The following is a 461373-nucleotide window of genomic DNA, read 5'->3' on the forward strand; positions in this document are numbered from 1 at the left end:
ATGCCTCGATGAGCAGCTCCGGGAACAGCTCGCCGGTGATCTCGACATACTGCGCCACCGAGATCGGCGACGACCCGGTGAGGTGCTGAGCGAACCAGATGCCGCGTTGCGCGGCGGTGAGGCGGAACGGTGCGGGCCCGGCCGGTCCCGCCGTTTCGGCGCCGGCGTATTCCGCACCCGAGGTGTTGCCCGTCCCCGGATCGCCGGTCCCGGTGAGGCGATCCGCCGTTCCGAATACCGAGGAAACGGCACGCTTCCGATTACCGCCGGGATTGCGCTCGAGCTGGCTCACTGGACCTCCCGTTGATTTCGTTTTCCGAAAGCAGCGGGTTCCTCCCTGACCGTCCGCTCCCGAAAGTCCGGCTGCCGTTCGCCGGTAATACGCCCCGAAAATGAAGCGGCGACGGCGCCGAATAACAATCGAACAAAATCTTCAGCTGTATGGTTGCGGACGGCATCGTCCGCCGACCGCGGCGATACGCGGCTGGAATTACGCCGATGTTATTTTCCGACGCTCCTGGACCACCGCGGGCGCGACCCCCGTCGCTCGACTCGGCCCCGATCGGAGGCACGAGTTGTCACGGAATGTCACCGCAGGTGTTGTATCCGGTGAAAGCCGCGGTCGGAGAGACCACCGCGGCCCGGAAAGGAGCCGCCCTCCGGGCAGCGTGCGCGCAGGCGCCCGACATGGGGAGGACCGAGGTCGGGTGCGACGCGCTCGAATCGAACGTCGTTGGAGTTCATCGGTTGCACCGATCGCCTTCTGGACTGGCATGCTTTGGTACAGGTCAGCGCACCAGCCCGGCGACGCCATTGTCGCCGAACGTGTGCTGTGGATTCGCTCCGCAACCCCGACAATTGGGAGAATCCATGTGGTGCCGGTCTACGACAATCATTCGGACCGGCCGCCGCCGAGCGTTCGCGCGTTCTCGACGACTGGGTTGGAATCGCCATCGTAACTACGGTGCGAGTACACCGCAATGGGCCTTGCTCACCCCCGGAGGCGAATCCGAAACCATTTCGAGACAAAAAGGTTCCGGCACGGTGAACGTGGCGGAATTCTTCGGCCGAAGCAGGCGATCCTGTCGCTTCCGAACGGTTGAGTCGCGCGAACGCGAACGTTCCGGCGACCTCGCCGCACACGGGCGGGGTCGGCGGAACGTTGTGCAATTGTGTCCGAGGGGCCGATCAGGCGGGCGCCCGCACAGGTTCCTCGGTGCGGTCATCGGGCTTGTCCGCGATGGGCTGCCCGCCGCCGGTCACCTCGAGGTCGGGCATCGGACGCAGAAGGTCGACGATGAAGACGTACACCAGTGAGACGGCGCCCCTTCCTCACCGACGCCTGCGCGGGCATGCTCACCGCCCCCGTCACCCACCCCGAGGAATCCGGTTTCGCCTGAACCGTCGGGCGGCCGCCCCACGCCGATCACTCCGCCGCTGCGGATACCGAAGCGTCCGACGACTTCGGCGTGGGCAACCGGAGTCGTTTGAGGGCGAGCGCGTTGACGGCCACGATGAGGCTCGAACCCGACATCGACAGTGCGGCGATCTCGGGGCGCAGCATCAGGCCGAAGGCGGGTTCGAAGACGCCGGCGGCGATGGGCAGGGCGATGGTGTTGTAGCCGATGGCCCAGGCCAGGTTCTGCCGCATCTTGCGTAATGTGCCGCGGCCGATGCGCAGGGCGGTGGGCACGTCGAGCGGGTCCGAGCGCATCAGAACGACGTCGGCGGTTTCGATGGCCACGTCGGTGCCCGCGCCGATGGCGATGCCGAGGTCTGCCTGGGCGAGGGCGGGGGCGTCGTTGACGCCGTCGCCGACCATGGCGACCTGGCGGCCGCCGCGTTGGAGTTCGGCGATCCGGGCGGCCTTGTCGCCGGGCAGCACTTCGGCGATGACGGTGTCGATGCCGAGGCGTTCGGCGATGCGTTCGGCGGTGGCGTGGTTGTCGCCGGTGAGCATGACCACCTCGACGCCGAGATCGTGCAACGCGGCGACGGCCGCGGTGGAGGTTTCGCGGGGCGCGTCGGCGATGCCGATGACCGCGGCGGCCTTGCCGTCCACGGCGGCGATCACCGCGGTGCGTCCGGTGGCGGCCAGCTCGTCGCGGCGGGCGGCCAGCGCGCCGAGGTCGATGCCCTCTCGTTCGGCCAGCCGCCGGTTGCCGACGACGACCCTGCGCCTATCGACCTCCGCGATCGCACCGTGGCCGGGAACATTTTCGAACGCTTCGGCCCGAATCCGTCGACCCCTGCGTCCTCGGTGTAGCGGACGACGGCTCGGGCGAGGGGGTGTTCGGATTCGCGCTCCACGGCGGCGACCAAACGCAGCACGTCGGCTTCGCCGAGGCCGTCGGTGAGGACGTCGGTGACTTCGGGCTCGCCCTTGGTCAGAGTGCCGGTCTTGTCCATCACCACGACCTGGATTCGCGCCGAAGTCTCCAGCGCCATCGCGTTCTTGAACAACACACCGCGTTCGGCGCCGAGCCCCGTGCCGACCATGATCGCGGTAGGAGTGGCCAGGCCGAGAGCGTCGGGGCAGGTGATGACCACCACGGTGATCGCGAACAGGATCGCCGCCGAGAACGGGCGATCGGACAACAGTAGCCAGGCCGCCAGCGTGCCGCCGCCGCCGATCAACGCGACGAAGACCAGCCAGAACGCTGCCTTGTCGGCCAGACGCTGACCGGGGGCCTTCGAATTCTGCGCTTCCTGGACGAGTTTCACGATCTGCGCCAGCGCGGTGTCCGAACCGACCTTGGTCGCGCGGATTCGCAAGGTGCCGTTGGCGTTGATGGTGGCGCCGATGACCGCCGAGCCGGGGGCTTTGTGCACCGGCAGGCTCTCACCGGTGACCATCGATTCGTCGACCTCGCTGTCGCCGTCCTCGACGACACCGTCGACGGCGATCTTCGCGCCCGGGCGCACGAGCAGCAGATCACCTACCGCGACCTCGGAGGTGGGGATCTCGACGGGCTCGCCGTCGCGCAGTACCACCGCCTTCGGCGGGGCGAGGTCGAGCAGGGTGCGGATGGCGTCGTTGGCCCCGCCCCTGGCGCGCATCTCGAACCAGTGCCCCAACAGCACGAAGGCGGCCAGCACGGTCGCGGCCTCGTAGAACACCTCACCGCCGCCAGTCAGCGTGATCACCAGCGAGTACAGCCAGCCCGACCCGATCGCGACCGCGACCAGCACCATCATGTCCAGCGTGCGGGCCCGCAAGGCGCGCACGGCGCCGTCGAAGAAGATCCACGACGAGTAGAAGACGACCGGCAGACTCAGCAGCAGTGACCAGACGTCCTCGCGGAGCCCGAACGGTACCGGCACATCCAGCCCGAGCACCTCACGGCCGATCGGCGACCAGATCACGATCGGGATGGAGAACAGCAGTGCCACCACGAACCGCTTGCGCATGTCGGCCACCATGGATGCCATCGACATCCCGGCGTGTCCACCGTGGCCCATCGCTTCGTGGGGGGAACGCAGGTCGGCCGGGCGCTCCCCGGGAGAGAGGGCCGCCTTCGGGTGTCCGGCCTGGTCGGTGGATACCGCCGTCGCCGACGAGCCGGGATGTCCGTCGCCGCTGTCGTGAGCGGCCGGGTCAGGCTCGGTCAGCGGGTCGCAGATGTGGGCGGGCACCGACTGTCCGGCGCAGTGGTAGCCGCATTCGACCACCCAGTCCCGTAGCGCGGCAATCGTGGTCTGCCTCTGGTCGTAAACCACGGTGGCGGTTTGTGCCACCGCGTTGACCTCCACCTCCTCCACGCCGGGACGGTGAACGAGGCGGGCGGCGACAACGTTCTGCTGCGAGGCGAACAGCAGGCCGCGCACATCGAGCACCGCGGTGGCACGCTCCTTCGGCGGGTGTGTTCGCCGCTCGGGAGGGATACCACCCGCTATCACCGGCGATTCGCTCCCGGGCCTCCGGCGTCGCCGCGCAGCGTGGCCAGGCGATGGTGGTATTCATCGGCATCGATCTCGCCGCGAGCGAATCGCTCGGCCAGCACCTGCTCGGCGGTCGGGCGGACGATCGGCGGGCCACCGGCAGGCGTGGACGGCCGATCCAGATATCGGATGGTGAGGATCAGCGCGGCGATCAGCAGCGCCCAGAACACCGCCATGCCGACCGCCATGAGCCCGTAACCCCATCCGCTCATGCCGTGACCGTCATACCAGAACATCATCGGAGCTCCTGATCTCGGCGAAGAAGAATCGAGGAGTGGGGCTCGGTGTCACATCGGCTGCCCCATCATCGGGCAACCGCCCATCATTCCGCACATCCAGTGACACAACATGTGCATGTGGTTCATGGCGTCGAACTCCTTGTCATCGAGCGAACCGGCGGCCGTGATCGGCCCGCAGATATCGGTCGTGCGACGTAGTCGATGCTGCCACGGCGGGTACCCCCGCCGGTAGGGACGAACGGTGTTCTACGAAGGCCCTTCGGCATCCCTCGAGCGCCCTGGTCCAGGGCATCGCCTGCCTCCGCGGTGGGGCAGTTCGCGCGGTGAGGCGCTCGGCGCCGACACCGGGAAATCGCGTCACCGGATGGCGAGGGAACGGGTCGAGGCGAGTAGGTTGTGTGCTGAGAAGGAGGAGGTGCGGGTGAGCCGATCGTTCGAGCGTGTCGACGGACACTGCGAACGCGGAGAAGCGTTTTCGCTTCGGCGATACCTGCGCCTCGTCTCCGGTGACCGGGGGACGGTCACGCGGCCCACTCCGTTGCCTGCGTCCGAGTGGTCCCCGGCGGACCTGGTCGCTCGTCTGCGACGCACAGCCGTGGCCCTGCTGATGGCGGTGCTGCTCGTCGCCCCGATCCTCGACTGCGCCCTGCACCCCGCCGAGGATCATGCCCACTCCGCCGGTGTGGTGGCCGCGCCGGTCGCGAGTATTTCGCACGCGGTCCATCTGCACGGGTCGGGCGATCGCCCCGGCGCTCACTGCGATCAGCACATGATCCGCTGCGTCGAGAAATCGGCACTGCCCTCTCGGAGCACGGGCATGCTGCCGTTGCTGTGGATGGCACTGATCGGCATGGCCACCGTGGCCGTGTTCGCCTTGTTCTTTGCCGACGCCCGCGGGATCCGGGGCCCGCCGGCTGCCGGCTTACCCGTGGTCAGCGGGCAAGCCGTTCTCGTGAACCTCTGTATCTCCCGACGCTGATCGGTCAGCGCCAGGCCGAGCCATTGTGCCGTCGGCCGGTGTTCGCTGCCTGCTCACTGTCGTCACCGCCTGCGTGGCGGTTCGGATACAGAAAGCGACAATATGAACAACGTCGTGCCCGGCACGTCCGCCGAGATGGCGGGGGCTGTGCTCACCCCACCTGCTCCGGTGCGGGAATCGAGTTCGCTGGTCGGCAATACTCCTGTGCTGTGGGTCGGTGCGCCGCTGGCGCCTCCCGATCGGGGCTTCTGGGCGAAATTGGAGGGATTCAACCCCGGCGGGATGAAAGATCGGCCCGCCCTGCACATGGTCAGGTGCGCGAAACAGCGCGGCGACCTGGCGTCGGGGGCGCGCATCGTCGAATCGACCAGCGGCACCCTCGGCCTGGGATTGGCGCTGGCAGGCGCGGTGTTCCACCATCCGGTCACCGTGGTCACCGATCCGGGACTGGAACCGATCGTGGAACGCATGCTCGCCTCCTACGGCGCACGCGTCGACATGGTTGCCGAACCCCACCCCACCGGCGGCTGGCAGCAGGCCCGCCGCGAGCGGGTGGCCGAGCTCCTGGCGGCCGAGCCCAGCGCGTGGTGCCCCGACCAGTACAGCAACCCCGACAACGTCGACGGATACGAATCCCTCGGACTCGAGCTGACGCAACAGTTGGGCCGGGTCGACGTTCTGGTGTGCGCGGTCGGCACCGGCGGTCACTCGGCAGGCGTGGCGCGGGTGCTGCGCCGATTCAACCCGGCTCTGCAACTGATCGGCGTGGACACGGTCGCCTCCACGATCTTCGGCCAGCCCGCCGGTCCCCGGATCATGCGCGGGCTCGGTTCGAGCATCTTCCCGCGCAATGTCGACTATCCCGCGTTCCACGAAGTTCACTGGGTGGCCCCACCCGAAGCCGTGTGGGCATGCCGCGCACTGGCAGGCACCCATTACGCGACCGGTGGCTGGAGCGTGGGGGCCGTGGCGCTGGTCGCCGGATGGGCCGCGCGCACGTTCCCGGCCCACACCCGGATCGCGGCGGTGTTCCCCGACGGGCCGCAGCGTTATTTCGACACCGTCTACAACGACGAGTACTGCCGGGAGCACGGCCTGCTCGACACCGACCCGCCGATCGAACCGGACGTCATCGCGCATCCCACGCAGGCAGTGGTGCGCTCGTGGACCCGCTGCACCACGGTCGTCGACCCCCGCACCACCGACCGGACAGGAGAAGGCGAATCGTGACCGCACTGAGGAGCTTCCGCACTTTCGACCTCGCCGCGCGGCTGCTGATGGTCAACCAGTTCGGCATCAACCTCGGGTTCTACATGCTGATGCCGTACCTGGCCGGCTACCTCGCCGGACCGCTCGGGCTGGCGGCCTGGGCTGTCGGGCTGGTGCTCGGCGTCCGCAACTTCTCTCAGCAGGGCATGTTCCTCATCGGCGGCACACTGGCCGACCGGCTCGGCTACAAGCCGCTGATCGTCGCAGGCTGTCTGCTGCGCACCGGTGGCTTCGCGTTGCTGGTGTTCGCGACCTCCCTGCCCGGGCTGCTGATCGCCTCCGCCGCCACCGGCTTCGCCGGTGCACTGTTCAACCCTGCCGTGCGCGCTTATCTGGCCGCCGACACCGGGGAGCGCCGTGTCGAAGCGTTCGCGGTGTTCAATATCTTCTATCAGGCCGGCATCCTCGCCGGGCCGCTCGTGGGCTTGGCGTTGATGTTCCTCGACTTCCGCGTCACCGCGGCCGCCGCGGCGATCGTGTTCGCCGTCCTGACCGTCGCGCAACTCCTCGCCCTGCCCGCCCGCCGTGAGCAGCGGGCCGCTGAACAGACCTCGGTGCTACACGACTGGCGCACGGTGGCGGCGAACCGCCGATTCCTGTTGTTCTCGCTGACGATGATCGGCTCCTACGTGTTGTCCTTCCAGGTGTACCTGGCCCTGCCGTTGCAGGCCGAGTACCTCGCGGGCGAGCACGCACAGGTCCTGGTCTCGGCGCTGTTCGTGGTCTCCGGCCTGGTCGCCGTCGCCGGGCAGCTACGGATCACCGGATGGTTCCGAGCACGCTGGGGCACCGGGCGCAGTCTCGCCGTGGGCATGGCGATACTGGCCGCGGCGTTCCTGCCGTTGCTCGCCGTGCCGAGCCCCGGGACATTCGGCGTCGCCACCGCGGTCCTCGCCTTGCTGGTCGCCACCGCAGTGCTCGCGGTGGGCACCGCCGCGGTGTTCCCCTTCGAGATGGACACCGTCGTCTCACTGGCGGGTGGAAGACTCGTGGCCACGCACTACGGCTTCTACAACACGATCGTCGGCGTCGGCATCCTGGCGGGCAATCTCGCCACCGGCGCCGTCGTCGGCGCCGCACGAGCCGCCGACGCGGACTGGGCAGTGTGGGCCGGGCTGTGTCTGATCGGAACGCTGTCCGCCTTCGCACTGCATCGACTCGACCGATCGCAGCCGGAAACGACGGCGATCGGCGGCGCGGCCGATGGCCCGGACCGCCCCGGCCGAGAACCGGCGGAAGCAGCCCGGCGCTGAACCCGGTCCGAGGCCGTGGGGTCCCGCGTGCGGAAAGGTGAGAGCTAGGACCGCCCGGCCGCGACGGGCCGGGCGACCGACTCGAAGATGCGGGCGAAACCTTCGCTGCCGTGACCCGCGGCGCGCTGGGCGTCGATCAGCTTCTGCACCATCGCGATCGGATCGTTCCCCACGCCCGCCTCGTTCGTCGCGGCGAGGATCGTGGACAGGTCGGAGAAGTCCAGGCTCTGCTGGCCCGCGACGGTGTAGTCGCCGCCGTCGATCACGCGACCGAAACCCGCCAGGCCGCCGGTCATCGCGGAGATCCACGCGGCCGCACGGTCCGCGAAGTCGGTGGCGGTGACACCTGCGGTGCGGACCAGCGCCGCCCCTTGCACGTACCCGGCGAACATCACGTACATCGCCGACAACAGCGCGAGGTCGTACAGCGAGGCCAATCCGGGATCGCTGCCGAGGTAGGTGCTGGTCCCCCAGACATCCAGGATGTCCCGGTGGTGGTCGAAGGCCGTCGCGTCGCCGCTGTAGAGGATCTCCGAGCCGGGGGCGGCAATCATGGCCGGAACCGCCATGATTCCGCCGTCCACACAGGCGATTCCGTGGGCAGCGGCCCAGCGGTCGAGTTCCCTGGCCTCTTCCGGCGAGGTGGTGGTCAGGTTGACCAACGTGCGCCCGCGCAGCCGCTCGGCGACCGGATCCAGGGTCTCACGCACCGAGGCATGGTCGAGCAGACAGACGACGGTCAACTCGGCGGCCGCGATCGCGTCACCGACGGCGGGAACCTCCACGGCACCGGCGTCGACCAGTGCGTCGGCTCTGCCCGGCGTGCGGTTCCAGACCGTCACCCGGGCATCGCTGCGCAGCAGCGCGGCGGCCAGGGCGCGTCCCATCTCGCCCAGTCCGAGCACGCTCACGGTGGCAGGTGAATTCATGGTGGGTGATTTCCTCACGACTCGAATGATCAAGTGATTTCGGTGCCGATCGACGAGTTCCATGCTGCCCACATGCTGCAAATGCGACAAGTACCCACTATTTTCTTCGATACCCACCTTTCGGTAAGTGTCAAAGGAGTACGCGGTGACCGGAACACCGAGAACAGGCCCGTACATCTGCGGAATCGACGCCGCCATGGACGTGGTGTCCGGCAAGTGGAAGTCGCTGATCCTGTGGGAGCTCGACAACGGCACGCGGCGGTTCGGCGAGCTCCGGCGCGGCCTGCCCGGAGTCAGCGAGAAGATGCTCGTCCAGCACCTGCGGGAGATGGAAGAGGACGGCCTGGTGCATCGCGAGGTGTATCGCGAGGTGCCGCCGCGAGTGGAGTACTCGCTCACCGATCACGGTCGCAGCTTGAACGCTGCGCTCGGCCCGCTGGGCGAGTGGGGGCGGGAACGCATCGCCCGGATCGGCGCGGAACGGATGGACACCGACATCGCACGCTGAACCGGCGTCGGTTCGGCCGTGGCACGGCGCCGCACGGCGATACGAACCCGCGACGCGGGCCGGCGCGGTATCAAGCCATGAGCGCGCACCCGCGGCCCGGTCGCGAACCGGCGGAGCAGACTGGGCGGATGACACGTTCCGCTGGGTATCGCCCGACACCGACCGATCTGGCCGCGGCGGCGGGCAAGACCATTCCCGATCTGGTGGCGCCGGATCTGCGAGTGCTGTTCTGCGGCATCAATCCGGGATTGTGGTCGGGGGCCACCGGCCACCACTTCGCCCGGCCGGGAAATCGCTTCTGGTCCGCGCTGTTCCGGTCGGGCTTCACCCCCCGGTTGTTCCGTCCCGACGAGCAACGGGAACTGCTCGCGCTCGGATTGGGCATCACCAATGTCGCCGCGCGTACGACGGCGAAGGCGGACGAACTCACGCCGCAGGAATTGCGGGACGGCGGCCGGGCGCTCGTCGAGAGGGTCGAGCGCTATCGCCCGCGGGTGCTGGCCGTCCTCGGGCTCGGCGCCTACCGCACCGCGTTCGGCCGGCCGAAAACCGTGGTCGGACGTCAATCCGAGACGCTCGGCGACACCGAGATCTGGGTGCTCCCCAACCCGAGCGGACTCAACGCCCACTACACAGCCGAGGCCTTGGCCTCCGAGTTCCGAAAGCTCCGCGAAGCAACAGCATCCGAGTGAGCGGCTCCGGCACCGCGTCGATCCCGCCCGTGGGGGCCACGGCGGCCCGGCTGTTTCCGCACCCCCGCAACGGGTACCGCCCGATCGCAGGCACGGGACGGACAAGGGCCGTTACGACGGTTCGGGAAGGAACATGATGGCGACGACCGACGCCGACCGGCTGCATCGGGCACTGAAGGAATTCCACTTTCCGGCAGCCAAGGAAGAGCTGGTGCAGCATGCGATCGATGCGGGGTCCGATCGGGACACCATTCGCGCATTGCGAGCGATCCCGCCGGCCGAGTACGCCAACCTCGCCGAAGTGATCCAATCGGTATCTCTCGACGACGGCCGCTCCGCCGCCGAACGCGCAGCCCAGCATCGCCAGAAGAGGCATCCGACGGTGACCGAGCGGGAACGGCCGGTGCCGGTGAACCCGATCGTGCAGGAACTCGGTGTGAACCGGGGCAGCTGACCGCAGGGTTGCGTCCCGGCCGGGGCTATGACCTGGTGCCCGAAGACTTGGCGCTCGAAGACTTGGCGCTCGAAGACTTGGCGCTCGAACCATTCTGAGCGACGAACAGTTTCGCCAGCTCACGCTGGTCGAGCTTGCCGCGCGGGGTGCGCGGCAGACTCTCGAGACGCAGTATCCGCACCGGCATACTCGGGCTCGGCAACACCTCGCGCAGGCGGCGTCTGATCTCCGCGATGGTCGGTGCGCCGTGACCTGCCACCACTGCCGCCACCGGGATCTGTCCCATGCGCGGGTCGGGAATGCCGATGCACGCGGCCTCGCTGATGCCGGGTAGACCGGTCAGGGCGGATTCCACGGCAGCCGGTTCGACGTTCAAACCGCCCCGGATGAGCATCTCACCGGCCCGGCCCAGCAGAGTGAGCCGCCGTCCGTCGAGCCGCCCGCGGTCGCCGACGCTCATCCAGCCGTCCACCGGACCGCCGGTGATGCCGTGTTCGGTGAGGTAACCATCGAAGAGCATGTCGCTGCGCACGTGGACCAGTCCGCCGCGGATCTCGGCGTCGACGCCGTCGAACAGCTCCCCCGCGCTGGGTTCGTCACCGTCGCCGAGACCTCGGTCGTAGGAGACGAAGCTGAGTTCGGAGGCGCCGTAGAAGTGCACCAGCGCTGCGGCGGGCAACACCCGCCGCAGCGCTTCGCGGCCGGGTCGCGGCCACCGTGCCGCCGAGGAGAGCACCTCACGCACACCGGGCAGCGGGCCGAGACCGGACCGCGCTACGTCCCAGGCGATGGCGGGCACGGAGTACAGGTGGGTGGTGTGCTCGTCCAGCGCCCGGTCGACCGGGCGCAGATCCACCGTCGCGCCGCGGGTCAGCGTGTGCAGCGCGCCGTACAGGAAGTGGGTGTGGTCCAGGACGCCGGGCACCGCGACCCGATCACCCGCGTCGATGTCGAAGGTACGGTCGGAGCGGTCCAGGGTCGCGGCCCACGACCGCTGGTCGCGGACGAAGAGCTTCGGCTCGCCGGTGGTGCCCGAGGTGATGCCGACCAGGAGTTCATCGGTGGGCGCGGCCGGGCGGTGCGCTCCTTCGGATTCGAGTTGCGCGGCGGTCAGCACGGACGCGCACCCCCATCGCCGGAGCCTGCGGTGCTGACGGGATGCGGCGACCACGGCGCCCGGCCGGGACAGGTCGAGTACCCGGTGCAGGTGGGCGGCGGTCAGGTGGCGGTGCAGCAGGACCACGCTGACGCCCGCCCGCATGGCCGCGGTGACCACGATCAGCGACTCGATGTCCGACGTGGGCAGCACCGCCACCCGGCTCATCCCGTGCAATCCCGACGCGGTGCGCAGCACCCGCGACCAGAATTCTTCGTAGCCGATGTGGTCGTGATCGGTGATCACCGCCCGCGCGTCCGGATCGCGTGCCGCGCGGCGCGCGATGCGGTCGGTCAGCAGATCAGTCATCGTCGGCTCCGCGTGCCGCCAGTGCCTCGCCCATCGCATCCGCCGTGCGCAGCGCGCGCACCAGCGCGGGAGTCACCAGGGCGGTCATCGACCACTCCAGGCCGCGCGCACGCCGGGCCTCGGCCACCTCCCGCACGATGCCGGTCAGCAGCGGCACGCAGCGGATCGCCAGCGCGAGTAGCAGGCCGATCCGGTCGGGGTCGACGCCGAAGCGGCGCAACGGTCCCAGCGCGCGGGTCACCGCGTCCAGCATGTCGCCGACCCGCGTGGTCAAGGTGACCAGGGCGGCCAGCGCCACCGACAGCAACAGCACCCCGCACACCACCACGGCTCGCTCCGGCGAGGTCAGCACCACCTGGAAAATCGCGATCACGGCCAGCATCCACACGACCGGACGCAACTGGGCCAGCGCCACCCGCCAACCGATCCCGGCGACCGCGAACATCGCGGCGACCACCGACGCGGCGATCGCGACGGCGAGGGGTTCGCGCACGCCGGCGGTCACCGCGGCGATCGAGGCGAACAGCAACCACAGCTTCACCCCGGCGGGCAACCGGTGCACCAGGGAATTCCCCGGCTGGTAGAGACCGATCATCCGACCAGCTCGCGGTAGGCGGGCACGGCATCGGCCGGGGCGCCGTCGAAGGCCACCGCGCCGTCGTCGATCACCACCACCCGGTCGAAGGTGTCGAGCAGGGTGAGTTGATGGGTCACCACGATGACCTGCTGATCCACCGCGTCCAGCGCCGCCGCGACGGTGCGGGCGTTGCGCAGGTCGAGCAGGGTGGTCGGCTCGTCGGCGACGATCACCGACGGCCTGCGGATGAGTACCGCGCCGATGGCGAGCAACTGTTTCTGCCCGCCGGAGAGCAGGTGCGCGGGATGGTCGGCGTGGTGTTCGAGACCGAACCGTTCCAGCATCTCGCGGACCCGCGCGGCGATCTGTGCCTTGTCCAGCCCGCTTCGGCGCAGGGAGAAGGCCAGGTCTTCGGCGACGGTGGGCATGACGATCTGGGTGTCGGGGTCGGTGAAGACGAAGCCGACCTTGCGGCGCACCTGCGCGCCCTTGCGCGCGGCGTCGATCCCGTCGACGGTGACGGTGCCGGAGGTGGGTTTGAGCAGGCCGTTGATCATTCTGGCGAGCGTCGATTTCCCGGACCCGTTGGCGCCGATGATGCCGACGCGTCGTTCGGTCAGGCGCAGGTCGATCGCGCGCAGCACATGCCGCTCGCCGTAGCGGTGCCCGACCGCGTCGAAGATGATCTCGCTCACGCCACCTTCTCCACCAGCATCGCGATCCCCTGTCCCCCGCCGATGGCGCAGGCCGCGAGTCCCAGCTCCGGGCCGTCCGGGGCCAGCATCCGGCTCGCCAGGCGCACGAGCAGAATCGCGCCGGACGCGCCCCAGGGATGGCCCATGGCGATCGCGCCGCCTTGCGGACAGATCCGCGCTTCGTCGATGCCGAGTTCGTCGGCGACCGCGAGCACCACGGCGGCGAACGCCTCGGTGATCTCCACGACGCCGATGTCCGAGATCGCGAATCCGGTGCGGCGCAGCAGCTTCGCGATCGCCGGAGCCGGGGCGAGTCCGGGCAGCGCCGGGTCGGCCCCCGCGACCGCGCAGCCGAGCACCCGCAGCGCGGGCAGACCGGAGGCCTGTTCCTCGGTGGTGACCGCCAGCGCCGCCGCGCCGTCGGAGATGCCGCACGAATTGCCCGCCGTCGCGGTGCCGTCGGTGGTGAAGCTCGGGCGCAGCCGGGCCAGCCGTTCGATCGTCATCCCGGCACGGATGCGCTGATCGCGTTCGATCCCGCCGATCGGGACGATCTCGGCGGAGAAGTCGCTCGCCGCGGCCAGCGCGTGGGAGCGGGCCGCGTAGGCATCCTGACGTTCGCGGCCGATCCCGAGTTTGCGGGCGAGGTCGTCGGCGGCCACTCCCATGTCGGGGTCGGGGAATTCCGGCGGCGCGAACGGCGCGCGGGTGTAGCGGACCGGCTCGGCGTCGCCGACCGGCGGCCAGAAACGCCACGGCGCGGTGCTCGCCGACTCCACGCCGCCTGCCAGCAGCAGATCGCCGTCGTCCGCGCGCACCCTGGTCACCGCCTGCATCACCGCGTCCAGGCCGGAACCGCACTGCCGGTCGACGGTCACGCCGGGCACCTCGATGCCGAGCCCGGCGCGCAGGGCCGCCACCCGGGCCGGGTCGCCGCCGGGGCCGAGGCAGTTGCCGAGCACGACGTCGTCGACTTCCGCGTCGATGCCGGATGCGCGGACCGCCTCGTGCACCGATCGCAGCACCGGCGCGGCCAGGTCCGTCACGCTCAGATCGGCGAAGCCGTGTCCGGCATTGCCGATGGGAGTGCGGCGCGCGGCGATCAGGACAGGGGTGCGGCTCATAGGACCATATTCTTCAGATCACCGCGCGCCACCTTGCCGGAGGCTGTCCTCGGCAGCGCGGGCAGGGTGATCCAGCGACGCGGCACGGCTTCTCTGCTCAGCAGGGTGCGCGCCCGCGAGCGCACCGTGGGCAGCGTCGCCGATGCGTCGAGTTCCAGGATCGCGGTGACGATTTCGCCGAAGACCTCGTGCGGAGCGCCGATCACCGCGACCGCCGTCACCCCGTCCACCCCGCGCAGAATCCGCTCCACGTCCTCGGCCACCACTGTGGTGCCACCGACATTGACCACGCCGTCGCCGCGTCCGCGCACGACCAGCTCGCCGTCGGCGCGCAGTTCGGCCAGGTCCCCCACCGGGAACCAGTCGGGCGCACCGAGCACCGTGTAGGGCGAACGAACATACAGCAGCCCGTCCCTGACCTCCACCTGTACGCCGTCGATCACCCGTAGCGGCTCGGGCACGCGACGCGCTGCCACCAGCGAGACCTCCGCCGACCCGTAGTACTCGACGATCTCCAGCCCCTGCGCCGCGGCGACGGCTCCGGCGTCCAAGGCGATCCCCGCGACGATCGCCGTGCGCAGGCACGGGGCGCTCGCGACGACCTCTCGCAGGACGGCGGGCACCGCGTGCACGACCGTCGCGGTGCGGACGTCGTCGGTGACGCAGGCCCCGCTCCACAGCGCGTGCAAGGCGCCGAAAAGGTGCATCGTCGCGTGCGGCGGGCCGGTCAGCAGCACCCGGTCGGTGGCGCGCACGCCGGTGATCGCGGTGAACGTGGGAAAGCTGTCGTACCAGGACCGCGCGGTGCGGGCCAGCGGGCGCGGCGCACCCGTGGAGCCGGAGGTCGCCACCAGCAGCAGCGCCCCGGCGGGGATGCTCTGCCGGGCGGGGCGCACCTCGGGGTTCTCCACGTGCACGGCGATGCCGCGCCGGGCGGCCGCGCAGACGCAGATCAGCGCCTGTGGCGTCGACAGCGGGGACGCGTCGTAGACCGGCACACCGGAGTGGGCGCGGTTGTACTCCTCGATCGCCCGATCGAGTTCCCGGTACGTGAGCGTCCGGCCGTCGAGATCGAGGGCGGCCCGGTCGTCGACCCGGCCCGACAGTGGGTCAAGCACCGGCCACACCGGGATACGCCCGGTGCACGCCTTTGGCCACCACCGTCGCCACCACGACCTTCGCCAGATCGCCGGGGATGAACGCGCCGTTGGTGGTGATCGCCTCGACCGCACCCAGATCCGTGCGCAGCAGCAGACCGACCGTGCCGAACAGGTAGATCACCACGAGCCCGCCGAAGGCGTTGATCAGCAGGGCGAGCGGCGCGGGGTATTTCGGCAGGATCCGCTCGGTGAGCAGGCCGATCACCAGCGCGGCCGGAATCCAGCCGATCAGATACCCCGCGCTGGGCCCGGCCAGCGCGGTCAGCCCGGTGCGCCCGCCCGACAACAACGGCAGGCCGATGATGGTCAGAGCGATGAAGACCAGCACCGCCGCGGTTCCCTTACGAGCGCCGAGCACCGCCCCGGCCAGCAGGACGCCGAGAGTTTGCAGCGTGATGGGGACACCACTGAACCCCACCGTGATCGCACCCGGCAGACCGAGCGCGGCGATCAGTGCCGCGAAGACGGCGACCTGCGCCATGTCCCGGCCGGTGAACCCGACCCGCCGCGAGTTCTCGACGCCGTCCATCGATGACCTTCCGCACTACGAACTTGAACGGCGTTCAAGGTAGCAGACCTGCGTGGACACCGCGGAGCTGGCGAGTTCGGGCACGATCGGGCCTCCGGATGCACCCACAGGCTCTGCCTCCGACGAGGCAAAAAATCTGTCGTGGCGAGTGTAGACATTCTCGATTCGTCGTACTACAGTCGCTCACGTCCGAATGAGAAGTCCAGTGGCCGGGCAGGCGAGCTGCCCGGAGCAACGAAATCCCCTCCCCTCCGGCGGAGGCAAGAATCCGGTGCAGTAGGCCGGACCGCCGGAGGGGGTAGCGGGAGCAAGTCGTCCGCGAAAGTCCGGCAGTGCAGGAGGTGGTGGTCACTGAGTAGTCGCCTACCAGTTTCGTGTTCCAGCCAGTGCTTCGAACGGCACTGGACGCCGGCCCCCTCGGCCGGTGTGCAAGATTGATTTCCCATCCGTATATCCCAGGCCCCGGCGCTCAGCGCGCCGGGGCCTGCGGGCGTTGATTCCGAGAGGTGCAGTGCAGCAACCGAACACCCATCCCAGCGACGGCATGACCCACTTCGGTGGCGATGCCTCCGACCGACTGGACGACGATCACTACCCCGCCTACAGCATGGGTCGCGCCGCGGAGATACTCGGAGTCACCCCATCGTTCCTGCGTGGCCTCGACGCCGGCGAGCTGCTCACGCCGCAACGCTCGCCGGGCGGGCACCGTCGCTACTCCCGCCATCAACTGCGCATCGCGGCCCGCGTCCGCGAACTGGTCGACAACGGCAACACCCTCGAGGCGGCCTGCCGCATCGTCACCCTCGAGGACCAGCTCGCCGACGCGCGACGGGTGAACACAGAACTTCGAAAATCACTCGACGACCAGGCTCGGGAAGGCTGACCCGGCGCCGTTCGCGACGCCTCAGGCGGACTGTCGTTCGGCGACCATCGTCAGCGCGATGTCGACGATCATGTCCTCCTGGCCGCCGACGAGACGTCGCCGACCGGCTTCCATGAGCAGCGTCCGCACGTCGATGCCGTAGCGCTCGCTGGCGGCCTCGGCGTGGCGCAGGAAGCTGGAATAGACGCCGGCGTAGCCGAGGGTGAGGGTCTCGCGGTCGACGCGCACCGGCCGGTCCTGCAACGGGCGGACCAGATCGTCGGCGGCGTCCTGCAGGGCGAAGACGTCGCAGCCGTGCTTCCACTCCAGCACGTCGGCGACGGCGACGAACGCCTCGATCGGGGTGTTGCCCGCGCCCGCGCCGTGACCGGCCAGCGAGGCGTCGACCCGGTAGACGCCGTTCTCGACGGCCACCACCGAATTCGCCACCGACAGCGACAGGTTCTCGTGCGCGTGGATGCCGATCTCGGTGCCCTCGTCGAGGATGTCCCGGTAGGCGCGGACCCGATCACGCACGCCGTTCATGGTGAGCCGTCCGCCGGAATCGGTGACGTAGACGCAGTGCGCGCCGTAGCTTTCCATCAGCTTGGCCTGGGCGGCGAGTTCGGCGGGCGGAGCCATGTGGCTCATCATCAGGAAGCCGGAGACGTCCATGCCGATCTCGCGGGCAGTGGCGATGTGCTGGGCGGAGACGTCGGCTTCGGTGCAGTGCGTCGCGATCCGCACCGACCGCACACCCAGGTCGTAGGCGCGCCGGAGGTCTTCGACGGTTCCGACGCCCGGCAGCAGCAGGGTGGTCAGCCGGGCCCGGCTCAGATTGGCGGCGGCGGCTTCGATCCAGGCCCAGTCGCTGTGCGAGCCGGGGCCGTAGTTGACCGAGCCGCCCGCCAGGCCGTCACCGTGGGCGACCTCGATGGCATCGACACCGGCGGCGTCCAGCGCCGCGACGATCTTGCCGACGTTCTCGGGCGTGATGCGGTGGCGGATCGCGTGCATGCCGTCGCGCAGGGTGACGTCCTGGACGAACACCGTCGGGGTCGTGCTCATCGGTGGGTCTCCTTCTGCTGGGTGTTCTGTGCGATCCGTTCGGCGACCTGCAGGCCGGCCGAGGTCATGATGTCGAGATTGCCCGCGTAGGCGGGCAGGTAGTGTGCGGCGCCCTCGACTTCCAGGAACACCGACACCCGGTGGGTCGGCACCGTGGCGGAGCCGTCGGCCAGCAGCGTGTGCACGGGCTGGTCGGACGGGATCGGATCGATCTGCACTTCCTGCTTGAGCCGGTAGCCGGGCACATACGCGGCCACCTCGCCGACCATCTTCGTCACCGAAGCGCGGATACGGTCGTGGGCGTCGGCGTCGGGCGCGTCCACCAGGCAGAACACCGTGTCACGCATGATCAGCGGCGGTTCGGCCGGGTTGAGGATGATCACCGCCTTGCCGCGCTCGGCCCCGCCGACCGCCTCGATGGCATGCGAGGTCGTCTCGGTGAACTCGTCGATATTGGCGCGGGTGCCCGGCCCGGCGGACTTGGAAGCGATCGAGGCCACGATCTCGGCATAGGCGACGGGCGCGACGCGCGAGACGGCGGCCACGATCGGGATGGTGGCCTGACCGCCGCAGGTCACCATGTTCACGTTCACCGCGTCGAGGTGGTCCTCCAGGTTGACCGCGGGCACGACGAACGGGCCGATCGCGGCGGGTGTCAGATCGACCAGTCGCTTGCCCAACGGCGCCAGCAGGTCGTGATTGACCTTGTGGGCCTTGGCCGAGGTCGCGTCGAACACGATCTCGATCTCGTCGAAGCCCGGCATGGCGATCAGTCCGTGCACGCCTTCGTGGGTCACGGGCACGCCCAGCCGCGCGGCCCGGGCCAGGCCGTCGGACTCGGGGTCGATACCGACCATGGCGCCCATCTCCAGGAAGCGCGAATGACGGATGACCTTGATCATCAGGTCGGTGCCGATATTGCCTGAACCGATGATCGCGACCTTCGTGCGATCGGCCTGCTCACTCACTGGGAACCTCCGAGGTGGTGGAGAAGGACGCCGACACCGCGCCGACGCCGTCGATGGTGGCGACGACCGTCGCCCCCGGGTGCAGCGGACGCATCGGGCCCAGCGCCCCGGACAGGATCACCTGCCCCTTGCGCAGGGGTTCGCCGAACTCCCGTGCCTTCTGCGCCAGCCAGGCCAGCGCGTTCAACGGATCGCCCAGGCAGGCCGCCCCGTTGCCGGTGGAGACGACCTCTCCGTCGATGCTCATGCTCATGGTGACCTCGACCGGTTCGAACTCGTCGAGTGTCACGCGCGCGGCGCCCAGGACGTACACGCCACTGGACGCGTTGTCGGCCACGGTGTCGGCGAAGGAGATGTCCCAGTCGGTGATCCGGCTGTCGACGATCTCGAGCGCCGCGGTGGCCCAGCCGACCGCGGCCCGGCACTGCGCGAGGTCCAGCGGGCCCTCGGCGAGATCCTCGGCGAGGAAGAACGCGACCTCGGCCTCGGCCTTCGGCTGCAGGAGCCGCGCGATGTCGATCTCGTCGCCGTCGCTGTAGGCCATGTCGGAGAACAGCACGCCGAAGTCCGGCTGGTCCACGCCCAACTGCTGCTGCACGGCTTGCGAGGTCGCGCCGATCTTGCGGCCGACGACCGTCACGCCCTGGGCGCGCCGCGCCGCGTTGAAGCGTTCCTGGATGCGGTAGGCGGTGCCGACGTCGTCGGGGCCGATCAGTTCCCGCAGGGGCGCACACGGCCGTCCCGTGGTGGCCGCCGTGATCAATCGGTCCGCGGCGGCGGCGACGACGGAATCGTCGACGCGCGCGGCGCCGACCGTATCGGCACTGGTTGACATCCGGGCCTTCCTCTCGAACTCGCATCGGATGTCTTTCAGTGCACTACGCCACAGCTCGGACGACCAGTAGTGTGGTCCACTGAATGGACCACAATCGAGGAATCGCCGACATGAACGCATCGGAGCTGGACGACCGTTCCGTTCTGGGCCGGGTCGTGCGCATTCTCGAAGCCTTCGCCCCCGACGACAAGGCGGTCGGGCTGTCGGAACTCGCCCGCCGTACCGGCCTGCCCAAGGCCACCGTGCACCGGGTCTGCCGCGACCTGGTGACGGCACGCTGGCTCGCCACCTCACCGCAGGGCTACCGGCTCGGCCGCGGCCTGTTCGAGCTGGGCATGCGCGCCGCCGCCGAGCGGACCCTGCTCGAGGTGGCGGTTCCCTTCATGCAGGACCTGTACACCCGAACCCAGGAGACCGTGCATCTGGGCGTGCTGGACGGGGACGAGGTCGTCTACATCAGCAAGATCGGCGGACACCGCCAGGCGCGCGCGCCGTCCCGGGTCGGCGGCCGCATGCCGTTGTACTGCACCGCCATCGGCAAAGCGCTGCTGGCCCACGCCGACCCCAGGACGATCGACCGCGTCCTCGCCGGACCGCTGCCTCGGTACACCCCGCGCACCGTCACCGGGCCGGGACTGCTGCGGGCCCAGCTCCACAGAATCCTCGAGCAGGGCGTCTCCTACGAATACGAGGAATCCACGACGGGCATCGTCTGCGTCGCGGCGGCGATTCTCGATGCCGAGGACCACCCGCTCGCGGCGATCTCGCTCACCGGGCCCACCACCCGGTTCCGGCCCGAAGCCCATGCCGTGTCGGTGCGGGCGGCAGCGGCCGCGATGGCCTCGATTCTGGCGCGGCGCGGCGGGCCGACTCCCTGACCGGACACTCCCGGCGGCGCGATGCGCGGCCAGGTCGGCGACGCGCACCTCGAGCGACCGCGCCGCGTCGCCGACTCGCCGACAGACCGGACCGGACCGAACCAGGTGTGAGATCCCCCGGTCCGGGTAGCGCGAATCGAGAGAATCGACGGATGTGGAGCGACACCGATGCGCCCCGCCGTCCTCACCGGCACCGCGACGTGGGGCACACGACGCGGTAGAAGGGCGATGATCGAATGAGCACTCTCGCCGAGATGATGGACAGCCACCCCGCCACCACCGAGCAGTCGGCACCAGCCGAACTGGTCGCCTGCCTCGAGGCGTGCCGCGTCTGCGCGCAGACGTGCACCCTCTGCGCCGACGCCTGCCTGAGCGAGAAGACGGTCGCCGATCTGATCGCCTGCATCCGCGCCGACCTGAACTGCGCCGACATCTGCGCCGCCACCGCCGCGGTGCTGTCCCGGCGCGGCGGGGGCGTGGAGACCACCCGGGCCCTGCTCGAGGCCTGCGCCGTGGCCTGCGACAGGTGCGGTCGCGAATGCGATCGGCACGCCGGTCACCACGAGCACTGCCGGATCTGCGCCGAAGCGTGTCACCGCTGCGTGCGGGCATGCCGCGACCTGCTGACCGCACTGGCCTGACACGCCACTGCACAGGTCGGCCTCAGGAGATCTTCCTGAGGTCGGGCACGTCGCCGTACGCGGCGTCGGCGGCGCCCCGCACGATGGGCGCGAGCAGGCGCGGCAGGATGAACTGGTCGCGCGGCAGGCGGCCCGCTTCCGGGAGCCAGTTGTGCACCAGGCCGACGGCCAGGCCGCTGTCGGGATCGGTCCAGCCACCCGAGCCGGCCAGCCCGATGTGCCCGAAGCCGCGCGGTGCGCCGGGGGCGGGAATGGCGTGGTAGCCGAGTCGCCAGCCCATCGGCAACAGCAGGTTCCGGTCCGGCAGCCAGGTCCGCACGCGCGAGATCTGCCGCACCCGCGATCGCGACAGCAACGCGTTGTCGGTGCCGATGACGTCGTACACCGCGGCGACGGCGCGGGCGGTGAACACACCGTTGGCGGCGGGACTCTCACCGAGCAGGATGGCCGGTTCGGCTCCGGAGGTGAGTCCCTCGATGCCGTGGGTGTAGATGGCGCGGACGAACCCGGCGCCCGGGGCCGGGAGGCGTCTGGCGATCCGCAGGACGTTCGCCGTGTGGGGGATGCCGAACGGGACCGGCGATCCCTGCGAGGCGGCGAGGGTGATGTTCGCCGACGGCGGAGGGGAACCGAGGTGCAGACCGTCGAGTCCCAGCGGTTCGGCGAGTTCGGTGCGATACAGCTCGCCCATCCCCTTGCCGGTCACCGCGCGGGCGATTCCGGCCGCGAGCCAACCGAAGGAGATGGCGTGGTAGGCCGGTATCCCGCGCCACCGGTCGGGCGCGGCCGCGGCGATCCGCTCCTCCATCAGCTGATGGTCGACCAGTTCGTCGAGGTTGCGCGCCAACGGGGTGACGTGCGACAGGCCCGCGCGGTGGGTGAGCACGTCGGCGACAGTGATGTCCTTCTTGCCGTTGGCGCCGAATTCGGGCCAGTATTCCGCGACGGGCGCGTGGTAGTCGATCAGCCCTTGCTCGGCGAGCCGGTGCAGCACGGTGGCCGTGATGCCTTTGGACGTCGAATACGACAGGGCGGCGGTGTCACGTTGCCAGGCGACGCCCCGGCGTGGATCGGCGGTGCCGGTCCAGACATCGACGACGGGACGGCCCTGGTGATAGACGGACAGCGCCCCGCCGCCACGTCCGGTGGCGAACAGCCGCCCGAAAGCGGTGATCGCGTCGTCATAGCCCGGCTCCCAGACACCGTGCACGACGAGCTGTGACGGCTGGGGCCGTCCGGGTCGAGCGGAAAGCGATTCTGACACTTCTCGGTTACCTCGCGTATCGCCTTTGTGGTTCACAGTTCCCGCACAGCGATATCGCTGTTGGATTGCGCACCCTCCGGTGTGGCTGTGGTTCACGGGATCGCATTAGCGCGTCTGCCGAAAGTGTCGTCCGCTTCGGGCGTCGCCGCGAGGGTCGATTCGCCGGGGGCATACCTGTTTCTGCTCCACGGTCGGCGCCGGTTGGGCATTCGACTGTGATCCGGACCTGGGGATCGCACCGAAAACAGGTATGTCGGCGGTCATCCGACCCTTATGGAAAAGCCCCGGAAAGGCGATGTTGGTAGGGAACCTGTGAGCACCGATATCGCGAGGTTTCATGTACCGACACGAGCCGCACCACACCGACGGCATCGGCGATCCCCGAGGGGGAACCGCGAAGAACACACTGATCATCCAGCGATGCGCGGCCTGCGCCGCACTGTTCGCGCCGCATACCCCTGCCTGCTCGGCGTGCGGATCGTCGGATCTCGAGGCGGTCGCGTCGTCCGGCGTGGGTTCGATCTTGTCCTGGCGGACAGTCGAGCGCTGGGGGAAAGCGGGAGACCACGAACCGGTGCCGTTGACGATCGCGATCGTCGAACTCGACGAGGGACCGTGGGTCTACACCGCCATCGAGGGCGACTCCCCGTCGACCCTGGATCGGCCGACGCGTGTGCGATTTCAGCCGCGTCCCTGGACGGACGGATTTCCGGTTTTCGGCATCATCGCCAATCCCTGAAACACCGGACCAGGTGGCGTCCATGATCACCTGGGGTCGCTGACACCTGGGATACCCTGTGCATTGTCCAACAGTGAACGCGTGTTCCTGGTTGCCGGGGACACGCCGGCGGATGGTGTGCGCTGATGAGCGAGGACGATGCGTTTCGCACAGTGCGTGAGGTGCCTGTGCCGATTGCCGAGGAACTGAGCGCGGCCGGCTTCGAGGACGCCGAAGAGGTGGGTCGGGGTGGTTTCGGTGTGGTGTACCGCTGCACCCAGTCCGCGCTGGACCGGACGGTGGCGGTGAAGGTTCTGACCACCGAGCTCGACGAGGAGAATCGGGCGCGTTTCTTCCGGGAGCAGCGGGCGATGGGGCGGCTGACCGGGCACCCGAACATCGTCACGGTATTGCAGGTGGGTGCCACCGCGAGCGGGCGACCTTTTCTCGTCATGCCGTATCACTCGTGGGGGTCGCTGGATGCTCGTATCCGGGAAGAAGGCCCGCTGCCGGTGGAGCTGGTGTTGCGGATCGGAGTGAAGATCGCGGGGGCATTGGCGAGCGCGCATCGGCTGGATGTCGTGCATCGGGACGTGAAGCCCGGAAACATCCTGCTCAGCGATTACGGCGAGCCCGCGTTGACCGATTTCGGTATCGCGCGTATCGCCGGCGGTTTCCGGACCGCGACGGGAACCCTGACCGGCTCTCCGGCATTCACCGCTCCGGAAGTGCTCGAGGGACAGCCCCCCACCCCGGCCTCGGATGTCTACAGCCTGGGTGCCACCATGTTCAGCGCGTTGACCGGGCATGCGGCGTTCGAGCGGCGCAGCGGGGAGAATGTGGTGACCCAGTTCTCGCGGATCACCACCCAACCCGTGCCGGAACTTCGGGACAGCGGTATATCCGCCGACGTGTCGGAGGTCGTGGCGACGGCGATGCACCGCGATCCCCGTCAACGGCCCTCCGCGAGTGCTCTCGGGGAGGCGATCCAGCAGACGCAGCGCCGGCACGGATTCCCGGTCGACGAGATGGCGTTGTCGGTCGAACCGGCACCGGAACACCGCAACGGGCGACCGCCCGCGCAGGGATGGCGCCCGACAGCGAACGTAGGACGCCTGGACACCGGCACTCTGCCCCTGGAGTTGACCAGTTTCGTCAACCGCCGCACCGAGGTGGCGGAGGTGAAGAACCTGCTGGCCTCCTCGCGGCTGGTGACATTGACCGGGATCGGAGGGGTCGGCAAGACGCGGCTGGCGCTGCGGGCCGCGTCGAATGCGCGACGCGACTTCGCCGACGGGGTGTGGTTGATCGAGCTGGCCGACGTCGCGGACCCCGCGCTGCTGGTCGAGGTGGCGGCGGACGCCCTCGGCCTGCGCGACGAACCGGCACGGCCACTGCACGAGGTCGTGCTCGAGTTCCTGTCCGGACGGAAGTCGCTGGTCGTCGTGGACAACTGCGAGCAGGTGGTGGAGGCCGCGGCAGAACTGGTCGAAGCGTGGTTGCGGGCATGTCCGGACCTCCGGATCCTCGTCACCACCCGCGAACCCTTGAACATCCCGGGCGAGGCTGTGCTGCGGGTGTCGCCGCTGACGGTCCCGGATGTGAGCAGGCAGCCGTCGTTGCGCGGATTGCCCAGATACGACGCGGTCACGTTGTTCGCCGACCGTGCCGCCGCCGCGGCACCGGGCTTCGAACTCGACGAGGACAACATGGACACCGTTGCCCGCATCTGCGCTCGCCTGGACGGACTGCCGCTGGCGATCGAGCTCGCGGCCGCGCGGATGCGGATGATGTCGCCCGAGCAGATCCTGGACCGGCTCACCGATCGGTACGCGCTGCTGACCCGAGCCAGTCGCACCGCGCCGACGCGGCAGCAGACACTGCGGTGGTGCATCGACTGGAGCTACGAGCTGTGCACCCCGGCCGAGCAGCGGATGTGGGCCCGGTTGTCGGTGTTCGCCGGCGGTTTCGAACTCGACGCCGCCGAACAAGTGTGTGGAGTCGATGCGGCGACCGACAGCGTGCTCGATGTGCTGTCCTCGTTGGTGGACAAGTCGATCCTGCTCCCGGACGACACCGATGCCGTGGTGCGGTTCCGGATGCTCGAGACACTGCGGGACTACGGCTGGCAGAAGCTCCAGGAGTCCGGTGAGGAGCAGGTGGTGCGCCTGCGGCACCGCGACTGGTACCAACGTCTGGCGCTCGACGCGGAAGCCGAGTGGATCAGCGACCAGCAGCTCGACTGGTTCGCCAGACTCGACCGCGAACTGCCGAATCTGCGCACCGCGCTCGAATACAGCCTGGCCGAGGACACCGAAGAGGCGGCCGAAGCCGGATTGCACATCGCCAGCGCGCTCGTGTTCTTCTGGACCTTCCGGGGAGTCACCAGCGAAGGTCGACGCTGGCTCGACCGCGTACTCGCCCATCCGCGCGCCCGCTCGATACCCGACCGGGTCAAGGCCCTGCATGCCGAGACTCTGATGGCCTTGTATCTGGGTGACGACCCCGAGTCGGTCGCCGTACTGGTCGCGGAAGCGCACACACTTGCCGAACGGGACGCCACCCCGATGACCGAAGCCCTGGTCGCCTACGCCGACGGCATGCTGGCGTTCTACCGCGGTGACTGCGCCGAGGCCAACTCCTTTTTCACCCATGCCCTCGAGCTCTTCGCCGCCGATCGAGAGGAGTCCTGGCACGCTGCCACGTTGATGATGCTTGGTTGGACGAACGCCCTGCACGGCGACCCGCGACGCGCGATCGGGTATCACGAGCAAGTGCTGTCCATCACCGAAGCACGCGGCGACTGGCTCTTCCGGTCATCCGCGCTGTGGGGCATCGCCATCGCGGCATGGCGCCAAGGCGAACGGCACCGGGCACAACAGCTGCTCATGGAAGCGCTGCGCGTCAACCAACGGGTGAACAGTCCATTGATCGTCGCGTCCGCTCTCGAAGCGATGGCCTGGATCGCGGAGACCGACGGTGACGCCGAGCGGGCCGCTGTTCTGATGGGAGCCGCGCAGGCGCTGTGGCCGTACGGAGGCAGCGTCACCCACGGTATGCCAGGACTGGAGCACTATCACGACGAATGCGACAGGGGCACGCGCGCCGCTATCGGCCCCAGGAAATACGCGGCAGCCTCGCGGCGCGGTCAGGGCATGGGAATGGACGCCGCGGTGAACTACGCCCTCGGGGAGCGGCCCACCGGCACGACACCCACAACGGGTTCGCCGGTGGAGCTGACCAAGCGGGAGCGGCAGGTCGCCGAACTCATCGCCCAAGGGCTCACCAACAAACAGATCGCGGCGAAACTCGTGATCTCGCAACGTACGGCCCAGGGACACGTGGAGCACATTCTCACCAAACTCGGATTCACCTCCCGCGTCCAGATCGCGGCTTGGATCGTGGAAGAGGCCGAGCGACACGGCTCTTGACGGAAGCGCCGCGACGACTTCGCGTCGGATCACCGCGATGTCGTGACCTGTGCGGGGTTCGGCCTGCTACTCCGCGTTCGCCCAGCGCATCCGGCGCAGCGTCTGCGGGTGGCACCGTTTCACGATCGCCAGCAGTTCGCGATCCTGCTTCGCCTGTGCGGTCTGGGCCCGGGTCGCTGCCCTTCTGCCGCAGCGTGGCGAGCTGTAGCTGCCCCCACTGTCAGCGTCTATCCAGTGGCCCGGTGATGTCGTGGGTCGATTTCCCCCGCGACGGGTTCAAATGGACCGGACCCGGCGGAGAACCGGTCTGGTACAACACCTTCCCCGACTCCCGACGAGACTTCTGCGGTGAATGCGGGAGTTCTATCGCAGCCCAGGACGACGGTGACGCGGAACTGATCGGCGTCACCATGATGAGCCTCGACGACCACACGGACCTGGTGCCCGAACGGCAGAGTTTATTCGGTCTGGCCCGCCATCAACTCGTCCTCGGCGACCCATGAGGTAGTCGTGCACGCTCTGGCGGATCCGGAACAGAATCGTTTTCATCGCGTCCAGTGGTGCGAGCAGCTCGGCTTGCGCCGAGTCGTCATCCTTTGTCCGCAATCGCAGGGCATGGACCGACGGCGCGCCGTTGGCGGCTACCGATGTAGCGATCAACTGGTTGTCGGACGGCCGGGTTCAGCAGGCTCGTTGCGGGCCGGGAAGTCGGTGCGCCAGGAGGAAGTCCATCATTCTGCGCTGCAGGGCCAGACCGTTGGTCGATTGCATCAGTAGCCCGCCGCCGATGTGATCCGGTCCGATCGGTGTGAGGAATTGGGCCAGCTCGCAGCCCTGGTTCGAGTAGTGCTCGATGGTCGCGGGCACCGGGTCGGTGGTGGTGGCAACAGCGGTAGGGGTGTCCGCGAGGGTGAGGTTGCCCGCACGCCGGTCGGCTCCGAGCCACTGCAGGATGTTGGCGCGCCCGATCGGGTAGAGGCTGGTCTGGTCAGCCAGGTCCTGTAGGAAGAAGGCGGGGACCGGACGGGCGCGCGTGCCCATGGCCGCGACGATGCCGGCGCCGGTGAGGTCCGCGTGTGGCGGCCGCGGGTTGATCCCGTACGGCCCTCCGGCCATCGGCGCGATCGCGGCATACAGGTCCGGGTAGGTGGCGGCCATGACCGTGCTCATGCCGCCGCCCGCAGAGTATCCGCCGACATAGACCCGGTCGCGATCGATGCCGAACTCCTCGATCAGGGTGTTGGTGATGCCCGCCACAATCGACGGCTCACCGGCCTCGCGCTGCTGGTTGGCCGGATCGAACCAGTTCCAGCAGTGGCGCTCGTTGGCCGCTCGGGTCTGGATCGGGTATGCGAGAACGAAGCCCAGTTCGTCGGCGACCCGCGTCAGAGCGAATCCGTTGCCGGCCAACTGCGCCTGCGGATCGGTGCAGCCGTGCAGGTAGATCATCAGGGGCTTGCCCGCCGGGTCGCCGGGCGGGACGTGTAGGTAGTAGTCGCGGGTGCCCGCCGCATTGGTGTAGCTGCGCTGGGTGACCTCGGACGCATGTGCCTCCGGGCCGCTCAGGGCGCCCAGACCTACCAGCACTGCCAGGGCGACCGGGGCAGCGATACGGCCCGGTGAGATGACGTGCCCGACGATCCGCCGCAGCGTGGCGCGGATGGATTCGAGCGCCGGCCTTCGCGAGAAGTCCGTCCGCAGACCTGTGTCGATCGTTTTCATAGATTCCCTTCCTGGGTTGGCCGACAGCGCCGCACCTATGACGGCTGATCCAGCGCTCCGAGCTCGGCGAGCGTGGTCGTGAGCCCATTGCCCTGTCCGCGGAGCACGGCGTCCAGGTACGCGCGCGATGCCTCGGCTGGGATCCGCAGGCTCTCTTCACGTTTCAGCGTCCCGAGCAGCGCAGGAATAGGCGGGAGATACAGCGGTGCGTCGGTGAACCCGAGGTGCCCCGCGCCAGCGACAGTGAGCCGGTAGCTGGGTTCGGCAGCAGTGTCCAACACCCGCCCGAGCGCATCCGCATAGCGCTCATCCCCATCACTACTGCCGGTTCCCTGCCCCGACACGAGAGCAAGGACGGGGGACCGCCCTTTGAAAGCAACGCGAGGAAGGCCGTCCACGTTGATCGCGGCGGCGAATCGGTTGTCCTGCGCGGCGGCGAGTAGCGCAGCGGCGCCACCCAGCGAGTGACCGGCCACCGCCACGCGATCCACATCGAGCCGACCGGCAAGTAGCCCTGCAGCGCCGACGTCGGATAGCTGACCACAATCGATGTTCTCCAGTGCGTCGAGCACGAACCGGAGGTCCGCCGCGCGTACCTCCGTCCACACCGCTGCCCTGCGCTCGTCTTCGGAATCGTTGCCCGTTGCGGTCACGGTGCTGCGCACCACTGTCCCGTCACGTCGGACCACGACTCCGGAGTCGTACGGGTGGTCGACGGCGGCCACGACGTAGCCGTGACTCGCGAGTTCTTGTGCCCACACCGTGCTCTGGGTCCGCACCCCGCCCAGCCCCGGGGAGAACAGCACGACTGGCCAACGTAATCCATCGGGCGCGGGGGACGCGTCCAGAGCTGACCTGCTCCGGGCCTTCACCGCGTCGTCCAGCACGAACGACGGCATGCCGTACATCTGCGCCATTTCGTCGGCGACCGTTCGCGCCTCGCTGTCGTCACGCCCGAACAGGGGTACATCCGGCCCGCCGCCTCGGGCGGCGGGATACCACAGCTGCACCGTCACGAATCTCCGGTCGTCCGGTGCCGGCGTCGCGGTTTCCTCGCGCCGCTCGTCCACCAACTCGACAACCGTCGTCCCGACCGCCGCGGGTCCAGAGGGTGCAGGAACGACCACGACCGGGAAAGCCCAAGCGGACACGGCGCTGAGGCCACTCAGAACGACGCACAAGGTGGCTACCATCCCGGCGACCATGCGTTTCCCACGACATCGGCCGCTCGAACGTGGGGCAGGCACCACTCTCAGTCGATACCACGCAATCGCACCCGTCACGACGGCAGCAATGGACACTGGCCAGTACTGCCAACGCCAGCCCTGCGCTATCACCGCTGTCGCTCCACACAGCACCGTCAACAGGACCGCAGCCGTAGTCCACGCGGCACGGACCGGGCGGGGTGTCCACGCGGCCACGGCCAACAGTACGACGCTCGCAGCGGTCGCAACCGGCAGGAAGTCACTGGTGTGCAAGTCCATTCATCAGCTCCTGAGCGGTGTGCGGCCTCGGTGGTATGCACGATCCTTTCCTGTGCACCGCATTGCAGACATCAGCCCGAGGTCGTATCTGGTCTGGGCCCGTGGGCTGAACTTTCCGTTCGGCGGCAACCTCGCAGTGGATGGCCCGTTAGAGTTCCGCCGACAAGCAGTTCCCGATCACCGCCGCCATCGTGGACAACGGTCGGAAGCTAACCCTCACGCCGGATACCAACCCGCTGCACGCGACCCAGGTCTCCCAGCTTCCAATGCGCGACATCAATTCCCAGCAACGGTTTATGGACGAGCTGAACAAGGCATCGTTCGGCGGCATGGTCGGCGCCGGGGTAGGGGCCGGCATCGGTCTGCTTGTCGGGTGCGTCGTCGGCGTCTTCGTCGGCTGCATCCCGGGCGTGCTGATCGGCGCGGCCGCGGGTGGAGTGATCGGCCTGGTCAACACTGGCGGGCAGCCGATGCTGCAGGCCGCTTTCGACTACTTCACCGGCCAGCCGTAGGCACACGCAGCACGGGGTGAACTGACGAGGGTCCTGGCTGCGGCGGCACCGCCGCAGCCACTCTTTCTCGCTCATCTCCCCAGCGCCGGAGCGTCACTCTGCATCCCCAACGGCTGAATGCGGGGGCGGCAGCGGTCAAGGAACGAGGCCGGCCTCGTAGGCGTAGATGACGGCGTGGACTCTGTTGCGCAGGTTCAGCTTGGCCAGGATGCTGCGTACGTGGGTCTTCACGGTGGCCTCCGAGACCACCAGCTTCTCCGCGATCTCGGTATTGGACAGGCCCTGCGCCATCTCCTGCAGCACTTCGGTTTCCCGTCGGGTGAGCCGGTCGAGGGTGGTCGACACCGCGACGGGGCCCTCGCGGATGTCCGGCAGCCGGGTGGCATGAATGTCGAGGAGCAGGCGCGTCACTCGCGGCGACAGGACGGCGTCGCCACTGGCCACCGAACGGATGGCGCGTGCCAGGTCGTCGGCGGGAATGTCCTTCAGCACGAATCCGCTGGCGCCGGCCCGCAGGGCAGAGAAGGCATACTCGTCGAGGTTGAAGGTGGTCAGGATGAGCACCCGTGCCGCGGCATCGCGGCCCACGATCCGCCCGGTGGCTTCGATGCCGTCGAGCCCGGGCATGCGGACATCCATCAGGGTGACGTCCGGGTCGAGTTCGGCGGCCAACCGGACTGCGTCGAACCCGTTCTCCGCCTCTCCGACGATGTCGATGTCGTCGCTTTCCTCGAGGATCATTCGGAATCCCGTCCGGATGAGCGCCTGGTCGTCGACCAACACAACCCGGATACTCATCGAGGGGAGGACTCCTTGGTGTCGGGCTTCTCGCCGCGAAGCGTCCGGTCGATCCATGCGATGACCTCGGCCAGGATGACCGGCCCCTCGGCTTCATCCTCCAACCCGTGGAAAACGCCCGGACAGATCCGCAGTGTCGCCGACGGCACGAGGTCGACCACCCGGCGGCTGGCGGAGACCGGATTGATCAGATCGGCGTCTCCGTGAACCACGAGCAGTGGTACGGCGACGCGGGTGGCAGCCGATGCCACGCGATCCATCTGCGCCAAGACGTCGATCGCGAAGCGTGCGGTCGCTCGCCCATGGACCAAGGGATCGGCGTAGCGTTCGGCGACGACGTCGGGGTCGCGATTGACACGCTCGAAGCGCAGCCCGTTCGGCAACGTCAGGGTGGGGAAGGTGCGGCCGAGGGTCCTGACCACGGCCATTGTGAGACGCTGGTTCCGCAGCTCGGAGTCGAAAGCGGGTCCGGTCACCACTACCGCGGCCACGTCCGCCCTCGGCCGGTCCGCTGCGTAGAGGAACGCGTAGAGCCCGCCCAGGCTGTGGCCGTACAGCACGACCGGTGCGCCGCCCGTTCGCGCACGCTCGTGTGCGATGAGATGGTCCACGGCCCGCGCCGTCGACTGGTATCGGACGTCACCGCGGCGTCCTTCGGATCGCCCGAATCCTTCGTAGTCCATGGCAAGCACGGAGAAACCAGCCGCGGTGAACAACCGAGCCGTGCTGTCGTAGCGGGCGGCGTGCTCGCCGAGACCGTGCACGATGACGACACTGGCCCGGGCAGGCCCGCACGGAGCCCAGTGAAGTGAGGTGAGTCGGGGGCCGCCGCTGTCGAGTGTGAAGGAGTTGACGATGGGTGAATTGGTCACGAGCAGTTCCTTTCCGGTCTGCTCGAGCCTCGCCCCTTCCTCCTTGTCCGGGATTGGACCAACCTGCTAGATCGGCAGGATCTCCCAACGGATCGTGCTGAACGCGGTGGGCGGGCCGCCGAAGGTTCGGCGACATGTCCTCGTGAGATGGGAGCTGTCGGTGAACCCCGCCAGGTGAGCCGCATCGGTGAGCGACCGGCCCTGCGCGACCGCCGCGGTCGCCCGGAGCAGCCGCAGCCATCTGACGTACGCCCGGAAGGTGATTCCGAGGTCCTGGGCGAAGAGGTGGGACAGCCGGCTCTCCGACAGATGAACGGCCGCGGCGAGGTCGCGAAGCCGGATGGGCCGTGAGTCCAGCTCGGCCTGAAGGCGGGTGCGCGCGGCGGCGACTCCCGGATGAAGCGAGTGCGAGGTGCTTCCAGGAGAGCGCAGGCGCCCTTCCACGTACGCGCTGTGCCCCTTGGTCAGGGTCTGTCCTGCGTGATGCCAGGCGCGAGCGTGGGACGGATCGTCGACCAGCGCGATCAGCTCGGCACCCAGCGAAGACTCGGGCTCGACGTGCGCCACGACGCCCCAGGCACCGACCGCGCTGAACGCGTGCGGCTGATCGGCCGGAACGATCGCCGCGTTCGTACGTCGCTGACGGCCCTGGAGATCCTCGATGACGAACGTCCCCTGGTGGGCGACGGCCACCTGCACGGAGTGGTGAGAATGTCCCGGCAGACTTCCCAGCGGACCCTCGATCTCGAGCACACCGGGACGCAAGCGCCCTATACCAGACCACCGCGAGATCAACGGTTGTCGCTCGTCCGACGCGTGCATCGGCTACAACATACGCGGGCGGCGGTCGCGGGCGCAGCAGCAACGGCCAGCGTGGATGGCGATTCGTCAGAAAGGGATCTCCCTTCGCAACCTCCTGGAGGGCGCGGACGTCCTCATCCGAGGGGGGGGGAGATCTCCGTCCGGAGTAGGAGGAGTGGGTCGGTGAAAGATCCTCCCGCTTCCCGACGAATCTCGGTACGCCGGTTCATACGCTGACTATCCACAGCCTCCACATGCCGCCCGCAGGCACCGTCGCAACGGAGTGAATCTCTTGCCCAGCAACGTCTTATCGAAGTCCTTCGGCGGTTCCGGTCGCGCGCTCGTCACGCTCGCCGCTGTCGCCGCGGCTCTCGTCGCCGCTTTCGTCGTGGCCCCGCGCGTCCTGGCATCGGCATGGCCGGGTCGCAGTTTCGGCAACCAGGACGACCTCGTCGCCGGCGTCCGGGAGGCATTCGTCGACTACTGGGCGTCCGGCGATTCGGACCTCTCCCCTGGGTTTCAGGCCATCGAGGACTACTGGGTGCGCTACCACGTGGCCAAGGCCGTCATTGCCACGCTCGTGCTGGTCACGGTCGTCGCGTTCGGCATTCTGCTGGGAAGGAGGTATGTGTCGTCCGGTGACCTCGGGGCGGGACGCCGGGCGGTCCTTGTCACAACCGCCGTGTTCGCCACGATGCTCGCGGTGGTCTCGGCGGCCGCGGTCATGGCCAACATCCAGGGCGCGATCGCGCCGTTCTCGTCGCTGTTGTCGATGCTGCCGGTCGGCGAACCCGAGGGGGCGCTCGCCGACGCGGTCGACGAGATCGCACTACACCTGGCCGACGGCCAACGGACGCCAGCACTCGAGACGATGATCGGCGACTTCGCCGACTATCACGCCGCGATGGCCGTGATCGCCGGGTTCGCCGGCGCCGGCCTACTCGGTCTGAGTGCGCTGTCGTGGGCACTGTTCGTGCGTGTCGGCGCATCCGATCGGCCCACCCGGCATGTGCTTGGGTGGATCGGCGTGTTCACGACGGTGGCGTCGCTCTCGCTGGTAGTCGTCGCGGTGGCGAACGCTGGCACTGCAGCGGACCCGGTGCCGGCGCTCGAGGCCTTCTTCGCCGCTGGAGGGCTGTGAGGTCCGGCACGGGCCGCATGGTTGTGCCGGCCGCCCGCCGGACGTCACGCAACCATCGTCGACGGGAGCCATGATGGCCGAGCCGGAAACACCGAATCGACCCACGACATCACCCGCCTGGCCCGCATCACCACCCTCACCGGCGAGGGCGTCGATCTGGCTGCGGTGGCCCGCATCCTCGAACTCGAAGACACCGTGGCCCGCCTGCGGGCCGAACGCGATCGACTACGCGCTGAACTCGCGGAAGCGGTCTCTGTCCGGACCGGGGAACCCCACCCTCTGGCGCGCCTGGCCCGGCCCTCCCCGCAGGCCCCGACGGAGGCGGCGCGGACGCACCGGCAACCATGACAGCCCGCCGCACCAACCCTTCGGGCACCCGATGTCGGTTCTAGCCCGGTGTATTGTGTCGGCGTATGAACGCAGTCGCCTTGCAAATCTCGCACTTTTTGTGTGTTGTTGATAGGTGACCAACACTTCCGGAGACGCGTACCCCTTGGCCGACACGATGACCACCTCTGTCGCGCTGCACGACGCGGCGACCGTGTTGACGGTGGAGGGCGAGGTGGACCTGGCGACCGCCCCCGCATTGGAGAATGCGATCGACGGGGCGCTCGCGGACAAGCCCGCGCACCTCATCATCGACCTCACGCAGGTCAGCTTCCTGGCTTCGGCCGGAATGGCCGCCCTGGTCGGGGCGCACCAGCGGGCGGGCGACACCACTGCCATAGCTGTCGTCGCCGACGGGCCCGCCACCAGCAGACAGTTGAAGATGACCAGCCTGGACCAGGTCTTCGCGCTGTATGCCACCTTGGAGGCGGCGCTGGCCGCGATCAGCGGCAACTGATCTCCCCGTACGTCGACGGCGCCCCGGCGCGGAGCCGGGACGCCGTCGGCGCGTCTCGGGTGGCTCAGACCAGCTCGCGCAGCTGCTCGATCAGGCCGACGCGCTCGGCGGGGGTGGCGGCCAGCGGGACGACGTTGAGTACGGTCGCGCCGGCTTCCTTGAAGGCGGCGACGCGTTCCTTGACGAAGCCGGCGGGGCCGATCAGGGAGATGTCGCGGACCAGATCGTCGGGGACGACCTTGGTGGCCTCGTCCTTCTTACCCGCGAGGTAGAGCTCCTGGATGCGGTCGGCTTCGGCGCCGTAGCCGTAGTTGGTGGCCAGGGTGTGGTAGAAGTTCTTGCCCTTGGCGCCCATACCGCCGATGTAGAGCGCCAGGTGCGGCTTGACGAACTCGAGCAGTGGGGTCACATTGTCGCCGATGGCCAGCGCGGGCCCGGCGAACACCTCGAGATCGCCGAGCGCGGGGTCACGCTTGGCCTTGCCCGCGGCCAGCGCGTCGCCCCAGACCTCCTTCGCCTTCTCCGGCAGGAAGAAGATGGGCTGCCAGCCCTCGGCGACTTCGGCGGCCAGTTCCACGTTCTTCGGGCCGAGCGCGGCCAGCAGGATCGGAATGTTCTCACGCACCGGGTGATTGATCAGCTTGAGCGGCTTGCCCAGGCCGGTGCCGCGCTCGGCGGGCAGCGGGATCTGGTAGTACTTGCCGTGGTATTCCAGCCGCTCACGTCGCCACACCTTCCGGCAGATCTCCACCAGTTCCCTGGTGCGGCCGATGGGCGCGTCGTAGGGCACGCCGTGGAAGCCTTCGACGACCTGCGGGCCGGAGGCGCCGAGACCGAGCAGGAAACGTCCGTCGGAGACGAAGTCCAGGCCCGCCGCGGTCATCGCGGTGAGGCTCGGCGTCCGGGTGTAGATCTGCATGATGCCGGAGGCCAGCTCGACCCGCTCGGTCTTGGCCGCCAGGTAGCCCAGCGCGCTGACCGCGTCGAAGGAGTACGCCTCGGGCACGAAGACGATGTCGAGGCCGGCCTTCTCCAGGTCGGCCACTTCGGCCGCGACTTCCTTGAAGCCGCCCGAGTAGTTGATGCCCAATCCGATCCGCATAGTGCCCAACATAACCCTGGCAATCGTTGAGCCACGCACCGGCTGGCGCGCGGTGTCGCGTGCGGCGGAAGTGATCGTGCCGAGTAGCGTGAGGCGGTAGTTGTTCGCCGTCACCGAAAGGCCGAAACTCCGTGTCGCAGCCGACCACCTCGTCCCCGGACAGCACCTCGCCCGCATCGGCGGGGTCTTTCGGTACGGCCACGCTCGCCGGCTACCTGTCCGAGCTGGCCGCGAAGGTCCCCGCCCCCGGTGGCGGCGCCGTCGCCGCGCTGCACGCCGCCCAGGGGGCGGCGCTGGTCGCCATGGTGGCGCGCTACACCACCCGCGCCAAGGACGCCGAGCACCGCCCGGTGATCGACCGGATCATCGACGCCGCCGATGCCGCGCGCGGGCGGGCGCTGGCGCTGGCCGACGCCGATGCCGCCGCGTTCACCGCCGTCGGCGACGCCTACAAGCTGCCCAAGAGCACCGAGGACGAGGTCGCGGCCCGCAAGGCGGCCGTCGACGCCGCGCTCGTCGAGGCGGCCCGGGTGCCCGCCGCGGTGGTGGACGAAGCCGACGAGGTGCTCTCGCTGGCCGCGGAACTGCTGCCGATCGGCAACCCCAACGTGGTGACCGATATCGGCGCCGCCGCCGATGCCGCCCGCGCCGCGGCGACCAGCTCACAGCTCAATATCGAGATCAACGTGGCCTCGCTGCCCGCCGCCGAGGGTGACGTGTTCGCGCCGGTGCTGCTGCGTATCGAGGAGATCGCCGCGCGCGCAGACAGCCTGCACGCCGAGGTCCTGCACGCGGTGCGCACGCGCTGATCACATGACCCGGCCCGCTCGCGGGCCGCTGATACGAGATTCCGCGGCGCGGGATCCGGCGCGGCTCCCGATGCCGGATCCAGCTCCGGCAACTCTCCGGCACGCGAGGTCGACGACTCTCCGTCGACGGAGTCGGCACCGACGGTCACAGAAACTTTCGGCGAAGCCGGAGCGCGCCAGCTACCGTTGATGGACATGAGTGAGGAGATCAGTGCCTCGCAGGGGGACAGCGACGATCCTGCGTCACATGTCCGTGAGAGCAGAGAGCAAGCCTGGAGCAACTACCGCGTCGCTCGGATCGAACTGACCGAGCTGCGCATCCGCGCCAATCTCGACGGCTGGCCGACCTGGGTGCACATGCTGCCCGGCGGCAAGCTCGAGCGTGCCGAGCGCAGGCTCATCAGGCTTCGCGGGAAGTTGTCCCGGCACGGCGTCGGCGCCGAGGAACGACACTGGGGTCCCTTGTCCGGCGGGGAGCTGCCCGGCACGCAAGGCGTGGTGACTCTGGAATCGACCATCGCCGGACTCGTCCGCCGCTATCGCCCGACCGCACCGGCCTGGGCCGCGGAGCTCGCGGCGATCGCGCGATCGGGTCCGCAGATCCGGGAGGCCGCGGCCGACGGGGACCGCGTGCAGGTGCACACGCTGATCCAGCGGCTGCTGACCGCGGTGCGGCTGGCTCCCGACGAGGCGGCCGGGGAGCCGCTGATCCGCCATCTTCCCGGCGAACTGCGGCCGATTCCCGCGGAGGTGGCGGCCCTGCGGCGCTCGGGGCAGCCGGTGACCGTCGCCTTCGAGGTGCGCACGAGCACGATCGAACTGGAGACGATCACGATCACGCCGGGCTTGCGTGGCATGGGGCTGGGCAGTGCGGAGCTGCGCTATCTGTGCCGGGCCGCCGACGAGCACAGGATGCGCATCACCGGCCGGTTGGTGCCCACCTACGACGACGACTCCGCGGTCCCGACGCTGGCGGCATGGTTGCGCAGGCATGGGTTCACAGTGCAGGAGCGGGTGGGCGGCCGGATCACCCGGGAGCCGGGAAACCCGGCCTGACCACGCTCACGGGGCGGTGATCGGCGGGTTTCGGACACGTCGGGCCCAGTTGATCATGCACGCGTAGACTGGGCTGTCCCCGGTCCACCAGGTTCGAAAGGGGTGGCCGCCCATGCGGAGCATCCGGCCTGTCCTACTCGCGGTCATGGTCATCGCGCTGGCAGTTCTCGGTTCCGGCGGCGCGTCCGCGATATCCACACCCACCACATCCAGCGGCCTGCGCGCTGCGATCTTCCCCTCCGACGGCCGGATGGTCGGCATCGCCCAGCCCGTGACCGTCGAGTTCGCCGAAGCGGTCACCGATCGGGTGCGCGCCGAGCGTTCCGTCCACGTCACCGCCGACGGCCCGCTGCCCGGCACGTTCTCCTGGACGGGCGAGAGCACGCTCACGTGGACGCCTACCGGAATGCTGCCCACCGACTCGCTGATCAGCGTGCGGGCGGGTGCCGCACGCACCGAATTCCGCACCAACGCGGGCGTCTACGCCGAGGCCGACATGTCGGCACACACCTTCACCGTGAGCATCGGCGGCCAGGTGGCGCGCACCATGCCCGCCTCGATGGGTAAACCGGGCTGGGAGACCCCGACCGGTACCTTCCCGGTACTCGAGAAGTTCCGCTCGATCGTGTTCGACTCACGCACCATCGGCATCCCGCTCGAGTCGTCCGAGGGTTACCTCATCGACGGCGAGTACGCCGAACGGCTCACCTGGGGTGGAGTTTTCGTCCACTCCGCGCCGTGGTCGGTGGATTCCCAGGGCTACGCCAATGTCAGCCACGGCTGCATCAACCTCTCTCCCGAGGACGCCGCCTGGTACTACAACACCGTCGGCATCGGCGACCCGGTCTACATCCACTGGTGATCGGATGACGACGCCGATCTGATGACACGCGTCCCCGCGGCCCGACGCTTCGGCTCCGGGACGGTTCGGGTCCGGGCTGCGCGTGGCTCGCCCGCGGGTTCCGAGGGCATTGGTACCCGCACCGATGCACAGCCGGGCCGAGGACGTTCTCCATCGGCGACAGGGCCCCGAGCCCCGGTCTCCGCGTCCTTGCGCATGAGCTGAGCGGGGCGCACCGACCGCGAGGACCGGAGCTTCGTGGCGATCCGCGCGTCAAGGCCCGTATTTGGCCGATCCGCATTACGCGGCGGTATCGTGCCCGGGGAGTTGTTTCGGGGCCGTGCCGTGGTGGCGCATCGGATGAAGGGCGGGGACATGAATCGATGGGATCCGGGCGCGCGGCCGCATGCGCCGGAGTCCGCTGCGCCGGACGCGCAATCGCCGGGGGGCGACCGCTTCGACGGGCAGGACTGGCTACCGGGGACCGCGCGGCGCAAGACTCCCGAGATCGTCGACAGGTCGGGGGCCGGAGCCACCGATCTCTTTCCCGAGGAGGACGTCTTCGCGCAGATGATCGACCGCTCCCCGAAACGCGGGCCGCTGCTGCGCTGGGCGCCGGTCGTGCTCGGTTGCCTGGCCGCGGTGGCGCTGGTCGCGGCGGCGACGATCTTCCTGCGTGACGACGGCGCCCCGCGTCAGGCATCCACCACCGAGGCCGTGCCGACCGAGGCCGGTGACGCCGCCCCCGCCGCCCAGTGTCCGGCCGAACGCGTGGGCGATCGGATCCAGGGTAACGGGGTGGGCGGCACCGACTCCGGGCCCGCGGTGATCTTCGCGTTCCAGTACGCCTATTACGTCCAGCGTTCGGCCGAACTCGCCCGCGCCACCGTCGCGCCGGACGCCTCGGTGCCCACCGACGAGGAAATCCAGCAGGGCATCGATTCGGTGCCGGTGGGGACCACGCACTGCGTGGCGATCAATCCCGGCGCCTTCACCGGTCAGTACCGGGTCGTGGTGACCGAGCATCGGCCGGGCCGGACGCCGGTCAGCTACAACCCGCAACTGGTCAGCGTCGCGGAATCGGGCGGCCGCACGCTCATCACGAGCATCTCGGCCGCCTGAGCCGGGCGCACGCGGCGACCGCGCCGCGCCGATTCTTCGTCACGCTGCGTGGACCCGGCCGGGCCCTCGCGCTCAGGACGCCGTCTCGGCCGCGAACGCTCGCCCGGCCGATCGGTCCTCAGCCGCGATGCTTTTCGGCCGCTTCGACGACGTGACGCATGAGCAGGGCCGTAGTGACCGGCCCCACGCCGCCGGGGACCGGGCTGAGGCTCGCGGCCTTGCCCTGCACCGAGGCCGCGTCGACGTCGCCGACGATGCCACCGTCCGGGGACTCGTTGGTGCCGACATCGACGACGACCGCCCCGTCCCGGACATGCTCGCCGGTGATCAGGCCCGCCCGGCCGACCGCGGCGACCACGATGTCGGCGGCCGAGGTGATCGACGGCAGGTCGGTGGTGCGCGAATGACAGACGGTGACCGTGGCGTTCTCGGCGAGCAGCAGCTGGGCCAGCGGCTTTCCGACGACATTGGAGCGGCCGACGACCGCGACATGCCGCCCGGACAGTGCGATCCGGTGATGCTTCAGCAGTTCCACCACGGCCTGCGAAGTCGCGGGCACGAAGCCGTCGAGGCCCGCGGCGAGCAGGCCCAGCGACAGCGGGCTGACTCCATCGACATCCTTGTCCGCGGCGATGGCAGGACTCACGTCGTCGAGAGTGACGCCCGCGGGCAGCGGGGTCTGCAGCATGATGGCGTCGAAGGCGGGGTCGGCGCTGCGCTCGGTGAGTTCGGCGCGGATGCGATCGGCGGACGCGTCGGCGCCGAGATCGATGCGGTCGCAGTCGATTCCGAGACGCTCGGCGGCCTTGCGCAGCGAGTTGACGTACCAGGCGCTGGCCGGGTCGTCGTTGGCGACGACAAGGGCCAGCCGTGGTCCGGAGCCCGCGGCGGTCAGCGCCTGCGCGCGCTGCTTGGTGTCGGCATTGATGGCGGCGGCGAGTTCCTTGCCGGTCAGCGAAACGGTATCCACGTCGGGACAGCCTAGTGCTCGCCGCCCGCACGGCCCCCGGAGCCGCCCCGCACGGTGTCCCAGCGCGTCCGGCGTGTCGCCGTGATCGGTCACGAATTACCCGGGATTCGGCACAACCGGCCTTATGGTGAGTAGGCCCTCCCGCTCTGCCGATCGATCGGACCGTGGACCCGTTCACTCGTGGAAAGGTGTCGACCGAAGTGAGATTCCCCCGGCAATGCAGGACCCTTCTGGCGGCAGGTTGCGTCGCCGTCGCACTTTCCGGTCTGGCGGGCACTCCCGCCCAGGCGTCCCCCGAAACCGATGCCCTCTACAACTCCGCACAGCGGCATTTCACCTCCGGCGACCCCGGTGCGGGCCGGGCGGACCTGCGGGCACTGATCGGCATCGACCCCACCGACGCCGAAGCGCTCGCCCTGCAGGCCATCTGGTCGCACTTCGACAACGACCTCCTCGCCATGCACGACGCGATGCACCGCCTCCGCGCCGTCGATCCCGGACTCGCCGCGGGCACCGACAACGTATTCCGCGCGATCGGCGCCGCGGTGGGCACCCTGCCGAATCCGCTGCCCGCCTTGATCGGGCCGCAGACCGGCATCGTGGTCCTCGGCTACGGTCTGCTGCCCGACGGCGCGCTGCGCCCCGAGTTGGTCAACCGGCTGACCGCCGCCTGGATCCAAGCCGTCGCCGCGCCCTTCTCCCCCATCGTGCTGACCGGAGGCAATCCGCAGAACGGCATCACCGAGGCCGAGGCCATGCGCCACTGGCTGGTCGGCCGCGGCATCCCGGCCTCCCGCATCCACGTGGAGAACCGCGCCGGTTCGACCGTGCAGAACGCCCTGTTCAGCTCTCGGTTGCTGCGGGATATCGGCGCACACAGCGCGGTCGTGGTCACCTCCCCCAACCACATCCGCCGGGCGGTCGCCGATTTCATCGTGGCGGGCACCCATGTGGTCGGCGCGATGACCTCACTGGAACAACTGGTCTCCCAGTTGCCGCCGCCCGCACGGTCCGCGCAGCGCGGGATCTACCTCGACGCCACCCGCACCTTCCAGCTGAGCACCGCCCGCTGACCGCGCGGCCGAGCACCACCGGATCGCCGTGGACCGTGCAGGCGACCGGCACGACGGTTCCGTCCACGACACGTTCGGGCCCTGAACGGCCCTCCCGCGTCACCACTGCTCGGGCGAGCGGCGCACCAGCCCACGTCCCGTAGCTCGATGGCCGCGGGCGGATATCCGCTCGCAGCCATCCGAGGCGACGGAGCCCGTGATCATGAAAACGCTGGCCTCGGCGCCGGTGGTGCGTCGAATATGGACGGATGCACCGAGTTCTCGCCGACCTGACAGTGCGGCTGCGCGCGGCCGGCTGTGTCTTCGCCGAGGAGGAGGCCGCCCTGCTCGCCCGAGCGGCGGCGGCCTCCGGTGTGTCGCTGGACGAACTGGTCGAGCGCCGGGTCGCCGGATCACCGCTGGAGCATGTGCTCGGCTGGGTCGAGTTCGACGGGCTGCGGATCGCGGTCGAGCCGGGGGTGTTCGTACCGCGGCAGCGCACCGTGCTGCTGGTCGAGACAGCGGTGGCCGCCGCCGTGGACCGGCCCGGCGTGGTGCGGGTGGTCGATCTGTGTTGCGGCTGCGGGGCGCTGGGGCTGGCGTTCGCGGTCCGGATGCGCGCACTGGGCCGGGAGGTGGAACTGCTGGCCGCCGACGTCGACGCGACGGCGGTGCGATGCGCGCGAGGAAATCTCGCCGATCACGGCACGGTGGTGGCGGGTGACCTGTTCGACGCGCTGCCGCGGGAGTGGCGCGGGCGGATCGACATCCTGCTGGCCAATGTCCCCTATGTGCCCACCGGAGCCATCGCCGACATGCCCAGCGAGGCACGCGACCACGAACCGCACGTCGCGCTCGACGGCGGGCCCGACGGTCTGACCGTGCTGCGCCGGGTCGCCGAAGGTGCGCCGCCCTGGCTCGCGCCGGGCGGTGCCGTGCTGTGCGAGACCAGCCGGGATCAGACTCCCCACGCGGTGGCGGCGTTCGCCGAGCACGGTCTGTCGGCCCGGCGCATCGAGTCCGAGCCGTTGTTCGCCACGGCCGTGATCGGGCGCCGCCAGACCTCGTAGCGGTGGCCGGTCGATCCGGTGGTAGGCGCTGCTGTCATCGAGGGACGGTCGCGCTGTCACACCGCGTGCGGCCCCGGAGCCGGCCGCGAGGTCCACGGCAGCACCACTCACTGCTGTTCGTCCCCGCGCCGTCCTGTCGTCGAATCGCGGTGCGCGCCGCTACCTCTGGCGCAACGCGTTCATGACGCGCAGGTACAACGTCATGGTCCTGGCCCACAGCTGCTCGGACATCCCGGGCAGCGGCGCGATCGGCAGTACCCGCTGCGTCGCGACCGTCTGGGTGTCGACGTACTTGAGCAGACCTTCCGGGCCGTGCCTGCGACCGGTGCCGGAGATGCCCAGACCGCCCGACGGCGCGTCCGCGCTGCCCCACGCGGCGATGAAGCCTTCGTTGACATTGACCGACCCGGCCTGGATGCGGGCGGCGACCCGCCTGCCACGTTCGGCGTCCTTCGTCCAGACCGACGCGTTCAGACCGTACGGGGTGTCGTTGGCGGCCGCCACGGCCTCGTCCTCACTCGCCACCTTGTAGATCGAGACGACCGGGCCGAACGTCTCCTCGCCGTACACGGCCATCTCCGGGGTCACGCCGGTCAGCACGGTGGGTTCGTGGAAGAACGGGCCCAGGTCAGGGCGGTGTCGGCCACCCGCGAGCACGGTCGCCCCCTTCGCGACGGCGTCGTCGATGTGGGCGCGCACGCTGTCGAGCTGACGCTGGAAGGTCAGCGACCCCATGTCGGCGCGATAGTCCAGACCGGCACCGAGTTCGATGCCCTCGACAGCCGCCACGAACTCGCGCACGAACCGATCGTGGACGGCCTCGTGGACGTAGATGCGTTCGATGGATTCGCACAGCTGCCCGGCCGAGGCGAAGCAGGCGCGCACCGCGATCCTGGCCGCGCGGCTCACGTCCGCGTCCTCGAGTACCAGCAGCGGGTTCTTGCCGCCGAGTTCCAGCGAGTAGCCGATCAGCCGCTGCCCGGCCTGTTGGGCGATGGTGCGACCGGTCGCGCTGGAGCCGGTGTAGTCGACATAGTCGGCGCGGTCGATCACCTCGCCGCCGATCACCGATCCGCGGCCGAGGACCGCCTGCCACAGCCCTTTCGGCAGGCCGGCCCGTTCGGCGGCGTCGATCGCCCACAGCGCGGTGAGCGCGGTCTGGTTGTCCGGGCGCGCGACCACGGCATTACCGGCGGCGAGGGCGGGCAGCGCGTCGGAGACCGCGAGCGCCAGCGGATAATTCCACGGCGAGATCACCGCGACCACGCCCTTGGGGCGGTGCAGGACCTCGACCTTGGTCAATACCGGCAGCACACCGCGCGGCGTGCGTGATCCCAGCAATCGATTCGCCTGCGCCGCATAGTATCTGGCGTTCACCGCGACGTCGGCGACTTCATCGAAGGCGTGCGCGCGGGACTTGCCCGTCTCGGTCTGCACGATGTCGAGGATGGTGTTCTGTTCGGCGAGCACGATCTTGTGCAGCCGCCGCAGCACGGCCACCCGCTCACGCACCGGTCGTCGCGCCCATTCCCGCTGCGCCGCCCGGGCGGTGGCGAAGGCGCGGTCGATGTCGGCGACGCTGGACTGCGGCAGGTCGGCGATCTTGGCGCCGGTGGCCGGAGCGAAGGTCTCGACGGTGCCCGCGCCGCCCGCGACGGCGCGGTCCAGCAGCGGTTTCACCAGATCGGCGGACAGTGCGGCGGGCGTGGGGAGGGTCGTCATCGGCGCTCTCTCCGTCGTGAGGGGCAAGTTCATGGCGTCTTCATGGCGTCTCAGCTTTAACTGAACACCAGTGTTAGATTAATGACGCGGCCCGGCCTGGTGTCAAGCTTCTGGTGGCGGCACACCGTGGCCGCTGCCGCCGTCCTGTGAGGTCGCACCATGCCATCCGAGACCAGCCCGCCCGAGGCCGCCACGCCCACCGCGCCCGCGTCCGGGACGGCGGGAGCCACCGTCCGGCGGGGCAGACCGCCACAGAGCAGACTGCAGGCCGAGCAGGTGCGCGACCGGATCGTGCGCGCCACCGCGGAAGTGTTCAGCCGCAACGGTTCCCGCGGCACGACGGTCGCGCGGATCGTCGAACAGGCCGAGCTGGCCAGGCCGACCTTCTACCGCTATTTCGGCAACGCCGAGGAGCCACTGCACGTCCTGCTCACCGAATCCAACGACCGCCTCACCGGCGGCATCCGCGCCGCCCTGCGCGCCTGGATGGATCCGGTGCCGCTGGGCATCGGTCTCATCGACGCCTACCTCGACTGGGCGCGCGGACACGGCCGCATGCTGGGCCCGCTGTTCACCGAACTCCACGACCCGGCCTCCCCTGTCTCGGCCTATCGGGAACGCGCCCTCGACGACATCCGCGCCGCCGTGCGCGCGAAGTTCACCGACCTCGGCAGGCAGGCCCCCGTGCCCCTCGACTTGGACGCCGCGCTCCACCTGTGCGAATACGTGGTCTTCCGCATCTCCACCGCAGCCGACGGCGAACCCGACCCGGAAGTCGTCGACGCCGCCCGGCTGACCATGATCCGCTTCCTGCTTCCCATCCTGGGCACGCGCGCCGATCTCGAGTTCGCGCTCGGTCTGCCCGACATCTTCCCGGAGCCGGATTGAATCACAGGCAGACCGAGCCCACGCTCAGGGCTGCGGTTCGTCGACAACCACGCTTGCGGGATCGGACCAGCCGCCCCGGCGGGTGATCGCGCGCGGCGAACGAGCCCGGCACCTGCGCCGCCGGGAACCGATGTGACCCGCACCCCTATGCTGTCCGCGGCGGTCGACGGCGCAACCGGGCCGGATCGCCGGTACGCATCCTTACTCGAACGACAGATTTTCGGAGGCAACTTCATGCGCGTCCTCGTCACCGGCGCCAATCGCGGAATCGGCGCCGCGATCGCCGCCCACCTGGTCACCGAAGGGCATACCGTCTGGGGTACGCACCGGGGGTCGACGGTGCCCGACGGGGTGCACGGCGTGGAGTGCGACGTCACCGACGATGCCTCGGTCGACGCCGCGTTCACCCACATCGAGAAGACCGACGGACCGGTCGAGGCCGTCATCGCCAACGCGGGCATCACCGACGACACCCTGATCATGCGGATGAACACCGACCAGTTCACCCGGGTGATCGACACCAACCTGACCGGCGTGTTCCGCGTCGTCAAGCGCGCGACCCGCAATATGGTGCGCAACCGGCTCGGCCGGATCGTCATCATCGGCTCGGCCTCGGGTCTGGCCGGTATGCCCGGCCAGGTGAACTACACCGCCGCCAAGGCCGGTGTCGTCGGCATCGCGCGGTCGCTGGCCCGTGAGCTCGGCTCGCGCAATATCACCGCCAATGTCATCGCCCCCGGTTTCACCGAGACCGATATGGCCGCGGGTGTGAACGAGCGCGTCGCCGAGATCGCCCTGCAGGCCATTCCGCTCGGCCGTTTCGGCAAGCCGGAAGAGGTCGCGGCGACCACCGCGTTCCTGCTCACGCCCGGCGCCGCCTACATCACCGGCACCGTCATCAACGTCGACGGCGGCATCGGCATGGGGCACTGACCCGTCCCCGGCTCGAGCCGGCACACGGTCGCACCCCGTGTTTCCGAGGTCGGTGAAGGCGGGCCCGCCTTCACCGGCTTCACACCGATGGTCGCCGCTGTGCCCACCGTGGCGTACCTCCCGCGTGGATCCCCTCGTCGTGACGCTTCGTAGGCTGCGATGGCATCGGAGGAATGGCCGGATGACAAGGCGTTCGCAAGGTCATCCCAAGCCGGGACAGCCACTCTCATGGCCATGTCCACCCTCACTTCCCCCGCTCCCGACCTGCTCGGCATCCGCCTCGCTCATCGCGCGATGATCGCGGACCTCGACCGCTTGGCCGAGGTGACCCGCTCCATCACCGCGGGTGAGAGCGACTGCCCGCCCCGCCGCGCCCGGGCGATCACCGAATATCTTCTCCTGCTGTGTGACTCGATCCACCACCATCACACCGTCGAGGACGACGTGCTGTGGCCCTTGCTCGCCTCGCTCCCCGACGCGTCGGTCGACCTGGCCGGCCTGGAGGACGATCACGCGCAACTGGACCCCGCGCTCGACCGCCTCCGGGCCACCTGCGCGGAGTTCACGCGTAGCGCGGCCGGCTCGGCCGCCGCGCTCGCTGAACAACTCGGGCAACTGCGCGATTCGCTCGCCGAGCACATCGCCGACGAGGAGAGCGCCGTCTTCCCGGTGATCGAAGGCCACCTGACCGGCGAGCAGTGGGCGCAGGTCGAGGCCGCCGCTCAGAAGGGGGCGAAGATGAGCTTCGAGCTGCCCCGGATGGCCGCCGAGTGCACGCCGGAGGAGTGGCTGCACATCACCGAGACCGGCGGTGTGATGCTGAAGATTCTGCTGGCAGTGTTCAAGAGTCGGCACCGCCGCCGCGAACGGGTCATCGCGGGGTGGTGAGCCCCAGGTCCGACGGCCCGGCACGGATCCTCTACCAGCCGGGCACGCACTGGACTTTCCCCGATCGACGCAGCCGCCGTCGCTCGGAAGCGGCAGGTCCGCGGCATCGGCATGAGGCACCGACCCCGGCGTCCCGGTGCGACACGACACCGCAATTCTAGAACCTGTTCTAATCTGGGTGATGGATGAGCCGGGACCGCAAACCGGTCCCCCGACCGGGAGTGAGTGAACGTGCCTGTTGCCCTGACCGCCGATCAAGCGGCGTTGGCGGAGAGCGTCGGCGGATTCGCCGCGCGCCACGCCACGCGCGAGTACACCCGGAAGAACACCGAACACCTGCGACGCGGCGAGCTGCCCTCGTTCTGGGCGGAACTCGTCGCGACCGGGCTGACCGGCGTGCACCTGCCCGAGAACGTCGGCGGGCAGGGCGGTTCGCTCGAGGAGATCGCGGTGGTGATCGCCGAATTCGGAAAGGCGCTGCTGCCGGGCGCCCTGCTGCCCAGCGTGATCGCCAGCATGGTGGTCTCGGGCGCGAGCGCCGACTCGCACACCGACGCCGCGCTGCGCCGCTTCGCCGAGGGCGGCACCGGCGCTGTCGTCACCCCGGAACACGGGATCGCCGTCACCGAGGGTTCGCCGGGTCTGACCGGGACGAGCGGGCTGGTGCTCGGCGCGGTCGCGGCGCAGGTGTTCGTGGTGGCGGCGAGCGGACGCTGGTTCCTGGTCGACGCCGACGCCGCGGGCGTGACGGTGACCGCCGAGAGCGGCGCGGACCTCGGCCGCGATCTGGGCCGGATCACCTTCGAGAACGTCACGCCGAGCGCCGAGCTGACCGGTGTCGACGGCGACCGCGCGGCCGATCTCGTGGTCACCTTCCTGGCGGTCGAGGCCGCGGGCGTGATCCGCTGGTGCTCGGACACCGCCACCGAATACATCAAAGCGCGCAAGCAGTTCGGCCGCCCGGTCGGCGCGTTCCAGTCCGTCCAGCACCGGGCCGCGCAACTGCTCATCACCAGCGAACTGGCGACCGCCGCCGCGTGGGACGCCGTGCGCGGCCTGGACGACGAAGCGGGTCAGCGCGTGCACGCCGTCGCGGCGGCGGCGCTGACCACATTGGGCAACGCGGTCCACGCCGCGGTGGAATGCCTCGCCCTGCACGGCGCGATCGGCTTCACCTGGGAGCACGATCTTCACCTGTACTGGCGGCGGGCCATGACGCTGGCCGGACTGGCCGGGCCGGGCGAACTCTGGGAGCGCAGGCTGGGCGAGGTCGCGATGGGGGGTCCGCGCAACTTCACCGTGCCGCTGCCGGAAACCGATCCGACGTTCCGCAACTGGGTGTCCGGCATCCTGGATCAGGCTGCGGCGCTAAACAATCCGACCCCGAGCACGCTCGGCGACATGGACATGGTCGCCATCGGCCCGCGCCGCACCCTGCTCGCCGACCACGGTCTGGTCTGTCCGCCCATGCCCAAGCCCTACGGCATCGAGGCCGGGCCGCTCGAGCAACTGATCCTGCAGGACGAGTTCGACAAGCACGGCATCGCCCAGCCGTCGATGGGCATCGGGCAGTGGGTGGTGCCGATCGTGTTGCAGCGCGGCACCCCCGAACAGCTCGCCCGCCTCGCCGCGCCCGCACTGCGCGGCGAGGAGATCTGGTGCCAGCTGTTCAGCGAGCCGGAAGCGGGCTCGGACGTGGCGTCACTGAGCCTGCGCGCCACCAGGGCCGACGGCGGCTGGCGGCTCAACGGCCAGAAGATCTGGACCACGCTGGCGCATCGCTCGCACTGGGGTCTGCTGCTGGCCCGCACCGATCCGGAGGCCGAGCGCCATCGCGGGCTGACGGTGTTCCTGGTGGACATGCACGGCGAGGGCGTCACCGTCCGGCCGATCACCCAGTCCAGCGGTGACGCGGAGTTCAACGAGGTGTTCTTCGACGACGCCTTCGTCCCCGACGAGATGGTGCTCGGCGAGCCGGGTCAGGGCTGGGCCCTCACGCTGGAAACCCTGGCCCAGGAACGGCTTTTCATCGGCGGCGTCCGCGACCCCGGACACAACCAGCGCATCGTGGGCATCATCGAGCGCGAGGAGTTCGCGGGCAGCCGGGACGAGGCGCTGCGCACCCTCGGCCGGATCAGCGCCCGCGGCGCGGCGATCTCGGCGATGAACCTGCGTGAGACGATCCGCAGGCTCGACGGCCAGCCGGTGGGGCCCGGCACGAGTATCGCCAAGGCCGCGGCGGCGATGCTGCACACCGACGCCGCGGCGGCCGCGCTGGAATTGATCGGCCCGGCGGCCGCGTTCAGCGAAACCGTCTCCGAGGTCGTGCATCACGAACTCGACATCCCCACCTGGGTGATCGGCGGCGGGACCCTGGAGATCCAGCTCAACACGATCGCCGCCCTGGTGATGGGGCTGCCGCGCAAGTGAACGGTCAGCGCCCGTTGCTCTCCCGGAGCAGCGGGCGCACCACCCGGTCACGCACCGGGGTCAGGCGCTGCTCGAGCCGGTCGAGCAGCGAGTGCAGGTTCGCGTCGCGGGTGAGGCGGTCGTCGAGCACCACATTGATGGTGCCGCGCAGCAGGGCGTAGGCCTCCCATTGCTTGGGCGCCATCGTGCGCGGGGAGCGCCGGATGATGCCGTCGGCGATCGAGACGGCGGCCTCGCGGGCGGTGATGCGCTGGTTCAGCGGCCAGGGCAGCATCTCGCCCACCTCGCGACCCAGTTCGTCGTCGTCCAGCGTGTTCTTGGTCATAGCGGTCTCGACCACGCCAAGGTAGGCGACACCGGCGGTCGCGCCGTGCGCGGACAACTCCACGCGCAGCGCGCGGCCGAACTGCTCGACGGCGGCCTTGCTGGTCATGTACGGCGAACCCGCCATGCCCGGGGCGAAGGCGGCCGCCGAGGAGACGACCACGACATGCCCGCCTGCCTCGATGACGCTGTCCAGGGCGGGCTGCACGGTGTTGAAGACGCCGGTGAGGTTCACCGCGATCACCCGGTCGAAATCGGCCGGATCCATCAGCCGGATGGTGGCGGGCGGCGGCACGATGCCCGCGTTCGCGACCACCACGTCGATGCGGCCGAGTTCTTCGCGCACCCGGGCGATGGCCGCGCGCATGCCCTCCCGGTCGGTCACGTCGGCGGTGAGCGCGAAGCCGCGCACGCGCAGATCGCGGGCCACGGATTCGGCGGCGGCGGCGTCGATGTCGATCACCGCGACGTGCGCGCCGCGCGCGGCGAGCAACCGGGCCAGTTCCCGGCCGATGCCGGTGCCCGCGCCGGTGACGACGGCAACCCGGTCCTGCAGGTCGAACAGCGGCTGATCGGAGACGCCGGTGAACGGCACCGCGGCGAGCAGGCCACGCAGATCCGGCAGTTTCATCGGGTCCTCATCTCATACGATTCCGCGTCGAAACGTCGTGTGCGGCGAGCATATTCGAAGCTCCAACTCGGGTACAGGCCGGAGTTGGCGCCGTCGGCGGTGGTGTAGTAGCTGTTGCAGCCGCCGGTCAGCCAGGCGGTGTCGGTGCTGCGCGCGTTGACGTCGGCGAGGAACGCTTCCTGCACCTCCGGCCGGACCACGACCCGCGCGATCCCCTTGTCCCGCATCGTCGTCAACGCGTCGACGATGTAGCGGGCCTGCGACTCGATCATGAAGACCGCCGACTGGTTGCCCACCACGCCGAACGGGCCGAGGGTGGTGAAAAAGTTCGGGAACCCGGCCATCGAGGTGCCGAGGTAGCTGCTCGGCGCTTCGCGATAGATATCGGCGGCCGAGCGGCCGTCGACGGCGTGGATGCGTTCGAACACCTTGGCGGGCATGCCGAATCCGGTCCCCCAGATGAGCGTGTCCACCGGATGCTCCACACCGTCGGCGGTGACCACGGAGTGCTCCTTGATCTGCTCGATCCCGGCGGTGACGACCTCGACATTGGGCTGGGTCAGCGCCGGGAAGTAGGCGTCGGAGAAAATCGCCCGCTTGCAGCCGATTACGTAGTCCGGAGTCAGGATCTTGCGCAGCTTCGGGTCGCGCACCTGTCGCAACAGCTGCAGCTTGGCCAGCGCCTCATACGGGTGACGGAAACGCTTGTCCACGAAGCCGACCAGGCCGAAGCTCTCGATGCCGGTGTAGAACGCGCCGCGCACCGCCTTCCCGAGCACCGGCAGTATGCGCAGCAGCGCGCGCTCCACACCGGTGGTACGACGGTCGAGCCGGGAGACGATCCACGGCGCGGACCGCTGGAACACCGTCAGCTTGCCCACCTTCGGCTGGATCTCCGGGATGAACTGCACCGCCGAGGCACCGGTGCCGATCACCGCGACCCGCTCGCCGGTCAGATCGTGATCGTGATCCCAGTGCAGCGAATGGAATTGGGTGCCCGCGAATTTCTCCTTGCCGGGCAGGTTCGGGATATTGGCCTCGCTGAACGGGCCGACCGCCGAGATCAGGACATCGGCGGTGTAATCGCCCTTGCCGGTCGCGATCCGCCACTGCTCGGCGTCCTCGTCGAAGCGCGCGTCGGCGACCTCGACGTCGAAGCGCATGTGCGGCACGATCTCGAAGTCGGCGGCGACCTTCTCCAGGTAGGCGAGGATCTCCGGCTGGGTGCCGTAGGTGCGCGACCAGTCGGGGTTGGGCGCGAAGGAGTACGAGTACAGCTGCGAGGGCACGTCGCAAGCGCAGCCCGGGTAGGTGTTGGCGCGCCAGGTGCCGCCGAGGCCCGAGGAGCGTTCCAGGATCACGAAGTCGGTGATCCCCTTGGCGCGCAATTCGACGCCCAGCGCGATGCCCGCGAAGCCCGCGCCGATGACGACCACCGGGAAGTGCTGGGCGGCGTTCGGCGAGGCAGTGTTTCCCAGAGCAACGTTCTCCGGGGCAACGTCGTCCGGGACGACGTTGCCCGGGACGGCGTTGTCCGGGACGGAGGTCTTCTTGGTCGCCATACCGGCGATTCCTTTCCGAGAAAGGTCGGGTCGATTCACAGGTCCAGCACGAGGTCACCCTCGGCGGCCCGTGAGACGCAGGTCAGCATGGCCTTGTCACGTTCGACCGGCGAGAGGGTCCGGTCCCGGTGCTCCACCCGGCCGGACAGCACGCCCACCTTGCAGCTGCCGCAGAAACCCTGCTGGCAGGAGTAGGCGACGCCGGGCTGCACGCGCCGGATTGCGGCCAGCGCCGACTCCTCGGCCCCCACCCGCACCGTGGCGCCGCTGCGGGCCAGGGTGAGGGTGAACTCCGAGCCGCCGAGCACCGGTGGTGGTGAGAAACGTTCGGTGTGCAGCGAGACCCGCAGGTCGTCGCCGACGGCACGGGCAGCGGCGGCCAGCATCGGCGGCGGGCCGCAGACGTAGATCGCGGTTCCGGGCGGGGCCGAGGCGACGAGGGACGCCACGTCGGGCTGACCGAATTCGTCGTCGGGGCGGATCTCGACCTCCACGCCCTCGATGGCCGCCAGCTCGTCGAGAAACGGCATGGTGGCGCGGGACCGGCCGGTGTAGACCAGACGCGCGAAGCGGTGTTCGGCGCGTGCGGCGCGCAGCATCGGCAGGATCGGCGTGATGCCGATGCCGCCAGCGACGAACAGGTACCTTGGCGCGGCCACATAGTCGAAGGCGTTGCGCGGACCACGGATTCGCACCCGATCGCCGACCTTCAGCTCGTGCACCTCCACCGATCCCCCACCGCCGTCGGCGATGCGGCGCACCGAGATCCGATAGTGGCGGCGGTCGGCCGGGTCACCGTTGAGCGAGTACTGACGCTGCCTGCCCGACGGCAGGAACAGGTCCAGATGCGCACCGGGCACCCAGGCGGGCAGCTCGCTGCCGTTGGGGTGACGCAAGATCAGGCTGCGCACGTCCTCGGCTTCGTCGTCGATGCGATCGACCAGCATCGGCAGGTCGAAACCGGTGCGCCGGACCGGCTGCGGACGCGAAAGCAGCGGTGCCGCGGGACTGTTCGTGAACAGCTCCTTGTAGGCGTCGAACGCGCCGACCAGCAGCCGCAGCGCCGGCCCGGCGTCGTAGTGCGGACGCCCGGCGGTCGCCGCGCCCCGACCGTCGAGGACGACAGCGCCGCCGCGATCCCCCTCGGAGCCCTGGCCGCTCATGCCTGACCGCCTCGGGCCGCGGGCGAGCTCGCCAGGTAACGCAGCGCGTTGTCCATCGGGCCGAGCTGCGAGGGATGGAAGTCGGGCTTCAGGTAGCGCGGGATCTCGGTGAAGAACGTGGTGAAGCTCGGCACCACGCCACGCATGGTGGCGCTCGCCAGCTGCACCGGCCACCACCGGCCCTTGCGCGGCGAGGGATCCTTCGCGAACAGGTAGCCGCCGGTGGCGGCGAACAGTGCCAACAGCCCCATGCTGGAGATCACCGCGTGCCTGGCCTTGCGCGCGTAACTGCCGTCGACGTGCATGTAGGCGTCGTAGACCACGCTGCGGTGCTCGACTTCCTCGGCGCCGTGCCAGCGGATCAGATCGAGCATGGCCGGGTGCATGCCCTTCTCCTCGAGCACGTCGTTGGTCAGCAGCCACTCGCCGATCACAGCGGTGTAGTGCTCCATGCCCGCGAACAGCGCCAGCCGCTCACACAGCCATTCGTGCTTGGCGCGACCGGTGAGCCCGTGATCGCCCAGCATCCGGTCCACCAGCCAGCCGACCAGCTCGACCAGCGGCCCGACCTCGAGGCCCAGCTTCTCCAGCTGGATGCGCGCCTGCTCGTGCGAGGTGGCGTGCATGGCCTCTTGGCCGATGAAACCGCGCACCTCTTCGGCGAGCCGCTCGTCGTCGATCAGCGGCAGCGCCTCCGACAGCGCCTGGGCCATCGCGCGCTCGCCCTCGGGCAGCAGCAGGTGCATGACGTTGATGATGTGCGTGGCCATCACTTCGCCGGGAATGTAGTGCAGCGGCACCGAGGAGAAGTCGAAGGCGACGTCGCGGGCATGAATCGCGTGCGCCTGCTCGGTGTAGGAGGCAGTACCCATTGTGGATCCTCACGGCTCGGCGTTGAACGGGGAGGACTTGACGATATTTGTTGACATCAGTCAATGTCAACAGCGCTCGATGTCAACATCCCGATGTGAGAGGATGGGAAACATGGTGGCCGATTCCGACGCACTCGCCGGTATGCGCACGTGGCGCGGCCTGGCCCCCGCCGACCGCATCGCCGCCCGCCGCGCCCAGCTCATCGAGACCGCGACCGACATGATGGCGACCTCCGGCTCCGCGGAGCTGTCCATGCGCGGAGTGTGCCGGAAGGCCGGGCTCACCGAGCGCTACTTCTACGAGAACTTCCCCAACCTCGACGCCCTGATGACCACGGTCCTCGAAACCGTCGTCATCGCCGCCCGCGACCGCCTGCTCGAGGCCCTCGCCGAAGCCCCCGCCGAACGCGAGGCGATGTTCCACCACGTCGTGTCCGCCTTCACCGACTTCCTGCTCGAAGACCGCCGCCGTGGCCCGATCATGTTCATCGAGTCGCAGGCCAACCCCGTCCTCAGCGCCCGCGGCGACGAACTCATCGCCCTGTTCACCGCCCCCATCGCCTTCACCATCGGCAGCGGCGACTACCGCGAACCCCTCCCCGACCACCTCGACGCCACCCTCAACGCCAACGCCATCTTCGGCGCGCTGGCCTACCTGTATCGCCCGTGGCTGGACGGCACCTTCGAGGTCTCGCGCGAACGCTTCGACCACCACGCGGTGCGACTGCTCACCAGCATCGCCACAGTGCGCTCCTCCGATATCGACAGCGCCGCACCCGACGCTCCGTAGCGCTCCACCCGGGGGGCTCATCCCGCCCTCCGTCACGAGCGTTTCCTCGAGAAGGCGCGGGGCAACCGGTGAGCATGGCTACCGACAACACTTCCGCACACACCGACAACCCGGCGCATGTCGACCCGAGCGATCTGCGCCGACTCCTCGACGCCGTACCCAGCAGTTGCCTCGTGCTGTCCGAAGGTCGAGTCCAGGTCCACAACGGCCCCGCGGACGACGACAGCGTGCTCGTCGTCGTCACGCGCAACGACCTCGTCGCTCACCTCGGCGATCGCCCCGACGAGGCCGCACTCACCACCGAGGCCGCGCTCCTCGCCGACAAGATCCGGCTGCTCGGAGCCTGAGGAACCTTCGCCCGGAGCTACCGACGCACCTGCACTATGTCCGCATCCGTACTACGCCGCCCCTCACACGATCGGGGCGGCGCGCGTTCGCGTTCGCGACGTCAGTGCGAGTAGTCCCGGAACGTCATGACGCCACCGACCATGACAACCACCACCGTGAGGGTGAAGACCACGACGCGAAGCCACGTCGGGCCGTAGTAGGCGGCAGCCATCGACGCACCGAGAGCCGCGAGAATCATCACCACCCCGTAGAAGGGTGTGTACTGCTCCTTGTCGACCATTCCTCCAGTGTCCGCCGACTACACCCCCGCGGCAATGCGGCTGACAGGCACATCCGGGCGGATCGGTTCCGAACCGCAGGCACGGCTCGCTCAGGAATCCCGGAGGCGAAGGTCTCGCTCGATCAACTCGTGAACCAGAACGGCTCGTCTCCGAAGGCCGATGATTCGGCCGAGACGACCACCGGCCGTCCGAGTCGGGAGCGCGTTTCAACCGCTGTGGCTGCCGTCGGCGTGGCCGGTGAGGCCGAGTGCGGCGATCTGCCGCACCCCGTGCTCGAAACCGCACACGGCGATCGACGCGGGCGCCATCGACATCCGAATACCATGCGCCACCGGCAGTTCCACCCACCGCGCCAGCATCGCGCGGGAGAAATGGCCGTGCCCGACGAACACCACATCGCGGCTCCGCATGTATTGCAGGGCCAGCGCCACGGCCCGGTCGGCGCGAGCACTGACCGCGGGCACGCTCTCACCGCCCGGGCAACCGTGCGTCCAGACCAGCCAGTCCGGCACCGCCCGCCGGATCTGCGCGGCGGTGAGGCCCTCGTAGTCGCCGTAATCCCACTCGGCCACCAGCGACAGCACCTCGTCGACGTCCAGTCCCGCCAGCTCCGCGGTGTCCACCGCCCGGCTACGCGGGCTGCTGATGATCAGCGGGTCCCGCAACTCCAGTCCGGCGAGGGCCCCGGCGGCGGACTCGGCCTGCTCACGGCCGGCAGAGGTCAGATCGATGTCCGTGCGACCGGTATGCCTGCCACCGTCCGACCATTCCGTCGCGCCGTGTCGAAGCAACACGAGGCGGTGCCACTGGACGCTCACACCGACGATTCTGCCGCACATCGGACCGGCCGCGCCTTCTCGATCCGCACCCGCCGAGTAATCGCGTTGCCCGTGTCAGCACGAGCTGCCACCATCCCCTCATGGACACCGCAGCGCTCGCACCGGGCATCGCGCCGCCTCAGCGGATCGACTTGGGCGACCTTCTGGTGCGCCGTTGGCGATCCGAGGACCTGATCCCCCGATTCGAAGCGATCGCGGCCTCCTTCGACCACCTCCATCCATGGATGGACTGGCTGGCCGAGCCCATGACACTCGAGCGGCAACACGACTTCGGCGATGCGGCGGCTGCGAGCTGGCCGAGCCCCGACGGCAGCTGCCACTACGGCATCTTCGACGCCGAGGGAACCCTGCTCGGCGCGATCGGGCTCCACGATCGCGTCGGCCCGCGCATGCTCGAACTCGGCTACTGGTGCCACGTGTCCCATACCGGCCGAGGAGTGATCACCCGTGCGGCCGACGCGCTCACCCGAATCGCGTTGACACTCACCGGCATCGACCGCATCGAAATCCACTGCGACGAATCCAACATTCGCAGCGCCGCAGTCCCCGTCGACTCGGATACCGGCTCGATCGGGTCGAGCGCTGCGAGGTGCGCGCGCCGGCAGAGACGGGCCGAGGGATGTTCTGGGTCGCGGACAGGCAGAGCCGGGAGATGTGAGCGTCCCGCGAGGAACCTGGTCGCCATGGCGACCTCGGGCCGAACAGCGACGCAGCAGTGGCTGGCGCACCAGACCGGTTTCGGGCACAGTTCATCCGGATATCGGATTCTGATTCCGCCTCGGCGGAGGTCGGTAGGGCTAGGGAATGAAGACCAAGTTTGTCGCCGCTACCGCGGCTCTGTTCGCAGGGGTCACCGCACTGACCGGATGCTCGAGTGATGCCGACGTGGTGTCCAAGAACCTGTCCAAGGAGTCGGACCAGTTCAAGATCGACCGTCGCGTGGTGTTCTTCAACGGAATCACCGACAAGTACCTGCTGGTCATCGAAGGCAAGTGCTCGATCAAGGACGAGAACAACCAGCTCGAGGTCACCTGCAAGACCGGTGACGACGAATACAAGAAGCACTTCCTCGGCCTCTCGGACAACGTCAGCTATTTCGTGGAACAGGTGGAAGGCGCCACCGTGAGTCCCTACCACTACAAGGTGATCTTCAAACCCGAGACCATCGTCCCCGACGTCGACCATCCCTGAGGTCGGCCGCACGTGGTCTCGATACCGTTGACATCCAGTCGAGCTCTGTCCCGCTGCGGTCGCACCGTCGGTTCGGTCGGCGTCGAATGGCAGGAGTGGCCGAATGAGGGGCATCGAGAAGATCAGCCGATCTGTACCCCGACTCCGAGTGGGCACGAGCCAACCTACGACGACAGCTCGGTGCAGCAGCACACATCACGGAACCGATCGGCTCCCGAGCGCGTCTGATTCATGCAGAACCGAGGAGAGGCAACCGTTGTGAGCGAATCCGATCCCAGCGCACTTGTGCTGAACGTCGACCCGCACGCGTTGGCCGAGCTTGATCGAGCCTGCGGCGAACTGGCCGCCGCGCTCACCGATGCGCAGGATCGAGCCGCCGCGCTCGGCGCGCTCACCACCTGGGGACTCGGAGAGAACGACCCGGCACTACGCACGGCGCAGGCCCTGGTGAGCATCTTCCGAGAGAAGGCGTCCGGTGGGCCGCGCAACGCGCATTCCGTACTCGGTGAATACCTGGCGAGCGCGGAGGAGCTGCGGGCGCTGTTCGCGACCGTCGCGACGGCACTGCCGCAGGTGGATGAGGAGTTCGCCCAGCAGGTGGGGCAACTCGGCAGCTGACACGGACGCCGCTTCCAGCATCCGGCTCCGGACCCGTCTACGCCCCGCAGATCATTCCCTATGGCCTGGAACTCGTTGAGCCGTACGTGATCTTGCGCTGGAGCCGGGCACAAGCCGACAGCGCAGCGAACACGCTGGAGAAGTCTCTCCGCGAAATCGAGCCATGTGGTCGTCGGCGACTCATGCCGGATGTCGCCGCCCTACAGGTGGCCGGATCGTAGTTCGTCCATGAATCCATGGATTCGCTTCCCGTCGCCATACCACCCCTCGAACCGCGGCTCGGTCGATGCCGTCGACGGGTCGAGCAGGTGGCCGACTCGGGCCAGTTCGAAGAGTAGTGGGACGAGCTCGATCCCCTTCTCGGTGAGCGAATACCGCCCTTGGGAGCCTCGGGGGGCGGGCGCCTTGTGCAGGAGACCTGTCTCGACGAGGTGAGCCAGTCGCCGCGACAGCGTCGGCGGGCTGATGCCCTCGCGTGATCCGGTCAGCAGGTCACGAAAGGTGCGGTGATCGCAGAAGGTCACATCCCGCAAGATCACCAGGCTCCAGTGGTCACCGAGCAGTTCGACGCCGCGGTTGATGGGGCAGTTCGAACGTGGCATCAACGCCGCTACTCCTTCCAAGTGATTGCGCTTTGATACTAGTCGCCGCTACGCTACGAGAAGTAGTAGCGATCTGTAACCACTAGAGCGGATCGCGTCCGCGACGACTGTGTTGCTCGGCGCCAGAACACCGTTCGATGATCGGAGACGACCTGTGACCACCCCGGAAGCTGAACGCCATCGCGCCTTCGCCGCGACATTTCTGTCCGTCGCGGACGCCACCGTCGACTGGAGCGCACCCACGCCCGTCGAAGAGTGGCAGGCCCGCGATATCGTTGACCACCTTCTCGACTGGCTGCCGCCACTGCTCCGGAGGTGGTCGGATATCGCCCTTCCGCCCGCGACCGGAGAGACACCGGCCGCCAGGTGGGCCGACCGCGCGACTGCCGTGCAAGCCCTGCTGGACTCACCGGACCGCGCCGCCACGGTCGTCTCGGAGGGGCCGTTCGCCGGGGATTCGATCGCCCGTCTGATCGATCGCATCTACACCGCGGACGTATACATGCACACGTGGGACCTGGCGCGGGCCGGCGGGATCGATGTCGCGCTCGACGCGCAATACGCCCAGGATCTCCTCGAGGGGATGCGGCCCATCGAGTCGGCCATGCGAGAGTCAGGTCACTACGGACCGCCGACTCGGACCGACAGCGACGATCCGGTGGATCGCCTGATGGCATTCATCGGCCGTGCGGTGACGTTGCCGTAAGCGTGGGCGCGGTCGCGGGAACAGGCCCACCGTCGAGGTCGGATGGGGGCAATGACGGCAACGGGCCGACTACTGCCCGTGCAACGGTCAATGCTCGTGGAACGGCACCGCCAAGGATGCCGCGGTCGAGTATCTGGACCTGCTGCCGGAGATGACGCCGCAGCAGCGGTTGGTGATCAAGGAGATTGCCGACGCGATCACATGGCTTCGGCGCTTGCGTCATCTGCGAACAAGCGAACGCAGGCGGCCGAGGTACTCGGCTGCTGGTCGAGGCCATCATTGGCGAGGACATCGAAACGGACCAGTGGTGGTGCGCGCACTTCGCGCGCGAGGCAACTGAACCGACCGCCGCGGATCGCCGACCCGGTGATCGCGCTCCGCACAGTGCGGAGGCGGAAGACCCGTAGAAGCAGCGCGAGCTGCGGCCGGCGTCCGGTGATGGTCTGTATCGAATTGAAACCAGGCGAGTTGATGCACGCATTTCGTCACCGCATTTCTCGCCGAGGGCCGTGGTTGAGCTCAGCGAACCGGCTGGCTATCTCGGCCAAGTCTGCGATCAACTCCCAAAGAGCGGCATCCTTTGAGGCTTCCGCCGGAGGATGCCACCCCAGCGAATGCAGCCACAGCCGATCGGCAGTGTCCCTGAGCTGCGCAGCCAATCCGACGATGCCGACCTGTCCTCGCGTCTGCCCATCACCGGATCGACGACGGTACGCACGCTGCCTACAGGATCCCGAGCAGTACAGCCGTGGACGGCCGATGTCTACCGACTCCAGAAGGGCGCCACATTGCCTGCAGAACAAAGAAGCCACCGCCTTTCGTAAGCGTCGTGTTACGAAATCAACCGGCCGCACTCCTCACGGACGACCAGCAGTGCTTGCGCAGCCTGTCATATACCGATCTACTGGTACCAGCAGGAACAAAGCTGGACGTACCACAGGACATCGAAGACCGATGGAAGTGGCTATTCTTTTCCGCACCGACGCCACGGAAATCTCCGGTCACGTTGAGCGCAGCGAGTGGTGCCGTCCAGCAGCCGCAGAGTCGGCTCGAATCTGTCGCCCAGACAGGCGACCGCCGAGGATATCGAGCAGAAATGCTTCGAAGGGATGTCGCAGTGCTGACAAGAGCCGTCGCGGAATACATCGAATCCAACAAACTTGCGTGTAGGTACGGAGCCGATCCAAACCACGCAGCATACGCCCTTACGGACATTATCGGCGAGGGACCGGACGCCAGCAAGCAATTCTCCGGCGAAGCTATCCGCAATTGGGTAAACAATCCGACCGATCTCAGATACTGGCCCCGATGGGACCAGCACCTGTATAATACCTGCTTCGTTATATTCGACCTTGCGTCGGAGCCCTATGAAAACGTCTTGTTGTGCACAAGCCAGAATCTGGGGGGCGGCGAACGCTATCGTTGTCGATATTCAGAAGGGGAGGGCGAACGATGGACGTTCGCCAAGATCAACAGTTTGGTGGGGTCGGAGACGCGTGCCGAAATTGGGCTGCCCAGCGCGAATAGCCCGCAGGAGGGGGCAGAACACCTCCGGCAGCTCATCTGTGCGCATTTGACGGAGCTCGCTCACGGTTGATTCCGCGCCTGTGCGGCTCCGCTGATTTCGGGGTGCTGGCAGGTGCCCGTAGGCAAGCGGGCTACCCGCACGTCTGGTGAGCATCTTGACCAGCGCCCCGGATGGAGGAGGCAGCCGGCTCCCAGATCGGAAGCATCCAGGGACCGGTTCGCCGCCGCTTCGATGCAAATCTCTAGACATTCGGACAAAAGGATTTCGATGACGTTCTCAGCCACCCGGCCGACCCGACATGGGTACGGAAATATCTCACGCGCGCCGCCCGGCCATTGATGGATGAAGGCCTTCGTCCAGGAGTTGTCGCAGTCCAGCCAATTGGCGACAGTCGTTGCTCCAGAATTGAACAGCGCCGATTTTCGGCAAGTACCGGGTCATCAATTCCTTCCAGGAAAGGATCTATCATGGGTCAAATACGAAGCTTCGTGCAGGATCTCGACCCCTCCAAACCCGCGGAGGCGGAGATGCGGCAACATATCGAGACGCTCGCGCGGCTGGCAGCTTCGAAAGCCGAGTTTTTCGAACTGCAGGTCGCTACTTCGTTGCGAACTGCGGGCAGCGAGGACAACCAGACTGTACCTGTGGAGGCCGTACTGAATAGCGCCAGTGAGACTCACGCATATAGCAGTAAGAGTTCGGGTGCGATCTCTGATACAGCAGTGGCGGCACTCAGGTCCTTCTGTGGCGGCACGAAGGACGAAATCGTCACTGGAGTGGGGGCCCTCATCACCAACGGCCTCGCAACATTTCTCGGCGACGCCAGTGCGTCAGAGAGCACCCTGAAGAAGTACTACGTGATGACGGAAGGCTTCTCTGTCATCCGAGTGGACCTGATGGCGTGGCAATTGAAGATCGAGTCCAGCGGAATTCAGAATAGACTCGAGAAGGTGAGTGCCTTCGTGCTGGTGAAATCTGCGGTCGACCTGCAGAAGATCCGATTCAATACTTTCTTGAATCTGTACCAGCGCCAGCTGAACTCCATGAAACTCGAGGACAAGGATGTTCAAGCGGCACTGGGAACTGCCAGGGACATCTACAAAAACTTCCTCCAGCCTGCGATATCAAGACGAGACGGAGTCATGGCCGATCGCCAGTCCTTCAATTTGGCCTTGTTGCCTGGATGAGGCGACTCCACTCCTGGCTCCGGAGTCCGGGGGCACATCGTTGTCATCCTCGAACTCCCCTTCTCACGAGTGGGCTGTGCCGCTCTCGGCAGCCACAGCCCACCACCATCACACAGTCGGCGCCGGTGTTCGTCGCGCCCAGCCACACGGAGCCCAGTCCGCGCTGCTCGAGCGGAGAAGACGCCACCTAAAATGGCTCGAGCTTCGGCCACTCACACCTGATCCGGCCCCACCGGTCAGTGGAACAGCAACTGGTCGAGCGTCGGAGTCCATGGATGCCGGATCGGCTGTCGCGCAACAGTTTCGGAGCGGCAACGGACTATCGTCGCGCGGACGTCCCGAGCCTGTCCAGCTCGGCGAGATCCGCCTCGGACAGCGAGAGCCGAGCGCCGGCGATGTTCTCCCGCAGGTGCGCCACCGAGGACGTGCCCGGGATGAGCAGAATGTTCGACGACCTGTGCAGCAGCCATGCCAGCGCGACCGACATCGGTGTCGCGTCGAGCCGGGCGGCGACCGCGGACAGCGTGGCCGATTGCAGCGGACTGAACCCGCCGAGGGGGAAGAACGGCACGTAGGCGATGCCCTCGGCGGCAAGCCGGTCGATCAGCTCGTCGTCGTGACGATGGGCGAGGTTGTACATGTTCTGGACACACACGATCGGCGCGATACCCTGCGCTTCGGCAACCTGCTCGGCGGTAGCGTTGCTCACGCCGAGATGGCGGATGATCCCCTGTTCCTGGAGGTCGACGAGCGTCTCGAACGCTTCGGCGATCGAACCCGCCCGCGGGCTCGTGGCGTCGCCGAGCCGGAGGTTCACCACATCCAGCCTCCCGAGTCCGAGAGATTCCAGGTTCTCCTCGACCTGACGCCGCAACTGGTCCGGCCGCTTGGCCGTCGGCCATCCGCCCTGCTCGTCGCGTTCCGCGCCGACCTTCGTCACGATGTGCACAGACTCCGGGTAGGGATGCAACGCTTCGCGGATCAGCTGGTTGGTGATGCGCGGCCCGTAGGCGTCGCTGGTGTCGATGTGGGTGATCCCGGAGTCGACGGCCTCGCGGAGCACGGCAATCGCGCCGTCCCGGTCCGCGGGCGGCCCCATGACCCACGGGCCCGCGAGCTGCATCGCGCCGTAACCGAACCGGGAGAGGGTCAGATCGCCCAACGTCCAGGTGCCGCCGGGAAGTGATGGGGCAGGTGTGCTCATGCTTCTCGTCTCTCTCGTCTTGCTCGAGGCGTAGTTTCCAATGGCGACCAACTTCATAATGGCGAGGTAACTTCCCGACAGGAAGTAGGCACTTCGAAGTGCCTTGGTCACCCACGGGTAACGGGAGCAGACGATGAGCACGACCACCGCCGCGGCCAAGAGAGCCCAGGCCAAGATCGAGTACAACGCCTTTTTGGCGGTGTGCCCGAGCAGGCAACTGCTGGACCGGATCTCCGACAAATGGGTCGGGCTGATCCTGTGCGCACTCGGCGGCGCCTCGCCTGCGGAGCAACCTCGTCCGATGCGCTTCTCCGAGCTGTCCCGCCGGCTCACCGGCGTCAGTCAGAAGATGCTCACCCAAACCCTGCGTTCCCTCGAGCGCGACGGCCTCCTCACCCGCACCGTCAGGCCGACCGTCCCGATCACGGTCTCCTACGAGCTCACCGACCTCGGCCTGTCACTGCACCAGCTGATGCGGGGCATCAAGATCTGGGCTGAGACGCACATGGACGAAGTCCTCGCCCACCGCACGGAACACGACGCCCGCAGGTAGCAGTCCATCAGTGGGAAGCAGTCCCGCCCGCCGCGGAAAATCTTTTCCGGTGCGCGCAGACTCCTGCCGACGGGTGCTCAGTCCGGCTCAGGAACGTGAGGTGATCACTCGGCACTGCCCGCCACGGCCGAGGCGGGCAGTGGGCAGGAAACCTGGCCTCGCAACCGCCAGACGAGTGCCACAGCGGTCAGGATCATCGCGACGACAGCGAGCAAGGGCTGGACCGGGGCGAACCAGGTGATGGCACCGGAATAGCCCAGGGCGAGGAGCGCGATCTTGTTGCACACCGGGCACCCCACGGCGAACCACGCCAGGATTCCGCCTGCCACGCCCATCCGGCTCGAGCGGCGCTCGCCCATCTCGGACTCCGGGGTCACGAAGCGATCGTCGCCGGAGGCGTCGGCGTCGCTCGGTCGCAGGTAGGTGGCCACCAGCATGCCCGACAGCACCGAGGTCAGCAACCAGACCGGGTAGTTCCACCACACCGGCGGAATTTCTCGGCCGAACACCGGATTGGGGATGAGGACGGTGGCCGTGCCGATGACCACGGCCACGACGCCCGCGGCGAGGGTGGCGCCCAGCACTTGCCGCGCCGTCCACATCCGCAGCGCTTGCCCGGCCAGCACGATGCTCTGAGCCGTCGTCGATCGGGAAGCAGCTGGAGGAGAGATCACAAGCCCATCCTGTCACGGGCGATCGGTCAGACCCTGGCAACGCCGAGCAACTGCCCGATTCCGTCGGTGACGGCCATCGCGAGCACCCCACCACTGACGACCCGCACGACAGCCCGGCTACGGGCGGCGCCGAGGCGGGCGCTGAGGCTGCCGGTGCTCCGTGGTACCCGACCAACGCTCCATTTCCGTGGTGCCCTCCGGCAGATCGCCTGAGGCAGAATCGCACGGGGCGTAGCGGGCCAGATGCACCGGAGCGTTCGGCACCGCGTCACCCCGCAGGGTGACGGTACGCAGGACCACCGTGCCGAATACGGGATCGGCCGAAGTAGCTGATGTTTCCGGAGGCTCCGGCTGGTTCGTCACGCTTGGTGGCTGTGAGATGGTCGGGTCCACCGGCGCGGCGCCGAGGGCGACGTGGCGACGCGACGCTCGAACGGGCCGGCGACGTCGGCGAGGCGGCCGCCGAGTCATCCGTCCGTGGTGGATTCGTCTCTCCGCCAACGCAAGCCGTGACCACAGCCACCGCGCATACGGTGAGCGCGGCCTGCAAGTATCGTCGAGTTCGCATCGGTCCCCCCGTGCTTCGCACCCCTCTGGTACCAGGTGTACCGGCCGATGCCACAGGCCATTACGTGTGTCGTAGCCCCTACTTTCGAGGGCTTGCACTGGCCGGGCCAGCACACTCGGGCACCCGTCCAGCAGGCGAGGAAATTTCCACATGCGACAAGAGCCGAATGGCACTAGCAGGGCCCGTCACCAGCTGAGACCGTCGAGATATGCCTCCCGCTTCCGATGTGGTGGTGCTGACCGACCGGCTGACGAAATCGTACGGCCGACTGGTCGCGCTGCGTGAGGTCGACCTGCGGATCGAGCGCGGTGAGGTGTTCGGGTACCTCGGGCCGAACGGGGCCGGGAAGTCCACCACCCTGCGTGTGCTGATGGGGATGCTGCGCCCCACCGCGGGGAGGGCTGAACTGTTCGGAATGGATGCCTGGTCGGCTGCGGTGGCCGTCCATCGGCGGGTCGGGTATGTACCGGGCGAACTGGCCCTCTACCCGCGAATGACCGGGCGTCAGCACATCGATTACCTGCGCAATCTGCGCCGGGACCGCGACCGGAAGTACGCCGATACCTTGGCGACCCGACTCGACCTGCAGCTCGACAAACCTGTGCGGGCACTCTCGAAAGGCAACCGGCAGAAGCTCGCCCTGGTCCTCGCCGTCATGAGCAGGCCCGAGCTGTTGATTCTCGACGAGCCGACCGGGGGTCTGGACCCGCTCGTCCAGCTGGAGTTCTACGCGATCCTGCGCGAGCACACCGCGACGGGCGGCACGGTGCTGCTGTCCTCGCACGTCCTCAGCGAAGTCCAGCGGGTCGCGGACCGCGTCGGCGTCCTACGGGAAGGCCGCCTGGTGGCTGTCGAGAGGCTCGAGGATCTCCAGGAGAAGTCTCTGCATCACGTCGTCGCCGAGTTCGCGCACCCGGTCGATGCCACGGATTTCCAGCACCTCGGCGGCCTGCGCGACATCGTGATCGAAGGGACCACCCTTCGTTGCAGCGCGCCCCAATCCGCACTGGACGCACTGATCAAGCACGTCGCGCGACACACCCTCGTCGACTTCGAATGCGCCGAAGCGAGTCTCGACGAGACCTTCCTCGCATTGTATGGATCGGGGGAACCGTGATGGCGAACAGTACCCTCACCCGGACGGTGTCGACTCGAACCGTCTTCATGAAGACACTGTGGGACCAGCGGTGGTCGCTGCCGGCCTGGGTGGCGGGGCTAATGCTGCTCGTCGCCATGTACGTCGCGATCTGGCCGAGCGTGCGCGACCAGCCCTCGATCAGCGGCTTCATCGAGCAGATGTCGGAGGCGATGCGGGCACTGTTCGCGATGTCCGGCGCGGACATGTCCACACCGGTCGGCTACGTGCAGGTGGAGCTGCTGGCGTTCATGGGACCGCTGTTGCTGCTGCTCTACGCGATCACCACCGGAGCCGCATCGGTCGCCGGCGAAGAGGAGCACCGCACGCTGGACCTGCTGCTGGCCGGCCCGATCAGCCGAGGCCGCATCTTCATCGAGAAATTCGCCGCGATGGCGGTCGGGATCGCACTGCTCGGAGCCGTGACCGGAGTGGCGTTGGTGGGTGAGGGAAGTCTGGCCGACATGACGCTGCCCGCGGGCAATGTCGCCGCGACGATGGTGCACATGTCGCTGCTGGCACTCGTGTACGGCACCCTCGCGGCCACCTTCGGGGCGTTGACCGGACGCCCCGGCGTCAGCCGTGCCGTCCCCGCGGTCGCCGCCGTCCTCGCCTACGTCGTCAACGGGCTCGGCCCGATCGTGTCCTGGCTCGAGCCGTGGCAGAAGTTCTCGCCGTTCTACCAGTACGCCGGCCACGATCCGCTGCGTAACGGACTGTCCGTGCCCGCCGTGCTGGTCTCCATCGGCACGGTCGTGCTGCTTGTCGTTGTCGCGTTGTTCGGGTTCGGACGCCGCGACGTCGCCGGATAGGAGGCGGTGTAGATGATGTCCTGTCCACCCATGCTCGCCGCGGCGAACCGCCCGATCGCGGCCCCCTTCGGCACTGTCTCGTTCAGAGACATCATGCGGGTGTTCAACAAATACGTGACCAATCCACTCATGATGCGGCTGGCCGGCCGGAAGTACTGGTACGCGTCGGTCATCCGGCACACCGGCAGACGCACCGGGAAAACCTACGACACACCCGTCGTGGCCGAGCGCTTCACCGGCGGGTTCATCATCCCGCTTCCCTACGGCACGCACGTGGATTGGCTGCGCAATGTACGACGCACCGGAACGGCGACCATCCGGCACAAAGGCCGCGTCTACGACGTCGCCGCTCCCGAGATCATCGAAGCCGCGACCGCCGCTCCTCTGCTGTCCCCTCGACATCGGCGCCAGTTCCGGCGATTCGGCATCGAGAAGTTCGTCATTGTCGAAACCACCGACGACGCAGGTGGCGCGACGGATGGGGGCGCCTCGACGCCGCCGTCAGACCCCGGCGACGCCGAGTAGCTGCCCGATTCCGTAGGTGACGGCCATCGCGAGCGCACCACCGCCAACGACCCGCACGATGGCCCGGCCGCGGGCCGCGCCGCCGAGGCGGGCGCTGAGGCTGCCGGTGAGGGCCAATGCCACCAGCATCGCGACGAACGTGATCGGGATGCGCGCCTGCGTCGGCGGCAACAGGATCGCCAGCAGCGGCAGGATCGCACCGACGGTGAACGCGGCGGCAGAGGCGAACGCCGCATGCCAGGGGTTGGTCAGCTCGTCCGGGTCGATCCCCAGTTCGGCCTCCACGTGCGCGGCGAACGCGTCGTGCGCGGTCAATTCCTCGGCGACCGTGCGGGCAGTCTCCGGGGACAGGCCCTTCGCCTCGTAGATCGCGGTCAGCTCGTCGAGTTCGGCCTCGGGCATGGTCGACAGCTCGTGGCGCTCCTTGGCCAACAGGGCACGTTCGGTGTCGCGCTGGGTGCTGACCGAGACGTACTCGCCCAAGGCCATGGAGACCGCGCCTGCGGCGAGGCCGGCCAGTCCGGCGGTCATGATCGGGCCGCGATCGGTGGTGGCCGCCGCGACACCGACGACAAGACCGGCGACCGAGACGATGCCGTCGTTGGCGCCGAGGACCCCGGCCCGCAGCCAGTTCAGCCGCGACGACAGCCCCCCGGCATGCGGTTCCGCGGCGTGGGGGGCATTGCTGATCGGCGAATCGGTCAAGTCCTTGCTCGAGGTCACGACCGCAAGACTATTGCGACGCGGCCCGGCCTACCAGCAATGGAAGGCTATCCGAAGCCGAGATCACCGGCCGATTCCCTGCCTACCGAGGCGATGTCACCGCCCTGGCGTCGCCTCGGTGTCGACTCGGTCGTTCCAGACGGCGGCCGCACCGCTGTCACCGATGCGATAGACCTGGACGACCGATCCGACCGCCAGGGCGATACCCAGAACGATCAGCCCGATCGCCAGGACGCGGGGCGCCTGGGCCTGCGCGGATCCGGTCCGCTTCGCCCACCACTGCTGGACGCGACGCTGGCCGATCGCCCACCACGCCAGCGCGACCAGGAAGACGCCCACCGACCAGACGAGGAGCTCCTCGCCGAGCTCGGCGTGGATCTCCACCAGCGGATCACTCGGCGTCCGGTCCTCGAGCCACTCGCCGGCCTCGGTGGTCAACGGCACCAGGACGAGCGTGACGAAGGCCACGACGGGCGAGGCGATCCCGATGCGGCGTCGCGCGGCGGGCCAGCACAGCGACAGCACCAGGATCAGCGCCGCGATCGGCACCAGCGCCACCACGAAGTGCACCAGCAGCGGGTGGATCGGCATGCCGTTGAACGTGCTGAGTTCCATGAAACCGTGCCTTGGTGAGATGAGTGTCTTCGGCCTCCCACACCTTAGCGGCGGAAGCTAGGGGCTCCTGGCCGATGGCCGCAGATTCCGGTCTCCCTGCCGCCGGTGCCGCAGCCAGGTTGCGGGCCGGATCGACGCGCTTGCGCTTCCCATGTGGTACCACCGGCGGTACCATTGCTCGTTTGGCAAGGGCCGAGAAACTCCTCGCCAGGATGCGGGAGGCTCCTCGACCAATCCATCAGCGCCGCCGGACTCATGTAGACGCACTTCAACGCGGCGGTCTCGTTGGGGAAGTGCCCGCGGCCCGGACGGCTTTGCGGATGCGGGCGTTGACCGACTCGATCGCGTTCGTCGAGCAGATCACCTTGCGGATCTCCACATCGAAGGCCAGGAACGGCACGAACTCCGCCCACGCATCCGAATCTGCTGGGATAACCGGCTACCACCGGAAGTGAGCCAGAGCCGTTGACTGGACAGACCCAGGCACTGCGGACGCGCCAAGAGCCGGAGGCATCACTTACATCGCCGCACTCATGAGACGGCGACGGAGCCGGGTGACCTCGTCCAGCGATCCGTTGGAGGCCGCCAGCGAGTCGAGTTCACGCAGGTAGACACCCATGCGACGGGAGCGGACCCGGGCGGCTTCGTCGACGGCGGCGTGGCCGATGACGATGGCCTCGCCGGGGTCGCCGGTGGCCATGACGAGCGAGGCCAATTTGAGGTGCGCCAACGCCCTGGACCGGACATACATGTCACCGTAACCGCTGACGGCGGTCTGCAGTCGTGCCCGCGCCTCGCCGACGAAGCGCCCGTGCAACGCCATGTCGTAGAGCGCGTGCCCGGTGTCGCCGCCGAGCTGGGCATCGTCGTAGTAGGTCATGAAGAACGCGTCGTCGCCGGGGCTGCGGCTGCGGAAGCTCTCGTCGGCCTCGCCCACCGCGCGCACCGCTTCCTCGACGCGGTGCAGTTGGGCAAGGGCACGCGCCCGGATGACCCGCAGGCTGGCGCGTTCGGTAGGGGTGAGGCGATCGGCCCGTACCAGTCCGAGTTCGGTGAGGGTCAGTGCGGCATCCGGGTCACCGCACCAGATCTCCTGCCGGGCCATACAGGACAACACCTCGGCTCGCAGATGGACATCGCCTGCCTCCTCGGCGCAACGCAAGGCCAGGCGCTGCATCCGACGAGCGTCGTTGTGAGCGTGCGAATCGAACGCCATCCATGCCGAGGTGTTGGCGAGAAAGCCGACAGCGCTGAACAATTCGATACGGTTCGATTCCGAACACCGGGCGTCGAGCAGGGCGACGGCGTAGCGCAACTGGGCGGCGACGGTCTCGCGAACCAGGACACCGCCGTAGGTATTGTCCCAGGTGTCGAACATCCGGGCGGTGTCGAATATCTGCGCGATCTCGATCTTTCCGACACGCGCCGGGATGGGCGTCGGCTCGGTGATCTCCACCAGATCCGCGAGCGTGACCGGCGCGGTCACATCCCCGGCTGCTCGCAGCGAGTCGGAGAGGCGCAGGGGATCCTCCCCGACCCCGGCACGTGACAGCGCGTGCGACGCCCGCTGATTGACGAAACCGAGCTGATGGTCGGAATCCACACCGAGCACATGCCGGAACGCTTCCCGATACTTCGGGTCCGGCCAGGTCCGCTCTCCACACAGATACCGCCGAATCGTCTCGTCGGTGTAGCGCCCCGGGGTGCCCGTGACCTCGCCGATCCGCGCATTGACCCGCCGGGCCACCCCATCCTGGGTCCATCCCGCCTGCCGGATGAGCTGTTGCAGTTTGCTGTTGAACACGCGCTGGCGTCGTCTCACCGCTCTCGAACCCCCTCGCCCCCGAAGCCCTTGTCAAGATCTGACAGCGAAAGGCTACGTGGACACATCGATTTCGGCGAACGAGCACCGCCGACCCCCCGATTTCACCGACCGTTCCCCCCGTTGAACGCCGACTGACACGTAACTTCCTCTGGGGCTGGCATTTTCGCCGAGCTCAGGGCAGCCTCGAATGACCGACCGGCGCCCGGCGCGCACCGTCCGCATCTCACTCGAACCGGGAGTCCCGTTTGTCCTCAGCTCGATCCGGCCTACCCACCACCGTCTTCGCCAGTCAGCACCCCGCGGTATACGGCTCGCCTCTGGACACCGACGGCGAGTCCCGGGTGCCCCTCTACACCGAGCAGTTCGCGGCCGACCCGCACGCCGTATACGGGCAGCTGCGTGAGCAGTTCGGGTCCCTGGCGCCGGTATGGCTCGCTCCAGGAGTTCCGGCGACCTTGGTGATCGGCTATTGGACCGCGCTGAGGATCATGAACGACCCCGAGCATTTCCCCGCCGATCCGCGGATGTGGGAGCGCGACATCCCACCGGAGTGCCCGGTGCTGCCGATGATGCAATGGCGACCGAACGCCTTGCGCAGCGCAGGACTCGAACACGAGCGGTATCGGTCGACCACGGTGGCCGCTCTCGGCCGGGTGGATCTGGCCGCCCTGCACACATCGGTCGCGCGGATCGCGGCGACGCTCATCGACGCGTTCGCCGACCGTGGCCGGGCCGATCTGCTCGGCGACTACGCGGTCCCATTGGTGTTCGAAGTGATCAGCGAGCTGATCGGGTGCGACCCCGACGTCAGCGCGCAGACCGCCGCAGGCATGGCGATGATGTTCGACGCGACTGCCGACGCCGCCGAGGGAAACCGACTGATCGTGGCGGCGCTGGGCGAACTCGTCCGCCGCAAACGCGCCAGGCCGGGCAACGACATGACGTCCTCGCTGTCGGCCCACCCCATCGGCCTGAGCGACGAGGAGATCATCCAGCAGCTGGTCACCCTCTACGGTGCGGCGAGCGAGCCACTGACCAACCTCATCGCCAACGCCCTGTCCTGGATGATGACCCACCGGGAATTCGGGGGCGATGTCGTCGGCGGGTCGTTGTCCACCCGGGACGCGCTCACCCATGTGCTCTTCCGCGATCCGCCGATCGCGAACTTCTGCATGTCCTATCCGCCGCAGCCACAACTCATCGACGAAACCGTCTGGGTGCCGGCGCATCAGCCGATCGTGATCAGTCTGGCCGCCTGCAACAACGACCCGGCCGTCCTCGGCGGCAATATCCGCCACAACGAGTCCCATCTCGGATTGGGCGCCGGACCGCACCGGTGCCCCGCGCAGACGCCCGCGCATCTCATCGCCGGGGAGGCCATCGATCAGATCCTCGACTCGCTGCCCGAGATGGCACTGGCGGTCCCCGCCGAGCAGCTGCGGTGGCGACCGGGACCGTTCCACCGAGCACTCGAATCACTGCCCGTCGTCTTCCACCCCATTGCCTCCCCGCCTCCGCCCACCCGCTGAACGTAAGGCTCTTCGATGACTGTTCTTCCCCCTTCCCCCGTCGCGAGCACGCCCATCGTGCTCGATCCCACCGGCACCGACATCCCCGGTGAGGCCATCCGCCTGCGTGAGCGCGGACGCCTGGTCCGAGTGGAACTGCCCGCCGGAGTGCAAGCCTGGGCGGTCACCGATCCCGCGCTGCTCGAGGAGTTGTTCGTCGACTCGCGGGTGTCCAAGGACGCCGCACAGCACTGGCCCGCCTTCATCGCCGGAGAGATCTCGGCGGACTGGCCATTGATCGCGTGGGTGTCGGTGCGCAATATGCTCACCGCCTACGGCGAAGACCATCAACGACTGCGCAGGCTCATCGGACCGGCGTTCACCGCTCGCCGCGTCACCGCGTTGCGTCCACAGGTCGAGCGGATCAGCACCGAGTTGCTCGACGACCTGGCCGCCCGGCCCGCCGACGCGGTGATCGACCTGCGGGAGGAATACGCGGCGCAGGTTCCGCTGCAGGTGATCAGCGCGCTGATGGGCGTCCCGGCCGATCTGCAGCCCGGGCTCCGGCAGTGCATCGACGAGATCTTCTCCACCTCCCCGCAGCGCGATCCGCAGGAAACCTTCGCCGAGATGATCGGCATCCTGGGCACGCTCGTCGCCCGCCGCCGCGCCGAGCCCGGCGAGGACATGACCAGCCTGCTCATCAGCCACCGCGACGAGAACGAAGACCGGCTCACCGAAGAAGAACTCGTCCACACCCTGCTCCTGGTGATCAGTGCGGGCTTCGAGACCACGGTCAACCTGCTCGGCCAGGCGATCTACCAACTGCTCACCCGCCCCGAACTGCTGCCCCAACTCCGCGCGGGCACCCTGAGCTGGTCACACCTGATCGAGGAGACCCTGCGCTACGCGCCCCCGGTCGCGAACCTGCCGCTGCGCTACGCGATCACCGACATCGATGTCGACGACCAGCGGATCGCGGCGGGCGAAGCGATCATCACCAGCATCGCCGCCGCCAACCGCAGCCTCGCACTGCACGGCCCCGACGCGGACGAGTTCGACCCGAGCAGGACGACCAAGGAGCACCGGTCCTTCGGCTACGGCACGCACTACTGCCTCGGCGCCCCCTTGGCCCGGTTGGAGGCCGAGATCGCACTGCCCGCGCTGTTCGAGCGGTTCCCCGAACTGGCGCTCGCCGTCGCGCCGGAGACACTGAAGCCGTTGAGCAGCTTCATTTCCCAGGGCCACCAGAGTCTGCCGGTGTTTATGAGCGCCCAGCCCGAGGCTGCCGCCGACCGGTGAAATCCCCGCTGCCGCAGTCGTGACCGACCGGCGCGCTCAGCACGCGGAGAAGTACACCTCCAACGCGCTCGGCGCGCCGTCGGCCCGTGCCTGGCTCCAGCACCGATCGTGCGGGAAGACCACGTAGGTGGTCCAGCGGGAGTCCACCAGCCGCACGACGCGCTGGCTGTCACCGGGCACGTCCCACGCGATGACCGCCCAGGAATCGTGGCACTCACTCACCGTCGCGAGCGCGCCGCTGAGATCTCCGCCGACGTCCAGATCACGGACGATGGTCTCGGTGGTGCAGCTCGGAGCCGCATCCGGATCCTCGAAACGCAGCAAACCGGTGACGACACGGCCGCCGGCCGTCAGGAACAGGGTGTGCATTCCCTCCGGCACCGGGACGGTGCCGGAGGGCGGCTCCATGCCGAAGCGGTAGCAGCCCACCGGCACCGTCAGCATGATCTCACCGTTGACGGCGGTGGTGTCGGCCCACCGTTCGACCTCCGCCGCGGTTTCCGGCAGGTCGCCGGATGCGGGATCGCACGGGGCGTAACGAGCGACGTGCACAGGCACGTTCGGCACCGCGACACCTTGCAGGGTGACGGTGTGCAGCACGACCGTGCCGAGCCCGTGTTCGGCCGGGGCAGTTGATGTTCCGGGCGGCGCCGGGCTGTTCGTCGCAGCCGGTGGCTGGGATGCGGCCGGGTCGACCGGCGGCCGGGCGCCGGTCGACCGCGGCATCGACGCCGACGAACCGGTCGGCGACACCGAGGCATCGGGTCCGGGTGCATTCGCCTCCCCGTCGCCACAAGCGGCAAGCGCTGCCACCGCGCAGACGGTCAGCGCGGTCCGTAGGTATCGTCCGCTTCGCATCGCTCCGCCTCACATCGCGCCGTTCCGATGCCTGCTCTATCGACTTATGCCGCAGGTCATTACCGATGTAAGGTCCCCTTCATTCGAGGGCTTGCACCGACCGGCGAGCACAATCGGGCACTCGACTTCCGGATACGACGACCCGACCGCACGACCAGCAGCCCTCGCCGGGAACCGCGGGCTCAGGAGCCACAAGGCTCCATGCCGTCCAGAACCGCTTCAACCTCATCGACCGCAGCGGCATCGAAGTCCTCGGCGCTTGCGAACGAGACGGCATCGCGTTCGTTCCGTACTTCCCTCTCGCCACCGGCGCCCTGGATGAACCGGACCAGCTCACCCGACCGGCGCGCCGGCTCGGCGTATCCACCTCGGCGGTCGCCCTGGCATGGCTGCTTCGACGCTCCCCGGTGATCATCCCGATCCCCGGCACCAAGTCCCTGCGACACCTCGCCGACAACATCAGCGCATCCGACGTGGCGGCACTGTTGACCGACGAAGAGGTCCACGCACTGACAGCGGTCGCGGACGAAGCATCCGCGCGGCTCGGCACGATGCCGGATCAGATGTCCGAAGCCATGCTTCGGATTCGCGGTGGGTCCATCCGGTAGGCAGGGCCAGTACAGCCAGCTCGGCTTCACGGTAAGGCGACCCGACTCGACCTGCAGCTCGACAAACCTGTGCGGGCACTGTCGAAGGGCAACCGGCACCTCGATCAGCGGCTTCGTCGAGCAGATGCCGGAGCGATGCGGGCGCTGATCGCGATGTCCGGCGCGGACGTGTCCACACCGGTCGGCTACGTGCCGGTGGAGCTGCGAACGTCTCGACTGGATCTTGCACCCTCCCACGCCACTCGACAGTCGTGCCCGAAGAACCCGATCGCGATCGGGGTTTTCATCCAGTTCGCGCTCAGCGGATATGCGTTGTTTTCCGAGGAACGTGAACTCTCCATAGCGAGCGAACATATCGAGGGCTTCGAAGCCGAGTACATCGGCGAGCCAACCTACAAGGACAGGATCATCGCACTGATGGAGACCCCGTTCCCGCAGGACTGAGTCGCGTGGTCGAAGTCGGCCGTCCCGCTGCGGCAAGCCCGTAAACAGTCCTCCAAAGTAGAGGCATCCCAATAGTTTTCGTGTCATGTCGGATGCAGATGCGGCCGCTATCGTAAAGAGGATGAAGGTGAAGGTCGATCTCGGCGAATTGCAGGGCCTGTTGACCGAGGTGCGCCGGGCCCAGAGTTCGCTCGACCACGGTATCCAACTCTTCTCGGTGCCGACGCCGATGGCGATCGACTTCGGCGACATATGGGGCGTCCCCACCGGACCGGTGTGGTTGGGAAACACCACCCCGTTCGGGAACACGACTGCGGGCAAGGCGCTGGCGAGCGCGCACCAGTCCGTGTACAGAGCCGGCACGGACATGCTGCAGGCATTCTCCGAGACCGTCGACTCCGACGGTGAGCGCATGGAATTGGCGCTGCTGCTGTATCGCGCCATGGACGACGACAACGCCGAGGAAATCCTGCAGAACAACCGCAACAACCTGAAGGTGCTCAGCACTCATCTCACCGAGCACGAGGACGGCCATGTACAGGATCAGGCCGAACAGATCAATCGTCTGCTCGAACGGGTAGGGGGGCCGACCGACGGCAATGTCATAATCGGAGGTGACTTCAACGCCAACGCCGACTCCGACAGTCCCTCCACCGACGCACTCGACCGCTACACCGATCAAGGTCTCGACCCGACGGCCGGACGAATCGACGACGGCCTCGGCGGCACTTCTCCCAGCTACCGGCCGATCGACTACGTGATCCCCCGCGGTGTCGGAACATCCGAAGCCGAACGATGGAACAGAGACGAATCCGACCACGACGGGCAGAGCGTCGACGTCACCATGCCCGCCTGGTGACGCGCTTCAGTCGACCGTGATGTCGACGTCGATGGCGGAGCGCTTTTCGTCACCGGGGCCGAGCGGGGTCACCGTGACGTCGGAGGTCGACACATTGTCGTCAGTGCGCACGATCACGGCATTGCCGAACACCTCCCGCTCCAGGTCCTCCGCCTGCAGCTTCGACGACGCCGGACCGAAATGGACCTCCCATTTCTCCCCAGGACCCGCCAACAGGTTGAGCTGGCGCTCCAACTCTTTCGCTCCGTCCCGGAACACTTCCTGCACCGTCGCGATATCCACCCCGCCGTTGACCAGCTTCTGCGCCAAGCGCGCCATGTCCTCTTTCTGATGGCCCTGATCATCGAAAAGCGTGTTCCCGCCGCCACCTTGCTGGATGTTGTAGTTGAGCATGCGCACGGTCCGGCCCGACCACGTATCCGCCCATTCCCGCACCCGCTCGATCGCGGCGTTCACGACCTCGAGCCGCTGATTCAGCGTCCCGTCCACCCGGGCGCGGATCTGCTCGTAGGTCTGGACCAGGTCGTTGGTGAGCGTGACCTGATCGTCGTCCTCCGGATAGAGATCGACCTTGCCATCGACGCCGGTGACGACGCACCGGACCTGCTGCGCGACCTTCGCACGCGCCTCGTCCAGCAGGTTCTGATTGAAGCGCAGAGTCTGAACGCAATCGCCCACCGCTCGCGCGACCTCGCCGGTGAGATCCGCGGCTTCGTCGAGATCCCGGACGAGCTTGCGCCGGTGCTCGTCGTAGCGGTGCGCCGCGGGACCGTCCCAATACCCGCCGACCACCCGGTTGGCCGCCGAGACGATCGTGTCCGCCGCCCACGACAGCTTCTCGGCCTGTGCCTTCCACGCCGCTTCGTAGGCTTCCAACTGCGCCGGATCCGCATCGAGATCCCAGACGCTGACCACACTCCCCATGAAGGAATGGTGCTCGCAACGATGTGCGGCCTCAAGCCACCAGAATCGACGGCAAGGAAGGGTGGCGGACTCCGACGCGAGCGCCACCACCCCGGTTCGCCGAGCGTCGACCTGGAAGTAAGTCCCGGGGCGGTTCAGGTAGCCGATTCGACGAACGGGATTTGCGCCAGCGGCGCCGTCACCGACCGCAACGGATCACCGATCGGTGAAGTCATTCTCTGGGTGAAGAATGGCTGGTTGAGCGGCATCGAGTACGCCTGGTATACGGATGAACGCCCGGACACGTTGCCCGAGCCAGAGCAGATCGAGCCCATGCAATGAGCGCGTGGGAGTGCGCTTCTTCGATGATCCTCAACAGCTTTGGTGTGGTCGACAGCTCAGGCTGCCGACATCCGGGACTACCCGCTGAGACTCGATTCCCGGAAACTGATCGACACCGCTCAGGCCGGTCTGCGCCGGAATCACGACAACAGCGGGCGCCGGGACCGAGTCCGGCGCGGGCCACAGCGCCCAGACGACCACCAGGAAAACGACCAGGGCAGCTGCGGCGATGACCGGCCCGCGTATCGAACGGCGACCCCTCGCCTGTGTGCCCACAGCAAGCTGACCACGGCTGCTTTCGCACGCGGGGGCGGGGGGTTCGGGCACCACCAGCGCGCATATGTAGAGCAGCGCACGCGCCGCCACCCCGAAGTGTTCGAGACTCGGCGCCAGGATCGCGCCGGCCCGCGCGGTGCGAGCACGCTCCGCAATGTATGCGGTCGGCATGTAGGTTTCGTCATCGATGATGAGCACTTCGGCGAGGTGATACCCGCGCGATCGCGCGAGTTCGACGAGCGCCTGCCGATCGGCGGTTCGGGACTCGCTGACGCTGAGATTCAGGATTCCGAGGGCGATATCCATGGCTCCCCTCCACTGCGGTCACGGAAATATCGGAAGTCGTCCGCACCGACCCGGATCGCGGCCACCTTGGTCGAGCAATGCCAGGGGCAGTCGCCATGAAGGCGCAGCGCGTTCGAGGCATCGTCGGGTGACCGCACGGGCCAGTGCGGGTTGTCGTGGCGGAGCTGGTCGGCAGTGGCCGCGAGACCCCGGCTACCGGTGGCCCGGTCGATCGGAATTACGGCGGCGACCGGCTGCTCGCCCGATCGTGCGATGTCAGCGGCCACGGCAGTCCCCGCCCCTGCCGCGCAGCCGCCGCGACATGTGCCGCTCCCGCGTTGGTGTCGTCACCGGCTGACGTCCTCGGGCTCGACGCCGAGCGCCCCAGTCAGCCGCACCGGCAGATGTCGGTGGCCGTGGGAGATGAAGCTTCCCAACGGTTCCAGCGCGTCCGAAGCACCGGCCAACCTCATCTCGGGAAACCGGCCGAAGAGCGAGGGCAACGCGATCTCGGCCTCCAGACGTGCCAGTGGCGCGCCGAGGCAGTAATGCGGCCCATACCCGAAGGACAGGTGCTCCTTCGTCGAACGCGCCGGATCGAACTCGTCCGCGTCGGCCCCATACAGATCCGGATCGCGATTGACCGCCGCTAAGGCGGCGAGGACGGCTTCCCCCGCTTCGATCCGCTGCCCGCCGATGTCGATATCGGTAACCACATAGCGCAGAGGCAGATTCGCGACCGGCGGCGCATAGCGCAACGTCTCCTCGATGAGATGCGACCAGCCGAACGCGCCGGCCCGAAGCCGAGTGAGCAGTTCGGGCCGGGTCAGCACTTGGACGACGGCCTGGTCGAGAAGGTTGACCGTGGTCTCGTACCCGGCACTGATCATCAGCAGCAGCGTGTGCACGAGTTCCTGCTCCGTGAGCCGATCGCCGCCGTCACGGTGCCCGATGAGCAGACTGGTCATGTCCTCGCCGGGCTCCGCGCGACGGCGAGCGACGAGCGTGGTCAGGATGCTCACCATCTCGGCAAAGGTGACCTGCGGATCACGCTCCGGGACGGTGGAGAAAATCTCACCGACACACGCCCGCAGCCCATCCCGCAGATCGGCCGGGACACCCATCAGCGCGGTGATCACCCGCAACGGCACCTGCGCCGCGAACTCCTCCCGCAGATCCACCACCGCCCCGTCCGGCCGGGCAGCCAGCCCGTCGAGCAGCCCGGCGGTGATCTGCCTGATCCGCGGCCGCAACGCCGCGACCCGACGAGCGGTGAACGCGGGCCCGACCAGCTTGCGCAGCCGCTGATGGTCCATGCCGTAAGCGGTGAACATGTTGCGCACCGACACCCACGAGATCAACGGCCAATCCGGCGGGATCTCCCCCGCGATGAACGGCGGCCAGTGCTGGGCGGCGTCCTTGGAGACCCGCCAGTCGACGAACAAGTCCTTCAGCACATCGGGGTTCGTGACCGCCCACGCGCGAACACCGCCGGGCAGCACCACCCGGACCAGCGGGCCGGCGGCGCGCAGCCGCGCGGCTTCCCCCGGGATGTCGGCGCCGGTGACGTCGAGGACGATCGGAGCAGGGGTGGGATGAAGATCGGTCATCGGGGCCTCACATTCGATGGTGGGGAACGGCCAGCGGCCGGACGGGAGCGAAGACGACCGGAAGCGCCGTCAACGCTCGATGGAACGGACCCGGCCGCCACCTCAGCTCGTCCACCGGGACGGCAGGCGCGATCTCCGGCAGCGCATCGAGAAACTGATCGATCGCCTCCCCGGCGATCAGATGCGTCAGCCGCGACGCGGGGCACATGTGCGGGCCCGCGCCGAGCGCGAGATGCGACCCGTTGTGCCGGATGTTCCCGCCCACAACGGCCGGATCGTTGTTGCAGGCAGCCAGACTGATCACCACCGGCTGATGGGCAGGCACCCAGAACGCGCCGCCGACGAGCTGCGGCCGACGCGGATAGCTCATGCAGAAATTCGCGATCGGCGGATCACGGAACAGCACATGCTCGAGCGCGTCACGGGTCGACACCGCGCCACCGGCGACCTCGCCCCCGAAATCCGGGCGAGTCATCAACAGCAGCAACGTATTGACGATCAGGTTGGTCAAGGGCTCGCTCGTCGCCCCGTAGATCGTCACCAGCTGGTGGACGAGCTCCTCGTCGTCGAGGCCGGCGGGGTGGGTGAGCAAGCGGGTGGTGATGTCCTCCCCCGGGCGCGCACGCTTGCGGCGGACGAGTTCAGCCAGGGCCGAGACCAGCAGCTCGTTGCCCTCGGCGGCGTTGGTGGTGTCGAAGACCATCGCCATGCCCGTGGCGGCCTGCGCGCAGATCTCGGGGTCGCATCCGATGAGTTCGCTGATCACGTTGAACACCAACGGAGACGCGAAATCCCGGATCAGATCGGTTCGGCCGGTTTCGCAGAATCCGTTGACCAGCGTCAAGGCATTGCGTTCGACCACAACATGGGTGCCGTGGAGGTCAACTCCGGCGAGGGCATCGACAGTGGCGGCGCGATAGCGGGCGTGGTCGAATCCTATGCTGCGCAGTGCGTTCGGACGCCACTGCATCATCGGTAGGACCGGGCAGGTCGAGGGGATGTTGCGTTCCCAAGTGCTGGGGTCGGCCGGGAAGTGGTCGGGGTCGTGGAGGATTTCCAGGGCGGTTCGGTAGCCGACCACCAGAGTTGCTGGAATACCTGGGGCGAGCCAGACCGGTGCGAGCGTGCCGAACTGGTCGCGCATCTGCGCGTAGGCAGCGTGCGGGTCGGCCGCAAACTGCTCGGTATACATGGGGACGCGAGACTCGCCGTTCCCGTCGTGAGGTGAGCCATGCCTGGCGACACCTCGGGTAAGCCTTCTAGCTGGTGCTTCGAGCATCAGGAAGCTCCGAATCGGAATGTGGTCGATGAGGATTGCCTCGGCGAGTTCCGTGAGCAGCTGCTCTACGGGAACCCGGACGGTGCTGCAAAGGTATGGACAGGGAGGGGACAGCAGAACTGCGCGAAGGACGTTTTCGCAGACATTTGAAACGTCCCCAACGTCCCCTGGGGACGTGGAAAGATCGCGTCATGACCTCTCGACTCGAGTCCGCGATGCTACGGGCGGGACTCGACTCAGCCGCCCTGGCCGCCATCACCGGCGTGGATGTGAAGACCGTGAGTCGATGGCTCGGCGGTCGGGTGCCCCACCGCCGGACCAGGATTCATATCGCTGAGGCACTCCAAGAGACCGAAGAGACGCTTTGGCCTACGGCCCGACCGGACCTACACTCCGGCGCGCCGGCTACGGCAGAGGTCGTGGGCGCTTACGCACATCGAGCAGATATTCCGACTGATCTATGGATCTCGTTGGTACACAGAGCAACTGAACGAATCGACATCATCGGATACGCGTACCCGTTCGTCTTCGAACTGCTCCCCCGAGCGGCCGAAATCATCGCTTCCAAGTGCCAATCGGGATGCGAGGTACGCCTCGGATTCGCCGATCCGGATTCCGCCCACGTAATGGAGCGAGACTCGCTCGAGCAGATGGGCTGCACCCTCCCCGGCCGGATACGAAACGCACTGTCCATGCTCGGTCCACTGGCCGATACCCCAGGCTGCGCGGTCGGACTTCATTCGACTCACCTCTACAACTCGGTGTTCCGCTTCGACTCCGAGATGATCGTTACTCCATACCTTTTTCGTGCCCGGGGCTATCAACACACAGCGTTGCACCTGCGAAGACTGTCGCAACACGGCATATTCGAATCATTTGCTGATCAATTCGAACAGATCTGGGGAACGACAACTCCATACACAACAAAGGGATTCGTTGATGAGCACACGGCGTGACTACTACCGAGATCCGAACGCACCCAGGCCGAACAGCTTGGTACCCGGGGGCAGCGCTTTGGTCGTCAACGACCAGGGAGAAATTCTCATGCAGCGCAGAAGTGACTCCGGAAACTGGTCTTTTCCAGGAGGAGTGATGGAAATCGGGGAGACTCTAGAGCAGTGCGTTGTTCGAGAGACAAAAGAAGAATCAGGACTCGATATCGAGATTACCGGAATTCTAGGAATATACACCGATCCCGAACACGTAATTGCCTACGCAGATGGCGAGGTCCGGCAAGAGTTCAACATCACCTTCTACGGCAAAGTCACCGGCGGAAGGATCGAAGTCAGTTCGGAGTCGACGGAAGTGAAGTTTCTGAGCCTTGATGAACTTGAGGAGTTGCCCGTACATGAGACTGTGCGGCTTCGTCTACAGCACCACACCCAACAGCGCTCGACCCCCCACCTTGGCTAAAGGCTGTCCCATAACCTGTTGAGCACCATCGATACTCCGCCGTGATCGCCATCTCGGCGGTCGACCCACCATTGCCCAAGCGGTGTACAGCGGGTTGCAGCGATGCAAAGCTCGACCGCCTGGTTACCCAGTTCCGAGGCGAGCTGATCGACCTGCCACTACAGGGGTCGGCAATGAGGGACAGTGACGCCCGTTGGCGCCAGCGGGAACCCGGCCACACACCCCGCCGGCCTCACAGGGCATCCCTTATGATCAGCACGTGCAGCCATCTTTTCGACCTCATTGTCTAGAGCCGCAAACGATTCCATGTCAGCCTTTCGATACCGTCTGCAGCGGTTGCTAGTAACATCTACACAATAGGAGTGCATTTTGAGTAACGAGACAGTGCTGATCGACCAGTACTTGAAGGCGCAGCAGGATGCGCGCGACGCTCCACTCCCTGAGGACGTTGCGTTCGAACTGCTAGCAGCTCAAAGCGTCCTTCGGGACTATCAACTCTCGGACGAAGAGGTTGAGCTCGGCAGGGTGGGTGGCGGCATGGATGGCGGCATTGATGGATTCTACACTTTCATGGATGGAATCCTCATGGACGAAGATTCCGATGTATTTCAGCCAAATTTCAAAGCGGCCGACGTACGACGACACGTCGAACTTGACATTTGGATTTTACAGGCCAAGCGAGAAACCTCGTTCACAGAAACAACTTTCGATAAGTGGGAATCCTCCCTACGACGACTTTTCGATCTGACGCTCTCGGACTCGGAGCTCAACGAACTGTATTCGAAAGAGTTGATAGCTAGGGCCCGGATCTTCACTGAGGCATGGCGACGGCTGGGTATCAGAAGCCCCCGGATCACGATTCACGTCGACTACGTAACAAAGGGGGATCGCCAGCAGGTTGGCCGACCGGTTGAGGTAAAGAAACAAAATTTGGAATCCCACATCTCCACACAGGTCAACGGCGCGAGGGTACAAGCTCGCTTGATAGGAAGTAGTGAGCTATGGGGCATCCTGAGCAGTGAGCCCGAATACGATCTCCAACTTAAAGTGGCTAACTACGTGCCACTTGGGGAAGCTTACTCTGGTCTCGTCCGACTCTCAGACTATTACGATTTCCTCTCCGACGACAGAAACGAGCTGCGGACCAACTTATTCGACTGGAATGTCAGAGACTACCAGGGTGAGGTAACTGTTAATAAAGGAATCCAGGCAACACTCAAGTCTGATTCTGATGAAGATTTCTGGTGGTTCAACAATGGAGTTACAATCCTATGTTCTGAGGCATCCATCGGGGCAGATAGCACCTTCACCTTGAGCGGCGTTCAGATCGTCAATGGCATGCAAACATCTCATGAAATCTTCACAGCACTTCGCGACAAAGAACCCTCTCAACGTGATCGAAAACGGTCGGTAGCTGTACGTATAATTAAGACCAAAGACGAGGAGGTTCGGGATCGCGTCATCCGCGCCACCAACAGTCAAACGAAGGTGCCGGACGCGTCACTTCATGCCACCGAAGTGATCCATCGACAGATTGAGTCTCATTTCAAGAATAGCGGCTGGTTCTATGATCGACGAAAAAACTTCTACAAGAATAGCGGCAAGCCCGGCGATAGAATAATCAGCATCGGCGGGCTCGGGCAGGCTGTCACTGCGATAGGTCTATCCCGACCTAACGACGCACGTGCCCGACCGACGACGCTACTCAATAATCCCGCTGACTACAGAGAAATATTCAACGAAGACGTCGACCTGAACATCTACCTGTGGCTTGCCGCAGCGCAGCGTTTGGTGGATACGATGTTGACTCGGGAGGTAGATCCGTACACCAAAACGAACTTGCGATTCTACGTCAGCTGCTATCTAGTTACACAGAAGTTCGGAGCGCGTATTTACAACCCGAAGCAGCTGCGCAAGCTCGCCCAAACGCCCTTCTCAACAGACTCGACTAGCGTGTTTACCGCAGCGCAAGAAATCGAGAAAATCGCAATGGAGATGGGAGAGGACGATGACGCAGACTGGAGCCTCGACCGAATTGCGAAAAGCAAGCCATTCGCTGAATCCGTTATCGACGCAGCGCTTACAGCGACAAGCAACATCTATTCTGATGGTCAACGCTAGGCGTCCTGAGTCGTAAGTTCGTTTGCGCTGTCCAGGGCGTTGGGTACAGCCCGTTGTTCACCCTCTCGGCGCAGCAAGCCCAGGTGTGGAGTGGCTATGAGGTGATCCGGGTGACTATTGAATGTCGGGTGACAGCTGTGTCGTGTCGGGCGATGAATTGTGACGTCGTCCGACTCCGGTGATCCAGCCGCAGCGTTGGGCCGTAGCGGGTTTCCGAGCCTGGCGCGTTGAGCAATGGGAATGGGGCAGGTAGCAAAGGTGAATGTGAAAGTCCGTGCAGTCCCGCAGATCCTGCCCACCGACTACAGCCCCAGCAGCACAAACGCGCCACTATCCGGTAGACCTATCAGCACGCCATGCAACTGGTGAGACGCCGACTTGTCGGTCTGACCGCACGTGTCCACGCCGGTGAGGGTCGCCTCAAGGATTGACTGGTCGACCAAGCAAGCAATCAAAACTCTACCCGGGGGCGTTCGCTGATATCCTGACTCAGCAGAGTCCGAATATCTGATTCCGGGAGTCCCGAACGGTTGATGAAGTCCTCGAAGGAAAGGCCGGTCGTCTCCATTAGTTCTAGTGCGCGTTGCAGGAGTACTGGGACCTCCGGGTTCCCTAAAGGACCTGGCTCTACCTTTCTCCACCCTCGCACGGATAGGGCTTTCCATCCCTGCGCATAGGTGTGTTCGCTTATAACGCCGAGTGTCTTTGCCCTGACCAAGAGCGCTGCGATCGAGACGTGCCACTTTGCTTTCAGGCGGAGAAACGCTGGCCAGTCAAGCTGCTCCGGAAGTTCAGGTTTGATATCTTCGGCTGGCATGAGGAATGCGGCAGCAAACTCGTGGGCTTGCCCTTCGGTGGCCTTGTCTCCTATTTGGCCCGAGGTACCATGCAAGACAAGGTGACCGAGTTCGTGGGCTGCATCGAAGCGGGAGCGGTCGCGCAGGCCTTTGTCGGCCCCGAGCGCGACGACAGGCCGGTCGGGAAAATCTACGCAGAATGCGTCAACCTTTTCGATGCTGACACGAAATCGGACCACGATGATTCCGTTCATCTCCAGCAGCCGCACAACATCGTGAACCGGGCCGCGCGGCACGTTCCAGTGGTCGCGGACCAGGGCCGCCGCTTGCTCGATGTCGGCAGACTGAAGCGGCTGCCCTTCTTCGAGCGGGACGCGCGGCAGGTTGAGGTCCGGCAATGCCACATGCTTCTCAAGCTCTAGCGCAAGCTCGCGCGCGAGGTGCACATATGCGAGAGCTTGCTGGCGATCTCGAGGGGAGGTTGATCGCAGGCTACGGAAGAACCCGTTGACTGGTTCCTGAGCGGGGGGGCGGGCCGGCGCAGCGAAGAAGGTCGGCGGCACCCGCAACGCGACCGCGATGCGGCGAAGCGTCGATGCGGCGGGTTTCGTGTGTCCATTCTCAAACTGACTGACCGACGCCGCGGTAACGGAGCCGACTTCGCGAGCCAACTGCACCTGGGTGAGGCCACGAAGTTCACGCGCCATCCGCAGCCTGGCCCGGTCGAACAGGGCCGCAATGTCGCCAGGGTCCAGTTGCGGGTCGTTCATGTCGCTCGTCTCCGCGCCAGTCGATGTCCGCCGACCAGCGGACAAGTTTCGATCTTGATATTTCCGCTCGCATCTTAGGCGCACCTTGGTTACCCAGCGGTCAAGTCATCTGCTTGCGCACGACACACCCGAGAAAAATGTTCCTAGTTGAGCGCTCAACCTGTCGTGTAGTCTACCTGCATTCAAGAAGATCTTGTTCAAATCTGAGGCAATCCGCCAAGCGTGGGGGACGGAGTTGAGGGATGAAGGTTCAGGACTGCGTGCTATCGGACGAGATGGTCACCGCAGACTCCACGGGGTCTGTCCTGTGGGAAGCCATTGTGGTACCCGAGGAAATCAAGGAACGGTTGCGCAACCAGGCCGTGTTGTCACTGCTCGTCCGGCCCGACTTGCCGTTCGCGGTGACAGCGTTGCATGGGTTGTGCACGCTCTACGGGCCGCCCGGCACCGGCAAGACAACCTTAGCGCGCGGTTTGCCGGCACAGATCGCGCCATTCGTCCCCGGCGGCGCGGTTCGCCTGATCGAAATCAACCCGCATGGGTTGATGAGCGCTGAGCATGGGCAGTCGCAGCAGCGGGTCAGCGAACTGCTCGGCGAGTACGTGCCGGGGCTTGCATCGGACGGTAGGCCGACTGTCGTGATCCTCGACGAGGTTGAGTCGATGGCGGTGGCCCGCTCGGCGGCGTCATTGGCTGCAAACCCGGCCGACGTACACCGCGCCACCGACGCAGTGCTCACAGCGTTGGATCTCAATGCCGCCGAGCATCCACATCTGTTCTTCGTCGCGACCAGCAACTTCACCACCGCTCTGGACGAGGCCTTCCTCTCCCGCTCTGACGCAGCGATTCTGGTCCCACTTCCGAAGACAGAGGCCCTGCGAGAGATCCTGGCCTCCACGCTTCTCACGCTCGCCAACAAGTACCCGGCTCTGGGTGATCTGGCCCGCTCATCGGCGATGCGCCGCATCGCTGATGAGGCAGATGGGTTGGACGGTCGCCGCGCACGCAAGGTGATCTTCGAAGCGTTGGCTCAACGGCTGGACACGGTACTCGACCCCGGCAGCCTTACCGAGGACGATTTGGCTGCTGCGGTGCGCAATGCCGTCGCGGAGACGAGCCAACCGGAGGTGTCCCGTGCGGCGCACTAGGGAGGTGGCGTCCACGCCCGTGCGAACTGCCAGTGCGACCTGGACGGTGATCGCGGAACTAGTGGCGGACACCGTGGCGCAGTCGTCCTCGCTGTCCCGCGATGAGGTGGAGAAGGCGATGGCGGTCGCCGAGGCGGTCGGGCGGATGCTCATCGCGGGAGGGCACCTGCACAAGCACCCGATCACTCTGGTGGCCGGCAAGGTGCATTGCGAGATCACGACGGTGTCCGGCACAGCGGCGTTAGCGCTGGCGGAAAACCTCGCCCCCATTCCCGGCGCGGCAGATGCCGACGAATTCACCATCCATCTCCCCTCCCCTGCCCCACTTCAGGAGCAGGTGAAGGCCGCCGCTACCGGGCACGCTCGGTTGTCCGACGCCGCCCCGCCCGCTTCGGAGACAAAGGCTGCCAGTTCGGGTCCGCTGATCGACCGTGAGGCCATCCGCCGGGCGGTGACCCAGCGATGACCACCACACATACCTACAGCTACACCCGCACGCACACTGCCACGCACCTGACCGACATCATCCTCGGCGCCATCACCGACATCCTTGCCGACCTCGGGATCAATATGGATCGGCTGCATGACGGCTGGGTGCAAAACGAGAACGCGATCAAGGCCTGGATCGAGGAGGGCTCCCTTGAGTCGGTGGTCCTTGAGTGCCATCAGCCCTCGGGCGCGGTGGTGCCGGTAATCGAGTTCCCGGTGTCCTACACCACCGCTGGCGACGGCGACGCCGAGTTCACCGCTTCTCGCGCCAGGCTTGCCCGGTTCCGGGCCAAGCTCGACAAGGTGCCCGCAGGCACCACCTACAAACTGCTCTGTACCTATAACTGGCCCTGCTCTGATCAACCGGGCTGGGGCCCCGGCCAGCGGGCGAGCATGAACGGCCTGCGCAGCATCACCTTCGGCACCCTCGGCTCGGCGCCGCACGCCTCGACTGGCATGCGTTACTACCACACCTGAGACCACAAGGCAGGAACCACGCTATGGGATACATCGACGACACCTTCACCAAGCTCAAGCATAATCTGGAGATCACCCAGACCGAGCGGGGCCTGGCGAAGGCGCGGCACGAGACCATCCGCGACTTCGTCAAGTCCCATTGGGACCTCGCGGACGACTTTCTCACCGGCAGCTACCGGCGCGACACGAAGACGAAGAAGCTCAAAGACATCGACGTCTTCGTCGTCCTCGACCCCGCCGGCTCCCAGGCCAGCTTCCGAGACCAGGCTCCCGTCCAGGTCATCAACGCCCTAGAGAGTCTGCTCCGCAAAAAGTGGAGCACTGCCGCCCGCGACGGTATGGCGGTGGTCATCCCCTATGGCCCCGACGATGAGGTCATGTCCATCGACGTGGTCCCCGCCTTCAAACGAAAGGACGGCGGTTACTACATCCCGAACCCCTCGGCAGGCGACTGGATCGCGACCAATCCCAAGCGCCACCACGAATTGAGCATCGCCAAGAACGCCGAATGCGATGGCAAGTACGTGCCCTTCGTCAAGATGATCAAGGGCATCAACCGCGAACTCGGCGAACCCGTCTCGCCATCCTTTCTGTTGGAGGTCATGGCCCAGTCCCTGGTGAAGCCGCCGATCGGGCGCTATCAGGACGAGATCGTGCTGTTTCTGGCCACTGCCGCCGAACGCATCGGCCACGAGTGGTCCGACCCCGCCGGTCTCGGTGGCGACGTCAACGTCGTTATGAGCGCCACTCAGAAACTCGCTGCGGCCAATGCACTAGACCAAGCCCGCACCATCGCAGAGCGAGCGGTCGACTTGGAGGACGACGACCAAGACCGCGCCGCCTACGATGAGTGGAAGAAGCTCTTCGGGAACCGGATGACCAAGCCATGAACCTCTCCACCGATCCCGCCGGTGTTCGTGGGATACCGTCCCGGGCAATCCACGAACGGCAACTCGACGACGACATGTTGCTCCTGCAGCGCGCCGCAGCGGCAAGTCACCAACGCGGCCAGTTCGTCGAGGCTATACGCGTCAACGCAGCAGTCGCACTTGCTGGCATCGGTGTCCTGACCGTACTAATCGGCCACGGCCGGACCGCTGCCTCGGTTGCTGGATTCTTCTGGTTCTTCGTCTCCGCGTTCTTATTGAAGGGTCTCGCCGGGAACACCGCCCGCCAAGGGGCGCTACTCCAAGAGATGTTCGACACCGCCCTGTTTCACCTGCCGTGGCGCGCCACCGTCGCCGGCGACCCGATCTCCGAACCAGACGTCCGCCGCCTCGCACGTCAACTGCCCCGAGGTAGCAAGAAGGACAAGCGCATCACCGACGGCTGGTATGACCCTACCCACGATGTGCATCACCCCTACGACGTCTTCATCGCCCAGGAACAGAACCTAGCCTGGGACGCCCGCCTCCGTCGCCGCTACAGCCACCTCATTGCCGCCGCCGTGTTTTTGTGGACTGCCATCGGCCTGGTCGTTGGCCTCTCGGTCGCGAACACCACACTGCTCGGCACTCTCGTCAGCTTCTTCGTCCCGTCCTTGGCCGCCTACCAAATCGCCTACGAGATCTGGTCCAGCCAACGCAAGGTCGCCGACGAACGCGAACGCCTCGCCAAGGTCGTCAACAGCGAATTGAGCAGGGGACGCCCCGGCCTCGTGCCCGAAAACGAATGGCACCGCTTACGCAACGTGGCCCGCGATGTACAGGACGGCGTCCTCCGCACCCGCCTAGACCTAGCACGAGTACCCGAATGGTTCTACAAGAACTTCCGCGATGACGACGAACGCGACTTCGGCGACACAGCAGAAGGCCACCGCATGCGGCTCGCCCAAAGCACACCGCCACCTTCATAGTGCGCCTGCTATGCGCACCGTTCACCTGACGGGCTTAAGGTTCTCGCCCAGTCGTCACCGTCCCGGCGCTGGCATGCGACCAGCGCGCAGCTTGGCGACCTCCATAAAGTTGTGCGCGGCCGCTGCCTACTCGACTATCGTTGTACTGCCGAAGAATCGAACGCGTCGAGGAGTTGCTCCGCAGCCAGCGCTGCGGTCAACGATCCATCACGCACCTGTCGCTCCACGTCGGCGCGGATTGCCTTGACCTCGGGGGCATCTGCAAGTCGGCGAAGAAGCTGATCGTGGACCATCGTCCATGTCCAGTCCACCAGCTGGCGACGGCGCTTCTCGTCGAACTGTCCCGCGTCGGTCAGCTTCCGACGGTGTTCTAAGACGGTGTCCCAAAACCGGTCCAGGCCAATGCCTTCGAGGCCGCTCATGGTGATCACCGGCGGATGCCACAGCGCGTCACGCGGATGGATCAGACGCATCGCACCAGCCAATTCGCGGGCCGCTGACTTCGCTTCCATTTCGTGCTTGCCGTCGGCTTTGTTTACCGCGACCAGGTCCGCCAACTCCAGAACACCCTTCTTGATGCCCTGCAGTTGATCACCCGTGCGCGCCAGAGTGAGGAAGCAGAACACGTCGACCATGTTCGCGACCGTCACCTCGGACTGCCCGACACCGACGGTCTCCACCAAAATCACGTCGTAGCCAGCAGCTTCGAGCAGAACGATGGTCTCGCGGGTCGCCTTGGCGACACCGCCGAGCGTGCCAGCGGTCGGCGAAGGCCGGATGAAGGCATCGGGCTCGACGGACAACCGCGCCATGCGGGTTTTGTCGCCGAGGATGGAGCCACCGGTCCGAGTGGACGACGGGTCGACCGCCAGCACAGCGACCCGATGTCCCTTCCCGATCAGGTACATGCCGAGCGAGTCGATGAAGGTCGACTTGCCAACGCCCGGAACACCCGTGATCCCAACCCGATTGGACACCACAGAGGTAGCCGAGTCGCCGTCCTCGGGGGTAAGGCGCAGCAACAACTGCTGCGCCAGCGCCCGGTGATCGGACCTGGTCGATTCGACCAGCGTGATCGCCCGTGCCAATGCCGCCCGGTCATTACGCCGGACGGCTGCGGCAAGTTCGTCTACGTCGATCTTCCGCCGCGCCTTCACCGGCGCGGCGGAACCCGGGTCGCTCATTCCGCCGAGGACCCCACCTCATGACCCAGCTCGGCAGCCAACTTGCCGAGCAGGTCGATCGCGGCGTCGGCGATGACGGTGCCCGGCGGGAAGATCGCCGCCGCGCCCGCCTCATACAGTTCGTCGAAGTCGCCGGGCGGGATGACGCCGCCGACCACGACCATGATGTCGGGGCGACCGACATCGGCCAGTGCCTGGCGCAGGGCCGGCACCAGCGTGAGGTGGCCCGCGGCGAGGGAGGAGACACCGACGATGTGGACGTCGTTGTCGGCTGCCTGCTGCGCCACCTCTTCGGGGGTCTGGAACAGCGGGCCCACGTCGACGTCGAAGCCGAGGTCGGCGAAGGCGGTGGCGATCACCTTCTGGCCTCGGTCGTGGCCGTCCTGGCCCATCTTGGCGACGAGGATGCGGGGGCGTCGGCCTTCGGCCTCGGCGAATTCCTCGACGAGCTTGCTCGCGGTGGTGATGTTGGTGACCTTTCCGGCCTCGTCCCGGTACACACCCGACAGGGTACGGATCTCGGCCTGGTGGCGGCCGTAGACCTTCTCCAGGGCGTCGGAGATCTCGCCGACGGTGGCCTTGGCGCGGGCGGCGTCGATGGCCAGGGCGAGCAGGTTGTTCTCCATGCCGCCCTCGGTGGAGGCGGCGGCGCGGGTGAGTTCGGCCAGGGCACGGTCGACGGCGTCCTGGTCGCGTTCGGCGCGCAGGCGCTGGAGCTTCTCGAGCTGCTCGGCGCGCACGCGCGAGTTCTCGACCTTGAGGACCTCGACGGCCTGGTCTTCTTCGACCTGGTATTTGTTCACGCCGATCACCGGCTGCTGGCCGGTGTCGATGCGGGCCTGGGTGCGGGCGGCGGCTTCCTCGATGCGAAGCTTCGGGATGCCTTCGGAAATCGCCTGCGCCATACCGCCGTGCGCCTCGATCTCGGCGATATGCGCCCTCGCCCGTTCGGCCAGCTGGTGGGTCAGCCACTCGACGTAGTACGAGCCCCCCCAGGGGTCGGCCGGGCGGGTGGTGTTGGACTCCTGCTGGATGAGCAGCTGGGTGTTGCGGGCGATGCGGGCGGAGAAGTCCGTGGGCAGGGCCAGCGCCTCGTCGAGGGCGTTGGTGTGCAGGGACTGGGTGTGGCCCTGGGTGGCGGCCATCGCCTCGATGCAGGTGCGCGCCACATTGTTGTAGACGTCCTGGGCGGTCAGGGACCAGCCGGAGGTCTGCGAATGAGTGCGCAGGGCAAGGGATTTGGTGTTCTTGGGCTCGAACTTGGAGACCAGTTCGCTCCACAGCAGGCGGCCCGCGCGCAGCTTGGCGACCTCCATGAAGAAGTTCATGCCGATGGCCCAGAAGAACGACAGGCGGGGGGCGAACTTGTCGACCTCCATGCCCGCTTCGATGCCTGCCTTGATGTATTCCACGCCGTCGGCGAGGGTGTAGGCGAGCTCCAGGTCGGCGGTGGCGCCGGCTTCCTGGATGTGGTAGCCGGAGATGGAGATCGAGTTGAACTTCGGCATCTTCGAGCTGGTGAAGGCGAAGATGTCGGAGATGATCCGCATCGAGGGCTTGGGCGGGTAGATGTAGGTGTTGCGGACCATGAACTCTTTCAGAATGTCGTTCTGAATGGTTCCGGCCAGCTGCTCGGGCTTGACGCCCTGCTCCTCGGCGGCGACGACGTAGAGGGCCAGGATCGGCAGCACCGCGCCGTTCATGGTCATCGACACCGAGACCTGGTCCAGTGGAATGTGATCGAACAGCTGGCGCATGTCCAGGATGGAGTCGATCGCCACGCCCGCCATGCCGACGTCACCCTGCACGCGCGGGTGGTCGGAGTCGTAGCCACGGTGCGTGGCCAGGTCGAAGGCGACCGACAGGCCCTTCTGACCGGCCTGCAGGTTGCGGCGGTAGAAGGCGTTGGAGTCGGCGGCGGTGGAGAAGCCCGCGTACTGGCGGATGGTCCACGGCTGGTTGACGTACATGGTCGGGTACGGGCCGCGCACGAACGGCGCCACGCCGGGCACGCTGTCGAGCGGGTAGCCCGCTTCGACGACGGCGTCGCGGTCGGCCTTGGTGAACACCGGCGGCACGTCGATGCCTTCCGGGGTCGACCAGGTCAGCTGCTCGGGCGCGTAGTTGTTGGCCTCGGCGGCGCCGCGCACGAATTCCTCGACCTGGGCGGCGTCGACCGCGGCGGCTTCGGGTTCGTGTTCGGTCAGCGGCACCTCGGCGAAGCTGCCCACCGGGCTCGCCAGGCCGCCCGGCTCTTCGACATGACTGAGGGTCATCAGGCTCCCACTTTCTCCAGCAGGCCGGACAGCGCCGCGACCGCGTCGATCTTCGCGGCGAGGAATCCGTCCGGGCGCTGCTCTCCGTCGAGCTCGGCCACGGCCTTCGCCGCGCCTGCCAGCAGCACTGTCTCCACTCCGGCGGCGCGCAGCGCTTCGACCGCCGCGCCCGCGTCCGTGCCGTAGCGCGCGTCCGAACCGCAGAGCACCGCGATCGGGGCTTGCGCTTCCTTGGCGGCGGCGGTGATGCCCTCGCCTGCCAGCGGTCCCGGGTTCACCGATTCGATACCGCCGGAGGCGAGCAGGTTCGCGATGAACGTGACGCGCACGTTGTGTTCGGCGACCGTGCCCAGCGGCACCAGCAGCGCCTTGGGGCGGGTGCCGTTGGCGGCGAGGTAGGCGTCGGAGCGGTCGCGCAGCGCCTCGAAGGCCGCGCCGTAGCGGGCGATCGTCTCGGGGGTGCGGGCCCACTCGGACAGCGGCTTCTCGGCCAGGTTCGGGAACTCGTTGACGCCGGTGACGGCGGTCTTGCGGTGGGCCACGTCGCTGTCGCGAGCGGCCTTGGTGGCGGCGATGGCCTCGGCGAGCTTGCCGGACTCCAACGCGGCCTCGTAGCCGCCGTCGCGCTCGAGTTCCTGCATGAATTCCCATGCCTTGGCGGCGAGTTCGGCGGTGTAGGACTCGACGTACCAGGAGCCCGCGGCCGGATCCTGCACGTGGCCGAGGTGGGATTCCTCGAGCAGCAGGAGCTGGGTGTTGCGGGCCATGCGGTCGGAGAACGACGTCGAGACGCCGAGTTCGCCGGTGGGCAGCGCGGAGTCGAAGGGCAGCACGGTGAGGGTGTCGGCGCCGCCGACGCCCGCGCCGAAGGAGGCGAGCGTGGTGCGCAGCAGGTTCACCCAGGGGTCGCGCTTGCTCATCATGGCGGCGGAGGTGACCGCGTGCTGCGGGGCCCCGCCGGCTTCCGGGACGCCGGAGACCTGGGCGACGCGAGCCCAGAGGGTGCGCGCCGCACGGAATTTCGCGATGGTGGCGAACTGGTCGTCGGTGGCGGCGAAGCGGAACTCGATCTGGTTCAGCGCGTCGGCGATCTCGACACCGGCGGCGGTGAGCGCGCGCAGGTAGGCGAGACCGGCGGCGACCGAGGCGCCGAGTTCCTGGGCGTCGGAGGCGCCGGCGTTGTGGAAGGCGGTGCCGTCCACGGTGATCGCGCGGACGGTCTCGGCGCGGGCGGCGGCCTGCTTCGCCAGTTCGACGGTCCGGGCGAGGTCGGCGTCGGCCGCGCCGGTGAAGCTACTCGTGAGCGGGCCTGCGCCGAGGGCGATCTCGATGCCGGCGCGATCGTCGACGGTGTAGCCGTCGAGGACCGCGAACAGTTGGGCGGCCGCTTCGGTGACGTCGGCACCGGCACTCAGTGCCAACGGCGCGAGTTCGAAGAGCAGGCCGCGCACGGCTGCGGGCAGGTCGGCGACGGCCACACCGTGCGCGCCGACGCCGAGGCGGATGGCGCTCAGGCCGTTCTCCAGCCCGGCGAGGATCTCCCGGTTGACCGCTTCGGCGTCGGAGCCGGTGAAGTCGGCGCTGACGTTCCAGCCGCGGTGCACGTCGCGCTCGGCGTCGCGGCCGCGCACGAACGGGAACACGCCGGGCAGCGGCGGTTCGGGGCGCTCGTCACGGCGCGTGTAGAGCGGGTTGACGGTCAGGCCGTCGTAGGTCGTCTGCGCGAGCAGGTGCTCGGGCTCGTCGGGCAGCTCGGCCACGTCGACCCTGCGCGCCTTGGCGAGCACGCCCGCCACACCCTTGCGCCACGCACCGTACTGCGGCACTGCCTCCGCACCCGGAGACGGATCTGAAGCGATCGGCATAGCTTCTTCCCTCTTCCACTCGACCACGGGGCGCGCACACCCCTGTGCACCCGGAACCTTCGATGTCCGCCCAGCTCAGCGAGCACTTAGGTTAACGAGCATTCGTCCCGTTTCCATTGATGCTAGCGGCAGCGGGACCGGCGGCTGACCTGGAGTGCCACTACCAACCGGTAACCTCTGGTGAGTGAGGGCCTTGCTCAGGAATCCGCGTATCGTCGCGCTGTTCGCCGTTCTCGGCGCGCTGTTCGTCGCGGCGCTGCTGGTCCCACTGCCCACCCCGCAGCAGATCCAGGACTGGGCCGGGTCGCTCGGCGCGTGGTTCCCGCCGCTGTTCCTGCTGATCTACGCCGTCGTCGCGGTCGCCCCGATTCCGCGCACCGTGCTCACCGTCAGTTGCGGTGTGCTCTTCGGCGTGGGGATCGGCATTCCCATCGCCATGACCGCGACAGCCATCGCCGCGGTGCTGGCCTTGCGGCTCGTGCGGGCGATGGATCGGGACCGGGTCGCGGCTCACCTCACCCATCCGAAGGTGCGCGCGATCGACGATCGGCTCCGCAGGCGCGGCTGGCTAGCGGTCGGCTCGCTGCGGCTGATCTCCTTCGCACCGTTCTCGGTGGTCAACTACTGCTGCGCGCTGACCTCCATCCGGGTCAAGCCCTACCTGTTCGCCACTATCGTCGGCTCGGCCCCCGGCACGATCGCCACGGTGATCCTCGCCGACGCGCTCACCGGCGGCACCCACCCGGTCATGTTCGCGATCTCGGCGATCTGCCTGTGCATCGGGCTCCTCGGATTGGTGGTCGACGCCCGCTGGGAACCGGGCGCCGAGCCGACCGCCACGGAGGCGACGATCGGTTCCACCACAGGGACAGCCCGGAGCTGAGTCCGCCCGCACGCCGACCGACCACTACGTACGGGTGTGCGGCGCGACGCGCGCCGACAGCGCGGCTCGGATCAGTTCCGGCCGAGGACGCGCAGCGGGAGGGCCGCGGCGAGCGCGGTCACGACGACGAAGACGAACAGGGCGGGGATCGGGTCGAGATCGGGCAGCCAGGTGAAGTCGGCGGCGTAGACGGCGGCCAGCATGGTGGGCGGGGCGAACACCGCGACGACAGCGGTGAGCAGGCGCAGCACGGCGCTGTGGCGCGCGCCCAGGCAGGCCGTCGCGGACTGGGCGAGGAAGCGCAGCGCGTCGTGGTCGCGTTCGGCGCGGCGCGCCACCCTGTCGACGTCGGCGACCAGGACACCGACGCGGCCGCCGAGCCCGCTGGTGCGGGTCGCCAGATCGTTGTCGAGGCGGCGGGCGGCGACGGCCAGCTGGGACTGGGTCTCCCGGACGTGCGAGACGATCCGCTCGATCTCGCCGAGCCCGTGGATCACCGTGCGCACGGCTGCCGCGCCCATGCCGCGCCCCTGCTCGGCGCTCGCCTCGGCGATCACGTCGCGCTGGGCGTTCAACTGCCGGGCGGTGTGTTCGAGAACGCGTTCGGAGGCGGCGTTGAGTGCGCCGAGCAACGCGAAGGCGACACCGTAGGAGGAGGCGGTGAGGGTGGCGTCGCCGCGCATGGCCGAGATGGCGGTCTCGAAAGGGGTGAACGGTTCGGCCGGTTGCAGAGTGACGAGGAATTCCGCGCCGAGGGCGAACACGATGGTCTCGCGTTCGACTGTTTCGCCGCGGCAGTAATTCACCGGGATGGGGAGATAGGTGTAGTCGCCGGGAATGGCGAGCCCGGCGTGCCCGTCACACCACGGAGTGAAGTCGACACCGAGCCTCTCGCGCAGAACCCCGGCGATGTGGTCGTCCCCCGCGTGCAACGGAATCCAGTGCATGCCGAGCGTTTCGGTGTCCAGGCTGTCGCCGAACGCCTCCACTGCGTTGATCGAGGATATGCCGCCCGCCGGGGCGGCGGACGGACAAGCGGCCAGGGACGGCGCGGGCATCAGCTGCTCACCCCACTTCGGTTCGTCGGAGGACGGCGCGCGAACTCGCGCCGTCGTTCATTAAATCGGCGGCGCCGAGCATCGGTCAATCGAGGAAGACAGTATTCGGCGTCCGTTCACCCATCGTATCGATCGAATCGAATGCCCATGGGAGGCAACAAAAGCGAGCGGACTTCCGGCTATCGCGCGGGCGCTGGCGGTTCCGTGGGCAAGCTACCGGCCATCGACTGCGAAGGACCGCCGAAGATCGGCAATTCCGACATCGGGCGCTTCGAGGAATTCCGGGCGGCAATGGATGATTCGCCGCTGAATCAGGACCGCCGGAGCCCGAACATCAAGGGACAGCAGTTCTTCAGCAATCTTTCCGATGTGGGGCGTGTCACCAGCGGTCCGCGGCGCGCGGCACTCAGGGCCTGCCGTAACCCTCCGGAGGCGTCTCGTACCCCTGGGGCGGACGACCGTAGCCTTCCTGCGGCCGACCCTGCGGCGGGGTGTGGCCCTGCGCCGGTCCGCCGTGCGGCGGCTGCGGCTGCTGGGTGTGCGCCTCCGGCGGCTGGACCAGCCCACGACCGGGCTGCCACGACTGCTGCTCGAGCTGCGGCGGAGCGGACTGCTGAGGCGCGGGTGGCTGCGGGGCGGGCGCGGGCGGCGCGGCATGGGCACGCGGAGCCGGGATCGGATCGTCGACGGGCTTGCGCGCGGTCTCCTCCGCGGCACGCACGGCGCGCTGGATGGTGGGGTCGCTGGTCATGTCGAACCAGTCGGCCACGTCGGAATCGTCCTCCACCTTCGGCGCGGCGACCTCCTCGGCGGGCGGCTCGTAGCGGAACACGCCGTCCTCGCCCCTGGTGCCGAAATTACGGGCGAAGCCCTCCAGCGCCTTGCCGAAATCGCTGGGCACCATCCACACCTTGTTGGCATCGCCGCGCGCGACCATCGGCAGCGTCTGCATGTACTGGTAGGCCAGCAGCTCGGGGGTCGGCTTGCCCGCCTTGATCGCGGCGAAGACCTTCTCGATGGCCTTGGCCTGGCCCTGCGCCTGCAGGTAGGCCGCGGCGCGCTCACCCTGCGCGCGCAGGATGCGGCCCTGGCGCTCGCCCTCGGCGGACAGGATGGCCGACTGCTTGGCGCCCTCGGCCGCCAGGATCTGCGCCTGCTTGGCGCCCTCGGCGGTCTTGATCTGCGATTCGCGGGTGCCCTCGGCGGTGAGGATCATCGCCCGCTTCTCACGGTCGGCCTTCATCTGCTTTTCCATCGACTCCTGGATCGACGGCGGCGGATCGATCGCCTTGAGTTCGACGCGGGCGACCCGCAGGCCCCAGCGGCCGGTGGCCTCGTCGAGCACCCCGCGCAGCTGGTTGTTGATCTGGTCGCGGGAGGTCAGCGTCTCTTCGAGCGTCATGCCACCGACCACGTTGCGCAGCGTGGTGACGGTGAGCTGTTCGACCGCGGCGATGTAGTTGCTGATCTCGTAGACCGCGGCCTGCGGGTTGGTGACCTGGAAGTAGACCACCGAATCGATCTGCAGGGTCAGGTTGTCCTGGGTGATCACCGGTTGCGGCGGGAAGGACACCACGCGCTCACGCAGATCGACCTTGGCGCGGATGCGGTCGGCGAAGGGAATCAGGAAGGTCAGCTGACCGGACGCGGTGCGCGAGTATCGGCCGAGGCGTTCGATGACCGCGGCCTCGGCCTGCGGCACCAGCGCGACCGATTTGAGCACCACCACCGCGATCAAGATCACGATGACGAGTGCCACCACCAGGAATTCCATCGTCTACGGTCCCTTCCATACGACGGCCGTCGCACCGTCGATCTGCATCACGGACACGGTCGTCCCCGGTTCGAAGACGTCCCCCACATTCATCGGCCGCGCCGTCCACACCTCGCCGCCCAGTTTCACCAGGCCCGCGGAGTCCGACACCTGTTCGAGCACCGTCGCGGTCTTGCCCGGCAACGCGTGCACGTTGGTCAGGATGGGCGGCGCGTTGTCGAACTTCCGGCGCAATGTCGGCCGGACACCGGCGAACAGCACCAGTGTGATCACCCCGAAGACCAGCGCGTCGACCACCACGGGGAAATCGGTGAGAGCGCTGAATCCGGCCGTGCCGATGGCCGCGACGCCGAGCATCAGCAGCGTGAGCTCCCCGACCATCACTTCCGCGGCAGCGAGCAACAACCCCGCCACCAGCCAAGCAATCGCTGCCACGTTCTCCACTCTAGCCCGCGCCCGGCGATCGCGTGCCCGAGGCGAACAGTCCGATACGGGCCCGACGCGTCGCAGCACCGAAAGCAGGTTCGCGCCGGGTAGTTTCGATCAGGTGAGTACGCGGGACACCCATCGCTACGGCGGCGACATCTTCGCCGGACACGCCAGGACCGAGAAGCGAACTGTGCCGACGGTCGAGGCCGGACGCGATCTGGTCGTCGAGGACGCGGCCACCGGATTCTGTGGCGCCGTCGTCGGATTCGACCGCAGCTACGACGGCGAGTTCGTGAAACTCGAGGACGCGCGCGGCGCGGTGCGGCTGTTCGCGATGCGGGAGGCGGCCTTCCTGATCGACGGCCGACCGGTCACCCTGGTCCGCCCGAAACCCGCCGCGCCCGCGAAGCCCACCCGCTCGGCCTCGGGCTCCACCCGGGTCGAGGGGCTGCGCGCGCGGGTCGCCGAGGCCAGCCGCATCTGGGTGGAGGGCGTGCACGACGCCGCGCTGGTCGAGCGGGTGTGGGGGCACGATCTGCGGGTGGAGGGCGTGGTCGTCGAGCATCTCGAGGGTCTGGACAACCTGGCCGAGCGGCTGGTCGAATTCGCTCCTGGACCGGGGAGGCGGGTCGGGGTGCTGGTGGATCATCTGGTGACCGGTTCCAAGGAGACCCACCTGACCACCGGGCTGGGACCGCATGTGCTGGTCACCGGCCACCCCTTCATCGACGTGTGGCAGGCGGTGCGGCCCGCCGCGCTGGGGATCGAGGCATGGCCGCAGGTGCCGCGCGGCGAGGACTGGAAGACCGGCGTGTGCCGCAGGCTGGGCTGGGGCACCCCGCAGGACGGGTGGCGGCGCGTCTACTCCTCGGTCGACTCGTTCCGCGATCTGGAATCGCCGCTCATCGGCGCGGTGGAACGGCTCATCGATTTCGTCACCGAGCCGACAGATACCACGCAGTAGCCACGCTCTGCCGGTGCGCGGGCGCGAACGGCTTTATGCTCGATGATTATGTGCTCTCCAAGTGCCACGCTGACGGTGTGGGCCGGCTCCTGGCTGGCCGGTAACAGTGCGCCCGACGACGTCCTCGGGGCGTTGCACGCGTGGGCGCCGAGACACACCATCGCCGCGGGCGACCCGGTGACCGGTGGGCGCTCCGACCTGCCGTGGTCCTATCGCGGCGAGTCCGCCGGCAGCGCGGTCATGCCGTTGCTCAAGGTGATTCGCGAGGCGATGGCGGGCGAGGGGGCTCTGGTACGCCTGGTGCTGCCGGTGCCGGGTGATGTGCGCGGACTGCCGGTCGGCACGGTGTTCGCCGCCGATGCGCTGGAAGCGGGCGAGGGCATTCTGGTGGGCACGCCCGGCAGCGAAGGCACCGGCCTGATCCCGGTCCGGGTGGACGACGACACGTTGCAGTGGACGGTCTACAGCGTCCCCGTGCCCTCGGTTCCCGGTTCGGATCTGTCGCTCGGCGAGGCCGAATACACCATGCGTGAAGCCGTTCGGGATGCCGCCGACGCGCTGATGAAGTTGCACACCACCGGCACCGGGCTCTCCGACGCGGACCCGCGCGAACTCATCGAGGCCGAACTCGCCGACTACTCACGCCACGACTATCCGGAGTCGATTCCCCTGCGCGCCAGGCGAATTCTCGACACCGCCGATCACGTGGCGGCCATTCTCACCGTCGCCCAGCGTGAACCGGCCGCCTCGCCTACCTCGGCCAGCGCCATGAACGAGCACGAGAATCTGCTGCGTCCGCTCTGGGACGCCATCCGCGCCGCACGGCTCGTCGCGGTACACGCCTCGGCGCGCGGCTGAACGCACGGCTCCCGCCGGATCGGCTCAGGTCGTTCACCGGTTCACGTCCGGCGGCCGCTGCACGATCGCCAGGACCACTTGCCTACGCGAGGGACGACAACGCCCAGACGCGGCGCGCCGACCATAGCTTGCGCACCGAGGGACGCGGGACACCGGCGTTCACCGCAGACCGTACCGCGACGACAGCCGGATCAGCGACTTGCGGTCGCCGGACGACGTTGCGGCGCACAGCATCCCACCGCGCAGGGCGTGCCGTCGTCGGTGCTGCCGTAGCCCGGGACCTCGCCCAGCCGACGCGGGGTGAGTCCGTCGAGCTGCTCGCGGATCAGCTCCACGACCAGTCGCGCGAAACGCGGATCGGTGCCGGGGGTGGCCGCGCGGGCGAAGGCCATGCCGAGTTCGGCGGCTTTGTCCTTCGCCTCGTTGTCCAGGTCCCAGATCACCTCGAGGTGGTCGGAGACGAAGCCGACCGGGCAGACCACGACCGCGTCCACACCCTTGGCGGACAGGTCCTCGAGGTGGTCGCAGATGTCGGGTTCGAGCCAGGGCACCTGCGGCGGGCCCGAACGCGACTGCCAGACCAGGTCGTACTCGCCGAAACTCGCTGCGGCGGCGGACAGCCGGGCGGCCTCGCCGACCTGGCGGGTGTAGAGGTGGCCGCCGTCGGCGGGCGGGCCCGCGGCGGCGTCGGCGCTCGTCGGCACCGAGTGGGCGGTGAACACCAGCCGAGCCCGGTCACGGCGATCGGCGGGCAGTTCGGCCGTCGCGGCCCGGATCGCGTCGGCGAACGACTCGATCAGCAGCGGATGGTCGAAGTACTGGCGCAGTTTGCGCAGGTGCGGGGCGGCATCGCCGACCGCGGCCCTGGCCCTGGCGATGTCCTCGTGGTACTGCCGGCAGCCGGAGTATCCACCCCACGCCGAGGTCGGGAACACCAGCGCCTTGCCCACGCCGTCCTCGGCCATCCGGGCGAGGGTGTCCTCCGCCATGGGATGCCAGTTCCGGTTGCCGAAGTACACCGGCAGGGCGATGCCCGCGGCGGCGAGTTCGCGTTCGACCGCGGCGATGATGTCGCGGTTGAGCGCGTTGATCGGCGACACCCCGCCGAAGTGCAGGTAGTGCTGTGCGACCTCTTCCAGACGTTCGCGCGGCACTCCGCGGCCCCGGGTGACGTTCTCCAGGAACGGCATCACGTCTTCGGGGTGTTCGGGGCCGCCGAAGGACAGCAGCAGCAGTGCGTCGTAGGCGGCCACGATCGGTCCTCTCCTCGAACTCAGTTGGTCGCGAAGCCTTCCGGGAACCAGGTGTTGTGGCTGGCGCCGCCGTCGACGTAGACGATGGAGCCGGTGGTGGCGGGCAGCCAGTCCGACAGCAGCGCGACGATGGACTTGCCGACAGCGGTCGCGTCGTCGACGTCCCAGCCGATCGGCGAGGCGCCGTCCCAGTAGGTGTTGAGCTGGTTGAGCTTGGCGGCGTCGTCGGTGGCGGTGCCCGCGATGGCCTTGGCGGCCAGGGTCTTGATCGGGCCGGCGGCGACCAGGTTGGAGCGGATCTTCTTGGCCTCGCCGACCTCGCGGGCGACATAGCGGTTGACCGACTCCAGCGCCGCCTTGGCCACGCCCATCCAGTTGTAGAACGGCATCGCGGTGCGCGGGTCGAAGTCCATGCCGACCAGCGAACCGCGCTCGTTCATCACCGGCAGCACCGCGCGGGCCAGCGAGGCGTAGCTCCACGCGGAGATCTCGAACGCCTTGGCGGCGTCGGGGCCGGGGCCGTCCAAGAAGGGCAGCGCGTCCGGGCCCATCAGGGTGCGCGGCGCGAACGCGATCGAGTGCAGCGCGCCGTCGAGCCCCTCGGGCGCCAGCTCGCGGATCTTGTCGGCCAGGCCGGCCAGATCCTCTTCATTGGTGATGTCCAGGCCGATGGCGGGCGGGACCTCCTGCGGCAGCCGCTTGGCGATGCGGTCGATGAGCCGCAGCCGCTCCGGGATGCCGGTGATGAGCACCTTCGCACCCTGTTCCTGCGCGATCGCGGCCGCACGGAACGCGATGGAGGCATCGGTGATGATGCCGGTGACGAGGATGGTCTTGCCTTCGAGCAGTCCGCCCATGAGTTCCTGATTCTCCCTGATGTCTGGTGTGCGTTGCCGCGGGCCAGCGAAAGCTTAGTGCCCCATGCCCATTCCGCCGTCGACCGGGATGATCGCGCCACTGATGTAGGTGGCGTCGTCGGAGGCGAGGAAGCTGATGGCCGCGGCCACTTCTTCGGGCTTGCCGGTGCGGCCGAGCGGGATGGCCTGTTTGGCCATCTCGATGTACTTGTCGTCCATCTCCGCGGTCATGTCGGTGTCGATGAAACCGGGGGCGACGACGTTGGCGGTGATGTTACGGGTGCCGATCTCCCTGGCGATCGAGCGGGCCATACCGATCAGGCCCGCCTTCGACGCCGCGTAGTTCACCTGGCCGGGCACGCCCGACATGGCCACCACCGAGCCGAGGAAGATCATCCGGCCGAACTTGGCGCGCTGCATGCCCTTGGTGGCGCGCTTGGCGCAGCGGAACGCGCCGGTCAGGTTGGCGTCGAGCACCGAGGTGAACTGCTCCTCCGACAACCGCATCAGCAGCATGTTGTCGGTGATGCCGGCGTTGGCCACCAGCACCTCCACCGGCCCCTGGTGCTCTTCGACCTCGCTGAACGCCTGGTCGACGGAGGCGGAGTCGGTGACGTCGCATTTGACGCCGAAGAGCCCGTCCGGCGCACCCGAACCGCGATGGGTGACGGCCACCTTGTGACCGTCGGCCGACAGCCGCCGGGCGACCGCGAGGCCGATGCCCCGGTTGCCGCCGGTCACCAGAACCGATCGAGGTGTGAGGTTGGTCATGGAGGTAAACCTATCTGCTCGGTCTCCGGCGCCCTCGCCCGGGCGGGCGAGGTTGTGGAAACCGACAATCGCCGGGCGCTAGGGCAGGCGTTGGCGATAGAGCAGGCCGGTGACGATGCCCGCGGAGACCAGCAGCATGCCCAGCAGCAACCACGGCCGGCTGGCATCGCCGCGGGTGGTCTCGTAGCCGATCTGCTCCTCGAGGGTGTCGTAGACGGCGGTCAGTTCCTCGAGGCTGGACGCGGTGTAGAACTCCCCGCCGGACAGCTTGGCGATCTCACGCAGCGACTCGTTGTCGACGGGGACCTTGACCCGTTGCGAACCCTGCCCGTCCTGATCGGGGATCTCCACCGCGCCCCATTCGGTGCCGAAGGAGATCGTCGAGACCGGGATGCCCTTGTTCTTGGCCAGGCGGGCCGCGGTGAACGCGTGCCTGGGGTTGTCGACGTCCTTGTCGTCGGGCACGGTCTGCTTGCCGTCCGACATCAGCACGATGCGCGCCGGTGGCGGGGTCTCCGCGCCGCCGAGCACGGTGGCCAGCGTCTCGATCGACTGCAGTGCGGTCAGAATGCCCTCACCGGTGGCGGTGCGCTCGGCCAGCTTGATGTTGTCGATGGCGGCCTTGGCGGCTTCCCGGCTGGTGGTCGGCGACTGCATCACCGAGGCGGTGCCCGCGAAGGTCACGAAGCCCAGGTTGATGCCGGGGGTGAGGCCGTCGACGAACTCCTTGCCCGCCTGCTGGGCCACCGAGAGCCGGTTCGGCGGTACGTCGGTGGCCTCCATGGACAGCGAAACGTCCATCACCAGAACGACTGTCGCGCGATTGCGCGGCACCTTCTGGACCGAGGTCGGCCCGGCCGCCGCGATGGTCAGGAAGATCAGGCCGACCAGCATGAGCGCGATCGGCACGTGCCGCATCGGTGAGGGCCGCGCGGGAGCGACCTTCTCCAGCAGCTCCATATTGCTGAACCGCAGCATCTGGCGGTGCCTGGACCGCTGCACCAGGACATAGCCGAGCGCGATGAGCGCGACGACGACCAGGAAACCGAGCCAGATCAGCGCGGTGAAATGCGAAATACTCACTGACGAGGCACCCGCCCGGTCGAGGCGCCCATGCTGTGGCGCCGGGTGGACACGAACCGGACCACGTCGGCGATCCAGTCGCGATCGGTCTGCAAGCTCATCACCGGCGCGCCGCAACTGCGCAACGCCTGCGCCACCTGTTCGCGGTGGCGCACGGCGGCGGCGTGGAAGTCGGCGCGCAGGGTGGGGGTGACGCTGAATTCGCGGGTGCGGCCGGTCTCGGGATCGTGCAACACCACATCGCCCACGTCGGGCAGATCCATGTCGCGCGGGTCGAGCACTTCCACCGCGAGCAGGTCGTGGCGCGCGGAGATCGCGCGCAGCGACCGCTGCCAATCGATCTCGCCGAGGAAGTCGCTGATGACGACCGCGAGTCCGCGTTTACGCTGCGGGCGGCGCAGCGATTCGATGGCGCCGCGCAGGTCGCCGCGCACGCCGTCGCGGGCGTGCGGGGTGGTGGCGATCGAGCGCAGCAGTGTCTGGGCGTGCACGCGGCCGCTGCGCGCCGGGATGCGCACCAGTTGCTCGCCGGTGGCCACGACCGCGCCGATCCGGTTGCCCCCGCCGCTGGTCAGGTGTGTGACTGCGGCCGCGGCGGCGATCGCCAGGTCGCGCTTCTGGCAGGCGGCGGTGCCGAAATCGAGGCTGGCCGACAGATCGATCACCATCCACGTCTCCAGCTCGCGGTCGGCGATCATCTGCCGCACGTGCGGGTGGGTGGTGCGGGCGGTGACCGACCAATCCATCTGGCGGACGTCGTCACCCGGCTGGTAGAGCCGGGACTCCCCCGGCTCGGAACCGGGGCCGGGGATGAGGCCGAGATGGTCGCCGTGCAGGACGCCGTCGAGACGGCGGCGCACGGTCAGCTCGAGGGTCTTCAGTGCCGCGGCCAGGCGTGCGTCGGTGAGCTCACCCGCGCGGAAAGAGGGTGGCGCATGCGATGACATGGTCACGCCGCGGTCACTTGGGCTGGTTGTTCGCGGCCGGCGCGGGCGCGCCTTGTGCCGGAGCGTGCGGCACCGGGCCGTTCTGCTGCGCGGGCGGCTGCGGGATCTGCTGTTGCTGCGGGCCGGGGACCGCCTGCGGCGCCACCTGCGGCATGCCGACGGTCTGCAGCACCCGCTTGATGACATCCTCCGGGCTGATCTCGTCGGCCAGCGCGTCGTAGGACAGCACGAGGCGGTGCCGCAGCACGTCCGGGATCACCTCGACGACGTCCTGGGGCACCACGTAGTCGCGACCGCGGATCAGCGCGACGGCGCGGGCCGCGGCGATGATGCCGAGGCTGGCGCGCGGCGAGGCGCCGTAGGCGATCCAGTTGGCGACGTCGGTCATGCCGAAGTCCTGCGGCTTGCGGGTCGCTGCGATCACGCGGACCACGTAGTCGACCAGGGCGTGGTGCACGAAGGTGTTCGCGGCGACCTTCTGCAGGCGGATCAGCTCTTCGGGATCGAGGATCCGCTTGGCCTCCGGCGGGGTGACACCCATCCGGTAGATGATCTCGCGCTCCTCCTCCACCGAGGGGTAGTCCACGACGACCTTGAACAGGAAGCGGTCGCGCTGCGCCTCGGGCAGCGGGTACACGCCTTCGCTCTCGATCGGGTTCTGGGTCGCCATGACCAGGAACGGATCGGGCATCGGGTAGGTCGTGCCGCCGATGGAGACGTGCCGCTCGGCCATCACCTCGAGCAGCGCGGACTGCACCTTGGCGGGCGCGCGGTTGATCTCGTCGGCGAGCACGAAGTTCGCGACCACCGGGCCGAGCTCGGTGTCGAACTCCTCGCGCCCCTGGCGGTAGATGCGGGTACCGATGAGGTCGGTGGGCACCAGGTCAGGGGTGAACTGCACGCGGGAGAACGAGCCGCCGACGACCGTGGCGAAGGTCTCCACCGCCAGCGTCTTGGCGATGCCCGGCACGCCTTCGAGGAGGACGTGGCCACGGGCGAGCACACCGACGAGCAGCCGCTCCACGAGCCTGTCCTGGCCCACGATGACCCTTTTGACCTCGTAGATCGCCTTCTCGAGGAGCTGGACGTCACGCTCCAGGGCGCCGTCCGCGTTCGACCCCGTCGAACCGGACACAGCCTCCGGCTTCTCCTTTGCCAGATTCGCCCCACTCACGCTGTCCGTCGAAGTCACCAACATCCCCGCTTTCGCCTCGGTCTAGTGCGTGCGGCACCAACTATTCCAGGTTGTCGCCCACTGTGCCGCATTCGGCTCCGGGTATCAGCGGATTCCGGGATCGAGCAGGTGCCGGATCTGCTCCCACACCCCGCTGAGCAGGGCCGGATCGTTGTGGAGCTTGGCGAACAGCAAAGCTCCTTCCAGCTGGGCCAGCACCGCGCGGGCAGTGCCCACCGGGTCGTCGGCGCGGACATCGGCCACGATGTCGGCGACGATCGCCGTCTGTTCGTCGAAGATCTCCTGAATCCGGCTGCGAACCACAGGCTCTCGGTCGCTCAGTTCGATTCCGACGTTCGCCAGCATGCAGCCACCGAGGTTTCCGGTGGCCTCCCGATATTCGTACTGGGCCTGGAGCTGGGCGCGCACCAGAGATTCCAGGCGGGCCTCGGGTGGGGCGTCGCCGTCGCGGGCGGCCAGCCACGCGGGGCGTTGCCCTTCCCAGTAGGCATCGATCGCGGCTACCGACAGCGCCTGCTTGGAGGGGAAGAAGTGATAGAAGCTGCCCTTGCGGACCTCCGCGCGCGCGCAGATCTCCGCGACGCCGATGGCGGCATAACCGCGCTGATGCATGAGATCCCCCGCCGCGGCGAGCAGGCGTTCCCTGGCATCACTCGTCCTTCCCATTCCCCCAATGTAGACGACCGGTCAACTTTCCGGTTATAGTTGACCGGTCGTCTACATAGAAGGATCACTATGCCAGAGATCACCATCGCCGTCGCTTACCACAGCGGATACGGACACACCGCGCGACAGGCGAAGGCCGTAGCGGCGGGAGCGAACAGCATCGACGGCGCCGCAACCGCGCTGGTCGACGTCGAGAAAAACGCGCTGGGGAGTTTTCTGGGCGCGATGGCACAGTCACCGTCGGATCTGGGGCCACAGGAAGCACCCCCGCAAGCCGATCTGGATACCGCGGCGCATCTGGGGCGCCGTGTCGCCGAGCAGACCCTCCTGCTGGCCCGCGGCCGACAGGTGGTGACCCGGTGAACGCCTTCAGCGAGCTGGCAGGAGTCGACCATCCCATCGTGCAGGGACCGTTCGGCGGCGGACTGTCCACCGTCGAGCTGTTGGGGACCGTCTCCGACGGCGGCGGACTCGGCTCGTTCGGCGCACACATTCTCGACGGTCAGGGCATCGTCGAACTGGTCGCCGCGTGCCGGGCGCGCACACAGCGGCCTTTCAACGTCAACCTGTGGGTGCCACAACCGGGCGAACCCACCACCCTGGATGCCGCGGACAAGGCCCGGCTGCAATCCTTCTACACCGAAATCGGCGTCGAGCCCCCGCACGACATCGCCACGCCGAGCTACGCGGAGCAGCTCGCCGCGATACTCGAAGCCGCCCCGCCGGTCGCGAGTTTCGTGATGGGCATTCCCGAGGCGAGCTTCCTCGCGGCGGCACGCCGACGCGGAATCCGCACCATGGGCACTGCCACCACAGTCGAAGAAGCCCTTGCCATCGAGGCCGCCGGCATGGACGCTGTCGTCGCATCCGGATCCGACGCCGGTGGACATCGCGGCGCCTTTCTACGCCCGGTGCACGAGTCGCTGGTCGGCACATTCTCGCTGATTCCCCAAGTGGCACAAGCTGTTTCGATCCCCGTCGTGGCGGCGGGCGGTATCGCCGACAGACGTGGAGTCGCTGCGGCGATGCTGCTGGGAGCGGACGCCGTGCAGGTCGGGACCGGATTTCTCGCCACCGCGCAATCCGGTGCGAGCGCGGTGCACCGGGCCGCGCTGCGCTCGGCACAGGCCCAGACGACTGTTCTCACCCGACTGTTCTCCGGGCGCACCGCCCGGGGAATCCTCAATCGGTTCCTCCGGGAGATGGCCCCTTTCGAGGCCGACGTACCCGCCTACCCCGCACAGAATGCCCTCATGACCCCGATCCGGAAAGCCGCCGCGCAACGGGGAGATCCCGAGCTGCTCAACCTGTGGTCCGGGCAGGCGGCGGCACTGGCCGGCAGCGTCGACGCCGGTGCGTACCTCACCGAACTGATCGCCGGACTCGACACGCACAGCCGGTGAAAGTCGGCATCGGAGCGACTCAGGTGACGATGCGGACCGCATAGGGCATGATGCCGTCCTCGCGCACGGGCGACACCTTCACGACGTCACCGGACTGCGGCGCCTCGACCATCTTGCCGTTGCCGAGATACAAGGCCACGTGCTGACTGCCGCCCGGCCCCCAGAACAGCATGTCGCCGCGCTTCTTCTCGGCCAGCGGAACGCGGGTGCCCGCGTTGTATTGATAACCGCTGTAGTGCGGCAGCGAGACGCCGATGCCGGCGAAGGCGTAGAGCATCAGGCCCGAGCAGTCGAAGCCGACCTTGTTGTAGTCGCCGTAGCTGTCGGCCACGCCGCCGTCGCGAATGCCGAGGGTGGGGCCGTCCTCGTCGCCGCCACCCCAGGCGTAGGTGACGCCCAGCTGCGACATGGCACGGTCGACCACGGTCTCGACCGCCTCCGAGCCGCGCACCGACGGGCCGCTCGGCGAGGGCTTCGCCTTCTTCGGCGGCGGGGTGTTCTCCAGTTCGGTGTGCGGGCGTTTGCCCTCGCCCAGTTGCGCGGCCCGTTCCCTGGCGGCCAGGTCGGCGGCGGCGCGGGCCGCGGCCTCCGCGGCGGCGGTCAGGATGGCCTGGGCCTCCTCGGCCAGGCGCTGCCGGTCCCAGTCCTGGTAGACCTCACGCTGGGCGTGCAGCCCCTGCACGGTGGCGCGGGCCGCGTCGAGTCTGGCCTGGGCCGCGTCGCGTTCGCGGAGCAGGTTCTCGCGGCGCGCGGTCTCGCTGTCGAGCGCGGTCTTGGCGGCGGCCACCGCGTGCTCGGCGGCGACCTTCAGGCTTTCGGCTTCCGCCGCAGCCGCGTCGGCCTGTGATTTCGCCTCGCGGGCATCGGAATTGCGGTTGCCGAGTTCGATCTGGGCGCGGCGCAGGGTGTCGAGCACCTGGTGTTGATTCTTCGACACCAGGCCGATCACCTCGGCGCGGTCGATGGCGCCGGTCGGGGTGGTGGCGCTCAGGTGGGTGATCAGCGAACCCGAGGTCGGACGGGTGTAGGCGGCGGTGGCGAAGTCGTCGAAGCCGTGGCGGGCGCGGGCGACCTCCTCGCCCGCGACGGAGAGGTCGGCCTGGGTGGCGGTCACCTGCGCGGCGGCGGCATCGGCCGCCTCGCGCGCCAGTTGCAGGTCCACCAGCGCCTTGTTGACCTCTTCGCGCCGGATGGCGACCTCGTCGTCGAGCTGACGCAGTTGCTGATCGACCTCTGCCACGTCGTTGATGAGGGCGCCGACCGCGCCGACCCCGGCATCCACCTGCGCGCCTGCTTCGGCGATCTGACTGTCGCTGGGGTTCGGCGGCGGAGGCGGGACAGCCACGCCCGTGCCCACCGTCAGTACCAGCGCCGCACACACCAGCAATCCGAGAGCGATCGGATTTCTCGATCGCTGACCGGCCCCATGGCTCCTGCGCATCGCACCTCCAAGGACTCGGGTCGGGCATCGCCACACGAGCCCCACCGCAGATCACGGTGCTCATCCGTCGGCGGACAACTCTTCTACCTCTTGTTCCCCTTCGGGGACCATTCGAACCGTACGACACTTTATGGCCCCTGCGGAACTCTGGTCACAGAACTACAGTCACGTAATTCGTCGATAGCCATATATTTGCCATACATCCGCCCTGGTTTGCTGGAGATAAACAGACCGGACGTCATGAAAATGCTGAATGGAAGCAACCGCCATCACCCCGGAGGCAAGTGCGGGGCCGCCGATCTGCCCTCGGCGGCGGGCTTCAACAGAAATCGTGGGCACGCACGACTCCGGGCCGCGCCCTGAGGCGCGGCCCGGAGAAGTTCAGCGGAGAGGTGGGACCGGCGAGCGGGTCAGACCGCGCCCGAGCGCTGCCGTGCGGCCGCCGCGCGACGCGACTTGAGGTAGGCCAGGCCCGCGACGGCGACGGCGGTGCCGCCGAGCAGGATGCCGGTGACCGCGGTCCAGGAAACCGTTTCCGGCTCGGAGATCCGGTCGACGAAGATGCCCGCGGCGGTCACCGAATCGCCGTGTTTGCTCTTGGCCGCGTCCTCGGCCCACTCCAGGCGCACGCGGCTGATGGTGTCGCTGTAGGTGCCCACCCAGTCGTCGCTGAAGACCACCACGGTTCCGTGCTCGGTCTCGGCGACCTCGGTGGCCAGGTCCCGTAGATTGGAGTCGTGGCCTGGATTCCCGGGAATGACCACAATGCTCAGCGGGATGCCCTCGGCTCGCGCTTCGGCCACGATCGCCTCGAGCTCGGACTGGTCACGGCCCTCCGGCGTCGCCACGTGATTGTCGGCGACATCGGCCTTGATCGACTGCAGCGTGTCCTCGTCGATGGTGGGCGGCAGGCCCGCGGTGAGCGGGAAGAAAACCGAGGTATACGAGGGAGCCATCTTCCATCCGGTCTGTGTAGCCACGCCGACGGGCGCGACGGGTGTCGAGAGCACAGTACGCCACCCGGTCGCGAGCTGTTCGCTCGTGCCACGCCGAGCCGACCCCGGACGTTTCACAGGACAAGCGTACTGTTAGAGTTGTGTCGCGAGGTATCGGCGCTCCCAGCGGCCGGAGAACCTCCACAGACTCGAGTCACCGGCACAGCCCCGCCGGTGGCCCACCCTCACCGACGAGCGGAGCTGAAGTGACGACAAGTATCGATACTTTCGGCGCCAAGGGCACCCTCGAGGTCGGAAGCAACTCCTACGAGATCTTCCGCCTCTCCGCCGTGCCCGGCACCGAGAAACTCCCCTACGCACTCAAGGTCCTCGCGGAGAACCTGCTCCGCACCGAGGACGGCGCGAACATCACCGCCGACCACATCCGGGCCATCGCCAACTGGGACCCGGCCGCGGAACCGGACACCGAGATCCAGTTCACCCCGGCCCGCGTGATCATGCAGGACTTCACCGGCGTGCCCTGTGTGGTCGACCTCGCCACCATGCGTGAGGCCGTCACCGCCCTCGGCGGCGACCCGAACAAGGTCAACCCGCTCTCCCCCGCCGACATGGTCATCGACCACTCGGTCATCCTGGACGTCTTCGGCCGCGCCGACGCCCTCGAGCGCAACGTCGACCTCGAATACCAGCGCAACGGTGAGCGCTACCAGTTCCTGCGCTGGGGCCAGGGTGCCTTCGACGACTTCAAGGTCGTCCCCCCGGGCATGGGCATCGTGCACCAGGTGAACATCGAGTACCTGGCCCCGACCGTCATGGTCCGCAACGGCCAGGCCTACCCGGACACCTGCGTCGGCACCGACTCGCACACCACCATGGTCAACGGCCTGGGTGTGCTGGGCTGGGGCGTCGGCGGCATCGAGGCCGAGGCCGCCATGCTCGGTCAGCCGGTCTCCATGCTGATCCCGCGCGTGGTCGGCTTCAAGCTCACCGGTGAGATCAACCCGGGCGTGACCGCGACCGACGTCGTGCTCACCGTCACCGACATGCTGCGCAAGCACGGCGTGGTCGGCAAGTTCGTCGAGTTCTACGGCGCGGGCGTCGCCGAGGTCCCGCTGGCCAACCGCGCCACGCTGGGCAACATGAGCCCCGAGTTCGGCTCGACCGCCGCGATCTTCCCGATCGACGCCGAGACCATCAACTACCTGCGCCTGACCGGCCGCAGCGACGAGCAGCTCGCGCTCGTCGAGGCGTACGCCAAGGAACAGGGCATGTGGCACGACGCCGACCACGAGCCGAAGTACTCGGAGTACCTCGAGCTCGATCTGAGCACCGTGGTGCCTTCGATCGCCGGCCCGAAGCGTCCGCAGGACCGCATCCTGCTCAGCGAGGCGAAGACCGCCTTCCGCAAGGACATCTGCAACTACGTCAGCGACACGGTCGGCTACCCCGAGGCCGCGACCCCGCACTCGAAGCTGGACGAGGCCGTCGAGGAGTCCTTCCCGGCCAGCGATCCGGCGGTGCTGTCCTTCGCCGACGACGACGCGGTGAGCTACTCCGCCGCCAACGGCGCCGAGGGCCGCCCGAGCAAGCCGGTCAAGGTGGTCTCCGAGGAGCGCGGCGAGTTCGTGCTCGACCACGGCGCGGTCGTGGTCGCGGGCATCACCTCCTGCACCAACACCTCCAACCCGTCGGTCATGATCGGCGCGGCGCTGCTGGCCCGCAACGCGGTGGAGAAGGGCCTGACCTCCAAGCCGTGGGTGAAGACCAACATGGCGCCCGGCTCGCAGGTCGTCGCCGACTACTACGAGAAGGCCGGCCTGTGGCCGTACCTGGAGAAGCTGGGCTTCTACCTTGGCGGGTTCGGCTGCACCACCTGCATCGGCAACACCGGTCCGCTGCCGGAGGAGATCTCCAAGGCGGTCAACGACAACGATCTGTCGGTCACCGCGGTGCTCTCGGGCAACCGCAACTTCGAGGGCCGCATCTCCCCCGACGTGAAGATGAACTACCTGGCCTCCCCGCCGCTGGTCATCGCCTACGCCCTCGCGGGCACCATGGACTTCGACTTCGAGACCGACCCGCTGGGCCAGGACACTGACGGCAACGACGTCTTCCTGAAGGACATCTGGCCCTCGGCGCAGGAGATCGACGACACCATCAAGGCGACCATCAGCCAGGACATGTTCCGCAAGTCCTACGCCGAGGTCTTCAAGGGCGACCACCGCTGGCAGAACCTGGAGACCCCGGAGGGTGACACCTTCGCCTGGGATCCGAACTCCACCTACGTCCGCAAGGCGCCGTACTTCGACGGCATGACGATGGAGACGACCCCGGTCGAGGACATCAAGGGCGCGCGCGTGCTGGCGCTGCTGGGTGACTCGGTGACCACCGACCACATCAGCCCGGCCGGTCCGATCAAGCCCGGCACCCCCGCCGCGCAGTACCTGGATGCGCACGGCGTCGAGCGCAAGGACTACAACTCCCTGGGCTCGCGTCGCGGCAACCACGAGGTGATGATCCGCGGCACCTTCGCCAACATCCGGCTGCGCAACCAGCTGCTCGACGACGTCTCGGGTGGGTACACCCGCGACTTCACCCAGGAGGGTGGCCCGCAGGCGTTCATCTACGACGCCTCGCAGAACTACCAGGCCGCGGGTATCCCGCTGGTCGTGCTGGGCGGCAAGGAATACGGTTCGGGCTCCTCGCGCGACTGGGCTGCCAAGGGCACCCGCCTGCTGGGCGTGAAGGCCGTCATCACCGAGTCCTTCGAGCGCATCCACCGCTCGAACCTCATCGGCATGGGCGTCATCCCGCTGCAGTTCCCGGCGGGCGAGTCGGCCAAGTCGCTGGGCCTGGACGGCACCGAGACCTTCGACATCGAGGGCATCACCAAGCTGAACGAGGGCGTCACCCCGAAGACGCTGAAGGTCACCGCCACCAAGGAAAGCGGCGAGAAGGTCACCTTCGACGCCGTGGTCCGCATCGACACCCCCGGTGAGGCGGACTACTACCGCAACGGCGGCATCCTGCAGTACGTGCTGCGCAACATGATTCGCGGCTGAGTGCGCGTATCGACGACGATGTCACCCGTGGCCGCGCCATAGGTGACACCGCCGAAGGCACACGGGTCCGCGCACCGGTTCATCGCGAATCGGTGCGCGGACCTCGCCACATCCACGTACCACCATCCGCGGCGTCGTGTTCTGCCGCATTCGTGTACCGCCGAGGAGGAGCCCGCCCCATGCCCAAGGTCAGCGATGACCACCTCGCCGCGCGGCGCAGCCAGATCCTCGACGGTGCGCGACGCTGCTTCGCCGAATACGGCTACGACGGTGCGACCGTGCGCCGCCTCGAAGAGCGGATCGGACTCTCGCGCGGCGCGATCTTCCACCATTTCCGCGACAAAGACGCGCTGTTCCTCGCGCTGGCCCAAGAGGATGCCGAGCGGATGGCCGATGTGGCCGCCAACCAGGGCATCGTGCAGGTCATGCGCGACATGCTCGCCGATCCCGAGCAGTTCAACTGGCTGGGCACGCGGCTCGAGATCGCGCGCAGGCTGCGCACCGACCCGGAGTTCCGGGCCGGCTGGACCCAGCGTTCGGCGGAACTGACCGCGGCCACGCTGGCCCGGCTGGAACGCCGCAAGGCGGCCGGCGCGCTGCGCGACGACGTGCCCACCGACGTACTGCTCGGCTATCTCGATCTCGTGCTCGACGGGCTGATCGCGCGCATCGCCTCCGGACACACCAACGAAAATCTGTCCGCGGTACTCGATCTCGTCGAGGCGTCGGTCCGCCGCAAGGACTGATCGCCCCGTCGGCCGGTGGGTGCGTCGGGTCGCGACACGGACGCGCCCACCGGTGGACCGGGCCACACCGGACATCCTGAATGCCTCGCCCCCGGCGGGCCCGGCCGGAGGTAACTGCACAATCGCTGATCATCGACGCCGTGGGCGCCGGAATCGGCTGGCTGCGAGCCGGTTCCCGCACCATGATCTGTTGGCCGACCGGGCGTAATTGCGCTGAACCGGGCCGCGACGGCGGACCGCGACGGTATCATTCGAAGCGCATCCGCCACGCCGTGGCAAATCACGAGCAGACGCGACACGAGCAGACGCGACACGATCGGAGAGCGAGCCACCCATGGGCCCCGCAACCGTCCGTCCCCCGGACCGCGACAGCATTCGCGGCGGCCCGGGATGAACGGGTCCGGGCGCGGGCCCGCCCGACGCGATTCGGTGCTCATCGTCTGCGACTCCGCCGACCCGCATGCGGCCGCCGTGGCCGAGATGGTGCGCGAGATACACGGACTCGACGTGATCCGGTTCGATCCGAGCGACTACCCGCGCACCTACGGCAGCTTCCGGGTCGACCGGCTCGGCACGGCGCGGGCGCTGACCCAGACCGTCGGCTTGGACCAGGTTCGCTCGGTGTGGTGGCGGCCGCTCACGCCGAGCCGCTCGGCACAGATCCCCGGCGTCGACAGCGACTTCGAGCCCGACGCCTGCGACGGCTTCCTGGAGGGCATGCTGTGGTCGATTCCGGCACGCTGGGTCAACGATCCGGGCGCCGACCGCACCGCGAGCAGGCGGATCGTGCAGTGGGAGACCGCGGTGCGCGCCGGGCTCCGGGTGCCGGAGACGCTGGTGACCAACGATCCGGACGAGGCCCGCAGTTTCACCGAGTCACGTCCTGGCCCCGTGGTTTTCAAGCGGGACGGCACGCACCGGGCGGCCTGCGCGCAGGCCAGGATCGTCGGCCGCGACGACCTCGCGCAGATGTCGGACATCCGCCGCGCGCCCGCCGCTTTCCAGGACTACGTGCAGGCCGAATGCGAACTGCGCGTGGTGTGGGTGGACGGCGTCGAATGGACGGTGCGCATCGATGCGGCGCCGGGCGTCGCGCGGCTGTTCGACCGGCCGCGCGAGTCGGTGACCTTCGGGGTGGCCACCCTGCCCGCCTCGGTCAGCAAGTCGCTGTCCACCCTGATGGGCGCCCTGGGACTGGGCTTCGGCGTGCTGGACCTGCGCATCGGCCTCGACGGCGAGTACTACTTCCTCGAGGTCGACCCCCGCGGCCGGTTCGACCACCTCGCCGCCGCGACCGGCCTGCCGATCTTCGACAGCATGGCCGACCTGCTGGCCGACGACGAGATGGTGACCGGCCGCTGACGCCTGTGCCCGCGGACCGCAGTGGGCTACTTGTCGGCGTTCTTGCGCCGGTTCGCACCGCCGCGGCTGCGCAACTGCACGTGCGATTCCACCAGCACATTGTGGATGAACCCGTAGGAACGCCCGGTGGACCGTGCCAGGGAGCGGATGCTCGCCCCCGCTTCGTATTGCTTCTTCAACTGATTCTGCAAACGGTCACGGGATTTTCCCGTGACGCGGGTGCCCTTGCTCAATCCGGTTTTCGTCACCGTCCCGCCCTTGTTCTGTGTGGCGGTGGATCTGTTCTGTGTGGGCCTGTCGCTCATGGCTTCCTCCGAGTCGCCGAGCAGCGCGTCATTCCAGGCTAAGCACTCATCAGGAAACGATCAACGAAATGATGTGATCCAACTCACGCGAGCTGAATCAACTCCAGATACTCGGCCGACCAATGGTCCTCGGTGCCGTCGGGCAGCAGAATGACCCGCTCCGGAGACAACGCCTCCGCCGCGCCCGGATCGTGGGTAACCAGAACGACCGCGCCCGCGTAGGTGCGCAACGCGTCGAGCACCTGCTCGCGCGAGACCGGATCCAGGTTGTTGGTCGGCTCGTCGAGCAGCAGCACGTTCGCCGCCGAGGAGACCAGCCCGGCGAGCGCGAGCCGGGTCTTCTCACCGCCGGACAGCGTGCCCGCCGGCTGATCCAGCTGGGGACCGGTGAACATGAACGCACCCAGCAGGCCGCGAAGCTCCTGCTCACCGGCATCGGGAGCGGCGTGGCGGATGTTCTCCCACACCGTCGCGTTGTCGTCGAGGGTGTCGTGCTCCTGGGCGAAATACCCGATCTTCAGGCCGTGACCGGGCACCAGTCCACCCGCGCTCGGCTGCTCCACGCCGGCCAGCAGGCGCAGCAGTGTCGTCTTGCCCGCACCGTTGAGGCCGAGCACCACGACCCGGCTGCCGCGGTCGATGGCCAGGTCGACGCCGGTGAAGATCTCCAGCGAGCCGTACATCTTGGTTAGGTTCTCGGCCATCAGCGGCGTCTTGCCGCACGCGGCGGGTTCGGGGAACTTGATGCGCGCCACCTTGTCGGCCACGCGCACCTCGTCGAGTTCGCCGAGAAGTCGTTCAGCCCGCTTGACCATGTTCTGTGCCGCAACGGCTTTCGTGGCCTTCGCGCCGAGCTTGGCGGCCTGGGCCTTCAGCGCCGACGCCTTCTTCTCGGCATTGGCGCGTTCCCGGCGGCGGCGCTGCTCGTCGGTGGCGCGGGCGTCGAGGTACTTCTTCCAGCCCATGTTGTAGACATCGGCCTCGCCGCGCACGGCGTCGAGGAACCACACCTTGTTGACCACGGCCTCGAGCAGTTCGACATCGTGGCTGATGACGATCAGACCGCCGTCGTGGTTCTGCAGGAAGCCGCGCAGCCAGGTGATCGAGTCGGCGTCGAGGTGGTTGGTCGGCTCGTCGAGCAGCAGGATGCGGTCCGAGCGCCCGCCGCTGCCGTCCGAGGCCGAGAACAGGATGCGCGCGAGCTCGATGCGGCGGCGCTGACCGCCGGAGAGGGTGCGCAGCGACTGACCGAGCACCCGGTCGGGCAGGCCGAGGCTGTGGCAGATGCGCGCGGCTTCGCTTTCGGCGACGTAACCGCCCAGCGCCGAGAACCGGTCCTCGAGCCTGCCGTACTTGCGGACCGCCTTCTCGCGCTCGTTCTCGTCGGCCACCTCGGCCATCACAGCCTGCTGCTTCTCCATGTCGCGGATCAGCGTGTCGAGTCCGCGCGCGGAGAGCACCCGGTCGCGGGCGAGCACGTCGAGGTTGCCTTCGCGGGGGTCCTGCGGGAGGTAGCCGATCTCGGTGGAGCGCACGATCTTTCCCGCGTACGGCTCGCCTTCCCCCGCGAGGATGCGCAGGGTGGTGGTCTTGCCCGCGCCGTTGCGCCCGACCAGGCCGATCCGGTCGCCGGCCTGCACGCGCAGCGCCGGACCCGGCGCCGAGAGCAGCGTACGGACGCCGGCCCGGACCTCGAGATCGGTCGCGGTGATCACAGATGTGCTCCTCTGGGGAAGTGCGGGGTGGCGACGGTGAATGTGTCCTGCAGGCCGCAGTGTAGGTACTCGGCCGACACGCCAACCAACGATTTTACCTGCACCCGCGTGCCACGCCGCCGCCGAGGAGCCCGGTGTGACCGTGATAACCGGGCCGCGATTGCCCTTCGGTAGCGTGCGGTGTCATGAGTACCGATCTGTTGGGCAAGAGCGCGCTGGTCAGCGGCGCGAGCAGGGGCATCGGCAAGGCGGCCGCCGCCGAACTGCTGCGGCGTGGCGCGAACGTGCTGATCACCGCCCGCAAAATCGAGCCGCTCGAACAGGCTGCCGAGGAGTTGCGCGCCCTCGGGCACCAGGGCGAGGTGGCCGTCATCGCGGGCAACTCCGGTGACGAGCAGGCGCGCGCCGAAGCGGTCGCGCGCGCGGTCACCGAGTTCGGCTCGCTGGACATCCTGATCAACAACACCGGCATCAACCCCGTTTTCGGCCCGCTCATGGAGGCCGACCTCGATGCCGTGCGCAAGATCTTCGACGTCAATGTGGTCGCCGCGCTCGGTTACGCACAGCAGGCCTACAAGGCGTGGATGGGTGAGCACGGCGGGGCGATCGTCAATGTCGCCAGTGTGGCGGGTCTGCGCTCGACCGGTGTCATCGCCGCCTACGGCGCCTCCAAGGCGGCGTTGATCCGCCTGACCGAGGAGCTGGCCTGGCAACTCGGTCCGAAGATCCGCGTCAACGCGGTGGCGCCCGGCGTGGTCAAGACCAAGTTCGCCGACGCGCTGTACTCCGCCGACGAGGAGCGCGCCGCGAGTGCCTACCCGATGAAGCGGCTGGGCAGTCCGGAGGACGTCGCTCGCCTGATCGCCTTCCTGGCCTCCGACGAGGCCGCATGGATCACCGGGGAGACGGTCCGCGTCGACGGCGGCCTGCTGGCGACCGGCGGACTCTGAGACATGCGCGACCCGTGGGCGCGGCGCCGGTGAACAGCTCCGATGTCGTCATCTGCGGGCTCGGCCCGGCCGGCCGGGCCCTGGCGCACCGCTGCCTGGCGCGCGGCCTGCGGGTCACCGTGGTCGATCCCGCCCCGCGGCGGCGGTGGACGGCGACCTACGCGGTGTGGGCCGACGAACTGCCCGGCTGGCTCGACAAGGGCGTGACAGCGGCGCGGATCGAGCATCCGGTGGCGTGGGGGTATGAGCGGCATGAGCTCGACAGGGCGTATTCGGTTCTCGACACCGGCGTGCTGCAGGACTCGCTGAGCATCGAGGGAGCCGACGTGGTCGCCGAGCGCGCGACCCACCTGACCGCCCACACGCTCACCACCGCGAGCGGCAGGCAGTTGCGTGCCGACCGGGTGATCGACGCGCGCGGATTGGCGCGCTCGCCACGAAGGGCGGAGCAGACCGCCTACGGCGTCGTCGTGACGAAGGCGATCGAGCGCGACGATGCGACGCTGTTCATGGACTGGCGTGCCGACAACGGGGCCGAGTCCGCGGCCCCGCGTTCGTTCCTCTATGTCGTGCCGCTCGGCGCGGGCGCGACCTTGTTCGAGGAGACCTGTCTGGCCGGGCGTCCCGCCCTGGGGCTGCGCGAGTTGCGCGAACGGCTCGAGCACCGGCTGGCAGCGCGTGGCATCGCGCTCGACGGCAGCGAATCCGTCGAACGAGTTCGCTTTCCGGTGGAGGGCGGCAGGCCGGGCGCGCATCGGTTCGGCGCGGCAGGCGGCTTCCTGCATCCGGCCACCGGTTACAGCGTCGCGGCCTCGTTGAGCGCCGCCGACGAGTTCGCCGGCGGCGGTCCCGCCCGGCTCGGCCGCGTGCGCGCGGTGCACGCGTTGCGGGCCGCCGGGTTGCGCGCGCTGCTGGCCCTGCCGCCCGCTGATATACCGCTGTTCTTCGACGCGTTCTTCTCCCTGCCCGCGCATCGGCAACGCGCGTATCTGTCCGGCCGGGACGACCCGTACGGCGTCGCCGACGCCATGTGGGCCCTGTTTCCCGCCGTTCCGCCCCGGTTGCGCACCCGAATCGCCGTCGCTACCTGCGGTTTCACGTTTCGGTCCCGGATGCCGACCGGTTCGTCCATCATGGAGTGATGGCACGGGCTATCTGGAAAGGATCGATTGCGTTCGGGCTGGTCAACGTCCCGGTGAAGGCGTACACCGCCACCGAGGACCACGACATCAAATTCCACCAGGTGCACGCGAAGGACGGCGGCCGCATCAAGTACCAGCGTGTGTGCACCCTCGACGGCAAGCCCGTGGACTATGTCGACATCGCCAAGGCCTACGAATCCCCGGAGGGCGGGACGGTCATCCTCTCCGAGGAGGATTTCGCCCGGCTGCCCGCGGCCGAGAAGCACGAGATCCCGGTGCTGCAATTCGTGCCGTCCGAGCAGATCGATCCGATCTTCTACGACAAGAGCTACTACCTCGAGCCCGACTCCAACACCCCGAAGGCCTACCTGCTGCTGGCCAAGACCCTCGAGCGCATCGACCGTACGGCACTGGTGCACTTCACGCTGCGCCAGAAGACGCGACTGGCCGCGCTGCGGGTGCGCGAGGGCATGCTGATGGTGCAGACCTTGCTGTGGCCCGACGAAGTGCGCGCGATCGAGTTCGAGTCGCTGCAGGACGCCGCCGAGCCGCGGCCGCAGGAGATCAAGATGGCCGAGACGCTCGTGGAGAGCATGTCCGACGATTTCGATCCCTCGCAGTTCACCGACGAGTACCAGGTCGAGCTGCAGAAGGTGCTCGACGAAGCCATCGAGCGCGGCGGAACGATGCCCGAACGCGCCGAACCCGCCCCGGCCGCGACCGACGCCGAGGTGGTCGATCTGGTGGCCGCGTTGCAGCGCAGCCTGGAGGCCAGCGGCAGGCGTGCCTCGGGGTCCGCGGGCACGGCCGCGAAGAAGTCCGGGACGGCCGCGAAGAAGAGCGGCCGAGCCTCCGGGACGGCCGCGAAGAAGAGCACGGGTGGATCGTCGGGCACGACGGCGAGCAAGAGCGCGGCGGGCAAGGGCACCGCGCGCAAGAGCACCGCGAAGAAGGCCCCCGCGAAGAAGACCGCGCAGAAGGCGCCGACGCGAAAAGGGGCATGATCGCCTGCTACAGTGCCAGACGAGTTCAGGAGGGAACTCGCGGATTTCGCCACCGGGTCGTCCCGGAGTTCTATGGGGGGATGTATGCACCGCCTCTGCCGGTCGATGCTGGCCGTCGCCGGGACGTTCACGCTGGTGTTCGCCCTGGTCGCCTGCGGTGACGACGCACAGACCGCCCGAGAGTTCGTGGCGGCGAAGTACACCAGGGCCACGTCGCTCGACCAGGTCAACGACGGGCGGGCCTACACCGCGACCCTGGCCCCCGCCGCCGTGGTCGAGGCCATCACCGAAGCCGAACGGCCACTGGACAACCGGACTCTGGATCAGCGCGTCTATCTGCAGTATCGCGACGACATCCTCACCGTGGCCGCGCACGGCGCGGGCGCGCTGATCCTGGTCGACCAGTACCGCAACGGATACCGGCGCCACCAGTCGGCCGCCTCGGGTTTCGGCTGGCAGAGCGAGCCCCCGGGCAGCGAATACCGAAGCAGCAGCGGGAAATAGCGGCAGCGGGAAACAGCGGCGGCGACAGCACAGCGGAGCACGAGGGAGACAAGCATGCTCGAAGACATCGCGACCGAGGCAGCGGCCGCGCTGGCATACACCGGGGTGGGGCTGGCGCTGATGGTGCTCGGGTTCGTGGTCGTCGATATCCTGACGCCGGGCAGTCTGCGGTCGCAGATCTGGGTCGAGCGCAATCGCAACGCCTCGATCCTGGTCGCCTCGAACCTGCTCGGCGTCGGCGTGATCGTGGCGATGGCGATCTGGACCTCGCACGGGGCCATCGGCGAAGGGGTGCTCTCCGCCGCCGTGTACGGCGTGATCGGGCTGGCCGCCATGGCGGTGTCGTTCCTGCTGCTCGACCTGCTCACGCCCGGCAAGTTCCGCGATGTGGTCGACGACCGGACGATCCACCCGGCGGTGTGGGTGACGGCTTCTCTGCACATCGCGGTGGCCCTCGTGGTGGCCGCGGCGCTGTCCTAGTGCGTTCGGGAGCCGTCGCGCCGGAACAGGCAGACGAGGCGGCTGTCACCGGCGCCGAAGCAGGGGCAGTCCTCGACCTCTCCGCGCGGCCGGGCCGTTCGCGGACCGCCCGGGTCGCGCTGCTGCTGGTGGCATTCGTGTGCGCGGCCTGCGGCCTGGTCTACGAGCTGTCGCTGGTGACGCTGGGCAGTTACCTGATCGGCGACACCGCCGCGCAGGCGTCGATCACGTTGAGCGTCATGGTCTTCGCCATGGGCATCGGCGCGCTGGCCGCGAAGCCGCTGCGCCGCCGAGCGGCCACCGCATTCCTCTGCGTCGAGCTGGCACTGGCACTGCTGGGCGGATTATCGGTTCTGATGCTCTACGCCGCCTACGCGTGGCTCGATATCTACACCGCCGCGCTCATCGTCGCGGCGACCGTCCTCGGCATCCTGGTGGGGGCGGAGATCCCCTTGCTGATGGAGTTGCTGCAGCGTATTCGCAGACAGGAGCCGGGCAGCGCGGTCGCCGACCTGTTCGCCGCGGACTACGTCGGTGCGCTGCTCGGCGGGCTGGCCTTCCCCTTCCTGCTGCTGCCCGCCTTCGGGCAGATCAGGGGCAGCCTGATCGTCGGGGTGGTCAACGCCGCGGCCGGCGCGGTGCTGGTGTTCGTCCTCTTCCGCGACCAGATGGGCCGCCCCGCGCGCTGGGTGCTGACCACGCTGACCGTGCTGGTGGCGCTGGTGCTCGGCGGAAGTTATCTGTATGCCGACCGTTTCGAGGCGACCGCCCAGCAGGCGTTGTTCGCCCATCCGATCGTGCGGCACGAGCAGACCAGATACCAGAGCATCGTGCTGACCGAATCGCTGTCCCCGTTCGCCACCTCGGACGTGCGGCTCTACCTCAACGGCGACCTGCAATTCTCCTCCGTTGACGAGTATCGATATCACGAGGCGCTGGTCCATCCGACGCTCGCGGGACCGCGCCGGACCGTACTGGTCCTCGGCGGCGGCGACGGGCTGGCGTTGCGGGAGATCCTGCGCTATCCCGATGTGGAGTCGGTGACGTTGGTGGAGCTCGATCCCGACATGATCCGGCTCGCCCGCACCGAGCCGCGGCTGCTCGCATTGAACGGCGACGCGTTCGCCGATCCCCGGGTCGATGTGGTCAACGCCGACGCGTTCGGCTGGTTACGCGAGAGTCCCCGGCAGTTCGACGCGGTGCTCATCGACCTGCCCGACCCGGATCAGACCTCCATCGCCAAGCTCTACACCAAGGAGTTCTACGCGATGGCGGCCGATGTGCTCGCGCCGGGCGGCACCATGTCGGTGCAGTCGGGGTCGCCGTTCTTCGCGCCGCGCTCGTTCTGGTGCATCGCGGCGACGATGCGGGCGGGCGGGTTGCGCATCCTGCCGTATCACGTGGACGTGCCCAGTTTCGGCGACTGGGGATTCGTCCTGGCCACCCGCGACGTCGAACCGGCGCTGCGCCTGGACCCACCCACCCCGCCGCGATCGATCGACGCCGAGAGCCTGCGGGCGGCCGCGGTGTTCGCGCCCGACCGCCGCGACCCCGGCGCACCGATCTCCACTCTGATGCACCCGGTGATCGTCGATCTGGAACTGCGGGAATGGCGTTGACGCCGCTCGGGTGAGGTCGCACCGTTGACCCAATGAAACAATCTTTGTACATTTGTTTCATGCCCGAGCCCCACGACGATGTGGACGAAGCGATCCTGGATGCGGCACTCGCGCGCATCCTGCAGGTCGGCATCCGGCGCAGCAGCCTCGAGGACATCGCGCGCCGCGCCGGGGTCAGCCGCGTCACGATCCACCGGCGGTTCGGCGGCAAGGACAATGTGGTCGAGGCGATGCTCGGCCGCGAGACCCGGCGCATGCTCGATGAGGTCACCGCCATCGCGACCACCGCCTCCGGCGTCGACGCCCAGATCGAGGAGACCATCCTCTACGTCCTGCTGCAGACCCGGATGCACCGCATGGTGACCGAACTGCTGCGCGTCGCCCCCGAGGAAGTACTGGGCTTCTACACCGTGCAGGGCGAGCGGCAGGTGCGCATGGGCATCGACTACATCGTCGACATGCTCGGGCACGCACGCGAACTCGGACTCATCGACGACTACGACATCGAACCGGTCGCGGAACTCGTCGCCCGCCTCGCCCATTCACTCATGCTCACACCGAACGGCGGTGGCGTCGACTTCACCGATCCGGCCGCCGCCCGCCATTTCGTCCGCACAACCGTCGTGCCGCTGATGAAGCACGGAATCGCCACCGCAGCAAAGGAACACACCGATGACCGCCACCACACCACGACCGATTCCCACTCGGCACCCTGACAGCCCGCGCAAGGTTCCCGGCCTCGGTCCGTTCGCGAAGCTGCTCGGCATCGGCGATCCCGACGAGCAACAGTGGCGCAGGCTGGGCGAATCGCTGCTCGTCGGCGACAAGCCGATGGACGATCTCGTCGAGTGGATGTACGCCGAGGGCATGGGCACGACGCGCCCGATGTTCGACAGGGCGCTCGAGGTCGGCATCGACAACGTGCCCGGTGCGCCGGAGCCGCTGCGGCGCTTCTTCGCCGAGGTCGAGGCCACACCGGACTGGGTCGATCAGGACCTGCTGCGCCGGGGCGAGCGGGTGTACCGCTCCGGCGGCAACGACGCGCTGTACTTCGCCCGCGACGTCTCCTTCGTCGGCGGCTATCTCGCCTCCGGTTTCAACAAGACGCTCCTGCGCACCGGCGCCCTGGAGAAGGGACCCGGCAAGCGTTTCGCCGAGACCCTGACCTGGGCGATGGACGTCTCCTCGGTGAACGGCATGGCGCGCTACGGGCGCGGATACCGCTCCACGCTGCATGTGCGCTTCATCCATTCGATGGTGCGCCGCCACGTCGAGGCGATGCCGGACTGGCGCACCGACGACTGGGGCCTGCCGATCAATCAGACCGACATGGCCGCGACGCTGGTCGGCGCCCTGCTCGCCCCGTTCGTCGGCGGCATGGCCATGGGCATCGTGCCCTCGCGCGCGGACATCGTCGCCGCCGCGCACCTGACCCGCTACGTCGGCTGGCTGATCGGCGTGGAAGACCAGTGGCTGCCGCACGGTTTCCGCGACGGCGTGCGCATTCTCAACCACTGCATGACGGCCATCACCAACCCCGACGACACCAGCAGGCAACTGGCCCTCCCGATGGCCGACGACCCCCTCAACTGGCATTACCGCAATCTGCCCGGCCTGCGCGGCCGGATCGCGCGGGCCCAGCACCTGTCGGTCGCCGGCACCTTTCTCGGCCCGAAGGCCATGCGTGTGCTCGGCCTGCCCGCCTACATGCCGCCGTGGTACCCGGCGCTGCGGATCCCGATCAACCTCGCCAACAGCCTCGCCAATGCCGTGGTGCCCGGTCAGCGTGACCGTGCCGCCGTGCGTGGGCGCCAGGCGCAGGAGGCGTTCGTGCGTCTGCTGACCGGGGAGGACGCGGCCACCATCGGCGAGTCCGCGCCCGCGATGGACAAGTCCGCCTGATTCCTCGACGGTCACGCACGGGGCCATACCACTGCGCGGTGTGGCCCCGTCTCGGGCCACACCGCAGGCGTACAGCCGGTGCCCGTCCGGCGGCACCGGCTGTACGCCTGCCGACCTCCGCACCGGTCGGTCAGCCGACCAGCAGACGCTCGCGCGCGGCCGCGTACTCGGCGGCGAGCTGGTCGACCACCTTCGCGGTGGGCCGGATCTCGGCGACGCCGCCGACCCCGTGACCCGCGCCCCAGATGTCGCGCCACGCCTTCGCGCCGACGACCTCCCCGTCGCCGAAGTCCATCGTCGCGGCTTCGCTGGCCGCGAGCGCCTCGGGATCGATGCCCGCGGCCACGATGCTCGGCCGCAGGTAGTTGCCGTGCACGCCGGTGAAGCGGTCGGTGTAGACGATGTCGGCGGCCGAGGAGTCCACGATCATCTGCTTGTACTCCGTCGCCGCGTTGGCCTCGTCGGTGGCGATGAACATCGACCCGATATAGGCGAAATCGGCACCCGCTGCCTGGGCGGCGAGCACCGACCGGCCGTGCGCGATCGAGCCCGACAGCGCCAGCGGCCCGTCGAACCAGGAACGGATCTCCTGGACCAGGGCGAACGGCGACTGGGTGCCCGCGTGCCCGCCCGCGCCCGCGGCGACGGCGATGAGCCCGTCAGCGCCTTTGTCGATCGCCTTGCGCGCGAAGGCGTCGTGGATCACGTCGTGCAACACCACACCGCCGTAGGCGTGGATGCGCTCGTTGACATCCGGTCGCGCGCCCAGCGAGGTGATGACCACCGGCACCTGGAACTCCTCGACGACCCGCAGGTCCTCTTCCAGCCGGTCGTTGCTCTTGTGCACGATCAGGTTCACCGCGTACGGCGCGCTCGGTGACTCCGGGTGCGCGGCGTCGTGGGCGGCCAGCGCCTCGGTGATCCTGTTCAGCCAGACCCGCAGCTCCGATTGCGGGCGGGCGTTGAGGGACGGGAACGAGCCGATCACCCCGGCCGAACACTGGGCGATCACCAGATCCGGGGTGGACACGATGAACATCGGCGAGGCGATCACCGGCAGGCGGAGTCGGTCACGCAGGACGCTGGGCAGGCTCATGGAACATCCTAGAAAGCGGCTGAAGCGGTCGGATCGAGCATAAGCGGCACGGTCGTATCAGTTCTCGGCGCGATGCCCGTCCCCGCTTGCCCGCCGACTAGGGTGATCTTCATCGGGGGGTGTTCCGCCGGCGAGGAGGAGAACGTGGAAGCGAAGAAGGCGGCCGGAGCCGCACTGCACGGATTCAACACCGGGCTGGGCTTCCTGCTCGACACTCCACTGGTCGGCCCGCTGCTGAGCAAGGGATTGGCGACCATCACCTACGTCGGTCGCCGCTCCGGGAAGACCTTCAGCACACCCGTCGGATATCGCCGCGTCGGCGACGACATCGTCATCGGCGTCGCCATGCCGGACAAGAAGAACTGGTGGCGCAACTTCCTCGACGACGGCGCGCCGATCACGGTACGCATCAACGGCATCGACCGGCGCGGCCACGCCGTGACGACGCGCGACGAGCGCGGCGGGGTGTCGGTGCGGGTGCGCTTCAGCGCGCAGGGCTGACCGGCCGCTCCGAAGAACCGGGTTTCGACCGCCGCCCGCCGGGAACTCCGCCTCCGACCTGCGGACTCGCGCGTTTCCCTGTCGGGTGTGCGCACCTCGGCCCCGGCGCGCGGCCCGCGCCGGCATGCACAGGAGGCGACGGCATGGCGACCGACGGCACGGCGACCGATCGATCCGGTGAAGACGGCCCCGCGCCCCGCCACCGCCGCCCCGATGGAGTCGACGACCTCACCGTGGAAGCCGCGGGCAAGCTGTCCGAGGCGCTGGAGGTCACCGAGCGGGCGCGCGGGCACCTGTATTCGTTCCACCAATTGACCGGCGGGGCGGATTTCCTGCTCGACGAAGCCACCGACCTGTTCCGCCGAGCCGGTCACCCCGACATCGCCGAGCGGATCGCGACCGAACTGATCGGCCGCAACGTTCTGCCCGGCCGGTGGACGTTCCAGATCGTCGAGGACTACGACGAGGGTTACTACGCCCTGTTCCGCGACACCGAACGGCAGGTCCGCGACGAATTGCTGGACGGCCGCACCCACCTGTACGAGGCCGAACTCAAGGAGGCGCGGCGCACCCGCGGCCGCACCGGGCACGAGGCGACGCCCGCCGAGTGAACGATTCCACCTCGGCAACGGGAGCTAACATCCAGCAGCACACCGGCGTAGCGTGGCGCATACGGCATCTTCCTTCGGCTACAACCACGACCACGGAGGACACCATGACCACTGCCGCGCATCAAGAACACACCGGACATACCCACGTCCACGGCGAAGGCTGCGGCCACGTCGCGGTCCCGCACGGCGACCACGTCGACTACGCCCACGAGGGCCACCTCCATCGCGCCCACGACGGCCACTTCGACGAGTGCCAGCCGCCGCAGGGCCATCATCCGCACGAGGGCCACGACCACGTCCACGGCGAAGGCTGCGGCCACGTCGCGGTCCCGCACGGCGATCACGTCGACTACATCCACGACGGCTGCAGGCACGCGGCCCACGAGGGGCACTACGACGAGCACTGAGCGGTAACAGACGATCACACTGCCTGGACGTACCAGTCCAGGGGTCCGGCGTCGTCGGTGACGATGCTGCGCAGGAATTTGAACCTCGCCCGGCGTGCCACCGCCACCGACGACGAGTTCGCCGGATCGGTCCGCAGCACCACTTCCTCGGCCATACCGCTGGCGGCCATGTATCGGCAGCCCAGGATCACCGCGCGGGTCGCCAGGCCGCGCCCGCGCCAGGGTGGATCGACGGCATAGCTGAATTCCGCCTGATCGTCACGCAGGTAGGGCGCTTCGGCGCGCACTCCAAAGGTGCCCACGACCTGGTTCTCGGCGAGCAGCACGATCTCGTAGATCTCCAGCGGATCCGATTCCGGCGAGCCCACGGTCACGGGTGGGGCGGCCGACTCCGGGCCGAGCAGGTGCGGCCGGCCGGGAGCAGCCGGCCGCAGGGCGATGATGCCGTCCGAGAGGTGCACCCCTTCATGATCAGCATTGCCCTCACCCGAACAACTCGCCGACACGCCGATTCAGTCGATCGTATTGGCGGTGCACCCGGAAACGGACACCTGCGCGGGACGCGGCTGGGCACTGCCGAGATCCGGGAACGGGGGCGCGCTGTCCCCCAGCGAGGCGATCGCGGCTTGCTCGGCCTCGGCACGCGAAGGTCCTGCGGCCCAACCGAATCGGCCGTCCGCGCCCCGCGCGATGGCCCCACACGAATCGGTGATGTGCAGGACCAGATCGCAGTCGTAGACGCCGCACTCGCGGATCGCGTGGGCATCGGCGACGACGCGGCTGGGGTGGCCGACCGCGGCCACCGTCCTGCCGGTACTCGGCGACAGTGCCAGCGTCCCGTAGGACGGCGCGGCGGCAGCTGACGAACCGGCGCCCACCAAGCCGGTCACGGCGCCGGCGGACACGACCGCCGCGAGGGCGGTCTTACGCAACAAAGACAACGAGATCTCCCCGTCTGTAGGAAAACAAGCGGGGAGATCTTCGCCGAGAACATCCGAATTGTCCATAACCGCGCACGATCCACGCGTGGGCCGAACCGTGTCAGACGGTGAAGCCCAGGGCACGCAACTGCTCACGGCCGTCGTCGGTGATCTTGTCCGGACCCCACGGCGGGATCCAGACCCAGTTGATCTCCAGATCCTCGACCAGGCCGCTGCGCACCAGAGCGTTGCGGGACTGGTCTTCGATGACGTCGGTCAGCGGGCAGGCCGCCGAGGTGAGCGTCATGTCCAGCTTGGCGACGTCGTTCTCGACGCGCAGTCCGTAGACCAGGCCGAGATCGACGACATTGATGCCGAGCTCGGGGTCGACGACATCGCGCATCGCCTCCTCGAGGTCTTCGAGCAGCTGGGCTTCCTCGGCCGACAACTCGGCCTGCGCGCCGCTCTCCGCCGTGACAGTGGCCTGCTCGGCCGCCGGTGTCTCACTCATGGGCGTTCCCCGTTTCCGCTCGGGAGTTCGGTCTCGATTTCGTCAGGAGAGGAAGGCGACGCAGAGGTTTCCGAGGCGATCCGGATCACCGCGTCTTTGAAGGCCAGCCATCCCAGCAGCGCGCACTTCACCCGTGCCGGGTACTTCGAGACGCCCGACAGCGCGACGCCGTCGCCGAGCAGTTCCTCGTCGCCCTCGATGGTGCCGCGGCTGGAGATCATCTCGTTGAACGCGTCCACGGTCTTCAGCGCCTGCTGCACCGGCAGGCCGATGACCTGATCGGTGAGGATCGAGGTCGCGGCCTGGCTGATCGAGCAGCCCTGACCGTCGTAGGACACGTCGGCGACATCGCCGTCGACCAGATGCACCCGCAGGGTGACCTCGTCGCCGCAGGTGGGGTTGACGTGATGTACTTCCGCGCCGAACGGCTCGCGCAGGCCCCGGTGATGCGGGTGTTTGTAGTGGTCCAGGATGACTTCCTGGTACATCTGCTCCATACGCATGGGTCTATACCGCTCCACTCACGCCGAAGAACTTCTGCGCCTTGCGCACCGCCGCCACCAGCAGGTCGACCTCGTCGAGGGTGTTGTAGACCGCGAAGGAGGCGCGCGCGGTGGCCGGCACGCCGAGCCTGCGCATCAGCGGCCAGGCGCAGTGATGACCGACGCGGATCGCGACCCCCTCGTCGTCGAGGATCTGGCCGACGTCGTGGGCGTGGATGCCGTCCACCACGAACGACACCGCGCCGCCACGCTCGACGTTCTCGGTGGGGCCGACGATCCGCACGCCCTCGATGGCACCGAGCCCTTCCAGCGCGGCGCCGGTGAGCGCGTGCTCGTGCGCGGCGACCGCGTCCATACCGATGGCCTCGAGATAGTGCACAGCCGCACCGAGTCCGACCACCTGGGAGGTCATCGGCACGCCTGCCTCGAACCGCTGCGGCGGCGGGGCATAGGTGCTGTACTCCATGGTGACCGTCTCGATCATCGAGCCGCCGGTGATGAACGGCGGCGTCTGCTCGAGCAGCGCGCGGCGGCCGTAGAGCACGCCGACGCCGGACGGACCCAGCATCTTGTGGCCCGAGAAGGCGGCGAAATCCACCCCGAGCGCACGGAAGTCGACCGGCATGTGCGGCACCGACTGGCAGGCGTCGAGCACGGTCAACGCACCGACTGCCTTCGCCCGACTCACCAGCTCCTCGACCGGGCTCACCGCGCCGGTCACATTGGACTGATGGGTGAACGCGACGACCTTGGTGGCGGGAGTGAGTTCCAGCGAGGTGAGGTCGATGCGCCCGTCGTCGGTGACGCCGTACCACTTCAACGTGGCGCCGGTGCGACGCGCGAGCTCCTGCCACGGCACCAGATTGGCGTGATGCTCGAGTTCGGTGATCACGATCTCGTCGCCCGGGCCGAGGTGATACGGGAACCGGTCGTCGGCGAAGGAGTAGGTCACCAGGTTCAGCGACTCGGTCGCGTTCTTGGTGAACACGATCTCCCCGGCGTCGACGCCGACGAACCGGGCGATGTCGGCGCGCGCGCCCTCGTAGGCGTCCGTCGCCTCCTCGGCCAGCTGGTGCGCGCCGCGGTGCACGGCGGAGTTGCGTTCGGTCAGGAACTCGCGTTCGGCGTCGAGCACGCTCAGCGGCCGCTGCGAAGTCGCGCCGGAGTCCAGGTACACCAGCGGCTTCCCGTCCCGGACCGTGCGGCTCAGGATCGGGAAGTCGGCCCGGATACGGGCCAGGTCGAGAGTATGGCTGCCCGTGACAGGCGCAGCGGTCATGTCAGGCTCCCGCGGTCGCGGACTGGGGGATGGCAGTCGGCGCAGCCGACGGGGTGGGTGAGGATTGCGTGAAGCGGACGTAGCCGTTGGCGTCGAGTTCCTCGGCCAGTTCCGCGCCGCCCTCGGCGACGATGCGGCCGCCGACGAAGACGTGCACGAACTCCGGCTGGATGTAGCGCAGGATGCGGGTGTAGTGCGTGATCAGCAGCACGCCGCCGTTCTCGCGCTCCTTGTACTTGTTCACGCCCTCGGACACGATACGCAGCGCGTCGACGTCGAGTCCGGAGTCGGTCTCGTCGAGGATGGCGATCTTCGGCTTGAGCAGACCCAGCTGCAGGATCTCGTGGCGCTTCTTCTCACCGCCGGAGAAGCCCTCGTTGACGCTGCGCTCGGCGAAGGCGGGGTCGATCTCGAGCTCGCTCATCGACTCCTTCACCTCCTTGACCCAGTGCCGCAGCTTCGGGGCCTCGCCGCGCACGGCGGTGACGGCGGTGCGCAGGAAGTTCGACATCGAGACGCCGGGCACCTCGACCGGGTACTGCATGGCCAGGAACAGACCCGCGCGCGCCCGCTCGTCCACCGACATCGCCAGCACGTCCTCGCCGTCGAGGGTGATCGAACCGGAGGTCACGGTGTACTTGGGGTGGCCGGCGATGGCGTAGGACAGCGTCGACTTGCCCGAGCCGTTGGGGCCCATGATGGCGTGCGTCTCACCGGAGCGGATGGTGAGGTTCACGCCGTTGAGGATCTTGATCGGCTCGCCGTGCTCGTCGGGGTTGGCGACCTCGGCGTGCAGATCCTTGATTTCCAGGGTGGTCATGGAGTTCCTTTGCGGGGAGGGAAGTTTCGTGGGTGTCAGACGCCGATCGCGGCGAGCTCGGCCTCGATGGCCGCCTCGAGCCGCTCCCTGACCTCGGGCACCGCGATCTTCTGGATGATCTCGTGGAAGAAGCCGCGCACCACCAGGCGGCGGGCGGCCTCCTCGGAGATGCCGCGGGCGCGCAGGTAGAACAGCTGCTCGTCGTCGAACCGGCCGGTCGCCGAGGCGTGTCCGGCACCGACGATCTCGCCGGTCTCGATCTCGAGGTTGGGCACCGAGTCCGCGCGCGCGCCGTCGGTGAGCACCAGGTTGCGGTTCAGTTCGAAGGTGTCGGTGCCCTCGGCGGCCGCGCGGATCAGCACGTCGCCGACCCAGACCGTGCGGGCATCGCCCTTCGGCGACTTCGGATCGCCTTGCAGCGCACCCTTGTACAGCACGTTGGACTTGCAGTGCGGCACCGAGTGGTCGACGAGCAGGCGCTGTTCGAAGTGCTGGCCCGCGTCGGCGAAGTACAGGCCGAGCAGTTCGGCGTCGCCGCCGGGGCCGTCGTAGGTCACGGTGCCGGTCAGGCGCACCAGGTCGCCGCCCAGGGTGACCGCGGCGTGACGCAGGGTGGCGTCGCGGCCCAGCCGCGCGTGATGGGCGGTGGCGTGCACAGCGTCGTCGGCCCAGTCGTGGATCACGACGACATCGAGCCGGGCGCTGTCGCCGAGCACGAATTCCACGTTCTCCGCGTAGGTTCCGCTGCCGCGGTAGTCGACAACCACGGTGGCGACGGCGAAATCGCCGAGCCGGATCTGCAGGTGGCCGTAGGCTGTCCTGCCCTCACCCGGTCCGGTGACGGTGACGGTGATCGGCTGCCCCAGCTCGATCTCCTTGCCGACCGACACGATGGTCGCCGACTCGAAACCGGAGTACGCCTGCGCCGCGACGCGATCGGCGGGCACACCCGCCGCGCCGAGGCGCTCGTCGGTGCGATCGACCGTCTCGGTGGTCACGCCGTCGGCGGGGGTCACCTCGACGGCGATCTGCCCGTCGCGCACGGCGGTGCCGTCGTGCAGACCGCGCAGACGGCGGATCGGGGTGAAGCGCCACGCCTCGTCACGGCCCGTGGGCACCTCGAAGGCGTTCACGTCGAACGAGGTGAACACCTCGCCCTTGTTGACGGCCGGTGTGCGCGCCTCGGAAAGATTCGAAGGAAGCACGGCGGTATTGCTGGATTCGCTCGCGAGCTCGCTCATTCAGCCCACCGCTCCTTCCATCTGCAGTTCGATCAGGCGGTTGAGTTCCAGGGCGTACTCCATCGGGAGTTCCTTGGCGATCGGCTCGACGAAGCCGCGCACGACCATCGCCATCGCCTCGTCCTCGGTCATGCCTCGGCTCATCAGGTAGAACAGCTGGTCCTCGGACACCTTGGAGACGGTGGCCTCGTGGCCCATCGTCACGTCGTCCTCGCGGATGTCGACGTAGGGGTAGGTGTCGGAGCGGCTGATGGTGTCCACCAGCAGCGCGTCGCACTTCACCGTCGACTTCGAGCCGTGGGCGCCCTTGTTGACCTGGACCAGGCCGCGGTAGGACGCGCGGCCACCGCCGCGGGCGACCGACTTCGACACGATGGTCGAGGAGGTGTTCGGCGCCAGGTGCAGCATCTTCGCGCCGGTGTCCTGATGCTGCCCCTCGCCGGCGAAGGCGATCGAGAGCACTTCACCCTTGGCGTGCTCACCGGTCATCCACACGGCCGGGTACTTCATGGTGACCTTGGAGCCGATGTTTCCGTCGATCCACTCCATGGTCGCGCCCGCCTCGGCCTTGGCCCGCTTGGTGACCAGGTTGTAGACGTTGTTCGACCAGTTCTGGATCGTGGTGTAGCGGCAGCGACCGCCCTTGCGCACGATGATCTCCACGACCGCGGAGTGCAGCGAGTCGGACTTGTAGATCGGCGCGGTACAACCCTCGACGTAGTGCACGTAGGCGTCCTCGTCGACGATGATCAGGGTGCGCTCGAACTGGCCCATGTTCTCGGTGTTGATCCGGAAGTAGGCCTGCAGCGGGATGTCGACGTGCACGCCCGGCGGCACGTAGATGAACGAGCCGCCCGACCAGACCGCGGTGTTGAGCGCGGAGAACTTGTTGTCGCCGGCCGGGATGACCGACCCGAAGTACTTCCGGAAGATCTCCGGGTGCTCCTTGAGACCGGTGTCGGTGTCCAGGAAGATCACGCCCTGGGCCTCCAGGTCCTCGCGGATCTGGTGGTAGACGACCTCGGACTCGTACTGCGCGGCGACACCGGCGACCAGACGCTGCTTCTCCGCCTCGGGGATACCCAGCTTGTCGTAGGTGTTCTTGATGTCCTCGGGCAGCTCTTCCCAGGACGTGGCCTGCTTCTCGGTCGAGCGCACGAAGTACTTGATGTTGTCGAAGTCGATGCCGTCGAGGTTCGAGCCCCAGTGCGGCATGGGCTTGCGATCGAAGATGCGCAGTGCCTTCAGCCGCTGCTCGAGCATCCATTCCGGCTCGCTCTTCTTCGCCGAGATGTCGCGCACGACAGCCTCGGACAGGCCGCGAGTCGCACTCGCGCCGGCCACGTCGGAATCGGACCAGCCATAGCCGTAATTACCCAGCGAGGCGATGGTCTCTTCCTGGGTCATGGGCCCGGCGGTGACGGACTCGTCGGTGATGGCCTCAGCCTCGGTGGCGACAATATTGCTGCCTGCCGCTGCGGTCGTCGTCATTCGGCACTCCTTCCGGAGTCGTTCGGTGCTGCCGCCGCGGGCTGTGCGGCGGTTGAGGGAGCAGTGTGCTTCGGTGATGCGGATTTCGTGGCCGCCACCGGAAGCAGCGGTACGTGGGTGGTGCAGGCGCAGTCGCCGTTGGCGATGGTCGCCAGCCGCTGCACGTGGGTGCCGAGGACTTCGCGCAGGATCTCCAGCTCGGCCTCGCACAATTGCGGGAACTCTTCGGCCACATGCGCGACCGGGCAGTGATGCTGGCAGATCTGCACGCCCGCACCCACTTTGCGGGTGGTGGCGGCGAAACCGGCGCCGGTGAACGCCTCGGCGAGCTCCTCGGCTTTGGCCGCGGTCCGCTCCGGGGTGTGCTCGTCCACCGGGGCGATGCCCGTCACGATCGTGCGAGCGCGTTTGCGTGCGAAATCGGTGATGGCCTGCTCGCCGCCGATCTCGCCGAGCTGACGGATCGCCGCGCCGGCGAGGTCGTCGTAGGCGTGGCCGAGCTGACCCCGGCCCACGGCGGTGAGCTGGTATTGCTTGGCCGGACGTCCCCGCCGCCCTTTGTGCTGCCACGGCGCGGACGTACCCGCCCTCGCCTGGCCCGACTCGATGAGCGCGTCCAGGTGCCTGCGTACGCCGGCGGGTGCGAGACCGAGACGGTTGCCGATGGCGGTCGCGGTGATCGGGCCCTCTTCCAACAGCAGTTGGACGATGGCGGCGCGAGTGTGCCCTTCCGGCGCGGCCGACACGACAGCCGCGGCCGATGTGACAGCCCCAGCCGAGGACCCGCCAGGCGCAGCCGACGACACGGCACCGGTCGTCGCGCGACCGGCTCCGGCACCGTCATTCCGCAAACCCACGGTTTTCACAACATCAGTGTGGCGGAATTCGTTCCCGAAATCTAATAAGGGTGCCCTGAGAAAAGGCCTGCACGGGCTGCGACCTTCGCCACAGTCGTGGCCCGCGCGAGCCGCGCACTAGGCTCCCTCGGGTGGCGGTACTCGAGGGCGCGCGGCGCAGGATTCGGACTCTAGGGCGCCGGGCACTCGGACTCGACGTGCCCGCCGCCGATCACACCATCGCGGTGCTGCACCGCGACGAATCCGAGGTGCCCGAGCTCGACCGCAAGGAGGTCGTCCAGCTCGACCGGATCCGGCTGCTCGGCGCGACCGGCGCCGTCCTGATGGCGATCAGCGCCCTGGGCATCGGCGCCCAGCCGGTGCAGCAGAATCCCACCTCCGGCATGCGGGTGCTGGGCATCTTCGCCCGGGCGCATACCGGCTCGCTGGCGATGTGCATGATCGGCGCGGTCGTCGTGGTGCTGGCGTGGCTACTGCTGGGCCGCTTCGCCATCGGCAATTTCGGCGGCACGCCCCGGCACCGGCTGACCCGTTCGCAGATGGATCGCACGTTGCTGCTGTGGATCATCCCGCTCAGCGTCGCCCCACCGCTGTTCAGCAACGATGTCTACTCGTACCTGGCGCAGAGCGAGATCGCCGCGCGCGGCATCGATCCCTACAAGGAAGGCCCGGTCGCGGGGCTGGGCATCGACAACGTCCTGACCAACAACGTGCCCACGATCTGGCGCGACACCCCGGCGCCGTACGGGCCGCTGTTCCTGTGGATGGGCCGCGGCATCGCCGAGCTGACCGGCGACAACATCATCCTGGGCGTCTGGGTGCACCGGGTGCTGGCGCTGGCGGGCGTGGCGCTGATCGTCTGGGCGCTGCCGCGGCTGTCGGTGCGCTGCGGCGTCGCCCCGGTCGCCGCGCTGTGGCTCGGCGCGGCCAATCCCCTGGTGCTGTTCCACCTGGTGGGTGGCGTGCACAACGACGCGCTGATGATCGGGCTGATGCTGGCCGGACTCGAGTTCGCGTTGCGCGGGATCGAGGACTGCGTCACCTTCGACGGACGTGCCTACGCGTGGCTGATCGGCGGTGCGCTGACCATCGCGCTCTCCTCGTCGATCAAGATCACCTCGATCATCGCGATGGGATTCGTCGGGATGGCCCTGGCCAGACGCTGGGGCGGAGGTCTGCGAGCGCTGCTCACCGCGGCGGCGCTGCTGGGGGCGATAGCGCTGGGGGCGACCTTGTTCGTCAGCGCGGTCAGCGGGCTGGGCTTCGGCTGGATCCACACCCTCAACACCGCCAGCGCGGTCCGCAGCTGGATGTCGTTGCCGACCGCCATCGGGGTGATCACCGGATTCGGCGGCGTGCTGCTCGGACTGGGCGACCACACCACAGCGCTGCTGAGCATCACCCGGCCGATCGCCGCCACGGTCGCGGCGTTCATCACGGTGCGCATGCTGGTGGCCACGGGGACCGGCCGCCTGCACCCGGTCGGCGCGCTCGGCGTCTCGCTCGGCGCGATCGTGCTGCTCTTCCCGGTGGTGCAGCCCTGGTACCTGCTGTGGGCCATCGTGCCACTGGCGGCCTGGGCCACCCGGCCGGTGTTCCGGTTGCCCGCGGTGGCGCTGTCCGCGGTGGTCAGCGTGCTGCAGATGCCGCGCGGAGCCGACCTCGAGGTGTTCCAGATCGTGGGCGCGGCGATCGCCACCGCGGTGGTGTGCGTGCTGTTCATCGTGCTCACGCGCAATTCCCTGCCGTGGCGGGCCCCGACGGGGGTGTCGGCTCGGTCACAGCAGAGCACGGCTTACGGTGTCTCTTCGTGAGCGCAGCCACCGGACCCGCCGTGTGCGTCGAGGACGTCGTCAAACATTACGGCGACACGACCGCCGTCGACGGGATCGGTTTCGAGGTCCAGCAGGCGCAGGTGCTGGCGCTGCTCGGCCCCAACGGCGCGGGCAAGACGACCACCGTGGAGATGTGCGAGGGCTTCGTCCGTCCCGATTCCGGCCGGGTTCGCGTGCTCGGCCTGGACCCGATCGCCGACTCCGAGCGGTTGCGAGCGCGGATGGGCGTGATGCTGCAGGGCGGCGGCGCCTATCCGGGCTCGCGGGCCGGGGAGATGCTCGATCTGGTCGCTTCCTACTCCGCCGACCCGCTCGATCCCGACTGGCTGCTGGGCGTACTGGGGCTGCGTGACAACCGCAAGACCCCCTACCGGCGGCTGTCCGGCGGTCAGCAGCAGCGCCTGGCCTTGGCCTGCGCGCTGGTCGGCCGCCCGGAAATCGTGTTCCTCGACGAGCCCACCGCCGGCCTGGACGCCCAGGCGCGGTTGATCGTCTGGGAGATCATCGACGCGCTGCGCCGCGACGGGGTCAGCGTGGTGCTGACCACGCACATGATGGACGAAGCCGAGCAACTCGCCGATCAGCTGGTCATCATCGACCACGGCCGCATCGTCGCCTCGGGCACGCCCGCCGAGGTGACCGCGCACGGCGCCGCCGGGCAACTGCGCTTCACCGCGCCGCCCAGGCTGGATCTGGAGCTGCTGCGCAGCGCGCTGCCCGAAGGCTTCACCCCGCGCGAGACCACGCCGGGCTGTTACCTGATCGAGGGTGAGATCGACCCGCAGGTGCTGGCGACGGTGACCTCCTGGTGCGCCAGGATGAACGTGCTGGCCACCGACATCAGGATCGACCAGCGCCGGCTCGAGGACGTCTTCCTGGAACTGACCGGACGGGATCTGCGCGGATGACCCAGCACGACCTGACCCCGAACCGCTTCGCCGCGGGCACCTTCGCACCCGATCCCCGGCCGAGCACCCGCGCTGCCATGCTGACCGCGCAGACCCGCCTCGAGCTCAAGCTGCTGCTGCGCAACGGGGAGCAACTGCTGCTGACCATGCTCATCCCGATCACCTTGCTGGTCGGTATGGCGCTGCTGCCTTTCGGCGAGGTGGCCGACACCAAGATCGACACGATCGTGCCCGCGGTGATGATGGTCGCGGTGATGTCGACCGCCTTCACCGGGCAGGCCATCGCCGTCGGCTTCGACCGCCGCTACGGCGCGCTGAAAAGGCTGGGCGCCACCGCGTTGCCGCGCTGGGGGATCATCGCCGGCAAGTGCGCGGCGGTGCTCATCGTGGTCGTCCTGCAAGCGGTCCTGCTGGGTCTGATCGGAGTCGCGCTGGGCTGGCGCCCCGGACTCGGCGGACTCGCGCTGGGCGCGGTGATCATCGCGCTCGGCACCGCGATGTTCGTGGCCATGGGACTGCTGCTCGGCGGCACCCTCAAGGCCGAGATCGTGCTGGCCCTGGCCAATATCCTGTGGTTCGTGATGCTCGGCATCGCCAGCATCGTCTTCGCCTCCGACGACCTGCCCGCCGCGGTGAACATCCTGGTGCGGCTGGTGCCCTCGGGCGCGCTCGCCGAAACGCTCGAGCAGGCGCTGGCGGGCGCCGTGGATCTGTTCGGCGTGGCGGTGTTGCTGCTCTGGGGGCTGGCTTCCGGCGCGCTGGCCGCGCGCTGGTTCCGGTTCGAATGACCCGCGCCCGCGTGCGCTCCGAACCGTCGTAACGACGCGATGTAGTAGACCGGGTGCGAGCGCGTGCGCGCCGGTGGCTACCATCGTCGAGTGCTGTATCGCGCCTTCCTGGGACTCGTCGACAAGCTCCCGTTGCCCTCGCTGCGAGCGCAACGGCTGATCGCCCTCGCGGTGATCCTCAGTCAGGCCGGGATCTCGGTGACCGGCGCGGTCGTGCGCGTCACCGCCTCCGGGCTGGGCTGCCCGACCTGGCCGCAGTGCTTCCCCGGGTCGTTCACCCCGATCGGAGTCGGCGAGGTCGCCGTCATCCACCAGGCCGTGGAGTTCGGCAACCGATTGCTGACCTTCCTGGTCACCCTCTTCGCCGCGCTGGTGGTACTCGCGGTGACCAGGGCCCGCCGCAGGCGTTCGGTGCTGGTGTACGCGTGGCTCATGCCGGGCGGCACCGTCGTACAGGCGATCATCGGCGGCATCACCGTGCTCAGCGGCCTGCTGTGGTGGACCGTCGCGGTGCACCTGCTGGCCTCGATGGTGATGGTCTGGCTGGCGGTCGTGCTCTACGCCGAGATCGGCGAACCCGACGACGCCGACGTGGTAGCCCATGTCCCCGCTCCCCTGCGCTGGCTCACCGCGCTCAGCGGTGTCGCGCTGTCTGCCGTGCTGATCAGCGGCACCCTGGTGACCGGCGCCGGACCGCACGCCGGCGACAAGAGCATCGACCGGCCGGTGGAGCGGCTCGAGGTGGAGATCGTCACCCTCGTGCACCTGCATTCCCAGCTGCTCGTCGGCTATCTGGCGCTGCTGATCGGCCTCGGCTTCGGCCTGTTCGCGGTCGGCATCACCCGCGCGATCCGCACCCGGCTGTTCGTCGTGCTCGGCCTCGTCTGCGCGCAGGCGCTCATCGGTTTCGTCCAGTACCTCACCGATGTTCCGGAAGTGCTGGTCATCATGCACGTGGCGGGCGCGGCCGCGTGCACCGCCGCCACCGCCGCACTGTGGGCCTCGCTGCGTACCCGTCAGCGCGTGGACGCGCCCGTTGCCGGCGATCAGGCGGTGTCGCCGGTCTGACCGACCGCGGGCGGACCGTCCACCACCACCGAATAGCCCGCGGCGCGCAGCACCCGAGCCAGCAGTTCCATCTCCACCGAGGTACCGGTGCAGCCGACCGTGCGCGCCTCGGCGACTTTCGAGTTCACCTCGAACAGGCCACCGCCCTCGTCGTAGCGACGTAGCAGGCCGAGCAGGAGCGCGTCGTCGTCGAAGGGACCGCCGGCCACCCGCAATCTGCTCGGGCCGTGCGCGGCCAGCAGAGCCGAGCGCACGTAGTCGTCGGGGCCGTCCGAGCAGGTGGCCCAGCCGTTCCCGCAGGCGCACCGGCTCTCGATCTCCGAGCGCAATCGCCCCTCGATGATGGCCTCACGCACCGCGCAGCGCATGACACCCCCGCATCGGTCGCAGATCGTGCCCGCCACCACCGATTCACTGCTCACTTGCCGTGCCATCCCGCTGTCGATCATCTCGACGCGTGCCGACCGGTTCTCTCCGTACAGCCGCGTAGGCAGCACGCTAACCCGACGGGTGGCGGACCGACAAGGAATGCGACACTCGCGGTGCAAGACTCACCGCGAGCAGGCGAAACAGTGGCTATCCCCCGCGAAGGCTCAACCGCGACGGAGATTCCCCGCGACCTGTTCGGTCGGGGGACTATTTCTCGTTACGCGCCTTCGGGAACCGCTTCTGCTTGGCGACCCAGCCGGCCATCCGCGACCAGTGCCCAGGGCGCGGCGTGACGACCGAGGTCAGCTCGCGGTCCCAGCCCTCGCCCAGCGTGAGGCCGTCGACGATCTCGACGAGCTTGTGGGCGGTGGCCTCGTCGGCGACGACCCGGTCGCCGAGGACGCCGTCGGCGCCGACCAGAGTGACCCGGACGCCGGCCTGACCGATGTACTGCAGGACGGCCGTGGCCGATCCACCGTGCTCAGCGACGAAGCCCTTGACCGATCTCACCACGGAGCTCGGCACTTCTACACGGGCAGGGGCGGTCTCAACGCTCATGCGATGGAGTTTACCGATCGGTAGGACATCCCCGGCGGCCGACCTGTCCGGTTCGCCGCGTCCACGTCCGGGTAGAACTGGACTCATGCGCGCCATTCAGGTTTCCGAACACGGCGGACCCGGAGTTCTCGTCGCCACCGAGCTGCCGGAACCCACGATCGGCCCGGATCAGGTGCTGGTCGACACGCAGGCGATCGGCGTCAACTTCATCGACACCTACCTCCGCACCGGCATCTATCCCCAGGACGTTCCCTACGTGCCCGGGTCCGAGGGCACCGGCGTGGTGACCGCTGTGGGTTCGCAGGTACATGATCTCGCTGTGGGTGACCGGATCGCCTGGGCGGCGGGACCGGGTAGCTACGCGCAGACGGTGGCGGTGCCCGCCGCGGTGGCCGTTCCGGTGCCGGACGGCGTCGAGGCGACGGTGGCGGCATCGGTCCTGCTGCAGGGCATGACGGCGCACTATCTGATCGAGTCGGTCTACACACCGCGGCCCGGCGAGACGGTGCTCGTACACGCCGGAGCGGGCGGAGTCGGCCTCATCCTCACCCAGCTCGCGGTCGCGCGCGGCATCCGCGTCCTGACCACGGTCTCCTCCGATGAGAAGGAGGCGCTCTCGCGCGAAGCGGGGGCCGCGGAGGTGCTGCGCTACGGTCCGGACCTGGCCGAACGGGTGCGCGCGCTGACCGACGGCGTCGGCGTGGCCGCGGTATACGACGGGGTCGGCAAGGACACCTTCGACGCGAGCTTGGACTCGTTGCGAGTGCGCGGCACGCTCGCCCTGTTCGGGGCGGCCAGCGGCCCGGTGCCGCCGGTCGATCCGCAGCGGCTCAACGCGGGCGGCTCGCTGTATCTCACCCGCCCGAGCCTGGGGCATTTCACCCGCGATCGCGCGGAACTGCTGTGGCGGGCGGGAGCGATCTTCGACGCGATCGCCGACGGCACGCTGCACATTCGCGTCGGCGCGACCTATCCCCTCAGCGAGGCCGAGCGCGCGCACCGTGACCTGGAAGGCCGCAAGACGACCGGCTCCATCGTGCTGATCCCCTGACACGCGCCCCGGCGAAAGCGACACGGCGTCCCCGAGCACCGAGCGCGGTGAGGCCGTCGAGTCCGAGGTGGATCGAGTCCGAGGTGGATCGATCAGGAGAAGAAGCTGCCGACGGTGTCCCAGCCGAGCACCGAATCGACCGCGAGGCCGCAGAACACCGCGGCCAGATAGTTGTTCGACTGCAGGAACAGTCGCAGCGGCTTGACCGACTCGCCGCGGCGCACGCCGGAGTACAGCTGGTGGGCCATCAGCAGGAACCACGCACCCGCCACCACGGCGACCGCGGTGTAGATCACGCCGGTCGCGGGGACCAGCACGAGCGTGGCGAGCACGGTCAGCCAGGTGTAGACGACGATCTGCTTGGTGACGGTCTGCTCGGAGGCCACCACCGGCAGCATGGGCACGCCCGCCGCCCGGTAGTCCTCCTTGTAGCGCATCGCCAGCGCCCAGGTGTGCGGCGGCGTCCAGAAGAAGATGACCGCGAACAGCGCGATCGCGGGCCAGCCGATGTTTCCGGTGACCGCCGCCCAGCCGACGAGGGCGGGCATACACCCGGCCGCGCCGCCCCACACCACGTTCTGCGAGGTGCGGCGCTTGAGGCCGAGGGTGTAGACGAAGACGTAGAACAGGATCGTCACGACCACCAGCACGCCGCTGAGCAGGTTCGCCTGCCACCACAGCCACGCGAAGGACGCGATCCCGAGTGTCAGGCCGAAGACGAAGGCGTGGCGCGTGGGTACCGCTTCCCTGGCCAGCGGCCGCTTGGCGGTGCGCTTCATGACCTTGTCGATGTCGGCGTCGGCCACGCAGTTGAGGGTGTTGGCGCTCGCCGCGCCCATCCAGCCGCCGAACAGGGTGACCAGGATGAGCCGGAGGTCGATCTCGCCGCGATCGGCGAGCAGCATCGTCGGAATGGTGGCGACCAGCAGCAGTTCGATGACACGCGGCTTGGTCAGCGCGATGTAGGCCAGCACCCGGCGGATCGCCCGCGATCCGAGACCGTTGCCCGGGAATCGATCGGCGAGCACCGTCGCGGAAGAGCCGTGCGCACCATCGCCGCCACCACCGGGCTGTTGACCGATCCGCACTGTCACTCCTCGCACGCTGTGCATCCCATCCGGCTGCATTCCATCCGGTAATGAACAAGCAGCCCGCTCGAATCTCGCTGTTCACGGACGCACAACCCGTGTGGCGCGGCTACTACTACAGAGGATGGTAGACCCTGCCGGGGTCCGGGCCGCCTCGAGCCCTGCCTCCGCCCCGTTCGGGCAGGCCGCCACCAGTTAGGGTGTGGTGGTAATTCGCCTCTTCCCGTCGTGCCGAGACCACATGTCAGGAGAATCCCGGTCGTGTCAGTGACAGACGACATCCGCGCCCTCACTCAGCCGAACCACCCGGACGACTGGACCGACCTCGACACCAAGGCCGTCGACACGGTCCGCGTCCTCGCCGCCGACGCCGTGCAGCAGGCGGGCAATGGTCACCCCGGCACGGCGATGAGCCTCGCGCCGCTGGCCTACACGCTCTACCAGCGGGTGCTGCGCCACGACCCGAGCGATCCGAGCTGGGTGGGCCGCGACCGTTTCGTGCTCTCCTGCGGTCACTCCAGCCTCACCCAGTACATCCAGCTGTACCTGGCCGGCTTCGGGCTCGAGCTCGACGACCTGAAGAACCTGCGCAAGTGGGGTTCGCTGACCCCGGGTCACCCGGAGTTCCGGCACACCGACGGCGTGGAGATCACCACCGGCCCGCTCGGTCAGGGCCTGGCCTCGGCGGTCGGCATGGCGATGGGCGCGCGCCGCGAGCGCGGCCTGTTCGATCCGCACGCCGCGCCGGGCGCCAGCCCGTTCGACCACCACATCTACGTGATCGCCTCCGACGGCGACCTCCAGGAGGGTGTGACCGCCGAGGCGTCCTCGCTGGCGGGCACCCAGCAGCTGGGCAACCTGATCGTCTTCTACGACGACAACAAGATCTCCATCGAAGACGACACGACCATCGCCTTCACCGAGGACGTGGCCGCGCGCTACGAGGCCTACGGCTGGCACGTGCAGACCGTCATGGGCGGCGAGGACGTCGCCGCGATCGAGGCGGCGGTGGATGCGGCCAAGGCCGTCACCGACAAGCCGTCGATCATCGTGCTGCGCACCATCATCGGCTTCCCGGCCCCGAACAAGATGAACACCGGTTCCTCGCACGGCGCCGCGCTGGGTGCCGACGAGGTCGCCGCCACCAAGAAGGTCCTCGGCTTCGACCCCGAGCAGACCTTCGAGGTCGACGAGGCGGTCATCGCGCACACCCGCAAGGCGATCGAGCGCGGCGCGGCCGCCCACAAGGCCTGGCAGGAGCAGTTCGACGCGTGGGCCGAAGCCAACCCGGAGAACAAGGCGCTGTTCGACCGGCTCGCCGAGCGCAAGCTGCCCGCGGGCTGGGCCGACGCGCTGCCGGTGCACGATCCCGACCCGAAGGGCATGGCCACCCGCAAGGCCTCCGGCAAGGTGCTCGCCGCGCTGGCGCCGCTGCTGCCGGAACTGTGGGGCGGATCGGCCGACCTGGCCGAGTCCAACAACACCACCATGCCCGGCCAGCCGAGTTTCGGCCCCGAGGCCATCTCCACCGGTATGTGGAAAGCCGAGCCGTTCGGCCGCACCCTGCACTTCGGTGTGCGTGAGCACGCGATGGGCGCGATCCTCAACGGCATCGCCCTGCACGGCCCGACCCGCCCGTACGGCGGCACCTTCCTGGTGTTCAGCGATTACATGCGTCCGGCCGTGCGCCTGGCCGCGCTGATGCGAGTGCCCGCGATCTACGTCTGGACCCACGACTCCATCGGTCTCGGCGAGGACGGCCCGACGCACCAGCCGATCGAGCACCTGGCCGCGCTGCGCGCCATCCCCGGCCTGAATGTGGTGCGCCCCGGCGACGCCAACGAGACCACGTACGCCTGGCGCACCATCCTCGAGCGCGACTCGGCCGAACACACCTCGCACTTCTCGGTTTCCGAGCCGCCGCACCAGGACGGCCCGTCGGCGCTGGCGCTGACCCGCCAGGATCTGCCGATCCTGGCGGGCACCAGCTTCGAGGGCGTCGCCAAGGGCGGTTACGTGCTGGCCGAGGCCTCGACCGGCACCCCCGAGGTCATCCTCGTCGCCACGGGTTCGGAGTTGCAGATGGCGGTGGCCGCGCGCACTACGCTGGAGGCGCAGGGCATCGGCACCCGCGTGGTCTCGATGCCGTGTGTGGAGTGGTTCGACGCGCAGGACAAGGCCTACCGCGACGAGGTGCTGCCGCCCGCGGTCCGCGCTCGTGTCGTCGTCGAAGCCGGTATCGCGATGCCGTGGCACCGGTTCGCCGGTGACGCGGGTGAGATCGTCTCGATCGAGCACTTCGGCGCCTCGGCCGACTACCAGACCCTGTTCCGCGAGTTCGGCCTCACCGAGGAAGCCGTCGTTGCCGCCGCGCAGCGCACGCTGGAGAACGTGAAGGGATAGCAAGCGCTATGGCACAGAACGAGAACATCGCGGCACTGGCCGCGGCCGGGGTATCGGTCTGGCTGGACGATCTATCGCGCGATCGCATCCGGACAGGCAATCTCGCCGAGCTGATCGAGACCCGCGGCGTGGTCGGCGTGACCACCAACCCGACGATCTTCCAGGGCGCGCTCAGCCAGGGGCACGCCTACGACGAGCAGCTGAGGGAACTGGCCGCCGCGGGCGCGGACGCCGACGCGGCCATCCGCACCATCACCACCGACGATGTGCGCGAGGCCTGCGACGTGCTCGCCGGCGTCTTCGAGGCGACCGGCGGCAAGGACGGGCGGGTCTCCATCGAGGTCGACCCGCGCTTCGCCTTCGACGCGGACAAGACCGTCGCGCAGGCGATCGATCTGTGGAAGACCGTCGACCGGCCCAACCTGTTCATCAAGATCCCGGCCACCGAGGAGGGCCTGCCCGCCATCACCTCGGTGATCGCGGAGGGCATCAGCGTCAACGTCACGCTGATCTTCTCGGTGCGGCGCTACCGCTCGGTGATGGGCGCCTACCTCGACGGCCTGCGCAAGGCCCGCACCGCCGGGCACGATCTGGGCAAGATCCATTCGGTCGCGTCGTTCTTCGTGTCCCGGGTGGACTCCGAGATCGACAAGCGGCTCGAGGCGATCGGCACCGACGAGGCGCTGGCGCTGCGCGGCAAGGCGGGCGTGGCCAACGCCCGGCTCGCCTACGCCGAGTACCAGGACGTGTTCGACGGCGGCGCGCACACCTCCACCTACCAGCACCTGGCGTCCTCGGGTGGATTGCGGCAGCGTCCGCTGTGGGCCTCGACCGGCGTGAAGAACCCGGATTACCCGGACACGCTCTACGTCACCGAGCTGGTCGCGCCGAACACGGTCAACACCCTGCCGGAGAAGACCCTCGAGGCGGTCGCCGAGCACGGCGAGATCCGGGGCGACACCGTCAGCGGCACCGCCGCCGAGGCCGCCGAGGTGTTCGAGCAGTTGCGCGCGGTCGGCGTCGACATCGACGACGTGTTCGCGCTGCTCGAGCGCGAGGGCGTGGAGAAGTTCGAGAAGTCCTGGGAGGAACTGCTGTCCGCCACCGCGCAGGAGCTCCGCGCGGCCGGTACCGAGAGCTGAGCGTGGCGGGGTCGGCTTCCGCGCGGGCCAAGGCCTGGCGCAATCCGCTGCGTGACGAACGAGACAAGCGGGTGCCGCGGATCGCGGGCCCGTGCGGACTGGTGATCTTCGGCGTCACGGGTGATCTCTCGCGCCGGAAACTGATGCCCGCCATCTACGACCTGGCGAACCGGGGGCTGCTTCCCCCCGGTTTCGCCCTGGTCGGTTTCGCGCGGCGCGATTACGCGGACGAGGATTTCGCGCAGGTGGTGCTCGAGGCCGTGAAGGCGAACGCCCGCACCCCCTTCCGGCAGGAGGTCTGGGACCACCTCTCGGAGGGGATCCGGTTCGTGCAGGGCTCGTTCGACGACGACGCCGCCTTCGCCAACCTCGCCCAGACGCTCGCGCAACTGGACAAAGAGCGCGGCACCGGCGGCAATCACGCCTTCTACCTCTCGATTCCGCCGGATATGTTCCCGCTGGTGCTCGATCAGCTCTCCGAGCACAAGCTGGCGGGGCCGATCGGCCGCGACGCCACCGGACGCGAGCCCTGGCGCCGGGTGGTGATCGAGAAGCCCTTCGGCCACGACCTCGACACCGCGGTCGAGCTCAACACGCTGGTCAACCGGGTCTTCCCAGAGGAGACCGTGTTCCGGATCGACCACTATCTCGGCAAGGAGACGGTGCAGAACATCTTGGCGCTGCGCTTCGCCAACCAGTTGTTCGACCCGATCTGGAACGCCAACTACGTCGATCACGTGCAGATCACCATGGCCGAGGACATCGGCCTGGGTGGGCGCGCGGGCTACTACGACGGCATCGGCGCGGCGCGCGATGTCATCCAGAACCATCTGCTGCAACTGCTGGCGTTGACGGCGATGGAAGAGCCGATCAGCTTCGAGCCCAAGCAGTTGCAGGCCGAGAAGATCAAGGTGCTCAGCGCCACCAAGCTGGTCGAACCGCTCGACGAGACCACCGCGCGCGGTCAGTACGCGGCGGGCTGGCAGGGCGGCGAGCAGGTGGTCGGCCTGCTCGACGAGGAGGGTTTCGACCCGAACTCGACCACCGAGACCTATGCAGCGATCACCCTCGAGGTCGACACCAGGCGCTGGGCGGGCGTGCCGTTCTACCTGCGCACCGGTAAACGCCTCGGCCGCCGGGTCACCGAGATCGCGGTGGTCTTCAAACGCGCCCCGCACCTACCCTTCGACCAGACCATGACCGAGGAACTCGGGCAGAACGCGCTGGTCATCCGGGTGCAACCGGACGAGGGCATCACCATGCGATTCGGCTCCAAGGTGCCGGGCTCGAGCATGGAGGTGCGCGACGTCAACATGGATTTCAGTTACGGCGAGGCGTTCACCGAGTCCTCCCCCGAGGCGTACGAACGCCTGATCCTCGACGTGCTGCTCGGGGTGCCGTCACTGTTCCCGGTGAACGCGGAGGTCGAATTGTCCTGGCGCATCCTGGATCCGGTGCTCGAGCACTGGGCCGCCGACGGCGCGCCCGAGCCGTACGAGGCGGGCACCTGGGGTCCGGCCTCCGCCGACGAGATGCTCGCCCGCACCGGGCGGGAATGGCGGCGTCCGTGATCATCGACATGCCCGACACCACGACCGGTGCGGTCACCAAGCGGCTGGTGCAGTTACGGGAGAGCAACGGCGTCATCACCATGGGCCGGGTGCTCACCCTCGTGGTGTGCACGCTGGACAGTTCCGAGGCCGAGGACGCCATCGACGCCGCCAACGACGCCAGCCGCGAACATCCCTGTCGCGTGGTCGTTCTCGCGCGCGGCGACCGCGACGCGGCGACCAAGCTGGACGCCCAGATCCGGGTCGGTGGCGACGCGGGCGCGGCCGAGGTGATCGTGCTGCGGCTGACCGGCCAACTGGTCAACCACGAGAGCAGCGTGGTGGTGCCGTTCCTGCTGCCCGACACGCCGGTGGTGGCGTGGTGGCCGCGCGGCGCACCGGAGTTCCCGTCCCGCGACTCGGTGGGCAGGCTGGCCATCCGCCGCATCACCGACGCCACCTACGCCGCCGATCCGCAGACCACCATCCGCGGCAGGTACGCCTCGTACGCGCCCGGCGACACCGATCTGGCCTGGAGCCGGATCACGTATTGGCGGGCGCTGCTGGCCGCGTCGCTGGACGAACCGCCCTACGAGCCGGTCGAATCGGTGACCATCTCCGGTCTGCGCGAGGAGCCCGCGCTCGACATGCTGGCCGGTTGGCTGGCCTCGCGCCTGGACTGCCCCGTCCGGCGGCGGACCGGACCGCTCGAGGTCCGATTGGACCGCCCCAGCGTCTCGATCGGTATCACCCGCCCGCAGACCGGGCGTACCGCCACCCTGACCCGCTCGGGCGACCCCGATCAGCGGATCGCGCTGGCGCGCAGGGAAACTCGTGACTGCCTCGCCGAGGATCTACGCCGCCTCGACGCGGACGAGATCTATCGAGAGGCACTCGCCGGAATGGAGAAGGTGATCTATGAGTGAGACACCCGCCGGCCGTTACGCCGACCAGAAGCGTCGCGTCGCGGCAGGTTTCCCCGCGGACACCGTGCAGGTGTACCCCGGCACCGACGAGTTGGTGCGCGCCGCCGCCCGGCGCTTCGTGGAGGTGGTGGTCGCCGCTCAGGCCGCGCGTGGGTCCGCCTCGGTGGTGCTGACCGGCGGTGGTACCGGCATCGGCCTGCTCGAGCACGTGCGCGGGGAGCCCGGCGAGATCGACTGGTCCACGCTGGATATCTTCTGGGGCGACGAGCGTTTCGTGCCCGCGGGCGATCCGGAGCGCAACGAACTGCAAGCCCGCGAGGCCCTGCTCGATCACGTGCCCGTCGACCCGCACCGTGTGCACGTGGTGGCGACCAGCGACGGCGAGTATCCCGATCCGGTGGAGGCCGCCGCGGAATACTCGGCGGCGGTGCACGCTCACCTCGAGGAGCACGGCGGCTTCGATCTGCACCTGCTCGGCATGGGCGGCGAGGGGCACGTGAACTCGCTGTTCCCCGACACCGACGCGGTGCGCGAAGAGCGCGAACTCGTGGTCGCGGTGACCGATTCCCCCAAGCCACCGTCGGTGCGGGTGACATTGACGCTGCCCGCGATTCGCAAGGCTCGCCATGTGGTGCTGGTGGTGGGCGGCGCGGCCAAGGCCGAGGCGGTCGCGGCGGCGCTGAAAGGCGCGGATCCGGTCGACATCCCGGCCGCGGGCGCACGCGGCGCGGAGTCCACCACCTGGTTGTTGGACAAGGCCGCCGCGACCGCGGTGCGCTGATCCGACGCGCCGCCGTCCGTTCGGGCGCCGGGCAGATGCGGAAGGGGAGTCGATGAGCGGCCCCGATCCCGCCGGGGCAGCGTTGAACGAGGCGTTCCGGTCCTCCGTCGCCGCGCTCACGCCCATCCGTGCGGCGCTCCCGCCGGGATACACCACGGCCGACCTGTGGGAACTGTTCGAGGCGCAGGTCGCCAGCAGGCACCTGGATCTCGCGGCCCGTCGGCTCGGGGCGGAACGCCGAGGCTTCTACAGCATCGGATCCTCGGGGCACGAGGGCAATGTGGCATTGGCCGCCGCCACCCGCCCCACCGATCCGGCGCTGCTGCACTACCGCTCCGGTGCGTTCTTCACGCACCGCGCCCGACGTGCCGGAGTCGCCGATCCCATCCGCGACGTGCTGCTCGGCGTGGTCGCCGCGGCCGCCGACCCGATCTCCGGCGGCAGGCACAAAGTGTTCGGCAGTGCCGCCGCCCACGTCATCCCGCAGACCTCGACCATCGCCTCACACCTGCCCCGCGCGGTCGGCCTGGCGTTCGCCCTCGACCGCGCGCACCGCGCCGGACTCGACATCGCCTGGCCCGCCGACGCCGTCGTGCTGTGCACTTTCGGTGACGCGTCCGCCAACCACTCCACCGCCGCGGGTGCGATCAATGCCGCCGTGCACACCGCCTACCAGGGTGCACCCATGCCGATCCTGTTCGTCTGCGAGGACAACGGCCTCGGCATCAGCGTCCCCACTCCCCCGGGCTGGATCCAGCACGCCTACGGCTCCCGCCCCGGCCTACGCTATCTCACCGCCGACGCCTGCGATCTCCGCGCCGCTCTGGCCGCCTGCGCGACCGCCGTCGACCACGTCCGCGTCCACCGCACTCCCGCCTTCCTGCACCTGCGCACCGTCCGCTTGCTCGGCCACGCGGGCTCGGACCTGGAATCGGCCTACCGCCGCCCCGCCGACATCGCCGCCGACCTCCGCCGCGACCCGGTCCTGGCCACCGCTCGCCTGCTCGCCGACACCGGCGCCGGGCATCCTCGCGCCCTGCTCAACCGCTACGACGCGATCGCCGCCCGCGTCACCCGCACGGCCGAATCCATATGTGCCGAAACAAAACTCGACTCCGCTTCGGCTGTGGTCGCCCCTCTGGCACCTGCCCGCCCCGATGCCGTTCGCGCCGATGTCCTGCGCGGGCGCACGACCGAGCCGGTCCGGCAGAGTCATTCGGGTCAGGGCGGTGACGGCCCCCCGGGCTCGGCCGATCCCCTGAGCCCGGACCGGCCGAGCACCAGCACCAGCACCAACCGACCGAGCATTAGCACTGGCACCGGCGCTGGCACCGATACAAACCCGCCGAGTGGCAACGCAAGCAGCCCCGGTCGCACCGCCGACTCCGACGGTTACGGCGGGCACGGCGACAACGCCGCGAGCGCGGCGACTCCCGAGGACACCCCGGTCACCCTCGCACAGGCGATCAATGCGACGCTCGCCTTCCTATTGGAGAAGGACCACGATGTGCTCGTCTTCGGTGAGGACGTGGGCCGCAAGGGCGGCGTGTACGGGGTGACCAAAGGGCTGCGGGCGCGGTTCGGTCCGCGCCGGGTCTTCGACACGATTCTCGACGAGCAGAGCGTCCTCGGCACGGCACTGGGCGCCGGCCTGGCGGGATTCGTACCGATCCCGGAGATCCAGTACCTCGCGTACCTGCACAATGCCGCCGATCAATTGCGCGGCGAGGCGGCGACTCTCGGCTTCTTCTCCGCGGGCCGCTACCGCAATCCGATGGTGGTGCGCATCGCGGGACTGGCCTACCAGAGGGGCTTCGGCGGTCACTTCCACAACGACAATTCGCTCGCCGCCCTGCGTGACATCCCCGGCGTGGTGCTCGCCGTACCCGCCCGCGCCGACGACGCCGCCGCCCTGCTGCGCACCTGCGTGTCGGCCGCCCGGGTGGACGGCCGGGTGTGTGTGCTGGTCGAGCCGATCGCGCTCTATCACACCCGCGATCTGTTTCCCGGCGACGGCGCGTGGGCCGTGCCCGCGAACGACCCCGAGCATGTCGAGATCGGCCGCGCCCGCTGTCACGGCGATGGGCAGGACCTGACCATCGTCACCTTCGGCAACGGCGTGCCCATGAGCCTGCGTGCCGCGGCGAGGCTGGCACGCGGCGCAATCCACGCCCGGGTCCTGGACCTGCGCTGGCTGGCCCCATTGCCGGTCGAGGACCTACTGCACCACGCCGCGGCTACCGGGCGGGTACTCGTCGCCGACGAGACGCGCCGCAGTGGCGGTGTCTCCGAATCGATCTGCGCCGCCTTGATCGATGCCGGTTATCGGGGCGCACTCACTCGGGTCACCTCCGAGGACAGCTTCGTCCCACTCGGACCGGCCGCGGCTACGGTGCTGCTCGACGAGGCCACGATCGAATCGGCCGCACGGTCGCTGGTAGACGCTTGACGGCGAGCCCGCGTAGCGGATGCGGGGTGCCGGGACGTATCCGCAGATGTCGAGTTCCGACGGATCCCGACGCGCGGGCTCACCCCCGGATGCGGCCCCCACATCCGATGTGGACAACGGCCCGGGTCCGCCTATGTGCGGAAGGTATTCGGCGTCCGCTCTATTCGATCGGGCCGTCGAACTCACCGGTCCCCAGGAGCACCGTGGTGAGCAATCGCACCAGTTCCGCCTGGCGATGCGTGCCGCATTTGTCGAACACGTGCTGCAGATGAGTCCGGACGGTGTTCACCGACACCGCCAAATCCTCGGCGATCGCCCGCAACCCCGTGCCGCGCATGGCCCCTGCGGCGACCCGCGCCTCCGCGCCGGTCAGACCGTAGAGTTGGCGCAGTGCCTGACCGCCGCCGCGGACCTCCCGCTCCGGGTCGACGATGACGACGAGGGCCGCGCGCTCGCCGTCGCGTACGCACGCAGTTTCCAGCGGCAGTACCGACAGTGCGTAGGGAGACCCGCCGCCGCGCCGAGGTACCAGGCGGCGCCCGCCGACTCCGGGTCCGGCCGGACGCGTCGCGGCGGTGATCAGCGCGCGCAGTGCCGCGGCGGCGGCACTGTCGGTCGATTCCAGGTGGCCGCGGCGGCCGACCGCGAGACCGTCACGTGCCTCGAAGATGTTCGCCGCCGCGGGATTCGCGTATTCGATCGTCCCGCCGCCGGTCACGATGACCACCCCGTGCCGGTAGCGATCCAGCACGGCTGCGACGGCGCCGTGCGCCGCATTCGCCTGGGCCAGACCGGCTTGCACGGTGAGTGCGTGCCGCAGGTGCGGAAGCAACAGCCGCATCGTCGCCGCGGCCTGTGCGCGATCGAGATCGCGATGGCGGTGTGGGTAGGCGCCGAGCCACACGGTCCGGTCGCCGTCGTGGAGAACGGTGAGGATGCCGTTGCCCAGCCGGTGCGGCACCATCCAGTCGCGGAAGAACCGGTGTCCGCGTAGATAGTCGGGCTCCAGCAGTTCCTCGTAGGTGGTGATCAGGCCGGCCGGTGCGCGGGCGAGGGCGGTCGCGATCGGGTCGATGCGCCAGTAACGGGCGTTGTAGCTGCGACGCAGATCGTCGGCTCCGTCCGAACATGCCGTCATCGTGCGACCGTTCGGCGCGGTGACGATCAATCCGCCCCGATCGGCACCCAGCGCCGCGACGACATCGTCCACGGCCGCCGACCACTCGGCCGGATACAGCGCGGCGCGCTCGATTCGCGCCACGATCTCGGAGAATCTCTCGACCGTCATCACCATGTGAACGACCTTCGACTTCCCTCCGGCCCTGAAGGACCGAGATCCCTCCTGCGGCACAGTGAGCCGCTCCGATGGTTTCTGCTGCACAGGAACGCGCCACGGGGTGAGGACGGTACCGGTGTCGCAGCTGCACATCCGAAATTATAGCCGCTGTCTATGATTTCGACCCTCGGGCTGCCGCGCGGCGTCGGGTTCGGGGTGCACGACTACGTGGTTCTGTCACGGAGTACCGGCCGGCCGGCGGCAAGCGAGGAACCTGCAGACAGGACGCGTCGCATCCCGATAGTGCTCTCGCACAACCTGATTCGTCATTCCCGATCACCTCGGCGCGGAGCGCCCGTCTCATCGGTTCGGATGAGGACTTCGCGCACCGGATCCTGTTCTACTCGAGAAGCGATCCGCATCGCACAACCGCCGGCGGCGGTGCCCCACGGTGTTCACGGCGTGAACCACGAGGGCCTCGATCTGCTCGAGCCCCTGCCGCTGCCGGCCGGGGCAGCAGGTCCGACCGATGGAGGTACCCATGCCGACCGCAGTCGATTTCGCCGCACGTCCGATAGATCCGGCCGCCATCAGAGCCGCCGGGCACAGCGCCGTGCTGGTCTATGTGGCCCCGAGCAGGCCGGGCGCGAACTTCGGCGCCAAACCGGTGACCAGGGAATACACCGACCGACTGCGCGCTGTGGGGCTCGATGTCGTGTCCATCTGGCAGTTCGGCAAGCCGGGCGATGCCCGCTCACCCTCGGACTGGACCACCGGTTTCGACGGCGGCCGCCGGATGGGACTGCAGGCCGCGCAGATCCACCAGGCGGCGGGCGGGCCCGAGCACTGCCCCATCTTCTTCGCGGTGGACGAGGACATCTCCCTGCAGCAGTGGAACACCGGAGCGGTCCACTTCTTCCGTGGCGTGAACGAGGCCATCGGACGCGATCGCACCGGCGTCTACGGCTCGTCTAGGGTGTGCGCGTGGGCCATCGAGGACGACGTGATCGGCCGGTCGACTTCGGCGGGCAAACGCTGGGCCTGGCAGACCCGCGCATGGTCGGACAATCGCCTCGACACCCCCGAAGCCGTGCTGTACCAGCGGGTCATCGACACCCCTGGCAATCCGGGTCCGCTCATCGACGGCAGCTCGGTCGACATCGACGACATCCTCGCCGCCGACTACGGGCAGTGGTCCATCGATCGCCGAGCGACCGTCGTGACGCCTCCGGCATTCACCGAACTCGATCGGATGGGCAACTCCCGCTCGCAGCGTTGGGGCGCCCGCATCACCAATTTCCTGCTGCACACCCAGGAAGGCAACGGCACAGCGGAATCGCTGGCCGGTTACCTGAACAACCCGGCCAACGGGGTCTCCTACCACTACACGCTGCGCCAGGCGATCCTGTGCGACGTGGTGGACACCGACTACGCCTCGTGGTCGGTGCTCGACGCCAACAGCCACACGATCAACCTCTGCTTCGCGGGCAGCCGCGCCGCCTGGTCGCGTGAGCAGTGGCTGGCCATCGAAGGCGATCTGCGGATCGCGGCATGGGTGGCGGTGCAGGACGCGAAGAAGTACGGCTTCGCCACCGATGTCATCGCCCCGCCCTACACCAGGCGTGACGGAATCTCCGACCACAAGTACGTCACCGAATGCCTCGGCATCGGCACCCACACCGACGTGGGCTTCCACTTCCCCTGGGACATCTTCGCCCGGCACGTCCGCGAGTTCGCCGACGGCACCGGTCCGGTTCCGCCGGGGGCCATCGACGCCAAGGCGGCGGTGACACCGTGGCTCGGCAGGCGGTTGGGACCGCCGGGTGAGCAGACGACCCCTGACGGGGTGGGCCGCTTCGTCCGGTACGAGCACGGTCATGTGTACTGGCACCCGTCCACCGGCGCGTACGCGATCCCCGAATCACTGTTCGGCAAGTACGCCGAGACCGGCTGGGAGGCAGGACCGCTGGGCTACCCGATCACCGATCACACCGTGCTCCACGACCGCAGCGGCGCCGCATGGGGCGAGGTGCAGGGCTTCGAGCGCGGAGCGCTCTACCACCGCACCGGAAGGCCGGTGTACCACCTGCGCGGCGCGATCAGGGAACGCTGGAACCGCAGCGGCTTCGAGAACGGGCCGCTCGGCTGGCCGACATCCGACGAGATCCCCTTCGACGAGAGCGCTTACCAGGAATTCGAGCACGGCCGGATCTACTGGGTCCCGAAACAGACGATCGCGCTGCGCCGGGTGGACGGCGGCGACGAGCCGCTGCCGGAAGCGCCCTGAGGCGCGGCCGATGTCGTATTGACCTGAACCGTGGTCGAGGGTCCAGGCTGGGCCCATGACACAGTCGCCGGAGAACTGGAACAGCGTCTACGACAACGACACCGCCCCGTGGGTGATCGGGGAACCGCAACCCGCGATCCTGGCACTGGAGCGGGCAGGATGGATCCGCGGCCGGGTGCTCGATCCCGGCGCGGGCGCGGGTGAGCACACCATCGCCCTGACAGCACTGGGCTACGACGTGCTCGGCATCGACCTCTCCCCCAGCGCGGTGGCCTACGCCCGGCGCAACGCCGCCGACAAGGGAGTCCCGACAGCACGGTTCGAGGTGGTCGACGTGCTCACTCTCGCCGACACGGGTGTCGACGAACTGGGTGTCTTCGACACCGTGGTCGACAGTGCGTTGTTCCATGTCTTCGGTACAGCGCCCGAGGCCAGGGCCGCCTATGTGCGTGGGCTGCACCGGGTGTGCGCGCCCGGCGGTCGGGTGCACATCCTGGCGCTCTCCGACACCGAGCCGGGGTTCGGCCCGCGCATCGGCGAGTCGATCCTGCGCGACTCCTTCGTCGACGGCTGGGAATTCGAGGACCTGAGCACCACCGTCTATCGGGGCAGGGTCACCGATCTCGTGGCGCGGGAGGCCGAGCGCTACCACCTGCCCACCGAGGGGCTGATCGACACCGCCGCGTGGCTGGCACGCATCCGCCGCCGTTGAGTTCCACCGACTCGACTCGACACGCCGACCACCACACGCGGGACCCGGTGCCGCCCCGAGAAGGCGCATGAAAGTAACGATTCAACAACGGAGAACTGGTTTCGTAACCTTTTCGTTACCTGATAGCGATACAGCATTTCCCATAGTCACAGGTCCAGAGCTTTCCGCCTGTACGGACAGATGCATGATTCGCACGCAAGTGCAGGAGCACAGGCTCCGGGATGCCTGCGCGGCGCGGCTATGGCAGCATCCTCGTCGAGGCCGGGGTCCGAGAAATCAGGCGGGCATCGGTCGGTTGGGCCGGCGGCGGCTCCGGGTTCGCCCGGAGCCGCCCCACCGACACCACGACCACCACGGATCAGCGCCCCTGTCAGGCGTGCGTCGCCTTCTTCGAGCCGTCGCTCCCGGTTCGCCGCCGCACCGCTGCCTCTTCGACGGCGCTCACCTCGTCCGACGGCGTACCCCCTCGAGCGGCTTCTTCGGGCCGGAGGACGGCCGGCGTGGCGCTGCGGCCCGGCGCCCAGAGACCGAGCAGGGCAGCGGCCACCAGTGTCACGACGCCGAGCGCGAGAGCGGCATTGCTCGCACCGTGCATGAAGGCGGACTGCGCGGCGTCGACGAGCGGATCGGCCTGCGGCCCGGCCTGCTCGGCCACCTGCACGGCGGCGGCCAGGGATCCACCGACCGGCTCGCGGGCCTGCTCGGGCAACTGCGGCAGGATCGGGGCGATCCGCTCGGTGTAGCCGGCGGCCAGCACGCTGCCGGCGATGGCGATGCCGACCGCCGCGCCCACTTCGCGGGCGGCGTCGTTGACCGCTGAGGCCACACCGTGTTTGGCGGCCGGGGTGTTGGCGATGATCGCCGCGGTGGCGGGCGGCGAACTCAACCCGAGCCCGCTGCTCATCACCAGCAACGGCCAGAGCAGATCGAGGTAGTCGCTCTCGGGTGTGAGCCGGGACAGACCCAACAGCGCGATGCCGATCATGCCGACGCCGGTCAGAGTCGGCAGGCGCAGCCCGTAGCGCTCGGCCAGATACGGCGCGGCCATCGCCAGCGCGATCATCGGCACGATCATGGGCGCCAGGGCCACCGCCGATTTCAGCGCGCTGTAGCCGAGGAACAACTGCATGAACTGCATGATCAGCAGGAACGTTCCGAACGCCGCCAGGAACTGCATACCCACGGCCACCGATCCGGCGCCGAAACCACGCACCGCGAACAGCCGCACGTCCAGCAACGGCCGCCGCACCCGCAGTTCTACGAACACGAACCCGACCCCGGCGAGCACGGCGCCCACCAGCGCGAACAGCGTGAGCGGGTCGGTCCAGCCCCGCACGGGCGCCTCGATCGCGCCGATCACCAGCAGGCCGACCGCGGCCGCCGAACACACCGTGCCGAGCGGATCCATGGCCGGACGGGAGTCATCGACGGAATCGACGACCGTGCACCCGGCCACCGCCAGCACGGCACCCGCCGCGGCCATGCCGACGAAGATCGAGAGCCAGGAGAAGAACTCCAACAGCAGGCCGGACCCGAGGAAGCCGATCACCGCGCTGACGCCGGCCACACCAGCCCAGGTCGCGATGGCGGCCGAGCGCCGGGACTCCGGGAAGTTGGCGGTGAGCAGCGACAAGGTCGAAGGCATGACCAGTGCCGCCCCGACGCCCGCGAACGCCCTGGCGACGATCAGCCAGGTGGGCGAGTTCAGCGCCAGCGGCAACGCCGAGGCCAGCGAGAACACCACCAGCCCCAGAACGAGCACCAGTCTGCGGCCGTAGCGGTCACCGAGCGCGCCGCAGGGCAGCACCAGGCAGGCCAGCATGAGGGTGTATCCGTCGATGATCCAGGTCAGCTGCTGCTGCGTCGCGCCGGTGTCCGCGGCGATCTCCGGCAGGGCGGTGTAGAGCGCGGCCATCGCCGCGATGACCAGCGCCACTCCCATACAGCCGACGGCCAGCAGCCACCACTGTCTCCCGGACAACCGAACCGCGGTGGTATCCATGTGGCCTCCCGAGAAACAGTACTATAAGTATCGTTACGCTACTATCAGTAGCATAATCGGGTCCTGTCGCGACAGACCTGGGGAACGGAAGGGCATACACCGACCATGACCACCGGCGCCGACGACTCCGGGGCTGATCCGCGCACCGCGCGCTCTCGCCGGCGATTGCTGGACGCGGCTGCCACCCTGCTCGAATCCGGTGGGCCGGAGGCGGTCACGATCGAGGCGGTCACCCGGCTGTCCAAGGTCGCCCGCACCACGCTGTACCGGCATTTCGCCAGCGCGAGGCAGTTGCGGGCCGCCACGCTGGAACGGCTGTTGCCGCCCGTCATCGAAACCGCGCCGCCCGGCGGGCTTCGTGATGGCTTGGTCACCTCACTCGTCCGGCAGGCCGCGATCATCGACGAAGCGCCGCTGCACATGAGCGGCTTGGCCTGGCTGGCCACCGCGGACCGGGACTCCGGCGCCGACGGCGCGACCGACTCGCTGCGCACGCGGCTGATCGAGCAGTATCGCGCACCCTTCGATCGCGTGCTCGAAACACCGGAAGCTCGAGCGAGATTGGGCGATTTCGATCGCACCCGAGCCCTGGCGCAACTCCTGGGCCCCATAGTCTTCGCCAAGCTCGTCGGCCTGGAGACCACCACCCCGGAGGACTGCGCCCGTCTCGTCGACGACTTCCTCATCGCCCGTGATGCCGAACGCGAGCGAGAGCGCCGATCCTCGGCCTCGTGAGGCATTCTCGACGCACGGTTGCCGGCGGAACCCATGGTCTACCGCAGGTCCCGCTCCGATACGGCAAGCGCGTCGACCGAAGGTAGTCAGCCCGAATCGATTCTCAGCCCAGCTCCGCCAGATGGGCGGCGATCAGGGCGTTCACCTCGTCTCCACGTTCGAGCGGAAGCAGGTGACCCGCACCGGGCAGCGCGGTGACCGTCCGCAGTTGCGGCACGAACGCGCGCATGACGCCGAGCGGGTCGCGTCCGCTGAATCCGGCCATGTCCGGATCGTTCTCGCCGTAGACGAAGTACGTCGGCACACGCACCACGGGGTCGAGTTCGGCGCCCAGTTCCCAGTTCCGGTCGAAGTTGCGGTACCAGTTCAACCCACCGGTGAAGCCGGTGCGCTCGAATTCTGCTGCCAGGGCGTCGAATTCGGGCACCGACAGCCACGGCCACGGTAGTGCGGGTGCTTGCGGGAGCACGTCGAGATATCCGCACCCGGGGGGATGACGCCAGGTGTCCAGGTAGCGGTAGTCGCCGCTGAGCGCGTAATACACCCGGGCGAGGAATTCGCGCGGGGCGGCACCGAGTTCGCGATCGGCGAGGCCGGGACGCTGAAAGTACTCCAGATGTAGGAAATGCCGTTGTGCCGCCTTGGCCCACAGTTGCGAGGGCGGACGCGGCGGACGCGGCGTGTACGGGTTGTTCAGCACGATCATGGCGCGCACCCGCTCCGGCGCGCGCTGAGCCAGTTCCCACAGCAGAGCGGCGCCGAAATCCAGACCGACGAAGACCGCCTGCTCGGCGTCGATGTCGTCGAGCAGCGCCAGCAGGTCGCCGATGACCGCGAGATTGGTGTAGGCCGCGGGATCGGTGGGCGCGTCGGTGCGGCCCGCGCCACGCAGATCGGGGGCCAGCACCCGGTAACCCGCGGCGGCGATCGCCTCGAGCTGCCGATGCCAGATCAACCCGGTGTGCGGAAAACCGTGGCAGAAGATCACCGGCGGGCCGGAGCCGCGCTCGGTGACGTGCATGCGGACGCCGCCGCCGGTCACAATACGCATCTTCGCGAACTCCCGATCGAAAGTTAGAACGCGTTCTACGATTCACGGTAATGTCCGACAGTCGTGAGCGGAATACCTGGGCTACTACGTGATCGCGTCGCGGTCGTCACCGGCGCGAGCCGCGGCATCGGCAAGGGCATCGCCCTGGAGCTGGGGGCGGCGGGCGCCACCGTCTACGTCACCGGACGTTCGGTCACGCCCGGCAGACTGCCGGGGACGGTACACGAGACAGCTGCCTGCATCACCGAACTCGGCGGCGTCGGTGTTCCGATGGTGTGCGACCACCGCGACGACGACGCGGTGGCCCGGCTGTTCGAGCGGATCACCGAGGAGCACGGCCGCCTCGACATCCTGGTGAACAACGTCTACAACTCCCCCGCCGCGAGCCGTTGGCTCGGCAAGCCGTTCTGGCAGGTGCCGCCCGACGCCTGGGACCAGACCTTCGATGTCGGCGTGCGTTCGCACTACACCGCGGCGGTGTTCGCCGCGCCGCTGCTGATCCACTCGGACGGACTGCTGGTCAACATCTCCTCCCCCGGCGCGAGCCGCTACATGCACAATGCCGTCTACGGGGTGGCCAAGGCCGCGCTGGACCGGCTCACCGCCGACCTCGCGCACGATCTCGCGGGCACCGGCGTCACCGTGGTCTCGCTGTGGCCCGGCATCGTGAACACCGAACTGCTGCAACTGGTTCCGGTGGACGAGCAGGGCAGACGGCTGGTGACCCTCCCGGGCGAGGGCACCTTCGATCTCGACAACGCCGAATCCCCGCACTTCGCCGGACGAGCGGTGCTCGCGCTGGCGCTCGACCCGGACCGTCGCGCGTACACCGGTACGGCCAGGCGGGTGCACGAGCTCGCCGACCACTACGGATTCACCGACATCGACGGTCGCGTACCCCGCAACGATTGATCATCGGCGCTGGACAGGGTGTCGCGGGGCCGGGATGATCGGCACCGATGACCACCGTCGGCCCGACCCTGCTCACCCCCCGGCTCCGGATGCGCCCGCTGCGCGCATCCGACGCCGAGCGCCTGCACGAACACTGGAACGAACCCGGTATCCGCCGCAACCTCTTCGACGACGAACCGGTGATCGCGGCGATGGTGGTAGCGCTCACCCAGCGCAGCGATCTCGATTTCGCGATGCGGGGCTACGGTTTCTGGACCCTCGTGTCCCGCGCGTCACGCGACGGCGAATTGCTCGGCGTCTGCGGATTGCGCTGGAGCACAGACGGCATCCGGATGGTCTCGAGTGTGGAAGAAGGCCATCGCGGCGAGGGTCTGGCGCTGGAAGCCTGCCGAGCCGTGCTCGACTACGCGTTCGGCACCCTCGGCCTGGACCGGGTCGTCGCGGCCGCGGACGAGAACGCCGCGTCCTCGATCCAGCTCTGCGAGCGACTGGGCATGGTCCGTACCGGAACGGTCGACCACCTCGTGCACTTCGAAGCCCGACCGACCCCACCCGGCTGACAGGCGCGGCGGCCGGGCTGTGCAGGCGCGGTCAGGAGAACTTGATCTCCAAGCCGATGCCGAGAATGGCGATGAGCCAGATGGTGCCGGTGAAGATGGTGACGCGGTCGAGATTCTTCTCCACGACGGTGGAACCCGACAGGCTGGACTGCACGCCGCCGCCGAAAAGGCTGGACAGACCCCCACCCTTGGCGCGATGCAGCAGCACCAGGAGCACCAGCAGCACACTGGTGATGATCAGGAGGATATCCAGGAACATCCGCATGCCGGTCAGTCTATGGGGTGAATGCCTCTCACCCGCAATCGGGCGCCGGGATATCGTGCGCCGGGCCGGTCAGCGTCGCTGCGGATCGAACGCGACCAGGTGGCTGACACGCGGTTCGCCCGCCTGGAACTCGCTGACCGCCTGCGTCCGCATCCGGTCCAGCGCGGTGAGCCGCACCTGATGCTGGTGCATGTGCTCGGCCCAGGAGCGCACCACGAAGGCTTCCACGAAACGATCGACCACCCCCACGTCACGGTAGAGTCGCCACTCCATCGCCCCGGTGCGTTGGGTCGATCGGCCGACGAACACCATCGCCGCGAAGAACTCCTCGGTCCGCTCGGCGGGCACGTCGTAGTACCGCAGCACCAGCACCGGGCCGTCGTCGGGATCGGGTTCGATCACGAGTTCGGGCTCCGGCCAGAAGGCCACCGGGCTCAGGTCGAGTTCTTCGACATCGTGCCGGATCGGCAGCCAGACACCGACCGCCGCGCTACAACCGAGGAGCACGGCGGCGCTCAGCAGCGCCGTCACCGGCGAGGTCAGCCCGGCCACCAGCCCCCACAGCAACGAGCCCATGGCCTGGCTGCCCATGAACACCAGCATGTACACCGACAATCCCCGCGCCCGTACCCACGCGGGAAGCAGCAACTGCATCGTCGCGTTCATCGTCGACAGCGCGAGCAGCCACGCCATGCCCGCGCCGATCAGCAGCACCAGCACCGCGACGACACCGGGCAGCAACGCGGCGCCCGCGGCGGCCAGGCCGAAGACCACCGAGGCGATGGTGATCCGCTGCGTCGGGGTGAGCTTCGCCCGGATGCGCGCCAGTGCCAGAGCCCCCGCGACCGCGCCGAGGCCGAGAGCGCCCAGCATGAGACCGTATCCGGAGGAGCCGAGCCCCAGCCGGTCGCGCGCGATCACCGGCAGCAGCGCCCAGACCGCGCTCGCCGGACCGACGAACAGCAGACAGCGCAAGAGCACCCGCCGGATGGCCGGCGCGGCGCGAATGAACCGGGTGCCCGCCTGCAGAGCGGCCAGTGGGCGTTCCGAAGGCAACCGACGGTCCTCGGGTGCGCGACGCCAGAACAGCAGCACGGCGACGATGCCGCCGAAGGACAGTGCGTTCAAGCCGAACACCAGCGCGGGCCCGGACACCGCCACCAGCACACCCGCGAGCGCGGGCCCCACCGCGCGGCCGATGTTGACACTCATACTGCCCAGGGCGGCGGCCGCGGGAATCTGGCCGCGCGGCACCAATTCCGGCTGGATCGCCTGCCAGGACGGCGCGGTGATCGCCTGACCGCAGCCGAGCAGGAACAACAGAATCAACAGCACACCCGGCGTGGTGTGCCCGGTGGCCGTGGCGATCGCCAGCACGGTGGCGAGCACGGCCATCGTGGACTGCGCGCCGAGCAGCAGCCCGCGCCGGTCCAGCAGATCGGCCAGCACGCCCGAGGGGATCGACAGCAGCATCACCGGCAAGGTGATCGCGGTCTGCACCAGCGAGACCAGCGTCGCGGCGTTCGGCTCGTCCACCAGCAGCCACTGGGCGCCCACCGTCTGCATCCAGGTGCCCAGGTTCGACACCAGCTGCGCTGTCCACAGCGCCCGGTAGATCGGGGAGCGCAGCGGCGCCCAGGTGGACAGCGGCTGTGTGGCGTCGGCGGTGCTCACCGGGTCGAGCTTATCGGCGTGGCATCGCCGCATGTCGGCACCGCGACAGCGTACCGATGATCACAGCGGGCGGGACGGCCGAAACAAGGTCTCATGACGATCGGCGCAGCACGAACGAACGCGAAACGACTCGGTCCGGTACCCCGCTCACACGGGATACCGGACCGATGTTCGTTGCGGGTCCGAGTCGCCGCGCCGATCAGGGCAGCGGACCGCCCGCGGCGATCGCCGACAGGGTGGCGAACTCGTCACCCTTGAGCGAGGCGCCGCCGACCAGCGCGCCGTCGACGTCGGTCTGGGCGACCAGTTCCCCGACGTTCTTGGCGTTCACCGAGCCGCCGTAGAGCACCCGCACCTGTGCGGCCACCTCCGGCGAGGCGAGTTCGGCCAGCTCGGCGCGGATCGCGCCGCAGACTTCCTGCGCGTCGGCCGCCGAGGCGACCTTGCCGGTGCCGATCGCCCACACGGGTTCGTAGGCGATGACGACCTTGGAGATCTGCTCGGCCGACAGCCCTTTCAGCGAACCGCGCAACTGCTCGAGGTTGTACTCGACGTGCGTGCCCGCCTCGCGGACTCCGAGCCCTTCGCCGATGCAGACGATCGGGGTGAGGCCGTGCTCGAGGGCCTTCTTGGCCTTGCCGAGCACCGTGGCGTCGTCCTCGTTGTGGTACTGACGACGCTCGGAGTGCCCGACGACCACGAAGGTGCAGCCCAGCTTGGCGAGCATGCTCGCGGCGACCTCACCGGTGTAGGCACCCGATTCGTGCACCGAGACATCCTGCGCACCGTAGGTGAGCAGGAGCTTGTCGCCCTCCACCAGCGTCTGCACGCTGCGCAGATCGACGAACGGCGGGATCACTGCCACGTCGACCTTCTCGAAGTACTTCTCCGGCAGTGCGAAAGCGATCTTCTGCACCAGAGCGATGGCCTCGAGGTGATTGAGGTTCATCTTCCAGTTGCCCGCGATGAGCGGCTTACGCGCCATCTAGCTGCCCTCCACGGCGGTGTTCTCCAGCACCTGGATGCCGGGCAGTTCCTTGCCCTCCAGGTATTCCAGCGACGCGCCGCCGCCGGTGGAGATATGCGAGAAACCCTCGTCGGGAAGCCCGAGCGCCCGCACGGCGGCGGCGGAGTCGCCACCACCGACGACGGTGAACGCGCCCTTGCCGGTGGCCGTCACGATCGCCTCGGCGACCCCGCGGGTACCCGCGGCGAACTTCTCGAACTCGAACACGCCCATCGGGCCGTTCCAGAACACCGTCTTCGCCTCGGTCAGCAGCGCGGCGAACCGCTTCACCGACTCCGGGCCGATGTCCAGGCCCAGCCAGCCGTCCGGGATCTCGTCGGCCGCGACGGTCTTCGTTTCCGCGTCGGCGGCGAACTTGTCGGCGACCACGACATCACGCGGCAGGTGGATGACATCGCCGTAGCGCTCGAGCAGTTCCTTACAGGTGTCGATCATCTCGTCCTGCAGCAGCGAACCACCCACCGAAAGCCCTTGGGCGGCAAGGAAGGTGAAACACATACCGCCGCCGATCACCAGGGTGTCGACCTTCGGGGCCAGCGCCTCGATGACGGCCAGCTTGTCGGAGACCTTCGACCCGCCGAGCACCACGGCATAGGGGCGCTCGGTGTTGTCGGTCAGCTTGGCGAGCACATCGACCTCGGCCGCGACCAGCGTGCCCGCGTAGTGCGGGAGCAGCTTGGCCACGTCGTAGACCGAGGCCTGCTTGCGGTGCACCACACCGAACCCGTCGGAGACGAACGCGCCGTCCTCGCCGACCAGTTCCACCAGGGCGGCGGCCAGCTTCGCCCGCTCGCCCTCGTCCTTGCTGGTCTCACGGGGATCGAAGCGCACGTTCTCCAGCAGCAGCACGTCGCCGTCGGTGAGGCCTTCCGAACGCGAGAGCGCGTCGTAGCCCACCACGTCACCGGCCAGCTGGACGTTGCGGCCCAGCAGCTCGGCCAGCTTCACCGCGACCGGAGCGAGCGAGAACTTCGGATCCGGCTCGCCCTTCGGACGACCCAGGTGCGCGGTGACGACGACCTTGGCACCCGCCTCGACCAGCGCCTTCAGCGTGGGAATCGAGGCGATGATGCGGCCGGGATCGGTGATCTGACCGCTGTCGTCGAGGGGGACGTTCAGGTCGGAGCGCACCAGGACGCCCCGACCTTCGACACCCTCGTTCAGCAGATCCTGGAGTGTCTGAACAGTCATGCGATCAGAGGGACTTCGCGACGAGACCGATGAGATCGGCCAGGCGGTTGGAGTAGCCCCACTCGTTGTCGTACCAGGACACGACCTTCACCTGATCGTCGATGACCTTGGTCAGCGGCGCGTCGTAGATCGAGGAGTGCGGATCGGTGACGATGTCGCTGGAGACGATCGGGTCGGTGTTGTACTTCAGGATGCCCTTCAGCGGACCCTCGGCGGCGGCCTTCATCGCGGCGTTGATCTCGTCCACGGTGGCGGACTTGGCCAGGTTCGCGGTCAGGTCGGTGACCGAGCCGGTCGGGACCGGGACACGCAGCGCGTAGCCGTCGAGCTTGCCCTGCAGTTCGGGCAGCACCAGGCCGATGGCCTTGGCGGCGCCCGTACCGGTGGGCACGATGTTCAGCGCGGCGGCGCGGGCGCGACGCAGGTCGCTGTGCGGGCCGTCCTGCAGGTTCTGATCCTGGGTGTAGGCGTGGATGGTGGTCATCAGGCCCTTGACGATGCCGAACTCGTCGTTGAGCACCTTGGCCAGCGGGCCGAGGCAGTTCGTGGTGCACGAGGCGTTGGAGATGATGTTCTGGCTGCCGTCGTACTTGTCGTCGTTGACGCCCATCACGATGGTGATGTCCTCGCCCTTGGCCGGGGCGGAGATGATGACCTTCTTCGCGCCCGCGGCCAGGTGGCCCTTGGCCTTGGTGGCGTCGGTGAAGATGCCGGTCGACTCGACGACGACGTCGACGCCCAGGTCGCCCCACGGCAGCGCGGCGGGGCCTTCCTTGATCGCCAGCGCCTTGATCCGCTGGTCGCCGACGACGATGGTGTCCTCGCCGTCGAGCGAGACATCCTTGGGCAGCCTGCCCAGGATCGAGTCGTACTTCAGCAGCGTGGCGAGACTCGCGTTGTCGGTGAGGTCGTTGACCGCGACGATCTCGATGTCGGTGGTGCCCAGCGCCTTCTGCGCCTCCACCGCCCGGAAGAAGTTGCGTCCGATACGGCCGAAGCCGTTGATGCCTACCCGGACAGTCACGTTATCGCTCCTCAGCTTTCAAGCGGATAAATTCCGATGCGCCACCCACCCTAATCGCAGCGCCGGACCTCTCCGACACGCGCCTTGGATTCGTGAGCCGGGCCGGATCCGCTCAGGCCTCGTCGAGCAGTTCCGCGGTCACCGCCGACTCGGTGTCGGGCACACCCAATTCCCTGGCGCGCCGATCAGCCATCGACAGCAGCCGCCGGATGCGCCCGGCCACCGCGTCCTTGGTCATCGGCGGATCGGCGAGCTGACCCAGTTCCTCGAGCGAGGACTGCCGGTGCTCCACGCGCAGCTTGCCCGCCGCGGCCAGATGATCGGGCACCTCGTCGCCGAGGATCTCCAGCGCCCGCTCCACCCTGGCCGCCGCCGCGACCGCGGCGCGCGCCGAGCGACGCAGGTTGGCGTCGTCGAAGTTGGCCAGCCGGTTCGCCGTAGCGCGCACCTCCCGACGCATCCGGCGTTCCTCCCAGGTCAGCCGGGTGTCCTGGGCACCCATCCTGGTCAGCAGGGCGCCGATGGCCTCGCCGTCGCGTACGACCACCCGATCGGTGCCGCGTACCTCGCGCGCCTTGGCGGTGATGCCGAGCCTGCGCGCCGCGCCGACCAGCGCCAGCGCCGCCTCGGGTCCGGGGCAGCTGACCTCCAGGGCCGAGGATCGGCCGGGTTCGGTGAGCGATCCGTGCGCGAGAAACGCTCCGCGCCAAGCCGCCTCGGCATCGGCGATGCTGCCGCCGACCACCTGGGCGGGCAGTCCGCGCACCGGACGGCCACGCACGTCGAGCAGGCCGGTCTGACGCGCCAGCGCCTCGCCCTCCTTGGACACCCGCACCACGTAGCGCGAGGTCTTGCGCAACCCGCCGACGCCGAGTACATGCACGTCGGACCCGTAGCCGTACAGCTCGAAGATCTCCCGGCGTAGCCGCCGGGCGATGGAACCCATGTCCACCTCGGCCTCGACGATCACTCGCCCGCCCACGATGTGCAGGCCGCCCGCGAAACGCAGCAGAGCCGACAGCTCCGCCTTGCGGGAACTCACCTGCGACACCGAGAGCCTGCTCAGCTCGTCCTTCACCTCGGCTGTCATCGCCACGAGACGCGCTCCTTTCCACCCAACCCGGACCGCACATCCGCGCCCATGTGCCGTCCCTCGACTCGAAGTCCCGCCGGCTGCGGCCGAGGTTGCCGGATCAGCTGATCCAGGGCGGCGGCGAGCTTGCCGGGATGATGCCGATCGGTCCCCGTTTCGGCGACATCGCAGAACGTTACCCGCGCGCGCAGTTGTTCGGCGGCTCTTGCGACATGTTCGCGTTCCCGGCCCGGCGGAACCGAGCCGGAGTCCACCAGAACCTCGTCGACGGTGAATTCCGGTGCGTGCTGTGACAATACGTGCAGATGCCGCTCGGCCGAGAAGCCCGCGGTCTCGCCGGGCTGGGCCGCCAGATTCAGCACCAGGATCTTGTGCGCCCTGGTGTAGACCAGCGCGTCGCGCAGACCGGGGACCAGCACGTGCGGTATCACGCTGGTGAACCACGACCCCGGCCCCAGCACCACCACGTCGGCGTGCTCGATCGCCGAGGTGGCCTCCGGGCCGGCGGGCGGATCCGACGGGATCAGCCGCACCCGGCGCACCTTGCCGGGCGTGGTGGCCACCGCGACCTGGCCGCGGATGCACCGGCTGACCCGCGGATCGGACTCCAGGCCCGCGACGTCGGCCTCGATGTCCAGCGCGATCGGCGACATGGGCAGCACCCGGCCGGTGGAATCCAGCATCGCGGCGACCTGGTCCAGCGCCGCCACCGGACTGCCGAGCACCTCGGTCAGGCCCGCCAGGATCAGATTGCCCACCGAGTGCCCCGCCAGCGCGCCCGAACCACCGAAGCGATGCTGCAGGGTGCGCGCCCAGACGCCGTCCGGGTCCCCGGCCAGCGCCGCCAGCGCCATGCGCAGATCACCCGGTGGCAGCATCCCCAGTTCGGTACGCAGCCGGCCCGAGGAACCCCCGTCGTCGGCCACGGTGACGATCGCGCAGATCCGGCGCGTCAGCCTGCGCACCGCGCTCAAGGTCGCGTAGAGGCCGTGACCGCCGCCGAGCGCGACGACTGCCGGGTTGGTCTCCCATTCCGTCATTCGCGCCCCAGATCCCGATGCACGATCCGCACCTGCTCGGCCGAATCCTCCGCTGTGCCCGCGCTGATCAACTCCCCCAGCGCCTCGGCGATCGCCACGCTGCGATGTCTGCCGCCCGTGCAGCCCACTGCCACGGTCATGTATCGCTTCCCCTCTTGGCGGTAGCCACTCGTCGTGAGGTCGACCAGGTGATGACAGGTGTGCAGGTAGTCCGTCGCGCCCGGGCGCGACAGCACGTACTCACTGACCACGGTCTCCTGTCCCGAGTGTTCCCGCAGTTCCGGTATCCAATGCGGATTGGGTAGAAAACGCACATCCAACACCATGTCGGCGTCGAGCGGAACCCCGTACTTGAAGCCGAAGGATTGCACGGTCAGTTGCAGCGCGGCGGGCGCACCGTTGCCGTAGGCCTCTTCCAGCTTGCGATGCAGTTGGTGGATCGACAGTTCGGTGGTGTCGATGACCAGATCGGCCGCGGCCTTCACTCCCGACAACCGCACCCGTTCGGCGGCGATGCCCGAGGACAACGTGCCGTCCGCGGTCTCGCTCTGCAGCGGATGCCGACGCCGGGCGAAGCCGAACCGCCTGATCAGCACGTCGTCGGACGCCTCGAGGAACAGCACCCTGGTGCGCAGGCCGAGGGCCCGCAGTTGTTCGGTGACCACCGAGAGCTCGCCGGTGAAGAACCGCGAACGCACATCCATGACCAGGGCCAAGCGGGTGATCGGCGGGTCGGCGGCGGCGCCGAGTTCGACCATCCGCCCGATCAGCTCGGGCGGCAGGTTGTCGGCGACGTACCAGCCCAGGTCCTCGAGGACCCGGGCGGCGGTGCCGCGTCCCGCGCCGGAGAGCCCGGTGACGATGACGACCTCGGCCTGCTGTTCGATCCTGCCCGCGGCGGGCCGGCCGGCCGGGCTCGCGGTGTTGTTCGATTCGACGCGTGTCATGTCCTACCGGGTTCGTGTCAGAGTGCCTCTTTCGATCATCGCGCACCGGCATGAGGATCGGGCGCCGACACTCAACGTACGCGACGGCGAACTCGAGCTCCCACTCAGTTCACCGCTTCTCCCACGCGGTCTGTCCGCTACGACTCCGCGTGCAGCGCGGCCAGCACGGCCTTCGCCGTGGCCACTCCGATGCCGGGCACCTCCGTGATCTGCTCGACGGTCGCCTCTTTGAGCTTGGCGACCGAACCGAAGTGGGTCACCAGCGCGGTGCGCCGCGCCGCGCCCAGGCCGCGCACCGAGTCCAGCGCCGAGGCCGTCATCCGGCGTGAGCGCTTGCTGCGGTGGAAGGTGATGGCGAAGCGGTGCGCCTCGTCGCGGATGCGCTGCAGGAGATACAGCGCCTCGCTGTTGCGCGGCAGGATGACCGGATCGGGTTCGCCGGGCACCCACACCTCTTCCAGTCGTTTGGCCAGGCCGATCACCGCGACATCGGTGATCCCCAGTTCGTCGAGCACCTCCGCGGCGGCCGCCACCTGTGGCGCGCCACCGTCGACGACATAGAGATTGGGCGGATAGGCGAACTTGCGCGGGCGGCCGGTGCGCGGATCGATCCCGGGGCGCGCGAGCTCCTGCTCGCCGTCGACCAGCGGCAGGCCGGGAGCGGTGCCGTCGAGTTCGTCGCGCTCGGCCTCGTCACGCTCTTTGCGCAGCCGGTAGAAGCGCCGGCGGGTGACCTCGGCGATGCTGCCCACGTCGTCGGAGCGGCCCTCGCCTGCGGCTTCCTTGATGGCGTAGTGGCGGTACTCCGAGGAACGCGCCAGCCCGTCCTCGAACACCACCAGCGAAGCGACCACGTCGGTGCCCTGCACATGGCTGATGTCGACGCACTCGATGCGCAGCGGCGCGGTGTCCAGGTCCAGTGCGTCCTGGATGTCCTGCAGCGCCGCCGAGCGCGCGGTGAGATCGCCCGCTCGCTTGAGCTTGTGCTGGGCCAGCGCTTCTTTCGCGTTGCGTTCGACCGTCTCGGCCAGCGCCTTCTTGTCCCCACGCTGGGGGACCCGCAGCCGCACCGCCGCACCGCGCAAGGTGCTCAGCCACTGCTGGACCTGCTCGTGATCGACAGGCAACGCCGGGACCAGCACCTCCCGCGGCACCACGGCGGCGGGTTGTTCGGCGGGGTTCTGATCGGCGTAGGCGACCTGCTCGCCGTAGAACTGAGTGAGGAACTGTTCGACGAGCGCACCGGTCTCGTCCACCCCGGACGCCACGCCCGCCGGCCCTGTGCGTTCATCCGCTTGCGCGCCTACGACGGGAAGGTCGACCGCGTCGCCGGATTTGTCCACCACCCAGCCGCGCTGGCCGCGCACCCGGCCGTCACGGACGTGGAAGATCTGGACCGCCACTTCCAATTCGTCGGTGGCGAAGGCGATCACGTCCGCGTCGGTGCCGTCGCCGAGCACCACCGCCTGCTTCTCCAGCGCCCGGCGCAGCGCCTGCACGTCGTCGCGCAACCGGGCGGCGTTCTCGAAGTCCAGCTCCTCGGCGGCGGTGTGCATGCGCCGTTCCAGCTCACGCACCATGCGATCGGTACGCCCGGCGAGGAAGTCGCAGAAATCCTCCACGATCGCGCGATGCTCGGCCGCGTCGACCCGGCCGACGCACGGCGCCGAGCACTTGTCGATGTAGCCGAGCAGGCACGGGCGCCCGATCTGGTGGTGGCGCTTGAAGACCCCGTTCGAACAGGTGCGTGCGGGGAAGACCCGCAGCAGCAGATCCAGGGTCTCGCGGATGGCCCAGGCGTGCGCGTAGGGGCCGAAGTAGCGCACGCCCTTCTTGCGCGCGCCGCGATACACGAACAGCCGGGGGTACTGCTCGTTCATGGTGACCGCGAGCACCGGGTAGGACTTGTCGTCGCGGTAGCGCACATTGAAGCGCGGATCGAATTCCTTGATCCAGTTGTATTCCAGCTGCAGCGCCTCCACCTCGGTGGAGACGACTGTCCATTCCACGCTCGCCGCCGTGGTCACCATCTGCCTGGTCCGCGGGTGCAGCGAGGCCACGTCGGCGAAGTAGGAGTTCAGTCGCGAGCGCAGGCTCTTGGCCTTGCCGACGTAGATCACCCGACGGTGGGAATCCCGGAATTTGTAGACGCCCGGTTCGACGGGGATGGTGCCCGGCGCTGGCCGGTACGTCGCTGGATCTGCCACATCGTCAGCCTATCGACCGGCTCCGACACCCTCCGGCGCTACTCAGCGCGGAACGGCCAAGCCGTGCGCGCGCAGTGCGTCGATCAGCGCGTCGGGGCGCTCGGCGGTGGGTAGCGGGTCGACCAGCGCGAACCGGCAGCCGAGCTCGGTGGCCCCGCCGTCGGTGACGGCGCTGTCGCCCACCATGAGGGCCGAACCGGGGTCCACGCCGAGCTCGTCCAGCGCTGCGTGGAAGATACGCGGGTCCGGCTTCCCGGCGCCGACCTCGTGGGACAGCGCGAACGCGCCGATGCGGGAGTCCCAGCCGTGCCGGGAGAAGGCGGGCCGCGGGTCGAAGGCCAGATTGCTCACCACGCCGACCGGGATGTCATGGGCGGTAAGGAAGTCCAGTACCGCGCCGGCGTCCGGGTACGGTGTCCATCCCGCGGGATCGATCTGTTCGGGGGCGGCGCGACCGTCCGCGCCGAGGACATCGTCGGCCGCACTGCGTTCACCGCCCCACGGCGGGAGTGCCTCCCATCGGAAGAGCGTGCCGGAGAAGTCGAACAACACCGCTTCGATCGCCACCGGGCCAGCGTACCGATCATCGAACTCGGCACGGCGCACCGCGTGTCGCGACACGATCCGGCAACATTTCGGTTCACCTCGAGCGAAACTCTGTGACTTATCTGCGAGGGTTGCCTAACGTCTGTGCCCATGACAGTCGATCCGGCCGAGCAGGCCCGCGAGTGGAGCTTCGAAACCAAGCAGATCCACGTCGGTCAGGTGCCCGACGGCACCACCAACGCGCGGGCGCTGCCCATCTACCAGACCACCTCCTACACCTTCCGCGACACCGCGCACGCGGCGGCGCTGTTCGGTCTGGCCGAGCCGGGCAACATCTACACCCGCATCATGAACCCCACCCAGGACGCCGTCGAGCAGCGCATCGCGGCCCTCGAGGGTGGCGTCGCCGCGCTGCTACTGGCCTCCGGCCAGGCCGCGGAGACCTTCGCGATCCTGAACATCGCGGGCGCCGGTGACCACATCGTCTCCAGCCCGCGGCTCTACGGCGGTACCTACAACCTGTTCCACTACACCCTGCCCAGGCTGGGCATCGAGGTTTCCTTCGTGGAGGACCCCGACGACCTGGAGCAGTGGCGCGCGGCGATCCGCCCGAACACCAAGGCGTTCTACGGTGAGACCATCTCCAACCCGCAGAACCACATCCTCGACATCCCGGGCATCGCCGAGGTGGCGCACGCCGAAGGCATCCCGGTGATCGTGGACAACACCGTCGCCACCCCGTACCTGATCCAGCCGCTGAAGCACGGGGCCGATATCGTCGTCCACTCGGCGACGAAGTATCTCGGTGGCCACGGCGCCGCCATCGCGGGCGTGATCGTCGACGGCGGCGGCTTCGACTGGACCCGGGGCCGCTTCCCCGGCTTCACCGAGCCCGACCCGAGCTACCACGGTGTGAAGTACGCCGACCTGGGTGCGCCCGCCTACGCCCTCAAGGCCCGTGTGCAACTGCTGCGTGACCTGGGTGCGGCGCTCTCGCCGTTCAACGCCTTCCTCATCAGTCAGGGTCTGGAGACGCTCAGCCTGCGCATCGAACGGCACGTGCAGAACGCGCAGGCCGTGGCCGAGTTCCTGGCGGCGCGCCCGGAGGTCACCACGGTGTTCTACGCCGGTCTGGAGTCCTCGCCGTGGCACCGGCGCGGCCGTGAGCTGGCGCCCAAGGGCACCGGCGCGGTCATCGGCTTCGAACTGTCCGGCGGCGTCGACGCGGGCAAGCGCTTCGTGGAAGCGCTGACCCTGCACAGCCATGTCGCCAACATCGGTGACGTCCGCTCGCTGGTAATCCACCCGGCCTCGACCACACACTCCCAGCTGACCCCCGAAGAGCAGCTGAACGCCGGTGTCACTCCCGGCCTGGTGCGCCTGGCCGTGGGCATCGAGCACATCGACGACATCATCGCCGACCTCGAAACCGGGTTCGCCGCTGTCGATTCCTGACGCGCCGACGACACACCCGGAAATGGGCTGCCGCGCTCCGCGACAGCCCATTTCGCGTTTCCGGCCCCGTCATCGGGGCTACCTTCGTGTGATGGTGGCACGCAGGCGACGGATCTGGGGCGGGGTGGCCGCGGCCACGCTGCTCGTGCTCGGGTCGGTGACCGGATGTACGACCTCGACGCGGGAGGAGACGACACCGACCGCGAACGCCTGCGCGGTCGCCGACGACGCGGCGGCACTCACCGCGGCCCCACCGGCCCCGCCCGGCACCTCCGCTGCACGCGATCTCAGCCTGAACCCCGAGATCGCCTCCGGCTTCCGCCGCGGCATGACACCGGTCTCCACCCGTTCCTACGCGGTGTCGACCGCCAACCCGATCGCCACCGAGGCGGCCTGCGCGGTGCTGCGCGAGGGCGGCAGCGCGGCCGACGCACTGGTCACCGCCCAGCTCGTGCTCGGCCTGGTGGAGCCGCAGGCCTCGGGCATCGGCGGTGGCGCCTTCCTGCTCTACTACGACGCCGCATCCGGCGCCGTCGAGGCCTACGACGGCCGCGAGACCGCGCCCGCCGCCGCGACCGAGAACTATCTGCGCTGGATCAGCGACACCGACCGCACCCCACCGAAGCCCGACGCCCGCGCCAGCGGACGGTCCGTCGGCGTCCCCGGAGTGCTGCGCATGCTCGAGCTGGCCCACCGCGAGCACGGGAAGACCGACTGGCGGGAGCTGTTCGATCCCGCCATCGCCCTCGCCGACCGCGGTTTCGTCATCAGCCCCCGGCTGGCGGCCCAGATCGCGGACTCCGCGGCCGAACTCGCGCTCGACGAGAACGCGCGAGCATATTTCCTGCAACCGGACGGCACACCCGAACCGGCGGGTACCGTGCTGACCAATCCGGCACTGTCGAAGACCTTGAGCACGCTGGCGACCGAGGGCGCGGACGCCTTCTACACCGGGGGTCTCGCCGAGAACATCGTCGCCGCGGCGGGCTCGGCCACCGGCGGACGCACGCCCTCGCTGCTGAGCACCGCCGACCTCGCCGGCTACGAACCGGTGAAACGTACCGCCCTGTGCGACGGCTATCGCGGCTACGAGATCTGCGGCATGCCCGCACCCTCCTCCGGCGGCAGCACGGTCGCCGCGACGCTGGGCATCCTGGAGAACTTCGACCTGGCGGCGCTCGCACCGCAGAATCCCGACCTCGACGGCGGCACGCCGCGCGCCGAAGCAGTGCATCTGATCGCCGAAGCCGAGCGGCTCGCCTACGCCGATCGCAACAAGTATGTCGCCGACCCCGCATTCGTCGCGCTGCCCGGCGGTTCGCCGCAGGCCATGATCGCCCCGGACTATCTGCGCGGGCGCTCCGCGTTGATCGATCCGGGTCGGAGCATGGGTGAAGCCCGGCCGGGCGATCTGGGGCCGGTCCCGCTCGGGCTCGGCCCACAGCCGCCCGAACACGGCACCAGTCACATCAGCGTGGTCGACCGCTACGGTAATGCCGCCGCCATGACGACCACCGTCGAATCCGCCTTCGGCTCGTTCCACATGGTCGACGGCTTCCTGCTCAACAACCAGCTCACCGACTTCGCCGCCGAACCCGCCGCACCCGACGGAACACCGGTGGCCAACCGCCTCGAACCGGGCAAACGGCCGCGCAGTTCGATGGCGCCCACTCTGGTGTTCGACCGCGCCGCGAGCGGCGAGCGCGGCGCGCTCGCCTATGTGACCGGGTCCCCGGGCGGCGCGGTCATCATCCAGTTCGTCGTCAAAACCCTGATCGGCATGCTGGATTGGGGTTTGAACCCGCAGCAGGCGGTCTCGGCGGTGTCCTTCGGCGCGGGCAACAGCCCGGTCACCGGCATCGGCGGCGAGCATCCCGCGATCGACACCACCGACGACGGCGCGAACGATCCGCTGGTACGGCGACTGCGCGAACTGGGCCACCAGGTCTCGGTAGCACCCCAGACCAGCGGACTGAGCGTGCTGCGCCGCGACGGCGACGAGGGCTGGACCGGTGGCGCCGACCCACGACGGGAGGGCGTCGTTCTCGGCGACACCCGCTGAGCCGAGCCCCCCGGCGGGGGTAGAACTACTTCCGGCCGGTCGCGGTGTACCGAGCGCCCAGCTCGCGCAGCCCCTCCAGGGCCTGTGCGGCATGCTCCTTGTCGTTGGCGCGGATGGCCAGCAACGGCACGTAATCGTCGTCGACCAGTTCCAGGCGCGCCCACGACTTGCGGTCGGGGAAGTTCACTCCGCGCACCTGATCCCAGCCGAACAGCGTCTCCCCAAGCACTCCGCGCACCTGGATGCCCTCGGCGCCGGCGCGTACCCGGGGCCGGGTGAGCATCAGCACGCCGCCCGCGATCAACAGGCCGATCGCCACCATCGCGAGCTGGTCGACCACCCGGAAATTCACCCCGGTGGATCCACTCCGCAGGAACACCCCACCGACGGTGAACACCGCCAGGATGCTTACCGCGACGATCCACGCGGTGCGCACCGAGCGCCTCGGCCGGACCTCGAACTCCCACTCCTCCGCCACGGCGGTCATTCCTCGGCGCGCAGCGCGCGCAGGGTCAGCGCCGCGTCCAGCGCGGCCGCGCACGCCTGTTCGCCTTTGTCCTCGGCCGAGCCGGGCAGTCCGGCTCGGTCCAGTGCCTGCTCTTCGGTGTTCGTGGTGAGCACGCCGTTGGCCACCGGGGTGGACTCGTCCAGCGAGACCCGGGTCAGCCCGGAGGTCACCGCGTCGCACACGTACTCGAAATGCGGTGTGCCACCCCGGATCACGACGCCGAGGGCGACCACCGCGTCGTGTGTGCGAGCCAGTTGCTGCGCCACCACGGGCAGTTCCATCGCGCCGGCGCAGCGCACCACCCGCACGTGTCGCACGCCTGCTTCCTTCGCGACCCGCTCGGCATTGGCGACCAGGGTGTCGCAGATCTGGGTGTGCCAGCGGGAGGCGACGATCGCCAGACGCAGATCCTTCGCGTCGGACAGTTCGAAGGTGGGGACGCCGGTGCCGCTCATCTCCGAGATACCTTTCTCACGACCGTCGCAATACCTTTCCCGTGACCGCCGCTCACTGCGCGGTCTCTCCCAGATCCAGATCGTCGAGACCGACCAGGTCGTGGCCCATCCGGTCGCGCTTGGTGCGCAGATAACGCAGGTTCTCGGCATTGGCGCGCAACGGCATCTGCACCCGGTCGGTGATGGTCAGGCCGTAGCCGTCCAGGCCGACGCGCTTGGCCGGATTGTTGGTCAGCAGGCGCATGGAGCGGATGCCGAGGTCCACCAGGATCTGCGCGCCGGTGCCGTAGTCGCGCGCGTCGGCTGGCAGCCCGAGATCCAGGTTGGCGTCCACCGTGTCGCGACCGGAGTCCTGCAGCTGGTAGGCCTGGAGTTTGTGCATCAGGCCGATGCCGCGTCCCTCGTGACCGCGCATGTACAGCACGACCCCACGGCCCTCCGTGTCCACCATCTCCAGAGCGGCGTCGAGCTGGGGGCCGCAGTCGCAGCGCAGCGAACCGAACACATCGCCGGTCAGGCATTCGGAGTGCACGCGCACCAGCACGTCCTCGCCGTCGCCGATGTCACCGCGCACCAGGGCGACGTGTTCGACATCGTCGTAGAGGCTGGTGTACCCCACCGCGGTGAACGAGCCGTGCGCGGTGGGGATACGCGCCTCGGCGACCCGGACGACCTGCTTCTCGTGCTTGCGCCGCCAGGCGATCATGTCCGCGATGGAGATCAGCGCCAGATCGTGGTCGTCGGCGAAGACGCGCAACTCCTCGGTGCGCGCCATGTGGCCCTCGTCCTTCTGACTGACGATCTCGCAGATCACGCCCGCCGGGCGCAGACCGGCCATCCGCGCCAGATCCACCGCCGCCTCGGTGTGGCCGGGCCTGCGCAGTACGCCGCCCTCCTTCGCGCGCAGCGGGACGACGTGCCCGGGGCGGGTCAGGTCGTCGGCCTTCGCCTCGGCCGAGGCGAGCAGGCGCATGGTGGCGGCGCGGTCGGCGGCGGAGATACCGGTGGTGATGCCCTCGCGCGCGTCCACCGACACCGTGTAGGCGGTGCCGTGCTTGTCCTGGTTCGTGGCGTACATCGGCGGCAGACCGAGCCGGTCGCAGTCGTCGCCGACCAGCGGCACACAGATGTAACCGGAGGTGTATCGGATCATGAAGGCGACGAGTTCGGGGGTCGCCTTCTCCGCCGCGAAGATGAGATCGCCTTCGTTCTCGCGGTCCTCGTCGTCGACGACGACAACCGCCTTACCGGCGGCGATGTCGGCGACTGCGCGCTCGATGGTGTCGAACCTGGTCACGTCTGCTGCGCTCCATCTATGAATAGGTCTAGAACAGTATCGCCGCTGTCCGCCCGGCCGCGGCTCGCGGCCCCTGCCACGGGGTCGGCAGGCCCACGACGGGGACGCCGGCCGCTACCGTTCGAAGAGCCCGGGGACGAGCCGGCCGTCCCCGGAAGTCCGGGACGATCAGCCCCGCTGCTGGAGGCGCTCGACGTACTTGGCGATCACGTCGACCTCCAGGTTCACCCGGGTGCCGACCGCCGCGGTGCCGAGGTTGGTCATCGCGAGCGTGGTGGGGATCAGCGAGATCTCGAACCAGTCCCGGTGGCCGTCGGCGGCGGGCACGTCGGCGCGGCCGAGACCGGAGACGGTCAGCGAGATGCCGTCGACGGTGATCGAGCCCTTCTCCACCACATACCGCGCGATGGCATCGGGCAGTGAGATCCGAACCACCTCCCAGTTCTGCGAGGGTGTGCGGGCGAGCACGGTGCCGGTGCCGTCCACGTGGCCCTGGACCAGATGCCCGCCCAGCCGGCTGTCGAGCGCGGCGGCGCGCTCGAGGTTCACCCGGGAGCCCTCGGTGAGTCCGCCGATGCTGGAGCGATCCAGGGTCTCCTGCATCACGTCGACGGTGAAGGAGTCGCCGTCGATCACATCGTCGACGACGGTCAGACAGACACCGTTGACGGCGATGGAATCGCCGTGCCCGGCATCGGAGGTCACGAGCTTTCCTCGAATCGTCAGCCGAGCGGCGTCGGCCAGCCGTTCGACGGCGACGACCTCGCCCAGTTCCTCGACGATGCCTGTGAACATCCCTGACTCCTTGTCCGTCCTGATACCAGCGGGAACAGCGCGTCTTCGGGCGCTATTCCCCCACCACCGGTACCCCACCACCGGGTTGACGGTCAGCCTAACGACGCACCTCACCGTCGATGGCGGCGCCGTCGCATTCAGTGGGAGAAACCGGACCGGAAAGTCGGAAGAAAACAGGGTGAGGGGTTTCTTTACCGTATTCGCTGCGGACGCGTCCAGCGCGGATGCAGAATCGTTACCTAGTTCGTTCCCACACAGACCGCATCGTCGTCGGACCGGAGAACCGGATGAGCACCTTGCCGGAAACGAGATCGCACCACCCGAGCGAGCCCCCGGCGGCCGCGCTGGCCACCCGTTGCGACCGCTATCGACGCGAGCACGATCTGAACGCCGAGGTCGACATTCGCGCCCGTCACATCGTCCTGCCGATCGGTGCCGAATACCGCGCCGTCACCATGCCCGCCCCACTCGGCGAACAGGTACGCGAACGGCTCGCGGGCAGCGGGATCGCCACGCCCGTCGTCGAGCACCGGCGTTCGCAGCGCTGGACGTTCCTCACCGGTTCGGCGGGCGCGGGCTCGGTCGGGACAGCGGATTCGGCGCACCTGTTCCGGATGTTCGCGACGGTGGCCTCGACCGGAAGCGATGTCGTGCTGCCCTCCCCCGAGGACGAACGCACGGGCTGTCGGACCTGGGTCGAACCGCCCGCCGAACGTACCGCGCTCCCCGCGTTGAAAGCCGTCGTCGATGCCACGCTGGCCCTGGGCACACCGGGGCCGCGCCGCGGGCGGTGAGCCGGTCAGCCGCGGGCGGCGGCGGCCTGCCTGCGCAGCTTCTCGACGGTGGCGCCGGGATCATCGGTGTTGTAGACGGCCGATCCGGCGACGAAGCAGTCGATGCCCGCCGCGGCCGCCTGCTCGATGGTGTCGGCGTTGATACCGCCGTCGATTTCCACGACCAGCCGCAATTCGCCGGAATCGACCAGCCTGCGCACCGTGCGCGCCTTGTCGAGAACGTGCGGGATGAACGACTGGCCGCCGAAGCCCGGTTCCACGCTCATCACGAGCAACGTGTCGAAGTTCTTCAGTATCTCCAGGTACGGCTCGATCGGGGTGTTCGGCTTGACCGACAGCCCGGCCTTGGCGCCCGCCGCCCGGATGTCGCGCGCGACCGCGACGGGATCGTCGGTGGCCTCGGCGTGAAAGGTGACATTGTACGCACCCGCCTCCGCGTACGGCGGGGCCCAGCGACCCGGATCCTCGATCATGAGGTGGCAGTCCAGCGGGATGTCGGTGGCCTTCAGCAGGCTCTGCACCACCGGCAGGCCGAGTGTGAGGTTCGGCACGAAATGGGCGTCCATCACGTCGACGTGCAGCCAGTCCGAACCCTCGACCCGGCGCGCTTCGTCAGCCAGGTGCGCGAAGTCCGCGGATAGAATGGACGGTGCGATCATCGGCTCGGCGGGCCGGGAATACGTGGACACAAGGCGCGAGTGTAGGCGAGTGGACCTGATCCGATTGGCAGGGGGCGGGAATGGGTAGCCTGGGCAAGGTGATCAACATTTCGGCGGAACAGGGGTTGTTCAGCACCCCGGTGGAGATACGGGTGGCCGCATCGGTCACACAACTGCCCATCGTGCGTGGGCTCGCCGAAACATTGGTCCTACTCAGTGATTTCACTCTGGACGAGGTGGCCGACATCCGGCTCGCCGTCGACGAGGTGTGCTCGACCCTGATCGCGGTCGCCGCGCCCGGCAGCAACCTGGACTGCTGGTTCAGCATCGGGGACCGCGAATTACTGGTGCGCGTCACCGGTCTCGCGGCGACAGAAGGTCTGCCCGATCAGCACAGCTTCGGCTGGCATGTGCTGCGCACCCTCACCGATTCGGTGGAGGTGAGACAGGATTCGCACGACCCGGCACTCTCCGGATATCCCACGACGGTCACCTTCCGTCGGGTCCGGGGGAAAGCGTAGTGGTGGCCGCTGAACGCTCCTCCGGCCCGAAACACACCCGCACCACGACAGCCGATGCCGACGGCGCGGACGATCCGGTTGACACCGTAGACGATCCCGTGGAGTCCGGCACCGACCTGGACGCGGAGGCCGACGCCGACGCTGAGGTGGCCGCGGAGACGGTCGCGGAGGCAGGTTCCGCGGGCGGCTACGACGATCTGAGCGAACTGTTCGAGCGTCTGGCCGCCGCCGCGGCGGGCACGCCGGAACGCCTCGCCCTGCGCGAGGAACTGATCCGCCGGTGCGTACCCCTGGCCGATCACATCGCCCGCAAGTTCAGCGGCCGCGGAGAACCCTTCGACGACCTCACCCAGGTCGCCCGGGTCGGCCTCGTGCATGCCGTGGATCGATTCGATCCCGCGCGCGGCTCGAACTTCCTGTCCTTCGCGGTACCGACGATCATGGGTGAGGTCCGTCGCTACTTCCGCGACCACACCTGGGCGATGCGCGTGCCGCGGCGGGTCAAGGAGACCCACCTGCGCATCGGCGCCGCGATCGACACCCTCTCGCAGTCGCTCGGCCGCTCCCCCACCGCCAAGGAGATCGCCGCCGAACTCGGCGTCGACCCCGACGAGGTCACCCAGGCCGTCATCGCGGGCAACGCCTACCAGCCCAGTTCCATCGATGCCGCCTCGCTGGGCCGCGAATCCGACGCCTCGCTGCTGGACACGCTCGGTGAGGAGGAAGCCCAGTTCGAGCGGGTCGAGGAGTACGTCGCGATCCGCCCGCTGCTCGCCGGCCTGCCCGAACGCGAGCGCCGCATCCTGACCATGCGGTTCTTCGAGTCCATGACCCAGACCCAGATCGCCAAGCAGATGGGCATCTCGCAGATGCATGTCTCGCGAATCCTCGCCAAGACCCTCGCACGCCTGCGCGAACTCTCCGCGCGCGACTAGCGCCCGCGCTCCGCGCGCTCCCTGCGCCGCCGGACCGGGGCGGAAGCGCTCTGCCACCAGGCGGCGTCGAGCAGCTCCATCAGACGGCAGGCGTCGATTCGATCCAGATCGCACAGAATGTAGGGATGCCCGTCGTAGTGCGGCGTCGTGTAGAAGGCCGGATCGCCGGAGGCCAGCAGGTACTCCTTCTCGGCCATCGAGCAGCGCAGCGCCAGCCCGCCCTCGGCTTCCACCCGCAGCCGCGCGAACCCCTTGCCCGCCACCTTCAACGCCGGGCTACGCCACCAGGTCGATTCCTCGACCTCCGGGAGACCGGTCGCCATCGTCACCACGTCTTGCCAGGTCACAGCCATCGGACCAGTGTGCACCCCGACTACTCGTCCCGGATTGGACGAACGGAACCACGGGGCCTGTCCCGGACTCGGGCCGCGCCCCGGTCAGCCGGGTCCGGCCAACCGCGGCCGGTCAGATCGGCCGCACCCGGCAGATCGTTCGATCGACGCTGTTCGATCGGCCGGCCAGGTCGGCCCGATCTGTGCCGGCGCGGCGACAGCGATCCCCGCCCGATTCGGGCGGGGATCGGCGGGTGTCCGGGTCAGCTCGGCTTGCGCAGAGCCGCCAGGAACATGGCGTCGGTCCCGTGCCGGTGCGGCCACAGCTGCGCGGCCGGGCCGTCGCCGACATCGGTCACGCCGGGCAGCAATGCTCGGGTGTCGAGTTGTTCGGCGTCGGTGCGACGCACGAGGTCGGCGACCACCGACACCGTCTCGGACAGGTGCGGCGAGCAGGTCGAGTACACGACTACGCCACCGGGGCGCAGCAGATCCCAAGCGGCGGAGAGCAATTCACGCTGCAATCGCACGAGATCGCGGACATCGGCGGGGCTGCGGCGCCAGCGCGCCTCCGGCCTGCGACGTAGCGCGCCCAGTCCGGTGCAGGGGGCGTCGACCAGGATGCGGTCGTAGCCGGGGGTCAGGCCGCTGTCCCGTCCGTCGGCGACGTGCACCCGCACCGGCAGATCCTTGGTGGACTTGCGGACCAGTTCGGCACGATGCTCGGCCGGTTCGACGGCGTCGACCACGAAACCGTCGATGGCGGCCAGCGCACCGAGCAGGGCGGCCTTACCGCCGGGGCCGGCGCACAGATCGAGCCATCGCCCGCCGTCCCGGCCGTCCAGCGGTGCGCGGGTGAGAGCCAGCGCGACCAATTGACTGCCCTCGTCCTGTACCGCCGCCATGCCTTCGCGCACCGGCTCGAGCTGGGCGGGATCGCCACCGTCGAGGTACACCGCGTAGGGCGACCAGCGGCCTTCCTCGCCACCTGTCACCAGCGCCAGTTCCTCCGCGGTGATCTCCCCCGGGCGCGCCACCAGGTGCACGGTCGGACGTTCGTCGTCGGCGGCCAGCAACTGTGCCAGTTCCGTGGCACGCGCGCCGAGCGCGTCGGCGAAAGCCTGTGCGATCCATACCGGATGCGCGAATTCGAAGGCCAGCTTGCCCACCGGATCGGCGGGCGCGAGCTCCTCGACCCACTCCTCGACCGACCGTTGCGCCGCCTTGCGCAGCACGGCATTCACGAAACCCGACCTGCCCATGCCGAATTCGGCCCGAGCGAGCCCGACGGAGGTGTCCACCGCGGCGTGCGCACCGATCCTGGTGCGCAGCAATTGGTACACGCCCAGCCTCAGCACATCCAGCAGCGGCCCGTCGATCTCCTCGATCGGCCGACCGGCACAATGCGCGATCACCGCGTCCAGCAGTCCCTGCGATCGGCAGGCACCGTAGGTCAGTTCGGTCGCCAGCGCCGCGTCCCTGCCTTCGATCCCGCGGTCCCGGAGCAGGCCGGGCAGCACGAGATTGGCGTAGGCGTCGCGCTCGCGCACGGCGCGCAACACCTCGAGCGCGACCTCGCGTGGACCGTCCGCACCGCCGCGGTTCGCGCGCTTGACCGATCTACCGCCCGCAGCCTTCCCGCCACCGGATTTCCCGGCCACGGTCCCGCGCTCCACCTTGCCGCCGAAGGAGCGCGAATCGTCGTGCGGTCCTTGCCTTCCGGCGCCGCCTCGCCCGGTCTCGCGCTGACGTTGCGCGCGAGGCCCGCCCTGAGTATCACCACCCGATCGGCGGTTACGACCTTCCGCCGCCCTTTCCGGTGCACGGCCCTCAAATGCACTACGGCGCGTCTCGCCGCCTCGTGCTTGCGATTGTTCGGAGTCCCACCGACGTCCTTCTTCCGAGCCGCCGCGTTCCCGGCGATCACCCGCCCGAGCGCCACCGGACCGGCGAGCATCCCCGCCGAGCGGACGATCCCCGTCACCGGAGCGGCGTCGCGCGGGTGGGTTGTCGCCGCGGGCACGACGCGATCCGGGCTCACGCGACTCCCATGATCCGCCGGTACGCCCCGCACCGGAACGCATGGCGCGACCGCCGCTCCCACCGCGATTCGGGGAGCGACGCTCATCGGGATCACCCTGATCGGGACGATTCGGATTGCGCCCTTCCTTGCGCGCCTCCTGGTCGCGGGCGGCGCGACGGGCCCAGCCGCCGTCGACGTCGCGATCGGAGATCTTCTTCGCGCGCGGGTCGTCGCGATCGGGACGTCCGGATGCGGGACTCATTCGACCACCGCGCCCGGCTCGAGGCGCGCGCCGCGGGCCCAGTCGAGGGCGGGCATCATCTTCTTGCCCGGGGGCTGGACCATGCCCAGACGCAACGCGGTGGTGGCGGTGCCGACGAACACGCCGGACTTGCGGACCTCGATGACTCGTTCCGGCAATTCCTCCTGCACCATCTCCACCGGCCCGAGTTTGATCCGTTCACCGCCGACCAGCGTCCAGGCGCCCGGCGCGGGCGTGACCGAGCGGATTCGGCGGTCGACGGCGAGCGCGGGCTGATCCCAGCGCACCCGCGCGTCCTCCGTGGTCACCTTGGGCGCGTAGGACAGGCCCTCGGCGGGCTGCGGCACGGCGTGCAATGTCGCGTCCTCGATGCCGTCCATGGTGGTCTCGAGCAGGTGCGCGCCGGTCTCGGCGAGCCTGCCCAGCAGGTCGCCCGCGGTGTCGCCCGCGCCGATCTTCTCGGTGATCACGCCGTAGACGGGTCCGCTGTCGAGCCCCTTCTCGATCCGGAAGGTACTCGCGCCGGTGATCTCGTCACCGGCGTTGATGGCGGCCTGCACCGGCGCTGCGCCGCGCCAGGCGGGCAGCAGGGAGAAGTGCAGGTTGACCCAGCCGTGGCGCGGGATGTCCAGGGCGACCTGCGGCAGCAAGGCGCCGTAGGCGACCACCGGGCAGCAGTCCGGCGCCAATTCGCGCAGTCGGCCGAGGAATTCGGGGTCCGACGGCTTGGCGGGTGTGAGCACCGGGATGTCGTGTACGTCGGCCAGCGCCCCGATCGGCGACCTGGTCACCTTGCGTCCGCGACCGGCGACGGCGTCGGGACGGGTGACCACGGCGACCACCTCGTGCCTCGGCGAGGCGATCAGCCTGCGCAGCGACGGGACAGCCGGTTCGGGTGTGCCCGCGAAGACCAGGCGCATCAGCGGGTCCGCCCGAACGGTCCGGCCTGTCCTGCACCGCGGCTGCCGCGCACGGTGATTCCTGCCTCGAACCAATCGGATTCGCGGATTGCGCGCATCGCTTCCTTTCGGGCGGCGGGGTCGAGCCGGTCGATGAACAACACCCCGTCGAGATGGTCGGTTTCGTGCTGTACGCAGCGGGCGAGTAGCTCCTCGGCGTCGAACGCGACGGGCTCGCCGTCGTAGTCGACACCGGATACCCGGACCCGCAGCGCACGACGGGTGTCGTAGCGCAGGCCGGGGATCGACAGGCAGCCCTCGGGGCCGACCTGTTCTTCGTCGCCGATCACGGTATAGGTCGGGTTGACCAGGTGGCCCGCCATGTCGCCGGTGTCGTAGACGAACACGCGCAGGCCGACGCCGATCTGCGGGGCGGCCATGCCGACACCGCCGTCGTCGTGCATGGTGTCGGCGAGGTCGGTGACGAGCTGACGCAACTCCCGATCGAACTCGGTGACCTCCGACGCACGCGCGCGCAGGATGGGATCGCCGAACAGGCGAACGGGCTGGATGGTCACAATGGCTCCCGGCAGAACAACGGATACGGTCGATTCATTCTAGTGACCGGCGCCGAGCGCCCCTGGAGCGCGTGAGCCGATGCGCTCAGGAGTTGCCCGCGATGATCACCTGCGGGATGCCGGTGCCCAGGGCTACCGGCACGCAGACCGGTTCGGGAGCGTGGCCGGGATCGAGCACCGTCAGGAGCAGATCCCGGACGAACGGGTCGTAGACCATGTGGAAGTGGCCGGTCAGGTTCTGCGGGCACAGATCCTGGATGGCGATATTGCGGGCGCCCTGGCCGCGCAGCGCGATGTTCTCGAACGGCTGGATCATCTCGTCGACCCGGCTGCCGACGGTCACGTACTCGACGCCGGGCACCGTGTCGCCGCCCTCGTTGAGCGCCAGCATGGTCGGCGATCCCTGGGCCTGCTGCACCGCGGCCAGTGAGGTGACCGTCGCGAAGAGGTCGAGCGCGCCCGGGATGGCCTGCGCGACGGGGACCAGCCCGTACATCACGCCGCCGTAGGTGGGCGAGGCCAGTCCGATCCAGCGTGCGACCTTCGGCGCTCCCCCCAGTTTGTTGACGTAGTAGCGGGTTACGTTGGCGCCCTGGGAGAAACCGACGAGATCGACCTGTTGCGCGCCGGTCTCGGCCAGGACACGGTCGACGAACGCGCCGATCTGCACGGCACTGTCCCGCAGATCCTCGGTGCCGTAGGTATCCGCGCCCACCGCGGCGCCGTAGTTCGGGGCGAAGACGCAGAATCCGGCAGCCACCAGGCTCGGCCCGATCGCCGACCAGTCGGAGTAGGCGGAGGAATCGGTGCCGTGCGCGAGGACCACGGGCCTGGGATGTCCGGCATCGGGGCGGCAGTCGAAATCATTGGTCCCCGAGGGGGTCACGTTCTGATGCTGCCTCTGATAGAGGGCGGCTCCGAGATGGTCGGATTGAATCGGGCCCGCGACGGTCGGAACCGCGGCGGGCTCCCCGGATGCGGTAGCCGTGGCGATGACGAGCGCCACGACTGTCAGAATTCCGATTGTCGTGGCGCGCACCGCTTGTGACACTCCCCGCCCACGACCACTCCCCAGTTGTTGCATGTCCCAATGATCCCCCGAAAGCGCGACACGGCGCATCGCGAGGAGATATCAGGAACGTCTCAGGATTGCGGAGTGTCGTCCTCGGCGAGGATGCGGTAGAGCGACTTCCGCGCTTCGTTGAGCACGTCGGCGGCTTTGGCCGCTTGTTCGGGGGTGCCGACCGCCGCTACCTGGGCCACCGCGCCCATCAACTGGCCGACCAGTGCGCGCAGGTCGATCGCCTGGGCGCCGACGTCGTTCTTCACATCGGCCCACGGGTCGCCCAGTTCGTCCCGGTTCTCGGCGACGTAGGCGACGCCCTCGTCGGTCAGCTCCGCGGTCTTGCGACCGGCGACCTTGTCGATGATCACCAGGCCCTCGTCCTCGAGTTGGGAGAGGGCGGGGTAGATCGACCCGGGGCTGGGGCGCCAGATGTCGTCGCTGCGTTCCCTGATCTGCTGGATGAGTTCGTAACCGTGCATGGGTCGCTCGGTGAGCAGCAGCAGTACGGCCGCGCGGACGTCGCCGCGCCTGCCGCGTCCGCCGCGCCCGCGGCCGCGTCCGACGTGCGGCCCGAACCCCGGACCGAAGCCGGCGCCGGGACCGAAGTCGGGACCGAAACCGTGCCTGGGCCCGCGCCGATGAGCCCGGCGCTCGACATCCTTCGGGCCGCGCCGGTGTCCGTGCGGGTGGCGATGATTTCCGTAGCTGTTCTCCATTGGTGAGCCTCCTCAGGCGTCTCGGCTTTTCGTATGCAGTCGACGATATATCGGCAATGCATCCAATGCAAGGGATATGTCGTGGTGTTCCACGACTCACCTTCTCGAATCGAGGCACCGCCAGATCCCGGTGCGCGGAGCCGTGCTCGCCGCCATACAGCGCGAACCGCGATGCCCGACAGACGCCTGGGGTTCCGAACAGCTTCCGGAGGCCGGCCGCGGGATCGAGGGGCTACCCGCGATCGGGACACTCGCCGTCCGCCGAGGGACGCCGACGCAGGGTGATCAGCCGATGTCGACAGGATCGATCTGGACCCGCAGCGGCGCGTCCGAGCGGTGGGTACTGCGCACCGCCTGTGCGGCGACCAGTGCGCGCGCCAACGCCGCACCTCCCCGGCGGTCGATCCGGAGCAGTATCCGCTCGACTTCGGCGTCGGAATCGCCGGAGAACGGTGCGCGCGCCCCCGGCGGCAGCGGCACCGGGCCGAGCACCTCCACCCCGGCAGGCAAGGTCGCGGCGGCGAGCAGCTCGGCGACGGCTTCGGACGAGCCGTCGACGGCAGCCAATCGCACGGCGGGCGGGAACCCCACCTCGGCGCGCGCGTCCACCTCCGACCTGGCATGCCCGACCGGGTCCCACCGCACCAGCGCCTGCACTGTCGGCAGGGCGGGTTCGGCCATGACCACGACCTGCCCGTGCGCACGCACCAGCGCCGCCGCGTTCAGCCAGCGGCGCAGCGCGTCTTCGGTGGCGCGCAGGTCCGCGCGGCCGAGCAGCGCCCAGCCGTCCAGCAACAGCGCGACGCCGTAACCGCCACGAACCACCGGTTCCGCACCGACCGTCGCCACCACCACCTGCGGACCGGGCTCGACCGTGTCGAGCATCGACCCGGCACTCGACCCGCGGATCGGCACACCGGGAAATGCCCGGCCCAGCTCTTCGGCAGTTCGTGCCGCGCCGATCACCACGGCTCGCAACGCCCGCGCCGCACACACCGGGCAGCGATAGGCGGTCTCGGAAACACCGCACCACCGGCAGGCCGGGCTGTGCGCCACCGCCCCCGCACCTGCCTCCGGTACCGCGAGCGGACCGTTGCAGCGCCTGCATCGTGCGGGGGTGCGGCACTTTCCGCACGCGAGCGCGGGCACATAGCCGCGCCGGGGCACTTGGACCAGCACCGCGGCCCCTTCTTTCAGCGCGGCGCGGGCAGCGGCGAACGCCGCCGCGGGGATACGGACCGCACGAGCGATCGGATCACGCTCGAGCGCGATATCGCTGTCGCCCGGCGCGCTGATACGCGGTGCGGCCTTGCGCAGCACCGATCGATCCGCGATCAGATCGTGCGCCCAGCCGCTGTCGACGGCGGCTTGGATCTCTGCCGTGCGGGCGAAACCGGCGGCCACGAACGCCGCCCCCGTCTGGTGCGCCCGCAGCATGGCCACCTCGCGCGCATGCGGGTACGGCGCGCGCGGCTCGGCATAGGTGTCGTCGCCGTCGTCCCAGATCGCCAGCAGGCCGAGGTCGGCGACCGGCGCGAACACCGCGCTGCGTGTTCCCACCACCAGCCGTGCCTGCCCGCGTAACACCGCCAGCCAGCGCCGGTACCGCGCGGCAGGACCCAACCCCGCCGACAGGCCGACCACCCGATCTCCCACCAGCACTTGGCATTCCGCGAGTACTCGATCGAGATCCCGCTGATCCGGGACCATGATGATCGCCCCGCGTCCCGCCAGCACCACCGTCGACGCCAGCTCGGCCAGTCGGCGCGCCCAGTCCTCCCCCGGCAACGCCTGCCACGCCGCCCGTACACCCTTGCCCGCCGCGAGCGCGCCGACGAAGGATTCTCCGTGCGCATAGCGTGCCCACGGGGCACCGCGTACCGTTCGCTGCGCCGCCGAGTCGGCTCCGCCGTGTTCGGACGGACCAGCCTCCGCCCGACGTCCGGGATCTGCGCCGGCACCGATCGGCGTCTCCGCCGTCGGAGCGTCCGCGGCATCCCCCCGGCGCGCCGCCTCGGCACCGCGGCCCACACCGACACCGCGCCCGCTCCGGGCGTCAGGATCGGCATCGGCATGACCGTCACCGGCATCAGTATGCGCATCGCCACCAGAACCCGGACCAGCACCGCCATCGGTACCAGTACCGGCACCGGCATCGCCACCAGCACCAGCACCGCCACCAGCAGCACCGCCATCGGCATCGGCATCGGCATCGGCATCGGCATCGGCATCGGCATCGGGAATATCCGCCTCACCGGAAGCCGAAGCCGAGGCGGGCAACGACGTCTGGCCCGCGTTCGGGTCGGACATCGGCGAAACCCCTTCGGCCACAGCTTCTTCGGCGCTGTGCCCCACCTCCGGCCCGGGGCTCGGGCGCGCGCCGACGCCGTCGTCGTTCGCGCCCGAATCCATAGTGGGTCGCGGCACGGACACAGGTGCCGTGCCTGATTCCGCTCCCGAGTGTTCGACAGCGGAAACAGTGGCCGTTGTTTTCTGTCCCCCAGCGCTTTTCGCCTTCTGCGTCCCACCGGTCTCGGTGCGCGCGTGCCGAGGTGGAACGGCCAGACGCAGGACATCCGCGCGGGTGCCCGCGTACCTGGCCGCGACAGTGGTTGCCAGATGCAGGATTTCGGGCGTGAGCACCTGCTCGCCGGAGACGACGCGCTCCAGGGCGATGAGTTTCCCGGGGTGCTCGCTGCGCTCCAGGCGTTCGAGAAGATAACCGTCTACCAGTCGTCCCGCGAAGCGGACGCGCACCCGCACTCCGGGGCGGGCGATGTCGTCGAACTCGGCCGGGACGAGATAGTCGAAGTCGCGATCGAGGTGCGCCGGGGTGAGCAACGGCAGCACACGCGCGACCGGCAGCGTCGCGGCGGGAGCTCTGGCCTCGGCCCGGCGGGCCGCAGACGCCGCCGCCCCCGCGGACTTCTCGTCCGCGGGGGCAGCTGGTTCGCCGGCGGTGGGTCGGCTCACGCTGACCCGGTCGACCTAGAGACCGACAGCGGCGCGCAGCTTGTCGGCGCGGTCGGTGTGCTCCCAGGGCAGGTCGACATCGGTGCGGCCGAAGTGACCGTAGGCGGCGGTCGGCGCGTAGATCGGGCGCAGCAGATCCAGGTCGCGGATGATCGCGCCCGGACGCAGGTCGAACACCTCGGTGATCGCGGCCGAGATGCGCGCCGGATCGACCTTCTCGGTGCCGAAGGTCTCCACGAACAGGCCCACCGGGGCCGCCTTGCCGATGGCGTAGGCGACCTGCACCTCGACACGTTCGGCCAGGTCGGCCGCGACGACGTTCTTGGCGACCCAGCGCATGGCGTAGGCAGCCGAGCGGTCCACCTTCGACGGATCCTTGCCGGAGAAGGCGCCGCCGCCGTGGCGGGCCATGCCGCCGTAGGTGTCGACGATGATCTTGCGGCCGGTCAGGCCCGCGTCACCCATCGGGCCGCCGAGGACGAACTTGCCGGTCGGGTTGACCAGCAGCCGGATGTCGGAGATGTCCAGGGTGGGCAGGTCCAGGTCGGCGAGCACCGCGTCGAGGACCTTCTCCCGGATGTCGGGGGCGAGCAGGTTGTCCAGATCGATGTCGGCGGCGTGCTGGGTCGAGATGACCACGGTGTCCAGCCGGACCGGGCGATCGCCGTCGTATTCGATGGTGACCTGGGTCTTGCCGTCGGGCCGCAGGTACGGCAGCACGCCGGTCTTACGGACCTCGGTGAGCTTGCGCGAGAGCCGGTGCGCCAGCGCGATCGGCAGTGGCATCAGCTCGGGGGTGTCGCGGGTGGCGTAGCCGAACATCAGGCCCTGGTCGCCCGCGCCCTGCTTGGCGATCTCATCGTCGGTACCGCCGACGCGCGCCTCGTGCGAGGTGTCCACGCCCTGAGCGATGTCGGGCGACTGGGCACCGATGGCGATATTGACGCCGCAGGAGTTGCCGTCGAAGCCCTTGGCGGAGGAGTCGTAGCCGATATCGAGGACCTTCTCGCGGACGATGCGCGGAATGTCGGCCCAGGCCGAGGTGGTGACCTCACCGGCGACGTGCACCTGGCCGGTGGTCACGAGGGTTTCCACGGCGACCCGGCTGTGCGGGTCTTCGGCGAGCAACGCGTCGAGGACGGAATCGCTGATCGCGTCACAGATCTTGTCCGGGTGACCTTCGGTCACGGACTCACTGGTGAATAGGCGGCTGCCAGTCGTGCGCACAGTTCTTCCCTCTCCCTGACGGGTTAGTCGTATCGAATCGCGACAGCGACAGTACGTGACGCCACTGCCGCGTGGCCCTTCCCCTGCAGACTATTCCAGATCCTGGACACCGATGGTCGCGGCGACACCGAGGTTCACCGCCCATTCGTCTGCCCGGCGCGTATCGGGTCGGCAGCTCGACGGCACCTGTGACGAAGAGCGGGCCGAACCGCTCCCCGCACAAGATCTTTCGGCGCGCGGTCGTGATTCGCCGATCTCAGGAACGCAACAGCGGCACCAGCGCGTCGAGCACCCGGCTGGCCAGCAATGCCTTCGACCCGTGGTCGAGCGCCTGTTCGGCACCGTCGGCGCCGAGCAACCAGCCGTCGTTGGTGTCGACCTCGAACGCCTTGCCCTCGCCCACGGCATTGACCACGAGCAGATCGCAGCCCTTACGCGCCAGTTTGGCGCGCGCGTGGGTGAGCACGTCTCCGTCCTCGTCACCGGTCTCCGCGGCGAAGCCGACGATGGCGGTGCCGGGCAGCTGCCCGTCGCGACGGGACTGCACGAGGCCGGCGAGGATGTCGTCGTTCTTGGTCAGCGGGATGACGTCGGGCTCGCCCGCGCCCTTCTTGATCTTGACGGCGGCCACGTTGGTCGGCCGGAAGTCGGCCACCGCCGCCGCCATGATCACCGCGTCGGCGCCGACGGCGTGCTTGTCGACAGCGGTCTTGAGTTGGTCGGCGGTGGTGATATGCACCAGATCGACCGCGGCGGGCGCGGCCATCTCGATGGTGTTGCCCGCGATGAGCGTGACCTGCGCGCCGCGCTGGGCGGCGACCCTGGCCAGTGCGTAACCCTGTTTGCCGGAACTGCGGTTGCCGAGGAAGCGCACCGGATCCAGCGGCTCACGCGTGCCGCCCGCGGTGATCACGATGCGCTTGCCGACCAGATCGCGCGGCACGGCGTCCTGACGTTCCTGCAGCAGCGAGGCCAAGCCGAAGATCTCCTCGGGCTCGGGTAGCCGGCCCGGTCCGGTGTCGGTACCGGTGAGCCGGCCCGAGGCCGGTTCCATGACGACCGCGCCGTGCGCGCGCAGGGTGGCCACGTTGGCCTGAGTGGCCGGATGCTCCCACATCTCGGTGTGCATCGCGGGCGCGAACAGCACCGGACATCGGGCGGTGAGCAGGGTGGCGGTGAGCAGGTCGTCCGCGCGGCCGTGCGCGGCACGGGCCATCAGATCGGCGGTCGCGGGGGCGATGACGACCAGATCGGCTTCCTGGCCCAGCCGTACATGGGGCACCTCGGGGACGTCGGTGAACACATCGGTGTGCACCGGATTCCCGGACAGCGCCTCGAAGGTGGCCTTGCCGACGAACTGCAAGGCCGACTCGGTGGGGATCACCCGGACCTGATGCCCTGTCTCGGTGAACCGCCGGATCAACGCGCAGGCCTTGTAGGCGGCGATCCCGCCGCCGACGCCGACGACGATGCGTGTGCTCACTACGCCTCCGTGTTTTCACTTGATCTCGGCGTGCCGACTGCTCTCGGCGTCACCGAGGTGGAGTCACTCGCCTTCGGTGTGCTCGAGCAGGTCCGAGTGGATCTCGCGCATGGCGACCGACAGCGGCTTCTCCTGCAGACCCGGCTCGACCAGGGGACCGACGTACTCGAGGATGCCGTCGCCGAGCTGGTTGTAGTAGTCGTTGATCTGACGGGCCCGCTTGGCCGCGTAGATCACCAGCGCGTACTTCGACGACGTGCGCTCGAGCAGCTCGTCGATCGGGGGGTTGGTCAGACCGATCGGGGTGTCGTACGCGGGCACGGTCTTGGTATCGCTCACTGGGGAGGCTCCTGCGGTGTGTGGGGCGGGTGTGTCTTGCGAGACGAGAACGAGCCGGCGACCGGACAGAACGGTCGCCGGTCCACCGTCGTCTCGAGCCACTACCTCGAATTCGTGCTGATGAACAACGATACCAACTGCTCACAGGCGTCGGTCACGTCGTCGTTCACGATGATGTTGTCGAACTCGTCACAGGCAGCCAGTTCGACCCTGGCGGTAGCCAGCCTGCGCTCGATCACCTCGGGCGTCTCGGTGCCGCGGGAGGTGAGCCGGGCGACCAGTTCCTCCCAGCTCGGCGGGGCCAGGAAGACCAGCCGCGCCTCGGGCATGACCGCGCGCACCGAGCGCGCGCCCTCGAGATCGACCTCGAGCAATACGTTCTTGCCTTCGGCCAGTGCTTCGCGCACCGGCCCGGCCGGGGTACCCGACCGCTGCAGCCCACCGTGGATCTCCGCCCATTCGAGCAGGTCACCAGCCTCGACCATGGCGTCGAACTCGGCCCGGGTGACGAACCGGTAGTCCCGGCCGTCGACCTCCCCGGGCCTGGGGGCCCGGGTCGTCGCCGACACACTGAAGACCAGTTCGGGCAGGCGCTCCCGCACGCACCGCACGACCGTCGACTTACCGACGGCCGAGGGGCCGACCAGAACTACCAGTCGACCCTTCCGCGTGTGTTCGACCACCTCGATGTCAGGCGTCGAAGTCGAATCGGGCCAGCAGCGCCTTGCGCTGCCGATCGCCGAGTCCGCGCAGGCGGCGGGTGGGGGCGATCTCCAGCTCGCTCATGATTTCGGCCGCCTTGACCTTGCCCACCTTGGGCAGGGCCTCGAGCAGCGCCGACACCTTCATCTTGCCGAGGATCTCGTCGGTTTCGGCGTCGGTGAGCACGCTCTTCAGGTCGGTGCCGCCACGCTTCAAGCGCTCCTTGAGCTCCGCCCGAGCGCGGCGAGCAGCAGCCGCCTTCTCCAGAGCAGCGGCGCGCTGCTCGTCAGTCAGCTGGGGAAGGGCCACGGTTCCTCCGTCTCATCGTTCATTGCTAATCCAGCCGTCGAAGAGCCGACGGCTCCAGCGACCGTACCCACGACGTCCGCCGATTGCGAACCCACCCCCCAGGTCAGCGCATGATTCCGCATGCCGTAAGGGCGAGCAGCGCGGGATGCGCGCCGCGCTCCGGCTATAGGCGTGATCGTACTCCGAAATTCCCCGAAAACGCTTGGACCTGCGTTTTTCCCATTCGACGGTGAGTTAGCCGACAGATAGCGACACAGCCCGACACTCGCCCGGCAACCCCGAGCCCTCCGACCAGGAACTTTCTGGATTTCGCCCGCGTGTCGCGCTTTTCTTGCGCGTGTCGCATCGAACACATGTCTCATCCGGCCCGATCGGGCCACGTGACGCGACGAGCCCCCGGGTGATGGCCACCCGGGGGCTCGTCGCAAGAACTCTCGCCGCGGGCTTGCCGCCCTCCTGACCCCCATGGGACCGCGGGGGTCACCGGGAGGTCGGTACAGACCCCAAACCGCTGGAGAAACGAAACCAGCGGCCGACACGGGCCTTCCTACCCACTCCCGGGTGACGCCAAACCTCGTGTATCACCTTCGGAGGAAACCGAATTCGCCCTGCAGCGCATCGAGGCGGGCGCGCAACGCCGAGACCGACGGCCCCTCGCGCAGCACTTCCCGCGAGACGTTCGGCACCACGGCCCGCAGCATGGCCTCGGGCACCAGCCCGCGCACCGACTCCGGTCCGCCACCCTGCGCGCCGACGCCCGGCATCAGGATCGGCCCGTTGAGCGCGGACAGGTCAGGGGCGACGGCCAGTGTGGCGCCGACAACGACGCCGACCGAGCCGAACTCCGCGTCCGCATTGCGGGCCGCCGCCTCGTCGACCATGGTCTGCGCGATGCTGCGCCCGTCGGCCGCGACGGCGGTCTGTACCTGAGCGCCCTCCGGATTCGAGGTGGCCGCGAGGACGAACACCCCGCGTCCGTTGGCCTCGGCCAGCGCCAGCGCCGGAGCGAGGGAGCCGAAGCCGAGATACGGCGACACTGTGACAGCGTCCGAACCGAGCGGTCCGTCGGCGAGCCAGGTCCGCGCGTAGGCGTCCATCGTGGAGCCGATGTCACCGCGCTTGGCGTCGGCGAGCACCAAGGTGCCCGACGCGCGCAACACCTCGACGGCCCGTTCCAGCACGGCGATGCCCGCCGAACCGTAGGCCTCGAAGAACGCGACCTGCGGTTTGACCAGCGCCACCATGCCGTCGAAGGCCTCGACGCAGATCTCGGCGAATCGCTCGAGCCCTTCGGCGTCCTCGGTCAGGCCCCACTCCCGCAGCAGGTGCGGGTGCGGGTCGATGCCGACGCACAGCGGGCCGAAGCCGTCCATCGCCTCGCGTAATCGGGTGCCGAAGCTGCTCACCTGACTCCTCCCGCCGTGCTCGGCGTGCCGTGACCGTGCTCGACTCACCCGCGCAGCGCCGAGTGCAGTTCCTGCAGGGACCGCACCCCGATGCCGCCGTTGATGCCCGCCTCGATGCCCTGCACCGCGGCCGCCGCACCCTGCACGGTGGTGATGCACGGGATGTTCGCGCCCACCGCAGCGGTGCGGATCTCGTATCCGTCCACACGCGGACCCGAGTTGCCGTACGGGGTGTTGAACACCATGTCGACCTCGCCGTCACGGATCTGCTCCACGATGGTCGGCTCGTCGGCGGGCCCGGCCTCGGAGTGCTTGCGCACCCGCTCGCACGGAATGCCGTTGCGCTGCAACATCTCCGCGGTGCCCTCGGTGGCCAGCACGCGGAAACCGAGATCGTGCAGGCGCTTGACCGGGAACACCATCGCGCGCTTGTCGCGGTTGGCGATGGAGACGAAGACCGTCCCCTCCGTCGGCAACGAGCCGTAGGAGGCGGTCTGGCTCTTGGCGAAAGCGGTGCCGAAGTCGGCGTCGATGCCCATGACCTCACCGGTGGACTTCATCTCCGGGGACAGCAGCGAGTCGACCCCGCTGCCGTCGGCGCGGCGGAACCGGTGGAACGGCAGCACGGCTTCCTTGACCGCGACCGGCGCGTCCAGCGGGACATGCCCACCGTCACCCTCGGGGGGCAACATGCCCTCCTTGCGGAGTTCGGCGATCGTGGCGCCGAGCATGATCCGCGCCGCGGCCTTGGCCAGCGGCACCGCGGTGGCCTTGGAGACGAACGGCACCGTGCGGCTGGCGCGCGGGTTGGCCTCGAGCACGTAGAGCACGTCGTCCTTGAGCGCGTACTGCACGTTGAGCAGGCCCTGCACGCCGATGCCCTTGGCCAGCGCGACGGTGGAGCGGCGTACCGCTTCGATGTCGCTGCGACCGAGGGTGATCGGCGGGAGCGCGCACGCGGAGTCGCCGGAGTGGATGCCCGCTTCTTCGATGTGCTCCATCACACCGCCGAGGTAGACCTCCTCGCCGTCGCACAGCGCGTCCACGTCGATCTCGATGGCGTCTTCCAGGAAGCGGTCGACCAGCACCGGATGATCGGGGTTGAGCTCGGTGGCGCGGGAAATGTACCCCTCGAGGGACGTCTCGTCGTAGACGATCTCCATGCCGCGTCCGCCGAGCACATAGGACGGACGCACCAGCACCGGGTAACCGATACCGGCGGCGATCTTCTTGGCCTGCGCAACCGTGGTGGCGGTGCCGTACTTCGGCGCGGGCAGCCCGGCCGCGACCAGCACCTCGCCGAACTCGCCGCGGTCCTCGGCCAGGTCGATGGCGGCGGCGCTGGTGCCGACGACCGGCACGCCCGCGTCGGTCAGGCGCTGCGCCAAACCGAGCGGAGTCTGCCCGCCCAGCTGCACGATGACTCCGGCGACGGTGCCCGACTCGCTCTCGGCGTGGTAGACCTCGAGCACGTCCTCGAAGGTCAGCGGCTCGAAGTAGAGGCGGTCGGCGGTGTCGTAGTCGGTGGAGACGGTCTCGGGGTTGCAGTTGACCATCACCGTCTCGTACCCGGCCTCCGACAGCGTCAGCGCGGCGTGCACGCACGAGTAGTCGAACTCGATGCCCTGACCGATGCGGTTCGGGCCCGATCCCAGGATGATGACCTTCGCACGCTCCCGCTGCGGCGCGACTTCGCTCTCGGCCGCCGGGTCCAGCTCGTAGGTCGAGTAGTGGTACGGGGTCTTGGCCTCGAACTCCGCGGCGCAGGTGTCGACGGTCTTGTAGACCGGCCGGATGCCCAGGCGGTGGCGCAGCGAACGCACCCCGCTCTCGCCGGCGAGTTCCGGACGCAGCGCGGCCAGCTGCCGATCGGACAGACCGTAGTACTTGGCGCGACGCAGCAGCGGCTCGTCGAGCACGGGGGCCTCGAGGATCGCGGCGCGCAGCTCCACCAGCCCGGCGACCTCGGCGACGAACCACGGGTCGATGCCGGAGGCGGCGGCGACATCCTCGATGCTCGCGCCGTAGCGCAGGGCGCGTTCGACCTGGTAGATGCGGCCTTCGGTGGGCACGCGCAGGTCGGCGAGGATCTTGTCGATCGCCCGTGCGACGTCACCGTCGACCGGCGCCCACGGGCCGTCTTCCTGGGTCCAGAAGCCGGTGGCCTTGGTCTCGAGCGAACGCAGCACCTTGCCGAGCGCTTCGGAGAAATTGCGACCCAGCGACATCGCCTCGCCCACCGACTTCATAGTGGTGGTCAGCGTGGCGTCGGCGCCGGGGAACTTCTCGAACGCGAACCGCGGCGCCTTGACCACGACGTAGTCCAGCGTCGGCTCGAAGCAGGCCGGAGTTTCCTTGGTGATGTCGTTGACGATCTCGTCGAGGGTGTAGCCGATGGCCAGCTTGGCGGCGATCTTGGCGATCGGGAAGCCGGTCGCCTTGGAGGCCAGCGCCGAGGACCGCGAGACGCGGGGGTTCATCTCGATGACGATCAGACGGCCGTCGCGCGGGTTCACCGCGAACTGGATGTTGCATCCGCCGGTGTCGACGCCGACCGCGCGCAGGATGGCGATACCCAGGTCACGCAGCTTCTGGTACTCGCGGTCGGTGAGGGTCATGGCGGGCGCGACGGTCATCGAGTCGCCGGTGTGCACGCCCATCGGGTCGACGTTCTCGATCGAGCAGACCACCACGACGTTGTCGCGGCTGTCCCGCATCAGCTCGAGTTCGTATTCCTTCCACCCGAGGATGGATTCCTCGATCAGGACGTTCGCGGTCGGCGAGGCGGCCAGGCCGCCACCGGCGATCCGGTCCAGGTCCTCGTCGTTGTAGGCCATACCCGAACCGAGGCCGCCCATGGTGAACGACGGCCGCACGACGACCGGGAAGCCCAGCTCGGCGACGGTCTCGCGCACCTCGTCCATGGTGTAGCAGACGCGCGAGCGGGCGCTCTCGCCGCCGACGGAGGCGACGATGTCCTTGAACTTCTGCCGGTCCTCACCGCGCTGGATGGCGTCGAAGTCGGCGCCGATCAGCTCGACGTCGTACTTCTCCAGCACCCCGCGCTCGTGTAGGGCGACGGCGGTGTTGAGCGCGGTCTGCCCGCCGAGGGTCGCCAGGATCGCGTCGGGGCGCTCCTTGGCGATGACTTTCTCGACGAACTCCGGGGTGATCGGCTCGACGTAGGTGGCGTCGGCGAACTCCGGGTCGGTCATGATGGTGGCCGGGTTCGAGTTGACCAGCGATACCCGCAGGCCCTCGGCCTCGAGCACCCGGCAGGCCTGGGTTCCCGAGTAGTCGAACTCGCAGGCCTGGCCGATGACGATCGGGCCCGAGCCGATCACCAGGATGTGGCGTAGATCCTCGCGGCGTGGCATCAGGCTCCTTCCATGAGACCGGCGAAGCGGTCGAACAGATATGCGGCGTCGTGCGGGCCCGCGGCGGCCTCGGGGTGGTACTGCACAGAGAACGCGCGGCCGTCGAGCAGACGCACACCCTCCACGGTCCCGTCGTTGGCGCACACGTGGCTGACCTCGGCACGCCCGAACGGGGTGTCGAACTGCTCGCCCTTCTCGCCTTCCAGCGCGAACCCGTGGTTCTGCGCGGTGATGGAGATGCGGCCGGTCTCGTGCTCGACCACCGGGATGTTGATGCCGCGGTGGCCGAATTTCATCTTGTAGGTCTCGCGGCCCAGCGCGCGGCCGAGGATCTGGTTGCCGAAGCAGATGCCGAACAGCGGCAGCCCGCGTTCGAGCACGCCCTGGGTGATGGCGACCGCGCTGTTCTGGGTGGCCGGGTCGCCCGGGCCGTTGGACAGGAACACCCCGTCCGGCTTCAGCTCGAGCAGCTGGTCCAGCGACGTGGTGGAAGGCACCACGTGCACCCGCAGGCCGCGCTCGGCGAACATGCGCGGAGTGTTGGTCTTGATGCCGAGGTCCACGGCGACCACCGTGAAGCGCGGCTCGCCGGTCGGCTCGATCGTGTAGAGCGAATCGGTCGAGACCTCTCCCGCCAGGTCCGCGCCGAGCATCGAGGGCTGGCCGGTGACCCTGGCCACCAGTTCCTCGGTGTTCGCGAGCGCGTCACCGGAGAAGATGCCCGCCTTCATCGACCCGCGGGTGCGCAGGTGACGCACCAGCGCGCGGGTGTCGATCCCGGCGATGCCGACCACGCCCTGGCTGTCCAGCTCGGCGGGCAGCGTGGTGGTGGCCCGCCAGTTGGAGGCCAGCCGCGCGGGGTCGCGCACCGCGTACCCGGCGACCCAGATCTTCTGGGATTCGTCGTCTTCTTCGTTCCACCCGGTGTTGCCGATCTGCGGAGCCGTGGCCACCACGATCTGGCGGTGGTAGCTCGGATCGGTCAGGGTCTCCTGGTACCCCGTCATCGCGGTGCAGAACACCGCTTCACCGAGGGTCTGTCCCACCGCACCGTAGGCCGTTCCCCGGAACACCCGGCCGTCCTCGAGTACCAGGGCAGCAGCAGAATCTGCGCTCATTTGTCGGCTCATCTGTCGTCTTCTTCCGTCATCGACGCGGCCCACGCCGGGTACACCGTCTTGTCGTCTCCCCGGAAACCGGTATCGATCTCGGTTCCCGTCGGCAGCTTCCAGCGAATTACCAGCACACCATCTTCCGTCATCACCTTGCCCGCGTGCCCGCGTTCGGTGCGGATCGCCGTCACGGATTCACCGGGAATCCAGATCGTCGCCGCCCCGTCGCGTTCGAGCAGGATTCCTCGTTCGAACTTCGTCAGCTCCGCGGTCGCGCGGAACCCCAGATCTCCCACCGCGATCCGGTCCTGCCAGCTGGGCGCCATGGTGCTGCCCAGATACAGGCCGGTCGTCGGTTCCAGCAGTTGTGCGCCCAGGTCCTCGGGTACCGGCGGCAGTTCGCCGATGCGCTCGGCCTGGCGAGCGGCGCGGTTCATCCAGCCTCGGTACATCCCCCACACACCGAGCGCGAACAGGACGAAGCAGCCGATCACCCACAGCGTTCTCTCCAGCTCCACTACGCCCCCACACCCTGGGGTCGCGCCGCGACGCCGTCGCGCGCGGTGATCCGCCCGCGCAGCATGGTGGTTGTCACCTTCGCGGGCAAGGTCATCTGCGCGTAGGGGGTGTTGTCGGAGATGCTGGCGAGTTCCTTCGCCCGCACCGTCCAGCTGACGTCCGGATCCACCAGAGTCAGGTTGGCCGGTTCGCCGACCTCGATGGGCCTGCCCTGATCGTCGAGACCGACGATCTCGGCGGGTCGCTCGCTCATCACCCGCGCCACCCCCCGCCAATCCAGCAGACCCGGCCGCACCAGCGTCTCCACGATGATCGACAGCGCGGTCTCCAACCCCAGCATGCCGGGGCGGGCGGCCGCGAACTCGCAGCACTTGTCCTGCTCGGCGTGCGGTGCGTGGTCGGTGGCGACACAGTCGATGACGCCCTCGGCGAGCGCGCGGCGCAGCGCCTCCACATCGGAGATCTCCCGCAGCGGCGGATTGACCCGGTTGACCGCGTCGTAGGTTTCCAACCGGGAGTCGTCGAGCAGCAGGTGATGCGGGGTGACCTCGGCGGTGATCGAGATGCCCTGAGACTTCGCCCACCGCACCAGCTCCACGGTGCCCTCGGTGGAGGCGTGGCAGATGTGCACGCGAGCACCGGCGTCGCGGGCCAGCAGCGCATCGCGCGCGACGATCGACTCCTCGGCCGCGCGCGGCCAGCCGGCCAGCCCCAGCCGAGCCGCCGTCGGGCCCTCGTGCGCGACCGCGCCCTCGGTCAGCCGCGGCTCCTCGGCGTGCTGGGCGATCAGCACGCCGAGCGAGTTCGAGTACTCCAGCGCGCGCCGCATGATCAGCGGGTCGTGGACGCAGTGGCCGTCGTCGGAGAACATCCGCACACCGCCGACTCCGGCGGCCATCGTGCCCATCTCGGCGAGCTGCTTGCCTGCCAGACCCACCGTCACCGCGCCCACCGGGTGCACATCGACCAAGCCGACTTCCTGCCCCCGCCGCCACACGTGATCGGTGACGACCACGGAATCGGCGACAGGGTTGGTGTTGGCCATCGCGAACACCGCGGTGTAGCCGCCCAGCGCCGCGGCGGCCGAGCCGGACTCGATGGTCTCGGTGTCCTCGCGGCCGGGTTCGCGCAGGTGGGTGTGCAGATCGACGAATCCGGGCAGCAGCACCTGGCCGTCCGCCTCGATGATCTCGGCGTCCACCACATCCAGGTGGGTCCCGATCGCGCGGATCTCGCCCTCGTCGATGAAGACGTCGACCGGTTCGCCCTCGCCGTAGATCAGGGCGCCTGTGATCAGCAGCCCGCTCATACCGTCTCCTCCCGATCGAACTCGTTCACGCGATCGCCTCCTGGGCGCCGACCAGCAGCCGGAACAGCACCGCCATCCGCAGGTGCACACCGTTGGTCACCTGCTGCAGCACTGCCGCCTGCGGGGAATCCGCGACGGCGGACGCGATCTCCATGCCGCGCAGCATCGGTCCCGGATGCATGACGACGGCGTGCTCCTCGAGCATTGCCAGCCGCCGCTCCGACAACCCGTAGTTCACCGCGTACTCGCGGGCCGACGGAAAGAACCCGCCGTTCATACGTTCGGCTTGGACGCGCAGCATCAGCACCGCGTCGGCGCCGGGCAGTTCCGCGTCGAGATGGTGCGAGACCCGCGCGGGCCAGCCCTGCACGCCCACCGGCAGCAGCGTGCGCGGCGCGACGAGTACCACCTCCGCGCCCAGGGTGTGCAGCAGGAAGACGTTCGAGCGCGCCACCCGGCTGTGCAGGATGTCGCCGACGATCAGTACCCGCTTGCCCTCGATGTCGCCGAGTCGCTGGCGCAGCGTGAGCGCGTCCAGCAGTGCCTGGGTGGGATGTTCGTGGGTACCGTCGCCCGCGTTGATGATCGCCGGGCCGGTGGTGCGGCCGGACTCGCGGGCCCAGCCGTCCATCCAACGCGCGATCTGATGCGCCGCGCCCGAGGCGGGATGGCGCACGATCAGCGCGTCGGCGCCCGCCGCGTGCAGGGTCAACGCGGTGTCACGTAACGATTCGCCCTTGGACACCGAGGACGAGCTCGCGCTCACGTTGATCACGTCCGCGCTCATCCACTTACCCGCCACCTCGAAGGAAACCCGGGTGCGGGTGGAGTTCTCGTAGAAGACCGTCATCACGGTGCGGCCGCGCAGTGTGGGCAGCTTGTGCACCTCGCGGCCGAGCAGCGCCTGCTCGAAACGTTCGGCTTCGTCGAGGAGTTCGGTGGCCGCCCTCCGGTCCAGATCGGTCACGCTCAGCAGGTGTCGCATGCTCACGCCTCCTCGTGGTGGAGGTACACGCCGTCGCGGCCGTCGTGCTCGGTCAGCAGCACGGAGATGTCCTCGGTGCGTGAGGTCGGCACGTTCTTGCCCACGTAGTCGGCGCGGATCGGCAGTTCCCGGTGGCCGCGGTCGACCAGCACCGCCAACTGCACCGCGCGGGGACGACCGAGGTCGCGCAGGCCGTCGAGAGCCGAGCGTACGGTCCGTCCGGAGAAGAGCACGTCGTCGACGAGCACCACCAGCGCGTCCTCGATACCGCCCGGCGGGACGGAGGTCCGTTCCAGCGGGCGGTGCGGGCGGGTACGCAGATCGTCGCGATAGAGCGTGATGTCGAGGGAGCCCAGCGCGGGGCGCACGCCGGAGAACTCCTCGATCTTGTCGGCGAGCCGCGCGGCCAGAGTGGTACCGCGGGTCGGGATGCCGATCAGCACCACGCGCGGCGCGCCCGCCTCGCCCGCGTCCAGCGCGGTCTTCTCGATGATCTGGTGCGCGATGCGCGCGATGGTCCTGCCGACATCGGAAGCCGACAACAGCTCCCGGCCCGCGGCCACCCAGTCGGGCGTGTGCCGTTGTGACTGCTCGGCAGATGCGGCAGTCTCGGCAGACTTCGCCGCCCGATCTCCGGGCACGGCCATGCCGACCTCCTTCCCCGCCTCACCGGACGGTCCGTTAAAGGATGTCTTACGGCTTGCAGCCTAACAGCGCCCAGGATCGCCCTTTCAGCAGGCACAGCCCGGTGTGAGCCGCCCCACGAACCGGAAGTGAGCGGGGCCACGGTGGCGTGTTCGTGAGGCGAACCGCTATTGCCGCAGCGCGAGCACGATACCCGCGTCGGCCTCACCGCTCGGCGCATCGCGGCCGAGCGGGGCGATCAGTTCGTCCCAGGAGCGGAAGCTCGTGCGCCAGCCGCGCAGTTCCAGCCCCGCGCGCACCTCCGCGCCGAGGCCGACCGTGCCGCCGGCCGGTCTGCCGCCACGGATGAGCGCGCCGAGCGCCGCGTATTTCGGCTGCGCCGCGGAAACGGCGAACTTGCCGACCTCGAAGGTGCTGCCCGCCGCCGACATCGTGGTGATGGTGTCGACGACGGCCCACGCCGCGTCGGAGGACAGATAACCGAGCACGCCTTCATCGACCCAGTGCGTTGGCAGGTCCGATCGGAAACCACTGTCTCGCAGCGTTTTCCCCCAATCGCCGCGCAGGTCGGCGGACAGCGTGATCCGCTCGCAGACCGGATGCGCCGAGGCCCGGTCGAGCACCGACTCCTTGAAGGCGAACAGCTCGCGCAGGTCGATTTCGTAGAACCGCGTGCGCGGAGTCAGCGGCATGCGGAAAGCGCGGGTGTCCAATCCGGCGCCGAGCAGGACGAACTGCTCACAGCTCGCGGCAGCCGCGGCGGCCACGCCGTCGTCGACCAGGCGAACGGTGAGGGTGCGGCCCTCGTAGAAGGCGTCGGCCAGTTCGAGCATGCTCGTCCACCGATCCTCACCGTCGGGCGTGCCGGCGAACTGAGCCCGCGCGGCGTCCACGAACAGGCGCGCGTACGGGTCGTTGTACAGCCGGTCGGGCCGAGCCGATTCGCGGGCGCGGATCACCGCCACACCGATCGCCGTCATCGCCACCCCCGCCATCGGCGCCCTGCCGTATTCGACCATCACGACTCTCCCCACCGATCCCACCGCGACCGTCGCCGGTCCGACCCACTTCCCTTCGACGCTAGGCGAACCCGCCCCGGTCGGTCCGGAGAACGGCCACGATGTCCGATTTTCGCCGATCGAGTCTCTAGCACGCATGTTCGAATCGGTGTAGCGTCGCGCAGGTGACGGCATGGTTGCAGGGCTCCCTGCTCGACGGATTCGGCGAGGTAGGCCTCGGCTCGCTCGAGGCTGTCCGCCGCACGGAACTCACCGACGGCGCGTGGGTCGACCTGCGGCCCGGCTGGCTCCGCGGCGCCGACACACTCTTCGAGCGACTGGCGCGCGAGGTGCCGTGGCAGGCCGAACGACGGCCGATGTACGACCGTGTCGTCGATGTGCCGCGACTGCTCTGCTTCTACCCGGAGCGGGCCGAGTTGCCCGATCCCGTCCTGGTCGAGGCTCGTACCGCGCTCAGCGATCACTACGGCGACGAACTCGGCGAACGCTTCCGCACCGCGGGGCTGTGTTTCTACCGCGACGGCCGGGACAGCGTCGCCTGGCACGGCGACACGATCGGCCGCGGTGCAACCCACGACACGATGGTCGCCATCCTCTCCCTCGGCGCCCCTCGCGCACTTCTGCTGCGCTCACGCCGGGGCGGTGCGAGCATCCGATACGAAGTCGGCCACGGCGACCTGCTGGTGATGGGCGGATCATGCCAGCGGACCTGGGAGCACGCCGTCCCGAAGACCCGCAAACCGGTCGGCCCGCGCATCAGCGTCCAGTTCCGCCCGCACGGAGTGCACTGAAGATCTCGACCTGAACCATTGTCGAGGTGTCAGGCTCATCGACATGAGCATCGAACACCGTCGCCCGGCTGGTCACCGCATACGACGATCACGACCACGCTGCCGATGTCATCGCGATCGAGGCGATCATCCGGCGCGTCGAAACGGATGATCGCGCTGTACGTGCTCATCCGCCAGGACGGCCGATGGCAGACCGCCGCACGCCAGAACACCCTTGTCTCGCAACAGGATTGAAACCGTCGAAGGACACCGGGCCACTGCCGCAGGTCAGTCGGACCGAGCGACGGACAACACCAGATCACGGACGCCGGCCCGCACCCGATCGGCCTTTCCGGCTCGCACCATGCCCGCCATCGCCTCACCGCCCAGCATCCCGAAGAGCAGTACGGCTACCGTTTCGGCATCGACGTCCGGGCGCGCCTCCCGGAGCAAGCCGATGATGTGGTCCACCCAGAACCTATGGAACTGCGCGCGGTCCGGATGCGGCGGTATGGCGCTGTAGGCTGCGACCAGTTCGGCATTGTCGACCACCATATCGGTCATGGCGGCGAAGAACGCGACCAGCCGATCAGCGGCGGGAGCGCCCGGCCCCAGCGGAGGCGGACCGGAGGTGATCGCTTCCTTCAGCGCGAGGCCGGGCTCGGCGATCAACTCCTGCAGCAGACCCGCCCGGCTGCCGAAACGATGGAAGATGGTGCCCTTCCCCACCCCGGCAGCCGCGGCCACCCGATCCATCGTGACCCCTTCGGCGCCGTGCTCGGCGAGCAGCGACCTGGTGGCGTCCAGGATCGCCCGCCTGTTACGCGCGGCATCGGCGCGTTCCCGTGCGCGACCCTCCGGCATCACACCTACTTCCTGTTCGGCCATTGACAAGTTGACCGACGGTCCATATTTTCGAGACGACACACAGAACTGGACCGACAGTCAACTTATGGAGTTCTCGATGCGAGCAATCGTAATGACGGCCACCGGCAGCCCCGATGTCCTGGTCGCCGAGGAAGCAACCGTACCCAGGGCAGGCGAGGGCGAGATCGTGGTGCGCGCCGAGGCGATCCCGGTGTTGTGGCCCGAACTGATGCTGCGCTCCGGCGCGTTCCCCACTCCCGTCCCGCCGCCCCTGGTCTTCGGCTTCCAAGCCGCCGGGACGGTGGTCGAAACGGGACCGGGAGTGGACGCGGCACTGGCAGGCACGCGCGTCGTCGCCAAGACGACCGGCTCGGGAGCGTACGCCGAGTTCGTCGCCGCGCCCGCGGCGACGGCCACACCGATTCCCGAGGGTCTCGACACCATCGCCGCCGCGGCGATCCTCATGCCCGGCTCGGTCGGCTCGGCGCTGCTCACCACCGCAGCGTTGACCGGTTCCGAGACAGTGCTGGTACAAGCGGGCGCGACCGGAATCGGCGCCTATCTCGTGGGCGCGGCGAAGGCCGCCGGCGCGAAGCAGGTCATCGCGACGGCGGGCGGCGCGACCAAGACAGCGCGCGCCGCCGAACTCGGCGCGGATCTGGTCATCGATCACAACGAGCCGCAGTGGCCTGATCGACTGCGCGACCTGCTCGACGGCACGACCGTCGACGTCGTCTTCGACTCGATCGGCGGCCCGACCTCCCGCGCCCTGCTCGAGGTGATGACGCCGCTGCACGGTCGCATGCTCGTCTACGGACTCCTCTCCGGTGCGCCCGCCCAGGTCGGCGCCGCCGATCTTCTCGCGCACGGCCTCACCCTGATCGGTTGCTCCGGACCGCAGTGGTCGGCGCTGGTACAGAAGGAGTCCGACGGCGTCCTGGCGCGCGCCGCGAGCACCGGCGCGGTCCCCCACATCGATGCGGTCCTCCCGCTCGGTGATGCCGCCGCCGCGCATCGACTGCTCGAATCCCGGCGCGCCCTCGGGGCGGTACTTCTGCGACCCGAAAAGGGTTCGCACACCTGAGAGTTCACCTGTGCCCCGATCGGCTGCCCGCTTGTCCTCGCCCGGCCGATAGATTGGCGGGATGAGCACCCCGGGCGCGGAGGTCCTGGCCGTGATGCCGCTGCACACGATCAGCGAGGTCTACGGGGAGGCCGGGCTGCGCGAACGGCTGCTCCACGAGATCGCCGGGCTGCCCGACCCGGCGCGGCCGACGGAAGCGCTCGCACTGGCCGCCGAACTGCACCGCGACGATCGTTACGGGCGCGAGCCCTACCTCACCCATCTCCTGCGTGTCGCCATCCGGGTGATCAGCCATTACGAGGTGCGCGACGCCGACGTGGTGGCCGCGGCACTGCTACACGATGCGATCGAGGACCACGCGACGGAGCTGGCCGGGACGCGCGCCGCCGCGCTGCGAGTGCTGAGTGAGCGTTTCGGCGACCGAGTCGCCGGCATCGTGGCGGCGGTGACGAATCCCGAGCGCGATCCGGCGATCGACCGGCACACGCAGTACCGCGAGCACATCGTCGAAGCGCTGGAACACGCGCCGTGGGCCCGTGTGGTGAAACTGTCGGACTTCACCGACAACGGCGTCGGCATCCTCTACGCAGACCCGACCGCCATGCCGAAACTGGCGGCCAAATATCGGCCGATGATCGATGTCTACCGGGATCTGGTCAGCCGCCCGGACACCCCGCTGGCCGAGCACGTGAAGCGCTACATCCTCGACCAGCTGGACCACGCCGAAGAACGGTTCGACGCGATCCTGCCCTAGCCTGCACCGCTCGCTTGACCTCGAGTGCACTCGAGGTCGCAGAATCGGTGTCGCGTCCACTCTTTCCCCGGACGCACCCCGGCGCGGTTCACCGACCGGCGGCTCCCACCGGTCCCGTACACCAACGGTGGGAGCCGGACCGGCGGCACGTCACGCGGAGATCGTGATCTCCCACTCATACACGGTGAGCTCGGAGGCGCCGGTGGTGTGCAGCGGATCCGCGAAGGCGAGTTCGCGTGCGGCATCGAGGTTTTCGGCCAGGATCACGTACGCGCCGCCGCTGCTGTCGCCGAACTTCCCGCTCTCCACCAGCAGGCCGCGCTCGAGCAGATCGGTGAGGAAGTCACGGTGCGGCTGGATCACCGCGTCGTCGTAGCGTGGCGTGCGCATCGCCATGACCAGGTACTTGGTCACGCTTCGGGCTCCTGGCGCGGCGCCCTCGTCGCGGCGGCGGCGGCGCGCACCTGCGGCGCGACCTGCACGACCTGGCCGAGCACACCGTTGACGAACGAGGGGGAATCGTCGGTGGACAGTTCCTTGGCCAGCTCCACGGCTTCGTCGACGGCCACCACCGGCGGCACATCGGACGCGTGGAACAGCTCCCACACCGCGACCCGCAGGATCGCGCGGTCCACGGCGGGCAGCCGCGACAACGTCCAGTCCTGCAGATACGACTCGATGGTGCCATCGACGCGCTCGAGCTCGTCGGCGACGCCCTCGACCAAGGTGCGGGTATAGGCGTGCAGCGGCGCGACCGACTGGTCGCGGGTCGCCAGATCGCCGCGTTCGGTCAGCAGGTCCGCGGCGTCGACGTCGCGGGCCTCCGCCTCGAACAACAGGTCCACCGCACGCCGCCGGGCCTTGTGCCGGGCGCCGAGCTTCTTGAACGTGGACTTCTTGTCCGCAGGCTGTTCGGCCACAGTCACATCATCCCGTCTGTACACATGGCAGCGGTAGCCGGTCCTGCCTCGCGGCGGATCCGGCTACCGCCGTGGACGTTGTCGATCAGGCGTTGACCCGGCCGAGGTAGCTGCCGTCGCGCGAGTCGATACGCAGCTTGTCGCCGGTGTTGATGAACAGCGGCACCTGGACCTCGGCGCCGGTCTCCAGGGTGGCGGGCTTGGTGCCGCCGGTGGAGCGGTCGCCCTGCAGGCCGATGTCGGTGTGCTGGACGACCAGCTCGATGGAGACCGGGAGCTCGACGTAGAGCGGCGCGCCTTCGTGCATGGCGACCTGCACGGCCATGTTCTCCAGCAGGAAGCGAGCGCCGTCGCCGATGGTGGCCTCGGAGATCGAGATCTGGTCGAAGGTCTCGCCGTCCATGAAGACGTAGTCCGTGCCATCGTGGTACAGGTAGGTCATGTCGCGACGGTCGACCGTCGCGGTCTCGACCTTGACGCCGGCGTTGAAGGTCTTGTCGACGACCTTGCCGGACACGACGTTCTTCAACTTGGTCCGCACGAACGCGGGACCCTTGCCCGGCTTGACGTGCTGGAATTCGACGATCTGCTGGAGCTGACCGTCGATCTTCAGCACGAGGCCGTTCTTGAAGTCGCTGGTGTCCGCCACTGTCCTCGGATCTCCTAGTTCTCGGCTACCGTCGTCAGTCGACGACGGTCAGGTCTTTGCTGGTGTGGGTGAGCAGTTCGGGGCCCCCCTCGCGAACCACGAGCGTGTCCTCGATCCGGACGCCGCCGCGCCCGGGAAAGTACACACCTGGTTCGACGGTCACCGCCACGCCGGACAGAAGTGTACCGGGCGCGTTCTTCGCGATTCCCGGCGCTTCGTGGATGCGCAATCCGACGCCGTGGCCGAGGCCGTGCACGAACAGCGCCCCGTGGCCGGCGGCCTCGATCACCGACCGCGACGCGGCGTCCACCTCGGCGGCGTGTACGCCGGGGCGCAGGGCCTTGCTGCCCGCCCACTGCGCCTCGGAGACCAGCTCGTACACCTCGCGCTGCCAGCCCGAGGGCGAGCCCAGCACGAAGGTGCGCGTCATGTCGGAGTGGTAGCCGCCGACGACCGCCCCGAAATCGATCTTCACGAAGTCGCCGGAAGCCAGCACCGCGCCGGTGGGGCGATGATGCGGCACCGCGGAATTGGCGCCGGTGGCCACGATCGTCTCGAACGAGACCGCCTCGGCGCCGTGCTCGAACATCGCCCACTCCAGATCGCGGGCGACCTCGCGCTCGGTGCGCCCCGGGCGCAGGCCGCCGCGCTCGAGCAGGGTCGCCAGCCCGGCGTCACCCGCCGCGCACGCCCGCCGCAACTGTTCGATCTCGTACTCGTCCTTGACCGTTCGCAACTGTTCGACGAGACCGGGTACAGCCACGAGATCCAGGCCGGTGCGCTGCTCGACCAGGCCACGATGCTGGTCCACGGTCACCACGTGGCTTTCGAAACCGACCCGGCCGAGCTGCCATTCCCCGGCCAGTTCGATGATCCGGCGCGCGGTGGCGCGGGCGATCTCGCCGCGCAGATCGGGTACCTGCGCGGCGATCTGGTCGCGGTAGCGGCCGTCGGTGCCGATCACCGTGCGGTCCTCGGCTTCACTCATGTCCCAGGAGTGCACCAGAAGGGCGGCATTGGAACCGGTGAATCCGGTCAGGTATCTGATGTTCACCAGGTCGGTGACCAGCAGTGCGTCGACCCCGTTCTCCACCAGCAGGCTGCGCAGCGCGCCTCGGCGCGCGGCGTAGTCGGGCCCCGGTCCCGCGCTATCAGCAGACATGGCTTCCACGCTACCGCCAGACCCCGCCGCCACGAACACCTCGGGCATCGAGCTCGGGCCACCGATCAGGGCCCTGACGTCGGCCGTGCTCTCGCAGCGCCACGATCCGAACCATCGAATGTCCACAATCCGATCCTTCCTCCACATCCGCGGTTTCGGCGGTACCGCGCCTGCGCCGGGCCCGGCACGCTGACTGCCATGACCACCTTCGCCTTCGCCCTGTTCACGCTCTGGTGCGCGACGCTGGCCGTCATCGATGCCCGCGTTCGCAGGTTGCCCAACGTGCTCACCGCCGCGGGCGCGACCGCGGTACTCGGCTACGCATTCACGGTCGGCGAGCCGGGTCCGGCCGTCATGGGTGCGGTGCTGCTGGCATTCCCGTATCTTCTGGTGCACCTCGCCGTGCCCGCCGCGTGCGGGGCGGGCGACGCCAAACTCGCGGTGGGTGTGGGTGCGGCCGCCGGGCTCGGGGGTGCACACGCATGGATGATCGCCGCGATCGGCGCGCCGGTCCTCACCGCTCTCGCCGGGGTGGCGGCGGCACTGAGCACACGGCACCGCGATCAGGCACGCTTTCGGACCGGTCGGGTGGACGCGGATCGCCGGTCGGGTCTCGCCCATGCTCGGAGCCGCCCGCGGGTGCGGGCCGCGCCCCGGAGCCGGGCACTTCCGCACGGCCCGGCCATGTGCGGAGCCACGGTGCTCGCGCTCGCCCTCACCGCCGGGTGAGAGGGCCGAGCGACTCCCGAGCACCTGTCTGCGGCACCCACCTGATCGACCGGCGACGTGCCGGTGATCACCACGGACCGGATATCACCGCCTTCGCGCGGACATGAAAGGATAGATACTGTGCTGCGCTGGATAACTGCCGGAGAATCCCATGGCCCCGCTCTCGTCGCCATCCTGGAGGGAATGGTGGCGGGTGTCGAGGTGACCTCCGAGGACATCTCCGCTCAGCTCGCGCGCCGCAGGCTCGGCTACGGGCGCGGCGCCCGGATGAAGTTCGAGGCCGACAAGGTGACCGTGGTCGGCGGTGTGCGCCACGGCCGCACCATGGGCGGCCCGGTCGCCATCGAGGTGGCCAATTCCGAGTGGCCCAAGTGGACGACGGTCATGTCCGCCGACCCGGTCGACGAGGCCGAACTCGCCGACCTGGCACGCAACGCCCCGCTGACGCGCCCCCGTCCCGGACACGCCGACTACTCCGGCATGCTCAAGTACGGCTTCGACGACGCCAGGAATGTGCTCGAGCGCGCCAGCGCCCGCGAGACCGCCGCGCGCGTCGCGGCGGGAACCGTGGCCCGCAACTTCCTGCGTCAGGCGCTCGGCGTCGAGGTCGTCTCGCACGTGGTCTCCATCGGCGCGGCCGCCAACACCACCGGCGTCACCCCGACCGCGGCCGATCTGGCCGCCGTGGACGAGAGCCCGGTGCGCGCGTTCGATGCCGATGCCGAGGCCGCGATGATCGCCGAGATCGAGGCCGCGAAGAAGGACGGCGACACCCTCGGAGGTGTTGTCGAGGTGATCGTCGAGGGCCTGCCCGTCGGTCTCGGTTCGTTCACCAGCGGTGAGAATCGCCTCGACTCGCGTCTCGCGGCCGCGCTCATGGGCATCCAGGCGATCAAGGGCGTCGAGGTCGGCGACGGTTTCGAGACCGCGCGCAGGCGCGGAAGCCAGGCACACGACGAGATGCGTCCCGGCCCGGACGGCGTGCTGCGCTCGACCAACCGCGCCGGCGGCCTCGAGGGCGGCATGACCAACGGCGAAGCGCTGCGGGTGCGTGCGGCGATGAAGCCGATCTCGACCGTGCCGCGCGCGCTGTCCACCGTCGATATGACCACCGGTGAAGAGGCCGTGGCCATCCACCAACGCTCCGATGTGTGCGCGGTGCCCGCCGCGGGCGTCGTCGCCGAGAGCATGGTGGCTCTCGTGGTCGCCCAGGCCGTGCTGGAGAAGTTCGGCGGCGATTCGCTCGCCGAGTCCGTCGCCAACATCAGCAGCTACCTCGAGCGGATCAGCACCCGCCCGCATGTCTCGGCGGACAGTCGGGCGCGATGATCGCACCGACCGACCCGCGCACGCCGCGAGTGGTGCTGGTCGGGCCACCCGGAGCGGGGAAGTCCACGATCGGTCGCAAGCTCGCCAAGGAGCTGGGTGTCGACCTCTACGACACCGACGCCGGGATCGAACGCGAGACCGGCCGCACCATTCCGGAGATCTTCGCCGAGGACGGCGAGCCGGAGTTCCGGCGGATCGAGGAGCGCGTGGTGCGCCGGGCGATCCTGGCCGAACGCGGTGTCGTCTCCCTCGGCGGCGGCGCGGTGCTGTCGGCGAACACCCGCGCGTTGCTGCGCAATCGCACCGTGGTGTACCTGGAGATCAGCGTCGCCGAGGGGCTGCGTCGCACCGGCGCGAGCAATCAACGTCCGCTGCTCAACGGTGACGATCCCGGTGCGAAGTACCGCGAACTCATGCGCACCCGCCGCCCGCTGTACCGCGAGGTCGCGACCGTGCGGGTGCGCACCGACGGCCGCAGCCCGAGCCGCGTCGTCCGGATGATCCTCTCCCGGCTCGGCATCGAGTCCGGTACCCCGGAGCCCGAACCGGGCACAACCACCGAGGTCACCCCGCGTACACAGGGCACGAGCCGATCCCGGGCCAGACGACGAGCCCGTGCGCGGGCCGCCGCCCGGCGACGAGCGGCCGCCGGCGGCGAACCCGGATCGGCCCCGACCACCGCTGAGACGACCGCGTCGAACGAACCCGGCACCGCGTCCGGGGACGCCGCCACCCCGGCCCCGGCGAGCGATCCGGCGTCTGCCCCGAGCACCCGGTCGCAGGTACAGCCGAGTGCGGGGTCGACGGACGACACGGTCGCGAACAGCGCATCGCCCGGAGACGCGAGCGCGGCCACCGGCAGGCGCAGGCGGCCCCGTCGACGCCGGTCCACGTCGAGCAGTCGCCATTCCGCGGGCATCCCGTCCCGAGGCGCAGACGGCGCACACGACAGTGCGGACCGTCCCAGCGATGAACCGCGCACATCGGCACCCGGAAGCGATTCCGTCCCACCGGATTCCGCGTCTCGTTTCCCCGGCGACAGAAACGTCACGGGTACGGTTCCTCTCGGCGGATCCGGCATCGGACCGAACGACAAAGGAATGGGAAAGTCCCGCGCGGGGACGGGCGCGGACCTCGCCGGACAGCCCGGCGACGGACCGAACCACGCCGTCACCGACACACCTGTTCCTCCCAGGCGGGCCCGCAGGAATCGCCGTTCCGGCCGCCGACGCGGCAGCGACGGATCCGCCGGGGTCCGCGCCGACGGTAAGGCCGAACGCACCCTGTCGATGGAGCAGGTTCCCGCCACCGGCGTCGGAGACCGCCCCGTGGCTCCGGCCGAGGCCGGTGGTTCTCCCCCGGGTGGCAACAGATCGAGGCGCGCCCGGGCACGGCGCGCACGCAACGGTGGATCGAGCGCCCGTGGTGGCGCGTCCGGCACCCGGAGCAACGCTCTCTCCGTGCGAGGCGTCCAGAACGCCGGCGGTGGAGCTTCCCAGCAGATGGCACGAACAGAATCGGAGCAGCAGTCGTGACAGAGCCGAGTCGAATCCAGGTCCGCACCGCCGACCCGTACCCGGTGATCATCGGCCGCGGCCTGCTCGGCGATCTCGTCGAGTCGGTGACCGGCGCGACCTCCGGTGTACGGACGGTGGCGATCTTCCACCAGCCGACACTGGCCGAGACCGCCGAAGTAGTGCGTGCGGCTCTGGCCGACACCGGGATCGACGCGCATCGTGTCGAGATCCCCGACGCCGAGGCAGGCAAGGATCTCGCGGTCGCGGGATTCTGCTGGGAGGTCCTCGGACGGATCGGGCTGACCCGCAACGATGTCGTGGTCAGTCTCGGCGGCGGCGCGGCGACCGATCTCGCCGGTTTCGTAGCCGCCACCTGGATGCGCGGTGTGCAGATCGTGCATGTGCCGACCACCCTGCTGGCGATGGTCGACGCCGCGGTCGGCGGCAAGACCGGCATCAATACCGAGGCAGGCAAGAACCTGGTCGGCAGTTTCCACGAACCCGCCGCGGTGCTGGTGGACCTGGCGACCTTGGAGACCGTGCCGCGCAACGAGATCGTCGCGGGCATGGCCGAGATCATCAAGGCCGGCTTCATCGCCGACCCGGTGATCCTGGAACTGGTCGAGCGCGATCCACAAGCCGCTCTCGACCCGACCGGCGAGGTGCTGCCCGAACTGATCCGCCGCGCGATCCAGGTCAAGGCCGATGTGGTGGCCGCCGACCTCAAGGAATCCAGCCTGCGCGAGATCCTCAACTACGGCCACACCCTCGGCCACGCCGTCGAGCGCCGCGAGCGTTACCGCTGGCGGCACGGCGCCGCTGTCTCGGTCGGTCTGGTCTTCGCCGCCGAACTCGGCCGGCTCGCGGGCCGTCTCGACGACGCGACCGCCGACCGGCACCGCACGATCCTGGAAGCCGTCGGCCTGCCGACCACCTATGACGCCGATGCCCTACCCCAACTGCTCGATGCGATGCAGACCGACAAGAAGACCCGTTCGGGCGTATTGCGTTTCGTCGTCCTCGACGGGCTGGCCAAGCCCGGCAGGCTGGAGGGTCCCGATCCGTCGCTGCTGGCTGCCGCGTACTCGGCGATCGCCCGTGAGCAGAGCCCGAGCGGCGGGGCGATCCTGCTCTGACACCACCGGGTGATCACGCGCGGGACGCGGAATCGGCCGGGTACGAGGGCAATGCGTAGTCGTCGGTTCCGCTCATCATCCTGATCATCACCGGTCGTAGCGGCCGCGAGACCATCAGCCGGGCCACGGCGCGGGTGAGCATCGCGCCGAACTCCGTGGTAGGCAACATCATCGAGAGGCCACCGCCGGGGATCTCCTTCGCCTTGTCGAGAAACGGCATCAGTGCGGCCTCGTAGCGGGCCAGCGCACCCAGCGGATCGGCCGGATCGGCGGCGAGTTCTCCCGCGAGCAGGTACGCGCCGACCAGGGCCATGGCAGTGCCCATACCTGTCAGGGGCGAGCCGCAATAGCCCGCGTCGCCGAGCAGGGTCACCCGCCCGGCCGAGAGGGCCGGCATGTCGATACGGGCCAGCTCGTCGAAATAGAAGTCCGGCGCATCGGCCATCGCGGCGAGGATGTGCGGGGTCAGCCAGCCCGCGTCGGCCAGCAGCCGACGGATGAGCCGTTGCTGGGCCGCGACATCACCGCGCAGTGCCGGATCGGCGTCGACACGCAGCATGACGATCGCCTTGGACGTGCCGGGGTCGGCGTCGGGCCGGATGCCCACGGCGGCTCGTGGCACCATGCGCATCGCCATCCAGCCCGGTTCGACCCCGGCTGGAGTCGGCACGGTGAAGTAGGACGTGTATCCGCCGAGGTAGGTGGAGAACCGCTCGTCCGGACCGAAGGCGAGCCGCCGCGTCGCCGAATGGACACCATCGGCCCCGACAACCAGATCGAAGCGCTCGACGCTGCCCGAGGCGAAGGCGACCGCCACGCCCGCCTCGTCCTGCGTCAGCGCCTCGATCCACTCGCCATACCGGTAGTCCAGTGCGCCGCCCGCCTCGGCCAGCGCTTCCAGCAGCACCTGATTCAGCTCGCCCCGGGTGATCTCGATATCGGCGACCGGCCCCTTGCCGTCGAACATCTCCGCGGGCATGCGCACGGAGGCGCGCCCGCTCCGGTCCACGTAGGTCATGCCGCGCTCGTCCAACTGCCTGGCTCGGATGCCCGGCATCAGCCCCATCCGCTCCGCCACCTCCCGGCTCGGTCCCCGCAAGTCGACCGCCTGCCCGCCGGGCCGCGGGGCACTCGCCCGCTCCACCACGGTGGTGCGTATGCCTGCGCGAATCAGTTGCAACGCCACCGCATTGCCCGCGATGCCGCCACCACAGACGAGGACGTGGATGTCGGTGCTCATGCGCTCACCCTCCTTAGTTCAAATGTCTCAGACAAATGTCTAACAGAGTGTCGCACAGCTGTCTAGAACAAATGTCTGAGACGCTGCTAGGCTGCGCGCATGGGAAACCGAGAGGACCTGCTGGAAGGAGCCCGCAAGGCGATTCTCGAACGCGGCCTGGCCAAGGTCACCGCGCGCGACATCGCGACGGCGGCCGGGGTCAGCCTGGCCGCTATCGGCTATCACTTCGGATCGAAGGACCGCCTGGTCACCGAGGCACTCACCGAGGGTGTCGGCAGCGGCATCGGCGACCGCATGGAGTCGGCGATCCGTGATGCGGGCGACGACCGGCCGCTAGGGGAAACGGTGGGCGAGACCTGGGACGGGATGGTCGCCATCCTGCGCGGCCACCGCGAGGACATGATGCTGAGCATGGAGAATCTGGTCCGTGTCGCCCGCTCGGAGGAGTCGGGACAGTACATGGCCGACGCGTCCGAACACGCACTCGTCGACCTGGCCGCCGCCCTGCGCGAGACTCACCCCGATCTCTCGGCGGAGCAGGCCCGCGCACTGGCGAAGCTGCTGTTCACTCTGTTCCAGGGGATTGCGACGCTCTGGCTGGCGGCGCCGACCGCGGAACTTCTCGACGGCGAGGAACTGACGCTCGCGGTCGACGCACTGAAGAATCTCTGAACCGGAAAAATCAGGCAGCGATCGGCGCGGGCGGTGCGCCGGTCTTCTCACGCTTGTCGCTCTTACGCCCGGCGAGCATGCGCCCGACGCCGACACCGACGAGCCCGGGGACGAAGATCAGCAGGAGGAAGAATGCCGAGCACGCGGTCGCTTCGAACAGCAGACCGTTGTCGCCGAGGTCGAAGCCGGGCAGGAAGTCCAGCAGCCAGCAGATCAGGCTGCCACCGATACCGCCGAGGGCGGCGGCCTGCAACCACCGGATCGTGAGGTCGGACCCGCGCTCGGGATCGGGATGGGTTTCACGGTCACGACGCCCGTCGAGCGCACCCCAGCTCACCACGGCACCGAGCAGGACGACCAGGCACAGCAGCCGGAACCAGACACCATGCGTCGGCCAGTTCGCCATGGCGAACCCGAGCGCTACGCGCAGCGCGACGACCAGCGCGCCGAGCAGCAGCCCGCGCACGATCCAAGCATTCATGGTCAACACCATAGCGGTCCGCACCCCGGCACATAACTAGAACCCGTGTCAGAAATTCGATAATTTCACGAGGTCAGCGCAGCAGCCATCGCGGCCTTCGGTGCCGGCCGCCCGGTGAACTGCTCGACCTGGCCGAATGCCTGGTTCAGCAGCATGCGCAGGCCGCCCACCACCGTGTGCCCGGCGGCCTCGACGGCGGCGGCCAACGGTGTGGGCCACGGGTCATAGATGGCGTCGAGGACCACCGGCGCGGCGGCGACCGCCTCGGCGATCTGCGCACCCGCCTCGGCGGGGACGGTACTGACCACGGCGTCGGCCTGCGCGCAGGCCCGACCGATCTCCCCGGAACCGAAGGCGACGAAGGAGACCGCCATATCCAACCGCTCGGCGAGTTCCAGCGCCGAGCGCGCCCGCCCTGGATCACGGGCGACCACGGTCACCGAACGCGCGCCGAGATCGCGCAGGGCGAGCAGCGCGGGGCGCGCGGTGCCGCCCGCGCCCAGCACCACACCGGCTTCGACCGCGCGCACCCCGCCCTCACGCAACGCGCCGAACACACCGTCGACATCGGTGCAGTCGGCTCGCCATCCGGCGGCGGTGCGCACCAGAGTGTTCGCCGAACCCACCAGCACCGCGCGCTCGGTGCGCTCGTCGGCGTGGGCCAGCGCCGCCTCCTTGCCCGGCATGGTCACCGACAGCCCGACCCACTCCGGGCCGAGACCGTCGACCAAGGCGGGCAACTGCGCGGCGTCGCATTCGATGCGCTCGTAGGTCCAGTCCAGACCGAGCGCCCGATACGCCGCCAGGTGCAGCTGCGGCGAACGGGAATGCGCGATCGGCTTGCCGAGCACCGCGGCCCGGCGCGGACCCGCATACGGTGGATCAACGGCCACTGTCGAGGATTCCGCTGTCGAGCGCCTGATCGATATTGCTCAGATGCTGGGAATAGCTGTCGGTGAACAGCGTCGTGCCCTTCATGTCGATGGTCACGAAGTACAGCCAGTTGCCGGGCTCCGGCGATTCCATCGCGCGCAGCGCGTTCAGCGACGGCGCGGAAATGGGGTTCGCGGGCAGCCCGGACATGGCGTAGGTGTTCCACGGCGTGACTCGCGCACGGTCGGCGTCGGTGGTGGCCACCTCGGTGCTGTCGAGCGAGTAGTTGACCGTCGAGTCGAACTGCAGCGCCTGCCCGATCTCCAACCGGTTGACGATCACGCGGGCGACCTTGCCCATGTCCTGCGGCAGCGCTTCCCGTTCCACCAGCGAGGCGGCGATCAGCGTCTCGTAGGGGCTCAGGCCGGTGTTCGCGCCCGACTCCAGCAATCCGGTGGACTCGTAACTCGCGGCGCTGGAGGTGATCAGCTCACGCAGAATCGATCGGGCATCGCCACTCGGGTCGAAATCCCAGGTGCCCGCGGCGATCAGCCCCTCGAGCTGCCTGCGCTGGTCGGGCGCGGACCGGACTTCGGCTTCGGCCCAGCTCGGCACACCGAGCGCGGCGAGATCATCGCTCGCCCCCGCCGCGTCGAGTTCCTCGTAGGTCACGCACTTGGCGGCCGCGCCCTCGCCGATGCAACTGGCCGCGGCGATCTTGGTGTAGATGCCTTCCTTGCGGGCGCCGGTGTTCACGTCGGTCTGATCGTGCAGCTGGCGACCTTCGGAGATGACCATGTTGCCGACGCGCGCCTCCGGATCGAGCAACGCGGCCACCGCGTCGACCGCCGGGCTCTGGCTCGGAATCTGGTAATAACCGGGATGAATCGCGTTCATGCCCTCGTTCTGGACGGCGGCTTCGTAGAACGCTTCGGAGCTGGCGACCACACCTTTGTCGTACATCTCCTGCGAGATCTGGGTGGCGGTGTCGCCCGACTCGACCCGCACGACCACCACGGGCCCGGCCGGTCCGGCGAAGTCGGCGGGTGGGGTGTACCCACCGGTCAGTTTCATGACCCCGTAGGCGCCCACGCCGCCGAGCAGCAGCACGGCGAGCGCGATCAGCACCCACCGCGTGTGCCTGCGACGGCCGCCGTCGTCCGCGGCCGGACGCTTCGCGGCCGGGCGGCGCCGGGCGGCTTGCGACGAGCGCGGGGAGCGTTCGGAACGTGTCGCTCCCGCGGCGCCCTTCCTCGGGCGCGCGGCGGGCGCGCCGCGCTCTGCTCCGCGAGTGCGGCCGGACGGGCGCGGACGGGGACGGGGGGCGGGTCCGCTCCGGCTCGCTCGTGCCGCGCCTGTGCCTGCCTCGTCGTCATCGAGGCCGACCTCCTGGGCGCCGCCGTCCTCGAGGCCGTCGCCATAGGGCTCGTCGTGGGCAGCCGGGTCCTCGCGAGCGGCACGCTTCCCCCTGCTGCGAGCGACCTCCGCGTAGGCGGGATCGTCGTCGGCGTACCGCGGGATGACGGCGGTGTCGTAATCGTCTTCGTCATCGCCCCGCTCGGCATAACCGGCCGACTCGCCGTAGCCCGACTCGCCGTAGCCGTCGTGGTCGTCCCACGAGTCGACGAGATCGACGCTGTCGTCCTCGTCGCGTTCCCACGCCGCGTCATCGCGCCGGTAGCGGCGCCCCGCTTCTCGCTGCCGGAACGCTTCCTCGGCTCGCGCCCATCGATCCGTCATGCATCGTCTCCGGACGACGCGTCCCCGACCGACCTCAACACCGCACTCCGTTCGTCCAACCATCCTTGCAGGATCGATACGGCCGCCGCCTGATCGATCACCTGCCGCTGGCCACGTGCGCGAACTCCGCTGTCTCGCAATGCACGTGCAGCAGACACCGTAGTCAAACGTTCGTCGGAAAGGCGTATCGCCACGTCGGGCATTTCGATTCGCAATCTTTCAGCGAACTCGATGGCCATCGTGGCCGAGGTCCCCTTCTCCCCACGCAGCGTCCGCGGCAAGCCGACGACGACCTCCACCGCCTCGTACTCCCGCACAATCTCGGCAATTCTCACGATGTCGGATGAGACCGTGCCGCGCGTGGTTTTCTTCGCACGCGGCACCGTCTCCACGGGAGTGGCGAGGATGCCGTCGGGGTCGCTCGAGGCGACCCCGATCCGGACACTGCCCACGTCGATGCCGATGCGTCTGCCCCGCCCGGGGTCGGTCGCGGGGTCGGGGCGATCGGAGCGCTCCTGCTCGCGCATCAGCCGGCGATTTCGGCCACCCGTACACGGACCGCCGCTAGACCCGCGGGAATGCCCGCGGGATCGGACCCCGCGCCCTGCGCCATCTCGGGTTTGCCACCACCACGGCCGGAGATGCTCGGACCGAAGGCTGCGACCAGTTCGCCCGCCTTGAATCCGAGTTCCTGAGCCGGTTTGTTGACCGCCACCACGAACGGCACCTTGCCGTCGGTGTCGCCGAGCAGCACCACCACCGCGGGCTCGCTGCCGAACCGGCCACGGATGTCGGTGGCCAGCGTCCGCAGATCGCCGGCGGCCACGCCCCGCGGCGCGGCGGCGGCGACCAGCAGCACGCCACCGATGCGCTCGGCCTCCTCGACGAACTTGCCGGCCGCCGCCAGCACCGCGGCGACCTTGGTGCGCTCGAGTTCCTTCTCGGCGACCTTGAGCCGCTCCACCAGTTGCTCGACGCGCACGGGCACCTCCTCGGAGGGCACCTTCAGCGAGGAGGCGACACCGGCGAGCAGCGCGCGTTCCTTGGCGAGGTAGCGGTAGGAGTCCAGCCCGACGAACGCCTCCACACGACGAACGCCGGAACCGACCGACGATTCACCGAGCAGCGTGATCGGACCGATCTGCGAGGAGTGCTGCACGTGCGTGCCACCGCACAGCTCCATCGAGAACTTCCCACCGATCTCCACGACGCGTACCTCGTCGCCGTAGTTCTCGCCGAACAGCGCCAGCGCGCCCATCTGCTTGGCCTTGGGCAGGTCGGTGACGAAGGTGTTCACCGGGAAGTTCGCGCCGACGGCGTCGTTGGACACCGCTTCGATGTCGGCCTTCTGCTGCTCGGAGAGCTGTCCCTGCCAGTTGAAGTCGAAGCGCAGGTAGCCGGGCTTGTTGAGCGAGCCCGCCTGCACGGCGTTGGGGCCGAGCACCTGGCGCAGCGCGGCGTGCACCATGTGTGTGCCGGAATGCCCCTGGGTGGCGCCGCTGCGCCAGGCCGGGTCGGCCTGCGCGAGCACCACGTCGCCCTCGGTGATCTGGCCCTGCTCGACGGTCGCCTTGTGTACCCACAGCTTCTTGGCGATCTTCTGGACGTCGTTGACGCGCAGCTTCAGACCGCCGGCGGTGATGGTGCCGCGGTCGGCGATCTGACCGCCGGACTCGGCGTAGAGCGGGCTGCGGTCGAGGATCACCTCGACGTCGCTGCCCTCCGTCGCGGCGGGCACCCGGACGCCGTCGGCGATCAGGGCCAGTACGCGCGCTTCGGAGGTGAGCTCGTCGAAGCCGGTGAACTCGGTGGCGCCGCGGTCGACCAGCTCCTTGTAGATGCTCAGGTCGGCGTGCGCGTGCTTGCGGGCGGCGGCGTCCTCCTTGGCGCGGCGGCGCTGCTCGGCCATCAGCTCGCGGAAGCCGTCCTCGTCGACCGACAGCCCGGCCTCGGCGGCCATCTCCAGGGTGAGGTCGATCGGAAAGCCATACGTGTCGTGCAAGGTGAAGGCGTCGGAGCCGGAGATCTTGGAGCCGCCTTCGGCCTTCACCGCCGAAGCGGTGTGGTCGAACAGCGTGGAACCGGTGGTCAGCGTCTTGAGGAACGCGGTCTCCTCGCCGACGGCGACGGTGCAGATGCGTCCGAAGTCGGTGGCGAGCTCCGGGTAGGACGGCGCCATCAAGTCGCTGACGACCTTCATGAACTCCGCCATCACCGGCTTGTCGGCGCCCAGCAGGCGCGCGGAGCGCACGATGCGGCGCAGCAGGCGGCGCAGCACGTAGCCGCGACCGTCGTTGCCCGGGTTCACGCCGTCGGAGATCAGCATCGCGGCGGTGCGGGCGTGGTCGGCGATGACGCGGAAACGCACATCGGAGGCGTGCTCGACACCGTAGCTGCGGCCGGTCAGCTCCTCGGCCCTGTCGATGATCGGGCGGAGCAGATCGGTCTCGTAGACGTTCTCCACACCCTGCAGCAGCATGGCGACGCGCTCGACGCCCATACCGGTGTCGATGTTCTTCTTCGGCAGTGACCCCACCGGCGGATGGCCCTGCTTGGGGCTGAGCTCGCCGCGAATGTCCTGCATGAAGACGAGGTTCCAGATTTCTAGGTAACGGTCCTCGTCGGCGACCGGGCCGCCTTCCTTGCCGTGAGCGGGGCCGCGGTCGAAGTAGATCTCCGAGCACGGACCGCCGGGGCCGGGCACGCCCATGTCCCAGTAGTTGTCCTTGCCGTCGCGGAACTGGATCCGCTCCTTCGGTATCCCGGCCACCCGGTGCCAGATCTCGGCGGCCTCCGGATCGGACTCGTAGGCGGTGACCCAGATGCGCTCGGGGTCGAAGCCGAAGCCGCCCTCTTCCTGCGGCTTGCTGATCAGCTCCCAGGCGAGGGTGATGGCCCCCTCCTTGAAGTAGTCGCCGAAGGAGAAGTTGCCCGCCATCTGGAAGAAGGTGTTGTGGCGGGTGGTGACGCCGACTTCCTCGATGTCACCGGTGCGCACGCATTTCTGCACGCTGGTCGCGCGCGGGAACGGCGGCGCCTCCTGGCCCAGGAAGTACGGCTTGAACTGGACCATGCCTGCGTTGACGAACAGCAGGTTGGGGTCGGCCAGGATCAGCGAGGCACTGGGTACCTCGGTATGCCCGGCACGGACGAAATGGTCCAGGAAACGCCGTCGAATCTCATGGGTCTGCACAGTTGTCGAGCCTACCGGGGCCGCGCACCCGATTTTTCAGCGCCCGGCACCGCGTGCGGACGCGCGTCAGCGCCCGCGAACGATGCGGCGCAACTTCTCCACGCGCGAACCTATTTCGCGCTCGTAGCCGTGATCGGTCGGCCGATAGTAGTTCGCGCCGACGATCTCGTCGGGCGGATATTGCTGCGCGAGCACCCCGTCGGGATCGTCGTGCGGGTACTTGTAGCCCTGCGCGCTGCCGAGCTTCGCCGCACCCGCGTAATGGCCGTCGCGCAGGTGCGCGGGGACCGTGCCCGCCTTGCCCGCGGAGATGTCGGCCATGGCCGCGGACAGCGCCGCGGGGACCGCGCCGGACTTCGGGGCGGTCGCCAGGTGGATGGTCGCGTGGGTGAGCGTCAACTGCGCCTCCGGCATGCCGATGAGCTGCACCACCTGGGCGGCGGCGACCGCGGTCTGCAATGCGGTCGGGTCGGCCATCCCGATGTCCTCGCTCGCCGAGATGACCAAACGGCGCGCGACGAAGCGCGGGTCCTCCCCCGCGCTCAGCATCCTGGCCAGGTAGTGCAGCGCGGCGTCGACATCGGAGCCGCGAATGGATTTGATGAACGCGCTGACCACGTCGTAGTGCTGGTCGCCCGCGCGGTCGTAGCGCACCGCGGCCCGGTCCACGCTCGCCTCGACCAGTTCCAGATCCACCACACCGTCCGCCGAGGATTCCGCCGAGGCCTCCAGCGCGGTGAGCGCACGCCGTGCGTCTCCGCCCGCGATGCGCACGATGTGATCCAGCGCTTCGCCGGTCGCCTCGTAGGCGCCGCTGTAGCCACGCGGGTCGGCCAAGGCCCGCTCGAGCACCACCCTGATGTCGGCATCGGTGAGCGAGCGCAGTCGCAGGACCAGCGAGCGCGACAGCAACGGGGACACCACCGAGAACGACGGGTTCTCGGTGGTGGCGCCGACCAGCAGCACGATCCGGTTCTCCACCGCGGCCAGCAGGGCGTCCTGCTGGGTCTTGGAGAACCGGTGCACCTCGTCGATGAACAGCACGGTCCGCTCGCCCGCGGTCAGCCGTCTGCGGGCCAGATCGATCACCGCGCGCACGTCCTTCACCCCGGCCGAGAGCGCGGAAAGCGCCTCGAACCGCCGGCCGGTGGCCTGCGAGATCAGCGCGGCCAGCGTCGTCTTCCCGGTGCCGGGTGGGCCGTAGAGCAGCACCGAGGCCGCGCCCGACCCCTCGATGAGGCGGCGCAGCGGCGAACCAGGCCCCAGCAGATGCTGCTGACCGACGACCTCGTCGAGCGAGCGCGGCCGCATCCGCACCGCCAGCGGCGCCTGGTCACCCGGGCCGCGGAAGTCGACGCCCGCGCTGTCGCGGCCCGCCTCCGGCAACGTCGCACCCGGAACGTCGAAAAGCCCGTCGCTCATGTTTTCGACCGTACCGCCGCGCGCCGACACGGCCTTTTCCCACCCGAGTGCGGCCCGATTTGCGAGGGCCGCCCGGATGGGCTGGGATCGTCGCGTGGCCGAGATGGATTCAATCGCCCGACGCACTCTGCTCAAGGGCGGTGTGGCCGCCGTGGCCGTGACCGCGGTGGCCGCGGCACCTCATGCGCGCGCCTCCGGCCCGATCTTCCGGCACGGCGTCGCCTCCGGTGACCCGCTGCCGACCGGGGTGATCATCTGGACGCGAGTCACCCTCTCCGACGACGCCGCGCCCGGTTCCGGCGAGGGCGAACCCGCCGCCGTCTACTGGGAGGTGGCCGACGACGAGGAGTTCACGCGGATCGTCGCCTCCGGCGCTGTGGTCACCTCCGCCGACACCGACCACACCGTGAAGATCGACGTCTCCGGTCTCGACCCGGCCCACGACTACGTCTACCGCTTCACCGCCTTCGGCCAGCACTCCCCCATCGGCCGCACCCGGACCGCACCTGCCGCGGATTCCTCCCCCGAGCGGTTGCGTTTGGGGGTCGTGTCCTGCGCGAACTGGGAGGCCGGAGCCTTCGGCGCCTACCGCCGACTCGCCGAGCGCGGCGATCTGGACGCCGTGGTGCACCTCGGCGACTACCTCTACGAGTACGCCCACGGCGAATACGGCACCGGACTGCGCGCGCACGACCCCGTCCACGAGATCGTCACCCTGTCCGACTATCGAACCAGACACGGCCAGTACAAGACCGATCCCGATCTGATGGCTCTACACGCGCGCGTGCCGTTCGTCTGCACCTGGGACGACCACGAGTCGGCGGACAACTCCTGGTCGGGCGGCGCGGGCAACCACCAGCCGGCTGTCGAGGGGGCCTGGGTCGACCGTCGCGCCGCTTCGGCGCGCGCCTACCTGGAATGGATGCCGGTGCGGGCGGACAGCTCGGGCGAACAGGTGAAGATCTATCGTCGGCTGCGCTTCGGCGACCTGGCCGAACTGTCCATGCTCGACCTGCGCAGCTACCGCGACGAGGAGGTCGTCCCCGGGGCGCAGTGGCGCGGCGTGGACGACCCGGAGCGCACCATCACCGGCCACGCACAGCTGGAGTGGCTCACCGCGGGCCTGGTGTCGGCGCCGGTGCAATGGAAACTGGTGGGCAATTCGGTGATGATCGCCCCGTTGCTGTTCCCGCCGCTGGACCCGTCGACCACCCAGGCGCTGACCAGCGTCCTCGGCATCCCCCGAGAGGGCGCGCCGGCCAATGCCGATCAGTGGGACGGCTACACCGCCGACCGGCGCCGGCTGTTCGAGGCGATCACCGCCGACGAGGTCGACAACGTCATCTTCCTCACCGGTGACATCCATTCCTCCTGGGCCGCCGACCTCCCGGTCACCGCCGCCGACTCGAACGGCCCGAGCGCGGGCGCGGAGTTCGTCGTCCCGTCGGTCACCTCGGCGAGCATCGGCGACCTGCTGGGCGCGCCGCCGCGCACCGCGGCCGTGTCGGTGGAGACGGCGATCGCCGCGGTCAATCCGCATCTGCGCTACGTCGAACTCGAGTCACACGGCTACGGCGTCCTCGATGTCACCCGGGAACGAACCCAGATGGACTGGTTCTATCTCGCGAATGTCGCCGACCCGGCCTCGCCGGTCCGCCACGGCGCGTCCTTCGCGGTGCCCAGCGGCGGGCGGGTCGAACCGCGTCCCGCTCCCGTCGGCTGAGCCCCGTGGGGCCGAGCACTCGCTCCTGGTCCATCGAGCGCCCGCTCCCGTGGGCTGAGTACCCGCTCCGATCCCGAGGAGCACGCACTCCCGTCGGCTCAGGGCTCACTTCGGTGCGCTGAGCGCTCACCACGGGCCGCTACACGCTGACGTCGGTCCCCCCAGCGCTCACTCCGGACCGTTGCGCACCCACTCGGCCGGGTGCGCACCGACGCGCGGGGTTCACTCGGCCCAGCGCTCCTCGAGCATCGCGGAGACCTCGTCGGCGAAGTCACCGACGAGATCGTCGCCGCTGCACCTGGCGTCCTCGGCCAGCGCCGCCCACCGGTTGATCAGCGCTGCCGATCGCGGGGTCGACAGTCCGTGCTCGCGAGCGGCGGCGATACGAGCGTGGTCGGCGGGCAGGAACCAGTAGGTGGTCAGCCACACCCAGATCAGGCGCGCTTCCAGGATGCGTTCGGCCAGCACGTCGTCGTCGGCCAGCGCCGGGAACACTCCGACCACCTCGGCGCGCCAGGCGTCCACCATCTGCCTGGCCCGGTCACGGGAGAGCTCGATATCGCACAGGCAGCCGGGGAACGACACCAGCGCGTAGGCGATGTCGAGAGTCGCGTCGCGGAACCCGCCCCACTCGTAATCGAGGAAGCGCGCGCCGTCGTTGTTGATCATGATGTTGTCCGGGCACAGATCCGACGGACTGAACGCCCGATGCCTACCCGCGGAGAACAGCCGGTTGCCGCGCACGATGCGCTCGGCGAACTCGCCGGGTACCTCCAAGCCGAGCTCGCGCTGCAGCAGTCGTGGTACCTCCACTACCGAGGACTCGGCCTGCTGCGCGATGCCGTCGACCCGATGCACCCCGTTGACCCGGCGCAGCAGTGCGACGAAGTCGGCTTCCCGGCCGACCGTCGCGGCGTGCATGCGGCCCAGCGCCTGAGCGAAGGCCATCAGGGCGTTGCGGGTGGTCGTCTTGTTGCCCGAGCGCAGCGCCGCGGTCATTCCCGCGTTCTCACCGAGATCGGAGAGAATCAGCAGGCGGTCGGGCAGGCTGTAGGCGATCAGGTAGGCGCCGGGCCGGTGATCCCGGCCGAGCGAGGTCGTGAACTGGTAGGAGACCGCCTCCCGGAGGAAAGCCGAATCGACGCCGGCCACGCCCGGCGCGAGACCTCCGGTCGCGCGTTCCTGCGCCGTGCCTCGGACCTGTTTGAGGATCAGCGTTCGCGGTAGGGAGTAGGAGTTCTCCGCGACACGCACACGCAGGACGGTGGTCCTGCCACTTCCACTGAGTTCGATCGGATCACTCAGCTTCACCGGAGCACCCATGCGCTTGGTGAGCAACTGTTGTGCTGCGGATACGACGTCGGCGGCGCGTTCGGCCAATAGTGCGGTCATCGCCTCTCAAGCTACTCGCTCGGGGTCACTTCTAGCGAGCGGTTACACAACCTTTCCGCGTCGCTCGGCGTGTCCACCTGTTGTCGCCCACCGGAGCTGTCGACCGAGGTCGACAGCGCACGACTGCACCACGGCAGGCCGCCTTGACACCATTGCGTGTGTCCGGTTTTCTCATCGTGAACTGCTCTGCGCCACTTCGCAAACCGGTTGTCGCCGAAAGGTCTGCCATCGTGACCGAAACACCATCACCCGCACCGCGCGACCCCGCTGTCGGCGGCGCCTCGGCGCCGGGAGGTGATCCGCACCGAACCGATGGCGGACAGTACTCCGTCACACCGGGTATGGGCCCGCAGGACACGCCGCCGATTGCCGGGCAACCCGGCTACGGCCCGCCCGGCACCGGTCCCGCCGTCTCGGAGCCACCGGTCTACGGCTACCAGGCGGCGAACTTCGGGCTCGATGTCGGCCACGCGATCAGCTACGGACTGGACAAATTCCGGTCGAATCTCATGTCATGGCTGGCAATTACGGCTGTGGGCATCATCATCTACCTGACTTTCGTGTTGGTCGTGCAGACCTTCGATCCCACGTCGCTGAGCGCACTGGTGCTGTTGTTCCTCGTGGTGATGGTCGGCCTGTGGCTGCTGCAGGCGATGATGGTGCGCGGTGCCCTCCTCGAAACCGACGGACCTCGGCCCGATTTCGGCGACTTCATGCGAAATCTGAACGCGGGCAATGTGCTGCTCACAGCACTGCTCGCGTTCCTCGGCACCTGGCTCGGGCTGGCGTTGTGCGTGGTGCCCGGGCTGGTGGTCGGCGTGCTGTGTATGTTCGCCCTGCACTTCGTCATCGATCAGGACATGGGTCCGATCGATGCGATCCGGTCGAGCGCGATGCTGGTGGCGGCCAACCCGTGGAAGGTCTTCCTGCTCGCCCTCTCCGTCCTGGTGATCACCACCGTCGGCGCGTTGGCGTGCGGAATCGGTTTGCTGCTCGCGGGTCCCGTGTGCGCCATCGCGGTCACCTACAGCTACCGCGTCCTGGTCCACGGCGTGGTCTCCCCCGCCTGACCCTTCCGAAACACCGGTCCACCGCAATGCCCGCGGCGCCCGCGATCCTCATGGACCGCGGGCGCCGCGCGTCGGTGCCTGTCGGCTTACCCGGATTTCGCCTTACTCGGACTTCGCCCCGACCTCGGCCACCTCGGCCTTGCCGTTCTCGGTGTCACGGCTCGTGGCGTCACCCTTCTCGGCTGCCTGCCCGGGCTTGACGTCGAGACCGGCCTCCTTGCGCTGCTGCGCGGTGATCGGTGCGGGCGCGTCGGTCAGCGGGTCGACGCCGTTGCCGGTCTTCGGGAAGGCGATCACCTCGCGGATCGAGTCCAGACCGGCCAGCAGGGCGGTGACCCGGTCCCAGCCGAAGGCGATACCGCCGTGCGGGGGCGCGCCGTAGGCGAAGGCGTCGAGCAGGAAGCCGAACTGTTCCTGGGCTTCCTCGGCGCTGATGCCCATCACGTCGAAGACCCGTTCCTGCACGTCACGTCGATGGATACGGATGGAACCGCCACCGATCTCGTTGCCGTTGCAGACGATGTCGTAGGCGTAGGCCAGCGCCGAACCCGGGTCGGTGTCGAAGGTGTCCAGCGATTCGGGCTTGGGCGAGGTGAACGCGTGGTGCACCGCGGTCCAGGCCGAATATCCGAGCGCGACGTCACCGCTGGCGGTGGCCTCGTCGGCGGGCTCGAAGAGCGGGGCGTCCACGATCCAGACGAACGCCCACGCCTTCTCGTCGATCAGGCCGACCTTGCGGGCGATCTCCCCGCGCGCCGCGCCGAGCAGCGCCCGCTGCGCCTTGGCCGGACCGGCGGCGAAGAACACGCAGTCGCCGGGTTGCGCACCGACGTGCTCGGCCAAGCCCGCGCGCTCGGCGTCACTGAGATTCTTGGCGACCGGCCCGCCGAGCGTGCCGTCCTCGTTGACCAGCACATAGGCCAGGCCCTTGGCCCCGCGCTGCTTGGCCCAGTCCTGCCAGGCGTCGAGCTGACGCCGCGGCTGGCTCGCGCCGCCGGGCATGACGACCGCTCCCACATAGGGCGCCTGGAACACCCGGAACGGAGTATTCGCGAAGTACTCGGTGCACTCGGTGATCTCCACGCCGAACCGCAGGTCGGGCTTGTCGGAGCCGAACCGGCGCATCGCCTCGGCGTAGGTCATGTGCGGGATCGGCGTCGGGATCTCGTAGCCGATGAGCTTCCACAGCGCCGAGAGGATCTCCTCGGCCAGCAGGATGACATCCTCCTGGCGCACGAAGCTCATCTCGATGTCGAGCTGGGTGAACTCCGGCTGGCGGTCGGCGCGGAAGTCCTCGTCGCGGTAGCACCGCGCGATCTGGTAGTAGCGTTCGACACCGCCGACCATCAGCAGCTGCTTGAACAGCTGCGGGCTCTGCGGCAGGGCGTAGAAGCTGCCCGGCTGCAAGCGGGAGGGGACCAGGAAGTCACGCGCGCCCTCGGGGGTGGACCTGGTCAGCGTCGGCGTCTCCACCTCGACGAACTCGTGCCGAGCCAGCACCTCGCGCGCGGCGGCGTTCACCTTCGAGCGCAGCCGGATGGCATGGGCTGGGCCCTCGCGGCGCAGATCCAGGTAGCGATGCTTGAGACGGGCCTCCTCGCCGGGCTGCTCGTCGAGCTGGAAGGGCAGCGGCGCGCTCTCGTTGAGCACCTCGAGCTCGGTGACATTGACCTCGATCTGCCCGGTCGGTAGTTCCGGGTTCTCGTTGCCGTCCGGTCGTTGCTCGACCACGCCGGTGACCCGCACGCAGTACTCCGCGCGCAGACGATGCGCCTGTTCGGCGGGCTCGCCCTCGCGGAACACCGCCTGCGAGACCCCCGAGGCGTCGCGCAGATCGATGAAGATCACGCCACCGTGGTCGCGCCGGCGGGCCACCCATCCGGAGAGGGTGACGGTCTGACCGGCATGCTCGCTTCGCAGCGAACCAGCCAAGTGGGTGCGCAGCACGGGATTCCTTTCGACGAGTACGGTGCGCCAGCGACAGCGGTTGGCGCATGCAACATCGTAACCGCCCGATTCATGCACCGAGTCGCCGCATAGGCAGCTACTACAACGAATCACGCCCCGACTTTCGCTATACGCTTGTCAGGGCGTTATCCATCGCGGCATTCGCGATGAACGGGATATTCCCCCGAACAGTTGATCCGTCGCTGTCAGCGAACCCGAACCCATTCCCAATCCCGACAATCCCCGTAAACGACGGGCCCCTGCTTCGGACGCCACTCCCACACACGCCCCTGCTCATCCGAATAGAGAGTGCTGCCACGCCCCATACAGATATCTTCGTTGAATTCCCCGGCGATAATGATTCTCGACGACTCGACGGTATTTGCCGAGCTCAGAATCAACGCACCAACTGTCGCCATCAGAACTGCCGCGACAGCCGCGAAACGACCGACGATCGAACGACTCCCCATTTCAAACCTCCCCCATAGGCAAATTCGCCGTAGCGAGTAGACCATAGAATCCGCTCGTCGGCAATCGATCACGTTGCCTCGCAGTCGACGCACTCCGCTGAGCAGGCGCTTCCAGGCAGTAGGCTCTACGCCTAGCGTGACTATGGCCGAGCGCTCATCCCCGGCCCTCAGGACAGGAGGCGTACGACCCATGACCTTCAACGAGGGCATGCAGATCGATCCGAATGCCGTGAGCTCTCGCGGCCCGGGTGCGGGTGGCCGAATCGCCCTCGGTGGCGGGATCAGCGGCCTGGTCCTACTGGTCGTCATACTTCTTCTCGGCGGAGATCCCACGGAACCTTCCAGCCAGAGCCCGGAAACAGGCACCCCGGCGCACTGCCGAACGGGTGCCGACGCCAACAGGTACACCGATTGCCGGATTGCATTGACATCGATCAGCCTCAACGCGATCTGGGGAAGCCAATTACCCACTCAAGCCGGATACCAGTACACCGCGCCGGAAGTCGCGCTGTACTCAGGATCGGTGGCCACCGGATGCGGCAACGCCACCAGTGAAGTGGGTCCATTCTACTGCCCCGCCGACCGGACTGCGTATTTCGATACCAGCTTCTTTCAGGAACTCACGTCACGCTTCGGGGCCAGGGGCGGTCCCCTCGCAGAAGAGTACGTCGTCGCCCATGAGGTCGGCCATCACATCCAAAACCAGCTCGGCGATCTCGCCCGCTCCCAGCGCGATCCGCGCGGCCCTGAATCGGGTGCGGTGCGCACCGAGTTGCAGGCCGATTGCTACGCGGGCATCTGGGCCTACTACGCCGACAAGTCTCCCGCTCCCGGCGGTGACGAGCCGTTCCTGAAGCCCTTGTCCGACACCGACATCCGCGACGCCCTCTCGGCGGCTTCCGCCGTCGGCGACGACCGCATTCAGCAGTCGACCCAGGGCCAGGTGAACCCGGAAGCCTGGACCCACGGCTCCTCCGAGCAGCGCCAGAAGTGGTTCCTCTCCGGTTATCGCACCGGCCGGGTCGACGCCTGCGACACCTATTCCGCGAACGATCTGAACAGTCCGCCCGCCCTGCGCTGACCGGGCATGCGGACACCGGTGTGACGATGCCCACCTAGGCTCGCCACACTGTCATGATCTATGACGCTGCACCGAGCGGCACCCGCAGCGTCGCGGGCTCCCTAGTTTTCCACCGATAGGAACTGACATGCGAACGATCGCGTCGGCGCTGCTGGCCGCGGCACTGACCCTGGGCAGCCTGTGCGGTGTCGCCACCGCCGAACCGGATCAGGAGGCTCCCGATTTCGCCCTGGTCTCCCTGACCACCATTCCCAGCGGCTGGACCGCCCGCACCGACCTGCGCCCGCTGTTGGAGGTCGACGCCGACGGCACCGCCCTGCACCGCCCCGACGTGCTCTCCACCGACCGCGCGGCCGACACCGCACCTCGCGAAGTCGAAGGCAAGGTCGCCGCCGACGACCTCGACAAGGCGCTCGAGGCAATCCGCGAACTCCGTGAGGCCGACTTCGGCACCCCCGCCGTCACCGATCAGGGCATCCAGATCATCGACCTCATGCCCGAAAATCCCTCCGACGACGTGCATCTGATCCTCTACGCGCCGAACACCACCGACGGGCTCAGCGACGAGCAGCGCGACGCCCGCAAGAAGTTCGCCGAGGTCTTCGACGGCCTGATCGACGCGTTCGAAGAGAACGAATGAGCGTCCGGTAGGAAGCCACGAAGCGGGCCGTCCGCGGATGGCGGGGCGAGCGCTCACTGCCCGGTGTCGTGTTCGGTCAGTAAGCGTCGTCCGGGCGTAGCCGGTCCGATATCTCGGCGATCCATGCGGTGAAATGTCGGGTGAGGTCGGCGGGGGCGGACGGGCGGACGGTGATGTTGGCGGCACGCTCTTCGGTGTAGCGGCCGTCGCCGGAGATGTCGTACCACTGGAGCAGGCGGGCAGGCGCCGATCGCTTGTAGAGGGGACCGGTGAGCAGAGCCGCGGTGCCGCCACCGTCGGCGGGACGGCCGAGGAGGCGTTGGTAGCGCTCGCGCGGGGTATTGCGGGCGTTGTCCTGCGCGTAGCCGTCGCGGCGTGGGGCGAGGTCTCCGGGGTGGAAGACTTCCGGCCGCTGCGCGCCGGGGTGGCAGGCGGGAATCGCCTGGGTGAGACGCGCCGGGAGCTGGGCCGAATCGAAGGCGCGCAGGCGGATCGGGCCGTGCTCGCGGTCGGTGCCGTGCTGGGTGAGCACGACCGCGCGGTGACCGGCGCGGGCGCCGAGGACACGGTACTCGCGCAGGTCGTCGCGGCCGGTGCTGTTGCGGTGTCGGCAACTGCCGCCGAGGATTTCCACGCGGATGTCGGAGACGCTCAGTGTGTGCAGCGCCGCGCGGATGTCGTCGAGTTCGTCCGCCGAGTACCGGCCACGCACCGCGACCCGATGTGCCTCGGCCTCGTCGTTGAATGCGAAGCGGCTGATGTGCCGCAGCGGACCGGGGATTCGGTCGTGGGCGTCACCCAGCCACAACGCCGCGAAATCATCGGTGTCCCAACTCCACTCAGCCATTCACAATCTCTCTCCCGGCGGGCCGATTCCGACCGTCGTCCCGCCACACGATGAGCGGCGAGCCGTTCTCCGCCGCCCCATCCACCACATCTACTCCGGCTCGCCGCCGATGACGCCACCCGGCACGGCCGGCGGGGTCTCACCGAGCAATTCCTCGGTGTTCTGTTGCGTGATCAGATAATCCGGAATCTTGTGGGTCTCGTCGTCCTGACCGCCACCACGCGAACCCGGCGCACCCGCCATCCCGCCCATACCACTGCGGCCTGCCGCACCCGTCGAGGCCGCCGACGACGACGTCCCCGGCGCCGTTTGCGTGGCCTGTCCACCACCCGGGATGCTGCGACCCGGCTGCGGTGTACTCGATCCCGGACTGCCCGGCGAACCGGAGCCGGGACTGCCCGGCGCTCCCGGGCTCGACGGACTGGAACCGCTCGGCACCGTCCGGTTCGGATCCGACGGGTTCGAGCCCGCCGGGTTGGTACCGGCCGGATTCGTGCCCGCCGGATCCTGGCTCGACGGGGTAGTCGACGAATCGTCCTCGTCCGAAGACGAACTGTCCTCACCTTCGGGCTGCGTCTCCCCCGCACCCGGTTGCTCCTCCCCGGGCTCGCCGCCATCCGGCGTGCCGCTCGGATCACCCGATGACGGATCATCCGACCCGCCCCCGGCCCCGTTGCCGGAGCCGTCACCGGAATCGTCCACGAAACCGCCCGGCGGGACCACGATGTCCGGCGAGGAGGTGGGGCTCACGGGAGTCGGAAGCACCGGGATACTGCTGTCGATCGCCTTGAACGGCTGCACGTAGTAGTTGTTCATGGCGTCTCGTGCCGCCTGCTCCTCCTCGGTCTGCTCCCGCTGCAGATCCCAGCGGTTCGGAGGCCAGAGCCAGGAGGTCCAGGTGATCACCACGGGATCGGGGAGCGCGCTCTTCGTCTGGCTGATCGCCGACGCGGCCTCGGTGACCCTCGTCGACAATTCGTTCAGCGCGGGCGTCAGCTCCTCGGCCTTGGTGAGGTAGTTCTGAATGCTCTCCTTGGACTTGCGAGCCGCTTCTCCGCCCGACCAAGCCTGTTCCAACGAGGTCTGGATACCGCGGGCGAAGGTCCGCAAGCCTTCGTCCCAGAGCTCGCTGATCTGGTAATACTGCTGGGCCTGGTTGTTGGCGTCGGTCGGATCGAGCGGCTGGAAAGCCCCGACGATATCCGGGTGCGCCCAACTGGACGGATTCTCGCCACCGCCCGGAATCGCCGGGCTCTCGTGCCCGCTCACTGCCCAGCCCCTGGCAGCGGAACACCCGGCCACAGCGACGGAGTCGTTGCCGACGGCGCCGAACCATACAAATCACCCAGCACGCCGGGCATACGCCCCAAAGCCTCCAACGCCTGCTCAGGAGTCCGCTCCGCCGGCCCCCGATCGGGCAGGGTTTCACTCAACTGAGTGAACTGAGCCGCGAATTCACTATCGCTCTGCATAATTCGTTCGCGCGCGACCCGATAGAATGACTGGATATCCTCTACAATCTGATAATGCTGCTCCATCACCTCCCACACATTGTTCCCTCCAGCAGACTGCTGGGCCTTCTTCTTGAAGCGATCCACGACTGTCTGCGCTGACACCAATTCGCGGACTCTCTCACCTAAACCCCAATGCCCCTGCTCGGATATCTCGCTCGCTATCCGCTGGATCTGACGTATCGCCACCTTGAAGTACTCGCAGTCCCGATCGACATACACGAAGTCCTCGGGCTGCATCGAAAAGGACACAGCTCCTTCCGTCACGGCCGACAGCATGTTGGCCATCGGACGTGAAGGCTCACCAGCACTCATACGCTGACATCCTCCCCGGATCATTACCCATGTTTAGGCACTCGCAGGCAATAGGGGCACTATCTTCTCTGCCAGCACATACGCGAGATCGCAAGCATCGATATGACCGGTACTCTTCGCCGATGGCGGGTTCGTCAGGCCGAATTCCAGACTACCGCCTTTCATTGCAACGTCCAGAGTGCATGACGCTTCGGATTGGATATCCGACTGCCTACTAGAAATAGCTTCCCGACCAGCGACCCGAAACTCTCGAGTATCCGGGAACGTCTTGGATCTGACCATTTCTACGGTGATATTCGTCGTTCGTATACTGACCGCATAGCCATCAGGATTGCCCCACATGCAGCCGCGCCACTTTATCCCCCCGGATATGGTTGAGTCGTCCGAAATCTTCTGTCGTAACTTTTCCGAATCCAGGATACTTTGAGGAATGTCCTCACACGGATCGAATCCTGAAGGCACGTCCACCGCTACGGTGCCGACAACGCCGGACGGCTCATCGGGCGCGGCCTCTCCGCCCTGCGATGTTCCACATCCTGTTACAGTCAGCATGAAACCAGCAGCGACGCCTAGCCACCGGCTGCCAGATCGACTCGACATCATCACCCCATATTCGCCGAAAATCCTGGGCACCACCGGGGCGGACCGGCATCTCCTCCCCTGCCACCTGCCGGTGATACTACCGATGCATCGAGATCGGCAAGCCTCGCGAACTCGCATGGCCCTGCGGTGATTCCGAGAGAGCTCACCGCCGGCCCGCGCAACGCCTCAGAACTGATCCTGCTCGTAGTCCGAGCTGAGCAGTTCATCGGTATGGGTCGCACCGATGACCTCCGGCGTCGACTCACCGAGCGGCCCGGTGAGGTCGTCGTTGCCGGTGAGGCTTTGGTACGGGTCGACACTGCGCGAATGCTGGTCGTCGTCGCTCTGGCGCTGGCCCGCCGCGCCGCCACCGCCGCCCATGTACGAGCCGCTGGTCCCCGCGGGAGTGGTCGAGGTACCCGTGCCTGTGGGCATGCCGGTGGTCGGAATACCCGAGACGGGCCGTGCGCCGAGGAGGCTGGAGCCGGGTGAGCCCGAGCCGGGGGTACCGGTGGTGGGGATGCCGGTGATGCCGGGGGAGCCGGAACCTCCACCGGACCCGCCGGAACCCATCGGGCGGCCGAGGGAGCCGAGCGGGCCGCTGCCGGGGGTGCTCGCGTTGGAGGTGTTCAGCGAGGACGGGTTGGTCGAGGTCGACAGGTTCGGGGTGCCGGTGGCGGGGTCGGCGCTCGCGGCTTGCGTGGTGAGGCTTTCGGCCTGGGTCAGCAGCGGCTCGCCGAGGTTCTCGGCGGCCGCTTGGGCGACGTCCTGGGGGGCGGGCAAGCCGCTGTTGCCGAGGAGCTGGCCGACGAGGCCGTTGAGTTCGGCGGTCTTACCGGCGAGGTCGCCACGGGTGGCGTTGACGACGGTCACGGCTTGGCCGAGATGCTCGGTGGCGCTGGCGATCAGGGTGGCCTGACCGGGCGGGGTGAGGATGACCGGCGCCAGGGCGGTGGCCTGTGCGGCGAAGGTGCTCGCGATGCCGACGAGCTGGGCGTTGCCCTGCTGGACGACGGCCGCGGCGGCCTGGGTCAGCGCGGAGATGTCGAAGCCGCGCTGGCTGGTGTTCTGGCCTTGCGCGTTGGCCTCCTGACTGGCGACCTGCGCCTGACGCGACGCCTGCCCTTCCCACACCTGCTCGACGGTGGCCATGCTGCCCTTGGCGAGTTGCATGGCGGTTTCGACCATCTGGGAGGACTGGCTGAGGATCGCGGTCGGGTCCAGGGCGCCGAGGATGCCGGTGCCGAAGCTCTGGAGCAGCTGGAGGATCGGCTGGAAGAGCACGTCCACACCGGGCAGCGCCGGAACCTGCAGGCCCTGCATGAGCGAGCCCACCGGGTCGGCGGGCAGGCCCGGCAGCTGCGGCAGCTGGTCGGCGGCGGCCGCGGCGGCCTGCGTGGCCTGGACAGCGGCGCTCTGCGCAGCCGCTCCGGCCTGACCGAGCGCCTGCTGCACAGAGTCCTGGGTCTGTTGCACGGCATAACTGATGCCGCTGCTCTCCAGGAACGTGTTCGCCTCGGTCTGGAGGCCGCCGAGAATGTCCTGCGGGTCGGCGGACTGCCCCGCACCGAGGCCGGGCATTCCCGGCGGGAAGGTGCCGGCGGCCCCGTTGTCGTCGGATTCCTTACGCGCCAGGATGAATTCAGGTGCTTCGATCGGTGGCAGATCGACGGGCAGCTGCGGCAGGGGCAGGTCGATCAGCGCCTGATCGGCGGGGATGCCCACCGGCTCGGTGGGTGACGAGGGTTCGGTCGCGGGCACGGAGAGCGGCTCGGCAGGGCCCGATCCCATAAGGGGGTGGCCGGTGTCGATCGCGGGCTGTGCGGTGGCGGGCACAGCGGCGCCGATGATGCCGGTGTCGGTGACGTCGAGTGGCTTCATCCCGGCCTCAGATCCCGCTCGCCTGCGTGTTCATCTGCGCGGCGTTCTCGCCGTCGGTCTCCTCGAACAGCGAGGCGGCCGAGAAGGCTTTCCACGACAGGTCGTTGTACTTACCGGCCAGATCGTGGATGTCCTTGGCCTGCAATACTTGCGCGGCCGCGAAACTGGCCAGGTAGTCGGCGCCGATCAGGCCGAACACCGGCGTCAGCGCCGACACCTGGCCGATCAGATCCATATCGGCCGCGGCCGTGATCTGGCCCGCGATCGTGGCGTGCTCCGTGGCGAACTGCCGGACCGCCGTGGGATCTACCGAGAATTCACTCATCGAGTGGCCCCCCATCCGTCGTAATGTGCTGTCGCCGCATCGGACGGCTCGCGACGACTGGTGCGACCCGACCGCTCCGAACGTTCCTGCTTGTCCCACCCCGAAGCGATCGCGCCGTCGCCGGCCGAGGCCGCTACGGTTCGGCTCAATATAGCCGATGGTTACCACAGGTTTCGAGTTCATCGCCCCCTCGGCCGCCCGCCGCCGGATCCGCCCCACAAACTAGAACATGTTGCAAATTAGAACAAGTTCTATATTCTCGGTGCCATGAAGGTCGCAGTGACCGGCGCAGCCGGGTACCTAGGCACGAATCTACTCCGCCTGCTCACCGCCCACGGGCACGAAGTGGTCGCCGTCGACCGCGTGATCCCGGAGCACCCGAGGCCGGGCGTCACCTGGGTCGATGGCGACGTGCTCGATCCCGCCTCGATGCGCGCGGCGCTGGCCGGCGCGGAGGTCGTCTACCACCTCGTCGCGGTCATCACGCTGGCCGATCGCAACGAACTCGCCTGGCGGGTCAACACCGAGGGCGTTCGTGTCGTCGCCGAGGCGGCACTGGCGGTCGGCGCCCGGCGCATGGTGCATGCCAGTTCCATCCACGCCTTCGACCAGTACAGCTGCGGCGGCCACATCGACGAGACCTCGGTACGGTCGACCGATCCCGGCCTGCCGGTCTACGACCGGTCGAAGTGGGCGGGCGAGGTCGCCCTGCGCGAGGTGATCGCCAAGGGGCTCGACGCGGTGATATGCAACCCCACCGGCGTATTCGGCCCGGCCGATTACGGCGTGCCGCTCTCCCGCATCAACCGATCACTGCGTGACGCAGCCCACGGCCGACTGCCCGCGATGGTCGACGGCGGATTCGACCTGGTCGACGTACGCGATGTGGCCGCGGGGTTGATCCTGGCGGGCGAAAAGGGCCGCACCGGCGAGAACTATCTACTCGGCGGCACGATGATCTCGATGACCGACGTGTGCACGCTGGCCGCACAGCAGCGCGGCAAGCGCGGACCGCGCATCACGATCCCCCCGAAACTGGTCGGCCGGCTCATCCCGGTACTCGAGCCGATCGGCAAGATGCTCGGCACCGACATCCTGTCCAAGGCCGCGCTCGGCGCCCTGATCTCCGCACCGGCGGTCGACCACAGCAAGGCCACCACCGAACTCGGCTACCAGCCGCGGCCGATCGAGGAAACGGTGCGCGACCTCGTCGCCTTCTTCGACGACCCGGCGAGCGTGGAGGCGTCCGACGCGCGGACACCGCTTGACACGCCCTAGAACGCGTGTTCGACTGGTCCGGTGCGGTGGCAGAACCAGATACTGGACGCCGACGACGGCGCTCTGCCCGGCCTGAGCCGAGCAGAGTTCGTCCGCACCGTGACCACCCCGGAGTTCGATGACATCACCTTCCACGAGGTGCTCTGCAAGAGTGCGCTGAACCGGGTACCCGAGGAGAGCGGTCTGCCGTTCCGCTGGACGGTCAACCCGATGCGCGGGTGCTCGCACGCCTGCCGCTACTGCTTCGCCCGCCCCACGCACGAATACCTGGATCTGGACGCGGGCCGCGATTTCGACACCGAGATCGTGGTGAAGACGAACGTGGCGGCCGTGCTGCGCCGGGAGCTCGGCAAACGCTCCTGGCATCGCGAGCCGGTCGCGCTGGGGACCAACACCGATCCGTACCAGCGCGCCGAAGGGCGATACCGGTTGATGCCGGGCATCATTCGCGCGCTCACCGATGCGGGGACGCCGTTCTCCATTCTCACCAAGGGCACGCTGCTTCGACGGGATCTGCCGCTGCTCACCCTCGCCGCCCGTGAGGTGGACGTGCGGCTGGCGGTGTCGATCGCCCTGCTCGATCCCGACCTGCACCAGCAGATCGAGCCGGGCACGCCGTCGCCGAGGGCGCGCCTGGACTTGGTGAGCGCGTTGGCCGAGGCCGGCTTCGCGGTGAACGTCATGGTCGCGCCGATCATTCCGTATCTGACCGACAGCAAGACCCATCTCGACGAATTGTTCGGCGCGATCGCGACGGCGGGCGCGGCCTCGGCGGTCACCATCCCGATGCATCTGCGCGGCAGCACACGCGGCTGGTTCCTGGGCTGGCTGGCCGAAACCCACCCGGCGCTGCTGCGCCGGTACCGGCAACTGTACGGACGAGGCGCGTACGTCGGCCCGGAGTACGCGGGCTGGCTGCGCGAGCGCACCACTCCCCTGCTCGAGCACCACGGTCTGATCAGGCCACCCGCCGAACCCGCGGCGCCCGCGGCCGCTTCACCGCGCGTTACGGACCCGCAACTGGCGCTGTTCGCCTGACCGCTCGCCGCACCGCGTAACGCTTGTATTCGCGACGCAGAATCCACTTTGCCGCCCGCGGCGGTCTTCTCGGAGTAGGTTGGCGAGAGGGACCTTCTCACGCGACTTCTCTGTGACGAGGAAGTGAAGCAGGCATATGGATCCGCACGATGTCGATCGCCGCCAGGATTCCGGATCCCGCACGGCGACCGCGAAATTGGAGCAGGTCGTGATCCGATTCGCCGGTGACTCCGGCGACGGCATGCAGCTGACCGGCGACCGTTTCACCCATGAGGCCGCCGCTTTCGGCAACGATCTGGCGACCCAGCCCAACTTCCCCGCGGAGATCCGCGCGCCCCAGGGCACGCTCCCCGGAGTCTCCTCCTTCCAGATCCAGATCGCCGACTACGACGTGCTCACCGCGGGCGATCAGCCCGACGTGCTGGTCGCGATGAATCCGGCGGCGCTGAAGGCCAACCTGGCAGACCTGCCGCGCGGCGGCACGGTCATCGTCAACACCGACGAGTTCACCAAGCGCACGCTGACGAAGGTCGGATACTCCACCGACCCGCTGACCGACGACACGCTGGCCGATTTCGTGGTCCATCAGGTGCCGATGACCTCGCTCACCTTGGCCGCCGCCGAACCGGCGGGTGTCGGCAAGAAGGACGGCCAGCGCGCGAAGAACATGTTCGCCCTGGGCCTGCTGTCGTGGATGTACGGCCGTCCGCTCGGCGGCACCGAACGCTTCCTGCGCGAGAAATTCGCCGACGCGCCCACCATCGCCGAGGCGAATCTGCTGGCCTTCCGAGCGGGCTGGAACTACGGCGAGACCACCGAGGCGTTCGCGACCACCTACGAGATCGCGCCGGCCACCCTGCCGCCGGGCACCTACCGTCAGATCACCGGCAACACCGCCCTGGCCTACGGGCTGATCACCGCCGGGCAGTTGTCCGGGCTGCCGGTATTCCTCGGCACCTATCCGATCACACCGGCCTCGGACATCCTGCACGAACTGAGCAAGCACAAGCATTTCGGCGTGACCACCTTCCAGGCCGAGGACGAGATCGCCGCGATCGGCGGGGCACTCGGCGCGGCGCTCGGCGGCTCACTGGGAGTGACGAGCACGTCCGGCCCTGGACTGGCACTGAAGAGCGAGACCATCGGTCTGGCGGTCATGACGGAACTGCCGCTGGTGATCATCGACGTCCAACGCGGCGGACCGTCGACCGGTCTGCCGACCAAGACCGAGCAGGCCGATCTGTTGCAGGCGCTGCACGGGCGCAACGGCGAGTCCCCGGTGGCGGTGCTCGCCCCACGCTCGCCCGCCGACTGCTTCGCCACCGCGGTGGAGGCGGCCAGGATCGCGCTCACTTACCGCACCCCGGTGCTCCTGCTCTCCGACGGCTCGATCGCCAACGGCTCCGAACCATGGTCCATCCCCGACGTGGCCGCGCTCGAACCGATGGATCCGGCGTTCGAGCCACCCGCCGAAGACGACGACACGGCCTTCCAGCCCTACGCGCGTGATCCGGAGACACTGGCCAGGCCGCTGGCCGTGCCGGGGACCAAGGGGCGTGCGCATCGGATCGGCGGATTGGAGAAGGCCGACGGCAGCGGGGACATCTCCTACGACCCGGCCAACCACGAGCTGATGGTGCGGCTGCGCCAGGCGAAGATCGACGGCATCGCGGTCCCGGAGGTGACCGTCGACGATCCGGACGGGCGTGCGGAACTGCTGCTCATCGGCTGGGGTAGCTCCTACGGCCCCATCGGGGAGGCGTGCAGGCGAGCGCGGCGCCGGGGCGTGCCGGTCGCCCAGGCGCATCTGCGACACCTCGCGCCGCTGCCCGCGAACCTGGGCGACGTGCTGCGGCGCTATCGCACGGTGGTGGCGCCGGAGATGAACGGCGGCCAGCTGGCGGTGTTGTTGCGGGCGAAGTATCTGGTGGACGTGCGGCCGTGGACGAAGATCGCGGGCACCGCCTTCTCGGCGAGCGAGCTGGTCGGCGTCATCGACGCCGCGCTCGACGGCTCGCTCGACGAGATGGAACAGGACAAGGCCTTCACCGCCCGGGCGCGGGCGAGCTACCTCAGGAGTGACCGGTGACCATCATGGACCCCTCGCCACTGCTGCACACCGACCTGGGACTGACCGGCGTCTCCGGTGTCCCCGTCGCCGACGCGCCGCAGAAGGTCAAGGATTTCACCTCCGACCAGGAAGTGCGCTGGTGCCCGGGCTGCGGCGACTACGTCATCCTCGCCACCGTGCGCGGATTCCTGGCCGAGCTGGGGTTGCGCCGGGAGAACCTGATGTTCGTCTCCGGGATCGGTTGCTCGAGCCGTTTCCCGTACTACCTGGACGCTTACGGCATCCACTCCATCCACGGGCGCGCGCCCGCCATCGCGACCGGGCTCGCGGTGACCCGGCCGGATCTGTCGGTGTGGGTGGTGACCGGCGACGGCGACGCGCTGTCCATCGGCGGCAACCATCTGATCCACGCGCTGCGCCGCAACGTCAACATGACGATCCTGCTGTTCAACAATCGCATCTACGGGCTGACCAAAGGCCAGTACTCGCCGACGTCCGAGCAGGGGAAGATCACCAAGTCCACGCCGTCGGGGTCGGTGGATCACCCGTTCAACACACTGTCGGTGGCGCTGGGCGCGGAGGCCACCTTCGCCGCTCGGGCCCTCGATTCCGACCGCCACGGCCTGACCGAAGTGTTGCGCGCCGCGGCGACCCACCGCGGCACCTCGTTCGTGGAGATCCTGCAGGACTGCCCGATCTTCAACGACGGCTCGTTCGACGCGCTGCGCCGCGACAACGCCGCCGACCATCTCGTGCCGCTGCACCACGGGCAGCCGATCACCTTCGGCTCGAACGGTCGATTCGCTGTCATACGACAAGGTTTCGGACTGGCGGTGGCACCGACGGCCGACGTCGCGGCGGCCGACATCGTGGTGCACGACGCCGAGACCGACGATCCTGAATACGCCTACGCGCTGTCGCGGCTCGGCGGCCAGGATCTCACCCACGTGGTCACCGGCGTCCTCCGCAGCGTCGAACGCCCGACCTACGACGACGGGGTACGCGCACAGAACGCTCAGGCGGTCGAACGCACACCACGGCAACCGGATGCGCTGCAGCGACTGCTGAACGGACCGGAGACCTGGACGGTGGGCTGAGGCCCGGGCCCACCCGGGCCGATCCCGTGGTTCAGTCCTTCTTGGCGAAGCCGAGACCGATGACGGCGTCGCGTTCGGCGGTCAGCTCGGCGACCGAGGCGTCGATCCGCTCACGGGAGAACTCGTCGATCGCCAAGCCCTCGACGACGGTGTAGCGGCCGTCGGCACAGGTCACCGGAAACGAGCTGATCAAGCCCTCCGGCACGCCGTAGGAACCGTCGGAGGGCACCGCCATGGAGGTCCACTCGCCCGGCGCGGTGCCGAGCACCCAGTCGTGGATGTGGTCGATGGCCGCGCTCGCCGCGCTCGCCGCCGAGGACGCGCCTCTGGCCTGGATGATGGCGGTGCCGCGCTGCTGCACGGTGGGGATGAACTCCTCGCTCAGCCACTCCCGGTCGACGAGCTCCAGGGCCGGTCGGCCCGCGACGGTGGCGTGCGTGATGTCGGGGTATTGGGTGGCGGAGTGATTGCCCCACACCGCGACTCGATGGATGTCCGCGCCGGGCACGCCGGTCTTCTTCGCCAGCTGTGCGATGGCCCGGTTGTGGTCCAGCCGGGTCATGGCGGTGAATCGGTCGGCGGGCACGTCCGGGGCGTTACTCGCCGCGATGAAGGCGTTGGTGTTGGCGGGATTGCCGACGACGAGGACCTTCACGTCGTCGGCGGCGCTGGCATCGATCGCCTGTCCCTGATCGGTGAAGATGGGGCCGTTGGCGGCCAGCAGATCCGAACGTTCCATCCCCGCCGTGCGCGGTCGCGCGCCGACCAGCAGGGCGACGTTCGCGCCCGAGAACCCGATCCACGGATCGTCGCTGATGTCGATCGAGTCCAGCAGCGGGAACGCGCCGTCCTCGAGTTCCATCGCCACGCCCTCCAGCGAGCCGACGGCCGCCGGGATCTCGAGTAGCCGCAGACGGACGGGGGTGTCCGGGCCGAGCATCGCCCCGGACGCGATACGGAACAACAGGCCGTAGGCGATCTGCCCGGCCGCACCGGTCACGGTGACGGTCACGGGGGTGTTCCGGTCGGCGGCGCTCACCACAACTCCTCGGGGTCGACTGTCTGTCGCTGCCCACCCTAGCGATTCTCACCACCGCCGAGTCCGGGTGGTGAGCTACGGAACAGCCCGCGAGTTCACAGCAGTTCGGCGACCTCGCGATCGGTGAGCACGATCGGCGAAACGTAGTCCTTCGCCCGTGCTGTGCGCGCCGCGCGATACAGCGGACGCTCCTCGAGTCCCGCGTCCCTCGCCTCGGCCCGCAACTGCCGGACGAGCAGGTCCGACACCGCGACGGACGTCGCGGAACTTCCCGTGGCCAGTGCGTCGGCGAGCTTTCGCAGACCGAGCAGGTGCAGTTCCCGTCCGCTGCCCGAATCGGTGTACATGGCCAGCGGAACGACCTGGATGTGACCGCCCCCGGTCAGGCGCAGCGCGACCCGGCTCAATCGGCCCGGATAGACGATCAGTTCCACCCGGTCCGCCGAGGCCACCTCGATGCGCTGTTCGCCGAGGAACCGGCGCGCGTGTACGGTGGCGCCGATCAACCAGATCCGGCGGCGCCCCAGTGCCAGCGCGGAGAACATGGTCGGTACGCCGACGACTACGCCGACGGCCAGCGCCACCGGCCAGGAGACGAAGATCGCGGCGAGGAATCCCGCGCCGACACCGATGCCCACCGCCGCCAGCGCGAGCCTGCGCAGCATGGGCGTGTAGGTCTCCGGGGCCACCAGATCGAGCCCCACCCGCTGTTGCGTCACCGGCCGATCGGCGTTCGGGTCCACTTGTCACCTCTTCGAGCACACGCCACGACATCGCGGTTCACGATGTCGCGCACCCGGCGCACGACGGCCGTCCGACCGGGGCGGCGGATACCGTGCGCCGGTACGCAAGCCGCTACGCCCGACCGGTCGCAGCCGCCGCACCGGGCACGACCGGTCCGGCGTAGCCGGAGTGCGCAACAACGGTACCTCTGTCGGCCCGGTGTCGACCGGCGGTCACCGGATCGGGACCGCGTTCAGGAGCCGGACAACTCCGTGCGCAGCACCTCGACGAGGTCGGGCAGGGCCACCTGTCGCTGATCACCGGTGCTCATGTCCTTGACCACGATGGCGTCCTCGGCCAGCTCGCGCTCGCCAAGTACCAGCGTGAACCGGGCGCCCGAACGATCGGCGGCCTTCATGGCTCCCTTCACCCCACGCCCGCCGTAGGCCAGGTCGACTCGCACGCCTGCTGCCCGCAACTGTGCGGCCAGCACCACCAGACGCTGTTTGGCGGCGTCGCCCATCGGCACGCCGAAGACCTCGCAGCGCGCGGGACTGCCCGCCGACTTACCTTCGGCCTGCAGTGCCAGCATGGTGCGGTCCACGCCGAGTCCGAAGCCGATGCCGGACAAGGGCTGCCCGCCGAGCTCGGCCATCAGCCCGTCGTAGCGCCCGCCGCCGCCGATGCCCGACTGCGCGCCGAGACCGTCGTGCACGAACTCGAAGGTGGTCTTGGTGTAGTAGTCCAGGCCACGGACCATGCGCGGGTTCACCACGTAGGGCACGCCCAGTGCGTCGAGGTGGCCGAGTACCTGCTCGAAGTGCGCCTTGGCCGATTCGGAGAGGTGGTCGATCATCAGCGGCGCGGCGGCGGTCATCTCGCGCACCTGCGGACGCTTGTCGTCGAGCACGCGCAGCGGGTTGAGCTGGGCGCGGCGGCGGGTCTCCTCGTCGAGCGGAAGCTCGAAGAGGAACTCCTGCAACAGTTCCCGATACTGCGGACGGCAGGTCTCGTCGCCCAGCGAGGTGACTTCCAGCCGGAAGCCCTCCAGGCCCAGCGAGCGGAAGCCCGCGTCGGCCACGGCGATGACCTCGGCGTCCAGCGCCGGATCGTCGATGCCGATGGCTTCGACGCCGACCTGCTGCAACTGCCGGTAGCGACCGGCCTGCGGGCGCTCGTAGCGGAAGAACGGGCCGGCGTAGGCCAGCTTCACCGGCAGCTGACCACGGTCGAGACTGTGCTCGATGACGGCGCGCATGACGCCCGCGGTGCCCTCGGGGCGCAGCGTGACGCTGCGATCGCCGCGATCGGCGAAGGTGTACATCTCCTTGGTGACCACGTCGGTGGACTCGCCCACGCCGCGGGCGAACAGCGCGGTGTCCTCGAAGATCGGCAGCTCGATATGCCCGTACCCGGCCAGTCGGGCGGCTTGCAGAAGACCGTCGCGCACGGCGACGAACTCGGCCGAGCCGGGTGGCACGTAGTCCGGTACCCCCTTCGGGGCGGAGAAGCTGCTGGTCTTGGTCACGATGTTCCAGTTTTCCCCACGGCGCCCCGACAAGTCCAACCGGTTACCCGTTCCGGGGTACGCGGCGGAGGAACACCTCCGATGTGAGCCGAAGAGGCAGATTCCCTCTCATCGTCCGGGGACCGGCATCGGCACCGGTGAGCAGCCGCTCTGCGCCTGGTTCCCCGAAGACGTCGGAGGCCCGCCGCCGACAGCGGGGAACGCGCGGCCGGCGCAGTGCGCGGCCCTCTCGGCGATCGAGGTCCCTGCCCGACCTCGACTCGCGGGTCTCCCACAGCGTTCGACAACGGCGACATGATCTCCCTCTCAGCAAGAGATGGCACACTCTTACCTCGACGTACGCCGACACGGGAGGATTGTGGTAGTGCCGAGCAACGAACAGCGACGAGCAGCGGCCAAGCGCAAGCTGGAGCGTCAGCTGGCCAATCGGGCCGAGCGGGCGCGTAAGCGGAAGCAACTGACGATCGCGGGATCGGTGCTCGGTGTCGCGGTGCTGGTCGGCGCCGTCGCCGGGGTGTATTTCCTCACCAAGGGCGACGGCGGCGACAGCGCGAACAACGCAGCCGATACCACCGAAGCCGCTTTCTCGGCGGCGCCCGCACCGGATCCGGCACCGAAGCCGGAAACGGTGAACTGCCTCTACACCGACGGCGCCCCGAGCGCGAAGCCGGTGCAGAAGCCGAGCCGCACCGAGGGCATCCCGACCTCCGGGGCAGACGCCAGGGTCAGCGTGAGCATGGACACGAGCCAGGGACCGCTGGGGCTGACACTCAACAACGCCGAGTCGCCCTGCACGGTGAACAGTTTCGTCAGCCTGGCGACCCAGGGATTCTTCGACGACACCGAGTGCCACCGGATGACCACGAGCGACACGCTGAAGGTGCTGCAGTGCGGTGACCCGACCGGCACCGGTCAAGGCGGGCCCGGGTACATGTACGCCAACGAGTACCCCACCGATCAGTACGCCGAGGGCGATCCGGCCTCGATGGAACCCATCCGCTACGAGCGCGGTGTGCTGGCGATGGCCAACGCGGGTGCCGGAACCAACGGCAGCCAGTTCTTCCTCGTCTACGGCGACTCTCAGCTGCCGCCGCAGTACACCATCTTCGGCACCGTGGACGAATCCAGCCTGGCCACCCTGGACAAGATCGCCGAGATCGGCCAGGACGACTCCAACGGCCCCGGCGACGGCAAGCCGAACAGTCCGGTAACGATCCAGGCGGTAAGCCTGGACTGATCAGGTTCACCCGGCTGAAGTGGGTAGTTCTCGGGTAATCTCGAAAAATACACAGGTTCTTCTCAGTACTCCTGTTCGAAGTACCTCCGTTCGTCCACAGCGACCACTTTCAGCATCGGGGAGCAGCCATGTCCGAGGAATTGGACGATATCGGCAAGGAAACAGCGGCCGTGATGAAGACGATGTTGAGCTTGGCCACCCTGGTCGCGCTGCGCACCCGCGAGCGCGGCCAGAAAGAAGCCGAGGCCCGCGTCAAGATCACCGAAGCGCGCATGAAGGAGGCCAAGGAGCTACGGATGCGCGAGGAGCGGGAGTCCAAGGCCAAGGACCCCCGAAACCTGGAGCTCGCCCGGCTGGTCGAGTCCAACTCCTCCGTCAAAGGCCTTTCGCTGGAGAAGGAGTCGGTCGGCTCGATGATGTCGAGCGCCGCCGGTTCGATGGCGGACTCGGCGAGCGGATCATCCGGACCGTCGCTTCCACAGTTCAGCTACGACTCGGCGGAGCGGCGCAGCGCGGTGGCCGCGCATCTGGAAAAGATGGGTGTCGCACCGGATCTGGCAGCGGTACGCATGCTGATGGAAGTCGGTCAGGGTCTGCCCGCCGAAGAGGCGGTCCGCGCCAAGACCGCCGAAGCCAGGTCGACCAATCGCAGCAGGGAGCTGGAGGGGCGCGGACTGGAACGCACCCGCGGCTGAACCGAACGCGAACGACGAGCGAGACCCGCCGGATGTCCGGCGGGTCTCGCTCGCTTCACAGTCCTTGTGGCACAGCGTCGTTCGATCGTTCGGATCAGACCCGGAAGTCCTCCGGCGCCGGGCTGTCGAACTGCCCGCGGGCCGGCGAACGCAGCGGCAACGGGTTGAGCATGTCCTTGTGCCCGTTGCGCACGCTGCAGTACTTGAACGGCCCGCGCGGATCGAACAGCTTGCTCATGTGCGGATCCGCGTGATCGAGCAGCCACACACTCATGCCCGTCGCCGGATCCAGCCGCAAGTGCTCCCAGGCTCGCCACAGCGAGTCCAGCCGAACGGCGGCCTCGGCATGGCGGAACCATTCCGGGCACCAGACGGTCTCGCTGATGTCGGTCACCTGACGCCGGTAGACCACGCTCAGATAATTCTCGACGAACTCGACCACAGTGTTGTAAACGGTCTTCCCCGCCATGGGAGGACCGGGGGGTAGGTTGTGGGTCACCGAAGCACCTCTTCTCCGTTACTTGCCGACATGTCCACCACCGACGTGGCCGCTGCGCAACCGTTCACCGTGGCCGAGCCTCGATCTCACCGGCGGGCGGATCCGCCGGATCCAGCTCCGCTATCGGCTCGTCGTCGGACTTGCGCAGCTCGGGCTTGTCCGGCGAGGGATCCAACCCGGACGGTTCCGGGCCGGATTTCTTCGTCAGCGCGGGCGAGACGATCGCCGCGCTGATCCGCTTCTTGGTCTGCGGATCGTGCTGGTCGATCGACTTCTTCACCGCGGTCGCGTATTCGCCCTCCCACCACGGCACCGTGCGCACCAGCACAGCGGGCTGGCCGGAGGTGAACACGACAGCCCGCCCGCGCGGCAGGGTCGTCAACGCGTTCACGCTCAGTGTCTTCGACGACGACAGCGACCGCGAATAGCTCTTGCCGCCCTTGGATTCGGAGACCGACTGCGAGATCGAGTCGTATTCGCCGATCGCCTCGGAACGGTCACGCAGGAAGTTCATGTCGTCGATGCCGCTGCCGATGACCTTGACATTGGCCGCCGACCACAACGCCGCCATACCCGCGTCGCCCCAGCAGCGCGCACCCTGCGCCCAGGACTGCAGCACCGTCATCACCACAATGCCGCGCGAGCCGAAGTGGCTGTACTGCTTGGGCAGATCCTTCCAGCGCACCACGTTGGCCGCCTCGTCGAGCACCGCGAGCAGCGGAATCGGCAGCCGCCCGCCGCGCGAACGCGCCGCCTTGTACATGGCGACGTCGATCACAGCCTCGGTCAGCGCACTCACCAGCGGCGCGGCCGAACCGCGGCCCTCCAGCGACAGCGAGTAGAGGGTGCCGTTCTTGTCGATGAACGTGGACTCGTCGAACTGCATGCGCGGCTTGCCGGTGTCGGGATCGGCCCCGGGCAGGATCCAGTCGTGGATGTTGGACAGCTGCAGCGAGCGCACCATCTTCTTGGCGGTGCCGAAGATGCCGCTGCGCGTGCGCGGATCGGCGTTGTACTGCATGGCCAGACCGGACGCCATCGCCTGATGGGCCGAGCCACGCAGCAGTTCGATCGGCTCGGTGTCCTGCGAGTTGGTCACCCATTCCCACACCTGCACGATCGGGTACTCGCCCACCGCCGCCGCGAGGAACAGTGCCGCCAACAGGTCTTCGGCCTCGGGATCGAAGAAGTCGTCCTTCTTGCCCTCGCCGCCCTCGTCGGCGTCGGCGAAATGCCCGGCCAGTCGCTGGGCGCGCATCTCCTTGCCCGGCCGGTCGGAGTTGACCCAGGCAAGCGGATTCCAGTACCAGCTCGGGCTCTCGTCGGCGACGCCCTGCGGATCGAAGACGAAGGTGGGGCTGCCCTTCTGCTCGCGCACGTCGCGGGTGGCGTCCACCACGTCACGCTTGTTCGAGGTCGCGATCACCGGGCCGATGGCGGCCAGGACGGCCGGGATCACCCGCGAGGTCGACTTCCCCTGCCGCGGCCCCCAGATGTCGAGGTGCAGGTCCTCGTAGGAGCCGTAGAGCATCACGCCGTCGGCCACGCTCACGCCGATCGGGACGCCGGGAGCGTCGTGGTAGCCCAGCTCGATCCCCAGCTGAGCGGCCTTCTCCCTGACCCCGGCCTCGGTGAGCGCGTAGACCGCGCCGCCGCTGCCCATGTACTGCGCCTTCGCGTCCACCGGCAGCACGCCGACCGTGGCCCGCTTCGCCCGCTGCTTGCGGATCCACAGGAAGGCGATCGCGGCCGCGATCACCAGCAGCACGATCATCGTGGAGGCGAACGGCCAGCTGTACTTACCGCGGGCCATTCCCGCGGTGACCTCGATCGGGTTGATCGGCAGCTGCTGCGGCGAGCCCGACAGCTGGTTCCCCAGATGCAGAGCGGCCATCAGCAGCGCGAACACACTGAATCCGGCGTAGACGGCGATCAGGCCCAGATCGGGGTCGGGTATCGCCGGATCCGTCACCTTTTTCGTCTTCGCCATCCCTGCCTCCTCGAATCGCCACGCGGGATAATTGCTGTCTTGTGGTCAGCCGAACGCATCCAGCCGCCATCCTTCGGCGGTGTTCACCACCGTGGCGATCACCGTCGTGGCCGGTAACGCCTCGGTGCGACCGTCGGGATAGACGACGGTCTGTTCGATGCCGATCTTGAACTGCTGGACCTCGCCGCCGCTCTCGCCGGGCGGCCGTTCGCCGGAGGCGAAGGTGAACGCCTCGACCCGCGCGCCCGCCCGCGCCCATTCCGCCCAGCGCAGCGATGGATTCGGCGATTCGCCCGGTGAGTTGTCCAGCATGCGGACGAGGCTGGGGCCCAACCATGTGCGGGCTCGGCGCAATGCCTCACCGTGCGCTTCGTCGGCCGGGTGCCAGGTGTAGATCTCGCGCAGGGCCGTCACCGCGACCCCCTCCGGGGTGACCGGATCGGGCGCGGGTGCCTGTTCCAGCAGCCGAGTGGTCGTGGGAATCCCGCCGGCCGAGCCGGATTCGGAGCTCTCGCCCGAGCCGCAGGCCGCGGCGAAGACCGCCATGCTCGCCATGAGCATCACCACCAGTGTCGCGCGGGATCGTCCGTGCTTCCAGGCTAGCTGCCCTACCGTCCCCGGCAGCCGCCTCGACACCGCCTTTCCGCTGCCGTGTCGGCCTCTGTCGGCCCGTCGTGCCTTCCCGGCTCCGCGTTCGCTCACAGGATCCTCCGCATCCGTGCGTCTCCCGGTACCGCGACCTCGCTCACGCCGCCCGCGCCGGTGTACCGGCCCGCGGGAGCGGACTGGATCATCCGGCCGTCACCCGCGTAGATGCCCACCTGCGCGGGGCCGCGCGGGCCGAAGGAACTGAACACCAGATCACCCGGCTGTGCCTTGCGTGTCGGAATCTCCTCGCCGAACTCCCACTGCTGCTCGGCGGTGCGCGGCATGACGATCTCACCGGCCGAGGCCGCGAACACCGCCGCCGCCACCAGGCCCGGCCCGTCCATCCCGCCGTTGCTCGGCCCCTGAGGTCCGCCGCCACCCCACACGTACGGGGTACCCAGCCAGTCCTGAGCCGCCGCCAGGACCTGCGCGGAACCCCCGCCCTGCTCCGGACTGAACCGGCCCAGCGAGCCGGGCGCGCGGTACTGCGGTTCCATGGCGAGGATGTTCGCGACATAGGGGCGGGTCTCGAAATAGTGCGCCGCATACTGATTCGGCATGCCGCCGCTGGCCAGCACCGCGCCCTCACCGGCGTTGTAGGCGGCCAGGGTCAGCGAGGCGACATCGCCCTGCACCCGGCCCTCACGCTGCCACTGGGTGATCTTGCCCGCGATGGCACACATATAGCGGCCCTGGCCGATGATCGCGTCACCGTCGTCCCAGACGCTGGCCACACCGTTGCCGTCGGCATCGATGACGTAAGGACGTCCGTCGTCGGGATTGATGGAACTCGCCGTCCCCGGCAGGAACTGCGCCAAGCCCTGCGCGCCCGCCGGGGAGGTCAGGCCGCGCCGGAACCCGGACTCCTGCCTGCCCTGCGCCGCCAGCAGCGAGGGGGTGATCTGCGGGCACAGCGACCCGGCCCGGCGGTACCAGACCTCCAGATCGGCGGGCACCTTGCCGGGCGCGAGCGCGCCGCCGGGACTGCCGAAACCGAGGTTGCACCGCGGGTCTGCCGAGTACCACTGCGCACCGCCGAGATCCGGGGTCGGCGCACCGTCGAGCCAGGGCATCGGGTCGATGTGGCGGCCGCCGGTGAACCGGCCGCCGGGCACGATCTCGAAATGCAGGTGTGGGCCGGTGGATTCGCCCGCCGAGCCGACAGCGCCGATCTGCTGACCCGCCCGCACGGTGTCCCCCACGCGCACCAGCACTCCGTGGTCCCACATGTGCCCGTACACCGCCGAGAACGACCGGCCGTTGACGTCGACAGAGTCGACGACGATCCAGTTGCCGAACCCCGAGGCGGGTCCGGCCGCCACCACCCGGCCGTCGGAGACCGAGAAGATCGGTGTGCCGTCGGCGGCCGCCATGTCGATGCCACGATGACCGCCGTTGCGGGAGCCGAAGACGTCGGAGACGGTGAAGGTGCCGATCGCCATCGGCAGCGTGCGCCTGATGGTTCCGCCGCTTGCCGCCTGCGTCACCGCCGCGGTCGTCGCCGCGCCGGTCTGCTCGCTTTCGGCGTTCGCGGCGGGCGCGATGCCCGGGTCCCCCGGCGGGACCAGTGCGGTGCGGCCGGCGCCGAGCAGTGTGGTGTCCGCGCACGGGTCCTCGACCGAGGGCAGCACCACGACCACGACCAAGGCCATCAGCGCGACGATCATGCCGAGGACGCCCCACAGCACGCCTTTCACACTCATCGCGACCACCCCCGCCTGCCCGGGCAGGCGCCGCGGTCGCTCGTCGACTCGCGGGTAGCGGTCACGGGCGTCGTCGGGCTTCGTCGAGGGTCCGCGCCAGTGTCCGGTTCATCTCGGCGGCGGCGGCCAATTGCTGCTGCAGCAGAGCCACTCGGCGCCGCAGGGCGAGCACGTCCATGCGCTCCACGCTCGGGCCCTGCGCGGCGCGTACCCAGTTGCGCACCGAATTGGGGTGCACGCCGATCTGTTCGGCGACCGCTCGGCAGGCCTCGGTCTCGCTGCGCAGTGTGCCGGTCAAGGCGACGACCTGCTCGACCGCCGCCTTGCGCACTTCCGGCGATACCTTGCGATACGAACGATGCGGCATCAATGCGCTCTCCCCCTCATGCCACGCTGCCGCTCGAAGGCCGACTGCGCGTGGCGGATTCGGTGAACTCGCTGAAGCGCTGGTTGGTGTCGTGGATGCCGCTGGCCCGTTCCGACTCGGTGAACTCCATCTGGAACGGGATGCCGGGACGGCGATCCTCACCGATCTTGAGCAGGAACTTGCCGGTACCCGGCGGCGTCGGCCGGACCTGGCCCGGCCGCAGCGCCTCACCGGTCAGCGCCTGCGGGGCCGACCAGCCGGTCACCATGTCGGCCTCGGTCGCGGTGAACGGCACGGTGCTGTCGAGTCGCCTGACCTCTTCGGCGGGTAGCGCGCCGAAGATCTTCGCCCGGGCGCGCTCCAGGAAGCCCAGCGCCTTGGCGATCGCGGCCTCGGTGCCCAGCGACTGCAGGTCCTTGATGGTGTGGCTGATCATGATCAGCGCGGTGGCGATGCTGCGTTGCAGACGGGTCAGCTCGTCGACGCGGTCCACCATGAAATCACCGAGGCCGAGCACCTGCCACAGCTCGTCCATCACCACCTGGAAGTAACGCTGCGGACCGAGTCCGGCATCGGCGAGCACGTGCGCTGCCTCCACCGAGGCGAAACCGTCGGCCCAGCACGCCAGCATGACCGCGGCCTTGAGCTTCTTGTCGCCGGTGGGGATGTGCGAGACGTCGATGCAGACCGCCACCGAGCCGGTGTCGATCGGCACGGTGGTCTGGCCGTTGAAGATCGCGCCGAAGGGGCCCTGGGTGAGCGCGCGCAGCGAACGGCGCAATCCCTTGATGGCGACCTGGTATTCGGCCTGATCGTCGGCGCCCGCGTCGAGCATGAGCTCCTCGCCGCCCGCGACGATCACCTCGAGCAGGTTCTCCATGATCGGCGGCTTGTCCGGGGCGTAGCCGCTGCCCGGCTGGTAGAGGATGCGCAGCGCGGTGGAGATCAGCGTCTCCTCGTAGTCGCGCACCCGGGCGCCGCGCACCAGCTCGACCAGGCCCGCGATCAGCGTGACCTGCCTGGCCCGGATGTCCTGGAGCACCTGCAATTGCAGTGCCGGGAACTCCTCCAGGCGGGGCACCACAGCGCCGAGCACGCCGGCGGCGAGCGGGTTGAGCTTGCCGTGGCCGTAGCCGAGGTCGATCACCTGGCCGCCGACCAGTTCCACCATCTTGCGGTAGTCGGGTTTGACGTCGGCCAGGATCAGCGGGGTGATGCCCTGGGCGATGCCGCCGAGCACGATGCGGCGCACCAGCGAGGATTTGCCGAAACCGTTGAGACCGAGCACGAACAGGCTCGGCGCGGTGATGAAGCTGCCGCGCATGAACCAGTTCATCGGGTCGAAGCACACCGGCGCGCCGGTGTGCAGATGCGAACCCAGCGGCGTACCGATCAGCGGCGCGCCCGCGCCGACCGACCACGGCCACAACCCGGCGACCTGGGCGGTGGTGGCCCGGTATTCGACCGGCCTGCCGACCACGTTCGCCCGGCCGCCGCCCGGGCCCGCGTAGCCGCGGTCGGTGAGCGGTGCGGTGGCGCGGTCGAATCCGTCCTCGATGGTCTGCTCGGCGCGCGCGGCGTAGTTACGCCTGCGGACGTCGTCGGTGTGGACGCGGAAGGTCGCCCACGCCGCGCGCAGACCGGCCCCCTCGCGGCTGACCTCTTCCAGCCGCGCCCTGGTGGCCGGGTCCAGCAACGGCGGCCCGGACTGTTTACGCTTGTCGGCCTTCTGCTTCGCGCGGCGGGCGGCCTTCTCGGTGGGCGCGCCCATCGCGCGGTCGGCGGTGTGATCGAGGCGGCCACGGCCGCGATCGCTGTCACGATCGCGCACCGGACGGGCCGGACGCCCGTTCTCGTTGCGCGGCAAGCGATCACCGCGCGATGCCCGTTCCCGGTCGAGCCGGGCCGGGCGCGCGTCGTTTCCCCGGCCGCGCTGCGCGTCCTGCCTGCGCTCGACCGGCATCCTGTCTTCGCCGCGATCGGTGGGCGGGCGCGGACGCCGCACCGGCTCCCTGCCGCGGTCCTGACCGGAACCACGAGCGGGATTCGGCGCGGGCCGCCGCGGGCGCGCGCCCTCCTCCCTGCGGCGTGGACCGAGGTCCTCGTCGTCGTACGGCCGCGCCCACTGCTCGCGCTCGTCCGGTGCCGGGCGCCGCTCGCGGTGCCCGGTCGTCGTGCGCTCCCTCACGGGTGGCTCGTGTTCGCGTGCCATGGTCAGCTCACCCCGCCAATGCCTTCGGAATGGTCGCGTGCTCCGGCAGGATGACGCCGCAGCCGAGCGATGCCGCGAAGGCCGCGCCCTGGTAGCGGTAGCACCGCCGGATCTTCAACCGCGCCTGGGTGGACAGGTCGCGGGTGATGGCCTCGATGCGCGGCAGATCCCCGCGCAGCGGTTCGGTGATGGTGACCAGCGCGCCGAAGCGGGTCACGCCGTGGCCCCTGGCCTGCTCTTCGCGCGCCTGCTGGGTGGCGCCGACCCGCAGCGTCGCCGCGGCCGAGACCACGCCACGTTCGCTCTGCTGGGCGACCAGCGCGTTCTTGAAGTCGTCGTCGACGATCTCGGCGGCGTCGGCCGCCGAATGCGGCCGGTAGACGATGGCGATGCGCTTGCGCGGCACCTCCGGGTTCGGCGCCAGCAGCCGCTGCAGCACCCGCTCGTCGACCGCGCCCTCGGGGGCGGCGTCCATCTCCCAGGTGACCGAGCGGCCGCCGTCGTGGATGAAGTGATCCCACTTCTCGTCGTGCGAGACCGGACCCGCGTCGGCCCAATCCAGCCCGTGCCCTTCGGGTTCGGAGGCCGCGACCTCGAGGTCGGCCTGCGAGGCCGGGTCGTAGCTGCGGCGGATGAACGCGATCACCTCGTCGGCCGACATCGGCTGGGCGCGCACGCCCGCCTCGGCCAGCGCCGCGCAGATGCCCGGCAGTCGCCTGCCGATCTCGACGGCCTCCTCGGCGGGGTTCTTGCGGCGCTCGGCGGTGGTGGCCTTGAAGGTGATCGCCACGCGCGGCAGCAATTGCACCCGTTCCTGCGGCAATTCGGTGGCCAGCTCGTACATCACCTGCTGGGCCAGCTCCGGCGCTTCCGGCTTGGTGATCGTGGAGACCTCGGTGAGCAGCCGGTTACCGGTCTCGGGCACGGTGTCGATCACCGGCACCACGGCCACGATGTCGCTGGTCTGGCCGACCGAGGCCAGGAAGGTGCCCCACGCGGAGACCCAGCGGTCGATCACCGGCTGGTCGACGGCCTCGTGGCCCTGTGGCCAAGCCCGCAGCACCACGGTGTATTGCGCGAACTGCGGCAGATGGATCATGCCGAAGCTGTAACCGCCCGCGTCGATGCCCTCGTAGAGCTTCGATGGGGCGAGCAGACCGGGCAGCCGGGTGACGCCACCGGGGATGCGGGAGAACCGGCCGCCCCGATACACGTGTTCGCCGCGACTGCGCGAGCGCATCCAGTTGAACATCATCAATCCCGTCTCGTAGCCCGAGCGGCCCCCCGTCCGCCACACCAGTGGAACCATCACCGCCACACCGACGCCGCCGACGATCAGGCCCAGTGTGAATCCACCGACCATCGCACAGATCAGCGCGGTGATCACGACGACGAAGCCGATCACCGTCTCTTCCCAGCGCAGGCCGAACAGGCCCGCGCTGCGCGGCTTCTGCCACAACCCGTAGGAGCGGCGCTCGTAGGTGTCGCTGATCGTCATCGCGGAATGGTGCTCCTCCCGAGGTCGGGCGAACGGTTCGCCCAACGATCCCCTGCCACATCACCCATCGTGTCGTCGGCTCGGCGCATACCGCTGGTCGCGGCTCTGGCCGCGCCGACCCGTCCGGCCGCGGTGGCGGCTCCGGAGGGTACTCCGCGGGAGCCCTGCGTGCCCGAGGCACGCGGACCGCCGCCCTGTGGATTGTGGGGACCCGGCCTGCCGCCGGGGCCACCCGCCCCACCCGGACGCGGACCGGAACCGCTGCCGCTGACATAGCCGGCCGAACCCGGTGCGGCGGCCTGCTTCACGCCGACCGCCTTGGTACCCATGGCGCCGAGCGCCGCCGCCGCGACCAGGGTGCCGCCCGCGGCGGTCAGACCCGAGCCGCCGGAGCCGACGATCGCGACCGCCGGAGTGACCAGGCGCATCAGCGCGGGCAGCACGAAGGCGACCGAGCACAGCAGCACGATGGCGACCAGCATGCGCTGGGCCTGTTCACCGTCGGGCATCGTCGAGGTGGACAGCCCGTCGACATGCCCCGCGGTGGTGAAGGCGATCATGTACACGATCGCGGCCACCGGCTTCCAGAGCATGAAGGCGATGATCCAGCCGACCAGCTTCTGGTAGGACTGCTTGCCGACGTTCATGCCGGAAGCCGCCGCCGCCAGCGGCAGCACGCCCGCCGCGATGATGAGCAGACCCTGTCGCACGATCGCCAGCACGATCTGCGCCAGCGCGCCGAGCAGGCCGACGATCGCGATGATCAGCACCAGACCCGGCGAGAATGCTTGCAAGGCACTGGTTTTCACCATCAGCTCGGCCATGTCCTTGGCGTTGCCGTTGGTCGAGTCCTCGATGATCCATTCCGCGAACCGGTCCGAGGCCTGCGTGCCCGCGACGATCACCGCGCCCAGCATCCAGGAACTGAACACCACCCGGGCGAACATCCGGAACGATTCGGCCGCCTCGCTCACCGCCGCCCCGCGCCTGGCCTCGGCCAGGCGGGCGCCGGTCAGGATGATCGAGGCGATCAGCAGCAATATCTGTATCTGATAGGTGTAGTCGCTGATCTTGGTGAACAACGATCCGCCGTCACTGGCGGCCTCGTTGGGCACCTTCATCCAGAAGGTCAACGCCAGGATGATCGCTTCACCCAGACCGCTCATCAGCGAGTCCACCACGCTGCCGAAGGTGGAATCCCACGCCTTGTCCTTGACCGCGGTGGCGGCGTCGCCGGGATGGGAGGCGGCATTACCCGCCTTGCACACCGCCGAGGCGGCGTCGCCCAGCGAGATGCCGGGCAGGCCGACGCCGTCGAGGGTGTCGTGGATCTCGTTGCAGGTCTCGTCGAAACCGTAGGTCTGGCCGTAGGCCACCGTGGGCGTCGCGACCATGACGGTGAAGATCACCGCGAGGATGGTCAACAGTTTGCGCACCATCGTGTTCGCTCCTCGGGGCTCGGCTGTTCGCGGACCTGGCTCGGCCTTCTCCGTGCGCGGCGCTGTCTTCTCCAAGGTCACCATGTCGTCCACCCCGCAAGCGATTCGATGTATTCGGTCCGGCTGCCCTCGACGGTGGCGGGTTTGAGCCGCCAGTCACCCGCCTCCCACACCATCACCAGGCGCAGGGCGACCCACAGTTGTCTGTCGTCGACGACCTGTCCGCGCGAAGCGAACCGGACGACGGCCAGATCGTCGGCGTAACTCTCGACCTGGAAGGCGTCGGGAGCCACGAAGTAGCGCGTGATCCGCTCGGGCTGCTGTTCGGGCAGCCGGTTCTGATCCATGGCGCGGTCGTATTCGGCGAGCTGCTGCGCCGAGGCGCGCACCTGGCGCACGTACAGCTCACGGTCGGCGGGCCGGGCGTTGAGCCGGTAGGTGATCTGCGCGGCCGCCAGCACCGCGCCCTGTGGGGTGTGCGCGTACCCCACCGCCTGGCCTTCTTCCAGCCGGGCGGGCCCGTCGGAGGTGGAGAACGGCACCGAGGCGCCGTAGACCCGCTGCCAGCCGCGCGGCTCATCCAGGCCCGCGGGTCGGGCGGTCAGCCAGTCCAGGTCCGAGGGCTTGCGCTGCCGCGCCGGATCCTGCGGAAGCGGTTGTCCCGCAGGATTGTTCGGGATGTCCACGCGACGGCCGAACAGGTCGACCTCCGGGCTCGCGAAACCCTCGCCGACGGTCGCGGCGAGCTCGGCCTGCCCGCCCGCGGCGTCCTCGTCGCGGGAGATGTAGACGACCACACCCACGATCACGATCAGGGCCAGCAGCGCGGCGGACGCGACGGCACCGAAGGAGACACGCTCGCGCGTGTAGGGCTCCTTCTGACTCACTTCGGTGCCTCCCATGTCACGATGTCGCCCGGTAGTGCGTCGACCACCGCTGTCGGCCGGGCGGTCGAATCCGAGTAGTGCAGCCGTAATCTCCCATCCTGCGTGGACCATTCGACCGTGGTGCGCTTCACCGCGAGCGAGCCGTCCGAGTCGATCGCCGCGGCGGGCGCGACCGTGCCCACCATCACCGCCGTTTCCATGCTCCGACCCACACTCACGCCGGAAGGAAGGCCAGCGCGATACTGGTGGCGCCGCTCGCCACGATCGCGCCGATGAGGCTCATCAGCACCCCGTGCGAGGCGTCGTTGGCGGCCAGATCGGTGCGGAAGGCGATCCACAACTTGCCCGCGGACAGGATCATCCAGGACAGGCACACGATGAGCACGAACCACAGCAGCCAGTTCAGCAACTGCATCAGCGGTTCGAGCACCTCCGACGGCATCTGCTTGTAGGCGAGCAAATCCGTCCGCATTCGAAGCGTGGTCATTCCCCGACCCTTACCCTTACGTACCGATGACAGCGTTCATGATGGTGCCCGCGCTTGTGGCGACCACGCCGCCGATCATCGCGCCCGCCACCATCTTCGGCGATTCGAGACCGCCACCGGACCAGCGCTCCCAGGCGAACTTGCCACCCGCGTAGATGATTCCGCAGATCCCGGACAACAGGACGAACCAGGTGAGGTAACGCACCAGCTGGAGGATCTTCTCCGATCCGGGGGGCGCCTCCGGGGTCGGATTGCCGACCTGGGCGAGCACGACGCCGTAGGTGTCCTGGACAGCCAAGAGGAACATGCTCATCGGGGCCCTTTCTCGAATGGTGGATCGGTTACATCGTCGTCGGCGAAATCTGTTCTGCTGTCAAGCTTCTCACGGACCGCGTCGACAATGTCAGCCCCCAGCTCCCGAACCTCCACCGGCACCTCGTCCAGCGGATCGATCTTGCGTTTGCGTTCGGGCATCGGGTCGCCCGGCGTCCAGATCGGCAACTCCTCGGGTTCGACCAGAGTCCATTCCTCGTACCAGGGCACCTGCCACACCGGTCCGGCCAGCGAGCCGACCAGCTCGCGGTACCGGCGGATCTCGGCGGGCATCCGGCCCGGCCGCGCGGCGACCGTGATCAGCCCGATCACCTCCGAGGGACCACCGAAGCCGAAGTGGTGCTGGCGCAACAGATCGTGCGCGCGGGTCAGCCCGGAGATGGTCTCGCGGGCGACGAGCACCACGAACGGCGATTCCCGATCGAACCCGCCCGGCCAGCGGCGGCTCGCATCGGCGGTCGGGGCCAGCACGTGCGCCAGGGTCGTCGCGCCCGCGCCTCCGTGCACTCCCAGCAACCACACCAGCGGCGCCCGGCCGACACCCGGCACCGGCCGATCCCACACCGGGGCACGACGCGATTCGGGCGGCGCGACGACACCGGCCGGACGCGGGTCGAGCTTGCGGCGCAACCGCATGGCGGCGGTCACGAGGCCACCCCGGCCACCAGCCGCGCGTACGCACGGCGCGTCTGCTCGGCCAGTTCCGCGTGGCATACGAGTTCGCCACGCGCGAGATGCGGATCGTAGGGGATCTCGGTGATGTCGCGTACCCATCCGGACAGATGCTCGCGCAGGTGGTCGGCGACCCGGGAGTCGTCACCGGGCGCCTGGTGCGAGATCACCAGCGTGGTGTCGCCCACGATGCCGTTGCCCTGCCCCTCGGCGGCCTCGCCGAACTCGTCGTCGAGCCATTCCAGCGTGACCCGCAGACGGTTGGCCGCGTCCGGGCGCGCCGGAATGGTGAGCACCAGGGCGATGTCCCCGTCATCGAGCAGCGGGCGCAACTGCCTGCCCGCGATGGGATGGCCGCCGTCGTAGACCGCGGTGTAGCCGGCGTCGGTGACCGCGCGTGCCACCGTCAGGTAGCTGGCCCGCCGACGTAGCGGCGCGGCATCCCGCCAGAGCAGTCCGATGCCGGACGTCGCCCGCGACAGGCACTCCTTCAGCGGGGCGGGTTCGTCGTCGCCGCGGCCGTACAACCAGGACTGCAAGCTGATCGGATGCAGATGCTCGTCGGCGCCGCGCAAGGCGATGTCGCCGCCCGCCGCGGTGGCGTCCACCGCCACCGTCGGGGTACCCGCGACGCCCAACTCGCCCGCGATCCCCAGAGCCGTCGTCGTCGTGCCCGCACCACCGCAGCCGCCGACCACCAGGATGGGCCGCTGCGGCCACGCCTCGTCACCGTCCCCACCGGCCCGACGCCGGAACCGCACCACCGGAGCCTTGGTACGCGTTTCGTGGCTCGGCGGTTCGCCCCGATCGGGCGCCTCGTCGAGCCAGCGGCTCCAGTCCTCTCCCATCGCTCTCAGCTCTCCTTCATCCGGCCGTGATGCTCGAGATGAGCACCCGGCCGCCGACCACCGCGGTGGTGACCGTCTGCTTGTTGTACGTGGCAGGCGCGCCACCGGGCCGATACTCGGTGACCTCCACCGCGTACGTGCTCTCGCCCGCCGCCTTCTCGCCGATCGTGGTCACCCGCACACAGTGCGTGGTGCCCACCGGGACCGTGCCGATGCCACGTTGGATGATCTCCGCGCTCGGCACCGCGGCGTCCGGTGCGACGAACTGCCTGGCGCGCTCACCGGAACGCTCCACGTAGTAGGCGTATTGGAAGCCGAGCACGGCGTCGGGCCCGGAGGCGTCCCCACCCGCCGCCGCGCTGCGCAGCACCCGATCGGAGCGTTCGGTGGGACAGCCGGTGGTGATACCCGCCTGCGCGCTGCCTGCGGTGAACCGCATCGGCGCGGGGTCGGGGGCGGCCGCGGGCCGGTCGCCGGAGAGCCGGACGAGCACGAGCGCGCCGACGGCCGAGGCGATCAGGACGAGGATCGCGACCACCAGGATGATCACCGTCCTGGCACGGCGGGTCGCCGGATGCTCCCGCAGCGATCGTGTGGCGGGCGGCGTGGGTGCCGGATCCTCGTCGTATTCGTCGTCGTCATCGGGCCACGGGAAGCGGACCAGGTCGGCTCCGCGCTCGGGGAAATCGTCGTCGGGGCCCGGCGCGTGCACCGGAACGGGCGCGTCCTCGGCCACCCAGTCCGACCACCCGCCGGTGAACTCGGCACGGCGGGTGGGAAGGTCGGCGGGTACTTCGGCGACCGCGCGCGCGTCGGCCGGATCGGCGTCGGGGCCCTCCTCGCGGACGTGGTCCGGCGATCGGACAGGCTTCTGCGGGCCGGTCGAGGCGGGGCGATCCCGATCGGCCTCGGGCACCGCCGCCGACTCCACCGCCGTGGACGCGGGTGTGCCCTCCGGTTCGATCGGGCCGTACCAGCGGGACAAATCTTTGTACGACTTCAACATTCCCCCATTCCCACGGGGCCGGGCGCGTGATATCGCATCGTCGGACCTCTCGGCGATCAGTTCGTGGAGAACGGGTGGTGGCGAGCGGCTTCGCCGGTTCGCGCGGTGGGCGGAATCGAGGTCACGCCCCCGGATGAGGCGCCATCGGCTCCTGTCCCGAACGGAAATTGTCTCGCACCGCCGGGGTTCGGAGTAGCCGACGCGCCGGGGCCGTCCGCAGTTGATCGCATGTCCACATACGCCCGCGCCAGCGAGGACGCACCCGCGACTCCAGCGCATTCAGCCTGGTCACAGGCCGTCGCGGCGAACCGGTCGGCGTCGAATCGGGCAGGCGTCTCACCTCCGTCTCCCGCCGTCGCGCTGTGATGAGCGCCATGGTGGCGGGCGAGGCGCCGATGTCGCACCGACGTCGTGAGATCCAGCAGTTCGCGGTGGTCGACGATGTCGCGGACGACCGCGTCGTAGGCCTGGCCGGCCGGCCGAGCCGGCGCCGGCACGGATATCGTCGACAGCGACCCGGTGCCGGCGGCCGGTGAGGATTCGCCGGTGCCCTGCACACTCGGCGCACAGGACGCCGGGCAGTCGTCGATCGTCGGATCCGGCGCGAGCGCCATCGGTGAATCACGAACGGGCCCAGCGGGATTCACGTGCTCGGGAGCGGAAGCCGGTGCGGGGTACACGGCAACCACGGTGCCGGTGGTTGCGACCACCGGTCCCGTGAGACCAGCCAGGTACCCAGTCATAGCGCTTCGCAATCAGTCCCGTTGCCGCAACAACCCTCAACCCTGAAACGCAATAGACCGTAACAGATTCCGGCTATGACTCGCCCAACAGAGAAAACTTTACGCAAAACCGCAAACGCTACCCCACACTGCGCGGCGCGTCTCGGCGCCACGCCCGGCAAGTTTCCGAACCCATGCACGAGAACGCAATCGAGACTTCGCGTTCCGATTCCGATCGGGGGCCCGGCGGCGTCAGCGCGGCGCGTACATGATGACCGCCACTCCCGTCAGGCAGATCAGCGCTCCCGTGAGATCCCATCGGTCCGGCCGGAACCCGTCGAGCACCATCGCCCATGCCAGCGAGCCGGCCACGAACACTCCCCCGTACGCGGCCAGGATCCGCCCGAAGTTCGGATCCGGCTGGAAGGTGGCCACGAATCCGTAGGCACCGAGAGCGATCACTCCCGCCGCGACCCACCACAGCCCGCGGCCCTCCCGGTAGCCCTGCCACACCAGCCAGGCGCCGCCGATCTCGGCGAGCGCCGCCAGCCCGAACAACACCAGGGACCGCAGAACCGTCATCCCGCAGAAGTTACCGGCGCCCGCGCCCGCCGCGGCACCTCCGCGGGGTTTGCCGGCCGCTCGCTACGCGGGGAAGAAGGGGCCTGTCGACGCGGCCGCCGGACTGGAGCACCGGCCGCTGTCCGCGCGACAGGACAGGCGCGGGGAACGCGCCCGGCTCATGCGGCGTTGCACATTCCCAGGGCACGAACAGTGGGAGAATGGGCACGAAAGGCTCCGGCGCGGGACAATGGTGACAACGTTGCGCCGCGCTCCCGCGACGAAGCGGGGGATCACGGCCGACGTCGTGGTCCGGGCAGTAGCCGTGGTCGGATAATGTGGTGCGGATCGCGGCACGGAGAGGCGGTGGCATGACTCAGCACTTGGGCGAGGCGAATGTCGAGCAATCGGCGACGGCGACGCCGCCTTCGCCACCGGCGAAAACTCCTGCCCCGACGCCGACTCCCCCGTCACCGTCGCCCAAGCAGCCCACGGCCACGTCCACCGTGCCCACCTCCGCCTCGCGCCGGGTGCGTGCCAGGCTGGCCCGCAGGATGACCGGTCAGCGCGGGATCGCCGCGGTCAAGCCGGTGCTCGAGCCGCTGGCCACGGTCCACCGCGAGCTGTATCCGAAGGCGAACCTGACGCTGCTGCAGAAGGCCTTCGATGTCGCCGACGAGCGCCACGCCCACCAGTTCCGCAAGTCCGGCGACCCTTACATCACCCATCCGCTCGCGGTCGCCAACATCCTGGCCGAGTTGGGCATGGACACCACCACGCTGGTGGCCGCGCTGCTGCACGACACCGTCGAGGACACCGGCTACACCCTCGAGCAGCTGAAGGCCGAGTTCGGCGACGAGGTGGCCCACCTGGTCGACGGCGTCACCAAGCTGGACAAGGTCAACCTGGGCGCGGCCGCCGAGGCCGAGACCATCCGCAAGATGATCATCGCGATGGCCCGCGATCCGCGCGTGCTGGTCATCAAGGTCGCCGACCGCCTGCACAACATGCGCACCATGCGCTTCCTGCCGCCGGAGAAGCAGGCGAAGAAGGCCAAGGAGACCCTCGAGGTCATCGCACCGCTGGCCCATCGCCTGGGCATGGCCACCGTCAAGTGGGAGCTCGAGGACCTCGCGTTCGCGATCCTGCATCCCAAGAAGTACGACGAGATCGTGCGTCTGGTCGCCGACCGCGCACCCTCGCGCGACACCTATCTGGCCAAGGTTCGCGCCGAGATCGTCAACACGCTGGCCGCCTCGCGGATCCAGGCGGTCGTGGAGGGCAGGCCCAAGCACTACTGGTCGATCTACCAGAAGATGATCGTCAAGGGTAAGGATTTCGACGACATCCACGACCTGGTCGGCATCCGCATCCTCTGCGACGAGGTGCGCGACTGCTATGCCGCGGTCGGCGTGGTGCACTCGCTGTGGCAGCCGATGGCGGGCCGGTTCAAGGACTACATCGCCCAGCCCCGCTACGGCGTCTACCAATCGCTGCACACCACCGTGGTCGGCCCCGACGGCAAGCCGCTCGAGGTGCAGATCCGCACCCAGGACATGCACCGCACCGCCGAGTTCGGCATCGCCGCGCACTGGCGCTACAAGGAGACCAAGGGCAAGCACTCCGGTGACGCCGCCGAGGTCGACGACATGGCGTGGATGCGCCAGCTGCTGGACTGGCAGCGCGAGGCCGCCGACCCCGCGGAGTTCCTGGAGTCGCTGCGCTTCGATCTGAAGTCGCCGGAGATCTTCGTGTTCACGCCGAAGGGCGACGTGATCACGCTGCCGCAGAAGTCGACCCCGGTCGACTTCGCCTACGCCGTGCACACCGAGGTCGGCCACCGCTGCATCGGCGCGCGGGTCAACGGCAGACTGGTCGCGCTGGAACGCCAGCTCGAGAACGGCGAGGTGGTCGAGGTATTCACCTCGAAGGCGCAGAACGCGGGCCCGAGCCGCGACTGGCAGAACTTCGTGGTGTCCCCGCGCGCCAAGGCCAAGATCCGGCAGTGGTTCGCCAAGGAGCGCCGCGAAGAAGCCCTGGAGAGCGGCAAGGAGCAGATCTCCAAGGAGGTCCGCCGCGTCGGCCTGCCCCTGCAGCGGCTGATGAGCGTGGACGCGATGAACGCCGTCGCCCACGAACTGCACTACAGCGACATCTCCAGCCTCTACACCGCCGTGGGCGAGCACCAGGTCTCCGCCCATCATGTCGTGCAGCGCCTGATGGCCCAGCTCGGCGGCATCGGTGACGTGGAGAACGAACTCGCCGAACGCTCGACGCCGTCGACCACCCCCAGCCGTCAGCGCGTCACCGGCGACGCGGGAGTGCTGATCCCCGGCGCCTCCGGCACCGTCGCCAAGCTGGCCAAATGCTGCACCCCGGTCCCGGGCGACGAGATCATGGGCTTCGTGACCCGCGGCGGGTCGGTCAGCGTCCACCGCACCGACTGCACCAACGCCGAATCCCTGCGGCAGCAGCCCGAACGCATCATCGATGTGGAATGGGCGCCGTCGCCGTCCTCGGTCTTCCTGGTCGCGATCCAGATCGAAGCTCTGGATCGCACCCGCCTGCTCTCCGACGTCACGAAGGTCCTCGCCGACGAGAAGGTCAACATCCTGTCCGCCTCCGTCGCCACCCATGGCGATCGGGTGGCCATCAGCAAGTTCACCTTCGAGATGGGCGACCCGAAGCACCTCGGGCACCTGTTGAACGTGGTGCGCAATGTGGAGGGCGTCTACGACGTGTACCGCGTGACCTCGGCTGCCTGACGAATCGCCGAAGCGCGTGAGACCGGCTTTACCATGACCTCATGCCATTGTCGCGGACCGACGAACCCGACCTTCCGGAGTTCATGACCTGGGAAGAACTCGAGCGGTTACCGGAGGAGATCGCCTCTCGGATCGAGCTCTGGGACGGCAAGGTGATGTGGGTCCGGCGAGGCCCGGCCGAACACCAGGTCTTCACCAATCGGCTGTGGGTCGCGCTCGAGAAGCACACGCGCGATATCGCGCGAACCACCCCGTCCGAGTGCTGGCGAGTCACCACGGAGACGAATGTCTTCCTGGGCAGCCATGGTAAGTCGAATTTCCTGACCCCCGACTTCCTGGTGCATCGCTGCCTGAGCGGTCCCTATCAGGACATCCGCGCGGCCGACGCACTGCTGGTGGGCGAAGTGTTGTCGCCGTCGAACTCGCGCTCGGACATGGAGGCGAAGAAGGCTCGCTACGCCGGGGCGGGAATCCCCTGGTACTGGGAGGTCAGCCTGGCATATACCACCAGTGCGATCGCGACGATCCGAGCCTATGCGCTCGAGACCGGCTACGGCGAGCTACCGCCCGGCGTACGTCCCCTGCATCCGGCGGACTACCGCCTGGCAGGCGAATGGACTCCGGCCGACGAGGCCGGAGTCCATATCGACTTCCCCTTTCCCATCCGCATTCCCTGGACGGATCTGGAGTATTGATCCGTCCGGGCGAGCGCGGCGATCGTCAGGCGAGCAACCAGTCGTTCGGGGCGAAGAGCTCGAAGTGGACACGGTCGGACGGGACGCCCGCGGCGGTGAGCTGAGCCCGGGCCGACTGGAGGAAGCCGGCGCCGCCGCAGAGGTAGATCTGGGCGTCGGTGGGGAGGGTGAGGGTGGACAGGGCGAGCGTGCCGGTGTGCGCGCCGGGGGTGGGCTGTTCGTACCAGAGTTCGAGGGTGGCCTCGGGCAGGCTGTCGATCAGATCCTCCTGCACGGCACGCAGCGGGTGGGTGTCGCAGGTGCGGTCGGCGTGGATGGCGAGGACCTTGCGCTGCGGGGTGGCGGCGGCGAGGTATTCGAGGATGCCGATCATCGGGGTGATGCCGATACCGGCGGAGATGAGGACCAGCGGGTCGGTGGCGGCGGTGTCGATGGTGAGATCACCGAAGGGCAAGGTGACGTCGAGGACGTCGCCGGTGCCGATGGTGCCGGTCAGGAACGTGGAGACTTCACCCGCGGGCTGGTCGGCGGTCGCCTCGACCGGACGAACCGCGAAGGCCAGACGGCCGTTGCCCGGTGCGGTGACCAGGCTGTACTGGCGCAGCTGGCGGGCGCCGTCGGACAGCGTGACACCCACCGAGACGTACTGTCCGGGAAGGAAATCCGAGAACGGGCGGGCGGGGTCCGTGGACTCCACGACAAAGGTGACCACGCCGGAAGGGTCCTCGATGCGGTCGACGACGACGGCCGTGCGGAACACGTCACCGGGTGCCACGCCCGCGCCGTCGTAGAGTTCGCGTTCGAAACCGATGAGGGTGTCGGCCATCAGCCAGTAGACGCGGTCCCAGGCGGCGGCGATCTCGGCGGTGACGACATCGGCGCCGAGCACCTCGACGATCGCGGCGAACAGGTGCTCGTGGACGATCGGGTACTGCTCGGCGACCACGCCGAGCGAGGCGTGTTTGTGGCCGATGCGGGCGAGCAGTTCACGCGGATGCGGCAGCGTGGGATCCACCAGGTGGGTGGCGAAGGTGGCGATCGATGCCGCGAGCGCGCGCTGCTGCGCGCCTTGCTTCTGGTTGCCGCGATTGAACAGATTCGCCAGCAGCTCGGGATGAGCGCCGAACATCTTCTGGTAGAAGAGCGCCGTGATGTCGTCGATATGCTCGGCGATCACCGGGAGCGTCGCACGCACCACGTCGGCATGGTGGGTCTCCAATTCCGCGGGAGTATCCAGCGCCGAAGGCAGAACGGTGGTCATGGGGGTTCTCCTCGTCGAGATTCCATCTGGGCTCGATTGCCACTGGAAATACCGTAACCAATTCGAGCGCCGGAAATCGACTCCACGGCCGGTGAGCTCAATTACGCACGCCGGTGCGGATTATGTCGCGAGGAACACGCTCTACCTGCTGCTTTGCCGACAACTCGAGATCGACATCGAGCGCGCGCACGAATGCGACGCGGGAGAAGTACTACAAAAGTATGTGCGCATGCACAGCGGAAAGCAATCCTATTTCACAGAAATAGGATTGCTCGGTCGGACGGAATTCTCCGGCGAAACTGCGCACCCGGGGGTTATCGAGTGTACGACCCCGCCCGCTCGGGCATGCCCGGCATGTACAACATCCGAACTGTGCGATCGTCGACGAGGTCACCGAGACTGTAATTGTCCAATTCCCGGTAGAACATCTCCTGCGCCTGCGCCAGCATCCGCCGCAAACGGCAGGCCGTGGCGAGCGGACAGGGGTGCTCGCCGGAGCAGTCCACGACCTCCGAGGCGCCCTCCAGTCCGCGCACGATCTGCCCGACGGTCGCCGCGCGGCCCTTGTCGGTGAGGAAGATCCCGCCGGTGCGACCGCGATGCGAGTCGACGAATCCCAGTTCGGCCAGCTTCGTCACCGCCTTGGCGACATAATGTTCCGAGGCATTGACCTGCCGAGCGACCAAGCCGACGGTGACACGCTCCTCGGCCGCGCCACCGACGGCCAGGCGCATCATGGCGCGCAGGCCGAGATCGGTGAACCTGGACAGCTGCATAGGTCGGAGCATACTTAATTCCGCTTCGCGGAAGCGAATTATTCGCCCCCGATGTCGCCGGGCTCACAGCGTCGCCGATGCGCCCTGCAGCACCTTCCGTGCTCGGTGACCGGCCCACTCAGCCGGCCGCGTCGGCGATCGCCACTCCCTCGTCGGTGAGTTCCCAACGGCGCGTCACCCCGATCTCGTGCAGGAATCGCGGATCGTGACTGACCACGATCAGTGCTCCCTCGAAACTCGCCAACGCTTCGGTCAAGTGGCGCAGGCTGGGCAGGTCGAGATTGTTGGTCGGCTCGTCGAGCAACAGCAGTTTCGGCGCCGGCTCGGCGAGCAACAGCAGCGCCAAGGCCGCGCGCAGGCGCTCACCCCCGGACAGGGCGGCGGCGGGTACATCGGCCGCCGCCCCACGGAACAGCAGCCTGGCCAGCTGTGCGCGGATCCGCTCCGGCGGTGCGTCCGGCGCGGCGGCGGCGACATTCTCGAACACCGTCCGCTCCGGATCGAACAGGTTCAGCCGCTGCGGCAGTAGTCGCCAGGGCACTTTCGGTGGCTCGGCGGCGATGCGGCGCAACAGCGTCGTCTTGCCGATGCCGTTGCGGCCGGTGAGCGCGATCCGTTCCGGACCGGTGATCCGCAGGGTCACTCGGCGATCGAGGCCGACAGCACCGCAGGGCAATTCGGCGTCGACGAGGTCGAGAACAGCTTGGCCGGGATGCACGCGGGTGCCGGGCAGATCGAGGCGGATCTGCTGGTCGGCGCGCACCGAGTCCTCGGCTTCGCGCAGGTGTTCGGCGGCGGCGTCGAGGCGCTCGATCTGGGTATTGCGCAGTTTGCCCGCCGATTCCTGTGCCGCGCGTTTGCGCGCGCCCGCCAGGATCTTCGGCATGTTCTCGGCCGAGGACTGCCCGTAGCGCCTGCGGCGATCCAGCTTGGTCCTGGTCTCGGCCAGTTCCCTGGACTGTCTACGCACATCGTTGCGGGCGGCCCGCACCGCGGCCCGCGCTGCCTGTTGTTCGACGGCGATCCGCTCCTCGTAATCGGTGTAGTTGCCGCCGAACACCCGCAGCGTGCCCTGGCGCAGTTCGGCGATGGCGTCGGCGCGCTCGAGCAGTTCGCGATCGTGGCTGACCGCCAGCACGGTACCGGAGAACTGGTCGACCACGTCGTAGAGACGTTGGCGGGCAGCGTGATCGAGATTGTTCGTCGGCTCGTCGAGCAACAGCACCTCGGGGTCGCCGAGCAGTTGCGCGGCGAGACCGAGCAAGACGGTCTCGCCACCGGAGAGGGTGTCGAGGCGGCGATCCAGACCCGCGGCGGAATCGGCGAGGTAGGCCAGGCCCAGCCGCGCCAGCAGCGCCACCGCCCGCTCCTCGACGTCCCAGGCCGAGCCGATCACGTCGAAATCGTCGTCGTGGGCCCGGCCCGCCTCGACGCGATGCAGGGCGGCCCTGATCTCGGCGATGCCGAGGAGGTGGTCGACACGCTGGGCATCGGCCAGGCCGAGGTCCTGACGCAGGTAGCCGAGGCGGCCGCGCACGGTGACCGAACCGCGCAGCGGACGCAGTTCACCGGCGATGAGCCGCAGCAGGGTGGATTTGCCCGCGCCGTTGATCCCCGCCAGGCCGACGTGGCCGGGACCGAGGTCGCCGTCGAGACCGTCGAAGACGGGAGTGCCGTCCGGCCAGCAGAAGGTGAGATCCGAGAAGGTGAGCCCGGAGAAGGACAATGAGGTCATGGTGGATCCTCGAAGTCGCGTCGTGACGCGGCGCGCGAATGCGGGCCGCACGAAAGCGCCTCAGAAGAGCACCACTACTCCGATCGCCGGGGACGAGGACGTGATCCAGGGTAGTAGATCCGCCACGGCGGCCGCCAGAGGTTTTCCTCGCGCGGCCCGCCGCGGGTCATCAGATGCGAACGATCGAGGTCAGCGGGTAGTCACCCTGGAGCGCGCGGCCGCCGAGCGCCTCCAGTTCGAGCACGACGGCGGCGGCGGCGACATGCGCGCCCGCCTCCTCGAACAGCTGTGCCGCGGCCGCGAGAGTCCCTCCGGTGGCCAGCACATCGTCGAGCAACAGCACGGTGCGCCCACGCAGTTCGACCCCGTCGCCCGGGATCTCCAGCGCGGCCGCACCGTATTCCAGGCTGTACTCCCGGCTGATCACCGGCGGGGGCAACTTGCCCGCTTTGCGGATCGCGAGCACCCCGGTGCCCAGAAAGGTGGCCACACCCGCGCCGAGCAGGAAGCCCCTGGCGTCCACGCCCGCGACCAGATCGACCTCCGGCGCGCACGCGGCCAGCGACTCGATCACCGTGCGGAAGCCGTCGGAACTGGCGAAGACCGGGGTCAGGTCGGCGAAACGGACACCGGGAGTCGGGAAGTCGTCGTGCCAGCGGGTCAGGCGCTCGACGTGCCCGGCGGCCGCGGCGATCCGCTCGGCCACCTGCTGGTCGGACTCCGTTGCCGCGTGCTTGCTCATCGACATCTCTCCCATGGTCATTTCGATGGGCCCGTCCCCGTCGGACCCGGTCACCGCCGCAACACCCAGCGATCCATATTCCATCCGGTACCGCCCTGCGTCGGCCCGGCCACACCGTTGTTCAGGCCGTTGCCGAAGGCGATGATGCGCGGCGTCGCGAACAACGGAATGCCCGGCATCTCCGACCACAGCAGGTTCTCGGCTTCGGTCAGCAGATTCAGCTGTGCGGTCGAATCGGGGTCCGCGGCAAGCTGATCGGTGATCGCATCGTAGCGGCCGTTGCCGAACCGGCCGAAATCGACGCCGCTACCGGTCCGCCACGCACTCATCGCGGCGACTCCGGCCAGCGAGCCCGCCGGACCGGGGGCGCCCGCGGTGCTCGACAGAATCGCGTCCACCGTCCCGTCGGCCAACTGGGTCGGCCGGAAGTCGGTGGCACTCGCGTCTTCGACGGTGATGCCCGCGGCCCTGCAGGATTCGGCGATCGCCGCGACCGTCTGCGCGCGCCGCTGGTCCGGAGCGAGGTATCCGATCCGGACGACCGGGTTCGGCGTGCCCGCGAAACCGGTCTTGGCGGCGCTGATGTCGGTCACCTCGTACGCCTTCGACGCGCCCGCTGTCGACGCGCCGTAGTACAGCGAATCCTGCTGGCTGATCAGCGAATTCAACGGCCCGGTGCCCAGCCCGGTGCTCGGCACGTCGGCTGCCTTGCCCAGGTCGTTGTAGAGCGCTTGACGCGGGACGCAGTGCGCGAGGCCGCGGCGGGCGGCAGGCGAGCCGAGCACGCCGTCGGTGGCCAGGATCAGCTGTTCGGCCCCGCGTCCCGGCACCGTGTTCGAGGAGAAGCCGTTCAGGTCGAGCTCGGCCACCGAGCCCGCGCCGAGATCGAGCACACTCACCGCGTTGTCGGCGAGCTTCGCCTTCAGATCCGAGGTCTTGTCGAAGACGACCACACGACCGGTCTCGGGCGCATTGCCCCACCACCGCTCGTTGGCGACCAGCACCAGTCCGTCCTCGGGACCGAAGGACTCGACCCGATACGGGCCGGAGGAGGGGAATCTGGCCGCGTCCAGTTCGCCCGTGGTGAGGGTCCAGCCGCTGTTCCAGAAGTCGGCCAGCTTGCCGACGGCCGCCCGGTCGCCGTCCTGCACCGCGGAGACCACGTTGGCCACGCCCGCCTCCCTGGCGGCGACGTGCGCGGGCATCATCTCCCCCGCGGTGAACAGCGTGCGCCACGGCAGGTACCGGCGATCCGGGCGGAACACCACGGTGGCGTCCTTGGAGCCGGGCTGGCAATCGATCCGCTCGATGTCGCGGTAGCCCGCGGTGTCGGCGGCATCGAACAGCGGCACCGGACCGTCGGTGAAACGACCGCTGCGCGCCGCCCAGGTCAGCACCAAATCGTCACAGGAGGTCGGCACGCCGTCGGAGTACACCCCGTCCGGGTTCAGCCGGTACTGGATGGTCTGCGATTCGCCCGGCACCTCCTTGGCGGTGCCCACATCGGTGTCGGCCACCTGCTGGCCGTCGGGACCGGTGTAGAAGAACCCGGTCAGCACGCGCTGGAACACCGCCGCCGAACCACTGCTCACGCCGAGCGTGGTGCCGCCGTTGTAGGTGGTGAGCACCGCGTCGACGGCGTAGCCGATGGAGGGCACCTGACTCTGCGTCGAGCATCCGCTCGCCAGTCCCGCGGCCAGCGCGAGCGCCGTACCCACACCCGCCAGCCGCACCGCGCCGCTGCGTGGCTTTCGCATGATGAACTCAGTTCCTCCGCTGCCGCTTGCCCGAGGGACGCTGCTCCCCCGCGGCACGTCCCTCGCCGCCTCGCGATCGCGCGCCCGGACGCGGACCTGCCGCCGCGAAGTCCTCCCCGCCCGTGCGCCTGGTCGCACTCGCCACCCGCAGTTCGGCCTCCCTGGCCGCCCTGGCCGCGGCGGCGTTGGACCGCTTGGCCAGCACCTTCTTGGTGTGCGCCGCCACCGGTCCCCAGCGTTCCTTGAGCGAGACGAGCAGCGGGCTCGCGAAGAAGATCGACGAGTAGGTGCCGACCAGCAGGCCGACCAACTGCACCAGCGCCAGGTCCTTGAGCGTGCCGACCCCGAGCATCCACACCGCGATCACCATCAGCGCGGCGATCGGCAGCACGCCGATGACGGCGGTGTTGATCGAGCGCATCAGCGTCTGGTTGACCGCCAGGTTGGCCTGTTCGGCGTAGGTTCGCCGGTTCAGGTGCAGGATGCCCCTGGTGTTCTCCTCGACCTTGTCGAAGACGACCACCGAGTCGTAGAGCGAGAAGCCCAGGATCGTGAGAATGCCGATCACCGTTGCCGGGCTGACCTCGAATCCGACCAGGGAGTAGATGCCCGCGGTCACCACGACATCGAAGAACATCGCGGCCAGCGCCGCGATCGCCATGTCCCGCTCGAAGCGGATCGCGATGTAGACCGACACGAGCAGCAGGAAGACCGCGAGCGCGAGCAGCGCCTTCTCGGTGATCTGATCGCCCCAGGTCTCGCTGACATCGGAGACGCTGATCGCCGAGCGGCTCGGTTCGCCGTCGCTGTTCTTCGGCTGGAACTCCTCGTACAGCGCGCTCGTCAGCTGATCGACCTGGCGGGCGTCCAGCGCCTCGGAGCGGATGAGCACGGTCGCCGTCGAACCGGTACCCACGGTCTGCACGGTTTCCGGGTCCGATCCCAAGGTGTCCCGGTAGACCTCTTCGACCTGGCTGGTCGTCGCGTCACCGGCCGGGAACTGGATGCGCGAACCGCCCTCGAAATCGATGCCGAAGTTGAAGCCGCGGATCAGCATGCTCGCCAGCGCCAGCAAGACGATCACCGCGGTCACGGTGTACCACATCCGCCGTCGGCCGATGACGTCGATCGCGCCGGTGCCGGTGTAGAGGCGGTTGAAGAACCCGTGCCGGGGCTCGCCGGAGCCGTAGGCGAAATCGTCGATCGAGCTGTGTGCCCGATCCTCGTCGCGCTTGTTCAGCGACGGATTGTTCATGCCGTTCGGATTCGTCATCGCGTCCTCACACCTTCCGCAGGAGCGGCCTCGGCGGCCCTGCGTTCCCGAGCAACCTCCTGGATCGCGCCAAGACCGTTCACCGCGGGCTTCGCCCAGAACGGCGAGCGCGAGGCGAGCAGCACCAGCGGCGCGGTCATCAGGAAGACCACCACCACGTCCAGAACGGTCGTCAGACCGAGCGTGAAGGCGAAGCCCTTGACCTGGCCGACGGCGAGCACGTACAGCACGGCGGCGGCGATGAAGCTGACCGCGTTGCCGGACAGGATCGTGCGACGCGCCCGCTGCCAGCCGCGCGGCACCGCCGAGCGGAAACTACGGCCCTCGCGCATCTCGTCCTTGATGCGTTCGAAGAACACCACGAACGAGTCGGCGGTCATACCGATACCGATGATCAGACCGGCGATGCCGGACAGGTCGAGGGTGAAGCCGATCCACCGGCCGAGCAACACCATCAATCCGTACACCGCGAGACCCGAGCCGATCAGCGAAAGCGCCGTCAGCAACCCGAGCATGCGGTAGTAGAGCAGACAGTAGAGCAGCACCACGACCATGCCGATCGCGCCGGCGATCAGGCCCGCGCGCAGCGACGACAGGCCGAGGGTGGCCGAGACGGTCTCGGCCTCGGAGGTCTGGAACGACAGCGGCAGCGAACCGTACTTCAGGGTGTTCGCCAGCTCCCTGGCCGAGGTGGCGGTGAACTGCCCGGAGATCTGGGTGCGCCCACCCAGCTGCGGCCCCGCCTGCACCTGCGGGGCGCTGACCACCTGGGAGTCGAGGGTGAAGGCGACCCGCTTGTACAGGTACTCACCGGTCAGGTCGGCCCAGGCGTCCGAACCGGAGCCCTTGAATTCCAGGTCGACGACCCAGCGGGACTGCTGGGTGTCGAGATTGGCGACGGCGTCCTTGATCTCCTGGCCGTCGATGCGGCTGACGTCGAGCAGGAACACCTCGGTGCCGTCCTGCGAGCAGGTCACCAGCGGCAGGTTCGGGTCGTCGTTGCCCGCGAGCGGATCCTGCTTGCTGCAGTCCATCGCGGCCATGGCGGCCTGCTGGGCGGTGGGATCGGTGCTCTGCCTGGCCTCCTTGGCCGCGGCGATCTCGCGCTGGACGCGCTCCTGCGGGGTGAGGTCTTCCTCGTCCTGCGTATCGGCCGGCGGCTGCTCCGCAGGAGGCTGATCGGCAGGCGGCTGCTCACCGGCCGGCGGCTGCTCGACCGGCGGCTGTTCGTCGATCGGCGGCTGCGCGGGGAACACGCGCGGTTGCGGGGCGGGCTCGACCAGTGCCTCGGGCGCGGGCGGCGTGTCGGCAGGCGGCGGGGGCACAGCCTCCGCCGGGGGCGGAACATCCGCGGGCGGGGCCCCGACGGGCGGCGCCTCAGCGGGCGGGACATCGGCCGGGGGGACATCCGCGGGCGGGACATCGGCGGGCGGAGTCTGCGGCGCCGGGGCGGGCGCGTCGGTCGCGGGGGCGCCCTGCGGCGTCCCGGCGAACGGCGTCGCGGCCAGCACCGGACGGACGTAGAGCTTGGCGGTGGTCGCCAGCGCCCTGGCCTGTTGACCGTCGTCACCGGGCACGGTGATGACGATGTTGTCGCCCTCTATCGCGACCTCGGAGCCGGAGACGCCGAGACCGTTGACGCGGTTCTCGATGATCTCCTGCGCCTTGCGCAGGCTGTCCTGGCTCGGACTGGTGCCGTCCGGGGTACGCGCGGTCAGTGTGACGCGAGTGCCACCCTGTAGGTCGATGCCGAGTTTGGGTGTCGGGGATTTGTCACCGGTGAAGAACACCAGCGCATAGATCACGGCCAGCAGCGCGGCGAAGACGCCGAGCAATCTGAGCGGATGCGCCGATCCCTGGGAAGGTGGCACAGTGCGTATCTCCTAGGCGGAAGTCGAGAGTGGAACGGGCGTACACCGGGACAGTCGGCGCGCACGCGCCGACCCGCCCCGGTGGGCGGTGGTGCGGTGTCAGTCCTTGTGCAGCCGGGTGTCGTTCAGCCGGTTCTCGGTCTGCTCAGCGGACTCCTCGACCACGGGGGCCGACCCTTCGGTGGTCGTCTCGGGGGCCGACGTCTCGCTGTCGGTCGTCTCGCCGGTGGTCGTCTCGCCGGTGGTCGACTCGGCGGTGCCGGCCTGCTCCTCGACACGGACCTCACGGATCGCCTGGCGCAGCCAGGTGGTCACCACGTCTTCGGCGATCTCCAGATCGACGGTGTCCTCGTCGACGTCGACGACTGTGCCCCACAGGCCCGAGGTGGTGATCACGGAGTCACCGACTTTCAGGCCGTCCTGCATGGCGGCGACCTTCTCGGCTTCACGCTTCTGACGGCGGATGCCGAGGAACATCGGCACGAGCAGGAGGACCAGCAGGAGCGGGAACAGTATATCGATCATCGATGTCAGTCCATGTCTTCTGGGTGGAGGTGGGCCGGGACCCACACAGTCTGCCAGCTACCGCAACCTCGGCCGCATCCGCACACCCCGCCGGGCACGCCCCGGCGCGGTGTACCGGCTACCGCCGAGATCGTCCGTGTGTTCGAGGAGGACATCGCCGCCACGCGGCGACGCCGCCCGTCACCTCGAATGTAGTCCTCCGCTCGCCGACGGACGGCGAGTACGGCCCGGTGCCGATACAGTGACCCGGCACAAAGACCGACACTCGTTCGCATGGGGGCGCACGTGTTCTGGAAGAACCGGACAGCGGGATCGACGAAGCCGAAGACCCGGGGGGCGCAGCGGCGCGAACCCGCGGTCGGCTCGCTGCGACCCGCGCCACGACCGGTGCCGGCATCCGCGTCGGCAGGCATGACGCCCGCCGAGGTGCGTGGAGTCGTCTTCGGCCCCGCCCCCTTCGGGGAGCGCGGCTACAACCGCGAAGTGGTCGACGCCTTCCTCGACCTGGTGACCGCGACGCTGGCGCACGACGGCGCGGGCAGTCTCACCGCGCGCGATCTCCACACGGTGCGCTTCACCCAGGCGCGCCGGGGCGTGCGCGGTTATCATCCCGACGAGGTGGACGCCTTTCTCCATCGGGTGATCTGTACCTTCGCGGCTGCCGGCGCCGGACAGCCTTCGGCGGTCACCGACGGTGCACGCGCGCTGTCTCGGTCGCGTGCAGGTCGTCGGGGAACACGAACCGCCGGATCGCCCAGAACCGGAACACCATGGCCAGCAGCACGCCCAGGATCTGACCGGTGACGAAGTTCGCGAGCGCCTGGGTCACCGCGGACACGTGCGGCACCCGTAGATCGAGCACGTACAGCGAGATCGCCTGCGGGATCATGGTGACGCCGATGCCGAGCGCGCTGACCGCGAAGAACAGCGCGGCCTCGTGCGAGCGCTGCCTGCCGCCGCGGGTGCGGAAGGACCACTCACGGTTGAGGACGTAGGAGGCGATGGTCGCGATCAGGACGCCGAGCAGACGCGCGGTCAGCGGCTTCTCACCGAGCACGGTCAGCTTCACCGCGTAGACGACGCCGGTGTCGATGAACCAGGTGATGGCGCCGACCGTGGCGAACTTGAGCAGTTCGCGATGCTCGATCGCCTTGCTGCGCAGCGGCTCGGGCATTCGATCGAGCACGGAGTTGACCACCGTCATGCTGCGACTCTAACGGGGGCACGGATTTCGCGCCGCCGCCGAGGGTTTCAGTCGAACAGATCCAGCGTCGGTTGCGGAGCCCGGCCGCGCACCTCGACGGCGCCGTAGACCAGGTCCGGCGGTGCGACCAGGCCGAGGTGTTCCCAGGCCCCGGCCGTGGCGACGCGACCGCGCGGCGTACGAGCCACCAACCCGGCGCGCACCAGGAACGGCTCGCACACCTCCTCGACGGTGGTAGCTTCCTCACCCACCGCGACGGCCAGCGTGGACACCCCCACCGGACCGCCGTTGAAGCCGCGGACCAGGGCGTCGAGCACCGCGCGGTCGAGCCGGTCCAGGCCGAGCACGTCGACGTCGTAGACCTCCAGCGCGGCGCGGGCCACCGCAAGGGTGATGAGGCCGTCGGCGCGGACTTCGGCGTAGTCGCGGACGCGGCGCAGCAACCGGTTGGCGATGCGCGGCGTGCCGCGCGAGCGCCCGGCGACCTCGGCGGCGGCATCGTCGTCGATGCGCACTCCCAGGATCCGCGCCGATCGCCGCAGGATGCGCAGCAGTTCGGCGGGCTCGTAGAAGTCCATGTGGCCGGTGAAGCCGAAGCGGTCGCGCAGCGGGCCGGTGAGCGCACCGGAGCGGGTGGTGGCGCCGACGAGGGTGAACGGTGCGATGTCGAGTGGGATGGAGGTGGCCCCCGGACCCTTGCCGACCACGACGTCGACGCGGAAGTCCTCCATCGCCAGGTACAGCATCTCCTCGGCGGGGCGGGCGATGCGGTGGATCTCGTCGATGAACAGCACGTCGCCCTCGACCAGATTGCTCAGCATGGCGGCCAGGTCGCCCGCGCGTTCGAGGGCGGGGCCGGAGGTGATGCGCAGAGCCGTGCCGAGTTCGGCGGCGATGATCATCGCCATGCTGGTCTTGCCCAGGCCGGGCGGGCCCGACAGCAGGACGTGGTCGGGCGTGCTGCCGCGCTGTTTGGCGCCGCGCAGGACCAGGGCGAGCTGCTCGCGGACCCGGGGCTGGCCGATGAAGGTGTCCAGCGATTTCGGCCGCAGATCGCCCTCGATCTCGCCGTCGGAGCGCAGCAGGTTCGCGGTGACCGGGGATTCGTCGTCTGCGTAATCGTCTGTCATGTCGAAGCTCTCTGCCATGCCGAACTACCGGTTCTTGCCCAACAGCGACAGCGCGGCCCGCAATGCCACCGAAGTGGTCGCTGCGGGCTGCTCGGCGAGGACGGCGTCGACGGCCTGTTCGGCCTGCTTGAGCGGGAACCCGAGTCCGGTGAGCGCTTCGACGACCTGGTCGCGCACCGGGGTGAGGACCGCGGCGGGCGCGCTGCCGGGCGGACCGGCCTGGACCGGTACCTGGTTCACCTTGTCGCGCAGTTCTACCACCATGCGTTCGGCGCCGCGTTTGCCGATGCCGGGCACCCGGGTCAGCGCGGCGACATTGCTCTCGGCCAGCGCCTTGCGCAACGCTTCGGGTTCGAGCACGGCCAGCACCGCCATCGCCAGCCGGGGACCCACGCCCGAGACGGTCTGCAACAGCCCGAACAGATCGCGGGCCTCGGTGTCGGCGAAGCCGTAGAGGGTCATCGAGTCCTCGCGCACGATCATGGCCGTGTAGAGGCGGGTCTCCTGCCCGCGCGTCAGGCCGGCCAGTGTGGCGGGAGTGGCGTTGAGCCGGTAGCCGACGCCGCAGGCTTCCACCACGGCGTGGTCGAGCGCGATCTCGAGGACTTCACCGCGTACCGACGCGATCACCCGCGCACCGCCTTTCCTTGTGGGACCGAGCGTTCTCGAACCGACCGCTGTTGCGCCGAGCGCTGTTCGGCCAGACGTTCGGCATACCGCCGCTGCGCCTGCGCCGCCTGGGCCTCGGCCGCGGCCATCCTGGCCAGCAGCGGCGCCCGCCAACAATGGCAGATCGCCAGCGCCAGCGCATCCGCCGCGTCGGCCGGCCTGGGGGCGGTCTTCAAGCCCAGGATGCGGGTCACCATCGCGGTCACCTGCGCCTTGTCGGCGCTGCCGTTGCCGGTCACGGCGGCCTTGACCTCGCTCGGGGTGTGGAATACCACCGGGATCTCGCGGCGGGCGGCGGCCAGTGCGATCACTCCGCCCGCCTGCGCGGTCCCCATCGCCGTACGCACGTTGTGCTGGGCGAACACCCGCTCGATCGCGACGGCCTCCGGCCGGTGGACGTCCATCCATTTCTCGGCGGCGTCGGCGACCAGCAGCAACCGATGGGCCAGATCCATCTCCGGCGGGGTCCGCACCACGTCCACGTCGATCGCGGTGACAATGCGACCGCGCCCGCCCTCGACCATGCTCAATCCGCACCTGGTGAGTCCGGGGTCGACGCCCATCACCCGCACGACAACCCACCTCTTCCCGGACACGAACAATTGTTCGAGAGTCTAGTGGACGGCCGGTGAGCGGCGGGCAAGCGACACGACTCAGCCCGGCTCCGACTCCTCCGCTCGCTCGCGTTCGGCCAGGAAAGCGTCGAGCAGTTCGAACAGGACGGTGAGGGCCCAGGATTCCTGCTCCGCGGTGAGGTCGCTCATGGACATCAATTGCCCGAATCGGTCGATCGGAAAGGCGATCCGCATGATCTGGGCCCACCATGCCAGGTTGGGGGCAGCCTGATGGTTCGCTGTGAGCCACTTCTGCCAGCCATCCAGTCCCGGCCGACCGTATCGACGGGCGGCCTGGTCGTATCCGTCCAGAAAGCCCGCTACGCCGGTCATGCTGGGCCGACCGATGAACATGCCGGTCCGCTCGGCGAACATCGCGAAGTACTCGCGCTCGGTGAGCTCGCTCGTACTGGTCACGATGCGGCCGTTCACAATCCAGGGCTTCCCGCCGTACGACCGCGGCACACCCCCTTCTTCTGCCATACGACGACCTCATCACGGCCCGCACCCGGCCGCAACGCACAGCGTCGACCGCCCCTCAGGACACTCACCCGCGCCCGGCCGTGCGGTGCGGAACCTCCCCGCGTTCAGCCCGGCGGCACATCTCGAGCATTCTTCCCACCCGCGGCGGAGGGATGCCCGGAATTTCCGACAACCCTCGGCGGTTCGGACCGCGAGCTGCCGTCGCTCGGATCGTCAGGCGGCCGGGGCGGTGCGGCCGGGGGCGTGGGCGCGGTAGAAGTCGAGGTGGGCGGAGGCCGCGGCGTCCCAAGTGAAGCTCGCGGCGAGGTCGCGGCCGCGACGAGCTCTGTCCGGATCGCACCCTCGCTCTCGCCGAAGCCCTGACCCGTGCGGGCGCCGCCGTCACCGTATGGACGCTGGGCCGGGGCGGCGACACCGGCTTCTTCCCTCCGGTCGACCCCGCCGTGGCGCTGCGGATCGTGCCTTTCGCCGAGGTCGCCGAGGAAACCGTCGGCGCCCGCCGACGTGGCCGCCCACGCGGCGTTCGGCGACGTGGCGCAGCACGCGGCGGGCGCGTTCGACCTCGGCGGCGATGTCCAGATCGACGTTGGCCAGTCCGCCTTTGGCCAGGTGCGCGAGAGGATCTCCCCGCCCGGGCCGACGATTTTGGCCTGACCGAGGAAGCGCAGGTTTCCGGTGGCCCCGGTCTGGTTCGAGGAGGCGAGCACCACCTGGTTCTCGGCAGCGCGCGCTTGGTCGTAGAGGTCGAACAGGCGGGACTGGCGGTCGTTGGGCAGGCGCGAGGCGCGGTCGGTGATGCTGGCGGGCCATGCCGACAGGGCCGCGATGAGATGCGCGCCGTCGAGGGCGAGGGTGCGCGCGGATTCGGGAAAGGTCTTGTCGTAGTCGATGAGCATGCCCATCCGGCCGACCGGGGTGTCGAATGCGGTGAACTCGTCGCCCGCGGCGTAGGCCAGGTGCTCACCGGCGGGCTGGTGCACTTTGCGGTGGCGGCCGAGGATGCCGTCGCCGGTCAGGCAGACCGCCGAGTTTTGACATCCTCCCGGCCGTGAACGACCGGGATTCCTCCTGAACCCTGCGGTTCTCCGGTGGGTTCCTGTTTCACCGGAGCCTGCCCTCCGCTAAGCGGCTGGACTTACAGCCCCTCCGCAGGCGTTTAGCCTCTCGGCCCGTCCGGCCGCGAGGATGTTGATCGCCGCGTTCAGATCGCGGTCATGGGTGCTCCCGCACCCGCACGTCCATTCGCGGACATGCAGGGCCTTCGCCTCTCCGATCACCCCGCAGTTCGAGCACATGCGGGTGGAGGGCAACCAGCGATCCACCTTCGAGAAGGCCCGCCCATACCGGGCGGCCTTCTCCCCGAGCATGGTCACGAACATCGACCAACCCGCATCGTGAACCGATTTCGCCAGTCGCGTGCGGGCGAGACCTTTCACGCACAAGTCCTCCACGAATATCGCTTGGTTCTCGCCGATGATCTTCGTGGAGTGCTTGTGCGCCCAGTCCCGCCGCGCATCCGCGACCCTGGCATGAGCTTTCGCTACCCGAACCCGGGCCTTGGCCCGGTTCTTCGAACCCTTCTCCTTGCGCGACAGGGCCTGCTGCGCCTTCCGCAACCTACGTTCGGCCTGCCGCAGAAACTTCGGGGACTCGATTGTCTTGCCGTTCGACAGGACCGCGAATGTGGACAACCCCAGGTCGATACCCACCTCGGACGCCACCGGCGGCAACGGCTGGTCTTCGGTCTGCACGACGAACGACGCGAAGTACCGGCCCGCCGCGTCCTTGATGACCGACACCGACGACGGCACGCCCATGGCGGACAGGTCGTTGAGGTTGACCAGCACCGAACACCAGCCCGCCCACTCGGGATCGAGTTCGGCACCACTGAGTTCACTCCCCAGGTGTTTCCGAATGGTCGCATCGGGAACAACTCGGCATTGCCCGGGTTACGAGACCGGCATCCACGCCTAGTGCTTCCGAATATGCTGCACGGCAACGAATTTCGCAGTTCGCCACCACCCCGCGCGTCGGCGGCCCTCGGCGCGGTTTGCCGCGCCGTAATCGATGTCCGCGATTCCGCCCGCCGGGTCGACGGCGGATGTCACCTTCGCGTCCTCGATCGTCACGCCGTGGAAACGACCACGCCCGGAGAAGTCGACGGGTGCGGAGACGACGCGAGGCGGGTCGCGGACCTCGAGGCCCGCGACCCGCCTCGGCGGAGAACGCGTGTGGAACCGAGCGGCTGGACCGCTCAGTCGTCGAGCTGGGCGAGCACCTCGTCGGAGATGTCCACGTTGGTGTAGACGTTCTGCACGTCGTCGCTGTCCTCGAGCGCGTCCACCAGCTTGAAGACCTTGCGTGCGCCGTCGGCGTCGACCGGGACGCTGACCGAGGGCTGGAAGCCGGACTCGGCGGAGTCGTAGTCGATGCCCGCGGACTGCAGGGCGGTGCGCACGGCGATCAGATCGCCGGGCTCGCTGATGATCTCGAAGGACTCGCCGAGGTCGTTGACCTCCTCGGCGCCCGCGTCGAGCACGGCCATGAGCACGTCGTCCTCGGACAGGCCGTTCTTCTCCAGCGTGACGACGCCCTTGCGGTGGAACAGGTAGGCGACCGAACCGGGATCGGCCATGTTGCCGCCGTTGCGGGTCATCGCCACGCGCACCTCACCGGCCGCGCGGTTGCGGTTGTCGGTCAGACATTCGATGAGCACCGCGACACCGTTCGGGCCGTAGCCCTCGTACATGATGGTCTGCCAGTCGGCGCCGCCGGCTTCCTCACCGCCGCCACGCTTGCGAGCGCGCTCGATGTTGTCGTTGGGCACCGACGACTTCTTGGCCTTCTGGATGGCGTCGTAGAGCGTCGGGTTGCCGTCGGGATCACCGCCACCCGTGCGGGCCGCCACCTCGATGTTCTTGATCAGCTTCGCGAAGAGCTTGCCCCGCTTGGCGTCGATCGCGGCCTTCTTGTGCTTGGTGGTGGCCCATTTGGAGTGGCCGCTCATTCCCTACTTCCTTCGGGTCGGTTGCACATTCGGAGTGTGTACGTTACCCCGGAACGTCCGCGCGCCCGTCGCGGGCCTCAGTCCCGACGCGCCGCGCGCACGATGTCGACGAACATCCGGTGCACCCGCAGATCGCCGGTGACTTCCGGATGGAAGGAAGTCGCCAGCACGTTCCCCTGCCGCACCGCCACGATGCGGCCCGCGCCCGGGCCTTCGGGCACAGTAGCCAGCACCTGCACCCCCTCACCCGCGCGCTCGACCCAGGGTGCCCGGATGAACACCGCGCGCACCGGGCCGTCGTCGAGCCCGACGAAGTCCAGGTCGGTCTCGAAGGAGTCGACCTGCCGTCCGAAAGCGTTGCGGCGCACCGTCATATCGATGCCCGACAGGTGCTGGGCGTCGGGGCGGGTGTCGAGCACCTCCGAGGCCAGCAGGATCATCCCGGCGCACGAGCCGAAGGCGGGCAGGCCGTCGCGCAGCCGGGCGCGCAGCGGCTCCAGCAGCTCGAAGACTCCCAGCAGTTTGCTGATCGCGGTGGACTCCCCGCCCGGCAGGATCAGCCCGTCCACGGCGTCCAGTTCGCTCACCCGGCGCACCAGCACGGCGTCCGCGCCACAGCTCTCCAGCGCGGCGAGATGCTCGCGGACATCGCCCTGCAGGGCCAGCACGCCGATAGTCGGACGGGACTGCGCCGCCTGCGCGTCGGTGACAGGGGCGGAAACCGGAGTCTGGGTCACCGGCTCAGCTTACGAGCGGGCCCGGTGTGGGCCCGCTCACGCCCGCTCGACGCGTGCGCGCCCGGAATCAGTCCCGCAAGGTGCGGATCAGGCCTTCCTGCACCACGGAGGCGACCAGTACGCCCCTGCGGTCGAAGATGCGGCCGGAGGTCAGCCCGCGACCGAAACCCGCCGACGGCGAGGACTGGTCGTAGAGCAGCCAGTCGTCGGCGCGGAACGGGCGCAGGAACCACATGGCGTGGTCGAGCGAGGCGTTCTGGGTCGGTTCGTCGGGGTGGGTGACCTTCGACGAGCCGAGCAGCGTCATATCGCTCATATAGGCCAGCGTGCAGACGTGGAACAGCGGATCGTCGGGCAGCGGCTGTCGGTAGCGGAACCACACCTGCTGCTGGGCGGCCACGCCCTCGCGGCGCACCACCGACTCCTGCGGGACCATGCGGATGTCCCAGTGCTCCCATTCGCGCAGCGCCCACAGCTGTTCGGGGCTCATGGTCTGCTGCGAATCGCCCAGTTCCTCCGGCGAGGCGACCGGCGGCATCTCGTCCTGATGTTCGGGACCGGTGTCTCCGAGATGGAAAGAGGCCGACATGGTGAAGATCGCCTGGCCGTCCTGGATTCCGGTGACCCGGCGGGTGCAGAACGAGCGCCCGTCCCGAATCCGCTCCACCTGGTACACGGTGGGTTGCTGCGGGTTGCCCGGCCGCAGGAAATACCCGTGCAGCGAATGCACCTGGTAGCGGGGCTCGACGGTGCGCACCGCGGACACGAGTGCCTGACCGGCGACTTGACCGCCGAATGTGCGCTGTAGCTGGGTCTTGGTCGACGCGCCACGGAAGATGTCGCGCTCGATGCGCTCGATCTCCAGCGCTTCTTCTATGGTCGCCATGCGCTGAGACTATCCGCACGACGCGGAACAGCCCGTGCGGGGAGCACGGGCTGTTCTGTTCGGCGAATTCGTGTGCCGGTTCGGCGACCGGGTCACCAACCGCGTTCGGCCAGCCGGTGCGGCTGCGGGATCTCCTCGACGTTGATGCCGACCATCGCCTCGCCCAGGCCGCGCGAGACCTTGGCCAGCACGTCCGGATCGTCGTAGAAGGTGGTGGCCTTGACGATGGCCTCGGCGCGCTGGGCCGGGTTGCCGGACTTGAAGATGCCCGAGCCGACGAACACGCCCTCGGCGCCGAGCTGCATCATCATGGCGGCGTCGGCCGGGGTGGCGATGCCACCGGCGGTGAACAGCACGACAGGCAGCTTGCCGGTCTCGGCGACCTCGCGGACCAGCTCGTAGGGCGCCTGCAGTTCCTTGGCGGCGACGAAGAGCTCGTCGGCGGGCAGCGAGGAGAGCCGGCGGATCTCCTGGCGGATCTTGCGCATGTGGGTGGTGGCGTTGGAGACGTCGCCGGTACCCGCCTCGCCCTTGGAGCGGATCATGGCCGCGCCTTCGGTGATGCGACGCAGCGCCTCTCCCAGGTTGGTGGCGCCACAGACGAACGGCACGGTGAACTGCCATTTGTCGATGTGGTTGCTGTAGTCGGCCGGGGTGAGCACCTCGGACTCGTCGATGTAGTCGACGCCGAGGCTCTGCAGGATCTGCGCCTCGACGAAGTGACCGATGCGGGCCTTGGCCATGACCGGGATCGAGACGGCGCTGATGATGCCGTCGATCATGTCCGGATCACTCATCCGGGACACACCGCCCTGCGCCCGGATGTCGGCGGGCACCCGCTCGAGCGCCATCACCGCGACCGCCCCCGCGTCCTCGGCGATCTTGGCTTGCTCGGGGGTCACGACGTCCATGATCACCCCACCCTTGAGCATCTCGGCCATGCCGCGCTTCACGCGGGCGGTGCCGACGGTCTGGGTGGTATCGGACGTGGTCACGGCATTCTGCTCAGTCATGTGCGCCAATCGGGTCGCTCGGTAGGAAACGACCCAATTCTAGGCGTGCCACGAATGCCACTTGATAGCCAGTGGAGCATGACTGGTCTGGTGGCGCAGGCCACGTCCGCGGCCGGACGACGGGAGTGGACCGATCAGATCGGGCCGACGACCAGCAACTGCGCCCAGTATTCGGCGATCGACGGCCCCAGGATCGGCAACAGGAAGTCGTAGAGCAGGTACGACATGGTTGAAAGCACCTCCACATCAGCCGGGACACCAGCCGTCCGGCTTTCCTCGCGGGTTGGTCCCGCGCGGGTGCGCGGCACTTCGAGTGGGCTACCCGAGGGGCCCGCGAACCAGTCCGAAACTAGCACGATCGTGAAGCGGATCACACCTCGCGCCGCCGTGGTCAGCGGATCGAGCGCACCACGGGATCGGAAGTGCCCGAAGCGACTTCGGCCGCCTCGGCGAGCAACTCGTCGAGATCGAAGGGGTAGACCGGCTCGCCCGCGGCCTCCAGTGCCACGATATCGGTCGGCGCGCACCAGCGGTGGGTGGTGACACAGCGTTTCTCGAGGGAGCTGGGATTGCCCGGCTGCGGTTCGTAGGCGGGCACCCGCAGCGCGAAGAACAGCTCCTCGGCGCGGATCAGCTCACCGTCGAAGGGGAACACCGCCACCCGCCGCCAGATCGGACCGCGCAACGCGGCCGGATCGGCGGTGTAGCCGGTCTCCTCCCACAGCTCGCGTACCGCGGCCGCGCGCAAGCTCTCCCCCGGTTCGACACTGCCGCCGATGGTGAACCAGAACGGGGCGTCCGGGGTGTTCGGGTCGCTGCCGCGCATGAGCAGGATGCGGTCGCGTTCGTCGAGCAGCACCACGCGCGCCGAGGTACGCACGGTGTCGACAGCGAGGCCGGTCGAGGCAGCGGGGGTGACCCGTTCGGTGATCTCGAAGTAGGTCGGCAGCGCGGCGGTGCCGCCCAGGTGCAGCCAGCGCACCGGGCGGCGGGTGCGCAATGCCAAGGTGTCGCGCACGGCGTCGTTGTGGAAGCGGCGGGCGATGAGAACTCTGGCCTCGGCGTCGGCGAGCTCGGCGACCAACTGGGGGCGAAGCAGGCCGATGTCGATCGCCGACAGGGCGGTCGAGAGCTGGTTCTCCACCGCCTCCCGATCGGCACGATCGACCCGCTCCGCCCGATCGGCCAGCCCGGCGAGGCGTTTGGCTTGCTCGCCCAGGGCCGGATCGGAGACCGGACCGGCGATCGCCATCGCCACCGCTCTGGCCACCACGGCGCGGCGGGCCAGCGCGGCGTCCAGCGCCTGCCAGGACTGGTCGGAGCGCACATGCAGCCGGTCCAGCCGGTTGGCGGTCGAATACGCCCAGACGCCGATGGCGACCACGATCGCGGCGATGAGCGCGAGAACGAGGACCGTGCTCGCGGAGAAGGTGATCATCCGGCGGCCCGCACGCGCGCGTCGCCGACCGTCACGGTCTCGTAGACGCGCAGGATCTGTTCGGCCACCACGGGCCAATCGTATTCGGCGACCACCTGATTCGCCTTGCGTACCAGCGCATCCCGCTGCTCGGCATCGGTGAGCACGGTGTCGATGGCTTCGGCCAGCCGGTCCGCGTCCCCGATCGGCACCAGCCTGCCCGCGGCGCCGTCGCGCAGCACCCGGCGGAAGGCATCGAGTTCGGAGGCGACGACCGGAGTACCCGCGGCCATCGCCTCGATCAGGATGATGCCGAAACTCTCACCGCCGAGATTCGGCGCGACGTAGACATCGGCGCTGCGCATCGCGGAGGCCTTCTCCTCGTCGGAGACCTGCCCCAGCAAGCGCAGGCGACCGGCGTTCGGCCCGGCCTCGCGACGCAACCGTTGCTCGTCACCGCGGCCGACGACCAGGATCTCGATGTCGGGATGTCGCCGCACCAGCTCGGGCAGCGCATCGAGCAGCACCTGCATGCCCTTGCGCGGCTCGTCATAGCGGCCGAGGAACAGCACGGTGCCCCCCGCGCGCGGGTAGCCCGCCAGCATGGGCGCCCGGGCGAAGGCGGGCACGTCCACGCCGTTGGGGATCTCGACGGCATCGGAGCCCAACGCCTCCACCTGCCAGCGCCTGGCGAGTTCCGAGACGGCGATGCGGCCGCTGATCTTCTCGTGATAGGGCCGCAGCACACCCTGGAAGGTGCTCAGTACCAGCGACCGGGTGGTGGAGGTGTGGAAGGTCGCCACGATCGGGCCCTCGGCGATCTTCAGCGCCAGCATCGACAGGCTCGGCGCGTTCGGCTCGTGGATGTGCAATACATCGAAGTCGTTGCCCTCGATCCAGCGCCGGATCCGGGCGTAGGCCATCGGGCCGAAGGACAGCCGCGCCACCGACCCGTTGTAGGGGATGGCGACCGCTCGCCCCGCCGAGACGACGAAGTCCGGCAGCGGCGTCTCCTCCGAGGCAGGCGCGAGCACGCTCACCTGATGCCCGCGCTCGATGAGCACCCGTGCCAGTTCGACCACATGGGCCTGCACCCCACCGGGAACATCGAACGAATACGGGCAGACCATGCCGATCTTCATGCTGTCTCGTCTCTTCCCCCGCGTATCGCTCCTTCACCGCGTGCGCCGAGACGGGCTTGGGCCTCGGCGATCCTGGCCCGCCGCTCCGGCGACAGGTCGCTCTCCCACAACGGTTGCAGCATGTGCCAGTCGGCCGGGTGCTCGGCGATCCCGGCGGCGAACCGGTCTGCCAGCGCCTGGGTGGCCGCCGCGACACCGCCGGAGACGTCCAGCGGCGGGTCGACGCGGAAACCCCAGCCCTCGACGCCGTCGGCGTCGAGGGTGAACCAGCAATGCACCGGCATCAGCGCGGCACCGGTCTCGATGGCCAGCTTGGCCGCGCCGGCGGGCATCCAGGTGCGCTCGCCGAAGAACTCGACGGGCACCCCGCGCCCGGTGAGGTCGCGCTCGCCCAACAGGCACACGAACTTGTTCTCACGCAGCCGCTGCGCCAGCTGGACGAATGGCGGCTGTTCACCGCCGGTCAGGGCGAACACCTCGAAGCCGAGGCTCTCCCGGTAGGCGACGAAACGCTCGAACAGCGATTCCGGCCGCAGGCGCTCGGCCACGGTCGCGAAGGTGCCGTAGTTCTGCACCAGCCACACCCCCGCCATGTCCCAGTTGCCCGAATGCGGCAGCACCAACACGATGCCGCGGCCGCGGTCCAGTGCGGCCTCCAGGTGCGGGATGCCTTCCACCGGGAGCAACGGTGAGCGTCCGAGCGCGACGTGGTCCATGATCGGCAGCCGGAACGCCTCGCGCCAGTAGCGCGCGTAGGAGCGCAGGCTCGCGCGAATCAGTTCGTCGGGGACATCCTCTGCAGTGACACCGAGTACCCGGGAGAGATTGCGGCGCAACTGCACCGGGCCACCGTTGCGGGCGGCCTGCGCGCCGCCCCAGTCGAAGGCGCGTCGGGCGGTGCGCTCGGGCAGTGCCCGCACCAATCGCCAGCCCGCGGCATAACCGGCGGCGCTCAGCCGGTCGCCGATACTCACGCCCGCCCCTTTCCTCGACGCCGGGCGGCCCGTGCGCCGTCGCCGGCGAAACGCGGCCGCGCGACGCTCATCGCGAGTCTCCCGTGGCGGTCTTCGCGGCGGGCGGGATGATCTCGCGCGCACCCGGCGAATTGCGCACCGCGAGCACGCGCTGGAACACCGTGACGATGCTCAGCACCGCCAGCGCCCACATCGCCACGTGCACGGCCCAGGTCAGCCATTCGATGTCCCAGTGCCCGGCGATGCCGGTCAGACCGGCGCCGACGAGCACGATGACCAACCGGTCCGGGCGCTCGATCAGGCCGCCGTCGGCGGACAAGCCGCTGGCTTCGGCGCGCGCCTTCGCGTAGGAGATGACCTGCGAGGTCACCAGCACCACCAGCGTCGCGGCGAACAGCCACCTGTTGTGCTCGTGATAGACCGCCCACCAGGCCAGACCGCCGAAGATGGCGCCGTCGGCGATCCGGTCGCAGGTGGCGTCGAGCACCGCGCCGTACTTCGTGCCGCCACCACGGGCTCTGGCCATCGCGCCGTCGAGCATGTCGAACATGACGAACAGCCAGATCAGCATGGTGCCCCAGAACAGATGACCTGTCGGGAACAGCGTGACCGCGGCCGTGATCGAGGCGACGGTGCCGATCAGCGTGACAGCGTCGGGGGTGAGACCGGTGCCGACGAGCGCCCGGCCGAGCGGTGCGGTCGCCTTCGCGAAGGTCTCACGGCCGAAGAAGCTGAGCACCTACTCCATTTCCTTCCACGCCTGCGCGAGTAGGTTCCTGGTCTCGCCCAGCAACTGCGGCATCATCTTGACCCCGCCGATGACGGTGATGAAGTTCGCGTCACCACCCCAGCGCGGGACGATGTGCTGGTGCAGGTGGTCGGCCAGCGAGCCGCCCGCCACCCCGCCGAGGTTGAGTCCCACGTTGAAACCGACCGGACGCGACACGCTCTTCATCACCCGGATCGCCCGCTGGGTGAACGCCATCAGCTCGGCGCTCTCGGCCTCGGTGAGTTCCTCGAGGTCGGCGACCCTGCGGTAGGGCACCACCATCATGTGGCCAGGGTTGTACGGGTAGAGGTTGAGCACCGCGTAGACCGTCTCGCCGCGCGCCACGATCAGCCCGTCCTCGTCGGTCATCGTGGGGATGTCGGTGAACGGGTGCCCGGTGCTGCCCAGACGCGAGGCCGGGGTCTCGGTGATATAGGACATCCGGTAGGGCGTCCAGATCCGTTGCAGCCGATCGGGTTCACCCACGCCGACGTCGACGATCCCGCCGCGTCCGGTGTCGTCGCGCTCGGTGATGTCGCGCTCGGCATCCTCGCTCGCGCTGTCCGCGAAACTCATCCGACTCCCCCCGCCGATACGATCTCGAAGCCCTCCGCCGTCGGAGAAGCGTTCTCGCGGTTGGCGATCCACGCCACCACAGTGGCCACGGCATCGGCGACCGGGACTCCGTTGACCTGGGTGCCGTCGCGGAAGCGGAAGCTCACCGCGCCCGCCTCGACATCGCGCGCCCCTGCCAGCAGCATGAACGGGACCTTCTGGGCGGTGTTGTTGAAGATCTTCTTCTGCATCCGGTCGTCGCTGCGGTCCACGTGCGCGCGTACACCCTGATCGGTCAACGCCTCGATCACCGCGTCCAGATGCTCGGCGAAGGTCTCCGCGACCGGGATGCCCACCACCTGCACCGGCGACAACCACGCCGGGAACGCGCCCGCGTAGTGCTCGGTGAGCACGCCGAAGAACCGCTCGATGGAGCCGAACAGCGCGCGGTGGATCATGACCGGCCGCTGTTTGGTGCCGTCGGAGGCGGTGTACTCGAGGTCGAACCGTTCGGGCAGGTTGAAGTCGAGCTGGATGGTCGACATCTGCCAGGTGCGGCCCAGCGCGTCCTTGGCCTGCACCGAGATCTTCGGGCCGTAGAACGCGGCGCCGCCCGGGTCGGGCACCAGCTCGAGACCGGAGGCGTGCGCGACCTTCGACAGGGTCTCGGTGGCCTCTTCCCAGATCTCGTCGGAGCCGACGAACTTCTTCGGGTCCTTGGTGGACAGCTCGAGATAGAAGTCGTCGAGGCCATAGTCCGCGAGCAGACCGAGCACGAACCGCAGCGTGTTCGTCAGCTCCTGATGCATCTGCTCCTTGGTGCAGTAGATGTGCGCGTCGTCCTGGGTCATGCCGCGCACCCGGGTCAGGCCGTGCACCACGCCGGACTTCTCGTACCGGTACACCGAGCCGAACTCGAACATCCGCAGCGGCAGCTCGCGATAGGAGCGCCCCCGCGAACGGAAGATGAGGTTGTGCATCGGGCAGTTCATCGGCTTGACGTAGTAGTCCTGGCCGGGCTTGCGCACGGTGCCGTCGTCGTTGTACTCGGCGTCCAGGTGCATGGCCGGGAACATGCCGTCGCGGTACCAGTCCAGGTGACCGGAGACCTCGAACAGGTGGCCCTTGGTGATGTGCGGGGTGTTGACGAACTCGTAGCCCGCCGCGACGTGCCTGCGGCGCGAGTACTCCTCGAGCTCCTTGCGGATGATGCCACCCTTGGGGTGGAACACCGGCAGGCCCGAGCCCAGCTCGTCGGGGAAGCTGAACAGATCCAGCTCCAGACCAAGCTTGCGGTGGTCGCGGCGCTCGGCCTCGGCCAGCACGTGCAGGTGCTCCTCCAGCGCCTCCGGCGACTCCCAGGCGGTGCCGTAGACGCGCTGCAGGTCCTCACGGTTCTGGTCGCCGCGCCAGTAGGCGGCCGAGCTGCGGGTCAGCTTGAAGGCGGGGATGAACTTGGTGGTGGGGATGTGCGGTCCGCGGCACAGATCACCCCAGACCTTCTCGCCGGTGCGCGGGTCGAGATTGTCGTAGATGGTCAGCTCTTTGCCGCCGACCTCCATGACCTCCGGGTCGTCGATGCCGGACTTGTCGCTGATCAGTTCCAGCTTGAACGGCTCGTTCGCCAGTTCGGTCCTGGCCTCGTCGATCTCGACCACCCGGCGCGAGAAGCGCTGCGCGCCCTTGATGATCTTCTTCATCCGGGATTCCAGCTTGGCCAGATCCTCCGGGGTGAAGGGTCGCTCGACCCGGAAGTCGTAGTAGAAGCCGTCCTTGATCGGCGGGCCGATGCCCAGCTTGGCCTCGGGGAACTCCTGCTGGACCGCCTGGGCGAGCACATGCGCGGCCGAGTGCCGGATCACGCTGCGCCCGGCCTCGGTGGACGCGGCGACGGCTTCGACCTCGGTGTCGACCTCGGGAATCCAGGACAGATCCTTGAGCGCGCCTTCGGCGTCGCGGACGACCACGATGGTGTCCGGGCCCTTCGTCGGCAATCCCGCGTCCCGCACCGCGGCGCCGGCCGTAGTCCCGGCCGGCACCCGGACGAGGGTGGACGGACTGAGCGGGGCTGAGGTCGTCACGACGGCGCTCTCCTTGGCATGTTCGGGGGCGGGCGGATTCCCGCGCGGCATCACCGGCGGCGTATCCGCTCCGGCGCGACCATGCTATCGGCACCCGCGCGCCCGCGTGTCGATGGACCGGCGCTCCCGGGTCGAATTCCTCTCGCGGACGCGACGGCACAACGACAGGGTGGCCGGACGGGCGGAAGCCATGGCCCGGCGTGCGTGGCAGGAGGAGATGAGCGGGAGGAGATGAGACAGCCACGCACACGAGGGACACGACGCAGCCGCACGCACCACGACGGACACGGAGGAGAACTGGTGCCGCGGGGACAGCGCCCTCAGCCTCCGGCCGCGTAGCTCTCCAAGAGGGCGGCCCGCTCGTCCGACGAGCGCTTGGGGCAGCTGGTGCACATGGCGGCGCCGGGCACCTCGAAGACCAGGCAACAGGAGATGCGCCGGACGAAGGTGCGCCCGCCCACCACGACGAAGCGCGGCAGCGGCAGTGTGCCGCCGACCTGTTCGGCCAGCCCCACCGCGACCCGCGGAGCGCCCGCGTCGATCGCCCGATTGCCCATCGCGTCGGCGACGACCGCCCACAGCGCGGGCATGCCCGCGCCCGACACCTGCGCCACGACCGGGATCACGCGGGTGAGCGTTTCACGCAGGGACAGCGCGGCGACCAGGTCGGCGTCACCGGCGGCGGTCATCCGGGCGTCGGGTTGCGGCTGCGCGAGCAACCGCTCGACCCCGCCGTCGGGACGCATCTCGCAGTCCAGCGCCTCGAGCCGGGCAGGCGGCGCCGGACGCCCCGCCGCCCGTGCCGCGACCAGCTGCTCGACGAGTGCGGAGGCGACCATGCACCACCACAGCGTGCCCGCCACGCGCGGGGCGGTGGCGCCCCAGGAGGCCCCCATCTCCGCGATCCGGTCCCGCACCCAGGCGGGGCGGGTCAGCGCGATCGCGGGTGCGGTGCTCATCGCTGCAGTGGACTGCGTAACCATGCCTCATCGACTCCGATCCAGCCGGCGAACCATCCGAACGTATTGAGAACCCACAGCGTGGCCACGACCACGGCGGCCGTGAGGACCACGCCCAGCACCCGGACGCCGAGGCCGCGCGCGGAGTACCACGCCATCACCTTCCGGTACCGGACTCGCACCCAGCCCAACGCGTGGTGCGCCCAGGCGAATTCGGTGGCGAGAATGCCCAGGCCGGCGAAGACCATCGCCCAGCCCGGTCCGGGATACGGAATCGCGAGAATGCCGATGACCAGCACGATCGTGCCGACGACACCGATTCCTATCCGGTAGGCGAGGTTCAGCGTAGGCCGAGCGGCCACCCGGGCGCGGAAGGCGCGCAGGCGATGTCGCAACGTCCTGGAGGTCTTGCGTCGCCACGTGGCGGTTGCGCTGCTCACCTTGCCAGCCTAGAGATTCACACCAGTTCCGGCAGGCCCGTGCCCACCTCGCGCTCGCCGATCGCGGCGATGCCCTCGGCGGTCACTTCGAGGACCCGTGCGGTGGCGATGTCGAAGAACAGCCCCGCCACCGTGACGTCGCGTTCGGCGACCGCCCGGCGGACCGCGGGATGCCGGTGCAACGTCTCCACCTGAACCGCCACATTCACCATGCTCAGCTGGTCGATCTCGCCGTATCCGGCGGCGCGGGCGGCCGCGGCGACGGGATGCCCGGCAAGGAATCGCTCGAGGCTCGGCTGCGCGTGCACCAGCCAGGGCGCGATCCCCGGGCCGGTGTCGCCGCCGGAATGCAGCGCCGTCATCGCCCCACAGCCGGAATGCCCGCACACCACCACGCAGCGCACGTTCAGTTCCTCGAGGGCGAAGACCAGCGCCGCGTCCACCGACGCGTCCCCACACGCGGGCACCAGATTGCCGACGTTGCGCACGGTGAACAGGTCACCCGGTCCGCTGTTGGTGATCACGTTCGGCACGATCCGGGAATCCGAGCAGGTGAGGAAGAAGGAATCCGGGTCCTGCCCGTGCACGAGATCGTCCAGGTGCGGGCGGACCACATGGGCGTGACTGCGGTGGTAGGCCGCCACCCCGGCGGTCACCGGATCGCGGTGCGGGGCCTGCGCGGGCCGCCACGGCCCGAGCACCTCGTCCCAGATGGAGCGGCTGAGGCCGCGGGCGGGCGGACCGGCCTGCGCGTCGGCCATCCGCACACTGCCGATCTCGACGAATTCCACACTGCCGCCGTTGTTCTCCTGCCTGCGTACCCAGTCCTGCAGCGCCTCGAAGGCGGCATGGTCGAGGAAGTCCACCGTCAGTTCGACGGTCACGTCGGCGTCCGCGGGCACCTTCGCCAGTTCCCCGAACAGCCGGGGCAGCGCCAGGAAGGTGCACGAACCGTCCACCCGGACCCGCCAACGCTGCGACTGCGGGATGGGCTCGGCGACGATGGCGACGCGCACCACCCGCCACAGCAGCAGCGCGAAGGCCAGCAGCAAGCCGAGGATCACGCCCGCGAGCAGGTTCGCCAGCACCACGCCGCCGATGGTCACCAGGTAGACGAGCAGATCACCGGTACGGCGGGCGAGCTTGATGTGGGCGAGCTTCACCAACTGGACACCGATGACGATCAGCAGGCCGGCCAGTGCGGCGGTCGGGATCTGCTCGACCACCGAGGCCAGGGCTACCGAGAACACCAGCAGCCACACCCCGTGCAGCACCGCCGAAGCGCGGCTGCGCGCACCGGCCTGCACATTGGTCGCGCTACGCACGATCACCCCGGTCACCGGCAGGCCGCCCAGCAGTCCGGAAAGCACATTCGCCGATCCCTGCCCGATCAGCTCACGGTCGAAGTCGGTGCGCGACCCGCTGTGCATCCGGTCCACCGCGACCGCTGAGAGCAGGCTTTCCACGCTGGCTATCAAGGCGATCGTCAGGACCATCAGCGCCACCGCGCCCCAGCCACCGGAGGGAATGCCCGGCAGCGCGATCGCGTCGAACAGCGAGCCGCTCAACACGATTCGCTCCACCTGCACCGGCGCGAGCAGGGAGAGCACGGTCGCCCCGACGACAGCCGCCAAGGGCCCCGGAACGACCCGCACCCGGGCGGGCAGGTACCGCCAGCCCAGCATCACCGCGACGACCAGGCCACCCACCAGCGCCGCGCCGATGTTCATCGACAGCAGCTGCCCCGGCAGCGCGGTCAGGTTGGCCCACGCGGAACTGCGGGAGTCGCCGCCCAGCAACACGTGCACCTGTTGCAGGGCGATCGTCACGCCGATGCCCGCCAGCATCGCGTGCACCACCACCGGCGCGACCGCCAACGCGGCACGAGCGACGCGGCTGAGCCCGAACAGGATCTGCAGCACACCCGCCGCGACGACGATGAAACATGTGACCCGCCAACCGAATTGCGCGATCGACTCGGCGACCACGACGGTCAGGCCCGCGGCGGGTCCGCTGACCTGCAGCACCGAGCCGCCGAGGCAGCCCACCACGATGCCGCCCACCACCGCCGCGATGAGTCCCGCCGCGACCGGCGCACCGGAGGCCAGCGCGATGCCCAGCGACAACGGCAGGGCGACCAGGAAGACCACGATGGAAGCCGGAATATCGTAGCGCGCAACGGATTTCCAGTAGTCGGCACGCGCCTTGGGGGCGGTTTCCCGGCCGGGCGGCGGCGGGGAGTGCTCGCTGGCAATAGACATGGTTGTCTCCCTTCACGACCCGCCTCGGATCGACACGAGGCGCGGTCGGCTGATGAACAGATCTGTGCTGCTGAGGAATTGATCGCGAAGCCGCCGGCCTGGCGGCAAGGACTCACTAGGGCAGAGCCTCGCGGTGCCCCGGGTGCGCCTCGTCCCTCCGACCCGAGATCGGCGACCCGGCAACGGATTCCAGGACATCGGACGACAGTGACGACTCGTAGGGCTCGGGGAACATATTTCTCCTTCGCCATCGGCGGACCTCGCGGACCGGATGGTTCATCGGTGGAACATGTGCGGGCGGGACGATCGGCAGCAGACGAGGCGCGGCACCCCGACGAGGGGCGCTCGAACCTTGCGTCGACCCGGCGACAACCGGGTCGGCATCAATAGTAAAGACACACCAAAGACTTGGGAAAGCCCGTGATGGTCATGATCACTCAATCGCTACAAGAATGTGATCGGCATCACAGATGCTCGCGTATCGCCGGGCGGCGCCGAAGAAGGCGATCGTCGGCCGCTCCGCGAAGGCGCGACAGGGCGGCCGCGTCCCCCCATCGGCTCGGGCGCGCGACAGCCCCGGCGAGCGGGTAGCGCTCACCGGGGCTGTCGCGACGGTGCCTCTCGATCGCGGTCTCGGGCAGCGTGCTGCCTCTCCTCGACCTCGGAGCGTCATCTCATGGCGTTATCTCGTGGCGCTGCCTCGTGGCGATCGTGTCGAACTCGTGGCGTTCTGTCCGGACATGTCGGCGCGGACCTACTCGGTTCGCCCCGTCGCGTGCGCGGGGATCAGCGCGTGCAGGCCGACACGATGCGCACGGCCGCGACCAGCGCGGCCACCGTGACCACTCCGGCCACGGTCACCAGCCGGTTGACGTCGACCGCGGGCTGCCAGCGCACCTGCCCGTCGCGAATCACGTAGGCGCCCACGGGTTTCGCGCCCATGCCGAAGCCGACGCCACCGCCCTCCTGCCCCTCCTGATCGGTGCCGCTGCCACCGCCCCCACCGCCGCTGATCGCGGCGACACCGATGATCGTGGTGCCGTCCCGTTCGACCGGCTCGGAGTACACCCGCTTCACCGTCATCGCGTCGCGGGCCGCGGTGAGTATCTCGTCGACCTTCATCATGCCTCCCTTGGTGCTGCTGTCCCTCGATCGCTGTGTCCGGATCGATCGGGTTCCGAGGTCGGCACGGGTTTCGCCACCGGATCCGTCGTCGGCAACCAGATCACCGGCCTTCGCCATCGCCCCGCCGCCTCGCGGGATTGCCCCAGGGTAGGCGCTGTGGTGCCGCACGGCGATGCGTGACGCGTCCCGTCGGCCCGCACCGACCTGGCCGCCGTCGGCTGACAGCGGTCCCCGGCAGCCGGGCCGGGCCGGGAGAAAATTCGTTCGAAGTGCACCGAGAGCGCAGTCCGGGGCCGGAACCCGGCGTAGTGTCGCGAAGAGACCCTCGACGCGGGTTCGCGAGGGCGACACCGGCATCTCCAATCCGAGGAGATCTCCATGACCGACACCCGGATCGGCACCGAAGCCCAAGCCGTCGACAACACCGGAGACGGCGCCACCAGCGGCGCCGCGCAGTCGGCGCAGCCTCCGCTCGTGCGGCACGACGAGATCGACGCGGTGGTCGACGCCGCCTACGAGGCGGCGACAGCTTTCCGCCGACTGGATCAGGAACAGGTCGACGAGATCGTCAAGGCGATGGTCCGGGTCGGCATCCGGGCGGCGGCCGAATTGGCGATGGTGGCCGTCGAGGAGACCGGCTTCGGCGTGTTCGAGGACAAGGTGGTCAAGAACTACGTCGCCACCGAATTCCTCTACGACTACCTCCGGGACAAGAAGTCCGTGGGGGTGATCGAGGAGGATGTCGAACGCAGCATCGTGCGCGTCGCCGAACCGATCGGCGTGGTGCTGGCTATCACCCCGGTGACCAATCCGACCTCGACCGTTCTGTACAAGGCCATCGTCGCGGCCAAGACACGCAATGCCATCGTGTTCCGGCCCTCCCCCTTCGCCGTTCGGTCCTGCGAGCGCACGGTGGAGATCCTGCGCGAGGCGGCCGAGGCGGCGGGGATGCCCCCCGGCGCGCTGCAGGTCGTCCCCGACGCCGCACACGAGGTGACCCACTACCTGTTCAAGCATCCTCGCGTCGACTTCATCTGGGTGACCGGCGGCCAGAAGATCGTCGCCCTGGCCAACGCGGCGGGCAAACCCGCGCTCGGCGTCGGCCCCGGAAACGCGCCCATCTACCTGCACCGCACCGCCGACATCCGAGGCGCCGTGGTCGACATCCTGATCTCGAAGACCTTCGACGCCTCGGTGATCTGTCCGGCCGAGCAGACCTGCATCATCGACGACGCCATCTACGACGACGCCGTGGCCGAGTTCGAGCGAATGGGCGCGCACGTCCTCACCGACGAGCAGTCGGCCGCGATCGCGGATTTCGCCTTCGGCTGCGGTGACAAGGTCAATCTCGAGGCTCTCGGCAGGCAGGCCCCCGAACTGGCCGCCCGCGCCGGGTTCACCGTGGACCCCTCGGTGAAGGTTCTCCTCGCGCCGCTGCCCGCCGATCTCGATCAGCTCGCCGCGCATCCGCTGGTGCAGGAGAAACTGATGCCTGTCCTCGGGCTCGTGCGGGCCCGCGACCTCCAGCACGCTGTGGACGCGGCCGTGCTCGTCACCGAACACGGCGGCCTCGGGCACACCTCCGCCATCTACGCCGACGATCCCGCCGCGGTCGAGGCGTTCAGCATGGCCGTGCGCACCGGGCGCATCCTGGTCAACGCCCCGACCGCGGTCGGGGCGCTCGGTGGGGTCTACAACAACCTCACCCCCACCTTCTCCCTCGGCTGCGGCACCTGGGGCGGTTCGAGCACCACGGAGAACGTCAACTACGAGCAGTTGCTCAACATCAAGACGGTCTCGTACCGGCGGACGCCCCCGCAGTGGTTCCGGGTGCCGTCGAACACCTTCTTCAACGCGGGCGCCCTCGAGAATCTCCGGGATATCGACTGCCGCAGCGTCGTGGTGGTCACCGACGCGCTCAGCGAACAGCGCGGCGTGGTCGACGAACTGCGGGGCAACGTCCGTGCCCAGCACTTCAAGGTGTTCAGCGATGTCGAGCCCGAACCCGACGAGGCCACGATCCGGCGGGGCGTCGCGCTGCTCGAAACGTCGCCGCCGGATCTGCTCATCGCGATCGGCGGTGGATCGGTGATCGACGCGGCGAAGGCGATCCGGCTGTTCTACGAACATCCGGAGAAAGACGTCGCCGAACTCACCCTGCCCTTCCTCGACCCGCGCAAGCGGATGGCGGACTACCCGCAGGATCCGCACACGATCCGGCTGGTGGCCGTGCCGACCACCTCCGGCACCGGTTCCGAGGTGTCGCCCGCGGCGGTCCTGACCGTCGCGGGCCGCAAGGAGACCCTGGTCGACTACTCCCTCGTGCCCGACATCGCCATCGTGGACCCGCTGCTGGCAGTCTCCATGCCGCGCACGTTGACCGTCGACACCGGAGTGGACGCGCTGACCCACGCGCTCGAGGCCGCCGCCTCCATCTTCGCCTCGCCCTACACCGATGCCTTCTGCGTGCAGGCCGCTCGACTGATCTTCGATGCACTGCCCCGCGCCTACGATCACCCCGACGATCTGTCCGCCCGCACCGACATGGCCAACGCGGCAACGCTGGCCGGTCTGGCCTTCTCGAATGCCTTCGTGGGCACCAATCACGCTCTCGCCCACGCCGTCGGCGCGCGGTTCGGCATCGCCCACGGCCGGGTGAACGGTGTGTTCCTGCCGCATACCCTGCGCTACAACGCCTCCTTGCCGACCAAATTCATGCCCGCACCCGGCTATTCGGCATATGTCGCTCCGGAGAAGTACGCCCAGCTGGGCCGGGTCGTCTTCGGTGGGCACGAACCCGACGAGAGCCGTCGTCGCCTCTTCCAGGGCGTGGACGACCTGCTCCGGCGACTCGACGTGCCACGCACCCTCGCCGAGATCGGCATCCCCGAGGACGAATACCTCTCCGCGCTACCGGAATTGGCGATGACCGCCTTCCAGGATCTGAGCAACCGCACGAATCCCCGCATGCCGCTGATCAGCGAGATCACCGGCTTGCTGCGGCTCGGCTACTACGGTGCCGATGCCGAGGCGCACTGACGGCCGGACAATCGGCCCGGACGACGATCGGCACCCGGCGAGGCGAGCGCGAGCCAACCGGACAGATCAGATCTGGAGACTCGTGACCAGTTCCGACCAGGACCGGATGGTCGCGACGGACGGATAGTCGTCCTCGTCGATCCGCGCGCCGACAGCGTCGCTGATCCGTTCGACGAAGGTCAGATAGTCGATCGAGTCCAACTCCAGTACCTCACGCAGCGGATCGTCCGGGGCGAGTTCGCGGAGGCGCGACTCCTCGGCGAATCCACGCAGCGCGGCGCGGACGATCGCCTCCGCCTGGGGGCCGGACACGGCGGGTCCGTTCATGGCTCGTCACTCCTCGAGATGCTGCGGGATCTCACCGGCCAGGATTTCGCTCATCCGGTTCAGATAGCGGGCGCCGATCGCGCCGTCGGTGGCGCGGTGATCGGCGGCCAGTGTGGCGGTGACCTGGGTACGCGCCGTCACCACCGAATCCACCACACAGGGGCGTTCGCCGACCGCGCCGAAGCCGACGATCGCGACCTGCGGCACAGGAATCACCCCGAACACCGAATCCACGCCCAGGTCACCGAGATTGGTGACCGTCAAGGTGGCGGGCATGATATCGCGCGACCGCAGTCGCTGCGTACGGGTTCGCGTGACCAGCTCACGCAGCGCCCCCATCATGGCCTGGACGGTGAGCGTGTCGGCGTCGGGCACGGTGGGCACCATGATGCCACCACCGCGCAGTGACACGACGATGCCGAGATGAACGGCGGCGGCGGGCTGGAAGGTGTCGTCGATCCAGTACCCGTTGAGCGCGGGCACCGACCGGGCCGCGCGCGCCGCGGCGCACAGCAACAGCGCCGAGGCCACGATCCGTTCCGTGACCGGAAGGGTGCGGTTGTACTCCCGCATCCGGGCGACCGCGACGTCCACATCGATGGTGCTGGACAGGTAATAGTGCGGGATCGTCCGTTTGGAGCGGGTCATCGCCGCGGCGATGACCCGGCGGGCCGCGTCCTGGTCTCGGGCCGGAGCACCTCGCTCGCCGGGGCCTGCGAGACCTGCCGGGCGCACCGGCGCCGGTGCGGGCCGCACGGTCTGCGCCGTGCGCGCGGCGGAGACGTCACGCGCACGGATCGCCCCGCCGTGGCCGCTGCCGCGGATCCGGCCCAGATCGAGGCCGGTCTCGGCCGCCAGACGACGTGCGTATCCGGAGGCCCGGATCGCCTCGCCGCCGCCCGCGGGGGAAGCCGGAGGCACGGGTGCGGCGGTCGGCACCGGGATATCACTGCGCACGACGCGTCCCCCCGGTCCGGAGCCGTGCACCGCCGCCAGGTCCACGCCGGCTTCCTCGGCCAATCGCCGGACCAATGGTGTGGCGCGCACCGGAGTCTCGTCGGCGGGCCGCTCCTGCGCACCGGCGTCGATCGGGGCAGCCGCCGGCTCCTGCGCCGCGACTGCCGCGGTGCCCGCGGGTGCCGGGGCGCCGGCCTCGATCGTGGCCAGCGGCGTGCCCACCGCGACCGTGGCCCCCTCGGGCACGAGCAGTTCGCCGATGGTTCCCTCGTCGAAGCACTCGACATCGATCGCCGCCTTCGTGGTGTCGACCTCGGCGACGATATCGCCGGGCCGCACCCGATCGCCGGGCTGCACCAGCCATCGCAACAGGGTGCCCTCGGTCATGTCCGCCCCCAGGGAGGGCATGCGGAACTGTGCGCTCACGCCACCACCTCCTTGACAGCGGCCACGACCGCGGGCACCGAGGGCAACGCCGCCTCTTCGAGTTGCTTGGCATAGGGAATCGGCACATCGACGGTGCAGATCCGACGCACCGGAGCGTCCAGATCGAAGTAGGCGTGTTCGGCCACACACGCCGCTACCTCGGCCGCGATGCCCACCCGCGGCCAGCCCTCGTCGACCACCACCAGGCGATGCGTGCGCGCCACCGAATCGAGCACCGCCGCGGTATCCAGTGGCCGCAGCGTCCGCAGGTCCAGCACCTCGGCATCGATCTGCTCGCCGGACAGCCGCTGCGCGGCCGCGAGCGCGGTCGCCACGGTGTTGCCGTACGCCACGATCGTGACATCGGTGCCGGGTTTGCGGATGGCCGCGGCATCGATGCCGAGTACGGCGGGCTCGGATGCGTCGGATTCACTGTTGTAGAGCGCGATCGGTTCGAAGATGACGACCGGGTCCGGATCCTGCAGCGCGGGCCACAGCATCGTGCGCGCGTCCTCGACCGTCGCCGCCGAGAGCACCCGTAGACCCGGGATGTGGGCGTAGAAGGCTTCCAAGCTGTGCGAATGCTGTGCGGCGAGTTGTCGGCCCGCGCCGGTCGCCATCCGGATCACCAGCGGCACACCGAGTTGCCCGCCGGACATGTGCCGCAGGGTGGCGGCGTTGTTGAGGATCTGGTCGAGGGCGAGCAGGCTGAAATTGGCCGTCATCACCTCCACGATGGGACGCATGCCGCCCAGCGCGGCGCCGATGCCCGCGCCGACGAAGCCGGCCTCGCTCAACGGTGTGTCACGGATGCGCTCCGGGCCGAACTCCTCGAGCAACCCGCGGCTCACGCCGAAACAGCCGCCGTAGGCGCCTACGTCCTCACCCATGAGGAACACCCGGTCGTCACGGATCAGCGCCTCGCGCAGCGCTTCTCGCACCGCCTCCCGGTAGGTGGTCACGTTTCCTCCGCGTATACGTGCCGGGTGAGATCGGCGACCGGCTCGGCCGGGGCCTCCAGCGCGGCGGTGATCGCCGCCTCGATCTCGTCGTGCGCGGCCTGTTCGATGTTCTCGGCATCGGCCTCGGTGAGCGCGCCCGCGGCGCGCAGTTCGTCGGTCAGCCGAGGAATCGGGTCGCGTGCCTTCCACTGCGCGATCTCGGCCGGGTCACGGTAGCGGTCGGCATCGTAGAGCGAGTGCGCGCGGAACCGATAGGTGCGCAGTTCCAGGAAGCAGGGTCCGCCACCGGCGCGGATCGAGGTCACCGCCCGCCTACTCGCCAGGGCGACGGCCTCGGCGTCCATCCCGTCGACCGGCCACGCCGCCATTCCGTATCCGGCGGCGCGCAGAGCCAGATCGGTCGCGGCGTGCTCGCGCCGCAGCGCGGTGCCCATCGCGTATTGGTTGTTCTCACAGGCGAAGAGCACCGGCAGACGCCACAGGGCGGCCAGATTGGCGCATTCGTGGAAGATGCCCTCCGCCATCGCGCCGTCGCCGAACAGGCACACGGTGACCCGCTGCCGCGCGCTCAGCACGTCGGCGAGCGCGAGCCCGACCGCCATCGGCAGCCCGCCACCCACGATGGCGTTGCCGCCGTAGAACCGGCGCGAGCTGTCGAACAGGTGCATCGATCCGCCCCGGCCGTGACTGCATCCCGCACTGCGTCCGAACATCTCGGCCATCAGCGCTGTCATCGACATCCCCCTGGCCAGCGCGTGACCGTGCTCGCGATAGGTGGAGACCACCGCGTCCTCGCTGCCGAGCGCGCCGAGCAAACCCGCGGCCACGGCCTCTTCGCCGATGTAGAGATGCAGGAAGCCGCGGATCTTCTCCTCGCTGTAGAGCCGGACGCATCGCTGTTCGAAACGGCGGATACGCACCATCTGACGCAGCAGTTCCACCCGCTCGGCGGTGTCGAGCGGCGCGGGACGGGTGGTTTCGGCGCTCATGACGACGGATCCAGCATCGAGACATCGCCCGCGGTCTGCCCCAGTTCACGGGTGCGCAGCACTCTGCGCATCACCTTGCCGCTGCGGGTGTGCGGCAACGCATCGACGAAGTCGATCTCTCTGGCCGCCACCGACCCCAGCGCCCGCCGGTTGAACGCCACCAGTTCGGCGCGCAGTTCCTCCGAGGGCACCCGGCCGGCGCGCAACACCACGAACCCCTTGACCAGCTGCCCGGCGACCGGGTCGGGAACACCGATCACCGCCGCCTCGGCCACCGCGGGATGGGCCATCAGCGCGCTTTCGACCTCGAAGGGGCCGACCAGATGCCCGGCGGTCTTGATGACGTCGTCGGCGCGGCCGACGAACCAGTAGTAGCCGTCGGCGTCACGGCGCGCCAGATCGCCGGACAGATACCATCCGCCCGCGAACGCCTTCTCATAGCGCGCGGGGTCGCGCCAGTAGCCGCGGAACATCGACGGCCAGCCCGGCCGCAACGCCAGTTCCCCCACCTCGTCGGTCCCGGCGGGCTCGACCGTCCCGTCGGTCACCCGCGCCCGGCCGTCGGGACCGCGCACGAGCACCGTGGCCTCCACCTCGGGCAGCGGCCTGCCCATCGACCCCGCACGCACCGGTTCGGCGGGCGACGCGGCGATCATGATGGATCCTGTCTCGGTCTGCCACCAGGTGTCGTGCACCGGCCGCCCCAGCACCTGCTCGCCCCAGTGCACCACCGCGGCGTCGAGCGGCTCGCCGACGCTGGCCACCAGCCGCAGGTGCGACAGGTCGCAGCCCGCGGGCAGCTCGTCGCCGCGCCTGCGCAGCATCCGCAGGGCGGTCGGCGCGGTGTACCAGACCGCCACCCGCTCGGCCGAGAGGATCTCGTACCAGCGTTTGGCGTCGAACTCGGCTTCATCGCTGATCAGCGTCGCGCCGAGCGCCAGCGGCGCGATGACTCCGTAGGACATGCCGGTCACCCATCCGGGATCGGCGGTGCACCAGTAGATGTCGCCGCCGCGCAGATCCAGCGCCTGCGCCGCCGTCCTCCGGTGCGCGAGCACCGCGCCGTGTACGTGGATCGCGCCCTTGGGCCGCCCGGTCGTACCGCTGGTGAAATGCAGCAGGGCGACATCGTCGCTGTCGGTCCGTACTGCTTCGAACTGTGGGTCCGCGCCGGCCATCGCGGCGGGCAGATCCACCACATCGGCCTCGGACACGGTCGGGTCGGTGTCGGTGAGCAACACATGGCGCAGCACGCCGAGCGCGGCACGAACGGGTTCGACGCGGCGCCGGTACAGCGCGGAGGTCGTCACCAGGACCTCCGCTTCGGCGAGGGTGATCCGCTCCCGGACCGGCTCGGGACCGAACGCCGGGAACAGCGGGACGACAACGCAGCCCGCCTTCCACGCACCGATGATGACGGTGTAGAGATCAGAACTGCGGCCGAGCAGCACGCACACCCTCGTCCCGGGCCGGACCCCGAGGCCGGTGAGCGCGTCGGCGAAGCGTCCCGCGGACGCGGCGAGTTCGGCGTAGGTGAGCGATACCGGTTCTCCCCGCAGACGCAGCCATCGCACAGCCACCTGATCCGCCCGCGGCGTCCCCAGATGCCGGTCCACCACCTCGTGAGCGATGTTCAGCGGCCCGGTGGCCGGGCGTGGCTGTCCATCCTGAAAACGATCGGCGGCGTCCATGACGCACCTCCTCGACCGGGTCCGGTCAGGTCTGCGACCCTCCGACATCGTCGGCCCGCAGGGGCCTCGCCATCGGCGTGGTCGCTCGGCTCAGCCCACCCCGGCGGGAGTGATCAGCCCCAAGTGCCCGTCGTACCGGTGGTAGAGCACGCAGCCACGGCCGAGGACTGTGTCGCGGAAGAACACGAACGGCTGGCCTACCATTTCCAGCCGGGTCGCCGCCTCTTCGACCGTCAGCTCCGGCGGCGGCGTCGGGCTCGTCGTCATGCCGGGCAGATCGGCGATCACCGCCTCCGGCCTGCCGTCGACTTGCGCGAGCCGATAGGAACCGTCCGTGTCGCGGTACAGCACGCTGTCGGCGCCGCTGCCTGCTTCGACGAACAGGTGGAAGTCGTAATCGAGCGCTTCGGCGTCCGCGGCCGCCGCGCCGCAGGTCTGCTCGGTCAGCGCATACGACTTGTGCCGCACCACTTCCCGGGTCTCAGGCGGGCGGGGATAATACGGCAGCTGCGGCCGGGGCGCGTCGCCGTGCCGCCACTCGTGCTCGCCATGGGCGCGCAGTCGCCGAATCGTCTCGCCGCGGCGATCGATTCCGGCCAGCCGTGCCTTCAGCCGCTCCTGCAGCAGGTCGACCGCCTCACGGGTGGTCGGGGCCTGTACCTGGACTCGCACGGTGCGACCGCCGACATCGGCGACAGCTTGGGCGACCACGCGCGAACTCACCGCGGGATCGCCGTGCCCGCTGAGCCGGACCCGGGCCGAGAGCACCGGCGCGGGGGCGTGCGTGAGGGCATGCCCGATCTTCTCGCGCGCGTACTCGGCGCCTGCGGCGGACACATACCGACCCGTGGACACCCGTACCGGCTCGGTCCGTGCCGCCTGCGGCGGCGCGGCCTCGCCGACACCACCCACGTCCCCGGACGAGGGCTGCGCGGCAGCCAGTTCGACGGTGCGCTCGCCCGCGGAGATCGCCAGACGCAGCCGGGCTCTCGACAACGTCGAAGGACCGCATTCGCAGCCGGCGGGCAACGCGTCGTCGCGCGGATCCTCCGCCGAGAGCAGATCGACATAGGCGGTGCCGCGCTGATGCGATCCATGACCGGTATCGACGTAGTCGCGGTCCCCGTGGGCATGCGAGCCGACGACCGACCGGTACACCGCGCCCTCCGCGGTATCGAGGACCTCGGCCACGTGGTGGCTGCGGGGACACCGGACGGTGAGGAGCACCTCCGGGCCCGACCCCGCCGATTCCATCGCGTGCTCGGCCAGGCGCCTGCGTTCGAGTGGAGATAGGCTCGAGTTCTCGGGCATGTACCCACGATCCCCCCGCACATCCGGCCGCGACAGTGGCCGAAGACTTCGATGACGATGACGATCGACTCTTGGGCCCGTCCGTCGTCCGGGCCAGACTCTCGCCCCGGCGAGAACCCCGAGCACTGCCGACCAGATTCACGCTGAAGGAGAATCCCGTGCCGCAGCTCCCGGAGGACGAGCCCTACGTGCAAGTGCGCGAGACCCACACCGGCGTGGTGATGCTCTGCGGCGAGCGCGCCTACAAGGCCAAGAAGCCCATCGTCACCGACTTCCTGGACTTCGGAACACCCGCCGCGCGCGAGCGCGCGTGTGCCCGGGAGCTCGAACTCAACCAGCGCCTGGCACCCGATGTCTATATCGGTCTGGCTCACGTGAGCGACCCCGCGGGCGGGCCTGCCGAACCACTGCTCGTCATGCGCCGGATGTCGGCGGCGATGCGGCTGTCGGCGGTGCTCGCCGATCCGTCGCGGCGATCGTCTCCGCTGCCCGACCTGGCCGCCATGGTGGCCCGATTCCACCGGTCCGCCCACCGCGCCCCCGAGATCGATGAGGCCGCACGGCCCGAACGGCTGCGCCGACGGTGGCGTTCCTTGCTCGATCCGCTCGCCGGACACCCGTGCCCCGGTGTCGCCCCGGCCACCCTCGCCCGCGTCGACACGCTCGCGATGCGCTACATCGACGGCAGGTCAACGCTTTTCGAGGAACGGATCGCGGCGGGACGCGTCGTCGACGGTCACGGCGACATGCTCGCCGAGGACATCTTCGTGCTCCCCGACGGCTTCCGGATCCTGGACTGCCTCGATTTCGACGACCAGCTGCGCTATGTCGACGCGCTCGACGACGTGGCGTTCCTGGCGATGGATCTCGAGTTCCTCGGCCATCCCCGCGAGGCGCAATCCTTCCTGGACGTCTATGCCCGCGTGGCGGGCGATCCGGCGCCGGTCACGTTGCGCCACCACTACATCGCCTATCGCGCGACGGTCCGCGCCAAGACCGACGGCGTCCGCTACGACCAGAACGACCCGGCGGCCGCGGGCAACGCCCGGCGACACCTCGACCTGGCGCTGCGTCACCTCGAGCAGGGCGCGGTGCGGCTCGTGCTCGTCGGCGGCCTGCCGGGCACGGGCAAGTCCACGGTCGCCACGCGGCTCGCCGCCGGGACCGACGCGGTGGTGCTGTCATCGGACGAAGTGCGCGATCGGATGCGCGCCACGGGCGCTCTCACCGGTGGATCCGGAACCTTCGGCGCGGGAGCCTACGCACCGGCGGCGAAGACGTCGGTCTACACCACGCTGCTCGACCTGGCGCGGGATCACCTCGAGCACGGTGTCTCGGTGATCCTGGACGCCAGCTGGACCGATCCCGCCGAACGCGACCGCGCCGCGGCAGTGGCGGACCGGACGTGCAGCGAGCTGGTGTCGCTGCAGTGCACGTGCCCGGCAGAACTCGCCCACCAGCGCATCGAGACGAGGACCCGCGGATACTCGGAGGCGACACCCGAGATCGCCGACGCGATCGCCGCGACGGCACCACCATGGCCCGAGGCCACCCGGATCGATACCGCCCAGCCGCTGGCGGACTCCCTGGCCCTCGCCCTGCGGGCCTGGCACGAACCGGCGCGTCGGCAGGGGGCCGTCCGGCAGCGCTGACATCGGGCGACCGGCGTCGCCACCAGAGCCGATGGTCACCCCCGGCGAGGAAGGAATCCTCTCTCGCCCGCCCGGCAGCGCGAGAAAGCTCTTCTCAGGTCAGCTGGAGAGCCGGAGCACCCGCCCCGGTGAAAGGAGGCTCTCATGACATCGGCGCCCAACACCCGAAGGCAACCGCAGCCGATCTTCCGTGACCGCAGTGAAGCCGGACGTGTGCTCGCCGAACTGCTCGAGCACTATCGCGACGACCCGAAGGTGATCGTGCTCGGGCTCGCGCGCGGCGGTGTACCCGTGGCGTGGGAGGTCGCGGCCGCACTGGGCGCCCCGCTGGACACGATCATCGTGCGCAAGCTCGGCGCTCCTGCCAACCCGGAGTTCGCGATCGGCGCGCTGGCCGGTGACGGCCGGATCGTGCTGAACGACGACACGGTGCGGGCGCTGGGACTGACCGCGAACCAGGTACGCGAGATCGCCCGCGACGAAGCGCGCGAACTGACCCGTCGGGAAGCCGCCTACCGGGGCGGCCGTCGCCCGCTCGACGTGGCCGGACGAACGGTGATCCTGGTCGACGACGGGCTGGCGACCGGCGCCAGCATGATCGCCGCCGTACAGGCGATCGACGCGGCCGAACCCGAACGCATCGTGGTCGCTGTGCCCGCCGCGCCCGAATCCACCTGCCGGGAATTCGAGTCCATGGTCGACGAAATGGTCTGCGCGAGCATGCCCTCACCCTTCCTGGCGGTCGGCGACTCCTTCTGGAACTTCACCCAGGTCACCGACGAGCAGGTGCGCGCACTGCTCGCCGAGACTCCCGCACGGGCTCGCCCCGCGGTCCCGGACACCACCGAGCTGGTGCGGGCGGCCGCCATCGCGGCCCCGGGGGGCGTCGCGCCCGCCGATGTGATCGACGACCTGGTCGGCGACGCGCGATTCGTGTTGATCGGGGAGAGTTCGCACGGCACGCGCGAGTTCTATGCCGCGCGCGCGGCGATCACCCGCCGACTCATCGCGGAGAAGGGTTTCGACGCGGTCGCGGCCGAGGCGGACTGGCCCGACGCCTACCGGGTCGACCGCTACGTCCGCGGCCTCGGCAGCGACGACTCGGCAGCACACGCCCTCGCCGACTTCGAACGGTTCCCCACCTGGATGTGGCGCAACACGGTGGTCCGCGACTTCGTGTCCTGGCTGCGCTTGCACAACGAGGCCGGTCGCCGCGCGGGCGGCACGCCGACCGGCTTCTACGGGCTCGACCTGTACAGCATGCACCGCAGCATGGAGCGGGTGATCTCCTATCTGGAGACCGTGGACCCCGCCGCCGCCGAGCGAGCGCGCCGCCGCTACAGCTGCTTCGACCGCAATTCCGACAACGACGCCCAGGCGTACGGATTCGCGGCTGCCTTCGGTGCGGGCGAGTCCTGCGAGACCGAGGTGGTGCGCCAACTGGTCGAGCTGCAACGCAGCGCCGCCGCGTACCTCGAGGCACACGACGGCGAAGCCCGGTTCGACGCGCTGCGCAACGCATGGACGGTGCGCGACGCGGAGGCGTACTACCGCGCCATGTTCGGCCCGCGCGTGTCGTCGTGGAACCTGCGTGACGAGCACATGGCCGACACCCTCGACGCGCTCGCCCGGCACCTCGACCGGCCGGACAAGCCGGCCCGCATCGTGGTGTGGGCGCACAACTCACACGTCGGGGACGCGCGCGCCACTGAAATGGGCGCCGAGGGGCAGCTTTCCCTCGGGCAACTGGTGCGCGAACGCCACGGGGACGACGCCCGGCTCATCGGCCTCACGACCGGCCACGGCACGGTGACGGCGGCCGACGCGTGGAACGGCCCCGCTCACGTCAAACGCGTCCGCGAGCCGCTGCCCAGCAGCGTCGAGGAGTTGCTGCACGACACCGGTATCCCGGCGTTCCTCGTGCGCACCGACCGCCCCTCCGAAGCGGTGGACGTGCTGGGCACGCCGCGCCTGGAACGTGCGATCGGCGTCATCTACCAACCCGCCACCGAACGCCACAGCCACTATTTCCACACCCGCTTCGCCGAACGCTACGACGCGGTGATCCACATCGACGAGACCACCGCGATCGAGCCGTTGGAACCAGGTGAGCACTGGCTCTCCGGCCGGACCCCGGAGACCTATCCGAGCGGATTGTGAGGCGCCTCCCACCGTGTCCGCTGTCCCGCGGCGCGGAGGCGGCACATCCCCGCACGGGAGTTTGGACTGGCAACCTCCGGCCCCGCGATCTGTGACGTTCGTCTCTGTCGGAACCCGGACCGATCGGGCACCGTGAGGATGTCCGTCCGGACGACTCGACCAATTCGCACACGTGGCAAGGCAGCCGACCATGGGCTCTCGCGATTCACACATGACCCAGACGGATCTGTTCGCTTGGAGCATGGAACACGATCCGCTGCTGCGGTCGACCATCGTCACGGTGCTGATCCTGGACACCGAACCGGACCGGGCGCGGCTGATCGAACTCATGGACCGCGGTACTCGCGTGGTTCCCAGGTTCCGGCACGTGTTGTCGGCGGCTCCGATGAACCTCACGCCGCCTCGGTGGAAAGTGGATACCGGCTTCGATCTGTCCTGGCACCTGCGCTGGTCCGCGCTGCCCGCACCCGGCGACATGTCCACGGTCCTCGACTTCGCCCGCACCGAGATGATGACCGCCTTCGACCCGATCCGTCCGCTGTGGACCCTCACCGTGCTCACCGGGCTGTCCGGCGGTCGGTGCGCGGCCGTGCTCAAGGTGCACCACAGCCTGACCGACGGCATCGGCGGCATCCAGATGGCCGGTGAGATGCTGGATTTCACCCGCGAGGGCACCCCACGCGAGCCGGCGGGCGAGAGCACCCCACCCGATACCGGAACACTGGCCGACATCGTGTCCTGGAACCTGTCCACCGGTTACGACGTGGTCCGGTCCGGACTGTCGTCGGCGGCGGAGGCGGCGCGGCAGACGCTCACCTCTCCGGTACGGGCAGCCCGCTCCGGAGCCGGATTGGCATGGTCGCTGGCCCGGTTCGTGCGGCCCATCACCAGCACCCTGTCGCCGGTGATGACCGCGCGCGGTCAAAGCAGGCAGCTGAGCGTGCTGAAAGCACCGCTCGCCGAGCTGTCCGCCGCGGCCCACCGGGCGGACTGCACCCTCAACGACGCCTACCTCGCGGCGTTGCTGATCGGTCTGCGGACCTACCACGAACGTCACGGCGCCCACGTCGAGCAGCTGCGGCTCACCATGCCGATCAGCACCCGCACCGCGGCCGATCCCATCGGCGGAAATCGGATCACGCTCGCGCGATTCGCCGTGCGCGCCGACATCGCGGATCCGATCGCCATGATGGGCGCGGTGCACGCCACCGTCGAGGGCTGGCGTCACGAGCAGGCGATACCGCTGACCAACGCGGTGGCCGCCGTGCTGAACCGGCTGCCCAGCATGGTGCTCGCCCAGATGCTCGAGCACGTCGACTTCCTCGCCTCCGACGTCCCCGGCTCACCGGTGCCGCTCTACCTGGCCGGTGCCGAGATCGAGCAGATGCACGCGTTCGGCCCGACGCTGGGCACGGCCTTCAACGCGACCCTGGTCTCCCACATCGGTACCTGCTACATCGGACTCGATATCGACACCGCCGCCGTGACCGACCCTGAACAGTTCATCGACTGCCTCGCCGGCGGTCTGCGCGCCGTCCTCGCCACGGGCGCCCGGCCACCCGAGACGGCACCGCCGCCGACGGGGACGTGAATCCCGCGAAGTCCGTCGCAACGACCGACAGGGGCGCACGCCCCCGGCCAGATCGAAAGGACTCCGATCATGTTCGAACTCCACGGCCGCAGTGCCGTCGTGACCGGTGGTGCCCGCGGGATCGGCGCGGCTGTCGCCCGGTCGCTGGCCGATGCCGGAGCGGGGGTCGTCGTCGCCGACATCCTCGACGACGAGGGCGGAAAGACTGCTGAGACCCTCGGGCCCCGGGGGCGTTTCGCCCACCTCGACGTCACCCAGGAGAACGACTGGCGAGCGGTGCTCGGCATCGCCGAGGACACCTTCGGGCCCCTCGCCGTATTGATCAACAACGCGGGCATTCTCGATTACGGCGAGATCAGCGAACAATCGCCCGCCGCGTTCCGGAAGGTGCTCGATGTCAACCTCTTCGGATCCTGGCTGGGCATGCACACCGCGGCACCGCTGCTGCGCACCGCAGGCGGCGGGGTCATCGTGAACGTCTCCTCCACCGCGGGCCTGATGGGCTACTCGGGCGTCGGCGCCTATGTGGCCTCCAAGTGGGGACTGCGTGGTCTCACCAAGACCGCGGCCATCGAACTCGGCCGCGCGGGCATCCGGGTCTGCTCTGTCCATCCCGGCCCGATCGACACCCCCATGACCGCCGACATGGACCGCTCCGTCGCCGCGGCGCAGCCGCTGCCGCGCTTCGGCGAGTCCGAGGAAGTGGCCGCGATGGTCACCTTCATCGTCACCGAGGCCGGCTTCTCCACCGGGTCGGAGTTCGTCCTCGACGGTGGGGCTACCGCGGGCCAAGTGCTCCCGCCGCTGTCCACCTGACCGACACGGAGGCCACTGGCAGGCCGGAAAGGACTCCCGATGATCGCTCGTCCCGAGGACAACCGCCACACACTGGCCTCCGCGGCCGTGGTCGTCGGCACCGATGGCTCCGAAACCGCTGGGATCGCCGTGCGCTGGGCGGCGCGCACGGCCGCCGACCGAGGCCGACGCCTGCTGATCGTGCACGGAATCGACCTGGCGAACACCCGCGCGACATACGACAACAGCCAGATCGAGGCGCCCGCGATCGTCGAGGCGTTCCACACCCGTGGCGCGCGACTGCTGTCGGACGCCGCGGCTCTCGCCTGTGAGATCGCGCCCTCCGTCGACATCGGCACCGACCTGGCGGACGACAACGCCGCCCGCCGGCTGATCGCCCTCTCCGAGCGTGCTCACATGGTCGTTCTGGGCGCTGCCCCGAGGATCGGCCCCTTCGCCCATCTGGGGTCGACCCTGATGGCCGTCACCGCGCACGCACACGGCGCCGTGGTGGTCGTACGAGGCGGGCCGACCCCGGATCGCGCCCCGGTCGTGGTCGGCGTGGACGCAGGCGCGGCCGGCGAGCCCGCGATCGAGGTGGCCTTCGCCGAAGCCGCCTTGCGTGGGGTCGATCTCGTCGCCGTGCATGCCTGGAGCGACCTGTCCTCGACAGCGTTCGCGGGCGCCTCCTACGTGGGTGATCCGCCGCAGGCTCTGATGGACGGCGAGCGGGCGATGCTGGCCGAGAGGCTCGCGGGCTGGCAGGAGCGGTACCCGAGCGTCGCCGTGACGCGCCAGGTGTACCTGTCGGGCCCGCGCGAGCAACTGGGCGAGTGGTCGCGCAATGCGCAGCTCCTGGTCGTCGGCAGCCGCGGTCGAGGCGGATTCCGTTCCCTGCTGCTGGGTTCCACCAGCAACTGGCTGGTTCAGCACGCCGAGTGTCCGGTGATGGTCGTCCACGCCGACTGAGCGGAACGTCCACAACCGCGGCGGAAGTGGCCCTTCAGCCTTCGACCCGCTTCTTCAGGCCGGTCAGCGTACTGTCCACCAGCCCTTTGATCACACGATTGCGGATGAAGCCGGGCAGCGGCAGATTATGGTGGATGGTCAGCCGGTAGGTCACCGACGTGGCAGCAGGGCCGGCCTCCTCGAGCTGGTAGTCACCTTCCTGACCGGTCTGCATGCGACCTTCCACCATCGACCAGCTCATGCCGTGGTCATGGTGGCTGTAGCGGAGAGTGTAGGTGTCGGTCCCGACCGTCGCCGACGCCTTGAACCGGGCGGTCACCGGCAGTCCGGTGTGCTCGTCGGCCTCGAGTACCTCGGCTTCGAGGATCTCGGGAATCCATTCCGGCTGGCTCTGCAGATCACGGATGGTCGCGAGCACCCGTGCCACCGGGGCGTGCAGACGCACGGTTTTCGTCGCGCTGTCAGTGGGCACGGCGACCGCCCCCGCAGTGATCAGCCGAACGGAACGTGGTGTGTGTCCATTTACCGGTCATGAGATCTCCTCGCGGTGGAGACGCCGACATCCTCGGGGCCCGAGGCCTCTGGTCGTGAGAGTACTCCGCTCGCGCGGACACCCATCTGCTCGACTCGGCGCACGCGCCGCTGGTCAGCGCATACGCTCCCCGGTGCGGGCATCGAAGAAAAAGAGCTCCTCGGCTCTCGGCCGCAGGTTCAACCGCTCGCCGAAACGCACCTGGTGGCGACGGTCGACGCGTGCGACCACCTTCCCGGAATGGCTGCGCCATTCCTCGGTGAGCCCGTGGCTGTAGACGAAGGACTCCGGGCCGATCTCCTCGAGCAGTTCCGCGTCCACCGCCAGGGTGCCGCCGGGCCCGGTGGCGAGTTCCCAGGATTCCGGTCGGATCCCGAGCACCACGTTCTCGCGCGCGGGTGTTCCGGGCGGTAGTGGGATGCTCAGCTCGCCCAGTACCGCCGCGCCGTCGCGCACCGGCGCCTCCAGCAGATTCATCGCCGGCGAGCCGATGAATCCCGCGACGAAGGTGTTCACCGGATCGTCGTAGAGTTTTCGGGGCGCGGCGATCTGCTGCAGTCTGCCTTCACGCAGAACTGCCACCCGATCGCCCATGGTCATCGCCTCGACCTGGTCGTGGGTGACATACACGGTGGTGGTGCCGAGGCGCTTCTGCAATGCCGCGATCTGCGACCGCGTGCTCACCCGCAGTTTCGCATCCAGATTGGACAGCGGCTCGTCCATGCAGAACACCTGGGGACGTCGGACGATGGCGCGCCCCATGGCGACACGCTGCCGCTGGCCGCCGGACAACGCGGCGGGTTTGCGGTCGAGCACATCCTCGAGTTCCAGCATCTTCGCCGCGTCGCGCACCCGCAGATCTGTGTCCGCCTTACTCATCCCCGCGTTGCGCAACGCGAAGCCCATGTTCTGTGCCACGGTCATGGTGGGATAGAGCGCGTAGCTCTGGAAAACCATCGCCACATCGCGAGCCCGCGGTGGCAAGCCGGTCACGTCCTTGCCGCCGATCAGGATGCGCCCGTCGGCGACGGATTCCAGGCCGGCGAGCATGCGCAGGCTGGTCGACTTGCCGCAGCCCGACGGACCGACCAGCACCAGGAACTCGCCGTCGGCGATATCGATTTCGAGCCGGTCGACGGCAGGTGCCGGTGCGCCGGGGTACCGGTGTGTCACACCTTCGAACTGCACGGTGGCCATACTGACGGTCTCCTCGCGAGCGGGCGCGGCGCTATTTCGGCAGCTTGGTGGAGATCTGCCGATCGATGATCGCTTGCAGTTGGTTGGTGACATCGGTGAAGGTGGCGGCCACGTCGGCGTTGAGCAATCCGATCTTTTCCAGGCCCGTGCCGATGATCTGGTCGCCACCCGGCACGAACACCCGCGCGTAATCCTGCGACTTGGTCAGCGACAGCTGATCGATGGCCACCTTGGCGTTCGGGTTCGCGGCGAGGAACGCCTGCTCGCTCGGGTCGGTCACGGCCGACTTGCGCACCGGCATGTACCCGGTGTTCTGCGAGAAGTAGGCCGTGTTCTGAGCGTTGGTGGCGAACTCGATGAATCTCAGCGCGTTCACCTTTCGCTCATCGGAGATGCGAGCGGGGATGGCCAGGCCCGCGCCGCCGGTGGTGACGCCGGGCCCGTTCGGATGCGGCAGGAATGCGGTGCCGAATTCCAGTTTGTTCTGGGCGTTCTGCGTGATGCCCCGCAGGTCGCCGGTCGAGGCGATGGTGGAGGCGATCACCCCGGCGGCGAAGTCGACCGCGATCTGCGGTTTGATCCCCGCGTACTTCTTAATGTTGATCATGTCGCGCAGGAATGTACCCGCCGCCAGAGTGCCGGGGTCGTTGAACTTCAGGGTCCACTCGTCGGAGTACGCCCCACCGAAGGTCCAGTTCGGGCCCTGGAAGGTCCAGGCCAGGTAGTTCTTCGCGTCGCCCCAGCCGTGCGCGAGTTTGCCCGCGCCGACCACCTCCTGCAGCTTCGGGCCCCACTCGTCGAACTCCTGCCAGCTCTCCGGGCCGCGGTCGGGCAGTCCGGCCCGGTTCCATACGTCCTTGTTGTAGTAGAACAGCGGTGTGGAGCGGGCGTAGGGCAGCGCGTAGTGCTTGCCGTTGAACTGGTAGTCGGCGACCAGCGAGTCGACGTAGTCGTCCACCTGCACGCCGACCTCGGCGAAATGGCTGTCCAGCGGTTCGATGGTGCCGTTGAGCGCGTAATTGAACCACCAGACATCGGAGAGCACGACGATATCGGGCAGATCCCCGCCCGACAGTGCCGCGTTGAACTTCTGCGACACCTCCTCGTAGTTCTTGCCCGCGTCGACCAGGTGCACCGTCAGGTCGGGGTGCTTTTCCTGGAAGCGCCGGATGATCTCGGTCTCGAGCTCCTTGGACGTGCCCGGATGGTTGGACCAGAAGGTCAGGATCCGGGCGTCGCCGGACTGCTCGCCGCTGCCACCGGTGCCCGCGCAAGCGGTCAGCACGGCGCCCGCCGCGGCCGCGCCGGTGAGCCCGAGAAAGCCACGCCGGCTGAGGGCGGGAAAATTCGTGGACACGTGATTGCTCCTCTGTCGGTTAACTCTTGACCGCACCTGAGGTGAGGCCTTTGATCATGTGGCGTTGCAGCAGCAGGAAGACGACGAGGATCGGCAGCATGGTCAGCAGCGTCCCCGCCATCACCGGCCCCCAGTTGGTGACGCTCGGATTCTCGGTGTTCTGTAGCAGGGTCAAGCCGACCGGCAGCGTGGCTACTGTCGTGTCATCAGCCATGAGGAACGGCCAGAGATACTCGTTCCATTCGTTCACCAGCGTTACCACCGCGAACGCGACCATGGTCGGCCCGGACATCGGCAGCACCACCCGGATGAGCAGCCGCCACCAGTTGGCGCCGTCCATCCGTGCCGCCTCGATGACCTCCGGGGGTAGGGAAAGGAAGTGGTTCCGCATCAGGAATGTTCCGAAGGCCACGCCGCAGAGTGGCACGATGATGCCCTGGAAGGTGTTGCGCCAGCCGAGCTCGGCGATCAATGCGTAATTCGAGATCACGGTGATCTGGTTGGGCACCATCAGCGCCGCGATGATCACCAGGAAGATCGCCGTCTTACCCGGAAACCGCAGGAAAACCAGGCCGTACGCGCTGAACACACCCAGCACGAACTTCACCGAGGAGACGACGCCCGTGACGATCAGCGAATTGCGCAGAAACGTCCAGAACGGTAACGCAGTCGTGGCTTCCCGAAAGTTCTCCGGATGCCAGCTGCGCGGCCAGTACACCGCTGGCTGCACATAGATATCCGGTCGTTGCTTGAACGAGGTGATGAAGATCCAGAACAGCGGGACGCCGACGATCATCAGCACGCATGTCATGGCGGCGTAGCCGAGTAGAGTCACCGCGCGCTGCCTGCGCCGATAGGAAAGTGTCTGTACACCCGTGTGTTTCATCGGCGATCTCGATCCATGACGCGCACCTGCACCAGCGTGACCGCCAGCAGCACGAGGAACATGATGGTGGCCACTGTCGCGCCGTAGCCGGCGCGGAAATTGCGGAAGGACTCCTCGTAGACTTGATAGACCATCGTGGTCGTACCGTTGCCGAGCGGCCCGCCGCGGGTCATCACGTTGATGATGTCGAAAACCTGCAACGAATTCAGCAGCACCGTGATGGACAGGAAGAAGGTCGTGGGCCGTAGCTGCGGCAGGAGCACTTTCGTGAAAGTGCTCCATCGGCCCGCGCCGTCGATCTCGGCGGCCTCCAGCAGATCCTCCCGGACTCCCTGCAGTGCGGCCAGATAGATGACGAATGTGTAGCCGAGGTTCTTCCAGATGTAGGTCACTGTCACCATGAACAGCGCCCAGTGCGGATTCTGGTAGAAATCAGGGACCTCGTGCACGCCCAGCCGGTGCAGCAGATCTCGGACCAGGCCGAAGCTCGGGTCGAAAATGAACTGGAACGCGACACCGATCGCGGCACCGGAGATGACGAACGGCGCGAAGACGGCCGAGCGGACTACATTGCGGCCGAACAGTTTCCGATCCAGCAGCAGCGCGAGACCGAGCCCGAGGACCATACTCGCGGCCACCGCGGCCACCGTGAACACCACGGTGTTGGCGACGACGGTCCAGGAGTCCGGCCTGTTCCACCACTCGCGATAGTTGTCGAACCCGACAAACGTGGCAACCGGGTCGGAAATATTCCAGTCGAACAGTGACAGCCGGATATTGTCGATCAGCGGTCGATAGACGAACAATGCCAGCAACGCGACGTTCGGCGACACCAGGACGAGAAACAGCGCGTAGTCCGGCCAAGGCCGATTGCGCAGGCCCCGTCCCGGGGGCCGAGGCAATACTCGCTCCGGTTTGTCTCGCACGGCGGTGACTCTACGGATGCAAGCAAACTGCCGGTTACGATCTCAGACCAGTGCGCTGAACTTATCGGACCGTCCCGGTTCACCGCTTCGATCAACCGGTCGGACAGCGAATTCCCGTCTGTGACAGGGATCCACAACCGTTCGCATCCTCGACCGTCGGCATCCGGGTGACGCGGGCCGCGCCGAACGCGACCGAGCATGACTCCGACAGCTGTCTACGGTCTCCGGCTCCCCGACGCCACAGCGGTACGGTGCGAGTCGAACGATCCGGATCGACCTGCTCTGCTTGATCGGATCGAAGCATTCGCGCGGCCCGGCGTGGCTCACGCCGGTGTCCCGGCCGTCGCCGCACGGCACGCACCGGATACCACATGCAGATGACTCGAGCGAAGCCGCCGCGTCGTCGAACCCGAGACCGGATTCGCAGCCGCTCAGCCCAGGTGACACCGATGGCGGCAAGGTGAGATTCCCCCGCTTCCGAGGACGGCTCTGAGCACGGTCCGATAGGAGGCTCGTGACGGGACCCCGTCGGTCGTTTTGCGGTGTACAAGAGTCGGTCATCGGTGTGTGCAGGTTGCAGCCCATCCGGCCGGAAGGCGCTAGCGCAGGGCGGAATGCTCGCGGTGGTGGTTGTAGTCGTGTTTTCAGGCGCTGATCACGACTCTGGCCTGGGTCAACGACCAGAAACTGTTGATGCTCGAGCATTCGTCGCGCGGGCGGCGCTTGAACGATTCGATGTAGCCGTTGCGTCACGGCTGACCAGGTGGAATGAAGGCCAGGCCGACGCTTTCACCGACCCGATCAGACATGGCCGTGCAGGCCAGTTCCCGCCCGTTGTCGCAACGCAGAGCGGAGTTCAACCAGAAGTATGTCGAAACCGGGCATGCAGTCCATCTCCGCCTCAGGCAGTCGCCTGTTCCTACTCCAGCTGGCCTGTCACCGGTGAATGAGACCGCCCGGATTCAGAGCCCTGTTGGCCCTGGTGAGGACCGGAAGGGACGTCTCGGTACCAAGGTTTCGAGACAACGGGTTCAGGCGCCGCCAATTCCCCCCCTGAGGTCCCCCAAGGGGTCTGATCATTCTGCCTGAGATGCCGCTGACAGCGTGTCGGCGCGGGGCGTCGACATCGGTGGCGGGGCCGGTGATCGCGTGCACGTGCTTCAAGATCGTGGCCCCGTTGACGGGGACCGATCAACCGGACTGCCCCAGATCTTCATCCGAGGACACGGTGACTCCGAGAGCGAGGGCGAACTCGTGTGCCAGATCCAGGAGTTGATGCGGGCTGATGATCAGCCCGTTCAGCGAGTGGTAGCCGCTCTCGATACCGATAGTGCGCGTACCGCGCAGGTCGACATTGCGCAGTGCCGCTTTGTCCAGGCGCAGCTTGTCCACGGTCGACCCCGGAAACCTGACGTCGGTCATCTTTGTGTCGGAGAAGTCGATTTCCCGGAGTAGACAGTCCACGAAAGCCACATCACGCAGTTCCGCGCCGCGTAGGTTGACGCCAGTCAACTTGCAGCCGACGAAGGTCACCCGTCGTAGCTGCGTGTCGAACAGTGCGGTTCCGGCGAGCACACAGGTGTGAATTTGGGAGTCGATCCACTGGGTTTCGGCCAGATCGGTACCGATCAACTGGGCCTGATGTATCCAGACTTCGTCGAAACGAGATCGGGTCAAGCGCCCCTCGGAGATGTTGACGTCGGTGAAGGCGACCTGTGTGAAGTGCGTGCCCTCGGCACGAAGATCGGTGAGATCGAAGCCGTCGAAGTGGGTTCCGCTGTAATCCTCGGAGGCCTCGGGTGTGCCCTCGGGCAGGGAAAGGTGATGGGCGAAGGGCAGTTCATCGATGTGCTGAATGATCGACCGCATCCTGTTCACGCCGCTTCGGTCGGTTCGGCCGCGGTCTGCGTGCCATTCGGCTGAATCAGCAGCGCCAGAAGTGCGCTGACGAGCGCGAGGCCGACTCCGATCCACATGACTGCCTGCATCCCGGACATGAATGCGAGTTCTGTTCCGCGGGTGACCGCCGCCGCAGTCGTGTCGCCCATCTGCGCGGTAACGGGTGCAATCCCCTGTTCGACGAGACCGGATTGCCCGATTACCTGCCCCGAGACCGCCTCGGGGACATCCGCGCTGTGAAGTTCCGATGGTAGCGCTCGAGCGACGATCGTTGCGATCACCGTCCCGAACACCGCTGTGCCGAGCACTCCACCGAGCTGACTTGCGGTGGTCTGCAGGCCCCCGGCGACGCCGCTGTGCTCGATGGGTGCGGTGCCGACGATGGCCTCGGTCGCAGCGACGACAATGATCCCCATGCCAGAACCGAGCAGGATCAACCAGGGCCACTGCTCATGGTAGGAGGACTGCGCCGACAGGCTGGCCAGCCCGGCGAAACTGACCGCCAACAGGGTCATCCCCAGGGCCAACGGCCAACGAGACCCCCACTTCTCGGTCATCATTCCACCGAGCGGCGAGCTGACGGTGAACACCACCATCAGCGGAAGCAAGCGAATCCCGGTCTCCAATGGTGAATGGCCGTTCACATTCTGCATGTAGAGACCGATGGAGAACAGCACCCCGTACAGCGCAATATTCCCACTGAGAAGCAGGACGACCCCGACCGACAGCGTGCGGGAACGAAACAGCGACAGCGGGAGGAGCGGTGCGGTGCCCCGGTGTTGCCAAGTCACGAATCCCGCCAGCAGAATCAGAGCTGCGACCGCGCTCGCGGCGGCCTGCCCGGACACCCATCCGCTGTTGGGGGTACCCGTCATGGTCCACACCACTGCGAACAGCGCCGCCGCGAGAAGGCCGGCGCCGACCGTATCGACCTTGCCGGCGCGGTCGGGGGTACGGCTCTCGTCTACCCACCGAACCGTGACAGCGGCTGTGATCAGCCCGATCGGCACATTCAGCAGAAAGATCGCCGACCACGACAGGTATTCCACCAATAGCCCCCCGACGATCGGACCGGCGGCGGCCGCAAATGCCGACGCCGCACCCCATGTCCCGATGGCACGGTTAAGTTCGGCGGGAGGAAAAGTCGACCTCAAGATTGCGAGAGTGTTCGGCACCAACATCGCTCCAGCGAGCCCCTGCAGCACGCGGAAGGTGATCAGCGCCGGGGTCGATGTCGACAGACCGCAGCCCAGGGAAGCAAGGGCGAACCCGATGACGCCGACCACGAAGACCCGACGACGACCGAATCTGTCACCGAGCTTTCCACCGATGATCATCGTCACCGCCAGCGTGAGTAGATAGCCGTTGGTCACCCATTGCAGACCGGTCAGCGAGGAGCCGAGGTCGCGACCGATCGTCGGATTGGCGATGTGGACGATGGTGCCGTCCAGGCTGACCATCACTACACCCGCCGCCACCGCGATCAGCGTGTACTGCCGTCGCCGCCTCGACAGGTACGTCTGGGGCAACAGTTCGGCTCTGTTCATATCGAAGCCTCCTAGGAAATGGAACACGACGTACCACTTGGTACTTGTTGTACCATTTACTGGGTGGATGACGCTAGTTGCACCAACACGACAGAACACCCACTGCGCTCGGACGCTCAACGCAACAGAGACGCCGTGATCGCCACCGCCATCCGAATGCTGGGGGCAGACCCGGAGGCGAGCATGCAGCAGATCGCCGCAAAATCGGGCGTGGGACGAACAACCGTCTACCGACACTTCCCCACACGCGAGCACCTCATGCAGGCGCTCATCGACCTCGTTGTCGACGAGCAGAGGGCCATCGTCACCGCGGCGATCACACCGGACGCTGATGCGGCGGCGGCATTTCACCGCCTTGGCCCGGGGATTATTCGAGTGGGCGAGCGCTACAGGTTCCTCGACAACCGCCCCGGCGCGATCACCGATGCGCCACTGCGCCATCCGGCGCCCGACGAGCCGCTTCTCATATGGCTCACCAGCGCCGTCCAGCGGGGTGAGCTCCGTGCGGACCTTCCCCCCGAATGGATGTACGCGATGATCCACGGACTCGCGCGCGCCGCCAACGAAGAAGTCCTTGCGGGTCGGCGAACAGCTGAGGAAGCTGGCCGATTGCTCGGCCGCACCCTGGCCGACGCCTTCGCCAGCCCCGGGCCCTGAGTCGGCTCCAGAAGCCGGCATCGCTCCGCCGCCGCCCCGGCGTCACCTGGTCAGGTCGCGCGGCAGGCAGCCGTTCTGCGGCGAGTTCGGTGCAGACCTTGTCGATCTGCTCGAGTTCGGCGACAGCCCGATGCCGAAGCAACGGCGCGGTCGGCTTCGCGGCAGCGAGAGAATTGTTGATCACCCACGCCCACGGTTCGATGCCCGCGCGCTGCAGGTCGGCTTGGAGGGCGGCAGCCTGGAGCATAGGAGTGATCTCGGCGAGGGTGACGATCACGACCTTTGCCTAGGCGGGGTCCCGCAGGCGCATCAGCGGGGTCGTGAAGCGCGCGCCCTCGCCCAACTGCCGGGCGATCTGCGATGATAGGAGCCGATAGCGTCGAGCAGCGGAAGGGTATGAACGGTCGGGGCAGTGTCGATGACGAACGGGCGCCCTCACTGTCGGCGTTTCGCATGCCTGGCCCCGCCCCCTTCTCAACGGAATACGCGCCGCGGCAACGGTGGCGGCTGAACCACTCCGTTAGGACAATCTGCCGGGAATGGCCTGTGCAGCAAAGCTGAGATGTGCGCCACAGCTCGCGTCCCGGATGTCCACTCTACCCTCCCGTGAGGGTAGAGTTCAGCTCGCTGAGTGGTAGCTGATGTCGATGCGCGTCCGGCGGCGTGGCCGATGCGATCGACTCTCCACCCGTTTCCGGGGGCAGCCACTCGCGGTCCCGATGACTTTCTCTCCGGCGAGCGGTTTCGCGTTCGCCGGGGTGCGCCCGCGTGCGCGTGATGCATGGAAATGGAGTGCCGATGGTGTCGACGACACATCGACCGGTTGATGAAAGTTCGGTGCTGGCCGCGTTGCGCAGCCCGAAACGGTTGCGCATCGAGGTGCTGGCCGGTCTGGTCGTGGCGTTGGCGTTGATTCCGGAGGCGATCTCGTTCTCGATCATCGCCGGTGTCGATCCGCGGGTGGGGTTGTTCGCCTCGTTCACCATGGCGGTGACCATCGCGATCGTCGGCGGCAGGCGCGCGATGATCTCCGCGGCCACCGGCGCGATCGCACTGGTCATCGCGCCGTTGGTGAAAGAGCACGGCGTGGACTACCTGATCGCAGCAGTGCTGCTGGCCGGTGTGCTGCAGATCGTGCTCAGCGTGGCCGGGGTGGCCAAGCTGATGCGGTTCATCCCGCGCAGTGTGATGGTCGGGTTCGTCAACGCGCTGGCCATCCTGATCTTCCTCGCGCAGGTTCCGCACCTGCTGGGGGTGCCGTGGCTGGTGTATCCGATGGTCGCCGTCGGGCTCGCGGTGATGGTGTTCCTGCCGAGGCTGACCACCGTGGTCCCGGCGCCGCTGGTGGCGATCGTCGCGTTGACCGCGGTGACGATGGTGTTCGCGTTGAACGTGCCGAACGTCGGTGACGAGGGCGAGTTGCCGTCGAGCCTGCCGTCGCTGCTGATCCCGAATGTACCGCTGAGCCTGGAAACGCTACAGATCATCGCCCCCTACGCATTGGCGATGGCCTTGGTCGGGCTGTTGGAGTCGCTGATGACCGCCAAGCTGGTCGACGACCTCACCGACACCCATTCCGACAAGACCCGCGAGGGTTGGGGTCAGGGTGTAGCCAACATCGTCACCGGGTTCTTCGGCGGCATGGGTGGCTGCGCGATGATCGGCCAGACCATGATCAATGTGAAGACCTCCGGTGCCCGCACCCGCATCTCCACGTTCCTGGCCGGTGTGTTCCTGCTGATACTGGTCGTCGCCATGGGCGGGCTCGTCGCCAAGATCCCGATGGCGGCGCTGGTGGCGGTCATGATCATGGTCTCGGTCGGCACCATGGATTGGCACTCCATCGCACCGAAGACCTTGCGGCGCATGCCGATCGCCGAAACCACCGTCATGGCGGTCACCGTCGTCGTCACGGTCGCCACCCACAACCTCGCCTACGGCGTCATCGCCGGAGTACTCACCGCCATGGTCGCTTTCGCGCACCGGGTCGCCCACTTCACCGAGGTCGACAAGGTGGCCGAGGCCGACACCGACCACGACGGCGCCATCGACACCCGCGTGTACAAGGTGCGCGGAGAGTTGTTCTTCGCCTCCAGCAACGACTTGATCTACCAATTCGACTACGTCGGCGATCCGGCCAATATCGTGATCGACATGTCGGATGCACACATCTGGGACGCCTCCACCGTGGCGACCCTGGACGCGATCACCACCAAATACGCCGCCAGGGGCAAGAACGTGGAGATCATCGGGCTCAACCCGGCCTCGGAAGCCCGCCACGAGCGGCTGTCCGGGCACCTGGCCGGTGCGCACTGACATGGGCGCCGAGTCCAGCGGCTACTCTCAGATCGGGCAGGTAGCCGAGCGAACCGACCTGTCGCTCAAGACGATCCGCCACTACGACGAGATCGGCCTGGTGCAACCGTCGGCGCGGTCGGCAGGCGGGTTCCGCCTCTACACCGCCGCCGATGTCGACCGGCTGCTGCTCATCCGGCGGATGAAGCCACTCGGGTTCACCCTCGCGGAGATGAAGCACCTGCTCGAGGCTATCGACGTGCTCGACGACCGGTCGGCCGCAGCCGGCCGGCGAGAGACGGCGCAGGCGGATCTGTTGTTCTACCGCGACAAGGCCATCGACAGCGCCGAACGACTGCGGCGCCAACTCGCCTACGCCGAGGAGTTGACCGGCCTGCTCACCACCCGCACCTCGCCGCCCTCGGTCTGACCGGACTGCTCATCGCTTCGACCCGGGTCCTGTTCCTGCGGGGCATCGATCCGCAGGAACACGAGACCGGCGAGGATCACGGCTGCGAGCACCGCGGCGAGCAGGTAGCCGGTGGTGATCGAGGTGGCGGCCATGAGCGGACCGAACACCAGTGGCGAGCCGAACTGGCCGGTGAACATCGCCGTGCCCGACAGCGAGGTCGCCTGGCCGCGCCGCGCTGCCGGTGGTGTGTCGCCGAGATCGCTCACCACGCCGCACTGCGCCACCACAGCAACGCCCTGTCGCTGGCGACCCACGAACGCCTGGTCGAAGCCCTCGAAGCCCGCACCGGTGCCGACAGCCGCGCCGACGTGACCATCCGACTGCTCCCGGAGCTGACCATGGCCGCTTGGCGCTGCGGAGCCAAGAATTGGGTCCGCGCCGAACGCCATTCCGCCCGCCGCGGCGTGGGTGCGCGCGCATCGCTGATCGCCCGCGTCGAGGAAGCCTTCGCCGCCCTACCCGGCGCGCTGAGCCTGACCATCGAACAGATCACCGTCGCCACCCCGGGCGCCACCGAGCCCGGCCGGTCCACATCGTGATCGCCGCGCAGGTCGGTGCATACCTGCCCCTGGCCGAATGAGCAGCCGTCATAAGCACCGCCACCGCGATCATGCCCGCAAGTCCGGTCCAGCAGAGCGCGCTCCGCAACCGATTCCGTGGCTCGATTGTCTTTCGAAGCTTCCTCGAACTCTGCGCGCCACGATCAAGGCGTGGAGTACTTGGAGCCCCTGCCGCAACCACTGATCCGGTCGCGTCGTTACGCGGCAGGCGATGCGCATGTTCTGTCTTCCCGGCAGCCGCTGGCCGCACACGCCGACAGCGTGGTGCATTTGTTCAGGACCGGGTGCCGTGATCATCCGTATCGCCCACTGCTCATGGTGCCGGAGAACACGTCGTGGCGCTGCCATACCTGGGGCGAGGTCGGCGCAATGGTCGATGGTGTTGCGCAGGGATTGATCGACAATGGGGTGAAAGGTCCGGTCGCTGTCCTGTCGGGGCCGAGCCTGGGCCATCTGGTGGTCAGCTTGGCGGCACAGTCGCTGGGACTCGCGGTCGTTCCGATCAGCCCAGCCTATTCGCTCAAATCCGCCAATCCATCGCGCCTGCTGACCCTGACAGCGATCGTGCACCCCGAGGTGGTGTTCGCCGAGTCGGACGCCTATCGACCCGCTGCCGATGCCATCGGCGCCCGCATCCGCCTGTCGGCCTCGCCGGTGACCGGCATGACTACCCTTGCGCAATTCACAGTGGAGCCGACTCCTGCGGTCAGGGAGGCCGAGCAGCAGCTATACGGGGGGCTGGTGGCCAAGATCATGTTCACCTCCGGTTCCACCGGTTCCCCCAAGGGCGTGGTCAACACTCACGCCATGCTGGCGGCCAATCAGCAACAGCTGCGCCAAATCTGGCCGTTTGTCGTCACCGATCCGCCGATCCTGCTCGACTGGTTGCCGTGGAGCCACACCTTCGGCGGCAACCACAACCTGAATCTCGTCCTGGCCAACGGCGGGACCTACTGGCTCGACGACGGAACCCCCGACACCGTTGATCGCACAGTTACCAACCTCGCTCGGGTACGGCCGAATTTGTACTTCAACGTCCCGCTGGGATATTCGCGTCTGGTTGAGCAGTTGGAGCACCAACCGACGATTGCGCGGGAGTTCTTCGGCCATGTGCGCCTGTTGTGTTGCGCGGGGGCAGCGATGGACCGCGGCGTGTGGAGCCGGTTGCGCGCACTGGCCGATCGCTACAACCCGCAGGTTCTACTCACCTCGTCATGGGGGCTGACCGAGACCAGCCCGGCCTGCACCAGCGCACACTTCCCCACCGACGACCCCACCAACATCGGCGTCCCGTTACCGGGAATCGAGTTGATGCTGGCCGAATCGGCGAGTGTTCCGACCAAGTCCGAAGTGTTGGTGCGCGGTCCGAACGTGACTTCCCGCTACCTGACAGTCGACGGGGAGCGCGCGGCAGTCGACGAGGCCGGGTGGCTGCACACCGGCGACGCCGCCCAACTGATCGATCCGGGCGACCCCGGCGCGGGATTGTGCTTCGGCGGCCGGCTCGCCGAGGATTTCAAGTTGTCCTCAGGCACCTTCGTCAACACCGCCCTCGTCCGTGCCGCACTCACGGAGGCCGCCGGAATCGTGCGGCACGTTGTTCTGTGCGGACACGACACCGACGCTGTTTCGGCGATCGTCTGGCTCATCGACAGTTGCACGCCGACCCCTGCCGCACGAGACAGACTCAGGCAGGCATTGGCGGCAGTCGCCGAGGGCGCTGGGAGTTCACAACGAATCGCCCGTCTCATAATCGCCCCGACCGCGCCGGACCTGGGTGCCGGCGAGATCACCGACAAGGGGTATATCAACCAGGCCCGAGTACGCGCGCTACGCCCCGAACTGGTCGAGATGGTCGTGCGTGGTGATGATGAGGCGGTGATCCACGCGCCGTGAACTCTCAGGCCGGACGCGTATCACGGGTGTCCGGGGCGATCTTGCCGTCGAGGATCCGCATGTGTAGTTGCTGGAACCCCTGGGAAGGTTCGATGCCGAGTTCGCCGCGTAACCTTCGGCCGAGATCGGCATAGACCTCCAATGCCTCTGCCCGGCGACCGTTCCGGGCCAGCACGTCCATGAGGTGATAGTGGAACCACTCCCGCAGCGGATGGAGACTACACAGTTCGTGCAGTTCGACAATGGCCTCGCTGTAGCGTCGCAGGCCGATCTCGGCTTCGATGACCAATTGCTGGACAAGAGCGATCTCTTCGCGTAGTCGCACCACACCACCATTGAGCACCTGCCCCACAGCGACATCCATCAGTGGTTCACCCCGAACCAAGCTCAGTGCCTGCCGTGCCAGCGAGACCGCTAGTTCGGGCTGTTCATGCAGGTGTGCACGAGCTGTTCGGGCAAGTTCGCGAAAACGCATGACATCGATCTCGACCGTGTTCTCCCGCAGCAGATAGCCAGATGATTCGGTGATCAGTACCTGTGCCCCCCGATGACTTCCGTGAAGGCTGTCGACGGCTTGGCGCAGCTGATAGATGTAGGTCTGCATCGTCGTCATTGCGCTGCGGGGCGGATCCTCCGCCCACAACTCACTGATGAGTGTGTCGTGCGCCACAACAGATCCGGCCCTCAGCGCGATAACAGCTAGTATCTGGCGAACTTTGGGAGGGAGCGCCGTGTCGGCGTGCCCCCTGCCGAGCCGCACCGGTCCGAGTAGTTGCACGACTAGCCCGCCCGGCCCGGTAGTGAGTCCCCCTATGAGCAGCTTCACCCGAAACCTCCAGTGCTGGTTCAGATTCCCCGACTGATCGGCGCTGATCCGGAATCCCCTGTGGCTTTCCAGCCTGTCGGGATAGCCATGGCTCCGCAAGCCGACCTCGCCATAACGACCGATCATGGACACCGCTTTGCTCGTCAACTCCAGAATCTCCAAGACACCAGCAACTCGGTAGTGACACCAAGCCCATTTCTGGTCACATGTTCAAGCGCTGGGTAGGCTGCTTTCATGGGGATCGACCGGGGTCCGTTGTCGATTACCGGCGAGGTGTATCGGTACGTGCGGGCCGAACGGCACGTCCCCGTGACAGCCATCGCACTGGCTCTGGGACTCAGTCAGCGGCAGGCAGACCTGGGATTGTCCGAATTACGTGAATATCGCCTGATAGACGACTCGCGCGACATCGTGGAGGCCGTCCGCGCCACGAGCCCGATACTGGCGCTGGGAAGGCTGATCCTGCAGGCGATGGCCGGGGATCCGAAGCTGGGGCTCGATGCTGTGCTCGGCCCCGAAACCACCCAGCAGATTGTGCAGCACTCGACGTTACTGGCCTCGGCCCATCACGTCGCCATCAGCGTGGATTGCTTCACCAATCTCACCGAGACTGCGGTGACGATGGCCGCGCAGAACGTGACGACCTATCACGCCCGGCCACTTCTCGGTTCCACACGGGCGGTCCAGACGATCGTCGAGTATGCCCAACTGAAGGGCCTGCCGGTAACCAGCGTGTGGTCGCGGACCTATCTCTCGGCGCCGGAGAGCAGGCAATTGCGTCAGTGGATGCAAGACCGCGATGTCTCGACGGTGGTCAGCCCTACGCTCGAGGCCCGAGGACTGGTGATAGACGACGGCCGCCTGGGGGTTCTGCACCACGATCTGCACGGCGCAACGGTGCGCACGGACTGCGACAGTGCGGTGTCGGAGACGGATCATCCAGTGCGGCCGTCGCGGCGACTGTCCATACTGCGTGGGCTCGTCGCCGGACTCGGCGACGAGGAACTGGCCGCACGCGCGAACGTCAGTGTCAAGACCGTCCGCCGTGACATCGCCGCCCTACGTGAACTGCTCGATGTCGGATCCCGAGCGGGACTGGTTGCCGCGGCCCGCATGCTCCATCTGGCCTGAGCCGGACGCTCGCCAGCGCGGCAAGATGTGGTTGACCGAAGGGGCTCTCGACCCGCCTTCGAACGTTTCTCGAAGGCGGTGCCCGGTACTGGTGACATGAGTGCGATTGCAGCCGATCCCGCGCCGCTGGTGAACGTTGTCGACCGAGTGGTCGCAGAAGGGGGAGAGCGCCGGCCGGCGATCTGGACCGAGGACGGTCCGATCAGCTATGGGAGCCTGTTGAGGATGATCCGGATCGTGGCCTGGCGACTCCAGACACGCGGTATACGGCGTGAACATCGGATCGTCGTCGAGCTCGACGATTCCCCTGAGTTGGTGGCAATCATTCTGGGAGCGATGCGCATCGGCGCGATTCCGGTGTTGATCAACCCGTGGGCACAGATTGCCGGCTACGCGCTGGAACACAGCCGTGCCGAGATCTGGGTAGCCGACGGCGCTCCCGACATGGGCGCAGAATGGCCGGTCGTGTCGAGCGCTGAGTTGGTCGCCGAGCCCGCTGACGGCTTGGGCACGCAGATCACCCCCATCACGATCGAAGCCGAGGATGTCGCGTTCTGGTTGTACAGTTCTGGCTCGACAGGCCGGCCCAAGGCGGTGGTGCATCTGCACCGCGACATCGCCGGTAGCTGCAACGGCTACGCCGGCGGCGTGTTGGATGTCCGGGCCGACGACGTCCTCTTCTCCACAGCGAAGATGTTTCACGCCTATGGTCTCGGGGGCGGCTTGCTTTTCCCGCTGTGGCACGGCGCCTCGGTGATGTTCCTGCAGGGCAGGCCTGGGCCGGAGGGGATTGTCCACACCATCGAGCGGTTCCGCCCAACTGTTCTGTTCTCGGTCCCAGCGCTGTACCACGCGGTACTGCGGCATGCCGAAGCCGTTCCGGTGGACGTGGCCTCGCTGCGGCTGTGCGTGTCGGCGGCGGAGCCGCTGGCCGCACCGATCTGGCACCGCTGGCGCGACCGGTTCGGGTTGGAAATCCTCGACGGAGTCGGATCCACCGAGATGCTGCACATCTACTGCAGCAACCGCCCCGGTGAAATACAGCCGGGGTCGGCGGGATATGCGGTGCCTGGCTACGACATCGAGCTGCGACCGCATCCAGGGGCGCCGGAGAACGCCGGTGAGCTGTGGGTGCGCGGTCCGAGCGCCTTCGACCACTACTGGAGGAACCAGGATGCGACTCGAGATGCATTCTGCGGAAACTGGTTTCGTACCGGTGACTGCTTCACCATCGATAACGGCCGGTACCGGTACATGGGGCGCCTGGATGATCTGATGAAGATCGGTGGGCAGTGGGTGTCAGCTCACCTGATCGAGTCCGAGCTTCTGGAACATCCGACGGTTGCCGAGGCCGCGGTCATCGCAGTGGCTACCGGAACGATGAACAGGATCAAAGCCTTCGTCGTGCCTGCCGAGCCGAAACCCGGCACCGATGCCGCGAAGTTGATCACGGAGCTGCGGCGTTGGTGCGCGCAGCGGCTGCGACCCGACCAGGTCCCACACTACGTCGAGCTGGTCGGATCACTGCCGAAGACACCCGCGGGCAAGGTACAGCGCTTCGTGTTGCGTGAGCGCGCAAATCTCAGCGCGGCTCGATGATACGGGTGACGTGAATGGAGCGGATGAGGTCGTTGGTCACGGTCAATGAGAACCGAAATTCCCCGCTGGTGTCCGCTGCGCCATTGACACCGTGTTGTTTCTGATGGGCCACGACCAATGTGGCGGTGCCCAGGTCGAGGATCCGGATGTCGGACAGTTCGAACACGTCGTTGCGAACCGCGCCGCTGCCGTACTTCGCCAGCCATTGCGGCTTCGTGCGTATCCAGCCCATTGGGCCGACACCGATGAAATCATCGGCGAGCAGTGTCGCGAGCTCGTCGGTGGCACCGGCCAGCTCGGCCCGGCGCCACCGCTCGACGACCGCGAGGAACGGCTGCTGCTCAGGCGGGATCGCCGACACGGGCATCGCCATGATCCTCAGAAGCTGCTGCAGGCAAGTCGATGAACTCGGCCGCCCCGTCACTGAGCAGGAAGTCGGTGAGGGCTTCCAGGTGTTCGGTGATGGTCAGGTCACGATCGAGATACGGCACAATCGAGCGCACCCGCTCATACAACGGCCGGGTCCAGGGACTCAGGCCGTCGGCACCGCGGATGTCGGCGGCCTGACACGCGCACAACAGCTCGAATGCCACGACATAGGCGGTGTTGCGCAGGATCTCACGGGCACGACGTGCGGCGACGAAGCCGAAGGAGACGATGTCCTGGAAGTCGGCAGTGGTGGTCAGCGACTGTACTGACACCGGCACAGTGAGGGTACGGGTCTCGGCAGTTACGGAAGCGGTCATGAACTGACCGCCCATCAATCCCAGCCGCAGGCCCGGGTTCTCGCGGCACAGGAACGCCGGCAGGCCGTTGCTGTTGGACTGGTCGAGGAACCGGTCGACGCGCCGGTTCGAAAGATTGGTCAGAGTGGTCAGGGCGATTCCCAGATGATCCATGGCCATAGCGATGTATTGGCCGTGGAAGTGACCGTTGTGGAAGGCCTGCCCGATATCGGGGAGCACGATCGGGTTGTCGCTGGTGGCGTTGAGTTCGTTCTCGATGGTGGTCCGGATCCAGTCCAGGCTGTCCAGAATCGGGCCCAGAATCTGCGGGGTGCAGCGGATCGAGTACGCATCCTCGATCGCGGTGTTGTCGTCGACCCCACTCTCGTCTGCTGCGGTGCCGTCGCGGCGGGCGGCGAGCGCCGCTTCGATGCTGCGTTCCGAGCGCGCCAACCGGGAACCGCGCAGGCCGCGGTAGAGGCGGTCGGCGGCAGCGGATTGCCCGCGGTGCGGTTTGACGGCGTGGACCTGAGGGGCGAAAGGATCGACGATGCCGGCAAGGCCTTCGATCGAAAGGGCCGAGATCGCGTGGTACAGGTCCACGAGGCGGCGGGCCTTCTGGTAGGTGAGCAGAGCAAGGCCGACCATCGCGGCAGTGCCGTTGATCATGGCCAGGCCTTCTTTGTAGCTCAACGTGGCCGGGGTGATCCCAGCGCGCCGCAGAGCGGTGGCTCCGTCGAGGAGCTCACCGCGGTAACGCGCCTTCCACTGCCCGATGCTGACCAGTGCGATGTACGCCAGCGGCCCGAGGTCACCACTGGTGCCCAAGGATCCCTTCTCCGGGATGCAGGGCAGCACGTCGTTGTTGAGCATGTCGAGGTAGACCTGCAAGTTTTCCGGGCTGATAGCGGAGTTGCCGAGCGACAGCGACACCACCCTGGTGATCATGACTGCGCGTGTAGTGGCCTCGTCGAGGTAGTCACCGACGTTGGTGGCGACGGCGTTGATCAAGTTCTCCTGAAGCTGCTGAGCGTCTTCAGCCGGCACGAAGCGGTGCGCGAACCCGCCGACACTTGTGGTGACGCCGTAGATGATGCGGCCCTCGCCGACGAATTTGTCGAGCAGTGCTCGTGAATCGGCGACTCGTTGCCAGGACTGTTCGTCCAGGTCGACCGGTAGCCGGCTGAGGGCGGCATCGGCGACCTCTTCGAGGCTGACCCGGTCGCGCAATCTGATGGTCAATCCCATGATGGTGGATCCCTTCTGCGGGTGGAGTTGCGAAACGTCACCAGGTGACGGGCAGGGTGCGAGGCCCGCGCAATTGCAGACCCGATTTCCACTGGAGCCGAGTCTCGGGCACAGCTAACGCCAGCTCGGGAAACGCCTCGACAAGCTCGCCTACTGCCGCGGTGAGTTCCATCCGGGCCAATTGGGCCCCGAGGCAACGGTGTGCTCCGTGCCCGAAACTAAGGTGGGGGTTGTGCGGGCGGTCGAGGCGGATGGTGAGTGGATCCGGAAACACACCTGGATCGGTGTTGGCTGCGATGGTGGGAGCGATGACCACTTCCCCGGCGGGGATGGAGGTCGCGTGGGCGGTTCCTGCGCCCAGAGTGATCTCGGTGGTAGTGACGCGGGCGCGGAAGCCTCCAGCCCCCAGGGGCAGGATGCGTAGCAGTTCCTCGACCGCGCCGCTGATGCGGGAGCGGTCGGCGGCCAGCCACGCCCACGCACCAGGGATGGTGACCAGCGTGTACACCGAGTTGGTGAGCTGGCCGGCCGTCGTCTGGAACCCGGCCACCAGGAGGTCGGTTGCGAGCGCGACGACCGCACGCCGCGAGAGTCTTCCCGCTTGTGCGTGGGCGACCAGGACGCCGAGAAGGTCGTCACGTGGCTGCTCGACCCGCTGATCGACAAGATGATCGAAGTAGGCGTCGAGTTCGGCGGCGGCTGCCTCGATCTGTCCGGGGGGATGAGAGGTGGATGACAGCATCGCCTCACTCCAGCTCCGGAAAGCGCGGCGGTCATCGCGCGGCACTCCCAGCACGTCGCCGATCAGCGCCGCGGACAACCGCTGCGCGAATTGCTCTACCAGGTCGGCGCTTTGGCCTTTACGCATGTCGGCGATGAGCTCACGCGCCGCTGCCTCGGTCGCCGGGCGTAACGATTCAATGCGGCGAGCAGTGAACCAGGACGCCAAAAGCCCGCGCAGACGGGTGTGCTCGGGGGCGTCCAATGACATCAGCAGGCCTTCAGCATCCGCGCGCGGCAGGATACGTGGTGTCTGTGGGTCGGTGGTGGCGCTGCGGGTGCAGTGTGGGGACGCGAGCACCGCGCGAATGTCGTTATAGCGGGTAAGCAACCACGCGATTCCTCCGAACGGCAGCTGTACCCGCGCGATGCTCGTCTCTGCACGCATCGCCGCGAACACGGGCTCGACGGCCAACCGCTCGGGCTGCGCAGTGGGGAACACGCAGACCGGCAGCCGGCGACCGGTGCGGGAGGTCATCGGCCCGCAGCCGCCCCGGCCGGGGTGGCGGGTGTGATGTTGGGGTTCAGGCGGAAGAAGTTGTGCGGATCGTAGGTCGCCTTGATCTCGCGCAGCCGCTGATACTTGGCCGCGCCGTAGGAGTCGACGGTACGTGCGTCCTCGTCTGGATTCATGAAGTTGACGTATCCGCCGGACAGGTGAGAGGTGATGGCCCCGTAGCCCTCGCGTGCCCAGCTGACGTGAGTGACGTCCTGGGCAGGGTCGTTCCATGCGGCAGCGAAGCTGATGACATACGGCAGGTCGCGATTGTGGTAGGCAGTGAACTCGGTGGGCACACGAGCGACTGCTCCGCCCAGGTAAAGCAGCTCCAGCTGGGAGAATGGGGAGCTGATCTGCGCTCCGTACTCGAGGATCTGATCGATCAGCGAGTCCGGCAGCGCGGCGGCATAGCCACTCTTGGTGCAGATGCGTTCTGGCACAACGGCTCCCGGGAAGGCATAGGCCTGCACGCCGCGATAAGGCAGGGTGGCTTTGGTGATGCCGTGGCACGCTGCGAGAGCGATGATCTCGTCGATGGCGGCCTCTCCGTCGACGGCGGCTCCTACCCAGCAGGCCATTGTGCACAGCACGGGCGTGCCCCACAGGTTCTGAGGGATCTCCGGCAGCGGTGGTGCGAGTCGCAGGTAGAACACCCAGGTGAGTTCATCGGGTGCTGTCGGCATGCGGTCGCGCCAGGTCCGCAGGACCTCGGGAGCGTCGTCAAGGGTGAAGTAGCCGCAGAAGAAGCGGATCGGCCCCACCCGGTGCAAGCGGAACTCGAATTCGGTCACGATGCCGAAATTGCCGCCACCCCCGCGCAGGCCCCAGAAAAGGTCGGGGTGCTCGGCGTCGCTGGCGGTGACCTGCTCGCCGGAGGCGAGAACGACTTGGGCGGAGGTCAGATTGTCGATCGACAGGCCGTATTTGCGGCTGAGCCAGCCGAAGCCGCCGCCGAGGACCAGCCCGCCCAAGCCGGTGTGGGAGACCACACCGGCCGGAGTCGCCAGCATGTAGGCCTGCGTGGCGGTGTCGAAAGCGCCCAACAAGCATCCACCCTGTGCTGTGGCGGTGGCAGTGTCGGGGTCGACAGTGACCGCCGACATCAAACGCAGATCGATGACCAGCCCGTCGTCGCAGGTGGAATGCCCGGCCATGGAATGACCGCCACAGCGCACGGCCACCGGAACCGCTGCTGTACGTGCCCAATTCACCGCAGCCTGGACGTCGGCGAGATCGGTCGGCTTCGCGATGGCGAGGGGCCGGCGGTCGATCATGCCGTTCCAGATACGGCGCGCCCGGTCATATCCCGAGTCGCCGGGCCGAATCACCGGTCCGGACAGCCGCGCTTGCAGGTCGTGTAGGTCGACTGTGGGGTTCATCAGTAGGTCCTTGGGCTCGAGGCGACAGGGGAAGATGAGACGAGTTCGCCGAGAACGGCCTGTAGTGCGGCGGTATCGGCTCCGGGGGCGCGGCGGCGCGGCGGGAGGACTGCCAGACAACGGCTGTGCCCACGGGCGACTGCCGAGGTACGGCGAGCCAGCATCGACAATGATTGGCCTGGGCCGACCTCGACCAGGGTGACAGGGCCTGCGTCGAGAACCATGCGCAGTGCCGATGCGAACAGCACCGGGCTTGCTGGTTGCCGCAGCCAGAAGGCCGGGTCGGTCGCATGCGCGCCATCGAGCAGCCCGCCCAGATACCCCGAGTACATGCGAATCCGCGGTGGCTGCAGACGTGCTGTGAACTGGGGGCGTATCGGTGCGTTGTCCGGCCCTGCGGGCAGTTCGTTCATGAGGGGGCTGTGAAACGGCTGCCGGGCATTGACCGGTGCGCAGGTGACGCCGTCGGCGATCAGCCGCTGGCGGATTGCCTCGAGGCCGGAGCGGCCACCGCAGACCAAGACCTGCTTGGGGCCATTGACGGCGCCCAGCACCACGTCGTCGAGTCCGTTCATCCGCTCACGCACAGCGTCGGCGGACGCGGCTACGGCCAGCATCCCCCCTGGCGGAGCATGCCGGTATGTGCGCACGAACTCGGCCAACAGGGTCAAAGCGTCCCTGAATTCGAACACCCCGGCGACCGCCGCAGCAGCGATCTCACCGACGGAGTGTCCGAGCAGGGCATCAGGCGGCGCACCCGAGGCGATCAGGGTGCGCGCCAGCGCGTAGTTCACCGACAGCAGCAGCGGCTGGGCACGGGTGATGTCGTGGAACATCGGCCCGGGATCCGGTTGCAGCCAGATCTTTCGCAGCGCGGGATCATCGAGGATGGTGAAAGCCTCATCCATGGTGTCAGTGAAGACCTGCTCGGTGCCGTAGAGGTCGGCAGCCATGCGCGGATGTTGCGCGCCTTGGCCGGGGAACAGGAAAACGGTGGCCCCGCCGATGGTCATGTCCGAGCACCGTTGACCCACGCCACAAGTTGCTCGGGGGTGGTCAATTCCCACAAGATCTCGTCGGGGATTTCGATGCCGAACCGGCGTTTGAGCATGGCGCAGGTCTCCATCAACGCCAGTGAGTCGAATCCCAGCTCGGCGAATTCCTTGGCGACGAAATCGCCGTCGAGAGTGACGGATTCATCTTCACCTGCGCTGGCGATCATCGCCTCCCGCAGTTGGTCAGGAGTCAGCATTCGGAAAAGCCGCCTTTCTCGTGATCGGATATCAGGTGCGCAGGACCAGTGCCGAAACGAACCCGCCCGCACCGCGAGCGAGGACGAGCGCGGTGTTCAGCGGTGACCGACGGGGCTGCCCGCACACCAGGTCGATGGGAAGATCGGTGGAACTCACATACACCGCCGGGGGAATGACGTTGTCGCGCAGCGCCAGCAGTGCGCAGACGACGTCGACCGGACCACCGCCTGCCATGAGACGACCGGTGCCGGTCTTCGGTGCGGCGACTGGGACCGCATTCGGGCCGAACACCGTCGCCAGGACGGTGGCCTCGGCGATGTCCTCAGCGCGAGTGCCGGCCGCGTCAGCGAACACGACGTCGATATCGGCGGCGCTCATGCCGGCGTCATCGAGAGCCGCCTCGATTACTCGCCGCATAGGCCGGATGTGCGCCGGGTCGTTGGTTGGGTTGAATCCGGTGGCGTATCCGACGATGCGGCCATAGACATGGCCGGTTTCGACAGTGTCGCCGGATTGCAGCACGAGCATCGCCCCGCCTTCTCCCGGGACGTAACCGTCGGCGCCGCTGGTGAACGGCAGGTAGCCGCGGGCGGGATCGTGAGTCGTGGTCAGCCTTCCTGTCGCCTGATGCGACACCCATCCCCAGGGGTCGAACGAGGATTCCATGCCCCCGGCGATCACCATCGAACATCGGCCGCGGCCGATGTTGCGGCGGGCGTGGCCGAGAGCGTCCAGACCGCCGGCTTGTTCGGCGACCAGGACGGCTCCGGGACCACGTAAGCGGTGCCGTATGGAGATCTGGCCGGTGTTCACCGCGTAGAACCAGGCGAAACACTGGTAGACACTGACACTTTCGCGGCCTTGCGTCCACAGCCGCTGCATCTCCCGATGGGAGAATTCGAATCCACCGGTGGCGTTGGAGGTGACAACCGCGCAGTCGAAGGGGTCGCGGTGATCGAGGTCGACCTTGGAGTCGGCCAGCGCACGCTCGGCGGCAACGAGAGCGAGCTGGGTGACCCGGTCGCTCTGGGTGATCAGCCGACCTGGGAGATGGTCCGCGGCCGCGAAATCGGGGATCGTCCCGGCCAGTGCGGCGTCATAACGGTCGCGGTAGTCCTCGATGACCCGGATGCCGGATTCGCCTCGGCGGGTACGGTGCCAGTACTCGTCGAGGGTCACACCGGTCGGCGCGAGGACATCGATACCGGTCACCACACACTCGGTGGGATTCATGCGCTCACCTTTCGCAACACCATGGCGCTCTGGAAGCCACCGAAGCCGCTGCCGACGGTCAGCACCGTGTTCAGGCTGGCCTCGCGGGCGATCAGCGGGACATAGTCCAGATCGCATCGGGGATCGGGTTCGTGCAAGTTGGCGGTCGGCGGAATCAGCGAATGCTGCATCGCCAGCAAGCAGGTGGCGACCTCGATGGAGCCGATCGCGCCCAGCGAATGGCCGATCATGGATTTGATCGAGCTGATCGGCACGCGATACGCGTGCTCGCCGAGGCTGCGTTTGATGGCGGCGGTCTCGTGGACGTCGTTCTGCTTGGTGCCCGACCCGTGCGCGTTGACGTAGCCGACGTCACCGGGATTCACCTGGGCCTCCGTCAGCGCGGCGTCGATGGCGCGTGACATCTCCTCGCCCCCGGCGGTCAGGCCGGTCATGTGGTAGGCGTTGCAGGTCGAGGAATAGCCGGCGATTTCGCCGAGGATGGGGGCGCCTCGGCGACACGCGTGGTCGAGTTCCTCGAGAACCAGCACGGCGGACCCCTCGGCGATGGCGAAGCCGTTGCGGCGCCGGTCGAACGGGCGCGCCGCGGTGGCGGGATCGTCGTTGTCGGGGGTCGTGGCGCGGATGGCGTCGAAACAGGCGACCGCGATAGGAGTGACCGGGGCGTCGGTGGCACCGGCGAGCATGATGTCGGCGCTGCCTTCGTCGATGAGGGTGGCGGCGTGGCCGATGGAGTCGATGCCCGAGGTGCATCCTGCCGAAACGACCGACACAGGCCCCTCGGCGCCGACGAGTTGGGCCACTTCGCGGGCGATGGATCCAGGTGTGAAGTAGTCGAACAGGTGCGGTGACTGGTACGCCTGGTCGACGAACCACTCGGTGCCATCGTCGGAAAGCACGACGTACTCCTGCTCGATGCTGGTCGCCGAACCGACCGCGTTGCCGATGCTAACTCCCAGTCGCGAAGGGTCGATGCCGTCGAGCCCGGCTTGCTCGACGGCGCGTCGTGCGCATACGACGGCGAGCATGGACGCACGATCGAGCCGGCGTGCCTCGCGCCGGCTCAGTCCCATGGCGACCGGGTCGAAATCGATTTCTCCGGCGACCTGGGACCGGAACTGTGTGGGATCGAAGGCCGTGATGCGCCGGATCGCAGTCCTGCCTTCGGTGATCATGGTCCAGAAGCCGCCGGTATCGGTCGATCCCGGCGCCAGAACCGATAGCCCTGTCACTACAACTCGTCGATGCACACCCCTAACCGTGCTCGGCGGCGCTCGAAGACCCGTCCAGCGCCTGTCGTGGCTTTTCCGAGACGTTCTCGAGCGAGTTTCGAGCCGACGCGGGCAGCGTGACCGGCACACGAGCAACCGAGATCTCGGGAGGATTCATGGGTGGGGTGGCACTGGTCACCGGAGGAACGAGCGGCATCGGGTACGCCTGCGCGAAGCAGTTGCACCTGCAGGGATTCACGGTGGTGGTCACCGGCCGCGACAAGACCAAACTCGACGACACACTCGCTTCCGTGCCCGGCCTGTCCGGCTACGTCAACGATGTCCGTGACCGTGGCGCGGTGCGTGAGCTGGTCGCCACCATCACCACCGAATACGGACCGATCCAGGTGCTGGTCAACAATGCAGGACGCGGAGGGGGCGGACCGATCACCGCCATTACCGACGAGTTATGGCTCGATGTCATAGACACGGACCTCAACAGCGTGTTCTGGATGACCCGCGCCGTGCTCGAGAAGTCACCCAGCATTCGCAACCCGGCCGGCCGCATCATCAACATCGCCTCCACGGGCGGCAAGCAGGGAGTCCCGTTCGGCACCCCGTATTCGGCCGCCAAAGCCGGAGTAATCGGCTTCACCAAGGCACTGGCCAAGGAGCTGGCTCCCACCGGTGCCACGGTCAATGCTGTGTGCCCCGGATATGTCGAAACGCCGATGGCAGTCTCGATCCGCCAATCCTATGCCCAGATGCAGAACAGGTCCGAGGACGAGGTCCTCGCCGACTTCGAGGCAAAGATCCCCCTCGGGCGATACAGCACGCCCGACGAGGTCGCCGCCATGGTCACCTACCTGGCCGGCCCCGCCGCCGGATCGGTTACCGCGCAGGCCCTCAACGTCTGCGGCGGCCTCGGCATCTACTGACCGTTCCTCCCACGAGAAAGCGACCACGATGACCTCAACTGTCGACAACGACCACGGTCAGAGCTTCTACCGCACCAATCGCCTCAACGGCTACGACCTCGTCACTGTCAATGCCGCCAACCGGGTCCTGTGGCGATGCCCTCCACAGCGTCTGGTCGAGCACTACGACCGCAACGTCGCCGCCCGTCACCTGGACATCGGGCCCGGTACCGGCTATTACCTCGATCACTGTCACTTCCCGGTCGCCCAACCGACTCTCACGCTGCTCGACCTCAATCCGGACCCCCTCACCTTCGCCGCACAACGGCTGGCCCGGTACACGCCGGCGACGGTTCGCGCAGACCTTCTCTCGCCGCTGCCCCCCGTCCCCGGCTCGCCGTTCGACTCGATCGGCGTGAACTACGTACTGCATTGCCTGCCCAACCAGTCGCAGGGCAGAGGCGATGTCTTCGCCCGGCTCAAGCCGCTCCTGAACACCGACGGCGTCCTGTTCGGTAGCACCGTCGTAACCGGAGGCGCCCCCGCTACGGTGTTGTCGAACGCGTTCAACGCCCTGTACCAGCGCATGGGCGCCTTCCACAACCAACGCGACACCGTCGACACCCTGCACGACGCGCTCGCCGAACACTTCGGCAGTCTCGTACTGGAAGTCCGCGGCAGCACCGTACTGTTCACCGCACGAAAGCCGCTACGGTGACCACCGCCGTGACCACCGACCTGTATGCCGAAGTCACCCAGTTCTATGCCCGCCATATGCGCGCGATGGATGAAGGACGAGTACAGGACTGGACCGGTGACTTCTCCGACGACGCAGTCTTCATCACCAACGCCCGCCCCGACCCGCAGATCGGGCGCGCTGCCATCGTTGAAGGTGCCGGCAGCGCCGCGCAGAAATTGCTCGATCACCGCGTTGTGCGTCGTCACTGCCTGACCACTCTGGACCTGGAGACGACACCGGAGGGAACCGTCGTCGCCAACAGTTATGCCCTCATCGTGCGCACACCTCCAGGCGGCCCGACCGCCGTGGAGTTCCTGTGCACCTGCCGGGACGAACTGGTCAGAGTCGGTGGGCGGTTGCTGATCCAGCACCGTCACGTCCAGCGTGACGACCTGGCTCACCCCCAGCCATAGCACCCGAAGATCGTGGGTAACCGTCCGAAGTCACCAGGGCGCTTACCCACGATCACGTTGTGGAGGCAAGGCCAACGCGACCGCCGCTGCCGCGACCATGATCGCCGCGATCGCGTAGAAGGCGCGATCGTAAGCGGCGATCAACGCGGCCGGACCGCCGTCGTGTGCGGTCGCGACAGTGACCAGTGCAGCCAAGCCCAATGCGCCACCGACTTGCTTGGTCGTGTTCATCAATCCCGAGGCCGCACCGGCTTCTGTGGTGGCCACCCCCGAGGTGACCGCAACCGTGATCGGAGTGTTCAGCAGGCCGCTGCCGATGCTGAATACCACTGCGGGACCAAAGATTCCGATGAGGTAGCTACTGTCCACAGACAGCTGTGCTTGCCACAAGAAGCCCGCAGCCGCCAGCAGCGATCCCGCTGCGATAAGTACTCGGCCGTCCACCATGCGCATCAACGGCGGCGTAACCTGGGTACTCACGAGGATCGTCACCACGGTGTGGGGAAGAAAGGCCAGCCCGGTCTGCACCGGGCTGTAGCCGAGAACATTCTGCATCGACAGTGTCAGAAAGAACCACATCGGGTTCAAGCAGGCACCCGCCAGCAGCATTGCGATGTTCCCCACCGAGACCGAGCGAATTGCGAACAAGCGCAGCGGAATCAGCGGCGACGACGCCCAACGCGCCTCTACCGCGACGAATCCGAGCAGTAACACCGCGCCCAGGACGAGCGCTGCGACGGTCGGCCTTGATGCCCACCCCGAATCCGCCGCTTCGGCCATCCCGAATGCCAGTACCCCCAATCCGGTCGTCGCCAGCACCGCGCCGGCCACATCCAGTTGAGATCGTCCTTCCTGCCGATGATCGGCCCGGACATAGCGCGAGGCCAGGAATATCGCGGCTGCGCCGATCGGAACATTGATCAACAGCGTCGAGCGCCATGTCAGGTACTCCGTGAGCACCCCGCCCACGAGATTGCCGGCGGTACCGCCGGCGATGCCCACCGCCGTCCACGTCGCCAGAGCCCGCGTGCGACTCGCCCCCTCCGGGAACGTCGCCGTCAGAATCGTCAAGGTTGCCGGCGCCAACACCGCGGCTCCCAGTCCTTGCACCGCGCGCGCCGCGACCAGAAGCGCAGGAGACGTCGCCAGTCCGCCGGCCAGACTCGACCCCGTGAACAGCGCCAATCCCGCCAGAAACACGCGGCGGCGACCGAACAGGTCCGCCAACCGTCCGCCCAGCAGCAGGAATCCGGCAAAGGTCAGTGCATAGGCATTGACCACCCATTGCTGACCGGTCTCATCGAACCCCAGCGCGTCGCGAATCGAGGGCAGCGCGACATTCACCACCGAGATGTCGAGCACCACCATGAACTGAGCGGCACAGGCCACGGCCAGGACAAGTGTTTCCGCTCTGCCGCGACGGTCGATCAGCCCAGTCTCCGATATCTCCGGCTGAGTCATCCCCACCTCCCGGTTGATACATCTGTATAGGATACATTTGTATCACGAGCTCCTCGACCACCACACCGGAAGGAACCCCAGTGCCCAGGACCGTCGACCACTCAGCGCGACGCGCCCAGATCGCCGACGCGCTCGTGCGAGTCGCGGCCAGAGAGGGACTACACGCAGTGACCATGCGCGCGGTCGCGGCCGAAGCGCAGGTATCGCTGCGACTGGTGCAGTACTACTTCGAGAGCAAGGAACAGTTGCTGATCGGTGTCCTGGAGCACCTCGAACGACAAAGCCACGACCGATGGGCCCAACGTCTCGCCGATCTGTCGGACCCGCCGCATCCCCGAGAGGTCATCAAAGCCTTTGTCGCCGAGGCTCTACCGACAGACGAGGCGAGCCGGATCTTCCACCTGGTCGGCACTTCCTACGCTTTGCTCGCCATGACAGATCCGAAGCTCGCCGAACAGCCCTTCATCAAGAATGTCGACCGTCTGGAGCGACAGCTCGCCGAGACCCTCGCCCGCGCCGACGACGAAGGCGAACTGAGCTTCGGTGCCGACCCAGTCGTCGAAGCGACACGGCTGGTCGCACTGGTTCACGGCCTCGGCACGAGTGTCCTGGCCGGCCAACGCACCCCTGACCAGGCCGTCGCCGTCTTGGACTACCACCTCGATCAGCTCTTTCCGTGGAGGCGGGGAGACGCGCGTTGACCCCAACGCAGTCGTGACTCTCGGCCCCGCCGTCAGAAGGCGACTTTCCGCGACGTCGATCTATCCGGAGCCTGACTCAGCAAGGCCGACCTCACCGGAGCCGACCTACGCGGCAGCGACATCTCTGCCCTCGACCCCCTCACCACCACGATCACAGGAGCCACGATCGACCAACACCAGGCGATAGCGCTCGCCACGACTCCGGGGGGTGCGGGTGGAACCCTGCTGAACCGCGTCGACCATCGACGTACGCCGACACCAACCAACCCTGTTGCGCGTGTCAGCTCACCTGTCTGACAGAGATAGGCGTACGCCGTCTCCCGATTGACACGGAACCCCCTGGCCGGCGCGGACTTCGACTCGGCGGCGGCCGCACGCTTTCGCAGTGCGGTCACCTGGTCGGTGGTGAGTGCGGGTTTGCGGCCTTTGTGGGCGCCGCGGGCCTTCGCGGTGGCGATGCCCTCGCGCTGGCGTTCAAGGATCGCGCGCTCGAACTCGGCGAAGGCGCCATGATCGACAGCATCAGGGTGGCCATCGGGGACGCGCGGGCGGACATGAACGCGGTGCCGCTATCGCGCGTATATTGCGCGCCGGAGATCAGACTTTCACGAAAACAGCCCTGACCTGGGCTTTCAGTTGTGGTCCCAGCTGGGATCGAACCAGCGACCTTCCGCGTGTGAGGCGGACGCTCTCCCGCTGAGCTATGAGACCGTGCGGGCGTCCGGGCGGTTCGTACCGCTCGAACGAGATGGAACATTAGCACGGAGCACCCGCTGTTCACCAAATCGCCTCGTGGGCAGAAGTGGAAGGCGATATGGGAGGCGACGGTTTCCTCGCCGACCCGGGTGGCATATCGACTCCTGTCGAGCCGACATCCGCGCACGCCGGGCACCTCCTGAACCAATGACACCACCAGCCGCCTCCGGTCACATCGGAGTCATCGCGTCGTCGCTGCCTCACAGTCCATCTGACCAGCGGATTTGTACCTTTCACCGAACGTCGGCTAATGTTCTGTCTCGCAGCACGGAGGCCGGAAACGAAGCCCCCGGGATGCATGCGGATGTAGCGCAGCTGGTAGCGCATCACCTTGCCAAGGTGAGGGTCGCGGGTTCGAATCCCGTCATCCGCTCGGAAGGTAGGGCCAGGCAGTAAAACGCCGTCCCCCTTTGCGCGGTGGAGTGGCCGAGTGGTGAGGCAACGGCCTGCAAAGCCGTGCACACGGGTTCGATTCCCGTCTCCACCTCGCGCGATTAGCTCAGCGGGAGAGCGCTTCCCTGACACGGAAGAGGTCACTGGTTCAATCCCAGTATCGCGCACCACCGAGAAAGGCCCCGGGTAACCCCCGGGGCCTTTCTGCTTTCCCGCGTGCGCCCGGATCGCGTCGGTCCGCGCGGTTAGGCTGCGGTGGTGACTGGGGTTGGTGAGCCCGATGGGGTGGAGGCGGCGTTCGTGGACGACGTCGAGGGCGAGGTGGCGTTCGGGCTGGAAGAGGTCAATGCGGTCCTGGCCGGATTGGTGACGGTGCACGCACAGCGGCGACAGCGGGACGCGGAGATCCTGGCCGCGCGGCTGGGGGTCGGCGGGGAGGCGCCGCAGACGTTGGCCGCCATCGGGGCGCGGTTCGATCTGGCACGGGATCGGGTGCGGCAACTGCATACCCGCACGGTCGGGCACATTCTTCGCGAGACGCATCTCGGGGGCGCGGAACGGGCGGTCTTCGCCGAGAGGTATCCGCTCGATGCCAGGGACTCGGCATTGGTTCGGAGGTTGCTCGCGGAAACCTACGCGACGGATGCGGATCTGGCGGCCAACGAGCTGTCGTTCCTGAAGTTGCGGCTGGCGGGGCATACCGCCGAGGACGCGAAGCGGGTCGCGGGCTATGTCGTGCAGCGAATCATGGGGTGGCAGAAGAAGATGAACCGGCGCCTGGCGGCGTTGCGCGACGAATCGGCGGCTGACGCCGCACTCGATGTGCTGTGGCCTCGGGTGGACTGGCCCGAGTCCGGACGCGAGCCCGCACCGCTGCCCACCTCCTCGGCCCGGGTGGTCGATGAGGACGACGATCAGCGCGGACGGTTCTACCTGGACAAGGTGGGCCGGGACGTGGGGTTCGATTCGGCGCTGCGGGCGCGCCTGCTGCTGACGCTCAACGCCGGTGCGCCGGTGCGGACCTTCCAGGAGGAGCCGATGGCGATCTCCTACCGGTTCGGCGAGCACACCCGCCTGCATCACCCCAGCGTGGCCGCCGAACTCATGGACGGGCGGGTGGTGCTGATCGATGTACAGCCGCTCGGGCACGTCGGTTTCGAGATCAACCGGGTGAAGGCCGCGGCGGCTCGCGAGCACGCGCACGCGAACGGCTGGGGGGTGGCGATCTGGACCGGCAGCCGCACAGGCGTGGCAGAGCTGCGCGCACGGAAGGTCGACGCCGGGCTCGAACAGCGACTGGCGGAACTGGTGGCCGCCGGGCCGGTCCGGCAGGCCGTGCTACACCAGTTGCACCGCGAGGCTGGGCTCGAACTGCTCGACCTCGCGGCACTGACACTGCGCCACGGCTGGCGTTGGGAACGCACGACATTCACCATCAGCGCCGCGACCACCTGAGGCGAACACCGTCCGCAGGCGTGTCAGCGCACGATCACCGCGGCGGCGAGGAACGTGGTCAGCAGCAGCATCGAGCAGACGGTGATCAGCTGCCAACGCTCGATCGTGCGGTTCAGTCCGGCGATGGTGGCGCGCAGGCTCGCCTCGACCCGATGTCGTTCGGCGATACGGCGGTTGATCGCGTCCACCGATTCGGACTGTTGCTGAATGCCGTCCTGGGCACGTTCCAGCCGCCAGTTCAGGCGAGTGATCACCTTCTCCTTGTCGCGCACCTGGGTGCGCGACACCGCCAGTTCGGTCCGTTGGTTGACCAGTTCCCGCTGCTGACGGGCGATGACGGCGGCTTGGGTCCTGGTGTGCCTCTCCCAGTCGGTCACCCGCGCCCAGCCTCCCTTGTGCTCGTCCCGATAAGCCCAGACGATATCGCCGGACACCCAGCCGCGCAGGAACTCCCGCAGCTCGAACGGGGTACGCCGGGGCGAGGCCACGGGGGTGCGGACGGTGTCGAGGACACCGCTGTCGACGAGGTAGTCGCACGAGCTCGGTCCCAGATCGGCGACCCCCAGGGCGGGCAGGTGCTCGATCCAGAAGCCTGGCGGGCACAACCACAGCACACCGGCGCAGCCCGCCGCGCGCAGACGGGCGGTGTGTTCCTGGGCGAGCGCGGTCTCGAGCGGGCCGTTGCGCACCTCGATCGCATACCAGCGATCGCCGCTGCGCCAGCGGATGTCGACGGGGATACCCGCCTCGTCGGGGCCCACACCGAACCGCTGATCCACCTCCGCCTCGTCGGCGCCGAATTCGACCAGGCGCGCGCACAGCCAGTACTTGAGACGCTGCACATCCCATTGCGTGTCGGCGCATTCCGGGCACCGGCAGCTGTAACGAGATCGGCCGCTGCCGGATGCCCGCGACCCCCCGGCGCCCTCGCCGATGCCCAGTTCTGCGAGCACTGCCCGGCGCCCACAAGCCATCTCTGTCCGCTGCATGGTTCGCACGCGATCACTCCCTGCCCGACCCGCTGGTCTCGCGACCTACTCCATGGATCCAGAGTGCGCCTACTTCCCGGCGCCCGCCAGCCCCCTTTACCCGTGCTCGGGTGCGCCGCGCTACGACACCCGGGCGACAAGGACGATGGTTACTGTCCAGCAAGGTTTTCCGAAGCGAAACACGAGAGATCGGCCACAGAGTAACCGGTCGACCTGACCCGTGCAGTCCGGGCATCCGATGACGAGTAGCCTCGAGCCGTCCGCGAGTCGCCGTCACCGACCCCGGTGCGTTCGACTCGCGTGAGCAGACAGCTACGCCGTGCGTCGCGGGCACACCCGCGACCTCGGCGGCCGGGCACGGCCGGTGATCGGTGGATAGAATCGCCGGGCCGGTCGCCCAGTCCGGGCAACGAGCGGGAAGAGGTATGCGAGGCATGGAGCACGGCCAACAGGACGCCGAGCCGATCGGGACGATCTTGTCGGGCATCGCGACGCTCCTTCGCGAGCTCAGCGACCAGCTCGATGTCGCCGCGGCCCGCGTCGACGAGTCGACCGGACTCGACGCCCGGCTGAAGAAGCTCGAATCCTGGGCAGCCACCGCCGGACAGGACATCACGTCCCTGCGGGCCAGGATGGACAAGGTCGAATCCTCGGAGGCACGGACGGCTCTCGCCGCGCGACCGACCCGCGCCGAGCGCCGAGAGGCCGCCGAGCGCGCGGAACTCGAGGCCGCAGCGGGTCGCGGCGGCGACAGTGCCACCTCGGCGGGCCGGATCTCGGGCACTCCCGGTTCCGGCACACCGGATTCCACCGAGTCGCACCCGTCGAGTGACCTGGTCGCGCTCATCCGCGCGAAGGACGAGGAGTCCGCGGGTGCCGCCAGCGCGCCTGTCGAGCCGGACCGGAAGAAGCCCGCCCTCGAAGCGCCCGCGGCTCCGGCGCGCCTCGCTCCCATCCCCCGGCTGCCCGCACCTGAGGTCGCCGTCGTCGCACCGACGGAAACGGCTGCGCCGCCGGAGAAGTCCGAGCAGCGGGCCGCCACGGGCAGTGACCACTCGGCGTCGCTCGCCGGCAGTGCCGCCGAAGCCGTACCCAGTCGTCGACTCCCCCGGGCCAACTTCCCCCGCAGGCAGCCCGCGCGCGCCGAGTCCGAGAGCATCGGCAGCAGCCTGCTCGGCGGTGGCGGCCGGCTCGGCAGGACCGGACCGGACTCCGGCAGCCTTGCCGGCAACGACAGTTCACTCGACGACGGCACCGCCGCCGAGACCGCGCTCGTGGACAACGCATCGGGTGGCAACGCGGCCCACAGCGAGGCGTCCCGGAGCGCCGAACCCGTCGACCGCGAGCGCGACAAGGGTTTCGACGACAGCGACCCGCAGGTCGAGGAGAGCATCGGTGCGCGCGGAGGTGCCGGGCAGGCGGGAGCTCCCGGCGTACTCGTGCCGACCGGCGGCGACGCCACAGTCGAGGGAACCGACCTCGACAGCGACGAGGTCGACGGTGTCGAAGAGCCGGGCACCCGGGCTGGTCGCCGGAGCGCACATGTGCACAGCGTGACCGACACCCCGACCGTCGGCGGCGACAGCGGACCGGCCGATTCCCCTGCCGAGACCGCGCCGCAGCCTTCCCTGCCGACCGGACTGCCCGAACGGATTCCCTCCGCCGGCAGCAGGCTTCCCCGCCGCGCCGCCGCTTTCAGCCCGTCCGCAGCGAACGGCGCTGATGCCGGGGAACCGTCCGCACCGCATACTTCCAGCCGCGCCGAACGCAGGCGGCTGGCCGAGTCCGACGCGGCGACTCCGGATCCGGCGTACGCGGATTCGGCATCCGAGTCGGCACACGCCGCCCCGGATCCTGTCCCTGTGCCCTCGGTCGAGGCGAACTGGCCCGCCCGCTCGCTGTCCTCCGACGCCGACTCCGACGGCGGTGTGATGTCGGCGCACTCCACGCCGGACGGCGAGCGCACGGGCTCCCGGCACGCCGGCGCGACGGCAGATCGGCTGGACTCCGCGCGGGTCGAGATGGCTCCCACCGCGGAGACACCGGGCCCGGCGGCCCGCGCTCTGGGGATGACGGCCGCGGCAGTTCCCGACACCGCCGAACAGTCCCGGCATGGCGCGGCCATGAGCGAAGCGGCGGCGAAGCAGCTCGCCGACGGAGACGCGCCTGTGACCGAAGTGATTCCAGGCCTGTCCGCTCTCCGCCATCTCGGCTCCGACAACGACGACGCTGACGAAGGCCCGTCCATCGCCCTGCCGCAACGTGGTCCACGACGGGCCGATCGCCGCGAGGCCGTCGCGATGGAGCGCGCCGAGGGCACGGCGGATGTCGGTGCTCGGCCACATTCGCATGGTGCCGTGGCCGACGAGGAGAATCTCCTGCCACAGCGCGGCTCCGGTACCGCACACGGCCATCGGGGTACCGGCTCGCTTCCCGAGCGGGCGGCCGGGGACTCGCTGCCGACACGGCATTCTTCCGGCAGCCACGCGCAGAGTGAGCCGGCCGATGGTTTCCCACGGCGGGACTCCGGCGCGGACGTACCACGGCGTGATTCGGGCACCGGGCTCCCACCACAGGATCTCGGAGCGGATTTCCCCCACGAATCCGATGTCGGCCTGCCACAGCGCGCATCGGACGCCGTCGGGCCGCAGCGCGACTCCGGCACCGAACTTCCGCAACGCGAGTCCGAGGCCGGGCTCCTCCGACGCGATTCCGGTCTGCCGCAGCGCGACTCCGGCGCGAGGATCTCGCGGCGCGAACACGACAGCGACCTTCCGCAGAGTTCGCCCGGTAACGGGCTGCCACGGGGCCAGTCCGCGCAGGGCCTGGCGCATCCCGACGCCGCCGCGCCGTCCCAGCGCGACTCCGGCGGCACGCTCCCGACCCGGGAGGCGGGCAACGCGCTGCCGCAGCGTGACGCCTCCGGTCCTCTGCCGCAGCGCGATGCCGGGAACTCGCTGCCGCAGCGTGGTACGAGCCGCGCACTTCCCGGACGCGAAGCCGGCCAGGCTTACACGCAGGACGAGACAGCCGAGACACGCGGACCTCGCGGCATGCAACTCGGTGCCGACGACGTGTCCGCAGCGCACGAGGTGAGCGGCTCGCTGCCGACACGTGACGCCGGGGCAGGCAGTACTGCGCTCCCCCGCCGCGACCCCGGGCACGCCGCTCCACCGCGTGACGCGGTCACCGAGACCGCCTCCGACATCACGGGTTCCCGGTCCGCCGGGCGGCACAACAGCGGTGAGGACCGTGAGACCGAGGATCTGCTCGCCGGGTCCGGCCCACGGCTGAGGCCGTCCGCTCACGCCGATTCGCCGGCCCGGGATGGCATCGGTGCCCCGCAGTCGGACCAACGTGACGCCCGATTCGGGGGCGCCCGGCCTGCCGGGTCATCGGGCCGCGACTCCTGGCAGGGCGAGTTGGACCGGCTGGCCGCCGAGACCGCCTACGTCGACGGCGATCCCGGTGGCGACGACCACCGAGCCGCGTCTGTCGGGCTTGCCTCGCCGCCCCGGCGCGGGGAAATCCCATCGGGTGTGACCAGGGGGATGGAACCCGCGGGTATCACACCGCGTCCGGCGCCGGCGCAGCCGAACCCCTTCGGGCCACCGACCAGTTCGCTGACCGCGGGCGGCGACGCCCCCGTGAGCAGCGACATGCCCTTCGATCTCGATCTCCCCGCGTCCCGGCCACAGGTGAGCACATCCGAGGTCGCCGAGCAGGCGCAAAGCGGTAAGCAGCGGCCGACCATCGAGGACAACGCTCACGTCGACAAGTTGCAGGCCATGCTGGACGAACTCAAGCGCAACCCGGCTGGTCCGTTCGGCCGCGCGACGAACACTCCGTCGGAGAGCTCGGGACACTGAGCATCCGCAGCCGTAGCGCTTCCCGGTCCGGTCGCTGACCGTCCTGGGAGATCGAGTGCCTGCCCGACTGGGGCCCGCAACCGTGGCGACCGACGACGGCACCGACATCGGCGAGGCGGCGGGGCAGGGATGTCGCGCCGCCGCCGCATGTCCATGGGCATGGTCACGGCGACGCGCACCGCAGGTGGCGCTGACAGCGCCCCGCCGACGGCGAGGCGGCTCAGCGGCGGCGGGAGGCGTCGTGTGGCGGAGCCAGCACGGATTCGACGAGGTCGCGCAGCCAGCGGTGGGAGCCGTCGGCGGTATTGCGGGAATGCCAGGACATGCCGATGGTGATCTCCGGGAGTGGAAGCGGGATCTCGAATGTCGTCAGGCCGAGAGCTGTGATGGCGCGAGCGGCCAGATGGGCCGGTGCGGGACAGACGAATTCGCCGGAGCGGACGGCCAGCAGCGCCGAAGGCAGGTCGGGGACGGTCGCGAAGACCCGGCGAGTGCGGCCGTGCAGCATCAGTCGGTCGTCGATCGGTCCGCGTGGGCGACCGTGGCGCGAGATCGCCAGGTGCGCGGCGCCCGCGTAGGCGGCTACCGTGGCGCGACCGGTGACGAGTGGGTGGCCGGGGACGGCGACGCCGACCAGCCGGTCGCCGAAGAGACGGTGGACGACGATTTCCGGTTCGGTGTGGCCGAGAACGCCGACGGCGAAGTCGACGCGGCCGTCGCGCAGGTCGGCGGTGCCCTCCCCGGTGTCGGACAGGAAGCGCAGAGTCACACCCGGCGCGCGGGCCCGGACGGCGACCGACAGCGGGCCGGCGAGTTCCGCGAGTACGAGATCGTCGGTCCGGAGGGTGAACCCGCGTTCGAGGCGGCCCGGATCGACGGGAGCGCGGGGGGTCAGGAGGGCGCGGCTGCGCTCCACCAGCGCCGCGACTTCGGCGCGCAGTTCCAGGGCGCGCGGGGTGGGCACCAGTTGCCTGCCGGAACGGACGAGCAACGGATCGCCGAGCACCCGCCGCAACCGGGCGAGGGTGCGACTCATCGCCGACGGTGACGTGTGTAGGCGGCGGGCGGCCTCGGTGACGCTGCGGGAGTCGAGCAGCGAATCCAGAGCAACCAGCAGGTTGAGATCGAGCGGCTCCACTCCCGGATTATCACAGACGCAATCGGCAGGTGCCCGATTGTGCCACAGGTAATTCGCTCCGACCTGATCCGTTCGTCTCCGGCTTCGTCCGCGGCGAGATGAGCAGCGTCCGGCGACGGACGGTATCCCGCTGCGGCCCACATGATCTCGAGCGGACTCCCGTCCCGGTGCTACACGAGGTGGCGCCGCGCGGCCCCGCTACCGATGCTGCGCGGGGTACTGCGGTTGCGACGGGTAGTGCTGCGGCGGGTACTGCTGGCGCGGCGCACCGGCAGGCGGCTGCCCGGTCCCCGACAGCGGATGGCGCTGAGGGAAACTCGGCTGGTGCGCGGGGTAGCTCTGCTGCTGCACCGGGGAGTTCGGCTGCTGTGCGGGATAGGACCGGTCGGGATAGGTCCGCGGTGCGGGCTGCGCCGAGACCGCCGGGTCGTGCGCCGGGGCGGGGAGTTCCGGCACGGGCGAGCCGGCGACGGGTGACTCGGGCGCCTCGGGCTCCGACGGCGGGATCTTCGTGGATTCCTTGCCCTTGCCGTACCGCTCGCCCAGGCCCCGATACGCGCCCGGCCGCACCCGTCGCGCCCATTGCGCGCTCCTGCTGCGCAGCGGCAGTTTGAACCTCAGATCGGCCGACAGTTCGTCGATGGTGTGCAGGGTGAACGGGGTGACGGTGGTGCCGTGCGCGTGGTGTCCGCCGGTGCCCGCGGTCATCCAGCGCAGACGCTCGTCGATGCGCGCTTCCCGCTTCTCGGCGTCGGGCAGGGTCAGTCGGCCCGCGAGCAGCGCGGCGATCCAGTGCGCGGTGACCTCGGCGGTCAGCGGAGCGAGCAGGCCGGAGTTGTAGCCGGCGAAGGTGATGTTCTCGACCTCGGTCGGCAGGATGTTGCGATGCAGGCGGAAGTTGCCGTCCTCATCGGTGAGCCTGCGCTGGATGTAGGGCGTGAGGAAGCCGACGCGCTGGTGGAAGCCGGTGGCGGCGACGACCAGATCCGCGTGCAGCGCGGAGCCGTCGGTGAGGTGGGCGGCGGGCGGGCCGGGCCTGCCGGACAGTTCGGACACCTCAGTGTCGCGGATCACGCGGATCGCGCCGGCGCGGACCTGTTCGAAGAAGCCCTCGGTCACCACGCTGGTGGTGCTCTGCGCGATCTCCTCGAACCGGCCGTCGGGCACCAGATCCAGCTCGCGCAGGCCCAGTCTCTTGATGGTCATTTCCTGGACCACGTCGAAATCGCTGTCGCGGAACGATCGTCCCGCGCCGTGCAGGAAGCGTTCGGCGCCGCGCGGAGCGTGGTACCGGAAGTGCGCTTCGCCGAGGCGGCTCAGGAACAGTCGTTCGAAGTCCAGACCGTGGCCCAGGCTGCGCGGCATCTTCCACAACAACCTGCGCGCCACCACCGTTGTGCTCGTGGCGACGTGGCTGACGGCTTCGGCGATGTCGCAGGCGGATTGGCCGTAACCGACGATCACGACGTTCTTGCCGCGCGCGGACTCCAGGTCGAGGAACCGCGAGGAATGCACCAGGGTGCCTCCGGCCGCGGAGAAGGCGGCGGCGCCGCGGTAGTCGGGCACGGCGGGCTCGCTGAACACGCCGTTGGCCACGACCAGGTGATCGCAGGAGGTGCGGTGCACGCCTGCCTCGTCGCGGATCTCGAGCAGCCAACCGCTGTCGACCGGGTCGGCGGCGACCACCTCGGTGCCCAGGCGCATGACCTCGTCGAGGCCGAAGTTGTGGGCGTAGCGTTCCAGGTAGGCCTGCACCTGGGCGCCGTCGGGCACCTCCGGGTACTCCTCGGGCATGGGGAAGTCCGAGAAATGGTAGGTCAGCTTGCTGTTCTGCAGCCGCAGACCGGGATAACGCCTGGTGGCGCTCCAGACCCCGCCCACGTCGGGTGCGCGATCGAACACCTCGACGGCGAAACCCTGCCGGCTCAACACCTTCGCGCAGGCGAGGCCTGCAATGCCCGCACCTACGATCGCGACGCGGTTACCGCTCGTCATGGGCTCCGAGCCTACCCGCCCGGAGCCCGTCGGCTGTCCCCGCCGTCGAGATCGAGGGCCGGGCAGTCGCCGGTCGTGGTCCGCGGACGTGCTGTACTGGACCGATGAGCAATGCGTCGGTGATCGTGGATCGAGCCGGACTGTGGGACGCCGAAGCCCTCAGCGACGTCGCGGCGGCCACCTTCCCGCTGGCCTGCCCGCCCGGATCGAGCGCCGAGGACATCGCGATCTTCGTCGAGCAGGCACTTTCCGGTGAACGCTTCGGCGAATATCTCAACGACCCGGACCGCACCGTGCTCAAGGCGGTGGCCGCGGACGAGATCGTCGGCTACGCGATGCTGCACGCGGGCGCCCCGGCGGACCCAGAGGTCGCGGCGGCGGTGGATCTGCACCCCGCATTGGAGATCAGCAAGATGTACGTGCTGCCGGGACATCACGGGACCGGGGTGTCGAGCGCGCTGATGGAGACGGCGCTGCAGATCGCCCGTGAGGGCGGGTATCCGGGAGTGTGGCTGGGGGTCAACCAGTTGAACGCGCGCGCCCAGCGGTTCTACGCCAAGCACGGTTTCGAGATCGTCGGGACGAGAACCTTCACCGTCGGCCGCGAGGTGCACAACGACTACGTGATGCGCCTGCTGTTCTGAACCGGCAGGCGCGCGCGGGCGAGCGAACCACTAGGACGAGGACGCGGCGGCGGCCTCGAACCTGGACAGTGCGAGCAGCCGGGAGATGGCCCGCAGGTACTTCTTGCGGTAGCCGCCGTCGAGCATCTCCTGGGAGAAGATCTCGTCCAGCTTGGCCCCGGACACGGTGACCGGCACACTCGCGTCGTACAGACGGTCGGCGAGCACCACGATGCGCAGCGCGACGGCCTGATCGGTGACCGGATGCACGCCGGAGACGAATACCGCGCTGACACCGGAGATCAGCTCGCCGTACTTCGACGGGTGCAGCTTGCTCAGGTGTGCCAGCAGCGCGTCGAACTCGTCGAGCGTGGAACCCGGTGTGGCCGAGGCCCTTTCGACCAGTTCCACCGACGAGGTGGGGTCGGGGGCGGGCGGCAGGTCGCGATGGCGGTAGTCGGGGCCGTCGACGCGCACGGCCTCGAAGATCGCGCCCAGCTTCTTGATCTCGCGCATGAAGTCCTGCGCGGCGAACCGGCCCTCCCCGAGCTGGCCGGGCAGGGTGTTGGACGTCGCGGCGATGGAGACACCGCGCCCGGACAGTTCGGTGAGCAGCCGCGAGACCAGCATGGTGTCGCCCGGATCGTCGAGTTCGAACTCGTCGATGCACAGCACACTGTTGTCCGCCAGCCGCTCGAGCGCGTTGTTGAAACCGAGCGCGCCGACCAGGTTGGTCAGCTCGCCGAAGGTGCCGAAGGATTTCGGCGCGGGCGAACTGTGGAAGATCGAGGCGAGCAGATGGGTCTTGCCGACGCCGAAGCCGCCGTCGAGGTACAGGCCCGCGCCGGAGACCTGCTTCTTCTTGCCGAACAGGCTCTTCTTGGAGGACGACTTGTGGATCTTGGCGACCTCACCGGCGAAGGACTCGGCCTTGCGCACAGCGGCGGCCTGGCTGGGCTCCTTCGGATCCGGAATGTAGGAGGAGAAGCTGACCTCGTCGAACATGGGCGGCGGCACCATCTGGGCGACGAGCTGGTCGGCCGGAACCTCCGGATGGCGATCGACAAGGCGTTCTTGCATGAACGAAGCCTAATGACGTGGTGTGATCTGTTCTCATGCAGCGTATCCCCAATGCGATCCAGCTCACAGAACTCGATGCCGACGGGCTCGCCGACCACTACGCCTACCCGATGGGACTCGATGCCCCCTGGGTGCGGGCCAACTTCGTCGCCAGCGTCGACGGCGCCGCGACCAGCGGCGACCAGACCGCCGCGCTGGGCACCCCGGCCGACAAGACCGTGTTCGGCCTGCTGCGCGATCTAGCCGATGTGATCCTGGTCGGCGCGGGCACGGTGCGCGCGGAGAACTACGGCGGCGCCCGCACGAATCGGCAGCGCCGCCGGTCGCTCCACGACCGCGCGCGCGGCGGGGACGCCGAGGGCGCGCCGCCGCCGATCGCGGTGGTCACCGCGAGCGCCGCGCTCGATCCGGACAGCAGGCTGTTCACCGACACCGAGGTCGCGCCGCTGATCCTCACGACCTCCACGGCCCTGGCGGACCGTAAGAAGGCGCTGGTCGAGGCGGGAGCGGAGGTGATCGAGGCGGGCGGCGTGGCGATCACGCCGGCCGGGCTGCTCGCCACACTCGCCGAGCGGGGGCTGCACCGAGTGCTGTGCGAAGGGGGACCACATCTGTTCGGCGAACTGCTCGAGGCCGATCTGATCGACGAGCTGTGCCTGACCACCGCCCCATTCCTGGTCGGCGGCACCGCGCGACGAATCTCGCTGTCCGCGCATGAGTTCCGGCATCGGATGCATCTGCGTCACGTCCTGCTCGACGCCGACGGAACCATCCTGACTCGCTGGGGTCGTCGGTGAAACAACGGCCCGCACCTGGCAGGCTGTAACGCATGCGCTGGACCCGAGCCGCTGTGCTGGCCTCGACACTGTCGATCGTGATCGCCGGATGCGGTGTGGGCCCCTCCGATCGTCCCGGTGTCGCGGTGGAGCGACCCGCGGTCGGCGGGCCCGCGACCGAGGAGTCGACGCCGGCCGAGCCGCCGCGCGCCGAGCTGCCGCAGAGCGATCTGAGCTGGACCGAATGCACCGAACCGACGCTGCGGCTGCTCGGTCTGGGGCCCGCGCCCGCGGGTCTGGTGCTCGAATGCGCCGAGTACTCCACCCCGATCGACGCGGCGGGCACGGTGATCGGCGACTTCCGTAACGGGGCGATGCGCGCGCGACTGGCCCAGACCCCGTCCGATGTCGCGCCGCTGGTACTGACCTCGGGCGCGGACCGGTCTTCCACCGCCACCCTGGCCGGTCTGGCCGTCGGCCCGAACGGCGGTCTGCTGGCCGAGCGCCCGATCGTCGCGGTGGACCGCCGCGGTATCGGCACCTCGCAGCCCATCGACTGCCTGCCGCTCGACGTCAGGCAGAACCTGATCGATCACGCTCAATTCGGCCCGGGCACCGACCCGGTGACGGCGATGGGGGAACTGAGCCAGGAGGCGACGATCTCCTGCCGCGATTTCCTGCAGCCCTACGAGAGCACATTCGACGCCTCGCACGCCGCCGACGACATCGAGCAGCTGCGCAGGCAGTGGCAGGTCGAGCACATCGACATGATCGGCACCGGCAACGGCGCCGTGGTCGCTTTGTCCTACGCCCGCAAGTACGGCGATCACCTGGCCCGGCTGATCCTCGACGCACCCGAGGCGGTCGCCACCGGCGCGGTCACCCGGCAGGAACAGCGCCTGCGCGGCGCCGAGGCGGCGCTGACCGCCTTCGCGCAACGCTGCGCGGCCCAGGGCTGCGCGCTCGGCGCGGACCCGCGCGCGGCCGTGGCCGATCTGGCGCGGCGAGCCGGTGCGGGCGAATTGGGCGACCTGTCCGAGGCGGCGCTGCTCACCACGATCTCCGGATTCCTCGGCGCACCGCGCGCCGACCAGTCCGCCCGGGTCGCCGAACTCGCCGACGCGCTGGCCGCGGCGAGTACCGGCGACCGTGCCGCGCTGGACAACCTGGTGCTGCGCGAGACCGCGGCGACCGCGGGCGACGGGCAGTTCGTCAATCGCTGTACCGACACCCAGCAGCCGCCGACGGCGACCGAGGCCGCCGAGCTGGCCCAGACCTGGGGCGGGACCTATCCGGTGTTCGGCAGGCAGGCGGCCATCGGGCTGATGATCTGCTCCGCCTGGCCGGTGTCCGAGCCGCCCGCGACGCTCGGTGAACTCGGGCTGCCGGTACTGGTGCTGACCGGTGTCGCCGACCCGGTGGTGGGCGACGGCGGAGGGTCCTCGGTCACCGGTGCGCTCGGCGCGGCCGGTGCGCGGCACGCCACGGTCGGCTGGCAGGGCTGGGGGCATCCGGTGTTCACCCATTCCAGTTGCGCGCAGCGGATCGTCTCCGACTATCTGAACGAGGCGAGGCTCCCGCGCGACGGAAGTGCCTGCCCCGCCTGACGTCGCTCCGCATCGGCCGGAAGATCAGCCAGGAGATCCGGCCCGGGACTCGATCCGGAATCGGCCTGTGACGGCGCGCCGGGACATATCCCGGCAACCCGCCGCGCACCCGGCCGGTGTACCGTGCCCCAGTGTTCCTTCGACAGCTAGAGCCCCGCACAGCTCGCACCACCGCCGAGGTGATCAGGTTCGCACTGTGGCCCATCGCGGTCATGACGGTGCTGAACAGGGTGTTCATCAAGGCTGTCAACGGCTTCATCACCGATGACTACCGGCCGGTCTACAACGCCTCGCTGGCGTTCCTCAACGGGCAGCCGGTCTACAACGCGGACTTCAACTCCGTCGACCCGCACTATCTGTATCCGCCGGGTGGCACGCTGCTCATCGCGCCGATCGCACTGATCGATCCGGAGAAGTCGCGCTGGTGCTTCATCCTGCTCAATGCCGCGGCCATTCTGCTGGCCTGGTATCTACTGCTGCGGCTGTTCAAGTACACGGTGAACTCGGTGGCCGCGCCCGTCCTGCTCCTGGCGATGTTCATGTCCGAGACGGTGATCAACACGCTGGTGTTCACCAATGTCAACGGCTGCATCCTGCTCGCCGAGCTGGCCTTCCTGCATCTGATACTGCGCCGCCGCGATCTGTGGGCGGGCGCTGTGCTGGGACTCAGTATCACGGTGAAGCCGACGCTCGCACCGCTGATCCTCATACCCATCGCGCGCGGGCAGTGGAAAGTACTGTTCACCGCTGTGGGCGTGCCTGTCGCGCTGAACGCGATCGCCTGGCCGCTCATCGAGGACTCCGGTCAGTTCGTCAGCCGTACCCTGCCGTACCTGTTCGAGACCAGGGATTACTTCAACAGCTCCATCGTCGGCAACGCCGCGTACTACGGCCTGCCCGATTGGCTCACCTGGGGTATACGGATCGGTTTCGGCGTGCTGGTGGCCATCTCGCTGTGGCTGCTCTACCGGTACTACCGGCAGGACGAACTGTTCTTCGTCACCACATCGTCGGGTGTGCTGCTCACCGCGTCGTTCGTGGGGCTCAGCCTCGGCCAGATGTACTACTCGATGATGCTGTTCCCGTTCCTGATGAGCGTGGTGCTGCGCAATTCGGTGCTGCGCAACTGGCCGGCCTGGCTGGCGGTGTTCGGGTTCATGTCCTACGACAAGTGGCTGTCGGACCGCTGGCAGGACCTCGGACGCAATCTCGAGTACCTACGTATCACCTTCGGTTGGTCGCTGCTGCTGATCGTGGTGTTCTGCGTGCTTGGCGACCGGTACCTGGCCGCCCGGCGCGAGGGTAGGCTCGACTCCGGCCTCGACCAGGACTGGATGCGCGACGCGCCGGATCCGCGCAACGCCGCGCCCGCTCTCGAATCCGGCGCCGCCCCCGCCCGCGCCACCGGAGCGCCCTCGCCTGCCGAGCGCCCCGAGGAGCCCGAACCGGAACTGGCGAGGGCCACCCCACACAACGGCAACTGACGCGAACGCGCGGGCCCGATACGCTCCGAGCCATCGGGCAGCGGCGCCTGTGCGGTGAACGTATTAGCGTGGAGCCATGAGTTCCGACGCCGACGCCGCCCTCCCCGCGCCCAGGATCCAGCTGAGCCCGCAAGAGTGGCGGGCCAAGCTGGATCCCCAGGAATACGCGGTCTTGCGTGAGGCCGCGACCGAACGCCCCTTCACCGGGGAGTACACCGACACCGAGACCGAGGGCGTCTACAGCTGTCGTGCCTGTGGCGCCGAGTTGTTCCGCAGCACCGAGAAATTCTCCTCGCACTGCGGGTGGCCGTCGTTCTTCGATCCGGCCGATTCCGAGGCGGTGTTGCTGCGGGCCGACGACTCGATGGGCATGCGCCGGGTGGAGGTGCTGTGTGCGAACTGCCACAGTCATCTCGGCCACGTCTTCGAAGGCGAGGGGTACGCCACCCCGACCGACAAGCGTTACTGCATCAACTCCATCGCGCTGCGACTGCACCCCTCGGACAGCGCAGCGCGATGACGATGACGTCGGTCGCGACACAGCGAACGCGCAGCGAATACTAGACGACAGCGCCGCCCGGCACCTGCCCCGAATGATGTGGGCAGGTGCCGGGCGGCGCTGTCGGCTTGTACGAGCGGCCGGTCTCAGGGCAGGGCGGTGACCAACTGCTCGAGGTCCACTCGCGGGCCGGTGAAGAACGGCGTCTCCTCGCGCACGTGCAAGCGGGCCTCGGTGGCGCGCAGGTCACGCATCAGATCGACGATGCGATGCAATTCGGGGGCCTCGAAGGCGAGGATCCACTCGTAGTCGCCGAGGGCGAAGGAGCTGACCGTGTTGGCCCGCACGTCCGGGTATCCACGGGCGGCCTTGCCGTGGTCGGCGAGCATCTTGCGGCGCTCGTCGTCGGGCAGCAGGTACCACTCGTAGGACCGCACGAACGGGTACACGCAGATGTAGGCGCCCGGATCCTCCCCGGCCAGGAACGCCGGGATGTGACTCTTGTTGAACTCGGCCGGGCGGTGCACCGCCACATTGCTCCACACCGGGTCGCTCGCGCGGCCCAGGGCGGTGGTGCGGCGGAAGTCGGCGTAGGCGGCCTGCAGATCCTCGATCCGCTCGGAATGTGTCCAGATCATGAAGTCGGCGTCGGCGCGCAGACCCGCCACGTCGTAGACGCCGCGCACCACCACGTCCTTGTCGGCCAGCCCGTCGAAGAAGGCCTGGGCCTCCTTGATCGCGGCCGCCCGGTCGTCGCCCAACACACCCGGCTGCACCTGGAACACCGAGAACATCAGGTATCGGATGGTGGAGTTGAGAGCTTGATAATCCAGTCGCGCCATGACACCCATCGTGCCACTGCGCTACCCCCTCTCCGCTACTGGGCACGGTCACGGGCGTTCGCCCCCATTCGCCGCCCGAACCGGGCCGAAGGCCCCCGCCGTATCGAGCAGAACCGCCCTACCGCTCGTCGCGCCTCCCGCACTCCGCCACGCGGGCGCGAACCGCCGGGCGTCAGTGCTTCGCCGATACCGGCAGACGCTCGACGATTCGGCGGGCCGCCGCATCCCCGGTCGCCACGCAGGCCGGCACACCGACACCGTGCAGATAGGCCCCCGCGACCGCGAGGCCGTCGAATTCGGCGACCGCGGTCTCGATCTCGGCGATCCGGTCGAGATGGCCGGGCGCGTACTGGGCCAGCCCACCACGCCAGCGCTGGACGACGGCATCGGTCGGGGCGATCGGCACGCCGGTGACGGTGGCCAGGTCCTCGGCGGCGGCGGCAACGAGTTCCTGGTCCGGCCAGGCCAGCGTGGAATCGTCGCCGAACTTGCCGAACGAGGCCCGCACCAGCGCGTCCGGGCGTTGCGCCAGATGCGGCCACTTTCGGCTGGACAGCGTGAAAGCCTTGGCGCGCAGCGCCTCTCCGGTCGCGACGAGAATTCCGGAATTGTCCGGCAGCGCGGTGTCGGCGGGCAGCGTCATGGCCACGACCGCCGAGGACGACACCTCGATGCCGCCTGCCGCGGCCGCCGCACCGGGGGCCACATAACGCAGCAACCGCGCCGCGGCCGGGGCGGGCGCGGCCAGCACGACCGCGTCGACCAGCCCGATCGGGTCGAGCACCCAGCCGGCGGTCGCGCGCGCCAGCCGGGTCGCCGCGGTGCTCCCGACGATCCGCACCGCCGAGGACCGCACCAGAGCCTCGATCAGCACTCGGTAGCCGCCACGCAGAGCGCCGAACACCGGCGTCGTGGACGGTGGCGGCAGCGCGGCGGAGACCGCGTGGGTGAGGCTCGGCGCGCCGTCGTCCAGCGCGGCGGCGAGAGTCGGCAAGGCGGCGCGAACACCGATGGAGCGCGAACTTCCCGCGTACACCCCGCCCAGCAGCGGATCGACGCTGCGTTCGACGACCTGCGCGCCGAACCGGTCGGCGACCAGGCTGTGCACGTCGATGTCGCTGTCCGGGTACCAGGCCAGCGGCCGGGTCGACTCCCCCGCGATCCGCTCCAGAGTCTCGTCGTCGACCAGGCCCCGCATCGACTCCGCGGCCGACGGGATGCCCATCAGGGTGCCCGTCGGCATAGGATGCGCGGCGCCACCGGCCCACAGCAGCGGGCTCCTGCCCGCCGGGTACACCAGTTGCTCCGCGAGGCCGAGCTCGCGCAGCAGAGCGGGGACCTCGGGGCGGCGGCCGACGAAGGCCTCCGCGCCCAGGTCCAGCGGTTCCCCGTGGACATCCGGGGTGTACAGGATGCCGCCCACCCGGTCGGACGGGTCGAGCAGAACCAGATCGGCCTGCGGACCGAGCAGGGTCCGCAGCCGATGGGCCGCGGCGAGACCACTGATCCCGCCGCCGACAATCGCGATCCTCATACCCAGCGACGGTAGTCCGGTGGGCGGGCGGCCGGGCAGAGGCTGTCGTCCATGTCACCGCCGGGCATTCGGCCTCAGAGCTCGTGGACCAGTTCCACCAGCGCGGTGAGCACACCGGGGTCGGTGTCGGGCAGCACGCCGTGGCCGAGATTGAAGATGTGACCGATCGCGCCGAGCACCATGGCCTCGTCGGCTTCGGCGACGATCCGGCGCGCATGCGCCTCGACCGCCTCCGGACCGGCGAACAGCACCGCCGGATCGAGATTGCCCTGCAGTGCTTTCCCCGGGCCGATGCGACGCACGGCCTCGGTCAGCGGCACCCGCCAGTCCACCCCGACCACGTCGGCCCCCGCCTCGCCCATCGCACCGAGCAGCTCGCCGGTACCCACGCCGAAGTGGATGCGCGGCACGCCCGCGTCGGCGACCTCGGCGAAGACCCGCTCCGAATGCGGCAGCACGAACTCGCGGTAGTCGGCCAGCGACAACGCCCCCGCCCACGAGTCGAACAGCTGTATCGCGTCCACGCCCGCGTCCAGCTGAGCGCGCAGGAACGCGATGGTGATGTCGGTGAGCGCGCCGAGCAGTTCGTGCCAGGTCTTCGGATCGGCGTACATCATCGCCTTGGTGCGCTCGTGGTTCTTGCTGGGGCCACCTTCGACCAGGTAGGAGGCCAGGGTGAACGGCGCACCGGCGAACCCGATCAGCGGGGTGTCGCCGAGCGCGTCGGTCAGCAACCGCACGCCCTCGACGATGGCACCGACCTCTTCGGGCCGCAGTCGCGGCAGCGCCCGTACGTCGGCGACGGAACGCACCGGCGAGGCGACCACGGGGCCGACGCCCGCCACGATGTCGAGGTCGATACCCGCCGCCTTGAGCGGAACCACGATGTCGGAGAACAGGATCGCGGCGTCGACGCCGTGCCTGCGGATCGGCTGCAAGGTGATCTCGCAGACCAGCTCGGGATCGAAGCAGGACTCCAACATGCCGATCCCGGCGCGCAGCTCACGGTACTCGGGCAGCGAGCGCCCCGCCTGACGCATGAACCAGACCGGACGGTGGCTCGGGGTGGCGCCCGTCGCGGCGGCCAGGAACGGGGCGTCGGTCAACCGACGGCGGCTGTGGGTGCTCACCCGGCCATCGTATGCGGCGGCGCGCCTCCGACTGCGCCGGGTCGGTAGCGGATACGGTCAGGCCCGTGACACCGCTCGACTTCCGCGACGGCGCCGCAACGACCGAAGGACCCCAGGGCGAGCCTCCCCTGTTCCGCGCCGCGGTCGATGCGATGGGCACCGCGACATGCCACCCCCGGATCGAGCTGGCGCCGATCCGGCCGCCGCAGCGGCTCGCGCCGTACTCCTACGCGGTCGGCGCCGAGGTCACCCACCCCGAGACCGGCGCGGTTCCGGTCGATTCCGAAGGAGACGCGTTCGGCAGATTGATTCTGCTGCACGATCCCGAAGGCGACGAAGCCTGGCACGGCACGTTCCGTCTGGTCGCCTACATCCAGGCCGACATCGACGCCGCGCTGGCCACCGACCCCCTGCTGCCCGAGGTGGCGTGGAGCTGGCTGGTGGACGCGCTGGAAACACGTTCGGAGCCGTTCACGGCGCTCGGCGGCACGGTCACCTCCACCAGCTCGGTCCGCTACGGCGACATCGCGGGACCGCCGCGCGCCCACCAACTGGAGCTGCGCGCCTCGTGGACTGCGCTCACCACCGACATGCGCCCACACGTCGAGTCCTTCTGCGAAGTACTCGCCTACTCGGCCGGTCTGCCGCCCGCCGGCATCACCCACCTGCCTCCGCCGCCCTATACCACCCGCAAGCCGGAGTGACGGCAACGTAGAGTTCAGGGCTATGCCGGTAGCAGAACAGCCCGGGCAGGGCAGCGCGGAAGTCAGTACAGCCGAGCCTCTGCTCGCCCCGGTAGACGGAGTGCCCCCGGTGCTGGGCACCGCGGGCGAGATCGCCGAAGCGGCCGAACGCCTCGCTTCCGGCACCGGTCCGCTGGCCGTCGACGCCGAACGGGCCTCCGGCTTCCGCTACTCGGCGCGGGCCTATCTCATCCAGCTGCGCCGGGCCGGGGCGGGCACATTCCTCATCGATCCGATTCCGATCGCCGATGCGCTCGGGCCGCTGGCCGAAGTGATCAACGACCTGGAATGGGTGTTGCACGCCGCCGACCAGGATCTCCCCGGACTGGCCGAGCTGGGACTGTACCCGGCGCGGCTCTACGACACCGAGCTCGGCGGTAGGCTGGCCGGCTTCGAGCGCGTCGGGCTGGCGGCGATGGTGGAACGGCTGCTCGGTCGCTCGCTGCGCAAGGGGCACGGCGCGGCCGACTGGTCCACCCGGCCGCTGCCCGCCGAATGGCTCAACTACGCCGCACTCGACGTGGAGTTGCTGCTGGAATTGCGCGACGCCGTGGACGAGGATCTGCGGGCGCAGAGCAAGCTCAGCTGGGCGGAACAGGAATTCGAACACGTCCGGCAGGCCGGTCCGCCCGCCCCCAAATCCGAGCGCTGGCGCCGCACATCGGGTATCCACACCTTACGCAAGGCCAGGCAGCTCGCCGCCGTCCGGGAATTATGGACCGCACGCGACACCCTGGCCCGCACCCGCGATATCGCGCCCTCGCGCATCCTGCCCGATTCCGCGATCGTCGCCGCGGCGAGCGCCGACCCCCGCAGCATCGCCCAGCTCCGCGCCCTGCCGGTCTTCGGCGGGCCACGCCAGCGCCGCTACTCCAGGGAATGGCTGGCCGCCCTGGAGACCGCCCGCGGCCTTCCCGAGACCGCGCTGCCCCCACTCAGCCAGCCGTTCGACGGCCCGCCCCCGGTCAACCGCTGGGAGCGGCGCGACCCGGTCGCCGCCGCCCGCCTGGCCCGCGCCCGTGCCGCGCTCAACGACCTGTCCATCGAGCACACCGTCCCCATCGAGAACCTGCTGGCCCCGGACGCGGTGCGGCGGCTGTGCTGGGACGGTCTGCGCGATTACTCCCGGCCCCGCGCCCCCGGGGAGTTGGCCGCCGAGATCGAGGGCTTCCTCGCCGCGAGCGGCGCCCGGCCGTGGCAGCGCGAACTCACCGTCGCCCCGCTGACCGCGGCCCTGACTCCCGAACAGCCCGAGGACTGAACAGCGCGGGTCAGTGTGCGCCCAGCCAGCCCGCGACGCGACGGGCGACTTCCGGAGATGTGAGGCCCAACTGCTGGAGTACCTCGTCGCGGGAGGCATGGTCCAGGAATTCCTGCGGCACACCGAGATCGCGGGTGGGCACGTCCAAGCCCGCCGCGCGCAGGGCCGCCGAGACGGCGGAGCCGATGCCGCCATGCAGACCGCTGTCCTCCAGGGTGACCACGAGGCGATAGTTCTCGGCGAGCTTGACGATGGAATCCGACACCGGGAGCACCCAGCGCGGATCGACGACCGTCACCGAGATGCCGTCGGCGGCCAGCAGGTCCGCCGCCTCGAGCGCGGTCCCGGCGAACGGGCCGACGGCGACGAGCAGCACATCACCGTGCTGGGTCTGCGCGGCTGATTCCGGGTCGGCCGGCCTCAGCACATCGATGTCCTCGAGCCGCTCGACGGCGACGATGTCCTCGCCGACACCGCCTTTCGGGAACCGCAGCACGGTCGGGCCGTCGGTGACGGCCAGTGCCTCGGCGAGTTCCTCGCGCAGGGTGGCGGCATCACGCGGCGCGGCGACCCGGATGCCGGGGATGATGCCGAGCACCGACAGATCCCACATGCCGTTGTGGCTGGCGCCGTCCGGACCGGTGATGCCTGCCCGATCGAGCACGACGGTGACCGGCTGCCGCAGCAGTGCCACATCCATCAGCAACTGGTCGAAGGCGCGGTTGAGGAAGGTCGAGTAGATCGCGACCACCGGGTGCATTCCGCCGAGGGCAAGGCCCGCCGCGGAGGTCATGGCGTGCTGCTCGGCGATGCCGACGTCGAACATGCGGTCGGGGAAGGCTTCACCGAACGCGGCCAAGCCGGTCGGTCCCGGCATGGCGGCGGTGATGGCGACGATGTCCTCGCGCAGGCGCGCGTGGCCGATCAGTTCCTCGGAGAACACCGAGGTCCAGCCGCGCGCCTTCTTCCCTGCCAGCGGGCGGCCGGTCAGCGGGTCGATCGGGTCGCAGGCGTGCATCTGGTCGGCGATGTTCTTCTCGGCGTGCTCGTAGCCGCGGCCTTTCTGGGTCACCGCGTGTACCACCACCGGGCCGCCGAAATCCTTGGCGCGGCGGAGCGCGGCTTCCACGGCGGCCACGTCGTGCCCGTCGACCGGGCCCACGTACTTGATGCCCAGATCGCTGAACAGCTCCTGCGGGCTCACCGCGTCCTTGATGCCCGCTTTCACCGCGTGCACCATCGAGTACGCCGACTCCCCCACCCGCGGGATGCTCTTGAGCAGCCGCTTACCCGCGTCGAGCGCGTGCTCGTAGGCGGGCTGGGTGCGCAGCGCGGTCAACCGGTCGGCCAGGCCGCCGATGGTGGGCGCGTACGAGCGGCCGTTGTCGTTGACCACGACGACCACCGAGCGGTCCTGTCCGGCGGCGATGTTGTTCAGCGCCTCCCAGCACATTCCGCCGGTGAGCGCCCCGTCACCGACGACCGCGACCACATGACGATCCTGCCCGCGCAGCGCGAAGGCCTTGGCCAAGCCGTCGGCGTAGGACAGCGCGGCCGAGGCGTGCGAGGACTCGACCCAGTCGTGCTCGCTCTCGGCGCGGCTCGGGTAGCCGGACAGCCCCCCGCGCTTGCGCAGATCGTCGAACTGGTCCTTGCGACCGGTCAAGATCTTGTGCACGTAGGCCTGATGGCCGGTGTCGAAGATCAACGGGTCGGCCGGTGAGTCGAACACCCGGTGCAGGGCGATGGTCAGTTCGACAACCCCGAGGTTCGGCCCCAGGTGCCCGCCGGTGGCCGCGACCTTGCGCACCAGGAACTCGCGGATCTCCTCCGCCAGCTCCGGTAGTTCGGCCACGTTCAGCCGGCGTACGTCTTCGGGTGAATCGACCCCGGAAAGCACTCCCACCTGAACTCGCTCCCTCCGGATTTCGCATCTGATCCGCTCAGTCTACGGAGCGTCGGCGGCGAACTTCGGCGACCTCGGTCCGCGGGGCGCGATCGCCGCGGGAAAACGCCTCGTCACCGCGGCGCGACGCACAGCGCGCGACGCCGAATGTGAGCCCTCGCACCACCGGTCGGCCGCGCTTTCGCGCCGTCGCGAGGGACTGGACCTACAGTGTGGACATGAGCAGCGACGGCTCGGCCCGGCACGAGGCCGCGACGGTGACCGTGTTCGGGCTGGGCCGGGTGCACGCCACACCGGACCTGCTCCGGCTGACCATCTCGGTGGAGTCGCGCGCCGACCGGGTCGCCACCGCCTACTCCCGTGCCGGGGAACGAGCGGCCGCGGTCACCGCGTCGCTGCGCGGCAACGGGGTCGACGACGTCGACATCGCCACCAGCGGGCTGATGGTGCGCACGGAGACGGTGTGGGGCGACAACAGGGAACGCATCGTGGGCTATACCGCGGGCACCGGCCTCACCGTCACGCTGCGCCGGATCGGCCCGACCGCCACGCCCGGCCCGGCCGCGATCATCGCCGCGGCCATCGACGCCGGTGGCGACGACGTGCGGCTGGGCGGGCTGGTCCGCACCGTCGCCGATCAGGAGGGCTTGTCGGCTCGCGCGCGCGACGCGGCCTGGGACGACGCACTGGCCAAGGCCGAGCGCTACGCGCGGCGCGCGGGCCGCACGCTGGGTCGGGTCGCCGAGATCACCGAGAGCATCGAAGCGGCGCCGCAGTTCGCGCCGAAGATCCGCGCGGTGGCGGCGATGGCCGAAACCGCGGGCAGCGCGCCGGTGCCGGTGGAACTCGGGGAATCGGAGATCACGGCGAGCGTGCGGGTCAGCTGGTACCTCGAGTGACACCCCCAGGGTGGACCTCCGCGCTCCGGCCGATGCGTCGACCGGCTCAGCGGGTCAGCAGGGCCACGCATTCGACGTGGTGCGTGGCCGGGAACGCGTCGAAGACCCGCAGGTCGGCGAGTTCGTAGCCGGCCCGTCCGTAGAGGCCGAGGTCACGGGCGAAGGCGGCGGGATCGCAGCCGATGTGCACGATCCGCTCGGGACCGGCCGCGGTCACCGCGGTCACCACGTCCTTGCCCGCGCCCGCTCGGGGCGGATCGAGGACGACCACTCGAGGCGTCTGCGCGATGTGCTCGGCGAGCCACCGCTCAACCCGGTCCGACCGCAGGTCGACCCACGGCTGATCGCGCAGCGCGGCCCGGCCGTCGGCAACCGCGGCGCGCGAGGACTCCACCGCCAGAACCGCGCCGCCGGGGCCCACCTGCTCGGCGAGCCGGGCCGCGAAGACCCCCGCGCCGCTGTAGAGATCCCAGGCACTGTCCCCGCCCGACAGCTCGGCCCACTGCCCGATCAGATCCGAATAGCACTGCGCCGCGTCGCGATGCGCCTGCCAGAAGCCGGTGGCCGACACTTCCCATCGCCGACCCGCGACATACTCGACCGCGCGGCCGGAGCCCTCGACGATCCGTTCCGCCCGGGGCGCGTGGGCGGCGGCGCGCCGAGCGGCGGCGGCACCACGCCGACCGGCTGGTCCGCGGCGCCCGCCGCCCCGATCGGTACGGCCACGGTGCTGCGGCGCGGCGGGGGCGAGTTCGACGATGTGGCGCAGACCGTCGCCATCGAGTGCGATGACCAGATCCGCACCCGGTGTCCACTGCTGTTCGGCGATGTCCGCCAGCATGCCGGGAACCGGTTGCGGGCAACGCAGGTCGGCGATCACCGCATCGCTGCGGTAGCGGTGGATACCGGCCCGGCCGGACGCGTCGACGGGCAGCCGCACCCGGGTGCGCCAGCCACCGGTGGCCTCGGCGGAGCGCTCGGAGATCGGCTCCACGGTCACCTCGCGGTCGAGTCCGCCGATACGTCGCAGCAGCTCACCGACGACCGAGGCCTTCAGTGCGCGCTGCGCGGCGGGAGTCGCGTACGCGAAGTCACAGCAGCCCGCGCCGCCCGGTCCGGAGACCGGGCACGTACTGGGCACCCGGTCGGCGGAGGACTCCAGGATCTCGATCGCGTCCGCGCGGCAGAATCCGCCGCCGGCATCCTCGGTGACCCGAGCAAGTACCACCTCCCCCGGCAGTCCGTGCCGAACGAAGACCACCCGGCCCTCGTGCCTGCCGACGCAGAACCCGCCGTGCCCGGGCGGTCCGAGCCGGATCTCGAAGGTCTGGCCCAGCCAGTCGCTCACCTGATCACTACCGTTCGCATCGTCTCCGCTGTTCCCCGTGCCGCTGCCGCGACCGGGTCAGCCGTGCTCCGCCTCACTGCTGATCCCCGCCGCGCCGCTGATCCCCGTAGCCGCGCCGGACCGAGCCCGGCGCGTTGACCACTCCGGGCTGTCTGGCGGAGGCCGACGAACTGAGCTGCCACGGGACGCTGGTCACCATGACGCCCGGCTCGAACAGCAGCCTGCCCTTGAGCCGCAGCGCGCTCTGGTTGTGCAGTACCTGCTCCCACCAGCGGCCCACCACGTATTCGGGAATGAAGACCGTCACCACGGTGCGCGGGGAGTCGCGGCGCACCCGCTTGACGTAATCGAGCACCGGCTTGGTGACCTCGCGGTACGGCGACTCGATCACCTTCAGGGGCACCGTGACCTCGCTGCGCTCCCATTCGCGCACCAGCGCCCTGGTGTCCTCGTCGTCGACGTTGACGGTGATCGCCTCCAGGGTGTCGGGGCGGGCGGCGCGCGCGTAGACCAGCGCCCGCCGAGTCGGCAGGTGCAGTTTGGAGACCAGCACGATCGCGTGCGACCGGCTGGGCAGCACGGGGTCCCATTCGTACTCGTCGAGTTCCTTGGCGACAGCGTCGTAGTGGCGCCGGATCATCTTCATCACCACGAAGACCACGACCATCAGCAGGATCGCGATCCAGGCTCCGGCGAAGAACTTCGTCACCAGCACGATGATCAGCACCGCGCCGGTGGCGGTCAGACCGACGGCATTGACCACCCGCGAACGCTTCATCCGGGCGCGATGCGACGGATCGGTCTCGGTGCGCAGGTGTCGCGTCCAGTGGCGCAGCATGCCGGTCTGGCTCAACACGAACGAGACGAACACCCCGACAATGTAGAGCTGGATCAGCTTGGTCACCTCGGCGCCGAAAGCGACAACGAACGCGATCGCCGCGCCGGAGAGGAACAGGATGCCGTTGCTGAAGGCCAGCCGGTCGCCACGGGTGTGCAACTGACGCGGCAGATAGCGGTCCTGGGCGAGGATCGAGCCGAGCACCGGGAAACCGTTGAACGCGGTGTTGGCCGCCAGCACCAGGATGAGCGCGGTGACGATGGTGACGAAGAAGAATCCGATGGGGAAGCCGTCGAACACCGTGCGGGCGAGCTGGGCGATGAGCGTCTTCTGGTGGTAGTCCTCGGGCGCTCCGGTCAGATGGCCGGTGTCGTGGGCGTAGACCACCCCGATCTTCTGCGCCAGTATCAGCATGCCCATCAGCATGGTGATCGCGAGGACGCCCAGCAGCAGCAGCGTGGTCGCGGCATTGCGGGACTTGGGTTTGCGGAAGGCGGGCACACCGTTGCTGATCGCCTCGACGCCGGTGAGCGCGGCGCAGCCGGAGGAGAACGAGCGCGCGATCAGGAACGCGAAGGCCAGTCCGTAGAGATGCTCCTCCTCGGCCTCCAATCCGAAACCGGCGGATTCGGCACGCAGCGGTTCGCCGAGCATGTAGGTCTGGATCAGGCCCCAGCCGAGCATCAGGAACATGCCGAACATGAAGGCGTAGGTGGGAATCGCGAACATGGTGCCGGATTCGCGTACCCCGCGCAGATTGAGCGCGGTCAGCACGGCGATGGCCACGACGGCGAACAGCACCTTGTGGGTGTCGACGAAAGGGATCGCCGAGCCGATGTTGGCGGCTGCCGACGAGATCGACACCGCCACGGTGAGCACATAGTCGACCAGCAGCGCGCTGCCCACCGTGAGCCCCGCGGTCGGGCCGATATTGGTGGTCGCCACTTCGTAGTCACCGCCGCCGGAGGGGTAGGCGTGCACGTTCTGCCGGTAGCTGGCGACCACGATCGCCATCACGAACGCGACCGCCAGACCCACCCACGGCGCGTAGAGGTAGGCCGACACGCCCGCGACGGACAGCATGAGGAGGATCTCCTCGGGCGCGTATGCCACCGAGGACAACGCGTCGGAGGCGAAGACCGGCAGCGCGATGCGCTTCGGCAGCAGAGTGCTCCCCAGCGAGTCGCTGCGAAAGGGCCTGCCCAGCAGCATGCGCTTGGCCGCTGTCGTCAACTTGGACACCGGAGCGAGCATAGATCCCCGGACACTTGCGCGCGCCGGGGGTGGGCGGATGCGCCGCGCACCGGGGTTTGGCGCTGATCACGGTGGGGAAACCGGCCCTCGGGCACTGGGCAGAGTAGGTTGTGAGCGCACTACCGCTCGCCCGGTCCCCGACGGACCGTCCACGGGCGGGCGGCGGTCGCGATATCGGCAGGAAACGAGGGGTTGTGCGGTGTTCGTAGTGGTCATGGGGTGCGGGCGGGTCGGCTCGTCGCTGGCGCGTGCCCTGGTGCGGGTCGGACACGAGGTCACCGTCATCGACCGGGACTCCAGCGCATTCCTGCGGCTCGGCGAGGATTTCGCCGGTCAGCGCGTGGTCGGCGTCGGCTTCGATCGTGACGTACTGACCCGGGCCGGACTCGGGCGCGCCGACGCCTTCGCGGCGGTCTCCTCCGGTGACAACTCCAACATCATCTCCGCGCGGGTCGCGCGGGAAACCTTCGGCGTCGAGCGCGTCGTCGCCCGCATCTACGACGCCAAACGCGCCGCCGTCTACGAACGCCTCGGCATCCCCACCATCGCCACCGTGCCGTGGACCACCGACCGGTTCCTGCGCACGATCATCGGCGACACCGGAACCACCACCTGGCGCGAGCCCACCGGCACCGTCGCGGTCACTCAGCTCGCGCTGCACGAGGACTGGTTCGGCCGCACCGTGCAGGACCTGGAGCGGGCGGTCGGCGGCCGGGTGTCGTTCGTGCTGAGATTCGGACAAGCGCTGCTGCCCGAGGGCAAGACCATCGTGCAGGCCGATGACATCGTGTATGTGGCGGTACCTTCCGGCCTGGTCGGCGAGGCCGTCGCGCTGGCGGCCGAGCGCCCCGTGAAAGAGGACTGATCATGAAGGTGGCCATCGCCGGCGCGGGCGCTGTCGGGCGTTCGATCGCCAGGGAACTGTTGCGTGGCGGGCATCGGGTGATGCTGCTGGAGCGCCAGCTCGACCACATCGACCACCAGGCCATTCCGGACGCGGTCTGGGTGCATGCCGACGCATGCGAACTCGCGCTGCTCGAGGACGCCGAGCTGGAAACCTACGAAGTGGTCATCGCGGCTACCGGCGACGACAAGGTGAACCTGGTGCACAGCCTGCTGGCCAAGACCGAGTTCGGTGTGCGGCGGGTGGTGGCGCGGGTCAACGATCCGCGCAACGAGTGGCTGTTCGATTCGGCGTGGGGCGTGGACGTGGCCGTGTCGACCCCGCGGCTGCTCGCCTCGCTGGTGGAGGAAGCGGTCTCGGTGGGTGATCTGGTGCGCCTGATGACGCTGCGTCAGGGGCAGGCCAACCTGGTGGAGATCACCCTGCCCAGCGACACCGCGCTCGCTGGCAAGCCGGTTCGGGCGCTGACCTTGCCGCGCGATGCCGCGCTGGTGACGATTCTGCGTGGCGGCCGGGTCATCGTGCCGCAGGCCGACGACCCGTTCGAGGGCGAGGACGAGCTGTTGTTCGTGACCTCGGTGGAGGCCGAGGAGGATCTGCGCGTGGCGCTGGCCGACCACGGCATCAGGCCGTAACACCCCGATACGGCTGCTGCCAGGCCGGTCCCCGTCACGCGGCGGTCTCGAACTGGGCGCGCAGCTTGTTGAGCGCCCGGTGCTGCATGACCCGGACGACTCCGGGACTTGTGCCGATGGCCTCGGCCGTCTGAGCGGCCGACCAGCCGAGCACGATGCGCATGACCAGCACCTCCCGATGGGCGGGCGCCAGCACCTTCATCAGTTCCCTGGTCGCGGCGCGGCGCTCGAAGGCCAGCGCCCACTCCTCCGGGCCCGCCTCGGTGGACGGGGTGTCGGGCACGTCGGCCACCGGGTAGGTCGGATGCACCTGCGAGCGACGGAAGGCGTCGGCGACCTTGTTGGCGGCGATGCCGTAGACGAAGGCCAGGAAGGACTTGCCCTGGTCCTGGTAGCGCGGCATCGCCTTGACCGTCGCCATCAGCACCTCCTGCACCACGTCGTCGGCGGTGACCTGCAGATGCGCGGTGTTGCCCAGCTTCGCGCCGCAGTAGCGGCGCACCAGCGGGTGGATGGTGCGCAGGATGTCGGAGATCGCGCGCTGATCACCCGCGGCGGCCGGGCCGATCAGCTTCTCCACCTCGGCGGCCACCCGGCGGCTCTCGGTGAGAGCGGGCCCAGCCGCGGCGTGGGTGTGGTTCCTGGTGCGGGTCTGCTTCTCGATAGCCATCGGTGCGGTCCAATCTCGGGAGATCGTTCACGTTTTTCGTATGACGATCGTCCGGTGAAAAGGACTCACCGACCAGACACCCCAGGGTGGGTACCAACCCACCTCTGCGGTGTCCTCGCGCACCCCAGGCCCTTCGAAAACGCTGCGACGACGCGAGATTCGAGACGCCCCGAGGGGCGGGCTACGCGCCGGAGCGCACCGGCAGATGGCCGGCCCGGCGCACGGCCCAGATGGTGACGCCGAACGCGACCGCCGTCAGCGGCCAGCCCATGCCGATCCGGGCGGCGGCCAGCCAGCCCGTCTGGTCGGAGTCGTAGAGCTCGGACTGCACCAGGTACCTCGCGCCGAACACCAGCGCCCAGATGGCGGTCGCGAAGTCGTAGAGCCGCACCAGGGCGCGGTCGGAGCGCCACACCGAGCCGTGGCCGTTCAGCGCACCCCAGATCACCCCGACCAGCGGTCTGCGTACCAGGATCGACAGCACGAACCCGGCCGCGTAGACCAGACTGGTGTAGATGCCGAACAGGAAATACCCCTTGGCCTCACCCATCCGCCAGGCGATAAACGCGCAGATACCGACGCCGACGAAGCCGGATACGGCGGGCTGGATCGGACTGCGGCGGATCAGCCGCCAGACCAGAATCGCCGCGGCCACGCCGAGCGCCGCCCAGATCGCGGCGGTGAGCCCGAAGAAGCTGTTGACGGGGACGAAGACCACGACCGGGACCGTCGAGTAGATCAGGCCGCTGAAGCCGCCCATCTGCTCGAGCAGGGTCTGCTCGGTGCGCGGGGCCTCGGCGGCCTCGGTGTCGGGGGACGTCCCCTGTTCGGGTGCGGTGGCTCGCACCGGGGCGTCGAAGTGAGCGCCGTTGTCGTGGCTGGATGGCATACGTGTCAGCTGTTCCCGCGCAATTCGTAGTAGGGGTTGAAGATCACCTTGCGTCCGTCGCGTTCGCCGATGCGGCCGCGCACCAGCAGGCGACGTCCCGGCTCGATGCCGGGAATCCGGCGGCGGCCGATCCAGACCAGAGCGATCGCGTCGGTGCCGTCGAAGAACTCCGCCTGCACACTGGCGCCCGCCGACTTGGAACATGCTTCCACACTGCGGAGCCGACCGAGCATGGTGACTTCCTCACCACGACGGCAGTCCACCACCCGGCACGCGCCCGACGCGTCGGCTGTCTCGGCGAGTTCTTCTGCGTCGAGTTGATCGATGTCCTCGGTCAACCGCCGGCTCAGGCGTCGGAAGTAACTCGAGGCTGCGGATGGCATGGCAAGCACTCCTGCTCTCGGTCGTACACCGCCACTGTAGATCCCCCGCGGCACCCCCGCTACGCTCGACCCGATGTTCCACTCACCACACCCGGCTGCCGCACGACCATCCGTGCTTCCGTGCGTGGTCGCACTGCCCGGGACCGGCTCCGATGCCGATTTCGCCCGGCGCGCGTTCGGGTCCGCGGCCGACGAGCGCGGGCTGCGCTTCCGCGCGGTGGAGCCCGATCCCCGGGACGTGGTGGCGAGTTATCGCGCGGCGCTGGACGAAGCGGCCGACAACGGTCCGGTGCTCGTCGCCGGGATTTCGCTAGGCGCGGCGGTGGCCGTGGAGTGGGCTGCCGCCAGATCACGGCGGGCTGTCGCCGGCCCCGAGGCGATCGCCGGGGTGGTGGCGGCGCTGCCCGCCTGGACCGGGGCGGACACCGCCGGATGTCCGGCGGCGCTGTCCGCGGCGTATACCGCCGCGCGCCTGCGTGCCGATGGGCTCGAGGCAGTGATCGAGCAGATGCGCGCGAGCAGCCCGGATTGGCTCGGCGCGGCACTGGCCCAGTCGTGGCGTGCGCAGTGGCCGTGGCTGCCCGGCGCGCTGGAGGAGGCCGCGGCCTATGCGTGGCCCGATGCCGAGCAGTTGGCGGCGCTGAACGTGCCGGTCTCGGTGATCGCCACGACCGACGATCCGGTCCACCCGCTCGCGGTCGGTCGGCGATGGGCGGCGCTGATCCCCGGCGCGACGCTCGACTGCCTCACCCTCGACGAGCTGGGCGCCGATCCCCCCGTGCTCGGGCACCTTGGATTCGCCGCCCTGTCACGGGTGCTGCCGCCGATCCGCACGCCCGCATCCGAGCCGGCACCGGTCGGCTGACCCCGCACCGGACCGCCGCCCCCCTATCGCTCCGACGCAGAACCTGCCCCGAGGCCCATCGGCGGAGCGGGTTCGGATGAGCCGACGATCAGTTCAGGCCGAGCTGCTGCATGGCCGAGCCACCTGTTCCACGCCGGGGCTCCTGGGGCACCGGCTGCGGCGTCGGCACCGGCTGCGGCTGCGGGGCGGCCTGCTGCTGTTGTGCCTGCACCTGGGCCTGGTGGGCGGCGGCGAGCTGCTCGGCCAGCTGCGCGGGCAACACCACCGGCAGCGGATCGCGCACGGGCAACGGATCGGTCCCGCGCCGCACCACGGTCTCGGCCATGATCGCGCGCGCGGCGGCGACAAGAGGCAGCCCGTCCGCTGCGGCGCCCGGCGGGCCCGCCGCGACCAACCGCACCATCCAGCGGTAGCCGTCGACGCCGATGAACCGCAGATCCGCGGTCGCGGTCGCGGCGTGCAGTTCCCGACCCCACGGGCCGGTTTCCACCGAGACCTGCGCGCCGTCCTTGCGCAACGACTCGGCCAGGTCGGCGGCGACCGTGCGCCACTGACCGGGCGACTTCGGTGCCGCGTAGGCGGCGACGGTGATCCGTCCGTGCTCGGTGGCCAGGTGCACGGCCTGCGGCGCGCCCTCGGGGGTCATCTCCACCTGCAGCTGACCGCCGGGCGGGACCGGCAGGATCACCGAGCCGAGATCGAGGCGCTGATCGGCGACATTGTCCAGCAATTCGGCGACATCGTCGTAGTCGTAGGGACCGGTGCGCTGTTCGTCCGGTGCGGTCGCGGCCGTGGTGCGGTCGTAGTCGGCGTCCTCGTAGTCGCCCGCGTACTCGGCGTCGTACTCGTCGTCGTACTCGGCGTCGAGGTAACCGTCGTCGCTGTACTCGTCCTCGCCGTATCTGTCGCTGTCGCGCTTCTTCTTACCGAAAAGTCCCATGTCACCCCTCCTGACCGGCGCGCGCCATATGCGCCGCGCCCGGCGTCAAGCTCGCATGTCCACCGCTGGAGCCGTAACCGCCGGCACCACGGGGCGTGTCGTCGAGCTCGTCGACCTCGACGAAATCCACCAGTTCCACGCGCTGGACGAGCAGTTGCGCGATGCGGTCACCCCGGCGCAGCTCGATCGACTCGCGAGGATCGTGATTGATCAAGCAGACTTTGATCTCCCCGCGATAGCCGGCATCGACGGTGCCCGGAGTGTTCACCACCGACAGGCCGGTCTTGGCGGCCAGCCCGGAACGGGGATGGATCAGCCCCACCGTGCCGATCGGCAGGGCCACGGCGATGCCTGTGCCCACCAGCACGCGCTCACCCGGCTCCAGCACGACGTCCTGGGTGGTGCACAGATCCACCCCGGCGTCACCGGGATGGGCGCGGGAAGGTACCGGGATACCCGGATCCAATCGCCGCAGCGGTATCGCTGAAAGTGCGCTCACATCGGACGAGCCTACGCGCACCTGAGCGGCGCGCAGCGGTGACGGTGACTTACTGTGGAAATGTGTCGGACCAGCCCAACCCGTCGTCGACCGAGCCTCGCGACAGCACCGTGACCGCCTACCGAGAGCGCCTCTGGGTGCCCTGGTGGTGGTGGCCGATCGGCTTCGGCGTCACCGCACTGCTGGCCGCCGAGATCCAGATGGCCATCGGCGGTTCGTACGGCTGGCTGCCCTACCTGCTGCTGTTCCCGCTACCGGTGTGGGTGCTGGCGTGGTTGAGCAGGCACAGCGTGCAGGTGACCACGGACGCGTCGGGAACACCGGAACTGCACGTCGGTCGTGCCCACCTGCCGGTGAGCTTCGTCTCGCGGGCCGCGGTCGTGGCGCCCAGCGCGAAGAGCGCGGCGCTGGGCCGTCAGCTCGACCCGGCCGCCTACGTCCAGCACCGTCCCTGGGTGGGACCGATGGTGCTGCTCGTACTCGACGATCCGGACGACCCGACGCCCTATTGGCTGGTCAGTACGCGCGAACCCGGACAGGTTCTGGCCGCGCTCGGACTACCGAGCGCGGGGTGAGAATCTCCCGCTCGATCCGGCCGTGGGCCGGCCGAACTGTCGGCGACGCCGGCGGTCAGGCGGCGCAATCCATGCAGATCATCTGACCGCCCGCCTCGCTGGCGAGCCTGCTGCGGTGGTGCACCAGGAAGCAGCTGGAACAGGTGAACTCGTCGGCCTGCTTGGGGACCACCCGGACCGAGAGAACTTCCTCGGACAGGTCTGCGCCGGGAAGCTCGAACGACTCCGCGGTATCGGATTCGTCGATATCCACGACGGCGGACTGTGCCTCGTTGCGACGAGCCTTCAGCTCCTCCAGCGAATCCTCCGACACATCGTCGGATTCGGTACGCCTCGGTGCGTCATAGTCGGTTGCCATGTCGTCTTCCCCTCGTCCTTACTCCGTATATCCCGGACCGGCAGAGCCCACGCGGCGATTCCTACCCGGAACCGAACGTGAACCCGCACCGCCCCGCCGGTGGTGCACATCACAAGTGCTCCGCCTCGCGCATCAGGACAGATCCGACGGACCCATACCCGATTGCGCTCGGTAAACGCAGGACATGCCCTACTTGTTCCCGCGACCGACCACCGAATTGTCCGCCGATGTTTCGATCTGGGCCGCCAGACAATAGCGGACCCGTGGACAAAAGTCGCAATCAAAACACACCGATGGCGAAACCGATCGGGAATCGACATCGAGCCGGCGACGCATCGAGACCAACCGCCGCCTCCGGTCACACTTTTCGTAGAGTGTGCTGGTGGTTTCACTGATCACCGAAGGCAGCGCGACCGATCCCCAGGGTCGCCTCTATCCTCGGCGTCGCCCGCGCGCGTGGCTCATCATGCTCGGCGTTCTCGCATTGATCTGCTCGATCGTCTGGATCAAGGCGCTGACCACCGAGAACACCGACACCACGGCGATGGCGTGCAACTCGCCGAGCCCGGCCACCGAGCCAGGCGCCGAAGCCGCGCCCGCGCTCGGGCAGCGGGTCGGCGCATCGTGGCTGCAGGACGTCGAACCCGCGGCGCTCGCCCAGTCCAGAGTGCGTGTACTCAATGCCAACAACCAGCGCGGCCAAGCCGCGCACGTGGCATCGCGCCTCGGTGATCTGGGGTTCGCGAGTACCCCGGACACCCAATACGGTAACGATCCGATCTACACCAACGGCGACCTGGAATGCACCGGCCAGATCCGCTTCGGAGTGAACGGCAGGCCCGCCGCCGCCTCGGTGCAGCTCGTCGCCCCGTGCGCGGAACTGATTCAGGATCAGCGTGAGGACGACACGGTCGATCTGGTGCTCGGCTCGCTGTTCCGAGACGTGCAACCCAACAACGATGCCGAAGAGGTGTTGCGTTCGCTCAAGAACCCGGCCCCGGGCGACAGCCCGAAGATCGACATCGACCTGCTGGCGGCCGCACGCACCGCACGCTGCTGAACGCTCATGCCCGCGAGGCCACGCTCCGCTGGGGAGCGTGGCCTCGACGTCTGTCCGGGGCCGTTCGGTCTACTCGTCCGGAATCGGCTCGGTGGCGCCCGCCGCTGCCAGCAGTGCCGCGAGTCCGGTGGCGACACCCGGTGCCGCGGCGACCACCAGATCGCCCTGCGCACCGGTGTGCGAGGCGGGCGGCAGCGTGAGCAGTGCGCCTGCTTCGGCGGCGATGAGCGCGCCCGCACCCCAGTCCCACGGGTTGAGCCCGTGCTCGAAGTAGGCGTCCACACGTCCGGCGGCCACATGGCACAGATCGAGCGCGGCCGCGCCGAACCTGCGGATGTCGCGGATCTGCGGCAGAACCCGGCCGATGATCTCGGCCTGGCGGGTCCGTCTGCTGCGCCCATAGGCGAACCCGGTCGCGACCAGCGCGAGTTCCAGATCGGCGGCCTGCGAGCAGCTCAGGTGCTCGACCCTCCCGTCGGCGGATGTCGCGGTCGCGCCCGCCCCCAGGCCGGCGCTGTAGGTCACTTCGTGCGCTACATCGACCACCGCGCCCGCCACCGGACGACCGCCGCGCATGGCCGCGACCGAGACGGCGTATCCGGGCACGCCGTAGAGGAAGTTCACCGTCCCGTCGATGGGGTCGACCACCCAAGCCACCGCGTCGTCGCCGACGCCGAGGCTGCCGCCGCCTTCCTCGCCGAGGATCGCCTCGCCGGGGCGCTGGGTGGCGAGCAGTTCGCGGATCAACTCCTCGGACTCGGTGTCGACGATCGTCACCGGATCGGTCGCGTGCGACTTGGTCCGGACGGAGTCGGAGCCCTCGCCGGTTCCCGCGCCGAACACCTCCGGGCGGCGAGCCCGGACGTGGGCGGCGGCGCGTTCGGCGAGCGCGACCGCGGTGCGGCGCAGGTCCGCGACGGTCTCGGGAGATTCGGCGACGGCTTCGGTGGCAGATCTTGTCGAGTGCGGCACGCCTCCATCGCTACCACAGATCCGGACGACGGGGCGGCCTCCACCCGGCGCCGGGCGGGGCCGCGGCCCGCATTGCCCGTGCGGTCGGACACCCGGTGGCACGATCGGACATAATCGCCTGTCATCACAGGAGTCGGCTACGCAGAACGAGGGGTTGTCATGTCCGCTCGGGGGCACGCATTCGGTATCGATATCGGCGGCAGCGGCGTGAAGGGCGCCGCGGTCGACCTGGCCACCGGCAAGCTGGTCCACGAACGGATCAAGATCGCCACGCCACGCCCGGCGACCCCCGAAGCGGTCGCGGCGACAACCGCTCGCCTCGTGGCCGAGGCGGGCTGGGACGGGCCGGTGGGGATCACCATGCCCGCGGTGGTTCTCGGCGGTGTCACCCGCACCGCCGCCAACATCGACAAGAGCTGGATCGGCGCCGACGCGCGGACACTGTTCTCCACCGCGCTCGGCGGGCGCGAGGTCACCGTGCTCAACGACGCCGACGCGGCCGGACTCGCCGAGGATCGTCACGGAGCGGCAGCGGATTACAGCGGACTGGTCCTGGTGCTCACCTTCGGCACCGGTATCGGCTCGGCCCTGCTCTACAACGGCACCCTGGTGCCCAACTCGGAGCTCGGGCACCTCGAGATCGGCGGCATGGAGGCCGAGCACCGGGCCGCCGCCTCGGTGAAGGACCGGCGCGGACTCAGCTATGAACAGTGGGCCGTCGAGGTCTCCACCGTGCTCTCCGGCCTGGAGGACCTGTTCTGGCCGAACGTGATCGTCGCGGGCGGCGGCATCAGCCGTGACGCCGATCGCTGGATTCCCTTGCTCACCAACCGGACTCCGGTGGTCGCGGCGCGCCTGCGCAACACCGCGGGAATCGTCGGCGCGGCGATGGCCGTCGAGACCCATCTGGTGCCGTGACCTGGGCGCACCGAAACGGCCCGACAGGTGACCGGCGCGCGGGAAGGCGGCATCGTGCCATGAGTACCCTGGTCGGATAGTTACAATGGAACATGCCCGGCGGAGAGCCGGAGCCCGACCGGCCTTCCGCCGGTGAAACCCGACAGACCGCTCCGCCGGAACACAACTCTGGCGTGACGCCGCACGAGACCGTCACGAAAGGGCGTACGTGGTAGCCACGACCCGTCAGACCGCCGGTTCGGCCGACGCCGACTCCGAAGAACCCACAGCAGCTCGGCCGGTCCGCAAGGCTGCCGCCAAGAAGGCACCGGCCAAGAAGGTCGCTGCCAAGAAGGCGCCCGCCAAGAAGGCCGCGAATGCGGGGAAGGCCGCTGCCAAGAAGGCGCCTGCGAAGAAGGCCACCACCAAGAAGGCCGGAGCCGAGGGTGAGCCCGGCGCCGACGAGCCGCTCGACGACGAAGCCATCGACCTCGCCGATCTCGACGACATCGAGGTGGACGAGACCGACCTCGCCGATGAGGGCGAGCTGGTCGAGGCCACCGAAGAAGCGGCCGAGGAAGGAGCCGACGAGCCCACCGCCGCCGACAAGGCCTCCGGCGACTTCGTCTGGGACGAGGAGGAATCCGAGGCCCTGCGCCAGGCCCGCAAAGACGCCGAGCTCACCGCCTCGGCCGACTCGGTGCGCGCCTACCTCAAGCAGATCGGCAAGGTCGCCCTGCTCAACGCCGAGGAGGAGGTCGAGCTCGCCAAGCGCATCGAGGCGGGCCTCTACGCGGCGGAGAAGATGCGCGAGTTCGCCGAGACGGGCGAGAAGCTGCCGGTCGCTATGCGCCGCGACTTCAACTGGATCGTCCGTGACGGCAACCGCGCCAAGAACCACCTGCTCGAGGCCAACCTGCGTCTGGTCGTCTCGCTGGCCAAGCGCTACACCGGCCGCGGCATGGCCTTCCTCGACCTCATCCAGGAAGGCAACCTCGGTCTGATCCGCGCGGTCGAGAAGTTCGACTACACCAAGGGCTACAAGTTCTCGACGTACGCCACCTGGTGGATCCGGCAGGCGATCACCCGAGCCATGGCCGATCAGGCCCGCACCATCCGTATCCCGGTGCACATGGTCGAGGTCATCAACAAGCTCGGTCGCATCCAGCGCGAGCTGCTCCAGGATCTCGGCCGCGAGCCGACTCCGGAGGAGTTGGCCAAGGAAATGGACATCACCCCGGAGAAGGTCCTCGAGATCCAGCAGTACGCGCGCGAGCCCATCTCGCTGGATCAGACCATCGGCGACGAAGGCGACAGCCAGCTCGGCGATTTCATCGAGGATTCCGAGGCCGTCGTCGCGGTCGACGCCGTGAGCTTCACCCTGCTGCAGGATCAGCTGCAGTCGGTACTCGAGACGCTGTCCGAGCGTGAGGCGGGCGTGGTGCGCCTGCGTTTCGGCCTCACCGACGGTCAGCCGCGGACCCTCGACGAGATCGGTCAGGTCTACGGTGTGACCCGCGAGCGTATCCGGCAGATCGAATCCAAGACGATGAGCAAGTTGCGGCACCCGAGCCGCTCCCAGGTGCTGCGCGACTACTTGGACTAGTACCGACTAGCACTCGGCCCGGTTCTCGGCAACGCTACGACGCCCGGCGGTCACCACCGCCGGGCGTCGTCTCTTCCCTGGTTCGCCCGCGGACCTGCGCGTCGAACAGAAGAGCGCCCCGGTCAAACGTGATCGAGACCACTTGTTGTTGCCACACTTTCGCTGCCCGGTCCACGCTCGCCTGACGTACAGTCTGTCGCAATCATTCGTCATCGCCGGGTGTCTCGGCCCGGCTCTGGGGTTTTACACGTGCTCGACATTCACCACTTCAGTTACGGCTGGTTGACGCCCCTGCTGGCCTACGTCATGTCCTTCACCGGGTCGTTACTGGGACTGCAGTGCGCCATGCGGGCGCGCTCCGGTAACAGCAGGCCGCTCTGGCTCACCCTGTCCGCGCTGTCGATCGGCGGGGCGGGAATCTGGGTCATGCATTTCATCGCCATGCTCGGCTTCTCGATCCAGGGAGCCGAAGTCCGCTACGACGTGCCGCTCACTCTGCTCAGCGCGGTGTGCGCGATCGCGCCCAGCGGGCTCGGGCTGTTTCTGGTGATGCGCCCGCGACCGACGGTGGCGATGGTGGCCGGTGGCGGCGCGGCGATCGGAATCGGCATAGCCGCCATGCATTACGTCGGCATGGCCGCCCTGCGGACCAACGCGACGATCGAGATCCAGCCGTTGCTGGTGGTGCTCTCGGTGCTGCTCGCGATCGCCGCGGCAGGCGGCGCGCTGTGGTTCGCGGTACGCGTGGAGGGACTGCTGAGTACCGTCGGTGCGGCAGCGATCATGGCACTGGCCGCCTCCGGGATGCATTACACCGGGATGGCGGGCCTCGAGGCGCACACCGGGCACCGGCACGGCCCACCCGAGGGCGCCGGCGCGATGCAGTTGCTGGTGCCGTTGATCGTCGGAATCAGCATTGTCACCATGCTCCTGCTCATCACCGTGAGCCTGACCTCGATCGAGCGTGCCGTCGATCTGCCGCCACTGGAACCGGTGCAAGTGCGGCCCGCCGCGGACGATTTCGCCACCGGTCCGCTACCCGTCGTCCGTCCGGGCCACCGCGCCGGATCGCCGGCCGTTCCGGCATCTCCCGGGGTGACCGCCGGCCGCCCAGGGGCCGTGCCCGCGGCAGCGGGGACGCCCACAGGGCATCGCTCGCCGCCCGCGCATCGGATGCCGGAGCCCGTCGCGCTCCCGGCGTCCGAGCCCGCGCCGCGGCGGCAGGATCCGAATCAGAGCCGGCCGAACCGAGGGAAGTCCGCACCGCAACCGGTCGCCGCCGCCCAGACCTCCGGGACGCAGTACTGGCCGACGACCGACGACATCCGCAGGCGCGGCAAATCCTGAGCACCGCCGCGGCAATCGGCACGTATGCCGCACGGTTCCGCTCGACGGCCCCGTCTCAGCGGCCGGAGTCGTGCTCGGCAAGCGCGGGGAACGTTCCGTCCGGACCGGGGTGGAAGTCCGTCACCGCGGTCACCGCTTCCAGCGGCAGCGCGCCGTAGAGATGCGGAAAGAGCATGGCGTCGGGGTCGCCGGGCACGCCCGGTTCCCAGCGGATGGGGGCGCCGACCTCGCGGGCGTCGACATGGAGCAGGATCAGGTCGCGGCGGCCTCGGAACAGACGGTTCGCAGGCAGGTGCACCTGCGCCGGAGTCGACAGATGCACGAACCCCGATTCCGCCAGCGAGGGCGGTCGGTACTCTCCCGCCTCCAGCGCGGCCGTCCAGTCGCCGCGGGTGCAGAGGTGGAAAAGCAGGTGAGTGTCCGCGCGCACGGATTCGTCTCCCATCGAGCCGCAGTGACGGGCGCCCGGACGGTACCGGGAGCATCACACAAGCTTCACACAGGAACAGGAAGCGACTTCACCGGTCACGACTCGGGTCGGTGGGGAGAGAAAGGTGTGCCGGACAGTTCCACCGGCATACCGTCGACCGTCACACCTCCCTGGTGTCGGGGTCGACGATCAGACCGGAGGCCATCACCCGCCGATCCGGCCGAACGCGAGCGCCGGTCGAGAAGAACGTCAGTCGACGTGTTCGACCGGCAGGCCCAGGGTGATCCAGTCGTGGAGGCCGCCCCGGTAATACGCGAGCGCGGCGGCGGGGTGGCCCGCGTCGATCAGCTCCCGGATGGCCGCGGGTGACTGCGGGCACTGGGGGCCGTTGCAGAAGACCACGGTCGTGCCCGCCGGGTCCAGCTCACCACGGCGCTCGACGATCTCGCCGTGGGGGAGGTTGATCGCCCCGGGCAGGCTCACACCGCCGCGCGAGTCGGGGACGCGGGTGTCCACCAACCGGGCGCCCGCGCGGACCAGGTCGATGACCTCCAGTTCGCCGACGGTGGGAACTCCGGCGGCGCACTGCAGCGGTTGCAGCTCACCCCAGGTGGTCTCGACCGCGACCAGGTCGGCTTCACCTTCGATCGGACGGGGAACGTTCTGCGGGTCTCCGGTGCGGGTGCGAGGCGCCCTGGACATCGATGCGTTGTCGTTCGCCATGACAGCGAGCCTATCTCCGGTCGGCCGAAGCGCATGAGAGCACCGAACGCCCGTCTGCCGAGCAGACGGGCGTTCGTGCCGAGGGGGATCAGCGGAAGAGCGAACGCAGCGTCGTGGCCGGGCCCTGGGAACGGGCGGCCTCCGGTCCGCAGCTGCACTGCTGCGCGGGGGGCACGGAACGCATGACGGCGTCGACATGCTGTCCGCAGCCGCCCCAGCCGGTCTTTCCACATTTCGGGCATGCGACGGGGTAACACATGGGGTCCTCCTGGAATCGGTGACAACGATGGGTGGCGCACCGCGGACAGGCGTCCGCGGCGGCCTTCTGCACAGCTGTTCGGGTTACGCGGGGACGTGCGCCTCCGCCCAGGCGTTGTAGCCGCCGATCAGATCGGAGACGTTCTCGAAGCCCTGGGCCCGTAGCAGCGAGGCGGCCACGCTCGAGCGCCATCCGCCCGCGCAGTGCACGACGATCGGCTTGCCGGTGGGCACATGCTCGAGGCGAGTCCGCAACTGCGCCAGGGGGATCGGCACGGCCCCCGGAATGACGCCGAATTCGCGCTCGCCGGGATTGCGGATGTCGACCAGCGTCACCGCGTCCGCGGCCAGCATGTGGTCGAGTTGCTCGATGGAGGTACGCGGTGCGGGCTCGACCAGCTCGGACAGCTCGGCCGGGAACACACCGTCGTGGCCGACGTTCAGATATCCGATCGCGTTGTCCGACCCGATCCGCGCCAGCCGCATCGCCGCGTCCTGCTCTTCACCGGGATAGGTGATCAGCACGATGCGTTCGCCCACCTCGGCGACCATGCCGCCGGTCTCGGCGAATCGGCCGTCGAAACCGACGTTGACCGAGCCGCGCAGGTGCCCGGCGGCGAAGTCGTCCACGCTGCGGGCGTCGAGCACCCGGGTGCCCGCGGCGAGTTCGTCGCGCACCTGCGCCGCAGCGATCTCCGGGATGGTGCGGGCCTGATCGAGCAGCGGTCGGACCGCCTTGTTCAACCCGGCGTCGACGGAGAAGTACGAGGGGGCGGCGGGCTGGTTTTCGGTGACCAATGCCACGAACTGCTGCTCGGTCATCGGCTGCACCGACGGATTGGTCGTCCGCTGTTCCCCGATGGTCGAGGTCAGTTCGGTCGACAGATTCTTGCCGCACGAGGACCCCGCGCCGTGGGCGGGCATGACGACCACCGGATCGGGCAGAGTCAGCAACTTCTGGTGCACCGTGTGGTACATCGCCCGCGCGAGATCCTCGGTGGACGAATCGCCCAGGTTGACCAGGTCCGGCCGACCGACATCGCCGATGAACAGCGAGTCGCCGGTGAGCACCGCGGTCGGGGTCGCGCCCGGATGCTCACGCACCAGCACCGAGATCGATTCCCAGGTGTGCCCCGGAGTGGACAAGATCTCGAGATCGACCTCGCCGAGGGACAGGTGTTCGCCGTCGCGCAGGCGGCGGATCGGGTAGTCCGCCTCGGCGGCCTCCCCGAAGCCGATCCATGCCCCGGTCGCCTCGAGCAGTTCCAGATGGCCCGAGACGAAATCCGCGTGGAAGTGCGTGTTGATGACGCCTTCGATGGTCAGGCCATGCGCGGCCGCATCGTCGAGGTACTCGGTGACGTCCCGGCGAGGATCGACCACCACCGCTCGCCCGGTGCTCTCGTCGCCGATCAGGTACGACGCGTGCGACAGGCACTCGATGTAGTACTGCTCGAGAATCATGCGTTCCTCCCGTGAGGCGAGCCGGATGTGTTTCCGGGGATGTGGACAGGATGCCATATACCCCCTAGGGTATGTCAAATACCCCCCTGGGTATTCCTTCCGATGATCTGTCACCTTCACCGAGGAGCTATGCCATGAAGGAAATCGACACCGTGGCCTTCGCCCGCGCCTGGGAATCCGGCGCCGCCGTGCTGGATGTGCGCGAAGACTTCGAATACGCCCAGGCACACGTCCCGCGGACGGTGTGGATTCCGCTCGGCCAGTTGGCCGAGCGTCTGGCAGACGTGCCCAGCGGCGAGATCGTGTACGTGATCTGCGCGAGCGGCAATCGCAGTAAGCAGGGAGCGCGGATTCTCGAATCCGCGGGCCGCACGGCCGTCTCGGTCGCCGGCGGCACCGCCGCGTGGCTGCTCGCGGGCCACCCCGTCGAACGCGGCCTCACCGCCGTCGGCGACAGGAGCTGACCGTGATCGCGCTGACAGTCGCACTGGCGGTCGTGGTCGGCATCACCCTCGGCCTGCTCGGCGGCGGAGGATCCATCCTGACCGTCCCGTTGCTCGCCTACGTCGCCGGCATGGACGCCAAGGAGGCGATCGCCACCTCACTGCTCGTCGTCGGCGTGACCAGCGCGGTCGGCGCGATCTCCCATGCACGGGCGGGGCGAGTCCAGTGGCGCACCGGCATCCTGTTCGGTCTCGCCGGAATGGCGGGCGCCTATGTGGGCGGCCTGCTCTCCCGGTTCGTCCCCGGCGGCATCCTGCTGCTCGCCTTCGCCGCGATGATGATCGCCACCGCGATCGCCATGCTGCGCGGCCGTAGGAACACGGTCGGCGCCGCCGAAGCGCCACACGCCATGCCGGTGGGCAAGATCCTGCTCGAGGGCGCGGTCGTCGGCCTGGTGACCGGCCTGGTCGGCGCGGGCGGCGGGTTCCTCGTGGTCCCTGCCCTGGCACTGCTGGGCGGACTGCCCATGCCGGTAGCCGTCGGGACGTCGCTCATCGTCATCGCCATGAAGTCCTTCGCCGGCCTGGGCGGGTACCTGTCCGCGGTGCAGATCGACTGGCGCCTCGCGGCGATGGTCACCGGGGCGGCCGTGGTCGGCAGCCTGATCGGCGGCCGATTGACCGCGGTGGTCGATCCGGACGCACTGCGCAAGGGCTTCGGCTGGTTCGTCCTGGCCATGTCCTCGGTCATCCTGGCCCAGGAACTCCACCCGGCGGTCGGCGTGGCCGCGGCCGCGCTCACGCTCGCCGCCGCGGGCCTCACCTTCGCCTGCGAGCGCGGCGAGCACTGCCCCGTGCGACGATTCTCCCGCCCACCCGAGGCCACGGTGCCCGCCGTGTGAGCCGAGGTTCGCAGCAGCATCGCGGCGACGAACGGTCGAGAGTGCGGACATTGACGAGGGCCGAGATGACCGAACGTGCGTGTGAGTGTCACAGCGCACGGGTAGTCTCCAATCAGACCAACTGGACAGGCGTCAATCACGGGGTGATCGAGGGTGTTTCGATCGGGGGGGACCGGCTGTGTTCGCTCTGGGCGAAAATCCCAGGTCGTGTTAGAGAAAACACACCGGATTCCCTACGGGAACAAACCCCGTGGCGTGAACGTCTGACAGAGTAGTCATACCACTGCTGGGAAGTAGCGGTAGCGAGCTCGTGGTGAGTGACCACGAGCCCCACACCAGGTGAACGGACTGTAGTGCCGGGAGCCAGGACGGAGGAGTCATGCCAGGAACCCTGACTAGCACCCCACTGACCGCGGTCGATCGTTGCGACCGTTGCGGGGCTGCCGCCCGTGTGCGCGCAGTGCTGCCCGCAGGTGGAGAGTTGCTCTTCTGCCAGCATCACGCGAACGAACACATGGATCGACTGCGTGAGCTCGAGGCCGTCATCGACACGGAATCGGCTCCCGCCCTCTGAATCCCGCTTCGCGATGATTTCCCGCTCCGACGTTCTCACGTCCTGACACAACAGCATCGAACAACAGAAGATCGTCTTCCCCGGCAGCGGGCGACTCCTCGGTCGTCCGCTGCCGGCGTTTCCCGACAGTTCGCCGGAGCGCCGCCGGTGCCCTGGCTCACCGATGCACGTCGGCGAGAATGCCCTCGATCAGCTTGGCCAGGCCGAAGGCATAGGCGCCCTGCGGATCCGCGGGCGCCTGATGGATCTCGCCGACCGCTTCGCCCACCCTGGTCGCCAGCGGGAACTCCGAGGCGGGCATCACCCGGGACAACTCCGGGCCGACCTGTTCCCACCACTGCGCGTCACTGATCTGTCCGGTCTCCCTGGTCGCGGCGACCGCCAACCGGGCGTTGCCGGTGGCGAAGTCGGTGAGCACCGCGATCACCCGGTCCATTTCGACGTCGGAGAGCCCGATTCCGTCGATCGCGGCGAGCTGGCGTTCGTAGCGCCGCATCCGGCCCGGGCCGAGCACCAGCCGCCACGGCGGCACCTCCAGCAGCCACGGGTGGGCGATGATCTCGGCGCGGACGCCGTCGGCGATCGCGGCCATCCGTTCCCGGATCCCGGCCGCGGGATCGATCGGCCGGTCCCGCTCGGCGACGGCATCGACCATCAGGACGGTCAAGGCTTCCTTGCTGGGCACGTAGGTGTACACGCTCATCGGGCGCAGGCCGAGTTCGGCGGCGATGGCCCGGATGGACACCTTCTCGTACCCTTCGCGGTCGGCGAGCGCGACGGCCGCCGCCACCACCTCGTCGACGCTGACGGCGGGTTTGGGTCCACGCGCGACGGGCCGGCCGGGCAGGGAGTGCCGCCACAGCAGGGTGAGCAATCGGCCGGCCGCACCGGGGTCGTCCTGAGACACGTTCCTCCTCGCGTGTTCCGCTCGCGCGGGTCCGCAGGTCGAGCCACAACCGTGCGGTTGCCGCAACGGTACCGACGCCCGCACGGCGACGATCGCCGCGCATACCGGACCGGGAACAAAGTCCGTACGGTGTACGTTATCTCAACGCATCATCGAACGCGACGCCCGGAGGTAGTCCTGCCCATCCCCGAGACCCCCGCGCCCACCGATCCCACATCCGGCACCACGGCGACGGCCGTCGGCACCACCGTCCCCGGAGTCGACCAGTGCGCGCCCGCGCACCCGCACCAGCCGACCGAACAACCCCCTGGTTCAGCATGCCCCGAGGCATCTCCGCAGCACGCACACAGCAACCGAGTGACAAAGCCCCGGAAATCGTCGACCCGTCACGGCGCAAGCACTCCCGACGCCGCCGCTACGGGGCGCGCGACCGTGCGCCGGACAGCCCAGGCCACCTACCTCCCCGACCGGCATCTGTTCGCTCTGTGGACCTGGTCCGGGCTCGACCCCGGTGCCGCCCCCGACGACGTGGGCGTGGCCGAGCGCATCCCCCTGGTCGTCCCCGCCGGTGACCGGCTGCGGGTGACCGAGGTCGACTGCGCGCTGCTCACCCCGAGCGAACTCACCGAGATCTCGTCCACGACGGCCACTCCGTCGCTGCTCGCCTGGCAGAGCGCATTGCGCGGCGCCACGCCCACGCCCGTCCTGCCCCTGGCCGCCCACGCGATCCCCGACGCCGTGGGCGAGTCGGTGCTGGCCCCCGGTGCGGCGATGCGTGCGCTGACCACGACCGAGGCGGTCGCCGCCGAACTCACCGACACGTTGCGCGCGGACCTGCGTGGCTATCAGGCGCGGGGGGTGAGCTGGCTGCGCGCGACCGTCGAGGCCCACGGCGGCGCGATCCTGGCCGACGAGATGGGGCTGGGAAAGACGTTGCAGGCCATCGGTTTTCTGCTCGGCCGGGCCGACGGACCGCAGCTGGTGGTCTGTCCGACCTCGCTGGTGGGCAACTGGGTGCACGAGATCGAACGATTCGCGCCAGGTCTCCGGCCGCGCGCCTGGCGCGGCGGCGACCCGCACACCGAGCCGGGCACGGTGGTGGTCGCCGGCTACCCGACACTGCGCCTGCACGGCGAGCGACTGGCCGCGACACGGTGGCGCAGCCTGATCTTCGACGAAGCGCAGGCGCTGAAGAATCCCCGGACCCAGGTGGCGAGGGCGGCACGCTCGCTCACTGCCGAAGCGCGCGTCGCTCTCACCGGCACCCCGGTGGAGAATCGGCTCGACGAGCTGTGGGCGCTGCTGCATCTGGTCGCACCGCGCCTGTTCGCGCACCGCACCCAGTTCCGGCGCCGCTTCGTCCGACCCATCGAGGAGGGTTCGCCGAGCGCGCCCGCCCGGTTGCGCGCCGCCGTCGAACCGGTCCTGCTGGCCAGGACGAAAAAACAGGTCGCCGCCGCGCTGCCCGCCAAGATCCAGGTGGACCTGCGCTGCGATCTCACCGAGGAACAGCGGCGGCTCTACGACGATCTGCTGACGCGGGCCGTGGACGACGGCTTCGGTGACGGCGCGCAACGACAGACCCGCGTGCTCGCCGCGCTCACCGCGCTCAAACAGGTCTGCAACCACCCCGGGCTGATCACCGGCGACCTGAGCGAACTCGGCGGGCGCAGCGGCAAATTCGATCTGTGCACCGACATCCTCGCCGCCAACATGCAGACCGGTTCCCCCACCCTCGTCTTCACCCAGTACCGGCAGACCGGCGAACTGCTCGTCCGGCATCTGGCCGAACAGTTCGCCGTCACCGCGCCGTTCTTCCACGGCGGTCTGAACCAGGCCGAACGCGCGCGTATCGTCGAGGATTTCCAGTCCGAGGACGGCCCGCCGGTGCTGGTGCTGAGCCTGCGCGCCGCGGGAACCGGTCTGACGCTCACCCGCGCCGCCGACGTCGTCCACTACGACCGCTGGTGGAATCCGGCCGTGGAGGCGCAGGCTTCCGACCGGGTCCACCGGATCGGGCAGACCCGCACGGTCACCGTCACCACGTTGACCTCGGACACCACCGTGGAGGAACACATCGCGGGCATGCACGACCGCAAATCGGCACTGACCGACTTGTCCGGCGCCTCCGCGGTGGCGGCGCTGGCCAAGCTCGACGACGAGCAGCTGATCGAGATCCTGCGACGGAAGCGGGGAAACTGATGGCGGACAACGAATTCGGCTACACCCGCTGGGGCATGGACTGGGTACGCCTGGCCGAGCCGCTGCACCGCACCCGCCCCGAACCGCTGCTGCCCCGCGCCCGCAGCGTCGCGCGCAACCACGGGGTCGGCCTCGAGATCGAGGGCAGGATCGTGCGCGCGCACATCCACCGCGGCGGTCAGGCGTCGGTCACCCATCTCGAAGTCGAACCGATGCCACGCGCGATCATCTCGGCGATCGCCGAGATCGTGGCCGACCCGGCACATCTCACCGATGAGACCCATCGCGCTCTGATCGACGCGGGTATTCCCCTCGCACCGGTGCTGACCAGCACCGACTGCTCCTGCTCAGCCCGCACGGCGCACTGCCTGCACATTTTCGCCGTGCTGTACGCCCTCGCCCGCCGCGTCGACGAGAATCCGCGGGTGGCTCTGGAATTGCGAGGCTACTTCGAGACGAGCCCTCTCGAGGGCAATGCGGACGTTGCGCCGCCGCGATGGATACCGCTGCACGCGATCGACCCGGCGGGCTACTTCGAGCCCGCGCGATGAGGCCGATCAAGCATTGGTGCCGCTGTCGACGGTGAGCACGGTGCCGGTGATGCTGCGGCCCGACTCACCGGCCAGGAAGGCCACCGCGGCGGCGATGTCGGCAGTGGAACCGAACCGGCCGAGCGCGGTGAGCCCGACCTGCGCGGGTGCGTGATCGCTGTCGGCCGGATTCATGTCGGTGTCGGTCGAGCCGGGCTGCACGAGGTTGACGGTGATGCCGCGCGGGCCGAGTTCACGGGCAAGCGCCTTGGTGAAGCCGTTGAGAGCGGACTTGCTGAGGTTGTAGAGCGACAGCCCGCCAAAGGGGGCGTGATCGGTGAGATTGGTGCCGATGCCGATGATCCGGCCACCCGCGCCCATGTGCTTCAGCGCGGCCTGCGCGGCGACGAAGGCGGCGCGCGCGTGCACGTTCAGCGCCTCGTCCACCTCGTCGAGGGTGAACTCCTCGAAGGGCTTGCTCGGAAAGATGCCCGCGTTGTTGACCAGGACATCGAGGCCGCCGAGTTCGTCGGCGGCTCGCTGCACGGCGGATACCACCGCTGCCGCGTCGGCGCTGTCGGCGCGGATGGCCGCGGCGCGCCTGCCCAGCCCTCGGATGTCGCCGACGACCGCGGCGGCGGCCGATTCGCCGTTGCGGTAGGTCACCGCGACGTCGGCGCCCTCGGCCGCCAACTGGCGGGCGATCTGCGCCCCGATCCCTCGACTCCCCCCGGTGACCAGCGCCTTCTTGCCTTCGAGACCCGCCATCGCCGACCCTTTCATATTTTTGTATCGATCACTACATAAATATTTGATCTCACGAGAGCCGCTGAGTCAAGAGGTATCTTCAGTGGTCGGTACAGAAAGGAGTTCGGCGTGGCCAACCGTGGGCGTCCCCGCGCCTTCGACCGGACCGAGGCGCTGCATCGGGCCATGGAGGTGTTCTGGGAACACGGCTACGAGGCCACCTCGATGAGCGACCTGACCGCCGCGATGGGCATCAACACTCCCAGCCTCTACGCCGCCTTCGGCGACAAGGAGGCTCTTTTCCGCGCCGCGATCGAGTTGTACGGCAACACATTCGGCAGTTACACCGCCCGCGCTCTGAGTGAGCAGCAGACTGCGCGCGCCGCCGTCGAGACGATGCTGCGCGACAACGTCGGCGTCTACACGCGCACGGACGTGCCCCACGGCTGCATGGTGGTGCTCGCCGGATCGGCCTACACCACACGCAATTCCGGCGTGCGCGACTTCCTGTCGGACAAACGCCGAGAGATGAACGAGGCCATCAGGCAGCGGCTCGACCGGGGCGTCCGTGACGGTGATCTGCCCGCCGAGACCGACACCGCCGCACTCGCGCGGTTCTACACCACCGTCCTCTACGGCCTGTCCGTCCAAGCAAGGGACGGCGCGACGTCGGAGGAACTCGATGCCGCCATCGACTGCGCGCTGACCGCCTGGCCGTCACGCTGACCAGCACAGGCGCGGAGATTTCCGCGCCGACGAACTGCTTGCCGAGGACCCTGTGCTGTCACCGTCGCAACCTCGGTTCGGCACTGCTTGCCGCAGAGCGACATCGTCAGAGGCGCGTGCCCGCTCGCCGCGGGACACGCACTCCCGGCCCCTCGCTCGCGACGACCGGTCGGTGCTGCGATGTGGCCGTGCTCACCGACGGCGCAGAGCCGCGATCCGGTCGTGCAACTGCTCGGCGGAGGCCAGAGCCGTCGGCGGCCCACCGCATTCGCGGCGCAGCTCGCCGTGGATGACACCGTGCGGTTTGCCGGTGCGGTGGTGATGCATGGCGACCAGGCTGTTGAGCTCGCGGCGCAACTCGCCCAGCCGGTCGGCGGTGGCGACGCGCTCGGTAGCCGCGGCGACGGCGGGGCCGGCGGCCTGCTGCGGCGCCGACAGGGCCGAGCGTTCGGCGACCTGCTTGGACTGTCGTTCGCGGAGCAGTGCGCGCATCTGATCGGCGTCGAGCAAGCCCGGGATACCCAGGTAGTCGGCCTCTTCGTCGCTGCCCGCGAAGGTGGCGGTGCCGAACGAGTCGCCGTCGTAGATCACCTGGTCGAGTTCGGCGTCGGCGGCCAGGGCGACGAACTTGCGCTCCTCCTCGCCCGGCTCGTCCTTCTGCTTGGCCGCGTCGATGAGCAGTTCGTCGTCGAGACCGTTCTTCTCCCGGTGCGGCTTGCCGATGACGTGGTCGCGTTGCAGTTCCAGCTGGGCGGCCAGGTCGAGCAGCACCGGCACCGACGGCAGGAACACGCTGGCCGTCTCCCCTTGCCGCCGGGCACGCACGAATCGGCCGATCGCCTGTGCGAAGTACAACGGCGTCGCCGCGCTGGTGGCGTAGACGCCGACGGCCAGGCGGGGCACGTCGACGCCTTCGGACACCATGCGCACCGCGACCATCCACGGCGAGGTGTTCGCGCTGAACTCGGCGATGCGTTTGGACGAACTGGGATCGTCGGACAGCACGAGCGTGGGCTTGGTCCCGCTGATGTGCTCGAGCAGTTCGGCGTAGTCACGGGCGCGTTCCTGATCGGTGGCGATCACCAGCCCGCCCGCGTCGGCCATGCCGGACTCGCGTTTCTGCCGCAGCCGGATGTCGGCGGCGCGCAGGACCGCGGAGATCCAATCGCCCGCCGGGTCGAGGGCGGTGCGCCAGGCTCGGGCCGTCTGTTCGGGGCTGAGCGGCTCGCCCAGGCGCGCGGAATGCTCCTCGCCCGCACTGTCACGCCAATGCGCGTCACCGGAGTAGGCCAGGAACACCACCGGGCGCACGACGCCGTCGGCCAGCGCCTCGGAGTAGCCGTAGGTGTGGTCGGCGCGCGATTTGGGGAACCCGGATTCGTCGGGTTCGTAGGTGACGAACGGGATCTGGCTGTCGTCGGAGCGGAACGGGGTACCGGTCAGCGCGAGCCTGCGGGTCGCGTCGCCGAAGGCCTCGGCTGTCGCCTCGCCCCAGCTCTTGGCATCGCCCGCGTGGTGGATCTCGTCGAGAATCACCAGCGTGCGGCGGTTCTCGGTGCGCACCCGGTGCCTGCTGGGATGGGCGGCGACCTGCGCGTAGGTGACCACGACGCCGTGGTAGTCGCCGGAGGTCCCACCCGTGGAGTTGGAGAAGCGGGAATCGAGCTGGATGCCGTTGCGCGCCGCCGAGGCCGCCCACTGATGCTTGAGGTGCTCGGTCGGCGCGACCACGGTGATCTGATCCACCGTGCGATCGGCCAGCAATTCCGCGGCGACCCGCAACGCGAAGGTGGTCTTACCGGCGCCGGGTGTGGCCACCGCGAGGAAGTCTCGCGGCTTGGTGGCCAGGTACTTGGTCAGGGCTCGTCGCTGCCATGCGCGGAGGGAGCCACCACCGGTATTCCTCGCCGCGCCACCTTCCGAACCTGTCACGGCATCGACAGTAGCGGCCGGCGGCGGCGACTCGCCAAACCGACTCGGCAGCATCCCAGCGATTCGCGCGGACCTGCGACGAGCGTCACAGACCCGCACCTGGACACCGCCCGCCACCGACACGGAACCACCGCGGCCCGGCGGACCGGCACCGAGTGCGGGATGCTGTAAGCACCATGAACGACGACAGCCCGCTACCGAAGGCACCCGCTGTGACCCCGGAGGTCCACGGCGGCGGCGCGGGCGCGCCCACACCGGGAGCCGTACGCCTGGGCGCCCGGTTCCGGCACGCGGGGAGGCAGACACGCCGGGTGGCGGTCCGGGTGGCGGTCAAGGCGTGGGGCGATTCGATCTTCGCCAAGGCGGCGACAGCGGCGTTCTGGCAAACCCTGTCGCTGGCGCCGCTGCTACTGGGACTGCTTGGCAGCCTCGGCTACGTGGGCGGCTGGTTCGGGCCCGACACCGTCGAGATCGTGGAATCGAAGATCATCGCCTTCAGCCGGGATCTGTTCAGCGAGGCCGTGGTGACCGAACTCATCGAACCGACCGTGACCGATGTACTCGGGCAGGGGCGCGGCGCGGTGGTCTCGTTCGGCTTCGTGCTGTCGCTGTGGGCGGGATCCTCGGCGATGGCGACCTTCGTCGACGCGATCGTGGAGGCCCACGACCAGCAGGACGCCAGGCACCCGGTGTGGCAGCGGGTGTACGCGCTGCTGCTGTACGTGCAGTTCCTGATCGCCGCGGTGTTCATCCTGCCGCTGGTCGCGCTGGGTCCCCAGCTGATCGGGCGCATCCTGCCCGGTTCCTGGCGCGAGCCGGGCCTACGGCTGATCGACTCGTTCTACTATCCGGCCGTCGGCCTGCTGCTGATCGTGGGTCTGACCACGTTGTACAAGTCGGCGCTGCACAAGTCGCTGCCGTGGCATCGGCTCTTCGGCGGCGCACTGGTGGCGGGCGTGTTCTTCATGGCGGCCAGCGAGGGACTGCGACGCTACCTGTCCTGGATCACCGGGACGGGTGTCAGTTACGGGGCGCTGGCCACCCCCATCGCCTTCCTGCTGTTCACGTTCTTCCTGGGTTTCGCTGTCGTGCTCGGCGCGGAGTTCAACGCCACCGTGCAGGAGTTCTGGCCCGCGCGCGCCACCCGCCTCGAGCAGATGCGCGAATGGCTGAGCAATCAGGTGCGCGGGGACAGCGGCCCGGCACAGCAGGAGCGCGGCTGGGCGATACCCAGCGAGACGAACCCCGGCGAGGCGAGGTCCAGCGAGGCGGCAGGCAGCGACGAACAGCACAGTTCCGGTGGCGAACCAGCGGGCAGCGCACCGGAGGCCACGAACGGCCGGACGGCCGGGGCGCTCACCGGGCAGACAGCCGACGAGGTCGCCGTCGGTTCGACCGCGCCGGGCGACCAGCCGACGAGGTCGCTCCCCGGCGCGGGCTGACCGGCAGCGGTCAGTCGCCGCCCTTGCGGAGGGTCTCGTAGACCTTCTTGCAGTCCGGGCATACCGGCGAACCGGGCTTGGGCGAGCGGGTCACCGGGAAGACCTCGCCGCACAGCGCCACCACCATGGTGCCCATGACGGCGCTCTCGGCGATCTTGTTCTTCTTCACATAGTGGAAGAACTTGGGAACATCGTCGCCCGTCGTCTCGTCGGTGGTCGTCTCCGGGCGAACCAGGGTATCGGTACTCACGGCATCCATGATGCCGCATAGCCGGGCGCGCGGCACACCACCACCGCCCCGCCACACCTACCGCCACCCGGCGCTCCCCACTCCACGAGGCGGACCGCCACGACCGACGTGCTCGCGGGCGATCCGACCTCGGGGTGTCGCGGACGAGCCCGGAGTGCAAGACTCGTAGGTATGCAGCAGCACGGCGACGCTCCCGACGCCGACGGCGGCCGTGGCGATCGTCGCGGTTCCTCGGCGGCTTCCTCCCGTTCCAAGGGCTATTTCCCGAAAGGCGACTTCCCCGGCAACGAACACCGCCGGGCCGCGCTCATCACCGAGGCCGCACCGTCGCTGGAGGATCAACATCGCGCGCGGGTACGCCGCTACACGATCCTGATGGCGATCCGTATTCCGGCGCTGATCCTGGCTGCGGTCGCCTACAGCATCTGGGGCAGCGCGCTGATATCCCTGCTCATCATCGGCGCGTCCATCCCGTTGCCGTGGGTGGCGGTGCTCATCGCCAACGATCGCCCGCCGCGCCGCCACGACGAGCCGAGCCGCTGGGACCGGACGCGCCCCGCACTCGAGTCGCGTCCGCACGACGCCATCGACGGCTGAGTCCGGTCGGATGATCCGCTGGACCTGGACGTTCGTCGATCGTCCCGAGGACCGGTTCGAACACTGTCTGCGGTTCTGGTCCACGATCACCGGCACCGCGCCCTCGCCCCGGCGCGGTGAGCACGGCGAGTTCCGCACCCTGCTGCCCGACCCCGCCCGCGGCTCGAGCGCGGCGATCAAGATGCAGTCGGTCGGCGGCATCGGGGGCACCCACCTCGACCTCGATGTCGAGGACATCGCCGCCGCACGGACCGCGGCCCTGGCTTCGGGCGCCGTTGCGGTCGCCGAGCATCCCGATTACACCGTCCTGCGCTCCCCCGGCGGTCTGCTGTTCTGCCTCACCCGCGCCGCCGCCGAGACCGCTACCCCCGCCGCGGCGGTCGACGCCCCCGACGGCACCCGTTCCCGGCTGGACCAGATCTGCCTGGACATCGGCCCGAGTGATCACCCCCGCGAAGCCGCCTTCTGGCGGAATCTGACCGGGTGGTCGCACACCGCGGGCAGGCGCCCCGAGTTCTCCCGCCTGCGTGCCACCACGCCGATGCCGGTGTCACTGCTGCTGCAGCGCCTGGACGAGGACCGACCAGCCGGCGCGCACATCGATTTCTCGTCCAGCGATATCGAGGCGACCGCCGACTGGCACGCATCCCTCGGCGCTCGCGTGATCTCACGCTTCGAACACTGGATCGTGCTCCACGACCCGGCAGGCGTGGCGTACTGCGTGACCGCCCGCGACCCGGACGGCGTCTGAGCTTCGGCGCGCGATCTCCGGCCATGCCCGTCGGAGGGACCGATCACCGGTGACGGTTCGATTTCCCGGAGGAGACTCTCTCGGAGGCGAGCTCGCCGTCTCCGAACTTCCGCCGGCCCCTCGGAGCGCGTCGACCGCCGGTGGCAGAGTTACCGCTGTGCATACCGACCGAACGACCACCGGTTCCCTGCTCACCGCGCTGTGCCCGGACCTGCGCACGGCGCTGACCCGGGTGCGCTACGACGCCGACACCCTGCTCGACGTGCTCGGCCCCGATGTGCACGCCGCGCTCGGCCGTTCCGAGCCGGTGCCGGTGCGCCGCGCCGCCCGCGCCGCCGGCGAACTCGGCACTCTGATCAGACTGCTGTTACTGGGCGACGGGATACTCGAGCGCGAGGTCGCCGCCGCGCTGGCCCCGCTCGACCTCGAGCGGGCAGTCGCCGCCGGACTGCTCATACGCGACGGCGACGAGATGAGGGCGGCACTGGATCTACGGCCGCTGGACGCGGGCGCGGGCAATCGCTGGATCCTGTCCGACCTCGACGACTCGATGCGCAGGCGCACCCTCACCGAGGACCATGTGCTCGGCGTCGGCCACGCCTCGCTGTCGCTGCTGCGAGCCACCCCGACCCGGCCGGTCGGCTCGGTGCTGGATCTGGGCACCGGCTGCGGCGTCCAGGCGGTGCACGCCGCCTCCTATGCGGCCACGGTCACCGGCACCGATGTGAACCCACGCGCCCTGTGGCTGGCCGAGGCCACCGCGGCACTCAACGGGCTCGACATCGAACTGCTCGAGGGGCCGTGGTTCGACCCCGTGGCCGGGCGCCGGTTCGACCAGGTGGTCGCGAACCCGCCGTTCGTCGTCGGTCCGGCTCGGATCGAACACACCTACCGCGATTCCGGGCTGGCGCTCGACGGGGCCAGCGAACTGGTGATCTCGCGTGCGGCGGATCTGCTCGCTCCCGGCGGCACCGCCGCGATGCTGTCGGCCTGGGTGCACGCCGAGGGCGAGGACTGGCGCTCGCGGGTCTCGTCCTGGTTGCCCGACCAGGGGGTCGACGCCTGGATCGTGCAGCGCGACGTGGCCGATCCAGCCCTCTACGTCGGCACCTGGTTGCGCGATGCGGGCCTGGATCCGCGCGACCCGGCCGCGCAGGCCCGCGCCGAGCAGTGGCTCGACGCCTTCACCGCCGCCGATGTCGAGGGCATCGGCTTCGGGTTCGTGTATCTGCGCGCCATCGACGGCCCCAGCGAACTGCTCGCCGAGGATCTGACGCACGGGTTCGACGATCCGCTCGGCGACGAGGCGACCCGGTACTTCGAGCGGTCGGCCTGGCTGCGCGCCGTCGCCGCCGACCCGAATGTCGCCTGGTCGTCGCGCTTCGAGATCGACGCGAACACCGCGCTGGAGCGGGTCAGCCTGCCCGGTCCGGACGGCTGGGGCGAGCACATCGCCCGGCTGCACCGCGGTGACGGCCCCCGCTGGCAACACGAAGTCGACGAGGCGACGATCTCCCTGGTCGCGGGAATGCGACCGGACGGTCTGCCGTTGTACGACGTGGTCGAACTCCTCGCGCTCGCCCGTGGTGCGGACGAGATCTCCGGGGAGTTCGCCGCCGATGCGCTGTCCGTGGTCAGCGGGCTCGTGCGGCACGGTCTCATCCGGCCGGTTTCCTGACGGCCGCGTGGGAGCGGCCGCGTGCGCTCCCGGGCACGTCGGCGTCGGCACAGGCACCGGAGTCCGGCGTGGGTTTCCTCTCGGGCGTTCTCAGGAACTTCTCAGATGCTGCGCGAAAACCCGCAGCTCAGAGCTGTTTATCACACTGGGAGCGGGGAACTTTCCCTATGTCGGGTCCGTTGATCGGATGAGACACCACCGACAGGAGGCAAGTCATGACCAGCCCCGCCACCACTCGTGTGCGCCCCAGCGATTCCGACCTCGACGCCCAGAGCCCTGCTGCCGACCTGGTACGTGTGTACCTCAACGGGATCGGCCGCACAGCGCTGCTGACGGCTGCCGACGAGGTCGAGCTGGCCAAGCGCATCGAGGCGGGCCTCTACGCTCAGCACCTGCTGGAGACGAGCAAGCGCCTTTCGGCCGCGAAGAAGAAGGATCTCGCCTTCCTCGTGCGCGACGGACAGGTCGCCCGCTCGCATCTGCTCGAAGCCAACCTGCGGCTCGTGGTCTCCCTCGCCAAGCGCTACACCGGCCGCGGCATGCCGCTGCTCGACCTGATCCAAGAGGGCAACCTCGGCCTGATCCGGGCCATGGAGAAGTTCGACTACGCCAAGGGCTTCAAGTTCTCCACCTACGCGACCTGGTGGATCCGCCAGGCGATCACTCGGGGCATGGCCGATCAGAGCCGCACGATCCGGCTCCCTGTCCATCTCGTCGAGCAGGTCAACAAGCTCGCCCGCATCAAGCGGGAACTGCACCAGCAGCTGGGTCGTGAGGCCACCGACGCGGAACTGTCGGCCGAATCCGGCATCCCGGTGGAGAAGATCGCCGACCTTCTCGATCACAGTCGTGACCCGGTGAGCCTGGACATGCCGGTGGGCAACGACGAAGAGGCTCCGCTCGGCGATTTCATCGAGGACTCCGAGGCCACCTCGGCCGAGTCCGCGGTCATCGCCGGTCTGTTGCACCACGACGTGCGCAGCGTGCTGTCCACCCTCGACGAGCGTGAACAGCAGGTGATCCGGCTGCGCTTCGGCTTGGACGACGGCCAGCCGCGCACCCTCGATCAGATCGGCAAGCTGTTCGGCCTCTCCCGCGAGCGGGTCCGCCAGATCGAGCGAGAGGTCATGTCCAAGCTGCGCAAGGGCGAGCGGGCCGACCGGCTGCGCGCCTACGCGAGCTGACACACGCTCGTCCGCCCGACAGACCGATGCCGGGTCGGCTCCCCCTGGAGCGGCCCGGCATCTTCGCTGTTCACCCACCGGAGGTGGCGGACACTGCGACGACGAACGCGCGGCGATCAGGCCGCGTCGACCTCGATGTCGTAGTTGACCGTCTCGCCCTCCACCGATGTGACGGTCACCGTCATGGTGCGGTTGACGCCGTCGGCGGTCATGCTGCACTCCAGGGTGGCGCCGACCTCGCCCGACAGATCGTCGGGACAGTCGACGTTGTCGACCTGCCCGAGCTGATCGGCCAGCGTCCGAGTGACGGAGCGCTCCAGATCGGCCTCCTCGACGGTGGGCGTGCTCGAGCCTATGCTTACCACGCAGCCTGCCGTGGTGAGGCAGGCGAGCGCGATCAGTCCGGCGAGACGACGAGCGTTCATGGGTACGACCTTCCTGGCGGGGACCGCGTCCCCTTATCCGGCACGCGTCGAATCCCACCGTAGATCGCGGCCGGGCACCTGAGCTGTTAACGCCGAGCATCCGATTCGCGACCGGCCGTGGTGTCTGGGTCGTGCGGGCCGGTCCAGCCTGCTGTGCGATCGTCTGTCTTCAGGCCAGCCGGCGCGGGCCTTCGTCGAATCGGCTCGGCTCGGGGCCGATACGCCCACGTGCGTAGAGGATCTCGGCCGAGGTCGGCGACGCCAGTACCGGATCGAAGGCCAGTTCACGCATCTCGGGCAGATCGTCGAACAGCGCGGAAATCCGTTGCGCGAGTTCTACCAGCGCGGCTTTGTCCACGCGCGGGCTGGCTGGAGTGCCGGACAACAGCGGGGCGGCACGGGGCGCGTCGATCAACGCGGCCGCTTCCGACTCGGTGAGCGGCAGCGCGCGGTAGGCCCGGTCGCCGAGCATTTCGATGATCAGCCCGGACAATCCGAATTCGATCACCGACCCGAACGACGGATCGTCCTGTACTCGCAGAATGCAACCGACGCCCTTGGTCGCCATCCGCTGGATGTGCAGCACCGGGTCGCCGCACATCCGGACCAGGTCGAGATATGCCTGACGCACCGCTTCCGGGCGCCACAGGTCCAACCGCACACCGCTGAGATCGGCTCTCTTGCGCCACATTTCACCGGTCGCCTTGGCCGCCACCGGATAGCCGAGTTCCTCGGCCGCCGCCACCGCCTCGTCTGCGGTGCGCACCTCGCGGAACTCGACGACCGGAATGCCATAGCAGTCCAGCAGTTCCACTACTTCCAGATCGGTCAGCCTGCGCCCGCCCGATTCGGCCATCCACTTCGCCACCAACGCCGCCGCCCGGTCGGCGTCGATGCCCTCCGGACGGACCACTGTCGAGACGGGCCGATCGCGCCAGCGGGCGTAGCGGTGGACTCGGGCAAGCGCCCGAGCGGCCCGTTCCGGATCGGGATAGGAGGGAATCGAACCGCGTACCGCCATGCCGTTGCGCCCACGCACCGAGAGCAGATGCGGCAGGCCCTGTTCGGCGACGAAGGTCGTGAGAATCGGCTTGCCCGCCTCCGGGACCGCCGCAGAAGCCGAACGGATGGCATCGGCGAAACTGGCCATCGGCACCGGCACCGGCGGCGCGAACACCACGATCAACGCGTCGCAGGCGTCGTCGCGCAGCGCCTCGACCACCGCGTCGAGGTAGGCGCCCGGCGAGGCATGCGGCCCCACGTTCACCGGTTCGGCCACCTCGAGCCCTTCTCCTCGTGCCGCGTCGACGGCCAGCCAGCTCAATGCGGTGCTGTTGGAGATCACCGCCAGGCGCGGCCCGCGGGGCAGGGGCTGATACCCCAGCATCGCCGCGCAGTCGAACAGTTCGGAGATGGAGTCGACCTGCACGACGCCCGCCTGGGCGAACAGGTCGCGCACGATGGATCGGTCGATGTCGCCGCCCGGCCGCCTGGTGCGCACCGAACGCCCACTGCTCACCGCGACGATCGGTTTGGTGCGCGCGACACGACGCGCGATCCGCGAGAACTTGCGCGGATTGCCGAAGCTCTCCAGGTACAGCAGCACCACATCGGTCGCCGGATCGGTGTCCCAGTACTGCAGCAGATCGTTGCCGGATACATCGGCGCGATTGCCCGCCGAGGCGAACGTCGACAACCCCAGATTTCGCGCCGCGGCCTCGCCGAGGATCGCCACACCGAGCGGCCCGGACTGGCAGAAGAAGCCGATCCGCCCACGCGGCGGCAGTATCGAGGCCAGCGTCGCGTTCATCGCGACTGCCGGATCGTTGTTCGCGATGCCCAGCGCACTCGGCCCGACCACCCGCATGCCGTGCCCGCGCGCGGCGGCCACGAGTTCATGCTCGGCGGCCAGCCCCTCGGGCCCGGTCTCGGCGAACCCGGCGGTCAGCACGACCAGCCCTTTGACCCCCTTGGCCAGACAGTCGTCGAGCACCGAGTCGATCTCCGGCGCGGGCACCGCGATGACCGCGAGATCGACCTCGTCGGGAATCTCGCGCACCGTCGCGTAAGCCCGCACCCCACGCACCGACCTGCGATTGGGGTTCACCGGGAACACCGGCCCCTGGAAGCTGCCGGACAGCAGGTTGGCCAGCACCGCACCGCCGACCCGACCGGTCCCCGGCGTCGCGCCGATCACCGCGATCGACCGCGGCGCGAGCAAATTGCCGACGCTGCGCGCCTCGGAGGCCCGCTCACGCGCATCGCGCACCGAGACCAGCGCCTCGGTCGGGTCGATGGCGAACTCGAGGTGCAGCACGGTGCCGTCGCGGCTGCGTTCGACCTGGTAGCCGGCTTCCCGGAAGACGGTCACCATCGCGAAGTTCTCGGCGAGCACCTCCGCGACGAAGGTCTGGATCCGATTCTCCGCCGCCGCGCCCGCCAGATGCTCGAGCAGGATCGAACCGAGACCACGCCCTTGATGTTCGTCGGCGACGACGAAGGCCACCTCTGCCGAGCGCGGCCCCGGCCGGTCGATGAGTTCGTAGCGGCCCACCGCGATGATCGCGTCACCCAGTTCCGCGACCAGCCCGACCCGATCGCGGTAGTCGACGTGGGTCGTGCGGTGCAGATCCTTCGGTGAGATCCGCGGGTACGGGCCGAAGTAGCGCAGGTACCGGGTGCGATCGGAGAGCGCGGTGTGGAAGGCCTGCATCCTGTCGGCATCGTCGGGGACGATCGGCCGCAACCGCACCACACCGCCATCGGAGGCCAGTACATCGGCGAACCAGTGCTGCGGCGGGGCGAACGTCGCCGCCTCGGCACCCGACGACGCATCCGTGGCGCCGGCCCCGGCGCCGGTACTCGTCCGGGCGGCGGTGTCGAGGGTCGGGTCAGTCACGGGGATCCTCCGGGTCCAGTCCTAGTAGTGCGAAACTCGCGCGGCGGGTGGCGAGTACGGCGGAATCGACGGAACGTTGCGCGCGGTCGAGGCGGGCGTCGCCGGTCTCGACCGTGCCTCCCGGTCCGTCCCACGGACGAAACGCGCAGTCCCCGCCGTCGCCCATCGTGCTCGGGGGCTCGACCGCGGGCGCGGCGGCGCGCACCAGATCCGTCCACGAGGCCGGGATCGGCGTCGCCGGGTCCACGTCGCGGCCGAGCGCCGCGGCCAGCAGATGCGTCCAGGCGCGCGGGACCACCCGCACGAGCCCGTAACCGCCGCCGCCGAGTGCCAGCCAGCGGCCCTCGGCATAGCGGTCGGCCAGCTCGCGCATCGCCAGAATCGCCGCGCGCTGGCCGTCCACGGTCAGTTCGAGATCGGCCAGCGGATCTTCCCGATGGGTGTCCGCGCCGCACTGGCTGATGATGATCTGTGGACGGAACGCCGCGATCGCGCCGGGCACGACGGCATGGAATCCGCGAAGCCACTGCGCATCCCTGGTCCCGGGCAGCAACGCCAGATTGACGGCGGTGCCCTCCGCCGCACCGAGACCGGCTTCGTCGGGCCAGCCGGTGTTGGGCCACAGGGTCGCCGGATGCTGATGGATGGACATCGTCAGCACGCGCGGGTCGGTGTAGAAGGCGCGCTGCACACCGTCACCGTGGTGGACGTCGACATCGATATAGGCGATGCGGTCGTACCCGTGATCGAGTAGCCACGAGATCGCCACGGCCGCATCGTTGTAGATGCAGAAGCCCGCCGCCGAGGACGGCATGGCGTGATGCATGCCACCGCCGATGCTCACCGCCCGGCGGGTGCGCCCCTCGGCGATCGCCCGGGCGGCCGCCAGTGTGCCGCCCACGATCACCGAGGCCGCCTGATGCATTCCCGGGAACACCGGGTTGTCGGCCGAGCCGAGCCCGTAGGGCGGTGAGACGGGTTCCCCCGGCGGCTGTACCGCGTGCTCGACGGCTTCGATGTAATCGGCGGTGTGGATGCGCAGTAATTCCCCTCGTCCGCACTCGGCCGGCTCGAGGGTCTCCACCCCGTCGAGCAGCCCCAGGCTGCGGGCCAGCGCCATCGTCAACTTCAGGCGCGCGGGCTTCATCGGATGCTGCGGTGTCCAGGTGTAGTCCAGGAACTTGTCCGACCAGACGACTGTGCCCGAGTCCGCCGGTGCGGCACGACCGGGAGGCGGCGCCGAGGATGCAGTGGCCATGGGCGCAACGGTACGCGGGAAGGCATGGGCCACGTCCACCGTTGTCATGCAGTAGAAATATGGCACGAGCGCACGCGACGGCAGCCGTGCGCCGACGAGGTCCCCGTTGCGGCGTGTTCGAATGAGCCGGTAAGCGTGTGTACCGCCGTGCCTGGGTAGAATTCGTGCAGACGAAGGGGTAACTGGTGAAGGATCTGGTCGACACCACGGAGATGTATCTCCGTACCATCTATGACCTCGAGGAGGAAGGCGTCGTGCCGCTGCGCGCACGTATCGCCGAGCGCCTCGAGCAGAGCGGGCCGACCGTCAGCCAGACCGTGGCGCGGATGGAACGCGACGGGCTCCTGCTCGTGGCAGGCGACCGGCACCTGGAGTTGACCGACAAGGGCCGCGCCATGGCGGTCGCGGTCATGCGCAAGCACCGGCTCGCCGAGCGGTTGCTGGTCGACATCATCGGCCTGGACTGGCAGAACGTGCACGCCGAGGCGTGCCGATGGGAGCACGTGATGAGCGAGGACGTCGAACGTCGTCTCGTCGAGGTGCTCAATCACCCGACCACCTCCCCCTACGGCAACCCCATCCCCGGTCTCGACGAACTCGGCATCACCGCGCCCCGGTACAACGAGGAGCAACTGGTCCGGCTCTCCGATCTGCCGCACGGCCTCGGGCAGGCGGTGGTGGTCCGCCGGCTCGCCGAACACATCCAGAACGACCCCGAGGTGATAGGCCGGCTGCGCGAAGCGGGCGTGGTTCCCGACGCGCGGGTGACCGTCGAGTCCAGGCCCGGCGCGGTGATCATCACCGTTCCCGGTCACTCGGAATTCGAACTGTCCGACGAGATGGCGCACGCCGTCCAGGTGAAGCTGGCCTGATACATGAAACTTCTCGTAACGGGTGGCGCGGGCTACGTCGGCGGCGGCTGCGCCCAGGTACTGCTGGAAGACGGCCACGAGGTCGTGGTCGTCGACGACCTGTCGACCGGAAACGCCGAGGGAGTTCCGTCCGGGGCGCGCTTCGTCGAAGGTGACGTCGCCGAAGCCGGCGCCGAGCTGCTCGCCGCCGAGACCTTCGACGGAGTACTGCATTTCGCTGCGCAGTCGCTGGTCGGCGAGTCGGTGCAACGGCCGCAGCAATACTGGCACGGCAATGTGGTGACAACCCTGTCGCTGCTCGAAGCCATTCGCCGGACCGGTACCCCGCGGCTGGTGTTCTCCTCGACCGCCGCGGTGTACGGCGAACCCGAGCAGGTGCCGATCACCGAGGACGCCCCGACGCGCCCCACCAATCCCTACGGTGCGACCAAGCTCGCCATCGATCACGCCATCACCTCCTACGCCGTCGCGCACGGGCTGGCCGCGACCAGTCTGCGCTACTTCAATGTCGCGGGCGCCTACGGCGGCCTCGGCGAGAACCGCGTGGTGGAAACCCATCTCATCCCCTTGGTGCTGCAGGTCGCGCTCGGGCACCGGCCCGCGATCTCGGTGTTCGGCACCGACTGGCCGACCCCGGACGGCACCGCGGTCCGCGACTACATCCACATCCGGGATCTGGCCGACGCGCATCTCCTTGCGCTGACCGCCTCCGAACCCGGCTCCCACCGCATCTACAACCTGGGCAGCGGTACGGGTTTCTCGGTGCGCGAGGTCATATCGGCGTGCGAACGGGTCACCGGGCTGCCGATCGCCGTGCAGGACGCCCCGCGTCGGGCAGGCGACCCGGCGGTGCTGATCGCCTCGAGCGAACGCGCGATCACCGACCTCGGCTGGAAACCCCAGCACACCGATCTCGACGAGATCGTCTCCGACGCGTGGGATTTCCTGCGTTCGCTGGGTTCGCGCGCGCACAGCGCCCACTGAACCCTGGGCGCTCACCGCGTCGTCGGTCCCAGATCGACGCCGAGACAGGCGGCCGTGTCGTATCCGCTGCGCGCCAGCTTGCGCAGATGATTCGGCCGCATGCCGGCCCGCAATGCGGTGTCGAGCAGCACGGCCATCGCGTGCGTGGCGTCGGCGCGCAGCGCGGCGTCGAGCGCGATACCCGCGAACGGCCCGTCGCCACGCACGTAGGCGCTGTATGCCACCAGCGTTGCCGGGTCGGCGCGGTCAGGGCCGGTGCAGGCGCGAGCCAACCGTATCCACCATTGCTCCGCCGCGTCCGCATGATCGCCGACGGCCAAGCCGAACAGCGCGTCACGGACCGCCCGTTCACGCAGTGTGACGAGCGCGACGGCGACCTCCTCCGCATCCGGAATCGTTCCCGATTCCATCGTGGTGATCTGCTGGAGTACGCCTTCCAGCGCGCGCCTGCGGTATCCGAGCACATCGCCGCAGCGCAGGGCACGGACGAAGGCGGTGCGCGCCTTGACCGCAACCGAGCCGATCCGCGCGGCGACCTCCTCGCGCAACTCCTCGTCGGGCTCGAGCACGGCGACCAGTTCAGCCCGTGAGGGCAGGATCGCCCGTCCATCCAGCACGTTGGCCACCGCCACGACCGAGGCGGTGGGGTCCGGCAACCTGCCCACGCGCGGCACCCCGGACAGGCTCCACCACTGCGTCCCGGCCGCTATGGCGCGGGTCGCCCAAGCTCCGCCGACCCGCAGACCTTCACGCTCCAAGCACCGAAGCACCCGGCTCATCAGTCGGGTCCCGGAGAATCCCGCGGTGGCGGCCGAGGCTGCCGGTGCGGCGAGCCGATCATCGACCATCACCGCGAGCACGTCTCTGCTCTGTGAGGTCGTGGCGACATTCACCGTGCATGCGGCAAACCGCGCGGCGGCCTCGGCAACGCGGCCCTTGCCGGGCTCGAGGTCGAACCGGATCACCGAGCGGATCTCGGCGACCCCCTCACGCGCCGCCTCGGGCCCGAGTACCGCGACTACCAGCGACCGTTGCGGAAAGAACCCGACCAGCGCGGGCAACGCCGCGATCAGCTCCCCCACCTCGTCGAGCCGCAGCCGCTGGTCGGGATTACTCGATCCGTAGCGCGGCGCCGCTTCCCCGCACTCGGTGGTGACGTCGACCGGCGGCGGCAACATCACCCCCGCCAGCGGATCCGGCAGCGAGTCGTCGGGCGGCGGTACCTGCGCCGACCACGGATGCGGCCGCGCGAATTGCTGCTGCTCCGGCGTCTCGTCGAACCGGTCGTGCGTGCGGCTACCCGTCGGAGACGTGTCTCCCGGAGAATCCCCGTGCGGTGACTTCCCCTGCGGCGACCGAGCGGGCAGCTCGGGACCGCCGGGCACACCCTGGGGCCCAGGTCGCGGCCGACGCGAGGACAGAATTGTCGGCCGCACGCATACCCCGCCGCCCAGGCCGGCGGAACGCGGGCCACAGGGCCGGGCCACAGGCGCCGACGGCGCGTTGCCGCTACCCACGGCACCGAGCTGATGATCCGCTCCGCGATCCGGGCACGAGCCGGGAACCGTACAGCCGTCGAGAGGGGGTCGCGGTACCCGGTCCGCGGCGGAGGAGACATCGTCCGGCGCGGCTCCGCCGGAAACCGGCACCTCTCGGGTGGGAAGCTCTCCCGCCGGAACGGGCACCACCGCTCCAGGCGAAACCGGCACCTGTTCCGCAGGAAGTGCCGAGGGCGCCGCGGACACCGGCCTCCCCGTACCGACCGACCAAGGCTGAACGACCGGCAGGGGTGTCACCGACGAGCAAATTCGCTCCGGGGCCGAACCGTCTCCGCGCTCCCCTCGTGGCCGCAACTGCACCGGACCGAGCGCGGCATCCACCGGCGTCGGCGCCTTCGTGCACGGAACCGGGGGCCCGCTGCTCGACGGCACGGACGAAGCGGTGTCACCGGCGGGATTCAGTGGTGTGCTTGTCATGCCGCCGACAATGCCCGCACGCCCCACCGTGCCGCGCGCGGCGACCTGCGCTTTTACCGACCCTGTGGATAACAGCCCGGCTGTGGACAGCCGCTCGCCGGGCGTCCCCGCTAAGCGGTGGCGACCCTGTCGACCGCCGTGGCGAACAGCTCTTCCAGCGCCGCGTCGTCCTGCGGACCGTCGCCGAAGATCATGTAGGTGACCAGTACCCGCACATCGTCGATCTGCGCGACGTGCGTACGCATCCGCTGTGTCAGACCGACCCCGCCGACATCGGGCGCGACGACGCGTCGCAGCGACAGCGAGTCGTCGGCCTCCACGGCCGGGCCTGTGGCGAGCGTCGTCGTCACGGTGGTCGTCGGGCCTACGCCGCTCACGCGGATATCGCCGCAGCGACGCAACTGCTCGGCCAGCGACGACAGCGGGATCCTGGTGCGCACCAACTCGACGGTGAGCGTCGCGCGATTCTCCTCGGAGGTGCCGACCGCCACCGCGGTGTGGTCGGGACCGTACTGCTGCTCCGGCGGCGCGCAGTCCGCCGGGTCCACCTGGGCACCGCGCGCGACTCCGTCGAGGTCGCCCGCGGCCTGGGCGGCAGCGTCCGGGGGCAGCACCACAGCGGGATAGCGGTCGGGGAATTGCGCGGGATCGGGCAACAAAGCGATCAGCGGGGCGTCGACGCGCTGACCGACCGTGGCGTGCTCGACGGTTACCGGCGCGCCGTCGATGGTGGATCCGCACCCCGTCAGCATCGCCACGCAGGCCGCGAGCGCCAGGACCGACGGCAGGCAACGACCACGCGGCCGACGATTGCGAAGCACCATGATCACCTGCCCACTGTGCCGCACCCCCGCTCGACCCCGGTGATGCCACGCCGACCGGTGCGCTCGCCGGTAGCCGGCCCGCGGCGCGGGCGAGTTGCGCGCCGCGGCCTCGGTCCGGTATCCACCCCTGTCGAGGAGCCGGCGGGAATGCCCGACGCGGGGCGGACGTTGGTTTCTCCCAATGGGTCGCAGTCCCGATCGCGTTCGGTGCGTGTCGCCGTCATGAGGGACAATGGACACCGGTTCCCCGCCACGCCATCCGGGTACGGCAGGACCGCCCGGGTAACCGTGGTGAAGGAACGTGCAGGAAGGAGTACGCGATGGATTACGAGTCGCGAATGTACGAACTGGAGTTTCCCGCTCCGCAGCTGTCGTCGGCCGACGGCTCGGGCCCGGTTCTCGTGCACGGGCTCGAAGGGTTCACCGACGCGGGCCATGCCGTGCGTCTGGCGACGACCCACCTGCGCGAGAGCCTGGAGAGCGAATTGGTCGCATCGTTCGACGTGGACGAGTTGCTCGACTACCGATCGCGCCGGCCGTTGATGACTTTCAAGAACGACCACTTCTCCGACTACGCCGAGCCGGAGCTGAACCTGTGGGCGCTGCGCGACACCGCGGGCACACCGTTCCTGCTGTTGTCCGGCCTGGAACCGGATCTGCGCTGGGAGAAGTTCACCACCGCCGTCCGGCTGCTCGCCGAGCAACTCGGGGTGCGCCGCAGCATCGGCCTGAGCGCGATCCCGATGGCCATCCCGCACACCCGCCCGCTGAGCGTCACCGCGCACGCCTCCGACAGCGCGTTGATCGGCGAGCACCAGCGCTGGCCGGGTGAATTGCAGGTGCCCGGTAGCGCGTCGTCGCTGCTGGAGTACCGGCTGGCCCAGCACGGGCACGAATCGCTCGGATTCTCCGTGCACGTTCCGCACTACCTGGCCCAGACCGCCTACCCGGCGGCGGCGCAGACCTTGCTGGAGAACGTCGCGGGCAACGCGGGCCTGGAGTTGCCGCTGGCCGCGCTGGGCGAATCCGCGGCTCGGGTGCTCGAGCAGGTCAACGAGCACATCGCGGGCAATCCCGAGGTGGAGACCGTGGTGCAGGCGCTCGAGCGTCAGTACGACAGCTTTGTGACAGCCCAGGAGCGCCAGTCCAGCCTGCTGGCCGCCGATCAGGATCTGCCCAGCGGCGAGGAGCTGGGTGCGGAGTTCGAACGTTTTCTGGCCGAGCAGGCCGGTTACGACGGCGACGAGGACTGATCCGTAAGCTGCTCGGAGTGGATCTGACCGAGCTGCTCGACATTCCAGGGACCGACGCCGACGCGCTGTACGAGTCGTTCGGCATGTGGGCCGCCGAGCAGGGCACGCCACTGTATCCGGCCCAGGACGAGGCGGTGCTCGAACTCGCCTCGGGGGCCAATGTCATTTTGGCGACACCCACCGGTTCCGGTAAGTCCCTGGTCGCGGTCGCCGCCCACCTGTTCGCGCTCACCCAGGGCATCCGCAGCTATTACACCGCACCGATCAAGGCGCTGGTGAGCGAGAAGTTCTTCGCGCTGTGCGAGGTGTTCGGCGCGGACAAGGTCGGCATGGTGACCGGTGACGCGTCGGTGAACGCCGACGCGCCGATCATCTGCGCGACCGCGGAGATCCTGGCGAACCTGGCGTTGCGGCAGGGGCCCGACGCGGAGGTCGGCCAGGTAGTCATGGACGAGTTCCATTTCTACGCCGACCCGGATCGCGGTTGGGCTTGGCAGGTGCCGCTGCTGGAGTTGCCGCGTGCGCAGTTCCTGCTCATGTCGGCGACGCTCGGCACGGTCGATTTCTTCGCCCAGGATCTCCGGCGGCGCACCGGCCGGGAGACCGCGGTCGTGGCGGGCGCCGAACGCCCGGTACCGCTGAACTTCTCGTATGTGCGGACGCCGATCACCGAGACCCTCGAGGAACTGGTCACCACCCACCAGGCTCCGGTCTACGTCGTGCACTTCACCCAAGCCGCCGCCCTGGAGCGAGCACAGGCGCTCACCAGCGTCAATTTCGCGACCCGCGCCGAGAAGGACGCGATAGCGGCGGCCATCGGCGACTTCCGCTTCGCCGCCGGTTTCGGCAGAACGCTGTCGCGATTGATCCGCCACGGTATCGGCGTGCACCACGCGGGCATGTTGCCCAAGTACCGCAGGCTGGTGGAGAAGCTGGCCCAGGACGGGCTGTTGAAAGTGGTATGCGGCACCGACACGCTCGGCGTGGGCATCAATGTGCCGATCCGCACCGTGCTGCTGACCGGCCTGACGAAATACGACGGTGTGCGCACCCGCCGTCTGAACGCGCGCGAATTCCACCAGATCGCCGGGCGCGCGGGCCGCGCGGGTTACGACACCGTCGGGTCGGTCGTCGTGCAGGCTCCCGACCACGAGGTGGAGAACGCGCGTCTGCTGGCCAAGGCGGGCGACGACCCGAAGAAGCAGCGCAAGGTGCAGCGGCGTAAACCGCCGGAGGGATTCGTCTCCTGGAGCGAGGAGACCTTCGACCGGCTCGTGGCGGCGACCCCCGAGCCGATGGTGTCGCGCTTCAAGGTCACCAACGCCATGCTGCTGAACGTCATCGCCCGCCCCGGCAACTGCTTCCAGGCGATGCGCCATCTGCTCGAGGACAATCACGAACCGCGACCGGCCCAACGCCGACACATCGTGCGCGCGGTGCGCCTGTACCGCGCCCTGCGTGACGCCGGCGTGGTGCAGCAACTCGACGAACCCGACGCCCAGGGCCGCTACGCCCGGCTGACCGTGGACCTGCAGCGCGATTTCGCCTTGGACCAGCCGCTGTCCCCGTTCGCTCTGGCCGCCCTGGATCTGCTCGACAAGGACTCCCCCACCTACACCCTCGATGTCATCTCGCTGATCGAGTCGACGCTCGAGGACCCGCGCCAACTGGTGATGGCCCAACAGCACAAGGCACGCGGTGAAGCGGTGGCGGAGATGAAGGCGGACGGCATCGACTACGACGAGCGGATGGAACTGCTGGAAGAGGTGACCTGGCCCAAGCCGTTGGCCGAGCTGATCGAACCCGCCTACGAGACCTACCGCGCCGGGCACCCGTGGGTGTCGGAGTTCGCGCCCTCCCCGAAGTCGGTGGTGCGCGACATGATCGAACGCGCCATGACCTTCGCCGAGCTGATCTCCTACTACGAACTGGCCCGCTCCGAGGGAGTGGTGCTGCGCTACCTGGCCGACGCCTATCGCGCGCTGCGGCGCACCGTGCCCGAATCGGCGCGCACCGAAGAACTCGACGACATCGTCGAATGGCTCGGCGAACTCATCCGACAGGTGGATTCGAGCCTGCTCGACGAATGGGAACAGCTCACCAACCCCGGCGCCGAGGCCGACGCCGACCAGGTCGCCTTCGGCGCGGAGACCGTGCGCCCGATCACCGCCAACGAGCGCTCCTTCCGGGTACTGGTGCGCAATGCGATGTTCCGGCGCGTGGAGCTGGCCGCGCGCAGGCGCTGGGACGAGCTGGAGGAGTTGGACCGACGCGGCACCGGACCGGACTGGGAGAGTGCGCTGGAGCCGTACTTCGCCGAGTACGACAGCATCGGCACCGATCAGAACGCCCGCGGCCCGCGGCTCTTCCAGGTCGAACAGCGCCCCGGATTCTGGGATGTTCGCCAGACGATCGACGACCCGGCGGGCGATCACGGCTGGGCGGTGCGCGCGGTGGTGGATCTGGCAGCCTCGGACGCGGCGGGCGAGGTCGAGTTCGACGAGGTCACCGTAGTGGCGGGCTGACCGCGGAACCGGCCGCCACCGGGCGCGGACCGCAACCGCGACGGCGCCGGCGAGCGGTTGCCACGGATTCGTTTCCCGGTCGTGGCCGCTGATACTCTCTGCGCTGCTGCCCACGCGAAAGTGCCCACGCGAAAGATCAACTATGCCCGAATCTCCGTACCTTGTCATCAACCCGGAGCGTGTCCGCCGGAATTTCCGCGCACTCGATGCCGCGGTCACCGGCCCTGCGGCCGGTGGCGCGCGTATCCGGTACGCGGTGAAGGCGAGCCCGGTGCCGGAGCTGATCCAGCTGTTGGACGACGAGGGCGCGGAATTCGACGTGGCGAGCATCGGCGAGATCGCACTGTGCCTCGGGCTCGGTGTGGCGGCGGACAAGCTCTGCTACGGCAATACGGTCAAGAAGGCCGCCGACATCGCCCGCGCGTACGCCGACGGGGTGCGACGCTTCGCCTTCGACACCGAGGAGGACCTGTCGCGCATCGCCGAACACGCGCCGGGTTCGCAGGTGGAGTGCCGTTTTCTGGCTTCGGCCCCGCAGTCACGCACCCCCTTCGGCACCAAGTTCGGCTGCGCGCCCGAGGAAGCGCTGCGGTTGCTGGTGCGTGCCCGCGACCTCGGGCTCGCACCGGCCGGGCCGTACTTCCACGTGGGCTCCCAGCAACTGGATCCGAACGCGTGGCGGATCGGCATCGAACAGGCCGGGCAGATCGCGAAAGCTCTGGCCGACAAAGAGATTCCGGTCACTTCGGTGAACATCGGCGGCGGGCTGCCGATCGCCTACGCCGACGCCGCGCCCGACCTCGGCGAGATCGCCGCCGTGATCACCGAGACCGCCCTGCGCTGCCTGCCCGCCGCCGCCACCCTCATCGTCGAGCCGGGGCGGGCGCTGGTCGGCAACGCGGGAACCATCCACGCCGAGGTCGTCGCGGTGCGCATCGCGCCGGACGGACGGCGCTGGGTCTATCTCGACATCGGCCGCTACAACGGCATGGCCGAGACGGAGAACGAGTACATCGCCTACCGCTTCGTCACCGAACGCGACGGAGACCCCGTCGACGAGGCTGTGGTGGCCGGTCCTACCTGTGACGGCGACGATGTACTGTATCAACGCACGCGGGTCCTTCTGCCGACCACGTTGCGAGCCGGTGATCGCATCCAGATCCTCGACACCGGCGCATATACCGCGAGTTATTCGTCGGTGTCCTTCAATGGTTTTCCGCCCTTGACCGTTCATGTCTCGGGCGCTGAGCGAGAGTGAGTTTGCCTATGACGGCGGAATTCACCGGTTGGCATGTGCTGGCCGAGTTCGGTGGTGTCGACACAGACCTGTGCGACGATCTCGAACGACTCGAATCGGCGTTGCGTGAGTCTCTGATCGCGGCGGGCGTCACCATCTGCGATGTCGTACACAAGAAGTTCGAACCGCAGGGGGTGACCGTCCTCGCGCTGTTGTCGGAGTCCCACGCCTCGATTCACACCTATCCGGAGTCCGGCGAGATCTTCGTCGACGTCTTCACCTGCGGCAGCATCGGTGCGGGCGCGACGAAGGCCGTGGACCTGCTGCGAGACGCCTTGTCTCCCAAGGATGTCCGCATGCAGGTGATTCAACGCGGGCACGGCTCGCAGCGGATCGAGGAGCCGGTCGGCCCCGGCCTGACCCGGATCTGGGATCTGCACGAGGTGATCGTCGATACGCACACCCCGTTCCAGCACATGGTGATCGCGCGCACCGAGCAGGGCCTGAGCCTGTTCTCCGACGACGACCGGCAGTCCACCGAGTTCTCCCAGCTGACCTACCACGAGGCCATGATGGTTCCGGCCTTCGTGCTCGCGGAGAAGCTGGATTCGGTGCTGATCATCGGTTCGGGCGAGGGGGTGGCCAGTCAGATGTCGGTCGCGGCGGGGGCCACCCGCGTCGACCACGTCGACATCGACCAACTCGAGGTCGAGCTGTGCGCGCAGCACCTGCCCTACGGCTACACCAGCGACGAGCTGGCCGCCGCGGTGCGCGGCGAGGGTCCGATCACCGTGCACTACGCCGACGGCTGGGACTTCCTGCAGAAGGCGCAGCAGGCGGGCACTCGCTACGACGTCATCGTGATCGACCTGCCCGACGAACGGGTGGAGGACGCCCAGCACAACCGTCTCTACGAGTCGGAGTTCCTGTCCCGCTGCAAGGCGCTGCTCGCTCCGGGCGGCGTGCTCAGCGCGCAGGCCGGGTGCGCGACGATGTGGCGCAACGAGACCCTCAAGCGGTCCTGGCAGCGGTTCCACGAGCAGTTCGGCACCGTCGTGCACTACGGCAGTGACGAGCACGAGTGGTCGTTCCTGTTCGGCCTGGTGGACCGGATCGAAGATCCGGTGCCCGGCATGGTCGATCGCCTGGTCACCCTGCCCTACCGGCCGGAGACGGTCGACGCCCGCGCCCTGGTGCGCGGCGCGGTCGAGCCGCACGCATTGCGCGCGGGTAGCTGAACCGCGATCCCGACCCGACGGCGTCGGACGGCTACAGCTGTCCGGCGCCGTCGGTATCCGCGTCGGCGGCCTCGCGCCCCTGCCACGGCGCTCCCGTCGGCCGGTGCGCCCGGATGATCTCGGCCAGATACTCGTAATCCCGCGCACGGACGCTCGAGGGCCGGAACACCAGCCCGATCGTGCGTCCCGGCGGCGGTGCGGCAAACCGCGCGACTTCCAATGGGGCACGCCCGGTCTCGGTCGCGACGGCCATCTCGGGAATGAGGGTCACGCCGAGCCCGCCCGCCACGCACTGCACCACCGTCGCCAGCGAGGCGGCCCTCGTGTCGCCGACCGCCGGGGGCGGTTCCACCGACGAGGTGCGGCAAAGTTCGATCGTCTGGTCGCGTAGACAATGCCCTTCGTCGAGCAACAGCAGAGGAAGCCCGGCCAGCACGCCGGGAGCCAGGTCGCTCCGCCCGGCCAGCTCGTGACCGGACGGCGTGACCAGCACGAATTCTTCCGCGAACAAGGGGATTTCGGTCAGTCCCGGCCCGTCGCCGGGCAGCGCGAGTATGGCGACGTCGAGCACGCCGGTGCGCAGCCCCTCGAGCAGCCGGACGGTCTGGTCCTCGACGATCTGCGGCACCAGGGTGGGAAGCTGGTCGCGCAGCGGTCTGAGCAGTCCGGGCAGAATGTAGGGCGCCACGGTCGGGATGATGCCCATGCGCAGCGGCCCGCCGAGGGCGTCGCCGGTCGCCGAGGCGACGAAGCGGTCGGCGGCCTCGAGAGTCGCGAGCGCCTGGGGCAGCAACCGCATTCCGGCGGCGGTGACGAGCACCCGCCTGGTGCTCCTCTCGATCAACTGCAGCCCCAGTCCGCTCTCCAGCGCGGCGAGCCCCTGCGACAGTGTGGGTTGGCTCACACCCAAACGCGAAGCGGCCGTACCGAAATGGCGATGCTCGGCAATTGCCGCGAACGCACGCAGCTGTGACAGGGTGGGCTGATAAGTATGATCGGCCATACCTATCAGTCTAGTGCCACCAATCACCTTTACCTTTCGTAGGGTACTGGGCAAGATGAACCGCGAAGCGTGAATCCACCGAAACGAACGAGGAGAAACAGCATGGCCCTGCTGACCATCGGCGACCAGTTCCCGGCGTACAACCTCACCGCGGTGATCGGCGGTGACCTGTCGAAGGTCGACGCTCAGCAGCCCGACGACTACTTCACCCAGGTCACCAGCGACGATCACGCGGGCAAGTGGCGCATCGTCTTCTTCTGGCCGAAGGACTTCACCTTCGTCTGCCCGACCGAGATCGCCGCCTTCGGCAAGCTGAACGACGAGTTCGCCGACCGCGACGCCCAGGTGCTCGGCGTCTCGGTCGACAACGAGTTCGTGCACTTCCAGTGGCGCGCACAGCACGAGGATCTCAAGACCCTGCCCTTCCCGATGCTGTCGGACCTCAAGCGTGAACTCGCCACGGCCACCGGTGTTCTCAATGCCGACGGCGTCGCCGACCGCGCGACCTTCATCGTCGACCCGAACAACGAGATCCAGTTCGTCTCGGTGACCGCGGGCTCCGTGGGCCGCAACGTCGACGAGGTGCTGCGCGTGCTCGACGCTCTGCAGTCCGACGAGCTGTGCGCCTGCAACTGGAAGAAGGGCGATCCGACCATCAACGCCGGCGAGCTGCTCTCCGCCAGCGTCTGAGCGAACCGACCCCTCCCCTTCTCCGCTCCCCACTCGGGGAGCGGAACTTTCACCACTCCCCCGGGAGCTCCCTTCCCCCGCCGCCCGCCGGATGGCGGCCCACTGCGAAAGAGGTCATGTAGATGAGCATTGAGAACCTGAAGAACTCCCTCCCCGAGTACGCCAAGGACCTCAAGCTCAATCTGTCCTCCATCGCACGGACCACCGTGCTGAACGAGCAGCAGCTCTGGGGCACCCTGCTGGCCTCGGCCGCCGCCACCCGCTCGGCCACCACGCTGCGCGAGATCGCCGAGGAAGCCGCCGACGTGCTGTCGGCGGAGGCGTACAACGCCGCCCTCGGCGCGGCCTCGATCATGGGCATGAACAACGTGTTCTACCGGGGCCGGTCGTTCCTGGACGGTCGCTACGACGACCTGCGGGCCGGTCTGCGCATGCAGATCATCGGCAACCCGGGCGTGGACAAGGCCGATTTCGAGCTGTGGTCCTTCGCGGTCTCCTCGATCAACGGTTGCGCGCACTGCCTCGAGGCGCACGAGCACACCCTGCGTGAGGCGGGCGTGTCGCGCGAGGTGATCTTCGAGTCGCTGCGCGCCGCCGCGATCGTGGCCGGCGTCGGTCAGGCCGTGCAGTCCACCGAGACCCTCGCCGCCGTATCGGTCTGATCCGGCAGTTCCCGGCTCCCCGGCCTGCGACGGTCACCGCAGTCGAAGGCCCGTCGCTCGAGGGCCCGTCGCTCCCGCGACGGGCCCTCGAGGCGTTCGGACTCAGTGCAATTCGCGCAGCTTCCGCACGAGTACCTTGCCGCTCGGATTGCGCGGCAGCTCGTCGAGGAAGACCACATCGCGCGGCACCTTGTAGCGGGCGAGCCGGGTGCGCACATGATCGCGGACGTCCTCGGCGGTGAGCCGGTGGCCGGGGCGGCGCACCACGGCCACCCGCAGACGCTGGCCGTATTCCTCGTCCTCGACTCCGAACGCGCTCACCTCGGCCACCGCGGGATGGGCTGCCAGCAGTTCCTCCACCTCGCCGGGGAAGACGTTCTCGCCCCCGGACACGATCATGTCGTCGGCCCGGCCGTCGACGAAGAGCCGACCGGCCCGGTCGAAATGCCCGAGGTCGCCGGTGGACATGAGTCCACGCACCCGTTCCTTGTCGCCGCCGCCGGTGTAGCCCTCGAACTGGTAGTCGTTGCCGACGAAGATCCGCCCGGTCCGGCCGGAGGGCAGTTCGCGACCGTCATCCCCGAGGATCTTCACCACCGCTCCGGGCACCGGCGGTCCTACGCATCCCGGCGCGGCGGCCAGATCGGCGGGGGTCGCGATGGTCGCGTAGGCGGCTTCGGTGGAGCCGTAGACGTTGTAGAGCACCGGGCCGAAGGCCTCGACGGCCCGCGCGTACAGTGGCGCGCCGAGCTGGGAGCCCGCGACGAAGACGATCCGCAGCCGCGACAGGTCGTATCGGGCGCGGGCATCCGGGCAGGCGTCGACCATGCGCCGCAGCATCACCGGCACCACGACCAGGGTGTCGGCCCGGTGTTCGGCGAGGCTGTCGAGCACCGCCCGCGGATCGAACCGGCGGCGGATCACCAGGGTCGAGCCGAAACCGACCGCCATCATCGTGTGCGCGAAGCCGAGCGTGTGGAACAGCGGCGCCGGGCACTCGACAACCTGCCTGGCACGCAACGGGACCCGGCCGAGGACGCCGCCGAGCGGAGTCAGCGAGGTCGGTTCGCCGCGCGGCGCGCCCTTCGGCGTTCCGGTGGTCCCGCTGGTGAGCAGCACGATCCGGGCGGCGGTGCGCGGGCGGCGGGCCGGGGTGCGCGAACCGCCCGCGATGAGATTGTCCAAGGTGTCGATCGCCGGGGCGTCGGTCCATGCCCGATAGCGACCGCGGCGCGGGCGGTGATCACCGAGCAGCGCGGCGAACTCGTCGTCGCAGACCAGCAGGTCCACCCCTTCGCGCGTCATCACCTCGCGCAGCTGCTCGGCCCCGAAATCGGTGTTCAGCAGAATGATTCGCGCGCCGCACTTCGCCGCGGCGAACACCGCGTAGTGGAAGCCGCGATGATTGCGGGTCAGCACGGCCACGCCCTCGCCGTCGCACAGCCCTCGTGCGCGCCAAGCATTGGCCAGCGCCGTGGTGCGCTCGTCGAGCTCGCGGAAGCTGACGCTGCCACGGTCGTCGATCAGCGCGGCGCGATCGCGGTAGCGCAGCGCGGCCACCGTGGCCAGGCCACCCAGCATGCCCGAGCGCGCGACCGCCAACCCCATCCGGGCGAGCCGATCCGGACGCTCCGGGGTCACCAACCCGGCCCGTACCGCCAGCCCCGCGGCATAGGTCTCGCCGACGACCCGGCGCGCTATCCCCGTGCCTGCCGCCACGGCCTTCGTCATCGGACCCACCTCACACCACACGCGCACACCACCTCCATCGACACCGGGACGACGGATCGCCGCCCCGCACGCACCGATCTGATCCGGCCGAACCCGGGTCATCCGCGCGAACCGGTCCTCCTGGCACGTGCACCACCCCGACCACCACGACGAATGTCTTCACCCTAGGTCGTGAGCGGCGGGCCCGTCGATACACCGTGTGCCGATCAGACGCCAGGCACCGGTGTGCGGGTGATCGGCCGCCGGACCCCAGCCCTGTGCGCGCGGGCCGCGGCCGAAAGCACCACCGGGCTGCCCGGTAGTCTGGGGAGGCGATGACCAGGACAGCTACCACCGGAACCCGCGAGCTCCGCACCCGCCTGGCGAATCTCTCCCTCCGCGACGAACACCGGCTGCGCCGTCGGCTCGACCGCGCACGGGGTACCGACCTCGACGAGATCGCCGCCGACATCTCCGCCGCCGAGGCACGTATCGCGTCCAGGCGCGCGTCGGTACCGCGGATCAGCTACCCGGAACAGCTGCCGGTCAGCGCGCGCCGCGACGACATCGCCGCCGCCATCGCCGCCCATCAGGTCGTCGTGGTGGCCGGCGAGACCGGTTCGGGCAAGACCACCCAGATTCCGAAGATCTGCCTGGAACTGGGGCGCGGCATCCGCGGGGTCATCGGCCACACCCAGCCGCGCAGGCTGGCCGCCCGCACGGTCGCCGAGCGGATCGCCGAGGAACTGGGCACCGAACTCGGCGAAACTGTCGGCTTCACGGTGCGCTTCACCGATCAGGTCTCCGAGCACACCCTGGTCAAGCTCATGACCGACGGAATCCTGCTCGCCGAGATCCAGCGCGACCGGCTGCTGCGCCGTTACGACACGATCATCATCGACGAAGCGCACGAGCGCAGCCTCAATATCGACTTCCTGCTCGGCTATCTGGCGCAGCTGCTGCCGCAGCGTCCGGACCTGAAGGTGATCATCACCTCGGCCACCATCGACCCGGAACTGTTCGCCCGCCATTTCGCCGGACCGGACGGCACGCCCGCCCCGATCGTCGAGGTGTCGGGCCGGTCGTATCCGGTGGAGATCCGCTACCGGCCGCTGAACTCGGAACTACCCGCAGCAGACGACGAGGACGACGACTCCGGCGGGACCGTTGTGGCCCGCGACCCGGTGGACGCCGTCGGCGAGGCCGTGCGCGAACTCTTCGCCGAGGGGGACGGCGACGTGCTGGTGTTCTTGTCCGGCGAACGCGAGATCCGTGACACCGCGGACGCCCTGCGCGATCTGAAACTGCCGCGCACCGAGATCGTGCCGCTCTACGCCCGGCTCTCGGCGGCCGAGCAGCACAAGGTGTTCGCCCCACATACCGGCCGCCGCGTGGTGCTGGCCACCAATGTCGCCGAGACCTCGCTGACCGTACCGGGCATCCGCTACGTGATCGACCCCGGCACCGCGCGCATCTCCCGCTATTCGCTGCGCACCAAAGTGCAACGCCTGCCGATCGAACCGATCTCCCAGGCCTCGGCCCGCCAGCGATCGGGCCGCTGCGGTCGAGTCGCGGACGGTATCTGCATCCGGCTGTATTCCGAGGAGGACTTCGAGTCCCGACCCACCTTCACCGAACCGGAGATCCTGCGCACCAACCTCGCCGCGGTCATCCTCCAGATGACCGCGCTCGGCCTGGGCGACATCGAGAAATTCCCCTTCGTCGAAGCTCCGGACCGACGGGCGATCCGCGACGGCATCGCCCTGCTCCAGGAGTTGGGCGCACTCGAGAGCGCCGAGGCCGGAGACGCCGATCCGAACGACACTCGCGGTGCGGGTCGGGCCGACGATCCGGTCACCGGGGCAGGCGACCGAGTGCGCGGCGACGGCGGAGCACGCCGGGACGACACGACCGGCGAGGGTTCCCGCGGGCAACCCGACAGCGTGAACCCCGCCCAGCGCGGCACAGGACTCGGTGACACCCCGACCGATCCCACCGAACCCGCAAGCTCCCGGGAACCGGCGGAGCCGGGCTCGGCGCACACTCCCGGCAGGTCGCGCAGGCGGCGACGTGGCGGCGAGGGCGCCGGCGGGATGGTGCTGACACCGACCGGCCGGGAGATGGCCCAGCTGCCCGTCGACCCGCGGATGGCGCGAATGTTGGTCCAGGCCAACCGGAACGGATGCCTGCGCGATGTGCTGGTGATCGTCGCGGCGCTGTCCATCCAGGATGTGCGCGAGCGGCCCGCCGATCACCAGCAGGCCGCCGACGCCGCGCACGCCCGATTCGTCGTGGAGGGCTCGGACTTCCTGGCCTATCTGCGTTTGTGGGACTACCTCACCGAGCAGCGCGCATCCCTGTCGTCGAACCAGTTCCGCCGGATGTGCCGCGACGAGTTCCTGCACTACCTGCGGATCAGGGAGTGGCAGGATCTGCACGGGCAGTTGCGCACCATCACCCGAGGCCTCGGCTGGGCCTCGGACCGCCGGGATGTCACTGCGGTACAGAAGGTCACGCCCACCCGTGAGGAGGGCACGGCGCAGCAGCAGGCCGGCTCGGGGCGCGGGCGCGGCTCGTCGTCGCGGCGCGGCGGCAGGCCCGCTGTGCCGCGCGAGACCTCGCCGACCCGGCGGGGCGTCGCATCGCAGGTGCGCCAGGACGACCAGGCGGCGGCGGATCGACCCGGCGCGCCGGAGGGCGATTGGGACTCCACCGCCATCCATCAATCGCTGCTGGCGGGCATGCTCTCCCATATCGGCGTCCGCGAAGCCGAGTCGCGCGAGTTCCTCGGCGCGCGCGGCGCGAAGTTCATGATCTTCCCCGGTTCCTCGCTGGCGAAGAAACCACCGCGCTGGGCGATGGCCGCGGAGCTGGTGGAGACCTCGCGCCTGTGGGGGCGCATGGCGGCGAAGGTGGAGCCGGAGTGGGCCGAGCGGCTGGCCGGTCATCTGGTGAAGCGCACTTATTCCGAACCGCACTGGTCGGCCAAGCGCGGCGCTGCCCGCGCCTACGAACGGGTCACCCTGTACGGGGTCCCGCTGGTCACCGGGCGACCGGTGGACTACGGGCGCATCGACCCCGAGCTCTCGCGCGAACTGTTCATCCGCCACGCCTTGGTGCAGGGTGAGTGGCGCACCGAACACCGCTTCTTCCACCGCAACCGGGAATTGCTCGACGATGTCGCCGACCTCGAGCATCGCGCTCGCCGCCGCGACATCCTCGTCGACGACGAGGTGCTCTTCGAGTTCTACGACAAGCGCATCCCCGCCGATGTGGTGTCGGCACGCCATTTCGACACCTGGTGGAAGAAGGCCAGGCGGGCGAACGCCGAACTGTTGGATTTCACCACCACGACCGTGGTCAACGACGCCGCGGCCGCGCTCGACCCCACCGACTTCCCCGACGCCTGGCGTCAGGGCGAGTTGAGTTTTCCGCTCACCTACCAGTTCGAGCCGGGCCGCGACGACGACGGCGTCACGATTCGCATTCCCGTCGAGCAGCTCGCGCACGTCCGCCCAGTCGGCTTCGACTGGCTGGTGCCGGGTATGCGCACCGAACTCGTCGGCGCGCTGATCAAGACGCTGCCGAAATCGCTGCGCCGCAGCGTGGTCCCCGCACCGGACTTCGCCGCCGCGGCACTGGCCTCGCTCACGCCGCGCTCCGAGCCGCTGCGGATCGGTCTGGCCAGGGAGTTGTCGCGGTTGGGTGGCGTCACCATCTCCCCTACCGACCTCGACCCCGACGCGTTGCCCGCGCACCTGCGGATGACCTTCGCCGCCGTCGACCGATCGGGCGAGGTACTCGCCTCGGGCAAGAGCGTGACCGAGTTGAAAACCCGGCTGGCGGAGCAGGTTTCCCGCTCGGTGGCCCGAGCGACCGCGGGAGCCGAACGCGCGCCCGCCACGGTGTGGACCTCCGAGTCGCTCGGCACCGTACCGGAGAAGGTCCGCAGACAGGTCGCCGGTCAGACGGTGACCGGCTATCCGGCGCTGGTGCCCGAGGGTGGGGGCGTCGCGGTCCGGGTGCTCAGTTCCCCGGCCGAACAGGCCGCCGCGATGCGGTCGGGCACTCGCGCGTTGGTACTGCGGGCGATCCCTACCTCGGTGCGCACTGTCACCTCCGGTCTGAGCTCGGCCGACCGGCTCGCGCTGAGTCAGAACCCGTACGGCTCGCTCGATGCCCTGGTGGAGGACTGCCGCGCCGCCGCGGCCGAGGAACTCGTCGCCGCCGCGGGCGGGCCGGTGCGCGAGCCCGAACGCTTCCAGGAACTGGTGGCGACGATCCGCCCGCGGATGGCGAGCACGGTGGCCGCCGTCGTGCGGCTCGTGGTGCCGGTGCTGGCCGAAGCGCATCAGGTGAGCACCGCTCTGGCCGCCGCCAAGGAGGCCGACATCGCCGAGGACGTGCGCGCGCAGCTGGGGGAACTCGTGTTCCGTGGCTTCATCTCCGAATTCGGCCGGGTCCGGCTGCGGGAGCTGCCCCGTTACCTGCGCGCGGCCAGGGTGCGGCTCGAGGCGCTGCCTGCCTCGGCCGTGCGCGACCGCCAGGGCATGGCCGAGGTCGACCGCGCGCTGGCCGCCTACGACCGCTTGCTGCGGGCGCTGCCCGAATCCCGGCGCACCGCACCGGAAGTCCTGGAGATCTGGTGGATGATCGAGGAACTCCGCGTGAGCCTGTTCGCCCAGAAACTCGGCACCCCTTACCCGGTCTCGGCGAAGCGGATCGAGAAGGCGATCAGCACGATTCGTCGTTGACCTGCGATCGGCCTGCCGTCACTCCGCCGAAGCGCCCGCGCCCGCTCGGGCCGCCCGCATGGCGCTGATCTCGCGCTCGAAATCCTCGGCCGAGGTGAACGACCGGTAGACCGAGGCGAAGCGCAGATAGGCCACCTCGTCGAGATCGCGCAGCGGACCGAGGATGGCCAGGCCGACCTCGTGGCTGGGAACCTCCGGCGAGCCCTTCGCGCGGACCGCGTCCTCGACTTTCTGGGCCAGCAGGTTCAGCGCGTCGTCGTCGACCTCCCTGCCCTGGCAGGCGCGGCGCACGCCACGAATGACCTTCTCGCGGCTGAACGGCTCGGTGACGCCGCTGCGCTTGACCACCGAGAGTATGGCGGTCTCGACGGTGGTGAACCGGCGCCCACAGGTGGGACAGGAACGCCGCCTGCGGATCGCCGCACCTTCCTCGGCTTCGCGCGAGTCGACGACCCGGGAGTCGGGGTGTCGGCAGTACGGGCAGTGCATCCGAGATCCTTCGTCCGTGCGTGCCCCTCGCATCCGGTCGCCTGGTGCGGGCGGCCGAGCCCGGCGAGCACGTGTCCAGGCAGGTAGGCAGTATGCCGAGTTTACCTGCCCAGCTCAGGACATCACTTGCCACTGCGTGCCGAGATCGGCGAGCATGCGCGATCAACCGGCCCTGGTGCGGCTTCTGCCAGTGCGATTCGCCGAGGACGAGGCCCGCCGGCGGCCGATTCGTCATCAGTTCGATATGACGGGGCAGCAGGTCGCCGGTGATCCAGGCCCAGCGACTGTCGCGATCGGCCCAGGTCAGTTCACTACTTCCACATCACCGGTGACACACGTTCGTCCAGGCGAGGCGGTTCGGTCATGCCGTGGTGCGCGGGCGCGGCCGGATCGGGCGTCCCGGCCCGCCACTGCGCCAGCAGCAGCATCGTCACCACGAACAGCGCGGTGACCAGTGCCGCCACCGCGAGCATCGCGAAGCCCGCCTGCGCACGCTCGACCCGCACGGCCGGTGACGGCACATGAGGACGCCGACGCGGTGCGACCCGGGCCCGTTCGTAGCGCACCGGCGCGCCCCCCGGCCTGCCGACCAGTGGCCGTCGGTCGACCTGCCGCACCCGTCGGGCGTCCCGGCCGACGACACGCCGCCCGCGCACCGGGAGCTTGCGCCCCACGTCGGCGTCACGAACCCCCGGAGCGCACGTCGCCGAACGGTATTCCACGATGGCGCCGCGCGCCGCGTCGCATTCCTCGACGTCGCGCAGCGCGGGGGACATTCCCGCTCCGAAGTCATCGTCGACAAGCGGCGGAGTCGCGGATCTCGCTGCGATGGAACGGATCTGGTGGTTCATCGGCCAAACCTCCGTGGGGAATTTCCAGGGGAAACCGTCGTGATGGGGATGTCGGCGGGAGACTCGCGGCCTCCCCGGTTCGGGACGCACAGCCGGTGCGGTAATCGCTCACATGTTCGAAGAACGTATGTTCGAATTTCTAGCACGCGAACTCCGCGATGTCACCACCCCCGCCGACGCGAGTCGAACGGATGTTTGAAGATTCACCGCCGCCGGACTAGATTCGGAGCCGACGACAGACGACGGGAAAGGCGGGTTGCGGTGAGCCGTACAGATGACGCGGGTGAGGAGAGCGGAGTCGCCGTCGACCCCGCCCTGAACGGGGCGGATCTCACTGTGCGTCAGCGCAAGGTACTCGACGTCATCCGGTCGTCGGTGAGCGAGCGCGGCTACCCGCCGAGCATCAGAGAGATCGGCGACGCCGTCGGCCTCACGTCCACCTCCTCGGTCGCCCATCAACTGCGTGCCCTCGAACGCAAGGGCTACCTGCGGCGCGACCCGAATCGTCCACGCGCCGTGGACGTGCGGGGCCTCGACGAGGCGGTGCGCGCGGTGACCGCACTGCCCGGCGGCGCCGAGGCACGCGAATCCGCCGCCGACCCCTCCCGCCCGACGCCCACCTTCGTGCCGGTCCTCGGCCGGATCGCCGCGGGCGGGCCGATTCTCGCCGAGCAGGCCGTCGAGGACGTCTTCCCGCTGCCGCGCGAACTCGTCGGTGACGGGTCGCTGTTCCTGCTGCGGGTGGTCGGCGAATCCATGGTGGACGCGGCGATCTGTGACGGCGACTGGGTGGTGGTGCGCCAGCAGAATGTCGCCGAGAACGGCGATATCGTCGCGGCCATGATCGACGGCGAGGCGACGGTCAAGACGTTCAAGCACATCGGCAAGGACGTGTGGCTGATGCCGCACAACCCCCTGTTCGAACCGATCCCGGGTAACGACGCCCGCATTCTGGGCAAGGTCGTCACCGTCATCCGCAAGGTCTGAGGCCGTCGGCGCCGACCGGCGCCTCGGCGAGGCGAACAACGTGGTGGACAGGCACGAGGTAGACCAGCAGCGCGGGTCTCCCGCGCGGGTCTGGTACGCCGCCTACGGCTCCAATATGCATCTGGACCGGTTGCGCTGTTATCTGGCCGGCGGGCGTCCGCGCGGCGGGTCGATCGAACTACCCGGCGCACGTGACCCCGCCGACCCGATCCGCTCCCGCGCCGTGGAGATCCCGGGGGTGCTCTATTTCGCCACCGAATCGCTGACCTGGACCGGCGGGCGCGCCTTCTACTGCCCCGACGCGGCCGGGCGTACGGCGGCGCGTGCCCATCTGCTGACCACGGAACAGTTCGCCGACATCGTCGCGCAGGAGATGTACCGCCCGCCGGGCACCGACCTCGATCTCCACGAGGTGCTGGCGGCCGGTCGTGCCCGACTCGGGCCGGGCCGATACGAGACGCTCGTACACGTGGGCACCCTCGACGGGTGGCCGATGCTCACCTGCACCGCACCGTGGCACCACACCGGTGTGCCCGGGAACCCGCCCGCACGCGCCTACCTGCGGCATCTGGCCGCCGGGCTGGCCGAATCGCACGACTGGCCGCTCACGCGCATCGCCGCGTACCTGGCCACCCGCCCCGGCGCGGCTGCGGCATGGTCGCCCGAAGCAGTGGCCGAAGTCATCCGCCCGCGGCTCTGACCGCGTCCTGGAACACACCTGTTTGGCCGAGGAGACCGGGGGTATGACCACGTGAGTCGAGTCCAACGGCAGCGAGAATGCAACGAGGGAGATATCCCATGCGCGAGACCGCCGCGCCCGCCCGGACCGCGAACACCGGCTCCGAGGAGCGACGTAAGAGCCGCCACACCGAAGACACCTACGACAACATCGAGCCCCGGTTCGCCGAGCTGGCGGCTCTGTCGAGCACCGATCCGCGCAGAGAAGCACTGCGCGAACACATCATCGAACTGTGCCTGCCGCTCGCGGATCACATCGCGCGGCGATTCACCGGCCGCGGAGAAGCCTTCGACGACCTGCATCAAACCGCTCGCCTGGGCCTGGTGCAGGCCGTCGACCGGTTCGATGTGAGCCGGGGCAGCTCCTTCCTCGCCTTCGCGGTGCCCACCATCATGGGTGAAGTGCGCCGTCACTTCCGTGATCACACCTGGGCACTGCGGGTGCCGCGCCGAGCCAAGGAGCTCCAGGCGCTGATCGGCCCGGCCACCGAAATTCTGTCGCAGCGCCTCGGGCGGATGCCATCGGCGCGCGAGATCGCCGATGAGCTCGACATCGAGCTCAGCGAGGTGACTCGCGCGCTGGTCGCCGCGAACGCCTACTCGACCAACACCCTGCACGCCGTCGGCCGCGACGACGACGGCAATGCGGGATTGTCGGTCGGTGACAGCCTGGGTTCCGAGGAGCCCTGCTACACGCTGATGGAAGACGCGATGGCGGTGCGTCCGCTGATCGCGGCACTGCCCGATCGGGAACGTCAGGTGCTGATCTGGCGTTTCTACGATTCGCTGACCCAGTCGCAGATCGCCGAGCGCCTCGGCGTGTCGCAGATGCAGGTCTCGCGCATCCTCAATCGGACGCTCAATCAGCTCCGGGAGTCGGCACTGGCCGAGCCGGTCGCTGCTGTCGCCTGAGCATTGCCCCACCCGCGCCCGCGGGATCGCCGAGCGGTCCCCGGGCGCTGTGCATACTGCCGCCACGGTTTGATCCGCATCTCCCCCGGGTAGTTGCTGTTGGATAGCTATCACTGTTCAATAGCGATCAGGTCCGTGAGCTATCAGCTTCGTGCGGTCTTCCGCTCATCACGGGACCACTGCTCCACTCGCAGCGTGACGTTTTTCCAGCAGGACATGCATGTGCTCGTCGCAGGACGTGTTTTCGGCAGGAATGGCACCACCCCCTATGCAGGAGGATGAGTCGTGGGCGTTCGGTCTGGTTCGAACTCTGATTCTGTGCCGCTGGGCGGCGACGGCGCGGGTCTGGCCGACCCACGCGGCGGGATGCACATCGTGCTCGTCGCCCCGCCGTACTTCCAGGTCCCGCCGACCGGTTACGGCGGCGTCGAGGCCGTCGTCGCGCAACTGGCCGATACCCTCGTCGCCCGCGGTCATCGGGTCAGCCTGATCGGGGTCGGCGCGCCGGGCACCGAGGCAGACTTCGTCCAGGTCGCCGAACGCGGCGCCGCCGAACAACTCGGTGAGGCCTATCCTGAAGTGCTGCACGCACTTCGGGTGCGCCAGGCCGTCGAGGAGCTGGCCGCGAGGGAGCCGATCGACGTGGTGCACGACCACACCTTCGCCGGAGTGCTCAACGCGCCGTCCTACCATCAGCTCGGCATTCCGACGGTGCTGACCGTGCACGGCGCGGTCGACGGCGAATTCGCCGAGTACTTCCGGCGTATCGGGGACACCGCGGGACTGGTCGCCATCAGCGACCGGCAGCGCGCGCTCGCACCCGATCTGAACTGGGTCGGACGGGTGCACAATGCCCTGGTCCCGAGGCAATGGCCGTTTCGCGCCGAAAAAGATTCCTACGCACTGTTTCTCGGCCGCTTCTCGCCGTGCAAGGGCGCCGATCTCGCGGTGCGCGCCGCACACGAGGCGGGCGTACCGTTGATCCTGGCCGCCAAGTGCATCGAACCGATCGAGCGAGAGTTCTTCGAGGACTGCGTGCAGCCATTGCTCACCGACGACGATCTGGTGTTCGGCGAGGCGGATTCGACGCAGAAGCGCACGCTGCTGGCCGACGCGCGTTGCCTGTTGTTCCCGATCCGCTGGGAGGAACCCTTCGGCATGGTGCTGATCGAGGCGATGGCCTGCGGGACGCCGGTGGTCGCGATGCGCGGCGGCGCGGTCGAAGAGGTTGTCGAGCACGGCGTCACCGGCTGGGTGTGCGACGAGGCCGCAGCACTGCCGGACTACATGTTGCGCAGCGAGGAGATCGATCCGCGCGCGTGCCGATCCCGGGTGGAGCGGTTGTTCAGCGTCGATCGGTTGGCCGCCGGCTACGAGGCGGTCTATCTCGAGACGGTGGCAGGCTACCGTGACCCGGTCCCGGAGGCCCGGCAGCGGTCCGCCACGCTCGTGACGGCGGTGCGGTGATGACCGCGCCGCTGCGCCCCCTGGCCGGAACCGCGACGGTCAGCTTGGTCCAGCCCGACACCGGTTGCCTGTGTGTGAGCGACCGGGGCGGCGACATCCACCGCGACGCCACGCAGGGCCTGTTCTACCGCAACGCGCGGGTGCTGTCGCAATGGGAGCTGACGGTGGAGGGACGTGCCGTCGAACAGATCGCCTTCGACAACGTCGGCCCCGGCCAGACCCGCTTCCTGCTGCGGGTGACCCCGTACTCCGGCTGCGCGAGTACCGTTCTGCTGGAACGGCACCGGATCCTCGGACACGGCCTCACCGAGTCGATCACCGTGCGCAATCTCGGCTACGAGGACACCGCGCTGACGCTGACCCTGGACGTGGACGCCGATTTCGCCGATCTGACCGCCGTCAAACACGGCAAGCCGGAGGCGGGCGGCGGCGACGTCACCGTCAGCGGCGAGGAGATGCTGTTCATCGACGACAGCGACGCCGGGCACGGGGTGGCCGTCCACGCCACCGGCGAACCCAAGGTCACACCGGGGTTGTTTCGCTGGCGCGCGGTGGTTCCCGCGCAGGGCCGCTGGCAGGCCGAAGTGGGGGCCCAGCCGGTGAACCGGTATCGACGGATGCCGATCGTCGGCTCCGAGACCCCGCACGAACCGGACGAGCCGACGGTCAGCTGGCGCAACACCCCCACCCGCGTGCACGCGACCGCCACGGAATTCGCCCGGGTACTCACCTATGCCGAGAACGATCTGGCAGCCCTGGCCATCCACGACGAGAGCGGCGCACCGGCCTATCTCGCCGCGGGTGCGCCTTGGTCGATCCAGTTGTCCGGCCGCGACAGCCTGCTCAGCGCCTGGATGACGCTGCCGTTGAATCCCGATCTGGCACTGAGCACTCTGGCCAGGCTGGCTGCGCTGCAGGGCACCACCAGCGATCCGCACACCGAAGAGGAGCCCGGCCGTATCCTGCGCGTCCACCACGGCCCCGTCGGCGCCACCGACCGCGAGGGCGCCTGCTACGGATCGGTGGACACCACACCGCTGTTCGTCATGCTGCTCGGTGAGGCGCTGCGCTGGGGCGCCGATCCGGCCGATGTGCGCAGGTTGCTGCCCGCCGCCGACGCCGCGCTGACCTGGATCGACGAGTACGGCGATCTCGACGGGGACGGCTTCGTCGAATACCGCCGACGTACCGACCGCGGCCGGATCAACCAGAGCTGGAAGGACAGCTGCGACTGCATCAACGACGCGCACGGTCATCGCGCCGATCCGCCGATCGCGCTCGCGGAGGTCCAGGGCTATGCCTACGCCGCCGAACTGGCACGCGCGGACCTGGCCGACGTGTTCGACGATCAGCGCACCGCCGAACGGCTACGGGCGCGCGCCGCCGCGCGCAAGGCCAGGTTCGACGCGGCCTTCTGGCTTCCCGAGCACGGCCACTACGCGCTGGGGCTCGACGGGCACAAGGCTCATATCGACGCGCTGACCAGCAACCCGGCGCACTGCCTGTGGACCGGGATAGTCGCCGACGAACGCGCCGCGCAACTGGTCGAATCGCTGGCGAGCCGCTCGATGGGCAACGGATTCGGCCTGCGCACGCTGAGTTCGGACATGGCCACCTACAACCCGATGAGCCACCACAACGGCGGCGTGTGGCCGCACGACACCGCGATCGCGGTGGCCGGGCTGCTGCGCTACCGGCACGTGCCCGGCGCCACGGCGCTCGCCGAGACCCTGACCGCGGGGCTGCTCGACGCCGCGGGCTTCTTCGACGGCCGCTTCCCCGAGCTGTTCTGCGGCTTCGACCGCACCGAATTCCCCACGCCGCTGCCGCACCCGGCGGCCTGCGCACCCCACGCGACCTCGGCCGCGGCGCCGCTGTTGTTGTTGCGCTCCTGGCTCGGTCTGCAACCGGACGTACCGCAACGTACCCTGGTGCTGCACCCGCGGCTACCGCTGGACTGGGGCACGGTGCGCATCGGCGACCTCCGGCTCGGGTCGGCGACCGTACACATCACCGCGCACGCGAACTCCGCGGAGGTCACCGGCCTGCCGAAGGATTGGGAACTGCGCAAGGCGGCCCCGGCGCGCTCGGCGCAGTCCGTCGACACCCGGCCCCGGGGCGACGACCAGGCGTCGGTGGCGACCAGCTGAGCGAGGCGGATGAATGGCAGAACCGATGTGGAACCCGCTGCTGCGAGACCAGCTCGACTGGCATTGGAAGAACCAGCTGCGGGGCCGCCTCGACGGCCTCACCGACGCCGAGTATTTCTGGGAGCCGGTTCCCGGCTGCTGGAACGTCCGCCCGCGGGGCACCGGCACGGCGCCGGTGCAGGCGGGTAGCGGGGCGATGACCATCGATTTCGCCTTCCCGCCGCCGGATCCGGCACCGCTGACGACGATCGCCTGGCGCCTAAGCCATGTGATCGTCGGGGTGCTGGCCATGCGCAACGCCGCACACTTCGGTCGGCCCGCGCGCGCGGACGCGCTCGGACGGGAACAGCAGGTCGACTACCAATCCTTCGAGTACGCACCGACCGCCGCCCTGGCGTTGGCGCAACTCGACGCGGAGTACACCACCTGGACCGCCGGCGTCGAGGCACTGGGCGAAGCCGATCTGTTGCGGCCGTGCGGACCTGCCGAGGGGCCGTGGGCCGACCAGCCGATGGCCGCGCTCGTGCTGCACATCCACCGCGAGGTCATCCATCATCTCGCCGAGGTGTGCCTGCTGCGCGATCTGTATGCGCACATGCGCGCCGACGCCGCGACACGCTGACCGCGGACACGCTGTCGGCGAGGGCCTCCGCCCATCCGGAGCGTCGGCGGGTTCGAACCTGAAGGGACAAGAACTCTTTCAGGCGAAAGGTGATCGATGGCACCCGGTCGGCACACCAGCGCAGGTCAGCGCATCGGCGCCGGAAGGCACGCGACTCCGGAAGGATCCACCGCCCTCGGTGGGCGAACAGGGGGCGGGCGGCACCGGGCGGTCGGTCCGTCCCGGCGGCGGGTGGGTCTGGCCGTGGCGGCCGGCGCGGCGCCGGTAGTGCTCACGCTCACCGGAACCGGCCCGGCCACAGCGGATGTCGAGTACCCGGCCGCTGTCACCGAAGAGGCGCCGTCGACCGGCACCGGTCCGGGCTCGCCGAAGTGGCCCGCCGCCGAGGCGCCGAATGTGCGTCCATATCACGGGATCCGCATTCCGGACGACACGCTGAGTTCCCTGCAGTGGGCGCGCCCCGTGCCCGAACCCGAGTACCTCTCGCCGGTGGAGGAGCTGCACGCGCCGGTCCCTGTCGCGCCGGTGCCGCCGATCGCTCCCCCGCCCGAAATGCTGCGCTTCGGGGATGTGCGAGTCGAACCGCCGGAGTGGTTGCCGCGCGAGCACGCCATCCAGCTCAACGACGCCGCGGCGGTACAGGAAGCCGAACTCGCCACCTTCTTGGATTCGGTCGGCATGGAACGCACCCGCTCGGACCGGGTCGCGAGCCAGACCATCGGCGCGGCCGCTCTCGGCGCCGCCGCGGGCGCCGCCGTCGCGAGTCCGTTCGCCCTGATCGGCGCGGGTGCGGGCGGTGCGATGGGAATGGTCATCGGCCTGCCCTTCGCACCCATCGGCCTGGCCGCGGTGCCGGTCGGCGCGGCCTACGGCGCGGCGCTCATGGCCGCCCCACTGGCAGTCATCGGCGCCGGAGTCGGCGCGACTGTCGGCGCGGCGCAAGCTCTTACCGCGCCGCCGCGCGCACTCGGCCCCGCGCCGGTGTAGTCCGCCGTGACCGAAGCCCGGACGCCGGGCGATCGAATGCCGCCGCCGAGCAGGGGAATCGCACGCCCGGCGTGCTGTCCGCCCGAAACCGGGAACCCCGGTCCCGTCGATGGGATCGAGGTTCCGTACCGGAAACGCTCAGCTCTGGAAGGCGAACCGCAGCAGCGCCTGCCGGTCGCCCTGCTTGATCTTGCCTTTGCGGTCGAGCACCTCGAGCTGCCAGACCGGGCCGTTGCGGAACGCGCGGGCGATGGCATTGGCGTTCTCGGTGCCCAGCATCGAAGGCCAGATCTCGGCGACCTGCTGGCTGCTGCCACCGGTCGCGTCGTAGATCTTGAACGCGATGTTGTTGGCCTTCTCGAAAGAACTTCCCTTCTTGAACGCCGCGGCGACGAAGATGATCGAGTCGATCGCGGCGGGCACGTTGGCGAAGATGACGTGCACGGTCTCGTCGTCGCCCGCGGCAGCACCGGTCTGCTCGTCGCCGGAGTGCGCGACCGAGCCGTTGCCGAACGGATCGAGGGAGTCCAGGCCGGCGAAACGGACCGGATCGCCGCCCTGGGCGCAGATCGCGATGAGATCCAGATCGACGCCCTTCTTGCGACGGGCCATGCCGAGCAGGCCACCGCTGCTGCCCGCCGACGGATCCCAGCTGACGCCGACGCTCAGATTGGTGATGCCGGCCAGGTCCGCGGGGCCGTCCTCTTTGCGGAGAGTGATCATGTGCTGCGATCGCCTTTCGTGTGACGCGGTTGTCTCGGGTGAAGCGTTTGTCTCGGTGAAGCGGTGAACGTCAACCGTTTTCGGATTCGGTGCCGGTACCCCGTGTCGACGGTTTCCGTGTCGATGATGCCCAATCGGCTCGCGTTCTGCCCGGCTCGTCCGCAGCGGCCCGCGATGGAGCGCGTCGATGATCATGATCGGCCCGACGGGATCGGCGTCCGCACAAGGACTACTCCCCCGTTCTCGGCCGCCTCGCGCCCCCGCAGGCGCACCGACCCGATTCCCTCAGCGGTGTGCGTCATGGGAAGACGGATGCGGGTGGGACGCCGCAGGAGCGCCCCACCCGTAGGGTTCCGGACCAGGTGCCCGGGCAGAGTCAGACGGTAACGCCGAAATCGCGTGCGATGCCGGACAGTCCGGAGCTGTAGCCCTGGCCGATGGCGCGGAACTTCCACTCCGCGCCGTTGCGGTACAGCTCGCCGAACACCATCGCGGTCTCGGTGGACGCGTCTTCGGACAGGTCGTAGCGGGCCAACTCCTCGCCGTTGGCGCGGTTGAGCACCCGGATGTAGGCGTTGCGTACCTGGCCGAAGGACTGGCTGCGCGCGTCGGCGTCGTAGACCGAGACCGGGAACACGATGGATTCGATGGTGGGCGGGGTCGCGGCGAGGTCGACGTTGATGACCTCGTCGTCGCCGGCGCCCTCACCGGTGCGGTTGTCGCCGGCGTGCTCGATGGCGCCCTCCGGGGACTTCAGGTTGTTGAAGAACACGAAATGCTTGTCGGAGACGACCTTCTTGTCCGCTCCCAGCGCGATGGCGCTGGCGTCGAGGTCGAAGTCGGTGCCGGTGGTGGTGCGCAGATCCCAGCCGAGCCCGACCGCGACGGCGGTCAGGTTCGGCGCCTGCTTGGTGAGCGAGACATTGCCACCTTTGGACAAACTGACACCCATGGACTGATTCCCTTTCACATCGACGGCGACCGACCATCGGCACGCCGCGCTCCCGGACGAGGCCGGGCCCTACTGATCGGTCCTGCCGCCACACACGGCGGAACCGGCATCGCGGCGGAAGAGAGCGGAACCGGCGGCCACACGACGATCGCCGAACACGGCGCCGCGTGCCCCGAATTCGATACTGCCCCCCGCGAGTGTCCGAGCGCTGAGCGCCGCACCGTCACCGGCGACCGGCGGCACCACTGCTGAAGACCTGGCGAGACCGGTGGCGGCGCTGTCGGGCACGATTCACACTAGCACGTCACAATGTCCGATTTGTCCGGCTACTGGGCGCCCGCGCCGGGGATCCGGCGACCTCGGCCCGGCGTTCCGATGACGGCGAAGTGTCGTTCGGAGATCGGCAGCCCACCCCTCGACCGACGAGAGCACACCCCGCAACGACACCGAGGCGGGACGTGACGTCCCGCCTCGGTGCTACGAAATCGCTGGGATCAGGCCAACTTCAGCGAGCGGCCGATGATCTCCTTCATGATCTCGGTGGTGCCGCCGTAGATGGCCTGGATGCGAGCATCCATATAGGCCTTGGCGATCGGGTACTCGCGCATGTAGCCGTAGCCGCCGTGCAGCTGCAGGCAACGGTTGATGAGGTCGATCTGCTCCTCGGTGCTCCACCACTTGGCCATCGCGGCGTCCTCGGCGGAGAGCTTGCCCGCGTTGAGGTCCTCGATGAAGCGGTCGACGAGCACGCGCACCGCGGTGGTCTTGGTGGCGAGCTCGGCCAGCACGAAGCGGGTGTTCTGCAGGGCGCCGATCGGCTTGCCGAACGCCTTGCGGTCGCGCACGTACTGGCAGGTCATCTCCAGGCAGGCCTCCATCGCACCGGCGGCCATGACCGCGATGGACATCCGCTCCTGGGGCAGGTTCTGCATCAGGTGGATGAAACCCTGCCCCTCGACGCCCAGCAGGTTCTTCGACGGGACACGCACATCGGTGAAGCTCAGCTCGGCGGTGTCCTGCGCCTTGAGGCCGATCTTGTCGAGGTTGCGGCCACGCTCGAAACCGGGCATGCCGCGCTCGACCACGAAGAGGCTGAAACCCAGCGCACCCTTCTCCGGGTCGGTCTGGGCGACCACGATGACGATGTCGGCGTTGATGCCGTTGGTGATGAAGGTCTTGGCGCCGTTGAGGACCCAGTCGTCACCGTCACGAACCGCGCGAGTCTTGATGCCCTGCAGGTCGGAGCCGGTGCCGGGCTCGGTCATGGCGATCGCGGTGATGATCTCACCGGAACAGAACCCGGGCAGCCAGCGCTGCTTCTGCTCGTCGTTGGCCAGCTCGAGCAGGTAGGGCGCGATCACATCGTTGTGCAACGAGAAGCCCAGGCCCGAGTACTGCAGACGGGAGGTCTCCTCGGTGATGATCGCGTTGTAGCGGAAATCCTGCACGCCGCCGCCGCCGTACTCCTCCGGCACAGCCATGCCGAGGAAGCCCTGCTTGCCCGCCTCGAGCCACACCTCGCGAGGGACGAGGCCGGCCTCTTCCCACTCCGCGTGGTTCGGCGCCACGTGCTGCTCGAGGAACTTGCGGTACGACTCCCGGAACAGCTCGTGCTCGGGCTCGAACAGTGTGCGCTCCACACCAACCTCCTTTTGGCCACACGGACCGGTCCACACCGACCCGCCGTTACCCGATACGGTACCCGGAACCCAAACCGTGGTTCACTTCGCACCGAAGATCTTGGGTTCGACCAGGAAGAGTAGCGGCACCGCACGACACAAAGCGAGACCGGTCGCAAACCTACTCGCCAGTCGGCAGCACACGCGCGACAATAGCTTCCAGCTATCACTCGGCAAGTTCGAGGCCGCGGGCCAGGACCGGCCAGGATTGCTTCAGCGCATCTTCCCAGTACCCCCAGGAATGCGTACCGGTCGGATCGAAGACATAGGTGGCCTCGATCCCCAGACCGGTCAGGCGGTCGCGCATATTGCGGGTACAGAGGTCGGTGGCGGCCTCGAGCAGTCCGCCGAGGACGACCTGATTCACCAGCCCGTCGACACCGGGCTGGGCGCGCGGCCCGTTCAGCTGGTCCCAGCGGCCGGGCAAGCCGCTGCCGGTGGACAGGAACAGCTCCACACCGCGCAACCCCTCGGCGTTCACATACGGATCGTTCGCCACCCACATCGGGTCGTCCGGCGGGCCGTACATGTTCACCACGTCACCGCCGCCGGCCGCCACCACCGTCTGCACGAGCTGATGGCCGAGTGGATCGCTGATCTGGGCGCATCCGCTGTAGGCGGCCACCGCGCGATAACTGCCGGGGGCAGCGATGGGCAATTGCAGGACCGAGGTGCCCGACATCGACAGACCCGCCAGCGCGTTGAGCCCGTCGGTGCCCAGGGCGCCGTCGATCACCGGCGGCAACTCTTCGGTGAGGAACGTCTTCCACTTGTTGACCCCGAGAACGGGATCGCGGGCTCGCCAGTCGGTGTAGTAACTCCACGCCCCGCCGATCGGCTGGACGACATTGACCGGGTGCGCGGCCAGGAATTCCAGCGCCGAGGTCCGCGCCTGCCAGGTCGCCGAATCCTCCCCACCGCCCGCGCCCGCCAGCAGATACAGGGTCGGCCTCGGTACCGAGGTGTCGGCCGGCCGCTGCACGTCGAGTTCGATCACCTGATCCATGGCGGCGGAATAGACGCCGAGCCGGAGGTTCCGGTCACCGACGACCCGGAAGTCGACCAGCCGCGATCCGTCGGCCGATATCGGCGTCGCCGACGGCGCCCCGGAGCGAACGAGCGGATCGGCCACCGTAGGCGTTGCGGCGCCGGGATCAACGGCAGGCGCGGGGGGCACGCCGGGATCGGCAGCCGTCACACTGGCTGGCACAGTGGCCGTCATGATGGCCGCCGCGATCGCGGTGGCGGCTCCGGTCAGCCTCGATCCGATCCGCGTCCACGCCATTTCCTCACGCTACGCACCGGATGCCGGAGAATAGCTGGAAAGCCGATGCCGTTCGAGGATCGTTGTACGCCGAAGACGGGACGGTGACCGTTGTCCAGCGTGGCCGGCCCGCACACGCCGACCCGATCTCAGATGCCCAGCAGACCGCGGACCCGACCGCCGAGCGTGCGACCGGAATCGCGCGCACGCTCGGTGAACAGATAACGGATCTCCTCCTCGAGCGCCTTGCGCACCACATCACGCAAGTCGGCGGCCGCAGCGTCGAGATCCTCGGCGCCGGTCCACGGCGCCGGATCGATCGGCGCCCCCGCGGAGAAGTAGAACCGCTCCGGCCGCGGGATCGGCCCGAGACCGCGCACCAGCGGCGGCGTGAGGTCGTGCTTGAGGCCGAGCGCTTCGACAGCCCAGCGCACCGGCCGCATGAGGGAATGATGACCGTCGACCACGATGTCGTAGGCATCGTCGACACCGATCATCGCCACCGGCACGATCGGCGCCCCCGCGGCCAGCGCCATCCGCGCGAATCCGGTACGCCCCTCCCACTTCAGTACGTACTTCTCGTTCTTGCGGCGGATGGCCTCGCGGCCGCCGCCGGGGAACACCAGCACCGCCTCGCCGCGTTCGAGCAGCGTTTGGCAGTTGTGCCGGTTGCCGCGCACGGAACCGTAGTAGTGCAGGAAATGCCGCACCCCCGGTACCCCGATGAGCAGGTCTTCGGCCAGGCCGCGGATCAGCCTGCCGCGGGTCCGCAGCACCTCGGGCATCAGCAGCGGCGCGTCGATCAGGCCGAGCAGATTGTGGTTGGCGACCAGCAGCACGGGCCCCTCGGCGGGGATGTTCTCCAGGCCGTAGAAGCGCGGGCTGGTCCAGGCTCGCAACGGCGCGAGCAGGGTGTCGAGCATTCGCAGATCGTTGTCGTCCAGACGGACCTCCAACGGTGCGCCGTCGGTCAATACCGCCCCGGTGGGCGCGGATTCGGGCATTGCTGGTTTCCCCTCGAATGTCGGATTCCCGGCACGTCGGCGTACGGAAAACGCGGTGGTACGGAAAATGTGATGTCCCCTGCGCCGCAGCATCGCGGCTCCTGGAATCCACCGTACCGAAAGCCCTGGAACCAGTTACAGAAAAACCCGCCCATCGTGGGGCATTTCACCGTGTCACGTATGCCGTCGAGGCCGACGACATACGTGCCGGTCGGTTCTAATTCTGGCGGTCCGCGAGGCGGTCGACGGGACCCGAGCCCGCATGCGCGTATTCCGCCAGCGCGGCGGCCAACGCGTGCGGGACCCTCGCCCGCAGCCGGGTGCCGCCCTCCTCGTGTTCGGAGTGCAGGATCCGGCCGTCGGCGTGCACCCGGGCGAGCAGGTCACCCCGGGTGTAGGGCAGCAGGACCCCGACCTCGACATCGAGATCACCGAGGATCTCGGCCAGCCGCGCCCGTAGCCGGTCGATGCCCGCACCGGTACGCGCCGAGACGAACTCCGCGTGGGGCAGCATGCCGCGCAATTCCGTGCGCTGCATCGGCGACATCGCATCGATCTTGTTGACCACCAGCAGTTCCGGCGGCGCCGTGGCGGCATCCGCCCCGGACTCCTTGATCACCTCGGCGATGACCTCACGCACCGCCTTGATCTGGCCTGCCGGATCGGCGTCGGAGCCGTCCACCACGTGCACCAGCAGATCCGCGCCGGTGACCTCCTCCAGCGTCGAGCGGAACGCCTCGACCAGCTGGGTCGGCAGATGCCGGACGAAACCGACGGTGTCGGTGAAGACGACTTCGCGTCCGTCGTCGAGCTGGGCCCGCCGGGTGGTCGGATCCAGGGTGGCGAACAGCGCGTCCTGCACCAGCACGCCGGAGCCGGTCAGCGCGTTCATCAGACTCGATTTGCCCGCGTTGGTGTAGCCGACGATGGCGACCTGCGGGACACCGGAACCCGCGCGCCTGGCGCGTTTGGTGTCGCGTGCGGTCTTCATCTCGCGGATCTCCCGGCGCAGTTTGGCCATGCGCTCGCGGATGCGACGGCGATCGGTCTCGATCTTGGTCTCACCGGGGCCGCGCAGACCCACACCACCGTTGCTGCCCGCGCGACCGCCCGCCTGCCGCGACATCGACTCGCCCCAGCCGCGCAGCCTCGGCAGCATGTACTCCATCTGCGCCAGCGACACCTGCGCCTTGCCCTCACTGGAGGTGGCGTGCTGGGCGAAGATGTCCAGGATCAGCGCGGTCCGGTCGATGACCTTGACCTTGACGACCTTCTCCAGCGCGGTCAGCTGCGCGGGGGTCAGCTCGCCGTCGCAGATCACGGTGTCGGCGCCGGTCTCGAGCACCACCGTGCGCAGTTCGTCGGCCTTTCCGGAGCCGATATAGGTCGCCGGGTCCGGCTTGTCGCGACGCTGGATCAGCGCCTCGAGCACCTGTGACCCCGCGGTCTCGGCAAGAGCGGCCAGCTCGGCCATGCTCGCTTCGGCCTGCGCGGACGTACCCGATGTCCACACCCCGACCAGCACGACGCGCTCGAGGCGCAGCTGCCGGTACTCGACTTCGGTGACATCGGTGAGTTCGGTGGACAGACCCGCGACGCGACGCAGCGAGGTGCGCTCCTCGAGCCGCATCTCGCCGGCGGTGGGCTCGGCGCTGGTCCAGCCGTTGCGCTTCATCCGGGCCGCGCGTTCGGCGATCACATCGCCTTCGTTCGCGTACTCGCCGCCGGCGGATTCGCCGCCGTCGAAGTCGGTGCCGTCGAAGTCGCCGTCCGCGTCATCGGTGTCGCGGTAGTCGGCGCCGTCGAAGTCGCCATCGACGTAGTTGTCGTCGGCGTAAGTGTCGTCAGTGTGGAATCCGGCCTGGTCGGCGGTGTCGTTTCCGCTGGAGGTCGAAGTGATGTCGAACGTCTCTGATTTCCTCATACACCATCCATGCTGCCACGGTTCGGGCCACGTCCGCATTTCTATTTCGCACGGACGGTCCCGGAATAGACCCAGGCGACGAGAACCGGGGGACTCAGCCCAGGTCCCGCCACCAGTCCGCGCCGAGCCGACCGGTCGCTACCAGCACCGACGGTCCGCGCAACCAGGCGTGACCCGCCGACAGGCCGACGCGCACCTGTCCGCCGGGCACCCGGACGGTCACCTCGCCGGAATCGGTGGCCAGATCGAACCCCTCGGCGCTCAGCGCGGCGGCCGCCGCCGCGACGGTTCCGGTGCCGCAGGAGCGGGTCTCGCCGACCCCGCGCTCGTAGACGCGCATGTCCACGCCGCGCCGCGCGTCGATCGGGGTCAGGATCTCGACGTTCACGCCGTGGGAGAACAGATCGGGGTCGTAGCCGGGGGAGACGGTCAGATCGAGTTTGGCCAGTGCTTCGGCGGTCAGTGCCGGGTCGACGCAGGCCAGATGCGGATTGCCCACATCGATGCCGAGGCCGGACAGACCCCAGCCGCCGATGGTCGCCGTGGACGGTCCGAGGTTGCGTACCTCCCCCATCGCCACGGTGACCTCACCGTGCACCGGGCCCGCGGCGTGCACGATGACCGGTCGCGCCCCCGCGCGGCTGCCGACCACGTGCTCGGCCCTGGTCTCCCGGCCGGTCGCGGCGAGGTAGTGCGCGAACACCCGGACGCCGTTGCCGCACATCTCGGCGATCGAGCCGTCGGCATTGCGGTAGTCCATGAACCAGTCCTGCTCGGCGACCCCCTCGGGCAGTTCGGTGAGCACACCGGCGGCCCGCAGCGCGCCCGCGCGCGCGACCCGCAGCACACCGTCGGCGCCCAAGCCGCGCTGCCGGTCGCACAGGGCGCTGATCCGCTCGGCACCGAGTTCGAGCCGGACGTCCTCGTCGGGCAGCACCACGAAGTCGTTCTGGGTGCCGTGGCCCTTCGTGAACTCGATGTCCGTCACTCGTGATTCTCCGTTTCCGCCGGCGGCCGGTCGTCTTCTGCGGTGTCGTGGTGTGCGGGGCCGGTCATCGAACGAACGTCCGGCGCTGGCGCGATATTTCGTACAGTGCGACCGCGCCCGCCGAGGGGGCCCCCAGCGAGCTGGCGGTGCCTCCCATCGGGATGGACACCAGGTCGTCGCACACATCCTGCCAGGCCGCGCTCATGCCGGTGGTCTCGTTGCCGATCACCAGGACCGTCGCTTCCCGGAAATCGTGATCGAAGACCGCGGATGTGCCGCGTTCGTCGGTACCGACGATCCGGGTCGGAATGCCGCGCGCGATCTGCTGGTCCCGGAACTCGACCACCTGCGCCGGTCCGGCCACCCGGAACACCGGCACCGCGAACAGGGAACCGGTGGAGGCTCGAACCGCCTGCGGGTCGTACTGATCGGCCCCGTGCCCGCTGACCACCACCGCGTCGGCGCCGAAGGAATCCGCCGAGCGGATCAGGGTGCCCAGATTGCCCGGCGAGTTCGGCCGGTCGAACACCACCACGACCGGGGCGTCCTCGCCGGGTTCACCGGGCCGGTAATCGGCGAGCTCCAGCTGTCGCGACACCGCGACGGCGATCAGTTCCGGTGCGGCATCGGCCTTTTCGCCGAGCTCGGCGATGAGTTCGGGCACCAGACCGACACCGGGCACCGCACTGGCCTCGAGCGCCTCGCGCGCCCAGGTCGACAGTTCCGGGCCGCCCAGCCGGTACAGCATGGTCTCCAGCGGCCACCCCGCCGCCAGCGCCTGCGTGATCGGCCGCACGCCCTGCACCAGGAAGCGCCGGTCGCGATTGCGCTTGGTGCGGTTGTGCAGGTAGGCCTGCCACACCTGCACCGAGGCATTACGGGTACTGACACGTCGAGTCACTGTGGAGTCCGTTCTGTATTCGCCGGACCGACGTCGCCCGCCGGACCGAAGTCGCCCGCCGGATCGACGCTCGTCGCGGTCGCGGGATCGGCGAGGTCACCATGCCCAGGGCCCGAGGCGGGATGAGCACCGGGCCGCGACGCGGTGGCGCCGCCGGAGCGGTGCTCGGTGATCAGTTCGAGCGCCGTGGTGACCAGGGCGGGATCGGCGCCGTCCAGCCAACGCACCCTGGGATCGCGCCGGAACCAGGAACGCTGCCGCCGCACGTAACGCCGGGTGCCGATGAGCGTGCGCTCCTGCGCGTGGCGCAGATCGTATTCGTCGTCGAGGTAGGCGAGGACCTGGGCGTAACCGATCGCCCGACGGGCCGTGACGCCCCGGCGCAGTCCACGTTCGACGAGTCCGCGCACCTCCTCGACCAGGCCCTCGGCGAACATCAGTGCCGTGCGGTGTTCGATGCGCTCGTCGAGTTCGGCGGTGTCGCGGTCGACGCCGAGGATCACCGTGCCCCAGCGCGGTGTGCCGATGCTGGGCGCCGAAGCGGCGAACGGCTTGCCGGTGAGTTCGACGACTTCCAGCGCGCGCACCATGCGCCGTCCGTCCGTGGGCAGGATCGTCTGTGCCGCAACGGGATCCGCCGCACGCAGCGCCTCGTGCACGGCGGCCGCTCCCCCGGTCTCGAGCAATCGCTCCCACTTGGCCCGCACCGTCGGATCGGTGGCGGGGAACGCCCAGTCGTCGAGCAGCGCTTGGACGTACATCATCGAGCCGCCCACGATCACCGGCGTCCGCCCGCGCGCCATGATCGCCTCGACGTCGGCGATCGCGTTGCGCTGGTAGGTGGCGACGCTGGCGGTCTCGGTAACCTCGAGGACGTCGAGCTGATGATGGGGAATGCCGCGGCGTTCGGCGGGCGCGAGCTTGGCCGTGCCGATATCCATGCCGCGGTAGAGCTGCATCGCGTCGATATTGACGATCTCGCCCTCGAGTCGCTCGGCCAGCGCGAGCCCGAGGTCGGATTTCCCGGTGGCGGTGGGACCGACCACTGCGATCGGCACCGTCATCGCGCCCTGCCTTCCCGGTCGTCCCCCGAACGCCACACGCTCACGTGATAGCCGACGCCGAACGGCGCGTCCCGATAGTAGGTCCGCACGGCCGGGTCGGCGGCGTCGGGGGCGAACACCCCCGCCAGCACCTGATATGCGGCGCGTCCGTCGACGCCGAGTCGTGCGCACTCGGCCGGGTCCAGGGCACGCAGCCCGGCGCGGTCGCCTGCGTCGAGCGCGTCGTCGATCCGGCGCTGGACCTCCGGCGCCTGCTCCTGGAAGTAGCCGGGCGCGCTGGTGGACAGGGTCGTAGCGCCGTCGGCGACGACGAGCACGCCGTGCGGCCGCGGATCGGCGTCCAGTTCGCCGCGCAACCGCGTACCCAGCGCGACGCACTCGTCCACGGAAGCGTCCGCGGACACCAAGCAGGCACGGGCCCGCACCTCCGGGGCGGCCTCCCCCCGCAACCACGCGGCGATCAGCACAGCCAGTGGGACCTCCGGATCCGGTTCGGCAGCCGAGGACAGGGCATGCGCGGACAGCCCGACAGTCACATCGGCTCCGAATCCGCGAAAGGTGCCCACCGATTCGGAGGCGTACTCCCTGGTCACAGTGATCCCCGCGCCCGCATTCGCTGCTGTGGAGGTGCCGTCGGCCGAATCGGAGCCGGCCACCGACTGTGCGGCATCGACGCCGACGACAGTCCAGCCGGCCACCCGGGCGAGTTCACCGACGGCGGCGAGCGTGGCGGCACGCACCCGCGCCACCTGCGCGGCCGGATCGTTGCCGGTCGTTCCGGATCGACCGCCGCAGAGTTCGGGAACCAGGAGCGGCGGCGAGGGGACGAGAGCCGCAATGCTGAACACGTCGCCAACCGTATCGGTTCGCCGTGACGCGCCGACGCGGCGCCGGGTGGGCGGCCGGGTACGGGTTCGAGTGTCTGTCGGGTCAATTCCTGCCGGGATTGATAGTGTCGGGGGTGCGACAACCCAGGTCACCACGGGTTGTCACCCCGCACCGACCCGTGGGCCGCCTTTCGCCCACGAGTGACCCGGACGCGACCGTAGCGGCGGCTGGAGAGCAGGTCGAACGGGATGAACCAGGGCGTAACCAGGCAGCCGTGACGCGCGGCAAAGGACGGAGAGCAATGACCGACAGCAACGGAACCGCGAAGGCCACCCCCGGCAGCGCGCCGCGTCCGTCCGGTGCCCCGAAACCGGGTGGATCCAAGCCCCATCCCAAGCCGCACGCGGTCAAGCCGGCCCCCGGCCCGGCACAGCAGCATCCCCATCCGGTCGTGGTGCCCACGGTCACCGACCCCGCACGTTGGGGACGGGTCGACGAGGACGGCACCGCCTGGGTGAAGACCGCCGACGGCGAGCGGATCGTCGGCTCCTGGCAGGCGGGCGACGCCGCCGAAGGCCTGGCGCATTTCGGCCGCCGATTCGACGACCTCGCCACCGAGGTCGCCCTGCTCGAGGCGCGTCTGGCCGCCGGAGCCGATGCCCGCAAGACCAAGGCCGAGGCCATCCGGCTCGCCGAGTCGCTGCCCACCGCGGCCGTCATCGGCGACATCGACGGCCTCGCGCAGCGGCTGCGGGCGATCACCGAACACTCCGAGGAAGCCGCCGCGCACGCCAAGGAGGAAAAGGAGCGCGCCCGCCACGAGCACACCGAGCGCAAGGAAGCGCTGTGCGCGGAGGCCGAGCAGATCGCCGCCGAATCCACCCAGTGGAAGCACGCCGGCGACCGACTGCGCGAGATCCTGGACGAGTGGAAGACCATCCGCGGTGTGGACCGCAAGGTCGACGACGCGCTGTGGAAGCGCTACTCGAAGGCCCGCGAGGCGTTCAACCGCAGACGCGGCGCGCACTTCGCCGAGCTGGATCGGGAGCGGGCCGCAGCGAAGACGCGCAAGGAGGAGCTGTGCGTCCAGGCCGAGGAACTGTCCGGCTCCACCGACTGGGCGGGCACCGCGGCCGTCTTCCGCGAACTGCTCAACGAGTGGAAGGCCGCCGGCAGGGCGCCGCGGGAGGCAGATGAAGCGCTGTGGCGCCGGTTCAAGAGCGCCCAGGACGTGTTCTTCGCGGCCCGCAACGCCGCCGTCTCCGAACGCGACGCCGAGTTCGAGGCCAACGCGGTCGCCAAGGAGGAACTGCTCGCGGCCTACGCCTATCTCGATCCTGCTCATCTCGACCCCGCTCAGGATCTCGACGCCGCCCGCGCCGGCCTGCGGGAGCTGCAGGAACGGTGGGAAGCGATCGGCAAGGTGCCGCGCGAGCGGATGCACGATCTCGAGGGCAAGCTGCGCGCGATCGAGAAGCGTGTCCGGGAGGCCGTCGACGATCAGTGGCGTCGCACCGACCCCGAGGCGATGGCGCGCGCCGCGCAGTTCCGGGAGAAGGTCGCGCACTTCGAGGAACAGGCCGCCAAGGCCGAGGCGGCCGGTCGCCCCCGCGACGCCGAGAAGGCCCGCGAACAGGCCAAGCAGTGGCGTGAATGGGCCGAGGCCGCCGAAGGCGCGGTCAGCAACCTCTGACCCACAGAACGAACGGCGCCGCCGGGTTCCTCACCCGGCGGCGCCGTTTCTCGATCGGGGACTACTACTCGTCGCCGGAGCGGCGCTTGCGATCGCGTTCCTCCGCAGCGGCAGCGGCATTGCGGCGCTGCTCCTCCGCGGCCAGCTGTACGGCGGTGCGGCTCCACACCACACGCACCCAGTGGAAGGTCAGCACGACGACCGCGATCGTGCCGATGAGCAGGCCGATGCCCGGGCCGGCGCCCACATAGTTGTTCAGACCGGGGGTCTGGCGATGCCAGATCGAGAGGACGCCGAAGAAGGACGCCAGTGCCGAACCGGCGACCGCGATCCAGGCCAGCACCCAGCGCCTGGTCATCAGCGCCAGCAACGAGAAGCCGACGCCGAAGAGGGCGGCGAACCAGACGAACAACCGCGAGGGTAGGCCGACGTGCTCGATGCGCGCGGCCTCGGTGCCGAGCAGCACGTCGAAGCCGCGAGCGCTGCCGGTGTGCGAGAGCACCAGCGAGAACAGCAGGACGAAGACCGCGCCGGCCACCACCATCGCGCGCACGCCGGGATCGATCTCCCCGGCGACGCGCCGTTCGACCGCATCGAGCTCGTCACGGAACTGATCGAAGTCTCCCCCGATACTTCTGCTACCGCTGCTCTCGCTGCTGTGCTCGACGGAGCTCACCGCGTCGCCTCCTGGGTCGTCGTCGCCGGCATCGGATCGGTCCCGATCTGCGTCCCGATCTACTCTGCCACCTGCGTCCGAGCCCGTGGCACCCGCCCCACTACGAGACGTAGTATCCGGGTCGGGCTCATCGTCTCGATCGCGATCGTCCCGGTTCGGCCCGCTCATGAGCCGCAACCGGTCGAGCAGCCCGCGGCGGCCGGTTCCGGCGCGGGTGCGCCGATCCTGGGCAGGCCGAGTCCGACGCCGATCGGCGCGGTCTTCGGGGTGACACCGCGCTCGTGCGCGTCACCGGCGCGGGTACGGCGATGGTTCCTGATCGGGGAGTCGGCGATCAGATGATGCGGCGCGGCCTCGGTGACGTCGACGGTGATCAGGTCGCCGGGGCGGATCGGCTCGGCGGTACCGCCCGGCCGGAAGTGCACCAGCCTGCCGTCGCGGGCCCGGCCGCTCATCCGGGCGGTGGCGGCGTTTTTCTTGCCCGCGCCCTCGGCGACCAGCAGTTCCACCTCCGCGCCGATCAGATCGCGGTTGGCCGCCAGCGAGATCTCCTCTTGCAGCGCGATGAGCCGGTCGTAGCGCTCCTGCACCACCTGCTTGGGGAGCTGATCGGGCATCTCGGCCGCGGGTGTGCCGGGACGCTTGGAGTACTGGAAAGTGAAGGCGCTGGTGAACCGGGCCTGCCGCACCACGTCCAGGGTCTCCTGGAAGTCCGCCTCGGTCTCGCCGGGGAAGCCGACGATGATGTCGGTGGTGATGGCCGCGCGCACCTTCTCGATGATGCCCAGGTAGCGCGCCTTGCGATAGGAGCGGCGCATGGCCTTGAGCACCCGGTCGGAGCCGGACTGCAACGGCATGTGCAACTGGGGGCAGATATTGGGGGTCTGTGCCATCGCCTCGATCACGTCGTCGGTGAACTCGGCCGGATGCGGCGAGGTGAAGCGCACTCGCTCCAGTCCCTCGATGGTGCCGCAGGCGCGCAGCAGCTTGGCGAAGGCACCGCGATCGCGCGGCTCGTCCGGATCGGCGAAGGAAGCGCCGTAGGAATTGACGTTCTGCCCGAGCAAGGTGACCTCGAGCACGCCCTGCTCGACGAGCGCCTGCACTTCGGCGAGTACGTCGCCGGGCCTGCGGTCGACTTCCTTGCCGCGTAGCGAAGGCACGATGCAGAAGGTGCAGGTGTTGTTGCACCCCACCGATATCGAGACCCAGCCCGCATAGGCGGATTCCCGCTTGGCGGGCAGGGTCGAGGGGAAAGCCTCGAGCGATTCCAGGATCTCGACCTGTGCGTGCTCGTTGTGCCGGGCGCGTTCGAGCAGCACCGGCAGCGAGCCCAGGTTGTGGGTGCCGAACACCACGTCCACCCAGGGCGCCTTGCGCACCACGGTGTCGCGGTCCTTCTGCGCCAGGCAGCCGCCGACCGCGATCTGCATGCCCGGCCGGCCGGCCTTCACCGGCGCGAGATGGCCGAGTGTGCCGTAGAGCTTGTTGTCGGCGTTCTCGCGCACCGCGCAGGTGTTGAAGACGACGAGGTCCGCCGTTGCCCCGGGAGCGACCTTGACGTAGCCGGCGTCCTCGAGCAGACCGGACAAGCGTTCGGAATCGTGCACGTTCATCTGGCAGCCGAAGGTGCGGATCTCGTAGCTGCGTTCTCCGTTCATCACCTGTCCGATCGATTCCACCCGTCCAGGGTACGGGGGCCCGCGTGGGCGTCGCACTCGGTATCCGCGCAGGCCCGGCGGGCGCACGGGATCCCCCTGCCGGGTTACGAGGACGTGACGCCCCGGCGTGGCAATACGGCGTGTTGCCGAAAGCGGGGCAAAACGCTGTTTTCCCCTTAAGGTCGAAGACCATGAGCGATGCCGCCGCCCCGACCGGCACGACCGGCGACGACCCGAAACCGGCCCCCGCCACCGCAGGCTCTGCGCCGCCGATGATTTCGATGCGCGGTGTCGACAAGCACTTCGGCAAGCTGCACGTGCTGCGCGACATCGATCTGGAGGTCCCGCGTGGACAGGTGGTGATCGTCCTCGGCCCGTCCGGTTCAGGGAAGTCCACCCTGATCCGGACCATCAATCGGCTCGAGCCCATCGATTCCGGCGCCATCGCCGTCGACGGCGTTGCGCTGCCGTCGGAGGGCAAGGCGCTGGCTGCGTTGCGCGCCGACGTCGGCATGGTCTTCCAGTCGTTCAATCTGTTCGCGCACAAGACAATTCTCGACAATGTGATGCTCGCCCCGATGAAGGTACGCCGGGTCGGGAAACAGCAGGCGCGCAGCCGGGCGATGGAATTGCTCGAGCGGGTCGGCATCGCCGACCAGGCCGACAAGTACCCCGCCCAGCTGTCCGGCGGTCAGCAGCAGCGAGTCGCCATCGCGCGGGCATTGGCGATGAACCCCAAGGTCATGCTGTTCGACGAGCCGACCTCCGCGCTGGACCCGGAAATGGTCAACGAGGTGCTCGACGTGATGGTCTCGCTCGCCAAAGAGGGCATGACCATGCTGGTGGTCACCCACGAGATGGGCTTCGCCCGGCGCGCGGGCGACCGGGTGCTGTTCATGGCCGACGGCTCGGTCGTCGAGGACACCGACCCCGAAACCTTCTTCACGACACCGAAATCCGAACGAGCCAAGGACTTCCTGGGCAAGATTCTCAGCCACTGAGCATCCCCGTCCCGAACCACGGCAGCGAAATTCACACAAGGAGTTAGGAACTCGATGAGGATCACCCGTGCACTTCGTTTCGGCATCGGGGCGCTCGCCCTGGCCTTGGCCGCCACCGGCTGCGGCGGCGGCGACGAGGGCAGTGCTCTCGAACACGCCGAGGAAGGCAAGCTCACCATCGGCATCAAGTACGACCAGCCGGGTCTGGGACTGCGCACCAAGGACGGCACCTTCACCGGCTTCGACGTCGCGGTCGCCGAGTACGTGGCGGGCAAGCTCGGCGTGCAGCCCGAGGGCATCACCTTCAAGGAGGCTCCGTCCGCGCAGCGCGAGACGCTGATCGAGAACGGCCAGGTCGACTTCATCGTCGCCACCTACTCGATCAACGACAAGCGCAAGGAGAAGGTCGACTTCGCCGGTCCCTACTACGTGGCGGGCCAGTCGCTGCTGGTGCGGGCCGACAACACCGACATCACCGGTCCGGAATCGCTGAACGGCAACAAGAAGCTGTGCTCGGTGAAGGGCTCGACCCCGGCGCAGAACGTCAAGGACAAGTACGCCAACGAGGTGCAGCTGCAGGAGTTCGACACCTACTCGCTGTGCGTGGAGGCGCTGCGCAACGGCTCGGTCGACGCGGTGACCACCGACGACATCATCCTGGCCGGTTTCGCCGCCCAGTCCCCCGGACAGCTCAAGGTGGTCGGCGAGACCTTCACCACCGAGAATTACGGCATCGGCTTGGCCAAGGGTGATCAGGAAACGCGCGACCGGATCAACGACGCGATCGAGGAGATGATCTCCTCGGGCGCGTGGGAGGCCGCGCTGAAGCAGAGCGTCGGCGCCGCCGATTTCACCCCGTCACCCGCACCGCAGGTCGACCGCTACTGAGCCGGAGGGAGGGCGGCCCGCCGCCTCGGGCCGCCCTCACCCGATCGATCCCCCGCTCGACCACCACACACCGATGGGAGGGACGCGCCGGCCGTGTTCGACCTGATCTCGGAATACGACACCCAGATCCTGGAAGCGTTCTGGGTCACGATCAAACTGACCTTCTTCTCCGCGATCGGCGCGCTGGTTCTCGGCACGATCGTCGCCGCGATGCGCGTATCACCGGTCCCGGTCGCCCGCTGGCTGGGCACCGCCTACGTCACCGTCTTCCGCAACACCCCGCTGACCCTGATCATCGTGTTCTGTTCGCTCGGCCTGTATTCGGCGCTGGGCTGGACGCTGGCCGGGGATTCCATCGTCGACAACAACTACTGGTGGGCGATCGTCGGCCTGAGCGTCTATACCGCGGCGTTCGTGTGCGAGTCACTGCGGTCGGGCATCAACACCGTGCCGCTGGGGCAGTCCGAGGCGGGCCGCTCGCTCGGCTTCGGTTTCGCTCAGAATCTGCGCCTGGTGGTGTTGCCGCAGGCTTTCCGTTCGGTGATCGCCCCGCTGGGCAGCGTGCTGATCGCACTGACCAAGAACTCGACCATCGCCGCGGCCATCGGCGTCGCCGAAGCCGCCCACCTGATGGCCGAGATGATCGAGAACGAAGCCGCCCTGCTCGCCATCGGCGCGATCTTCGCTTTCGGCTTCGTCCTCATCACCCTGCCGACCGGCCTGCTGTTCGGCTGGCTCGCGAAGCGATACGAGGTGTCCCGATGAGCGGTCACCCAGGACGCCCACTCATCGACAGGAGGTCGCGCCGATGAGTTCCGGAGCTTCGGTTCTGTTCGACGCGCCCGGACGCCGGGCCCGAATCCGCAACCACATCCTCTCGGTACTGGTCGCCGCCGCGATCATCGCGGCCGGCTACTACCTGTTCCGGGTCTTCGAGCAGAAGGGCCAGTTCGAGGCCGCGAAATGGACACCGTTCCTCGAGCAGGAGGTCTGGACGACCTACCTGCTGCCCGGTCTGCGAGGCACGATCGTCGCGGCGCTGCTGTCCATCGTGTTCGCGATGGTCCTCGGCATGATCTTCGGCATCCTGCGGCTGTCCGAGCATCGCTCGATACGGATCGTGGCGGGCACCGTCGTGGAGTTCGCGCGCGCCATCCCGGTGCTGATCCTGATGATCTTCCTGTTCGCCCTGTTCAGCGAATACGACGTGTTCAAGTCCGACGATCTGGCGCTGGCCGCGGTCGTCACCGCGCTGACCATCTACAACGGCTCGGTCATCGCCGAGATCGTGCGGGCAGGCATCCGCTCGCTGCCGCGCGGGCAGACCGAGGCGGCGCTGGCAGTCGGCATGCGCAAGAACCAGCTGATGCGGCTGATCCTGCTGCCGCAGGCGATCACCGCCATGCTGCCCGCCCTGATCTCGCAGATGGTGGTGGCGCTCAAGGACACGGCCCTGGGGTACCAGATCACCTACGTCGAGATCGTGCGGTCGGGCCAGCAGCTCGGTGCGTCCGAGAGCAACACGATCCCCGCGCTGGTCGTCGTC

The 461373-nt window shown here is 68.7% G+C and carries 419 protein-coding genes, 4 tRNA genes and 9 pseudogenes (2 of these 432 running past the window's edge); 180 read left to right on the plus strand and 252 right to left on the minus strand.

Features of this window, described 5'->3' with window-relative positions; genetic code table 11:
• The 3 genes and pseudogenes from IU449_RS06385 to IU449_RS06395 all read right to left on the minus strand — a co-directional run.
• A protein-coding gene (locus IU449_RS06385) for an amino acid adenylation domain-containing protein (RefSeq protein WP_195000970.1) crosses the window boundary here: on the minus strand, window positions 1-292 show its 5' end (the start). 18035 nt of this gene lie to the left of the window's left edge; 292 of the gene's 18327 nt are visible here — the first part of the coding sequence; its start codon is at window positions 290-292; its stop codon lies beyond the left edge, outside the window.
• 1134 nt (window positions 293-1426) lie between these two features.
• Window positions 1427-3900 (minus strand): annotated as a pseudogene (locus IU449_RS06390) (heavy metal translocating P-type ATPase).
• A complete protein-coding gene (locus tag IU449_RS06395) occupies window positions 3897-4181 on the minus strand; it encodes an SHOCT domain-containing protein (protein ID WP_195000971.1) in 285 nt (94 codons plus the stop codon). Before IU449_RS06395 ends, IU449_RS06390 begins: the two are co-directional and overlap by 4 nt.
• 595 nt (window positions 4182-4776) lie before the next feature.
• On the opposite strand from IU449_RS06395, the gene IU449_RS06400 reads away from it, so the two are divergent.
• From IU449_RS06400 to IU449_RS06410, 3 genes are all read left to right on the plus strand, one after another.
• Window positions 4777-5160 carry a hypothetical protein gene (locus IU449_RS06400; protein ID WP_195000972.1) on the plus strand — a complete coding sequence of 128 codons (384 nt, stop codon included), beginning with the start codon at window positions 4777-4779 and terminating at the stop codon, window positions 5158-5160.
• Window positions 5161-5262: 102 nt separating this feature from the next.
• Entirely contained in the window at window positions 5263-6390 is a 1128-nt protein-coding gene (locus IU449_RS06405) for a PLP-dependent cysteine synthase family protein (protein WP_195000973.1), read from the plus strand.
• Window positions 6387-7682 (plus strand): MFS transporter, encoded by a 1296-nt coding sequence (locus tag IU449_RS06410; RefSeq protein ID WP_195000974.1) that lies wholly within the window; start codon window positions 6387-6389, stop codon window positions 7680-7682. The genes IU449_RS06405 and IU449_RS06410 overlap by 4 nt, the downstream gene beginning before the upstream one ends.
• 44 nt (window positions 7683-7726) lie before the next feature.
• On the opposite strand, the gene IU449_RS06415 is transcribed toward IU449_RS06410, so the two are convergent.
• Window positions 7727-8611: an NAD(P)-dependent oxidoreductase gene (locus IU449_RS06415; RefSeq protein ID WP_195000975.1), complete on the minus strand. Its 885-nt coding sequence runs from the start codon at window positions 8609-8611 to the stop codon at window positions 7727-7729.
• A gap of 196 nt (window positions 8612-8807) precedes the next feature.
• On the opposite strand from IU449_RS06415, the gene IU449_RS06420 reads away from it, so the two are divergent.
• From IU449_RS06420 to IU449_RS06430, 3 genes are all read left to right on the plus strand, one after another.
• Window positions 8808-9119, plus strand: a complete 312-nt coding sequence (locus tag IU449_RS06420; RefSeq protein ID WP_195002360.1) for a winged helix-turn-helix transcriptional regulator — start codon at window positions 8808-8810, stop codon at window positions 9117-9119.
• Window positions 9120-9247: 128 nt separating this feature from the next.
• On the plus strand, window positions 9248-9811 hold the full coding sequence (gene mug / locus IU449_RS06425) for a G/U mismatch-specific DNA glycosylase (protein WP_195000976.1): 564 nt from the start codon (window positions 9248-9250) through the stop codon (window positions 9809-9811).
• Window positions 9812-9947: 136 nt separating this feature from the next.
• The gene (locus IU449_RS06430) at window positions 9948-10265 is read left to right on the plus strand and encodes a DUF2795 domain-containing protein (RefSeq protein WP_195000977.1); all 318 of its coding nucleotides are present in this window, start codon (window positions 9948-9950) and stop codon (window positions 10263-10265) included.
• A 25-nt stretch (window positions 10266-10290) separates the two neighbouring features.
• Here the strand turns inward: IU449_RS06430 and IU449_RS06435 are convergent, their stop codons facing one another.
• Genes IU449_RS06435 through IU449_RS06460 form a run of 6 tightly spaced genes read right to left on the minus strand, consistent with a single transcriptional unit; the run spans window position 10291 to window position 15815 of the window.
• Entirely contained in the window at window positions 10291-11730 is a 1440-nt protein-coding gene (locus tag IU449_RS06435) for an AMP-binding protein (RefSeq protein ID WP_195000978.1), read from the minus strand.
• Window positions 11723-12325, minus strand: a complete 603-nt coding sequence (locus IU449_RS06440; RefSeq protein WP_195000979.1) for an energy-coupling factor transporter transmembrane component T family protein — start codon at window positions 12323-12325, stop codon at window positions 11723-11725. The genes IU449_RS06435 and IU449_RS06440 overlap by 8 nt, the downstream gene beginning before the upstream one ends.
• On the minus strand, window positions 12322-13002 hold the full coding sequence (locus IU449_RS06445) for an energy-coupling factor ABC transporter ATP-binding protein (RefSeq protein ID WP_195000980.1): 681 nt from the start codon (window positions 13000-13002) through the stop codon (window positions 12322-12324). Before IU449_RS06445 ends, IU449_RS06440 begins: the two co-directional genes overlap by 4 nt.
• A complete protein-coding gene (locus tag IU449_RS06450; protein ID WP_195000981.1) occupies window positions 12999-14126 on the minus strand; it encodes a thiolase family protein in 1128 nt (375 codons plus the stop codon). Before IU449_RS06450 ends, IU449_RS06445 begins: the two co-directional genes overlap by 4 nt.
• Window positions 14123-15244: a class I adenylate-forming enzyme family protein gene (locus tag IU449_RS06455; RefSeq protein ID WP_324188110.1), complete on the minus strand. Its 1122-nt coding sequence runs from the start codon at window positions 15242-15244 to the stop codon at window positions 14123-14125. The genes IU449_RS06450 and IU449_RS06455 overlap by 4 nt, the downstream gene beginning before the upstream one ends.
• Complete coding sequence (locus IU449_RS06460; protein WP_195000982.1) at window positions 15237-15815, minus strand: biotin transporter BioY; 579 nt, start codon at window positions 15813-15815, stop codon at window positions 15237-15239. The genes IU449_RS06455 and IU449_RS06460 overlap by 8 nt, the downstream gene beginning before the upstream one ends.
• Before the next feature lie 544 nt (window positions 15816-16359).
• Between IU449_RS06460 and IU449_RS06465 the strand changes: the two genes are divergently transcribed.
• The gene (locus IU449_RS06465) at window positions 16360-16698 is read left to right on the plus strand and encodes a MerR family transcriptional regulator (RefSeq protein ID WP_195002362.1); all 339 of its coding nucleotides are present in this window, start codon (window positions 16360-16362) and stop codon (window positions 16696-16698) included.
• 21 nt (window positions 16699-16719) lie between these two features.
• On the opposite strand, the gene dmpG is transcribed toward IU449_RS06465, so the two are convergent.
• The 3 genes from dmpG to IU449_RS06480 are packed head-to-tail and all read right to left on the minus strand — an operon-like array spanning window position 16720 to window position 19548.
• Entirely contained in the window at window positions 16720-17745 is a 1026-nt protein-coding gene (gene dmpG, locus IU449_RS06470; RefSeq protein ID WP_195000983.1) for a 4-hydroxy-2-oxovalerate aldolase, read from the minus strand.
• The gene (locus IU449_RS06475; protein WP_195000984.1) at window positions 17742-18713 is read right to left on the minus strand and encodes an acetaldehyde dehydrogenase (acetylating); all 972 of its coding nucleotides are present in this window, start codon (window positions 18711-18713) and stop codon (window positions 17742-17744) included. Before IU449_RS06475 ends, dmpG begins: the two co-directional genes overlap by 4 nt.
• On the minus strand, window positions 18706-19548 hold the full coding sequence (locus tag IU449_RS06480; RefSeq protein ID WP_195000985.1) for a 2-keto-4-pentenoate hydratase: 843 nt from the start codon (window positions 19546-19548) through the stop codon (window positions 18706-18708). Before IU449_RS06480 ends, IU449_RS06475 begins: the two co-directional genes overlap by 8 nt.
• A gap of 110 nt (window positions 19549-19658) precedes the next feature.
• Between IU449_RS06480 and IU449_RS06485 the strand changes: the two genes are divergently transcribed.
• Entirely contained in the window at window positions 19659-20426 is a 768-nt protein-coding gene (locus IU449_RS06485; protein ID WP_195000986.1) for an IclR family transcriptional regulator, read from the plus strand.
• Window positions 20427-20662: 236 nt separating this feature from the next.
• Window positions 20663-21067, plus strand: a complete 405-nt coding sequence (locus IU449_RS06490) for a four-helix bundle copper-binding protein (protein WP_195000987.1) — start codon at window positions 20663-20665, stop codon at window positions 21065-21067.
• A gap of 22 nt (window positions 21068-21089) precedes the next feature.
• Here the strand turns inward: IU449_RS06490 and IU449_RS06495 are convergent, their stop codons facing one another.
• Entirely contained in the window at window positions 21090-22331 is a 1242-nt protein-coding gene (locus IU449_RS06495) for a serine hydrolase domain-containing protein (RefSeq protein WP_324188111.1), read from the minus strand.
• Between the two features lie 337 nt (window positions 22332-22668).
• Here IU449_RS06495 and IU449_RS06500 point away from each other — a divergent pair, with 337 nt between their 5' ends.
• The 3 genes from IU449_RS06500 to IU449_RS06510 all read left to right on the plus strand — a co-directional run bounded on the left by IU449_RS06500 (window position 22669) and on the right by IU449_RS06510 (window position 26983).
• Complete coding sequence (locus tag IU449_RS06500) at window positions 22669-23070, plus strand: Zn-ribbon domain-containing OB-fold protein (RefSeq protein ID WP_195000988.1); 402 nt, start codon at window positions 22669-22671, stop codon at window positions 23068-23070.
• A 161-nt stretch (window positions 23071-23231) separates the two neighbouring features.
• Window positions 23232-26480, plus strand: coding sequence for a protein kinase domain-containing protein (locus tag IU449_RS06505; RefSeq protein WP_416382107.1), 3249 nt, complete (start codon window positions 23232-23234; stop codon window positions 26478-26480).
• A gap of 194 nt (window positions 26481-26674) precedes the next feature.
• A complete protein-coding gene (locus tag IU449_RS06510) occupies window positions 26675-26983 on the plus strand; it encodes a GFA family protein (RefSeq protein WP_416382108.1) in 309 nt (102 codons plus the stop codon).
• Window positions 26984-27161: 178 nt separating this feature from the next.
• On the opposite strand, the gene IU449_RS06515 is transcribed toward IU449_RS06510, so the two are convergent.
• On the minus strand, window positions 27162-28202 hold the full coding sequence (locus IU449_RS06515) for an alpha/beta hydrolase family esterase (RefSeq protein WP_195000991.1): 1041 nt from the start codon (window positions 28200-28202) through the stop codon (window positions 27162-27164).
• Between the two features lie 35 nt (window positions 28203-28237).
• Window positions 28238-29272 (minus strand): alpha/beta hydrolase family protein, encoded by a 1035-nt coding sequence (locus tag IU449_RS06520; RefSeq protein WP_324188234.1) that lies wholly within the window; start codon window positions 29270-29272, stop codon window positions 28238-28240.
• A 605-nt stretch (window positions 29273-29877) separates the two neighbouring features.
• On the opposite strand from IU449_RS06520, the gene IU449_RS06525 reads away from it, so the two are divergent.
• Entirely contained in the window at window positions 29878-30198 is a 321-nt protein-coding gene (locus IU449_RS06525) for a hypothetical protein (RefSeq protein WP_195000993.1), read from the plus strand.
• 135 nt (window positions 30199-30333) lie between these two features.
• On the opposite strand, the gene IU449_RS06530 is transcribed toward IU449_RS06525, so the two are convergent.
• The 3 genes from IU449_RS06530 to IU449_RS06540 form a co-directional block, all read right to left on the minus strand.
• Entirely contained in the window at window positions 30334-30996 is a 663-nt protein-coding gene (locus IU449_RS06530) for a response regulator (protein ID WP_195000994.1), read from the minus strand.
• Window positions 30993-31868: an alpha/beta hydrolase gene (locus IU449_RS06535; protein ID WP_195000995.1), complete on the minus strand. Its 876-nt coding sequence runs from the start codon at window positions 31866-31868 to the stop codon at window positions 30993-30995. The genes IU449_RS06530 and IU449_RS06535 overlap by 4 nt, the downstream gene beginning before the upstream one ends.
• A gap of 66 nt (window positions 31869-31934) precedes the next feature.
• Complete coding sequence (locus tag IU449_RS06540; RefSeq protein WP_195000996.1) at window positions 31935-32621, minus strand: helix-turn-helix transcriptional regulator; 687 nt, start codon at window positions 32619-32621, stop codon at window positions 31935-31937.
• 436 nt (window positions 32622-33057) lie between these two features.
• Here IU449_RS06540 and IU449_RS06545 point away from each other — a divergent pair, with 436 nt between their 5' ends.
• Window positions 33058-33810, plus strand: coding sequence for a hypothetical protein (locus IU449_RS06545; RefSeq protein WP_228803749.1), 753 nt, complete (start codon window positions 33058-33060; stop codon window positions 33808-33810).
• Window positions 33811-34315: 505 nt separating this feature from the next.
• Window positions 34316-34654 (plus strand): STAS domain-containing protein, encoded by a 339-nt coding sequence (locus IU449_RS06550; RefSeq protein WP_195002364.1) that lies wholly within the window; start codon window positions 34316-34318, stop codon window positions 34652-34654.
• Between the two features lie 64 nt (window positions 34655-34718).
• On the opposite strand, the gene IU449_RS06555 is transcribed toward IU449_RS06550, so the two are convergent.
• Complete coding sequence (locus tag IU449_RS06555; RefSeq protein WP_195000998.1) at window positions 34719-35756, minus strand: LLM class F420-dependent oxidoreductase; 1038 nt, start codon at window positions 35754-35756, stop codon at window positions 34719-34721.
• Between the two features lie 131 nt (window positions 35757-35887).
• On the opposite strand from IU449_RS06555, the gene IU449_RS06560 reads away from it, so the two are divergent.
• The 4 genes from IU449_RS06560 (at window position 35888) to IU449_RS06575 (ending at window position 39584) form a co-directional block, all read left to right on the plus strand.
• Window positions 35888-36565, plus strand: a complete 678-nt coding sequence (locus IU449_RS06560; protein ID WP_195000999.1) for a cyclodeaminase/cyclohydrolase family protein — start codon at window positions 35888-35890, stop codon at window positions 36563-36565.
• 195 nt (window positions 36566-36760) lie between these two features.
• Window positions 36761-37621, plus strand: coding sequence for a hypothetical protein (locus IU449_RS06565; protein WP_195001000.1), 861 nt, complete (start codon window positions 36761-36763; stop codon window positions 37619-37621).
• A 112-nt stretch (window positions 37622-37733) separates the two neighbouring features.
• Entirely contained in the window at window positions 37734-38483 is a 750-nt protein-coding gene (locus IU449_RS06570) for a L,D-transpeptidase (RefSeq protein WP_195001001.1), read from the plus strand.
• Between the two features lie 354 nt (window positions 38484-38837).
• Window positions 38838-39584 (plus strand): hypothetical protein, encoded by a 747-nt coding sequence (locus IU449_RS06575; protein ID WP_195001002.1) that lies wholly within the window; start codon window positions 38838-38840, stop codon window positions 39582-39584.
• 118 nt (window positions 39585-39702) lie between these two features.
• On the opposite strand, the gene IU449_RS06580 is transcribed toward IU449_RS06575, so the two are convergent.
• Complete coding sequence (locus tag IU449_RS06580; RefSeq protein WP_195001003.1) at window positions 39703-40554, minus strand: bifunctional 5,10-methylenetetrahydrofolate dehydrogenase/5,10-methenyltetrahydrofolate cyclohydrolase; 852 nt, start codon at window positions 40552-40554, stop codon at window positions 39703-39705.
• Window positions 40555-40754: 200 nt separating this feature from the next.
• Between IU449_RS06580 and IU449_RS06585 the strand changes: the two genes are divergently transcribed.
• Both IU449_RS06585 and IU449_RS06590 read left to right on the plus strand, forming a co-directional pair.
• Entirely contained in the window at window positions 40755-41627 is an 873-nt protein-coding gene (locus IU449_RS06585) for a YdcF family protein (protein ID WP_195001004.1), read from the plus strand.
• A gap of 248 nt (window positions 41628-41875) precedes the next feature.
• Complete coding sequence (locus tag IU449_RS06590; RefSeq protein WP_195001005.1) at window positions 41876-42676, plus strand: putative protein N(5)-glutamine methyltransferase; 801 nt, start codon at window positions 41876-41878, stop codon at window positions 42674-42676.
• Window positions 42677-42835: 159 nt separating this feature from the next.
• Here the strand turns inward: IU449_RS06590 and IU449_RS06595 are convergent, their stop codons facing one another.
• Window positions 42836-44398, minus strand: coding sequence for a succinic semialdehyde dehydrogenase (locus IU449_RS06595; protein WP_195001006.1), 1563 nt, complete (start codon window positions 44396-44398; stop codon window positions 42836-42838).
• A 159-nt stretch (window positions 44399-44557) separates the two neighbouring features.
• Here IU449_RS06595 and IU449_RS06600 point away from each other — a divergent pair, with 159 nt between their 5' ends.
• From IU449_RS06600 to IU449_RS06615, 4 genes are all read left to right on the plus strand, one after another.
• Window positions 44558-45286 carry a TetR/AcrR family transcriptional regulator gene (locus tag IU449_RS06600; protein WP_195001007.1) on the plus strand — a complete coding sequence of 243 codons (729 nt, stop codon included), beginning with the start codon at window positions 44558-44560 and terminating at the stop codon, window positions 45284-45286.
• A gap of 234 nt (window positions 45287-45520) precedes the next feature.
• Window positions 45521-46219 (plus strand): 3-oxoacyl-ACP reductase FabG, encoded by a 699-nt coding sequence (gene fabG / locus IU449_RS06605; RefSeq protein WP_067855003.1) that lies wholly within the window; start codon window positions 45521-45523, stop codon window positions 46217-46219.
• Window positions 46220-46453: 234 nt separating this feature from the next.
• Window positions 46454-47107 (plus strand): hemerythrin domain-containing protein, encoded by a 654-nt coding sequence (locus tag IU449_RS06610; RefSeq protein ID WP_195001008.1) that lies wholly within the window; start codon window positions 46454-46456, stop codon window positions 47105-47107.
• A 225-nt stretch (window positions 47108-47332) separates the two neighbouring features.
• A complete protein-coding gene (locus IU449_RS06615; RefSeq protein ID WP_195001009.1) occupies window positions 47333-49537 on the plus strand; it encodes an acyl-CoA dehydrogenase in 2205 nt (734 codons plus the stop codon).
• 4 nt (window positions 49538-49541) lie between these two features.
• Here the strand turns inward: IU449_RS06615 and IU449_RS06620 are convergent, their stop codons facing one another.
• The 4 genes from IU449_RS06620 to IU449_RS06635 are packed head-to-tail and all read right to left on the minus strand — an operon-like array spanning window position 49542 to window position 54089.
• A complete protein-coding gene (locus IU449_RS06620) occupies window positions 49542-50492 on the minus strand; it encodes an SDR family oxidoreductase (protein WP_195001010.1) in 951 nt (316 codons plus the stop codon).
• Window positions 50489-52054 carry a flavin-containing monooxygenase gene (locus tag IU449_RS06625; protein WP_195001011.1) on the minus strand — a complete coding sequence of 522 codons (1566 nt, stop codon included), beginning with the start codon at window positions 52052-52054 and terminating at the stop codon, window positions 50489-50491. Before IU449_RS06625 ends, IU449_RS06620 begins: the two co-directional genes overlap by 4 nt.
• 35 nt (window positions 52055-52089) lie before the next feature.
• Entirely contained in the window at window positions 52090-53217 is a 1128-nt protein-coding gene (locus tag IU449_RS06630) for a PDR/VanB family oxidoreductase (RefSeq protein WP_195001012.1), read from the minus strand.
• Window positions 53214-54089, minus strand: a complete 876-nt coding sequence (locus IU449_RS06635; RefSeq protein WP_195001013.1) for a metal-dependent hydrolase — start codon at window positions 54087-54089, stop codon at window positions 53214-53216. Before IU449_RS06635 ends, IU449_RS06630 begins: the two co-directional genes overlap by 4 nt.
• Window positions 54090-54201: 112 nt before the next feature.
• Here IU449_RS06635 and IU449_RS06640 point away from each other — a divergent pair, with 112 nt between their 5' ends.
• Both IU449_RS06640 and IU449_RS06645 read left to right on the plus strand, forming a co-directional pair.
• The gene (locus IU449_RS06640; RefSeq protein ID WP_195001014.1) at window positions 54202-54879 is read left to right on the plus strand and encodes a TetR/AcrR family transcriptional regulator; all 678 of its coding nucleotides are present in this window, start codon (window positions 54202-54204) and stop codon (window positions 54877-54879) included.
• A 68-nt stretch (window positions 54880-54947) separates the two neighbouring features.
• On the plus strand, window positions 54948-55226 hold the full coding sequence (locus tag IU449_RS06645; RefSeq protein WP_195001015.1) for a hypothetical protein: 279 nt from the start codon (window positions 54948-54950) through the stop codon (window positions 55224-55226).
• A 101-nt stretch (window positions 55227-55327) separates the two neighbouring features.
• Here the strand turns inward: IU449_RS06645 and IU449_RS06650 are convergent, their stop codons facing one another.
• Together IU449_RS06650 and IU449_RS06655 are read right to left on the minus strand one after the other, a co-directional pair.
• A complete protein-coding gene (locus IU449_RS06650) occupies window positions 55328-55507 on the minus strand; it encodes a hypothetical protein (RefSeq protein WP_195001016.1) in 180 nt (59 codons plus the stop codon).
• A gap of 207 nt (window positions 55508-55714) precedes the next feature.
• Window positions 55715-56326, minus strand: a complete 612-nt coding sequence (locus IU449_RS06655; protein ID WP_195001017.1) for an acid phosphatase — start codon at window positions 56324-56326, stop codon at window positions 55715-55717.
• A gap of 101 nt (window positions 56327-56427) precedes the next feature.
• On the opposite strand from IU449_RS06655, the gene IU449_RS06660 reads away from it, so the two are divergent.
• The 3 genes from IU449_RS06660 to IU449_RS06670 all read left to right on the plus strand — a co-directional run bounded on the left by IU449_RS06660 (window position 56428) and on the right by IU449_RS06670 (window position 58156).
• A complete protein-coding gene (locus IU449_RS06660) occupies window positions 56428-57225 on the plus strand; it encodes a GNAT family N-acetyltransferase (protein ID WP_228803751.1) in 798 nt (265 codons plus the stop codon).
• A gap of 7 nt (window positions 57226-57232) precedes the next feature.
• The gene (locus tag IU449_RS06665; protein ID WP_324188112.1) at window positions 57233-57538 is read left to right on the plus strand and encodes a hypothetical protein; all 306 of its coding nucleotides are present in this window, start codon (window positions 57233-57235) and stop codon (window positions 57536-57538) included.
• A 258-nt stretch (window positions 57539-57796) separates the two neighbouring features.
• Window positions 57797-58156, plus strand: a complete 360-nt coding sequence (locus IU449_RS06670) for a hypothetical protein (RefSeq protein WP_195001019.1) — start codon at window positions 57797-57799, stop codon at window positions 58154-58156.
• A 200-nt stretch (window positions 58157-58356) separates the two neighbouring features.
• Here the strand turns inward: IU449_RS06670 and IU449_RS06675 are convergent, their stop codons facing one another.
• Window positions 58357-58758: a winged helix-turn-helix transcriptional regulator gene (locus tag IU449_RS06675; RefSeq protein ID WP_195001020.1), complete on the minus strand. Its 402-nt coding sequence runs from the start codon at window positions 58756-58758 to the stop codon at window positions 58357-58359.
• Between the two features lie 154 nt (window positions 58759-58912).
• On the opposite strand from IU449_RS06675, the gene IU449_RS06680 reads away from it, so the two are divergent.
• A complete protein-coding gene (locus IU449_RS06680; RefSeq protein WP_195001021.1) occupies window positions 58913-59464 on the plus strand; it encodes a maleylpyruvate isomerase N-terminal domain-containing protein in 552 nt (183 codons plus the stop codon).
• 1995 nt (window positions 59465-61459) lie between these two features.
• Window positions 61460-62179, plus strand: coding sequence for a hypothetical protein (locus tag IU449_RS06685; RefSeq protein WP_195001022.1), 720 nt, complete (start codon window positions 61460-61462; stop codon window positions 62177-62179).
• 319 nt (window positions 62180-62498) lie between these two features.
• On the opposite strand, the gene IU449_RS06690 is transcribed toward IU449_RS06685, so the two are convergent.
• A complete protein-coding gene (locus tag IU449_RS06690) occupies window positions 62499-63383 on the minus strand; it encodes an aldo/keto reductase family oxidoreductase (protein ID WP_195001023.1) in 885 nt (294 codons plus the stop codon).
• 133 nt (window positions 63384-63516) lie between these two features.
• Between IU449_RS06690 and IU449_RS06695 the strand changes: the two genes are divergently transcribed.
• Window positions 63517-63936, plus strand: a complete 420-nt coding sequence (locus IU449_RS06695; RefSeq protein ID WP_195001024.1) for a winged helix-turn-helix transcriptional regulator — start codon at window positions 63517-63519, stop codon at window positions 63934-63936.
• Window positions 63937-64040: 104 nt separating this feature from the next.
• Here IU449_RS06695 and IU449_RS06700 read toward each other — a convergent pair whose 3' ends face one another.
• Together IU449_RS06700 and IU449_RS28890 are read right to left on the minus strand one after the other, a co-directional pair.
• Window positions 64041-64610, minus strand: a complete 570-nt coding sequence (locus tag IU449_RS06700; RefSeq protein ID WP_324188113.1) for a hypothetical protein — start codon at window positions 64608-64610, stop codon at window positions 64041-64043.
• 26 nt (window positions 64611-64636) lie between these two features.
• Window positions 64637-64765, minus strand: a pseudogene (locus tag IU449_RS28890) (VIT family protein); the annotation flags it as partial.
• 621 nt (window positions 64766-65386) lie between these two features.
• Here IU449_RS28890 and IU449_RS06705 point away from each other — a divergent pair.
• The 3 genes from IU449_RS06705 (at window position 65387) to IU449_RS06715 (ending at window position 67650) form a co-directional block, all read left to right on the plus strand.
• A complete protein-coding gene (locus tag IU449_RS06705; protein ID WP_195001025.1) occupies window positions 65387-66295 on the plus strand; it encodes an ABC transporter ATP-binding protein in 909 nt (302 codons plus the stop codon).
• Complete coding sequence (locus IU449_RS06710; protein ID WP_195001026.1) at window positions 66295-67125, plus strand: ABC transporter permease subunit; 831 nt, start codon at window positions 66295-66297, stop codon at window positions 67123-67125. Before IU449_RS06705 ends, IU449_RS06710 begins: the two co-directional genes overlap by 1 nt.
• Window positions 67126-67218: 93 nt before the next feature.
• Window positions 67219-67650 carry a nitroreductase/quinone reductase family protein gene (locus IU449_RS06715; protein WP_228804211.1) on the plus strand — a complete coding sequence of 144 codons (432 nt, stop codon included), beginning with the start codon at window positions 67219-67221 and terminating at the stop codon, window positions 67648-67650.
• Here the strand turns inward: IU449_RS06715 and IU449_RS06720 are convergent.
• The 4 genes and pseudogenes from IU449_RS06720 to IU449_RS06735 form a co-directional block, all read right to left on the minus strand.
• Window positions 67627-68373 (minus strand): VIT1/CCC1 transporter family protein, encoded by a 747-nt coding sequence (locus IU449_RS06720; protein WP_416382109.1) that lies wholly within the window; start codon window positions 68371-68373, stop codon window positions 67627-67629. The two genes, IU449_RS06715 and IU449_RS06720, sit on opposite strands and share 24 nt — an antisense overlap.
• A gap of 96 nt (window positions 68374-68469) precedes the next feature.
• Complete coding sequence (locus IU449_RS06725; protein WP_195001027.1) at window positions 68470-68988, minus strand: DUF2231 domain-containing protein; 519 nt, start codon at window positions 68986-68988, stop codon at window positions 68470-68472.
• Window positions 68989-69227: 239 nt separating this feature from the next.
• Window positions 69228-69406, minus strand: a pseudogene (locus tag IU449_RS06730) (transposase); the annotation flags it as partial.
• Between the two features lie 99 nt (window positions 69407-69505).
• The gene (locus IU449_RS06735; RefSeq protein ID WP_324188114.1) at window positions 69506-70792 is read right to left on the minus strand and encodes an XRE family transcriptional regulator; all 1287 of its coding nucleotides are present in this window, start codon (window positions 70790-70792) and stop codon (window positions 69506-69508) included.
• Between the two features lie 266 nt (window positions 70793-71058).
• Between IU449_RS06735 and IU449_RS06740 the strand changes: the two genes are divergently transcribed.
• Together IU449_RS06740 and IU449_RS06745 are read left to right on the plus strand one after the other, a co-directional pair.
• The gene (locus tag IU449_RS06740) at window positions 71059-72342 is read left to right on the plus strand and encodes a cytochrome P450 (RefSeq protein WP_195001029.1); all 1284 of its coding nucleotides are present in this window, start codon (window positions 71059-71061) and stop codon (window positions 72340-72342) included.
• A 15-nt stretch (window positions 72343-72357) separates the two neighbouring features.
• Window positions 72358-73623 carry a cytochrome P450 family protein gene (locus tag IU449_RS06745; protein ID WP_195001030.1) on the plus strand — a complete coding sequence of 422 codons (1266 nt, stop codon included), beginning with the start codon at window positions 72358-72360 and terminating at the stop codon, window positions 73621-73623.
• A gap of 36 nt (window positions 73624-73659) precedes the next feature.
• Here the strand turns inward: IU449_RS06745 and IU449_RS06750 are convergent, their stop codons facing one another.
• Entirely contained in the window at window positions 73660-74481 is an 822-nt protein-coding gene (locus tag IU449_RS06750; RefSeq protein WP_228803753.1) for a hypothetical protein, read from the minus strand.
• Window positions 74482-74723: 242 nt separating this feature from the next.
• Here IU449_RS06750 and IU449_RS28895 point away from each other — a divergent pair, with 242 nt between their 5' ends.
• The 3 genes from IU449_RS28895 to IU449_RS06765 all read left to right on the plus strand — a co-directional run bounded on the left by IU449_RS28895 (window position 74724) and on the right by IU449_RS06765 (window position 76392).
• On the plus strand, window positions 74724-75089 hold the full coding sequence (locus tag IU449_RS28895) for an aldo/keto reductase (protein ID WP_324188235.1): 366 nt from the start codon (window positions 74724-74726) through the stop codon (window positions 75087-75089).
• 135 nt (window positions 75090-75224) lie between these two features.
• Complete coding sequence (locus IU449_RS06760; protein ID WP_195001031.1) at window positions 75225-75533, plus strand: hypothetical protein; 309 nt, start codon at window positions 75225-75227, stop codon at window positions 75531-75533.
• 121 nt (window positions 75534-75654) lie between these two features.
• Window positions 75655-76392 (plus strand): endonuclease/exonuclease/phosphatase family protein, encoded by a 738-nt coding sequence (locus tag IU449_RS06765; protein WP_195001032.1) that lies wholly within the window; start codon window positions 75655-75657, stop codon window positions 76390-76392.
• A gap of 6 nt (window positions 76393-76398) precedes the next feature.
• On the opposite strand, the gene IU449_RS06770 is transcribed toward IU449_RS06765, so the two are convergent.
• From IU449_RS06770 to IU449_RS06785, 4 genes are all read right to left on the minus strand, one after another.
• Window positions 76399-77406, minus strand: a complete 1008-nt coding sequence (locus IU449_RS06770; protein ID WP_195001033.1) for a hypothetical protein — start codon at window positions 77404-77406, stop codon at window positions 76399-76401.
• 261 nt (window positions 77407-77667) lie between these two features.
• Window positions 77668-78219 (minus strand): hypothetical protein, encoded by a 552-nt coding sequence (locus tag IU449_RS06775; RefSeq protein ID WP_195001034.1) that lies wholly within the window; start codon window positions 78217-78219, stop codon window positions 77668-77670.
• A 326-nt stretch (window positions 78220-78545) separates the two neighbouring features.
• On the minus strand, window positions 78546-79808 hold the full coding sequence (locus IU449_RS06780; protein WP_195001035.1) for a cytochrome P450 family protein: 1263 nt from the start codon (window positions 79806-79808) through the stop codon (window positions 78546-78548).
• Between the two features lie 7 nt (window positions 79809-79815).
• On the minus strand, window positions 79816-81000 hold the full coding sequence (locus IU449_RS06785) for a cytochrome P450 (protein ID WP_324188115.1): 1185 nt from the start codon (window positions 80998-81000) through the stop codon (window positions 79816-79818).
• Window positions 81001-81506: 506 nt separating this feature from the next.
• On the opposite strand from IU449_RS06785, the gene IU449_RS06790 reads away from it, so the two are divergent.
• The 3 genes from IU449_RS06790 to IU449_RS06800 all read left to right on the plus strand — a co-directional run bounded on the left by IU449_RS06790 (window position 81507) and on the right by IU449_RS06800 (window position 84621).
• Entirely contained in the window at window positions 81507-82043 is a 537-nt protein-coding gene (locus IU449_RS06790; RefSeq protein WP_228803755.1) for a hypothetical protein, read from the plus strand.
• Window positions 82027-82500 (plus strand): NUDIX domain-containing protein, encoded by a 474-nt coding sequence (locus IU449_RS06795; RefSeq protein WP_195001038.1) that lies wholly within the window; start codon window positions 82027-82029, stop codon window positions 82498-82500. The genes IU449_RS06790 and IU449_RS06795 overlap by 17 nt, the downstream gene beginning before the upstream one ends.
• Window positions 82501-82869: 369 nt before the next feature.
• Window positions 82870-84621, plus strand: a complete 1752-nt coding sequence (locus IU449_RS06800) for an AIPR family protein (RefSeq protein WP_195001039.1) — start codon at window positions 82870-82872, stop codon at window positions 84619-84621.
• A 451-nt stretch (window positions 84622-85072) separates the two neighbouring features.
• Here IU449_RS06800 and IU449_RS06805 read toward each other — a convergent pair whose 3' ends face one another.
• Window positions 85073-86188 carry a helix-turn-helix domain-containing protein gene (locus tag IU449_RS06805; RefSeq protein WP_195001040.1) on the minus strand — a complete coding sequence of 372 codons (1116 nt, stop codon included), beginning with the start codon at window positions 86186-86188 and terminating at the stop codon, window positions 85073-85075.
• A gap of 242 nt (window positions 86189-86430) precedes the next feature.
• Between IU449_RS06805 and IU449_RS06810 the strand changes: the two genes are divergently transcribed.
• The 5 genes from IU449_RS06810 to IU449_RS06830 are packed head-to-tail and all read left to right on the plus strand — an operon-like array spanning window position 86431 to window position 90157.
• Entirely contained in the window at window positions 86431-87336 is a 906-nt protein-coding gene (locus IU449_RS06810) for an AAA family ATPase (RefSeq protein ID WP_195001041.1), read from the plus strand.
• A 19-nt stretch (window positions 87337-87355) separates the two neighbouring features.
• A complete protein-coding gene (locus IU449_RS06815; protein ID WP_228803757.1) occupies window positions 87356-87802 on the plus strand; it encodes a hypothetical protein in 447 nt (148 codons plus the stop codon).
• Window positions 87799-88302, plus strand: coding sequence for a hypothetical protein (locus IU449_RS06820; protein WP_195001043.1), 504 nt, complete (start codon window positions 87799-87801; stop codon window positions 88300-88302). The genes IU449_RS06815 and IU449_RS06820 overlap by 4 nt, the downstream gene beginning before the upstream one ends.
• A 23-nt stretch (window positions 88303-88325) precedes the next feature.
• Complete coding sequence (locus IU449_RS06825; RefSeq protein ID WP_195001044.1) at window positions 88326-89192, plus strand: CBASS oligonucleotide cyclase; 867 nt, start codon at window positions 88326-88328, stop codon at window positions 89190-89192.
• The gene (locus IU449_RS06830) at window positions 89189-90157 is read left to right on the plus strand and encodes an S-4TM family putative pore-forming effector (protein WP_195001045.1); all 969 of its coding nucleotides are present in this window, start codon (window positions 89189-89191) and stop codon (window positions 90155-90157) included. Before IU449_RS06825 ends, IU449_RS06830 begins: the two co-directional genes overlap by 4 nt.
• Before the next feature lie 134 nt (window positions 90158-90291).
• On the opposite strand, the gene meaB is transcribed toward IU449_RS06830, so the two are convergent.
• The 3 genes from meaB to IU449_RS06845 are packed head-to-tail and all read right to left on the minus strand — an operon-like array spanning window position 90292 to window position 95482.
• Entirely contained in the window at window positions 90292-91341 is a 1050-nt protein-coding gene (gene meaB, locus IU449_RS06835) for a methylmalonyl Co-A mutase-associated GTPase MeaB (protein ID WP_195001046.1), read from the minus strand.
• A complete protein-coding gene (gene scpA, locus IU449_RS06840; protein WP_195001047.1) occupies window positions 91338-93617 on the minus strand; it encodes a methylmalonyl-CoA mutase in 2280 nt (759 codons plus the stop codon). The genes meaB and scpA overlap by 4 nt, the downstream gene beginning before the upstream one ends.
• Window positions 93617-95482 (minus strand): methylmalonyl-CoA mutase family protein, encoded by a 1866-nt coding sequence (locus IU449_RS06845; protein WP_195001048.1) that lies wholly within the window; start codon window positions 95480-95482, stop codon window positions 93617-93619. Before IU449_RS06845 ends, scpA begins: the two co-directional genes overlap by 1 nt.
• Window positions 95483-95666: 184 nt before the next feature.
• Between IU449_RS06845 and IU449_RS06850 the strand changes: the two genes are divergently transcribed.
• Window positions 95667-96365, plus strand: a complete 699-nt coding sequence (locus IU449_RS06850) for a TVP38/TMEM64 family protein (protein ID WP_195001049.1) — start codon at window positions 95667-95669, stop codon at window positions 96363-96365.
• 71 nt (window positions 96366-96436) lie between these two features.
• Here the strand turns inward: IU449_RS06850 and IU449_RS06855 are convergent, their stop codons facing one another.
• From IU449_RS06855 to IU449_RS06865, 3 genes are all read right to left on the minus strand, one after another.
• Window positions 96437-97423: a CorA family divalent cation transporter gene (locus tag IU449_RS06855; protein ID WP_195001050.1), complete on the minus strand. Its 987-nt coding sequence runs from the start codon at window positions 97421-97423 to the stop codon at window positions 96437-96439.
• A 406-nt stretch (window positions 97424-97829) separates the two neighbouring features.
• Window positions 97830-99197, minus strand: a complete 1368-nt coding sequence (locus tag IU449_RS06860) for an SPFH domain-containing protein (protein WP_195001051.1) — start codon at window positions 99195-99197, stop codon at window positions 97830-97832.
• 3 nt (window positions 99198-99200) lie between these two features.
• Window positions 99201-99632, minus strand: a complete 432-nt coding sequence (locus tag IU449_RS06865) for an NfeD family protein (RefSeq protein ID WP_195001052.1) — start codon at window positions 99630-99632, stop codon at window positions 99201-99203.
• Window positions 99633-99744: 112 nt separating this feature from the next.
• On the opposite strand from IU449_RS06865, the gene IU449_RS06870 reads away from it, so the two are divergent.
• Both IU449_RS06870 and IU449_RS06875 read left to right on the plus strand, forming a co-directional pair.
• Complete coding sequence (locus tag IU449_RS06870) at window positions 99745-100590, plus strand: DUF3097 domain-containing protein (RefSeq protein ID WP_195001053.1); 846 nt, start codon at window positions 99745-99747, stop codon at window positions 100588-100590.
• Window positions 100591-100638: 48 nt separating this feature from the next.
• Window positions 100639-101448 (plus strand): hypothetical protein, encoded by an 810-nt coding sequence (locus IU449_RS06875; RefSeq protein ID WP_195001054.1) that lies wholly within the window; start codon window positions 100639-100641, stop codon window positions 101446-101448.
• A gap of 191 nt (window positions 101449-101639) precedes the next feature.
• Here the strand turns inward: IU449_RS06875 and IU449_RS06880 are convergent, their stop codons facing one another.
• The 7 genes from IU449_RS06880 to IU449_RS06910 all read right to left on the minus strand — a co-directional run bounded on the left by IU449_RS06880 (window position 101640) and on the right by IU449_RS06910 (window position 108220).
• On the minus strand, window positions 101640-102704 hold the full coding sequence (locus IU449_RS06880) for a ferrochelatase (RefSeq protein ID WP_195002369.1): 1065 nt from the start codon (window positions 102702-102704) through the stop codon (window positions 101640-101642).
• 17 nt (window positions 102705-102721) lie between these two features.
• Window positions 102722-103558, minus strand: coding sequence for an NADH-dependent enoyl-ACP reductase InhA (gene inhA / locus IU449_RS06885; protein ID WP_195001055.1), 837 nt, complete (start codon window positions 103556-103558; stop codon window positions 102722-102724).
• A 54-nt stretch (window positions 103559-103612) separates the two neighbouring features.
• Window positions 103613-104329: a 3-oxoacyl-ACP reductase FabG1 gene (gene fabG1 / locus IU449_RS06890; protein ID WP_195001056.1), complete on the minus strand. Its 717-nt coding sequence runs from the start codon at window positions 104327-104329 to the stop codon at window positions 103613-103615.
• Between the two features lie 78 nt (window positions 104330-104407).
• Entirely contained in the window at window positions 104408-105412 is a 1005-nt protein-coding gene (locus IU449_RS06895; RefSeq protein WP_195001057.1) for a VWA domain-containing protein, read from the minus strand.
• Window positions 105409-106359: a DUF58 domain-containing protein gene (locus IU449_RS06900; protein ID WP_195002370.1), complete on the minus strand. Its 951-nt coding sequence runs from the start codon at window positions 106357-106359 to the stop codon at window positions 105409-105411. The genes IU449_RS06895 and IU449_RS06900 overlap by 4 nt, the downstream gene beginning before the upstream one ends.
• Before the next feature lie 13 nt (window positions 106360-106372).
• Window positions 106373-107557, minus strand: a complete 1185-nt coding sequence (locus IU449_RS06905) for an AAA family ATPase (protein WP_195001058.1) — start codon at window positions 107555-107557, stop codon at window positions 106373-106375.
• An 81-nt stretch (window positions 107558-107638) separates the two neighbouring features.
• The gene (locus tag IU449_RS06910; protein ID WP_195001059.1) at window positions 107639-108220 is read right to left on the minus strand and encodes a TetR/AcrR family transcriptional regulator; all 582 of its coding nucleotides are present in this window, start codon (window positions 108218-108220) and stop codon (window positions 107639-107641) included.
• Between the two features lie 69 nt (window positions 108221-108289).
• On the opposite strand from IU449_RS06910, the gene IU449_RS06915 reads away from it, so the two are divergent.
• Complete coding sequence (locus IU449_RS06915) at window positions 108290-108583, plus strand: hypothetical protein (RefSeq protein WP_195001060.1); 294 nt, start codon at window positions 108290-108292, stop codon at window positions 108581-108583.
• Window positions 108580-109623 (plus strand): NAD(P)H-dependent flavin oxidoreductase, encoded by a 1044-nt coding sequence (locus IU449_RS06920; RefSeq protein WP_195001061.1) that lies wholly within the window; start codon window positions 108580-108582, stop codon window positions 109621-109623. Before IU449_RS06915 ends, IU449_RS06920 begins: the two co-directional genes overlap by 4 nt.
• A gap of 19 nt (window positions 109624-109642) precedes the next feature.
• Here IU449_RS06920 and IU449_RS06925 read toward each other — a convergent pair whose 3' ends face one another.
• Entirely contained in the window at window positions 109643-111064 is a 1422-nt protein-coding gene (locus IU449_RS06925; protein ID WP_195001062.1) for an NlpC/P60 family protein, read from the minus strand.
• A 410-nt stretch (window positions 111065-111474) separates the two neighbouring features.
• Window positions 111475-112020 (minus strand): DUF6676 family protein, encoded by a 546-nt coding sequence (locus IU449_RS06930; RefSeq protein WP_195001063.1) that lies wholly within the window; start codon window positions 112018-112020, stop codon window positions 111475-111477.
• Window positions 112021-112265: 245 nt separating this feature from the next.
• Between IU449_RS06930 and IU449_RS06935 the strand changes: the two genes are divergently transcribed.
• From IU449_RS06935 to IU449_RS06945, 3 genes are all read left to right on the plus strand, one after another.
• Complete coding sequence (locus IU449_RS06935; RefSeq protein WP_195001064.1) at window positions 112266-115082, plus strand: aconitate hydratase; 2817 nt, start codon at window positions 112266-112268, stop codon at window positions 115080-115082.
• A 179-nt stretch (window positions 115083-115261) separates the two neighbouring features.
• Window positions 115262-115828 (plus strand): TetR/AcrR family transcriptional regulator, encoded by a 567-nt coding sequence (locus IU449_RS06940; RefSeq protein WP_067854883.1) that lies wholly within the window; start codon window positions 115262-115264, stop codon window positions 115826-115828.
• Between the two features lie 390 nt (window positions 115829-116218).
• Window positions 116219-117190 carry a hypothetical protein gene (locus IU449_RS06945; protein WP_195001065.1) on the plus strand — a complete coding sequence of 324 codons (972 nt, stop codon included), beginning with the start codon at window positions 116219-116221 and terminating at the stop codon, window positions 117188-117190.
• A gap of 26 nt (window positions 117191-117216) precedes the next feature.
• Here the strand turns inward: IU449_RS06945 and IU449_RS06950 are convergent, their stop codons facing one another.
• Complete coding sequence (locus tag IU449_RS06950; RefSeq protein WP_228803759.1) at window positions 117217-117495, minus strand: helix-turn-helix domain-containing protein; 279 nt, start codon at window positions 117493-117495, stop codon at window positions 117217-117219.
• Window positions 117496-117578: 83 nt separating this feature from the next.
• Window positions 117579-119210 (minus strand): ABC-F family ATP-binding cassette domain-containing protein, encoded by a 1632-nt coding sequence (locus IU449_RS06955; RefSeq protein ID WP_195001066.1) that lies wholly within the window; start codon window positions 119208-119210, stop codon window positions 117579-117581.
• Between the two features lie 185 nt (window positions 119211-119395).
• Between IU449_RS06955 and IU449_RS06960 the strand changes: the two genes are divergently transcribed.
• From IU449_RS06960 to IU449_RS06995, 8 genes are all read left to right on the plus strand, one after another.
• On the plus strand, window positions 119396-120160 hold the full coding sequence (locus IU449_RS06960; protein ID WP_195001067.1) for an SDR family oxidoreductase: 765 nt from the start codon (window positions 119396-119398) through the stop codon (window positions 120158-120160).
• Window positions 120161-120189: 29 nt separating this feature from the next.
• Entirely contained in the window at window positions 120190-121302 is a 1113-nt protein-coding gene (locus IU449_RS06965) for a lycopene cyclase family protein (protein ID WP_324188116.1), read from the plus strand.
• Complete coding sequence (locus IU449_RS06970; RefSeq protein ID WP_195001069.1) at window positions 121302-122306, plus strand: Ku protein; 1005 nt, start codon at window positions 121302-121304, stop codon at window positions 122304-122306. The genes IU449_RS06965 and IU449_RS06970 overlap by 1 nt, the downstream gene beginning before the upstream one ends.
• 84 nt (window positions 122307-122390) lie before the next feature.
• Entirely contained in the window at window positions 122391-122810 is a 420-nt protein-coding gene (locus IU449_RS06975) for a DUF4247 domain-containing protein (protein WP_195001070.1), read from the plus strand.
• A 54-nt stretch (window positions 122811-122864) separates the two neighbouring features.
• Window positions 122865-123290, plus strand: a complete 426-nt coding sequence (locus IU449_RS06980; RefSeq protein ID WP_195001071.1) for a DUF350 domain-containing protein — start codon at window positions 122865-122867, stop codon at window positions 123288-123290.
• Window positions 123290-124909 (plus strand): polyamine aminopropyltransferase, encoded by a 1620-nt coding sequence (locus tag IU449_RS06985; RefSeq protein ID WP_195001072.1) that lies wholly within the window; start codon window positions 123290-123292, stop codon window positions 124907-124909. The genes IU449_RS06980 and IU449_RS06985 overlap by 1 nt, the downstream gene beginning before the upstream one ends.
• 59 nt (window positions 124910-124968) lie before the next feature.
• Window positions 124969-125625: a TetR/AcrR family transcriptional regulator gene (locus IU449_RS06990; RefSeq protein WP_195001073.1), complete on the plus strand. Its 657-nt coding sequence runs from the start codon at window positions 124969-124971 to the stop codon at window positions 125623-125625.
• Window positions 125582-126811, plus strand: coding sequence for an oxygenase MpaB family protein (locus tag IU449_RS06995; RefSeq protein WP_195001074.1), 1230 nt, complete (start codon window positions 125582-125584; stop codon window positions 126809-126811). The genes IU449_RS06990 and IU449_RS06995 overlap by 44 nt, the downstream gene beginning before the upstream one ends.
• 130 nt (window positions 126812-126941) lie before the next feature.
• Here the strand turns inward: IU449_RS06995 and IU449_RS07000 are convergent, their stop codons facing one another.
• On the minus strand, window positions 126942-127907 hold the full coding sequence (locus IU449_RS07000; RefSeq protein ID WP_195001075.1) for an NAD(P)H-dependent flavin oxidoreductase: 966 nt from the start codon (window positions 127905-127907) through the stop codon (window positions 126942-126944).
• Between the two features lie 144 nt (window positions 127908-128051).
• On the opposite strand from IU449_RS07000, the gene IU449_RS07005 reads away from it, so the two are divergent.
• The 3 genes from IU449_RS07005 (at window position 128052) to IU449_RS07015 (ending at window position 129426) form a co-directional block, all read left to right on the plus strand.
• A complete protein-coding gene (locus IU449_RS07005; RefSeq protein ID WP_324188117.1) occupies window positions 128052-128408 on the plus strand; it encodes a nitroreductase/quinone reductase family protein in 357 nt (118 codons plus the stop codon).
• A 143-nt stretch (window positions 128409-128551) separates the two neighbouring features.
• Entirely contained in the window at window positions 128552-129019 is a 468-nt protein-coding gene (locus tag IU449_RS07010; protein WP_195001077.1) for a hypothetical protein, read from the plus strand.
• Between the two features lie 104 nt (window positions 129020-129123).
• Window positions 129124-129426, plus strand: a complete 303-nt coding sequence (locus IU449_RS07015; protein WP_195001078.1) for a hypothetical protein — start codon at window positions 129124-129126, stop codon at window positions 129424-129426.
• A 14-nt stretch (window positions 129427-129440) separates the two neighbouring features.
• On the opposite strand, the gene IU449_RS07020 is transcribed toward IU449_RS07015, so the two are convergent.
• The 9 genes from IU449_RS07020 to IU449_RS07060 all read right to left on the minus strand — a co-directional run bounded on the left by IU449_RS07020 (window position 129441) and on the right by IU449_RS07060 (window position 137057).
• Window positions 129441-129887, minus strand: a complete 447-nt coding sequence (locus IU449_RS07020; RefSeq protein ID WP_195001079.1) for a GNAT family N-acetyltransferase — start codon at window positions 129885-129887, stop codon at window positions 129441-129443.
• 51 nt (window positions 129888-129938) lie between these two features.
• Window positions 129939-130367 carry a DUF4189 domain-containing protein gene (locus IU449_RS07025; protein WP_228803761.1) on the minus strand — a complete coding sequence of 143 codons (429 nt, stop codon included), beginning with the start codon at window positions 130365-130367 and terminating at the stop codon, window positions 129939-129941.
• 100 nt (window positions 130368-130467) lie between these two features.
• Window positions 130468-130857, minus strand: a complete 390-nt coding sequence (locus tag IU449_RS07030; RefSeq protein ID WP_195001081.1) for a metal-sulfur cluster assembly factor — start codon at window positions 130855-130857, stop codon at window positions 130468-130470.
• A complete protein-coding gene (gene sufU, locus IU449_RS07035) occupies window positions 130854-131360 on the minus strand; it encodes a Fe-S cluster assembly sulfur transfer protein SufU (RefSeq protein ID WP_228803763.1) in 507 nt (168 codons plus the stop codon). The genes IU449_RS07030 and sufU overlap by 4 nt, the downstream gene beginning before the upstream one ends.
• Before the next feature lie 4 nt (window positions 131361-131364).
• Window positions 131365-132639, minus strand: coding sequence for a cysteine desulfurase (locus tag IU449_RS07040; RefSeq protein WP_195001082.1), 1275 nt, complete (start codon window positions 132637-132639; stop codon window positions 131365-131367).
• A 1-nt stretch (window position 132640) separates the two neighbouring features.
• Window positions 132641-133459: a Fe-S cluster assembly ATPase SufC gene (gene sufC, locus IU449_RS07045; RefSeq protein WP_195001083.1), complete on the minus strand. Its 819-nt coding sequence runs from the start codon at window positions 133457-133459 to the stop codon at window positions 132641-132643.
• Between the two features lie 35 nt (window positions 133460-133494).
• Window positions 133495-134700, minus strand: a complete 1206-nt coding sequence (sufD, locus tag IU449_RS07050; RefSeq protein WP_195001084.1) for a Fe-S cluster assembly protein SufD — start codon at window positions 134698-134700, stop codon at window positions 133495-133497.
• Complete coding sequence (gene sufB / locus IU449_RS07055) at window positions 134701-136107, minus strand: Fe-S cluster assembly protein SufB (RefSeq protein WP_195002372.1); 1407 nt, start codon at window positions 136105-136107, stop codon at window positions 134701-134703.
• An 80-nt stretch (window positions 136108-136187) separates the two neighbouring features.
• Window positions 136188-137057, minus strand: a complete 870-nt coding sequence (locus IU449_RS07060) for a helix-turn-helix transcriptional regulator (protein ID WP_416382110.1) — start codon at window positions 137055-137057, stop codon at window positions 136188-136190.
• Window positions 137058-137179: 122 nt separating this feature from the next.
• Here IU449_RS07060 and mptB point away from each other — a divergent pair, with 122 nt between their 5' ends.
• From mptB to IU449_RS07080, 4 genes are all read left to right on the plus strand, one after another.
• A complete protein-coding gene (gene mptB / locus IU449_RS07065) occupies window positions 137180-138862 on the plus strand; it encodes a polyprenol phosphomannose-dependent alpha 1,6 mannosyltransferase MptB (protein WP_195001086.1) in 1683 nt (560 codons plus the stop codon).
• On the plus strand, window positions 138859-139791 hold the full coding sequence (locus IU449_RS07070; RefSeq protein WP_195001087.1) for an ABC transporter ATP-binding protein: 933 nt from the start codon (window positions 138859-138861) through the stop codon (window positions 139789-139791). The genes mptB and IU449_RS07070 overlap by 4 nt, the downstream gene beginning before the upstream one ends.
• Window positions 139788-140579 (plus strand): ABC transporter permease, encoded by a 792-nt coding sequence (locus tag IU449_RS07075; protein ID WP_195001088.1) that lies wholly within the window; start codon window positions 139788-139790, stop codon window positions 140577-140579. Before IU449_RS07070 ends, IU449_RS07075 begins: the two co-directional genes overlap by 4 nt.
• A gap of 90 nt (window positions 140580-140669) precedes the next feature.
• Window positions 140670-141647 carry a COX15/CtaA family protein gene (locus IU449_RS07080; RefSeq protein WP_195001089.1) on the plus strand — a complete coding sequence of 326 codons (978 nt, stop codon included), beginning with the start codon at window positions 140670-140672 and terminating at the stop codon, window positions 141645-141647.
• Here the strand turns inward: IU449_RS07080 and IU449_RS07085 are convergent.
• Together IU449_RS07085 and IU449_RS07090 are read right to left on the minus strand one after the other, a co-directional pair.
• A complete protein-coding gene (locus tag IU449_RS07085; protein WP_195001090.1) occupies window positions 141626-142069 on the minus strand; it encodes a hypothetical protein in 444 nt (147 codons plus the stop codon). The genes IU449_RS07080 and IU449_RS07085 overlap by 22 nt on opposite strands.
• Window positions 142070-142283: 214 nt before the next feature.
• Window positions 142284-142634 carry a hypothetical protein gene (locus IU449_RS07090; protein ID WP_195001091.1) on the minus strand — a complete coding sequence of 117 codons (351 nt, stop codon included), beginning with the start codon at window positions 142632-142634 and terminating at the stop codon, window positions 142284-142286.
• A gap of 85 nt (window positions 142635-142719) precedes the next feature.
• Between IU449_RS07090 and IU449_RS07095 the strand changes: the two genes are divergently transcribed.
• Entirely contained in the window at window positions 142720-143685 is a 966-nt protein-coding gene (locus tag IU449_RS07095) for a quinone oxidoreductase family protein (RefSeq protein WP_195001092.1), read from the plus strand.
• Window positions 143686-143777: 92 nt separating this feature from the next.
• Here the strand turns inward: IU449_RS07095 and IU449_RS07100 are convergent, their stop codons facing one another.
• Complete coding sequence (locus tag IU449_RS07100; protein ID WP_195001093.1) at window positions 143778-144773, minus strand: heme o synthase; 996 nt, start codon at window positions 144771-144773, stop codon at window positions 143778-143780.
• A 261-nt stretch (window positions 144774-145034) separates the two neighbouring features.
• Between IU449_RS07100 and tkt the strand changes: the two genes are divergently transcribed.
• Genes tkt through IU449_RS07130 form a run of 6 tightly spaced genes read left to right on the plus strand, consistent with a single transcriptional unit; the run spans window position 145035 to window position 154024 of the window.
• The gene (gene tkt, locus IU449_RS07105; RefSeq protein WP_195001094.1) at window positions 145035-147176 is read left to right on the plus strand and encodes a transketolase; all 2142 of its coding nucleotides are present in this window, start codon (window positions 145035-145037) and stop codon (window positions 147174-147176) included.
• A gap of 8 nt (window positions 147177-147184) precedes the next feature.
• Complete coding sequence (gene tal / locus IU449_RS07110) at window positions 147185-148318, plus strand: transaldolase (protein WP_195001095.1); 1134 nt, start codon at window positions 147185-147187, stop codon at window positions 148316-148318.
• Between the two features lie 2 nt (window positions 148319-148320).
• A complete protein-coding gene (gene zwf / locus IU449_RS07115; protein WP_195001096.1) occupies window positions 148321-149889 on the plus strand; it encodes a glucose-6-phosphate dehydrogenase in 1569 nt (522 codons plus the stop codon).
• Window positions 149886-150794 (plus strand): glucose-6-phosphate dehydrogenase assembly protein OpcA, encoded by a 909-nt coding sequence (gene opcA, locus IU449_RS07120; RefSeq protein WP_195001097.1) that lies wholly within the window; start codon window positions 149886-149888, stop codon window positions 150792-150794. Before zwf ends, opcA begins: the two co-directional genes overlap by 4 nt.
• Window positions 150787-151575: a 6-phosphogluconolactonase gene (gene pgl, locus IU449_RS07125; protein ID WP_195001098.1), complete on the plus strand. Its 789-nt coding sequence runs from the start codon at window positions 150787-150789 to the stop codon at window positions 151573-151575. Before opcA ends, pgl begins: the two co-directional genes overlap by 8 nt.
• A 52-nt stretch (window positions 151576-151627) precedes the next feature.
• Window positions 151628-154024: a thiamine pyrophosphate-dependent enzyme gene (locus IU449_RS07130; protein WP_195001099.1), complete on the plus strand. Its 2397-nt coding sequence runs from the start codon at window positions 151628-151630 to the stop codon at window positions 154022-154024.
• Window positions 154025-154184: 160 nt separating this feature from the next.
• Here the strand turns inward: IU449_RS07130 and IU449_RS07135 are convergent, their stop codons facing one another.
• Window positions 154185-155312 carry a helix-turn-helix transcriptional regulator gene (locus tag IU449_RS07135; protein ID WP_195001100.1) on the minus strand — a complete coding sequence of 376 codons (1128 nt, stop codon included), beginning with the start codon at window positions 155310-155312 and terminating at the stop codon, window positions 154185-154187.
• A 529-nt stretch (window positions 155313-155841) separates the two neighbouring features.
• Here IU449_RS07135 and IU449_RS28900 point away from each other — a divergent pair.
• Entirely contained in the window at window positions 155842-157587 is a 1746-nt protein-coding gene (locus tag IU449_RS28900; RefSeq protein WP_228803768.1) for a glycoside hydrolase domain-containing protein, read from the plus strand.
• A 55-nt stretch (window positions 157588-157642) separates the two neighbouring features.
• Window positions 157643-158299: a class I SAM-dependent methyltransferase gene (locus IU449_RS07150; protein ID WP_195001101.1), complete on the plus strand. Its 657-nt coding sequence runs from the start codon at window positions 157643-157645 to the stop codon at window positions 158297-158299.
• Window positions 158300-158669: 370 nt separating this feature from the next.
• Here the strand turns inward: IU449_RS07150 and IU449_RS07155 are convergent, their stop codons facing one another.
• Window positions 158670-160301, minus strand: coding sequence for an MFS transporter (locus IU449_RS07155; protein WP_195001102.1), 1632 nt, complete (start codon window positions 160299-160301; stop codon window positions 158670-158672).
• Between the two features lie 105 nt (window positions 160302-160406).
• On the opposite strand from IU449_RS07155, the gene IU449_RS07160 reads away from it, so the two are divergent.
• Window positions 160407-161036 carry a TetR/AcrR family transcriptional regulator gene (locus IU449_RS07160; RefSeq protein ID WP_195001103.1) on the plus strand — a complete coding sequence of 210 codons (630 nt, stop codon included), beginning with the start codon at window positions 160407-160409 and terminating at the stop codon, window positions 161034-161036.
• 103 nt (window positions 161037-161139) lie between these two features.
• On the opposite strand, the gene IU449_RS07165 is transcribed toward IU449_RS07160, so the two are convergent.
• The gene (locus IU449_RS07165) at window positions 161140-162087 is read right to left on the minus strand and encodes an alpha/beta fold hydrolase (RefSeq protein WP_195001104.1); all 948 of its coding nucleotides are present in this window, start codon (window positions 162085-162087) and stop codon (window positions 161140-161142) included.
• A gap of 63 nt (window positions 162088-162150) precedes the next feature.
• Here IU449_RS07165 and IU449_RS07170 point away from each other — a divergent pair, with 63 nt between their 5' ends.
• Together IU449_RS07170 and IU449_RS07175 are read left to right on the plus strand one after the other, a co-directional pair.
• Complete coding sequence (locus tag IU449_RS07170; RefSeq protein WP_195001105.1) at window positions 162151-162999, plus strand: SDR family NAD(P)-dependent oxidoreductase; 849 nt, start codon at window positions 162151-162153, stop codon at window positions 162997-162999.
• 47 nt (window positions 163000-163046) lie between these two features.
• Window positions 163047-163559, plus strand: a complete 513-nt coding sequence (locus IU449_RS07175) for a GNAT family N-acetyltransferase (RefSeq protein ID WP_195001106.1) — start codon at window positions 163047-163049, stop codon at window positions 163557-163559.
• Between the two features lie 31 nt (window positions 163560-163590).
• Here IU449_RS07175 and secG read toward each other — a convergent pair whose 3' ends face one another.
• The 10 genes from secG to IU449_RS07220 form a co-directional block, all read right to left on the minus strand.
• Window positions 163591-163824, minus strand: coding sequence for a preprotein translocase subunit SecG (secG, locus tag IU449_RS07180; RefSeq protein WP_195001107.1), 234 nt, complete (start codon window positions 163822-163824; stop codon window positions 163591-163593).
• A 69-nt stretch (window positions 163825-163893) separates the two neighbouring features.
• Window positions 163894-165531, minus strand: coding sequence for an MFS transporter (locus IU449_RS07185; RefSeq protein WP_195001108.1), 1638 nt, complete (start codon window positions 165529-165531; stop codon window positions 163894-163896).
• A 166-nt stretch (window positions 165532-165697) separates the two neighbouring features.
• Window positions 165698-166483, minus strand: coding sequence for a triose-phosphate isomerase (tpiA, locus tag IU449_RS28905; protein WP_228803770.1), 786 nt, complete (start codon window positions 166481-166483; stop codon window positions 165698-165700).
• Window positions 166484-167716, minus strand: coding sequence for a phosphoglycerate kinase (locus IU449_RS28910; protein WP_228803772.1), 1233 nt, complete (start codon window positions 167714-167716; stop codon window positions 166484-166486).
• Between the two features lie 4 nt (window positions 167717-167720).
• Entirely contained in the window at window positions 167721-168740 is a 1020-nt protein-coding gene (gene gap / locus IU449_RS07195) for a type I glyceraldehyde-3-phosphate dehydrogenase (protein WP_195001109.1), read from the minus strand.
• A 112-nt stretch (window positions 168741-168852) separates the two neighbouring features.
• A complete protein-coding gene (gene whiA, locus IU449_RS07200) occupies window positions 168853-169836 on the minus strand; it encodes a DNA-binding protein WhiA (protein ID WP_195001110.1) in 984 nt (327 codons plus the stop codon).
• A complete protein-coding gene (locus tag IU449_RS07205) occupies window positions 169827-170873 on the minus strand; it encodes a gluconeogenesis factor YvcK family protein (protein ID WP_195001111.1) in 1047 nt (348 codons plus the stop codon). Before IU449_RS07205 ends, whiA begins: the two co-directional genes overlap by 10 nt.
• A complete protein-coding gene (gene rapZ, locus IU449_RS07210) occupies window positions 170870-171820 on the minus strand; it encodes an RNase adapter RapZ (RefSeq protein WP_228803774.1) in 951 nt (316 codons plus the stop codon). Before rapZ ends, IU449_RS07205 begins: the two co-directional genes overlap by 4 nt.
• Window positions 171821-171957: 137 nt before the next feature.
• The gene (gene uvrC / locus IU449_RS07215; RefSeq protein WP_195001112.1) at window positions 171958-174027 is read right to left on the minus strand and encodes an excinuclease ABC subunit UvrC; all 2070 of its coding nucleotides are present in this window, start codon (window positions 174025-174027) and stop codon (window positions 171958-171960) included.
• A 42-nt stretch (window positions 174028-174069) separates the two neighbouring features.
• Window positions 174070-174594 (minus strand): HAD family hydrolase, encoded by a 525-nt coding sequence (locus tag IU449_RS07220; RefSeq protein ID WP_195001113.1) that lies wholly within the window; start codon window positions 174592-174594, stop codon window positions 174070-174072.
• Between the two features lie 129 nt (window positions 174595-174723).
• Here IU449_RS07220 and IU449_RS07225 point away from each other — a divergent pair, with 129 nt between their 5' ends.
• Window positions 174724-176028, plus strand: a complete 1305-nt coding sequence (locus IU449_RS07225) for a bifunctional o-acetylhomoserine/o-acetylserine sulfhydrylase (RefSeq protein ID WP_195001114.1) — start codon at window positions 174724-174726, stop codon at window positions 176026-176028.
• Between the two features lie 91 nt (window positions 176029-176119).
• Window positions 176120-178090, plus strand: coding sequence for a gamma-glutamyltransferase family protein (locus IU449_RS07230; protein WP_195001115.1), 1971 nt, complete (start codon window positions 176120-176122; stop codon window positions 178088-178090).
• 25 nt (window positions 178091-178115) lie between these two features.
• Here the strand turns inward: IU449_RS07230 and IU449_RS07235 are convergent, their stop codons facing one another.
• The 4 genes from IU449_RS07235 to IU449_RS07250 form a co-directional block, all read right to left on the minus strand.
• The gene (locus tag IU449_RS07235; protein ID WP_195001116.1) at window positions 178116-178577 is read right to left on the minus strand and encodes a PH domain-containing protein; all 462 of its coding nucleotides are present in this window, start codon (window positions 178575-178577) and stop codon (window positions 178116-178118) included.
• Entirely contained in the window at window positions 178574-179053 is a 480-nt protein-coding gene (gene ribH / locus IU449_RS07240) for a 6,7-dimethyl-8-ribityllumazine synthase (RefSeq protein WP_195001117.1), read from the minus strand. Before ribH ends, IU449_RS07235 begins: the two co-directional genes overlap by 4 nt.
• Window positions 179054-179105: 52 nt before the next feature.
• Window positions 179106-180350, minus strand: a complete 1245-nt coding sequence (locus tag IU449_RS07245) for a bifunctional 3,4-dihydroxy-2-butanone-4-phosphate synthase/GTP cyclohydrolase II (RefSeq protein WP_195001118.1) — start codon at window positions 180348-180350, stop codon at window positions 179106-179108.
• Window positions 180351-180518: 168 nt separating this feature from the next.
• Window positions 180519-181145 (minus strand): riboflavin synthase, encoded by a 627-nt coding sequence (locus tag IU449_RS07250; protein ID WP_195001119.1) that lies wholly within the window; start codon window positions 181143-181145, stop codon window positions 180519-180521.
• A 287-nt stretch (window positions 181146-181432) separates the two neighbouring features.
• On the opposite strand from IU449_RS07250, the gene IU449_RS07255 reads away from it, so the two are divergent.
• On the plus strand, window positions 181433-181939 hold the full coding sequence (locus tag IU449_RS07255; RefSeq protein WP_228803776.1) for a hypothetical protein: 507 nt from the start codon (window positions 181433-181435) through the stop codon (window positions 181937-181939).
• Between the two features lie 5 nt (window positions 181940-181944).
• Here the strand turns inward: IU449_RS07255 and rpe are convergent, their stop codons facing one another.
• Window positions 181945-182598, minus strand: coding sequence for a ribulose-phosphate 3-epimerase (gene rpe, locus IU449_RS07260; protein ID WP_195002375.1), 654 nt, complete (start codon window positions 182596-182598; stop codon window positions 181945-181947).
• A gap of 98 nt (window positions 182599-182696) precedes the next feature.
• On the opposite strand from rpe, the gene IU449_RS07265 reads away from it, so the two are divergent.
• Complete coding sequence (locus IU449_RS07265; RefSeq protein WP_195001120.1) at window positions 182697-183119, plus strand: ATP-binding protein; 423 nt, start codon at window positions 182697-182699, stop codon at window positions 183117-183119.
• A gap of 146 nt (window positions 183120-183265) precedes the next feature.
• Window positions 183266-184054: an RNA polymerase sigma factor SigF gene (locus IU449_RS07270; protein ID WP_195002377.1), complete on the plus strand. Its 789-nt coding sequence runs from the start codon at window positions 183266-183268 to the stop codon at window positions 184052-184054.
• Here IU449_RS07270 and IU449_RS07275 read toward each other — a convergent pair.
• From IU449_RS07275 to IU449_RS07370, 20 genes are all read right to left on the minus strand, one after another.
• Entirely contained in the window at window positions 184051-184407 is a 357-nt protein-coding gene (locus IU449_RS07275) for an MmcQ/YjbR family DNA-binding protein (protein ID WP_195001121.1), read from the minus strand. The genes IU449_RS07270 and IU449_RS07275 overlap by 4 nt on opposite strands.
• A gap of 242 nt (window positions 184408-184649) precedes the next feature.
• Window positions 184650-186047: an RsmB/NOP family class I SAM-dependent RNA methyltransferase gene (locus IU449_RS07280; RefSeq protein WP_324188120.1), complete on the minus strand. Its 1398-nt coding sequence runs from the start codon at window positions 186045-186047 to the stop codon at window positions 184650-184652.
• A 620-nt stretch (window positions 186048-186667) separates the two neighbouring features.
• On the minus strand, window positions 186668-187591 hold the full coding sequence (gene fmt, locus IU449_RS07285) for a methionyl-tRNA formyltransferase (protein ID WP_195001123.1): 924 nt from the start codon (window positions 187589-187591) through the stop codon (window positions 186668-186670).
• Window positions 187591-188148: a peptide deformylase gene (def, locus tag IU449_RS07290; RefSeq protein ID WP_195001124.1), complete on the minus strand. Its 558-nt coding sequence runs from the start codon at window positions 188146-188148 to the stop codon at window positions 187591-187593. Before def ends, fmt begins: the two co-directional genes overlap by 1 nt.
• An 85-nt stretch (window positions 188149-188233) precedes the next feature.
• Window positions 188234-189232, minus strand: a complete 999-nt coding sequence (locus IU449_RS07295; RefSeq protein ID WP_195001125.1) for an esterase/lipase family protein — start codon at window positions 189230-189232, stop codon at window positions 188234-188236.
• A 59-nt stretch (window positions 189233-189291) separates the two neighbouring features.
• Window positions 189292-189930, minus strand: coding sequence for a PadR family transcriptional regulator (locus tag IU449_RS07300; RefSeq protein WP_195001126.1), 639 nt, complete (start codon window positions 189928-189930; stop codon window positions 189292-189294).
• A 285-nt stretch (window positions 189931-190215) separates the two neighbouring features.
• Complete coding sequence (locus tag IU449_RS28915; RefSeq protein WP_228804233.1) at window positions 190216-192795, minus strand: primosomal protein N'; 2580 nt, start codon at window positions 192793-192795, stop codon at window positions 190216-190218.
• Between the two features lie 123 nt (window positions 192796-192918).
• A complete protein-coding gene (metK, locus tag IU449_RS07310; RefSeq protein WP_195001127.1) occupies window positions 192919-194130 on the minus strand; it encodes a methionine adenosyltransferase in 1212 nt (403 codons plus the stop codon).
• A gap of 256 nt (window positions 194131-194386) precedes the next feature.
• Complete coding sequence (gene coaBC / locus IU449_RS07315; protein ID WP_067854695.1) at window positions 194387-195613, minus strand: bifunctional phosphopantothenoylcysteine decarboxylase/phosphopantothenate--cysteine ligase CoaBC; 1227 nt, start codon at window positions 195611-195613, stop codon at window positions 194387-194389.
• 63 nt (window positions 195614-195676) lie between these two features.
• Window positions 195677-195952, minus strand: a complete 276-nt coding sequence (rpoZ, locus tag IU449_RS07320) for a DNA-directed RNA polymerase subunit omega (protein ID WP_195001128.1) — start codon at window positions 195950-195952, stop codon at window positions 195677-195679.
• A 101-nt stretch (window positions 195953-196053) separates the two neighbouring features.
• Window positions 196054-196635, minus strand: a complete 582-nt coding sequence (gmk, locus tag IU449_RS07325) for a guanylate kinase (RefSeq protein WP_195001129.1) — start codon at window positions 196633-196635, stop codon at window positions 196054-196056.
• Between the two features lie 7 nt (window positions 196636-196642).
• Window positions 196643-196963, minus strand: coding sequence for an integration host factor, actinobacterial type (gene mihF / locus IU449_RS07330; RefSeq protein ID WP_195001130.1), 321 nt, complete (start codon window positions 196961-196963; stop codon window positions 196643-196645).
• 581 nt (window positions 196964-197544) lie between these two features.
• Window positions 197545-198369, minus strand: coding sequence for an orotidine-5'-phosphate decarboxylase (gene pyrF, locus IU449_RS07335; protein WP_195001131.1), 825 nt, complete (start codon window positions 198367-198369; stop codon window positions 197545-197547).
• Between the two features lie 44 nt (window positions 198370-198413).
• Window positions 198414-201746: a carbamoyl-phosphate synthase large subunit gene (carB, locus tag IU449_RS07340; RefSeq protein ID WP_195001132.1), complete on the minus strand. Its 3333-nt coding sequence runs from the start codon at window positions 201744-201746 to the stop codon at window positions 198414-198416.
• Window positions 201746-202864: a glutamine-hydrolyzing carbamoyl-phosphate synthase small subunit gene (gene carA / locus IU449_RS07345; RefSeq protein ID WP_195001133.1), complete on the minus strand. Its 1119-nt coding sequence runs from the start codon at window positions 202862-202864 to the stop codon at window positions 201746-201748. The genes carB and carA overlap by 1 nt, the downstream gene beginning before the upstream one ends.
• 8 nt (window positions 202865-202872) lie before the next feature.
• Entirely contained in the window at window positions 202873-203370 is a 498-nt protein-coding gene (locus IU449_RS07350; RefSeq protein WP_195002378.1) for a transporter, read from the minus strand.
• Window positions 203371-203375: 5 nt separating this feature from the next.
• On the minus strand, window positions 203376-204686 hold the full coding sequence (locus IU449_RS07355; protein WP_195001134.1) for a dihydroorotase: 1311 nt from the start codon (window positions 204684-204686) through the stop codon (window positions 203376-203378).
• A gap of 25 nt (window positions 204687-204711) precedes the next feature.
• Complete coding sequence (locus tag IU449_RS07360) at window positions 204712-205671, minus strand: aspartate carbamoyltransferase catalytic subunit (protein WP_195002379.1); 960 nt, start codon at window positions 205669-205671, stop codon at window positions 204712-204714.
• 2 nt (window positions 205672-205673) lie between these two features.
• A complete protein-coding gene (gene pyrR / locus IU449_RS07365; protein ID WP_228803780.1) occupies window positions 205674-206318 on the minus strand; it encodes a bifunctional pyr operon transcriptional regulator/uracil phosphoribosyltransferase PyrR in 645 nt (214 codons plus the stop codon).
• A gap of 165 nt (window positions 206319-206483) precedes the next feature.
• On the minus strand, window positions 206484-207350 hold the full coding sequence (locus tag IU449_RS07370) for a class I SAM-dependent methyltransferase (protein WP_324188121.1): 867 nt from the start codon (window positions 207348-207350) through the stop codon (window positions 206484-206486).
• 149 nt (window positions 207351-207499) lie between these two features.
• Here IU449_RS07370 and IU449_RS07375 point away from each other — a divergent pair, with 149 nt between their 5' ends.
• On the plus strand, window positions 207500-208126 hold the full coding sequence (locus tag IU449_RS07375) for an alpha-ketoglutarate-dependent dioxygenase AlkB (RefSeq protein WP_195001135.1): 627 nt from the start codon (window positions 207500-207502) through the stop codon (window positions 208124-208126).
• A gap of 267 nt (window positions 208127-208393) precedes the next feature.
• Here IU449_RS07375 and IU449_RS07380 read toward each other — a convergent pair whose 3' ends face one another.
• Window positions 208394-208969, minus strand: coding sequence for a TetR/AcrR family transcriptional regulator (locus tag IU449_RS07380; protein WP_195001136.1), 576 nt, complete (start codon window positions 208967-208969; stop codon window positions 208394-208396).
• A gap of 100 nt (window positions 208970-209069) precedes the next feature.
• Between IU449_RS07380 and IU449_RS07385 the strand changes: the two genes are divergently transcribed.
• Both IU449_RS07385 and IU449_RS07390 read left to right on the plus strand, forming a co-directional pair.
• Window positions 209070-210056, plus strand: coding sequence for a quinone oxidoreductase family protein (locus tag IU449_RS07385; RefSeq protein ID WP_195001137.1), 987 nt, complete (start codon window positions 209070-209072; stop codon window positions 210054-210056).
• A gap of 61 nt (window positions 210057-210117) precedes the next feature.
• Window positions 210118-210810: an HD domain-containing protein gene (locus IU449_RS07390; protein ID WP_195001138.1), complete on the plus strand. Its 693-nt coding sequence runs from the start codon at window positions 210118-210120 to the stop codon at window positions 210808-210810.
• A gap of 150 nt (window positions 210811-210960) precedes the next feature.
• Here IU449_RS07390 and IU449_RS07395 read toward each other — a convergent pair whose 3' ends face one another.
• The 4 genes from IU449_RS07395 to IU449_RS07410 form a co-directional block, all read right to left on the minus strand.
• The gene (locus IU449_RS07395) at window positions 210961-211224 is read right to left on the minus strand and encodes a YciI family protein (protein WP_324188122.1); all 264 of its coding nucleotides are present in this window, start codon (window positions 211222-211224) and stop codon (window positions 210961-210963) included.
• Complete coding sequence (nusB, locus tag IU449_RS07400) at window positions 211221-211730, minus strand: transcription antitermination factor NusB (protein ID WP_195001139.1); 510 nt, start codon at window positions 211728-211730, stop codon at window positions 211221-211223. The genes IU449_RS07395 and nusB overlap by 4 nt, the downstream gene beginning before the upstream one ends.
• An 85-nt stretch (window positions 211731-211815) precedes the next feature.
• Window positions 211816-212379, minus strand: a complete 564-nt coding sequence (gene efp / locus IU449_RS07405) for an elongation factor P (RefSeq protein WP_195001140.1) — start codon at window positions 212377-212379, stop codon at window positions 211816-211818.
• A gap of 34 nt (window positions 212380-212413) precedes the next feature.
• Window positions 212414-213541: a M24 family metallopeptidase gene (locus IU449_RS07410; RefSeq protein WP_195001141.1), complete on the minus strand. Its 1128-nt coding sequence runs from the start codon at window positions 213539-213541 to the stop codon at window positions 212414-212416.
• Window positions 213542-213739: 198 nt separating this feature from the next.
• Here IU449_RS07410 and IU449_RS07415 point away from each other — a divergent pair, with 198 nt between their 5' ends.
• From IU449_RS07415 to aroB, 4 genes and pseudogenes are all read left to right on the plus strand, one after another.
• Entirely contained in the window at window positions 213740-214270 is a 531-nt protein-coding gene (locus IU449_RS07415) for an A24 family peptidase (RefSeq protein ID WP_195001142.1), read from the plus strand.
• A gap of 120 nt (window positions 214271-214390) precedes the next feature.
• Window positions 214391-215599: a chorismate synthase gene (aroC, locus tag IU449_RS07420; protein WP_195001143.1), complete on the plus strand. Its 1209-nt coding sequence runs from the start codon at window positions 214391-214393 to the stop codon at window positions 215597-215599.
• Window positions 215596-216114, plus strand: a pseudogene (locus IU449_RS28920) (shikimate kinase); the annotation flags it as partial. The gene aroC and the pseudogene IU449_RS28920, both read left to right, overlap by 4 nt.
• A 1016-nt stretch (window positions 216115-217130) precedes the next feature.
• Window positions 217131-218252, plus strand: coding sequence for a 3-dehydroquinate synthase (aroB, locus tag IU449_RS07430; RefSeq protein ID WP_195001145.1), 1122 nt, complete (start codon window positions 217131-217133; stop codon window positions 218250-218252).
• Between the two features lie 13 nt (window positions 218253-218265).
• Here the strand turns inward: aroB and IU449_RS07435 are convergent, their stop codons facing one another.
• On the minus strand, window positions 218266-219492 hold the full coding sequence (locus IU449_RS07435) for an FAD-dependent monooxygenase (RefSeq protein ID WP_195001146.1): 1227 nt from the start codon (window positions 219490-219492) through the stop codon (window positions 218266-218268).
• Between the two features lie 99 nt (window positions 219493-219591).
• Between IU449_RS07435 and IU449_RS07440 the strand changes: the two genes are divergently transcribed.
• The gene (locus IU449_RS07440; RefSeq protein WP_195001147.1) at window positions 219592-220164 is read left to right on the plus strand and encodes a TetR/AcrR family transcriptional regulator; all 573 of its coding nucleotides are present in this window, start codon (window positions 219592-219594) and stop codon (window positions 220162-220164) included.
• Window positions 220165-220174: 10 nt separating this feature from the next.
• On the opposite strand, the gene IU449_RS07445 is transcribed toward IU449_RS07440, so the two are convergent.
• The 6 genes from IU449_RS07445 to IU449_RS07470 all read right to left on the minus strand — a co-directional run bounded on the left by IU449_RS07445 (window position 220175) and on the right by IU449_RS07470 (window position 227873).
• On the minus strand, window positions 220175-220645 hold the full coding sequence (locus IU449_RS07445) for a B-4DMT family transporter (protein WP_228803782.1): 471 nt from the start codon (window positions 220643-220645) through the stop codon (window positions 220175-220177).
• Window positions 220646-220710: 65 nt separating this feature from the next.
• Entirely contained in the window at window positions 220711-221538 is an 828-nt protein-coding gene (locus IU449_RS07450; RefSeq protein ID WP_195001149.1) for a shikimate dehydrogenase, read from the minus strand.
• Window positions 221528-223258, minus strand: a complete 1731-nt coding sequence (locus IU449_RS07455) for an endolytic transglycosylase MltG (protein WP_195001150.1) — start codon at window positions 223256-223258, stop codon at window positions 221528-221530. Before IU449_RS07455 ends, IU449_RS07450 begins: the two co-directional genes overlap by 11 nt.
• Complete coding sequence (ruvX, locus tag IU449_RS07460; RefSeq protein WP_416382156.1) at window positions 223255-223788, minus strand: Holliday junction resolvase RuvX; 534 nt, start codon at window positions 223786-223788, stop codon at window positions 223255-223257. The genes IU449_RS07455 and ruvX overlap by 4 nt, the downstream gene beginning before the upstream one ends.
• On the minus strand, window positions 223785-226451 hold the full coding sequence (alaS, locus tag IU449_RS07465; RefSeq protein WP_195001152.1) for an alanine--tRNA ligase: 2667 nt from the start codon (window positions 226449-226451) through the stop codon (window positions 223785-223787). Before alaS ends, ruvX begins: the two co-directional genes overlap by 4 nt.
• Window positions 226452-226517: 66 nt before the next feature.
• Entirely contained in the window at window positions 226518-227873 is a 1356-nt protein-coding gene (locus IU449_RS07470) for a replication-associated recombination protein A (RefSeq protein WP_195001153.1), read from the minus strand.
• A 103-nt stretch (window positions 227874-227976) separates the two neighbouring features.
• Here IU449_RS07470 and IU449_RS07475 point away from each other — a divergent pair, with 103 nt between their 5' ends.
• A complete protein-coding gene (locus tag IU449_RS07475) occupies window positions 227977-229596 on the plus strand; it encodes an alkaline phosphatase D family protein (RefSeq protein ID WP_228803785.1) in 1620 nt (539 codons plus the stop codon).
• A 222-nt stretch (window positions 229597-229818) separates the two neighbouring features.
• Here IU449_RS07475 and IU449_RS07480 read toward each other — a convergent pair whose 3' ends face one another.
• The gene (locus tag IU449_RS07480; RefSeq protein WP_195001155.1) at window positions 229819-230988 is read right to left on the minus strand and encodes a phosphotransferase family protein; all 1170 of its coding nucleotides are present in this window, start codon (window positions 230986-230988) and stop codon (window positions 229819-229821) included.
• Window positions 230989-231218: 230 nt separating this feature from the next.
• Between IU449_RS07480 and IU449_RS07485 the strand changes: the two genes are divergently transcribed.
• Window positions 231219-232058, plus strand: coding sequence for a hypothetical protein (locus IU449_RS07485; RefSeq protein WP_195001156.1), 840 nt, complete (start codon window positions 231219-231221; stop codon window positions 232056-232058).
• A gap of 102 nt (window positions 232059-232160) precedes the next feature.
• Here the strand turns inward: IU449_RS07485 and aspS are convergent, their stop codons facing one another.
• Window positions 232161-234005, minus strand: a complete 1845-nt coding sequence (aspS, locus tag IU449_RS07490; RefSeq protein ID WP_195001157.1) for an aspartate--tRNA ligase — start codon at window positions 234003-234005, stop codon at window positions 232161-232163.
• A gap of 660 nt (window positions 234006-234665) precedes the next feature.
• Here aspS and IU449_RS07495 point away from each other — a divergent pair.
• Window positions 234666-235556, plus strand: coding sequence for a neutral zinc metallopeptidase (locus tag IU449_RS07495; protein WP_195001158.1), 891 nt, complete (start codon window positions 234666-234668; stop codon window positions 235554-235556).
• A gap of 127 nt (window positions 235557-235683) precedes the next feature.
• Window positions 235684-236196 carry a hypothetical protein gene (locus IU449_RS07500; RefSeq protein ID WP_195001159.1) on the plus strand — a complete coding sequence of 171 codons (513 nt, stop codon included), beginning with the start codon at window positions 235684-235686 and terminating at the stop codon, window positions 236194-236196.
• Window positions 236197-236272: 76 nt separating this feature from the next.
• Here IU449_RS07500 and IU449_RS07505 read toward each other — a convergent pair whose 3' ends face one another.
• The 6 genes from IU449_RS07505 to IU449_RS07530 form a co-directional block, all read right to left on the minus strand.
• Window positions 236273-237043 (minus strand): ESX secretion-associated protein EspG, encoded by a 771-nt coding sequence (locus tag IU449_RS07505; protein ID WP_195001160.1) that lies wholly within the window; start codon window positions 237041-237043, stop codon window positions 236273-236275.
• Between the two features lie 90 nt (window positions 237044-237133).
• The gene (locus tag IU449_RS07510; protein WP_195001161.1) at window positions 237134-238312 is read right to left on the minus strand and encodes a hypothetical protein; all 1179 of its coding nucleotides are present in this window, start codon (window positions 238310-238312) and stop codon (window positions 237134-237136) included.
• The gene (locus tag IU449_RS07515) at window positions 238309-238869 is read right to left on the minus strand and encodes a hypothetical protein (RefSeq protein ID WP_195001162.1); all 561 of its coding nucleotides are present in this window, start codon (window positions 238867-238869) and stop codon (window positions 238309-238311) included. The genes IU449_RS07510 and IU449_RS07515 overlap by 4 nt, the downstream gene beginning before the upstream one ends.
• Window positions 238870-238902: 33 nt before the next feature.
• Window positions 238903-239589, minus strand: a complete 687-nt coding sequence (locus tag IU449_RS07520) for a DUF3558 domain-containing protein (protein ID WP_195001163.1) — start codon at window positions 239587-239589, stop codon at window positions 238903-238905.
• Between the two features lie 48 nt (window positions 239590-239637).
• Window positions 239638-241332, minus strand: coding sequence for a hypothetical protein (locus tag IU449_RS07525; RefSeq protein ID WP_195001164.1), 1695 nt, complete (start codon window positions 241330-241332; stop codon window positions 239638-239640).
• 7 nt (window positions 241333-241339) lie between these two features.
• Window positions 241340-241657, minus strand: coding sequence for an ESX-1 secretion-associated protein (locus IU449_RS07530; RefSeq protein ID WP_228803789.1), 318 nt, complete (start codon window positions 241655-241657; stop codon window positions 241340-241342).
• A gap of 267 nt (window positions 241658-241924) precedes the next feature.
• Here IU449_RS07530 and IU449_RS07535 point away from each other — a divergent pair, with 267 nt between their 5' ends.
• The 4 genes from IU449_RS07535 (at window position 241925) to IU449_RS07550 (ending at window position 247141) form a co-directional block, all read left to right on the plus strand.
• Window positions 241925-242935 (plus strand): NAD-dependent epimerase/dehydratase family protein, encoded by a 1011-nt coding sequence (locus IU449_RS07535; protein ID WP_195001165.1) that lies wholly within the window; start codon window positions 241925-241927, stop codon window positions 242933-242935.
• A 21-nt stretch (window positions 242936-242956) separates the two neighbouring features.
• The gene (locus tag IU449_RS07540) at window positions 242957-243973 is read left to right on the plus strand and encodes an Rv2578c family radical SAM protein (protein WP_195001166.1); all 1017 of its coding nucleotides are present in this window, start codon (window positions 242957-242959) and stop codon (window positions 243971-243973) included.
• A gap of 136 nt (window positions 243974-244109) precedes the next feature.
• Window positions 244110-246062 (plus strand): 2-oxoacid:acceptor oxidoreductase subunit alpha, encoded by a 1953-nt coding sequence (locus IU449_RS07545; RefSeq protein WP_195001167.1) that lies wholly within the window; start codon window positions 244110-244112, stop codon window positions 246060-246062.
• 5 nt (window positions 246063-246067) lie between these two features.
• On the plus strand, window positions 246068-247141 hold the full coding sequence (locus IU449_RS07550; RefSeq protein ID WP_195002384.1) for a 2-oxoacid:ferredoxin oxidoreductase subunit beta: 1074 nt from the start codon (window positions 246068-246070) through the stop codon (window positions 247139-247141).
• 31 nt (window positions 247142-247172) lie between these two features.
• Here IU449_RS07550 and IU449_RS07555 read toward each other — a convergent pair whose 3' ends face one another.
• The 3 genes from IU449_RS07555 to hisS form a co-directional block, all read right to left on the minus strand.
• Window positions 247173-248180, minus strand: coding sequence for a malate dehydrogenase (locus IU449_RS07555; protein WP_195001168.1), 1008 nt, complete (start codon window positions 248178-248180; stop codon window positions 247173-247175).
• Window positions 248181-248275: 95 nt separating this feature from the next.
• Window positions 248276-248923 carry a hypothetical protein gene (locus IU449_RS07560; RefSeq protein WP_195001169.1) on the minus strand — a complete coding sequence of 216 codons (648 nt, stop codon included), beginning with the start codon at window positions 248921-248923 and terminating at the stop codon, window positions 248276-248278.
• A gap of 233 nt (window positions 248924-249156) precedes the next feature.
• Window positions 249157-250431, minus strand: coding sequence for a histidine--tRNA ligase (gene hisS, locus IU449_RS07565; protein ID WP_195001170.1), 1275 nt, complete (start codon window positions 250429-250431; stop codon window positions 249157-249159).
• Between the two features lie 364 nt (window positions 250432-250795).
• On the opposite strand from hisS, the gene IU449_RS07570 reads away from it, so the two are divergent.
• Both IU449_RS07570 and IU449_RS07575 read left to right on the plus strand, forming a co-directional pair.
• Complete coding sequence (locus tag IU449_RS07570; protein WP_195001171.1) at window positions 250796-251668, plus strand: peptidylprolyl isomerase; 873 nt, start codon at window positions 250796-250798, stop codon at window positions 251666-251668.
• A 128-nt stretch (window positions 251669-251796) separates the two neighbouring features.
• On the plus strand, window positions 251797-252363 hold the full coding sequence (locus IU449_RS07575; RefSeq protein WP_195001172.1) for a hypothetical protein: 567 nt from the start codon (window positions 251797-251799) through the stop codon (window positions 252361-252363).
• Window positions 252364-252457: 94 nt separating this feature from the next.
• On the opposite strand, the gene IU449_RS07580 is transcribed toward IU449_RS07575, so the two are convergent.
• The 16 genes from IU449_RS07580 to IU449_RS07655 form a co-directional block, all read right to left on the minus strand.
• Window positions 252458-252832, minus strand: a complete 375-nt coding sequence (locus IU449_RS07580) for a DUF4913 domain-containing protein (protein ID WP_195001173.1) — start codon at window positions 252830-252832, stop codon at window positions 252458-252460.
• A gap of 94 nt (window positions 252833-252926) precedes the next feature.
• A complete protein-coding gene (locus tag IU449_RS07585) occupies window positions 252927-254852 on the minus strand; it encodes a type IV secretory system conjugative DNA transfer family protein (RefSeq protein ID WP_195001174.1) in 1926 nt (641 codons plus the stop codon).
• 45 nt (window positions 254853-254897) lie between these two features.
• Window positions 254898-255413, minus strand: a complete 516-nt coding sequence (locus IU449_RS07590) for a hypothetical protein (RefSeq protein WP_228803793.1) — start codon at window positions 255411-255413, stop codon at window positions 254898-254900.
• 137 nt (window positions 255414-255550) lie between these two features.
• On the minus strand, window positions 255551-257203 hold the full coding sequence (locus IU449_RS07595; protein WP_195001176.1) for a peptidoglycan DD-metalloendopeptidase family protein: 1653 nt from the start codon (window positions 257201-257203) through the stop codon (window positions 255551-255553).
• A gap of 61 nt (window positions 257204-257264) precedes the next feature.
• A complete protein-coding gene (locus IU449_RS07600) occupies window positions 257265-257570 on the minus strand; it encodes a transposase (RefSeq protein WP_228803795.1) in 306 nt (101 codons plus the stop codon).
• Between the two features lie 16 nt (window positions 257571-257586).
• Window positions 257587-259782, minus strand: coding sequence for a hypothetical protein (locus IU449_RS07605; protein ID WP_195001178.1), 2196 nt, complete (start codon window positions 259780-259782; stop codon window positions 257587-257589).
• A 7-nt stretch (window positions 259783-259789) separates the two neighbouring features.
• Window positions 259790-261280: an SCO6880 family protein gene (locus tag IU449_RS07610; protein WP_195001179.1), complete on the minus strand. Its 1491-nt coding sequence runs from the start codon at window positions 261278-261280 to the stop codon at window positions 259790-259792.
• A complete protein-coding gene (locus IU449_RS07615; protein WP_195001180.1) occupies window positions 261277-262719 on the minus strand; it encodes a hypothetical protein in 1443 nt (480 codons plus the stop codon). Before IU449_RS07615 ends, IU449_RS07610 begins: the two co-directional genes overlap by 4 nt.
• A gap of 77 nt (window positions 262720-262796) precedes the next feature.
• Complete coding sequence (locus IU449_RS07620; protein ID WP_195001181.1) at window positions 262797-263606, minus strand: hypothetical protein; 810 nt, start codon at window positions 263604-263606, stop codon at window positions 262797-262799.
• A complete protein-coding gene (locus IU449_RS07625) occupies window positions 263603-263824 on the minus strand; it encodes a hypothetical protein (protein WP_195001182.1) in 222 nt (73 codons plus the stop codon). Before IU449_RS07625 ends, IU449_RS07620 begins: the two co-directional genes overlap by 4 nt.
• On the minus strand, window positions 263821-264093 hold the full coding sequence (locus IU449_RS07630; RefSeq protein WP_195001183.1) for a hypothetical protein: 273 nt from the start codon (window positions 264091-264093) through the stop codon (window positions 263821-263823). Before IU449_RS07630 ends, IU449_RS07625 begins: the two co-directional genes overlap by 4 nt.
• 16 nt (window positions 264094-264109) lie before the next feature.
• Window positions 264110-264406 carry a hypothetical protein gene (locus IU449_RS07635; RefSeq protein WP_067859649.1) on the minus strand — a complete coding sequence of 99 codons (297 nt, stop codon included), beginning with the start codon at window positions 264404-264406 and terminating at the stop codon, window positions 264110-264112.
• Window positions 264403-265074: a hypothetical protein gene (locus tag IU449_RS07640; RefSeq protein ID WP_195001184.1), complete on the minus strand. Its 672-nt coding sequence runs from the start codon at window positions 265072-265074 to the stop codon at window positions 264403-264405. Before IU449_RS07640 ends, IU449_RS07635 begins: the two co-directional genes overlap by 4 nt.
• Window positions 265071-265946 carry a MinD/ParA family ATP-binding protein gene (locus IU449_RS07645; protein WP_195001185.1) on the minus strand — a complete coding sequence of 292 codons (876 nt, stop codon included), beginning with the start codon at window positions 265944-265946 and terminating at the stop codon, window positions 265071-265073. The genes IU449_RS07640 and IU449_RS07645 overlap by 4 nt, the downstream gene beginning before the upstream one ends.
• A gap of 16 nt (window positions 265947-265962) precedes the next feature.
• The gene (locus IU449_RS07650; RefSeq protein WP_195001186.1) at window positions 265963-266952 is read right to left on the minus strand and encodes a hypothetical protein; all 990 of its coding nucleotides are present in this window, start codon (window positions 266950-266952) and stop codon (window positions 265963-265965) included.
• A gap of 974 nt (window positions 266953-267926) precedes the next feature.
• The gene (locus IU449_RS07655; RefSeq protein WP_195001187.1) at window positions 267927-268256 is read right to left on the minus strand and encodes a YnfA family protein; all 330 of its coding nucleotides are present in this window, start codon (window positions 268254-268256) and stop codon (window positions 267927-267929) included.
• Between the two features lie 350 nt (window positions 268257-268606).
• On the opposite strand from IU449_RS07655, the gene IU449_RS07660 reads away from it, so the two are divergent.
• Together IU449_RS07660 and IU449_RS07665 are read left to right on the plus strand one after the other, a co-directional pair.
• Entirely contained in the window at window positions 268607-271000 is a 2394-nt protein-coding gene (locus IU449_RS07660; RefSeq protein ID WP_195001188.1) for a RelA/SpoT family protein, read from the plus strand.
• 41 nt (window positions 271001-271041) lie between these two features.
• Entirely contained in the window at window positions 271042-271695 is a 654-nt protein-coding gene (locus IU449_RS07665) for a Uma2 family endonuclease (RefSeq protein ID WP_228803797.1), read from the plus strand.
• A 25-nt stretch (window positions 271696-271720) separates the two neighbouring features.
• On the opposite strand, the gene IU449_RS07670 is transcribed toward IU449_RS07665, so the two are convergent.
• The 8 genes from IU449_RS07670 to yajC form a co-directional block, all read right to left on the minus strand.
• Window positions 271721-272956 (minus strand): globin domain-containing protein, encoded by a 1236-nt coding sequence (locus IU449_RS07670; RefSeq protein WP_195001189.1) that lies wholly within the window; start codon window positions 272954-272956, stop codon window positions 271721-271723.
• A gap of 314 nt (window positions 272957-273270) precedes the next feature.
• On the minus strand, window positions 273271-273732 hold the full coding sequence (locus IU449_RS07675; RefSeq protein WP_195001190.1) for an RrF2 family transcriptional regulator: 462 nt from the start codon (window positions 273730-273732) through the stop codon (window positions 273271-273273).
• Window positions 273733-273850: 118 nt separating this feature from the next.
• Window positions 273851-275467: an ATP-binding cassette domain-containing protein gene (locus tag IU449_RS07680; protein WP_195001191.1), complete on the minus strand. Its 1617-nt coding sequence runs from the start codon at window positions 275465-275467 to the stop codon at window positions 273851-273853.
• A gap of 169 nt (window positions 275468-275636) precedes the next feature.
• Window positions 275637-276209, minus strand: coding sequence for an adenine phosphoribosyltransferase (locus IU449_RS07685; RefSeq protein ID WP_195001192.1), 573 nt, complete (start codon window positions 276207-276209; stop codon window positions 275637-275639).
• Window positions 276210-276259: 50 nt separating this feature from the next.
• Entirely contained in the window at window positions 276260-277966 is a 1707-nt protein-coding gene (locus tag IU449_RS07690; protein ID WP_195001193.1) for an ABC transporter substrate-binding protein, read from the minus strand.
• A 7-nt stretch (window positions 277967-277973) separates the two neighbouring features.
• Window positions 277974-279239: a protein translocase subunit SecF gene (gene secF, locus IU449_RS07695; protein ID WP_195001194.1), complete on the minus strand. Its 1266-nt coding sequence runs from the start codon at window positions 279237-279239 to the stop codon at window positions 277974-277976.
• Window positions 279236-281110: a protein translocase subunit SecD gene (secD, locus tag IU449_RS07700; protein ID WP_195001195.1), complete on the minus strand. Its 1875-nt coding sequence runs from the start codon at window positions 281108-281110 to the stop codon at window positions 279236-279238. Before secD ends, secF begins: the two co-directional genes overlap by 4 nt.
• Window positions 281111-281209: 99 nt before the next feature.
• The gene (gene yajC, locus IU449_RS07705; protein WP_195002386.1) at window positions 281210-281632 is read right to left on the minus strand and encodes a preprotein translocase subunit YajC; all 423 of its coding nucleotides are present in this window, start codon (window positions 281630-281632) and stop codon (window positions 281210-281212) included.
• Between the two features lie 414 nt (window positions 281633-282046).
• Between yajC and IU449_RS07710 the strand changes: the two genes are divergently transcribed.
• Window positions 282047-282439: a DivIVA domain-containing protein gene (locus IU449_RS07710; protein WP_195001196.1), complete on the plus strand. Its 393-nt coding sequence runs from the start codon at window positions 282047-282049 to the stop codon at window positions 282437-282439.
• On the opposite strand, the gene IU449_RS07715 is transcribed toward IU449_RS07710, so the two are convergent.
• The 22 genes and pseudogenes from IU449_RS07715 to IU449_RS07820 all read right to left on the minus strand — a co-directional run bounded on the left by IU449_RS07715 (window position 282321) and on the right by IU449_RS07820 (window position 303101).
• Window positions 282321-282839: a GtrA family protein gene (locus IU449_RS07715; RefSeq protein ID WP_195001197.1), complete on the minus strand. Its 519-nt coding sequence runs from the start codon at window positions 282837-282839 to the stop codon at window positions 282321-282323. The genes IU449_RS07710 and IU449_RS07715 overlap by 119 nt on opposite strands.
• Before the next feature lie 47 nt (window positions 282840-282886).
• Window positions 282887-283969, minus strand: a complete 1083-nt coding sequence (gene ruvB / locus IU449_RS07720; RefSeq protein ID WP_195001198.1) for a Holliday junction branch migration DNA helicase RuvB — start codon at window positions 283967-283969, stop codon at window positions 282887-282889.
• A gap of 24 nt (window positions 283970-283993) precedes the next feature.
• On the minus strand, window positions 283994-284599 hold the full coding sequence (gene ruvA / locus IU449_RS07725; protein WP_195001199.1) for a Holliday junction branch migration protein RuvA: 606 nt from the start codon (window positions 284597-284599) through the stop codon (window positions 283994-283996).
• A complete protein-coding gene (ruvC, locus tag IU449_RS07730) occupies window positions 284596-285210 on the minus strand; it encodes a crossover junction endodeoxyribonuclease RuvC (protein WP_195002387.1) in 615 nt (204 codons plus the stop codon). Before ruvC ends, ruvA begins: the two co-directional genes overlap by 4 nt.
• Window positions 285211-285291: 81 nt before the next feature.
• Complete coding sequence (locus IU449_RS07735; RefSeq protein WP_195001200.1) at window positions 285292-285669, minus strand: hypothetical protein; 378 nt, start codon at window positions 285667-285669, stop codon at window positions 285292-285294.
• Between the two features lie 447 nt (window positions 285670-286116).
• Window positions 286117-286766: pseudogene (locus IU449_RS07740) on the minus strand (carbon-nitrogen hydrolase family protein); the annotation flags it as partial.
• Window positions 286767-286856: 90 nt separating this feature from the next.
• A complete protein-coding gene (locus IU449_RS07745; RefSeq protein ID WP_324188123.1) occupies window positions 286857-287582 on the minus strand; it encodes a transposase in 726 nt (241 codons plus the stop codon).
• 123 nt (window positions 287583-287705) lie between these two features.
• Entirely contained in the window at window positions 287706-287864 is a 159-nt protein-coding gene (locus IU449_RS07750) for a hypothetical protein (protein WP_195001201.1), read from the minus strand.
• A gap of 125 nt (window positions 287865-287989) precedes the next feature.
• The gene (locus IU449_RS07755; protein ID WP_195001202.1) at window positions 287990-288742 is read right to left on the minus strand and encodes a YebC/PmpR family DNA-binding transcriptional regulator; all 753 of its coding nucleotides are present in this window, start codon (window positions 288740-288742) and stop codon (window positions 287990-287992) included.
• Window positions 288743-288819: 77 nt separating this feature from the next.
• On the minus strand, window positions 288820-289479 hold the full coding sequence (gene pdxT, locus IU449_RS07760; RefSeq protein ID WP_195001203.1) for a pyridoxal 5'-phosphate synthase glutaminase subunit PdxT: 660 nt from the start codon (window positions 289477-289479) through the stop codon (window positions 288820-288822).
• Between the two features lie 67 nt (window positions 289480-289546).
• Window positions 289547-290365: an acyl-CoA thioesterase gene (locus IU449_RS07765; RefSeq protein WP_195001204.1), complete on the minus strand. Its 819-nt coding sequence runs from the start codon at window positions 290363-290365 to the stop codon at window positions 289547-289549.
• A 92-nt stretch (window positions 290366-290457) separates the two neighbouring features.
• A complete protein-coding gene (gene pdxS, locus IU449_RS07770) occupies window positions 290458-291378 on the minus strand; it encodes a pyridoxal 5'-phosphate synthase lyase subunit PdxS (protein WP_195001205.1) in 921 nt (306 codons plus the stop codon).
• A gap of 391 nt (window positions 291379-291769) precedes the next feature.
• Complete coding sequence (locus IU449_RS07775; protein WP_195002388.1) at window positions 291770-292813, minus strand: NUDIX hydrolase; 1044 nt, start codon at window positions 292811-292813, stop codon at window positions 291770-291772.
• On the minus strand, window positions 292813-293937 hold the full coding sequence (locus IU449_RS07780; protein WP_195001206.1) for a glycosyltransferase family 4 protein: 1125 nt from the start codon (window positions 293935-293937) through the stop codon (window positions 292813-292815). The genes IU449_RS07775 and IU449_RS07780 overlap by 1 nt, the downstream gene beginning before the upstream one ends.
• Entirely contained in the window at window positions 293934-294911 is a 978-nt protein-coding gene (locus IU449_RS07785; protein ID WP_195001207.1) for a phosphatidylinositol mannoside acyltransferase, read from the minus strand. Before IU449_RS07785 ends, IU449_RS07780 begins: the two co-directional genes overlap by 4 nt.
• A 67-nt stretch (window positions 294912-294978) precedes the next feature.
• A complete protein-coding gene (gene pgsA / locus IU449_RS07790) occupies window positions 294979-295650 on the minus strand; it encodes a phosphatidylinositol phosphate synthase (protein WP_195001208.1) in 672 nt (223 codons plus the stop codon).
• On the minus strand, window positions 295651-296256 hold the full coding sequence (locus IU449_RS07795; protein ID WP_195001209.1) for an HIT family protein: 606 nt from the start codon (window positions 296254-296256) through the stop codon (window positions 295651-295653).
• On the minus strand, window positions 296253-298367 hold the full coding sequence (thrS, locus tag IU449_RS07800) for a threonine--tRNA ligase (RefSeq protein ID WP_228803803.1): 2115 nt from the start codon (window positions 298365-298367) through the stop codon (window positions 296253-296255). Before thrS ends, IU449_RS07795 begins: the two co-directional genes overlap by 4 nt.
• 269 nt (window positions 298368-298636) lie before the next feature.
• The gene (locus IU449_RS07805; RefSeq protein WP_195001211.1) at window positions 298637-299275 is read right to left on the minus strand and encodes a (2Fe-2S)-binding protein; all 639 of its coding nucleotides are present in this window, start codon (window positions 299273-299275) and stop codon (window positions 298637-298639) included.
• A complete protein-coding gene (locus IU449_RS07810; RefSeq protein WP_195001212.1) occupies window positions 299272-299715 on the minus strand; it encodes a TIGR02611 family protein in 444 nt (147 codons plus the stop codon). The genes IU449_RS07805 and IU449_RS07810 overlap by 4 nt, the downstream gene beginning before the upstream one ends.
• A gap of 17 nt (window positions 299716-299732) precedes the next feature.
• Window positions 299733-301976, minus strand: coding sequence for a SulP family inorganic anion transporter (locus IU449_RS07815; RefSeq protein WP_195001213.1), 2244 nt, complete (start codon window positions 301974-301976; stop codon window positions 299733-299735).
• Between the two features lie 786 nt (window positions 301977-302762).
• A complete protein-coding gene (locus tag IU449_RS07820; protein WP_324188124.1) occupies window positions 302763-303101 on the minus strand; it encodes a spore germination protein GerW family protein in 339 nt (112 codons plus the stop codon).
• 378 nt (window positions 303102-303479) lie between these two features.
• Here IU449_RS07820 and adhE point away from each other — a divergent pair, with 378 nt between their 5' ends.
• Window positions 303480-306140, plus strand: a complete 2661-nt coding sequence (gene adhE, locus IU449_RS07825; RefSeq protein WP_195001214.1) for a bifunctional acetaldehyde-CoA/alcohol dehydrogenase — start codon at window positions 303480-303482, stop codon at window positions 306138-306140.
• Window positions 306141-306206: 66 nt separating this feature from the next.
• Here adhE and IU449_RS07830 read toward each other — a convergent pair whose 3' ends face one another.
• From IU449_RS07830 to IU449_RS07855, 6 genes are all read right to left on the minus strand, one after another.
• The gene (locus IU449_RS07830) at window positions 306207-306467 is read right to left on the minus strand and encodes an acyl carrier protein (protein ID WP_195001215.1); all 261 of its coding nucleotides are present in this window, start codon (window positions 306465-306467) and stop codon (window positions 306207-306209) included.
• Window positions 306468-306473: 6 nt separating this feature from the next.
• Window positions 306474-307850 (minus strand): dihydrolipoamide acetyltransferase family protein, encoded by a 1377-nt coding sequence (locus IU449_RS07835; protein ID WP_324188125.1) that lies wholly within the window; start codon window positions 307848-307850, stop codon window positions 306474-306476.
• The gene (locus IU449_RS07840; protein WP_195001216.1) at window positions 307847-308812 is read right to left on the minus strand and encodes an alpha-ketoacid dehydrogenase subunit beta; all 966 of its coding nucleotides are present in this window, start codon (window positions 308810-308812) and stop codon (window positions 307847-307849) included. Before IU449_RS07840 ends, IU449_RS07835 begins: the two co-directional genes overlap by 4 nt.
• Window positions 308809-309801, minus strand: coding sequence for a pyruvate dehydrogenase (acetyl-transferring) E1 component subunit alpha (gene pdhA, locus IU449_RS07845; RefSeq protein ID WP_195001217.1), 993 nt, complete (start codon window positions 309799-309801; stop codon window positions 308809-308811). Before pdhA ends, IU449_RS07840 begins: the two co-directional genes overlap by 4 nt.
• Window positions 309798-311492, minus strand: coding sequence for an acetate--CoA ligase (acsA, locus tag IU449_RS07850; RefSeq protein ID WP_228803805.1), 1695 nt, complete (start codon window positions 311490-311492; stop codon window positions 309798-309800). Before acsA ends, pdhA begins: the two co-directional genes overlap by 4 nt.
• A gap of 90 nt (window positions 311493-311582) precedes the next feature.
• Window positions 311583-312803 carry a sigma 54 modulation/S30EA ribosomal C-terminal domain-containing protein gene (locus tag IU449_RS07855; RefSeq protein ID WP_228803807.1) on the minus strand — a complete coding sequence of 407 codons (1221 nt, stop codon included), beginning with the start codon at window positions 312801-312803 and terminating at the stop codon, window positions 311583-311585.
• 158 nt (window positions 312804-312961) lie between these two features.
• Here IU449_RS07855 and IU449_RS07860 point away from each other — a divergent pair, with 158 nt between their 5' ends.
• The 5 genes from IU449_RS07860 (at window position 312962) to IU449_RS07880 (ending at window position 319970) form a co-directional block, all read left to right on the plus strand.
• Window positions 312962-314455, plus strand: a complete 1494-nt coding sequence (locus IU449_RS07860; RefSeq protein ID WP_324188126.1) for an AAA family ATPase — start codon at window positions 312962-312964, stop codon at window positions 314453-314455.
• Between the two features lie 144 nt (window positions 314456-314599).
• Window positions 314600-316615: an erythromycin esterase family protein gene (locus IU449_RS07865; RefSeq protein ID WP_195001219.1), complete on the plus strand. Its 2016-nt coding sequence runs from the start codon at window positions 314600-314602 to the stop codon at window positions 316613-316615.
• A gap of 211 nt (window positions 316616-316826) precedes the next feature.
• Window positions 316827-318206 (plus strand): wax ester/triacylglycerol synthase domain-containing protein, encoded by a 1380-nt coding sequence (locus tag IU449_RS07870; protein ID WP_195001220.1) that lies wholly within the window; start codon window positions 316827-316829, stop codon window positions 318204-318206.
• Window positions 318207-318275: 69 nt separating this feature from the next.
• Entirely contained in the window at window positions 318276-319022 is a 747-nt protein-coding gene (locus IU449_RS07875; protein ID WP_195001221.1) for an SDR family NAD(P)-dependent oxidoreductase, read from the plus strand.
• Between the two features lie 39 nt (window positions 319023-319061).
• Window positions 319062-319970, plus strand: coding sequence for a universal stress protein (locus tag IU449_RS07880; protein ID WP_195001222.1), 909 nt, complete (start codon window positions 319062-319064; stop codon window positions 319968-319970).
• 34 nt (window positions 319971-320004) lie between these two features.
• On the opposite strand, the gene IU449_RS07885 is transcribed toward IU449_RS07880, so the two are convergent.
• The 8 genes and pseudogenes from IU449_RS07885 to IU449_RS07915 form a co-directional block, all read right to left on the minus strand.
• Window positions 320005-320442 carry an SRPBCC family protein gene (locus tag IU449_RS07885; protein ID WP_195001223.1) on the minus strand — a complete coding sequence of 146 codons (438 nt, stop codon included), beginning with the start codon at window positions 320440-320442 and terminating at the stop codon, window positions 320005-320007.
• A gap of 174 nt (window positions 320443-320616) precedes the next feature.
• Window positions 320617-321699: an ABC transporter ATP-binding protein gene (locus IU449_RS07890; protein WP_195001224.1), complete on the minus strand. Its 1083-nt coding sequence runs from the start codon at window positions 321697-321699 to the stop codon at window positions 320617-320619.
• Window positions 321700-321730: 31 nt separating this feature from the next.
• Window positions 321731-323056 carry an ABC transporter substrate-binding protein gene (locus IU449_RS07895; RefSeq protein WP_195001225.1) on the minus strand — a complete coding sequence of 442 codons (1326 nt, stop codon included), beginning with the start codon at window positions 323054-323056 and terminating at the stop codon, window positions 321731-321733.
• Between the two features lie 19 nt (window positions 323057-323075).
• Window positions 323076-323942: a carbohydrate ABC transporter permease gene (locus IU449_RS07900; protein WP_195001226.1), complete on the minus strand. Its 867-nt coding sequence runs from the start codon at window positions 323940-323942 to the stop codon at window positions 323076-323078.
• Window positions 323939-324868, minus strand: a complete 930-nt coding sequence (locus tag IU449_RS07905; RefSeq protein WP_195001227.1) for a carbohydrate ABC transporter permease — start codon at window positions 324866-324868, stop codon at window positions 323939-323941. The genes IU449_RS07900 and IU449_RS07905 overlap by 4 nt, the downstream gene beginning before the upstream one ends.
• 599 nt (window positions 324869-325467) lie before the next feature.
• A pseudogene (locus IU449_RS28940) lies at window positions 325468-325728 on the minus strand (integrase core domain-containing protein); the annotation flags it as partial.
• 331 nt (window positions 325729-326059) lie between these two features.
• The gene (locus tag IU449_RS07910) at window positions 326060-326737 is read right to left on the minus strand and encodes a pentapeptide repeat-containing protein (RefSeq protein ID WP_195001228.1); all 678 of its coding nucleotides are present in this window, start codon (window positions 326735-326737) and stop codon (window positions 326060-326062) included.
• A gap of 5 nt (window positions 326738-326742) precedes the next feature.
• Window positions 326743-328314, minus strand: coding sequence for an MFS transporter (locus IU449_RS07915; RefSeq protein WP_195001229.1), 1572 nt, complete (start codon window positions 328312-328314; stop codon window positions 326743-326745).
• Between the two features lie 135 nt (window positions 328315-328449).
• Here IU449_RS07915 and IU449_RS07920 point away from each other — a divergent pair, with 135 nt between their 5' ends.
• On the plus strand, window positions 328450-328971 hold the full coding sequence (locus IU449_RS07920) for a TetR/AcrR family transcriptional regulator (RefSeq protein WP_195001230.1): 522 nt from the start codon (window positions 328450-328452) through the stop codon (window positions 328969-328971).
• 79 nt (window positions 328972-329050) lie between these two features.
• Here IU449_RS07920 and IU449_RS28945 read toward each other — a convergent pair.
• Window positions 329051-329394: pseudogene (locus tag IU449_RS28945) on the minus strand (arsenical pump-driving ATPase); the annotation flags it as partial.
• Window positions 329395-329769: 375 nt separating this feature from the next.
• Between IU449_RS28945 and IU449_RS07925 the strand changes: the two are divergent.
• Entirely contained in the window at window positions 329770-331287 is a 1518-nt protein-coding gene (locus tag IU449_RS07925; protein WP_195001231.1) for a SulP family inorganic anion transporter, read from the plus strand.
• Window position 331288: 1 nt separating this feature from the next.
• A complete protein-coding gene (locus IU449_RS07930) occupies window positions 331289-331696 on the plus strand; it encodes a MerR family transcriptional regulator (RefSeq protein WP_195002393.1) in 408 nt (135 codons plus the stop codon).
• Here IU449_RS07930 and IU449_RS07935 read toward each other — a convergent pair.
• Entirely contained in the window at window positions 331639-331965 is a 327-nt protein-coding gene (locus IU449_RS07935; protein WP_195001232.1) for a hypothetical protein, read from the minus strand. The two genes, IU449_RS07930 and IU449_RS07935, sit on opposite strands and share 58 nt — an antisense overlap.
• A gap of 81 nt (window positions 331966-332046) precedes the next feature.
• Between IU449_RS07935 and IU449_RS07940 the strand changes: the two genes are divergently transcribed.
• Together IU449_RS07940 and IU449_RS07945 are read left to right on the plus strand one after the other, a co-directional pair.
• Window positions 332047-332277: a hypothetical protein gene (locus tag IU449_RS07940; RefSeq protein WP_195001233.1), complete on the plus strand. Its 231-nt coding sequence runs from the start codon at window positions 332047-332049 to the stop codon at window positions 332275-332277.
• A 171-nt stretch (window positions 332278-332448) separates the two neighbouring features.
• Window positions 332449-334194, plus strand: a complete 1746-nt coding sequence (locus tag IU449_RS07945) for an AMP-binding protein (protein WP_195001234.1) — start codon at window positions 332449-332451, stop codon at window positions 334192-334194.
• 4 nt (window positions 334195-334198) lie between these two features.
• Here the strand turns inward: IU449_RS07945 and IU449_RS07950 are convergent, their stop codons facing one another.
• The gene (locus IU449_RS07950; protein ID WP_195001235.1) at window positions 334199-335182 is read right to left on the minus strand and encodes an AfsR/SARP family transcriptional regulator; all 984 of its coding nucleotides are present in this window, start codon (window positions 335180-335182) and stop codon (window positions 334199-334201) included.
• Window positions 335183-335254: 72 nt separating this feature from the next.
• On the opposite strand from IU449_RS07950, the gene IU449_RS28950 reads away from it, so the two are divergent.
• Together IU449_RS28950 and IU449_RS07960 are read left to right on the plus strand one after the other, a co-directional pair.
• Window positions 335255-336151, plus strand: a complete 897-nt coding sequence (locus IU449_RS28950; RefSeq protein ID WP_228803809.1) for a helix-turn-helix transcriptional regulator — start codon at window positions 335255-335257, stop codon at window positions 336149-336151.
• A gap of 96 nt (window positions 336152-336247) precedes the next feature.
• The gene (locus IU449_RS07960; protein ID WP_195001236.1) at window positions 336248-337750 is read left to right on the plus strand and encodes a benzoate-CoA ligase family protein; all 1503 of its coding nucleotides are present in this window, start codon (window positions 336248-336250) and stop codon (window positions 337748-337750) included.
• Here the strand turns inward: IU449_RS07960 and IU449_RS07965 are convergent.
• From IU449_RS07965 to IU449_RS08000, 8 genes are read right to left on the minus strand one after another with little or no spacing between them, the layout of a single operon-like run.
• Complete coding sequence (locus tag IU449_RS07965; protein WP_195001237.1) at window positions 337734-338117, minus strand: nuclear transport factor 2 family protein; 384 nt, start codon at window positions 338115-338117, stop codon at window positions 337734-337736. The two genes, IU449_RS07960 and IU449_RS07965, sit on opposite strands and share 17 nt — an antisense overlap.
• The gene (locus IU449_RS07970) at window positions 338092-339723 is read right to left on the minus strand and encodes a phenylalanine aminomutase (D-beta-phenylalanine forming) (RefSeq protein WP_195001238.1); all 1632 of its coding nucleotides are present in this window, start codon (window positions 339721-339723) and stop codon (window positions 338092-338094) included. The genes IU449_RS07965 and IU449_RS07970 overlap by 26 nt, the downstream gene beginning before the upstream one ends.
• A gap of 37 nt (window positions 339724-339760) precedes the next feature.
• Window positions 339761-340981: a cytochrome P450 gene (locus IU449_RS07975; protein ID WP_195001239.1), complete on the minus strand. Its 1221-nt coding sequence runs from the start codon at window positions 340979-340981 to the stop codon at window positions 339761-339763.
• On the minus strand, window positions 340978-342381 hold the full coding sequence (locus IU449_RS07980) for an FAD-binding oxidoreductase (RefSeq protein ID WP_195001240.1): 1404 nt from the start codon (window positions 342379-342381) through the stop codon (window positions 340978-340980). The genes IU449_RS07975 and IU449_RS07980 overlap by 4 nt, the downstream gene beginning before the upstream one ends.
• Window positions 342381-343394 (minus strand): acyltransferase domain-containing protein, encoded by a 1014-nt coding sequence (locus tag IU449_RS07985; RefSeq protein WP_195001241.1) that lies wholly within the window; start codon window positions 343392-343394, stop codon window positions 342381-342383. The genes IU449_RS07980 and IU449_RS07985 overlap by 1 nt, the downstream gene beginning before the upstream one ends.
• Window positions 343391-343633 (minus strand): acyl carrier protein, encoded by a 243-nt coding sequence (locus tag IU449_RS07990; RefSeq protein WP_195001242.1) that lies wholly within the window; start codon window positions 343631-343633, stop codon window positions 343391-343393. Before IU449_RS07990 ends, IU449_RS07985 begins: the two co-directional genes overlap by 4 nt.
• A 31-nt stretch (window positions 343634-343664) precedes the next feature.
• Window positions 343665-344867, minus strand: coding sequence for a beta-ketoacyl synthase N-terminal-like domain-containing protein (locus IU449_RS07995; protein ID WP_195001243.1), 1203 nt, complete (start codon window positions 344865-344867; stop codon window positions 343665-343667).
• Window positions 344864-346117, minus strand: coding sequence for a beta-ketoacyl-[acyl-carrier-protein] synthase family protein (locus IU449_RS08000; RefSeq protein ID WP_195001244.1), 1254 nt, complete (start codon window positions 346115-346117; stop codon window positions 344864-344866). The genes IU449_RS07995 and IU449_RS08000 overlap by 4 nt, the downstream gene beginning before the upstream one ends.
• 146 nt (window positions 346118-346263) lie before the next feature.
• Here IU449_RS08000 and IU449_RS08005 point away from each other — a divergent pair, with 146 nt between their 5' ends.
• The 3 genes from IU449_RS08005 to IU449_RS08015 are packed head-to-tail and all read left to right on the plus strand — an operon-like array spanning window position 346264 to window position 348147.
• Entirely contained in the window at window positions 346264-347016 is a 753-nt protein-coding gene (locus IU449_RS08005; protein WP_416382112.1) for an SDR family NAD(P)-dependent oxidoreductase, read from the plus strand.
• Between the two features lie 28 nt (window positions 347017-347044).
• Window positions 347045-347713 (plus strand): class I SAM-dependent methyltransferase, encoded by a 669-nt coding sequence (locus IU449_RS08010; RefSeq protein ID WP_195001246.1) that lies wholly within the window; start codon window positions 347045-347047, stop codon window positions 347711-347713.
• Between the two features lie 8 nt (window positions 347714-347721).
• A complete protein-coding gene (locus IU449_RS08015) occupies window positions 347722-348147 on the plus strand; it encodes a nuclear transport factor 2 family protein (protein ID WP_324188127.1) in 426 nt (141 codons plus the stop codon).
• A 42-nt stretch (window positions 348148-348189) separates the two neighbouring features.
• On the opposite strand, the gene IU449_RS08020 is transcribed toward IU449_RS08015, so the two are convergent.
• Window positions 348190-349608, minus strand: a complete 1419-nt coding sequence (locus tag IU449_RS08020) for an MFS transporter (protein WP_195001247.1) — start codon at window positions 349606-349608, stop codon at window positions 348190-348192.
• A gap of 80 nt (window positions 349609-349688) precedes the next feature.
• Between IU449_RS08020 and IU449_RS08025 the strand changes: the two genes are divergently transcribed.
• Window positions 349689-350309 carry a TetR/AcrR family transcriptional regulator gene (locus IU449_RS08025; RefSeq protein ID WP_195001248.1) on the plus strand — a complete coding sequence of 207 codons (621 nt, stop codon included), beginning with the start codon at window positions 349689-349691 and terminating at the stop codon, window positions 350307-350309.
• Window positions 350310-350608: 299 nt separating this feature from the next.
• On the opposite strand, the pseudogene IU449_RS29645 reads toward IU449_RS08025, so the two are convergent.
• Window positions 350609-350850 (minus strand): annotated as a pseudogene (locus IU449_RS29645) (recombinase family protein); the annotation flags it as partial.
• A 98-nt stretch (window positions 350851-350948) separates the two neighbouring features.
• Window positions 350949-351020, minus strand: a tRNA-Val gene (locus IU449_RS08035).
• A 345-nt stretch (window positions 351021-351365) separates the two neighbouring features.
• On the opposite strand from IU449_RS08035, the gene IU449_RS08040 reads away from it, so the two are divergent.
• From IU449_RS08040 to IU449_RS08055, 4 genes are all read left to right on the plus strand, one after another.
• A tRNA-Gly gene (locus tag IU449_RS08040) sits at window positions 351366-351438 on the plus strand.
• A gap of 43 nt (window positions 351439-351481) precedes the next feature.
• A tRNA-Cys gene (locus IU449_RS08045) sits at window positions 351482-351552 on the plus strand.
• Between the two features lies 1 nt (window position 351553).
• Window positions 351554-351628 (plus strand) — tRNA-Val (locus IU449_RS08050).
• An 88-nt stretch (window positions 351629-351716) separates the two neighbouring features.
• Window positions 351717-352913, plus strand: coding sequence for a hypothetical protein (locus IU449_RS08055; RefSeq protein WP_324188128.1), 1197 nt, complete (start codon window positions 351717-351719; stop codon window positions 352911-352913).
• 23 nt (window positions 352914-352936) lie between these two features.
• Here IU449_RS08055 and IU449_RS08060 read toward each other — a convergent pair whose 3' ends face one another.
• Complete coding sequence (locus IU449_RS08060) at window positions 352937-353755, minus strand: hypothetical protein (RefSeq protein WP_324188129.1); 819 nt, start codon at window positions 353753-353755, stop codon at window positions 352937-352939.
• Between the two features lie 581 nt (window positions 353756-354336).
• Between IU449_RS08060 and IU449_RS08065 the strand changes: the two genes are divergently transcribed.
• Complete coding sequence (locus tag IU449_RS08065) at window positions 354337-357771, plus strand: hypothetical protein (RefSeq protein WP_195001250.1); 3435 nt, start codon at window positions 354337-354339, stop codon at window positions 357769-357771.
• Between the two features lie 220 nt (window positions 357772-357991).
• Here the strand turns inward: IU449_RS08065 and IU449_RS08070 are convergent, their stop codons facing one another.
• Both IU449_RS08070 and IU449_RS08075 read right to left on the minus strand, forming a co-directional pair.
• Window positions 357992-358909, minus strand: coding sequence for a LysR family transcriptional regulator (locus IU449_RS08070; RefSeq protein WP_195001251.1), 918 nt, complete (start codon window positions 358907-358909; stop codon window positions 357992-357994).
• 198 nt (window positions 358910-359107) lie between these two features.
• Entirely contained in the window at window positions 359108-360904 is a 1797-nt protein-coding gene (locus tag IU449_RS08075) for a flavin-containing monooxygenase (RefSeq protein ID WP_324188130.1), read from the minus strand.
• A gap of 104 nt (window positions 360905-361008) precedes the next feature.
• Between IU449_RS08075 and IU449_RS08080 the strand changes: the two genes are divergently transcribed.
• Window positions 361009-361548, plus strand: a complete 540-nt coding sequence (locus tag IU449_RS08080; protein WP_195001252.1) for a GNAT family N-acetyltransferase — start codon at window positions 361009-361011, stop codon at window positions 361546-361548.
• A 30-nt stretch (window positions 361549-361578) separates the two neighbouring features.
• On the opposite strand, the gene zapE is transcribed toward IU449_RS08080, so the two are convergent.
• Entirely contained in the window at window positions 361579-362607 is a 1029-nt protein-coding gene (zapE, locus tag IU449_RS08085; protein ID WP_195001253.1) for a cell division protein ZapE, read from the minus strand.
• 35 nt (window positions 362608-362642) lie between these two features.
• Here zapE and IU449_RS08090 point away from each other — a divergent pair, with 35 nt between their 5' ends.
• The 4 genes from IU449_RS08090 (at window position 362643) to msrB (ending at window position 366994) form a co-directional block, all read left to right on the plus strand.
• Window positions 362643-363404: a pyrimidine reductase family protein gene (locus IU449_RS08090; RefSeq protein ID WP_195001254.1), complete on the plus strand. Its 762-nt coding sequence runs from the start codon at window positions 362643-362645 to the stop codon at window positions 363402-363404.
• A 32-nt stretch (window positions 363405-363436) separates the two neighbouring features.
• The gene (locus tag IU449_RS08095; protein WP_195001255.1) at window positions 363437-364990 is read left to right on the plus strand and encodes an alpha/beta hydrolase; all 1554 of its coding nucleotides are present in this window, start codon (window positions 363437-363439) and stop codon (window positions 364988-364990) included.
• 116 nt (window positions 364991-365106) lie between these two features.
• Entirely contained in the window at window positions 365107-366474 is a 1368-nt protein-coding gene (locus tag IU449_RS08100) for a glycosyltransferase family 87 protein (RefSeq protein WP_195001256.1), read from the plus strand.
• Between the two features lie 76 nt (window positions 366475-366550).
• Window positions 366551-366994 carry a peptide-methionine (R)-S-oxide reductase MsrB gene (gene msrB, locus IU449_RS08105; RefSeq protein ID WP_195001257.1) on the plus strand — a complete coding sequence of 148 codons (444 nt, stop codon included), beginning with the start codon at window positions 366551-366553 and terminating at the stop codon, window positions 366992-366994.
• A 125-nt stretch (window positions 366995-367119) separates the two neighbouring features.
• On the opposite strand, the gene hemQ is transcribed toward msrB, so the two are convergent.
• From hemQ to hemE, 3 genes are all read right to left on the minus strand, one after another.
• Complete coding sequence (hemQ, locus tag IU449_RS08110; protein ID WP_195001258.1) at window positions 367120-367815, minus strand: hydrogen peroxide-dependent heme synthase; 696 nt, start codon at window positions 367813-367815, stop codon at window positions 367120-367122.
• 172 nt (window positions 367816-367987) lie between these two features.
• Window positions 367988-369349 carry a protoporphyrinogen oxidase gene (locus IU449_RS08115; RefSeq protein ID WP_195001259.1) on the minus strand — a complete coding sequence of 454 codons (1362 nt, stop codon included), beginning with the start codon at window positions 369347-369349 and terminating at the stop codon, window positions 367988-367990.
• 74 nt (window positions 369350-369423) lie between these two features.
• On the minus strand, window positions 369424-370479 hold the full coding sequence (hemE, locus tag IU449_RS08120; RefSeq protein WP_195001260.1) for a uroporphyrinogen decarboxylase: 1056 nt from the start codon (window positions 370477-370479) through the stop codon (window positions 369424-369426).
• A gap of 152 nt (window positions 370480-370631) precedes the next feature.
• Here hemE and IU449_RS08125 point away from each other — a divergent pair, with 152 nt between their 5' ends.
• Together IU449_RS08125 and IU449_RS08130 are read left to right on the plus strand one after the other, a co-directional pair.
• Window positions 370632-371183 (plus strand): DUF3000 domain-containing protein, encoded by a 552-nt coding sequence (locus IU449_RS08125; RefSeq protein ID WP_228804271.1) that lies wholly within the window; start codon window positions 370632-370634, stop codon window positions 371181-371183.
• Window positions 371184-371205: 22 nt separating this feature from the next.
• Entirely contained in the window at window positions 371206-372483 is a 1278-nt protein-coding gene (locus tag IU449_RS08130; RefSeq protein WP_195001262.1) for a ribonuclease D, read from the plus strand.
• Window positions 372484-372493: 10 nt separating this feature from the next.
• On the opposite strand, the gene dxs is transcribed toward IU449_RS08130, so the two are convergent.
• Window positions 372494-374389, minus strand: a complete 1896-nt coding sequence (gene dxs, locus IU449_RS08135) for a 1-deoxy-D-xylulose-5-phosphate synthase (RefSeq protein WP_195001263.1) — start codon at window positions 374387-374389, stop codon at window positions 372494-372496.
• 218 nt (window positions 374390-374607) lie between these two features.
• Here dxs and IU449_RS08140 point away from each other — a divergent pair, with 218 nt between their 5' ends.
• Complete coding sequence (locus tag IU449_RS08140; RefSeq protein WP_195001264.1) at window positions 374608-375288, plus strand: SIMPL domain-containing protein; 681 nt, start codon at window positions 374608-374610, stop codon at window positions 375286-375288.
• Between the two features lie 46 nt (window positions 375289-375334).
• Here IU449_RS08140 and IU449_RS08145 read toward each other — a convergent pair whose 3' ends face one another.
• Both IU449_RS08145 and IU449_RS08150 read right to left on the minus strand, forming a co-directional pair.
• Window positions 375335-376636, minus strand: a complete 1302-nt coding sequence (locus tag IU449_RS08145; RefSeq protein ID WP_195001265.1) for a class I SAM-dependent RNA methyltransferase — start codon at window positions 376634-376636, stop codon at window positions 375335-375337.
• Between the two features lie 73 nt (window positions 376637-376709).
• Window positions 376710-378716 carry an APC family permease gene (locus tag IU449_RS08150; RefSeq protein WP_195001266.1) on the minus strand — a complete coding sequence of 669 codons (2007 nt, stop codon included), beginning with the start codon at window positions 378714-378716 and terminating at the stop codon, window positions 376710-376712.
• 211 nt (window positions 378717-378927) lie between these two features.
• On the opposite strand from IU449_RS08150, the gene IU449_RS08155 reads away from it, so the two are divergent.
• Window positions 378928-379593 (plus strand): potassium channel family protein, encoded by a 666-nt coding sequence (locus IU449_RS08155; RefSeq protein WP_195001267.1) that lies wholly within the window; start codon window positions 378928-378930, stop codon window positions 379591-379593.
• A gap of 2 nt (window positions 379594-379595) precedes the next feature.
• Window positions 379596-380267, plus strand: a complete 672-nt coding sequence (locus IU449_RS08160; protein ID WP_067853628.1) for a potassium channel family protein — start codon at window positions 379596-379598, stop codon at window positions 380265-380267.
• A gap of 34 nt (window positions 380268-380301) precedes the next feature.
• Here IU449_RS08160 and IU449_RS08165 read toward each other — a convergent pair whose 3' ends face one another.
• From IU449_RS08165 to IU449_RS08175, 3 genes are all read right to left on the minus strand, one after another.
• Window positions 380302-380937 (minus strand): sigma-70 family RNA polymerase sigma factor, encoded by a 636-nt coding sequence (locus IU449_RS08165; protein ID WP_195001268.1) that lies wholly within the window; start codon window positions 380935-380937, stop codon window positions 380302-380304.
• A gap of 181 nt (window positions 380938-381118) precedes the next feature.
• Window positions 381119-381697, minus strand: coding sequence for a DUF3159 domain-containing protein (locus IU449_RS08170; protein ID WP_195002398.1), 579 nt, complete (start codon window positions 381695-381697; stop codon window positions 381119-381121).
• A gap of 134 nt (window positions 381698-381831) precedes the next feature.
• On the minus strand, window positions 381832-382209 hold the full coding sequence (locus tag IU449_RS08175) for an OB-fold nucleic acid binding domain-containing protein (RefSeq protein ID WP_195001269.1): 378 nt from the start codon (window positions 382207-382209) through the stop codon (window positions 381832-381834).
• Window positions 382210-382282: 73 nt separating this feature from the next.
• On the opposite strand from IU449_RS08175, the gene IU449_RS08180 reads away from it, so the two are divergent.
• Window positions 382283-383074: an alpha/beta fold hydrolase gene (locus IU449_RS08180; protein ID WP_195001270.1), complete on the plus strand. Its 792-nt coding sequence runs from the start codon at window positions 382283-382285 to the stop codon at window positions 383072-383074.
• An 88-nt stretch (window positions 383075-383162) separates the two neighbouring features.
• Here IU449_RS08180 and IU449_RS08185 read toward each other — a convergent pair whose 3' ends face one another.
• Both IU449_RS08185 and dut read right to left on the minus strand, forming a co-directional pair.
• Window positions 383163-384014: a DUF3710 domain-containing protein gene (locus IU449_RS08185; RefSeq protein ID WP_195001271.1), complete on the minus strand. Its 852-nt coding sequence runs from the start codon at window positions 384012-384014 to the stop codon at window positions 383163-383165.
• Between the two features lies 1 nt (window position 384015).
• Complete coding sequence (dut, locus tag IU449_RS08190) at window positions 384016-384513, minus strand: dUTP diphosphatase (protein WP_195001272.1); 498 nt, start codon at window positions 384511-384513, stop codon at window positions 384016-384018.
• 62 nt (window positions 384514-384575) lie between these two features.
• Here dut and IU449_RS08195 point away from each other — a divergent pair, with 62 nt between their 5' ends.
• On the plus strand, window positions 384576-385088 hold the full coding sequence (locus IU449_RS08195; protein WP_324188132.1) for a DUF3093 domain-containing protein: 513 nt from the start codon (window positions 384576-384578) through the stop codon (window positions 385086-385088).
• 55 nt (window positions 385089-385143) lie between these two features.
• Here the strand turns inward: IU449_RS08195 and IU449_RS08200 are convergent, their stop codons facing one another.
• On the minus strand, window positions 385144-385446 hold the full coding sequence (locus tag IU449_RS08200; protein WP_195001274.1) for a DUF4193 domain-containing protein: 303 nt from the start codon (window positions 385444-385446) through the stop codon (window positions 385144-385146).
• 382 nt (window positions 385447-385828) lie between these two features.
• Between IU449_RS08200 and cei the strand changes: the two genes are divergently transcribed.
• On the plus strand, window positions 385829-386506 hold the full coding sequence (gene cei, locus IU449_RS08205; RefSeq protein WP_195001275.1) for an envelope integrity protein Cei: 678 nt from the start codon (window positions 385829-385831) through the stop codon (window positions 386504-386506).
• A gap of 69 nt (window positions 386507-386575) precedes the next feature.
• Here the strand turns inward: cei and IU449_RS08210 are convergent, their stop codons facing one another.
• Window positions 386576-387478: an inositol monophosphatase family protein gene (locus IU449_RS08210; protein WP_324188133.1), complete on the minus strand. Its 903-nt coding sequence runs from the start codon at window positions 387476-387478 to the stop codon at window positions 386576-386578.
• 159 nt (window positions 387479-387637) lie between these two features.
• Between IU449_RS08210 and ppgK the strand changes: the two genes are divergently transcribed.
• The 3 genes from ppgK (at window position 387638) to IU449_RS08225 (ending at window position 391328) form a co-directional block, all read left to right on the plus strand.
• Window positions 387638-388396 (plus strand): polyphosphate--glucose phosphotransferase, encoded by a 759-nt coding sequence (gene ppgK, locus IU449_RS08215; protein ID WP_195001276.1) that lies wholly within the window; start codon window positions 387638-387640, stop codon window positions 388394-388396.
• Between the two features lie 208 nt (window positions 388397-388604).
• Entirely contained in the window at window positions 388605-389981 is a 1377-nt protein-coding gene (locus IU449_RS08220; protein WP_195001277.1) for an RNA polymerase sigma factor, read from the plus strand.
• 249 nt (window positions 389982-390230) lie between these two features.
• Window positions 390231-391328, plus strand: a complete 1098-nt coding sequence (locus IU449_RS08225; RefSeq protein WP_195001278.1) for an MHYT domain-containing protein — start codon at window positions 390231-390233, stop codon at window positions 391326-391328.
• A 55-nt stretch (window positions 391329-391383) separates the two neighbouring features.
• Here the strand turns inward: IU449_RS08225 and IU449_RS08230 are convergent, their stop codons facing one another.
• From IU449_RS08230 to IU449_RS08240, 3 genes are all read right to left on the minus strand, one after another.
• Window positions 391384-391773, minus strand: a complete 390-nt coding sequence (locus tag IU449_RS08230) for a DUF952 domain-containing protein (RefSeq protein WP_195001279.1) — start codon at window positions 391771-391773, stop codon at window positions 391384-391386.
• 234 nt (window positions 391774-392007) lie between these two features.
• Entirely contained in the window at window positions 392008-392481 is a 474-nt protein-coding gene (locus IU449_RS08235; RefSeq protein WP_195001280.1) for a rhodanese-like domain-containing protein, read from the minus strand.
• Window positions 392482-392823: 342 nt separating this feature from the next.
• Entirely contained in the window at window positions 392824-394203 is a 1380-nt protein-coding gene (locus IU449_RS08240; RefSeq protein WP_195001281.1) for an MBL fold metallo-hydrolase, read from the minus strand.
• A gap of 134 nt (window positions 394204-394337) precedes the next feature.
• Between IU449_RS08240 and IU449_RS08245 the strand changes: the two genes are divergently transcribed.
• The 3 genes from IU449_RS08245 to IU449_RS28955 all read left to right on the plus strand — a co-directional run bounded on the left by IU449_RS08245 (window position 394338) and on the right by IU449_RS28955 (window position 396122).
• Window positions 394338-394667 carry a rhodanese-like domain-containing protein gene (locus tag IU449_RS08245; protein WP_195001282.1) on the plus strand — a complete coding sequence of 110 codons (330 nt, stop codon included), beginning with the start codon at window positions 394338-394340 and terminating at the stop codon, window positions 394665-394667.
• Window positions 394668-394669: 2 nt separating this feature from the next.
• Window positions 394670-395548: a sulfite exporter TauE/SafE family protein gene (locus IU449_RS08250; protein ID WP_195001283.1), complete on the plus strand. Its 879-nt coding sequence runs from the start codon at window positions 394670-394672 to the stop codon at window positions 395546-395548.
• A gap of 379 nt (window positions 395549-395927) precedes the next feature.
• Window positions 395928-396122 carry a DUF7455 domain-containing protein gene (locus IU449_RS28955; protein WP_029903635.1) on the plus strand — a complete coding sequence of 65 codons (195 nt, stop codon included), beginning with the start codon at window positions 395928-395930 and terminating at the stop codon, window positions 396120-396122.
• A 157-nt stretch (window positions 396123-396279) separates the two neighbouring features.
• On the opposite strand, the gene IU449_RS08255 is transcribed toward IU449_RS28955, so the two are convergent.
• Window positions 396280-397029 carry a TetR/AcrR family transcriptional regulator C-terminal domain-containing protein gene (locus tag IU449_RS08255; protein WP_195001284.1) on the minus strand — a complete coding sequence of 250 codons (750 nt, stop codon included), beginning with the start codon at window positions 397027-397029 and terminating at the stop codon, window positions 396280-396282.
• A gap of 474 nt (window positions 397030-397503) precedes the next feature.
• On the opposite strand from IU449_RS08255, the gene IU449_RS08260 reads away from it, so the two are divergent.
• Window positions 397504-399231 (plus strand): DEAD/DEAH box helicase, encoded by a 1728-nt coding sequence (locus IU449_RS08260; RefSeq protein ID WP_195002400.1) that lies wholly within the window; start codon window positions 397504-397506, stop codon window positions 399229-399231.
• Window positions 399231-399782, plus strand: coding sequence for a hypothetical protein (locus IU449_RS08265; RefSeq protein WP_195001285.1), 552 nt, complete (start codon window positions 399231-399233; stop codon window positions 399780-399782). Before IU449_RS08260 ends, IU449_RS08265 begins: the two co-directional genes overlap by 1 nt.
• Before the next feature lie 6 nt (window positions 399783-399788).
• Here the strand turns inward: IU449_RS08265 and IU449_RS08270 are convergent, their stop codons facing one another.
• Window positions 399789-400529 (minus strand): SDR family NAD(P)-dependent oxidoreductase, encoded by a 741-nt coding sequence (locus IU449_RS08270; RefSeq protein ID WP_195001286.1) that lies wholly within the window; start codon window positions 400527-400529, stop codon window positions 399789-399791.
• A 108-nt stretch (window positions 400530-400637) separates the two neighbouring features.
• Here IU449_RS08270 and IU449_RS08275 point away from each other — a divergent pair, with 108 nt between their 5' ends.
• Window positions 400638-401234, plus strand: a complete 597-nt coding sequence (locus IU449_RS08275; protein WP_195001287.1) for a TetR/AcrR family transcriptional regulator — start codon at window positions 400638-400640, stop codon at window positions 401232-401234.
• A gap of 192 nt (window positions 401235-401426) precedes the next feature.
• Here the strand turns inward: IU449_RS08275 and IU449_RS08280 are convergent, their stop codons facing one another.
• Entirely contained in the window at window positions 401427-403220 is a 1794-nt protein-coding gene (locus IU449_RS08280; RefSeq protein ID WP_416382113.1) for a DEAD/DEAH box helicase, read from the minus strand.
• Between the two features lie 122 nt (window positions 403221-403342).
• On the opposite strand from IU449_RS08280, the gene IU449_RS08285 reads away from it, so the two are divergent.
• A complete protein-coding gene (locus IU449_RS08285; protein ID WP_228803813.1) occupies window positions 403343-404608 on the plus strand; it encodes a YihY/virulence factor BrkB family protein in 1266 nt (421 codons plus the stop codon).
• Window positions 404609-404618: 10 nt separating this feature from the next.
• On the opposite strand, the gene IU449_RS08290 is transcribed toward IU449_RS08285, so the two are convergent.
• Window positions 404619-404858 carry a DUF3039 domain-containing protein gene (locus tag IU449_RS08290; RefSeq protein ID WP_195001289.1) on the minus strand — a complete coding sequence of 80 codons (240 nt, stop codon included), beginning with the start codon at window positions 404856-404858 and terminating at the stop codon, window positions 404619-404621.
• Window positions 404859-405029: 171 nt separating this feature from the next.
• Here IU449_RS08290 and IU449_RS08295 point away from each other — a divergent pair, with 171 nt between their 5' ends.
• The 4 genes from IU449_RS08295 to IU449_RS08310 all read left to right on the plus strand — a co-directional run bounded on the left by IU449_RS08295 (window position 405030) and on the right by IU449_RS08310 (window position 409068).
• On the plus strand, window positions 405030-405455 hold the full coding sequence (locus IU449_RS08295; protein ID WP_195001290.1) for a DUF3099 domain-containing protein: 426 nt from the start codon (window positions 405030-405032) through the stop codon (window positions 405453-405455).
• A gap of 10 nt (window positions 405456-405465) precedes the next feature.
• On the plus strand, window positions 405466-406206 hold the full coding sequence (locus IU449_RS08300) for a VOC family protein (RefSeq protein ID WP_195001291.1): 741 nt from the start codon (window positions 405466-405468) through the stop codon (window positions 406204-406206).
• A 157-nt stretch (window positions 406207-406363) separates the two neighbouring features.
• Window positions 406364-407884 (plus strand): DUF7059 domain-containing protein, encoded by a 1521-nt coding sequence (locus IU449_RS08305; protein ID WP_195001292.1) that lies wholly within the window; start codon window positions 406364-406366, stop codon window positions 407882-407884.
• Window positions 407885-408099: 215 nt separating this feature from the next.
• A complete protein-coding gene (locus IU449_RS08310; RefSeq protein WP_195001293.1) occupies window positions 408100-409068 on the plus strand; it encodes a sigma-70 family RNA polymerase sigma factor in 969 nt (322 codons plus the stop codon).
• A gap of 116 nt (window positions 409069-409184) precedes the next feature.
• Here the strand turns inward: IU449_RS08310 and IU449_RS08315 are convergent, their stop codons facing one another.
• The 3 genes from IU449_RS08315 to IU449_RS08325 form a co-directional block, all read right to left on the minus strand.
• Window positions 409185-409493: a DUF4333 domain-containing protein gene (locus IU449_RS08315; protein WP_195001294.1), complete on the minus strand. Its 309-nt coding sequence runs from the start codon at window positions 409491-409493 to the stop codon at window positions 409185-409187.
• Window positions 409494-409662: 169 nt separating this feature from the next.
• Entirely contained in the window at window positions 409663-412392 is a 2730-nt protein-coding gene (locus tag IU449_RS08320; protein WP_416382114.1) for a GNAT family N-acetyltransferase, read from the minus strand.
• A complete protein-coding gene (locus tag IU449_RS08325) occupies window positions 412385-413650 on the minus strand; it encodes an acetoin utilization protein AcuC (RefSeq protein WP_195001295.1) in 1266 nt (421 codons plus the stop codon). The genes IU449_RS08320 and IU449_RS08325 overlap by 8 nt, the downstream gene beginning before the upstream one ends.
• 185 nt (window positions 413651-413835) lie before the next feature.
• Here IU449_RS08325 and IU449_RS08330 point away from each other — a divergent pair, with 185 nt between their 5' ends.
• Both IU449_RS08330 and galE read left to right on the plus strand, forming a co-directional pair.
• The gene (locus IU449_RS08330) at window positions 413836-414522 is read left to right on the plus strand and encodes a metal-dependent transcriptional regulator (protein WP_195001296.1); all 687 of its coding nucleotides are present in this window, start codon (window positions 413836-413838) and stop codon (window positions 414520-414522) included.
• Window positions 414523-414525: 3 nt separating this feature from the next.
• On the plus strand, window positions 414526-415506 hold the full coding sequence (gene galE / locus IU449_RS08335) for a UDP-glucose 4-epimerase GalE (RefSeq protein WP_195001297.1): 981 nt from the start codon (window positions 414526-414528) through the stop codon (window positions 415504-415506).
• Window positions 415507-415517: 11 nt separating this feature from the next.
• Here the strand turns inward: galE and IU449_RS08340 are convergent, their stop codons facing one another.
• Together IU449_RS08340 and IU449_RS08345 are read right to left on the minus strand one after the other, a co-directional pair.
• Window positions 415518-416684 carry a DUF4192 domain-containing protein gene (locus IU449_RS08340; RefSeq protein WP_228804287.1) on the minus strand — a complete coding sequence of 389 codons (1167 nt, stop codon included), beginning with the start codon at window positions 416682-416684 and terminating at the stop codon, window positions 415518-415520.
• A gap of 908 nt (window positions 416685-417592) precedes the next feature.
• A complete protein-coding gene (locus IU449_RS08345) occupies window positions 417593-418306 on the minus strand; it encodes a sensor domain-containing protein (RefSeq protein WP_228804288.1) in 714 nt (237 codons plus the stop codon).
• Window positions 418307-418626: 320 nt separating this feature from the next.
• Between IU449_RS08345 and IU449_RS08350 the strand changes: the two genes are divergently transcribed.
• The 4 genes from IU449_RS08350 (at window position 418627) to speD (ending at window position 424559) form a co-directional block, all read left to right on the plus strand.
• Window positions 418627-419559 (plus strand): proteasome assembly chaperone family protein, encoded by a 933-nt coding sequence (locus IU449_RS08350; protein WP_195001299.1) that lies wholly within the window; start codon window positions 418627-418629, stop codon window positions 419557-419559.
• A 17-nt stretch (window positions 419560-419576) separates the two neighbouring features.
• Window positions 419577-422084 carry a DEAD/DEAH box helicase gene (locus IU449_RS08355; protein ID WP_195001300.1) on the plus strand — a complete coding sequence of 836 codons (2508 nt, stop codon included), beginning with the start codon at window positions 419577-419579 and terminating at the stop codon, window positions 422082-422084.
• Window positions 422085-422226: 142 nt separating this feature from the next.
• Window positions 422227-423342 (plus strand): type III PLP-dependent enzyme, encoded by a 1116-nt coding sequence (locus IU449_RS08360; RefSeq protein WP_195001301.1) that lies wholly within the window; start codon window positions 422227-422229, stop codon window positions 423340-423342.
• A gap of 8 nt (window positions 423343-423350) precedes the next feature.
• Window positions 423351-424559, plus strand: a complete 1209-nt coding sequence (speD, locus tag IU449_RS08365; RefSeq protein WP_195001302.1) for an adenosylmethionine decarboxylase — start codon at window positions 423351-423353, stop codon at window positions 424557-424559.
• Window positions 424560-424590: 31 nt separating this feature from the next.
• Here the strand turns inward: speD and IU449_RS08370 are convergent, their stop codons facing one another.
• Complete coding sequence (locus tag IU449_RS08370) at window positions 424591-425562, minus strand: hydrogen peroxide-inducible genes activator (protein WP_195001303.1); 972 nt, start codon at window positions 425560-425562, stop codon at window positions 424591-424593.
• A gap of 102 nt (window positions 425563-425664) precedes the next feature.
• Here IU449_RS08370 and IU449_RS08375 point away from each other — a divergent pair, with 102 nt between their 5' ends.
• Together IU449_RS08375 and IU449_RS08380 are read left to right on the plus strand one after the other, a co-directional pair.
• Window positions 425665-426252: a peroxiredoxin gene (locus tag IU449_RS08375; RefSeq protein WP_195001304.1), complete on the plus strand. Its 588-nt coding sequence runs from the start codon at window positions 425665-425667 to the stop codon at window positions 426250-426252.
• 122 nt (window positions 426253-426374) lie between these two features.
• Window positions 426375-426914 (plus strand): carboxymuconolactone decarboxylase family protein, encoded by a 540-nt coding sequence (locus IU449_RS08380; protein WP_195001305.1) that lies wholly within the window; start codon window positions 426375-426377, stop codon window positions 426912-426914.
• A 102-nt stretch (window positions 426915-427016) separates the two neighbouring features.
• On the opposite strand, the gene IU449_RS08385 is transcribed toward IU449_RS08380, so the two are convergent.
• On the minus strand, window positions 427017-428645 hold the full coding sequence (locus IU449_RS08385; protein WP_195001306.1) for an acyl-CoA synthetase: 1629 nt from the start codon (window positions 428643-428645) through the stop codon (window positions 427017-427019).
• A 314-nt stretch (window positions 428646-428959) separates the two neighbouring features.
• Between IU449_RS08385 and hrpA the strand changes: the two genes are divergently transcribed.
• Window positions 428960-433378, plus strand: a complete 4419-nt coding sequence (hrpA, locus tag IU449_RS08390; RefSeq protein WP_195001307.1) for an ATP-dependent RNA helicase HrpA — start codon at window positions 428960-428962, stop codon at window positions 433376-433378.
• Window positions 433379-433396: 18 nt separating this feature from the next.
• On the opposite strand, the gene nrdR is transcribed toward hrpA, so the two are convergent.
• Together nrdR and IU449_RS08400 are read right to left on the minus strand one after the other, a co-directional pair.
• The gene (nrdR, locus tag IU449_RS08395; protein ID WP_195001308.1) at window positions 433397-433867 is read right to left on the minus strand and encodes a transcriptional regulator NrdR; all 471 of its coding nucleotides are present in this window, start codon (window positions 433865-433867) and stop codon (window positions 433397-433399) included.
• A gap of 311 nt (window positions 433868-434178) precedes the next feature.
• On the minus strand, window positions 434179-434718 hold the full coding sequence (locus IU449_RS08400) for a hypothetical protein (protein WP_195001309.1): 540 nt from the start codon (window positions 434716-434718) through the stop codon (window positions 434179-434181).
• A gap of 261 nt (window positions 434719-434979) precedes the next feature.
• Here IU449_RS08400 and lexA point away from each other — a divergent pair, with 261 nt between their 5' ends.
• The 7 genes from lexA to IU449_RS08435 all read left to right on the plus strand — a co-directional run bounded on the left by lexA (window position 434980) and on the right by IU449_RS08435 (window position 442581).
• Window positions 434980-435705, plus strand: coding sequence for a transcriptional repressor LexA (gene lexA / locus IU449_RS08405; RefSeq protein WP_195001310.1), 726 nt, complete (start codon window positions 434980-434982; stop codon window positions 435703-435705).
• A 40-nt stretch (window positions 435706-435745) separates the two neighbouring features.
• The gene (locus IU449_RS08410; protein ID WP_324188134.1) at window positions 435746-436405 is read left to right on the plus strand and encodes a histone deacetylase; all 660 of its coding nucleotides are present in this window, start codon (window positions 435746-435748) and stop codon (window positions 436403-436405) included.
• A gap of 98 nt (window positions 436406-436503) precedes the next feature.
• Window positions 436504-437355 carry an RNA polymerase sigma factor SigF gene (locus tag IU449_RS08415; protein ID WP_228803817.1) on the plus strand — a complete coding sequence of 284 codons (852 nt, stop codon included), beginning with the start codon at window positions 436504-436506 and terminating at the stop codon, window positions 437353-437355.
• A 366-nt stretch (window positions 437356-437721) separates the two neighbouring features.
• Window positions 437722-438822, plus strand: a complete 1101-nt coding sequence (locus IU449_RS08420; protein ID WP_195002405.1) for a glycosyltransferase family 4 protein — start codon at window positions 437722-437724, stop codon at window positions 438820-438822.
• Window positions 438822-440972 carry a glycogen debranching N-terminal domain-containing protein gene (locus IU449_RS08425; protein WP_195001311.1) on the plus strand — a complete coding sequence of 717 codons (2151 nt, stop codon included), beginning with the start codon at window positions 438822-438824 and terminating at the stop codon, window positions 440970-440972. The genes IU449_RS08420 and IU449_RS08425 overlap by 1 nt, the downstream gene beginning before the upstream one ends.
• A 13-nt stretch (window positions 440973-440985) precedes the next feature.
• On the plus strand, window positions 440986-441594 hold the full coding sequence (locus tag IU449_RS08430) for a DinB family protein (protein ID WP_195001312.1): 609 nt from the start codon (window positions 440986-440988) through the stop codon (window positions 441592-441594).
• A 96-nt stretch (window positions 441595-441690) separates the two neighbouring features.
• Window positions 441691-442581, plus strand: coding sequence for a hypothetical protein (locus IU449_RS08435; RefSeq protein WP_228803819.1), 891 nt, complete (start codon window positions 441691-441693; stop codon window positions 442579-442581).
• A gap of 138 nt (window positions 442582-442719) precedes the next feature.
• Here IU449_RS08435 and IU449_RS08440 read toward each other — a convergent pair whose 3' ends face one another.
• The 10 genes and pseudogenes from IU449_RS08440 to IU449_RS08485 all read right to left on the minus strand — a co-directional run bounded on the left by IU449_RS08440 (window position 442720) and on the right by IU449_RS08485 (window position 453928).
• Window positions 442720-443304 (minus strand): TerD family protein, encoded by a 585-nt coding sequence (locus IU449_RS08440; protein ID WP_195001313.1) that lies wholly within the window; start codon window positions 443302-443304, stop codon window positions 442720-442722.
• Window positions 443305-443680: 376 nt separating this feature from the next.
• Window positions 443681-444256, minus strand: coding sequence for a TerD family protein (locus IU449_RS08445; RefSeq protein WP_195001314.1), 576 nt, complete (start codon window positions 444254-444256; stop codon window positions 443681-443683).
• Between the two features lie 494 nt (window positions 444257-444750).
• On the minus strand, window positions 444751-445896 hold the full coding sequence (locus IU449_RS08450; protein ID WP_195001315.1) for an acyl-CoA dehydrogenase family protein: 1146 nt from the start codon (window positions 445894-445896) through the stop codon (window positions 444751-444753).
• Window positions 445897-446101: 205 nt separating this feature from the next.
• Window positions 446102-447220, minus strand: coding sequence for an alpha/beta hydrolase (locus IU449_RS08455; protein ID WP_195001316.1), 1119 nt, complete (start codon window positions 447218-447220; stop codon window positions 446102-446104).
• Between the two features lie 128 nt (window positions 447221-447348).
• Window positions 447349-448203, minus strand: coding sequence for a lysophospholipid acyltransferase family protein (locus IU449_RS08460; RefSeq protein WP_195001317.1), 855 nt, complete (start codon window positions 448201-448203; stop codon window positions 447349-447351).
• A 217-nt stretch (window positions 448204-448420) separates the two neighbouring features.
• Complete coding sequence (hflX, locus tag IU449_RS08465; RefSeq protein WP_195002407.1) at window positions 448421-449878, minus strand: GTPase HflX; 1458 nt, start codon at window positions 449876-449878, stop codon at window positions 448421-448423.
• A 343-nt stretch (window positions 449879-450221) separates the two neighbouring features.
• Window positions 450222-451106, minus strand: coding sequence for a diaminopimelate epimerase (gene dapF / locus IU449_RS08470; protein ID WP_195002408.1), 885 nt, complete (start codon window positions 451104-451106; stop codon window positions 450222-450224).
• Window positions 451107-451179: 73 nt separating this feature from the next.
• Window positions 451180-452016, minus strand: a complete 837-nt coding sequence (locus tag IU449_RS08475; protein ID WP_195001318.1) for a TrmH family RNA methyltransferase — start codon at window positions 452014-452016, stop codon at window positions 451180-451182.
• Between the two features lie 149 nt (window positions 452017-452165).
• Window positions 452166-453080, minus strand: a pseudogene (gene miaA, locus IU449_RS08480) (tRNA (adenosine(37)-N6)-dimethylallyltransferase MiaA); the annotation flags it as partial.
• Window positions 453077-453928, minus strand: coding sequence for a hypothetical protein (locus tag IU449_RS08485; RefSeq protein WP_195001320.1), 852 nt, complete (start codon window positions 453926-453928; stop codon window positions 453077-453079). The pseudogene miaA and the gene IU449_RS08485, both read right to left, overlap by 4 nt.
• 281 nt (window positions 453929-454209) lie before the next feature.
• Between IU449_RS08485 and IU449_RS08490 the strand changes: the two genes are divergently transcribed.
• Entirely contained in the window at window positions 454210-455601 is a 1392-nt protein-coding gene (locus tag IU449_RS08490) for a DUF349 domain-containing protein (RefSeq protein ID WP_195001321.1), read from the plus strand.
• Between the two features lie 64 nt (window positions 455602-455665).
• On the opposite strand, the gene IU449_RS08495 is transcribed toward IU449_RS08490, so the two are convergent.
• Both IU449_RS08495 and miaB read right to left on the minus strand, forming a co-directional pair.
• A complete protein-coding gene (locus IU449_RS08495) occupies window positions 455666-456277 on the minus strand; it encodes a hypothetical protein (RefSeq protein ID WP_324188135.1) in 612 nt (203 codons plus the stop codon).
• 164 nt (window positions 456278-456441) lie between these two features.
• Window positions 456442-457938 (minus strand): tRNA (N6-isopentenyl adenosine(37)-C2)-methylthiotransferase MiaB, encoded by a 1497-nt coding sequence (gene miaB, locus IU449_RS08500; RefSeq protein WP_228804295.1) that lies wholly within the window; start codon window positions 457936-457938, stop codon window positions 456442-456444.
• 272 nt (window positions 457939-458210) lie between these two features.
• Between miaB and IU449_RS08505 the strand changes: the two genes are divergently transcribed.
• The 4 genes from IU449_RS08505 to IU449_RS08520 form a co-directional block, all read left to right on the plus strand.
• Window positions 458211-458939: an amino acid ABC transporter ATP-binding protein gene (locus IU449_RS08505; RefSeq protein WP_195002410.1), complete on the plus strand. Its 729-nt coding sequence runs from the start codon at window positions 458211-458213 to the stop codon at window positions 458937-458939.
• Window positions 458940-458993: 54 nt separating this feature from the next.
• Window positions 458994-459827 (plus strand): glutamate ABC transporter substrate-binding protein, encoded by an 834-nt coding sequence (locus IU449_RS08510; RefSeq protein ID WP_195001323.1) that lies wholly within the window; start codon window positions 458994-458996, stop codon window positions 459825-459827.
• Between the two features lie 93 nt (window positions 459828-459920).
• The gene (locus tag IU449_RS08515; protein WP_195001324.1) at window positions 459921-460592 is read left to right on the plus strand and encodes an amino acid ABC transporter permease; all 672 of its coding nucleotides are present in this window, start codon (window positions 459921-459923) and stop codon (window positions 460590-460592) included.
• Window positions 460593-460635: 43 nt separating this feature from the next.
• On the plus strand, window positions 460636-461373 hold the 5' portion of the coding sequence (locus IU449_RS08520; RefSeq protein ID WP_195001325.1) for an amino acid ABC transporter permease. The gene runs 159 nt beyond the window's last position; 738 of the gene's 897 nt are visible here — the first part of the coding sequence; it begins with the start codon at window positions 460636-460638; its stop codon lies off the right edge, out of view.

The organism is Nocardia higoensis (genome assembly GCF_015477835.1).
Lineage (GTDB): Bacteria > Actinomycetota > Actinomycetes > Mycobacteriales > Mycobacteriaceae > Nocardia > Nocardia higoensis_A.

Coding starts and splice junctions, on each gene's coding strand:
- IU449_RS06395 (WP_195000971.1), bottom strand. CDS start 4,181: ATGATGTTCTGGTATGACGGTCACGGCATGAGCGGATGGGGTTACGGG.
- IU449_RS06405 (WP_195000973.1), top strand. CDS start 5,263: ATGAACAACGTCGTGCCCGGCACGTCCGCCGAGATGGCGGGGGCTGTG.
- IU449_RS06415 (WP_195000975.1), bottom strand. CDS start 8,611: ATGAATTCACCTGCCACCGTGAGCGTGCTCGGACTGGGCGAGATGGGA.
- IU449_RS06420 (WP_195002360.1), top strand. CDS start 8,808: ATGGACGTGGTGTCCGGCAAGTGGAAGTCGCTGATCCTGTGGGAGCTC.
- mug (WP_195000976.1), top strand. CDS start 9,248: ATGACACGTTCCGCTGGGTATCGCCCGACACCGACCGATCTGGCCGCG.
- IU449_RS06430 (WP_195000977.1), top strand. CDS start 9,948: ATGGCGACGACCGACGCCGACCGGCTGCATCGGGCACTGAAGGAATTC.
- IU449_RS06435 (WP_195000978.1), bottom strand. CDS start 11,730: ATGACTGATCTGCTGACCGACCGCATCGCGCGCCGCGCGGCACGCGAT.
- IU449_RS06440 (WP_195000979.1), bottom strand. CDS start 12,325: ATGATCGGTCTCTACCAGCCGGGGAATTCCCTGGTGCACCGGTTGCCC.
- IU449_RS06450 (WP_195000981.1), bottom strand. CDS start 14,126: ATGAGCCGCACCCCTGTCCTGATCGCCGCGCGCCGCACTCCCATCGGC.
- IU449_RS06460 (WP_195000982.1), bottom strand. CDS start 15,815: ATGGACGGCGTCGAGAACTCGCGGCGGGTCGGGTTCACCGGCCGGGAC.
- IU449_RS06465 (WP_195002362.1), top strand. CDS start 16,360: ATGACCCACTTCGGTGGCGATGCCTCCGACCGACTGGACGACGATCAC.
- dmpG (WP_195000983.1), bottom strand. CDS start 17,745: ATGAGCACGACCCCGACGGTGTTCGTCCAGGACGTCACCCTGCGCGAC.
- IU449_RS06480 (WP_195000985.1), bottom strand. CDS start 19,548: ATGTCAACCAGTGCCGATACGGTCGGCGCCGCGCGCGTCGACGATTCC.
- IU449_RS06485 (WP_195000986.1), top strand. CDS start 19,659: ATGAACGCATCGGAGCTGGACGACCGTTCCGTTCTGGGCCGGGTCGTG.
- IU449_RS06490 (WP_195000987.1), top strand. CDS start 20,663: ATGAGCACTCTCGCCGAGATGATGGACAGCCACCCCGCCACCACCGAG.
- IU449_RS06500 (WP_195000988.1), top strand. CDS start 22,669: ATGTACCGACACGAGCCGCACCACACCGACGGCATCGGCGATCCCCGA.
- IU449_RS06515 (WP_195000991.1), bottom strand. CDS start 28,202: ATGAAAACGATCGACACAGGTCTGCGGACGGACTTCTCGCGAAGGCCG.
- IU449_RS06530 (WP_195000994.1), bottom strand. CDS start 30,996: ATGAGTATCCGGGTTGTGTTGGTCGACGACCAGGCGCTCATCCGGACG.
- IU449_RS06550 (WP_195002364.1), top strand. CDS start 34,316: ATGACCACCTCTGTCGCGCTGCACGACGCGGCGACCGTGTTGACGGTG.
- IU449_RS06555 (WP_195000998.1), bottom strand. CDS start 35,756: ATGCGGATCGGATTGGGCATCAACTACTCGGGCGGCTTCAAGGAAGTC.
- IU449_RS06565 (WP_195001000.1), top strand. CDS start 36,761: ATGAGTGAGGAGATCAGTGCCTCGCAGGGGGACAGCGACGATCCTGCG.
- IU449_RS06570 (WP_195001001.1), top strand. CDS start 37,734: ATGCGGAGCATCCGGCCTGTCCTACTCGCGGTCATGGTCATCGCGCTG.
- IU449_RS06575 (WP_195001002.1), top strand. CDS start 38,838: ATGAATCGATGGGATCCGGGCGCGCGGCCGCATGCGCCGGAGTCCGCT.
- IU449_RS06590 (WP_195001005.1), top strand. CDS start 41,876: ATGCACCGAGTTCTCGCCGACCTGACAGTGCGGCTGCGCGCGGCCGGC.
- IU449_RS06595 (WP_195001006.1), bottom strand. CDS start 44,398: ATGACGACCCTCCCCACGCCCGCCGCACTGTCCGCCGATCTGGTGAAA.
- IU449_RS06600 (WP_195001007.1), top strand. CDS start 44,558: ATGCCATCCGAGACCAGCCCGCCCGAGGCCGCCACGCCCACCGCGCCC.
- fabG (WP_067855003.1), top strand. CDS start 45,521: ATGCGCGTCCTCGTCACCGGCGCCAATCGCGGAATCGGCGCCGCGATC.
- IU449_RS06610 (WP_195001008.1), top strand. CDS start 46,454: ATGTCCACCCTCACTTCCCCCGCTCCCGACCTGCTCGGCATCCGCCTC.
- IU449_RS06620 (WP_195001010.1), bottom strand. CDS start 50,492: ATGAAACTGCCGGATCTGCGTGGCCTGCTCGCCGCGGTGCCGTTCACC.
- IU449_RS06625 (WP_195001011.1), bottom strand. CDS start 52,054: ATGGCGACCAAGAAGACCTCCGTCCCGGACAACGCCGTCCCGGGCAAC.
- IU449_RS06630 (WP_195001012.1), bottom strand. CDS start 53,217: ATGAGCGGCCAGGGCTCCGAGGGGGATCGCGGCGGCGCTGTCGTCCTC.
- IU449_RS06635 (WP_195001013.1), bottom strand. CDS start 54,089: ATGGGTACTGCCTCCTACACCGAGCAGGCGCACGCGATTCATGCCCGC.
- IU449_RS06640 (WP_195001014.1), top strand. CDS start 54,202: ATGGTGGCCGATTCCGACGCACTCGCCGGTATGCGCACGTGGCGCGGC.
- IU449_RS06650 (WP_195001016.1), bottom strand. CDS start 55,507: ATGGTCGACAAGGAGCAGTACACACCCTTCTACGGGGTGGTGATGATT.
- IU449_RS06660 (WP_228803751.1), top strand. CDS start 56,428: ATGGACACCGCAGCGCTCGCACCGGGCATCGCGCCGCCTCAGCGGATC.
- IU449_RS06675 (WP_195001020.1), bottom strand. CDS start 58,758: ATGCCACGTTCGAACTGCCCCATCAACCGCGGCGTCGAACTGCTCGGT.
- IU449_RS06685 (WP_195001022.1), top strand. CDS start 61,460: ATGGGTCAAATACGAAGCTTCGTGCAGGATCTCGACCCCTCCAAACCC.
- IU449_RS06690 (WP_195001023.1), bottom strand. CDS start 63,383: ATGAGCACACCTGCCCCATCACTTCCCGGCGGCACCTGGACGTTGGGC.
- IU449_RS06695 (WP_195001024.1), top strand. CDS start 63,517: ATGAGCACGACCACCGCCGCGGCCAAGAGAGCCCAGGCCAAGATCGAG.
- IU449_RS06705 (WP_195001025.1), top strand. CDS start 65,387: ATGCCTCCCGCTTCCGATGTGGTGGTGCTGACCGACCGGCTGACGAAA.
- IU449_RS06710 (WP_195001026.1), top strand. CDS start 66,295: ATGGCGAACAGTACCCTCACCCGGACGGTGTCGACTCGAACCGTCTTC.
- IU449_RS06715 (WP_228804211.1), top strand. CDS start 67,219: ATGCGGGTGTTCAACAAATACGTGACCAATCCACTCATGATGCGGCTG.
- IU449_RS06725 (WP_195001027.1), bottom strand. CDS start 68,988: ATGGAACTCAGCACGTTCAACGGCATGCCGATCCACCCGCTGCTGGTG.
- IU449_RS06745 (WP_195001030.1), top strand. CDS start 72,358: ATGACTGTTCTTCCCCCTTCCCCCGTCGCGAGCACGCCCATCGTGCTC.
- IU449_RS06750 (WP_228803753.1), bottom strand. CDS start 74,481: ATGCGAAGCGGACGATACCTACGGACCGCGCTGACCGTCTGCGCGGTG.
- IU449_RS06760 (WP_195001031.1), top strand. CDS start 75,225: ATGCGGGCGCTGATCGCGATGTCCGGCGCGGACGTGTCCACACCGGTC.
- IU449_RS06765 (WP_195001032.1), top strand. CDS start 75,655: ATGAAGGTGAAGGTCGATCTCGGCGAATTGCAGGGCCTGTTGACCGAG.
- IU449_RS06775 (WP_195001034.1), bottom strand. CDS start 78,219: ATGGATATCGCCCTCGGAATCCTGAATCTCAGCGTCAGCGAGTCCCGA.
- IU449_RS06780 (WP_195001035.1), bottom strand. CDS start 79,808: ATGACCGATCTTCATCCCACCCCTGCTCCGATCGTCCTCGACGTCACC.
- IU449_RS06785 (WP_324188115.1), bottom strand. CDS start 81,000: ATGTATACCGAGCAGTTTGCGGCCGACCCGCACGCTGCCTACGCGCAG.
- IU449_RS06795 (WP_195001038.1), top strand. CDS start 82,027: ATGAGCACACGGCGTGACTACTACCGAGATCCGAACGCACCCAGGCCG.
- IU449_RS06805 (WP_195001040.1), bottom strand. CDS start 86,188: ATGAACGACCCGCAACTGGACCCTGGCGACATTGCGGCCCTGTTCGAC.
- IU449_RS06810 (WP_195001041.1), top strand. CDS start 86,431: ATGAAGGTTCAGGACTGCGTGCTATCGGACGAGATGGTCACCGCAGAC.
- IU449_RS06820 (WP_195001043.1), top strand. CDS start 87,799: ATGACCACCACACATACCTACAGCTACACCCGCACGCACACTGCCACG.
- IU449_RS06825 (WP_195001044.1), top strand. CDS start 88,326: ATGGGATACATCGACGACACCTTCACCAAGCTCAAGCATAATCTGGAG.
- IU449_RS06830 (WP_195001045.1), top strand. CDS start 89,189: ATGAACCTCTCCACCGATCCCGCCGGTGTTCGTGGGATACCGTCCCGG.
- meaB (WP_195001046.1), bottom strand. CDS start 91,341: ATGAGCGACCCGGGTTCCGCCGCGCCGGTGAAGGCGCGGCGGAAGATC.
- scpA (WP_195001047.1), bottom strand. CDS start 93,617: ATGACCCTCAGTCATGTCGAAGAGCCGGGCGGCCTGGCGAGCCCGGTG.
- IU449_RS06845 (WP_195001048.1), bottom strand. CDS start 95,482: ATGCCGATCGCTTCAGATCCGTCTCCGGGTGCGGAGGCAGTGCCGCAG.
- IU449_RS06855 (WP_195001050.1), bottom strand. CDS start 97,423: ATGCCCGCGCCGTCCCTGGCCGCTTGTCCGTCCGCCGCCCCGGCGGGC.
- IU449_RS06860 (WP_195001051.1), bottom strand. CDS start 99,197: ATGGAATTCCTGGTGGTGGCACTCGTCATCGTGATCTTGATCGCGGTG.
- IU449_RS06875 (WP_195001054.1), top strand. CDS start 100,639: ATGTGCTCTCCAAGTGCCACGCTGACGGTGTGGGCCGGCTCCTGGCTG.
- inhA (WP_195001055.1), bottom strand. CDS start 103,558: ATGGGCGGACTGCTCGAAGGCAAGACCATCCTCGTCACCGGCATCATC.
- fabG1 (WP_195001056.1), bottom strand. CDS start 104,329: ATGACCAACCTCACACCTCGATCGGTTCTGGTGACCGGCGGCAACCGG.
- IU449_RS06900 (WP_195002370.1), bottom strand. CDS start 106,359: ATGTCATCGCATGCGCCACCCTCTTTCCGCGCGGGTGAGCTCACCGAC.
- IU449_RS06905 (WP_195001058.1), bottom strand. CDS start 107,557: ATGTTGGTGACTTCGACGGACAGCGTGAGTGGGGCGAATCTGGCAAAG.
- IU449_RS06910 (WP_195001059.1), bottom strand. CDS start 108,220: ATGGGAAGGACGAGTGATGCCAGGGAACGCCTGCTCGCCGCGGCGGGG.
- IU449_RS06915 (WP_195001060.1), top strand. CDS start 108,290: ATGCCAGAGATCACCATCGCCGTCGCTTACCACAGCGGATACGGACAC.
- IU449_RS06925 (WP_195001062.1), bottom strand. CDS start 111,064: ATGCGCAGGAGCCATGGGGCCGGTCAGCGATCGAGAAATCCGATCGCT.
- IU449_RS06930 (WP_195001063.1), bottom strand. CDS start 112,020: ATGGCTCCCTCGTATACCTCGGTTTTCTTCCCGCTCACCGCGGGCCTG.
- IU449_RS06940 (WP_067854883.1), top strand. CDS start 115,262: ATGCCCAAGGTCAGCGATGACCACCTCGCCGCGCGGCGCAGCCAGATC.
- IU449_RS06945 (WP_195001065.1), top strand. CDS start 116,219: ATGAACGGGTCCGGGCGCGGGCCCGCCCGACGCGATTCGGTGCTCATC.
- IU449_RS06950 (WP_228803759.1), bottom strand. CDS start 117,495: ATGAGCGACAGGCCCACACAGAACAGATCCACCGCCACACAGAACAAG.
- IU449_RS06960 (WP_195001067.1), top strand. CDS start 119,396: ATGAGTACCGATCTGTTGGGCAAGAGCGCGCTGGTCAGCGGCGCGAGC.
- IU449_RS06970 (WP_195001069.1), top strand. CDS start 121,302: ATGGCACGGGCTATCTGGAAAGGATCGATTGCGTTCGGGCTGGTCAAC.
- IU449_RS06975 (WP_195001070.1), top strand. CDS start 122,391: ATGCACCGCCTCTGCCGGTCGATGCTGGCCGTCGCCGGGACGTTCACG.
- IU449_RS06980 (WP_195001071.1), top strand. CDS start 122,865: ATGCTCGAAGACATCGCGACCGAGGCAGCGGCCGCGCTGGCATACACC.
- IU449_RS06990 (WP_195001073.1), top strand. CDS start 124,969: ATGCCCGAGCCCCACGACGATGTGGACGAAGCGATCCTGGATGCGGCA.
- IU449_RS06995 (WP_195001074.1), top strand. CDS start 125,582: ATGACCGCCACCACACCACGACCGATTCCCACTCGGCACCCTGACAGC.
- IU449_RS07000 (WP_195001075.1), bottom strand. CDS start 127,907: ATGAGCCTGCCCAGCGTCCTGCGTGACCGACTCCGCCTGCCGGTGATC.
- IU449_RS07010 (WP_195001077.1), top strand. CDS start 128,552: ATGGCGACCGACGGCACGGCGACCGATCGATCCGGTGAAGACGGCCCC.
- IU449_RS07015 (WP_195001078.1), top strand. CDS start 129,124: ATGACCACTGCCGCGCATCAAGAACACACCGGACATACCCACGTCCAC.
- IU449_RS07030 (WP_195001081.1), bottom strand. CDS start 130,857: ATGAGTGAGACACCGGCGGCCGAGCAGGCCACTGTCACGGCGGAGAGC.
- sufU (WP_228803763.1), bottom strand. CDS start 131,360: ATGCGTATGGAGCAGATGTACCAGGAAGTCATCCTGGACCACTACAAA.
- IU449_RS07040 (WP_195001082.1), bottom strand. CDS start 132,639: ATGACCGCTGCGCCTGTCACGGGCAGCCATACTCTCGACCTGGCCCGT.
- sufC (WP_195001083.1), bottom strand. CDS start 133,459: ATGACCACCCTGGAAATCAAGGATCTGCACGCCGAGGTCGCCAACCCC.
- sufD (WP_195001084.1), bottom strand. CDS start 134,700: ATGAGCGAGCTCGCGAGCGAATCCAGCAATACCGCCGTGCTTCCTTCG.
- sufB (WP_195002372.1), bottom strand. CDS start 136,107: ATGACCCAGGAAGAGACCATCGCCTCGCTGGGTAATTACGGCTATGGC.
- IU449_RS07075 (WP_195001088.1), top strand. CDS start 139,788: ATGACCCAGCACGACCTGACCCCGAACCGCTTCGCCGCGGGCACCTTC.
- IU449_RS07090 (WP_195001091.1), bottom strand. CDS start 142,634: ATGAGCGTTGAGACCGCCCCTGCCCGTGTAGAAGTGCCGAGCTCCGTG.
- IU449_RS07095 (WP_195001092.1), top strand. CDS start 142,720: ATGCGCGCCATTCAGGTTTCCGAACACGGCGGACCCGGAGTTCTCGTC.
- tal (WP_195001095.1), top strand. CDS start 147,185: ATGGCACAGAACGAGAACATCGCGGCACTGGCCGCGGCCGGGGTATCG.
- pgl (WP_195001098.1), top strand. CDS start 150,787: ATGAGTGAGACACCCGCCGGCCGTTACGCCGACCAGAAGCGTCGCGTC.
- IU449_RS07130 (WP_195001099.1), top strand. CDS start 151,628: ATGAGCGGCCCCGATCCCGCCGGGGCAGCGTTGAACGAGGCGTTCCGG.
- IU449_RS07135 (WP_195001100.1), bottom strand. CDS start 155,312: ATGACGGTCGAGAGATTCTCCGAGATCGTGGCGCGAATCGAGCGCGCC.
- IU449_RS28900 (WP_228803768.1), top strand. CDS start 155,842: ATGCCGACCGCAGTCGATTTCGCCGCACGTCCGATAGATCCGGCCGCC.
- IU449_RS07150 (WP_195001101.1), top strand. CDS start 157,643: ATGACACAGTCGCCGGAGAACTGGAACAGCGTCTACGACAACGACACC.
- IU449_RS07155 (WP_195001102.1), bottom strand. CDS start 160,301: ATGGATACCACCGCGGTTCGGTTGTCCGGGAGACAGTGGTGGCTGCTG.
- IU449_RS07160 (WP_195001103.1), top strand. CDS start 160,407: ATGACCACCGGCGCCGACGACTCCGGGGCTGATCCGCGCACCGCGCGC.
- IU449_RS07165 (WP_195001104.1), bottom strand. CDS start 162,087: ATGCGTATTGTGACCGGCGGCGGCGTCCGCATGCACGTCACCGAGCGC.
- IU449_RS07175 (WP_195001106.1), top strand. CDS start 163,047: ATGACCACCGTCGGCCCGACCCTGCTCACCCCCCGGCTCCGGATGCGC.
- secG (WP_195001107.1), bottom strand. CDS start 163,824: ATGCGGATGTTCCTGGATATCCTCCTGATCATCACCAGTGTGCTGCTG.
- IU449_RS07185 (WP_195001108.1), bottom strand. CDS start 165,531: ATGCGGCGATGCCACGCCGATAAGCTCGACCCGGTGAGCACCGCCGAC.
- tpiA (WP_228803770.1), bottom strand. CDS start 166,483: ATGGCGCGTAAGCCGCTCATCGCGGGCAACTGGAAGATGAACCTCAAT.
- IU449_RS28910 (WP_228803772.1), bottom strand. CDS start 167,716: ATGACTGTTCAGACACTCCAGGATCTGCTGAACGAGGGTGTCGAAGGT.
- IU449_RS07205 (WP_195001111.1), bottom strand. CDS start 170,873: ATGACGGAATGGGAGACCAACCCGGCAGTCGTCGCGCTCGGCGGCGGT.
- rapZ (WP_228803774.1), bottom strand. CDS start 171,820: ATGACACGCGTCGAATCGAACAACACCGCGAGCCCGGCCGGCCGGCCC.
- IU449_RS07225 (WP_195001114.1), top strand. CDS start 174,724: ATGACAGTCGATCCGGCCGAGCAGGCCCGCGAGTGGAGCTTCGAAACC.
- IU449_RS07230 (WP_195001115.1), top strand. CDS start 176,120: ATGGTGGCACGCAGGCGACGGATCTGGGGCGGGGTGGCCGCGGCCACG.
- IU449_RS07235 (WP_195001116.1), bottom strand. CDS start 178,577: ATGACCGCCGTGGCGGAGGAGTGGGAGTTCGAGGTCCGGCCGAGGCGC.
- ribH (WP_195001117.1), bottom strand. CDS start 179,053: ATGAGCGGCACCGGCGTCCCCACCTTCGAACTGTCCGACGCGAAGGAT.
- IU449_RS07250 (WP_195001119.1), bottom strand. CDS start 181,145: ATGTTCACAGGCATCGTCGAGGAACTGGGCGAGGTCGTCGCCGTCGAA.
- IU449_RS07255 (WP_228803776.1), top strand. CDS start 181,433: ATGAGCACCTTGCCGGAAACGAGATCGCACCACCCGAGCGAGCCCCCG.
- rpe (WP_195002375.1), bottom strand. CDS start 182,598: ATGATCGCACCGTCCATTCTATCCGCGGACTTCGCGCACCTGGCTGAC.
- IU449_RS07275 (WP_195001121.1), bottom strand. CDS start 184,407: ATGGCTGTGACCTGGCAAGACGTGGTGACGATGGCGACCGGTCTCCCG.
- fmt (WP_195001123.1), bottom strand. CDS start 187,591: ATGCGCCTGGTCTTCGCGGGCACACCCGAACCGGCTGTCCCGTCGCTG.
- IU449_RS07295 (WP_195001125.1), bottom strand. CDS start 189,232: ATGCAACAACTGGGGAGTGGTCGTGGGCGGGGAGTGTCACAAGCGGTG.
- IU449_RS07300 (WP_195001126.1), bottom strand. CDS start 189,930: ATGGAGAACAGCTACGGAAATCATCGCCACCCGCACGGACACCGGCGC.
- carB (WP_195001132.1), bottom strand. CDS start 201,746: ATGCCACGCCGCGAGGATCTACGCCACATCCTGGTGATCGGCTCGGGC.
- carA (WP_195001133.1), bottom strand. CDS start 202,864: ATGAGCGCAGATTCTGCTGCTGCCCTGGTACTCGAGGACGGCCGGGTG.
- IU449_RS07355 (WP_195001134.1), bottom strand. CDS start 204,686: ATGAGCGGGCTGCTGATCACAGGCGCCCTGATCTACGGCGAGGGCGAA.
- IU449_RS07360 (WP_195002379.1), bottom strand. CDS start 205,671: ATGCGACACCTGCTGAGCGTGACCGATCTGGACCGGAGGGCGGCCACC.
- pyrR (WP_228803780.1), bottom strand. CDS start 206,318: ATGGCCGTGCCCGGAGATCGGGCGGCGAAGTCTGCCGAGACTGCCGCA.
- IU449_RS07380 (WP_195001136.1), bottom strand. CDS start 208,969: ATGCCGGAGGGTCGCGCACGGGAACGCGCCGATGCCGCGCGTAACAGG.
- IU449_RS07385 (WP_195001137.1), top strand. CDS start 209,070: ATGCGAGCAATCGTAATGACGGCCACCGGCAGCCCCGATGTCCTGGTC.
- IU449_RS07390 (WP_195001138.1), top strand. CDS start 210,118: ATGAGCACCCCGGGCGCGGAGGTCCTGGCCGTGATGCCGCTGCACACG.
- IU449_RS07410 (WP_195001141.1), bottom strand. CDS start 213,541: ATGTCTGCTGATAGCGCGGGACCGGGGCCCGACTACGCCGCGCGCCGA.
- IU449_RS07415 (WP_195001142.1), top strand. CDS start 213,740: ATGACCACCTTCGCCTTCGCCCTGTTCACGCTCTGGTGCGCGACGCTG.
- IU449_RS07435 (WP_195001146.1), bottom strand. CDS start 219,492: ATGAGCACCGACATCCACGTCCTCGTCTGTGGTGGCGGCATCGCGGGC.
- IU449_RS07440 (WP_195001147.1), top strand. CDS start 219,592: ATGGGAAACCGAGAGGACCTGCTGGAAGGAGCCCGCAAGGCGATTCTC.
- IU449_RS07445 (WP_228803782.1), bottom strand. CDS start 220,645: ATGAATGCTTGGATCGTGCGCGGGCTGCTGCTCGGCGCGCTGGTCGTC.
- IU449_RS07455 (WP_195001150.1), bottom strand. CDS start 223,258: ATGACGGATCGATGGGCGCGAGCCGAGGAAGCGTTCCGGCAGCGAGAA.
- IU449_RS07470 (WP_195001153.1), bottom strand. CDS start 227,873: ATGAGCGACGGGCTTTTCGACGTTCCGGGTGCGACGTTGCCGGAGGCG.
- IU449_RS07475 (WP_228803785.1), top strand. CDS start 227,977: ATGGATTCAATCGCCCGACGCACTCTGCTCAAGGGCGGTGTGGCCGCC.
- IU449_RS07480 (WP_195001155.1), bottom strand. CDS start 230,988: ATGACCGCACTATTGGCCGAACGCGCCGCCGACGTCGTATCCGCAGCA.
- IU449_RS07495 (WP_195001158.1), top strand. CDS start 234,666: ATGACCTTCAACGAGGGCATGCAGATCGATCCGAATGCCGTGAGCTCT.
- IU449_RS07500 (WP_195001159.1), top strand. CDS start 235,684: ATGCGAACGATCGCGTCGGCGCTGCTGGCCGCGGCACTGACCCTGGGC.
- IU449_RS07505 (WP_195001160.1), bottom strand. CDS start 237,043: ATGGCTGAGTGGAGTTGGGACACCGATGATTTCGCGGCGTTGTGGCTG.
- IU449_RS07515 (WP_195001162.1), bottom strand. CDS start 238,869: ATGAGTGCTGGTGAGCCTTCACGTCCGATGGCCAACATGCTGTCGGCC.
- IU449_RS07520 (WP_195001163.1), bottom strand. CDS start 239,589: ATGCGAGTTCGCGAGGCTTGCCGATCTCGATGCATCGGTAGTATCACC.
- IU449_RS07525 (WP_195001164.1), bottom strand. CDS start 241,332: ATGAAGCCACTCGACGTCACCGACACCGGCATCATCGGCGCCGCTGTG.
- IU449_RS07530 (WP_228803789.1), bottom strand. CDS start 241,657: ATGAGTGAATTCTCGGTAGATCCCACGGCGGTCCGGCAGTTCGCCACG.
- IU449_RS07535 (WP_195001165.1), top strand. CDS start 241,925: ATGAAGGTCGCAGTGACCGGCGCAGCCGGGTACCTAGGCACGAATCTA.
- IU449_RS07545 (WP_195001167.1), top strand. CDS start 244,110: ATGGATCCGCACGATGTCGATCGCCGCCAGGATTCCGGATCCCGCACG.
- IU449_RS07550 (WP_195002384.1), top strand. CDS start 246,068: ATGGACCCCTCGCCACTGCTGCACACCGACCTGGGACTGACCGGCGTC.
- IU449_RS07575 (WP_195001172.1), top strand. CDS start 251,797: ATGTCCGAGGAATTGGACGATATCGGCAAGGAAACAGCGGCCGTGATG.
- IU449_RS07580 (WP_195001173.1), bottom strand. CDS start 252,832: ATGGCGGGGAAGACCGTTTACAACACTGTGGTCGAGTTCGTCGAGAAT.
- IU449_RS07585 (WP_195001174.1), bottom strand. CDS start 254,852: ATGGCGAAGACGAAAAAGGTGACGGATCCGGCGATACCCGACCCCGAT.
- IU449_RS07590 (WP_228803793.1), bottom strand. CDS start 255,413: ATGCTCATGGCGAGCATGGCGGTCTTCGCCGCGGCCTGCGGCTCGGGC.
- IU449_RS07595 (WP_195001176.1), bottom strand. CDS start 257,203: ATGAGTGTGAAAGGCGTGCTGTGGGGCGTCCTCGGCATGATCGTCGCG.
- IU449_RS07600 (WP_228803795.1), bottom strand. CDS start 257,570: ATGCCGCATCGTTCGTATCGCAAGGTATCGCCGGAAGTGCGCAAGGCG.
- IU449_RS07605 (WP_195001178.1), bottom strand. CDS start 259,782: ATGGCACGCGAACACGAGCCACCCGTGAGGGAGCGCACGACGACCGGG.
- IU449_RS07610 (WP_195001179.1), bottom strand. CDS start 261,280: ATGACGATCAGCGACACCTACGAGCGCCGCTCCTACGGGTTGTGGCAG.
- IU449_RS07615 (WP_195001180.1), bottom strand. CDS start 262,719: ATGGTGCGCAAACTGTTGACCATCCTCGCGGTGATCTTCACCGTCATG.
- IU449_RS07630 (WP_195001183.1), bottom strand. CDS start 264,093: ATGACCACGCTTCGAATGCGGACGGATTTGCTCGCCTACAAGCAGATG.
- IU449_RS07635 (WP_067859649.1), bottom strand. CDS start 264,406: ATGAGCATGTTCCTCTTGGCTGTCCAGGACACCTACGGCGTCGTGCTC.
- IU449_RS07645 (WP_195001185.1), bottom strand. CDS start 265,946: ATGGGAGAGGACTGGAGCCGCTGGCTCGACGAGGCGCCCGATCGGGGC.
- IU449_RS07650 (WP_195001186.1), bottom strand. CDS start 266,952: ATGTTGAAGTCGTACAAAGATTTGTCCCGCTGGTACGGCCCGATCGAA.
- IU449_RS07655 (WP_195001187.1), bottom strand. CDS start 268,256: ATGACGGTTCTGCGGTCCCTGGTGTTGTTCGGGCTGGCGGCGCTCGCC.
- IU449_RS07660 (WP_195001188.1), top strand. CDS start 268,607: ATGACTCAGCACTTGGGCGAGGCGAATGTCGAGCAATCGGCGACGGCG.
- IU449_RS07665 (WP_228803797.1), top strand. CDS start 271,042: ATGCCATTGTCGCGGACCGACGAACCCGACCTTCCGGAGTTCATGACC.
- IU449_RS07670 (WP_195001189.1), bottom strand. CDS start 272,956: ATGACCACCGTTCTGCCTTCGGCGCTGGATACTCCCGCGGAATTGGAG.
- IU449_RS07675 (WP_195001190.1), bottom strand. CDS start 273,732: ATGCAGCTGTCCAGGTTCACCGATCTCGGCCTGCGCGCCATGATGCGC.
- IU449_RS07680 (WP_195001191.1), bottom strand. CDS start 275,467: ATGACCTCATTGTCCTTCTCCGGGCTCACCTTCTCGGATCTCACCTTC.
- IU449_RS07685 (WP_195001192.1), bottom strand. CDS start 276,209: ATGAGCAAGCACGCGGCAACGGAGTCCGACCAGCAGGTGGCCGAGCGG.
- IU449_RS07690 (WP_195001193.1), bottom strand. CDS start 277,966: ATGCGAAAGCCACGCAGCGGCGCGGTGCGGCTGGCGGGTGTGGGTACG.
- secF (WP_195001194.1), bottom strand. CDS start 279,239: ATGACGAATCCGAACGGCATGAACAATCCGTCGCTGAACAAGCGCGAC.
- IU449_RS07710 (WP_195001196.1), top strand. CDS start 282,047: ATGACGCCCGCCGAGGTGCGTGGAGTCGTCTTCGGCCCCGCCCCCTTC.
- IU449_RS07715 (WP_195001197.1), bottom strand. CDS start 282,839: ATGACGGTGGTCAACTCCGTGCTCGATCGAATGCCCGAGCCGCTGCGC.
- ruvB (WP_195001198.1), bottom strand. CDS start 283,969: ATGACAGACGATTACGCAGACGACGAATCCCCGGTCACCGCGAACCTG.
- IU449_RS07755 (WP_195001202.1), bottom strand. CDS start 288,742: ATGAGCGGCCACTCCAAATGGGCCACCACCAAGCACAAGAAGGCCGCG.
- IU449_RS07765 (WP_195001204.1), bottom strand. CDS start 290,365: ATGGCGACCATAGAAGAAGCGCTGGAGATCGAGCGCATCGAGCGCGAC.
- pdxS (WP_195001205.1), bottom strand. CDS start 291,378: ATGACTGAGCAGAATGCCGTGACCACGTCCGATACCACCCAGACCGTC.
- IU449_RS07780 (WP_195001206.1), bottom strand. CDS start 293,937: ATGAAGATCGGCATGGTCTGCCCGTATTCGTTCGATGTTCCCGGTGGG.
- IU449_RS07795 (WP_195001209.1), bottom strand. CDS start 296,256: ATGAGTTTCGCGGACAGCGCGAGCGAGGATGCCGAGCGCGACATCACC.
- thrS (WP_228803803.1), bottom strand. CDS start 298,367: ATGCCGCGCGGGAATCCGCCCGCCCCCGAACATGCCAAGGAGAGCGCC.
- IU449_RS07805 (WP_195001211.1), bottom strand. CDS start 299,275: ATGAGCACCGCACCCGCGATCGCGCTGACCCGCCCCGCCTGGGTGCGG.
- IU449_RS07815 (WP_195001213.1), bottom strand. CDS start 301,976: ATGTCTATTGCCAGCGAGCACTCCCCGCCGCCGCCCGGCCGGGAAACC.
- IU449_RS07820 (WP_324188124.1), bottom strand. CDS start 303,101: ATGATGAAGGTCGACGAGATACTCACCGCGGCCCGCGACGCGATGACG.
- adhE (WP_195001214.1), top strand. CDS start 303,480: ATGACCGACACCCGGATCGGCACCGAAGCCCAAGCCGTCGACAACACC.
- IU449_RS07830 (WP_195001215.1), bottom strand. CDS start 306,467: ATGAACGGACCCGCCGTGTCCGGCCCCCAGGCGGAGGCGATCGTCCGC.
- pdhA (WP_195001217.1), bottom strand. CDS start 309,801: ATGAGCGCCGAAACCACCCGTCCCGCGCCGCTCGACACCGCCGAGCGG.
- acsA (WP_228803805.1), bottom strand. CDS start 311,492: ATGGACGCCGCCGATCGTTTTCAGGATGGACAGCCACGCCCGGCCACC.
- IU449_RS07855 (WP_228803807.1), bottom strand. CDS start 312,803: ATGCCCGAGAACTCGAGCCTATCTCCACTCGAACGCAGGCGCCTGGCC.
- IU449_RS07865 (WP_195001219.1), top strand. CDS start 314,600: ATGACATCGGCGCCCAACACCCGAAGGCAACCGCAGCCGATCTTCCGT.
- IU449_RS07870 (WP_195001220.1), top strand. CDS start 316,827: ATGACCCAGACGGATCTGTTCGCTTGGAGCATGGAACACGATCCGCTG.
- IU449_RS07875 (WP_195001221.1), top strand. CDS start 318,276: ATGTTCGAACTCCACGGCCGCAGTGCCGTCGTGACCGGTGGTGCCCGC.
- IU449_RS07880 (WP_195001222.1), top strand. CDS start 319,062: ATGATCGCTCGTCCCGAGGACAACCGCCACACACTGGCCTCCGCGGCC.
- IU449_RS07890 (WP_195001224.1), bottom strand. CDS start 321,699: ATGGCCACCGTGCAGTTCGAAGGTGTGACACACCGGTACCCCGGCGCA.
- IU449_RS07900 (WP_195001226.1), bottom strand. CDS start 323,942: ATGAAACACACGGGTGTACAGACACTTTCCTATCGGCGCAGGCAGCGC.
- IU449_RS07910 (WP_195001228.1), bottom strand. CDS start 326,737: ATGCGGTCGATCATTCAGCACATCGATGAACTGCCCTTCGCCCATCAC.
- IU449_RS07915 (WP_195001229.1), bottom strand. CDS start 328,314: ATGAACAGAGCCGAACTGTTGCCCCAGACGTACCTGTCGAGGCGGCGA.
- IU449_RS07925 (WP_195001231.1), top strand. CDS start 329,770: ATGGTGTCGACGACACATCGACCGGTTGATGAAAGTTCGGTGCTGGCC.
- IU449_RS07930 (WP_195002393.1), top strand. CDS start 331,289: ATGGGCGCCGAGTCCAGCGGCTACTCTCAGATCGGGCAGGTAGCCGAG.
- IU449_RS28950 (WP_228803809.1), top strand. CDS start 335,255: ATGGGGATCGACCGGGGTCCGTTGTCGATTACCGGCGAGGTGTATCGG.
- IU449_RS07960 (WP_195001236.1), top strand. CDS start 336,248: ATGAGTGCGATTGCAGCCGATCCCGCGCCGCTGGTGAACGTTGTCGAC.
- IU449_RS07965 (WP_195001237.1), bottom strand. CDS start 338,117: ATGCCCGTGTCGGCGATCCCGCCTGAGCAGCAGCCGTTCCTCGCGGTC.
- IU449_RS07970 (WP_195001238.1), bottom strand. CDS start 339,723: ATGGGATTGACCATCAGATTGCGCGACCGGGTCAGCCTCGAAGAGGTC.
- IU449_RS07975 (WP_195001239.1), bottom strand. CDS start 340,981: ATGACCTCCCGCACCGGTCGCCGGCTGCCGGTCTGCGTGTTCCCCACT.
- IU449_RS07980 (WP_195001240.1), bottom strand. CDS start 342,381: ATGAACCCCACAGTCGACCTACACGACCTGCAAGCGCGGCTGTCCGGA.
- IU449_RS07985 (WP_195001241.1), bottom strand. CDS start 343,394: ATGACCATCGGCGGGGCCACCGTTTTCCTGTTCCCCGGCCAAGGCGCG.
- IU449_RS07990 (WP_195001242.1), bottom strand. CDS start 343,633: ATGCTGACTCCTGACCAACTGCGGGAGGCGATGATCGCCAGCGCAGGT.
- IU449_RS07995 (WP_195001243.1), bottom strand. CDS start 344,867: ATGAATCCCACCGAGTGTGTGGTGACCGGTATCGATGTCCTCGCGCCG.
- IU449_RS08010 (WP_195001246.1), top strand. CDS start 347,045: ATGACCTCAACTGTCGACAACGACCACGGTCAGAGCTTCTACCGCACC.
- IU449_RS08020 (WP_195001247.1), bottom strand. CDS start 349,608: ATGACTCAGCCGGAGATATCGGAGACTGGGCTGATCGACCGTCGCGGC.
- IU449_RS08065 (WP_195001250.1), top strand. CDS start 354,337: ATGGAGCACGGCCAACAGGACGCCGAGCCGATCGGGACGATCTTGTCG.
- IU449_RS08075 (WP_324188130.1), bottom strand. CDS start 360,904: ATGACGAGCGGTAACCGCGTCGCGATCGTAGGTGCGGGCATTGCAGGC.
- IU449_RS08080 (WP_195001252.1), top strand. CDS start 361,009: ATGAGCAATGCGTCGGTGATCGTGGATCGAGCCGGACTGTGGGACGCC.
- zapE (WP_195001253.1), bottom strand. CDS start 362,607: ATGCAAGAACGCCTTGTCGATCGCCATCCGGAGGTTCCGGCCGACCAG.
- IU449_RS08090 (WP_195001254.1), top strand. CDS start 362,643: ATGCAGCGTATCCCCAATGCGATCCAGCTCACAGAACTCGATGCCGAC.
- IU449_RS08095 (WP_195001255.1), top strand. CDS start 363,437: ATGCGCTGGACCCGAGCCGCTGTGCTGGCCTCGACACTGTCGATCGTG.
- msrB (WP_195001257.1), top strand. CDS start 366,551: ATGAGTTCCGACGCCGACGCCGCCCTCCCCGCGCCCAGGATCCAGCTG.
- hemQ (WP_195001258.1), bottom strand. CDS start 367,815: ATGGCGCGACTGGATTATCAAGCTCTCAACTCCACCATCCGATACCTG.
- IU449_RS08115 (WP_195001259.1), bottom strand. CDS start 369,349: ATGAGGATCGCGATTGTCGGCGGCGGGATCAGTGGTCTCGCCGCGGCC.
- IU449_RS08125 (WP_228804271.1), top strand. CDS start 370,632: ATGGGCACCGCGACATGCCACCCCCGGATCGAGCTGGCGCCGATCCGG.
- IU449_RS08130 (WP_195001262.1), top strand. CDS start 371,206: ATGCCGGTAGCAGAACAGCCCGGGCAGGGCAGCGCGGAAGTCAGTACA.
- IU449_RS08140 (WP_195001264.1), top strand. CDS start 374,608: ATGAGCAGCGACGGCTCGGCCCGGCACGAGGCCGCGACGGTGACCGTG.
- IU449_RS08160 (WP_067853628.1), top strand. CDS start 379,596: ATGAAGGTGGCCATCGCCGGCGCGGGCGCTGTCGGGCGTTCGATCGCC.
- IU449_RS08165 (WP_195001268.1), bottom strand. CDS start 380,937: ATGGCTATCGAGAAGCAGACCCGCACCAGGAACCACACCCACGCCGCG.
- IU449_RS08170 (WP_195002398.1), bottom strand. CDS start 381,697: ATGGGCGGCTTCAGCGGCCTGATCTACTCGACGGTCCCGGTCGTGGTC.
- IU449_RS08175 (WP_195001269.1), bottom strand. CDS start 382,209: ATGCCATCCGCAGCCTCGAGTTACTTCCGACGCCTGAGCCGGCGGTTG.
- IU449_RS08180 (WP_195001270.1), top strand. CDS start 382,283: ATGTTCCACTCACCACACCCGGCTGCCGCACGACCATCCGTGCTTCCG.
- IU449_RS08185 (WP_195001271.1), bottom strand. CDS start 384,014: ATGGGACTTTTCGGTAAGAAGAAGCGCGACAGCGACAGATACGGCGAG.
- IU449_RS08200 (WP_195001274.1), bottom strand. CDS start 385,446: ATGGCAACCGACTATGACGCACCGAGGCGTACCGAATCCGACGATGTG.
- ppgK (WP_195001276.1), top strand. CDS start 387,638: ATGTCCGCTCGGGGGCACGCATTCGGTATCGATATCGGCGGCAGCGGC.
- IU449_RS08230 (WP_195001279.1), bottom strand. CDS start 391,773: ATGGGAGACGAATCCGTGCGCGCGGACACTCACCTGCTTTTCCACCTC.
- IU449_RS08235 (WP_195001280.1), bottom strand. CDS start 392,481: ATGGCGAACGACAACGCATCGATGTCCAGGGCGCCTCGCACCCGCACC.
- IU449_RS08240 (WP_195001281.1), bottom strand. CDS start 394,203: ATGATTCTCGAGCAGTACTACATCGAGTGCCTGTCGCACGCGTCGTAC.
- IU449_RS08245 (WP_195001282.1), top strand. CDS start 394,338: ATGAAGGAAATCGACACCGTGGCCTTCGCCCGCGCCTGGGAATCCGGC.
- IU449_RS28955 (WP_029903635.1), top strand. CDS start 395,928: ATGCCAGGAACCCTGACTAGCACCCCACTGACCGCGGTCGATCGTTGC.
- IU449_RS08265 (WP_195001285.1), top strand. CDS start 399,231: ATGGCGGACAACGAATTCGGCTACACCCGCTGGGGCATGGACTGGGTA.
- IU449_RS08270 (WP_195001286.1), bottom strand. CDS start 400,529: ATGGCGGGTCTCGAAGGCAAGAAGGCGCTGGTCACCGGGGGGAGTCGA.
- IU449_RS08280 (WP_416382113.1), bottom strand. CDS start 403,220: ATGCTGCCGAGTCGGTTTGGCGAGTCGCCGCCGCCGGCCGCTACTGTC.
- IU449_RS08285 (WP_228803813.1), top strand. CDS start 403,343: ATGAACGACGACAGCCCGCTACCGAAGGCACCCGCTGTGACCCCGGAG.
- IU449_RS08295 (WP_195001290.1), top strand. CDS start 405,030: ATGCAGCAGCACGGCGACGCTCCCGACGCCGACGGCGGCCGTGGCGAT.
- IU449_RS08300 (WP_195001291.1), top strand. CDS start 405,466: ATGATCCGCTGGACCTGGACGTTCGTCGATCGTCCCGAGGACCGGTTC.
- IU449_RS08310 (WP_195001293.1), top strand. CDS start 408,100: ATGACCAGCCCCGCCACCACTCGTGTGCGCCCCAGCGATTCCGACCTC.
- IU449_RS08315 (WP_195001294.1), bottom strand. CDS start 409,493: ATGAACGCTCGTCGTCTCGCCGGACTGATCGCGCTCGCCTGCCTCACC.
- IU449_RS08325 (WP_195001295.1), bottom strand. CDS start 413,650: ATGGCCACTGCATCCTCGGCGCCGCCTCCCGGTCGTGCCGCACCGGCG.
- galE (WP_195001297.1), top strand. CDS start 414,526: ATGAAACTTCTCGTAACGGGTGGCGCGGGCTACGTCGGCGGCGGCTGC.
- IU449_RS08340 (WP_228804287.1), bottom strand. CDS start 416,684: ATGTTGCCGCCGCCGGTCGACGTCACCACCGAGTGCGGGGAAGCGGCG.
- IU449_RS08345 (WP_228804288.1), bottom strand. CDS start 418,306: ATGGTGCTTCGCAATCGTCGGCCGCGTGGTCGTTGCCTGCCGTCGGTC.
- IU449_RS08350 (WP_195001299.1), top strand. CDS start 418,627: ATGGATTACGAGTCGCGAATGTACGAACTGGAGTTTCCCGCTCCGCAG.
- IU449_RS08360 (WP_195001301.1), top strand. CDS start 422,227: ATGCCCGAATCTCCGTACCTTGTCATCAACCCGGAGCGTGTCCGCCGG.
- speD (WP_195001302.1), top strand. CDS start 423,351: ATGACGGCGGAATTCACCGGTTGGCATGTGCTGGCCGAGTTCGGTGGT.
- IU449_RS08370 (WP_195001303.1), bottom strand. CDS start 425,562: ATGGCCGATCATACTTATCAGCCCACCCTGTCACAGCTGCGTGCGTTC.
- IU449_RS08375 (WP_195001304.1), top strand. CDS start 425,665: ATGGCCCTGCTGACCATCGGCGACCAGTTCCCGGCGTACAACCTCACC.
- IU449_RS08380 (WP_195001305.1), top strand. CDS start 426,375: ATGAGCATTGAGAACCTGAAGAACTCCCTCCCCGAGTACGCCAAGGAC.
- IU449_RS08385 (WP_195001306.1), bottom strand. CDS start 428,645: ATGACGAAGGCCGTGGCGGCAGGCACGGGGATAGCGCGCCGGGTCGTC.
- hrpA (WP_195001307.1), top strand. CDS start 428,960: ATGACCAGGACAGCTACCACCGGAACCCGCGAGCTCCGCACCCGCCTG.
- nrdR (WP_195001308.1), bottom strand. CDS start 433,867: ATGCACTGCCCGTACTGCCGACACCCCGACTCCCGGGTCGTCGACTCG.
- IU449_RS08400 (WP_195001309.1), bottom strand. CDS start 434,718: ATGAACCACCAGATCCGTTCCATCGCAGCGAGATCCGCGACTCCGCCG.
- IU449_RS08415 (WP_228803817.1), top strand. CDS start 436,504: ATGCGCGAGACCGCCGCGCCCGCCCGGACCGCGAACACCGGCTCCGAG.
- IU449_RS08420 (WP_195002405.1), top strand. CDS start 437,722: ATGCACATCGTGCTCGTCGCCCCGCCGTACTTCCAGGTCCCGCCGACC.
- IU449_RS08425 (WP_195001311.1), top strand. CDS start 438,822: ATGACCGCGCCGCTGCGCCCCCTGGCCGGAACCGCGACGGTCAGCTTG.
- IU449_RS08430 (WP_195001312.1), top strand. CDS start 440,986: ATGGCAGAACCGATGTGGAACCCGCTGCTGCGAGACCAGCTCGACTGG.
- IU449_RS08435 (WP_228803819.1), top strand. CDS start 441,691: ATGGCACCCGGTCGGCACACCAGCGCAGGTCAGCGCATCGGCGCCGGA.
- IU449_RS08440 (WP_195001313.1), bottom strand. CDS start 443,304: ATGATCACTCTCCGCAAAGAGGACGGCCCCGCGGACCTGGCCGGCATC.
- IU449_RS08445 (WP_195001314.1), bottom strand. CDS start 444,256: ATGGGTGTCAGTTTGTCCAAAGGTGGCAATGTCTCGCTCACCAAGCAG.
- IU449_RS08455 (WP_195001316.1), bottom strand. CDS start 447,220: ATGGCGTGGACGCGGATCGGATCGAGGCTGACCGGAGCCGCCACCGCG.
- IU449_RS08460 (WP_195001317.1), bottom strand. CDS start 448,203: ATGCCCGAATCCGCGCCCACCGGGGCGGTATTGACCGACGGCGCACCG.
- hflX (WP_195002407.1), bottom strand. CDS start 449,878: ATGAAGCGCAACGGCTGGACCAGCGCCGAGCCCACCGCCGGCGAGATG.
- IU449_RS08490 (WP_195001321.1), top strand. CDS start 454,210: ATGACCGACAGCAACGGAACCGCGAAGGCCACCCCCGGCAGCGCGCCG.
- miaB (WP_228804295.1), bottom strand. CDS start 457,938: ATGAACGGAGAACGCAGCTACGAGATCCGCACCTTCGGCTGCCAGATG.
- IU449_RS08505 (WP_195002410.1), top strand. CDS start 458,211: ATGATTTCGATGCGCGGTGTCGACAAGCACTTCGGCAAGCTGCACGTG.
- IU449_RS08510 (WP_195001323.1), top strand. CDS start 458,994: ATGAGGATCACCCGTGCACTTCGTTTCGGCATCGGGGCGCTCGCCCTG.